Annotated in this window: 403 protein-coding genes, 2 other RNA genes, 35 pseudogenes and 6 riboswitches (2 of these 446 only partly in view); of the genes and pseudogenes, 300 read left to right on the top strand and 140 right to left on the bottom strand. The window is 39.0% G+C overall.

Features of this window, described 5'->3' with window-relative positions:
* Both UP17_RS10160 and UP17_RS10165 read left to right on the top strand, forming a co-directional pair.
* Positions 1 to 755 carry the 3' portion of an MFS transporter gene (locus UP17_RS10160; RefSeq protein WP_061462904.1) on the top strand. It extends 535 nt beyond the left edge of the window, so only the last 755 of its 1,290 coding nucleotides appear in the window; its start codon lies off the left edge, out of view; its stop codon occupies positions 753 to 755.
* Between the two features lie 544 nt (positions 756 to 1,299).
* Positions 1,300 to 1,927 (top strand): annotated as a pseudogene (locus UP17_RS10165) (3-oxoacid CoA-transferase subunit B).
* Positions 1,928 to 2,028: 101 nt separating this feature from the next.
* On the opposite strand, the gene UP17_RS10170 reads toward UP17_RS10165, so the two are convergent.
* Positions 2,029 to 2,934: a LysR family transcriptional regulator gene (locus tag UP17_RS10170; RefSeq protein ID WP_061462905.1), complete on the bottom strand. Its 906-nt coding sequence runs from the start codon at positions 2,932 to 2,934 to the stop codon at positions 2,029 to 2,031.
* A gap of 372 nt (positions 2,935 to 3,306) precedes the next feature.
* On the opposite strand from UP17_RS10170, the gene UP17_RS10175 reads away from it, so the two are divergent.
* From UP17_RS10175 to UP17_RS10265, 18 genes and pseudogenes are all read left to right on the top strand, one after another.
* Positions 3,307 to 4,095 carry an SDR family NAD(P)-dependent oxidoreductase gene (locus tag UP17_RS10175; RefSeq protein ID WP_061462906.1) on the top strand — a complete coding sequence of 263 codons (789 nt, stop codon included), beginning with the start codon at positions 3,307 to 3,309 and terminating at the stop codon, positions 4,093 to 4,095.
* 187 nt (positions 4,096 to 4,282) lie between these two features.
* Positions 4,283 to 4,759: a 2,4'-dihydroxyacetophenone dioxygenase family protein gene (locus UP17_RS10180; RefSeq protein WP_061462907.1), complete on the top strand. Its 477-nt coding sequence runs from the start codon at positions 4,283 to 4,285 to the stop codon at positions 4,757 to 4,759.
* A 224-nt stretch (positions 4,760 to 4,983) separates the two neighbouring features.
* A complete protein-coding gene (locus UP17_RS10185) occupies positions 4,984 to 5,766 on the top strand; it encodes an SDR family NAD(P)-dependent oxidoreductase (RefSeq protein ID WP_061462908.1) in 783 nt (260 codons plus the stop codon).
* Between the two features lie 139 nt (positions 5,767 to 5,905).
* Positions 5,906 to 7,048 (top strand): acyl-CoA dehydrogenase, encoded by a 1,143-nt coding sequence (locus UP17_RS10190; protein WP_061462909.1) that lies wholly within the window; start codon positions 5,906 to 5,908, stop codon positions 7,046 to 7,048.
* Positions 7,049 to 7,629: 581 nt separating this feature from the next.
* On the top strand, positions 7,630 to 8,985 hold the full coding sequence (gene accC, locus UP17_RS10200) for an acetyl-CoA carboxylase biotin carboxylase subunit (protein ID WP_061462911.1): 1,356 nt from the start codon (positions 7,630 to 7,632) through the stop codon (positions 8,983 to 8,985).
* Between the two features lie 209 nt (positions 8,986 to 9,194).
* Positions 9,195 to 9,689, top strand: a complete 495-nt coding sequence (accB, locus tag UP17_RS10205; protein ID WP_061462912.1) for an acetyl-CoA carboxylase biotin carboxyl carrier protein — start codon at positions 9,195 to 9,197, stop codon at positions 9,687 to 9,689.
* A 39-nt stretch (positions 9,690 to 9,728) separates the two neighbouring features.
* Positions 9,729 to 11,279, top strand: coding sequence for an acyl-CoA carboxylase subunit beta (locus tag UP17_RS10210; protein ID WP_061462913.1), 1,551 nt, complete (start codon positions 9,729 to 9,731; stop codon positions 11,277 to 11,279).
* Positions 11,280 to 11,441: 162 nt separating this feature from the next.
* Positions 11,442 to 13,523 carry a methylmalonyl-CoA mutase family protein gene (locus UP17_RS10215; protein WP_167555980.1) on the top strand — a complete coding sequence of 694 codons (2,082 nt, stop codon included), beginning with the start codon at positions 11,442 to 11,444 and terminating at the stop codon, positions 13,521 to 13,523.
* Entirely contained in the window at positions 13,520 to 15,700 is a 2,181-nt protein-coding gene (gene scpA / locus UP17_RS10220; protein ID WP_061462915.1) for a methylmalonyl-CoA mutase, read from the top strand. Before UP17_RS10215 ends, scpA begins: the two co-directional genes overlap by 4 nt.
* Complete coding sequence (gene meaB, locus UP17_RS10225) at positions 15,701 to 16,711, top strand: methylmalonyl Co-A mutase-associated GTPase MeaB (RefSeq protein ID WP_061462916.1); 1,011 nt, start codon at positions 15,701 to 15,703, stop codon at positions 16,709 to 16,711.
* 194 nt (positions 16,712 to 16,905) lie between these two features.
* Complete coding sequence (locus UP17_RS10230; RefSeq protein WP_061462917.1) at positions 16,906 to 18,090, top strand: acetyl-CoA C-acetyltransferase; 1,185 nt, start codon at positions 16,906 to 16,908, stop codon at positions 18,088 to 18,090.
* Between the two features lie 75 nt (positions 18,091 to 18,165).
* Positions 18,166 to 18,456 (top strand): annotated as a pseudogene (locus UP17_RS10235) (response regulator transcription factor); the annotation flags it as partial.
* A 264-nt stretch (positions 18,457 to 18,720) separates the two neighbouring features.
* Positions 18,721 to 22,866, top strand: a complete 4,146-nt coding sequence (locus UP17_RS10240; RefSeq protein ID WP_061462918.1) for a S8 family serine peptidase — start codon at positions 18,721 to 18,723, stop codon at positions 22,864 to 22,866.
* A 279-nt stretch (positions 22,867 to 23,145) separates the two neighbouring features.
* Positions 23,146 to 23,382: pseudogene (locus tag UP17_RS28715) on the top strand (hypothetical protein); the annotation flags it as partial.
* Between the two features lie 209 nt (positions 23,383 to 23,591).
* Positions 23,592 to 23,819 carry a hypothetical protein gene (locus tag UP17_RS10250; protein ID WP_081108786.1) on the top strand — a complete coding sequence of 76 codons (228 nt, stop codon included), beginning with the start codon at positions 23,592 to 23,594 and terminating at the stop codon, positions 23,817 to 23,819.
* A gap of 356 nt (positions 23,820 to 24,175) precedes the next feature.
* Positions 24,176 to 25,750 (top strand): spore germination protein, encoded by a 1,575-nt coding sequence (locus UP17_RS10255; RefSeq protein ID WP_061466053.1) that lies wholly within the window; start codon positions 24,176 to 24,178, stop codon positions 25,748 to 25,750.
* Positions 25,751 to 25,760: 10 nt separating this feature from the next.
* On the top strand, positions 25,761 to 26,861 hold the full coding sequence (locus tag UP17_RS10260; RefSeq protein ID WP_061462920.1) for a GerAB/ArcD/ProY family transporter: 1,101 nt from the start codon (positions 25,761 to 25,763) through the stop codon (positions 26,859 to 26,861).
* Positions 26,858 to 27,967, top strand: a complete 1,110-nt coding sequence (locus UP17_RS10265; protein ID WP_061462921.1) for a Ger(x)C family spore germination protein — start codon at positions 26,858 to 26,860, stop codon at positions 27,965 to 27,967. Before UP17_RS10260 ends, UP17_RS10265 begins: the two co-directional genes overlap by 4 nt.
* Before the next feature lie 737 nt (positions 27,968 to 28,704).
* Here the strand turns inward: UP17_RS10265 and UP17_RS29510 are convergent.
* A pseudogene (locus UP17_RS29510) lies at positions 28,705 to 28,908 on the bottom strand (tyrosine-type recombinase/integrase); the annotation flags it as partial.
* A gap of 662 nt (positions 28,909 to 29,570) precedes the next feature.
* Between UP17_RS29510 and UP17_RS10270 the strand changes: the two are divergent.
* The 10 genes and pseudogenes from UP17_RS10270 to UP17_RS26370 all read left to right on the top strand — a co-directional run.
* Complete coding sequence (locus tag UP17_RS10270; protein ID WP_061462922.1) at positions 29,571 to 30,683, top strand: ABC transporter substrate-binding protein; 1,113 nt, start codon at positions 29,571 to 29,573, stop codon at positions 30,681 to 30,683.
* 129 nt (positions 30,684 to 30,812) lie between these two features.
* Positions 30,813 to 31,490: an alkaline phosphatase family protein gene (locus tag UP17_RS10275; protein WP_349817595.1), complete on the top strand. Its 678-nt coding sequence runs from the start codon at positions 30,813 to 30,815 to the stop codon at positions 31,488 to 31,490.
* Between the two features lie 126 nt (positions 31,491 to 31,616).
* Complete coding sequence (locus UP17_RS10280; protein WP_061466054.1) at positions 31,617 to 32,471, top strand: ABC transporter permease; 855 nt, start codon at positions 31,617 to 31,619, stop codon at positions 32,469 to 32,471.
* On the top strand, positions 32,468 to 33,340 hold the full coding sequence (locus UP17_RS10285; RefSeq protein WP_061462923.1) for an ABC transporter permease: 873 nt from the start codon (positions 32,468 to 32,470) through the stop codon (positions 33,338 to 33,340). Before UP17_RS10280 ends, UP17_RS10285 begins: the two co-directional genes overlap by 4 nt.
* Complete coding sequence (locus UP17_RS10290) at positions 33,340 to 34,353, top strand: ABC transporter ATP-binding protein (RefSeq protein ID WP_061462924.1); 1,014 nt, start codon at positions 33,340 to 33,342, stop codon at positions 34,351 to 34,353. The genes UP17_RS10285 and UP17_RS10290 overlap by 1 nt, the downstream gene beginning before the upstream one ends.
* 27 nt (positions 34,354 to 34,380) lie before the next feature.
* On the top strand, positions 34,381 to 35,163 hold the full coding sequence (locus tag UP17_RS10295) for a DeoR/GlpR family DNA-binding transcription regulator (RefSeq protein ID WP_061462925.1): 783 nt from the start codon (positions 34,381 to 34,383) through the stop codon (positions 35,161 to 35,163).
* A 133-nt stretch (positions 35,164 to 35,296) separates the two neighbouring features.
* A complete protein-coding gene (locus tag UP17_RS10300) occupies positions 35,297 to 36,169 on the top strand; it encodes a Cof-type HAD-IIB family hydrolase (RefSeq protein WP_061462926.1) in 873 nt (290 codons plus the stop codon).
* A 29-nt stretch (positions 36,170 to 36,198) separates the two neighbouring features.
* Complete coding sequence (locus tag UP17_RS10305) at positions 36,199 to 36,528, top strand: DMT family transporter (protein WP_061462927.1); 330 nt, start codon at positions 36,199 to 36,201, stop codon at positions 36,526 to 36,528.
* A 39-nt stretch (positions 36,529 to 36,567) separates the two neighbouring features.
* Positions 36,568 to 36,888: a DMT family transporter gene (locus UP17_RS10310; protein WP_061462928.1), complete on the top strand. Its 321-nt coding sequence runs from the start codon at positions 36,568 to 36,570 to the stop codon at positions 36,886 to 36,888.
* 68 nt (positions 36,889 to 36,956) lie between these two features.
* Positions 36,957 to 37,561, top strand: a pseudogene (locus tag UP17_RS26370) (D-serine ammonia-lyase); the annotation flags it as partial.
* A 14-nt stretch (positions 37,562 to 37,575) separates the two neighbouring features.
* On the opposite strand, the pseudogene UP17_RS10325 reads toward UP17_RS26370, so the two are convergent.
* The 3 genes and pseudogenes from UP17_RS10325 to UP17_RS10335 all read right to left on the bottom strand — a co-directional run.
* Positions 37,576 to 37,892: pseudogene (locus tag UP17_RS10325) on the bottom strand (transposase); the annotation flags it as partial.
* Between the two features lie 420 nt (positions 37,893 to 38,312).
* Complete coding sequence (locus UP17_RS10330; protein ID WP_349817596.1) at positions 38,313 to 38,858, bottom strand: chromate transporter; 546 nt, start codon at positions 38,856 to 38,858, stop codon at positions 38,313 to 38,315.
* Positions 38,859 to 38,929: 71 nt separating this feature from the next.
* Positions 38,930 to 39,559, bottom strand: coding sequence for a chromate transporter (locus UP17_RS10335; protein WP_250211789.1), 630 nt, complete (start codon positions 39,557 to 39,559; stop codon positions 38,930 to 38,932).
* A gap of 241 nt (positions 39,560 to 39,800) precedes the next feature.
* On the opposite strand from UP17_RS10335, the gene UP17_RS10340 reads away from it, so the two are divergent.
* The 3 genes from UP17_RS10340 to UP17_RS10350 all read left to right on the top strand — a co-directional run bounded on the left by UP17_RS10340 (position 39,801) and on the right by UP17_RS10350 (position 43,623).
* The gene (locus UP17_RS10340) at positions 39,801 to 40,679 is read left to right on the top strand and encodes a LysR family transcriptional regulator (protein WP_061462933.1); all 879 of its coding nucleotides are present in this window, start codon (positions 39,801 to 39,803) and stop codon (positions 40,677 to 40,679) included.
* 1,089 nt (positions 40,680 to 41,768) lie between these two features.
* Positions 41,769 to 43,196, top strand: a complete 1,428-nt coding sequence (locus UP17_RS10345; protein ID WP_061462934.1) for an alanine/glycine:cation symporter family protein — start codon at positions 41,769 to 41,771, stop codon at positions 43,194 to 43,196.
* A 205-nt stretch (positions 43,197 to 43,401) separates the two neighbouring features.
* Positions 43,402 to 43,623: a YozQ family protein gene (locus UP17_RS10350; protein WP_061462935.1), complete on the top strand. Its 222-nt coding sequence runs from the start codon at positions 43,402 to 43,404 to the stop codon at positions 43,621 to 43,623.
* Positions 43,624 to 43,730: 107 nt separating this feature from the next.
* Here UP17_RS10350 and UP17_RS10355 read toward each other — a convergent pair whose 3' ends face one another.
* Genes UP17_RS10355 through UP17_RS10370 form a run of 4 tightly spaced genes read right to left on the bottom strand, consistent with a single transcriptional unit; the run spans position 43,731 to position 46,414 of the window.
* Positions 43,731 to 44,576, bottom strand: coding sequence for an energy-coupling factor ABC transporter ATP-binding protein (locus UP17_RS10355; protein WP_061462936.1), 846 nt, complete (start codon positions 44,574 to 44,576; stop codon positions 43,731 to 43,733).
* Between the two features lie 18 nt (positions 44,577 to 44,594).
* The gene (gene cbiQ, locus UP17_RS10360) at positions 44,595 to 45,317 is read right to left on the bottom strand and encodes a cobalt ECF transporter T component CbiQ (RefSeq protein WP_284149570.1); all 723 of its coding nucleotides are present in this window, start codon (positions 45,315 to 45,317) and stop codon (positions 44,595 to 44,597) included.
* 40 nt (positions 45,318 to 45,357) lie between these two features.
* Positions 45,358 to 45,669 carry an energy-coupling factor ABC transporter substrate-binding protein gene (locus UP17_RS10365; RefSeq protein ID WP_061462938.1) on the bottom strand — a complete coding sequence of 104 codons (312 nt, stop codon included), beginning with the start codon at positions 45,667 to 45,669 and terminating at the stop codon, positions 45,358 to 45,360.
* Position 45,670: 1 nt separating this feature from the next.
* A complete protein-coding gene (locus tag UP17_RS10370; protein ID WP_061462939.1) occupies positions 45,671 to 46,414 on the bottom strand; it encodes an energy-coupling factor ABC transporter permease in 744 nt (247 codons plus the stop codon).
* Between the two features lie 178 nt (positions 46,415 to 46,592).
* Positions 46,593 to 46,790: riboswitch (cobalamin riboswitch) on the bottom strand.
* A gap of 202 nt (positions 46,791 to 46,992) precedes the next feature.
* Positions 46,993 to 47,182, top strand: a riboswitch (cobalamin riboswitch).
* 151 nt (positions 47,183 to 47,333) lie between these two features.
* Between UP17_RS10370 and UP17_RS10375 the strand changes: the two genes are divergently transcribed.
* The 17 genes from UP17_RS10375 to UP17_RS27500 all read left to right on the top strand — a co-directional run bounded on the left by UP17_RS10375 (position 47,334) and on the right by UP17_RS27500 (position 62,520).
* A complete protein-coding gene (locus UP17_RS10375; protein WP_061462940.1) occupies positions 47,334 to 47,702 on the top strand; it encodes a (2Fe-2S) ferredoxin domain-containing protein in 369 nt (122 codons plus the stop codon).
* A 14-nt stretch (positions 47,703 to 47,716) separates the two neighbouring features.
* Entirely contained in the window at positions 47,717 to 49,372 is a 1,656-nt protein-coding gene (gene cobJ, locus UP17_RS10380) for a precorrin-3B C(17)-methyltransferase (RefSeq protein WP_061462941.1), read from the top strand.
* 18 nt (positions 49,373 to 49,390) lie between these two features.
* A complete protein-coding gene (locus UP17_RS10385) occupies positions 49,391 to 50,302 on the top strand; it encodes a sirohydrochlorin chelatase (RefSeq protein ID WP_061462942.1) in 912 nt (303 codons plus the stop codon).
* Entirely contained in the window at positions 50,299 to 51,069 is a 771-nt protein-coding gene (gene cobK / locus UP17_RS10390) for a precorrin-6A reductase (RefSeq protein ID WP_061462943.1), read from the top strand. The genes UP17_RS10385 and cobK overlap by 4 nt, the downstream gene beginning before the upstream one ends.
* 12 nt (positions 51,070 to 51,081) lie before the next feature.
* On the top strand, positions 51,082 to 51,729 hold the full coding sequence (locus UP17_RS10395; RefSeq protein WP_061462944.1) for a precorrin-8X methylmutase: 648 nt from the start codon (positions 51,082 to 51,084) through the stop codon (positions 51,727 to 51,729).
* A 5-nt stretch (positions 51,730 to 51,734) separates the two neighbouring features.
* On the top strand, positions 51,735 to 52,868 hold the full coding sequence (locus UP17_RS10400; protein WP_061462945.1) for a cobalt-precorrin-5B (C(1))-methyltransferase: 1,134 nt from the start codon (positions 51,735 to 51,737) through the stop codon (positions 52,866 to 52,868).
* Positions 52,843 to 54,045: a precorrin-6y C5,15-methyltransferase (decarboxylating) subunit CbiE gene (gene cbiE, locus UP17_RS10405; RefSeq protein WP_208857064.1), complete on the top strand. Its 1,203-nt coding sequence runs from the start codon at positions 52,843 to 52,845 to the stop codon at positions 54,043 to 54,045. Before UP17_RS10400 ends, cbiE begins: the two co-directional genes overlap by 26 nt.
* The gene (cobI, locus tag UP17_RS10410) at positions 54,038 to 54,745 is read left to right on the top strand and encodes a precorrin-2 C(20)-methyltransferase (protein WP_061462946.1); all 708 of its coding nucleotides are present in this window, start codon (positions 54,038 to 54,040) and stop codon (positions 54,743 to 54,745) included. Before cbiE ends, cobI begins: the two co-directional genes overlap by 8 nt.
* Positions 54,742 to 55,518, top strand: a complete 777-nt coding sequence (gene cobM, locus UP17_RS10415; RefSeq protein WP_061462947.1) for a precorrin-4 C(11)-methyltransferase — start codon at positions 54,742 to 54,744, stop codon at positions 55,516 to 55,518. Before cobI ends, cobM begins: the two co-directional genes overlap by 4 nt.
* Positions 55,515 to 56,639: a cobalt-precorrin 5A hydrolase gene (locus tag UP17_RS10420; protein WP_208857053.1), complete on the top strand. Its 1,125-nt coding sequence runs from the start codon at positions 55,515 to 55,517 to the stop codon at positions 56,637 to 56,639. The genes cobM and UP17_RS10420 overlap by 4 nt, the downstream gene beginning before the upstream one ends.
* A gap of 13 nt (positions 56,640 to 56,652) precedes the next feature.
* Positions 56,653 to 58,047 carry a cobyrinic acid a,c-diamide synthase CobB gene (locus UP17_RS10425; protein WP_061462948.1) on the top strand — a complete coding sequence of 465 codons (1,395 nt, stop codon included), beginning with the start codon at positions 56,653 to 56,655 and terminating at the stop codon, positions 58,045 to 58,047.
* A gap of 35 nt (positions 58,048 to 58,082) precedes the next feature.
* A complete protein-coding gene (gene cobA, locus UP17_RS10430; protein ID WP_061462949.1) occupies positions 58,083 to 58,892 on the top strand; it encodes a uroporphyrinogen-III C-methyltransferase in 810 nt (269 codons plus the stop codon).
* Complete coding sequence (locus UP17_RS10435) at positions 58,871 to 59,434, top strand: nitroreductase family protein (RefSeq protein ID WP_061462950.1); 564 nt, start codon at positions 58,871 to 58,873, stop codon at positions 59,432 to 59,434. Before cobA ends, UP17_RS10435 begins: the two co-directional genes overlap by 22 nt.
* Before the next feature lie 14 nt (positions 59,435 to 59,448).
* Positions 59,449 to 59,985, top strand: coding sequence for a cob(I)yrinic acid a,c-diamide adenosyltransferase (locus UP17_RS10440; RefSeq protein ID WP_061462951.1), 537 nt, complete (start codon positions 59,449 to 59,451; stop codon positions 59,983 to 59,985).
* Positions 59,986 to 59,997: 12 nt separating this feature from the next.
* Positions 59,998 to 61,518 (top strand): cobyric acid synthase, encoded by a 1,521-nt coding sequence (locus tag UP17_RS10445; RefSeq protein WP_061462952.1) that lies wholly within the window; start codon positions 59,998 to 60,000, stop codon positions 61,516 to 61,518.
* 189 nt (positions 61,519 to 61,707) lie between these two features.
* Positions 61,708 to 61,980, top strand: coding sequence for an HU family DNA-binding protein (locus tag UP17_RS10450; RefSeq protein WP_061462953.1), 273 nt, complete (start codon positions 61,708 to 61,710; stop codon positions 61,978 to 61,980).
* A 375-nt stretch (positions 61,981 to 62,355) separates the two neighbouring features.
* Entirely contained in the window at positions 62,356 to 62,520 is a 165-nt protein-coding gene (locus UP17_RS27500) for a hypothetical protein (RefSeq protein WP_155727293.1), read from the top strand.
* On the opposite strand, the gene UP17_RS10455 is transcribed toward UP17_RS27500, so the two are convergent.
* On the bottom strand, positions 62,517 to 63,305 hold the full coding sequence (locus tag UP17_RS10455) for a protein kinase domain-containing protein (RefSeq protein WP_250211790.1): 789 nt from the start codon (positions 63,303 to 63,305) through the stop codon (positions 62,517 to 62,519). The genes UP17_RS27500 and UP17_RS10455 overlap by 4 nt on opposite strands.
* Before the next feature lie 339 nt (positions 63,306 to 63,644).
* On the opposite strand from UP17_RS10455, the gene UP17_RS10460 reads away from it, so the two are divergent.
* The 29 genes and pseudogenes from UP17_RS10460 to UP17_RS10595 all read left to right on the top strand — a co-directional run bounded on the left by UP17_RS10460 (position 63,645) and on the right by UP17_RS10595 (position 91,821).
* Entirely contained in the window at positions 63,645 to 64,028 is a 384-nt protein-coding gene (locus UP17_RS10460; RefSeq protein ID WP_250211791.1) for a flavin reductase family protein, read from the top strand.
* Positions 64,029 to 64,124: 96 nt separating this feature from the next.
* A complete protein-coding gene (locus tag UP17_RS10465; RefSeq protein WP_061462954.1) occupies positions 64,125 to 65,606 on the top strand; it encodes a 4-hydroxyphenylacetate 3-hydroxylase family protein in 1,482 nt (493 codons plus the stop codon).
* A gap of 31 nt (positions 65,607 to 65,637) precedes the next feature.
* Positions 65,638 to 66,387: an IclR family transcriptional regulator gene (locus tag UP17_RS10470; RefSeq protein ID WP_061462955.1), complete on the top strand. Its 750-nt coding sequence runs from the start codon at positions 65,638 to 65,640 to the stop codon at positions 66,385 to 66,387.
* Between the two features lie 45 nt (positions 66,388 to 66,432).
* On the top strand, positions 66,433 to 66,993 hold the full coding sequence (locus UP17_RS10475; RefSeq protein ID WP_061462956.1) for a 3-hydroxyanthranilate 3,4-dioxygenase: 561 nt from the start codon (positions 66,433 to 66,435) through the stop codon (positions 66,991 to 66,993).
* Positions 66,978 to 67,976: an amidohydrolase family protein gene (locus UP17_RS10480; protein ID WP_208857054.1), complete on the top strand. Its 999-nt coding sequence runs from the start codon at positions 66,978 to 66,980 to the stop codon at positions 67,974 to 67,976. The genes UP17_RS10475 and UP17_RS10480 overlap by 16 nt, the downstream gene beginning before the upstream one ends.
* Before the next feature lie 10 nt (positions 67,977 to 67,986).
* Complete coding sequence (locus UP17_RS10485) at positions 67,987 to 68,448, top strand: RidA family protein (protein ID WP_061462958.1); 462 nt, start codon at positions 67,987 to 67,989, stop codon at positions 68,446 to 68,448.
* Between the two features lie 41 nt (positions 68,449 to 68,489).
* Positions 68,490 to 69,965, top strand: coding sequence for an aldehyde dehydrogenase (locus tag UP17_RS10490; protein WP_061462959.1), 1,476 nt, complete (start codon positions 68,490 to 68,492; stop codon positions 69,963 to 69,965).
* Between the two features lie 17 nt (positions 69,966 to 69,982).
* On the top strand, positions 69,983 to 70,765 hold the full coding sequence (locus UP17_RS10495) for a 2-keto-4-pentenoate hydratase (protein WP_061462960.1): 783 nt from the start codon (positions 69,983 to 69,985) through the stop codon (positions 70,763 to 70,765).
* Between the two features lie 16 nt (positions 70,766 to 70,781).
* Complete coding sequence (locus tag UP17_RS10500) at positions 70,782 to 71,663, top strand: acetaldehyde dehydrogenase (acetylating) (protein ID WP_081108992.1); 882 nt, start codon at positions 70,782 to 70,784, stop codon at positions 71,661 to 71,663.
* A gap of 34 nt (positions 71,664 to 71,697) precedes the next feature.
* Positions 71,698 to 72,717 (top strand): 4-hydroxy-2-oxovalerate aldolase, encoded by a 1,020-nt coding sequence (gene dmpG, locus UP17_RS10505; RefSeq protein ID WP_410861639.1) that lies wholly within the window; start codon positions 71,698 to 71,700, stop codon positions 72,715 to 72,717.
* Complete coding sequence (locus UP17_RS10510) at positions 72,714 to 73,487, top strand: 2-keto-4-pentenoate hydratase (RefSeq protein ID WP_061462962.1); 774 nt, start codon at positions 72,714 to 72,716, stop codon at positions 73,485 to 73,487. Before dmpG ends, UP17_RS10510 begins: the two co-directional genes overlap by 4 nt.
* Positions 73,488 to 73,506: 19 nt before the next feature.
* Entirely contained in the window at positions 73,507 to 74,868 is a 1,362-nt protein-coding gene (locus UP17_RS10515; RefSeq protein WP_061462963.1) for an MFS transporter, read from the top strand.
* A gap of 827 nt (positions 74,869 to 75,695) precedes the next feature.
* Positions 75,696 to 75,968, top strand: a complete 273-nt coding sequence (locus tag UP17_RS10520) for a TetR family transcriptional regulator C-terminal domain-containing protein (RefSeq protein ID WP_434218686.1) — start codon at positions 75,696 to 75,698, stop codon at positions 75,966 to 75,968.
* A gap of 295 nt (positions 75,969 to 76,263) precedes the next feature.
* A pseudogene (locus UP17_RS28720) lies at positions 76,264 to 76,507 on the top strand (2-oxo acid dehydrogenase subunit E2); the annotation flags it as partial.
* A gap of 42 nt (positions 76,508 to 76,549) precedes the next feature.
* Positions 76,550 to 77,962, top strand: coding sequence for a dihydrolipoyl dehydrogenase (lpdA, locus tag UP17_RS10525; RefSeq protein ID WP_061462965.1), 1,413 nt, complete (start codon positions 76,550 to 76,552; stop codon positions 77,960 to 77,962).
* A 465-nt stretch (positions 77,963 to 78,427) separates the two neighbouring features.
* Positions 78,428 to 79,003 carry a TetR/AcrR family transcriptional regulator gene (locus UP17_RS10530; RefSeq protein ID WP_061462966.1) on the top strand — a complete coding sequence of 192 codons (576 nt, stop codon included), beginning with the start codon at positions 78,428 to 78,430 and terminating at the stop codon, positions 79,001 to 79,003.
* Between the two features lie 275 nt (positions 79,004 to 79,278).
* Positions 79,279 to 80,115 (top strand): alpha/beta fold hydrolase, encoded by an 837-nt coding sequence (locus tag UP17_RS10535; protein ID WP_061462967.1) that lies wholly within the window; start codon positions 79,279 to 79,281, stop codon positions 80,113 to 80,115.
* A 241-nt stretch (positions 80,116 to 80,356) separates the two neighbouring features.
* Positions 80,357 to 81,598: an NADH:flavin oxidoreductase/NADH oxidase family protein gene (locus tag UP17_RS10540; RefSeq protein ID WP_061462968.1), complete on the top strand. Its 1,242-nt coding sequence runs from the start codon at positions 80,357 to 80,359 to the stop codon at positions 81,596 to 81,598.
* A 237-nt stretch (positions 81,599 to 81,835) separates the two neighbouring features.
* Complete coding sequence (locus tag UP17_RS10545) at positions 81,836 to 82,621, top strand: SDR family NAD(P)-dependent oxidoreductase (RefSeq protein WP_061462969.1); 786 nt, start codon at positions 81,836 to 81,838, stop codon at positions 82,619 to 82,621.
* A gap of 158 nt (positions 82,622 to 82,779) precedes the next feature.
* On the top strand, positions 82,780 to 83,820 hold the full coding sequence (locus tag UP17_RS10550; RefSeq protein WP_061462970.1) for an NADH:flavin oxidoreductase: 1,041 nt from the start codon (positions 82,780 to 82,782) through the stop codon (positions 83,818 to 83,820).
* A gap of 408 nt (positions 83,821 to 84,228) precedes the next feature.
* Positions 84,229 to 84,357: riboswitch (TPP riboswitch) on the top strand.
* Between the two features lie 135 nt (positions 84,358 to 84,492).
* Positions 84,493 to 85,176 carry a thiaminase II gene (gene tenA, locus UP17_RS10555; RefSeq protein WP_061462971.1) on the top strand — a complete coding sequence of 228 codons (684 nt, stop codon included), beginning with the start codon at positions 84,493 to 84,495 and terminating at the stop codon, positions 85,174 to 85,176.
* A gap of 13 nt (positions 85,177 to 85,189) precedes the next feature.
* Positions 85,190 to 85,774 carry an ECF transporter S component gene (locus UP17_RS10560; RefSeq protein ID WP_061462972.1) on the top strand — a complete coding sequence of 195 codons (585 nt, stop codon included), beginning with the start codon at positions 85,190 to 85,192 and terminating at the stop codon, positions 85,772 to 85,774.
* A 12-nt stretch (positions 85,775 to 85,786) separates the two neighbouring features.
* A complete protein-coding gene (locus UP17_RS10565; protein WP_061462973.1) occupies positions 85,787 to 87,247 on the top strand; it encodes an ABC transporter ATP-binding protein in 1,461 nt (486 codons plus the stop codon).
* A gap of 16 nt (positions 87,248 to 87,263) precedes the next feature.
* Entirely contained in the window at positions 87,264 to 88,040 is a 777-nt protein-coding gene (locus UP17_RS10570) for an energy-coupling factor transporter transmembrane component T family protein (RefSeq protein WP_061462974.1), read from the top strand.
* A gap of 40 nt (positions 88,041 to 88,080) precedes the next feature.
* Positions 88,081 to 88,692, top strand: a complete 612-nt coding sequence (locus UP17_RS10575; protein WP_061462975.1) for a thiamine phosphate synthase — start codon at positions 88,081 to 88,083, stop codon at positions 88,690 to 88,692.
* A 1-nt stretch (position 88,693) separates the two neighbouring features.
* Complete coding sequence (gene thiO / locus UP17_RS10580) at positions 88,694 to 89,818, top strand: glycine oxidase ThiO (protein ID WP_061462976.1); 1,125 nt, start codon at positions 88,694 to 88,696, stop codon at positions 89,816 to 89,818.
* A gap of 14 nt (positions 89,819 to 89,832) precedes the next feature.
* Entirely contained in the window at positions 89,833 to 90,036 is a 204-nt protein-coding gene (gene thiS / locus UP17_RS10585; RefSeq protein WP_061462977.1) for a sulfur carrier protein ThiS, read from the top strand.
* Between the two features lies 1 nt (position 90,037).
* On the top strand, positions 90,038 to 90,805 hold the full coding sequence (locus UP17_RS10590) for a thiazole synthase (RefSeq protein ID WP_061462978.1): 768 nt from the start codon (positions 90,038 to 90,040) through the stop codon (positions 90,803 to 90,805).
* Entirely contained in the window at positions 90,802 to 91,821 is a 1,020-nt protein-coding gene (locus UP17_RS10595) for a thiazole biosynthesis adenylyltransferase ThiF (protein ID WP_061462979.1), read from the top strand. The genes UP17_RS10590 and UP17_RS10595 overlap by 4 nt, the downstream gene beginning before the upstream one ends.
* A gap of 187 nt (positions 91,822 to 92,008) precedes the next feature.
* On the opposite strand, the gene UP17_RS10600 is transcribed toward UP17_RS10595, so the two are convergent.
* Positions 92,009 to 92,143 (bottom strand): small acid-soluble spore protein P, encoded by a 135-nt coding sequence (locus UP17_RS10600; RefSeq protein WP_061462980.1) that lies wholly within the window; start codon positions 92,141 to 92,143, stop codon positions 92,009 to 92,011.
* Positions 92,144 to 92,256: 113 nt separating this feature from the next.
* Here UP17_RS10600 and UP17_RS10605 point away from each other — a divergent pair, with 113 nt between their 5' ends.
* The gene (locus tag UP17_RS10605) at positions 92,257 to 92,520 is read left to right on the top strand and encodes a hypothetical protein (RefSeq protein ID WP_061462981.1); all 264 of its coding nucleotides are present in this window, start codon (positions 92,257 to 92,259) and stop codon (positions 92,518 to 92,520) included.
* A 116-nt stretch (positions 92,521 to 92,636) separates the two neighbouring features.
* Here the strand turns inward: UP17_RS10605 and sspO are convergent, their stop codons facing one another.
* The gene (sspO, locus tag UP17_RS10610) at positions 92,637 to 92,789 is read right to left on the bottom strand and encodes a small acid-soluble spore protein O (RefSeq protein WP_034312428.1); all 153 of its coding nucleotides are present in this window, start codon (positions 92,787 to 92,789) and stop codon (positions 92,637 to 92,639) included.
* A gap of 386 nt (positions 92,790 to 93,175) precedes the next feature.
* Here sspO and acnA point away from each other — a divergent pair, with 386 nt between their 5' ends.
* From acnA to UP17_RS10640, 7 genes are all read left to right on the top strand, one after another.
* Complete coding sequence (gene acnA, locus UP17_RS10615) at positions 93,176 to 95,887, top strand: aconitate hydratase AcnA (RefSeq protein ID WP_061462982.1); 2,712 nt, start codon at positions 93,176 to 93,178, stop codon at positions 95,885 to 95,887.
* A gap of 206 nt (positions 95,888 to 96,093) precedes the next feature.
* A complete protein-coding gene (locus UP17_RS10620; protein ID WP_061462983.1) occupies positions 96,094 to 96,627 on the top strand; it encodes a TlpA disulfide reductase family protein in 534 nt (177 codons plus the stop codon).
* Positions 96,628 to 96,878: 251 nt separating this feature from the next.
* Positions 96,879 to 97,007: an FbpB family small basic protein gene (locus UP17_RS26375; protein WP_081108788.1), complete on the top strand. Its 129-nt coding sequence runs from the start codon at positions 96,879 to 96,881 to the stop codon at positions 97,005 to 97,007.
* A gap of 140 nt (positions 97,008 to 97,147) precedes the next feature.
* A complete protein-coding gene (locus UP17_RS10625) occupies positions 97,148 to 97,291 on the top strand; it encodes an acid-soluble spore protein N (protein ID WP_048678620.1) in 144 nt (47 codons plus the stop codon).
* Positions 97,292 to 97,347: 56 nt separating this feature from the next.
* The gene (gene tlp / locus UP17_RS10630) at positions 97,348 to 97,593 is read left to right on the top strand and encodes a small acid-soluble spore protein Tlp (protein WP_061462984.1); all 246 of its coding nucleotides are present in this window, start codon (positions 97,348 to 97,350) and stop codon (positions 97,591 to 97,593) included.
* A 146-nt stretch (positions 97,594 to 97,739) separates the two neighbouring features.
* Positions 97,740 to 98,171: an acyl-CoA thioesterase gene (locus UP17_RS10635; RefSeq protein ID WP_061462985.1), complete on the top strand. Its 432-nt coding sequence runs from the start codon at positions 97,740 to 97,742 to the stop codon at positions 98,169 to 98,171.
* Positions 98,172 to 98,196: 25 nt separating this feature from the next.
* A complete protein-coding gene (locus tag UP17_RS10640) occupies positions 98,197 to 98,490 on the top strand; it encodes a hypothetical protein (RefSeq protein WP_061462986.1) in 294 nt (97 codons plus the stop codon).
* 38 nt (positions 98,491 to 98,528) lie between these two features.
* Here UP17_RS10640 and UP17_RS10645 read toward each other — a convergent pair whose 3' ends face one another.
* On the bottom strand, positions 98,529 to 98,825 hold the full coding sequence (locus tag UP17_RS10645; RefSeq protein ID WP_061462987.1) for a HesB/YadR/YfhF family protein: 297 nt from the start codon (positions 98,823 to 98,825) through the stop codon (positions 98,529 to 98,531).
* 110 nt (positions 98,826 to 98,935) lie between these two features.
* Between UP17_RS10645 and UP17_RS26380 the strand changes: the two are divergent.
* Positions 98,936 to 99,133, top strand: a pseudogene (locus tag UP17_RS26380) (NUDIX domain-containing protein); the annotation flags it as partial.
* Positions 99,087 to 99,281 (top strand): NUDIX hydrolase, encoded by a 195-nt coding sequence (locus tag UP17_RS27505; RefSeq protein ID WP_061462988.1) that lies wholly within the window; start codon positions 99,087 to 99,089, stop codon positions 99,279 to 99,281. The pseudogene UP17_RS26380 and the gene UP17_RS27505, both read left to right, overlap by 47 nt.
* Before the next feature lie 558 nt (positions 99,282 to 99,839).
* Here the strand turns inward: UP17_RS27505 and UP17_RS26385 are convergent.
* Positions 99,840 to 99,983 carry a YycC family protein gene (locus tag UP17_RS26385; RefSeq protein WP_081108790.1) on the bottom strand — a complete coding sequence of 48 codons (144 nt, stop codon included), beginning with the start codon at positions 99,981 to 99,983 and terminating at the stop codon, positions 99,840 to 99,842.
* A 540-nt stretch (positions 99,984 to 100,523) separates the two neighbouring features.
* On the opposite strand from UP17_RS26385, the gene UP17_RS26390 reads away from it, so the two are divergent.
* On the top strand, positions 100,524 to 100,658 hold the full coding sequence (locus UP17_RS26390; protein ID WP_081108994.1) for a methyl-accepting chemotaxis protein: 135 nt from the start codon (positions 100,524 to 100,526) through the stop codon (positions 100,656 to 100,658).
* Between the two features lie 63 nt (positions 100,659 to 100,721).
* On the opposite strand, the gene plsY is transcribed toward UP17_RS26390, so the two are convergent.
* On the bottom strand, positions 100,722 to 101,309 hold the full coding sequence (plsY, locus tag UP17_RS10655; RefSeq protein WP_061462989.1) for a glycerol-3-phosphate 1-O-acyltransferase PlsY: 588 nt from the start codon (positions 101,307 to 101,309) through the stop codon (positions 100,722 to 100,724).
* Between the two features lie 484 nt (positions 101,310 to 101,793).
* Between plsY and UP17_RS10660 the strand changes: the two genes are divergently transcribed.
* The 18 genes and pseudogenes from UP17_RS10660 (at position 101,794) to UP17_RS10745 (ending at position 123,322) form a co-directional block, all read left to right on the top strand.
* A complete protein-coding gene (locus UP17_RS10660) occupies positions 101,794 to 102,204 on the top strand; it encodes a CoA-binding protein (RefSeq protein ID WP_061462990.1) in 411 nt (136 codons plus the stop codon).
* Positions 102,205 to 102,607: 403 nt separating this feature from the next.
* The gene (gene parE / locus UP17_RS10665; protein WP_061462991.1) at positions 102,608 to 104,596 is read left to right on the top strand and encodes a DNA topoisomerase IV subunit B; all 1,989 of its coding nucleotides are present in this window, start codon (positions 102,608 to 102,610) and stop codon (positions 104,594 to 104,596) included.
* On the top strand, positions 104,586 to 107,027 hold the full coding sequence (gene parC, locus UP17_RS10670) for a DNA topoisomerase IV subunit A (RefSeq protein WP_061462992.1): 2,442 nt from the start codon (positions 104,586 to 104,588) through the stop codon (positions 107,025 to 107,027). The genes parE and parC overlap by 11 nt, the downstream gene beginning before the upstream one ends.
* A gap of 1,074 nt (positions 107,028 to 108,101) precedes the next feature.
* The gene (gene murQ / locus UP17_RS10675; protein WP_061462993.1) at positions 108,102 to 109,010 is read left to right on the top strand and encodes an N-acetylmuramic acid 6-phosphate etherase; all 909 of its coding nucleotides are present in this window, start codon (positions 108,102 to 108,104) and stop codon (positions 109,008 to 109,010) included.
* 11 nt (positions 109,011 to 109,021) lie between these two features.
* Positions 109,022 to 109,879, top strand: coding sequence for a MurR/RpiR family transcriptional regulator (locus tag UP17_RS10680; protein ID WP_061462994.1), 858 nt, complete (start codon positions 109,022 to 109,024; stop codon positions 109,877 to 109,879).
* A gap of 32 nt (positions 109,880 to 109,911) precedes the next feature.
* On the top strand, positions 109,912 to 111,279 hold the full coding sequence (locus tag UP17_RS10685; RefSeq protein ID WP_061462995.1) for a PTS transporter subunit EIIC: 1,368 nt from the start codon (positions 109,912 to 109,914) through the stop codon (positions 111,277 to 111,279).
* On the top strand, positions 111,276 to 112,310 hold the full coding sequence (locus tag UP17_RS10690) for a MupG family TIM beta-alpha barrel fold protein (protein ID WP_061462996.1): 1,035 nt from the start codon (positions 111,276 to 111,278) through the stop codon (positions 112,308 to 112,310). Before UP17_RS10685 ends, UP17_RS10690 begins: the two co-directional genes overlap by 4 nt.
* A gap of 192 nt (positions 112,311 to 112,502) precedes the next feature.
* Positions 112,503 to 114,438: pseudogene (locus tag UP17_RS10695) on the top strand (glycoside hydrolase family 3 N-terminal domain-containing protein).
* A 13-nt stretch (positions 114,439 to 114,451) separates the two neighbouring features.
* Positions 114,452 to 115,690 carry an exo-beta-N-acetylmuramidase NamZ family protein gene (locus UP17_RS10700; protein WP_061462997.1) on the top strand — a complete coding sequence of 413 codons (1,239 nt, stop codon included), beginning with the start codon at positions 114,452 to 114,454 and terminating at the stop codon, positions 115,688 to 115,690.
* Between the two features lie 187 nt (positions 115,691 to 115,877).
* Entirely contained in the window at positions 115,878 to 117,353 is a 1,476-nt protein-coding gene (nagE, locus tag UP17_RS10705) for an N-acetylglucosamine-specific PTS transporter subunit IIBC (RefSeq protein WP_061462998.1), read from the top strand.
* A gap of 452 nt (positions 117,354 to 117,805) precedes the next feature.
* The gene (locus tag UP17_RS10710; RefSeq protein ID WP_061462999.1) at positions 117,806 to 118,228 is read left to right on the top strand and encodes a DUF1801 domain-containing protein; all 423 of its coding nucleotides are present in this window, start codon (positions 117,806 to 117,808) and stop codon (positions 118,226 to 118,228) included.
* Between the two features lie 66 nt (positions 118,229 to 118,294).
* Entirely contained in the window at positions 118,295 to 119,338 is a 1,044-nt protein-coding gene (locus tag UP17_RS10715) for an oxidoreductase (protein ID WP_061463000.1), read from the top strand.
* A gap of 182 nt (positions 119,339 to 119,520) precedes the next feature.
* Complete coding sequence (locus UP17_RS27515; protein ID WP_155727294.1) at positions 119,521 to 119,667, top strand: hypothetical protein; 147 nt, start codon at positions 119,521 to 119,523, stop codon at positions 119,665 to 119,667.
* Between the two features lie 615 nt (positions 119,668 to 120,282).
* A complete protein-coding gene (locus tag UP17_RS10720; RefSeq protein WP_061463001.1) occupies positions 120,283 to 120,606 on the top strand; it encodes a PadR family transcriptional regulator in 324 nt (107 codons plus the stop codon).
* A 1-nt stretch (position 120,607) separates the two neighbouring features.
* The gene (locus tag UP17_RS10725; RefSeq protein ID WP_061463002.1) at positions 120,608 to 120,985 is read left to right on the top strand and encodes a DUF1048 domain-containing protein; all 378 of its coding nucleotides are present in this window, start codon (positions 120,608 to 120,610) and stop codon (positions 120,983 to 120,985) included.
* Between the two features lie 18 nt (positions 120,986 to 121,003).
* Positions 121,004 to 121,348: a DUF1048 domain-containing protein gene (locus tag UP17_RS10730; protein ID WP_061463003.1), complete on the top strand. Its 345-nt coding sequence runs from the start codon at positions 121,004 to 121,006 to the stop codon at positions 121,346 to 121,348.
* 1,071 nt (positions 121,349 to 122,419) lie between these two features.
* A complete protein-coding gene (locus tag UP17_RS10740) occupies positions 122,420 to 122,947 on the top strand; it encodes a hypothetical protein (protein WP_061463005.1) in 528 nt (175 codons plus the stop codon).
* A 6-nt stretch (positions 122,948 to 122,953) separates the two neighbouring features.
* The gene (locus UP17_RS10745; RefSeq protein ID WP_061463006.1) at positions 122,954 to 123,322 is read left to right on the top strand and encodes a hypothetical protein; all 369 of its coding nucleotides are present in this window, start codon (positions 122,954 to 122,956) and stop codon (positions 123,320 to 123,322) included.
* Positions 123,323 to 123,879: 557 nt separating this feature from the next.
* Here UP17_RS10745 and UP17_RS10750 read toward each other — a convergent pair.
* The 3 genes from UP17_RS10750 to UP17_RS10760 form a co-directional block, all read right to left on the bottom strand.
* Positions 123,880 to 124,599, bottom strand: coding sequence for a LytR/AlgR family response regulator transcription factor (locus tag UP17_RS10750; protein WP_061463007.1), 720 nt, complete (start codon positions 124,597 to 124,599; stop codon positions 123,880 to 123,882).
* 125 nt (positions 124,600 to 124,724) lie between these two features.
* Positions 124,725 to 125,357: an accessory gene regulator ArgB-like protein gene (locus UP17_RS10755; RefSeq protein WP_061463008.1), complete on the bottom strand. Its 633-nt coding sequence runs from the start codon at positions 125,355 to 125,357 to the stop codon at positions 124,725 to 124,727.
* Positions 125,350 to 126,630, bottom strand: coding sequence for a sensor histidine kinase (locus UP17_RS10760; protein WP_061463009.1), 1,281 nt, complete (start codon positions 126,628 to 126,630; stop codon positions 125,350 to 125,352). Before UP17_RS10760 ends, UP17_RS10755 begins: the two co-directional genes overlap by 8 nt.
* 416 nt (positions 126,631 to 127,046) lie before the next feature.
* On the opposite strand from UP17_RS10760, the gene UP17_RS10765 reads away from it, so the two are divergent.
* The 4 genes from UP17_RS10765 (at position 127,047) to UP17_RS10780 (ending at position 131,940) form a co-directional block, all read left to right on the top strand.
* Positions 127,047 to 128,321, top strand: coding sequence for an aspartate aminotransferase family protein (locus UP17_RS10765; protein WP_061463010.1), 1,275 nt, complete (start codon positions 127,047 to 127,049; stop codon positions 128,319 to 128,321).
* Positions 128,318 to 129,265 carry an inositol monophosphatase family protein gene (locus UP17_RS10770; protein WP_061463011.1) on the top strand — a complete coding sequence of 316 codons (948 nt, stop codon included), beginning with the start codon at positions 128,318 to 128,320 and terminating at the stop codon, positions 129,263 to 129,265. The genes UP17_RS10765 and UP17_RS10770 overlap by 4 nt, the downstream gene beginning before the upstream one ends.
* Entirely contained in the window at positions 129,243 to 130,280 is a 1,038-nt protein-coding gene (locus tag UP17_RS10775; protein WP_061463012.1) for a zinc-dependent alcohol dehydrogenase, read from the top strand. The genes UP17_RS10770 and UP17_RS10775 overlap by 23 nt, the downstream gene beginning before the upstream one ends.
* Before the next feature lie 445 nt (positions 130,281 to 130,725).
* Entirely contained in the window at positions 130,726 to 131,940 is a 1,215-nt protein-coding gene (locus UP17_RS10780) for an MFS transporter (RefSeq protein WP_061463013.1), read from the top strand.
* A gap of 993 nt (positions 131,941 to 132,933) precedes the next feature.
* Here the strand turns inward: UP17_RS10780 and UP17_RS28725 are convergent.
* The gene (locus tag UP17_RS28725) at positions 132,934 to 133,116 is read right to left on the bottom strand and encodes a tyrosine-type recombinase/integrase (RefSeq protein WP_061463014.1); all 183 of its coding nucleotides are present in this window, start codon (positions 133,114 to 133,116) and stop codon (positions 132,934 to 132,936) included.
* Positions 133,117 to 133,607: 491 nt separating this feature from the next.
* Between UP17_RS28725 and UP17_RS10790 the strand changes: the two are divergent.
* From UP17_RS10790 to aiiA, 5 genes and pseudogenes are all read left to right on the top strand, one after another.
* Positions 133,608 to 133,829: pseudogene (locus UP17_RS10790) on the top strand (saccharopine dehydrogenase); the annotation flags it as partial.
* Positions 133,830 to 134,319: 490 nt separating this feature from the next.
* Positions 134,320 to 134,568 (top strand): annotated as a pseudogene (locus tag UP17_RS29515) (GNAT family N-acetyltransferase); the annotation flags it as partial.
* Positions 134,569 to 134,640: 72 nt separating this feature from the next.
* Positions 134,641 to 135,791 (top strand): IS3 family transposase gene (locus UP17_RS10805; RefSeq protein ID WP_434218687.1). Its coding sequence is split into 2 segments (ribosomal slippage): positions 134,641 to 134,890 and positions 134,890 to 135,791, totalling 1,152 coding nucleotides; the frame shifts between segments, so codons are not numbered across the junction.
* A 40-nt stretch (positions 135,792 to 135,831) separates the two neighbouring features.
* Positions 135,832 to 136,059, top strand: a pseudogene (locus UP17_RS10810) (GNAT family N-acetyltransferase); the annotation flags it as partial.
* A 291-nt stretch (positions 136,060 to 136,350) separates the two neighbouring features.
* A complete protein-coding gene (aiiA, locus tag UP17_RS10815; RefSeq protein WP_061463018.1) occupies positions 136,351 to 137,106 on the top strand; it encodes a quorum-quenching N-acyl homoserine lactonase AiiA in 756 nt (251 codons plus the stop codon).
* Between the two features lie 331 nt (positions 137,107 to 137,437).
* Here the strand turns inward: aiiA and UP17_RS29520 are convergent, their stop codons facing one another.
* From UP17_RS29520 to UP17_RS10830, 3 genes are all read right to left on the bottom strand, one after another.
* Positions 137,438 to 138,379 carry an SRPBCC family protein gene (locus tag UP17_RS29520; RefSeq protein ID WP_081108793.1) on the bottom strand — a complete coding sequence of 314 codons (942 nt, stop codon included), beginning with the start codon at positions 138,377 to 138,379 and terminating at the stop codon, positions 137,438 to 137,440.
* Positions 138,380 to 138,381: 2 nt separating this feature from the next.
* Positions 138,382 to 138,897, bottom strand: coding sequence for a MerR family transcriptional regulator (locus UP17_RS10825; protein WP_250211793.1), 516 nt, complete (start codon positions 138,895 to 138,897; stop codon positions 138,382 to 138,384).
* A gap of 789 nt (positions 138,898 to 139,686) precedes the next feature.
* Positions 139,687 to 140,874, bottom strand: coding sequence for an MFS transporter (locus UP17_RS10830; RefSeq protein WP_061463019.1), 1,188 nt, complete (start codon positions 140,872 to 140,874; stop codon positions 139,687 to 139,689).
* A 122-nt stretch (positions 140,875 to 140,996) separates the two neighbouring features.
* Here UP17_RS10830 and UP17_RS10835 point away from each other — a divergent pair, with 122 nt between their 5' ends.
* The 7 genes from UP17_RS10835 (at position 140,997) to UP17_RS10865 (ending at position 148,009) form a co-directional block, all read left to right on the top strand.
* The gene (locus UP17_RS10835) at positions 140,997 to 141,443 is read left to right on the top strand and encodes a MarR family winged helix-turn-helix transcriptional regulator (protein ID WP_061463020.1); all 447 of its coding nucleotides are present in this window, start codon (positions 140,997 to 140,999) and stop codon (positions 141,441 to 141,443) included.
* A 495-nt stretch (positions 141,444 to 141,938) separates the two neighbouring features.
* A complete protein-coding gene (locus tag UP17_RS10840; protein ID WP_061466061.1) occupies positions 141,939 to 143,042 on the top strand; it encodes an amidohydrolase/deacetylase family metallohydrolase in 1,104 nt (367 codons plus the stop codon).
* On the top strand, positions 143,020 to 144,129 hold the full coding sequence (locus UP17_RS10845; protein WP_061463021.1) for a DgaE family pyridoxal phosphate-dependent ammonia lyase: 1,110 nt from the start codon (positions 143,020 to 143,022) through the stop codon (positions 144,127 to 144,129). The genes UP17_RS10840 and UP17_RS10845 overlap by 23 nt, the downstream gene beginning before the upstream one ends.
* Positions 144,126 to 144,881 carry a 2-dehydro-3-deoxy-phosphogluconate aldolase gene (gene dagF, locus UP17_RS10850; protein WP_061463022.1) on the top strand — a complete coding sequence of 252 codons (756 nt, stop codon included), beginning with the start codon at positions 144,126 to 144,128 and terminating at the stop codon, positions 144,879 to 144,881. Before UP17_RS10845 ends, dagF begins: the two co-directional genes overlap by 4 nt.
* Positions 144,874 to 145,887 carry a sugar kinase gene (locus tag UP17_RS10855; protein WP_061466062.1) on the top strand — a complete coding sequence of 338 codons (1,014 nt, stop codon included), beginning with the start codon at positions 144,874 to 144,876 and terminating at the stop codon, positions 145,885 to 145,887. Before dagF ends, UP17_RS10855 begins: the two co-directional genes overlap by 8 nt.
* Positions 145,888 to 145,903: 16 nt before the next feature.
* Entirely contained in the window at positions 145,904 to 146,626 is a 723-nt protein-coding gene (locus tag UP17_RS10860) for a GntR family transcriptional regulator (RefSeq protein WP_061463023.1), read from the top strand.
* Between the two features lie 57 nt (positions 146,627 to 146,683).
* Positions 146,684 to 148,009 carry a GntT/GntP/DsdX family permease gene (locus UP17_RS10865; RefSeq protein ID WP_061463024.1) on the top strand — a complete coding sequence of 442 codons (1,326 nt, stop codon included), beginning with the start codon at positions 146,684 to 146,686 and terminating at the stop codon, positions 148,007 to 148,009.
* A gap of 234 nt (positions 148,010 to 148,243) precedes the next feature.
* Here the strand turns inward: UP17_RS10865 and yppF are convergent, their stop codons facing one another.
* Entirely contained in the window at positions 148,244 to 148,426 is a 183-nt protein-coding gene (gene yppF / locus UP17_RS10870) for a YppF family protein (RefSeq protein ID WP_061463025.1), read from the bottom strand.
* Positions 148,427 to 149,265: 839 nt separating this feature from the next.
* Entirely contained in the window at positions 149,266 to 150,555 is a 1,290-nt protein-coding gene (locus UP17_RS10875; protein ID WP_061463026.1) for an MFS transporter, read from the bottom strand.
* A 716-nt stretch (positions 150,556 to 151,271) separates the two neighbouring features.
* Here UP17_RS10875 and UP17_RS10880 point away from each other — a divergent pair.
* The 12 genes from UP17_RS10880 (at position 151,272) to UP17_RS10935 (ending at position 163,529) form a co-directional block, all read left to right on the top strand.
* The gene (locus UP17_RS10880; protein WP_061463027.1) at positions 151,272 to 152,078 is read left to right on the top strand and encodes an alpha/beta fold hydrolase; all 807 of its coding nucleotides are present in this window, start codon (positions 151,272 to 151,274) and stop codon (positions 152,076 to 152,078) included.
* A 153-nt stretch (positions 152,079 to 152,231) separates the two neighbouring features.
* Entirely contained in the window at positions 152,232 to 153,047 is an 816-nt protein-coding gene (locus UP17_RS10885; protein ID WP_061463028.1) for an IclR family transcriptional regulator, read from the top strand.
* Between the two features lie 293 nt (positions 153,048 to 153,340).
* Complete coding sequence (locus UP17_RS10890) at positions 153,341 to 153,874, top strand: cupin domain-containing protein (protein WP_061463029.1); 534 nt, start codon at positions 153,341 to 153,343, stop codon at positions 153,872 to 153,874.
* Positions 153,875 to 153,999: 125 nt separating this feature from the next.
* Positions 154,000 to 154,938, top strand: coding sequence for a VOC family protein (locus UP17_RS10895; protein WP_061463030.1), 939 nt, complete (start codon positions 154,000 to 154,002; stop codon positions 154,936 to 154,938).
* A 118-nt stretch (positions 154,939 to 155,056) separates the two neighbouring features.
* A complete protein-coding gene (locus UP17_RS10900) occupies positions 155,057 to 155,848 on the top strand; it encodes an SDR family oxidoreductase (protein ID WP_061463031.1) in 792 nt (263 codons plus the stop codon).
* A 30-nt stretch (positions 155,849 to 155,878) separates the two neighbouring features.
* Entirely contained in the window at positions 155,879 to 157,567 is a 1,689-nt protein-coding gene (locus UP17_RS10905; protein ID WP_061463032.1) for a thiamine pyrophosphate-binding protein, read from the top strand.
* 13 nt (positions 157,568 to 157,580) lie between these two features.
* Positions 157,581 to 159,026 carry an aldehyde dehydrogenase family protein gene (locus tag UP17_RS10910; protein ID WP_061463033.1) on the top strand — a complete coding sequence of 482 codons (1,446 nt, stop codon included), beginning with the start codon at positions 157,581 to 157,583 and terminating at the stop codon, positions 159,024 to 159,026.
* A 16-nt stretch (positions 159,027 to 159,042) separates the two neighbouring features.
* Positions 159,043 to 159,828, top strand: a complete 786-nt coding sequence (gene nadX, locus UP17_RS10915; protein WP_061463034.1) for an aspartate dehydrogenase — start codon at positions 159,043 to 159,045, stop codon at positions 159,826 to 159,828.
* 39 nt (positions 159,829 to 159,867) lie between these two features.
* The gene (locus tag UP17_RS10920) at positions 159,868 to 161,169 is read left to right on the top strand and encodes an aromatic ring-hydroxylating oxygenase subunit alpha (RefSeq protein ID WP_061463035.1); all 1,302 of its coding nucleotides are present in this window, start codon (positions 159,868 to 159,870) and stop codon (positions 161,167 to 161,169) included.
* Positions 161,170 to 161,190: 21 nt separating this feature from the next.
* Complete coding sequence (locus UP17_RS10925) at positions 161,191 to 161,700, top strand: aromatic-ring-hydroxylating dioxygenase subunit beta (protein WP_061463036.1); 510 nt, start codon at positions 161,191 to 161,193, stop codon at positions 161,698 to 161,700.
* A gap of 41 nt (positions 161,701 to 161,741) precedes the next feature.
* On the top strand, positions 161,742 to 162,530 hold the full coding sequence (locus UP17_RS10930) for an SDR family NAD(P)-dependent oxidoreductase (protein ID WP_250211794.1): 789 nt from the start codon (positions 161,742 to 161,744) through the stop codon (positions 162,528 to 162,530).
* Positions 162,531 to 162,569: 39 nt separating this feature from the next.
* Positions 162,570 to 163,529, top strand: coding sequence for a VOC family protein (locus tag UP17_RS10935; protein WP_061463037.1), 960 nt, complete (start codon positions 162,570 to 162,572; stop codon positions 163,527 to 163,529).
* Positions 163,530 to 164,002: 473 nt separating this feature from the next.
* On the opposite strand, the gene UP17_RS10940 is transcribed toward UP17_RS10935, so the two are convergent.
* From UP17_RS10940 to UP17_RS10950, 4 genes are all read right to left on the bottom strand, one after another.
* Complete coding sequence (locus UP17_RS10940) at positions 164,003 to 164,230, bottom strand: twin-arginine translocase TatA/TatE family subunit (protein WP_061463038.1); 228 nt, start codon at positions 164,228 to 164,230, stop codon at positions 164,003 to 164,005.
* Between the two features lie 222 nt (positions 164,231 to 164,452).
* A complete protein-coding gene (locus UP17_RS27520) occupies positions 164,453 to 164,596 on the bottom strand; it encodes a hypothetical protein (protein WP_155727296.1) in 144 nt (47 codons plus the stop codon).
* Positions 164,597 to 164,611: 15 nt separating this feature from the next.
* The gene (locus UP17_RS10945) at positions 164,612 to 165,781 is read right to left on the bottom strand and encodes a ZIP family metal transporter (protein WP_061463039.1); all 1,170 of its coding nucleotides are present in this window, start codon (positions 165,779 to 165,781) and stop codon (positions 164,612 to 164,614) included.
* Between the two features lie 18 nt (positions 165,782 to 165,799).
* Positions 165,800 to 166,816: a multicopper oxidase domain-containing protein gene (locus tag UP17_RS10950; RefSeq protein ID WP_061463040.1), complete on the bottom strand. Its 1,017-nt coding sequence runs from the start codon at positions 166,814 to 166,816 to the stop codon at positions 165,800 to 165,802.
* Between the two features lie 203 nt (positions 166,817 to 167,019).
* Between UP17_RS10950 and UP17_RS10955 the strand changes: the two genes are divergently transcribed.
* Together UP17_RS10955 and UP17_RS10960 are read left to right on the top strand one after the other, a co-directional pair.
* Positions 167,020 to 167,688, top strand: a complete 669-nt coding sequence (locus UP17_RS10955; RefSeq protein WP_061463041.1) for a hypothetical protein — start codon at positions 167,020 to 167,022, stop codon at positions 167,686 to 167,688.
* A 35-nt stretch (positions 167,689 to 167,723) separates the two neighbouring features.
* A pseudogene (locus UP17_RS10960) lies at positions 167,724 to 168,216 on the top strand (recombinase family protein).
* Between the two features lie 101 nt (positions 168,217 to 168,317).
* Here the strand turns inward: UP17_RS10960 and UP17_RS26405 are convergent.
* Positions 168,318 to 168,575, bottom strand: a pseudogene (locus tag UP17_RS26405) (transposase); the annotation flags it as partial.
* Positions 168,576 to 168,779: 204 nt separating this feature from the next.
* Entirely contained in the window at positions 168,780 to 169,949 is a 1,170-nt protein-coding gene (locus UP17_RS10965) for a serine hydrolase domain-containing protein (protein ID WP_061463042.1), read from the bottom strand.
* A 686-nt stretch (positions 169,950 to 170,635) separates the two neighbouring features.
* Between UP17_RS10965 and UP17_RS10970 the strand changes: the two are divergent.
* Positions 170,636 to 171,993: pseudogene (locus UP17_RS10970) on the top strand (IS1182 family transposase).
* Positions 171,994 to 172,222: 229 nt separating this feature from the next.
* Here the strand turns inward: UP17_RS10970 and UP17_RS10975 are convergent.
* Both UP17_RS10975 and UP17_RS10980 read right to left on the bottom strand, forming a co-directional pair.
* A complete protein-coding gene (locus UP17_RS10975) occupies positions 172,223 to 173,419 on the bottom strand; it encodes a macrolide family glycosyltransferase (protein WP_349817603.1) in 1,197 nt (398 codons plus the stop codon).
* Between the two features lie 269 nt (positions 173,420 to 173,688).
* A protein-coding gene (locus UP17_RS10980; RefSeq protein WP_155727297.1) for an IS3 family transposase occupies positions 173,689 to 174,848 on the bottom strand; the annotation gives its coding sequence in 2 pieces (ribosomal slippage) (positions 173,689 to 174,590 and positions 174,590 to 174,848; 1,161 coding nt in all).
* A gap of 428 nt (positions 174,849 to 175,276) precedes the next feature.
* On the opposite strand from UP17_RS10980, the gene UP17_RS10990 reads away from it, so the two are divergent.
* The 7 genes from UP17_RS10990 (at position 175,277) to UP17_RS11020 (ending at position 206,656) form a co-directional block, all read left to right on the top strand.
* The gene (locus tag UP17_RS10990; RefSeq protein WP_155727298.1) at positions 175,277 to 176,506 is read left to right on the top strand and encodes an MFS transporter; all 1,230 of its coding nucleotides are present in this window, start codon (positions 175,277 to 175,279) and stop codon (positions 176,504 to 176,506) included.
* Between the two features lie 32 nt (positions 176,507 to 176,538).
* Positions 176,539 to 181,101: a non-ribosomal peptide synthetase gene (locus tag UP17_RS10995; protein ID WP_061466064.1), complete on the top strand. Its 4,563-nt coding sequence runs from the start codon at positions 176,539 to 176,541 to the stop codon at positions 181,099 to 181,101.
* 2 nt (positions 181,102 to 181,103) lie between these two features.
* Positions 181,104 to 187,571, top strand: coding sequence for a non-ribosomal peptide synthetase (locus UP17_RS11000; RefSeq protein WP_061463046.1), 6,468 nt, complete (start codon positions 181,104 to 181,106; stop codon positions 187,569 to 187,571).
* On the top strand, positions 187,568 to 202,438 hold the full coding sequence (locus UP17_RS11005) for a non-ribosomal peptide synthetase (protein ID WP_061463047.1): 14,871 nt from the start codon (positions 187,568 to 187,570) through the stop codon (positions 202,436 to 202,438). The genes UP17_RS11000 and UP17_RS11005 overlap by 4 nt, the downstream gene beginning before the upstream one ends.
* Positions 202,439 to 203,917: 1,479 nt before the next feature.
* Entirely contained in the window at positions 203,918 to 204,427 is a 510-nt protein-coding gene (locus tag UP17_RS11010; protein ID WP_061463048.1) for a DoxX family protein, read from the top strand.
* A 308-nt stretch (positions 204,428 to 204,735) separates the two neighbouring features.
* On the top strand, positions 204,736 to 206,247 hold the full coding sequence (locus tag UP17_RS11015) for an FTR1 family iron permease (RefSeq protein ID WP_061463049.1): 1,512 nt from the start codon (positions 204,736 to 204,738) through the stop codon (positions 206,245 to 206,247).
* Positions 206,237 to 206,656: a hypothetical protein gene (locus UP17_RS11020; protein ID WP_061463050.1), complete on the top strand. Its 420-nt coding sequence runs from the start codon at positions 206,237 to 206,239 to the stop codon at positions 206,654 to 206,656. Before UP17_RS11015 ends, UP17_RS11020 begins: the two co-directional genes overlap by 11 nt.
* Before the next feature lie 436 nt (positions 206,657 to 207,092).
* Here the strand turns inward: UP17_RS11020 and UP17_RS11025 are convergent, their stop codons facing one another.
* The gene (locus UP17_RS11025; RefSeq protein WP_061463051.1) at positions 207,093 to 208,001 is read right to left on the bottom strand and encodes a LysR family transcriptional regulator; all 909 of its coding nucleotides are present in this window, start codon (positions 207,999 to 208,001) and stop codon (positions 207,093 to 207,095) included.
* Positions 208,002 to 208,356: 355 nt separating this feature from the next.
* Here UP17_RS11025 and UP17_RS11030 point away from each other — a divergent pair, with 355 nt between their 5' ends.
* Together UP17_RS11030 and cysI are read left to right on the top strand one after the other, a co-directional pair.
* Entirely contained in the window at positions 208,357 to 210,171 is a 1,815-nt protein-coding gene (locus UP17_RS11030; protein WP_061463052.1) for an assimilatory sulfite reductase (NADPH) flavoprotein subunit, read from the top strand.
* A 26-nt stretch (positions 210,172 to 210,197) separates the two neighbouring features.
* Complete coding sequence (gene cysI / locus UP17_RS11035) at positions 210,198 to 211,916, top strand: assimilatory sulfite reductase (NADPH) hemoprotein subunit (protein ID WP_061463053.1); 1,719 nt, start codon at positions 210,198 to 210,200, stop codon at positions 211,914 to 211,916.
* A gap of 176 nt (positions 211,917 to 212,092) precedes the next feature.
* On the opposite strand, the gene UP17_RS11040 is transcribed toward cysI, so the two are convergent.
* Genes UP17_RS11040 through UP17_RS11050 form a run of 3 tightly spaced genes read right to left on the bottom strand, consistent with a single transcriptional unit; the run spans position 212,093 to position 215,799 of the window.
* Positions 212,093 to 213,178 carry a Ger(x)C family spore germination protein gene (locus UP17_RS11040; RefSeq protein ID WP_061463054.1) on the bottom strand — a complete coding sequence of 362 codons (1,086 nt, stop codon included), beginning with the start codon at positions 213,176 to 213,178 and terminating at the stop codon, positions 212,093 to 212,095.
* Entirely contained in the window at positions 213,175 to 214,266 is a 1,092-nt protein-coding gene (locus tag UP17_RS11045) for a GerAB/ArcD/ProY family transporter (RefSeq protein WP_061463055.1), read from the bottom strand. The genes UP17_RS11040 and UP17_RS11045 overlap by 4 nt, the downstream gene beginning before the upstream one ends.
* Positions 214,267 to 214,284: 18 nt before the next feature.
* The gene (locus tag UP17_RS11050; RefSeq protein WP_081108996.1) at positions 214,285 to 215,799 is read right to left on the bottom strand and encodes a spore germination protein; all 1,515 of its coding nucleotides are present in this window, start codon (positions 215,797 to 215,799) and stop codon (positions 214,285 to 214,287) included.
* Between the two features lie 302 nt (positions 215,800 to 216,101).
* Here UP17_RS11050 and UP17_RS11055 point away from each other — a divergent pair, with 302 nt between their 5' ends.
* The gene (locus UP17_RS11055) at positions 216,102 to 216,293 is read left to right on the top strand and encodes a hypothetical protein (RefSeq protein WP_061463056.1); all 192 of its coding nucleotides are present in this window, start codon (positions 216,102 to 216,104) and stop codon (positions 216,291 to 216,293) included.
* Between the two features lie 130 nt (positions 216,294 to 216,423).
* A complete protein-coding gene (locus tag UP17_RS29525) occupies positions 216,424 to 216,657 on the top strand; it encodes a Ger(x)C family spore germination C-terminal domain-containing protein (RefSeq protein ID WP_081108794.1) in 234 nt (77 codons plus the stop codon).
* Between the two features lie 190 nt (positions 216,658 to 216,847).
* On the opposite strand, the gene UP17_RS11060 is transcribed toward UP17_RS29525, so the two are convergent.
* On the bottom strand, positions 216,848 to 218,335 hold the full coding sequence (locus UP17_RS11060; protein ID WP_061463057.1) for a flavin monoamine oxidase family protein: 1,488 nt from the start codon (positions 218,333 to 218,335) through the stop codon (positions 216,848 to 216,850).
* Positions 218,336 to 218,717: 382 nt separating this feature from the next.
* Here UP17_RS11060 and UP17_RS28745 point away from each other — a divergent pair, with 382 nt between their 5' ends.
* From UP17_RS28745 to UP17_RS11130, 15 genes are all read left to right on the top strand, one after another.
* Positions 218,718 to 218,975, top strand: coding sequence for a cytochrome d ubiquinol oxidase subunit II (locus UP17_RS28745; RefSeq protein ID WP_284149582.1), 258 nt, complete (start codon positions 218,718 to 218,720; stop codon positions 218,973 to 218,975).
* A gap of 271 nt (positions 218,976 to 219,246) precedes the next feature.
* Positions 219,247 to 220,005, top strand: a complete 759-nt coding sequence (locus tag UP17_RS11065; protein ID WP_061463058.1) for a hypothetical protein — start codon at positions 219,247 to 219,249, stop codon at positions 220,003 to 220,005.
* 236 nt (positions 220,006 to 220,241) lie between these two features.
* The gene (locus UP17_RS11070; protein WP_061463059.1) at positions 220,242 to 220,853 is read left to right on the top strand and encodes a TetR/AcrR family transcriptional regulator; all 612 of its coding nucleotides are present in this window, start codon (positions 220,242 to 220,244) and stop codon (positions 220,851 to 220,853) included.
* A 61-nt stretch (positions 220,854 to 220,914) separates the two neighbouring features.
* Positions 220,915 to 222,057, top strand: a complete 1,143-nt coding sequence (locus UP17_RS11075; RefSeq protein WP_061463060.1) for an acyl-CoA dehydrogenase — start codon at positions 220,915 to 220,917, stop codon at positions 222,055 to 222,057.
* A 122-nt stretch (positions 222,058 to 222,179) separates the two neighbouring features.
* Positions 222,180 to 223,817: an AMP-binding protein gene (locus UP17_RS11080; protein WP_061466066.1), complete on the top strand. Its 1,638-nt coding sequence runs from the start codon at positions 222,180 to 222,182 to the stop codon at positions 223,815 to 223,817.
* A 12-nt stretch (positions 223,818 to 223,829) separates the two neighbouring features.
* Complete coding sequence (locus tag UP17_RS11085; RefSeq protein ID WP_061463061.1) at positions 223,830 to 225,179, top strand: acetyl-CoA carboxylase biotin carboxylase subunit; 1,350 nt, start codon at positions 223,830 to 223,832, stop codon at positions 225,177 to 225,179.
* A gap of 38 nt (positions 225,180 to 225,217) precedes the next feature.
* Positions 225,218 to 225,430, top strand: coding sequence for an acetyl-CoA carboxylase biotin carboxyl carrier protein subunit (locus UP17_RS11090; RefSeq protein WP_061463062.1), 213 nt, complete (start codon positions 225,218 to 225,220; stop codon positions 225,428 to 225,430).
* A 17-nt stretch (positions 225,431 to 225,447) separates the two neighbouring features.
* Positions 225,448 to 226,347 carry a hydroxymethylglutaryl-CoA lyase gene (locus UP17_RS11095; protein ID WP_061463063.1) on the top strand — a complete coding sequence of 300 codons (900 nt, stop codon included), beginning with the start codon at positions 225,448 to 225,450 and terminating at the stop codon, positions 226,345 to 226,347.
* Positions 226,348 to 226,366: 19 nt separating this feature from the next.
* Positions 226,367 to 227,149, top strand: a complete 783-nt coding sequence (locus UP17_RS11100) for an enoyl-CoA hydratase (protein WP_061463064.1) — start codon at positions 226,367 to 226,369, stop codon at positions 227,147 to 227,149.
* A 23-nt stretch (positions 227,150 to 227,172) separates the two neighbouring features.
* Positions 227,173 to 228,702 (top strand): acyl-CoA carboxylase subunit beta, encoded by a 1,530-nt coding sequence (locus tag UP17_RS11105; protein WP_167555981.1) that lies wholly within the window; start codon positions 227,173 to 227,175, stop codon positions 228,700 to 228,702.
* Positions 228,703 to 228,895: 193 nt separating this feature from the next.
* Positions 228,896 to 229,660 (top strand): NUDIX domain-containing protein, encoded by a 765-nt coding sequence (locus UP17_RS11110; protein WP_061463066.1) that lies wholly within the window; start codon positions 228,896 to 228,898, stop codon positions 229,658 to 229,660.
* A 15-nt stretch (positions 229,661 to 229,675) separates the two neighbouring features.
* Entirely contained in the window at positions 229,676 to 230,227 is a 552-nt protein-coding gene (locus UP17_RS11115) for a cysteine hydrolase family protein (RefSeq protein ID WP_061463067.1), read from the top strand.
* A gap of 61 nt (positions 230,228 to 230,288) precedes the next feature.
* A complete protein-coding gene (locus UP17_RS11120) occupies positions 230,289 to 231,758 on the top strand; it encodes a nicotinate phosphoribosyltransferase (protein WP_061463068.1) in 1,470 nt (489 codons plus the stop codon).
* Positions 231,759 to 231,791: 33 nt separating this feature from the next.
* Entirely contained in the window at positions 231,792 to 232,622 is an 831-nt protein-coding gene (nadE, locus tag UP17_RS11125; RefSeq protein WP_061463069.1) for an ammonia-dependent NAD(+) synthetase, read from the top strand.
* 147 nt (positions 232,623 to 232,769) lie between these two features.
* A complete protein-coding gene (locus UP17_RS11130) occupies positions 232,770 to 233,801 on the top strand; it encodes a serine hydrolase domain-containing protein (RefSeq protein WP_061463070.1) in 1,032 nt (343 codons plus the stop codon).
* 81 nt (positions 233,802 to 233,882) lie between these two features.
* On the opposite strand, the gene UP17_RS27525 is transcribed toward UP17_RS11130, so the two are convergent.
* Entirely contained in the window at positions 233,883 to 234,062 is a 180-nt protein-coding gene (locus UP17_RS27525) for a hypothetical protein (protein WP_155727299.1), read from the bottom strand.
* A 105-nt stretch (positions 234,063 to 234,167) separates the two neighbouring features.
* Between UP17_RS27525 and UP17_RS11135 the strand changes: the two genes are divergently transcribed.
* The gene (locus UP17_RS11135) at positions 234,168 to 234,461 is read left to right on the top strand and encodes a hypothetical protein (RefSeq protein ID WP_061463071.1); all 294 of its coding nucleotides are present in this window, start codon (positions 234,168 to 234,170) and stop codon (positions 234,459 to 234,461) included.
* 149 nt (positions 234,462 to 234,610) lie between these two features.
* On the opposite strand, the gene UP17_RS11140 is transcribed toward UP17_RS11135, so the two are convergent.
* On the bottom strand, positions 234,611 to 235,021 hold the full coding sequence (locus UP17_RS11140) for a hypothetical protein (RefSeq protein WP_061463072.1): 411 nt from the start codon (positions 235,019 to 235,021) through the stop codon (positions 234,611 to 234,613).
* Between the two features lie 470 nt (positions 235,022 to 235,491).
* Here UP17_RS11140 and UP17_RS11145 point away from each other — a divergent pair, with 470 nt between their 5' ends.
* From UP17_RS11145 to UP17_RS29230, 6 genes and pseudogenes are all read left to right on the top strand, one after another.
* Positions 235,492 to 235,740 carry a hypothetical protein gene (locus UP17_RS11145; RefSeq protein ID WP_061463073.1) on the top strand — a complete coding sequence of 83 codons (249 nt, stop codon included), beginning with the start codon at positions 235,492 to 235,494 and terminating at the stop codon, positions 235,738 to 235,740.
* A 238-nt stretch (positions 235,741 to 235,978) separates the two neighbouring features.
* A complete protein-coding gene (locus UP17_RS11150) occupies positions 235,979 to 236,407 on the top strand; it encodes a YwqH-like family protein (RefSeq protein ID WP_061463074.1) in 429 nt (142 codons plus the stop codon).
* Entirely contained in the window at positions 236,407 to 236,697 is a 291-nt protein-coding gene (locus UP17_RS11155; protein ID WP_061463075.1) for a YwqI/YxiC family protein, read from the top strand. Before UP17_RS11150 ends, UP17_RS11155 begins: the two co-directional genes overlap by 1 nt.
* Positions 236,694 to 237,452, top strand: a complete 759-nt coding sequence (locus UP17_RS11160) for an LXG domain-containing protein (RefSeq protein WP_061463076.1) — start codon at positions 236,694 to 236,696, stop codon at positions 237,450 to 237,452. Before UP17_RS11155 ends, UP17_RS11160 begins: the two co-directional genes overlap by 4 nt.
* 15 nt (positions 237,453 to 237,467) lie before the next feature.
* Positions 237,468 to 237,839: pseudogene (locus UP17_RS11165) on the top strand (pre-toxin TG domain-containing protein); the annotation flags it as partial.
* Positions 237,839 to 237,970, top strand: a complete 132-nt coding sequence (locus tag UP17_RS29230) for a hypothetical protein (protein ID WP_284149571.1) — start codon at positions 237,839 to 237,841, stop codon at positions 237,968 to 237,970. The pseudogene UP17_RS11165 and the gene UP17_RS29230, both read left to right, overlap by 1 nt.
* Positions 237,971 to 238,728: 758 nt before the next feature.
* Here UP17_RS29230 and UP17_RS11175 read toward each other — a convergent pair.
* On the bottom strand, positions 238,729 to 238,974 hold the full coding sequence (locus UP17_RS11175; RefSeq protein ID WP_061463079.1) for a ribbon-helix-helix domain-containing protein: 246 nt from the start codon (positions 238,972 to 238,974) through the stop codon (positions 238,729 to 238,731).
* Between the two features lie 213 nt (positions 238,975 to 239,187).
* Between UP17_RS11175 and UP17_RS11180 the strand changes: the two genes are divergently transcribed.
* From UP17_RS11180 to UP17_RS28755, 3 genes are all read left to right on the top strand, one after another.
* Positions 239,188 to 239,397, top strand: a complete 210-nt coding sequence (locus UP17_RS11180) for a DUF4083 family protein (protein WP_061463080.1) — start codon at positions 239,188 to 239,190, stop codon at positions 239,395 to 239,397.
* A gap of 121 nt (positions 239,398 to 239,518) precedes the next feature.
* Positions 239,519 to 240,145 carry a M15 family metallopeptidase gene (locus tag UP17_RS28750; protein WP_061463081.1) on the top strand — a complete coding sequence of 209 codons (627 nt, stop codon included), beginning with the start codon at positions 239,519 to 239,521 and terminating at the stop codon, positions 240,143 to 240,145.
* Positions 240,146 to 240,151: 6 nt separating this feature from the next.
* A complete protein-coding gene (locus UP17_RS28755) occupies positions 240,152 to 240,421 on the top strand; it encodes a peptidoglycan-binding domain-containing protein (protein ID WP_061463082.1) in 270 nt (89 codons plus the stop codon).
* An 861-nt stretch (positions 240,422 to 241,282) separates the two neighbouring features.
* Here the strand turns inward: UP17_RS28755 and UP17_RS29530 are convergent.
* Positions 241,283 to 241,477: a DUF3898 domain-containing protein gene (locus UP17_RS29530; RefSeq protein WP_155727522.1), complete on the bottom strand. Its 195-nt coding sequence runs from the start codon at positions 241,475 to 241,477 to the stop codon at positions 241,283 to 241,285.
* Positions 241,478 to 241,606: 129 nt separating this feature from the next.
* Between UP17_RS29530 and UP17_RS11195 the strand changes: the two genes are divergently transcribed.
* The 8 genes and pseudogenes from UP17_RS11195 (at position 241,607) to UP17_RS27535 (ending at position 246,674) form a co-directional block, all read left to right on the top strand.
* Positions 241,607 to 241,858 carry a hypothetical protein gene (locus UP17_RS11195; protein WP_250211797.1) on the top strand — a complete coding sequence of 84 codons (252 nt, stop codon included), beginning with the start codon at positions 241,607 to 241,609 and terminating at the stop codon, positions 241,856 to 241,858.
* A gap of 487 nt (positions 241,859 to 242,345) precedes the next feature.
* A pseudogene (locus UP17_RS28475) lies at positions 242,346 to 242,764 on the top strand (IS110 family transposase); the annotation flags it as partial.
* 6 nt (positions 242,765 to 242,770) lie between these two features.
* Positions 242,771 to 243,344, top strand: a pseudogene (locus tag UP17_RS11200) (recombinase family protein).
* A gap of 294 nt (positions 243,345 to 243,638) precedes the next feature.
* The gene (locus UP17_RS11205) at positions 243,639 to 243,962 is read left to right on the top strand and encodes a PadR family transcriptional regulator (RefSeq protein WP_061463084.1); all 324 of its coding nucleotides are present in this window, start codon (positions 243,639 to 243,641) and stop codon (positions 243,960 to 243,962) included.
* A gap of 1 nt (position 243,963) precedes the next feature.
* Positions 243,964 to 244,341, top strand: coding sequence for a DUF1048 domain-containing protein (locus UP17_RS11210; RefSeq protein WP_061463002.1), 378 nt, complete (start codon positions 243,964 to 243,966; stop codon positions 244,339 to 244,341).
* 18 nt (positions 244,342 to 244,359) lie between these two features.
* Positions 244,360 to 244,704 (top strand): DUF1048 domain-containing protein, encoded by a 345-nt coding sequence (locus UP17_RS11215; RefSeq protein WP_061463003.1) that lies wholly within the window; start codon positions 244,360 to 244,362, stop codon positions 244,702 to 244,704.
* Positions 244,705 to 245,067: 363 nt separating this feature from the next.
* Positions 245,068 to 246,401, top strand: a protein-coding gene (locus tag UP17_RS26430; protein ID WP_155727271.1) for an IS3 family transposase whose coding sequence is annotated in 2 segments (ribosomal slippage) — positions 245,068 to 245,440 and positions 245,440 to 246,401 — 1,335 coding nt in all. Because the reading frame shifts where the segments join, the coding sequence is not laid out codon by codon here.
* Between the two features lie 90 nt (positions 246,402 to 246,491).
* Positions 246,492 to 246,674 carry a hypothetical protein gene (locus tag UP17_RS27535; protein WP_155727300.1) on the top strand — a complete coding sequence of 61 codons (183 nt, stop codon included), beginning with the start codon at positions 246,492 to 246,494 and terminating at the stop codon, positions 246,672 to 246,674.
* 449 nt (positions 246,675 to 247,123) lie between these two features.
* On the opposite strand, the gene UP17_RS11230 is transcribed toward UP17_RS27535, so the two are convergent.
* From UP17_RS11230 to UP17_RS11240, 3 genes are all read right to left on the bottom strand, one after another.
* Positions 247,124 to 248,446: a CitMHS family transporter gene (locus UP17_RS11230; RefSeq protein ID WP_061463085.1), complete on the bottom strand. Its 1,323-nt coding sequence runs from the start codon at positions 248,444 to 248,446 to the stop codon at positions 247,124 to 247,126.
* A gap of 403 nt (positions 248,447 to 248,849) precedes the next feature.
* On the bottom strand, positions 248,850 to 249,974 hold the full coding sequence (locus UP17_RS11235; RefSeq protein ID WP_061463086.1) for an AbrB family transcriptional regulator: 1,125 nt from the start codon (positions 249,972 to 249,974) through the stop codon (positions 248,850 to 248,852).
* Positions 249,975 to 250,020: 46 nt separating this feature from the next.
* Positions 250,021 to 250,881, bottom strand: a complete 861-nt coding sequence (locus UP17_RS11240; protein ID WP_061463087.1) for a LysR family transcriptional regulator — start codon at positions 250,879 to 250,881, stop codon at positions 250,021 to 250,023.
* A 268-nt stretch (positions 250,882 to 251,149) separates the two neighbouring features.
* Here UP17_RS11240 and tcuA point away from each other — a divergent pair, with 268 nt between their 5' ends.
* Positions 251,150 to 252,661: an FAD-dependent tricarballylate dehydrogenase TcuA gene (tcuA, locus tag UP17_RS11245; protein ID WP_061463088.1), complete on the top strand. Its 1,512-nt coding sequence runs from the start codon at positions 251,150 to 251,152 to the stop codon at positions 252,659 to 252,661.
* Positions 252,662 to 253,324: 663 nt separating this feature from the next.
* Here the strand turns inward: tcuA and UP17_RS28280 are convergent.
* Both UP17_RS28280 and UP17_RS11250 read right to left on the bottom strand, forming a co-directional pair.
* Entirely contained in the window at positions 253,325 to 253,471 is a 147-nt protein-coding gene (locus UP17_RS28280) for a hypothetical protein (RefSeq protein ID WP_164468794.1), read from the bottom strand.
* A gap of 57 nt (positions 253,472 to 253,528) precedes the next feature.
* Positions 253,529 to 254,656, bottom strand: a complete 1,128-nt coding sequence (locus UP17_RS11250; RefSeq protein WP_061463089.1) for a 2-methylaconitate cis-trans isomerase PrpF family protein — start codon at positions 254,654 to 254,656, stop codon at positions 253,529 to 253,531.
* 148 nt (positions 254,657 to 254,804) lie between these two features.
* Here UP17_RS11250 and UP17_RS11255 point away from each other — a divergent pair, with 148 nt between their 5' ends.
* The gene (locus UP17_RS11255; protein ID WP_034313052.1) at positions 254,805 to 255,668 is read left to right on the top strand and encodes a LysR family transcriptional regulator; all 864 of its coding nucleotides are present in this window, start codon (positions 254,805 to 254,807) and stop codon (positions 255,666 to 255,668) included.
* Positions 255,669 to 255,920: 252 nt separating this feature from the next.
* On the top strand, positions 255,921 to 257,231 hold the full coding sequence (locus UP17_RS11260) for a CitMHS family transporter (RefSeq protein WP_061463090.1): 1,311 nt from the start codon (positions 255,921 to 255,923) through the stop codon (positions 257,229 to 257,231).
* Positions 257,232 to 257,324: 93 nt separating this feature from the next.
* Here UP17_RS11260 and yyaC read toward each other — a convergent pair whose 3' ends face one another.
* The 3 genes and pseudogenes from yyaC to UP17_RS11275 all read right to left on the bottom strand — a co-directional run bounded on the left by yyaC (position 257,325) and on the right by UP17_RS11275 (position 259,549).
* On the bottom strand, positions 257,325 to 257,855 hold the full coding sequence (yyaC, locus tag UP17_RS11265) for a spore protease YyaC (protein ID WP_061463091.1): 531 nt from the start codon (positions 257,853 to 257,855) through the stop codon (positions 257,325 to 257,327).
* 94 nt (positions 257,856 to 257,949) lie between these two features.
* Positions 257,950 to 258,317: pseudogene (locus tag UP17_RS11270) on the bottom strand (IS3 family transposase); the annotation flags it as partial.
* A gap of 332 nt (positions 258,318 to 258,649) precedes the next feature.
* The gene (locus UP17_RS11275) at positions 258,650 to 259,549 is read right to left on the bottom strand and encodes a LysR family transcriptional regulator (protein WP_061463092.1); all 900 of its coding nucleotides are present in this window, start codon (positions 259,547 to 259,549) and stop codon (positions 258,650 to 258,652) included.
* Positions 259,550 to 260,074: 525 nt separating this feature from the next.
* Between UP17_RS11275 and UP17_RS11285 the strand changes: the two genes are divergently transcribed.
* From UP17_RS11285 to UP17_RS11325, 9 genes are all read left to right on the top strand, one after another.
* Positions 260,075 to 261,115, top strand: a complete 1,041-nt coding sequence (locus tag UP17_RS11285) for a phosphotriesterase family protein (protein WP_061463094.1) — start codon at positions 260,075 to 260,077, stop codon at positions 261,113 to 261,115.
* 20 nt (positions 261,116 to 261,135) lie between these two features.
* Positions 261,136 to 262,131 (top strand): phosphotriesterase family protein, encoded by a 996-nt coding sequence (locus tag UP17_RS11290; protein WP_061463095.1) that lies wholly within the window; start codon positions 261,136 to 261,138, stop codon positions 262,129 to 262,131.
* A gap of 126 nt (positions 262,132 to 262,257) precedes the next feature.
* The gene (locus tag UP17_RS11295) at positions 262,258 to 263,421 is read left to right on the top strand and encodes a thiolase domain-containing protein (RefSeq protein WP_061463096.1); all 1,164 of its coding nucleotides are present in this window, start codon (positions 262,258 to 262,260) and stop codon (positions 263,419 to 263,421) included.
* Positions 263,422 to 263,425: 4 nt separating this feature from the next.
* A complete protein-coding gene (locus UP17_RS11300; protein ID WP_061463097.1) occupies positions 263,426 to 263,833 on the top strand; it encodes a Zn-ribbon domain-containing OB-fold protein in 408 nt (135 codons plus the stop codon).
* A 162-nt stretch (positions 263,834 to 263,995) separates the two neighbouring features.
* Positions 263,996 to 265,702 carry a CocE/NonD family hydrolase gene (locus UP17_RS11305; protein WP_061463098.1) on the top strand — a complete coding sequence of 569 codons (1,707 nt, stop codon included), beginning with the start codon at positions 263,996 to 263,998 and terminating at the stop codon, positions 265,700 to 265,702.
* A 95-nt stretch (positions 265,703 to 265,797) separates the two neighbouring features.
* Entirely contained in the window at positions 265,798 to 266,646 is an 849-nt protein-coding gene (locus tag UP17_RS28760; protein ID WP_061463099.1) for an MBL fold metallo-hydrolase, read from the top strand.
* Positions 266,647 to 267,231: 585 nt separating this feature from the next.
* Positions 267,232 to 268,494, top strand: a complete 1,263-nt coding sequence (gene ltrA / locus UP17_RS11315) for a group II intron reverse transcriptase/maturase (RefSeq protein WP_061463100.1) — start codon at positions 267,232 to 267,234, stop codon at positions 268,492 to 268,494.
* 168 nt (positions 268,495 to 268,662) lie between these two features.
* Positions 268,663 to 268,890: a hypothetical protein gene (locus UP17_RS28290; RefSeq protein WP_061463101.1), complete on the top strand. Its 228-nt coding sequence runs from the start codon at positions 268,663 to 268,665 to the stop codon at positions 268,888 to 268,890.
* 87 nt (positions 268,891 to 268,977) lie between these two features.
* Complete coding sequence (locus UP17_RS11325) at positions 268,978 to 270,222, top strand: serine hydrolase domain-containing protein (RefSeq protein ID WP_061463102.1); 1,245 nt, start codon at positions 268,978 to 268,980, stop codon at positions 270,220 to 270,222.
* Positions 270,223 to 270,501: 279 nt separating this feature from the next.
* Here the strand turns inward: UP17_RS11325 and UP17_RS26440 are convergent.
* Positions 270,502 to 271,832 (bottom strand): IS3 family transposase gene (locus tag UP17_RS26440; RefSeq protein WP_155727194.1). Its coding sequence is split into 2 segments (ribosomal slippage): positions 270,502 to 271,445 and positions 271,445 to 271,832, totalling 1,332 coding nucleotides; the frame shifts between segments, so codons are not numbered across the junction.
* 595 nt (positions 271,833 to 272,427) lie between these two features.
* Here UP17_RS26440 and UP17_RS11340 point away from each other — a divergent pair.
* The 12 genes from UP17_RS11340 (at position 272,428) to UP17_RS11395 (ending at position 281,762) form a co-directional block, all read left to right on the top strand.
* A complete protein-coding gene (locus UP17_RS11340) occupies positions 272,428 to 272,889 on the top strand; it encodes a GNAT family N-acetyltransferase (RefSeq protein WP_061463103.1) in 462 nt (153 codons plus the stop codon).
* A gap of 96 nt (positions 272,890 to 272,985) precedes the next feature.
* A complete protein-coding gene (locus UP17_RS11345) occupies positions 272,986 to 273,444 on the top strand; it encodes a GNAT family N-acetyltransferase (protein ID WP_061463104.1) in 459 nt (152 codons plus the stop codon).
* A gap of 230 nt (positions 273,445 to 273,674) precedes the next feature.
* Positions 273,675 to 273,869, top strand: coding sequence for a hypothetical protein (locus UP17_RS11350; RefSeq protein ID WP_061463105.1), 195 nt, complete (start codon positions 273,675 to 273,677; stop codon positions 273,867 to 273,869).
* A gap of 407 nt (positions 273,870 to 274,276) precedes the next feature.
* Positions 274,277 to 274,657 (top strand): hypothetical protein, encoded by a 381-nt coding sequence (locus tag UP17_RS11355; RefSeq protein WP_061463106.1) that lies wholly within the window; start codon positions 274,277 to 274,279, stop codon positions 274,655 to 274,657.
* 586 nt (positions 274,658 to 275,243) lie between these two features.
* A complete protein-coding gene (locus UP17_RS11360; RefSeq protein ID WP_061463107.1) occupies positions 275,244 to 275,768 on the top strand; it encodes a TetR/AcrR family transcriptional regulator in 525 nt (174 codons plus the stop codon).
* 90 nt (positions 275,769 to 275,858) lie between these two features.
* Positions 275,859 to 276,281 carry a DUF3995 domain-containing protein gene (locus tag UP17_RS11365; protein WP_061463108.1) on the top strand — a complete coding sequence of 141 codons (423 nt, stop codon included), beginning with the start codon at positions 275,859 to 275,861 and terminating at the stop codon, positions 276,279 to 276,281.
* Between the two features lie 1,404 nt (positions 276,282 to 277,685).
* The gene (gene ltrA / locus UP17_RS11370; RefSeq protein ID WP_061461592.1) at positions 277,686 to 278,948 is read left to right on the top strand and encodes a group II intron reverse transcriptase/maturase; all 1,263 of its coding nucleotides are present in this window, start codon (positions 277,686 to 277,688) and stop codon (positions 278,946 to 278,948) included.
* 174 nt (positions 278,949 to 279,122) lie between these two features.
* On the top strand, positions 279,123 to 279,581 hold the full coding sequence (locus tag UP17_RS11375; RefSeq protein WP_061463109.1) for a helix-turn-helix transcriptional regulator: 459 nt from the start codon (positions 279,123 to 279,125) through the stop codon (positions 279,579 to 279,581).
* Positions 279,578 to 279,919, top strand: a complete 342-nt coding sequence (locus tag UP17_RS11380; protein WP_061463110.1) for a hypothetical protein — start codon at positions 279,578 to 279,580, stop codon at positions 279,917 to 279,919. The genes UP17_RS11375 and UP17_RS11380 overlap by 4 nt, the downstream gene beginning before the upstream one ends.
* A 68-nt stretch (positions 279,920 to 279,987) precedes the next feature.
* Positions 279,988 to 280,287, top strand: coding sequence for a hypothetical protein (locus UP17_RS11385; protein ID WP_061463111.1), 300 nt, complete (start codon positions 279,988 to 279,990; stop codon positions 280,285 to 280,287).
* A 335-nt stretch (positions 280,288 to 280,622) separates the two neighbouring features.
* Positions 280,623 to 280,898 (top strand): SunI/YnzG family protein, encoded by a 276-nt coding sequence (locus UP17_RS11390; RefSeq protein WP_061463112.1) that lies wholly within the window; start codon positions 280,623 to 280,625, stop codon positions 280,896 to 280,898.
* A 207-nt stretch (positions 280,899 to 281,105) separates the two neighbouring features.
* Entirely contained in the window at positions 281,106 to 281,762 is a 657-nt protein-coding gene (locus UP17_RS11395; protein ID WP_061463113.1) for a VanZ family protein, read from the top strand.
* Positions 281,763 to 282,731: 969 nt separating this feature from the next.
* Here UP17_RS11395 and UP17_RS11400 read toward each other — a convergent pair.
* Entirely contained in the window at positions 282,732 to 283,352 is a 621-nt protein-coding gene (locus UP17_RS11400) for a cell wall hydrolase (RefSeq protein WP_250211798.1), read from the bottom strand.
* A 366-nt stretch (positions 283,353 to 283,718) separates the two neighbouring features.
* Between UP17_RS11400 and UP17_RS11405 the strand changes: the two genes are divergently transcribed.
* From UP17_RS11405 to UP17_RS11415, 3 genes are all read left to right on the top strand, one after another.
* Positions 283,719 to 283,958, top strand: coding sequence for a hypothetical protein (locus UP17_RS11405; RefSeq protein WP_061463114.1), 240 nt, complete (start codon positions 283,719 to 283,721; stop codon positions 283,956 to 283,958).
* A gap of 269 nt (positions 283,959 to 284,227) precedes the next feature.
* Complete coding sequence (locus UP17_RS11410; RefSeq protein ID WP_061463115.1) at positions 284,228 to 284,437, top strand: hypothetical protein; 210 nt, start codon at positions 284,228 to 284,230, stop codon at positions 284,435 to 284,437.
* 171 nt (positions 284,438 to 284,608) lie between these two features.
* Positions 284,609 to 285,046 carry a GNAT family N-acetyltransferase gene (locus UP17_RS11415; RefSeq protein WP_061466068.1) on the top strand — a complete coding sequence of 146 codons (438 nt, stop codon included), beginning with the start codon at positions 284,609 to 284,611 and terminating at the stop codon, positions 285,044 to 285,046.
* 442 nt (positions 285,047 to 285,488) lie between these two features.
* Here the strand turns inward: UP17_RS11415 and UP17_RS11420 are convergent, their stop codons facing one another.
* Entirely contained in the window at positions 285,489 to 285,869 is a 381-nt protein-coding gene (locus UP17_RS11420; RefSeq protein ID WP_061463116.1) for a MerR family transcriptional regulator, read from the bottom strand.
* A gap of 140 nt (positions 285,870 to 286,009) precedes the next feature.
* Here UP17_RS11420 and UP17_RS11425 point away from each other — a divergent pair, with 140 nt between their 5' ends.
* Positions 286,010 to 286,777 carry an SDR family NAD(P)-dependent oxidoreductase gene (locus UP17_RS11425; RefSeq protein ID WP_061463117.1) on the top strand — a complete coding sequence of 256 codons (768 nt, stop codon included), beginning with the start codon at positions 286,010 to 286,012 and terminating at the stop codon, positions 286,775 to 286,777.
* Positions 286,778 to 287,357: 580 nt separating this feature from the next.
* Here UP17_RS11425 and UP17_RS11430 read toward each other — a convergent pair.
* The gene (locus UP17_RS11430) at positions 287,358 to 287,708 is read right to left on the bottom strand and encodes a winged helix-turn-helix transcriptional regulator (RefSeq protein WP_061463118.1); all 351 of its coding nucleotides are present in this window, start codon (positions 287,706 to 287,708) and stop codon (positions 287,358 to 287,360) included.
* Positions 287,709 to 287,831: 123 nt separating this feature from the next.
* On the opposite strand from UP17_RS11430, the gene UP17_RS11435 reads away from it, so the two are divergent.
* The 8 genes from UP17_RS11435 (at position 287,832) to UP17_RS11455 (ending at position 294,569) form a co-directional block, all read left to right on the top strand.
* Positions 287,832 to 288,458, top strand: coding sequence for a nitroreductase family protein (locus tag UP17_RS11435; RefSeq protein ID WP_061463119.1), 627 nt, complete (start codon positions 287,832 to 287,834; stop codon positions 288,456 to 288,458).
* A gap of 109 nt (positions 288,459 to 288,567) precedes the next feature.
* Positions 288,568 to 288,810: a hypothetical protein gene (locus tag UP17_RS11440; protein ID WP_061463120.1), complete on the top strand. Its 243-nt coding sequence runs from the start codon at positions 288,568 to 288,570 to the stop codon at positions 288,808 to 288,810.
* A 742-nt stretch (positions 288,811 to 289,552) separates the two neighbouring features.
* Complete coding sequence (locus UP17_RS28295) at positions 289,553 to 289,729, top strand: hypothetical protein (RefSeq protein WP_167555982.1); 177 nt, start codon at positions 289,553 to 289,555, stop codon at positions 289,727 to 289,729.
* 480 nt (positions 289,730 to 290,209) lie between these two features.
* Positions 290,210 to 290,680 (top strand): hypothetical protein, encoded by a 471-nt coding sequence (locus tag UP17_RS11445; protein WP_061463121.1) that lies wholly within the window; start codon positions 290,210 to 290,212, stop codon positions 290,678 to 290,680.
* A gap of 406 nt (positions 290,681 to 291,086) precedes the next feature.
* Positions 291,087 to 291,602, top strand: a complete 516-nt coding sequence (locus tag UP17_RS11450) for a DinB family protein (RefSeq protein ID WP_061463122.1) — start codon at positions 291,087 to 291,089, stop codon at positions 291,600 to 291,602.
* A gap of 873 nt (positions 291,603 to 292,475) precedes the next feature.
* Positions 292,476 to 292,640, top strand: a complete 165-nt coding sequence (locus UP17_RS27545) for a hypothetical protein (protein ID WP_155727301.1) — start codon at positions 292,476 to 292,478, stop codon at positions 292,638 to 292,640.
* A 29-nt stretch (positions 292,641 to 292,669) separates the two neighbouring features.
* Positions 292,670 to 292,837 carry a hypothetical protein gene (locus UP17_RS27550; protein ID WP_155727302.1) on the top strand — a complete coding sequence of 56 codons (168 nt, stop codon included), beginning with the start codon at positions 292,670 to 292,672 and terminating at the stop codon, positions 292,835 to 292,837.
* 1,486 nt (positions 292,838 to 294,323) lie between these two features.
* Positions 294,324 to 294,569 carry a ParB N-terminal domain-containing protein gene (locus UP17_RS11455; protein WP_061463123.1) on the top strand — a complete coding sequence of 82 codons (246 nt, stop codon included), beginning with the start codon at positions 294,324 to 294,326 and terminating at the stop codon, positions 294,567 to 294,569.
* A 146-nt stretch (positions 294,570 to 294,715) separates the two neighbouring features.
* On the opposite strand, the pseudogene UP17_RS11460 reads toward UP17_RS11455, so the two are convergent.
* The 4 genes and pseudogenes from UP17_RS11460 to UP17_RS11470 all read right to left on the bottom strand — a co-directional run bounded on the left by UP17_RS11460 (position 294,716) and on the right by UP17_RS11470 (position 297,439).
* Positions 294,716 to 296,083: pseudogene (locus UP17_RS11460) on the bottom strand (IS4 family transposase).
* A gap of 107 nt (positions 296,084 to 296,190) precedes the next feature.
* A pseudogene (locus tag UP17_RS26450) lies at positions 296,191 to 296,334 on the bottom strand (MFS transporter); the annotation flags it as partial.
* Positions 296,335 to 296,958: a LysE family translocator gene (locus UP17_RS11465; RefSeq protein WP_061463124.1), complete on the bottom strand. Its 624-nt coding sequence runs from the start codon at positions 296,956 to 296,958 to the stop codon at positions 296,335 to 296,337. It abuts the pseudogene before it with no gap.
* Positions 296,948 to 297,439 carry an Lrp/AsnC family transcriptional regulator gene (locus tag UP17_RS11470; RefSeq protein WP_061463125.1) on the bottom strand — a complete coding sequence of 164 codons (492 nt, stop codon included), beginning with the start codon at positions 297,437 to 297,439 and terminating at the stop codon, positions 296,948 to 296,950. Before UP17_RS11470 ends, UP17_RS11465 begins: the two co-directional genes overlap by 11 nt.
* A gap of 839 nt (positions 297,440 to 298,278) precedes the next feature.
* On the opposite strand from UP17_RS11470, the gene UP17_RS11475 reads away from it, so the two are divergent.
* The 3 genes and pseudogenes from UP17_RS11475 (at position 298,279) to UP17_RS11485 (ending at position 300,484) form a co-directional block, all read left to right on the top strand.
* Positions 298,279 to 299,166, top strand: a complete 888-nt coding sequence (locus tag UP17_RS11475; RefSeq protein WP_061463126.1) for a Vgb family protein — start codon at positions 298,279 to 298,281, stop codon at positions 299,164 to 299,166.
* 25 nt (positions 299,167 to 299,191) lie between these two features.
* Positions 299,192 to 299,845, top strand: coding sequence for a Vat family streptogramin A O-acetyltransferase (locus tag UP17_RS11480; protein ID WP_061463127.1), 654 nt, complete (start codon positions 299,192 to 299,194; stop codon positions 299,843 to 299,845).
* 94 nt (positions 299,846 to 299,939) lie between these two features.
* Positions 299,940 to 300,484 (top strand): annotated as a pseudogene (locus tag UP17_RS11485) (DUF1697 domain-containing protein).
* A gap of 643 nt (positions 300,485 to 301,127) precedes the next feature.
* On the opposite strand, the pseudogene UP17_RS11490 reads toward UP17_RS11485, so the two are convergent.
* Positions 301,128 to 302,380, bottom strand: a pseudogene (locus UP17_RS11490) (IS110 family transposase).
* Positions 302,381 to 302,528: 148 nt separating this feature from the next.
* On the opposite strand from UP17_RS11490, the gene UP17_RS11495 reads away from it, so the two are divergent.
* The 6 genes and pseudogenes from UP17_RS11495 to UP17_RS11510 all read left to right on the top strand — a co-directional run bounded on the left by UP17_RS11495 (position 302,529) and on the right by UP17_RS11510 (position 305,110).
* Positions 302,529 to 302,999 carry a UPF0158 family protein gene (locus UP17_RS11495; protein WP_155727303.1) on the top strand — a complete coding sequence of 157 codons (471 nt, stop codon included), beginning with the start codon at positions 302,529 to 302,531 and terminating at the stop codon, positions 302,997 to 302,999.
* A 248-nt stretch (positions 303,000 to 303,247) separates the two neighbouring features.
* Positions 303,248 to 303,652: pseudogene (locus tag UP17_RS11500) on the top strand (IS110 family transposase); the annotation flags it as partial.
* A gap of 486 nt (positions 303,653 to 304,138) precedes the next feature.
* Positions 304,139 to 304,390, top strand: coding sequence for a YolD-like family protein (locus UP17_RS29535; protein ID WP_061463128.1), 252 nt, complete (start codon positions 304,139 to 304,141; stop codon positions 304,388 to 304,390).
* A 4-nt stretch (positions 304,391 to 304,394) separates the two neighbouring features.
* Positions 304,395 to 304,517: a hypothetical protein gene (locus UP17_RS29235; protein ID WP_260089139.1), complete on the top strand. Its 123-nt coding sequence runs from the start codon at positions 304,395 to 304,397 to the stop codon at positions 304,515 to 304,517.
* Between the two features lie 143 nt (positions 304,518 to 304,660).
* Positions 304,661 to 304,828 (top strand): hypothetical protein, encoded by a 168-nt coding sequence (locus UP17_RS27555; RefSeq protein ID WP_153246107.1) that lies wholly within the window; start codon positions 304,661 to 304,663, stop codon positions 304,826 to 304,828.
* A gap of 24 nt (positions 304,829 to 304,852) precedes the next feature.
* Positions 304,853 to 305,110 (top strand): hypothetical protein, encoded by a 258-nt coding sequence (locus UP17_RS11510; protein WP_061463129.1) that lies wholly within the window; start codon positions 304,853 to 304,855, stop codon positions 305,108 to 305,110.
* A 139-nt stretch (positions 305,111 to 305,249) separates the two neighbouring features.
* Here the strand turns inward: UP17_RS11510 and UP17_RS11515 are convergent, their stop codons facing one another.
* On the bottom strand, positions 305,250 to 305,789 hold the full coding sequence (locus UP17_RS11515; RefSeq protein ID WP_061463130.1) for an ECF transporter S component: 540 nt from the start codon (positions 305,787 to 305,789) through the stop codon (positions 305,250 to 305,252).
* Positions 305,790 to 305,991: 202 nt separating this feature from the next.
* Between UP17_RS11515 and UP17_RS11520 the strand changes: the two genes are divergently transcribed.
* Positions 305,992 to 306,840, top strand: a complete 849-nt coding sequence (locus tag UP17_RS11520) for a pyridoxamine kinase (RefSeq protein ID WP_061463131.1) — start codon at positions 305,992 to 305,994, stop codon at positions 306,838 to 306,840.
* 310 nt (positions 306,841 to 307,150) lie between these two features.
* The gene (locus tag UP17_RS11525; protein WP_053346496.1) at positions 307,151 to 307,354 is read left to right on the top strand and encodes a hypothetical protein; all 204 of its coding nucleotides are present in this window, start codon (positions 307,151 to 307,153) and stop codon (positions 307,352 to 307,354) included.
* 118 nt (positions 307,355 to 307,472) lie between these two features.
* Here UP17_RS11525 and UP17_RS11530 read toward each other — a convergent pair whose 3' ends face one another.
* A complete protein-coding gene (locus UP17_RS11530) occupies positions 307,473 to 307,706 on the bottom strand; it encodes a helix-turn-helix domain-containing protein (RefSeq protein WP_061463132.1) in 234 nt (77 codons plus the stop codon).
* A gap of 197 nt (positions 307,707 to 307,903) precedes the next feature.
* Here UP17_RS11530 and UP17_RS11535 point away from each other — a divergent pair, with 197 nt between their 5' ends.
* Complete coding sequence (locus UP17_RS11535) at positions 307,904 to 308,164, top strand: hypothetical protein (RefSeq protein ID WP_061463133.1); 261 nt, start codon at positions 307,904 to 307,906, stop codon at positions 308,162 to 308,164.
* On the top strand, positions 308,164 to 308,337 hold the full coding sequence (locus UP17_RS27560) for a hypothetical protein (RefSeq protein ID WP_155727304.1): 174 nt from the start codon (positions 308,164 to 308,166) through the stop codon (positions 308,335 to 308,337). The genes UP17_RS11535 and UP17_RS27560 overlap by 1 nt, the downstream gene beginning before the upstream one ends.
* Positions 308,338 to 308,676: 339 nt before the next feature.
* On the opposite strand, the gene UP17_RS11540 is transcribed toward UP17_RS27560, so the two are convergent.
* Complete coding sequence (locus tag UP17_RS11540; protein ID WP_061463134.1) at positions 308,677 to 309,738, bottom strand: DUF3900 domain-containing protein; 1,062 nt, start codon at positions 309,736 to 309,738, stop codon at positions 308,677 to 308,679.
* Between the two features lie 329 nt (positions 309,739 to 310,067).
* Between UP17_RS11540 and UP17_RS29240 the strand changes: the two genes are divergently transcribed.
* On the top strand, positions 310,068 to 311,255 hold the full coding sequence (locus UP17_RS29240) for a globin-coupled sensor protein (RefSeq protein WP_061463135.1): 1,188 nt from the start codon (positions 310,068 to 310,070) through the stop codon (positions 311,253 to 311,255).
* 419 nt (positions 311,256 to 311,674) lie between these two features.
* Here the strand turns inward: UP17_RS29240 and tatA are convergent, their stop codons facing one another.
* Positions 311,675 to 311,881, bottom strand: a complete 207-nt coding sequence (gene tatA / locus UP17_RS11550) for a twin-arginine translocase TatA/TatE family subunit (RefSeq protein ID WP_061463136.1) — start codon at positions 311,879 to 311,881, stop codon at positions 311,675 to 311,677.
* A 342-nt stretch (positions 311,882 to 312,223) separates the two neighbouring features.
* Here tatA and ssrS (UP17_RS11555) point away from each other — a divergent pair.
* Both ssrS (UP17_RS11555) and UP17_RS11560 read left to right on the top strand, forming a co-directional pair.
* Positions 312,224 to 312,411, top strand: a non-coding RNA gene (gene ssrS, locus UP17_RS11555) — 6S RNA.
* A gap of 304 nt (positions 312,412 to 312,715) precedes the next feature.
* Positions 312,716 to 314,083 (top strand): MFS transporter, encoded by a 1,368-nt coding sequence (locus tag UP17_RS11560; protein ID WP_061463137.1) that lies wholly within the window; start codon positions 312,716 to 312,718, stop codon positions 314,081 to 314,083.
* A gap of 848 nt (positions 314,084 to 314,931) precedes the next feature.
* Here UP17_RS11560 and UP17_RS11570 read toward each other — a convergent pair.
* Positions 314,932 to 315,258, bottom strand: a complete 327-nt coding sequence (locus UP17_RS11570) for a YnfA family protein (RefSeq protein WP_061463139.1) — start codon at positions 315,256 to 315,258, stop codon at positions 314,932 to 314,934.
* A 296-nt stretch (positions 315,259 to 315,554) separates the two neighbouring features.
* Between UP17_RS11570 and UP17_RS11575 the strand changes: the two genes are divergently transcribed.
* Positions 315,555 to 316,508 carry a DMT family transporter gene (locus UP17_RS11575; protein ID WP_061463140.1) on the top strand — a complete coding sequence of 318 codons (954 nt, stop codon included), beginning with the start codon at positions 315,555 to 315,557 and terminating at the stop codon, positions 316,506 to 316,508.
* A gap of 345 nt (positions 316,509 to 316,853) precedes the next feature.
* Here the strand turns inward: UP17_RS11575 and UP17_RS11580 are convergent, their stop codons facing one another.
* Positions 316,854 to 317,939 carry an MBL fold metallo-hydrolase gene (locus UP17_RS11580; RefSeq protein ID WP_061463141.1) on the bottom strand — a complete coding sequence of 362 codons (1,086 nt, stop codon included), beginning with the start codon at positions 317,937 to 317,939 and terminating at the stop codon, positions 316,854 to 316,856.
* Positions 317,940 to 318,186: 247 nt separating this feature from the next.
* Here UP17_RS11580 and UP17_RS11585 point away from each other — a divergent pair, with 247 nt between their 5' ends.
* Positions 318,187 to 319,002, top strand: a complete 816-nt coding sequence (locus UP17_RS11585) for a type II toxin-antitoxin system SpoIISA family toxin (RefSeq protein WP_081108797.1) — start codon at positions 318,187 to 318,189, stop codon at positions 319,000 to 319,002.
* Entirely contained in the window at positions 318,999 to 319,175 is a 177-nt protein-coding gene (locus tag UP17_RS27565; RefSeq protein ID WP_155727305.1) for a hypothetical protein, read from the top strand. Before UP17_RS11585 ends, UP17_RS27565 begins: the two co-directional genes overlap by 4 nt.
* A gap of 287 nt (positions 319,176 to 319,462) precedes the next feature.
* On the opposite strand, the gene UP17_RS11595 is transcribed toward UP17_RS27565, so the two are convergent.
* Positions 319,463 to 320,422, bottom strand: a complete 960-nt coding sequence (locus UP17_RS11595) for a sensor domain-containing diguanylate cyclase (RefSeq protein WP_061463144.1) — start codon at positions 320,420 to 320,422, stop codon at positions 319,463 to 319,465.
* A 633-nt stretch (positions 320,423 to 321,055) separates the two neighbouring features.
* On the opposite strand from UP17_RS11595, the gene UP17_RS11600 reads away from it, so the two are divergent.
* Positions 321,056 to 323,626 carry a DEAD/DEAH box helicase gene (locus UP17_RS11600; RefSeq protein WP_061463145.1) on the top strand — a complete coding sequence of 857 codons (2,571 nt, stop codon included), beginning with the start codon at positions 321,056 to 321,058 and terminating at the stop codon, positions 323,624 to 323,626.
* An 83-nt stretch (positions 323,627 to 323,709) separates the two neighbouring features.
* Here the strand turns inward: UP17_RS11600 and UP17_RS11605 are convergent, their stop codons facing one another.
* On the bottom strand, positions 323,710 to 323,916 hold the full coding sequence (locus tag UP17_RS11605) for a YqaE/Pmp3 family membrane protein (protein ID WP_061466070.1): 207 nt from the start codon (positions 323,914 to 323,916) through the stop codon (positions 323,710 to 323,712).
* A 329-nt stretch (positions 323,917 to 324,245) separates the two neighbouring features.
* Between UP17_RS11605 and UP17_RS11615 the strand changes: the two genes are divergently transcribed.
* Positions 324,246 to 324,917: a hypothetical protein gene (locus UP17_RS11615; RefSeq protein WP_061463147.1), complete on the top strand. Its 672-nt coding sequence runs from the start codon at positions 324,246 to 324,248 to the stop codon at positions 324,915 to 324,917.
* Positions 324,918 to 325,040: 123 nt separating this feature from the next.
* Here UP17_RS11615 and UP17_RS11620 read toward each other — a convergent pair whose 3' ends face one another.
* Both UP17_RS11620 and UP17_RS11625 read right to left on the bottom strand, forming a co-directional pair.
* Complete coding sequence (locus UP17_RS11620) at positions 325,041 to 325,352, bottom strand: hypothetical protein (RefSeq protein ID WP_155727306.1); 312 nt, start codon at positions 325,350 to 325,352, stop codon at positions 325,041 to 325,043.
* 210 nt (positions 325,353 to 325,562) lie between these two features.
* Positions 325,563 to 325,895, bottom strand: coding sequence for a four-helix bundle copper-binding protein (locus tag UP17_RS11625; protein WP_061463148.1), 333 nt, complete (start codon positions 325,893 to 325,895; stop codon positions 325,563 to 325,565).
* Positions 325,896 to 326,067: 172 nt separating this feature from the next.
* Between UP17_RS11625 and UP17_RS11630 the strand changes: the two genes are divergently transcribed.
* Both UP17_RS11630 and UP17_RS11635 read left to right on the top strand, forming a co-directional pair.
* Entirely contained in the window at positions 326,068 to 326,439 is a 372-nt protein-coding gene (locus tag UP17_RS11630; protein WP_061463149.1) for a DUF948 domain-containing protein, read from the top strand.
* Positions 326,440 to 326,535: 96 nt separating this feature from the next.
* Entirely contained in the window at positions 326,536 to 326,901 is a 366-nt protein-coding gene (locus UP17_RS11635; RefSeq protein WP_061463150.1) for a DUF948 domain-containing protein, read from the top strand.
* A gap of 209 nt (positions 326,902 to 327,110) precedes the next feature.
* Here UP17_RS11635 and UP17_RS11640 read toward each other — a convergent pair whose 3' ends face one another.
* Positions 327,111 to 327,302 (bottom strand): DUF3934 family protein, encoded by a 192-nt coding sequence (locus UP17_RS11640; RefSeq protein ID WP_061463151.1) that lies wholly within the window; start codon positions 327,300 to 327,302, stop codon positions 327,111 to 327,113.
* A 256-nt stretch (positions 327,303 to 327,558) separates the two neighbouring features.
* The gene (locus UP17_RS11645) at positions 327,559 to 328,890 is read right to left on the bottom strand and encodes an oligosaccharide flippase family protein (RefSeq protein WP_061463152.1); all 1,332 of its coding nucleotides are present in this window, start codon (positions 328,888 to 328,890) and stop codon (positions 327,559 to 327,561) included.
* Between the two features lie 402 nt (positions 328,891 to 329,292).
* Between UP17_RS11645 and UP17_RS11650 the strand changes: the two genes are divergently transcribed.
* Complete coding sequence (locus tag UP17_RS11650; RefSeq protein WP_061463153.1) at positions 329,293 to 329,559, top strand: hypothetical protein; 267 nt, start codon at positions 329,293 to 329,295, stop codon at positions 329,557 to 329,559.
* Between the two features lie 252 nt (positions 329,560 to 329,811).
* Here the strand turns inward: UP17_RS11650 and UP17_RS11655 are convergent, their stop codons facing one another.
* The 4 genes from UP17_RS11655 to UP17_RS11675 form a co-directional block, all read right to left on the bottom strand.
* The gene (locus UP17_RS11655; RefSeq protein WP_061463154.1) at positions 329,812 to 331,248 is read right to left on the bottom strand and encodes an amino acid permease; all 1,437 of its coding nucleotides are present in this window, start codon (positions 331,246 to 331,248) and stop codon (positions 329,812 to 329,814) included.
* Between the two features lie 377 nt (positions 331,249 to 331,625).
* The gene (gene rocF, locus UP17_RS11660) at positions 331,626 to 332,579 is read right to left on the bottom strand and encodes an arginase (RefSeq protein ID WP_061463155.1); all 954 of its coding nucleotides are present in this window, start codon (positions 332,577 to 332,579) and stop codon (positions 331,626 to 331,628) included.
* Positions 332,580 to 333,304: 725 nt separating this feature from the next.
* Positions 333,305 to 333,541 carry a hypothetical protein gene (locus UP17_RS11670; protein ID WP_061463157.1) on the bottom strand — a complete coding sequence of 79 codons (237 nt, stop codon included), beginning with the start codon at positions 333,539 to 333,541 and terminating at the stop codon, positions 333,305 to 333,307.
* Positions 333,542 to 333,621: 80 nt separating this feature from the next.
* A complete protein-coding gene (locus UP17_RS11675; protein ID WP_061463158.1) occupies positions 333,622 to 333,957 on the bottom strand; it encodes a hypothetical protein in 336 nt (111 codons plus the stop codon).
* A 142-nt stretch (positions 333,958 to 334,099) separates the two neighbouring features.
* On the opposite strand from UP17_RS11675, the gene UP17_RS11680 reads away from it, so the two are divergent.
* From UP17_RS11680 to UP17_RS11705, 6 genes are all read left to right on the top strand, one after another.
* Positions 334,100 to 334,978 carry a hypothetical protein gene (locus UP17_RS11680; protein ID WP_061463159.1) on the top strand — a complete coding sequence of 293 codons (879 nt, stop codon included), beginning with the start codon at positions 334,100 to 334,102 and terminating at the stop codon, positions 334,976 to 334,978.
* A gap of 319 nt (positions 334,979 to 335,297) precedes the next feature.
* Entirely contained in the window at positions 335,298 to 336,917 is a 1,620-nt protein-coding gene (locus tag UP17_RS11685; protein WP_061463160.1) for an amidohydrolase, read from the top strand.
* A gap of 102 nt (positions 336,918 to 337,019) precedes the next feature.
* The gene (locus UP17_RS11690) at positions 337,020 to 338,252 is read left to right on the top strand and encodes a Zn-dependent hydrolase (protein WP_061463161.1); all 1,233 of its coding nucleotides are present in this window, start codon (positions 337,020 to 337,022) and stop codon (positions 338,250 to 338,252) included.
* A gap of 133 nt (positions 338,253 to 338,385) precedes the next feature.
* On the top strand, positions 338,386 to 338,586 hold the full coding sequence (locus UP17_RS11695; protein WP_061463162.1) for a DUF3311 domain-containing protein: 201 nt from the start codon (positions 338,386 to 338,388) through the stop codon (positions 338,584 to 338,586).
* Positions 338,583 to 340,067 (top strand): sodium:solute symporter family protein, encoded by a 1,485-nt coding sequence (locus tag UP17_RS11700; protein WP_061463163.1) that lies wholly within the window; start codon positions 338,583 to 338,585, stop codon positions 340,065 to 340,067. Before UP17_RS11695 ends, UP17_RS11700 begins: the two co-directional genes overlap by 4 nt.
* A gap of 73 nt (positions 340,068 to 340,140) precedes the next feature.
* Positions 340,141 to 341,007: a nitrilase-related carbon-nitrogen hydrolase gene (locus tag UP17_RS11705; protein WP_061463164.1), complete on the top strand. Its 867-nt coding sequence runs from the start codon at positions 340,141 to 340,143 to the stop codon at positions 341,005 to 341,007.
* A 145-nt stretch (positions 341,008 to 341,152) separates the two neighbouring features.
* Here UP17_RS11705 and UP17_RS26455 read toward each other — a convergent pair.
* A pseudogene (locus tag UP17_RS26455) lies at positions 341,153 to 341,510 on the bottom strand (transposase); the annotation flags it as partial.
* Positions 341,511 to 341,876: 366 nt separating this feature from the next.
* Here UP17_RS26455 and UP17_RS11715 point away from each other — a divergent pair.
* From UP17_RS11715 to UP17_RS11735, 5 genes are all read left to right on the top strand, one after another.
* Complete coding sequence (locus tag UP17_RS11715; protein ID WP_061463166.1) at positions 341,877 to 342,194, top strand: DUF3870 domain-containing protein; 318 nt, start codon at positions 341,877 to 341,879, stop codon at positions 342,192 to 342,194.
* A 198-nt stretch (positions 342,195 to 342,392) separates the two neighbouring features.
* The gene (locus tag UP17_RS11720; protein WP_061463167.1) at positions 342,393 to 343,553 is read left to right on the top strand and encodes a DUF819 family protein; all 1,161 of its coding nucleotides are present in this window, start codon (positions 342,393 to 342,395) and stop codon (positions 343,551 to 343,553) included.
* Between the two features lie 15 nt (positions 343,554 to 343,568).
* Positions 343,569 to 344,651, top strand: a complete 1,083-nt coding sequence (locus UP17_RS11725; protein WP_061463168.1) for a dipeptide epimerase — start codon at positions 343,569 to 343,571, stop codon at positions 344,649 to 344,651.
* Between the two features lie 19 nt (positions 344,652 to 344,670).
* The gene (locus UP17_RS11730) at positions 344,671 to 345,678 is read left to right on the top strand and encodes a C40 family peptidase (protein WP_061466072.1); all 1,008 of its coding nucleotides are present in this window, start codon (positions 344,671 to 344,673) and stop codon (positions 345,676 to 345,678) included.
* A gap of 221 nt (positions 345,679 to 345,899) precedes the next feature.
* Positions 345,900 to 347,699 (top strand): S9 family peptidase, encoded by a 1,800-nt coding sequence (locus tag UP17_RS11735; RefSeq protein ID WP_061463169.1) that lies wholly within the window; start codon positions 345,900 to 345,902, stop codon positions 347,697 to 347,699.
* A 355-nt stretch (positions 347,700 to 348,054) separates the two neighbouring features.
* Here the strand turns inward: UP17_RS11735 and UP17_RS11740 are convergent, their stop codons facing one another.
* A complete protein-coding gene (locus tag UP17_RS11740; RefSeq protein ID WP_250211833.1) occupies positions 348,055 to 348,720 on the bottom strand; it encodes a formylglycine-generating enzyme family protein in 666 nt (221 codons plus the stop codon).
* 408 nt (positions 348,721 to 349,128) lie between these two features.
* Between UP17_RS11740 and UP17_RS11745 the strand changes: the two genes are divergently transcribed.
* Complete coding sequence (locus UP17_RS11745; RefSeq protein ID WP_061463171.1) at positions 349,129 to 349,926, top strand: DUF2935 domain-containing protein; 798 nt, start codon at positions 349,129 to 349,131, stop codon at positions 349,924 to 349,926.
* 193 nt (positions 349,927 to 350,119) lie between these two features.
* Positions 350,120 to 350,275, top strand: a complete 156-nt coding sequence (locus UP17_RS27570; RefSeq protein WP_155727308.1) for a hypothetical protein — start codon at positions 350,120 to 350,122, stop codon at positions 350,273 to 350,275.
* Positions 350,276 to 350,748: 473 nt separating this feature from the next.
* Here UP17_RS27570 and UP17_RS26460 read toward each other — a convergent pair whose 3' ends face one another.
* Positions 350,749 to 350,904: a DUF4021 domain-containing protein gene (locus tag UP17_RS26460; protein ID WP_081108799.1), complete on the bottom strand. Its 156-nt coding sequence runs from the start codon at positions 350,902 to 350,904 to the stop codon at positions 350,749 to 350,751.
* A gap of 212 nt (positions 350,905 to 351,116) precedes the next feature.
* On the opposite strand from UP17_RS26460, the gene UP17_RS11750 reads away from it, so the two are divergent.
* Complete coding sequence (locus UP17_RS11750) at positions 351,117 to 351,761, top strand: lysozyme family protein (protein WP_061463172.1); 645 nt, start codon at positions 351,117 to 351,119, stop codon at positions 351,759 to 351,761.
* Positions 351,762 to 352,584: 823 nt separating this feature from the next.
* Here the strand turns inward: UP17_RS11750 and UP17_RS28785 are convergent.
* From UP17_RS28785 to UP17_RS11765, 5 genes and pseudogenes are all read right to left on the bottom strand, one after another.
* Positions 352,585 to 352,760: pseudogene (locus tag UP17_RS28785) on the bottom strand (IS1595 family transposase); the annotation flags it as partial.
* 99 nt (positions 352,761 to 352,859) lie between these two features.
* Positions 352,860 to 353,411 carry a ribonuclease FAU-1 family protein gene (locus UP17_RS11755; RefSeq protein ID WP_061463173.1) on the bottom strand — a complete coding sequence of 184 codons (552 nt, stop codon included), beginning with the start codon at positions 353,409 to 353,411 and terminating at the stop codon, positions 352,860 to 352,862.
* A gap of 254 nt (positions 353,412 to 353,665) precedes the next feature.
* Positions 353,666 to 353,767: pseudogene (locus UP17_RS27575) on the bottom strand (aldo/keto reductase); the annotation flags it as partial.
* A 526-nt stretch (positions 353,768 to 354,293) separates the two neighbouring features.
* On the bottom strand, positions 354,294 to 354,707 hold the full coding sequence (locus tag UP17_RS11760) for a VOC family protein (RefSeq protein ID WP_061463174.1): 414 nt from the start codon (positions 354,705 to 354,707) through the stop codon (positions 354,294 to 354,296).
* Between the two features lie 94 nt (positions 354,708 to 354,801).
* Entirely contained in the window at positions 354,802 to 355,266 is a 465-nt protein-coding gene (locus tag UP17_RS11765; RefSeq protein ID WP_061463175.1) for a DinB family protein, read from the bottom strand.
* A gap of 551 nt (positions 355,267 to 355,817) precedes the next feature.
* Between UP17_RS11765 and UP17_RS11770 the strand changes: the two genes are divergently transcribed.
* Positions 355,818 to 356,198, top strand: coding sequence for a VOC family protein (locus UP17_RS11770; RefSeq protein ID WP_061463176.1), 381 nt, complete (start codon positions 355,818 to 355,820; stop codon positions 356,196 to 356,198).
* A 108-nt stretch (positions 356,199 to 356,306) separates the two neighbouring features.
* On the opposite strand, the gene UP17_RS11775 is transcribed toward UP17_RS11770, so the two are convergent.
* On the bottom strand, positions 356,307 to 356,627 hold the full coding sequence (locus UP17_RS11775) for a 2Fe-2S iron-sulfur cluster-binding protein (protein ID WP_061463177.1): 321 nt from the start codon (positions 356,625 to 356,627) through the stop codon (positions 356,307 to 356,309).
* Positions 356,628 to 356,919: 292 nt separating this feature from the next.
* Here UP17_RS11775 and cdaS point away from each other — a divergent pair, with 292 nt between their 5' ends.
* A complete protein-coding gene (gene cdaS / locus UP17_RS11780) occupies positions 356,920 to 357,540 on the top strand; it encodes a sporulation-specific diadenylate cyclase CdaS (RefSeq protein WP_081108800.1) in 621 nt (206 codons plus the stop codon).
* Between the two features lie 351 nt (positions 357,541 to 357,891).
* The gene (map, locus tag UP17_RS11785) at positions 357,892 to 358,638 is read left to right on the top strand and encodes a type I methionyl aminopeptidase (RefSeq protein ID WP_061463178.1); all 747 of its coding nucleotides are present in this window, start codon (positions 357,892 to 357,894) and stop codon (positions 358,636 to 358,638) included.
* A 97-nt stretch (positions 358,639 to 358,735) separates the two neighbouring features.
* Here the strand turns inward: map and UP17_RS26465 are convergent.
* Positions 358,736 to 360,309, bottom strand: a protein-coding gene (locus UP17_RS26465) for an IS3 family transposase (RefSeq protein ID WP_155727309.1) whose coding sequence is annotated in 2 segments (ribosomal slippage) — positions 358,736 to 359,667 and positions 359,667 to 360,309 — 1,575 coding nt in all. Because the reading frame shifts where the segments join, the coding sequence is not laid out codon by codon here.
* A gap of 88 nt (positions 360,310 to 360,397) precedes the next feature.
* On the opposite strand from UP17_RS26465, the gene UP17_RS27580 reads away from it, so the two are divergent.
* Both UP17_RS27580 and UP17_RS28790 read left to right on the top strand, forming a co-directional pair.
* Positions 360,398 to 360,712 (top strand): hypothetical protein, encoded by a 315-nt coding sequence (locus UP17_RS27580; protein WP_061463181.1) that lies wholly within the window; start codon positions 360,398 to 360,400, stop codon positions 360,710 to 360,712.
* 28 nt (positions 360,713 to 360,740) lie between these two features.
* Positions 360,741 to 361,177, top strand: a pseudogene (locus tag UP17_RS28790) (IS3 family transposase); the annotation flags it as partial.
* A gap of 59 nt (positions 361,178 to 361,236) precedes the next feature.
* Here the strand turns inward: UP17_RS28790 and UP17_RS11805 are convergent.
* On the bottom strand, positions 361,237 to 362,178 hold the full coding sequence (locus UP17_RS11805; RefSeq protein ID WP_061463182.1) for a hypothetical protein: 942 nt from the start codon (positions 362,176 to 362,178) through the stop codon (positions 361,237 to 361,239).
* Between the two features lie 317 nt (positions 362,179 to 362,495).
* Here UP17_RS11805 and UP17_RS28795 point away from each other — a divergent pair.
* The 18 genes and pseudogenes from UP17_RS28795 to purU all read left to right on the top strand — a co-directional run.
* Positions 362,496 to 362,609, top strand: a pseudogene (locus UP17_RS28795) (IS3 family transposase); the annotation flags it as partial.
* Between the two features lie 251 nt (positions 362,610 to 362,860).
* Positions 362,861 to 363,613 carry a PadR family transcriptional regulator gene (locus tag UP17_RS11815; protein WP_061463184.1) on the top strand — a complete coding sequence of 251 codons (753 nt, stop codon included), beginning with the start codon at positions 362,861 to 362,863 and terminating at the stop codon, positions 363,611 to 363,613.
* A gap of 124 nt (positions 363,614 to 363,737) precedes the next feature.
* Positions 363,738 to 364,985, top strand: a complete 1,248-nt coding sequence (locus tag UP17_RS11820) for a GTPase (RefSeq protein ID WP_061463185.1) — start codon at positions 363,738 to 363,740, stop codon at positions 364,983 to 364,985.
* A gap of 117 nt (positions 364,986 to 365,102) precedes the next feature.
* Positions 365,103 to 366,245 carry an acyl-CoA dehydrogenase family protein gene (locus tag UP17_RS11825; RefSeq protein WP_061463186.1) on the top strand — a complete coding sequence of 381 codons (1,143 nt, stop codon included), beginning with the start codon at positions 365,103 to 365,105 and terminating at the stop codon, positions 366,243 to 366,245.
* A gap of 229 nt (positions 366,246 to 366,474) precedes the next feature.
* The gene (locus UP17_RS11830; RefSeq protein ID WP_061463187.1) at positions 366,475 to 367,746 is read left to right on the top strand and encodes a sensor histidine kinase; all 1,272 of its coding nucleotides are present in this window, start codon (positions 366,475 to 366,477) and stop codon (positions 367,744 to 367,746) included.
* A 105-nt stretch (positions 367,747 to 367,851) separates the two neighbouring features.
* Complete coding sequence (locus UP17_RS11835) at positions 367,852 to 369,840, top strand: acetoacetate--CoA ligase (protein ID WP_061463188.1); 1,989 nt, start codon at positions 367,852 to 367,854, stop codon at positions 369,838 to 369,840.
* 1,254 nt (positions 369,841 to 371,094) lie between these two features.
* Positions 371,095 to 372,282 carry an amidohydrolase gene (locus UP17_RS11840; RefSeq protein ID WP_061463189.1) on the top strand — a complete coding sequence of 396 codons (1,188 nt, stop codon included), beginning with the start codon at positions 371,095 to 371,097 and terminating at the stop codon, positions 372,280 to 372,282.
* An 805-nt stretch (positions 372,283 to 373,087) separates the two neighbouring features.
* On the top strand, positions 373,088 to 373,330 hold the full coding sequence (locus UP17_RS11845; RefSeq protein WP_061463190.1) for a hypothetical protein: 243 nt from the start codon (positions 373,088 to 373,090) through the stop codon (positions 373,328 to 373,330).
* A 280-nt stretch (positions 373,331 to 373,610) separates the two neighbouring features.
* A riboswitch (glycine riboswitch) is annotated at positions 373,611 to 373,710 on the top strand.
* Positions 373,711 to 373,713: 3 nt separating this feature from the next.
* Positions 373,714 to 373,770, top strand: a riboswitch (glycine riboswitch).
* Between the two features lie 294 nt (positions 373,771 to 374,064).
* Complete coding sequence (locus UP17_RS11850; protein WP_061463191.1) at positions 374,065 to 375,444, top strand: amino acid permease; 1,380 nt, start codon at positions 374,065 to 374,067, stop codon at positions 375,442 to 375,444.
* 328 nt (positions 375,445 to 375,772) lie between these two features.
* Positions 375,773 to 375,876: riboswitch (glycine riboswitch) on the top strand.
* Between the two features lie 186 nt (positions 375,877 to 376,062).
* Positions 376,063 to 377,313, top strand: a complete 1,251-nt coding sequence (glyA, locus tag UP17_RS11855; RefSeq protein ID WP_061463192.1) for a serine hydroxymethyltransferase — start codon at positions 376,063 to 376,065, stop codon at positions 377,311 to 377,313.
* Positions 377,314 to 377,448: 135 nt separating this feature from the next.
* Entirely contained in the window at positions 377,449 to 378,558 is a 1,110-nt protein-coding gene (gcvT, locus tag UP17_RS11860) for a glycine cleavage system aminomethyltransferase GcvT (protein ID WP_061463193.1), read from the top strand.
* 157 nt (positions 378,559 to 378,715) lie between these two features.
* Entirely contained in the window at positions 378,716 to 379,111 is a 396-nt protein-coding gene (gene gcvH / locus UP17_RS11865; protein ID WP_061463194.1) for a glycine cleavage system protein GcvH, read from the top strand.
* Position 379,112: 1 nt separating this feature from the next.
* A complete protein-coding gene (gcvPA, locus tag UP17_RS11870) occupies positions 379,113 to 380,465 on the top strand; it encodes an aminomethyl-transferring glycine dehydrogenase subunit GcvPA (RefSeq protein WP_061463195.1) in 1,353 nt (450 codons plus the stop codon).
* Positions 380,458 to 381,942 (top strand): aminomethyl-transferring glycine dehydrogenase subunit GcvPB, encoded by a 1,485-nt coding sequence (gcvPB, locus tag UP17_RS11875; protein WP_061463196.1) that lies wholly within the window; start codon positions 380,458 to 380,460, stop codon positions 381,940 to 381,942. Before gcvPA ends, gcvPB begins: the two co-directional genes overlap by 8 nt.
* 210 nt (positions 381,943 to 382,152) lie before the next feature.
* Positions 382,153 to 383,031: a lipoyl synthase gene (gene lipA / locus UP17_RS11880; protein WP_061463197.1), complete on the top strand. Its 879-nt coding sequence runs from the start codon at positions 382,153 to 382,155 to the stop codon at positions 383,029 to 383,031.
* Between the two features lie 37 nt (positions 383,032 to 383,068).
* Positions 383,069 to 383,380, top strand: coding sequence for an iron-sulfur cluster biosynthesis family protein (locus UP17_RS11885; RefSeq protein ID WP_081108801.1), 312 nt, complete (start codon positions 383,069 to 383,071; stop codon positions 383,378 to 383,380).
* Between the two features lie 115 nt (positions 383,381 to 383,495).
* Entirely contained in the window at positions 383,496 to 384,893 is a 1,398-nt protein-coding gene (gene lpdA, locus UP17_RS11890; RefSeq protein WP_061463198.1) for a dihydrolipoyl dehydrogenase, read from the top strand.
* A gap of 320 nt (positions 384,894 to 385,213) precedes the next feature.
* On the top strand, positions 385,214 to 386,083 hold the full coding sequence (gene purU / locus UP17_RS11895; RefSeq protein ID WP_061463199.1) for a formyltetrahydrofolate deformylase: 870 nt from the start codon (positions 385,214 to 385,216) through the stop codon (positions 386,081 to 386,083).
* A 185-nt stretch (positions 386,084 to 386,268) separates the two neighbouring features.
* Here purU and UP17_RS11900 read toward each other — a convergent pair whose 3' ends face one another.
* On the bottom strand, positions 386,269 to 386,511 hold the full coding sequence (locus tag UP17_RS11900; protein WP_155727313.1) for a hypothetical protein: 243 nt from the start codon (positions 386,509 to 386,511) through the stop codon (positions 386,269 to 386,271).
* Between the two features lie 90 nt (positions 386,512 to 386,601).
* Here UP17_RS11900 and sdaAB point away from each other — a divergent pair, with 90 nt between their 5' ends.
* Both sdaAB and sdaAA read left to right on the top strand, forming a co-directional pair.
* Complete coding sequence (sdaAB, locus tag UP17_RS11905; RefSeq protein WP_061463201.1) at positions 386,602 to 387,264, top strand: L-serine ammonia-lyase, iron-sulfur-dependent subunit beta; 663 nt, start codon at positions 386,602 to 386,604, stop codon at positions 387,262 to 387,264.
* Positions 387,265 to 387,298: 34 nt separating this feature from the next.
* Entirely contained in the window at positions 387,299 to 388,174 is an 876-nt protein-coding gene (gene sdaAA, locus UP17_RS11910) for an L-serine ammonia-lyase, iron-sulfur-dependent, subunit alpha (protein ID WP_061463202.1), read from the top strand.
* A 277-nt stretch (positions 388,175 to 388,451) separates the two neighbouring features.
* Here the strand turns inward: sdaAA and UP17_RS27595 are convergent.
* Positions 388,452 to 388,569, bottom strand: a pseudogene (locus UP17_RS27595) (IS6 family transposase); the annotation flags it as partial.
* Between the two features lie 289 nt (positions 388,570 to 388,858).
* On the opposite strand from UP17_RS27595, the gene UP17_RS11915 reads away from it, so the two are divergent.
* From UP17_RS11915 to UP17_RS11945, 8 genes are all read left to right on the top strand, one after another.
* Positions 388,859 to 389,851: a thiamine pyrophosphate-dependent dehydrogenase E1 component subunit alpha gene (locus tag UP17_RS11915; protein WP_061463203.1), complete on the top strand. Its 993-nt coding sequence runs from the start codon at positions 388,859 to 388,861 to the stop codon at positions 389,849 to 389,851.
* A gap of 22 nt (positions 389,852 to 389,873) precedes the next feature.
* The gene (locus UP17_RS11920; protein ID WP_061463204.1) at positions 389,874 to 390,908 is read left to right on the top strand and encodes an alpha-ketoacid dehydrogenase subunit beta; all 1,035 of its coding nucleotides are present in this window, start codon (positions 389,874 to 389,876) and stop codon (positions 390,906 to 390,908) included.
* A gap of 87 nt (positions 390,909 to 390,995) precedes the next feature.
* Entirely contained in the window at positions 390,996 to 392,216 is a 1,221-nt protein-coding gene (locus UP17_RS11925) for a dihydrolipoamide acetyltransferase family protein (RefSeq protein WP_061463205.1), read from the top strand.
* Positions 392,217 to 392,233: 17 nt separating this feature from the next.
* Positions 392,234 to 393,616, top strand: coding sequence for a dihydrolipoyl dehydrogenase (lpdA, locus tag UP17_RS11930; RefSeq protein WP_061463206.1), 1,383 nt, complete (start codon positions 392,234 to 392,236; stop codon positions 393,614 to 393,616).
* 31 nt (positions 393,617 to 393,647) lie between these two features.
* Positions 393,648 to 394,424 carry an acetoin reductase gene (locus UP17_RS11935; protein ID WP_061463207.1) on the top strand — a complete coding sequence of 259 codons (777 nt, stop codon included), beginning with the start codon at positions 393,648 to 393,650 and terminating at the stop codon, positions 394,422 to 394,424.
* A gap of 222 nt (positions 394,425 to 394,646) precedes the next feature.
* Complete coding sequence (locus UP17_RS11940; protein WP_061463208.1) at positions 394,647 to 396,533, top strand: sigma-54-dependent Fis family transcriptional regulator; 1,887 nt, start codon at positions 394,647 to 394,649, stop codon at positions 396,531 to 396,533.
* 43 nt (positions 396,534 to 396,576) lie between these two features.
* Positions 396,577 to 396,741: a hypothetical protein gene (locus UP17_RS27600; RefSeq protein ID WP_155727314.1), complete on the top strand. Its 165-nt coding sequence runs from the start codon at positions 396,577 to 396,579 to the stop codon at positions 396,739 to 396,741.
* Positions 396,742 to 397,708: 967 nt separating this feature from the next.
* Entirely contained in the window at positions 397,709 to 398,056 is a 348-nt protein-coding gene (locus UP17_RS11945; RefSeq protein WP_061463209.1) for a hypothetical protein, read from the top strand.
* Positions 398,057 to 399,513: 1,457 nt separating this feature from the next.
* Here UP17_RS11945 and UP17_RS26485 read toward each other — a convergent pair.
* The 7 genes and pseudogenes from UP17_RS26485 to UP17_RS11970 all read right to left on the bottom strand — a co-directional run.
* Positions 399,514 to 399,697 (bottom strand): annotated as a pseudogene (locus tag UP17_RS26485) (AraC family transcriptional regulator); the annotation flags it as partial.
* Between the two features lie 250 nt (positions 399,698 to 399,947).
* Positions 399,948 to 400,862: a VanW family protein gene (locus UP17_RS11950; protein WP_081108802.1), complete on the bottom strand. Its 915-nt coding sequence runs from the start codon at positions 400,860 to 400,862 to the stop codon at positions 399,948 to 399,950.
* Between the two features lie 44 nt (positions 400,863 to 400,906).
* Positions 400,907 to 401,761, bottom strand: coding sequence for a hypothetical protein (locus UP17_RS11955; protein WP_061463211.1), 855 nt, complete (start codon positions 401,759 to 401,761; stop codon positions 400,907 to 400,909).
* Positions 401,762 to 402,631: 870 nt separating this feature from the next.
* A complete protein-coding gene (locus UP17_RS27605; protein WP_155727315.1) occupies positions 402,632 to 402,790 on the bottom strand; it encodes a response regulator in 159 nt (52 codons plus the stop codon).
* Position 402,791: 1 nt separating this feature from the next.
* Positions 402,792 to 404,123, bottom strand: coding sequence for a VTT domain-containing protein (locus UP17_RS11960; RefSeq protein ID WP_250211799.1), 1,332 nt, complete (start codon positions 404,121 to 404,123; stop codon positions 402,792 to 402,794).
* A gap of 149 nt (positions 404,124 to 404,272) precedes the next feature.
* Positions 404,273 to 404,764, bottom strand: a complete 492-nt coding sequence (gene pssA / locus UP17_RS11965) for a CDP-diacylglycerol--serine O-phosphatidyltransferase (RefSeq protein ID WP_061463213.1) — start codon at positions 404,762 to 404,764, stop codon at positions 404,273 to 404,275.
* A gap of 222 nt (positions 404,765 to 404,986) precedes the next feature.
* A complete protein-coding gene (locus tag UP17_RS11970; protein ID WP_061463214.1) occupies positions 404,987 to 405,577 on the bottom strand; it encodes a DedA family protein in 591 nt (196 codons plus the stop codon).
* Between the two features lie 189 nt (positions 405,578 to 405,766).
* Here UP17_RS11970 and UP17_RS26490 point away from each other — a divergent pair.
* Positions 405,767 to 405,926 (top strand): annotated as a pseudogene (locus UP17_RS26490) (helix-turn-helix domain-containing protein).
* Positions 405,927 to 406,291: 365 nt separating this feature from the next.
* Here UP17_RS26490 and UP17_RS11975 read toward each other — a convergent pair.
* From UP17_RS11975 to UP17_RS12040, 14 genes and pseudogenes are all read right to left on the bottom strand, one after another.
* A pseudogene (locus UP17_RS11975) lies at positions 406,292 to 406,488 on the bottom strand (MBL fold metallo-hydrolase); the annotation flags it as partial.
* A gap of 221 nt (positions 406,489 to 406,709) precedes the next feature.
* Entirely contained in the window at positions 406,710 to 407,627 is a 918-nt protein-coding gene (locus UP17_RS11980) for a DMT family transporter (RefSeq protein ID WP_061463216.1), read from the bottom strand.
* A complete protein-coding gene (locus UP17_RS11985) occupies positions 407,620 to 408,315 on the bottom strand; it encodes a GntR family transcriptional regulator (RefSeq protein ID WP_061463217.1) in 696 nt (231 codons plus the stop codon). The genes UP17_RS11980 and UP17_RS11985 overlap by 8 nt, the downstream gene beginning before the upstream one ends.
* A 772-nt stretch (positions 408,316 to 409,087) precedes the next feature.
* A complete protein-coding gene (locus UP17_RS11990) occupies positions 409,088 to 409,909 on the bottom strand; it encodes a methyltransferase domain-containing protein (protein WP_061463218.1) in 822 nt (273 codons plus the stop codon).
* A 322-nt stretch (positions 409,910 to 410,231) separates the two neighbouring features.
* Positions 410,232 to 411,053, bottom strand: coding sequence for an alpha/beta fold hydrolase (locus UP17_RS11995; protein ID WP_061463219.1), 822 nt, complete (start codon positions 411,051 to 411,053; stop codon positions 410,232 to 410,234).
* A gap of 507 nt (positions 411,054 to 411,560) precedes the next feature.
* A complete protein-coding gene (locus UP17_RS12000) occupies positions 411,561 to 412,016 on the bottom strand; it encodes a hypothetical protein (protein WP_434218688.1) in 456 nt (151 codons plus the stop codon).
* A gap of 42 nt (positions 412,017 to 412,058) precedes the next feature.
* On the bottom strand, positions 412,059 to 412,556 hold the full coding sequence (locus UP17_RS12005; RefSeq protein WP_061463220.1) for a (2Fe-2S)-binding protein: 498 nt from the start codon (positions 412,554 to 412,556) through the stop codon (positions 412,059 to 412,061).
* The gene (locus UP17_RS12010; RefSeq protein WP_061463221.1) at positions 412,549 to 413,391 is read right to left on the bottom strand and encodes an FAD binding domain-containing protein; all 843 of its coding nucleotides are present in this window, start codon (positions 413,389 to 413,391) and stop codon (positions 412,549 to 412,551) included. The genes UP17_RS12005 and UP17_RS12010 overlap by 8 nt, the downstream gene beginning before the upstream one ends.
* On the bottom strand, positions 413,391 to 415,712 hold the full coding sequence (locus UP17_RS12015) for a xanthine dehydrogenase family protein molybdopterin-binding subunit (protein WP_061463222.1): 2,322 nt from the start codon (positions 415,710 to 415,712) through the stop codon (positions 413,391 to 413,393). Before UP17_RS12015 ends, UP17_RS12010 begins: the two co-directional genes overlap by 1 nt.
* 31 nt (positions 415,713 to 415,743) lie before the next feature.
* Entirely contained in the window at positions 415,744 to 416,346 is a 603-nt protein-coding gene (locus UP17_RS12020; protein WP_061463223.1) for a nucleotidyltransferase family protein, read from the bottom strand.
* The gene (locus tag UP17_RS12025) at positions 416,343 to 417,284 is read right to left on the bottom strand and encodes an XdhC family protein (RefSeq protein WP_250211834.1); all 942 of its coding nucleotides are present in this window, start codon (positions 417,282 to 417,284) and stop codon (positions 416,343 to 416,345) included. Before UP17_RS12025 ends, UP17_RS12020 begins: the two co-directional genes overlap by 4 nt.
* Before the next feature lie 328 nt (positions 417,285 to 417,612).
* Positions 417,613 to 418,059: a HEAT repeat domain-containing protein gene (locus UP17_RS12030; RefSeq protein ID WP_176431848.1), complete on the bottom strand. Its 447-nt coding sequence runs from the start codon at positions 418,057 to 418,059 to the stop codon at positions 417,613 to 417,615.
* A 334-nt stretch (positions 418,060 to 418,393) separates the two neighbouring features.
* Positions 418,394 to 419,725: a (Fe-S)-binding protein gene (locus UP17_RS12035; protein ID WP_061463226.1), complete on the bottom strand. Its 1,332-nt coding sequence runs from the start codon at positions 419,723 to 419,725 to the stop codon at positions 418,394 to 418,396.
* The gene (locus tag UP17_RS12040) at positions 419,722 to 421,128 is read right to left on the bottom strand and encodes an FAD-binding oxidoreductase (protein WP_061463227.1); all 1,407 of its coding nucleotides are present in this window, start codon (positions 421,126 to 421,128) and stop codon (positions 419,722 to 419,724) included. Before UP17_RS12040 ends, UP17_RS12035 begins: the two co-directional genes overlap by 4 nt.
* An 84-nt stretch (positions 421,129 to 421,212) precedes the next feature.
* Here UP17_RS12040 and UP17_RS12045 point away from each other — a divergent pair, with 84 nt between their 5' ends.
* Positions 421,213 to 421,854 (top strand): hypothetical protein, encoded by a 642-nt coding sequence (locus tag UP17_RS12045; protein ID WP_061463228.1) that lies wholly within the window; start codon positions 421,213 to 421,215, stop codon positions 421,852 to 421,854.
* Between the two features lie 29 nt (positions 421,855 to 421,883).
* On the opposite strand, the gene UP17_RS12050 is transcribed toward UP17_RS12045, so the two are convergent.
* From UP17_RS12050 to UP17_RS12115, 14 genes are all read right to left on the bottom strand, one after another.
* Positions 421,884 to 422,690, bottom strand: a complete 807-nt coding sequence (locus tag UP17_RS12050; protein ID WP_094246734.1) for an ABC transporter permease — start codon at positions 422,688 to 422,690, stop codon at positions 421,884 to 421,886.
* Entirely contained in the window at positions 422,690 to 423,634 is a 945-nt protein-coding gene (locus UP17_RS12055) for an ABC transporter permease (protein WP_061463230.1), read from the bottom strand. Before UP17_RS12055 ends, UP17_RS12050 begins: the two co-directional genes overlap by 1 nt.
* On the bottom strand, positions 423,598 to 424,731 hold the full coding sequence (locus tag UP17_RS12060) for an ABC transporter ATP-binding protein (RefSeq protein ID WP_061466076.1): 1,134 nt from the start codon (positions 424,729 to 424,731) through the stop codon (positions 423,598 to 423,600). Before UP17_RS12060 ends, UP17_RS12055 begins: the two co-directional genes overlap by 37 nt.
* Positions 424,732 to 424,777: 46 nt before the next feature.
* Positions 424,778 to 425,878 (bottom strand): ABC transporter substrate-binding protein, encoded by a 1,101-nt coding sequence (locus UP17_RS12065; protein WP_061463231.1) that lies wholly within the window; start codon positions 425,876 to 425,878, stop codon positions 424,778 to 424,780.
* A gap of 19 nt (positions 425,879 to 425,897) precedes the next feature.
* Complete coding sequence (locus UP17_RS12070) at positions 425,898 to 426,902, bottom strand: TAXI family TRAP transporter solute-binding subunit (protein WP_061463232.1); 1,005 nt, start codon at positions 426,900 to 426,902, stop codon at positions 425,898 to 425,900.
* Between the two features lie 162 nt (positions 426,903 to 427,064).
* The gene (locus UP17_RS12075) at positions 427,065 to 428,441 is read right to left on the bottom strand and encodes a sigma-54-dependent transcriptional regulator (RefSeq protein ID WP_250211802.1); all 1,377 of its coding nucleotides are present in this window, start codon (positions 428,439 to 428,441) and stop codon (positions 427,065 to 427,067) included.
* A gap of 24 nt (positions 428,442 to 428,465) precedes the next feature.
* Positions 428,466 to 430,475: a transporter substrate-binding domain-containing protein gene (locus tag UP17_RS12080; RefSeq protein WP_081108804.1), complete on the bottom strand. Its 2,010-nt coding sequence runs from the start codon at positions 430,473 to 430,475 to the stop codon at positions 428,466 to 428,468.
* A 946-nt stretch (positions 430,476 to 431,421) separates the two neighbouring features.
* A complete protein-coding gene (locus UP17_RS12085; RefSeq protein ID WP_061463234.1) occupies positions 431,422 to 432,015 on the bottom strand; it encodes a YdeI/OmpD-associated family protein in 594 nt (197 codons plus the stop codon).
* An 82-nt stretch (positions 432,016 to 432,097) separates the two neighbouring features.
* A complete protein-coding gene (locus tag UP17_RS12090; RefSeq protein ID WP_061463235.1) occupies positions 432,098 to 432,490 on the bottom strand; it encodes an SRPBCC family protein in 393 nt (130 codons plus the stop codon).
* Between the two features lie 2 nt (positions 432,491 to 432,492).
* A complete protein-coding gene (locus tag UP17_RS12095; protein WP_061463236.1) occupies positions 432,493 to 432,816 on the bottom strand; it encodes an ArsR/SmtB family transcription factor in 324 nt (107 codons plus the stop codon).
* 1,167 nt (positions 432,817 to 433,983) lie between these two features.
* A complete protein-coding gene (locus tag UP17_RS29245; RefSeq protein WP_284149572.1) occupies positions 433,984 to 434,112 on the bottom strand; it encodes a hypothetical protein in 129 nt (42 codons plus the stop codon).
* A 303-nt stretch (positions 434,113 to 434,415) separates the two neighbouring features.
* A complete protein-coding gene (locus UP17_RS12105) occupies positions 434,416 to 434,736 on the bottom strand; it encodes a hypothetical protein (protein ID WP_061463238.1) in 321 nt (106 codons plus the stop codon).
* 474 nt (positions 434,737 to 435,210) lie between these two features.
* Positions 435,211 to 435,636: an OsmC family protein gene (locus UP17_RS12110; RefSeq protein WP_061463239.1), complete on the bottom strand. Its 426-nt coding sequence runs from the start codon at positions 435,634 to 435,636 to the stop codon at positions 435,211 to 435,213.
* Positions 435,637 to 435,864: 228 nt separating this feature from the next.
* Positions 435,865 to 437,481, bottom strand: coding sequence for a family 14 glycosylhydrolase (locus UP17_RS12115; protein ID WP_061463240.1), 1,617 nt, complete (start codon positions 437,479 to 437,481; stop codon positions 435,865 to 435,867).
* 431 nt (positions 437,482 to 437,912) lie between these two features.
* Between UP17_RS12115 and UP17_RS29710 the strand changes: the two are divergent.
* Together UP17_RS29710 and UP17_RS12125 are read left to right on the top strand one after the other, a co-directional pair.
* Positions 437,913 to 438,060 (top strand): annotated as a pseudogene (locus tag UP17_RS29710) (IS5/IS1182 family transposase); the annotation flags it as partial.
* 499 nt (positions 438,061 to 438,559) lie between these two features.
* Complete coding sequence (locus UP17_RS12125; protein ID WP_061463242.1) at positions 438,560 to 439,102, top strand: ribonuclease H-like YkuK family protein; 543 nt, start codon at positions 438,560 to 438,562, stop codon at positions 439,100 to 439,102.
* Between the two features lie 209 nt (positions 439,103 to 439,311).
* Here the strand turns inward: UP17_RS12125 and ssrS (UP17_RS12130) are convergent.
* The 5 genes from ssrS (UP17_RS12130) to UP17_RS12150 form a co-directional block, all read right to left on the bottom strand.
* A non-coding RNA gene (gene ssrS, locus UP17_RS12130) (6S RNA) lies at positions 439,312 to 439,498 on the bottom strand.
* Between the two features lie 136 nt (positions 439,499 to 439,634).
* On the bottom strand, positions 439,635 to 439,988 hold the full coding sequence (locus UP17_RS12135; RefSeq protein WP_061463243.1) for a Mur ligase domain-containing protein: 354 nt from the start codon (positions 439,986 to 439,988) through the stop codon (positions 439,635 to 439,637).
* A 347-nt stretch (positions 439,989 to 440,335) separates the two neighbouring features.
* Positions 440,336 to 441,589 (bottom strand): MFS transporter, encoded by a 1,254-nt coding sequence (locus tag UP17_RS12140; RefSeq protein ID WP_061463244.1) that lies wholly within the window; start codon positions 441,587 to 441,589, stop codon positions 440,336 to 440,338.
* A gap of 454 nt (positions 441,590 to 442,043) precedes the next feature.
* Positions 442,044 to 442,925 carry a mechanosensitive ion channel family protein gene (locus UP17_RS12145; protein ID WP_061463245.1) on the bottom strand — a complete coding sequence of 294 codons (882 nt, stop codon included), beginning with the start codon at positions 442,923 to 442,925 and terminating at the stop codon, positions 442,044 to 442,046.
* 21 nt (positions 442,926 to 442,946) lie between these two features.
* Positions 442,947 to 443,339 carry a sporulation protein gene (locus UP17_RS12150; protein WP_250211803.1) on the bottom strand — a complete coding sequence of 131 codons (393 nt, stop codon included), beginning with the start codon at positions 443,337 to 443,339 and terminating at the stop codon, positions 442,947 to 442,949.
* Positions 443,340 to 444,004: 665 nt separating this feature from the next.
* On the opposite strand from UP17_RS12150, the gene UP17_RS12155 reads away from it, so the two are divergent.
* Positions 444,005 to 444,538 (top strand): IseA DL-endopeptidase inhibitor family protein, encoded by a 534-nt coding sequence (locus UP17_RS12155; protein ID WP_061463246.1) that lies wholly within the window; start codon positions 444,005 to 444,007, stop codon positions 444,536 to 444,538.
* Positions 444,539 to 444,716: 178 nt separating this feature from the next.
* On the opposite strand, the gene UP17_RS12160 is transcribed toward UP17_RS12155, so the two are convergent.
* The 4 genes from UP17_RS12160 to UP17_RS12175 form a co-directional block, all read right to left on the bottom strand.
* Entirely contained in the window at positions 444,717 to 445,706 is a 990-nt protein-coding gene (locus UP17_RS12160) for a hypothetical protein (protein ID WP_061463247.1), read from the bottom strand.
* Positions 445,693 to 446,040, bottom strand: coding sequence for a PadR family transcriptional regulator (locus UP17_RS12165; RefSeq protein WP_061463248.1), 348 nt, complete (start codon positions 446,038 to 446,040; stop codon positions 445,693 to 445,695). Before UP17_RS12165 ends, UP17_RS12160 begins: the two co-directional genes overlap by 14 nt.
* A gap of 249 nt (positions 446,041 to 446,289) precedes the next feature.
* Entirely contained in the window at positions 446,290 to 446,535 is a 246-nt protein-coding gene (locus UP17_RS12170; protein WP_061463249.1) for a GntT/GntP/DsdX family permease, read from the bottom strand.
* 4 nt (positions 446,536 to 446,539) lie between these two features.
* Positions 446,540 to 447,685, bottom strand: coding sequence for a glycerate kinase (locus UP17_RS12175; RefSeq protein WP_061463250.1), 1,146 nt, complete (start codon positions 447,683 to 447,685; stop codon positions 446,540 to 446,542).
* A gap of 120 nt (positions 447,686 to 447,805) precedes the next feature.
* Between UP17_RS12175 and UP17_RS28300 the strand changes: the two are divergent.
* Positions 447,806 to 448,037: pseudogene (locus UP17_RS28300) on the top strand (hypothetical protein); the annotation flags it as partial.
* 911 nt (positions 448,038 to 448,948) lie between these two features.
* Here the strand turns inward: UP17_RS28300 and UP17_RS12180 are convergent.
* A complete protein-coding gene (locus UP17_RS12180) occupies positions 448,949 to 449,542 on the bottom strand; it encodes a hypothetical protein (protein WP_061463251.1) in 594 nt (197 codons plus the stop codon).
* 171 nt (positions 449,543 to 449,713) lie between these two features.
* On the opposite strand from UP17_RS12180, the gene UP17_RS12185 reads away from it, so the two are divergent.
* Positions 449,714 to 450,832 (top strand): NAD(P)/FAD-dependent oxidoreductase, encoded by a 1,119-nt coding sequence (locus UP17_RS12185; protein WP_061463252.1) that lies wholly within the window; start codon positions 449,714 to 449,716, stop codon positions 450,830 to 450,832.
* 274 nt (positions 450,833 to 451,106) lie between these two features.
* Here UP17_RS12185 and UP17_RS12190 read toward each other — a convergent pair whose 3' ends face one another.
* Together UP17_RS12190 and UP17_RS12195 are read right to left on the bottom strand one after the other, a co-directional pair.
* Positions 451,107 to 451,850 carry a uracil-DNA glycosylase family protein gene (locus UP17_RS12190; protein WP_061463253.1) on the bottom strand — a complete coding sequence of 248 codons (744 nt, stop codon included), beginning with the start codon at positions 451,848 to 451,850 and terminating at the stop codon, positions 451,107 to 451,109.
* A gap of 240 nt (positions 451,851 to 452,090) precedes the next feature.
* Positions 452,091 to 452,363 (bottom strand): hypothetical protein, encoded by a 273-nt coding sequence (locus UP17_RS12195; protein WP_155727316.1) that lies wholly within the window; start codon positions 452,361 to 452,363, stop codon positions 452,091 to 452,093.
* A 301-nt stretch (positions 452,364 to 452,664) separates the two neighbouring features.
* On the opposite strand from UP17_RS12195, the gene UP17_RS12200 reads away from it, so the two are divergent.
* On the top strand, positions 452,665 to 453,486 hold the full coding sequence (locus tag UP17_RS12200; protein WP_061463255.1) for a hypothetical protein: 822 nt from the start codon (positions 452,665 to 452,667) through the stop codon (positions 453,484 to 453,486).
* A gap of 215 nt (positions 453,487 to 453,701) precedes the next feature.
* On the opposite strand, the gene glaH is transcribed toward UP17_RS12200, so the two are convergent.
* The 6 genes from glaH to fmdA form a co-directional block, all read right to left on the bottom strand.
* Positions 453,702 to 454,640: a glutarate dioxygenase GlaH gene (gene glaH / locus UP17_RS12205; protein WP_061463256.1), complete on the bottom strand. Its 939-nt coding sequence runs from the start codon at positions 454,638 to 454,640 to the stop codon at positions 453,702 to 453,704.
* A gap of 328 nt (positions 454,641 to 454,968) precedes the next feature.
* Positions 454,969 to 455,310, bottom strand: coding sequence for a DUF3870 domain-containing protein (locus tag UP17_RS12210; protein ID WP_061463257.1), 342 nt, complete (start codon positions 455,308 to 455,310; stop codon positions 454,969 to 454,971).
* A gap of 29 nt (positions 455,311 to 455,339) precedes the next feature.
* A complete protein-coding gene (gene lhgO, locus UP17_RS12215) occupies positions 455,340 to 456,557 on the bottom strand; it encodes an L-2-hydroxyglutarate oxidase (RefSeq protein ID WP_061463258.1) in 1,218 nt (405 codons plus the stop codon).
* Positions 456,558 to 456,571: 14 nt separating this feature from the next.
* Positions 456,572 to 457,246: a GntR family transcriptional regulator gene (locus UP17_RS12220; protein ID WP_061463259.1), complete on the bottom strand. Its 675-nt coding sequence runs from the start codon at positions 457,244 to 457,246 to the stop codon at positions 456,572 to 456,574.
* A gap of 535 nt (positions 457,247 to 457,781) precedes the next feature.
* Positions 457,782 to 458,054: a zinc ribbon domain-containing protein gene (locus UP17_RS12225; RefSeq protein WP_061463260.1), complete on the bottom strand. Its 273-nt coding sequence runs from the start codon at positions 458,052 to 458,054 to the stop codon at positions 457,782 to 457,784.
* 28 nt (positions 458,055 to 458,082) lie between these two features.
* Entirely contained in the window at positions 458,083 to 459,261 is a 1,179-nt protein-coding gene (gene fmdA / locus UP17_RS12230; protein ID WP_061463261.1) for a formamidase, read from the bottom strand.
* 1,085 nt (positions 459,262 to 460,346) lie between these two features.
* Here fmdA and UP17_RS12235 point away from each other — a divergent pair.
* Positions 460,347 to 461,099 carry an alpha/beta fold hydrolase gene (locus UP17_RS12235; protein ID WP_061463262.1) on the top strand — a complete coding sequence of 251 codons (753 nt, stop codon included), beginning with the start codon at positions 460,347 to 460,349 and terminating at the stop codon, positions 461,097 to 461,099.
* Between the two features lie 7 nt (positions 461,100 to 461,106).
* Positions 461,107 to 461,373: the 5' portion of a TetR/AcrR family transcriptional regulator gene (locus tag UP17_RS12240; protein ID WP_061463263.1), read on the top strand. 330 nt of this gene lie beyond the right edge of the window; only the first 267 of its 597 coding nucleotides appear in the window; the start codon lies at positions 461,107 to 461,109; its stop codon lies beyond the right edge, outside the window.

Raw genomic sequence — 461,373 nt, forward strand, 5'->3', positions numbered from 1 at the left:
TATGGATGATTCTTGGAAAAGAAAACCCAAAAGAAATCGGTTCGTATGCTTTTGATCAAGAAGATAAGCACTCAATAATTTCTTCTAATGTTTCTTGGCGTCAGTTTCTTCCGTATCTTTTATCTAAAAATTTTATTTTTATCGTTTTGTGTGCAGGTTGTGCCTATTGGTTATTGTCCGTTCAAGCGGTATGGTTTCCTGCATATTTTACCGAAATTCAACATTTTGATGGGAAAATGTTGAAACTTGCAGTGTCTTTACCCTTTCTTTTTGCGGCCATTTGCCAAATTGTATTTGCCCTGTTTTCGGATCGGCTTTATCGCAAAACAGGAGATATTCGTAAAGCACGAATAAATGTTGCAGGGATTACGATGGTGCTATCCGCTATTTGTTTATTTCTTGCAAACGCCTTTAATTCTAGTGCAATCTCCATTCTATTCTTCATCCTTGCTCCGGGTTTTGCGATTGTTATTCTCTCACTCGCACCCGCCATATTAATGGAATTCTTTTCTCCCAAAAACATTGGAAAGGCTCAAGGGGCCTATGTTGCTCTATCAAGTACAACAAGCATTATTGCTCCACTCATATTCGGGTATTTTATCCAGTATGCAGGAACTGAGGCAATTGGATATGGTTATGGCTTTCAAGTAACTTCTTTGGTTATGTTCGTAATCGGATTATTGTTTTTGACCATTGTCCGTCCCGCGAACCAAAGTCAAACAACGATAAAACCTGAGGAACAAGTTATTGTATAAAAATCATTTAATAGGTGAATCAAGGAGGGAAATAAACGATGTGTAAAAATGAAAAGTCCGTTTCTGAGATGGACTGTTGTGTATTGTGTCATGAAGAATTAGCTATTATGGAGCGAAATCGCAGTAAGTGCTGGAGTTGTCAGGATAAGATATCCGAGACTTACGCTGATAATCATATTGAAGTGGAGGATTAAGTAAGTTAATTAGTTTCGTAATGATTAGAACTGTAAAAGGGCCTTCTTTATGAAGGTCCTTATTATTTTTTCGGTGATGTTTAAACATAATTGTTGATTTTCAAACTAAGTTGATTGAAGCGGAAGGCACGAGGCTCATGTGGAAGTAGCAGGTCAGGTGAGACCCCACAGGCGCTCTGCACCGAGGAGGCTACACGACTGCACGCGGAAAGCGAAGTGCCTTAAGCGGAAATCAACAGGCAAGTTTAACACAGCCAATATTTAAGATTATATTTTGTGTTATATAAATATTACTTACAGGTACCAGGACAAAAATCATTAAGCGTGCGGTTCAAGAGATTCAAAATGGGATGAACGTGAATCTAGGAATTGGAATGCCTTCTTTACTTGCGAACGAAATACCGAAAGAAGTACATGTATTATTGTAATCCGAAAATGGGTTGCTTGGCATCGGACCTTATCCAGTTGAAGGGATGGAAGATCCTGATCTTATTAACGCAGGGAAAGAAACGGTTACAGCGGTAATCGGTGGATCTTTCTTTGACAGTGCTGAGTCCTTTGCTATGATTCGTGGGGGACACATTGATCTGGCTATCTTGGGAGGCATGGAGGTTTCCGAACAAGGTGATTTGGCAAATTGGATGATCCCGGGGAAATTGGTCAAAGGGATGGGAGGTGCGATGGATCTTGTCCATGGTGCCAAAAGAATTGTGGTCATAATGGAGCACACCAATAAGTACAATGAATCCAAGATCAAAAAAAAGCTGTTCCCTTCCATTGACAGGTCAAAAGGTTGTAAATCGACTGATTACGGATTTGGCTGTATTTGACTTTACTCCCGAGGGAATGATTCTTGTGGAAACGCAAGAAGGTGTTTCACTAGATGAAGTGATAGAAAAGACGGAGGCTTCCGTTACGATCAGCGCCAATTTGACATGTGGAAAAGGGGATCGCCAAAAGGCTTCTATTACAAGGTAAAGAGATAACACTGCTAATTCCTGTTAGGGTAGAGATAAATTTGTAATAAGAGAAGCCTTTTCGTCCACCTTTGGACGAAGAACCTTCTCTTTTTTTCTTTTTTAATTCTTAATAATTTCTGATTTTAAATAATGAATATATTTGTTGGCAAAAGTGGACAAATGTTTATTCTCTGATCGAACTAATCCTAAAGATATATTTACAGTTGGATGATACACCAAATCAATTGGAACGATATCGCCATTAATGATAAGGGGGTAGTTTTTCATTACGAAATCAGGAGCGAATGTAATTGCCAAATTTTCATTTATGGCTTGGAGAACTCCATCCATATTATTTGAAGTAAACAAGATTTTCAAGGGCTTATATTTATGAAAAAAATCTTGTACGAAATACTCCATAAATTCACCCTTATATGTAACGAGAGTTTGATCAAGTATATCATGCGGAGTTATAGTACCAAGAATGGCTAAGGGAGAATGCTTAGAAACATATACTTTCTGCTTTCCTTCGATTAATGCTTCAAAAGCTATTCCTTCCATGTTTATGTTCAAATCTCTTGAATACGTAATCAGTCCAATGTCAGTCTTATGCTGTCGAACATCTCCAATTACAGCAGATCCACTTTTATCGGCAACCTCCAAATTTACGTACGGATAATCATGTCTAAACGATGCTATCGCTTTTACCAGGAACGTCATCAATCCGGGTAATGACGAAATTTTTAGTTCCCCCACTTCCGTGGAATTCAATAAGTTAGCAGTCACTTTTATTTCCTCAAGCTTTTTTTGTACTTCATAGGCGAGTTTCAGAATGATTCTTCCTTCATCGGTTGGAACAGCGCCTTGTCCCCGTGACCGTTTAAGAACTTTAATCCCCAGCTCCTTTTCCAAGTTGGTTATGGACTGGCTGATGTTGGATTGAGTCACATGTAGATTCTGTGCTGCGACAGACAGAGAACTGTATTTTGCGACTTCTACGATATATAGTAATTGTTCAATATTCATGACTATTCTCCTTTTTTAAATAGGCTGTTTTCACATACTATGTTGCTATTTACCAGGTAGTGAGTTGTGGTTGATTTCCCCTCCAGAAGCTCGCTTTCCTTGGTGCGGGCGGTGAGCCTCCTCGGCGTAAACGCCTGTGGGGTCTCACCTGTCCCGCTGCTCCCGCAGGAGTCTCGCACTTCCGCTCCAATCAACCTTAAATAGTTTCGTTTTAAAAACAACAATCTTTACGAAAAGAGCCTTTAAATATAAGTAATACTTACTTACAGATTAAAATTTTTAATTTTATTTAATTATAATTTATTAGTATAATCAATATCAATAGTATTTTAAAAACTTTGAATATTCTAAAAAAATAGGAGGAGAACAAGAATGTCATTGAACCAATTGTTTGATTTAAATGGTAAGACAGCAATCGTTACTGGAGGCGGCAGCGGGTTAGGGCGTGTAATGGCACTGGCATTGGCAGAAGCTGGAGCAAACGTTGTTGTATGTTCACGGCGTTTAGAGGTTTGCGAAGCAGTTGTAAAAGAAATCGAGGCGTTAGGAAGACAGGCACTTGCCCTGTCATTGGATGTCACAGATCGGGAATCTGTCGTTCAAGGTGTTGAGAAAGCGGTTTCTCATTTTGGGGAAATCAGAATTTTAGTCAACGGCAGCGGAACAGTTTTTGAGTCTCCTGCTACGGATATGCCTTTAGAACAATGGCAATCTATGATGGATACAAATGTGACTGGAACATTCTTGATGTGTCAGGCAGTTGGTAAACATATGATTAATAACGAATACGGTAAAATCATTAACATTTCTTCTAGTATCGGCTTTAAAGGAGTTGACCCAGAAGCTGTAGATTCTGTCGGATATACAACTAGTAAGGGTGCAGTCATGACTTTAACGAAGGATCTTGCAGTTAAGTGGGGACGACATGGAGTGTATGTAAATTCAATTGCTCCTGGAGTTTTCACTACAGGTATGAATAACCCCGAAATACCGGGAACACTTGTACACAAAGCAGGCCCTTTCATTGCGTCACAAGTTCCAGTTAGAAGATTAGGCAGTGACAATGATTTGGTAGGTGCACTCCTATACTTTGCTTCAGCAGCATCTGATTATTGTACTGGACAAATTTTGACTCTTGATGGTGGACTTGGGGCTAAGTAAATTTCAACCAAATAACGTGGTTGCGTAAATTAATCATACTTAACTACAATTAAAAAATACCAATTTTACTTAACTAAAAATTATGAATATACTGAATTAATAAATTCGAACTTGTTAATTTGCTTGCTGATGAAAGCGATAACAATATGTGAATTAAATAAATATTTATTGGAAGAGGGGATTTTAAGTGAGTGATTTAAAAGATGTAAAAGAAGTAGAAGTATTTCATGCAGGTAATGTTAGTGTAGATGAATTGCCTTGGATTCCATATTTTGGAGATGCGAAGTTTAAGTTGCTTAAAGCCAACCCTGTGACCGGACAGACGGTTACGTTATTATGTGTTCCTGCGAAAATGCAGCTTCCTGCCCATTTCCATTCTGGAACAGTCATTGTATATACCGTCCAAGGGACTTGGAGATATCTCGAGGAGCCTTGGATCTCCAAACCTGGTGACATGGTTTATGAGCCTGCAGGCTCCAAACATACGCCGACAGCTGTAGGGGATGAAGATGTTATCACCTTCAATATTGTAGAAGGAACATTAGACTATTTGGGTGAAGAAGGAGAAATTCTTGCCAGAGACAATTGGGAATCATTCCTGAAAAGATACTATGAATATTGTGCGGCTGAAGGAATTGAGCCTATTGATGTGACTAAATTTTGATAGTTAGATTCATAAAAAAAGGAGAAGCCCGGTGTCCACATGACGAAGAGGCTTCTCTTTTTTCTGGGATTTTTCATTTTAATATTAGTAGTAATAATTTATATATTAATATTTTTAATTTTATTTAATTTAAACTTATAAGTATAATCATAAACATAATAATATTTTTATAATTTTTAATATTCTAACTTAACAGATAATATAGCTAGGAGGAATAATGATAAATGACAGCAGAGACGGTTTTGATTACTGGTGCTACAAAAGGGATCGGATATGAATTCACAAAAGTTTTTGCAGAGCATTATTATAACTTGGTATTAGTTGCAAGAGATTCGGCGTTGTTGGAACAACAAGCCGAGAGTTTAAAAAAGGAATATGGCGTGCAAGTGAATACTTTTGCCGGCGATTTGAGCAGCCATACAACGGTAGAGAGCTTACAACGATACTTGAAAAGCGAAGGAATCGACATCGATATTTTGATTAATAATGCTGGAGCAGGCGGATTAGGGTTGATGACGGAATTGGATATTCAAAAAGAAATGGAATACCTGCAGCTCAACATGATCTCTCTCACGTATTTAACTAAACTTATTGCGGATGACATGGTGAAACGAAAGCAAGGTAAAATTTTAAACGTGGCTTCAACAGCAGCCTTTCAGCCAACTCCACGGATGTCGATGTATGGTGCCAGCAAATCTTACGTCTTATTCTTTACGGAAGCAATTGCGGAAGAACTTAAAGGAACCGGAGTTCAAGCTTCTGTATTATGTCCCCCTTCTACCAAAACTCCGCTCACGCAAGGGTTGGCTTCAACAAGAACAAAAATTTTCATTAAGAACTTAATAGAGCCGCAAGCTGTTGCCAAGTGCGGATTTGAAGGGTTAATGAAGAATAAAACTGTAATCATTCCAGGCTTTAAAAATAAACTCATGGCTAAATCTGTGGGATTGTTGCCAAGGAAATGGGTAACTACCTATACCCGAAAGCTTATCGAACAAAAAGTGTAAATACCATTAAGGTCCTATCCTTGGAAGAGTTGGAGTATTTAAAAGCATTATCTTGATAGATTTACAATGGCAAATAGCTTACATAGTTTTTAAGAAGATATCTTGTTTGGAATAACAAAATCAAAAAAGGGGACTAATGATGAATTTTTTATTATCTAAGGAACATCAAATGATGCAAAAAATGGTACGTGAGTTTGCTCTAAACGAATGTGAACCTACTGCAGCTCAACGTGATGAAGAGGAATACTTTGATATTAAGATTTGGCAAAAGATGGCGGAACTTGGTTTATGTGGCATTCCTTGGCCAGTAGAGTACGGAGGTGCAGGTGCCGATTATTTGAGCTATGTGATCGTGGTGGAGGAATTGTCTCGGGTGGACGCTTCAATTGGGACCACACTTTCCGCACATACATCGTTAGCCGGATGGCCGATTTACAAGTTTGGAACGGAACATCAAAAGCAAAAATATTTGCGGGCCATGGCGGAAGGAAAAAACATGGGTGCGTATTGCTTGACGGAATCTGGATCCGGATCTGATGCCAGTGGAATGAGAACAACAGCCGTTCTTGCCGGAGATGAATGGGTTTTGAACGGATCGAAGATTTTTATCACCAACGGAGGCTATGCCGACACTTATATCGTTTTCGCACAGACCAACTCTGCACTAAAGCATAAAGGCATTTCTGCGTTTATTGTGGAAAAGGGCTTCCCAGGCTTCTCTGTAGGAAAGAAGGAAAAAAAGATGGGAATTCGCTCTTCCTCCACGACAGAGATCATTTTTGAGGATTGCCGGGTTCCAAAGGACAATCTTTTGGGCCAAGTGGGTGAAGGGTTCCAGATTGCCATGAAGACTCTCGACGGCGGTCGGAACGGAATCGCTTCTCAAGCTGTTGGAATCGCTCAAGGAGCATTTGATAATGCCGTAACATTTGCAAAGGATCGCGTCCAATTTGGCAAACCGATTAGCTCACTGCAAGCTATTCAATTCAAATTAGCCGATATGGCCACAAAAATTCAAGCTGCCCGTTTATTGACGTATCAGGCAGCATGGTATGAGGATCAAGGAATTCCTTACGGACTTCAATCTGCAATGTCCAAACTATTTGCTGGAGACACCGCCATGGAAGTAGCGGTGGAGGCTGTTCAAGTATTTGGCGGATATGGCTACACAAGGGAATACCCGGTAGAACGATATATGAGAGATGCTAAAATCACCCAAATCTATGAAGGGACGCAAGAGATTCAGCGTCTTGTTATTGCCGGAAATCTGCTTAAAGCATAAAAAAAACTCAATATTAACGAAAACAGGAATGTAATCTATTAAAAAGAAGCAAATGGGCTTGTCAAACGTGAAAGATTTGCTTGGGCATAGTTAGAGCCTTACCGCATGGCAGTGGAAAAAGGAAAAATAAAAGAATTGGCGATTGCAATAGGGGATGATTTTCTACAGCTTGGAGTCAGCTAAGGATGCTGGTATTCCTGTTCCGCTCGCTTTTTTGCAAATCATTGGCAGTTATGGCTTTCAAGAGAAAAGGAGGTTTGTTGGCAAAGTGGTAGAGAAAAAAGCTGACAACGTTGTTGTGGGTGAAATACAGGCGAAGTCGGGGTGTCTAACTCTAAAGTTGTCGTTGCGATTAACAAGATTCCGAAACACCTATCTTTCAAGTAGCGGACTACGGTATTGTGGGGGAATTTGTTTGAGGTGATTCCGCTTCTAGCGAAAGAAATTCAAAAAAACTGGTAAATTCTTAAATAAGAACATGTTATTACTCCTGATTAATAAGTGCATCTCTTCTCAATAAAGATCTCCTATCAATAGAGTGATTGATAGACAATAATAAGCTTTTGGAAAGGAATTCGTATATGTTTAAAAAGGTTCTTATTGCTAATCGAGGAGAAATTGCTGTCCGTGTGATTAGGGCGTGTAAGGAAATGGGGATATCTACGGTCGCTGTATATTCTGAAGCAGACCATGAAGCTTTGCATGTACGTCTAGCAGATGAAGCCTATTGCATTGGACCACACCTATCATCTAAGAGCTACTTGAATATGACCAATTTATTAATTGTTGCTGAAATTTCACATGCAGATGCTATCCATCCCGGCTATGGATTTTTAGCGGAAAGTGCAGAATTTGCTAATTTATGTATTGAAAACGATATCATTTTTATTGGGCCATCACCTGAGGCCATCAGTAAGATGGGGGCGAAAGCGGTAGCGAGAGAAACGATGGAATACGCTGGCGTACCAATTGTCCCAGGTACGGATGGGATTATTGAAGATATTGATGAAGCTGTTTTTACAGCAAGACGTATCGGGTATCCCGTTATTGTTAAAGCCACTGCCGGTGGTGGTGGAAAAGGGATGAGGGTTGCTAAATGCGAGGAAGAGTTAAAAAAAGCGATTTCAATGGCGCAGCAAGAAGCAGCTACAGCTTTTGGTAATGCAGGTGTTTATTTAGAAAAGTACATTGAAGAGCCTCGACACATTGAAATCCAAATTATGGGTGATTCCTTTGGCAATGTCGTGCACTTAGGGGAACGTGATTGCTCAATCCAGAGACGCCATCAAAAGCTAATTGAAGAAGCGCCATCCCCTGCACTTGATGAAGAACTAAGAACTAAAATGGGAGAGGCGGCATTAAAAGCCGCGAAGGCAGTACAATATTCAGGGGCAGGTACCATTGAATTTTTACTAGATAAACATAAAAATTTTTACTTTATGGAAATGAATACTCGTATTCAAGTTGAACACCCAGTTACAGAACTTATAACAGGAGTAGACTTAATCAAAGAACAATTACTTGTTGCCTCAGGTCATAGGCTATCTGTCAAACAAGAAGATATTCATATCAATGGTTGGTCGATCGAATGCCGGATTAATGCAGAAAATCCTGATAAAAAATTTATGCCATCCCCTGGGAAAATTGGATTATACCTACCTCCGGGTGGATTTGGAATCCGAGTCGATAGCGCAGTTTATCCAGAATATACGATCTCACCATTTTATGATTCGATGATTGCCAAATTAATCGTACATGGAAAAACTCGTGAAGAAGCAATTGCAAGGATGAAGCGAGCCTTAAGCGAGTTCGTCATTGAAGGAATTGATACAACAATCGCTTTCCACCTTCGCTTATTAGAACATCCGGATTTTATAGCTGGTAATTTCAACACGAAATTTTTAGAGATGAATGATCTAACGGTTTCCACTAAGTAACTAGTGGTGATTTGAAGTATTCAGTGGCACTAGTTCATTTAGTGAAGAGAAGAGGTAATGGATTTGGAAAAACAATTTTTTAAAGTATTGATTAGAATGGCCAGATAATCGGGACTGAACCTATGTGTGGAGATTTCATAGATCCTAAAAAATCGGAAATGAGTAAAGAAAAAATGATAGAAATTAAATTGTAGAAGGAGTGTTTCCTCATGTTTAAAATGAATGACATTAAAGAATTAATTCGAGCGGTGGACCGTTCTTCAATTGGAGAATTAACGATTAAAGGTGAAAATGATCACCAAATAACGATTAGTAAACAAATGAATGTCGGACAAACAGCGCTTATCGGAGAAACGCAAGTCCCAGCAAATATTGCTGTCTCACCTGTGAAAGTGGAAGCGGCACCCGTTCAAAAGCAGGAAGAAATACAAGCACCAGCGGCGACAATTGCTGATGACACATCGATTCATAAAATTACTTCCCCAATGGTGGGAACATTTTATACGGCTCCATCACCTGATTCTGATGCCTATGTAAGAGTGGGAGATCAAATAAAAGAAGACACAGTGTTATGTATTGTGGAAGCCATGAAGCTTATGAATGAGCTTGAAGCGGAAGTTAGTGGTGAAATTGTTGAAATCTTTGTGGAAAATGGTCAGGTTGTTGAATATGGCCAGCCCTTGTTCCTCGTAAAAACAGCATAAACAATAAAATTTAAATACTGATAGGAGAGGAACCACAGCATGGATATGTTCGATAAAATCGAGATCATGGAAGAACGACGGGAAAAAGTGAAGCTGGGGGGCGGTTATGCACGGATTGATGCCCAGCATGACCGCGGGAAGCTTACTGCTAGAGAGCGAATCGAACTATTAGTGGATGAAGGGACATTCGTTGAAATAAACCCATTTATTGAAAATCGCGGCCTTGAATATGGATCTGGGGAGGCTCCAGGAGAAGGGGTTGTTACAGGATACGGTAAGGTCGATGGGTGCCTTATTTTCCTTTTTGCTCAAGATTTTACTGTTTTCGGCGGAGCCCTTGGCGAAATGCATGCGACAAAGATTACCAAAATCATGGATTTAGCTGCAGAAAATGGAGCACCTATAATCGGGTTAAATGACTCAGGTGGAGCACGAATACAAGAAGGTGTTTTATCACTAGATGGATATGGACACATTTTCTATCGAAACTCCATTTATTCAGGAGTAATTCCACAAATTTCCGTGATTATGGGACCTTGTGCCGGGGGGGCTGTTTATTCTCCTGCGATTACAGATTTCGTTTTCATGGTAGAAAAAACTAGTCAAATGTTTATTACAGGTCCAAAGGTAATTGAGTCGGTAACGGGAGCAAAGATTAATAGTGAGGATTTAGGTGGTGCGTCCGTTCATTCCACAATAAGTGGAAATGCCCATTTTACTGGACCAACGGAAGAAGACGTATTAAACGAAGTCAGGAGATTAATTGGCTACTTGCCATCAAACTATGAAGAAAATCCACCTTACAAAGAGCCAGTAAATAAAGTTCCTTTAGATGAAAGAATCGATGAACTTCTTGATGTTGTCCCGATTGATGGAACGAAGGTTTATGATGTGCGTAAGGTGATTCATTTAATTGTTGATGATCAAGATTTCATGGAAGTCCAGCCTAAATTCGCTAAAAACATTGTCGTTGGCTTTGGCCGTATAAACGGCGATACAGTCGGTATAATCGCAAATAATCCGAAGATGATGGCTGGTGGTCTTGATATTGATTCATCTGACAAATGTGCTCGCTTCATCCGATTCTGTGATTGCTTTAAGATTCCATTAATTACATTTGAAGACGTGAGTGGCTTTATCCCAGGAATTCAACAAGAGCATGGCGGGATTATCCGGCATGGAGCGAAAATTTTATATGCCTATTCGGAAGCTTTGGTTCCCAAAATTACAGTGATTCTTCGAAAAGCATATGGTGGGGCTTACGTTGCCCTAAACAGTAAAGCAACCGGGGCAGACTTAGTATTTGCTTGGCCTAGTGCGGAAATTGCGGTTATGGGACCATCCGGGGCGGCCAATATCATTTTTGCAAAAGAGATTAATGAAAGTACAGATCCGGAGGCCTTTAGGCAAGAAAAAATCAACGAATACCGCGAACGGTTTGCCAATCCTTACGTCGCATCAGCTAATGGCATTGTTGATGATGTAATTGACCCGAGGGATACAAGAAAAAGTATCGCTAGTGCATTGGAAATGCTAAAAAACAAGAAGAAAGCATTACCTAAGAAAAGGCATGGAAATATCCCTTTATAAACCTTTTCTTTAATAGATTATGAACTACCTATATTAATAGAAGAAAAACATCTAAAGACGACAAATGAAAAAAAACCTAGCGTAAATTGAGATGGTATAGAAGGGAGAGAGCGATAGCATAGGGATTGATGCTTAGCGCAACTTAAAATGGATAAAAAAATAGTGGACCAATTTTCAGAATTTGAGATCCCAAGTTATGAACAGTGGCGTGATCTAACAGAACAATCTTTAAAAGGAGCTTCTTTTGAAAAAAGACTTATTACAGAAACTTATGAAGGAATTTTACTTCAGCCGATGTATCGAAAGGAGGATGCCGCCACTCTTCCTTTTCTGCAGTCTTTGCCAGGTATGGCCCCTTTTACTCGCGGCACTAAAACGCTTATAAATGGATGGGAAATCAATCAGGAAATCAATGTTGGAATACCCACTTCTTTTAATAAAGTAGCACGGCATGACCTTAGCAAGGGGCAAACCTCATTAAATATCGTCCTTGATACACCAACGAAACGTGGAATAAATGCGAATGAAGCTACCTCAGAAGTAGGGAAAGCGGGACTATCGATTTCAGGGGTAACCGATGTAGCCGGTGCACTAAAAGATATTGACTTTGGTAATGTTCCTTTTCACGTTAGTGCTGGGGCAAATTCATTGCCAATCCTAGCTCTGATTATCGCTCATCTAGAACAGTCCGGACGACAAGTGGAGGAATTACATGGGTGTATAGGAATGGATCCACTCGCAGAACTGGTAGAAAGTGGAGCATTGGCTTACGAGTTGGAAGATTGTTATACATGGATGGCCGACATAACAAAATGGGCAAATGAGAATACCCCCCATTTACAAACGGTTCTAATCCATGGAAATGTCTATCATGACGGTGGAAGTAGTACGGTTGAAGAATTAGCTTTTTCCTTATCAACAGGTGTCGAATATCTACAGGCACTAACTTCCCAAGGAATTGATATAAATAAAGCCGCCAGCAGTATCCGTTTTTCGTTCTCAATCGGTTCCGGTTATTTTATGGAAATTGCCAAACTTCGTGCCGCAAGAACTCTTTGGGCAAGAATTGTAGAAACCTTTGGTGGGAATGAAGAAGCCCAGAAGATGACGATGCATGCACGAACATCTGCATGGACAAAAACTGTTTTTGATCTCTATGTGAATATGCTGCGTGCTACAACAGAAGCATTTTCTGCAGCAGTCGGTGGAGCTGACAGCATTCATGTTAGTTGCTTTGATGAAGCGATTCAAAAGTCTACCGCTTTTTCACGACGAATTGCACGGAATGCCTCCATTATTTTAAAAGAAGAAGCTCATATTGCGAGGACAATCGATCCAGCCGGTGGCTCATGGTACGTAGAAGTACTGACAAATGAGGTTGCCAAAAAGACATGGGGACTCTTCCAGGAAACAGAGCGAAAAGGTGGGATTTTCCAGTCGTTAATAAAAGAATTCCCACAAAATTTGGTTCAACAAACAGCTTCAAAGCGGGTAGGGAACATTGCAAGTCGAAAGGATATATTTGTTGGGACAAATATGTATGTGAATATTGAAGAAAAAGGAATAGATTGGTTAGCTATTGATGAGGCGTCTCAAATTGATGATCATATCAATAAGGTTAAAGGTCGAGCACATAGACCGGTTGCAAGCTTAGCTGCAATTCCCAATAAAACAGAAGCGTCGATTCAGGTAGCGAAACAAGGTGCATCGTTAGGTGAAATTGCAGAAGCAACAGGTAGAAGGTCTGAATCTGTTGTCAGCGTTAAAGCAATCCGTCCTACGAGAGGTGCCATTCAGTTTGAACAACTCCGTCAAACCATCAATGAAAATGCAGAAAAGGCAGGTAATCGTCCAAAAGTTTTTCTAGCGAACCTAGGACCTATTTCAGATCATAAAGTGCGAGCAGATTTTGCTGCAGGATTTTTTGAAGTAGGCGGTTTCGATGTTATTCAAAACAATGGATTTACTTCTGCAAAAGAAGCAGCAGATGCAGCTATTGCTTCAAACGCCGGTATTGTCATCATTTGTGGAAAAGATGAAGACTACCAACAAACAGCGATTCCACTTGCAAGGTCTATTAAAAAAGCGGATGCACAAATAACCGTATTATTAGCAGGAAAGCCTAGCGAAGTCGATGAAATAAGATTTAAAGAGGCTGGAATAGCTGAATTTGCTCATGCTGGCTCAAATTGCTATGACGTGCTAAGTCAACTTCTAGATAAGAAAGGAGTTGCTGCATTATGACAAAACCAGATTTCAGCCAAGTAAAATATAAGGATGAAAGAATAGCAGAATATAGCGAGTGGCGTAAACAAGCAGAAAAACTTTCTGGAAAGTCTTTTGAAGAATTAACAGTTCCGACTTATGAAAAAATTGATGTAAAGCCGCTTTACACAAATATGGACACACAAGGAATGAATCATTTAGATTATGTGGCGGGAATCGCACCATTCTTTCGAGGTCCCTACCCAGCTATGTATAAATCACAACCTTGGACGGTTCGTCAATATGCTGGCTTTTCTACAGCGGAAGAAAGTAATGCGTTTTACCGCAGAAACTTAGCTGCAGGACAAAAAGGGCTTTCGATCGCCTTTGATTTAGCCACACATCGTGGGTATGATTCGGATCATCCTAGAGTCGTAGGCGATGTGGGAAAAGCCGGCGTTGCCGTTGATTCCATTCTAGACATGAAGATTTTATTTGATGGAATCCCATTGGACCAAATGTCTGTTTCGATGACGATGAACGGAGCTGTCCTGCCAATTATGGCTTTTTACATCGTGGCAGCTGAAGAACAAGGAGTTCCCCAAGAGAAGCTTTCTGGAACAATACAAAATGATATTTTAAAAGAATATATGGTTCGTAATACGTACATCTTTCCTCCAGAATCGTCAATGAAAATTATAGCAGATATCTTTGAATACACGTCCCAGCATATGCCGAAATTTAATTCCATTAGCATCTCCGGTTATCATATGCAAGAAGCGGGGGCTACGGCCGATATAGAGTTGGGCTATACCCTTGCAGATGGATTAGAATATGTCAAAACGGGTTTAAAAGCAGGGATTGATATTGATCGATTTGCTCCACGACTTTCCTTCTTCTGGGCAATCGGAATGAATTACTATATGGAAGTGGCTAAAATGCGCGCAGCTCGTTTAATTTGGGCGAAACTAATGAAAAGGTTTTACCCGAAAAATGAAAAGTCGTTAGCACTTCGAACCCACTCGCAAACATCTGGATGGAGCTTAACAGAGCAAGACCCATTCAATAATGTTTCACGTACCTGTATTGAAGCGATGGCTGCTGCTCTTGGTCATACACAATCCCTACATACGAACGCACTGGATGAGGCGATTGCGTTACCGACCGATTTTTCTGCCCGAATAGCTCGAAATACCCAACTATACCTACAGGATGAAACGGGGATAACCAACGTATTAGATCCATGGGGCGGCTCCTATTACGTGGAGTCACTTACGGCTGAATTACTTGAAAAAGCCTGGGAACATATTGAAGAAATCGAAGCACTTGGTGGAATGGCAAAAGCCATTGAAACAGGACTGCCAAAGATGAGAATTGAAGAAGCCGCTGCTAGAAGACAAGCGCATATTGATTCTGGTAAAGAATCGATCATTGGAGTGAATAAATACCGTTTAGAAAAAGAGGACCCTCTTGAGATATTAGATATTGATAATACTGCTGTCCGTGAAGCGCAAATTCGCCGCTTAGAGCAACTCCGGGCAGAAAGGGATAAAGCAAAGGTAGAAGCAGCACTTCAAGGGATTACAAAAGCGGCTGAAACTGGAGAAGGAAACCTCTTAGAGCTAGCGGTAAATGCAGCTCGCGCTAGAGCGAGCCTAGGAGAAATTTCGAATGCATACGAACAAGTAGTAGGGAGACATAAAGCAGTAATTCGTTCGATTAGCGGAGTGTATAGTACAGAGTTTGGGGAAGAGGAACAAGTGAAAATTGTCCGTGAAATGTCCGATCAATTTGAAGAGAATGAAGGCCGCCGCCCTCGAATTATGATTGCAAAGATGGGACAGGACGGACATGACCGCGGAGCTAAAGTGATTTCGACTGCATTTGCAGACCTTGGTTTTGATGTTGATATTGGTCCCTTATTCCAAACCCCAGAGGAAGCAGCCTTACAAGCCGTGGAAAATGATGTACATGTTCTAGGGATGAGCTCTCTTGCTGCTGGTCATAAAACATTACTTCCTCAAGTCGTGGAACAGCTGAAGCGTTTAGGCCGTGAAGATATTGCCGTCGTGATTGGCGGTGTTATTCCTGCTCAAGATTACAGTTACTTAATAGAAAAAGGAGCAGCTGCCATATTTGGACCAGGAACGGTTATCCCGATTGCCGCACAACAGGTGATAGAAGAATTAAATCGTCGTCTCGGATTGGTTACTTAAATGACAGAAAAAATATCGCCAAGACGAAGACACCTTACGGTTGATGAATATGTGCAGGGTGTGATGAATGGAAATCGTGCAATTATTGCTCAAGCGATCACCTTAGTTGAAAGCAATTTACCCAAACACATGGAAATGGCACAAAAGGTGCTAAAAGAACTGATTCCATATACAGGAAAATCAATTCGAATCGGCATTACAGGGGTTCCTGGGGCTGGTAAGAGCACGTTAATTGAATCCTTTGGTATGATGCTCTGTGAGCAAAATCACCGTGTAGCGGTATTAGCCGTTGACCCAACTAGCAGTGTATCTAGAGGAAGTATTCTAGGTGACAAAACACGAATGGAACATCTTTCTCGCCACCCACATGCATATGTTCGACCGTCACCATCAAGTGGCACGTTAGGAGGGGTCACTAGAAAAAGCCGTGAAACCCTTCTTATTTGTGAGGCAGCAGGGTATGACGTAATAATCGTGGAAACCGTCGGAGTCGGCCAAAATGAAATAACCGTCCGGTCCATGGTGGATTTTTTCCTAGTTATTATGCTGACTGGTGCAGGGGGTGAGCTACAAGGAATGAAAAAAGGGGTGATGGAATTAGCTGATGCTATTTTCATTAATAAAGCGGATGGCGAAAACAAACAAGCTGCCCTGAATGCAAAGATGGAATACAATCGTCTCCTGCATTTCTTACAGCCAATCACCGAGGGTTGGGAAACAAAAGCATTTACTGTGTCTGCCTTAACGGATGAAGGAGTATCTCACATTTGGAAGGTCATTCAGGAATATAAACAAGTTACCAGTAGGACTGGGTTTTTTGGAAAAAGAAGAAAAGAACAAATGATTGACTGGTTTCATTCTATGATAGAGGCCCAATTAAAGGCGAGATTTTATGGTAATCCATCGATGAAAAAGAACATTTCTAAAATGGAAGGGTTACTTCTTAACGGCCATACTTCTCCCACACTCGCAATCCAACAATTATTCAACATTTATGATGAAAATAGATAGGAAAAGGAAGGCTTTTCATTAAGAAGAGAAAAGGGATACCGGGTATAGCCTAATATATTACCTTAACAATATACCGTTAATTAATATCATGTACCAATAACGGTATAAAATTAGAACGTAAAATAAAGAAATGGAAAAGGTGTTTTCCATCCATCAAATCGAATCAAACAATCTTCAATAAAGGAGAATGAATTATGGGTCATGTTTATATTTTAGGTGGAGCTAGGACGCCATTCGGGAGTTTTGGTGGGGTATTAAAGGATGTTTCTGCCATCGATCTTGGAGTGATAGCAAGTAAAGGAGCCATTGAAAAAAGTAATATTTCAGTTGAAGAGGTTGAGCATGTTTTTGCTGGGAATGTGATACATACTTCGAAAAATGCCTCCTACCTTTCCAGGCATATTGCTTTGAAAGCTGGGATTCCAATCGAGAGCCCCGCTTTAACTCTCAATCGTTTATGCGGTTCTGGATTGCAAGCGGTTGTATCGGCAGCTCAGTCGATTATTTTAAAGGATGCTGAAGTTGCCCTAGCCTTGGGAACCGAAAATATGAGCCAATCTCCTCACGTATTACGAGATGTCCGCTTTGGTACGGGTTTACAGTCTCCACAAATGGACGACATGCTTTGGGCGACTTTGAGCGATGAGTATATAGGGTGTGGGATGGGATTAACAGCGGAAACTCTTGCTGAAAAATATGAACTAACCCGAGACGATCAAGATAGTTTAGCTGTCCAATCACACCAAAAGTCAGCAAAAGCCCAACTGACGGGACGATTTCAACAAGAGATTTCCCCGGTCACGATATTCACAAAAAAAGGAAAGGAAATAACCATTTTAGAAGACGAACATATTCGCCATAATACTTCAATTGAAGGATTAGCGAAACTGAAACCAACCTTTAAAAAGGATGGGACCGTAACGGCAGGTAATGCCAGTGGTATTAATGATGGGGCAGCTGCCTTAATACTTGGAAGTGAATCCTTCCTTCAAACCAATCACAATGTGAAGCCATTGGCAAGAATCATATCCTGGGGGATTGCGGGGGTAGACCCAAATATTATGGGCATTGGACCAGTTCCTGCTAGTCAATTAGCCTTACGGAAAGTCGGACTCAATATTGAAGATATCGATTTGTTCGAAATCAATGAAGCATTCTCTGCCCAGTATCTTGCAGTAGAGAGAGAGCTTGGATTGAAACGGGAAAAAGTTAACGTCAATGGTGGAGCAATCGCATTAGGTCATCCAGTTGGGGCTAGTGGAGCTAGAATTATATATTCATTGGCCCTGGAGTTAAGGAATCGAGGAAAGAAGTATGGACTAGCCTCCCTCTGTATTGGAGGAGGACAAGGAATCTCAGTAATCATTGAGGCTCTATGAATGATATTACAAAATGAATTTCTGTAACACACCTGACATGGTCCGCACTTCTAATGTTGAGGACCTAATTCCACAATGACGTCAAAAGGGGATTCGGTTATTCATCCTCGCATGACCAAAAAGCTGATAACGTATCATCACCAGCAAACGAAATCAGAGCCGAACGAAAATATTCTGACTAAGCGAGAAAAAGAAATGTTGCTTGAGTTGACCAAAGGTCTTAGTAACCAAGAAATCGCTGAAGCCTTATTTATCAGTGATAAGACGTCAAAATTCACATCAATAAGATTTTCAAAAAGCTGAATGTGAAAAGCCGTTCACAGGCAGTCAGTTATGCCGTTGAATCAACTTGTTCCATTTTCATAAATCGTAATCACTTAAAAAGTTAAAAGAACTGTTCAGTACCTTGATTATTCTTCTTTAATAACAGATCTGGAATAAATCTTAAGTTATATATGGATCTAGAACCAATAGATGAAAAATTACATCTAATGATTAATTTTCAGAAAAGTAGAAATGTTAAACGGTATATTAAATCTTAGTTTACTAGATTCATCATCTTTAAATGAATTGTTTATGAAGAACAAATGTTTAGTGAGAAAATAGTTATATAGGATAAGGGGATGCGGTATGAAGAGGAAAAAAATCAGTAAGATTCTTACAGGGACCTTAGTTGTTGGCATGTTATTATCTCAAGGCGCCCCGTATAATGTAATGGCGAAAAGCCCGTTTGAGTTGAATCCAGTTGATCATGCGGAAGAAATTCTAAAGAGCCTGTCTGCGGAACAAAGAAAGGCATTAGAGCAATTGGATGCCACTCCAAACTTTACGATTTCTCCGGATATTAATGCAAATAGTCCGGAATTAGTCAAAGTCATTGTCGAATTTGAGCAGGCGCCAGCCAAAATAGAAGTGATGAAAAAAGCGGCGAAAGGAAAGAAACTATCTTCTGAAGATGCGAATGAGAAAGTGGAAAAAGCTCATAAAGATTTTAAACAGCATGTGCAATCATTGAAATTACAGAAAAACGTGACTAATTACAAAGTGGAAGATGTAAAGATCACAAGAGAGTATAAAAACGCCATCAACGGTGTAGCGATGACACTGCCTGGTGTGGCAGTTAAGGATTTGCTGCAATCTGGAGTAGTTAAACGTATTTTTAAAGATTACGAAGTGAAAGTGGAACCACCTGTAAAATCGAAAGAAGCCATCGAGCCGAAAATGGCAGACAGTATTCCGCAAATTGGCGTGGACAAGCTTTATGCCGAGAACATTACCGGCAAGGGAATTAAAGTCGGTGTTCTTGATACAGGTATTGACTACAATCATCCTGACTTAAAAGAAGCTTATAAAGGCGGATATGATTTTGTAGATAATGATGTCGATCCAATGGAAACGACCTACGAGGATTGGATTAATGCTGGCAAGCCGGAAGACCCAGGCTATGTGTATTACACAAACCATGGGTCACATGTCGCAGGGACGATTGCAGCCCAAAAGAAAAACAATGTGGATTATGCTGTGAAAGGGGTAGCACCTGAAGTAGATTTATATGCGTATAGAGTATTGGGGCCTTGGGGAGGGGGATATACTGAAGGAATTCTCGCTGGTATCGATAAAGCGATTGAAGATGGCATGGACGTCATCAATATGTCGCTTGGCGCGCAGACTAACGATCCTTTATACGCCACTTCTGTCGCAGTAAATAACGCCATGCTTACAGGCTTGGTGACCGTCGTTGCTGCAGGTAACGCCGGACCTAACGAAAAAACTCTTGGTTCTCCGGGAACAGCGGCTCTTGGCATATCAGTAGGTGCAAGCGATGCTTCCATGTCCATTCCTGCCTTTAATGGAAGCGCTTCCGACGAGAAATTTGAAAATATGCAGCTGCTAGGCAAAGATTTTTCTGATCGATTAGAAGAATTGCAAGGAAAATCCTTACCAATTGTATTTGCGGGACTTGGTAAAGCATCTGATTTTGCTGGGAAAGATGTCAGCGGGAAAATTGCGTTGATTCAGCGCGGAGAAATTGCGTTTGATGAAAAAATCAAAAACGCCAAAAAAGCTGGGGCTAAATCAGTGATTGTGTATAACAATGTTGACGGGCAAATACCTGCCTACTTGGGTGAGGCCGTCGGGTTAATCCCTTCATTCCGCCTGTCAAAAGCGGATGGTGAGCGTTTAAAGGGGATGGGCGAAGGTTCTTTCACATTTGAAACGTTAAATAACACAAAAACGGAAGGCGATCATTTAGCAGATTTCAGTTCACGTGGACCGGTAAATGGAAATTATGATATTAAGCCGGATGTAGTCGCTCCAGGTGTGTCGATATTCTCTACGACACCGGAATTCATCAACGATCCGCAGGACGGCATTAATTACGGGAATGCCTATGTACGCATGTCGGGTACATCGATGGCTACGCCACACGTGGCAGGAGCAGCAGCATTGATTTTGCAGGAGAATCCGGAATACACTCCTTTCGATGTAAAAGCGGCACTCATGAATACATCGAATGATTTAAAAGGGAATAATTCTGTATACGAAGTGGGTGCAGGACGAATCGATGCCTATCAAGCGGTTCATACAGATACATCCATCAAAGTATGGGATAAGACAAAAAATATCGAAAATGGAAACGTCGTAGAAATTGACGAACAAACAGGTTCTATCGTATTCGGCAGATATTATAAAAAAGGTAATGAACCAATTGATGCAAGCAAAAAGGTGACGGTTCAAAACAACAGCCAGGAAGAGAAATCTTTTAAACTAGAAGTGGAGTATCACGGTGAGCGAAAAGGCATTCAAGATGCAGTGAAGAACGGTGTAAAAGTGGCGGTGCCTTCATCGATTACAGTGGGAGGCGGCCAAATAGAGGAGCTCCTGCCAAAAATAACGATTCCAACCAGCGCTTCGGCAGGAAGATATGAAGGGTACATTCATGTGACCAATACCAACAATCCAGACGAAACCTATCAAATTCCATTTGCTGTCATGGCGACGGAAAAAGGATTTGATTATGTCAAAGCGACTAGACCATCCGTGACAAATACAACACCTTTCTGGGAACTTAATGACACAAGAATCCATTTCATCATGAAGTTGAACAGTCCAATGACAACCATGGATGTGCTTGTAAAAGACAGTAAAACAGGAAAATCTGTAGGGTTCATAGGGACAGCGAACACTAACTTTCCAATAGATAGAGAAGTGTATCTTACAGGTGCGTTCAGCGGTACGGTCTTACCATTTACAAATGATCCGTCCCAGCCAATCAGTGATATTCCTATAAAGCTTCCAGCAGGCGACTATATACTGGAACTGATTGCACACGATGAGGAAGGGAAAACATATGTGGTAGACAATCCACTTATCGTGGACAATACAGCACCAGAAGTCAACATGGATATAAAATCGGGTGTAATCGAAATCAATGATTCTTTGTTTACAGTAGAAGATGGCCAAAAAGCGGTGTGGCTGCATGGAACAGCTAAGGATGAGACAGTGGATCTATTACAATCTAAAGGGTTGGACATCGATCAATCGTCCAACACTATGGCTTACTATACAGGTGCCTCTGGATATATGGCTGGGTTCTTCCCGATTCAAGCGAATGGAGATGTGAAGTTAGGTATTGAGGAAAGTGATATTGCAAAACAACCTATGAGATTGTGGTTGAGAACGTGGGATACTGCAACGGCAGTTGGTTACCAAAAGTATTACTTCATGAAAGAAGGAACGGAATATACGACTTCCAGTTATAACAAGAAAGAGTTAAAAGTCGACGATAGCTTTACGATGACACTAAGCCTTAATAATGTGAAGCAGCTTGTCTCGGGAGAATTTAATGTAGAGTACTACAAAGACTTCTTCAAGTTTTCGAATGTGAAGCTGAACAATGCAGTCAAACAATATGCAAAGGAAAAAGGCTTACAGGTATCACTAGATAAACCTGTTGTGACGGAAGGTACATTCAATAATAGTTTGAAAATCGGTGCTTCCATTACTGGAAATGCATTCAGAGGACTGGATGGAGACATGCCGTTCCTCGATGTAACGTTTAAAGTATCGAATGATGAAGTTTACGATGAAATTCCTGGATTTGAGGTAAAGAAAGGGTCTTATAAGAAATCCGGACAAACAGCAGACACTGCTATTCCTTTTTACGGCACTGAAGATCTTAAATTAATTCCTACACATACACAGTTGCTGGGATCCATCTTGCCGGAAGCATTTTTGATATATGAATCAGGAGCAGTATTTTTGAAAAAAGCGGATTACTCAAAAATAGGAGCACAAGTATACGCTCTCTCTAGAAGTGGTAAAAAATATCCAGGAACAATTGATAAGAGTGGAAAATTCACAGTCAATGATATTCCTGCTTCCGATCAAGTATATACAGCTGTTTTCGATGTTCCGGGGCATCTTAAAGTGATGAAGAAATTCATTCCTGGATATGATGCAAATGGAGAGCTACGAGGGCAATTTTTAAGAATTGGTCAGAGAAGTCTTGCAGGCGATGTGAATGGCGACAAAATGGTTGATATCCTCGATATCCAGAGTGTTGTGGATGCATATGGTATGAAGGATAAATCCATCGTGCCGCAAGATATCAATCAAGACGGTGTGGTAGACGAAACGGACATTCGCTTAGTTGAGAAAAACTTCTTAACGAAAGGACCGGATGCACCTGCCGATAAACAGCCAAAAGAAAAAATTGGCAAAAAAGGTCTGGAATACTTCCTGCGCCTGATCGGACTGGAGCCAAAGCAATAGCAAGAATAGAAGGTGAGGAATGCAGAGCATTCCTCACCTTCTTTTTTATAAAATAAGAAGAGCAGAGTTAAGAAAAGTTGATAAGTCCTCTTTTTAGAAGATATGTACGGAGTACCAGATTTCTTGAACAAAAGGGCACCGACCCTTGCTTTTTATTCAAAAAGGCGTATTTAGCATATATGGAAAAAGAAGAACTCATTAATTTAATATCAGAAAAAATGAAACTTGTCCGAACATGATTTTGTTCAGTTAATTGTTTGTAAAAATGGTGGTACGCCTAAAGAAAAAACAATGGATGGTAAGATATGGTGGAAAGAAATCGAGTATAGAGGGGATTTTCGTTTGCAACAAAATTTGATTATTAACCATTACCGTATATTGGATCAATATGATTATCGTTGGCATAGTTCTTTTAATATGGCTCTTTTCGTAAAGATTGTTGTTTTTAAAACGAAACTATTTAAGGTTGAATGGAGCGGAAGTGCGAGACTCCTGCGGGAGCAACGGGACAGGTGAGACCCCACAGGCGTTTACGCCGAGGAGGCTCACCGCCCGCCCCGCGGAAAGCGAGCATCTGGAGGGGAAATCAACCACAACTCACTACCTGGTAAATAGCAACAAAGTATGTGAAAACAGCCTTTAATAAAGAAGAGAGTTTAAGTCGTTTAAATGAATTACAGTAGGTGGGGACATCGAGAAAGACAAAGGTATAGGGATGGGGATATATGAAGAATAAGATTTTATTTACAGTATTGATAATCAGTATAGGGATTAATTTGTTTTTATTTGGAAGATGGTTTATTTTTGAAAAAGCGTATGAACCGTCCGAAAGTGAACAGGCTATTTTAAGAAAAATGGTGCAGAAAACAGTTGAGAGTAAAGAGTTTAAAAAGTTAGCAGAAAAAGAGAATATTATTGCTATTGATGCAAACATGGATAAAAATAAAGGTTGAATGTTCCCCTACTATTTTGGAGTATGTGTCCGTACTGATATACAAACCTATCTGTTTGCTTGCAGTAATGAACAATACTCTGAAATGGAAAGCGCAGTAACGACTTATTCCATATATCAAGACGAAGAACCCCGAATTCCATTTAAAAAATAGAGAAAAGCCAAAAAATAACTGAAATAAAAGAAAGCCTACTTCCTTACATAACAAGGATCCTAGGCTTTCTTTATTCTTATAGGTGTTTAATTTACAATTTTGAAGTTAAACTCCATTTTGTTCCAAACTGGTGAACGTTTTACTTGCTTCCGTCATAGTCTAATTTTTTTACAGCATAGAGTATATTTCTTCTTATGGGAGAAATGATAAATCTGAGAGAAAGGGGGGCGTTTCATATTTTTTTCTCCGGTTTATTTAAAAGGAAACGTTATTCTAAATACCAGCAAACAAACCAAAATGTTCATTCAGAAAAACTTAGTTCGATAGATCATTATCCGCTGTATCCTGATTTATCGATGAATATACAAGTACTTCAGCAGATGTTTCACCATGCTCCGGATCTGGTGATTCGCCACTTCGAATTCGCCGGAAAGGGAACAAAGGCAGCTTTAGTATACGTAGATGGTTTAACAGATAAAAATTCAATAAGCAGAAATGTTCTAAGTGCCATGACGCAATCCTCTTTCGACCCAAAGAATGGATTGCCAACAACTGTAGGGGATGTTGAAGAAGTCCATTCATGGAAATCCATTGAAAATGCACTTTTTGCAGGTGACAGCGCCTTATTCATCCAAGGGGAAACTAAAGCGTTTCTTTTGGATACAAAAGGATGGCCACAAAGAGCGATTGAAGATCCGAAGTTAGAAACATCACTGAAAGGTGCCCACCAGGGATTTGTAGAGACCGGAAGTCAGAATGTAGCAATGTTGCGAAGGTATATTCCTAACCGAGAATTGATCATAAAGGAACTTACAGTGGGTGTTCGCGGAAAGTCAAAGGTCTTTATCGTTTATTTGGGAGATGTTGCTAGTGAAGAAGTACTGCAGGAACTTGAAGACAGAATCAAACAAATTCAAATGGACGTGATAATTAATACTGGTGAACTATCTGAACTCATTGAAGATAACCCATATTCCCCGTTTCCTCAGTTTATATTAACCGAGAGGCCGGACGCAACAGCTTCACAAATTCTTCAAGGTCGATTTGCCGTTATCGTCGATCGCTCGCCATCTGTTTTAATTGCTCCGGTAACATTAATGTCTTTTCTTCAGAGTATTGATGATTACAGCACACGCTGGTTAGCTGCATCATTGATACGGTTGTTGCGCTTTTTCGCTTTTATGATCACATTATTTCTACCTTCAACATATGTAGCTGTCATATCCTATAATTACGAAGTCATTCCTTTAAAGCTTTTTTTATCCATAGCCGAATCACGGGTGGTTGTTCCCTTTCCGCCAATCATAGAAGCACTCCTGATGGAAGTTACCATTGAAATGATGAGAGAAGCAGGCGTTCGTCTTCCGGCTCCAATAGGCCAAACGGTTGGAATTGTGGGAGGAATTGTGATCGGACAGGCAGCTGTTCAGGCAGGTATAGTAAGCAATATTATGGTGATTATCGTTTCTGCAACGGCAATCGGCTCATTTATAATTCCAAATTATGACATGGGGACGGCTATCCGAATGCTGCGATTTCCAATGATGTTATTAGCAGTCATGTTTGGAAGTGTCGGAATCATGATTGGTGCCATGACGTTGATTGCCCATTTAATTAGTCTTGAATCGCTGGGAACTCCGTATGCAAGCCCATTAGCTCCTTTCCGGTTTGCAGATATGAAGGACTCATTTATTCGTTTCCCTTTATGGAAAATGATTACAAGGCCAAAAAGTGTAAGGAACATTCAATCCAATCGTCAGGGAAAGCCTAAAAGATAAGGTGAGGAAAATGAAAAAATACACTCATAATGAAATCACCATCCTGCAATATACTTTTTTAATTGTTGGGACCCAAATAGGGGTCGGTTTTTTGTCGCTTCCTAGAGTTATTGCCGAAAAGGGTGGAACAGACGGCTGGATGGGCCTCATCATTGGTTGGATATTAAGTGTTGCTGCCAGTATTATTATGGTGAAAACGGCTGAGAGGTACCCAAATGACACGCTTTACGATCTTCTTATCCGATTTTTTGGAAAAATACTAGGTAAAGTGGCTATTTTCATTATTCTTGGATACACTTTAAGCTTTTCTTTGATCATATTTATTAACACTTTTCTTTTTATAAAAGCATGGTTTCTTCCCAATACACCTGATTACTTAATTGTGTTGTTATTTTCAATCCCGGTATTATTTATAGTCAGGAATGGTCTCCGTGTTATTGGAAGATATAATGAATTGATTTTCTATATGACGATGTGGCTCCCGGTAGTTCTTTTGCTTCCATTAAAAGATGGAAGTCTCTTGAATTTACTTCCATTGTTTAAAGTTGGTTGGAAGTCAATTTCAGCTACCCTGCCGCCGATCATTTATTCGTTCCTAGGGTTTGAGCTTGTCTTTTTCTTTTATCCTTTCTTAAAGAAAAAGCAATATGCCATTCATGGAATTATTATTGCCAACACCTTATCGATGTTCTTTTATCTCTTTGTAACCATTAGCTGTTTTGTGTTCTTTAGTCCGGATAGCATTACCGATTTTAATCAGCCTGTCCTAAGTATGCTCAAAGTGATTGAATTCCCGTTTATTGAGCGTCTTGACGTGGTTATATTGAATATTTTGATCCTTTTTTCCTCAAGAGCCTGGATCTTGTACATGTACTGTACAGTCTTTAGTTTCAGTCAATTAATGAATAAGCAGGATCATAGTTCATATGTGCCCGTTTTGTTAGGTTTACTCGTCGTGGCCACATTTTTTGTTCAACCAACATGGATACAAGTAACAACCTGGCAAAAATGGGCTTCGAATGCCGGGATTGCGGTAGCATATGTGTTTCCCGTTTTTTTATGGATTTACAGTTGGGGATATGAGAAATTTTCACGGAGGAGATTTTCATGAGCCGAAAAATAGGATTGTGTCTTTTAATCCTTGTAATGATACTCTCTGGATGTATGGATGCTACACCAATAGAGGAAGTTAGCGTCTCACTTATTTTAGGCCTCGATTTAGATGAAGAGGATAATTTATTAGTGTATATGTCAAGCCCGATATTTAGTAAAGAGGCAAAAGAAAAGGAAGAAGTGTATGAAGTTAAATCATATACCCTCCGACATTCAAGAGAAAAATTTGATGCGAGGGTAATAGGATTAACATCAGGAAGTAAAACGCAATTGTTTTTGGTGGGAAAACGACTGCTTAAAAAGAAGGATTGGTTTGACTATCTCGATCCTTTCTTCAGAGATCCTAAAAATACAGTAACCGCAGGTGTTGTCGCTGTAGATGGATCTGTTGCAGATGTTATTTTCAATAAACCAACCGATAAACCGCGGCTATCTCTATATTTAACAAGTTTAATTGATGCTGCCTCCAAGAGAAATATTGTGAAAGACACGTCCCTCCAGGATTTCCACAGACAAATGAAGGACAAAGGGAGAACGGCGTGGATCACCCAAATCAAAAAGAAAAAAAGAATCGAGCTAACAGGCTCCGCATTGCTAGCTCAGTCCGGCCAATATAAAATAACAATAACACCTGATGAAAATCAATTATTAAATATTTTAGATGGTAATCAAAAAGGTGATTATTCCATAACCATTCCTGTTTCTATGGAATCCGCCAATAAAGGCAAACAATACATCAGCTTCGCCATTTCAGATTTGAAAGTAAAGAAGAAAGTAAAGTTCAATGGACGCTTTGTATTTGATATAAATGTAGATTTACAAATCTCGATTTCCGAACAACTCTTTCCATTCGATGTCCAAAAAGATTATGCAAAGCTAGAAAAAATCATTACAAATGAGCTTGAGAATGAAACCAATCAATTAATTCAAAAAATACAAAAGGCTCAAATTGACCCTTTAGGGCTTGGTCTGTATGCAAGAGCTTACTCTTATCAAGAGTGGAAAAAAGTACAAGAAGACTGGGGGAACACTCTGGCAAAATCAAAAATAAACATACATGTAAAAACAAAAATTAAGGGCATAGGATCAACGAATCATAAATAGGACAAAAGCTTTCATAATGGGGATGCTGAGAACCGATACCGGTTTCTCCCTTTTAGGGATTAAATTTGCAAGCTTTTTTTGACAAAGGCCATGCTTGATTTAGAATGAGGTAGCATAAGACTGTAATAAGCATTATTGATTGCACCTAAAGGGCGAAAGGGTGAAGAGGCTTACAAACGATTTCTTGTTTCGGAGGCTACAAAAACTTGCTTAATGAAGAAGATTATTTATATATATAAAGATCAAAGAAGCTTAGGCTCTTTGATTTTTATTAATGTTTAAGGCTCTTTTCGTAAAGATTTTTGTTTTTAAAACGAAACTATTTAAGATTGATTGGAGCGGAAGTGCGAGACTCCTGCGGGAGCAGCGGGACAGTTGAGACCCCACGCGTTTACGCCGAGGAGGCTCACCGCCCGCACCAAGGAAAGCGAGCATCTGGAGGGGAAATCAACCACGACTCACTACCTGGTAAATAGCAACAAAGTATGTGAAAACAGCCATGTTTAAATACTTCATCGTAATACCAGACCCTTTAATTTGTCCTCGGCTTTGTCCTCGTGTAATTTTAAAGTTATTAAAGATTATTGGTGAGGAATTTTTAGAAAGTGTTTATATGATAAGATTTTTTAGCCCTGTTTTCTTTGATTATGATGTAATCATCGCCTAGAACCTTTGGTATCACTGGATTTTGGAGTAAGATGAGAGTGGAATGCTAACATTTTGCTAACTTTCACTATTTAGAAAAGACCTTTCATAAGTTCACTGAACTTATGAAGGGTCTTTTCTTCAATATTTTTTGTCATATGTGCGTAGATGTTCATTGTTGTATTTACGTCTGAATGTCCTAATCTCTCTCATATCTAACTTTATACCTGCACCACTTCAATGAGAAGAGATGTGTGGGTATGTCTAAAACTGTGTGGAGTGATGTGCTTTTTCAATCTTCATATGCTTAATTTGTTCGATTGTAATAAGTTTTTGTGATTCTTAGTTTTTTATGAAGTCAAGGGTTGACCACTTTAGAGCAAGAATTTCTTCCAAACGAACTCCCGTATACGCTAACTTGCAAAGGTAAGATAGTCAAAAGAAAGTCCATGTTCTTTAGCAATACATACTCGGTTAAAGATAATTTTAGTTTTTGTTTTTATAAGACGTTGTAAAATCTGGGAAAATAATTTGATATTGCATCTAAAAGAATCCTCCGTCAAATAAAGAGATTTAAACTTTGGGTCATTGGGAGGAAGTTTAGGCAACATTGTCACTTGTTGGAGGAGTTTTATCCTTATTAATGCACAATTTTAATATTACTGTAGCAAAATAAAGAGAACACACTTTAAATTAACTCTAGGCACGCTTAGCTTGTTGGGAATGTGGTAGGACCCCTATTATAGATTTGCTTTTACTTTACCCAATTTTCGTACTGTTGTTGAGGATTTTTTCTGGATGATTATGAAAATAAAAGCTGATGAATTTGACGAATAAAAAGTGGTTTTACAAAACCTTAATATTTGATTAATGTGGGATTAATATTATCGAACTATGATGAAACCGTAATAAAAAGTAATAAACATTAAAGATTCCACACTAAATGGAGGCCCTTTTTATGAATTACACATTCAAGAAGAACTGTTATAAGTCTATTCAAGCTGTGATGTTAGGAGTGAGTGTACTAGGATTATCTGCTTGTGGAGCGCCTGAAGAGCAGGCTGCTCCAGTTGTTAAAGATCCAAACTCACTAACCCTGAAAGATATTGAAACAAAGGCAAAAGAAGAGGGGACAATTAATAGTGTCGGTATGCCTGATTCATGGGCTAACTGGGGAGAAACGTGGAATGATGTGATGAAAAAATATACGTTGGAACACAGCGATACAGATTTATCCAGTGCCGAAGAGATTGCCAAAATGGAATCTGAAGGAGAGAATGCAACAGCTGATATCGGCGATGTAGGGATTTCCTTTGGGCCAATCGCGGAAAAAAAAGAATTAACGATGCCATATAAAACTTCCTATTGGGACGAGGTACCTGACTGGGCAAAAGATGACAATGGAGATTGGGTTGTTGGCTACCAAGGAACGATTGCATTCTTTACTAATAAAGAATTAGTAGATAACCCGCCAAAATCATGGGATGACATATTAAAAGGAGATTATAAAGTAACAGTTGGAGATGTTCAGCGTGGTACACAGAACCAAATGGCCGTTCTAGCTGCGGCTAAGGCTTACGGTGGTGATGAAACAAATATCCAACCAGGAATTGACTATTTTGCTAAGCTTGCCAAGCAAGGACGCCTTAGCTTAACTGATGCCAAGCCGGCTAACATCGAAAAAGGGGAAGTGGAAGTTGCCCTTGTTTGGGATTTCAATGCTCTAGGTTACGCTGACCAAATTAACCGCGATCAATTTGATGTAACCATTCCAAGTGAAGGTTCAGTCGTAAGCGGCTACGCAACTATTATTAACAAAAATGCAAAGCATCCGCATGCGGCGATGGCAACTAGAGAATATATCTTAAGCGATGAAGGACAAATTAACTTAGCTAAAGGATTTGCCCGTCCAATTCGCGATGTAGAACTACCGAAAGAAGTAGCTGAAAAAATGGTTCCAGAAGAACAGTACAAAAATGCAAAACCTATTGAAGATTACAAAGCTTGGGAAGAAACAGCAAAGAAATTACCACAGCTTTGGCAAGAAGAGGTGTTAGTCCATGTCAAATAAAGTAATAGCGATTATTGTTGATGGTATGAGATATGATAAAGCATGTGAGGCTCTTGAGTTGAAACAAATCAGGCAGCACTTTACAAAGTAAAGTCGGAGCTCCCAAGTCTTTCCCATCCATTATTTGAAGTGTTACTAACGGGTACACCGGCATCAGTGAACGGAATTACGTCCAATCAAGCCGTTCGCTTATCTACTGAGAAAAGTATCTTTCATCTTACGAAAGAAAACGGCTTAAGAAACGGAACGGTATCTTATAACTGGGTAAGCGAACTTTATAATCGCGCGCCATTCCATTTTATTGAAGATCGTGAGCAAGAGGGTGAGTCTAAGCCAATTCAATATGGAAAATTTTATTGGGATGATGACTTTCCAGACAGCCATGTGTTAATGGATGCAGAAGCTTTGCGCAGAAAGTATGACCCACACTTTTTATATATTCATCCGCTAGGTGTAGATGTAAAAGGAGAAATTTTCGGTTCGGAATCGAAAGAATATCGTGAACAAATCTTAAAAATGGGAAGCTTATTGGTACAACTTTTGCCAATTTGGATCAAAGAAGGTTACCACATTTTAATTACATATGATCATGGCATGAGTGAATATGGTAACCATGGCGGCATAACTGATGGTGAGCGTGATGTACCGCTCTCTATCATGAGTCCAAAAGTTGAACCTGGTGTTTACAGTGAAGTAGTTCTTCAATTAGCTTTTGCACCGCTCGTTTGTGAACTTTTAAATATTGAGCCGTCCAATAAAATGATTTCATATCAATTTCCAGGTTTGAAAGGAAAAAATACCCTTTAAAAAAGATACACTATTCAACATTAAAATGAAGAATGAAGGTTGACGGGAATTGGTTTAACGAACGGACTGTTAAACCAATTCCTGAATTTTCCCAAATTGTTAGAGAACAAAGAGGAGCGAGAAGTCTTGCGAAAAATAAAAAAACAAAAAATTTACTTATTAGCTCTTTTATTGCCATTTATTATGTTTGTGATTGGATTTGAAATAGGACCATTAGTGGCAATGATTAAAGACAGTTTTTATGCAGACGATGGAATTCAAGTTACGATTGATCAATATATCACCATATTTAAAAGTAAGTTTTACTTACAAGGTATTCAAAATAGCATTGTCATTTCCTTGTTTTCTGCCGTAACTTCTGTGTTTATAGCTGTCATTGCAGCCTATTCGATTACAAAGTTCTCACAAAAAATACAAAATCGCCTGCTGATGATTGCCAATATGACGTCGAACTTTGAGGGTATTCCCCTTTCATTTTCATTTATTATTTTACTTGGAAACAATGGGTTGTTTACGTTGCTTTTTTCAAAGATTGGTGGGGATGTGTTTGCGGATTTTAATTTATATTCATGGACAGGCCTCATTCTTGTTTATATATATTTTCAAATTCCGCTTGCTATTATGCTCATCTACCCGTCTTATCAAGGAATTAAGAAACAATGGAAAGAAGCTTCTTCATTATTAGGAGGATCAACATTATCATTTTGGCTTCACATTGGGATTCCAGTTCTTTTACCTAGTATTGTAGGTACATTCAGCATTTTGTTTGCTAATTCGATGGGAGCTTACGCTACTGCCTATGCATTAGTAGGCAGCAACTATAACTTATTGTCATTGCAAATTGCCTCTCTAGTTGCTAGTGACGTTGCATTAAAGCCGCAGCTAGGTAGTGCGATGGGAGTTCTTCTAGCAGCGACAATGATAGGGGCGATGTGGTTCAATGAACGAATGATGCGCCGCATTAGGAGGGATTTACGATGAAATCTTCATTGACTTTTCATAAAGTGATTGTTGGGTTACTAGTTATATATTTATTAATTCCGCTTGTAGGAACCTTTTTATTCTCGGTTGCCGGTAAATGGGATCATACCATTTTACCTGAGAGTTATACAATGGATTGGTATATTGAATTATTTCAAGATGAACGGTTTTATGATGCTTTTCGACGAACGCTGTTTTTAATTGTCATGTCTGTAGGTCTTAGTGTTGTTATTATGCTTCCGACTATCTTTATCATCACGGTATATTTCAGTAAATGGGAAGGGTTACTTCAAGCAGCAGCTATGCTTCCTTATGGAATTCCTCCCATTGTTGGAGCTGTCGGATTAATCAAGGTATATTCAGATGGACCGATTCAAATTGCCGGAACACCTTGGATTTTAATCGGTGCCTATTTCATAACGATTCTGCCATTTATGTATCAAGGTATTCGTAGCAGCCTTCGTACGATTAATGCTGTGCAGCTTGTTGATGCAGCTGAATTACTGGGTGCTACCAAATTCCAGTCGTTTCGCACAGTGGTGTTTCCAAATATTGTATCTGGTATTTTAGTGTCTACCTTATTATCAGTCGCTCTTTTATTTAGTGAGTTTGCTTTTGCCAATTTGCTTGTCGGGGGCCGATTTGAAACCATTCAAATTTATCTTGCCGATAAACTAAACAGCAGTGGTCACTTAACAAGTGCAATTGTTATTACTTATTATTCAATGATTTTACTTTTAACGGGGATTGTATTAAAACTTACGTTTAGAAACGAAAAAAATCCTGTCGTGTCAAATAAGAAGCGAATTCCTTCATTTTTAAAAAAACAACACTGTAATAAAAATACTGCTATAGAAGGTGAAAAGTAATGAGCTATGTAACCATCGATCAAGTGACTAAGGGGTATGAAAATCAAGTCGTTCTAAATGACATTTCTTTAACATTAAAAAAAGGAGAATTTGCTACACTTCTTGGGCAAAGCGGATGCGGGAAAAGTACATTATTACGTTCCATTGCGGGGCTTGAAGGTGTTGATGTAGGAAGAATCTTAATTGATGGAAAAGATATTACTAATTTATCACCGCGTCAGCGTGAAGTCGGTATGGTATTTCAGTCTTATGCGCTTTTCCCAAATATGAGCGTTTTTGACAATATCGCGTACGGCCTTAAAATGAAGAAGGTAAAAAATATTAAAACAAAAGTGAAAAATATGATTGATATGGTTGATTTAATAGGAAAAGAAGAGTCGTATCCTCATCAATTATCTGGTGGACAACAGCAGAGGGTTGCTCTTGCCCGTGCGCTTGTCATGGAGCCGAAAGTACTGCTTTTGGATGAGCCGTTAAGCGCATTGGATGCTAAAATTAGAAAAAGTTTGCAAAAAGAATTAAAGAGAATACAGAAAGAATTAGATATTACAACTATTTTTGTTACGCATGATCAGGAAGAAGCAATGACGATGTCTGACCGAATTTTTGTCATGAATAAAGGAAAAGTTGTACAATCCGGTTCTCCATCAGAAATTTATACTTCTCCAGCCAATACATTTGTTGCAAAATTTATCGGAAATTATAATGTTTGTAATATGGAAGTTTTCCATAAACTTGTTCGCAGCACAGAATTAAAAGGGAATGAAGTCGCGATTCGTCCTGAAGTTTTACAATTAGTTTCTGCTGGTGAGGATAGCTTGGATTTACAAGAGAACTGGGGAATTAAAGGGTTTATTAAAGATGTTTCCATGACAGGGAATGTTTTAAGATATGAAGTAGAAACAGATGAGTCCGCTTTCCTTGTAGACTATCTTCACCACCGAGGAAAAATGTTTGAACAAGGAGCACGCGTTAATATTGTTGTACCGAAGAAAGAATGCATTATTTTATAAATTATTAATGATTACGGGGGAAGGAATATGTCTGTTTTGCCAGAAGAAAGAAAGAATGAAATTTTAAAAGAACTTAACAAAATGGGAAAAGTTAAAGTAATGGAATTAGTTGATCAATTTAATGTTTCAGAGGAAACGATTCGACGCGATTTGATGATATTAGAGGAAAAAGGGCTTTTAAAGAGGGTTTACGGTGGAGCGATTAAAACAGTCTTTGAATTTGAGGAGCCTCCATTTAAACAGCGTACAACGGTGAATCAAGAAGCAAAAATTAAGGTTGGGAAAAAAGCAGTAGAACTCATTTCTAACGGAGATGTGATTGCCATTGATGTAGGGACAACCATGCTTGAATTTGCGCAGTGTATCGAAAATAAAGTAGACATTACGATTTTAACCAATTCTCTTCCTGTGTCGTCTATGTTAACCGAATTGCTCAATGAAAATAAGTTTACAGGACAAATTCTATTACTAGGCGGACAAATTGATCCAAAGCATCAATCTATAAGCGGCGGTCTCACTGAACAAATGTTAAATCAATTTAATATTGATAAAGCGTTCATTTCAGCTGGTGGTGTTTCTATTCAAAATGGGGTTAGTAATTATCATTTACATGAAACATTAGTTTCACGCAAGATGGTCGAGGTATCAAAGCAAGTTATATTGCTAACGGATTACTCTAAAATTGGTGTCGACACATTTAGTAAAGTTTGTCCTCTAGAAAAAGTCGATGTGATTGTCTGTGAGCAACCATTTCCAGAGGAATGGAGAAATCATTCAAAATTAGAGGAGATCAATTGGATTCAAGCATAGTCAATCCATAAAAGGACATATCGAGATGGATGAGGGAGTTCTCTCTCTTTTTTGATTGGATTTTTATTGAGAGCAGGTATCAAAGCTAGAAAGAGAATTTTAATAGATTGAATGAGAAAAGGGGCTATATAGCATGAGTTTCATTGCGATAGATTTAGACGGAACATTATTAAACGACCAGAATGAAATTAGTGATGAAAATATAAAGGCGATTCAATATGCCCAAGATAGAGGCTTTGAAGTAGTTATTTCAACAGGGCGGGCTTATTTTGATGTTCAAACAATTTGTGAAAAAGCCGGGATTTCCCCATTTGTAATCGGGACAAATGGCGCAACCATTCATTCCAAAAGCGGAAAGTGCATTTCTTCTATTACGATAACTAAAGATCGTGTCGAATCTATTCTCCAATGGTTAGATGAACGTAATTATTATTACGAAGTGTTTACTGATAAAGCCATTTATACTCTTAAAAAGGGAAGAGAACATTTCCATAATGAGATTAAAAGTTTGAAAAGCGCCGATTTGAATACAGATATGAAAGAATTAGTTGAAGTAGCGGAAAGGCAATTTGACCAGTTTGGATATGTTTTAGTTGAAAACTATCATGATATCTTAAAACAGGAGGAAGAATTCTATAACGTATTAGCATGTTCTTTTGATAAAAAGAAATTAGAGGAAGCATGGAACCAATTCAAACAGTTTGATGAGTTGATGGTTGTTTCATCTGCTGATCATAACATTGAAATTACTAGTAAAAGAGCTTCAAAAGGAATGGCCCTTGAAAAATTGGCTTTTTTGATGAATGGCTCCTTAGATCAGGCTATGGCAATCGGGGACAGCAACAATGATTTATCCATGTTCCAGAAAGTTGGATACAGCGTAGCGATGGGAAATGCGAAAGATGCCATAAAAGCTGTTTGTACAACGACAACCATGAAAAATGATGAGAACGGGGTAGCTTATGCGATTTATCGATATATGGAGAACTTCGTGGTTCAAAAATAAGTGTCAATGCCGAAGGAGCGAGCGATAAAATGGCATGGATATATATCATAATGGCAGGACTTTTGGAAATCGTCTGGGTGATCGGTCTTAAATATTCTCACGGATTCACCAAAATTATACCTAGTATAGTAACGGTAGTTATTATAATCTATAGTTTCTTTTTACTTTCAAAAGCTTTACATTCCATTCCCTTAGGAACTGGTTACGCCGTTTTTACTGGATTGGGAACGGTGGGAACAGTAGTAATTGGGATGCTTTTTTTGGGAGAGACCATTAATCCACTAAAAGTATTTTTTATGGCTTTAATGATATTGGGTATAATTGGAATAAAAACCAATCCAGCACAACCTAAACATTAAAGGAATTATATGATTTATACATGGTTAGGGGATGATTCAATGGCTTGGTTTTTTCTTCTTATTGCCGGATTTGCCGAGATTGGTAGTGTTATAAGCCTGAAACGTGCAGACGGGTTTAAAAAATTACTTCCCTCTGTAGCGTGTCTTTTTTTGGGGAGTTTAAGCTTTTATTTTCTTTCTTTGTCATTAACTTCTATTCCAGTGGGGACTGCCTATGCAATATGGACCAGTATCGGCTCTGTTGGAAGTGTTTTAGCAGGAATGATCTTCTTTAATGAACCTAAAAGTTTAAGATTAACCCTATTTATTATGTGTATTATTGCAGGGGCTGTAGGTATTAAAATGACTTCTGGACATTAAGGTCAGGGTTTTAAATGGCAATAAGTAGATAAAGGAAAAAGGTACGATACCTATGGAAGAGAAGAGTGATGAAAACAATTCAAGATTGGATAAAAGAATATCCTTTAATAAACGAGTTAGTTGCTACAAAGGATGTATTTTGGCCAAATCCTAAATATGAACCATTTCAAAAGGTACTTAAAAAGCGGCCACTTAATGAGAAAGATGTAAAAGATGCCGAGGAAAGGCTACAGCGTTTTGCTCTTTACATTGCTAAAGTTTTTCCTGAAACAAGAAAACTAAACGGAATCATTGAATCTCCTATTGTACCCATCCAGGCGATGCATCAACAGTTATCACACATGTATGAGCATCCATTAGAAGGACATTTTTGTTGAAATGTGACAGCCACCTTCCCATTTCAGGTTCCATTAAAGCACGCGGGGGCATTTACGAAGTGTTGAAACACGCAGAAGTATTAGCTCTTAAACATGGTTTATTGACGGTAGATGATGATTATTCGATCTTTGATAGTGAAAAATTTAGAAACTTCTTTTCACAATACTCAATTGCAGTAGGTTCTACAGGCAACCTAGGATTAAGTATAGGTATCATTAGTGCCAAGTTAGGTTTTAAAGTAACGGTCCATATGTCTGCTGATGAAAGGATATGGAAAAATCTTCTTAAAAGCAAAAAGGAGTAACGGTTACACATTGCTGATATCGAGTATTTATACTGATTATTCTTAATCACATTTACTTTCGTCCTATTATCAGCGCGGCTTACTTTAACATGTCATTTTCCATTTCGAGTTGCTTATTTCGCTTTCGGAGTTCCATGAGTTCCTTTTGTTCTTCGGTTAGATTGTCTTTTTCCTTAAAAGAACCCGAGTTCTGACTCTGACCCACCCACTTATCTAAAGAAGAAGGAGTCAGATAATCTTTTCTTAACTTCCCATTTTGGTACAGCTGCACCATCTGTTGTTTGAACACTTCGGTAAATGTTCGGCGTTCTCTTTTGGCCATGTAGATTCTCCTCAAATGTAGTATCTGTAGTCTACTTGCCCTTAAAAATTCTGTCCAACTAAGTGTAGGTAGCCTATTCAATCAATGTTTAGAAAGTAACAAAGTCGCTCCACATCTGAACTATAAATTCGAATTCTCCTGCTTGATATTTCTTTAATTTATGGAACCAACTTTTGCCCATCATCAAAATAACTGCCTAATTCAGGTCCATATTGATGAACGGCGGAAAATCCACGTTCCTCCTTCATTTCCACAAAATCACGAAACTCAGATTCTACCATCGCACCATTTTAAAAAATATGTCTGTTTGATAATGTTTCACTTGAACAAATATTTCGTTTCCATACCGATCAGTCAAATTTTCAGTATGTCCAAGATTTAGAGATTACATGGAAGTGTGTTGAACGGAAAAATGAGTCGTTATGAATAGAAAACAACACCAACTAATCCAGAAAGAATAAGGACATAAGCTGGATGCCATCGTAATTTCAATAAGGCAAATAATGATAATCCAAAAACAAGTAATAAGCTTATCGTATGCCATGAAAAGTTCATGGCTATCATATGATTGGAACTGGCAAAACTTATCGCTGCAAAAAGGATTAAACTAGTGACAATGGGTCTTAGTCCATAAAACATCGATTGAATAATTGGATAATGATTCAATTTGCTGAAGAAGGTGGCTATAACGATTATGACTATAATTGCAGGAAGCAGGATTCCGAGAGCAGATGATATGGCTCCTGCTAATCCAGCAGTCGAATAGCCAACGAGAATGGCACTATTGGTGGTGATAGGACCTGGGGACATGCCGGAAATGGCGATTACATCGGTAAATTGTTGCGTCGTCATCCAACCATGCTGTGAGACTTCAGATCCTATTACGGGAATCATGGCGTATCCCCCTCCAAACGATACAAATCCGATAATAAAGAAGGTGCTAAACAACTCCCACAATTCCATCATCCTTTATCCCACGCTTTCTTGAAAATTAGTTTAAACCGATAACAAGGAAATATCACCCACCATTCATGGACCTATATGCCTGCACCCATGAAATATTCGAAATCATTCTCTTCTTCTTTCCTTTCTTTTCGGTCCATGTTGATTTTGTAACCTAATTTCCTCTTAATAGAGATGGTCACAACACCTGCTATCGCGCCTGCTAATATAGCTAAAACAGGGTGAATGAAAAAAAGGATTGGGATCCCCACTATTAATATACCTAATGTTGATTTGTCAACAATAGCCGTTTTTCCTATCTTGATAGCCGCATAGGCGATGATGGCAACTATGGAAGCTCTAATCGATATGAATGCGGATTCTATCTTTGGATTATCCTGAATGAAAAAATACAAAATGCCGAGGAGCAGTACAATTAAAAAGGTAGGAAGTGTAACACCGATCATAGCCGCCATTGCGCCCTTCATTCCGGCAATTCGATGGCCGATAAAGGTGGCGGAGTTAACGGCGACAGCTCCCGGTACAGACTGAGATAATGCAAAAACATCCGTAACTTCTTCGCTTTTCAGCCATTTTCTCTTCTCCACTACTTCTTTTTCGATTAAAGGGATCATCGCAAACCCGCCTCCGAATGTGACAGGTGCTATTTTAAAAAAGGTCCAAAATAATTGGAGCAGTGTTTTCCATTGTCCTTTCATTGTCATCAGTCCCTTCCTATGCTGCTCTATATAAATCTTATTATTAACATATCAAAGAAAAAGGAATGGGTAAATTGCAACAAAATCATCGGGTATAACAAAACGTTATACCCAGAAGATTTATCCGTTTTATAGAATTGAATAGAATCACCTGTTCAAGGAAAATAGCGTTGTTTTTCCATTTCACCATTTACCTATATGATGCTATCATTTTATTAAACTATTTATAGACATGGAGGTCGGCGTCTTGAAATTAGAAAATCTAAAAGTGTTTTGTTTAGTGGTGGATGAAGGAAGCATAAGCCAGGCAGCGAGGTTAAGTTTCTTATCTCAACCGGCGGTAACAAGACAGATTCACCAATTGGAAAATTTTTATAACACTTTGTTATTTGACCGTGAGGAAGGGAGGCTAAGGGTGACAGAAGCAGGAAAGTTGTTATACCCTTTTGCAAAAGCTATGGTGAATGACTTCAACCATTCAAAAGAAGTGATTCAGCAATCAGTGGGCGAGTACAATTTAAACCTCATAGTAGGTGCATCCCTGACTATCGGCGAGTATTTATTGCCAAGCTTGCTGGGGAGATTTAAAAAACAGCAGCCTGAAATAAAAGTGACATTAACGATAAAAAATACCCCTCGAGTTCTGGAGGATTTATCAAACGATGTCATTGATTTGGCCTTGGTGGAAGGACTCGTGGATAACACCGATTTTATTGTAGAAAAGTTCGCAGATGACGAATTGATATTGGTTTGTCCACCCGACCACACATGGAGAGACAGAAAAGAAATCCAGGTAGAGGAATTGGGAAATGAAAGGATGATCTGGCGTGAATCCATTTCAGGGACACGACTTATCGTAGAAAACATGTTAAGGGAGCATGGGATTTTAGAAAAAATAGAAAACTACATGGAGATTGGAAGTACACAAGCGATAAAAAGTGCAGTCGAAGCTGGACTTGGAATCAGTATTCTGCCAAGGTTGTCATTGGCCAGGGAATTGGATCAAGGTTTTTTGCTGGAAGTCGGTATTTCCGGTATAAATATAACAAGAGATCTATGGCTAGTCAGAAAAAACAAGCGTTTTAATAAAATAGGTGTGTCTAATTTTGTGAATTTTCTTCAATAGATTACTGAAGCATCAGTCATTTTGCGGTCGCATGCGTTCCTATTCACATGATGTGCAGGTGTTTTTTAGGTTCTTGGTTAGTCAATCAGGATTTAATGACGAACCTTAGCATATCGATTATGAATAAAGCGGAAGTGATTGGAACTGTTATCACTGCTGTTCATATCAGTCAGTAGGAGCAAACATATAAATTGGTTTTGTGAATTCGATCCTATTTGCAGCTGGCTTACTTCTAATTTAAGAAATCGTGTTCTTAATCTTCGTTAAACCAGTTAAAGGGGTTCTCTTATTCAGGTGGACTATTAGTGCAATAGTAAAAAAACTTCTACAATATAAAATTTTTAGAGGTATTATATTTTAAATAAAAGCTTTTCTCATTCGAGAAGGGCATTATTTGTATTTGGATATTCAGCTTCCGCATCCTTTTAAGAATTGAATACAAAATTGGGCATTACATATTTTTCCCTATGAAAATCAAAGTTGATGTTCAAATTATACTGCAAACCAATTCCCTAATTTGATAATCATTCGTTAAATCCCTTGGCTTGACATAATCCCTACAAAGAGAATTATACCTAGATTGTTTACGATTACACTTTTTTTGAATTTCATACATTGAACCTCTTCTGCGATGTAGATGATAACTAAATTTCAGCACGGAATTTTTCTTATATTGGGAGTGGTTTAAGAAAAATGATATGAAGCCGATGTTTGCAAAAAAACCTTGCACGTTAGCCCTGAACAGAAGGTGAGAGGCTTTTTGGTGCTATATTAAAGTTTTTTGGATGATTTGGACGAAAAAGGGATTCTGCTGACGTCTGGAATGAACTAAAATAAAGTGGGGGAAGAAAGATTAATATCATAAAGAAGAATACTGAAATATTATATTTTTCTTTTGATTCCACCAATTCATGAATGAAAAAAAATGTGAGTTAGGATATAATATAATTATTGTATTGGAGATTCATTCGGGAATTTCCTTTTTTTTATGGGCTTTATTAGTTTATCTCCCTGAAGAACCGGGAAATAAATTATAGCTGTATATGTTTTTGTAATAATAATTAAAGTGAAGTAGAGGGGATTGTTTTAATGGGGATGTTAGAAAAATTTATTAGTGAGACAAATGATGTGTTATGGTCATCCATTTTGATCATCATGTTGATTGGATTGGGCCTTTATTTTTCCGTACGCACGAAGTTTGTCCAATTCAGGATGGTTGGGGAAATGTTCAGACTTTTGGGGGAAGGAGCCACGTCGGAAAAAAAGGGTGTGACATCCTTTCAGGCATTTTGCATAAGCACGGCTTCCAGGGTAGGAACGGGTAACCTTGCAGGTGTTGCCATCGCAATCACGATGGGCGGCCCAGGAGCCGTTTTCTGGATGTGGTTAATAGCATTGATCGGATCTGCTTCAGCTTTCATTGAAAGTACACTTGCTCAAATCTATAAGGTCAAGGATGGGGATGCATTCCGCGGAGGGCCTGCATATTATATGGAAAAAGCTTTGAACGCCCGATGGATGGGCATCACGTTCGCTGTGTTGATTTCGCTTACATTTGGACTTGCTTTCAACTCGGTTCAAGCCAATACGATTTCAAGCGCATTCAATGAATCTTTTGGAATCGAAAAGTGGGTTACGGGTCTCATTCTAGCTGCCGTCACAGCTGTCATCATTTTTGGCGGTATCAAAATGATTGCAAAGGTATCTGAAGTCATCGTCCCGATTATGGCAGGAGCCTATGTGATAGTGGCGTTGATTATCATCATCATGAATATTACCGAGTTACCGGGTGTTTTTGCTCTGATCTTTGAAAGTGCATTTAATGGAATAAAAGAAGTGGCTGGCGGAGTACTGGGTGCTGCCATGATGCAGGGAATCAAGCGTGGCCTATTTTCAAATGAAGCCGGGATGGGTAGTGCACCTAATGCTGGAGCGACGGCAGATGTAAGTCATCCCGTCAAACAAGGACTCATTCAGTCACTGGGTGTTTTTGTCGATACGCTCATCATTTGCAGTTCGACTGCCTTCATCATTTTGTTCTCAGGTCTATATACATCGAAAGAAACGGATGGAATCGTCCTTACCCAAAATGCACTTGGTACGGCATTGGGGTCTTGGGCTGGTATTTTCCTTGCCATTATCGTACTGTTATTCGCCTTCAGTTCCATTGTCGGCAACTATTATTATGGAGAGTCGAACATCGGCTTCATCAATGAAAATAAGGTTTGGTTAAACATCTATCGTATCGCAGTAGTAGGGATGGTGATATTCGGTTCGCTTGCCTCACTGAAATTTGTTTGGGGCCTAGCTGACTTGCTGATGGCACTCATGGCCATTATAAACCTGATCGCCATAGCCTTACTTGGGAAGATTGCTTTTGCTGCACTGGCGGATTATCAAAAGCAAAAGAAAAGTGGAAAAAATCCTGTTTTCCATGTGAACAATATTAAAGGTTTGAAGAATGTGGAATGTTGGGGAGACCCATCCGATGATGTGGATGTGTATAAGGAGAGCTAAGCTCTAATTAAGCTTATAGGTAGAGTCCTTGAGAAGGGATTTTACTGTAAGCTTTTTTTGTATGATCAATTGATTGAAAATAAGGCTTTTTCCTCTTTTTTCTTTCATGATTGAATATTGTTTTGTTTTTTACACAAAATACCTTTGTCTTTAGTACTGCTGTCAATCGATGGTTGGACAATTTGAAAACTAGGAGTGGAAAACTATGGATAGCAAGCAATCAAAAAATGAATCTTCAGAAATTGCTGGAAGAATATATGACGTCAGTGATTATAAACGGGAGGATGCTGTATCTTCGGGATTGGCTACAACCCACGAACAAGTCTCGGATACTTACGCGGAAGGCGAGATAAAAGCAGTCATTGATGATGTAAATGGAAAGGATATTGAGATTAAAAAAGAAGGAACTGAGGAAGAAAGGAAATGAAGTGATTTTTATTTTTTAGGAACAAGAATTATCGACTGATATTTTAAGTAAATATCGAATTAAACCCCTAGCTTATTGAATGATGAAATAAGCTAGGGGATATTTAATTAATAAATTCTTTCTCTCTCCATTTTTCGAAGTAACTCTTCCTTCGTTCTTGGGACAAGGTCCTTTTCTGCGGGTATCCTTGATTGAAGAAGGGCTTGAAACATTTCAAAAACCCACGGCTTCTCCAGGTGTGCCCTCATCAGAACGGCTTCATCATGAAAAACGGATACAGGGTCCCCTTGGTATATGACCTTACCATCGTTCATGACAACGACTTCATCAGCCCATTGATAGGCCAAATTAACATCATGGGTTGATAGAATTATCGTTTTGTCAGGATGGTGAATACTGTCCAGCAGAGACATGATCTGTCGCGAGAAATAAGGATCCAATCCAGCGGTAGGCTCGTCCAAGAGCCAGACATCGGGTTCCATGGCTAATACCCCTGCAATGGCGACACGTTTTTTTTGCCCTAAGCTCAAAAAATGGGTGGGTCTGTCCTTCAATTCCGTTACTTCCGTTTGAGCCATCGCCCATTGTACTTTCTCGTGGACTACGTTTCTTTCCCATCCTAAATTCATCGGTCCAAACGAAATATCCTGTTGCACATTAGCGGAAAAAAGCTGAGAATCGGGATCTTGAAAAACGATCCCGACTTGTTTTCTTAATGATAATAATGCTTTACGGTCATATTTAATTTTCTTGCCCTTATATCTGATAGTTCCTGATGTTGGTTGTAAAAGACCATTTAAATGGAGGAACAGAGTCGATTTGCCGGCTCCATTATTGCCTAATAATGCAATCTTTTTACCTTGTTGAATGGTTAGTGAAAGATCTTTGATAGCGAACGTTCCATCTGCGAATTGATGGGTGAGGCCCTCTATATTAAAAATATGCTCTTCCATTTTTGAACTGCCTCCAATTTACATATATCCATAAATAAAGATTAAGCTTCCTAGTATGATAATGGCGATCAGCCAATTGCGGGAGGAATAGGTGTAAGTATCATCGATATATGATAGGTTCTCCTGATATCCTCTTGCATTCATGGCCATCGTCAATTGCGCAGAGCGCTGGAATACTCCCAAAAATAATGATGAGATTAGTAACCCGAGAGATCGAATGCCTTGCCTTATCGAGCCATATCCAAGTCGTGAAGCTTGTGATAGGTGAATGGCCACAGCTGTATCTAAAAAAATAAAGATGAAGCGATAGGTCAATTCTATTAAATCGATCAATAAAGATGGCACTTTAAGTTTTCGCAGCACGGATAGAATGACGGTAATGGGTGTTGTTAAGGTTAAGAAATATAAACAGCTTATACTGCCAAATACGACAGTGATTAAATTGATCACTGTACCAATGCTGTCATCGCTGATGAATATTTGCCAGTTTCCGGCTTTCCAGGACCACCATATATTGGATATTGAAGTGGGTTTGCTTGTAAAAGAAAAAAGGATCGTAATTGTACCTGATAATATAAAGAACCCCGGTAGTAAGAGTAATTTCAGATAATAAGAAAGTGGGATTCTTGCCGCAAAAATGATTAAAGCACTCATCACCGTAAAAGTGATGAGCGAAACGGCCATATCCCTTACAGTTAAGGAAAAAAGCAAAAGGGAGAGTGCAAAAATCATTTTTTCCAACGGATGTTCATCCTTTAGCCCATTGAAATAGGCATATTTATCAATGAGTAACATGCTTGGATTCTTCGGGCATGGCTTGTTTGGCTTGCTTATTCCTTTGTCTCATTACGCCAATGAAATATCCAATGAAACCAGCTCCGATTGCAGCTTGAAGCGCAAATAATAAGCTTTCTGTTTCTGCACCTGGCGGCTCCCAAATACTGTTGAACCATGGCTTATATTCCGGATGGATTTTAGTGATGGCTTCTTCAGCTTCGCCATCTGCACCGCCAAATTCCGTTCCTTGTTGGGTGATTAACGGTATGGTTGCAAGAATGACGACCAGGAAAAGCAGCAGTAAACTTTTTTTCATATTACCGGGCCTCCTTAGATAAAACTCGCAGCAATTTCAATTCGCCTAGATTGTATTTTTTTAAGAAATTCATCACAACGACTGTCAATAATCCCTCGCTGATTGCCAAGGGAATTTGGGTCAGGGCAAAAATCCCTGCAAACTTAGTGAATGAGGCCATGAATCCCCCTACCTCGGATGGAAAAGCAAGAGCAAGTTGAACGGAAGTTACCACATAGGTTCCTAAATCTCCAAAAGCAGCTGCCAAGAAAACGGCAAGAGAAAAAGACCACCCCAATTTAGTTGCGCCCTTGAAGACAAAGTAAGAAATGAACGGTCCGCATACTGCCATGGAAAATGCATTGGCCCCTAATGTCGTCAACCCTCCGTGAGCCAGTAATACAGCTTGAAATAACAGTACGATGGAACCCACGACACTCATGGCCAATGGTCCGAATAATATGGAACCCAAACCAACTCCTGTAGGGTGTGAAGAACTTCCTGTAACGGAAGGAATCTTCAGGGCCGATAATATGAATACAAATGCTCCCGATAGGCCGAGTATCATTTTTGTTTCTGGGTTTTCCTTTACTTTGGACCTAATCGACCGGTAACCCAAGATTAAAAATGGAAGGATAATGGCCCACCAGAATATGGCCCATTCAATCGGTAAAAATCCCTCCATAATATGCATGGCCATAGCACGTTTTGGTACAAGAAGCAATAAAATGACAAAATAAAGAATTTTCCAATTGTCTTTTTTCATTCTTTCTCCTTTCAACACTTTTAATTTTTCTGGTCAAGGCTTTTAGAAGAAAAGCGGCGCCCAACATAAAAAGCACTTCTCTAAAAAAGAAAGAAGTGCGTAATGAACAGGAATTCCTCAGCATAAACCAACCACGGGCTATTCTGCCTGATCCGCACACCCATCCTCGTAGGCTGAAACAGTTTCACGCTTCATGGCAGGTCTCCTGGCTTTGGTTCATCATCCCATTACATCCTTCCCATCTCATTTGACAGTGGATTAACCTTAAGGCAATAGGACTTCCCTTTACAGTGGCGGGACCGCTCCGGATTTTCACCGGCTTCCCTTTTAAGCTGAATTTCCGAGAAAATTCAACACCATAAAACTTATGTAATTATTTTGAAAAATCTCGTATAGTTTATCATAAAGAAATAATTCCAGCTACACTCTCTTTTTTTTTTTTGGACTAATAACGCAGAGAAGCGAGGCATGGAGCTTGATTTACCCTATTAAACTTTTCTAAACAGTCGGAATAAACTTTGAATTTTGCTAAAGTTGTTATATGATAGATAAAGTTAGCTAGAAATGTATAATAAAACCAAATATTTCATTTTAAAAGTGCTCTTGTATGAATTATCAAGGGATAATAGGGAAATCGGTGTAAATCCGATGCAGCCCCCGCTACTGTAAACGCTGATGAAATTGTCGATGACCACTGGCTTAATGCCGGGAAGGGACAAAGTAAAATGAAGCGTAAGCCAGGAAACCTGCTTTTGAAATTGTATGATACTTTTCGGAGGGAAAGGTAGAAGGACTATGACGATTTTGGGAGATTCAGCATATTTGCCGAAGGCTCCTCATTCATATAGTTTTTTTAAAACCTTAACTCTTATGTTAAGGTTTTTTATTTTGCCTTTTCCCTGAACTCAGGAGGAAGAAGATGACTACTTGGAACTTGCAGGGTACTGATACGCATCTGTTGATTTGCAATGGAAGCAGTTGCATGAAAAAAGGCGGGGAAGAAGTAACCCAAGCGATTCGCGATGAAATTACTTCAAAGGGACTGGATATGAAAATCCATACTACCAGGACACGCTGTAACGGAAGATGTAAGGACGCCTGCGTGGTAATTGAGTATCCCCAAGGGAGATGGTATCGGGTGGATACCCCAGATTACGGTCGGAAGATTGTAAGTAATATCGATGATGGGGAGTTTGTACCACAGATGATCTACCAATTCAGTGATGGGGAAATGACCCCTAATCCGGATTTTCCTGCTCATACGGGTATTTCAAAGAACAAATCGTAAAAGGAGATGTCTTAATGAGTACTAACGGTAAATTATTCGTCGTGGGCTTTGGGCCAGGGAATTTTGAACACATTACCAAACGTGCTGTCGAAGCCCTTCAAGAAAGTGACTACATCATTGGTTATAAAACTTATGTCGAACTCATTCAGGGACTGCTAACAGATCAAACGATTATTAGTACGGGAATGACTGAAGAAGTATCACGTGCTCAGGAAGCAGTGAAACAAGCGGAGCTGGGAAAGAAAGTGGCTGTAATTTCCAGTGGTGATGCCGGAGTGTACGGGATGGCAGGGCTGGTTTATGAAGTATTGATTGAAAAAGGGTGGAAAGAAGATACTGGAGTGGGCATTGAAGTCATCCCTGGTATTTCTGCAATCAACTCTTGTGCGTCATTACTTGGGGCACCTGTCATGCACGATTCGTGTACCATCAGCCTCAGTGATCATTTAACGCCTTGGGAACTTATCGCTAAAAGGGTCGAAGCTGCTGCAATGGCTGACTTTGTCATTGCACTTTATAACCCGCGTAGCGGAAGACGGACTAGGCAAATTGTAGAAACGCAAAAAATTCTCCTTCGCTACCGTTCACCGGATACACCTGTCGGGTTGGTGAAGAGTGCTTATCGCGATCGGCAGGATATTGTCATAACCAATTTGAAAGATATGTTGAATCACGATATTGGAATGTTGACCACCGTCATTATTGGTAATTCATCTACCTTTTTATATGATGACAAAATCATCACACCAAGAGGTTATCAGAGGAAATATACATTGAATTCGGAAAAGCAAACATTGAAGCCGCATCAGCGTCTGCAAAAAGAAGCAGAACCGTGGGCATTAGATCAAGAAGCCGATTCCATGCAAGAAGCCTACTCCGAGCCTAATGGAGGAGTTGGATTACTTACAAAAGCACCAGAAAAGAAGGCGACTTCTTTTGAAATGGCAATGGAAGCCCTGTCTATAGTTAAGGGCCAAACCGTTCAGCAATCCATTAAGCCGTTTGTTCAGCAAAAAATGGAGTCGGTATTCGAACTTGCGGTCAGTCCAGGTGTGGCGAATAAACAATTCACTCCCAAACAAATGATGACACTTGCGGAAGTTGTCGGGGAAAAGGGAACGATGGAATACACGCCAAACCATAAGATCGTATTAAAGATTCCGACAACGGATCCGGAAGTCATTACAGGGAAATTGCAATCAGCAAACTTTCTGTTATCGCCGATTGGAGATGTACTGACATTAAAAGCCTGTGATTTCTGTGATGGGGAAAAAGCGGAATCCATTCCTTTTGCGGATGAAATACACCGGGTGCTCGGCGGAATGAAAATGCCTAAGGAACTGAACATCGGTTTTAATGGGTGTGGAATGGCTTGTTATAGTGCTGTGATGGATGATATCGGGATTGTCTTCCGAAAAGGGAAGTTCGACTTATTTCTTGGAGCTAAACCGGTTGGAAGAACGGCCCATCCAGGTCAGCTGGTTGCTGAAGGCATTGAACCGGAACAGCTTGTTGAAGTGATTACGGACATTGTCGGGGAGTATACGCAAAATGCCCATCCAAATGAGCGGCTTTTTAAATACTTCAAACGTGCTAAAAAGATACAGAGTTTTTCATATCAGGACATTGCTCCCAAAATAAACATAGAGCCAGCGCCTTGTGAAGACTAATCAAGAGGGGGAAAGTAAATGAAAGCAGTTTTGTTCGTAGGACACGGAAGCCGCTTGGCTTCAGGAAACGAAGAAGTCCTTCATTTTATTAAAAATATGATACCGGCAATGGAAGACAGCTTTTTGGTAGAAACGTGCTTCTTGGAGTTTGCAGCACCGAATATATCCAAAGGCATTGATAATTGTGTTAAACGAGGGGCTACGGAAGTTATCGTCATACCAATCATTTTGTTGCATGCAGGACATTCGAAATTACATATCCCGGCTGAAATAGAGGATGGGAAAACCAAGTATCCAAAAGTGAAATTCACATATGGTCAAACGATCGGGGTCCACCATGATGTATTGACGATCCTGACAGATCGTCTTGAGGAAGTCGGATTCGATACATCCTCAAAACAGCCTGAGACAGCAATTTTGCTAATCGGCCGAGGTGGTAGTGACGCTGATGCAAATAGTGATATATATAAAATTTCACGATTATTATGGGAAAAATTAAACGTGAAATGGGTCGAAAGTGCCTTCATGGGTGTAACGGACCCGCATGTAAATGAAGGCATTGATCGATGCATCCGCTTAGGGGCAAAAAAAATAGTGATGCTGCCATATTTCCTTTTCACGGGTGTGTTAATGGAAAGAATGGAGGATATGCTGAAAGGCTATCAAGAGCAATATCGTGATCGAGAATTTATTTTGGCGAAGTATTTTGGGTATCATCCAACCTTACAGAACATTCTGCAAGAACGTGTAATTGAAGCTAGCGAAGGCAGATCAAGTGGGGTTCAAGATTTGGAAAACTATCGTAAATATGTCGAAGAACATGGACATGCCCATCATCATCATCATCACCACGACCACGACCACGACCATGATCACGACCACGACCATGATCACGACCACGATGAGCAAGTGGTGGGGACATCAAAATGATTTTGTTCTTGGCGGGTACAAGTGATGCAAGGGAATTAGCGATTGAGATGAAGCAGGTGGGATTCAAGGTTTTGGCAACTGTTGTAACCGGGTCGGCGGCGAAGAGTTTGCAAGATGCAGGGATATCCACCCGTATTGGACGATTAACTGCAGAGGATATGACATCTTTAATCTCTGAAAAAGGTTTTCAGGCTGTAGTTGATGCAAGTCACCCATTTGCGGAAGAAGCATCCAAAAACGCCCTTAACGGAGCAAAGGCAGCAAGTGTTCCATATATTCGTTATGAGCGTGAAAGTCAACGGTTTCAGAATGACAAATTGATAGTTGTCCGTGATTATGAGGAAGCTGCCAAGCTTGCAGCGGCAAAACGGGGAATCATCATGCTTACGACCGGAAGTAAAACCCTAGCTGTATTCGCAAAAGAATTGGTTGGGCTCGAGAATACCAGAGTCATAGCGAGAATGCTGCCACGTATGGACAATATGGAAAAATGTGCGGAGCTGGGCATTGAACAAAAAAATATCGTTGCGATTCAAGGTCCATTTTCCAAGGAATTAAATAAAGCTCTATATGAACAGTATGGCGTCACATTGATGATAACGAAAGAAAGTGGCAAGGTCGGTGCGGTTGATGAGAAATTGGAAGCCGCGTTGGAATGTGGAATTGAGACGATTATGATATCGCGGCCAAATGTCGACTATCAAAATGTCCATTCCAGTTTTGATCATGTCATTGCCGAGTTGAATAATCAGCTAAACGAAAAATAGGAGGAATGCAAGATGGACTTTAAAACGGATTTTAAACCACTGACGGTAGACCCAGACAAAATATATGATTATAGCTTTGCAATGATAGCTGAAGAAATGGGGAATCATGATTTTTCCGAAGATGAATGGAAGATCGTCCGCCGGGTCATTCATGCTTCAGCGGACTTTGAATTGGGAAGAAGTGTCATCATCCATCCAAATGCCATTCAAGCTGGTGTGGAAGCCATTCGCAAAGGCAGGCATGTCATTGCGGATGTGCAAATGATAGAGAGCGGAACAGGCAAAAAAAGATTTCAAAAACATGGCGGGGACGTTCATTGCTATATTTCAGATCCAGATGTGATTGTCGAAGCAAAACGTTTGAATACGACTAGAGCGATCATTTCGATGCAAAAAGCTGTAAAGGAAAATGAAGGGGGCATTTATGCCATTGGCAATGCACCTACAGCTTTACTTGAGCTCATTCGCCTTATTAAAGAAGGGATTGCAAAACCGGACTTAATCATTGGAATGCCTGTTGGATTTGTTTCTGCAGCAGAATCTAAAGAGGAACTCGCTAAGATCACAGAAGTGCCATTCATTACGAATATTGGCCGAAAAGGTGGAAGTACTGTCACGGTTGCAGCATTGAACGCGATTTCCCTTTTAGCTGATAGTTAAAAAACATGGAAAAGAAAGTAAAAAAAGACCCCTCACAAATGCGTCATGGGTATACGACAGGGGCATGTTCTACTGCCGTGACTAAAGCGGCATTGACCGCATTGATCACGGGGGATGCACTTGAGGAGGCAACGATTTCCTTGCCCATCGGCCGAGATGCCACTTTCACCATTGAGAAATATGATATATCGGAAAATGCGGTTAGTGCTGAAACAATCAAAGATGCCGGAGATGATCCGGATGCCACCCATCTGGCACATATCATTTCTACTGTCAGCTGGTCGGATGTACCTGGGATTATTCTGGATGGAGGGACCGGTGTGGGTCGTGTGACCAAACCCGGGCTTCCCGTTCCTGTGGGAGAAGCGGCCATTAATCCTGTACCGCGCAAAATGATTTTAACCACAGTTCAACAAACTTTGGAAGAATTTAAGATCAATAGAGGAGTGAAAGTCGTCATCTCCGTGCCCGCAGGTGAAGAAATAGCGAAAAAAACATTAAATGGCCGCTTGGGTATTGTGGGAGGGATTTCCATTTTAGGAACAAGGGGCACTGTCGTCCCTTTTTCCAGTTCCGCCTACATGGCAAGTATTGTCCAGGCTATAAGTGTCGCCAAAGCGAGTGGTTGTGAGCATATTGTCTTAACCACTGGCGGGCGAAGTGAAAAGTATGCAATGGGCCTTCTTCAGGATTTACCGGAGGAAGCCTTTATTGAAATGGGTGACTTTGTGGGCTTCTCACTTAAGCAATGTAAGAGGCAGGGAATAAAAAAGGTATCACTGGTCGGCATGATGGGGAAATTTTCTAAAGTTGCCCAAGGTGTGATGATGGTGCATTCAAAGAGTGCCCCGGTCGACTTCGGTTTTCTATCGGAAATAGCCCAAAGCGTTGGAGCAGGAAATGATCTTGTTCTTGAAATCAAGAATGCAAACACAGCATCACAAGTTGGGGACATGATGTCGGCGATCAATAATTTTGATTTTTTTAATAAACTATGTGAATCCTGCTGTCACTCTGCCATAAAGCAAGTGAAGGGTGGCATTGAAATGGAAACGGCGATTTATTCGTTGAAAGGACAATTACTGGGAAGGGCTGTTGGAATTGAGTCAATCGATGAAATTAATCGGGATAGGGGATAACGGTCAGGAAAGCTTACTGCCCCAATATGCCCAATGGATTGAAGAAAGTGAAGTGCTGGTCGGAGGCGAGCGGGTCTTATCCTTCTTTCCGAACTATTCTGGCCAGAAGATTGTCATAAAGGGCGGGTTGAAGAAAGTGGTGGAACAACTGCAGGATGAAACTCGTCCAACTGTTGTCTTAGCTTCCGGTGACCCATTGTTTTACGGAATGGGAGGCTATCTTTCCAGCAAGATCAATATGGAAGTTTACCCATATTTCAGTTCCATTCAGCTTGCTTTTGCAAAAATGGGTGAAAGCTGGCAAGATGCTTTCCTAGTTAGTATTCACGGCCGCAGTATGAAAGGGCTGGCCCAAAGGATTGATGGGAAAGCAAAAGTTGCCTTGCTTACTGACATCGAAAATAGTCCAAACCAACTGGCAAAATATCTCCTTTCGTACGGAATGACAGAATATCGGGCATTCGTTGCTGAAAATCTTCAAGGAGAAACTGAAGACTCTGGCTGGTATGAACTTGATGAAATGATGGAGCGGGAATTCTCCCCGTTGAATGTTGTCATTTTAAAAAGAACATCAGAAGGTCCAAGCTGGTCTTTAGGGATAGATGATGAAGAATTTTTGCAACGGAAGCCGGATAAAGGACTCATAACCAAAAAGGAAATTCGAGTATTGAGCCTGCATGCGTTGAAACTCGAAAAAAATAGCACAGTTTGGGATGTCGGGACGTGTACGGGATCAATGGCAATTGAAGCGGCTAAGCTTGCATCAGAAGGTCAAATCTTCGCAATTGAAAAAAATGAGCCTGATTTAGAAAACTGTTATCAAAACCAACGAAAATTCCGTACCGATATAACAGCTATTCATGGAAAAGCTCCGCAAGGCCTGGAAACTTTTCCAGACCCTGATGCGATTTTTATTGGCGGGACTGGCGGCGAAATGGTAGATCTAATCAATACTTGCTGCAAACGGCTGAAAGAAGGCGGCAGGATCGTTCTAAATGCTGCAACGATCGAGAATCTTTACCGGGCTAATGAGGCATTTGCGGAAGCTGGTTTCCACACTTCCATCATGCATGCGCAAATTTCCCGAAGTAAGCCAATATTGGGAATGAACAGATTCGTCCCGCTTAATCCGGTTTATATCATTACTGCACAACGAAAGGAAGACATGAATGAGTAATCTTGGTACATTATATGGCCTAGGCGTGGGCCCGGGCGATCCAGAGCTTATTACAGTAAAGGCATTTCGCGTGATTCAGGAATCTCCTGTCATTGCATATCCCAAAAAAAGAAAAGGGAGTAAAAGCTACGCCCATCGCATCGTTGAAATTTACATTCGTCCTGAAGAGAAGGAAATGCTGGGCCTAGTTTTTCCGATGACGAAAGATCAAGCGATTTTGGATCGGGAATGGAACGGAACGGTTGAAAAGGTTTGGCAAAAATTATATGAAGGAAAAGATGTTGCTTTCGTTACGGAAGGTGATCCCCTTTTATATAGTACGTTCATACATATGATGAAATTGATGCAGGAGTTGCATCCCGAAGTCGAAATCAAGACAGTCCCGGGCATTTCTTCGTTTAATGGATCAGCGTCAAGGTTGGGTATCGCTTTGGCGGATGGTGATGATCATGTGGCGATTGTTCCGGCAAGGGATGATTATGAAGCGATGAGGAAGGCGATTGAAGATCATGATGCTGTGGTGTTCATCAAAGTGGCAAAAGTCATCGATTTAATGATTACTGTTTTAAAAGATTTAAACTTGCTTGAAAAGGCCTCGGTCGTAACAAAAGTCACATCCGATGAAGAAGTGATATGGAAAGTGAGTGAATTGGAAGGACTTGAACTAGAATACTTAACATTGATGGTGGTGAGAAAATGAAGATATATATTGTAGGTGCTGGCCCAGGAGATCCGGATTTGATTACTGTAAAAGGATTGAACATTCTCCAAACTGCTGATGTGATTTTATATACGGATTCATTAGTGAATGAGGAATTAATTGCTAGGGCAAAACCGGATGCTGAAGTGCTAAAAACGGCTGGAATGCATTTGGAAGAAATTGTTGGCATTATGGTTGATCGTGTTAAAGAAGGAAAGATGGTTGCCAGAATCCATACAGGGGATCCTGCTATGTATGGGGCGATCATGGAACAAATTGTCCTATTGAAGAAAGAGGATATTGGTTATGAGGTGATTCCTGGCGTAAGTTCAGTATTCGCCTCGGCAGCGGCAATAGGAGCAGAGCTGACTATCCCGGATTTAACCCAGACACTCATTTTGACGAGGGCTGAAGGACGTACTCCTGTTCCTGAATTTGAGAAGTTACGTGATTTGGCAAGTCATCACTGTACGATTGCCCTCTTCTTGAGTGCGACCTTGACTAAAAAAATCGTTAAAGAACTCAAGGAAGCCGGTTGGAAGGATGATACGCCGGTCGCAGTCATTCAACGAGCAACATGGCCGGACCAAAAAATAGTCCGTACCACGTTAGTTAATTTAGATGATGATATGCGTAAAAATGGTATCCGCAAGCATGCAATGATTTTGGCTGGATGGGCGTTAGACCCTACTATCCATGATAAAGATGAATACCGTTCAAAACTATATGATGCGAGTTTTACCCACGGTTTCAGAAAAGGTGTTAAGCCATGATCATTGAATTGAAGGAAGAGGAACTTGCTCCCATTAAACAGTCTCATGCTTATGCGATCGTGGCAATTACAAAGCATGGTGTCGAGCTGGCACGAAAATTACATACCGTTTTTTCGAATTCCGATCTATATTACATGAGCAAGTTTGAAAAAGGGGACGAAGAGCATAAACAGATCCAACTTTTTTCGGGAAGCGTCCGTATGCTTTTACCAGCTTTATTCAAGGAATATAAAGGAATCATATTAATTATTTCACTCGGGGCAGTCGTCCGGATGATTGCTCCCATTTTGAAGGATAAGAAAACGGATCCAGGTGTGGTTGTCATTGATGACAAAGGGGAAAATGTTATAAGTGTATTGTCAGGGCATCTTGGCGGAGCAAATGAACTGACTAAGGAAGTTGCTGCTGCCCTTGACGCGAAAGCTATAATCACTACGGCTTCGGATGTACAGAAAACGATTCCTGTCGACTTATTTGGCCAGCGCTTTGGCTGGATTTGGGATTCAGCAGAAAAATTGACGCCAGTAAGTGCATCCGTTGTAAATGAAGAGCATGTTGCCGTTGTACAGGAGTCAGGTGAACGGAACTGGTGGTCGTATGAAACGCCATTACCTGAACGTATAATCATATACCCTTCAATTGAAGAAGCGCTTCAAGCAAAGCCACAAGCAGCTCTGGTCGTCACTCACCGCATGCTTAGCCAGTCGGAAAAGAGGATCCTGGAAAATGGGATCGTTTATCGTCCTCAAGTAATTGTTCTTGGTATCGGGTGCAATAGGGGAACATCGGCTGCTGAAATTGAGCAAGTGATTATAGGAACGCTAGAGGAATTATCGTTTTCCTTAAAAAGCGTTAAAGCGATCTGTACAATTTCCTTAAAGAAAGACGAAATTGGCTTGATTGAAGTAGTTAAGAAATTTGGCTGGGAATTTGTATATTATGAACCGGATGAGCTTAATCAAGCTCAAATCGAAGCGCCATCCGATACAGTTTTTAAATATACAGGTGCATACGGTGTGAGTGAACCGGCTGTCAGGATTTATACTAAAGCTGAACAATTGGAGCTTGTTAAGAAAAAATCGGGGAATGTAACCATATCAGTTGGGATCATTCCTTTTTAAGGAGGGAATATAAATGAACGATAGAAGATTGGTGATTGCAGGTACCGGAAGCGGTGTCGGGAAAACGACATTGACCATCGGAATCATGGCAGCCCTCCAGAAGAAAGGCTATACCGTTCAAGGGTTCAAATGTGGTCCTGACTATATTGATCCAACCTATCATACCGCGGTTACAGGGCGAATTTCACGCAATCTTGACAGTTGGATGTTTGAACACGATACCGTCCGAGAAATTCTTAACAAAGCAAGTATCGGAGCTGATATCTCGATCATCGAAGGAGTCATGGGCTTTTTCGATGGTAAAAGTCCTTTATCCAATACAGGATCGACGGCTGAAATCAGCATGATCACCCAAAGCCCTGTCTTGTTGGTAGTCAACTGTGCCAGCATGGCGCGAAGTGCTGCAGCCATTGTAAAAGGGTTTCAGGACTTTTCAACCGGTCCTAACATCATTGGGGTAATTGCCAATCAAGTGGGAAGTGTAGGGCATTACCAAATTGTCAAAGCGGCCATCGAGCAAGAATGCGATGTTCCGGTGCTGGGATATATGAAGCGGGAATTGGATATTGATATTCCTAGCCGTCATTTGGGCTTAATTCCTGCTATTGAGCGCGGGGAACTTGACCCGTTTTTCGATAAGCTTGCACACTTAGTCATGGAAACGATTGATATCGATCAGTTGTACCGTTTGTCCATGACTAGCGCCGTTTCCAGTGGGAATTCAAATATATTTCAGCACCAAAATAAAAAAGGCGTGTGCATTGCCGTCGCAAAAGATGCTGCCTTTAATTTTTATTATCAGGAAAACCTTGAGTTGCTTGAAGCGAATGGGGCAAACATCAAGTATTTTTCTCCATTAAAAGGGGAAGAAGTTCCATTGGATGCTGATGGTTTATACCTTGGAGGCGGTTTTCCAGAGGAATTTGCAGCCGAACTTTCTGGTCATTTGGGTACTATTAAATCCATCCGAAGCTCTATTGAAAAGGGGTTGCCGACTCTAGCGGAATGTGGTGGTTTCATGTTTTTGAGCAAATCAATTGAAACAACTTCAGGAGAAACGCACCAGATGGCAGGGATAATACCAGGCAGGATTAAGATGCAGAAAAAACTTGCAGCACTTGGATATCGTGAAATTACAGGAACACAAAGCAATTTTTTGATCAATGAAATTGAGCAGGCAAAAGGTCATGAGTTCCACTATTCGACATTTGAAGCAGATGGTGATCTTACACATGCTTATGAAGCCAAAGGCAGATTCGGTTCGAAACAAGAAGGGTGTGTATTAGGTAACCTTGTTGCCGGGTATACCCACTTTCATTTTGCTTCCAATCCAAAACTTGCAAAGAACTGGATCGATGCTTGCTTAAAACAAAAAAACAGATCTACCCAGGAAACTATCATCAAGTAAAAGGTATTTTTTGAAGATTAAGAGGAGGCACGAGCATGAAACCGGGAAAAGTACATCTGGTCGGTGCGGGTCCCGGAGATCCGAAACTGATTACGGTATATGGACTGGAATGTATCAAAAAGGCGGATGTCATCGCATATGACAGGCTTGTCAATCCAGAACTATTAACCTATGCAAAAGAAAATGCAGAACTGGTGTATTGCGGGAAATCACCAGGGAAACATCATCTCATTCAAAATGAAATTCATGAACTTCTTGTGGAAAAAGCCTTACAAGGGAAAAATGTCACCCGACTAAAGGGCGGAGATCCATTTGTCTTCGGTCGGGGCGGTGAGGAAGCTGAGATACTGGCTGCTAACGGAATTGAATATGATATAGTCCCGGGAATCACAGCGGGTATCGCGGCTCCGGCTTATGCGGGCATCCCGGTTACCCACCGTGAACATGCATCAAGTTATGCGATTGTGACAGGACATGGCCGTGATTACAAGGGACAGGATAACCTGAATTGGCAGGCATTGGCTCAAGGCATCGATACCATCGCTTTTTATATGGGGATAGGTAATATGCCGTTTATATGTGAAAAATTGATGGAACATGGCAGGGACGGTAAAACGCCAGTGGCTGTCATTGAATGGGGCACGACAGATAAACAAAGGACGATCACCGGTACGTTGAGTTCGATTCCTTTGCTTGCTATTAAAGAAAAAATTCAAAATCCGTCAATCTTCCTAGTAGGCGATGTCGTCCAATTAAGAGAAAAAATCCAATGGTTTGAAAGAGTGATTGAATCAGAATCCATTATAGAAGGGAATGAGTCGGAATGTCCATCATTCAGGAATTGAAGGAACGCAGGGCAATAAGGAACTACGAAGATAAAGAGGTGGAAGATGAAAAAATCAGGATGTTATTGGAAGCGGCTACCTATGCCCCTAACGACCGATTACGTGAACCTTGGGGCTTTTATGTAATCAAGGGTGAAGCGAAGCACCGTTATGAAAGATTGGCAGAAAAGTATTTACATGAACGGTTCCCGACCAAACCAAAATTGATAGACAGTTCACTGGAAGTTGTTAAGACGACACCGCTTATCATCGTCGTGACTTCTGATATTTTGCCTGATGATCCAGATTCATCCGAAGATAATGTATTTGCCTCTTGTTGTGCCGTCCATTCGATGTGGCTTGCCGCAAAAGAACTGGGTCTTGGATTCGTTTGGCGTACTAGAGGAGTGGGTCTTGTCAGGGATGAACGACTTCACGGGTTTATCGGTTCACCGGAAAACAAAAAAGTGATCGGCACCATTTTTGTCGGATATCCAAAAGGTGATCAACCAATTCCTGCTACTCAAAGGACTTCATACATAGAAAAAACAGTTTGGTTATGAAGGTAGGTGAGTGAGTGGCACGCAGAGGATTAATGCTTATTTATACGGGAAATGGGAAAGGGAAGACGACTGCCTCATTAGGGGTGACTTTACGGGCAATCGGCAGAGGAATGAATGTCAAATTCCTTCAGTTCATAAAATCTCCAGAGCGTACATATGGAGAAGCGTTGGCTTTTAAAAAATTAGGCGTTGAAATGGAACAGCTTGGTATTGGTTTTACCTGGACCAAAACACCAGATGAACATCGAAGCGCATTATCGTTAGCTTGGGAAAAGGCGAAACAGGCCCTTAGTGATCCTGACATTGATTTACTCGTTTTGGATGAGTTGAACAATGCGTTAGCCATATCCAAATTCCCTATTGAAGATGTCTTGCCATTGGCTGAAATCATCGAGGCGATTCGTAATCGTCCCGCTCATATGCATATTGTCATTACCGGTAGGGATGCCAAGCCAGAGCTTATGGAAATGGCGGATTTGGTTTCATCCATTGAGGCGACCAAGCATTATTATGACGAGGGTATCGGAGCTGTCAAAGGATTAGAGTTTTAGGGGGTGAGCGGAATGAAGGCACGGTCCATCATGATACAAGGGACGTCATCTGATGTAGGGAAAAGTTTGATTTGCACGGCATTTTGCAGGGTTTTTTCTAATAAAGGATTACGTGTCGTCCCATTCAAATCACAAAACATGGCATTGAATTCTTATGTAACCTTGGATGGCGGTGAAATCGGACGGGCGCAGGGAGTACAGGCGGAGGCAGCACGAATCACGGCAACAACTGATATGAATCCGATATTACTGAAGCCGAAGAAGGATATGGTTTCGGAAGTCATCGTGCACGGAAAGCATTTTCTTGATATGAATGCAAAAAGCTATCGGAATCATTTTGTCCAAGAAGCCATGCCCATCATTCGTAAATCTGTGGAAAAACTTCAAGATGAATATGACATCATCGTACTGGAAGGCGCAGGAAGTCCAGCTGAAATTAACCTTAAGGACCGGGATATTGCGAATATGCGAATGGCCAAACTCGCGGATGCGGCTGTCATTTTAGTGGCAGATATTGACCGTGGTGGCGTATTTGCTTCCATCATCGGGACACTTGCCTTATTGGACAAAGATGAACGCGATTGTGTAAAGGGGATCATCATCAATAAATTTCGTGGCATGCGTGAACTGTTGGACGATGGCATTGATTGGGTGGAAAAGGAAACCGGGATTCCGGTTCTCGGAGTGCTTCCCTATTTAGACGTAAATATCGAAGCGGAAGATTCACTGGCACTCTCGTCTTTACGTTTTAAAAAGCCTAAAAAGGCTGAGTTTCCGATCGATGTTGCCGTCTTGAGATTTCCGCGGATCTCCAATTTTACAGATGTGGATCCTTTTTTTGATGAACCCGGAGTGGGTGTCAGGCTAGTAGGAAGTGTCCATGAGTTAGGAAATCCCGACCTTCTTATTTTGCCGGGTACGAAAAACACGATGGAAGATTTAGAGTGGATGAAAAGTGTAGGCTTGGATGGGGCCATCAATGAACTGCGCGAACAAGGAACGGTGATCTTTGGTATATGCGGCGGTTTTCAAATGCTAGGGACTAAACTTTTCGATCCTGACGCAGTAGAAGGTAACGGTGAGAATGCAGAAGGGCTTTCGCTTCTTCCAGTGGAAACCGTATTTCAAGCAGAAAAGAAAACGGTACAAATGGAAGGTGTCCTTTCTGATGGGATGATAATGGAAGGTGAAATGAATCTTAACGGTTTCGAAATACATTTAGGCAGAACGACATTGAAGCCACAAGTAAGACCTTTTCTTTTATTGAAGGATGGAAGAGAAGATGGAGCCATTTCCACTGACAATAAGGTAATGGGAACATATCTTCATGGGATTTTCCATAATCGCTTGTTCACTAGATTACTAGTTAACCAAATTCGACGGAACAAGGGGTTGGAGGAAGTGAAGGAAAACGTTCGAAGCGACTCAGAGCGAAGGGAAGAAGCATATAATCTTTTGGCTTCCCATTTAGAAGAAAACATTGATATGGAAACCATCTATCAATGGCTGCAGCTTGAAACCACGGAAAGCTGAAAAATGGTCTCGGCAAAATCATTTTATCCTGTTGATCAAAGCCTTTTAACCTATATGAAATGGACTGGAAACACATTGGTATAAGGGTAACTTCCTTTTAATTGGCCATATTAAGTGACAGACGTATATAAGATATGTTATGTTGTCTTCTCTACATACTTTAAGAATATAAAAGGATGAGGTGTTCATATGAATAAAACAGAATTAGTGAGTAGTGTGGCAGCACAAGCTGAACTAACAAAAGACGACGCAAAAAAAGTAGTGGATGCATTGTTTGAAACAATCACGACTACACTTGCTAAAGAAGAAAAGATCCAACTAGTTGGTTTTGGTACATTTGAAGTGCGCGACCGTGCAGCTCGTACAGGAAGAAACCCACAAACAGGTGAAGAAATACAAATTGCAGCTAGCAAAGTACCCGCTTTTAAAGCAGGTAAGGAATTAAAAGAAGCTGTAAAATAAAAAAATGAACAAAGAAAAACCTGGCGATCAATATTCGCCAGGTTTTTTGTTTACTGCCTGATTTTCATTCCAAATAGGGTTGGTGACAAGATATGGATTATAGGATGTATAAAAGCGCTTGATTTAACGTATTAGTTGGCATAAATCCATCGTGTTGAAAATGTGGTGATTTTGGATGATGATGGCTATTTAATCTTTCTTTATCATTTGACCAAAGAAAGAAAATAAGCTCACTCCATTAAAAAAAGGAAGACAGTCATGGAATGTAACACAAATGAAAAGAATTTATAGTACTTATTAATAAGGTTTAAACTGAGGCTATGTTAGGCTAAATGAATAACAAGCTTTAAAACCAAAATAAAAGAGGTGATAAATATGTTGAAGAAGATAATGAAAAAAATCAAACAACTTTCCCAAGGCAGCAGTGAGCGAAGGCATGGTCATTATCGCCGAGGCAGCAGTAGCAGCAGAGGGTATAAACGATCTCCCATGAGTGGAAGTGACCGCTACAAGAGAAAAGGGCGGGGCAGTAGCAGCTAATTCAATTCCTTTGACTCTAATGCTGCATGCAGGTCCATTGAGATCTCTTGGATATCAGAATAAGGTTCTTGGATGCTTAATAACCTTTTGAGTATGTGCACGGTATCTTTTTCCAACGAAAGCTCTTCTGTCCAAGGGAGAGCCATTTTATTTTTGGAAGTGTATGTCGTATAAAGTACATATAAGAGTATTTCTCCCAAGTCGTAAAAATCCTGCCTTTTCAGCTGCAAAATGGCTTCTTTTGCGAGATTGGCCGAAACGGCACATTTAGATAAACCAAAGTCTATCAAAATGGGCTGATTGTCTTTAAGTAAGATATTTGGTATACGTAAATCTTGATGGAAAATATAATGGCTGTGCAGATAAGATACTAATTCGACCAACTCACCAAGAAATAGTAGAGACTCTTTCTCATCGAACGTTATATGATTCAAAAAAATATGGTCTTCCAAATTATCCCCTTCAATGAAATCCATCACAAAATAATAATTTCCGTCATGTGAAAATTTCTCGTGAAATTTAGGCATTTCTTTATGGTTTAACATTCGTAATATGGAGATTTCATTCTCAAACTGTTCAAGCTCTTTTTTGCTGCGGCGTTTACTTGTCCGGAGCTGTTTGATTACGGTATTCACATTCGTTTTTAAATCAATGCAAAGATAGATAATACCGTAGCTACCTGTTCCTATTACAGCCGTTACTTCGTAGCGGTTTTTCAAAACCACGCCTTTTTTTAAAGGTATATCCACAAAAAATTGATAGATCTTTCGAATGGAACGCAACATTGAAACTTCCCTCACCACTTTCATATATTTGAGTGGAAAACTCAAAAGACCATTATGATAACTAAACTGGGAATATGAATGATCATGGATAGTGTACCATTGATTTTTGATATTGCGGTAATGAAAGTCTTTTCTTCGGTAGTGTCCTTTTACACGATATTCAATAAAATGTTGATTAATATATATGGAAAAAATCCCTTATCAATGAAAAAAGAATAAATTAAAGATGACTATTGAAAATAAAAAATTTTCGTAATTTCATATTATGAAATTATTGGATTTTTTAAATTTTTAAGTTTAATATAATGAATTCATAATCAAAGAGTAGGAGGTGAAGAGATGGGTGGGCGCGAGTTAAGAAATTGCTTTGGTAAATTCCCAACCGGAGTTACGATAGTGAGCTGGTTTGATGGGAAAGTTCAAAATGGCATTACTGTGAATTCATTCACTTCGGTTTCCTTTGATCCCCCGCTTGCTTTAGTGTCAATTCATAAAGAAGCAAAAGCCTGCAATAGCATGAAAGATAGAGCATTTACCATTAATATTTTGTCGGATGAACAAGAATCCATTGCATGGCAATTTGCGGGCAATAAACGGGAAGCACTTGAAATTGACTGGGATAACAAGGGGATTTCACCAAAAATAAAAGGAAGTGTCGCCTGGATGGAATGCAAACCATGGAAAGAATATGATGCGGGTGATCATGTATTTGTTCATAGGTGAAATCCAGGGATTACATTTCGAAGATTTGGAAGCGCTTACTTTTTATCAAGGGAAAATGGGGTCTGCTAAACAACTCGTAAAATAAGGGGGATTCTTATGGGCATTAAAACCGGCGAAGAATATATTAATAGAATTAAATCCAGAAAGCCAGAAGTCTGGCTTGGTGGAAGAGTGGTTGAGGATATTTATAATGAACCAATTTTTAAACAGCCGATACAAGAAATTGCGAAGTTGTATGACATTCAACATGACCCGGAATATCAAGATGAAATCACCCACATTTGTAAAGAAACCGGAGAACGTGTTAATAATGCTTTTTTATTCCCGAAGACTTCGGATGACCTGCAAAAAAGAAGTAAGTTATTTGAAGTGTATGCCAGGATGACATATGGACTTATGGGGAGAACGCCTGACTTTTTAAATGTTGTAGTCACTTCCATGGCGCATAATTCCTGGTTTCTTGATAAATACAACAAAGACTGGTCTAAGAACATCAAGGATTATTATACCTATATTCGTGACAATGATTTATTCCTTACGCATGCAATCATTAATCCTCAAAATGATCGAAGTAAGGAATCTCATGAGCAAAAAGAAACATATACACACTTGGGGACCGTTGAGGAAAAAGAAGAAGGAATACTTGTCCGCGGTGCAAAAATGTTAGCAACCCTGGCTCCCATTACTGATGAAGTAATTATCTATTCTTTCCCGGGATTCACACCAGGAGATGAGCGTCATGCGGTAGCATTTGCGCTGCCGATCGATACGCCGGGACTGCGCATAATCTGCCGGGAACCAATGCAGGACGGAACACGCTCGATGTTTGATCATCCACTGGCCTCACGCTATGAGGAAATGGATGCCCTGCTTGTATTTAATGATGTATTGGTTCCTTGGAATCGCGTCTTCTTATACAACAATGTAGAGGCGGCAAACCGCTTGTATCCAATGACAGGAATCGCTGAACAGCCTGCACACCAATCAGGTGTCCGTGGATATATTAAACTGGCATTTGCCGTTGAAGTTGCTTGTAAAGTGGCAGACTCTATCGGAGTTGATGGTTTCCTGCATGTCCAACGTGATTTGGGTGAACTTGTTCAATCCGTCGAAGTCATCCGTTCACTGCTTCGGGTAGCGGAATATGAGTACACGATTAATGACTACGGTGAGGCCCGGCCAAATCCAGATGCCTTGGAATCGATTCGCGGTTTCCTTCCAGAGATGTATCCCCGTGCCATAGAGGTTATCCAGACAATTGGGGCTGGCGGGCTGTTGATGTCACCGACAGGGGCGGACTTTGATAATCCGGAATTGCGCTGTGATATCGATAAATATTATGGAGGACGAAGCGGAGTTTCAGCGGAAGAACGCGTACGGGTGTTTAAACTTGCCTGGGATTTATGCGGGGAAGCATTCGGGCAGCGCCTCCTTCAATACGAGCGCTATTACACGGGTGATCCAGTTCGGAAAAGAGCCATTTTTTATAATAAATATAAGAAAAACAAAAACTTCACCATGGTAGATGAAGTGCTTAACAAACCGATACAAGTAGCCATCGATGCGATCAACCAGTAATTTTAATCGTTGAATAGGGAGGGGGGGCGTCATGATTTCGTCCGTTGAGAAGGTAATAAAGATACTTGATTTATTCACTAATGAAGAACCCTCACTTGGAAATAAGGAAATTGCTGAAAAATTGAATATGAGTCCAAGTTCATCACATCATCTCGTGAAAACGATGTGTAAGGAAGGGATGCTGATCCAGGGCAAAGATCGAAAATACCGGCTTGGGTGGAAGTTACTTGAGTGGAGCAGTAAAGTCATGTATCAGCAGGATATTCATTATGAAGCAGGACCTATTTTAAGTAATCTTGTCCTGCAATTTAGAGGGAATTCTCATATTGGGATGTTTCACGAAGGCGAAGTCAGGTTTGTGATGAAAATGTCGTCCCCTCATGCTGAGCATATGACCACATTTATAGGAGCAAGAAAACCAGCGTATTGTACGAGCAGCGGGAAAATATTACTTGCTTTTAACCCATCCTTTATTCAGCCTACGCTTGCAAAAGGGCTTTTGAAGCACTCAACAAATACGATTACTTGCATTAACCAATTGGATGAAGAATTAAAGGCCATCCGCAAACAGGGATTTGCGATCAGTGATGATGAAAATGATTTTGGGTTATATGGGGTTGCTGCCCCCATTAAATCCTACAATGGTCAAGTTATTGCGGCACTTAACCTTGTCGGAGATCGAAATTATATGATTGGGAGAGAGAAGACGAATATTATTCAATCTGTAATTCGATCGGCACAAATGATTTCAAAACAGGTTGGTTATATGTCGTTAGTGTGAATTTTCGCAAATATTACGAAAATGAAAACGGGAGGTAGTTTATTCATGAAGGGATATGCTCAATCTTTAAAATTACAGGCTAGATCATTAAATGTAATGAAAGTTATTGAAGACAATAAAAATTTATTGAAGCCGCCGGTTAATAACAAAGTACTTTGGGAAGATTCCGAATTCATTGTCATGCTTCTGGGTGGCCCGAATTACAGGCGTGATTTTCATGTTGACCCTTCAGACGAGTTATTTTATCAGATAAAAGGCTCCTGCTATGTAGAATGCATAACCCAAAACGGCGAGCGTGAAGTAGTGGAGGTGAAAGAGGGGGAAATGTTCATGCTTCCAGCTGATGTACCCCATTCCCCTCACAGGGTATCGGATACATACGGCATTGTTATAGAGCGCAAGCGTGCAATAGATGAGCTTGAAGATTTCGTTTGGTTCTGTGGGAAATGTAATCATGAGATGCACAAAGTTACGATCCAATTGACGAATATTGAGGTTCAGGTGAAAGAAGCCATTGAGGCTTTCAACGGAAGTAAGGAACTTCGCACTTGTCATGAATGTGGTCATGTTATGTCAGAAAACGTTGAGGCTTGGAAATGCGAATAGACTTTCATACTCATATTCTGCCGTTGGATCTGCCGGACTTAACCGGAAAATTTGGTCAGGGACGCTGGCCGGTGCTAGAGCAGAAATGTTCATGCGGGGCAGATATTATGGTAAGCGGGAAGCTGTTCAGGAAAGTGACTGACCAGGTATGGGACCCGGAAAAACGCATTCAGGATATGGATGCCGAAGGAGTCGATATGCAGGTGCTGTCACCGGTGCCAGTGACATTTTCATACTGGGCGCCAATAGACCAGGCGCTATACATGTCCCAATTCCAGAATGATTTTATTGCTGAGACTGTGAACAGGCATCCTGACAGGTTCATCGGTCTCGGGACTGTTCCGCTTCAGGATTTGAAAGTGGCAATTGGCGAAATGGAACGCTGTAAATTTGAACTTGGTTTGGCGGGGATTGAGATTGGTACAAACGTAAACGGAGAGAATCTAGATTCACCTGTTTTATTAGAATTCTTCCAAATGGCTGAAAAATGGAATGTCCCACTGTTTATACACCCTTGGGAGACAATGGCAAAAGACCGAACGGAACGGCATAATCTTATGTATACAATCGCGATGCCGAGTGAAACCGCACTGGCGGCAGCAAGCATTGTATGGAGTGGCGTCATGGAAAAGTACCCGGATCTGAAACTATGTTTTGCTCATGGCGGGGGCTCATTCCCATATATTTTACCGCGGATTGATCAGGGATGGGAAGTATGGCCTGATTTAAGAAAAACCTCAATGCCGCCAAGCCATTATGCACAAAAGTTTTATTTCGATTCCCTGAACTATGATATCCGGAATATTCAGTATCTGGTTGAACGTTTTGGATATAAGAAAGTGCTGATGGGTTCCGACTATCCATTTTTATTAAGAGAAAAGCCTCCAGGTAAAGTAATTGATGACGCTCTAAATCTTTCAGATGAAGTGAAAGCGAATCTTCTTGGGAAAAATGCATTGAGGTTTTTAAATTTGGAATCGTGAGGGGAGAAGCATGGAAAAACAGATTAAAGCACCGGAACAAGTTCTTGAGGAACTTGGAATCATGCTTCATATGCCAAGGGAAGCGGTCGGCAACTATGTCAGCCACGTACGGGTGGGAAATTTGATTTTCACATCCGGACAAGGCGTTGATGATTTTCACGGCAAGCTTGGCAAAGAGCTGACGGAAGAAGAAGGGTATCAGGCAGCGAGGCAGTCAATGATTAATCTTCTGCGGGTGCTGAAGGCTGAGCTTGGTGAACTATCCAGAGTTAAGAAGATAGTCAAAATTCTCGGCATGGTTAATTCAGCTGAAAATTTCACAGGACAGCCTAAAGTTTTGAATGGCGCATCAGACCTGCTTGTTAACGTGTTTGGAGAGAGGGGAAGACATGCTCGGTCAGCGGTGGGAATGGCCCAGCTTCCAAATAATACTGCAATTGAAATTGAAATGATTGTGGAAATACAAGATTGAGACCTTTTGCAATTATCTCAATAAAGAGAGAGGGATGTTTCATGCAAGCAGCAAAAGATAGTATAAATACTGTTAAATCAATAGATTGCCGGCACTTTATTAACGGGGAATTCCTGAATCCAAATCAATCTAAAACTTTTGACAATATCAATCCCGCAACGGAAGAAAAACTTGGATGGGTTGCTGAAGGAGGAAAAGAGGAGGTGAATCAAGCTGTTTCTGCAGCAAGGCATGCGCTTAAAGGTCCTTGGAAATCTTTTACCGATAATGAACGCTCTGCGGTTCTAAGGCGAATCGGCGATCTCATTTTAGAAAAGAAAGAAGAACTGACCATGTTGGAAACCCTCGATACAGGGAAACCGTATAGCCTTGCACTAGAAATGGACATCAAGCGTGCAGCTCACAATTTCCACTTTTTTGCTGATTATATCACCACACTTGGTAATGAATCCTACAATCAGAACAACATTGCCCTTCATTATTCGATTAGACGACCCGTAGGGGTGGTAGGGATGATTAATCCTTGGAACTTACCATTGTTATTGTTGACATGGAAGTTGGCACCATGTCTGGCAGCCGGCAATACTGCGGTTATGAAACCAGCTGAACTGACCCCGATGACAGCGACAAAATTGATGGAAATATGCAAGGAAGCCGGAGTTCCGGACGGGGTAGTCAACCTTGTGCATGGATATGGTATAAATTCAGCAGGAGCCGCTCTAAGTGAACATCCTGACGTCGATGCGATTACATTCACAGGGGAAACAAAAACGGGAACAGCGATCATGAAAGCCGCGGCGCCTACATTGAAAAAAATTTCATTTGAACTGGGCGGGAAAAATCCGAATATTGTGTTTGCAGACTCTAATCTCGATGAAGTGATCGAAACGACATTGAAATCAAGCTTCATGAACCAAGGTGAAGTTTGTTTATGTGGATCACGTATCTACGTTCAACAAGGATTGTATGACGAATTCCTTGAAAAGATGGTTGTGCGTACAGAAAAATTGAAAGTCGGGGATCCGTTTGATTCCGAAACGGAAGTAGGAGCTGTAATAGGAAAAGAACATTATAAAAAAGTGATGAGTTACATTGATCTGGCGAAAGAAGAAGGAGCGAAAATATTAACTGGAGGAAGAAGAGCCGGTCAGTTTGAAAAAGGTTTTTTCATTGAACCTACAATCATTGCCGGGGTTACGCGTGAATCCCGTTGCGTACGGGAAGAAATTTTTGGTCCTGTGGTAACGGTCATGCCTTTCGAAACGGAAGAAGAGGTACTAGAGCACGCTAATGATACTCATTACGGACTGGGGGCAACGATTTGGACCAATGATTTAAGGAGGGCGCATCGTGTCGCTTCTAAAATAGAAGCGGGTATTATTTGGGTGAATACCTGGTATTTACGTGATTTACGCACACCTTTTGGGGGCATGAAGCACAGTGGCATCGGCCGTGAAGGTGGGTCTCATAGTTTCGAATTTTACAGTGAATTGTCTAACGTCACGATTAAATTATAAAGAAGGAGGGAAGCATCATGATCGTTAGTTTAACAGAATGGTCTGCCAGGTTTTTGAAAGCGGAAAAAACAGGAATAGGAATTTCAGCCCCCACCAATGAAATTCCGGATTTGAATGTGGAGGATGCCTACCAAATTCAGCTTGAAACCATTCGAAGCAAAATTCAGTCCGGTCTGGAAGTATCAGGTAAGAAAATAGGCTTGACTTCAAAGGCTATGCAACAGGTTCTTGGAGTAAATGAACCAGATTACGGACATTTACTTAATGGGATGGAAGTGCAAAATAACGGATATATTCCCAGATGCCGGTTAATTCAACCGAAAGTGGAGGCAGAAGTGGCTTTTATTTTAAAGAAGGATCTGCACGGTCCAAATATTACGGTTGATGATGTAATCGAAGCCACTGATTATGTGGTTGCTTCGATCGAAGTCGTTGATAGCCGTGTGATGGACTGGAAGATTAAACTCCAGGACACTGTGGCGGATAATGCATCATCGGGCTTATATATTCTGGGAGATCGCAAAATTCACTTGAGTGAAATCGACCTCCCTTCCATTCAAATGAGCCTATATAAAAATGGCGAATTCATGAACCAAGGGACAGGTGATGCAGTACTTGGAAATCCAGCAACGTGCGTAGCCTGGCTCGTAAATAAACTAAATGGGTTTAAAGGTTCATTGAATGCGGGCGAAGTAATTTTATCCGGTGCATTATCCGCAGCAATCGAAGCGAAACCAGGTGACCGTTTTTCTGCTGACTTTGGAGATAAACTTGGAAAGGTCTCGGTTAATTTTGAGTGAAAGGAGCCCAGCGGCCTTGAAAAAACTAAAAGTAGGCATTATTGGATCAGGGAATATCGGCACGGACTTAATGATGAAAATTCATCGGTCGGATGTTCTCGAAATGTCGGTAATGATCGGTATCGACAAGGAATCAGAGGGTTTGAAGAAGGCTAGGATGCACGGACATCATGTCATTGAAAATGGCATGGATGGATTTTTGGAAAAGTCTGAACTTGCAGACATTTTATTCGATGCCACATCTGCGAAGGCGCATGTTTTTCACTGCGAAGCCTTGAAAAAGATGAACAAGAAGCTGATAGACTTGACACCTGCCGCGATCGGACCGTTTATCGTTCCTTCCGTGAATTTAAAAGAAAATTTGAATGAAGCGGTTGTTAACATGATTACATGCGGCGGTCAAGCGACAATCCCCATCGTTCATGCGATCAGTCAAGTGGCCCAAGTCGAATATGCCGAAATAATTGCGACAATTTCCAGCAAGAGTGCCGGTCCCGGAACTCGGGCTAATATTGATGAGTTTACCCAAACGACGGCAAGGGCCCTGGAACAGGTAGGTGGAGCAAAAAAAGGAAAAGCTATCATTCTGCTAAATCCGGCCGAACCGCCGCTCATTATGAGGGATACCATTCATTGTCTGCTTCAATCAGATTCCTTTGATGTGGAAGAGATAACAACGTCTGTCAATAAGATGGCGGAAAAGGTTTCTGAATATGTTCCAGGTTACCGTCTTAAGACAGAGCCGATATTTGATGGGAAACAAATAACAGTCCTTCTGGAAGTGAAAGGGTTAGGAGATTTTCTTCCCGTATATGCAGGTAATTTGGATATAATGACGGCCTCAGCTGTAAAAGTAGGGGAAGAGATCGCTAAAAGCCAATTCGAACATTATGTTTGAAAAAAGTAATCGGAACTGTAAAGGTGGGGTTCATTTGCGTAAAGATGTATTGGTGACTGAAGTTGCATTGCGGGATGGGAGCCATGTAGTGGCACATCAATATACAATCGATCAAGTAAAGAACATGACTGGGAAACTTAGTGCTGCAGGTGTCCCTTATATTGAAGTGTCGCATGGAGATGGCCTAGGTGGATCATCCTTGCAATATGGATTTTCAAAAGTGAATGATATTGAATTGGTGGAAGCCGCTGTTGAAGCTGCCGGAAAATCGGTTATTTCAGTGCTTTTAATTCCTGGTATCGGGACAATTGATCAATTAAGGGAAGCTGCTCACGTTGGGGCGAAAATGGCGCGGATTGCAACCCACGTAACGGAAGCGGATGTCTCAAAGCAACATCTGGAAGCTGCGAAACATCTCGGTATGGAAGCAATCGGGTTTTTAATGATGTCTCACATGGCATCACCGGAAAAACTTCTTGAGCAAGCCAGTTTAATGGAATCCTATGGAGCAGATGCTGTGTATGTAGTTGATTCCGCTGGATCTTTTTTGCCAAATGAAGTCAAGACGCGGATCAGGTTATTAAAATCAAAACTGAATATCGATATCGGTTTTCATGCTCACAATAATTTGTCTCTTGCTGTGGCAAATTCCCTTGTGGCAATTGAAGAGGGGGCAAATAGGATCGATGGCAGCATTCGCTGTCTCGGTGCAGGTGCTGGTAATACCCAGACCGAAGTGCTTGTTGCCGTGCTGGATAGGCTGGGTATCCGTACTGATATTGACTTATATAAAATGCTTGATCTTTCGGAGGAAGTTGGAAATACGATCATGCCAAAGCCCCAGGAAATAACAGACTCGAGTTTAATCATGGGTTATAGTGGCGTTTACTCCAGTTTTTTATTGCATGCAAACAAAGCGGCGAAAAAGTATGGAGTGGACGCCCGGGATATTTTGATGGAGCTGGGGCGACAAAAAGTGGTTGGTGGTCAGGAAGATACGATAATTGAAGTAGCTGAGCAAATGGCGCTGCAGAAGGAAGGGACTTTAAGATGAAACTAGTTCAACTAGCAAAACGGGTAGCCGAATCTCAAAAAAATGGCCGTGAAATGGATAAGCTTACATTATCCAATCCTGAACTAACAGTAAATCAAGCATATGAAATTCAGAAGTTGAGCATAAATGAGACGATCACTGGAGATAACAGATTCATCGGGTGGAAGATGGGCTTGACCAGCAAAGCCAAACAACAGCAAGTAGGGGTAGAAGAAGCGATCTATGGCAGGTTGACATCTGCCATGGAACTAACCAAACCAGTATTAAAAGTAGGGGAATTCATTCATCCAAGAGTGGAACCCGAATTTGCTTTTTTATTCAAAGAAGAACTGAAAGGTGCAAATATAACGGCGAAAGATGTCTGGCCGGCTGTAGAATGCGTATTTCTAGCTTTAGAGGTTATTGACAGCCGTTATAAAAATTTTTCCTTTACACTTACAGATGTAGTAGCGGATAATGCATCCTCAGCTAAGATTTTGCTTAGCAATCAAGCTTTTTCACCGTATCACACGGACTGGGCTCAAGCAGAAGTTAGGCTTTATCAAAATGGTGAAATACAAAAGAAGGGTCTTGGAGAAGCTGTACTGGATCATCCGATTCATTCGATTGTGGAACTTGTAAAAATGATTAGCCGTGAAGGACTATCCATTCAGGCTGGAATGATTGTTTTAGTGGGCGGGATTACAGATGCCATTCCCATACAGGCAAACGATGAAGTTTTAGCTGATTATGGTGAATTAGGGAAACTGACTTTACATGTTATAACGTGAACTAAGAGGAGGGAATTAATTGCGTGAAGTAAATGCCTCAAAAGTGGTGGGTAATAGTAAGTTTGGCCGGTTTCATTTAATGGTCTTTATGTGGTGTTTGTTCGCAATTACCTTCGATGGATTTGATATAGCCATGTATGGAGTAGGTTTGCCTTTGATGATGGAGGAATGGAACTTGACGCCAGTGGAAGCTGGCGGAATAGCAAGTTATTCATTGTTCGGAATGATGGTAGGAGCCCTTATTTTTGCACCACTGGCGGATAAAATGGGGAGAAAAAGAGTGCTTGCCATTTGCATCTGTATATTCAGTGTTTTTACATTACTTTCAAGTTTTGCCCCAAATCCTGCCTTTTTCTCGATTATGCGATTTATAGCAGCCTTGGGAATGGGAGGATTAATGCCAAACGTTATCTCCTTAATGGCGGAATACTCACCCAAAAAGAACAAGGTGCTCATTGTAACCTCTATGTACTGTGGATATTCCATAGGAAGCATACTGGCCTCTTTAATTGGAATGTATGTGATGGAACAAATGGGCTGGAGGGTTTTGTATTGGATTGGGGCGCTTCCCTTATTGGCAATTCCTTTTTTCATGAAGCAATTTCCTGAATCCCTTTCCTATTATGCTATTCGAAAAGAAGGGGTAAAGCTTGCCGGAATTCTGAACCGCATTGATCCAGAGGGCGACTATAAAGATTTGGACGATTATGAGTTTGCCAAAGTCCAAGAAAGGGCAAAGGGCTTTCCAGTCAAGAAACTCTTTGAAGATAAGCGTACTCTTAGTACATTTGCGTTTTGGGTAGCTGCCTTTAATTGTTTACTTATGGTATACGGACTCAATACATGGTTACCAAAAATCATGCAGCAGTCCGGATACGGCCTTACATCCAGTTTATCTTTCAATCTTATATCGGGGATAGGGCAAATTGGCGGATCGATAATTGGAGGGTACTTAGTTGGGAAAATGGGCCATAGAAGAGTGCTTGTATCCCTCTGTGCCATTGGTACGGTCTGCTTTGTAATATTAGGATTAACCTCAAATGTAGTAGCATTATATATTTTAATCGCTTTTGGAGGTGCCTGTACAGTGGGTACAATGAATTTGGCCAATACGTATATTTCCGAGTATTATCCACGGGAGATAAGGACCACCGGGATAGGTTGGGCCTTGGCGTTTGGCAGAATTGGAGCGATTGTTGCCCCTACATTAATAGGTTTATTGCTGGCTGCAAACTATTCGTCACAAAATGCATTTATGGCCTTCACAGTTCCGAGCATAATGGCGGCCTTGGCGTTACTGGTTGTAAAAGAGAGGTATGGTAGCTATGATAAACCACAGATGGAGGAAAATGTAAAACTAAAAGCAACATCGAATGTATAAATAATATTATGCTCTCTTCGGGTAGTAGATTGCCTATATGTCAGGTGACAGTCATGCAGACTGTTCCCTGACATATAGGCCATTTTTTAGAAAATAAAAGAATTCACGAGTAAACCGACTGAATTCATGAGTAAACTTTCCGAAATGAATACCCCTTTTGTTATAGTATTTGCTGGGCAATAAATGTGGTAATCTCCTTACAAACTATGTGGAGGTTATTTTATGTGATAAAAGGGAAGCAACAAAAAGTAGTCCCGAAAACACAGTTTTTATCTTGTATTTGGAGCTACTTGACGTTTAAATAATTACTTTGCTTATTTTCTTTATTGCTGCGACATATATTTTAAATTATATTTTTCGAACATCAGAAATTGACGTTTATGATTTTGGTACAACTTTAGGCTTAACCTTAGGATTATCTTTTCTAGACGTAAAGATCACTAAAGAGATAAGAACGTAAAGGGTTGGTGGGAGGCAGAAGTTCTCATTAAAGCACTCCAATTGGATTAACCTCTTATATTCGTTCTGGCCGAGAACAACTTGATTCGGTACATAGAATCCCTTAAGGAATGAAGGTTTATCCAGATTATGGAAAAGGTGAACGCGGCTCGCGAATTGATTTAAGCGTAGAACAAAAAGTGCATTAAATTATTATCATGTTCAATACTTGACATAAACGGTATTAATGATGTTAAATAATAAAAAAGACCGATTGTTCTTTTTTAAGAAAAGGAGTTTAGAAAAGATGAATAAAGGGGAACGAACGAAAAAAAAAATATTTACAAGCTATTAAATCCAAGGAAACTGCAAACGAACAATTTCAGGCTTTGACTTCTATTTCTATGACTTTGTTCCAAAATGATATATTAGTGGATGGCTGTCCTTTAATGAATGCAGCCATTGAAGCAGATGACTCTAATATTTTGATTGAAGATTCAATTAAGGAGGGTTTTACTGGCTTAATAAATACCATCAAAACCATTATTGAGCTTGGAAAGAGTCAAAATGAAATTGATAAACAGATTGATTCTGAACAGATGGCAGTGTTCATTCTTTCTTCTATAGGTGTATTGATCCTCAGTAGATTGTATAAGGATTAGCGATATTTAGAAATGGTTATCATGCAGATAAAAGCGATTCTTAATTCAGTTATTGATTCTTTTTTTTGGATAAAAAAAGACCGTTTGGTTTTTTTAGTGAGTTTATATTATATAAGAAAATGATGACGGGTGAAATACCTGAATCCCCAGTTGCAAAAGTGCTTTTAAGGTTGTAGATGTGTGAAGAAGGCAGAGTTGTTATTGGGATGGGACTTTCTGGAAGAAATCGAAATCGGGGGGGCATGCTACTTGTGGGTTACTGTGATAAAGCTGCTGCGATGGAATATGCTTTTGCAAACTTGCATCGAATGAAATGAGGGGTGCATCAGTAAGATTTCAGACATTGGTTCAGCTGACTGACAATGATTTACAACTGTTATTACCACCATCCTGAATTAGCTATTCGTGAGTTGGCCGTATTGCTTAGCAACCAATTGTTCCAGATGGCGATATTCTAATAGCGCCTGTACTTACTAAGGTTTGACCACAGAAGGATCGACGGAGCTACAGCGGTGAATGCAATGAATCATATTAAGTGATTATTAAACGACCCAAAACTATTGTTAATGGAGGCGTAAGTAATGATTGTCGGAGATTTCCCAATTGAAACAGATACTATAGTCATCGGTGCAGGTCCTGGGGGTTATGTAGCAGCAATTCGTGCTGCCCAGCTGGGACAAAAAGTAACAATTGTTGAAAAGGAATATTTGGGCGGTGTATGTTGTAATGTCGGCTGTATTCCTTCAAAGGCATTAATTGCCGCGGGTCACCGCTATGAAACAGCTAAGCATTCGGATGCATATGGGATTACAGCAGAGAATGTAAAGGTTGATTTTTCAAAAGTACAAGAGTGGAAAGCTAGTGTAGTGAAAAAGTTAACTGGCGGTGTCGAAGGACTATTAAAAGGAAATAAAGTTGAGATTGTACGTGGTGAAGCATTCTTTGTAGGCAGTAATTCATTACGCGTAATGGGCGAAAAAAATGCTCAAACATACACCTTTAAAAATGCAATTATTGCAACAGGATCGCGTTCAATCGAGTTGCCTACATTTAAATATTCAAAACGCGTTCTAAATTCGACTGGTGCCCTCAACTTAAATGAAATTCCTGAAAAAATCGTTGTTATTGGCGGCGGTGTTATCGGAATTGAACTTGGCGGTGCCTATGCAAACTTTGGTACCCAAGTAACGATTTTAGAGGGTGCAGATGAAATTTTAGGCGTAGGTTTTGAAAAACAAATGTCAGCCGTCGTTACGAAGAGTATGAAGAAAAAAGGTGTAGAATTTTATACCAAAGCAATGGCAAAAGGTGTAGAAGAAACAGAAAATGGCGTCACTGTAACCTTTGAGGTAAAAGGCGAAGAACAGAAAATAGACGCTGATTATGTGTTTGTAATGGTTGGACGCCGCCCGAATACGGATGAAATAGGTCTTGAACAAACAGGCGTAAAAGTGATTGGCCGTGGACTTATTGAAATCGATAAGCAATGCCGCACGAATGTTCCTAATATTTATGCAATCGGGGATGTTGTTCCAGGTCCGCAATTAGCACATAAGGCATTCTATGAAGCAAAAATTGCTGCTGAAGCGATTGCCGGACATCCATCTGAAATTGATTATATAGGCATTCCAGCAGTCGTATTTTCAGACCCTGAGCTTGCAACTGTAGGTTATACTGAACAACAAGCAACAGATGAAGGTATTGAAGTGGTAGCTGCAAAATTCCCATATGCGGGAAATGGACGTGCGTTGTCACTTGACAGCACAGAAGGGTTCGTTAAGCTTGTAACTCGTAAAGAAGATGGACTTATTATCGGAGCGCAAGTTGCCGGAGCAAATGCATCAGATCTCATTTCGGAGTTAGCTTTGGCTGTTGAAACAGGATTGACAGCAGAAGACATCGCTTTGACAATCCATGCCCATCCCACACTTGGAGAAATGACAATGGAAGCTGCCGAAGTTGCACTTGGAACCCCAATTCATATCATTAAATAATTTATGGATTATGTGCCGAACTAATCAATATAAGCAAAAGTAAACTTGCAATCTGTACACCAGAAAAGCGCCATTTTCTTGAATAACTAAAATATGGTCTCAGTCGTAAAATCACTTTTGAATTGAAGGGGAGTTCAATAAAGAACTCCCAACCATTACTTTTAATGCGTTATACGTATTTTGAGGAATAAGATGCTTTTTGCTTTCATAGGCATGAATAAGTTCTAACAAGTTTGAAATTAATGTTTTTCACACTTATTAGTAATTCTTTACTGATCGTTCTTAAATTGATATGCTTAAAGCAAGCTACAGTTTTGTTTCCCTTTCCAAATGAGAATGATCATTCTTTAATTCTGAAGAATTGATTGAGGGAGGGGTTATATAAAATTGTTGCGATCTAAGTACGTCAAATGATTCTCAGACCTTTTCAGAAGTAAGAGATAATACGTTCTAAGGTGGGACTACATGGCTAGAAGTAAAGAATTTGATGAAAAAGAAGCATTAAGGAGAGCAATGGAGCTTTTCTGGCAGCAGGGTTATGAAAAAACATCCATGCAAGATTTGGTGAACCATATGGGCGTTCACCGTAGAAGTATCTATGATACATTTGGTGACAAGCATACGTTGTTCATGAAAGCATTGGAACGCTATGACGAGATAGTAGAAACCCAAATTGACACGCAAGTAAAGCAGCTCGGTTCGGTCAAGAAGGCTATCAGGCGTTTATTTGAGATGGTGATCCACACAAATGAAAAACAACAGATCGGATGCTTGACAGTGAATACAGCAGTTGAATTGTCTTTGCATGACGAAGAAGCAGCAGAAAAGGTTGTGGAGAGTTTTACCAAGACAGAAAGTCTGCTGTATGAGCTATTGTTGCGTGGTCAAAAATCGGGGGAAGTATCCGAACATCATGCTGTGGAAAGGCTCTCCCAGTTTATCCATAATTCATTAGTGGGATTACGCGTCTTGGCGAAAACCACCGATGACAAACAAAAACTGGAAAACATTATCGACATAACACTGTCTGTCTTGGATTAAGTTTTCTTTTTTTTGATAATTTAAGAACGATCATTCTCAAATTATAAGTGTTTCAACGGCACCAACACTTGTCAACAAGCCAAGCGTGTGCGTTAACGCTTGCTTATCCAAAGTGCAACATTGTGATGAAATAATAACTAGAAGCAGATAATTTCGCCGCATTAGTAATGAACATAACTGGGAACTATTCGCGTAATCAACAAGTTAATCATTGCGTAAGGCGATGTCTCGCTTCAACAACTACCCGAACGATTAGTTCGAAAGGAGAAAAAATTATGTCAACATTTACTATTCCAAGTACAACAAGATATGTCGAAGCGGAGGGAATTCGGTTTGCCTATAGGAAGTTTGGCAAAGAAACTGGTATTCCACTGGTGTTCTTTATCCACTTCCGAGGAACAATGGAAAACTGGGATCCCGAGCTTATTGGGGCTCTAGCTGAAGATAGACCCATTATTCTTTTCGATAATAGCGGTGTCGGTGAAACCAGTGGCGAAACTCCTTCTACTATAGCTGAAATGGCCAAAGATGCAGCGTCCTTCATTAGAGCACTTGGTTTACAACAGGTCGATGTGCTTGGCTTCTCAATTGGTGGGTTCGTAGCTCAGGAGTTAGTATTGCAATATCCGAATTTAATTCGCCGCATAGTATTGGCGGGTACCGCTCCACAATCAGGCGTTAATAAATTTCGGCAGGATGTTAATCAGGCTATGGCTAGTGAAGATGCTAATGGCGCCTTCGAAAGATTCATGTTCCTTTTTTATAATCCTACCGAAACTAGTCGCGCGGCTGGAAGTGCTTCACTGAAGCGTATTATTGCCCAGAAAAAATTTGAAAGTTCGCTGCAGGTTCGTGACGCACAATTGAAGGCGATAGAACAGTGGGCTGATCGGTTACCTAACCAATCGTATGAATGGTTGCATAAGATTAAGCAACCAGTGCTTGTAACTAACGGTGTTGAGGATATCATGGTTCCTACCGAAAACAGTTACATTCTTGCTCAGCAACTACCTAACGCACAGCTCATCATTTACCAGGACTCCGGGCATGGACACCTGTTCCAATACCCTGAACTGTTTGCCGCACATGTGAAGCTGTTTCTTGATGCATAGTCTCAGGTGAGATCGTCAGTTTTTCCTCTCTGTACAGCGAGGCACCAACTTATTATATCCTGATTCTTACAGTTGGTGATATTTACAATAAAGAATGTGATTTTAAAATGAATGATTAGAATGGATTAAAATACATTTACCCTAAATTAAAAGATGGTCAAGTCGGTATAATATTTGTTAACAAAGGAAGAGTATAGGTGCTCTTTTATATAAAAGAAATTAATTGAGGTGAGAGAAAAAAATGAAAAATAACAATACTATCTTAGCAAATTCTCTACAACTCCCAAATGGAGTAAACATCAAAAATCGATTTTTTAAATCAGCCATGAGTGAAACACTAGCGACAGCTGATAATAATCCTACACAGCCCTTAATTACTTTATATGAAACATGGGCAAATGGCGGTGCGGGGCTTCTGGTGACAGGAAACGTTATGATTGATAGACAAGCCTTAGGGGAACCTGGAAACGTTGTTATTGAAGATGAGCGTGACTTAGACAAACTCAAGAAATGGGCAAAAGCTGGCACGCAAAATGGAACCCACCTTTGGATGCAATTAAATCATCCTGGAAAACAGTCACCTAAGTCCATATCAAAGGAACCTGTCGCGCCAAGTGCTGTCCCACTTTCTGGGGATGTTAAGGACTTTTTTAATAAACCGCGCGCCCTTACTACACCGGAAATCAAAGACCTGATTATACGCTTCGGAAATGCAGCTAAAATTTCAAAAAATGCTGGATTTACAGGTGTTCAAATTCATGCAGCCCATGGATACCTGGTTAATCAATTTTTATCGCCATATCATAACCAACGTACAGATGAATGGGGTGGAAGTTTAACGAATCGAATGAGATTTTTAATGGAAATTTATCAGGAAATACGTAATCAAGTAGGCGAGAACTTCCCCATTGGTATCAAGTTAAATTCCACTGATTTTCAACGAGGTGGTTTCACGGAAGAGGAATCGATGGAGGTTCTTCAGAGAATATCTGAAGTCGGTATTGATTTAATTGAAATTTCCGGGGGGAATTACGAAAATCCCAAGATGATGGGGGGTGAAGTGAAAGAAAGTACAAAGAAACGGGAAGCTTATTTCTTGGAATATGCTAATAAGGCGAGAAAATTAGTCTCTACACCATTAGTTGTTACAGGAGGGTTTCGTTCTCAAGAAGGTATGACTGAAGCTATAGCCAGTGGGACGATAGATATGGTTGGCTTAGCAAAACCATTTGCACTTGTACCCGATCTACCAAACCAAATCTTTGAGGGGAAATATGAAACGGTAAAGATTAAACCAATTAAGACAGGAATTACAAGTTTAGATAAAAAAGCGTCATCTATGTTAGAACTAGGTTGGTATGAGCAGCAATTAGCACGAATAGGCAAATCAAAACTTCCTAAACCTAATTATAGTGTTTGGTTGTCCCTACTTCACAATATTTCTAAGAATGGACTTTCAGTGTTTAAAAAAAGAAGAGCATAAGAGTATCTACTTCATGTCAATGAAATCTTTTGAGAAAACTGTTTGCGTTATTATTTTTTTCACTTTACTAGAATGTTCGTTCTTTAATGTTGGGCGAGGCTGGCAACTTTTCTTGAGTACGGTCCGACCAGCGGATTCTACTGTATGGCTAAACACCATCCATAGTCACAATCAGGGGTTAGAAAACGCTGCAAAACGGTTTAAAGTTTTACACTAAAAACAGAGGTGGATTGCAAAATGAGAAAAATTGTACTTATCACTGGAGTGTCGGGTGGGATTGGCCAAGAGTTGGCGGATCGTTTCGCCAAAGATGGACATGATATAGTGCTGGTGGCGCGGAGCGAGGGTAAACTTTTGGAACTAGCGAAGGAATATCGGAATAAATATGGCATCCAAACGACAGTCATCGCCAAGGATGTCGCATCACCCGGCGTACCGGAGGAGATTGTCGCGGAGCTTAAGGAGAAGGGGGTTGTCGTCGACTATCTTGTCAATAATGCCGGCTTCGGTTTGTACGGGACATTCTTGGAAACGAAGTTGGAGCAAGAGACGAATATGATTGATGTCAATATCAAGGCTCTGACTGTTATGACGAAGTTGTTCTTGCCGGATATGGTCAAACGGGGCCAAGGGGGCATTATGAATGTTGCTTCGTTGGTGGGTTTTTTCCCGGGACCTTTGATGTCGGTTTACTACGCGACGAAGGCGTACGTGCTGTCGTTCACCGAGGCTCTCGAGAACGAGGTGAGCGGCACGGGTGTAACTGTGACGGCACTATGTCCGGGGCTGACGTCAACCGGATTCGTCGATCGTTCGGGTATGGGCGCCTCGAAGCTGTTCCAGAGTGGGGCCATCATGGAGGCCGGGCAGGTGGCTGAGGAAGGGTACCGAGGCTTTTTGCGCGGGAAGACACTCGTAATGCCAGGGGCTCGCAACCGGTTCGTGGCGTTCATTCCACGATTAATGCCGCGCAAGATGGTGACCCGTATGGTCAGATCCATGCAGGACAGAACGGGGGATTGACCTTATGGAGGGCGGCCAGGATTGGCTGTTGATTACGGCCTGACAACCCAGCCAAGGGCTCCCAACTTATCCGAACGATGCTCTCAGCAAAGAACGCAATTACTAATCTGTTGCGGATATATTCTACAACACAATTTCAATTATTTGGAGGTCAATTATTGAATTATTCTCAATCTATTCAAAACTTGTTTAAACCATTCGCAATCGGAAATACGACATTGGCAAATCGTATAGTGATGGCACCGATGACGAGACAATTTTCTCCTGAAGGAGTGCCTGGTCCGGATGTGGCGGCCTATTATCGCCGCAGGGCCGAAAATGGCGTTGGACTTATCGTGACAGAAGGTACGGTGATTAATCATTCGGATTCGTCCAATCAAGTCAATGTACCGCATTTCTATGGCGAAGCTGCATTAAACGGTTGGGCAAACGTCGTGGCTGCTGTACACGAAGTAGGCGGACGGATTATTCCGCAGATTTGGCATATGGGTGCGCAAGGCCATGTTGGCGATTATTCGGAATTGGATATCGCCGCAATCGTTCAAGCCTTTGCGCAGGCAGCATTCGAAGCCAAGCGGCTTGGGTTCGACGGCATTGAGCTTCACGGTGCGCATGGATATTTGATCGACCAATTCTTCTGGGAGAAAACGAACCCGCGTACCGACAGCTGTGGCGGTGACATGGTTGCCCGCATCCGCTTCGCGGTCGAGGTCATCGAAGCTTGCCGCCATGCCGTCGGACTGGAATTCCCGATTGTGCTGCGGTTCTCGCAATGGAAGCAGACGGATTTTACAGCGAAACTGGCAGCAACGCCGGCGCTGCTGGAACGGTTCCTGACGCCACTTTCCGATGCGGGCGTCGATATTTTCCACTGCTCGACCCGCCGTTTCTGGGAGCCTGAGTTCGAAGGCTCCAATCTGAATCTCGCCGGATGGACAAAAAAGCTGACGGGTAAACCGACGATTACAGTTGGATCGGTCGGTCTGGATAACGATTTTACGAGTCACTTTACGGAAGGAAAGAGTGCCAAAAATACCAAGATCGGCGGGTTAATCGAAAGGCTTGATCGTGAAGAATTTGATCTGGTGGCCGTGGGTCGGGCATTAATGGTTTATCCTGCTTGGGTAAACAAGATTCGTGACGGCCGAACAGCTGAATTGGTTCCCTTTACATCTGAGTCAGTGAGAACACTTCATTAAGCCTCCGTTTGATTAGTTAACACAAGATACATTCTGGAGTTTATGGATAAAAGTGCTATACGATTGCCGCACAGCGAAGTATATGGAGATTCATGACAGCGATAAAGTTGTAGGGACTGAGACGAAAACTATGAATTCAAATTAAGAGATCCAATCTATCCAATACTTTGATGCATAATATTTTGTTATGTCTGTCTTTAAAAAAAGAGGATAAGAGAATCTTATTATTCCATAGAGAATGGGGAGGGCTGCGGCATCCTCTTTTCTTCATCCTTAACGTATTAGAAGATTGAAAGACTAGTAATCCAAAAGATTAATAATGAACATCTTTGATTGAAAACTTTTCTAATACGTTTGACAATTGGATTTATCGTGTTAATATAAAGGCAAATGAAATATATATACAATTTGTACCACTAGGGGTGCTTTATAGGTAAAAACTGATTTTACCTGAGAAGCTGAGATTAAAGTATGACTTTAAGACCCTTAGAACCTGATCTGGTTTATACCAGCGTAGGGAAGTGGGGTCTGGGACAATACGTTTCTGTATTATTTCAAGTACAACCACTTTCTTTACGTTAAAGAAAGTGGTTTTTTATTTGCAAAAAAAGGGGTTAAAAAAGGCTTTTATCCGTATCATTCATAAAAAAATAGAATTTGGAGGTAATGGACATGAAGTTTTCAGAGGAAATCCGCCAGGAAGTAGATCATATTTGGGAAGCTAGCTTTAATCACCCGTTTGTTGCAGGAATAGGAGATGGCACATTGCCAATAGAGTGTTTTCGTTTTTATGTCAAGCAGGATGCCTATTATTTATCTCATTTTGCTAGAGTTCAAGCTTTAGGAGCAGTCAAGGCTACAGATTTACATACAACAAGCAGGCTTGCCGGCCACGCACAGGGAACATATGAAGCGGAGTTGAAGCTTCATGAAAATTTTTCTGAGAGATTAGGCATCACCAAAGAAGAACGGGAAAATTTCAAACCTGCCCCGACTGCCTATGCTTACACTTCCCATATGTATCGTGCGGCATATTCTGGACATTTAGGTGACGTTATTGCGGCTATCTTGCCATGTTATTGGCTGTATTATGAAATAGGTGAAAAGCTGCAAGAGTGTAAACCGGAAGAGCCGATTTATCAAGAATGGATAGCGGCTTACGGTGGAGAGTGGTTCCGCTCTTTGGTAGAAGAACAAATTGCGAGGCTTGATGAGATTGCTGAAAAGGTAACAGATGAAGATAAGGAAAGAATGAAGGAGCATTTTATCCTTAGCAGCCAATATGAGTACTCATTTTGGGAAATGGCTTATCGTTTAGAGACATGGCCTGTGCATAAGGAAACACTAGAAGTATAAAGGAGATTGAAACATGAAAAAAGGGTTGAAATTAACGGATATATTAGTCACGATCGTGATTGCCGTAGCATTTGGAATCGTTTATATCCTTTGGGGTTCGATTTATTATTCCGTTAAACCATTAGGATTACATCTAGATCAACTTATTTATGGAATGTGGTTTATAGCTGGCCCCGTCGCCTTTTTGATTTTACGGAAACCGGGTGTGGCACTTCTGGCAGAGATAGCTGCAGCTTCAGGTGAATTCTTTCTAGGTTCACCATGGGGGCTGTCCGTACTCTTATATGGGGTGGTCCAAGGTTTGTTCGCTGAACTGGTATTCATGGCGTTCAAATATAAAAAATTCAATATGCCGGTGGCCGTTTTAGCTGCGATAGCTTCCTGCCTTGCATCAGTATTAATGGATTTTGCCTACGGGGAAATAGGTGCTCTCACTCTTTGGAATTTATCGTTATTCATGATAGCGAGGTTTGTGGGTTCCATATTCTTTGCAGGTGTAACTGCTTATTATCTAGTTAAAGTCCTGGAAGCAACAGGAGTAACTAATCTAGTTCGTCCAGTTTCAAGTAAAGATTATGCAGAACTGGACCAAAAGTAGAGGTTGATGGCCATGAAACCAATCGTTTCTGTTGAGAAGTTAAGAATGAAATTTCCAGGTGATGGGTCTTTGATTTTCAAGGACCTATCAGTCTCGATTGATAAAGGTGAAAAAGTTCTATTGTTGGGACCATCAGGATGTGGTAAGTCGACTCTTTTGCAAGTGTTAAGCGGATTGATTCCGAATTCCATCGAAGTCCCGATGAAAGCGGAGAAATTGAAATGCGCTTCTTCATGGGGATATGTTTTTCAAGACCCTGATAGTCAGTTTTGCATGCCATTTGCCGATGAGGAAATTGCCTTCGTCCTTGAGAACCTTTCCGTCCCTAAAGAAGAAATGAATGAGAAAATCCAAAATCATATTCGTAAAGTAGGATTGAACCTAGGCCATACAAGTATAGAAACATTATCAGGCGGGATGAAACAGCGTCTGGCAATCGCTTCAGTATTGGCCCTTGAACCGGAAGTGATATTTTTAGATGAACCAACCGCCATGCTTGATCCGGAAGGAACTAAAGAAATCTGGGATTTGTTGAAGGAAGTCGGTCGAGACAAAACGGTAATTATCGTCGAGCATAAAATTGACCATGTTTTAGAATTCATCGAACGAATCGTGCTTTTTAACGGTGAAGGTGAAATCATAGCTGATGGTCCAAGAGATACCATTCTTTCACTATATAAAAATGAAATGAAAGAACATGGAATTTGGTTCCCTGGTGTTTGGGATGAATATATACAAGAGAATGCCCCCATTCGGGAACAACAATTTGCAGACGGTTCACCCCTAATGCATGTGCAAGGATTTAGCGGTTTTCGGAATAAAGAGGAAAAAATCAAGGTTGATGAATTGATGGTCCATTCAGGGGAATGGATTGTAATCAGGGGAGAAAATGGCGCGGGGAAGAGTACTCTTTTGCATGCACTGATGCAGTTCATAAAAACGAATGGTACGTATGAATTAATGGGAGCCCCTATTAAAAGGATGAAAAATCTAACCAATCATATGACGTTTGTCTTTCAAAATCCTGAGTTTCAGTTCGTTGCAAATTCTGTATATGAAGAGATTGCTTATTCATTGCGAATTGGAAAAAGGCCACAACAAGAAATAAGGGAGCGAGTTCAATCATTGCTTGAAGTGTTCCGCCTAGAGGCCCATCGGGATAAACATCCATTTCAATTATCAATGGGTCAAAAGCGTCGCTTAAGTGTAGCTGCCTCTATCGTCATAGACAAAAAAATCATTCTCTTGGATGAGCCTACCTTTGGCCAAGATTCGAAAAATACCTTTGCATTACTGGAATGGTTTGAGGAATATCGAAGGCGCGGAACAACAGTGATCATGGTAACTCATGACGATCATATTTCAAGAAACTTTGCAACCAGGATCTGGACGGTTAAAGAAGGAAATGTAATAAGTGATGAAAAGGTCAACACGCAATCCGGATTTATGGAGACCAAAGTTTTATCATTTTAAAAGGAGTGTCATGTAGATGAATGTTTCAAGTGCAGAAACATGGCTCCATAAGGTTAATCCAAGCCTTAAACTATGCGCATTGCTTGTTTTATGCATTGTGGCATTATTCATTCATGATCTGAACTATATGATGAATGTGACCATTGGTGTTTTATTCTTATTTTTGTGTTTTACGGGGCATTCGATGAAACGCATCTTACTTTTGTCAATCCCTTTTTGTTTCATTTTTATATCCACTTCTCTAGCAATGATTTTATTCGGTAAAGGTGAGACACTTTGGTTTGAGTGGGGTCTTATATCGATTACGGAAGAAAGTTTCATGAGGGGGTTACTGGTAGGCTTTCGAGCTTTGCTTTTTGCGGCACTTGGTTTAACTTTTTCCTTGACGACGAGACCTGTGAACTTGTTTTATTCCTTAATGCAGCAAGTTAAGCTTAAACCGAAATATGCTTATAGTTTCATGGCAGCTTTAAGGCTTATCCCCATCATGATGGAAGAGTTACAAACGATACGAAACGCGATGAGGGTACGCGGTTTCGAAAGGGGAAAAGGGATCAGATCGGTATATTATAAAATGAAAGCCTATTCCATCCCATTGTTATCCGGAAGCATCAGACGTGCTCACAGAATCGCGGTTGCGATGGAGGCGAAGCGATTTACAGACACTCGGGATCGAACATACTATTATGAATTTGGGTTTTCAATAAAAGACCATGGATTCATTCTGTATTTTATCGTCCTGCTGTTGGCAGGGTTTTATCTATCGGTTCATTTCCCGTTACTACCTATTTGATTTTATGAGATTGCAAGTTTACTAGTTAGGGGTTCTAAGTATGAATGCACAAGAATTGCATATTATTTCTACTGGGAAACAGCCAATTGAAAAGTTCGTAGAAATCGCTTCAAACATTCAGGAACATGTTGATTTCTTCTATCTAAGGGAAAAAAATATGAATGCATCAGAACTCTATCGAGCAGTGACCCTGTTACATAATAATAAGATTCCGCTGTCTAAGATCATCATTAATGACAGGGTGGATGTAGCCTGGGCGCACAAAGTATTTGGTGTGCAATTGGCTTTTCATAGTTTAGATGCAGGAGTCGTAAAAAGAGCATTTCCAGGGATGAGTGTTGGCTGTTCGATCCATTCCATGGATGAAGCAAAAGCCGCTTTCCGCTTCGGTGCCAATTACGCGATTTATGGTCATGTTTTTGAAACGGATTCAAAACGCGGTCTTCCTCCTAAGGGAGTTGAGGAGCTTCATGCAATCACAAAAAATGTCAATCTTCCGATTATTGCAATAGGCGGAATAACACCCTCCAATTGCCAAATCGTGCGCGATGCTGGGGCACAAGGAATTGCAGTCATGTCAGGTGTGCTTGAAGCGGAAAATCCGGTTAGAGCCGTTAAAGAATATTCGAAGTCTTTAGGAAAGGAGACATAAGATGAATTCCATATATGATGCAATCATTGTTGGGGGAGGAGTAATTGGTGGATCCATTGCTTTTCAATTAGCCAAACGAGGTAAAAAGGTCCTTTTATTGGAAAAAGATAGACTTGCCAGTAAAGCTTCCGGTGCTGCAGCCGGGATGTTAGGAGCACAGGCTGAGCTGGATGCAGATAACCCGCTCTTTACATTGGCAAGCCGAAGCAGGGGGATGTTTCCTGCACTGTCGAAAGAATTGAAAGACATAAGTGGAATAGACATCGAATTAGTGAATAAGGGTATGTTTAAGGTGGCGCTTACGGATGACCAGGTTGCAGAGCTGAAGAAAATGATCAAAGTCCAGCAAGATGCGGGACTTGAGGCGGAATGGTTATCTACTGCCGAAATAAGGAAAACGGAACCGCTTCTATCGGATGAGATTAAGGGAGGCATGTTCATTCCGGGGGATGGACAAGTTTCAGCAACAAGGCTGTCGCTCGCTTTTACTAAATCTGCAGCTGCCCTTGGTGTGGATATAAAGGAATTTGTCCATGTTTTTGATTTACGTACGGAAAATGGATATGTAAAAGGAGTGTCCACTAATATAGGGGAATTTTCAAGTGAAAATGTAATTGTGGCAAGTGGGGCGTGGAGTGCTTTCCTCCTTGAAAAGTCAGGAATAAACCTCGATACCTATCCGATAAAGGGGGAGTGCTTCTCCGTCCTGACTGATCGTCCATTGCTTGAAAAAACGATCTTTTCACATGGCTGCTATCTTGTACCCAAAGTTGGCGGGAGAATCATTGTCGGGGCAACGGTAAAAGCGAACACTTTCGATCAAAAGGTAAGTATGGAAGGGATCTCAACGTTAATAGAAAAGGCAACGCAATTGCTTCCGGCAATTAAAGAAACCGAGTGGGAAAAGACATGGGCAGGTATACGCCCTCAAACAGGGGACGGCCTGCCGTACTTTGGTGAACATCCAGCATACAAAGGACTTTTCATTGCAACGGGTCACTTCAGGAATGGTATCCTGCTTTCTCCAATTACAGGCGTACTTATTGCGGATATTGTGGAAGGGAAGACAAACCCTGAATGGTCCGCTTTTCGATTGGAGCGTTCGATACAGACCCAATTTTCATAATGGAGGTGAATGAATTGGAATTGATTATTAACGGGGAAAAAATACGGATTCCTGCTGATGAGTCAACAGTTACAGGACTTTTGCAACACTTTAATTTACATCAAAAAGTAGTGATCGTTGAATTGAATGATGAAATATTAGCAAAAGAAAATCAAAGTGAAACACTTTTGTCAAATGGGGACAAGGTCGAGATTGTACATTTTGTAGGAGGCGGATGATATGTTAAAGATTGGTTCTTATGAATTTTCTTCTAGGTTATTATTAGGTACTGGGAAATATCCAAACTTCGATGTTCAAAAGCAATCAGTGGAGGTTTCGGAGACGGAAATATTAACATTTGCAGTTCGGAGAATGAACATTTTCGAAGCCAGTCAACCAAATTTTTTAGAAAAGCTTGATTTGAAAAAATATACCCTCCTTCCCAATACAGCAGGAGCCAAGACGGCAAAAGAAGCAGTGCGCATAGCCCAACTTGCTAAGGCTTCCGGGTTATGTGACATGATTAAGGTGGAAGTCATCGGCTGTCAAAAAACACTTCTGCCTGATCCGATTGAAACCTTAAAAGCTGCTGAAGAATTAGTGAAACTGGGATTCACTGTATTACCCTATACTTCGGATGATGTTTTGCTTGCAAAACGCTTGGAAGAAGTAGGCTGTCATGCAATAATGCCTGGTGCTTCACCGATTGGCTCAGGTCAAGGAATTATAAACCCACTGAACTTGCGATTCATCATGGAACAATCAGAGGTTCCTGTAATTGTTGATGCAGGGATTGGAACACCCTCCGATGCGGCAATTGCCATGGAATTAGGTGCGGATGGCGTGTTGCTTAACACTGCAGTTTCCGGAGCAAAAAACCCAATCAAAATGGCGAAAGCAATGAAACTTGCCATTGAGGCAGGTCGCATGGGTTATGAAGCGGGCAGAATAGAAAAAAATGAGTACGCCATTGCAAGCAGTCCAGTTGAAGGAATGAGCATTGGATGACTGAACGTTATTCACGACAAGAAATTTTTGGCCCTATAGGGCATGAAGGACAATTGAAAATTCGCAATAAACACGTTTTGATGATTGGGGCGGGTGCTCTCGGTACGGGAAGTGCAGAAGGACTTGTACGAGCAGGAATTGGGAAACTGACCATTGTTGACAGAGATTATGTGGAGTGGAGCAACCTGCAAAGACAACAGCTTTATTGTGAAGAAGATGCTGAAAAAAGAATACCGAAAGCTGTGGCAGCCAAGAATCGTTTGAATGCGTTAAATTCAGATGTTATCGTAAAATCGCATGTTGCGGATGTTTCGGTGGATGAACTGGCAAAGCTCGTTGAAGGCGTGGATTTAATATTGGACGCCACTGATAATTTCGATACCAGGATGCTAATTAATGATAGCGCACAAAAATATAAAATACCCTGGATTTACGGGGCCTGTGTCGGGAGTTATGGGATAAGTTACACGGTGATCCCAGAGGTGACCCCATGCTTGAATTGTTTGCTGGAAACGGTTCCGATTGGAGGACTGACCTGTGATACTGCGGGAATCATTAGTCCTGCTGTACAAACGGTCGTTGCCCACCAAATGACGGAAGCCTTAAAAATCCTTATAGAAGATTATGCATCACTTAGAAACAAGATCGTTTCGTTCGATCTTTGGAAAAATGAGCATTCGTCCATAGATGTAGCGAAATTAAAAAAAGACAGTTGTTTGTCTTGTGGGACAAATCGTACTTATCCGCATCTATCCTATTCAAATCGTATAAAGACTGCCGTATTATGCGGGAGGGATTCTGTCCAGATTCGGCCGGCGATGAAACTTGAAAGAGACTTAGCGGAACTTGAAACAAATCTGTTTGCACAAGGTGGCAAAATCGTTAGAAATCCCTATTTACTTTCATTTTCAATCGGAACCCATCGAATGGTTGTTTTTAAAGATGGACGTGCTTTGATCCATGGAACAAAAGATATCTCAGAAGCCAAAACTTTATATCATCGTTATTTTGGCTGAATAACTGAAATGAACGGATTTGAAATCCAAGGTAAAGTGTTTTAAAGAGGTACCGATAATTTCTGCATTATAATAGGAAGTTATCGAACATTCTTCTTGCGACTTGATTGCTGCGTAAACATCAAACGAAAGCGGTGTCTGCCTTAAGGGCGGCACCGCTTCGTTATGGAACGTTTATAAAAGCTGCCTACATATCATGACTGCTATTATGCTTCTGACGGGAGTGCTGTCTATTTTTTACCTTATGAGAACCGCTTAACGGTGCAGGTTGACCTGTGTTATTCCCTTTAGGTGCGTTATTTTTACCATCATTTTTGTTCATGTGCGATCCCTCCTACTTCTTAAGATAATCAGTCCGTGAAATTTTATTCACATACATATATTTGAAAACCTCGTACATGCTATGGATGGACACTAATTAAGGAGCTGAACCAAATGCAGGATAAACAAGATAAGCGAAGGACATTCCAGGAAGCCCAGCAAAGCTATCAACAAGTATTTGATGTATATTCATCCATCGAGAAGAACGCACCGAATTACGGAACGGAATTGAAACATGTGAAGCAGGAGGTGAACGAGGCCTATCAGCAAATTCAATCTGCTTTAGTCACCGCTTCCGAGCATCAGAGAGAGCAATTGAAACAATTCGAGCAGGATATTCAGGCAATCGTCAATGAGGTCAATTCAGAGGACTATTGAGTGACTGGTTCTATCCGGCGTTTCCTGTTTTTAGAATGGAATAGGCTTCTTGAAAAATGCAGTAAATCTGCCATTTCAAAAAGCCTATCTTATTTAAAGCCTAGAAATGAGGGAAATCATTGGTTTTTCTTTCTTTTTTTATTATTTTGCCTTTGCATTTCCGATAATGGCGGTTCATTTCCCAGTTCATCATTATACCCAGCTCCATTACCTTGCGCTTTTGCAGCATTCATACCTGGTATAACATGATTTGCCTTTTGTTTTGTCATTTCGACACCTCCACCCATAGAATGCGATAATGTTGAATGATTATGTATGAATGACCAATATGTTTTACTGGAATAATTTATCAGGCAAAAAATAGGGGTATTTTCGATAAATTGCATATCAGTAAGGCTTCCTAAATGCACTTTAATATGTGGGGAATTTTTTTCTATAAGAGAAACTTATCAAAAACAATAACTTTCTTGTTATTTACTTATACTCATTTCTATATTAGTATTAAGTTGAAGGAAGAGTTAGGGTGGGAGAAGAGAGAAGAAATTCGACAAACTAACTTTTTTTACTTATATTTATAGTAGACATGGTTTCAGAGAACCAGGTTTTACTTTTATGTGCAGAATAAGTTCTGACAGTTTAATTGGGGGTAATATTCATGACGAAAAATGACGTATACCAAGCGCGTAAATCCTTTGAAATTGAAGGGGAACGCTACAACTACTACAGCCTAGACGCTATTGAAAAAGCAGGGGACGGCCAAGTTTCACGCCTTCCATATTCCATTAAAGTCCTACTTGAAGCAGTACTTCGCCAAGTAGACGGAAGAGTAATCACAAAAGAACACGTTGCGAACCTTGCTAAGTGGGGAACAAGTGAGCAGCAAGATATAGATGTTCCGTTCAAGCCTTCACGTGTTATCCTACAAGATTTCACTGGTGTTCCAGTTGTTGTAGATTTAGCTTCTCTACGTAATGCATTCGCTGCACTTGGTGGAGATCCTGATAAAATCAACCCGGAAATTCCAGTTGACCTTGTAATCGACCACTCTGTACAAGTTGATAAAGCAGGTACAATTGATTCTCTTGATGCCAATATGGATCTTGAATTCGAACGTAATGCAGAACGTTACCAGTTCCTAAGCTGGGCTCAAAAATCATTCAATAACTACCGTGCGGTTCCACCAGCAACTGGTATCGTTCACCAAGTTAACCTTGAGTACCTTGCGAACGTAGTACATGCGGTTGAATCTCCAAACGGCGACTTTGAAGTATTCCCTGACTCTGTATTCGGTACGGATTCACATACTACTATGATCAACGGTATTGGTGTTCTTGGTTGGGGTGTCGGCGGTATTGAAGCAGAAGCAGGTATGCTTGGACAGCCTTCATACTTCCCAGTACCAAAAGTGGTTGGTGTGAAACTAACTGGTCAACTTCCTAAAGGAACAACAGCTACTGACCTTGCATTGAAAGTAACCCAAGTTCTTCGTGCACACGGCGTAGTTGGTAAATTTGTTGAGTTCTACGGCCCTGGAGTAGGATATCTTCCACTTGCTGACCGTGCAACAATTGCTAACATGGCTCCTGAATACGGTGCTACAGTCGGTTTCTTCCCAGTTGATGCAGAAGCTATCGATTACATGCGCTTAACAGGCCGCGATGAAAAACAAATTAAAGTTGTTGAATCTTACTGCAAAGAAAATGGATTGTTCTACTCTCCTGAAAACGAAGATCCAGCTTACAATGATGTTGTGGAAATCGACCTTTCAGCAATTGAACCAAACCTTTCAGGCCCTAAACGCCCGCAAGATTTGATTCCACTTTCTCAAATGAAACAATCTTTCCATGATGCTATCAATGCACCTATGGGTAACCAAGGTTTCGGCATGGACAATTCTGAATTGGATAAAGAAGTAACTGTTAAATTTGCCGATGGTAAAGAAGCGGTAATGAAAACAGGTGCGATTGCAATTGCTGCAATCACAAGCTGTACGAACACTTCTAACCCATACGTAATGCTTGGAGCAGGTCTTATTGCTAAAAAAGCAGTTGAAAAAGGATTGACTGTTCCGGATTATGTAAAAACATCATTGGCACCAGGTTCTAAAGTTGTTACTGGTTACCTTCGTGATGCAGGTCTTCAACCATACCTTGATCAATTAGGGTTCAACGTAGTTGGATATGGCTGTACAACATGTATCGGTAACTCAGGTCCATTAGCGGACGAAATCGAAGCAGCGGTTGCTGAAGCAGATCTTCTAGTAACTTCAGTACTTTCTGGTAACCGTAACTTTGAAGGTCGTATTCATCCACTAGTGAAAGCAAACTACCTTGCTTCACCTACTTTGGTTGTGGCATATGCTCTTGCTGGAACTGTGGACTTTGATCTAAACAATGATTCACTTGGTAAAGATAAAGATGGCAACGATGTATATCTTGCTGATATCTGGCCATCACAAGAAGAAGTTAACGCTGCTGTTAAAGCAACAGTTACACCGGAATTATTCCGTAAAGAATACGAAACAGTATTCAACGATAACAAACGTTGGAATGAAATCAAAACAAGCAACGAAGCAATTTACGCTTTCGATTCTAAATCAACATACATTCAAAATCCTCCATTCTTTGAAGGATTATCACCAGAACCAGGTTCAGTTAACCCACTTTCTGGCTTGCGCGTAGTTGGTAAATTCGGTGACTCAGTAACAACTGACCACATTTCTCCTGCAGGTGCAATCGGTAAAGATACACCAGCTGGTATCTACCTTCGTGAAAATGGTGTGAAACCACGTGACTTTAACTCTTACGGTTCTCGTCGTGGTAACCATGAAGCAATGATGCGTGGAACATTCGCAAACATTCGTATCCGTAACCAAGTTGCTCCAGGTACAGAAGGTGGTTACACTACTTACTGGCCAACAGGCGATGTAATGGCTATCTATGATGCTTGTATGAAATACAAAGCTGATGGAACAGGTCTTGCTGTCATTGCTGGTAAAGACTACGGTATGGGAAGCTCTCGTGACTGGGCTGCAAAAGGTACTAACCTTCTTGGCATTAAAACAGTTATCGCTGAAAGCTTCGAGCGTATTCACCGTTCTAACCTTGCGTTAATGGGTGTTCTTCCTCTTCAATTCAAAGAAGGCGAAAACGCTGAAACACTAGGATTAACTGGAAAAGAAGCGATTGCTGTTAAAATCGACGAAACAGTTAAACCACGTGATATCGTAACAGTTACAGCTACTGATGAAGCTGGAAACGTAAAAGAATTTGATGTACTTGTTCGTTTCGACTCTGAAATCGAAATCGACTACTACCGTCACGGTGGTATCCTTCAAATGGTATTACGTAATAAATTAAAAGGCTAATTTAAGCTTTTGAGGAGCGGCAACCTACATGTGTAGGTTTGCCGCTTTTTTTGTGTCAAGTTTATGAAACAATGAGAGATCATGATATGATTTAATGGAATTGCACTTTTCCGCATACCCTTTTATTGTTAAGATGGAATAGGGAAGTTGTTCTATTTCTGGAAATGGACTAATATTTTTATTGTAATGGGACTAGGGGGACGAGTATGATTAAAAAGATTATTGCTTCGGTGGTCTTACTGTCACTTATTACGATAGCAATCGTGCAGGCGATGGATAATGAACCGAAGGGAAAAGACGAAAAAGATTCATTGGGCGGATTGAAAATTGGAGCTAAAGCACCGGATTTCAACCTGAAAACTTTGGATGGGAAACAGGTTGAATTATCGGATTATAAGGGAAAAAAGGTAATGCTGAATTTTTGGGCAACGTGGTGTCCGCCTTGTAAAAAGGAAATGCCGGATATGGAGAAATATACACAACAGGCTGGTGATGATGTCGTCGTTCTAGCTGTCAATATTGACCCGGAAAATGATGTGAAGTCCTTTGTAAATAATAATGGAATTACTTTTACCATACCCTTGGACAGTCAAAGTGCAAAAAATCCAGTGAATGATCTTTACAATATTTCTTTTATTCCAACAACGTACTTCATCGACAAAAAAGGCATTATCAGGAATAAGGTAATATCACCCATGCAACTTACAGATATGGAACGAAACATTAATAGCATGCAGTAGCGGAACCTTTATAAGGTTCCGTTTATTTGTTAACAAAGTTGTCAAAAATTAATGGAAAAATCAAAAAAATTAAAAAAATATAGTTAATGTTTATGAAAAAAGGGTTAAAGTATAGAGAGTGGAGAAATTGGATTTTTATCAGGTTAAAAATCTGATAATTATGACAATTAATGGAGTGAAGACCATATAGTCATAATTTTACGTTAATTAGGCAATGCTGAATAGTATATTAAAAATAAGTAGGTGAAAGCATGAAAAAAAGAAAAAGGACATTTGAAGAATTAATTAAAGAAAACAAAAAGGAATTATTGATGGACGTTAAACAAATGGAAAGACTTGAGGAACGTCTGGAAAAAAAACATATGCAAAAGGCTGAATAGATTTTGCACAAGATTCCTTAAAAAGAGCCAATGCCATGAAGGTCCCTTCAAAGTGCTGGCTCTTTTTTCATGGCTTTTTCAAAAACTGGCATTCATGAATTTCCGCTTTTTTATCCATGATAAGAGGAGGAGGCGATAGAATGGGTAATCCAAAAAAAGATTCCAAACACTTTAGACCGAGCCATCAAGGGACACAACCGATAGCAGCGGGTGGGAATAACGGTAAGAAAATGCAGGACAAATCCGGCAAACATGCTCAGGTCATTCAAACTAAAGGCGAGTAACCGGGGGATAATAATCGTAATAATATTATGTAAACAAATAACGTGAGGTGAAATTAATGGGCTCATATAAACACAATCAGGATAACCGTTTGGATAATGTTGAAAAAATTCAGGATGCAATTCAAAATACAGAAGAAAACATAAACGCTGCAAATGAAACGTTATCATTTTCTTCAGAGGTGGAAAAAATGTCAATTAAGGCCAAAAATGACCGAAGAAGAAAGAGCATCGAGGGAATGAAGGAAGAAATGCAAGATGAACAAGAAGCACGGGAAAGCGGTTATAATAACGATAATATTTAACAAATAGGTAAAGGGGAGAAAGAGGCGCGTAATCTTTCTCCCCTTCTTTATATAGTGAAGCAGACAGTTGAGACAGCTTAAATGAATTTTGAACAGTTGTTATGTTAAAATGTTTATTGCAATAGAAATGAAAGCGGGGAAACAAAATGTTCATAGCTGAAAACGAAATTGAAGTGCGGTATGCAGAGACGGATCAAATGGGTGTCGTTTACCATGCGAATTATTTTATCTGGATGGAACTAGGCAGGACAAAATTGATAAATGATTTAGGATTTTATTATGCTGATATGGAGGCGGATGGCATCCTCTCACCTGTTATGGATATTCAGGCTTCGTATAAAACCCCTGTTAGATATGGTGATAAGGTAAAGGTTAAAACCTGGATTGAAAAATATGACGGCTTACGGGTCATTTATGGATATGAGATCGTAAATGAGAAAAATGAAGTGGCGGCTACAGGTCATTCTTCTCACGTTTGCGTTAAAAAGGAGACCTTCCGCCCGATATCCATTAAACGGATGTTTCCTGATTGGCATGAGGCCTATGAGAAAAATAAAAAGCAGGATGAATTGGTTTAATGACAATCATTGAGGTGATTAAGAAATGGCTTTTGGGATTAAACGGGCAGATGTAGTAACCTGGAAGCAGAAAATCGATCAAGGTCAAATAGCTTTTTTAACTCATTATTGGCTGGACGACCGATTTCCTGGTTGCAAGACGGTTACAAAAGTGGGATGCAAAGATTTACGGCGTTTATCGGAGTGGGGTAAGAAATACGGGCTTAAAAAAGAGTGGATTCATCACAGGAAGGATGGCTACTCGCATTTCGATCTTTTAGGGGACAAGCAAAAGGAAATTCTTAGGGCGGAAAATATTAAAGAGCATCTGCTCGATTGAAACAAGGAAAAACAGCAGTTTACACCGCTGCTTTATTGTCAAGCACTCTTTTCATAGTGAAATTCAGGTTCAGTCAGTTTTTCATTAAAAGTAATAAGTAAATCGTGACCATCAAAGTACCATAAATCTTTTTCTTCTACATAAAAATTAATCTCATTCATAGTTGTTACGGCTGCTGCAGTTTCAGGTTCTTCTTTCATGATACCTAATGAAAAGCCGCTTTGGACGGAACTATGCCCGCCATATCTTACATAAAAGCGCAAATGAGAGCCTTCTTGAAGCCCCAGCTCATCAATATACCACTTAGCTGCTTGATCGGAAATGGTCAGTTTCATACTAATTCTCCTTCCTAGAGGTTCGTTATTTAAGTATAAAGTAATTATGAAGTAGATGCGAATAATGTGGATTTAAGAAAGGAAACGACTATCGCCAAAAGAATCCGAATAGGCATAAATTCAATGGTATAGGCGGGAAAATAGAACAAGGTGAAACCATCGATGAATCGATGGAACGCGAAATTCTAGAAGAAACTGGATTGAAGGTAAGGGGTATGGCCTTTCGAGGGGGTGTGATATGGAATCAAACGGGTGGAATGTATGTTTACAGAGCTGAAGAGGCAGGAGGCGGGCTTTCCTGCCTGTGATGAAGGGGAACTTGCCTGGAAGCCATATCAAAAGGTTATGGAGGCAAATGAAGTTGTTTCCAACATAGAGTATTATCTAAAAGATATATTACAGGATGACAGCCACAGGAATTTGCCTGTTCCTATGCCGTTGCCTGATTTAATTTAAATGACTTTCACCAATTGAAAAATCGCCCATAAGCGGTTTTTTTGCATATTTTGTTTCATGGGCTAAATATCACAAAGAGGTAGAATTAAATTCTGAATATTTGTATATTTAATGGGTAACAAATATTCTGGAAAGTATATATTTGGATGATAAAAGTGAAATGCCATCTAATTAATTTCCTTATATAGAGGGGGCAGCTGATTGCGGAAAACAGAGCTGTTAAAATGGAGTACAGAAATGGTGTTGCTTTCATTATTGGCTCAAAAGAAAATGTAAGGGTATGAGATGATCGAACAGCTCAAACAGTTAAGTGATGGTTATTTACATTATAAAGAAAGCATGTTTTATATCCAGCTTTAAAAAGACTGGAGGAGAAAGAGTATGTAAATAGTTACTGGCAGGATATAAGGACCGAAAAGGAAAAATTATTATGCGACGAAATTGGGTATTGCTCAGTTTCAAGATCAATGGGAAGAATTGAACGCCTTTCAAGGGTAATCCGTAAGGTCGTTTCACACATATATGAACGCACACAAAAATAGCTGCAGATTCCTGCAGCTATTTTGTATTTTCTTGTGCTTCAGCCTCGGCAAGCTTTCTCAGCAAGACGGGTGTAGGCATATGCATGATTTGCTCTAAAGGCAAGTTTAGGGACTTGGATAACTTTAATGCGGTTTCCGGTGATATTTGCAATGGCTTCATGGCACTTTCTCCAATCAATTTTTATTAGCTAATTCCAGTTTAGCCTCTGTTCTCCAATTATTCAATCCTTACTTGACCATTTCTCCATCAAACAAAATCCATACTATTCTTTTGATGGGAAGTTAATGAAGAAAAATTCTAGTACCTTATACCTTGACAATAGAATTGGATCCAAGGGCAGAATAGGGTTTTTTATGGTTCGAATGAACTGTATATTTTCAATTGAATGGATATTAAGCTCGTATGATTTGATGGAATATCTTAGATTCGTCTTATCGTAATTTACAAGATCAGGGGGAGTGGGAAAATGGGGATATTCATAAATCGAAGCCGAAAAAAGCAATCTGGTTTCAAAAAGCAAAAGAGACAGAGGGTATATTGGATGTAAGCAGTGAACAGGTGAAACTTCTGGTAACCTTGTTATTTTCATGAAAAATGTTGATGAAAACCGTTTTATTAAACCAATCCTTCTTAAGCATTACCGAGTTTATTAAGCTTGTACCGCCGACCAGACAAATTTACTATCATTGAACTAAAGCCATCGAGGCAGCGCATGCAGGCGAACATGGTAATGGATTTGCGGCTGTTTCGAATGAGCTCAGGAAACTTGCTGAACAGACTAAAAAGTCGATAGCTGAAATGGGTGCAATCGTGCAAACATCAAATGAATTATAGAATGGAAAAAAGCCCGTGCGTCGGACGGGCTTTTTCCCATTTAAATATCCTCAAGAATTTCTCTTACAGCCATTTGACTTTGGGTTCAGTTTTATCGATAATTCGTTTAATGTTCGCCCGATGCCGGTAAAAAATGAAAATCGTTAATATACCGATTACAATAATAAGGGCCAAATCATTTGTATGAAACACTAAACTGTATATAAGAGCAAGAAGACAAGCAATCATCGAAGAAAGCGAGACATATTTGGATATGTATAAGGTAATGAAGAATATGATGACGGCAATGACAAAAAGTAATGGTTCATAAGCAAGAATGACACCGGCAGAAGTTGCCACCGCTTTCCCGCCCCGAAAGTTTGCGAAAATGGGAAACATATGCCCAATGACGGCAAATAAGCCAGCTAGCAATAAATTCATTTCCACGCCTAGCAATAACGGGAGAAAAGTTGCTAGAGTTCCCTTTAGGATATCCATGGTAGTAACGGTAAGCCCTGCCTTGACACCTAGTGTCCGGAAGGTATTTGTCCCACCCAGATTTTTACTGCCATGCTCCCTAATGTCGATTTTGTAAAAGGTTTTACCGATAATTAAACCGGAAGGAATCGAACCAATCAAGTAGGCAGACAGTATAGTGATGAATGTAAGCATTGTATGACCCTTTCTTTATAGAAAAATCTTCTTATTTTTATCACGATTAAGAGGCTGTTTTTTCCCTTTTTCGGAAATAAACTGAAGGAATAGCTAAAAAACAACCTAAAAATACCTGATATGCTTCTCTTATTGTAACATTTTCGTGACAAAATGGTACGGATGTCCAAAAAAAATCCATTGAAAAATGAATTTTCCTTGTTGAACATCCGTTTTTTGATATACGTTTAAGTTCATGAAGGGCAAAAGGTTTATGTTTTCTTATTTTCGTAAATATAATGAAGAGTACCTAATTGTGTATAATGATACAATACGCGGTAGCCTGTATGAACATAAGTGGTGCACACCTTTTCGAAACCTATTCTTTCTTGTATAATGGTTTTTCTTAATAATGGTAATACTCAGCTTTACTCTGTGAAATATCTTTGTTAAGGAATACTTTTTAAGCAATTATTACATTTTATGATAAAGGGGATTGATTAGAATGATACAAAATCCAAGCAGAGAAGAAATGGGTCAGATGTTAAAAAAATCGAAGCGCATCGCTGTTGTTGGTTTATCAAATAACCCCGAGCGAACTTCTTATATGGTATCGAAGGCCATGCAGGATAGCGGGTATGAAATCATCCCTGTAAACCCTGCTGTATCTGAAGTGCTGGGTGTCAAGGCAGTAAAGGCACTTAAAGATATTGAAGGGCACGTCGATATCGTAAATATTTTTCGCCGTTCAGAATTCCTTCCCGGGATTGCCAAAGAATTTGCAGAAATCGATGCTGATATCTTTTGGGCGCAGCAAGGGGTAGAAAACGGGGAAGCCTATAATTTTTTGAAAGAAAAAGGTTATACTGTCATCATGGATCGATGCATAAAAGTAGAACACGCCCTTACTAAGTAGAGTGAAAAGAGCGGAACTTCCGCTCTTTTTTAAAGGAATCGCAATGTTTAGCAGTGTAAAAATCAATAATGCCAGCCATGGCGGAGGTTGAAAACGGGCGGCATATCCATGCAATTTAAGAATAATTTGATTAAAAAAGTAAAAGTATATTTGCCAAATGAAAAATTACCGCTACAATTAGAACGGTAGCTATGACACGTTTCAACAAAGTGAAAAGATCCAACCAAGGGAGCTAACGCTAATAAAAGGGACGAAAAAATAGAACACTTGTTCTTTGTTCGTAAAAGTATTATACTTTTAATATGATATTAACGTATGAATTAATTTGTTAAAGCTAGTGAGTCATTTCATTGCAGTATGATTTGGCCCGGAAATTGTGTTTAGTAAGGAAAGGGGAATTTCTGTGGCAAAGAAAGTAAAAACAATCGAGTACAATGATGATGCAATTCAGGTACTGGAAGGACTCGAAGCGGTCAGAAAACGTCCCGGTATGTATATCGGCAGTACTGATGCACGCGGACTTCATCATTTAGTGTACGAGATTGTAGATAACTCCGTAGATGAGGCTTTGGCTGGATATGGAGACCAAATTAGTGTGAAAATACATAAAGATAACAGTGTAAGTGTGTCAGATAAGGGGCGTGGAATGCCTACCGGTATGCATAAATTGGGTAAACCTACGCCTGAAGTCATTTTGACTATTCTTCATGCTGGCGGTAAATTTGGACAGGGCGGATATAAAACGAGCGGAGGCCTTCATGGAGTAGGTGCCTCGGTCGTCAATGCGCTGTCTGAATGGCTTGTCGTGACAATCAAAAGGGACGGGTTCATTTACGAACAACGGTTTTTCAATGGCGGAAAGCCAGAAACGACTCTTGAGAAAATCGGTAAAACCAATCAAGCTGGTACCAAAATCCACTTCAAGCCCGATCCGAAAATATTTTCGGTGACAACTTTTAATTATGATATCCTTTGTGAACGTCTCCGTGAATCGGCATTTCTTCTAAAAGGCATGAAAATTGAATTGACGGATGAACGTAATAACGACCAGCAAGAAACTTTTCACTATGAAAATGGAATAGAAGCTTTTGTGGATTACTTGAATGAAGAAAAAGAAACCCTTCATAGTGTTGTCAGTCTAGAAGGGGAACAGAATGGGATAGAAGTCGATCTGGCCTTTCAATTCAACGATGGTTATTCAGAAAATATTTTAAGCTTTGTAAATAATGTTCGAACAAAAGACGGCGGCACCCATGAGATTGGCGCAAAGACGGCCATGACGAGGGCATTTAATGATTATGCCAGAAAAATGGGGCTATTGAAGGAAAAAGATAAAAACCTCGAAGGTACCGATATACGCGAAGGATTGTCTTCAATAATTTCTGTACGTATCCCAGAAGAACTTCTTCAATTCGAAGGACAGACCAAGAGCAAGCTTGGAACCAGTGAAGCCCGTTCTGCAGTCGATTCCATCGTGTCAGAGCACTTAGCCTACTTTTTTGAAGAAGATCCGACCACGAGTACCCTGTTGGTCAAAAAATCGATTAAAGCTTTCCAGGCCCGGGAAGCAGCACGCAAAGCGCGTGAAGATGCAAGAAGCGGGAAAAAACGGAAGAAATCCGATGCCATCCTATCTGGAAAATTAACGCCAGCTCAATCTAAAAATCCTGAACGGAATGAATTGTATCTTGTAGAAGGGGACTCTGCAGGAGGTTCCGCAAAGCAAGGTCGTGATCGCCGTTTCCAAGCGGTACTGCCATTACGTGGTAAAGTTATCAATACGGAAAAGGCCAAACTAGCGGACATTTTTAAAAACGAGGAAATAAATACGATCATCCACGCTATCGGGGCAGGGGTCGGGGCAGAGTTCAATACGCCGGACACCAACTATGATAAAGTGATCATCATGACTGATGCCGATACGGATGGGGCCCATATCCAAGTGCTTCTGTTAACATTCTTTTACCGCTATATGAAGCCATTGATAGAGTCAGGAAAGGTTTACATTGCCTTGCCTCCTTTATATAAAGTGAGTAAAGGGACCGGAAAGAAAGAAATCATTGAATATGCTTGGAGTGATGAGGAACTTCAGGGAGCGATAGACAAGGTAGGGAAAGGCTATATGATTCAGCGCTATAAAGGGCTGGGTGAAATGAATGCCGATCAATTATGGGATACTACCATGAACCCGGAAACCAGGACATTGATACGCGTGAAGATCGACGATGGTGCCCGTGCAGAAAGACGTGTGACAACGTTAATGGGGGACAAGGTTGAACCGCGCCGTAAATGGATTGAAGCCAATGTCGCTTTTGGTCTCGAAGAAGAATCGAATATTTTAGATAATGAAAATATGTCGATTGAAGAGGAGGTCATTAACGATGGCATTTGAAGAAACGTTTAGAGATTTGCCGCTTGAAGAGGTAATCGGAGACCGCTTCGGGCGATACAGTAAATATATTATCCAAGATCGGGCACTGCCAGATGCAAGGGACGGATTAAAACCGGTACAGCGCAGGATATTGTATGCGATGCATGTAGAAGGAAATACACAGGAAAAAGGATTTAGGAAATCAGCAAAAACAGTCGGTAATGTAATTGGTAACTATCACCCCCATGGAGATTCATCTGTTTATGAGGCAATGGTCCGGATGAGCCAAGACTGGAAGCTTCGGAAAGTCATGGTTCAAATGCACGGAAACAATGGTAGTATTGATGGGGATCCGCCTGCTGCGATGCGGTATACTGAAGCCAGGCTTTCATCGATCGCCTCAGAGATGTTACGTGATATTGAAAAAAGGACTGTAGATTTTGTACCGAACTTCGATGATACTTCGGAAGAACCCATTGTATTGCCAGCAATGTTCCCTAACTTGCTTGTAAACGGATCCACAGGAATATCTGCCGGCTACGCAACGGAAATCCCACCACATCAAATAGGTGAAGTCATTGATGCAGCCATTATGCGAATCGATAAGCCTGAAGCGACAGTCGCTGATTTAATGACGGTCATTAAGGGGCCGGATTTCCCTACAGGCGGTATCATTCAAGGAATTGAAGGCATTCGAAAAGCCTATGAAACAGGTAAAGGGAAAATCATCATTCGCGGCTTGGCGGAAGTGGAAACGATTCGCGGCGGCAAACAGCAAATCGTCATCACTGAAATCCCATATGAAGTCAATAAAGCGAACCTTGTTAAGAAAATGGATGAGTTCCGTCTTGACCGGAAAGTTGAAGGCATCGCTGAAGTAAGGGATGAAACGGACCGTACAGGACTGCGTATCGTCATTGAATTGAAAAAAGAAGCGGATGCAAATGGAGTCCTGCATTATTTATATAAAAATTCCGATCTTCAAATTGCTTACAATTTTAATATGGTCGCGATTTATAAAAAACGGCCGACATTGATGAGCCTGCCAAAAATGCTTGATGCGTATATCGATCACCGTAAAGAGGTAATTGTGAATCGTTCCCGTTATGAGTTGCAAAAAGCACATGACAGGGCACATATCGTAGATGGTTTAGTGAAGGCTTTGTCCATATTAGATGAAGTCATCTCTGTCATCCGTGCGTCTAAAGATAAACGGAATGCCAAAGATAACCTCATTGCTAAATTCGCTTTTACAGAAGCGCAAGCTGAAGCCATTGTTTCCTTACAGTTATATAGGCTGACAAATACTGATATTACGGCACTTGAAGCAGAGGCAGCGGAATTGAAGAACAAAATTGAGGAATTGACCAAGATTCTCGGCAGTGAAAAAGTCCTTCTTCAAGTGATAAAAAAAGAACTTCGATTCATTAAAAAGGGCTTTGATGACGGACGGCGTTCCAAAATAGAAAAAGAAATTGAAGAAATCAAAATTAATCTTGAAGTCTTGATCGCGAGTGAAGACGTGATGGTGACAGTGACGAAAGAAGGGTATGTTAAACGGACGTCATTACGGTCATTTGCAGCTTCAGGCGGTCTTGATTTTGGCATGAAGGATTCCGATCGCCTGCTCCAGAGGCTGGAGATGAATACAACAGATGTCCTGTTGCTTTTCACATCCAAAGGGAACTACCTCTATTGTCCAGTTCATCAGCTTCCTGACATTCGATGGAAGGAAACAGGTCAGCATATCGCGAACATCATTCCGATTGACAGAGAAGAACAAATTATAAAAGCGATTCCGATCAAAGATTTTACCCTGCCGCAATTCTTAGTGTTCATCACGAAAAATGGTATGGTTAAAAAGACTGAAATAGCTTCTTATAAAGCACAGAGACATTCAAAACCGTTGGTTGGTGTCAATTTAAAAGGTGAAGATGAACTGGTCGATGTCCATCATACCGATGGACAGGCAGACCTTTTCCTAGTCACTCATAACGGCTATGGTTTATGGTTTGATGAAGAAGAAGTAAGTATTGTCGGTGTCCGGGCAGCAGGAGTCAAAGGGATTAATTTGAAGGAAGATGACTATGTCATTGGCGGAAAGGTTTTAGCCAAGGATAGTAAAGAATCGATCTTTATAGTTACCCAGCGCGGAGCCATCAAGAAAATGAAATTAACCGAGTTTGAAAAAACGAGCCGGGCAAAACGGGGTGTCGTGGTCTTGAGGGAATTGAAATCAAATCCTCATAGGGTCATTGGATTTGATACCATTAACAAAACCGACAGTCTTTTCATTCTTTCTGAAAAGGGAATCATTGAAACCATCCATGCCGCTTCATTAAAAAATCATGATCGTTACACGAATGGATCTTTTGTTTTTGATGAAACGGTTAGTGGAAAAGCGAAAGAAATGTGGAAAATATCATTGGAAGATGACTCTGCCATTGAGTAGTGAATCATTTTTTAAAACGGGATGCTGATTATAATCAGCATCCCGTTTTATATTGTAACAACAAATGGACAGTAAGCAGTTGATATGCAACAGTTATATCTGTCAAGAAAATACCCCGGTCATCACCATGTATATTGACTTCATACTGTGGTTACCTTCTTAAGTCAAAAATGACTTATTGAGTCATTTTTAAATACTTGTATTACGAACTTAAAAATCTTACTCGAGCCATAAATAATTAAATTTTGAATTTTAATTTCGATTGAATCTAGGTAGTATAACGATTTATTTTGGCATATTCCTTGCGTCTTGTTTGTATGACTTCCAATTCAGCAATTAAATGGATCACGGGCATTCCAAAAGAGTATTATAGTGAACCGGCAGTGACCGAGAGCGGAAAATACATTAACCGTTCGGATTACCCGAATTATAAAGGGTATATCGAACCTTTTACAACATAGGCTTGGAATATTTTCGGCAAGAAAAATGCCGCGTTACCAACTTATTCTCAATAGGGTAAAGGCTGGACGAAAGCCGTTCTTCCATATTGGGAAAAGCAAGGCGGTGTCGATTATAATTCGTCGATTGATGAAAATGGAGGATTTGCACCAACAATTGTCGTAGGCGCAGTAGAATTCGGGAAAGTTGTCCCCATCCGTTAACTAGGTCAAGGGATGGAGGTGTCCCGGGTCCGGCGAAGTATCCTAGTTTAGCATTTTGTTATATTACTTTGAGTGTACTGTTCCCAAATTTGGGGAACAGTACACGTTTTTAATTGTAGAAAAAGTCAGGACAAAAAAGAAGGATCCTATGAGGGAATTACGGCACATTAATAGGTATATATCCACGATTATATCCAGAGTAATGAAATTTTCATGGATTCCGGATAATGTGCAATGGCAATGGTTTTTTAGGAAATAAATGAATGCTTACTAAAAAAACAACACAAAAATATCTTGTATCCAAGTAATGAAAACGCTATCATTGAATATAATATGAAATATAATTTCATTATTATCTATTGAATAATGAAATTTTATTTAAGTAATTGATAATAGGAGGATTCAATTGCCTATGGAAGAACATCTGCGTTCATTAACGACTGAATTACGGAACGAAGATACGATGAATATCGATAGTGTAAATACGATGGAAATCATTTCAGCAATCAATAAGGAAGATTTAAAAGTGGCAGCAGCGGTCCAGGAGGTTTTGCCAGAAATAAAAACGGTAGTTGAATGGGCTTTAGAATCATTAAAAAAAGGTGGGAGACTCGTATACATCGGTGCAGGAACGAGTGGAAGACTCGGTGTGCTGGATGCCGTGGAATGTCCACCGACATTCAGCACACCACCTGATAGGGTGCTTGGCATAATCGCAGGAGGGGAAAAGGCGTTTGTTCGAGCCATCGAAGGAGCGGAGGATAAAGAAGAGTTTGGGGAATGTGATTTAATCGACGTGGATCTAACAGCAAATGATACGGTAATTGGCATTGCGGCAAGCGGCCGTACCCCATATGTGAAAGGCGCTTTACGTTATGCAAGAAAGGTTGGGGCTAAAGCGGTGGCATTATCATGCAATAAAAACGCGAGCATCACAGAAGCAGCCGATATAGGGATTGAAGTGGTGGTCGGACCGGAAGTCTTAACAGGTTCCACAAGAATGAAAGCGGCAACCGCACAGAAAATGGTCCTCAATATGATCTCAACGGCTACCATGATCCGGTTGGGAAAAGTCTATGAAAATCTGATGGTTGATGTAAATGTCAGTAATCAAAAACTGAAGGATCGTGCAATTAGCATCATAGAAACTTTAACAAATGCTGACTATGATCATGCTTTGAATATGCTTGAAAAAGCAAATAATCAAGTTAAACCAGCGATAGTCATGATAAAAACGTCAACAGATTATGATAAAGCAATGGAGTTACTAGAAAAAGCGGGTGGAGATGTCAGAAAAGCCATTTCGATCTATGAAGATTAAGGAGGGAAGCAATGGCTACAGGAGGATTATCCATCATACAGACGATGTTGAGCAAGCTCCCGCAATCAGAACAAAAACTAGCAGAATATATTCTTCAGAATCCTCATGAAGTTGTGAACAGCACTGTACAGGAATTGAGTACTTCTGCTCAAACAAGCGGGGCTGCTGTTATTAGGTTGTGTAAATCGCTCGGAATAAAAGGGTTTCAAGATTTGAAAATAAGGATTGCCGGAGATTTGATGAAGACTGTTGAACAGGGCTACAGGGATATCGAGCCCTCAGAATCACTGTATCGGATTGTTGAAAAAACAACGAGTAATTCGATTCAGTCCATTCGAGACACATCTGAAATAATCGATCACGACACTCTGAAACAGGCGATAACGTTGATGCTGAACGCTAAAACTGTCCACTTTTGCGGAGTGGGTGCCTCGAATATAGTTGCTGCAGACGCTCAGCAAAAATTACTTCGCATCAATAAAGGGGCAACGGCTTTTACGGATATGCATTTAGTTGCAACCCTGATTGCAAATGCTGATGAAAATGACATCGTTTTTGCCATTTCATTCTCTGGGGAAACACCTGAAGTTGTCAATATACTGAAGCTTGCTAAAGAACGTGGTGTCAAGACGATCGGGCTGACTCATTTTGGCCAAACAACGGTATCTTCCTTGTGTGACGCCACACTGTATACATCCTTTTCGAATGAAGCACCATTTAGGAGTGCAGCGACATCATCAAGATTGGCGCAGTTATATATGATTGATATTTTGTTTTTGGGGATGGCTTCAGAGCAATATGAAGAGACTGTCCAATATATTGATAATACCAAGTCTGCAATCAAGTCGATGACGGATCGTTATAAATGAATATTACGAGATTTGACAAAGGGGGCTTTTAAATGGGTAAGGGGGATAAGTACGCCAGTTTAGCAGAAGAGTTATTGGGGAAATTAGGCGGGGCATCAAATGTTGCCGATGCTGCACATTGTATGACCAGACTAAGGGTATTGCCAATCGATCGTTTAAAAGTAAACATGGAAGATATAAAAAATACGGAAGGTGTTCTGGGCGTCATTGAAGAGGAAACGATACAAATCGTCCTTGGGCCAGGCGTGGTGAACAAGGTTCATACAGAATTTGAAAAGCTTTTGGAATCTTACGGCGGTTTAAACTTAAAAGAGGTGGCATCGAAGAACAAATCAGAGAATGATAGAAAAAATGCAAAACCTTTTAAACTTTTTTTACGCAGGATTGCAAGTATTTTCATCCCTTTAATTCCCGCCTTAGTGGCATCCGGTTTGATTACCGGTATAACAAAAGCGACCGTTCAAGCGGGGTGGCTTGCAGCAGAATCGCAATTAGCCATCATATTAACCGTTATTGGATCTGGTTTGTTTGCCTACCTGGGGATTTTGGTTGGGACCAATGCCGCTAAGGAATACGGCGGATCCCCTGCACTTGGTGCGTTGGCGGGTATCTTGGTCATCAATCCGGCGGTCGGCGACATTTCCCTGTTCGGTGAAAATTTGCTCCCTGGCCGCGGTGGGTTGATAGGAGTCCTCTTTGCCGCTATTTTCATAGCCTTGGTGGAAAAACAGGTCAGGAAATTCATTCCTCAATCACTTGATATCATTTTGACGCCAACCATCTCTTTACTCATTACTGGGATTGTCACTTACATTGTTTTTATGCCGGTAGGAGGGTTTTTATCGGATGCCATTACGACAGGGTTATTGAATGTGTTGGACTTCGGCGGTGTTGTGGCTGGATTCGTGCTTGGTGCGGCCTTCCTTCCCCTAGTCATTACTGGTTTACATCAAGGTTTAACGCCTGTCCATCTAGAATTGATCAATTCTATCGGGGATGATCCGCTGCTTCCCATTTTGGCAATGGGTGGTGCAGGCCAAGTTGGGGCGGCATTTGCCATCTATATGAAAACGAAGAAAGCGAGTTTAAAGAGGGCAATCGGCGGAGGCCTTCCTTCAGGGATGCTTGGTATCGGCGAACCCCTTATATTTGGAGTGACTCTGCCACTGGGCCGGCCTTTCTTAACTGCCTGTTTAGGTGCTGGAGTAGGCGGGGCATTCCAAGCACAATTTGGAATTGCGACGTCGTCCATTGGTGTTTCTGGACTGCCGCTTACCTTTTTAGTGCATCCAAATCAAATCGGTCTATTCTTGGCTGGGTTGTTCATTTCCTATATAGCAGGATTTATTTTTACGTATTTGTTTGGATTTAATGATGAAATGGCTGTTGAATTCAAGTGATCGGAATCTCTTTTTATCTACAGGATCCACTTGCAGAAGCACAAATCAACCATGCTGCTAACCTAGGAGTGAAAAGGGCCTTTACCTCGCTTCATATTCCTGAAGAAAAGGGTGACCTCGTAAAAAGGCTGATCAGGCTTTTAAAGCTTTCAGAGTCCTATGGAATGGAAATCCATGCGGATGTGACATTAAACACTCTTGATCATTTAGGGATTGGCAGATTTACGGATTTAAGGCAATTGGGTATTAAAGGTATTCGACTTGATGATGGGTTTGATCGAGAAACTGTTACATCTTTATCCAAAGTGTTTTCCCTCTCACTGAATGCAAGTACGTTAAATGAAGATGAACTTCTAGCCATACTCGGAAGCGGCGTAGAACCGGAAAGTTTGATAGCTTGGCATAACTTTTATCCAAGGCGTGAAACGGGCCTTGAGGAAGAATTCTTTCATGAACAAAATCGAATATTCAAGAAATACGGTATACCGATCTTTGCTTTCATCCCGGGTGCCGGAGGTAAACGCGGTCCTCTTCATGATGGCCTTCCGACGCTTGAAAAACACAGGTTAATTAATCCTTACGCTGCCGGTGTTGAGCTATTTCAGCATGTGGACGGAGTTTACGTAGGAGATCAAGGAACCGAGAATAATTTGCTTGAGAATCTAACTGTCTATAAAAATCTCAATATTCTTTCTATTAGAATGGAATCCCAACTTTTTCAAGGCGGTCAGTATAAATTAAGGCCAGATGTTTCTCAAGATGTTTTCCGGCTGCAAAATACCCGCATCTCAGCAAATATCGTGCCGAGTAATACAGTTACACGCAGCCTTGGATCCATAACGATGGACAATGATGCTTACGGAAGGTATCGGGGAGAGATTCAAATTTGCAGGAGAGACCTGGAGGCTGATCATAGAGTCAATGTGATAGGGCGAGTAATAGTTGAAGATATTCCCTTGCTTTCCCTTCTAAAACCTGGTCAATCCATAGAACTGTTGAGTGAAGGGAAAGTGAGATCGAACGATCAATGAAACTGGGATAAACGGATATATTACATGAAGGCTTGTTAAAGAGGCGGCTGATGGGATTCCAAATGCTGCCTTGATTTCTTTATAGGATCTATTTAGATCATTTCCATTCATTTTCACCCCTTTCATGGTACTGGATATGGAAGTGTTACTACAAGAACTTAAAGGTAAACAAGGGAGGAAGCCTAAATGATAATAAGGATATGTGTCCCAGCTGGAATCGCATTATTCTTGGTTATATCCATTCTGAGAGGGAATGCGGCTGCAACGAAATTAGAGAACGAAAATTCAGCATCGGATGTTCAGAAAATCGTTGAAAACATGACAGTTGATGAAAAAGTCGGCCAAATGCTCATGCCGGATTTTCGTAATTGGAAAAAAAAAGAAGAAGTGAAGGCCAAAGGATTTATTGAAATGAACTCAGAAATTGCAAGCATCATTAAAAAATATCATCTAGGCGGTGTGATTTTGTTCGCTGAGAATGTAGTCGACACCGAACAAACGGTTCGGCTCACGGATGGTTTGCAGATGGCAAGCCAAGACCTTCCGCTGTTCATAACGATTGATCAGGAAGGTGGAATCGTAACCCGCCTTCAAACCGGAACGAACCTTCCAGGTAATATGGCGCTTGGTGCAACCAGAAATGAGAATTACGCTTACCAAACTGGAGAAATCATTGGGAGGGAACTGTCGTCACTTGGCATAAATGTCAATTTTGGGCCGTCTGTCGATGTCAATAATAATCCCGGAAATCCAGTTATTGGCGTTCGCTCCTTCAGTTCTGATCCGGAACTTGTATCAAAGTTGGGCATTCAAACGATAAATGGATTGCAAAATCAGAACATGATAGCAACGGCCAAGCATTTCCCTGGCCACGGAGATACAGCAGTCGATAGTCATTATGGTCTCCCTCTTGTCTCTCATGATAAAGAGCGCTTGCGTTCCATCGAGTTGGTTCCTTTCCAAAAGGCCATCAATGCTGGAGTGGATATGATGATGACTGCACATGTTCAATTCCCTGCATTCGACAACACTACGTATATCAGTAAAAAAGACGGTCAAGAAATTATGGTTCCGGCAACGTTGTCACATAAGGTCATTACAGATCTTTTACGTGGAGAAATGGGTTTTGACGGTGTTGTGGTTACAGATGCTTTGAATATGAAAGCCATTGCGGACAACTTCGGACAGGAAGAAGCTGTGGTCCTTGCCCTGAAATCGGGTGTTGATATTGCATTAGATGCCTGCACAAGTAAATTCGCTCCAAATGGAAAAGAATATAACCACTGTATTCAATGCAGTGAAGGCAGCAGTGGAAAGCGGCGAAATTCCTATAGCTCAAGTCAATCAATCTGTAACGAGGATACTTGAACTAAAAGTGAAAAGAGGGATTTTAAACCCTGATAAAACTCCAATCGATAAAAAGATCAAAACCGCGCTTCAAGTGGTCGGGAATGAAGATCATCTGAAAAAAGAAACGGAAATTGCGGAAAATGCCATCACACTATTAAAAAATGAAGGCAGAACTTTGCCTTTCAAACCTAAGAAAAATGAAAAAGTTTTAGTGCTTGCTCCTTTTGATGATCAAGTTGAATCAATGTCAAGGAGCATCCGCGAATTAGCTGATAAAAAGAAAATAAAGAAAGTCCAAATAACGGGTATGAGTTTTTCGGAAAAGTCATTTACAGATGAAGTGGCTAGACTTATTGATGAATCAGACTTTGTCATTACTGGTTCCTATATTGTTAAAAACGATCCGGCTGTCAATGATGGAGTGATCGATGATAGCGTTCAAGATTCTTCGAAGTGGGCAACAGCCTTCCCAAGAGCGGTCATGAATCATGCTAAGAAGCAAGATAAAGAATTTGTTTTAATGAGTTTAAGAAACCCTTATGATGTTGCAAATTTTGAAGAAGCGAAAGCGGTGCTTGCTGTTTACGGATTTAAAGGGTATTCGAATGGGCGTTATAGACAGCCAAATATTCCGGCAGGCATCTCGACCATTTTTGGAGGATCAAAACCTAAAGGAACTTTGCCGGTCGATATACCATCAGTGACTAAACCCTCTGAAAGCCTTTATAAACTTGGATATGGATTAGATATTAAATCAGGAAAACCCATTAAACAATAGAGGGGGAAATAATTTGAAACGAATGATTATATTATTTACCATTTGCCTGTTTGCTTTAGGCATCGTTTCCTCAAAAAGTGTGACGGCTGTTAAGGAGAAGAAAAATCAAAAGGTCAGTCCCGGAATTGAAGTCCTTTTAAAAGAAGAAAAGAACGTGTTAAGAGGAAAGAAAGTGGGGCTAATTACGAATCCAACTGGCATCGATTCTAAATTGACCAGCATTGTCGATCTACTACATGACGATCCGGATATTAATTTGACTGCGTTATTTGGTCCCGAACATGGAGTGCGCGGAGATGCGCAAGCTGGTGCTAGTGTTGAATATTATATTGATGAAAAAACAGGTTTGCCCGTCTATAGCTTATATGGTAAAACGAAAAAACCGACACCTGAAATGTTAAAAGATGTTGAGGTCCTTGTCTTTGATATCCAGGATGTCGGAACACGCTATTACACTTATATCTACACGATGGCTTATGCAATGGAAGCAGCAAGAGAAAATGATATTCCCATTATCGTGCTGGACCGGCCAAACCCACAAGGAGGCGAATCGGTAGATGGACCTGTACTTGAACCAGAATTCTCATCGTTTGTTGGTATGTACCCAATTCCTCTTAAACATGGGATGACAGTTGGTGAACTCGCGACTTTGTTCAATAAGGAGTTTAAAATTGGAGCCGATCTAAAGGTCATCAAGATGAAAGGCTGGAAACGAGATATGGATTATGACGATACTGGGCTTCCTTTTGTCTTGCCGTCACCGAACATGCCGACCGTATCCACATCATTCGTATACCCCGCTACAGGATTGATCGAAGGAACGAATGTCTCGGAAGGCAGAGGGACGACTAAACCATTCGAACTGATTGGTGCTCCCTATATAAACAGCAATGAACTTGCTGGGAAATTAAATGCATTACGGTTACCTGGCGTAAAATTCAGGGCCGCCTCTTTTACCCCTACGTTTTCAAAGCATGCGGGTAAACTCAGCCATGGAGTCGAAATTTATGTAACGGATAGAGCGGAATTCAAGGCTGTTCCTACTGGACTTCATATCATCAAGACCATCCATGATCTATACCCAGATGATTTCGAATTCCTTGCAGCCAACAATTTCAGCCTATTGATTGGCAATGGCTGGGTAAAGTCAAGGATTGAAGAAGGTTCATCAGTAGATGAAATCATGAAAGAATATCAAGTAGAGCAGGATGCTTTTAAAAAGGTTCGCAAAAATTACTTGCTCTATAAATAAAAGTGAAAGAAAAGTCCGGTTGGACTTTTCTTTTTTTTTTAACTTTCGATGGAGGAGTAAATCGCTAAGACTTTATTCCTGAATATAGCAAATTTAAAAATGAAATGAAGTTCTAAAATGGAAGGAACCGTTGTCTAATAGAATATAGGGTTTGCCCTAAATCAGTAATTGTCAGGAGGAAAGCGGGATGAAAAAATATCTTCAAAAAATTGGACGTTCCTTGATGCTGCCAGTAGCCGTATTGCCGGCAGCCGCCATTTTAATGGGGATCGGTTATTGGATAGATCCAGCAGGATGGGGAGCCGGAAGTCCGTTAGCAGCTTTCTTAATAAAAGCAGGGTCTTCGATCATTGACAATATGGCTATCTTGTTTGCTGTAGGGGTAGCGTTGGGGATGTCGAAAGGAAAAGATGGGGCCGCTGCTTTGAGCGGGCTGGTAGCCTATCTGGTCATAACGACATTGCTTTCCACGGACTCGGTAGCGATGCTGCAGGGAATTGATGCAAAAGATGTAAATCCAGCATTTGAGAAAATAAAAAATGCATTTGTCGGAATTCTCTCAGGGCTTGTAGCTGCAGCTATGTATAATCGATTCAGTAAGGTCGAGCTGCCGGATGCACTCGCTTTCTTCAGCGGTAAACGACTTGTCCCCATCCTTACTGCTGTTGCCATGTTACTTGTTTCCCTTATATTATTTTTCATATGGCCACTCATCTACTCCTGGTTAGTTATATTTGGGGAAGGAATAAGTGAAATGGGTGCTGCTGGAGCAGGACTCTATGGATTCTTCAATAGGCTGTTGATACCAACAGGTTTACATCATGCGTTAAATTCCGTTTTCTGGTTCGATGTAATAGGACTTAATGATATCGGCAATTTCTGGGCTGGAAAGGGAATAAAAGGAACCACAGGCATGTACCAAGCCGGATTCTTTCCCGTCATGATGTTCGGGTTGCCAGCAGCAGCTCTTGCGATGTACCATACGGCAAAATCCCATAAGAAAAAACAAGTGGCATCATTAATGCTCGCTGCAGGTTTCGCTTCGTTTTTTACAGGTGTTACTGAACCATTGGAATTTGCTTTCATGTTTGTTGCACCAGCCCTTTTTGTGGTGCATGCCTTATTAACCGGAATTTCGTTAGCTATTGCTGCGACTTTCCAATGGACAGCAGGGTTTGGTTTTAGTGCAGGATTCATTGACTTTGTTTTAAGTTCAAGATTACCAATGGCAAATGAACCATATATGCTGCTTCTTCAAGGACTGGCTTTCGCCGTTATCTATTATTTCTTATTCCGCTTCTTGATAACAAGATTTAATTTAATGACACCCGGAAGAGAAGATGATACAGAAGATGAGCTTGATGGTGGAGGAGCGAGTGCACAAGCAGGCAGCAGTCTAGACGGTTCTAATCAGAGTAAATTCTTTGGGATGGCCTCTGCAATTTATGAGGGGCTGGGCGGAGACGCTAACGTAACAACTGTAGATAACTGCGTTACCCGTTTAAGAGTTGAAGTGGAGAGTATGGGAGCTGTCGATCAGAATAAAATCAAATCAACAGGGGTTGCAGGAATTAATATCGTTGGTCCCCAAAGCATTCAAGTCATCGTAGGGACACAGGTGCAATTCATAGCCGATGAAATTGAAAAGATCCGACGGCAATAGGGAACCGGTTAATCTGTTATTTTGCTCTCCAATTCCCTATGCAACTATTGATTTACTCTAATCTACGGTCAGTATTGTTCCTTCTCATCTTTTCTGATCGTAGAGATTTTTATGAAAAAGTACCGTTTTAAACGTACCAATAAATCGATTTTCATTTAATCGAATCCTAATATAGTAAATATACCTTTATACACTTTGCCCTTAAATTAGAATAAAATGAATCGATGTTCTATAATATATTAAGGGTATTGTATTAAAGGATTTGCCATGAGGCTTGGAGAATTAGTAATGAAGCTCGTCCGTCATGCAATTGAATGGTTAGGATTTCATCGAAAATTAATGTTTTAGCTGCATACATACACGTCACCGCTAAAAACATGATCGTCTAGGGTATTAAGTTTTTGGCAAAGGAAATCTTTTGAATTTTTACTAGTATAGGAGAGGTTCCGGTCATGTATAAACCAAAAACCAAAGAAACTGACAGCAGTGTCACTGAGTTCATTGAGAAAGTCGATAATCTAAAAAAACGTGAAGACGCATATAAATTATTAGATATTTTTACCGAAACGACAGGTTTTGAGGCAAAGATGTGGGGACCGAGCATCATTGGTTTCGGTACCTATCATTATAAATATGAATCTGGTCACGAAGGTGATGCCCCTCTAGTTGGCTTTTCACCTCGTAAAGCAAAAATCAGTCTATATTTTACTCCGGGCGACAAAAGAAGGGTAGAATTGTTACAGGCATTTGGAAAACACACCACCGGAAAAGGATGTGTATACATCAATAAAGTGGCAGATATCGAAATTAATGTTTTGAAAGAATTGATTAATCAGTCTGTAAAGTTTTTGAGAGAAACATATCCGGACAAATGATGAAAAATAAAGCATAAAATCAGTTTTATGATTGTATCAGAGGAACAAGAAAGCGAGAGGGAACGAATGAGAAAAATTAAAGTCGGTATAGTTGGGTATGGATTGTCAGGGGCTACGTTTCATGCGCCATTACTAAGTGTTTTAGGGGAATTTCAAATAACGAAAGTAGTCAGCTCCAAAAAGGAAAAAGTCCAAAAAGATTTGAAGGATGTGGAAGTTGTAAGCAGCTTAGAGGATATTCTTGAAGATGCGTCCATCGATTTGGCTGTTATTACGACACCGAGTGGTTTACATTATGAAATGGCCAAGCAAAGCTTGTTAGCCGGGAAGCATGTCATCCTGGAAAAGCCGATGGTAGTGGAAGCTTGGGAGGCAGAGGAGCTCATTAAGATTGCCGAGGAAAAGAATCTGCTATTAAGCGTCTATCATAACCGGAGATGGGATAATGACTTTTTGACGGTTAAAAAACTTATTGATGATGGAGTGCTTGGGGAAATCAATACATACCAGGTCCATTATGATCGATTCAGGCCAGTGGTCAGGAATAGATGGAGGGAAAAACCAGGCCCAGGAACAGGTATGCTATTTGATTTAGGATCACATCTGATCGATCAAGCCTTGTATTTGTTTGGGTTGCCGCAATTCGTTTGGGCAGATGTATTTTCGCAAAAAGAGAATGCCCAAACGGATGATTATTTCCATGTGATATTAGGATATGAAAAGCTGAGAGTGATATTGCATTCAGGCTCGATTGTACCGGTTAATGGACCGCGGTTTCAAGTGCATGGAAGTAAAGGATCATTTATCAAGTACGGTCTTGATTGCCAAGAGACGGCGTTGAGTGAGGGGAAAAAACCGGTGGATGGATCTTGGGGTTCAGATGATCCTGAGTTTTATGGCAAGCTGGTTACCGTTGAAGGTGAAAATGAGACACATGAAACCATTGAAACTCTGCATGGTTCTTATTTAACGTATTACCAGGCAGTTGCCGATAGTATATTGAACGGGAAAAAAGCTCCAGTCACTGCTCAGGAGGGGCTATCGGTCATTAAAATCATTGATGCGGCTTTCGAAAGCAGTAAGGGGAAGAAAGCGGTTTTTATTAAATGAAATCCATTTGCCCCTTATAACAATATGAAATGAGAAGAACGGAATGATAAGCGGCCTAATTCCCTTACAAGCGGAAAAAGGCCGTTTTTTATTATGGTCAAATGCCTGATTTCCTGGTTTATTAGGGAAATCAAACCTATATATATCGCATATACTCGTGAATTCGAGCTTTCCAGAAGAATTTGAGCTGTTTACGCACGAAATTGGAGCAAATATTCATTAAATTGAGCGTTACTCGTGAATTTGTGCCATTTACTCGTGAAATTGGAGCAAATACTCGTGAGATTCGTGCATTTACTCGTGAATTCGAACGGTACGTAAGATTTTGAGCTATTTACGCACGAAATTGGAGCAAATACTCAAGAGATTGAAGCGTTACTCGTGAATTTGTGCTATTTACTCGTGAAATTGGAACAAATACTCGTGAGATTCGTGCATTTACTCGTGAGATTCGTACAAATACTCGTGAATTCGAACGGTACGCAAGATTTTGAGCTGTTTACGCACGAGATTGGAGCAAATACTCAAACGGAAAATCATGTTGTAGGACTTCATCGGGCACATGAAGCGTTAATGATATAGCCAAAATGACAGGTGTCCCACGTTCCACTATTTATGCTGAAGTGAAAGAGATGACTAGTAATAGCTAATCGTCTTTTTTCTTGTGGCATTGTTGTAGTTTTAAAATAAAGTCGTACCTTATATAAAAAGATGTACCGATTTAAATAAAGTTAAATCGTTTATAAAAATGATAAACCGAAATCCATACTTTATTTTGGTTTTCCTTTTTTTATTCTGCATGTACAGCAAAATCCTTTTGTATCTTTTTAAATTTATAATTTTTTTAATGCACACTTGACACCCTCGCTACATAGTATTACAGTATACCAGTACTCATTAATACCGAATACCTGTATAACTTATTAGCTTAGGAGGTGTATGCTGTGGAAAATTTAACAGAAATGCTCAAAGGTGTGTTGGAAGGTTGTGTGCTGGAAATTATCAGCCGGGGAGATACTTACGGCTACGAGATTACCCGTCGCCTCAATGAAATGGGCTTTAAAGAGGTTGTTGAGGGTACGGTCTACACCATTTTGGTGCGACTGGAAAAGAAAGAATTAGTGAAATTCGAGAAAAAGCGTTCTGAAATGGGTCCTCCTCGCAAATTTTATTCATTAAATAATGCAGGACACGAGGAACTCGAACAATTTTGGGGAAAATGGAATTTTGTTTCATCAAAAATTAATACCCTAAAGGGGGAGAAATAATATGAAGAAATTTATAGAGCTAATCATTGGCGATTTAGAAAGCAAGAAGGAATACAAAGCATTTATGAAAAAAGTAAATTCCCTACCGAAAGATTACGCATTTGTGTTCAAAAAGATTCAAAAGTACATGTGGAATTTCGGATATGGATTTGGTGAAGAAATCATCAATTTGTATGAACTGTTTGAAGCTAGTGCAGCAGAAGGCAAGCATGTGCTAGATGTTACCGGTGAAGACGTGGCGGCATTTGCCGATGAATTGATGGCTCTCTCAAAACTAGATGGAGAATCGGCAAGTATATTAGGAGGGCAAGTAGATTTGAAAAAAGAAATTGAGTGTAGAGTTGAAGAGCAAGTAAAAATATGGACGAATAAAAAATAAGGTAGGAGGTTAAATATCATGGTGAATTTCATCAAAAAGATACTTGACGACAAAAAAGAATACAAAGAAATGATGGCGCGTGTGGAAGCTTTGCCAGGCAACTACCCAGAAGCCTATAAAAAAATTTGCAACTATATGTGGGGTTTCGCCTCTGGAAGCGGCATGGATATGCTGAGAATCCAGTATGATCTCATTGATTTGTTTGAAGATGGTGCGGCAGATGGCAAAGACGTATTGGAAGTGACAGGTGAAGACGTGACAGCATTCGCCAATGGACTTATCGACCAAGCGAAAAGATGGGATGATAAGTTACGCAATAATTTGAACAAAAGCATTCTGAATCGTGTGGGTAAGAAAAAATAAGCGTTGAACAACCCAACTGAATAGCTTTTTTGGAAAACAAGCTGTTCAGTTATATTTTTTAACAACTAAGTAGTATAACTGATTATCTGTCGGAAGGTGATATTTTTATAAACCCATATATACCAACGGTTTTCTGATGACCCATTATTATGGATTATACAGAAATTCATACAAAGTAGATTTACCGCCATTTGTCGAGCTTATTTTTTCACTATTTCCCATTTTTTTTGCATAAATCAGGGGTGATATATCATGGAACGTAAAATATGTATGTATTGCGCTAAATGGGACGATATGTCTGATATGACCCCTCTTTATGAAAAGGGGAAAGATCACGTGGAATATTATTGTGATGGTTGTGTTAATTCCGTGAAAGATAATTTGTATAAACTGCCATATCATCACCTATTCACTTGGGATACCAAAGGGAATCCTATACAAATTAAATGTAAATAAAAAACACTGGACTGTTGAGTTCAGCAGCAGCTTTTAAATTTTCTGGATGCTGTTCAATACTGTACGTCCAGGGATTCGGATTTACCTGAGCGACTATATCCCCGGTTGTCATGTGTGATACAACGATAATTAAACTAATAACCCAGTAAAAGCACTCCTTTCGATTCTCACTATTTTAAATAATTTTATAATATACCATGAGGATATCTATATTAAGCGAAAAAATTCTCTTATGTTATGTTTTATAGCTTAGTCATTTTCTGCAATTGCTATTATCTCAAACTTTAATACACTTGAAATCACAAAAAGTGCTTGTATTGAAAACAATAAGAAACCTAACATTGAAAAGGACTTCTTAGCTATTAACTGGTCTGTATCCTGTGAATAATACATATGGTTATTTCACTAACGGTACTTTACTTATTACCAGGGTCTTACCAGACAAGGATAATGCCGGTTATAATAAAGCCGTTCGTTTTTGGAATTTGTCTAGTTATTAAGTAATAGTCTTAATGTCTTTTCGAATAACTATAATAATGGTGAAATATTCATATATATTAGGTGATTCTGGATATACAATCAATGCGATTTCCTACCAGATAGGGTGACTTAAAAATGGCATCTATTGTTTACACAGTAATATTAATTGTTAGTTTTTTATTTTTAGTGTGGAAAAATGACGATAAAGAATCTTATTTCCCGTTAAAAATAATTGGATACTTTATATTAGGTTCATTTGCCTTTAATTTCAATCAAATTTCACTTCCACCTGGGTTTGTAGTGTATCTGATATTTTTTCGACCTAAGTTAAATGTACAGGTAAAACGAATAGCTGCGGTTTTTGGTTTTCTTGCATTTATATTCGTCCAATGGGCCATACCATATGCCATGGATGGCTGGGGAAATCGCCCTATATTCATTGAGCATGAACTTGGTTCAGTATATACGATGAACTTTCAAGAAGAATATGAACTAGTCAAACAAGAATTAAATCTAGAGAATAACAGTTTGAGGCTTGAGGATTTTGAAGTAGACTATACTGAAGACGGTAGAATTACAGACTTAAGCTGGCAACTAATTGGGCAAAATGGCAATAGCTATAATCTTTATGAAATTCGATATGATATTGATAGGAATAGGTAGCAGGTTATGAATAGTCAGCTTGAAACATGGCTCCAATACAATCGATTAATTGATGCTGAGCATTTTTTTGAAAATCTTAATGTGCTTGATATAAAAGATATTACTCATGCTAAGGGTGACTTTTCTTCCTATGTTATACAAAGTACAGGGGAACGAATCAATTATGCAGTAGAAAATCGAACTTATGTCGTATCAAATGGAGAAACACAATTATTAGATGATGAGCAGTTACCAGTTGAAGGTTATTATATTTCAACATTTGCAATGAAGAAAACGGGAGAAGAAAAAGATGATCAAGAAAATATCACACAAGAAAGCTTCGAAGGTACTGAATTATCTGATTATCTATTTGATGCAAGTTTTGGTGAGAAATGATAGAAATTATTGTTGAATATCTAGCATACTAAATTTCATCTAACGTAAGGTGTTTCTTCCATCAAGGCGAATCCTCCTAAAGATTCGTCTTTTATGAATCTTAAACTATAATGGAAAAATACGCTAAAATATAACTGCCTTTGTGAAAAAACTCTTAAGCTAACGGGTATGTTAGCTTAAGAGCGGAGCTGTTTTTAAGGCAGCTCTTTCTTTATGGAACTATCGGGGCAGCATTCCTGTAATCAGTGAAATTGAAGTTTGAACAAAAAAATAACTTGGTTGATGCCAAACGGGACTAAAAACAAGTTAATTATTTGGTCTTCTTCAACTCCAAAGAAAATTAAATATGCCCTTTGGAGGATACCTATTAATTCCCATCCGTAAGGGCGAAAAATCCATTCCCCCTTCGAAGGCCTACAGGGTACTCTGGGTTTAAACATGACAGCAATCATACCTATGGAAGTTTAACTGGTTACATGGCCAGTTAAACTTCTGGAATTAAAGATACGTAACGTACCAAAGAAATGTCTTCCTTTCTTTGGTACTTTTTTAAAAAACTAAAAATGTCGTTCGATGAGATTCTTTAAAGCCGTAAATTTGTGACGGCTTAGGGTAATCTTGTGATTACAGTGATGTAATTTTACATTATATGACTTCATATAATTGTCCGATTCTATGTATTCAATTTTGTCAATCGACACCAAATAGGATTGATGCGTTCGATAAAAATTACACTGATTAAGAATGTCTTCTAACTTATTTAAGCCTTCTGAGCATTCCACAGTCTCTGCATCTTTTAGGTGGATAAATGTTTTTCTCGCCTTTTTCTCTATATAGAGAATGCTGGAAGTATCGACTAAAAAGATTTTCCCATTCGTTTTTATGCCAATTCTTCTTGCCTTTTTATGGGTATAACTAAGGCGATCAAGCGTCTGCTTTAGTCTCACAATATTAATGGGCTTAGTTAAAAAATCTTCTGGGTAATATTTATAACCCTGCAAAGCGAAGTCTTGATAGGCACTCATAAAAATAATCTTGATTTGGGGATGACTTTCTTTCAAATAATGGGCAATGTCAAATCCATTGTACACAGGCATATTAATATCTAATAATATTACGTCAATGATCAGCCCTTGATCGATAGAACTAAACAATTCGCTCGCATCAGTTGTACTTAATATCATATCTACATTTGGGAAGTTATTAATAAATCCCTTAATCTCGTTAAGGATTGGTTCCTGATCGTCAATAACAGCTAGACGTATATATCCCATCATAACCTATTTTTCTTCATCTGGTAGCTCTGGCTCGTAGGAAAACCAAAAACAACTACTCATCGAGGTAATGGAATTAATAAATAACGATATCATTCCAATTGCAAAAGTTAGAAATTTTAACATAATCAATGTAACCCCTTTAAGGTAATTTTATATATAAAAGCATCTAAAATTAAGACGCTTTTCCCCCAAAAAACTGTTAAGGATAACCCTTGGAAAATTAAAGCAAACCAAACACAATACATTGTGGTTTGAGGTAGAAAAACACTCCATCCCGTACATAGAATGAATGTGATTACAGCCTTTATTTTCAGTTTTAACATACTTTTTTGTGTGAAAAGGTGCTTTTTTTTATGTAATATTGGTGCTTTTTGAGCAGTAATTAAAAAACTGATAAATAGTAATAAGATAAATAGAATCTTATAGGATGAAAGAACGTCTGTATATTTTACGGAAATAAATGTTATAAAAATAATTTGCAACGTGCTAAGAATAAGACATGAACAATACCCTTTGAAATGGGCACCTCCTGAAAACATTCGAAGGAGAGCCCCTGTAAGCAATCCGATTATGGTCTCTGGTAAAATCCCTAAAGGCCATACAAGTAGACTGACCAAAACAATTTGATTCATACCCGATATCATCCATTCAAGTCCATAGCGAATTTTATCTTTATTTTTTACGAGTTGTGGATTTTCAGAGACAACTAGATTTGAGAGGTTTGTTGCCAAATGGTTCGGTAAGAAATGCTTAAACATATTTCCCTCCATGTGGTATTTTTACAATGAATGTAATCATGTCCTCTATGACTTCTGGGTATATATGTCCTCCGTACTGCATGACAATACTTTCAACAATGGTCAATCCCTGTCCAGTGTTGTATGTATTAGTTTTAGTTGTAAAGCCTTGATCGAAGATACTCTCAATATTTTCAACAGTTCCATCCTCTATATAATTACTTACTTCTAATATATAATGGACATCATTTCTTTGGATTTTCATGTTGATATATCTCTTTTCCTCTTCTAATTGATCGACAGCTTCAATAGCATTAAGGATTAAATTTCCTAATATCTTATTTGTTTCATAAATCTTACAAGGAAAGGAAGATAAATTATCTCCAATGTAGTAGTACATGTTAATGCCTTTTTTTTCACCCTTCTCTTTGTAGGAAAGTAATAACCCCCCAACAGCTTCTGAAGCTATGGGTAATACATCGCTTACGTAGGATATTTCTTCTAGCACTGAGTTAACGTAGTCTACTGAATCAGTGTATTTTCCGCTGTTTAGCATTTGTTTTAGAGCTAATATGTGATGAATAAAGTCGTGTCGCTGGGAACGCATTGTAGTGATATGTTTAGAAATGTCTTCTTCATATTGATCATCTAAGGAAACAGCTAGATGCTCAATTTTTTTTACCATATGATACCGAATTAGATACAATAATGAAATTGTAATTATAACTAAAACTATAGCTGATGTTATGCTTAAAAGCTTTAACTGTTTGAATTCAAAAACGAAAATGTAAAACAAAAAAAGAAGGCCAAATAAGAAGACTAAAACAGATAAAATAGTATCGTTTTTATTATATTTTTTCTTGACTGGTATCGGAATATAATAATTTGCTTTTCTCAAGATGACATAAAATATTACCATTATCACAAGGTGTGAAACGGGCCTTACTAAAGGTAATGCACTCAATGAATGTATATATGGCAATTCTTTATAGAGCATGAATCCGATAACCTCTGATATTAACAATAAAAGACATCCTAGCAACACAGCAATAAATGAAGCAAAACTATTCAGGTTTGTGACAAATGTCAACAGAAATCCAATCGCTAAAATCGTTACTAGAAGGTAAGTTACCGAAGGCAATGTTTCTTTTACCATTAACAGAATAATACTTCCATAAAAACTTAGGATGCATATCGGGATCATTTTATCTTTCAAAGAAACTCCAATTAATCGATACCCCACAAGGATAATGACTAACGTTTCCAAAAAACCACCGAAAATCGTCAATAACACGACAAACTTCCTCCTTAACTTTATAAAAATACCATAAAAGGAATGATATAACATCCTACTTTTGGATATTTTATTCAAATATTACAATTTAGGGCAATATATTTGTGAATTGGGATAAATTAAACATAGTTAAGACCCATCTGGACCTTTATTACCAAATCAACAAATAATTCTGGTAATATTTGTTTTGTAATTAATGCAATTAAGGTTAAACATGGAAAGATCCCCATACAACAATTTTTCGGAATATTAGAAAATATTAGCGAGGGAAGTAATATGAACAAATGATTAAAGTTAAGTGAATGTATCTTTTCTCGTAATAGTTTTTGGGATTTTTAAAAGTTTAATTGAGTACTTAGATTAATTACAGTGCCTAGTTTTTTTATTTTAAATAACATAATAGGAGTGTTGTAAAAATGAATGGTAAAGTTAAAAGTTCAACAAATCCTGACAGTTTATACTATAAAGTAGATGACATTATTATGGAGAAAGGCGAAGGAATCTATCTTTATGATCAGGATGGGAATAAATATTTTGACTGTGCATCAGCTACATTCAACTTGAATTTGGGCTACAGCAATAAAGAAGTAATTAATTCAGTAAAAAACCAAATGGATAATCTTATTCATGTCACTTCCTCTTATCAGACAGATTCGGTAAATACATTAGCACAAAAACTTGTTGAAATTGCTCCTAGTAATCTCACAAGAGCACACCCGAAAGTTTGTAGTGGGTCAGCTGCGAATGAAGGAGCTATTAAAATGGCGCAGTATAACACCGGAAAGCGTGATGTTATATCTTTGTTCCGTAGTCATTTGGGACAAACCTATATGATGTCGGCCCTTTCAGGTAATTCTTTTCGAAGAGAACCTTTCCCGCCTCAATTTTCATTTGGATTGCAAGTTCCAGACCCTTATTGCTCGCGTTGCTTTTACAATCAAAAGCCTGATTCTTGCGGAATGCTATGTGTAGAAAGAATCAATGATTTTATTGAATATGCAAGCACCGGAAATGTTGCAGCCATTATGGTCGAACCGATATCTGGAAATGGAGGTAATATAGTTCCACCTAAGGGATATTTCAAATCATTAAAAAAATTATGTGAAGAACATGATATTGCATTAATTTTTGATGAGATACAAACCGGTTTTGGTAGAACTGGTAAAATGTTTGCTGCAGATTATTTTGATGTACAGCCTAATATGATGACTGTAGCAAAAGGGTTAGGTGGAACTGGATTCCAAGTAGCTGCCATACTTACTGAAGAAAAGTATGTAGGCATGCCTGGCCATCATCACTCATTTACGTATGGTTCGAATGTAATGGCGTCTGCAGCAGCATGTACTACGATTGACATTTTAAAAAGACCTGGGTTCTTAGAAAATGTGACTGTGGTTGGAGATTATATTATGGAGCGTTTAGAGGGAATGAAAGAGAAATTTAAGTTTATTGGAGATGTAAGAGGAGTAGGGTTAATGATTGGGGTCGAGATAGTGAAAGATAACAATGAACCTGATGTTGAACTTACTAATCATATTGCAAAATGTGCTATGGATCACGGCATAATTATCAGAACATCAAGATATGGCTACGGAAATGTTTTTAAAATTCGTCCACCTCTTACTATCACTCTAAGCGAGGCAGAGGAACTATGTCATAGATTAGATAGACTATTGGAGGAGATAAAGTGAAAAACTACATAATCGAGTTAGGCAGATACGTATATAGTAAAGTGAAAAATCAAAAGGGTACGTTAAAAAATCGTATAGTAAATGGGTACTCTCCGGGTGGGGATGCACAGTTTAATATTGATGCAGCAGCAGAAACTGCAGTTCTTGAATTTATCTCAGAAAAGAAAGAACCTATTGTATTTTATACTGAAGACGGTGGACTAAAGACAATAGGAGAAAATCCACAATACATTCTAATAGTTGACCCAATTGATGGTACTCGCCCTGCAGCTGCAGGGCTTGAAATGTCATGTATCTCCATCGCACTAGCAAAATACAAAGACAATTCTAAAATCAAAGATATTGAATATGCTTTCTTAATGGAGCTCAAAACAGGAAATTATATGTATGGAGATATTTTTTCGAATTTTATAGAGTTTGAAGGGTATAAGTGTGAATTACCAAACTTAAGTCATGGGAAAGATATTAAGAATATGTTTTGGAGTTTTGAGTTTAACGGTCATCCTACTAAATTAATGATCGATTCTTATGGCCATTTAATTGATGAATCTGCAAATAATGGCGGAGTATTTATATTTAATAGTGCATCATATTCTATTTCACGAATTATTACAGGTCAAATGGATGCATATGTAGATATTGGCAATAGATTACTTAAAGATAATCCAGAATTGTTACAAGACTTCCAAAAAGTAGGGAATGGTCAAGTATTACACCTATTCCCATATGATATAGCTGCAAGTGTGTTTTTAGCAAAAAAAGCAGGGGTAATTATTACTGATGCATATGGAAAGTCTTTAGATGAAACTTTGTTAACTGATATTAGCTTTAATAATCAACAGTCATGTATAGCAGCTTCTACCGAAGAATTACACCAAAAGCTATTGGAACAAATTAATTGGAAAGGGAGCGAAAAAAAATATGAAGGCATTGGTATGGACTGAAAATAAACAATTAGAATATAAAGAAGTCGAAGAGCCTCAGATACAAAAAAGTAATGATGTAAAAGTCAAAATATATGGGACAGGGATATGCGGAACAGACTTGAATGTGTTAAAGGGTAAGATGTATGCTTCTCCAAATATGGTTATGGGACATGAATCGGTTGGTATAGTAGCTGAAGTGGGAGAAAGTGTAAAAAATGTGAGAGTAGGAGATCGTGTTGTGATTGATCCTACACAATTTTGTGGAAAGTGTTATTACTGTAGGAAAGGATTAACATGTTATTGTGAAGAATTTGATGAATGGCAATTGGGGATCGGCTCTCATGGTACATTTGGAGAATATTATGTTGGGGAAGATAGATTTATTTATAAATTGCCTGATTCTATGGATTGGGAAAGAGCAACTTTAATTGAACCTCTTTCGTGCGTTCTTAGCGTTCTAGAAAAAGCGAATATAAAACCTGATGAATCAGTATTGGTCTTAGGTTCTGGACCAATTGGTCTAATGGTTCAATTGATTGCACGAAAACTCTCTAGAATTACAGTTGCTACAGAAATTGGCCATTTCAGAACAAAGGCTGCACAAAAAATAACCAAATATGTATATCATCCGGAAAAACTTAACTTAGAAGAAATTTATCGAATTAATCAAGGAAGAAAATTTGATGTGGTTATTGATGCGATTGGCAATCAACTAGAGTGGGCATATCCACTTATTGAAAAGGGTGGAAGACTTATTCCAATGGGTTTTGATGATACCTATGAGTTTACAGTTAAACCTTTTGAATTATTATCAAAAGGTATTACAATAGTTGGAACAGGAGAAGCGCACCATATGATGGAAAAAGCTTTGTCCTGTGCAATAGACCTACCAGAATTATCAAATTTAATTACAGATAAAGTATTACTTGAGGATTTTAATACAGCTATTGGAGATCTAATAGGCATTGATTCAGTCACTAATGAAAGAAAAGATATTAAGTCTATAAAAACTATTTTAGTTTCTGAATCGTAAATTATTTAAAAAATTTCTTACTATCACTGAAAGTCGGTCCGCATATAGGAGATTCAGAAATTGATTTCATAAAAAAAAGCCTCCTTAATTATGTTTTTATGGAGGCTTTTTTCTATGAAAAAGGGATTGGAATAAATATGTATGTAAATACCTGTCTAAACATAGTATATTCCTGGATATACAAGATATAGAAAACATGCTCAATGTTAAAATTTTAACAGAAATGAAACCATTGGCTACAAAATCAATTGTTATTTTTGATCAATCTAGTTTGTATGAACCAATATATAATTTAAGGTAATTGTACAAATATCTTTTTGTTTTTATTTTTTTAAATACTCTAGAACGGCTAGTGTATATATAGTCCGTATGTTACCCATTCTTAATAGTATTTTCAATGTTGATATCCCTTTCAAAAATAATAATTAATAGTGAGGAGAAATAATTGATGAAACGGTTGTTATGGATAAGTTTTTTCTCGTACATGTTAATTGCATTTACTTTAGTGATTATGGGCGCAATGCTTCCTGAGATTCTAGCTTATTATAAACAAAATTATAGTAATGGTGGATTACTTATTTTCAGTCAATTTATGGGTTTTTTATTCGGTGTAATTAGCATGCCTTTATTAGTAAATAAATTGGGAAGGAGAAATGTAGTAATTCTTGGTTTAATAATGATTAGTTTTGAAGTTTTTGCATTTTTTTTACCAAGTTGGCCGTTTCTTTTTCCGTTGGTTTGGTTAGCGGGATTTGGAGCAGGATTAGCCGAAGCTTGCATAGCTTCCATTATTTTGGTAACTTTTCAAGGCCAACAAGCCAGGGCAATGAGTAAACTTGAAGTCGCTTTCGGATTAGGGGCATTATTAATCCCCTTTTTATCTAGCTTACTCATAAGTAAAGGGATTTGGGAGTATGCTTTTTTAGTCTTAGGATTGAGTACCTTTATGATTACACTTGGTTGGAAATTACTATCTTTTGGTGAATTTGAAGAAATTCTTTTTAAAAATATTAACCATAATACATCCGCAAAAAAAGAGAGTGCTCATTATACTAAAAAATCATTTTTAATCATTATCTTTTCTGCAATGTTTTTTTTCTGTTATGGCGGAAGCGAAGTGTCTATTGTTCATTTTTTCCCTTCAATTTTTATGGAAGAGTGGGATATTCCTAATGCTCTTGCAACAATAACTGTAACTATTTACTGGTTGGCAATGGTAATAGGCCGTGCTTTAACTGGTGTAATTTCTGAGAAGATCACCTATAAATTTTTTTTACTTTTGATTACTATTGGAGGTATAGTCGTACTTACACTATTAGCTCTTAACGAAAATATTTGGTTTGCTTTCTTTCTATGTTTCTTATTGGGATTATTCATGGCAGGAATGTTTGCAATTGCTTTAATTATTACAAATCAGTATTTTCCTGGTCAAACAGAAAAAACAACTAGTATATTATTAGCTATGAATGGACTTGGTGGCTCATTAATTCCAATTATGATTGGACGAAGTATGGACATGTACCCGAGCCAAATCTCTTTTTGGTTATTATCTAGTATAATGTTAGTAATGTTAATTCTAATAATTGGAGTTCAAATTTTAGGATATAATAATAAAAAAGTGAGCATAGTAGAGCAGGAACATCGTTTTATAAAGAAGTGAGTACCGTTCTGCTAGGATTAAAAACGATTCAAATACCGAAAATCAAAAAGATGGGATTCTGTTCAAAGCGAAATTGCATAAAATTTTTGGAGTAGTATCATCATTTATATATGAAAAGTAAGAACACGAGTAGTATATTTCTATTTCAATACTCGTTGTGAAATAGAATTATACTACTCGCAGTTATGGGATATGGAATGCAGAAATTTTAGAAGTTAATCGGAAATCTGGTGGATTTTCTCACTATGATTTTACGATAATAATTAATTATGATACTTTATACAGGTCCACATAATCCACTAGAGGGTTCTGTCACACTAATTTTTGATGTAAAGTTAGATGGTGTTACTGTAACTGAAGTTCGAGAGTAATCTTTAAGAATATTTCTTCTTCAGCTAACAGATACGTTAGTTGAGATCCGGGGCTGCCACTCTTATTAAGTTTCTGAAGATCAGTCATTTTCCATGGATAATGGGAATAGAAGAAGAACAGGATTTTGTTGTAGATGTTGTAAACCATTAGTATGATTTTAAAGCTATAGCAAAAATCATCCAAGAGAACATAAAGTCTTTATTAAAGAGTTCGAAATTAATTGAGCATTTAAGCTATTTTGGTCTTTACCGAAGGTCGGTTTAATTACATTGTAAAAATATAAAGCTGGAGATATCCAGCAAATTCATGGTAGGCTTTGGAATACAAAAGGATTATTCTAAAAAAAAGGGAGAACAAGGTCATCCTGATGACTTGTTCTCCCTCTTTTGATCTTTTTCCTTATAAAAAGAAGAAGTTAAGTAAACATACATGAATTAGATGTAGGTGTGAAAATATCTTTTATTAAATCTGGACAATTTTTTATATCTTATAGATTTGAACCATTTTCGAAATGGATCTTTTAAGAGCACTCCATTCAATTGGAGTCCAAAATTCAGCAAAAATTCCTTTGAATTTGACGAGTTTCTTCTATTATATATACTCCCCAAACACATCTGATTTTCACAAATGAATCGCATGGCGTTCTTTTGCAAAAACCTTCTCCAAATAAATTTCTGTAGCGGAGAGCTGCTCATGGCCAAGGCTCTTCATAATCTGATAAACATCCACTCCATTTAAATGAGAAATGATGGCAAAGGCATGCCTAAATGTATGTGGACCAACGGAAGAAGAACGAAACTTCAAAAAGGGCAATCCACTCTTTTATGACTTTTGTTAAGAATTGAGACAAATAAGAGGGAGAGTAGGCACGGCCGGTATTGGTCGTAAAGAGAGGGTCGTCTCCTTTTGCTGCATCTATATCGTAAATCCCCTAGCTGAACGGAACAGTCGAATACTATTCATGCCTTTTTCTTTCACTGGTATTTGCCTTCGTTTATTTCCCTTCCCTAGTACTTCTAAAAAATACGTGCTGGTAATGGAATCATATTAAAGCTCTTCATTGCGCATACCTGTCATCGTTAGGACATGTATAATCGAAAAAACGATGGGGTGGTTAATTTTCCTGAAGGAATCAAGTAGCTGAATGACTTCCTTTGGTCCCAAATCACGGTTGGGCCGATCAAAAAATATAATAATGAATTGAAATCTTAAAAAAGGCTATGGCCATATTCGCGAAAAAGTAACCGAGACAGATCTTACCGAATTTATTGAGGAACACAAGAAACAATATCCCGTACAGAAGATGTGTGAACATAACAGATCTGTTAGGACAGACACATCTTACTGCTTTAGGAGCAGCTGTCCAAGCAGAGAACATTTTACAAACATCTGATATTGTAGTTCCGTATTCTGGAATTTACTTTCCGGAAAATCTATTAGATTTGGGTGTGAATGCATCTACAATATTAGATTTTTATAGGGAATATGGGGTTACTATTACGAAAGAAAATATATAAAAGGTACCGTTCTATTCGTGGTAGGGGTCACCATATCAAAAAAAGAAAATTGTACGTTTAGACACAATTTTGACACGAATTAAGATGTTTGGTGTACGCTAAGACTATTTTCCAGCTAAATAGGGACTATTTGGCACTGGAAATTCGATGTTTTTTAAAATATCAACTGGAATATTACTTTCACTAATGAGAAAAGTGACTGTAGTTTGTAAAGATATACCTTTAAGGACAAACCTTAAACCAAGGTTTGTAACGTTTATAAATCTATCAAAAAATATTTACAAACGTTTACTAAGTGCATATCACCTTTATAAACTTCTTAGCGTACAATTTTCTTAAAATGATATGGTGACCCCATCAAGCAAAGAAGAGCAAATACCCCAAATAACTTAATGGCAGTTTAGCCTAATAAGAATCAATGGTAAAATGATGAGAATTAATTATGCTATTGGGCTGGTCAGTTGTAATTTTATAAAGGAGTTGTGAAAAGTTGAAATATCGCAAAGCAAATATCGATGATATTGATAAATTGGTCGAGTTAAGAAAAAAGCAATTAGTTGATGAGGGGATAGAACCTAATATAGATATTGGTAGAGAACTATATGCTTTCTTTAAAAATAAACTAAGTGAAGGTACTTTAATTTAATGGCTAGTGGAAGATAATGAAGAAACTATAGCTTGTGGTGAAGTAATTTTTTATGAATTTCCACCTTGTTACACCAATAAGACTGGAAAAAAGTGGAGTTAGTATAGTTTCATGGACACATTTTAGTTAAGTCCTTACAATGATTTTTGAGAGGATGTGTTCGTATTGGAACGTAAGAATGCAGGTAAAAAATATAATAATGAATTCAAGAAGACTATTGTAGATCTTTATCACTCGGGTAATTCAGTAAGAGAATTAAGTGGCGAATATGGTGTATCAGACGTAACTATTTATAAATGGGTTAAAGAATTTACCCCTATCGGTTTAGGGAATGAGTCTATGACTCCGAAGGAATTAGCCGCCATACAGAAGGAAAACCTTCGGTTAAAGCAGGAAGTTGAAATCTTAAAAAAGGCTATGGCCATATTCGCGAAAAAATAACCGAGACAGATCTTACCGAATTTATCGAGGAAAATAGGAATCTATACCCTGTACAGAGAATGTGTGAAGTATTAGAAATCCCAAGAAGCAGCCATTATCAGTCTCTTCAACTTGTCGTATCCAATCGCGAACAGGAAAACAAAGAACTAATGAAGCAAATTCATATCATTTACCTAGAAAGCAAGGGACGGTATGGTGCTCCTAAAATACATCAGATCCTATTAACCAAAGGATTTTCCCTCAGTCTAAAGCGTGTTCAACGCTTAATGAGCAAGGCGAGTATTCGTTCTATCACGAAGAAAAAATACCGTCCTTATCCATCTAAAGAAAAAGTTATTCAGTTAGATAATTTGCTTAAACGAGACTTTACCACCCAGACCATTAATGAGAAATGGGTAGCTGATATTACGTATATCCACACGTTAAAAGACGGATGGTGCTATTTAGCTTCTGTATTGGATCTTCATTCAAAGAAAATAGTAGGGTATTCCTTTTCACGTTCTATGACGACAGAACTGGTCATAAAAGCTTTCGATAACGCTCACTCTTCACAAAAGCCCTCGGAGGGCTTAGTTCTTCATACGGATCTTGGCTCACAATATACAAGCAGTGAGTTTACTCAACATACCCAGAATCATCATATTAAGCAATCCTTTAGTCAGAAAGGTTGCCCGTACGATAATGCCTGTATTGAATCCTTTCATGCGATATTAAAAAAGGAAGAAGTCAACCACGTCCAGTATCTAGATTACCAAACAGCTAAATTAGCGATATTCCAATTTATCGAAGGTTGGTATAACCGAAAAAGAATTCACAGCAGCTTAGGATATAAAACTCCACAAGCCATTGAAGACCAAATTAGAAATACAGCTTAAGATTTAACTTTTTTGTGTCCAAAATATTGACTCAAATCCAAAGGCTTATATCACAAATATGTATACTAATGAAAATTATCGTGGGCAAGGAATCGCAACAAAGCTGTTAACTAAATTAGTTGATGAAGTTAAGATTTCAGGTATCTCACAAATATGGCTTGGGGCTTCAAAAATGGGTAGAACAGTGTATAAGAAGTTTGGTTTTATGGAAACTGATGAATTTCTAGAATTACGGTGTTTTTGCCCATCCACCGAAAAAGGGGAATAAGACAAGATATTCCAATGTGGAAAAGTAACTCTAAAATCAACCTTTATTGTATATTTTGGAGTTACTTGACGTTTACTTTTCTACGGAAAGTTGACACTTTTATCCTATGCCTAAAGGCGGGCTGAATTCCTGCATAGGCTTTCCAGTATCACTGAATTTGTAATGAAAAGTTGTGAACAATTGAAAAAATAATGGCTGAAATAATGAAAGGTGAGAAGGAGTTTATTTCTAATAAGCGAAATATTATATTGTATTGTTTTATCCTAAATTATTTGTAAAGGTGGATACATAATGACAGTAAAGAAGCTTTATTTCCTCCCAGCAGGTCGTTGTATGTTGGATCATTCTTCAGTTAATAGTACACTTACACCGGGTAAACTACTAAACTTACCTGTTTGGTGTTATCTTTTGGAGACAGAAGAGGGACTTATTTTAGTAGATACAGGTATGCCAGAAAGTGCTCTTAATAATGAGAATCTTTTTAAAGGTACATTTGTTGAAGGACAAGTTTTACCTAAAATGAATGAGAACGATAGAATCGTAAATATTTTAAAGCGTGCCGGATATGAGCCAGAAGATCTTCTTTATATCATTAGTTCTCACTTGCATTTTGATCATGCAGGAGGAAATGGCGTTTTTACAAATACACCAATTATTGTACAGCGTGCTGAATATGAGGTAGCACTCCACAGAGAGGAATATTTGAAAGAATGTATATTGCCGAATTTAAACTATAAAATCATTGAAGGGGATTATGAAGTAGTGCCAGGTGTGCAATTAATATATACACCGGGACATACGCCAGGGCATCAGTCATTATTAATTGAGACGGAAAAATCAGGAGGTCCAGTGTTGCTAACTATTGATGCATCATATACGAAAGAAAACTTTGAAGATGAAGTACCGTTTGCTGGATTTGATTCGGATTTAGCTTTATCTTCAATAAAACGTTTAAAAGATGTTGTTAGGAAAGAAAATCCGATTATTTTCTTTGGACATGATATGGAGCAAGAAAAGGGCTGTAAAGTGTTCCCAGATTATTTGTGATATAGCATATAAAAAGTCATGGGGCTCGTTAGTTCATGACTTTTTGTTTTGGGGTGTTATAAAATTCTTAAGTTGATGGGCATGAGGTCCTACCAACAAAACGCGGAAAACATACGCTAAGAGAATTTTGGGATGAAAAAGCCGATTTTCCCTACGTTAAGAGAGTAACATCAGGAAAATACGGACTTACAACGATGAGGAAATCCAAATATAAAAAAGCCTAATTTCTCGCTTTTAACACCGAGAAATTAGGCATTAGTTACTTCATTAAAGCGCCCTTTAGCTGAATAAGTAAAATTTCTATGTTAACGCCTATTTTAATAAAATTAGATTAGTGTTGCAATCCGCTAACCATTTTAGTCAGTTCCGCCTCAAGTCGATCAAAGTTCTGTTCATTAGCTTCGTAACAGAAACTCCTCACTTTTTCAGATTCATTAACTGATTTGTGTAGCATTTGCCATATAAGTTCGGTTTTGCCTTCTTTCTCAGCAAATGTAATGGTTAATAAAAATTCATGTATTGGCCCCAGATGGTGGATAACAATCTTTTCAGGTTCAATTATTTCGGAAAAGATGGATTTATTCTCATAATCTACACCATTGGGTCCATGCATAATGAAACGCCAAATTCCGTTTGGTCGCATATCGAATTCATGAAACGTATTAGTAAAGCCCTCGGGTCCCCACCATTTTTCCAAATGTTTCGGGTCACTGAATGCTTTGAACATGATTTCACGTGGCACATTGAAGATACGTGTGTTGACAATCTCACGATCAGAGATTGGCTCAGGAGAGTTAATAATCTTCGATATCCCAGAGGATACTCTTAACTCTTGATTATTTTTCAACTGTTCACCAAGCTGATCCAGCAAAATACTTGTCCCGTGCTCACGAACTGAAGCTGTATCATGTCCGTCTAGGAATGCGCCTTGCTCGGTAAAAATCAGGTGTGTTCCTTCATCAATTTGTTTAAACTCGACCGTTGCTACAGAAACGGAAATCCGCGTTTCATCGAGATCCATGGTGTAAGAATAGACAATACGGTGGTCAGGAATGATCTCCTGATAGTGAGCCTTAAATGTGTAAACAGGACCTCCTGGAGGGCCGCCATGATTTATCTCTTGTCCACCCACTCGAAAATCAAACTCTTCCGCCACAGTGAACCATTTTGCTTTAAGCTCTGGGTCCGCCCATGCAGCGAATACCACTTCAGGTGTGAAATTATACACCTTTTCAATAACAAAGGTATCGTGTGTTGCAAAGTGTTTTTTCATTCTCACTTCCTCCTTTTTTGGTGAGACGGATGATTAGAAAGGAATTCGCCAAGTCGATCAAATTGGCGCTCCATATTCTTTTGGCGCCCGTAAAAATAATTTTCATGACTTTTTTTCATCATTCCAATTGAATTTGTAAAATCTAGAACCGTCAATGTCTCTTTCGTTTGCAAAATCTCAGATACATTTTGTAAATCTTTTAACAGCTTCTGTTGAACTCTTATATTTTCTCTTAAACGTTCTATTTGAAGAGTCACCACTTCAATAGGGTTATACGTATCGTCGGCCAGGATCGATTTAATTTCCTCGAGCGTTAATCCTAAATCTTTTAGAATAAGAATTTGCTGTAACCGCGAAAGATCTGTGGCGTTATACAGGCGATATCCTGATTCTGAATAGTCTGATGGTGAGAACAATTCAATTTGGTCATAATACCGCAATGTCCGAATCGTTAAGCCTGTGAACTTTGCAAGTTCCCCTGTCTTCCATTTCTTCTTACCTGAAACTAAAATAACCACCCCCTTATGTCGCGAGAACTTTTACCGGTATGTTCACTATAAACCGTTACGTCACGTAAGAGTCAAGGGAAAATAAATTTTTTTGAATCATGAGAAAATCTTTATCCAACCTCGATAGCTTAAGTGTAACTTTTCACAAACAATCTTTAACCAGTATGTTTACTGTTCATGATTCTTCCACAATCTGGCCCGATTGTTGAACAAAAATAAAAAAGTCATTTAATTCATTAGTTATAGATAAATGACCATAAACGACCGTTTTTGGATATGGTAAGTGAACCTCTCTAAAAACCTCAAAAACTACTTAAATGCATAACCAAAAGAGACAGATTTAAATATTGAAGAGCATTTTGCAGACACGCTCCCTAATGATCATATGACTATTATACCGAACGTACATTCCTGTGTCTAATTATTCGTAAAACTGAAATTTTACGCAATGATGGGTCGATTACGTACGAGGCTTTTTCATACATTCGTGTTATACAATGGATTTCCCACATCTTCCTCAGATCTGAAACCCCTGCCAAACCTATTACTCTCTGTATAGGTACAAGTAAAGTATTACCGAACTCGTCCTTTAGAACTTTAATAATTCGGGATGCTAACCAGCGAGCCAAGTGTCCCCCTGATACTCGTGAATTCGAAGCAAATACTCGTGAATATTCTATTTTGGAGGATTTCGATTACAAGCAGAAAGGATATAAAAATCATAACGAAAACCCCGAATAGCGGCAGCTACTCGGGGTTTTTGTTAAATGAATAAAATTGATAGTACCTTCTTCAGGTCTAGGATAATGCCTTTGCATGAAGAGATCGCTTTTGCCAAGCCATAGTGATCATCAAAGTGATGAATAAGAGGAAAAGGCCCAACATGAACGGATAGGTAATGTGCACATCATACATCATTCCGGCAAGTGTGGGTCCGAGCACATTTCCGATGCTCATATACGCATTATTCATACCCATCGCAAAGCCCTGCTCATTTCCTGCCATCTTGGAAATCAGTGTGTTAAGAACTGGACGTAAGATGGAGGTGGAAAGGAAGATTATAAGTGAGATTAAAAAGAAAATTAGGTAGCTTGAAGCAAAAAGTGATAGGAGGAAACCGATGGCTGCAACACTGATAAAGATATTCAGCACATTCACTTCCCCAAAACGGCGTACAATCCGGTCGACGACAAACAATTGTACAATTACACTGACGATACCTGTGGCTGTAACCATTACGGCGATGTCCTTAGGACTTGAATTGAATTGATTATCAAGATAAAGCCCAATTACAGACTCATATGCCATTAAACCAAAGCTCATTACAAGTGTAATGATGAGTGGGATGAAATAGGGCATTTTCACGGATAGGGCAATCTTCTGAACCATCGTTTCAGATTTTGCATCCATGGGTTGAGTAACTTGTGCCGTTTCGCTTTCTTTTAAAACAAAAATGGAAAATACCACTGCCGACAGGGATACAAGCGCAGAAATCAAAAAGGGAAACTTCAAGCCAAAGTCAGCTAGAAATCCTCCAATTCCCGGACCGACTACAATACCTAGGGACATGGCGGCAGATACTAAACTATTGCCCTTAGCGCGCTGATCAAATGTGGTGATATCAGCTACATAAGCAAATATTGCCGGTATAAGCAATGCGGCACCGATCCCGCCGATGATACGCGAAGCATATAATAACCAAATGGAATTGACTGCATAAAAAATAAACATGGATAATGTCAAACCGACCAACCCATAAATAATCATTTTTCTGCGCCCAAATTGGTCTGTCCATTTTCCGGCAATTGGTGAAAAGATAAGTTGTGCACCTGCGAAAATGGCAATCATTAGGCCAGCGGCGGTACCGCCTTGATTAATGGAGGCCAGGTATGCTGGTAAAATGGGAATGATGATACCGAAACTTCCTATTGCTATAAACATATTGATCATTAGGATAATGATCTTTTTACGTTGCTCTGCGGACATGTACAGCCTCTCTCTCTCTTTATAGATCAATAACCATTTTAATTCGTATGGTTAATTTTTTGATACGTTAATTATGTTATAGTTTTAGATGGATAGTTGTCAATAAGAAAGGATTGTCAAACATGCATTCAGGTGAATTGTACAATTTACATATAGAAATCAAAGAACTAAGCAGTCTCTCACAGGAATTGGTGGAACCGTTATTGGTTAAATATGATTTAACCTCAGTACAGTATCGGGCATTGCAATTAATAGTCTTCAATGAATCCATGGCCGTTAAGTATGTTTCGAATCATTTGAAGATCAAACCTGCAGCAGGAACTGCGCTAATTGACCGGCTCGAACGGAAGAAATTGATTGAGAGGGTACACAGTGAGGATGATCGGCGGGTCGTTTTTATCCAATCAACCGAAAGTGGAAGGGAAACCTATCATTCCATCAATAAGTGTTTCGCCAAAATCTTTCGTGACTTTTATAGCGTCTTAAATGAAGAGGAAACGGAACGGCTTAAACAAATAGTGGGAAAACTGACCGAACACGTGACATCTCGCATAGAGAATAAAATATAGTTTCCTGGCATGTACAGGTTCCATTATATATAGATAGAAAGGCACTATATTAATTTTCATTTTGGTCTTTTTGAAAAATACGTATTAAAGCAGTGAATTTCAGTATAGCTTCACTGCTTTTAGGCGGTTAATTATCAGAATAATCAATTAATTTTCGAAGGTTTCTTTTGGGTTTATAAAATGACAGCATTGAAAATAAGATCTTCTTCAGGAAAAAATAGCGGGCATTCATTTACTTTGTTACAATTCGCTTTGATTTTAAGGACTTATTGGGCATCCACTTAATTGATCACTCTATATAAGTAGATTTGCAATGGATAAATAATGAATGATTTTTTTTTAAAAAGTGAAATTAAACATTATAACGTTATATTGATTAGTTTATGGAAATGTGATAATCTATTTCTGTAAGAAAATTAAATGAATTCTCACAATTTAGCAACCTTATACAAAGTTACGGGCAATCGATAGGATGTACCGAAAAGGATGAGGGAAATGACAGGTAGTTTAATTCTGAAAAATGTAAAGATGTTAGACGGAAATGCAGCAGATATCATACTGGAAAATGGAATGATTAAAGAAATCGCTTTGCCCGGAACTGCATCTGGAGATGAAATAATAGATTATGATCACAAAGTTTTTGTTTCCAGCGGATGGATTGATATGCATGTACATGCATTCCCGGAATTCGATCCTTATGGTGATAAGGTTGATGAGATTGGATATAAAACTGGTGTAACAACGGTCATTGATGCGGGAAGCACGGGGGCAGATAGGATATCTGATCTCGTTAACAGCTGTGAAAATTCCAAAACAAATGTTTTTGCCTTTCTGAATATTTCGCGGATTGGCTTGAAAAGGATTGATGAGTTATCGGATATTTCATGGCTGGACGAAGGGGAATTAAGGAATGCAATCTCCAAGTACGGGGATTTTGTCGTTGGACTTAAAGCGAGAATAAGTAAAAGTGTGGTTGGTCTAAATGGTATCGAGCCATTAAAAGTCGCTAGGAAGTTCTCGGCTGAAACTGGTTTACCATTAATGGTCCATATCGGTTCAGGGCCGCCTGATATTAAAGAAGTCCTTGAATTACTTGAGGAAAAGGACATTATTACACATTTCTTAAATGGTAAAGCGAATAATTTATTTGATGAAAGAGAAGAATCGCTGCCTGAGTTCAGTAAGGCGATTGAACGTGGTGTCCATTTGGATGTAGGTCATGGAACGGCAAGCTTTTCTTTTAAAACTGCAGAAATGGCGAAAAAGCGGGGAATACACTTCAATACGATCAGTACGGATATATATCGGAAAAACAGAGAGAATGGGCCAGTTTTTAATATGGCAAATGTGCTTACAAAATTTTTGTATCTGGGTTATCCATTAAAGGAAGTAATAGAAGCCGTTACGGTCAATGCAGCAGCTTGGTTGCATAAACCCGAGCTTGGCAGGATTTCAGCTGGGGATATTGCGAACTTAACCTTATTCTCGATTAAGAATGAGCCGACCCTTTTAATTGATTCCGAAGGAGAAAAACGGATGGCAGAAAAAAGAGTTGCCGTTAAAGGAGTGGTTATAAATGGAGAATTCATTGAATGCTAAATACGGTTTGAAAAGAGTCATCAATGCAAGCGGAAGAATGAGCATATTGGGGGTTTCTGCCCCAACTGACACAGTGATGGATGCGATGAAAAAAGGGGGGCAAAATTATGTTGAGATTTCTGATTTAGTCGATAAGTCAGGCCAGCATATAGCGAATTTGCTTCATTCTGAAGCAGCTGTCGTCGTAAACTCAGCATCAAGTGGAATTGCGCTTTCAGTAGCGGCGATCGTTACTGAAGGAAATAGAAGGAAAAGCGAAAGGCTTCATCAAGATCTCATTCAAAAGAATGAAATCATCATGCTGAAAGGTCATAACGTACAGTATGGTGCACCGGTTGAAACCATGATTTACCTGGGTGGCGGAAAATTGGTTGAAGTTGGGTATGCAAACGAAGGGAAGGCAGGACATATTGCGGATGCCATAAATGAAAATACCTCCGCCATTTTATACGTGAAATCGCATCATGCTGTTCAGAAAAATATGATATCAGTCGAAGAAGCATGGGATGTGGCCAAAATGAATAATATCCCTCTGATTGTCGATGCAGCAGCGGAGGAGGATTTAGAAAAATATGTACAATTCTCTGACTTGGCGATATATAGTGGATCAAAAGCCATTGAAGGACCCACATCCGGTATCGTTGCGGGCAGAAAAAAATATATCGAATGGGTAAAGGTTCAATTGCACTGCATCGGCAGGAGCATGAAGGTCGGTAAGGAAACCAGCTTTGGGCTGCTTCAGGCATTGGATGAGTATTTTGTCAAACAGGATAATAGTGAAAAAGAGAAAGCTAGTTTACAAGTTCTCAAAACACTTGACTCAATTGATGGCGTAAAAGTAACGATCGTTCAGGATGAAGCCGGACGTGCCATATATAGAGCACGTATTTCCATTGATTCTTTAATAACGGAAACAACGGCGAAGGAAGTGAACGAGCAGCTCAGAAATGGGGAAATCGCCATTTACACACGTGATTATGGGATACGGCAAGGCTTTTTCGATATAGACCCGCGTCCATTGCAAGGTGATGATATACATGTCATTGAAGCACAATTAAGAACCATATTAGGAGGAAAACAAGGATGACAAACATAAACAAACGGTTATTGAATGATCGTGTAGCCTTAAATGTACTTGCAAATAGTGTAGAAAATGCAGTGGAAGTCTTTGAAGCAGCGGAAGGCCATGTATTGGTTGGTGTACTCTCAAAGGATTATCCAACTGTGGAAGCTGGTGTTACAGCAATGAAAGAATACGGGGAAGCCATTGATGAGGCCGTTTCAATAGGATTGGGCGCGGGCGATAATAGACAGGCAGCGGTTGTCGCAGAAATCGCAAAATACTATCCAGGCAGTCATATTAACCAGGTTTTTCCTGCTGTTGGTGCTACAAGGGCCAATTTAGGTGAGAAGGATAGCTGGATAAATTCACTTGTATCTCCAACTGGGAAAGTAGGTTATGTGAATATTTCCACTGGTCCAGTAAGTGCAGGTGCAAGTGAAACTGCCATTGTGCCTATCAAAGCTGCCATTGCGCTTGTACGCGATATGGGAGGAAATGCTTTGAAATACTTCCCGATGAAAGGCCTGAAGCATGAAGATGAATATCGTGCTGTGGCAAAAGCTTGTGGTGAAGAGGGATTTGCTTTGGAACCAACAGGTGGAATCGATTTAAATAATTTCGAGACCATACTAGAAATCGCATTAGAAGCAAAAGTGCCTAAAGTCATTCCACATGTATATTCTTCCATAATCGATGAAGAGACTGGAAAAACGAATGGGGAGGATGTACGGAAATTATTGGCCATAACAAAAAAATTGGTTGAAAAATATGCCTAAAAGGATTGTGGCATTCGGGGAAGTAATGATGCGTTTGCAGGTACCAGGGCATGAATTGCTATCACAGGCCAACACTTTGAAATACTCCTTTTCAGGCACGGGAGTAAACGTTGCTTCTGCGATGACAAAGCTAGGACATGATGGGTATCTTGTGACAAAGTTACCGGATAACCCCCTTGGGGATTCCGCGATTTCATCTTTGCAACGCTTAGGAATTGGAAGGGACTTCATCTCTAGAGGTGGAAAATACTTGGGGATGTATTTTTTGGAAAATGGTTTTGGACAGCGGGCTAGCCGTGTCACATATTCCAATCGACTGGAAAGCAGTTTTAATACAGCCTCCTTATCCGATTATGATATGGATATGATTTCGGAAAGTACGGATATCATCCATTTTTGCGGAATTACGCTTGCAATGGCGGAAACTGTACGGGAAAGTATGAAGGTGCTGGCTAGAAAAGTCAAAGAAAAAGGCGGTACAGTCTGTTTCGATTGCAACTACCGCCCCTCTTTATGGGAGGGAGGTTATGCTGACGCAAAGACTCATTATGAAGAAATGCTTTTTTTGGCTGATATCGTCATGATGAATGAGAAAGACGCCCTATATATTTTAGGAATGAAGTCTGAAGGCTCCACAAGGGAAGAACAGCTAATCGAGTTGATCCCCGAGGCGGCAAAGAGATTCAATATTCCGTCGATAGCAGGGACACATCGTTCAATCAACAGTGATAATAGCCATACGTTGAGGGGGTATATATACAAAGAAGGAACATTTTACTTTTCCGATATCCTATCATTTTCCGTATATGATAGAATAGGTTCAGGCGATGCTTACACCAGTGGAATCCTACATGGCGAATTGCTGGGATTTCCCCCAGAAAAGACAGTTCGGTTTGCGGCTGTTTCAGGAATGCTGGCATGTACTGTCGTTGGAGATACTCCTTTGGCAACCGAAAAGGAGATACTCTCGGCAATGGAAGGTGAAATGGAAGATATTAAGAGATAAAAGGCAGGAGATTAGAATGAATGTGAACAGAAAAAATGGACCGATGTATTTACAGATAAAAGAAATAATGAAGGATCGTATTTTACATGGGGTTTATGCCATCGACACAAACATTCCCTCTGAGCCTCTTTTGGAAGAAGAATTTAACGTAAGTAAGGTCACTGTCCGTAATGCAATCAAAGAACTTGTGCAAGAGGGGTATGTTGAAAAGAAAAGCGGCAAAGGCACTAGGGTCATAGCGAATGGTTCGATTGTCAAACTTTCCAAAGGAAAGCGTTTCACAGAGCTTTTGGTGGAGGAAGGGCACTTCATTTTAAAAAAGGTGTTAAACATAAGTCATGTTGATCTTTCTTCAGGCTCTAAGTTGCATTCTTTATTTGGTGACCATTGCACAAGAATCGAACGAATATATTTATTGGACAATGAACCTTATATTTACTTTATACATTATGTTTCCCTTAATTTAAACCAAGAAGAGATAAAAGAGGTCCAAATCAATTCTTTGTACAGATTTTTGGAAAATCAAAACGTTAAACTTGAAACATTCAGAGATGAGTTTGCCGTTGCCATCGCACCTGATCACATTTGCGAAACACTGAAAATCGAAAACAATAGCCCAGTATTAAAAAGGATTCGGATTTCCAGTGATGGGGACGGAAATGTTATGGAATACAGTGAAGGGTATTACAACACGGCTAAACAGAACTACATTGTGACATATAACGAGCCGGTACAATAAGCCTATTTATTGTATGGGTTTGATTGTAAGCGATTTCATTAGGGGTGGGGAGAACATATGGATCTATATTTATTAGGAATCACGCTGATAGCAATCATAATTGTTATTTTGGGGGTATCATGGTGGAAATGGCATGCATTCATAAGTTTGACTGTGGCCAGTTTATTTTTAGCGGTTTTTTCTGGACTGCCGATGGACAAGATTGTAGGAGCATATGAAACGGGTGTAGGAGCGGTCCTTGGTCATCTTATTGGAATATTGGCTTTAGGGACCATCTTAGGAAAGATGATGTCCGACTCTGGAGCCGGTATGCAGGTTGCTGACTTTTTCATTAATAAATTCGGCGTGAAGAACCTGCCATGGGCCATGCTTTTATCTGGTTTTATCATAGGCATTCCGGTATTTTTCGAGGTTGGTTTAGTAATATTGCTGCCTTTGGTCATTTCCATTCGGAAATCAACCAAAGTGAACATCTTGTTAATAGGTATTCCAGTACTTGCTGGTTTATCGATTGTACATGGGCTGGTACCTCCGCATCCGGGAGCCATGACAGCTATAGGGATCTATAATGCAAACATGGGACACGTACTTCTGTACTCATTGATCATCGCATTCCCGACTGCTGTAATTGCCGGACCTCTTTTCGCAAAATGGATTCATAAGCGGGTTATACCCGTTGGTGAACCGGAATTGATCCGGGTGGAAACAAAGTCAAGTGGATTACCAGGGACTGGAGTTTCGTTCTTCATCATCCTTTTGCCTGTATTGTTGATGGTTTTAACTGTATTGGCGCCTTATTTGCCGCTGCCGGGTTCCGTTGGAAAATTCTTGGTGTTTATCGGCAGTCCGGTGATCGCCCTATTAATCTCCTGTTTTGCAGCTTACTATTTCCTGGGCTACAGACAGGGAATGGATAAATCGCTAATTAAAAAGTTAACGGAAGAATGTTTATTGCCATTAGCCTCCATAATACTAATTATCGGTGCGGGTGGCGGGTTCAAGCAAATTTTAATTGATAGTGGCGTAGGGACCGCAATTGCTTCCATGTCTGAAGAAATATCATTATCACCAATCGTCCTTGCATTCCTGGTGGCCGGATTGATTCGGATTGCCACAGGTTCTGCAACAGTCGCTTTGACCACGGCAGCAGGAATTGTTTCACCGGTTGTTGCAAATATGACGGGCGTAAATCTAGAATTACTTGTAATTGCAACTGGGGCAGGCTCACTTATGTTTTCCCATGTTAATGACGCCGGTTTCTGGTTAGTAAAAGAATATATGGGATTGACCGTAAAAGAAACGTTCAAAACATGGACAGTCATGGAAACCTTACTTTCTTTCGTGGCATTCGGTTTGGTTTTAATTTTGGATATATTCATATAGTCAACAAAGGAAATTCTGCGATTGCAGAATAAGTAGTCTTTACCTCCGTAATATGTCTTGGGGTGACATATTACGGAGGCTTTTATTTATGGAAAACATTCGGGTTGGGATATAGTCTTTCTTAGTAAAGAAAAGGGTTGAATAAAGCTGACTTAGCCCCTAAAGATAGGTCGATGCAACAGGGCAGAAACAAATTTCAAATCTTGATTTGAAAATGTGTCAGAAGTGTTCCTTTCATCCAGAAGATGTTTGTTTTGCTCCTCGAAGATATAATTCCTGACAGAGACTCCTATATTGAAAGATTGACAGCTTCCCGTTTACATATTCCTTCTGAATATAATCCAATAATTCATTGGCATGATTGGGCTTTTGACGTTTTTCCTGAATATAATGGAGTATTAAAACTTCAATATTCACGCACTCACCTTACTTGACAAGTATTTTTTTCATTAACAATATAACATGGGTTACCGAGTGATTGTCATTTTTTGAATATTTTAACTATCGACATTTTTATACAAAAAAAGGACAAGACATTCAGAGTGAATTTAGATTATGCTCTCCTCATCTAGTTTTAGCTTTTTTTAAAAATGCTGTTTTCCAACTCTTGCTGTATAACACCTAAATGAAGCTATATAATCTTTAATGCTTATTATAGGATATGCTCGTTCACTCAGAATTGTTTTCAAGTGTACTTCATAATAATAACCAGTAAAAGGATGGTCCACTTTAATAGTTATCCGCCATTTTAAGAAGTTTGAACTAGTGATCCATGCTAATTAAGAACGGGGCATGACTTTGCTGCATGCTCCTTTTGGTCGCGATCTGTTCTATTAAGTGATGACTAAATGATAAAGCCGGTAGTATTGAGCAGGACTTTCTTGGAAATAAAATGGTTTTATGCTTCAGTTGTGGAAGACCAGGAAGAACCCGAAGATCGGCTATCCAAGCAATTGATCCAGGAATGATGCACTACTAATGGAAGTTGGAATAAGTGATTTTTAAGATGGATGGTGGATGGCAGCTATGATATTTGAAAAAATTAGATCCATGAATTCGCAGAAGAATAGGGTTGGATCAAGGAACAAGGAAAGATGACGAGGGACAAGAGTAAAAGAACAATCTAGTAGCTACAAGGTGTAATTGAAGGGATAATAGTACATGACTCATAGTCTGCTCAAGAAAAAACCCTTGATAATTCAAGGGTTGGATAAAGTCCATCAAAATGTTGGTCATGATTTCAAGGAACTTACGCTTCATACTTGGATCTTTTGTGCAGGCAAAGGTGATAAATGCAGTTCTGCCGCTTCTCTTTTAATGGAGAATATATACGCTCCCAAACCTAAGATGGCTGTAAAAATCAGCATGGCGATCGATGTACTGAAGTCCCCGCCAGACAAGTCACGAAGCCACCCCATGATATAGCTTGAAAAGCCGCCCATTATATTCGTGAATCCAATTAGACCAGCAGCCCGTCCTGCCGTTTCGGGTGTTGAGTATTTTATCATGAGCATATTACTTAAATGGAAAACACCGCCTTGACATCCCATTGCCAGTCCCATACATAGCCCGGCCATAATAGGGTTGGGGATGAAGACCGCAACAGTTAAAAAGACAGCAGTCAATGAAAATAGAATCGAGGCCATCAAACTTGGACGCCTGGTTTTGTCCGCCAGAAAGCCGCAGGCCAAGACAAATCCTAAAGCAAATAGCCAGGAAAGCGAAGTGATGCTCGACATCCCTTCCTTTTCGAATCCTTTTGCTTCAATTAGATAGGTAGGGAGCCAAATGCTGATTCCGAAAAAAAGGAAGGAGCATACGAGCATACCGAACCATACAATCCAGAAACGATAATCCTGAGCAAAACTCTTTTTCTCTGAAGGGGCAATTTCTTTCCCTTCATCTTCCGATTGGCGAATGAAGGCCAATTCATCCTTACTTATACGGGGGTGCTCTTCTGGTGTATTCCTTGTCATAAAGATGAACATCGGGATATTAATAAATAAGTTGAAGGCCGCAAGCATAAAGAAAGCTGCTTGCCAGTGGAGTAAAGATATCACGAGCACCAAAACAATGGCTCCAGTTGCCGGACCTAAATAGTTTCCGGTAAGCCATGATGCCTGGGCCCTCCCCAATTCGCGTTTATTAAACCAGTTAGAAATCATTTTTCCGGAAACTGGAATCATCATCCCTTCGCCAAAACCAAGAATGACCCTGCTTATTAAAAACATTTCATATGAATTTGCTAAGCCTGACATAATCATGGTAAGTGTCCATACGAATAATCCGGCGATGGCTGTTTTTCGGGCCCCTAATTTATCAATGATGAAGCCCCAAAAAAGATTTGAAACTCCATAAGCTATGGTGAATACAAAGGAAAGAAGACCGATCTTTGCATTTTTGTCAGCGCCTGTCATTCCGAGTGCATTCAAGAATTCTGGATCTGTTTGAATGATGGAAATGCCAACCTTATCAATTTGTCCGAAAAACCAAAAGAAAAAAATTGGAACGGCAATATACAACCATCTTTTTTGCCCATTTAACATAATACCATCTCCTTGTCGCTTTTTAGCATTGCAAAAAAACTTACCATTGAGAATAGGTGGACTAAGGTTTTTCTTTAGATAGGCACTAGTTTCGATTTCCCCATTTACGAGCTGCATCCCGCCTTTCTTTAAAATACTGAGAGATAGATAAGTAATGGTAATGTTTTGTAAGTAAAACAAAGTTTTACTTTATTAACGATAAAATAAATAGAATTGATTGTCAATTTAATATTTTGATAATTTAATATTTTTAGAATAAATAAATATATTGTCATTTTTAACTTCTTCCGTTTTGATTTTTATGTTTAAAATCGAACTACAATGGCATTCCTTTTTGCGTTGTGAGGGGAATCATACAAGGGAATGAGCTAAATGGCCTTTATTAAGGACTTAAAAGAGGAGTGGATTTGATCTTTTGTGTCAAAAGAAGTAATTAATATCAAATTATTAAAAATTCCGACTTGTTGATATTGAATTTAAAATCAGGAAAATCTATAATTCATTTATATTGTTTTGTATATGAAATACTTATTATGGAAAATATCTATGGATTAAAATTCTTTAATTGTTCTTACCTGCATATTTGGATTTATTTAGGTTGATCGATAAGTCTTCGATAAGTTAGGCCTCCCAAATAGTTTTAAATGTGTAATTATGCTTTAATTGACAAATAAACACTTAAATTATTTATTCAAAGGATTGTGAGGTTGAAAAGGATGCCAATTAGCCAATTAAAAGAATTCTCGATTCATTATCTGGAATCGGGAGAAGGAAAAGCGCTTGTTATCCTGCATGGTTTGGGAAATAATTCTCAGTCATGGAGAAAACAGCTCTGTCAGATGAATGAAGAATTTAGGGTAATTGCCTGGGATGCGCCAGGGTACGGTGAAAGTTCCGATCCAAAAGAGGAATTTCAAGACTTTTCTCAATTTGCAGATGTATTGAAAGAATTCCTTGAGAGTCTTGGTTTGCAATCGGTATACCTGCTCGGTCATTCGATGGGCTCGGCTATCGCACTCGATTTTACTAGCCGTTTCCCCGAGATGGTCGAGGCGCTGATTATATCTGATGCGACTCGCGGGGCAGCTGGTGTTAGCCAGGAAGAAAATAAACGGAAACTTCAGAATAGATTGCACTCCATCAATACGTTAAATCCGGGTGAACTGGCAAAGAAAAGGGTCAAAGCGCTAATGTCGCCAAATGCTTCTGTTGAGTTAGTTAAGGAAGCAGAACGCATCATGTCGCAAGTGCGCCCGGCTGGATACCGGTCTGTTTCCTTCTCTTTATCAAATTTAAACCAAATGGAAATCCTTTCTTCTATATCCGTTCCGACCTTGGTCATATGCGGTGAACTGGATCAGGTCACACCGGTTAGTGAATCGAGAATTTTTCATGAATTGATTCCTAATTCCGAATTTGCCATCGTACCGAATACCGGCCATTTATGTTATCAGGAAGATCCAGAAGTGTTCAATGAATATGTTACGGATTTTTTACAGAGACAACAGGTAGGGCAAAGTTGAAGTATGCATGAAAAAATATACATCAACTTAATTTGCAGTAAAAGTTGTAAATATGCTGCAAGTTCCTTCTAGGTAAGAGTTGAGGTGAGAAAGCTTAATAAAATGGTTTATAACTCTTAGAGAATTGAGATATACAACGGGGGGAATACTCGAATGGAAAGCGAAGAAAAAGATAAAGAGAAATATAGTGCTAATTCATTGGTAAGAGGGTTGGAAATCATTAAGCTCTTTAATGAATTACAGCCGAGTTTGTCTCTTTCAGAAATTGCAAAACAACTGGGAGTAAGCCGAACGGTGCCATATCGTTTATTATTCACCTTACAAAATATTGGTTATCTGTCTCAGGATGAGCATACCAAACGTTATAGTTTAACACCAAAGGTTCTTGAATTGGGCTTCAGCTATTTGAATAGTTTGAAATTCCAGGAAATAGTCCAACCTTATATGGAGACACTGCGTGATGAAATCGGAGCCTCCTGCCACCTGTCCATTTTGGATGGATTGGAAGTTGTTTATGTTGGCAGTGCCCCGATCAGAGGGGTATCTGCTGTCAATGTGAACATAGGGTTGCGGCTGCCAGCACATGCTTTGGCCAATGGAAAATTACTTTTGGCGTATCAACCAAAAGAAATGCTTATGCAAATGTTCAAAATCTCAAACCTCACTCCTTATACAGACAAAACACTTACCGCGCCGGGTGAGTTTCAAAAACAGTTGGAATCGATTCGGCAAAATGGTTATTCGATGACAAGCGGGGAATTCCACCCTGGCATCCGTTCTGTTGCCGCTCCGATTTTTGACCGGACTGGAAAAGTATTGGCAGCCTTGAATGTCGTTGCAACAGAGTCGGCTTATCAGGAAGATTTCATCGATAAAATCGCCTTGCCGAAACTGATGGAGGTTTCTCGGCAGTTATCCCTTTATATGGGGTATAGTGGGGTTATGTCGTTTCAACATGATGACGTGTGAACATGCTTTTAGTGCCAATCTAATAAAAAAAGATAATCTCTTTCGAAAGTGTGGATATCCCAAATCTAGGGTGTCCGCACTTTTTTGCGTTAAGAAAAAGAAATATTTGGTTAAATCGTTCCAAGTTATCGTAAAAGAATAAATTGTTCGGATTATAAAAATAGTTTCAAATATTCTAAAAATTAATTGACAATGAAAAGGTTTCATTTTAGAATTAATTTATAGATGAAACACTGTTTTACCAGTGAAACATAATGTAATTTAGAAACAACAAATAAGGGAGGATTTTTAAAATGACAAAAGAAATTTTTTCAGTGAAAGATTTTGAAAAAAAATATGTTGCCCGATTGAAAGACCGTACGCTTGATTGGAATGTCTTGAAGTTCCAAGAAGAAATCGATCCAGCTTATAGACGTGCACAGATGAGATATATAGGACGAGGTGCCACTGCAAATAACGATACAAATGTAATTGCAGGTGAACATTTCACTCTAAGTACAATGGTTCTACCGCCGGGATGTATCGGGCCTTTGCATCTTCACGATGATGTTGAAGAAGTGTTTTTCATTCTTGAGGGTGAAGTCACGGCGTTAATTCAAGAGGATAGCTACAGCGAAGTGCATGAAATTAAACTAAGTGCGAGAGATTGCATCAGCAGTCCGCCAGGGGTTTATCGGGGAATTAGGAATGACGGGGATGTTGAGGCGCGCATGCTCGTAATGCTAGGGGCAGTGAAGCCTAACTTGCCAACATATCCTGAAGGCAGTGAACTGGAAGAACTGCGGAAACAACGCTCAAAAGAAAGAGAAGCCATTATTAAAGACTGATCATTTAGCCGAAAAGGGCACCTGCATTATGGAAATTAATGAGGCGCCCTTTTCGATTAGATTGTTAGATGTGGTCAATGCAAATCTTCTAAAAAGCAATCTAATTTATGGGAGGTATAAAAAGGATGCTTGGGATTACTCATTTACGGCATATTAGCATGATTACTCCGAATTTCGACGATCAAGCAGAGTTTTATGAAAAGGTTTGGGGACTGGATAGGGTGGATGCTCCGGAAGAGGAGAATACGGTTTATTTTCGGGGTGCAGGACCGGAACATCATATTTTAAGCCTTCATAGGGGAGAAAAACGTGGTTTGCATCATATATCTTTCGGCATGGTCGATAAAAATGCAGTGGATCGTGCAGCGGGGATATTACAATCGAAGGGCGTTAGAATTATTGAACCACCTGGCTATTTGGATGAAGCAGGTGCTGGTTATGGATTACGGTTTATTGATCCGGAAAACCGCGTGATAGAGCTTTCGGCTTGGGTTGAAGTTCAAACGTCAATTTGGAACAAGAAAAATGTTGATCCAGTGAAACTTAATCATGTTGTAATGAATACGAAGAACTTAGATATGATCGTTGAGTTTTATACAGATGTACTTGGTTTTAAAGTTACCGATTGGAGTGAGCATCAAATGTCATTTCTGCGATGCAACAGGAAGCATCACTCCATTGCCTTTAATCAAGATGAACATGCGTCAATCAATCATATCGCATACGAAGTCGATTCAGTGGATGAACTGATGCGCGGCATAAGCAATGTGCGAAAAGCGGGACTGTCAGAACTTTGGGGACCTGGACGTCATGGACCTGGAGACAATATTTTTTGTTATTTCCAAGACCCAGGCGGTTTTGTTATGGAGTATACATGTTATCTGGAAACGATTGAAGATGAATCGGAGTGGAGAGCACGTGTATGGAAACGTGTACCACATTTAATGGATCAATGGGGGATTGCAGGGCCGCCGAAACCGGAAGCCCGCAAAGCAATGGGAGGAGATCCCGATCCGGGCTGGGTGAATTCTGTTATAGATGATTCAGTAACGGCCGAGAAATGAGATGGACGTCCATTTCCTCCATTTCTTCTTGCACTGGATGTTATGGTTACAGTGAAAGTTAACTTCTTGTTCTTTAAAGGACTGCGCTTAAGGAAAATGGTTTTAAAGGAGTGAAGAGATGGATTTAGGATTGCAAGGTAAAGTGGCTGTCATTATGGGAGGCACGTCGGGTGTAGGATTAAAAACAGCAGAAATGTTTTTAGCTGAGGGAGCGAAAGTGGCTATATGCGGCAGAAGCACAGAGCGAATGGAAAGTGCACAAAGTCAACTACTCTCATTTGGTGAGAAGGCGGATATCTTTGCATCAACCTGTGATGTCACCTCAAAATCGGATGTGGATTCTTTCATTAATGGTACGGCTGAGAGGTTTGGCGGGATCGATATATTGGTGAATGCAGCCGGTCAAAGCGTCATGGGTCACTTTTTTGACATTACGGATGAGCAGTGGGATGAACAGATTCAATTAAAGTTCTTTGCCATCATATATGCCGTTCGTGCTTCGCACCCTCATTTAGTGAAAAGGGGAGGGGGGCGGATTATTAATATTAACGCAACGCTTGCTAAAGAACCTGAACGTCATATGGTAGCGACGGCAGCAGCAAGGGCTGGTCTCCTTAATTTAAGCAAAACCTTGTCCCAGGAATTGGCCTTTGACAATATATTGGTTAATTCAGTGAGTCTTGGATTGATCCGGACCGATCAATGGGAGCGAAGAAGATTGAAAAATGCGCCGGATATGGATCCGGAAGAATATTACGGGGAACTTGCGAAAAAACGGAATATCCCTCTCGGCCGCGTAGGGGAAGCGGAAGAAGTGGCCAGTGTCATTGTTTTCCTTGCTTCAGACAAAGCAAGTTATGTAGCGGGTTCGACGATTGAGACGGCAGGAGCGATCGGAAAGGCACTTTAAATATATCATTAAAAAAGGTAGGCAAACGCGATGAAAATACAAGAAGAAATAGAGTTTACGACCTCCGATTCCATCGTAAAGGAGCTGGTTCAAGCAGGAGTGGGCGTTGCTTTCGGGATTGTCAGTATTCACAATATGCCCATCTATGATGCAATTCTTAGAGAAGGTAGCATTAAACTCATTTGTTCACGCGGAGAAAGCGGTGCCGTCAATATGGCTGATGGCTATGCCCGCGCCACTGGGAAATTGGGTGTGGTGATTACCAGTACCGGAACAGGGGCAGGAAATGCTGCTGGTTCACTAGTGGAAGCTTGGGCAGCTGGTGTCCCCCTTCTTCATCTTACCGGTGAGGTCGATTCTTCTTATCTTGGTACAGGCAAAGGATACATACATGAGTGTAAAGACCAGCTTTCAATGATGAGAGGTGCTTGTAAAAATGCAGTGAGGCTTAGAAACCCTGCCCAATCAGCAGCGGTTGTAAGGAAGGTGATCCAAGAAGCCTTAACTGCACCAACTGGACCGGTCACATTGGAAATTCCCATTGACTTTCAATCGGCAATCATAGAAGATCTTTCACTCGAGGAGCTACGAGTTTCGGCGTTTGAAACAAATTCAAAGCCATTTATTCCCGAACAAGCCGTGAAAAAAATGGTTGGAGCACGCCGTCCTGTGATATGGGCCGGGGGTGGGGTCATAAGTGCCAATGCTTCGCACGAACTGCAAAAATTGGCGGAAATCCTTGGTGCAGCAGTGATAACCAGTCAGTCAGGAAAAGGTTCGATCCCAGAAAATCATGAACAATGTATAGGACATTTTGCGGCCTATGAAACTACAAAAGAGTTTTTGAGAAATGCGGATTTATTGATTAGCGTAGGTGTAAGATTTAGGGGAAATGAAACATCCAACTGGAAAGTACCGGTTCCAGAAGAACATATAGCGATAGATGCAGATTGGCAGGCAATTAACCGCAACTACAAAGCCACACTAGGTTTGGTTGGCGATGCAAAAGATATGCTAGCTGGCATCATTCAAAAGCTCGAAGAAAACTCAGTGAATGCGGAACCTTCTTACTTACAAGAAGTTCTTTCGCTTAGAAATGAAGTGCGCGCTCAACTCCGGGAAACGCTTGGCCCTTATGCGGAATTTTTAGATGGCATGAGGGAGATATTACCTGACGATACCATTTTAGTTCGAGATGTAACTGTGCAGGCAAACGTATGGGGCAGCCGTTTATTTGAAATCTATGAACCGAGAACCTCCATTCATGCATCTGGGGGTGGAATTGGTCAAGGTCTTCCAACAGCAATCGGTGCCCAAATAGGGTGTCAAGATAAAACTGTCGTTCTTATGGCTGGAGACGGAGGCTTTATGGTGAATGTCGGGGAAATGGTTACGGCCGCCGAAGAAAACTTACCAGTTATCATCGTATTGTTTGATGACTCAGGTTATGGGGTTCTGCGAAATATTCAAACAGCCGCATATGGCCGGCAGGTTGCCGTGGATTTATTGAGTCCCGATTTTGTGAAGCTGGCTGAGTCCATGCATTTCGATGCTGTACGGATTGGTTCTGGAGATGAATTCATATCCGAATTGAAAAAGGCAAAAGAAAGACGTAAGCCTTCCATGATCGTTGTTGATATGGAAGCTGTGGGACCAATGGCAAAGCCATTTGGGGGACCACCAGGAGCTGCGGAAGCATTTAAGCCCAAAAAACTGTAAGGGGGGATTGAGGATGATTTCGACATATCCATTTGTTTCAGGAAAATACCTTGTTAATGGAGAATGGATAGAAATGCCGGAAAAAGTGGATGTGATAAATCCGGCAAACAGATCGGAAGTAGTTGGCCAGGTGGCAATATGCTCTGGGGATATCGTGAATGAAGCGATTGAAGCGGCAGAATATGCTTTTGAAAGTTGGTCTCGTTCTGATGTCAGGGATCGGGCTAACCGGATGAACTCGGCGGCAGAAGAACTTTCAAAAGTAATCGAGGAAAATGTTACAGTGTTCGTACGTGAAAATGGTAAAACACTAGTTGAAGCTAAAAAGGATTTGCTACGATGTGTTGAAGTCATGAAGGGCTGCGCTACAGAGTTACTTGATTGGTGGAAACCTGAAGTGCTTCAAGGAAATCAAAAAGTCCAAATCCGAAGAAGGGCAAGAGGCGTCACGGCAATTATAACTCCGTGGAATTCTCCAATGATATTAACGTTCAAAAGGGTCATTCCTGCTGTCTTGGCAGGCAATGCCGTTGTAGTGAAACCTGCAACGAATTGCCCGTTAACGATAATGACCTATTTAAAAGTAGTTGCTGAACATTTCCCACCAGGAGTCATCAATATAGTCTCAGGATCAGGAAAAGCAATCGGTGATACACTTTGTTCCGATTCCCGCGTCCGGACAGTGGCGTTTGTCGGTAGTACTGAAACCGGAAAAAATATCATGCAGAAATCAGCTGGAAATCTACAAAAAGTATATATGGAACTCGGCGGCAACGACCCTGCCATTATTTTGGAAGACGCCACTATGGATGAAGCGGCAATCAAACGTTTGAGGATGGGGATTTTACGAGCTGCAGGCCAGGTGTGTTCTGCTGTTAAACGAGTGTACGTCCAAGAATCACGTTTTGATGAGGTTGTTGAAAAGCTGACCAAAGAATTTAGCCGGATGGTAGTTGGTGATGGCATTCAGCCTGACGTAACGATGGGTCCATTGAATAATAAAGCACAGTATGACTTTGTGAATGGCTTGATCGAACGTACAGCTAAGTCGGGAGCAAACATAATCACCAGTGGCATTCAACATAATCCTGAAGCTTGGGATAAAGGTTATTATATGCTTCCTTCTATTATTACTGATGTCAATCAGCAGAGCGAAGTGGTTCGTGTGGAACAATTCGGACCTGTCATTCCCATCCTACCATTCAATGATATTGAGGAGGCTGTGAAATTAGCGAATGATAGTGAGTTTGGCTTGCGTGCATCTGTTTGGACTGAGAATGAAGAGATAGCTATTGATATGGCAGATCGACTCGAAGCTGGTGCGGTTTTCCATAATAATCATACCGTTTTCAGTGACTTGGCTCTCGACTTCCCTGGATTAAAAGAAAGTGGTGTTTCCCGGGAAACAAGACATTGTGGGCTGGAATTCTTTGCGGACTCATACGGGTTTGCTAATTGAGGAGGGATGAATCTACATGAGGTTAGGCTTAATCGGATGCGGCAATATCGGGAAATTTCTGCTTCAGGCAATAAATAACGATGGGCTTCTTCCAGGTGGGAAAATCGTTTCGATTTATGCCCGCCGTGAAGAAATCGCAGCTCAACTAGCTGAAGAATTCAGGACACAGCCATTTAATGATGTTGATGAACTACTTAAATCCGATGTAGATTTAGTCATAGAGGCTGCAACGATTGAAGCTGCTGAAGAGTACGCATTTAAAGTGCTTAAAAGCGGGAAAAATCTCTTACTAAGCAGCTTAGGCGTGATGGCCAATGCTGCCTTTGAAGAACAATCAAACCTGATTTGCAAAAATAATAACGTGAATATTTTCCTTCCGTCTGGTGCGATTGGAGGTCTTGATGTACTTAAATCGGCAAAAGCGGTGAATGGTCTTGAATCTGTTTGCATCACCACGAGAAAACCGCCAAACGCATTACCTGCAGGTTCTTCAATGGAAGAAGAAACGGTTTTATTTGATGGGTCGGCTGCAGAAGCGATCAAGCAGTTTCCGAGAAACATTAATGTTGCGATTGTGCTGGCTTTGGCTGGTCTAGGATCTGAAAAGACAAAAGTGAAAATCATTGCCGATCCAAGTGTACTGAAAAACATCCATCTAATAGAAGCGTCAGGTTCGTTCGGGAAACTCAAACTCGAAGTGGAAAATGATCCGATGCCAAATAATCCTAAAACGAGTTATTTAGCCGCATTAAGTGTTTTGGCTACTCTGCAAAACAAGGAAAAGAGCGTTCAAATCGGATAATGAATTATGAGGTCAAATTTATGGAAGGGAGAGAAAAGTATGCTTAAAACTGATAAGTCCCTGGAAGAAATGTCGAAACAGCAAGTTGTTAACTATTTGAACGAAACGGTTAAACCAGAGGAAGGCGTTATACCTGCATACCTCCTTGGAGATCAAAAGGTTTATGATATAGAACATGAAAAAGTGTTTTTGAAAACATGGGTTTTTGTCGGCCATGAATCTGAAGTACCCAACAAAGGAGATTTCTTGACCCGTGAACTGGCTGGCTATTCGCTCATCATAACCCGTGACGGTGAAGGGGAAATCAGGGCGTTTTATAATATGTGCACACATCGCGGAATGAAACTATGCCGTGCTGATAAAGGAAACAAGTCTTTATTTACGTGTCCCTATCATGGATTTAACTTTAAAAACACTGGCGAACTAGTGGGGGTACCACTTCAAAAGGACATATATGGGAGCACACTTGACCGCTCAGAAATGGGCCTTCACAAAGTGAAGCTTGATTCTTATAAAGGCCTTTTATTTGGAACTTGGAATGAAGACGCTGAGCCGCTTGAAGAGTTTCTTGGAGATATTAAATGGTATTTGGATATACTCGTAGGACGCGCAGAAATGGAAGTTATCGGGGTCCCGCAAAGATTCGTTGTTAATTCCAATTGGAAAGTGGGTTCCGATAACTTTGTTGGTGATTCCTATCACACGATGGTCACACACGGATCCATTGCAAAACTTGGCATGGTACCCAATGCCACCTATTCAAAGCGTGGTTTTCAAATCCATATGGATAACGGCCATGGGCTGAACTTAGGGACACCTAACCCTGACTTCGCTTTCCCGGCAGAATTGAAAGATGAATTTAAAAGTAATTTGTCTGAAGAACAATATGAAGTTTTATCAAACTTAAAGAATATGATTGGGAACGTTTTCCCCAACTTATCATTTTTAATTTCCCATACAAAAATCAAAGACCAGTTCATCTCCAACACTTCAATTAGAATGTGGCGGCCAATTGGTCACAATAAAATGGAAGTGATCGCTTGGATGCTCGTCGAAAAGAACGCCTCCCAAGATTGGAAAGATAGATCAAGAGATTCGTTTATCTTGACCTTTAGCCCATCCGGTATTTTCGAACAGGATGATACGGAAGTGTTTACAGATATTACTGAAGCAGCCCAGGGCCCAATGCCTTTCTTAAAGAATTTAACCTATAATTATACCATGGGTCTTCATCGTGACCCTGTTGATTTCATAGGACCGGGCATTGCTTACGATGATAAATTCACAGAAGCGAGCCAACGGAATTTTTACAAGTACTGGCTGGAGTTGATGACGAAATGATAAGCGGGAGGGGGAATGGAAATGAATGTGGAGAAAATGTTGCTTAAATGTGAATTTGAACAGTGGCTGTATGATGAAGCACAATTACTGGATGATATTGAATTTGATGATTGGTTCGATCTAATGCATTCAAGCTTGCGCTACCAAATGCCCGTTCGCATTAATAAAGAAGGGGTGGAACGCCCGGATTATTCAACGGAAATGTTTACATTCAATGATGATATTGAGCTGCTGAGACTGCGCGTGGATCGTTTGAAAACAGATTATGCATGGGCGGAAATACCGCCATCAAGAACACGCCGTTTTGTCTCTAACGTGCGCGTTAAGGACTTTGTTGAAGGTGAAAAGGCAGTCATCAAGAGCTATCTTCTTATCTATCGAAGCCGGAGCACGGATATTCAACACGATTTGATTTCGGGCGAACGAAATGATGAATTCATATTCGAAGAGGGTAAATGGAAACTTGCCAAACGGATATTCATCGTTGACCAAACAACGATAAATACCAGGAATCTTGCTATCTTCGTATAAATATTACTAGCATAAAAAGGATAACAAGGAGGCTGGTTGTAATGGCAATGGCGTTAAAGGATAAAGTAGTGTTGATTACCGGAGGGAACTCTGGTATAGGGGAAGCTGTCACTAGACGTTTCATACATGAAGGAGCAAAAGTCAGCATTATCGGCCGCTCAATAGAAACGCTGAAGAAAATGAAGGAGGAATTTGGTGAAGGGATTCTTGTTCATCAAGGCGATGTAAGCAAATATGAAGACAATGAGAGGGCTGTACAGGCCACTGTCAGGCAATTCGGAAAGCTGGATGTTTTCGTTGCTAATGCTGGAGTCTTTGATGGGTTTGCCAAATTTGCCGACGTAACTCCCGATGCACTTTCCGAAGCATATGACTTTCTGTTCGATATTAACGTTAAAGGATCTTTCTTCGGTGCAAAAGCCGCTCTTGATGAACTGCAAAAATCGAATGGCAATATTATTTTTACTGTATCCGGTGCTAGTTTCTATCCTGATGGCGGCGGGGTTTGGTACACAGCAAGCAAGCATGCTCAAATAGGGTTAATGCGCCAACTTGCTTTTGAACTCGCTCCGAATATTCGGGTAAACGCTGTGGCGCCTGGTGGCACACTGACGGCATTATCGGTCATTCCTCCTCTAAGTCCATTCGTTAAAATCGTGGATAATGATACGAAGGCCAGCAGCATAAAGAAAAGAAATCCACTTCAGCTTGCCCAGATGCCCGAAGATCATGTAGCTGCTTATGTCCTGTTAGCATCGGACGAAGCGCGTGCAATTACCGGTGAAGTCATTTCCAGCGACGGTGGTTTGTCAGTTCGTGGACTGGGTTGAGTTTATAACAAAATAAATTGTGGAAGAAGGTTTATAAGGTTGGCAGAATCTCTATTGGGCAATAGGAACATTAATCAACTTGCATTTGTTGTTAAAGATATTGAAACTGCTAATCTAGCTTTCACAAGACTGCTAGGCATTAAGAAGGCAGAACCATTTCTAACTGGTGACAGTTCTGTTTCGAAAGTGACTTTTAGAGGTGTACCAACGGAATCAAAATCTAAACTGGCTTTTCTGAATACACCAACCGTCCAAATTGAACTAATAGAACCAGATAAAAATCCAGGAACGATGCGTGAGTTCCTGGATGAAGTAGGTGAAGGGATCCACCATATTGCTTTTGATGTAGATTCTATCCAAAAGAGACTGCCAATCATGGAGAAAAGTGCATACCCAGCTTTGCAAACGGGTGAATTCACTTCAAGTGACGGCCGGTATGTATATGTGGATACACTAGATAATCACAAAACGTTAGTTGAGCTGCTTGAAAGTGAAGAGCCAAGAAAAACGGCATGGGAAAGACCAGAAGATGAAAGAGTTCAGCCGTTATTAGGGACTAACAAAGTGGAACAGCTTGCGTTAGTTGTAAAAGACCTGGATGCGGCTGCAGATGCATATTGTAAGTTGTTGGGTATTGAAAAACCTCCCATCATTCATTCTGGATCAACCGAAATTACAAATGTGATTTACAAAGGGAAGCCCACTGAAGGAGAATCTAGATACATGTTCATCGATACCCCGTTAATTCAGGTTGAATTAATCGAGCCGGGCGAATCACCTAGCACATGGAAAGATCATCTTGAAACAAATGGTGAGGGAGTTCACCATATCTCTTTTGTCGTTAAAGATATGGAAGGTAAAATGAAGATGTTGGAGGAAATGGGCTATCCGGTCATACAGACAGGTAACTTTTTTAACGGAAAAGGGCGATATGCCTATATGGATACAATATCGACCTTTAAAGTGATTATTGAATTACTAGAACGTTTTGATGGGTAAAGTTTCAATCCAAGAATATCAAAATGCTTATTCTTTTCAAGGAATCAAGCTGGTAAAAAGCAATAGTAGGCGGAGGGAGTAGGGGATATCCGAAAAAACAGGGCTTTAGTATAGCTCTAATATACTTTATAAAACCAGATGAATAATATCGTCGAACAAGATCACCGGTTTATTAATTAGCGAGTTCGTTCTAAGTTAGGCTAAAAATACTTCGAACAGCCAAACAATTAATCTGTGGAGTAGGTGATGTATATGCTGAAAAAAGGGCAACTTCAACAAATGGTGAAGTCTGCCTATAGTGAGAGAGTAAAAACATCATAATTCATAGTGGAAATAGATGTTGAGGTTATATGTTTCTAACAAATCATATTTGCATCAGAAACCGATAAGATGTATATCGCTGTATTCCTTGGCGGATGTCTCGTTTTTTTAAAATAAAATAAATAGACGGGTGCCCCGTCTACCCTAGTACCTTATGAAACTGACGATTTATCCAGTTTCTTTTCACCAGTCGTTAACTCAGGATTATTCTGTTCCTCTTTATCTTTTTCATCAGATACTAATCCATTGGTCGCACTTTTGAATTCAGTTAAAGTACGTCCAAAAGCCCGGCCGATTTCCGGCAGCTTTTTTGGTCCAAAAACAATCAAGGCAATGACAAGTACTAATATTAAACCTGGAATTCCGATATTTGAAAACATTAATAATCAGCCTCCTGAAATTGGAATTATTTACAGAGTAACACAAAGGCATCGTTTCGCCAGGGTGAAGTGCCATCCGCCACTCGGGTGCTGGACTGCAATGAATTACGCCTCTTCATTAGGGGGAAATGGTGGTGTAGGCAAATTATGACGCCCCCATGTTTTTGAACCTTTAGAGAACAAAATGATGGTCGTACATGTGACCTTATTTCAAGAAATCACCTAAAAAACATGAACAAGAGAATAGAAGTCTCCTGCAATGTCTTCTTCCTTGACATCTACAAATCCTTTAATTGATTGTTCACTTAAAGAACAACCTATCCCCGACAGTAGGAAGCTTTTCAGGTCCAATACTCCAAGGTTCATTTATTTAGTTCTCCCTTAAAATTTAACGAAAAATGCAGTAAAGTACATGATTAACAGTCCAATCGTGAATCCAGAAAGGTTTAACCATGAGACAGATGGTTCTCTATGTGTTCTATGATCGTCAATGAGCATTTTCGTTATTACATAAATTACCTGAATAATTGCCCCTGCACCAATACCCAGGAACAAAGCTCCCCAAATTGGCGAGAAGATGAACGCCCCAACCCAAGTACCTAAAATGGCGGGTGCACCTGCGATACCTCCCAGTAATAAAAAGTCTTTCAATCTAGGTGTGGTCTTTAATAAAGGAGCAGCGATTCCAATGCCTTCCGTAATGTTGTGAAGGGTAAATCCGATAATTAAAAAGGTTCCTAAAGCGGCTTCACCAAGAGAAAAAGAAGAACCAATTGCCAAGCCTTCCCCAAAGTTATGAAGTCCTATTCCGGTAGCCATCAACAAAGCCATACCAAAAGGTGAATACCCTTTCTTTTCTTGCTTTCTTTGTTGATACTGATCAAAGCCGATTAATAATAAGAAGGTTAAGGAAGCTCCAATAATGACAATCATATTGCCCTGAAAGACAGAAGGAGCTTCTGCACCAATCTCAAATCCATCAGCTAGCGTCCCAACAAATAAAAATAAAAGCAGCCCAACGGTAAGGGCAAGAATCGAATTAATCCACTTTCGTGAGAAACGTTTCATAAATGGATACCACAACAAACCCAATGTAATCGGCACTATTCCAACATAAAAGCCTATTAAGCCGTAGTTCAAAAAGTTGCTTCGGTTGGTTTCTGGAGTAAGCGTGGTGGCTGCAAGTGCACCTTCCGTGATAATTCCATTTTCTGTGATTAATTTAATGGTGTGTGGATCACCTTCCACCCATGGGTAAGCGATGTTTATCTTTCCTTCCTCAAATCGTTCAAGTGTAGCTTGAGGGGAGACACTGTAATTCCACACCGAATCATTGACCATAACTTGGGAAATCGTCAATGGTGTGGGTCCCGTATTACTAACAGATAATTCGAAACCGGTATTAGTTACCTTGATGCGTTCAATGTTCAACACTTCTATTGGTGCTGCAGGATCTTTTTCTACACCTGCTCCATTCTTTAGCACAAATCCCAGCACACCTATTAGTATTATTAACGGTATTAAACCAGTAATTATTCCTTTCCCCTTCATATTAATATCTCCCCTTCTTTACTCGACCTCAAAAAATCCCATCCAGCCTAACTCAGCAAATTCACTAACATGGGCATGAAACATATATGTTCCCGCGTAAGGAAAACGAACCTCAATTATTCCACGCTCTCCCTGACATTGCATGATGGTATCTGTAAACTGGGAGGGGTTATCGTTTCTACCGGTTGGATAGTACGTAAAATAATTCGCATGCAAGTGAAACGAATTTAATAAGTCGAATTCTGTTAAATTACTTAGATAAATCCGAACGAGTTGGTCTTTTTTAATTTTAATAGGGTGATTCATAAATGCGAAGGCATAGCCATTCACTGTGTAAAATTCGTTTGCGCCATCTAAATCCAAATCAAATCCATTCATAACCATGTTTAACTCGAATGCCGGCTCTCTTGGCTTCTTTGGATCAATAATAAAATTACCGTATAGACCTTTATGGATATGACGGGCTAGGGGAAGTACATGGCAATGGTAAATTTGTAATCCGTATGGCTTCGCTTCAAATTCGTATGTGAATTTTTGTCCAGGAAAAATGGAAGTTAAACCGTCCATCTCTGGAGGATGGATTCCGTGAAAATGAATAGAGTGGGGATGGCTGCCCTTATTAATAAAGTGAAACCGCAAAAGGTCCCCTTCGGTACAACGAAAAGTTGGTCCTGGAATAGTCCCGTTATAAGTCCAGCCAGGAAATTTAATTCCTTTGGCAATTTCAATTTCTTTATCAATAGCCACGACCTCGTATTCCCGGAGTGTTTGCCCGTTTGGCAGCTTGGTAACTTTTCCATAATCAAACTCAGTAAGGAGCCGTTCTGCCATTTTATAACCTGTCGTTTTTGTTTTATCAATCATGTTTGAATGATTTGAATGGTGGCTAGTTTTGTGAGACGAACCATTTGCTGCCTTAGCTACAGTTGGAAATTGTGCCATTTTATTAAAGTAATACGTTCCAGCTACCCCAAACGCTCCTGCAGTCCCCATCTTTAATATATCTCTGCGGGAAACCTTGTTTTCTTCAGACATTACTTGACCACCTCTCAAAAAGTTTCTTTAAGGAAACTTTTTTTTGTATTAGCTATAATTTAAAACAGAGACAATGTTCATGTCAACATATTTTTGCAAAATGCTTCGTATGCAAAGACACGCAAGTACAAATCTGTGAGAGGTGCATGAATAATTCATGATCCAACTCTAATTATTAGTTTTTTGTTCAATTTGAGTACAGCTTGACTATATTTCTAGAAGAAGATGATATTTTTGGTAATGCTAAAGTACACTTCGTTGAAAGAGAAGATTTGGAGTATTTATCGTTCATTTTGAGGAATGGTATGGTGACGGCCAAAAATTTGTCAAGCATGAACGCATTGCATAAAGTAGGGGTTTATCTTGGAACGATTAAGGCAAGGAAATTAACGAATGTCAATGTGACCGTTCCAAATAAGGCAACGATCTACACCATGCAGCATGATCTTCTTATTACCGACTTGATACATGAACTACAATCGGAAAAGCAGGCCGTTGACTTATTTCGAACAAAGAGGGAAATTCGCTTTTCTATGTTAGGAGAAGGAGATAATCAAAGTAAATTGAAGGCCTACAATGATAATCGAGACCGAATACCAGATGCTGTTTTCTTTTTAAAGGAACTGATGGGGACGTCTACCACTTGGGTTGTACTGGAATTGAATAAGAAAGATCATAAGCGCTATGATTACAAGATTAAGATGTTTGATGATATGCTTTCCGATGGACGACGGGACCATCAGCTTTACTCCTACGATCAGGTAATCTTTTTTGCGAATGACGTAAAAATTCATAATGCGATCAATCAGGCCAAACAGCGGTTGATTAATGCCAGAAAGATTACTGTGCGTAATATGGATATGCCAGAGTGAGTACCTTAAACCAAGATTCGGAATCTGAAATTCAAATGTTGAAAAAAGGTTGCGAAGTAATTTACTCCGAAAAGTTTACGGGGACAAAATTTGATTGTCCAAAATTTCGAGAACTACTTTCGGTACCAGAAACTGGAGATACACTTGTTGTAACAAAATTTGATCGCTTTGCACGTTCGGTAAAAATGCTATTCAAACAATTAAATGGTTTTCTCTAAAAAGGGGTTAAGGTTCATATACTCAATATGATAGTAGTGGAAAATACACCAATAGAAAAAAATTGATGTTTAATATCATTAGTTCATTTGCCGAATTTGAAAGAGGTACGATTGTAGAACAAACAAGAAGGAAAAGCGATTCCGAAATTAAATCCGGATTCTAAAGAAGGGCGAACAAGAAATATAAAAACAGATTGCACATTCTCTTGATTTATTAAAAACGAAATCTTATAGACAAGTTGAATAAATGACAGGGATCAGTGTAAGTACCTTGCCGCGGGCGAAAAAACAACACGAAGAAAAAAAGTAAAGGTATTAGTATTGTGATGCTTGATGTGAAGATAATAAATAAAAGGAAGTGAAATCTATGTTTATGATATTTTGAGGTTGTCAGTCTATTAATATTCGTTATTTAAATGCTTGATAAAATAGTGGAAAATGATCTTTAATGATATAAACAGCCTTATATTCACTCAATTTTCGTTTCTTCTTGATGAGGAGTAATTGTCGCATTTGAAGCATATTGGGGGAACAAAGAAGGATGCTAATTAATTGTCCATATAGATGACACTCTAATCTTTCCAGTTTTACAAAATTACATTGCTTAATACGAAAAAATGATTTCCATGTTTTAAAGTTAAGTTCAATTTGCCAACATAATGAGTAAAAACGCCATCCTTTCCTATGGTTTTACAGAAAGAATAGCGTATTTTTTCATTTTAAGGAGGATTTTGTTTTATTAGCTTAATAGCATGGGGTTGCCACCTGGATTCCAAAAAGCCCTAAATTTATTTTTAAAAGTAAGTCGGGGTTTTTGAACCAGAAAAGTATATTTTTAACTATAAAAACTACGACAAAATTTTTCCTTTTTGCCTACTTGCTAAATTCAGCAAGTAAAATATTTTTAAAAGGATTAGGACTGTTATCTCTACCCAAACTGTTCAAACTGACGACCAACGTATGCTTGCCTCCAAGTGTACCTCCAGCAATAGTAGAAAACCCTAGAATGCCACCTGTGTGTCCCCATATCGAGACACCGTTTGGAAGCTTAGTTTCATAGATTCCAAGACCATATCCATCAATACCTGCTCTTCCTGTAGGAACTGTAGTAAGCATTTGTTTTAGTTGCTGTTCCTTCAGTAATTTGCCATCGAGCAAGGAAGAGAAGAATTTATTTAAGTCGTCAGCAGTAGAAATCATATCTCCAGCCGAGCTACCTGCACTTGGGTTATAATAGGTAACGTCTTTTATCTCACTTGCTTCGTCTGGTTGGGAATATCCCCGAGCGTGCTTGGTGCCTGGAATAACGCTTGAATTACCAGGTAGGAATGTATCCGACAATTCAAGCGGTTCAATAATCCGATTTTCAATCTCTTCCGCGTAGCTGTTTCCGGTTACTTTTTCAATAAGAATACCCAGTAATACGTATCCTGTGTTTGAATAGGACCAGCCCTTTCCTGGGTCAAAGTCTGGGGGCAGTGAAATCCCCATCTTCACTAGTTCTTCAGCCGTATACGATTTTTTTGTATCCATAAAATCAGCGTCTTTTGACCTTGAGTATTCAGCGATACCACTTGTATGGTTCAATATCTGCCGGATGGTAATCTGTTTAGCATTATATCCGTTTCCTTGAATGACACCAGGCAACCATTTTTCGATGGAGTCGTCTAGACTCAAGCGGTTCTCTCCAGCTAATTGAAGTACAACCGTTGCGGTGAACGTCTTCGTCACGCTGCCAATGCGAAAACGAAAATCTGTTTTCATTGGTTTCTTGGTGCTCAGATTCGCTACCCCAGCGGCATACCCCCACGTTTTTCCATCCACAGAAGTTTTAGCAAGTATCCCTGGGAATCCAAGTTGCAATGTATCCCGCATTGCTTGCTTGACGGAATTATGACCTCGTTGAGTGCTTGTTTGTAACGGACTAGATACATTTTGAGTGGGCTCTACTTTTGCAATTGAGGTTGGCGATGTGTATAGCAGGGAACTTCCAGCTAGTAAAAGGGCCAGACTAGCGAATGTAATTTGCTTACGTATTTTCATAAGGCATTCCTCTCCTCTATTAATATTGTATAGGTGATTTCTTACTGTTCCTTACCTCCTGGCAAGGCTTAGGGAAAAGGCCCTCTCATATAGATAGATTAAACCCCCAGTACAAAGGTATCTATCAATATCAACAATTTGAGCCATTTAAATCTCCATCCCTTCTATAACAAAATTATTTAAAGGTATGAAAGCATAATATGTAACCTTAGTTATTGTAGATTAGCACAACATGAGATATACCATCAACCTATATTTTACTATTTTATCCATAATATGTATTGAGGGGGAGTGTAAATTCGAATCATTTCCGTACCCAAACCATTGATCGTCTTTTTCACCTATTATAATTAGGTATTTAGAATTTCATTTTATAAATCACAGTGAAAAAGGATCTTCAACGAAGATCCTTTCAGACTGTAGACAAACTCTAGGAAAATCGAGTTTGTCTATTTTTTATGAGTTGTACAATTTGGCCGTTGATTTCCACTCCAGGCACTCGCTTTCCGCGGGCGGTCGGGGAGCCTCCTCGGCTTTCGCCTGCGGGGTCTCCCCTAGACGCGCTTTTCCCGCAGGAGTCTCGTACCTTCCGTTCCAATCAACTTTGTCTTATCTTTTAGATAAACACTTTTGCCCTGAGTCGCTTTTGTTTTAAAATAGAAGTATTAAAACTTGAGGTGATGAGGATGCTTTCGAAACATAATTCTATTCAGCGAGATCAACTTGAAATGATTACGTTAGATCAACTGGTGCCACCGAACCATTTGGTTCGTAAACTAGAGGCTGCCATTGACTTCACTTTCATTTATGACTTGGTGAAAGATATGTATTCAGAGGTAGGACGCCCAAGTATTGATCCAGTTATTTTAGTTAAACTGCATTCATTCAATATACCTTCGGTATTCGTTCCATGCGTAAAACGATTGAAGAAGTTGAAACTAATATGGCTTACCGTTGGTTCTTAGGCTATGGTTTCCATGATAAAGTACCTCATTTCTCTACGTTTGGGAAAAATTATGAGCGACGCTTTAAAGATACAGACCTGTTTGAACAGATTTTCTATCGCATTTTAATGACAGCTGCTAATAAAAAGTTAATAAGTGCTGAACACGTTTTCGTGGATTCCACACATGTGAAAGCCAGTGCGAATAAACGGAAATTTGAAAAGAAAATCGTTCGTAAAGAAACACGAGCGTATCAAGGGCGTCTTCAAGAAGAAATCAATCAAGATCGTGAAAACCATGGAAAGAAGCCTTTTCCATCAGATAAATTTGATAAAGAAGAGACCAAAGAGATTAAAGAAAGTACAACGGATTCTGAGAGTGGCTACTATGTGAAAGATGAACGAACAAAACAGTTTGCCTATTCATTCCACGCGGCCGCAGACCGCAACGGTTTTATATTGGGAACGATTGTAACACCTGGAAATATACATGACAGTCAGATCTTAGAGCCACTAGTTGAACAAGTGATTGAGAAAATTGGAAAACCGGAAGCCGTTGCCGCAGATGCAGCTTATAAAACACCAGCGATTACAAGCTACCTTTTTAACAAAGAAATCATACCGGCTTTACCTTATACACGTCCTCGCACCAAAGAAGGATTTTTCCGCAAACAGGACTATGTATACGATGAACATTTTGATTGTTACCTTTGTCCTTCGGGAGAGCTATTAAAGTACTCAACAACCAATAAAGAGGGCTATCGCGAGTATAAATCACCCAAACACACTTGTGCGACATGCTCATTTTTATCTCAGTGTACAGAAAGCAAAGACCATCAAAAAGTGGTGACACGGCATATTTGGCAAACACATGTGGAAGAAGCCGATCATCTGCGTCATCATCAAGATGTAAAAACTATATATGCGAAACGTAAAGAAACGATTGAGCGTGTATTCGCAGATGCAAAAGAAAAGCATGGTATGCGTTGGACAACTTTAAGGGGACTTAAAAAATTGTCGATGCAGGCGATGCTTACTTTCGCTGCCATTAATTTAAAGAAGATGGCCAATTGGACATGGGGAGGTCCAAAAATGGCCTAACATAGTGGGCTCGTAGAACCCCAATCTCCTAACTTCAGGCAAAAATTCAAAGGGCATCTCAAAAAGGGGTTCGGAATTTTTTAATTCCGAACCCCTTTTGTCTACAAACTGAAAGGATCTTCAACGAAGATCCTTTTGATGATTCAATTGACGTGTTACTTCGATAATCTCTTCTAGGAGTGATACAGATGTCAATCGATCATTTTTCTGACCGTACCCCTTATATGCCTTAGAAGATACCCGAACTTACCTTTTTTAAGTACTCATCTATAGCCGTTAGAGCTTCTTTTGCTCCACCTGCTTTTTTAAAGCTATTGCTCAACTTCTTAGCATTTTCCCGATAAGCAGGATTGGACAATACCTCTTGAACGGATTCTTGTAGCTTTTCTATGCTTACTTCATGTGGATCAATTCTAAACCCGGCTTGAAGTTCCTCTAATCGATTAGCGATCATAGGCTGATCTGAGGTCTGGGGGATGACGACAAGGGGCACTTCATAATAGAGAGCCTCGCTCGTACTATTCATTCCTCCATGGGTAATGAAGACGTCCGTATGATTTAAAACTTCAAGCTGCGGTAAATATCTACGTACAATGAAGTTTTCCGGCAAAGGCTGCAGCTTGGCTAAATCAGTAGCCATGCCCACTGAAAATATGACTTTCCCCTCAAAGTTTCTAAAAGCCTCTACACAGGTTTGAAAGAAAGATTCAAATCCTTGCAATATGGTACCCATTGAAATATACAGTACTTTCTGGTCTTTGAGTTCCTCTAACGGAAAATCATGTGTTTGCACCCGTTTCGTGATGGAAGGACCGATAAATACATATGAATCATCCATATATTCTCCACCTGGTTGAAACTCTCTGCTTGTATAGATAATATTCAAATCAGAAGTATTCATCATAAATTGGAAGTGGTGCTTTACCTTCACACCGAAACGTTCCTGGATCCGTTCCGTTATAGTCGAATTTTCTTTCTCGATTTCCGGCGATGGATTTAGAGGAAGACCTCTGCCACTTTCTAGCATTTTCAGGAATTGCTCCTGAGGAATAGCGAAGGAAGATGATGAAGAGATAGAAGGAATGTTTAAATAGTCTTTGACCAGCAGTCCCGCACCAAATGTATCATGATACACATAATCAAATGGGATGGAATCAGCTAATTCTTGAACAACAGCCAAAATATCATAGGAAAGTTTTAATTGGATTTGCATAAATTCATGGATACTAGTGACTTTTTGAGGTGTTAATCCCTTTAAATGATTAGGATGAAGGTATACATTAGCACCCAAACCTTCAATTCTCTCTTTAAATTCTTCAGTGGTTACGTAATGAACAGAATCTCCACGATCAATTAAAGCTTTTACTACACCAAGAGTCGGATTAACATGGCCCTCAGCTGGAATATTTATCATTAATACATTCATCAACTTTCATTCCCCTTTTCAATAATATATAAATCACTCAATCTCTTTTCATGATACATACCATTCTTATCTTTTTCCAATATAAACCATCGTATTTATCTATAAGGGGTGAGGCAAGAATTATTTCTTTTTTAAGCCATTCACTAAAGACAATAGTGATTTGAGCTATTAATTAAGTTCTACGTCACGTGGACAAAGTTTCGCTAGATCATAAAGAAAGAGACTCAATGCACATAACCCTGTCAAGTAGACAATAAAAAAAGAGTATTTCAAGCTACGGCCTTTTCTCGGTATTCAACCGGGGGAAGGCCGTTAAATTTTTCTTGGAAGCGATCAGTATTATAGAAGTCTATATACTCCTGAATAGCTACATAAGCTTGCTCTGCAGTTTTTGGCCGCACCAAATATAACTTCTCTGTTTTTAAATGAGAGAAGAAACTTTCGATACACGCGTTATCATGACAATTACCACGACGAGAGTGGCTTCCTTGAATACCAAGTTCTTTTACCTGCTTTTCGTATGATTTCGTCGTATATTGGAATCCTTGATCAGAGTGAAGAAGGGCACCCTTTTCAAATGACTTGTCCCTTAACTGATTCAACGTATTATGAACTAATTCAAGATCGTTTCGTGTAGAAACTTCCCATGCCACAATTTCATTATTATACAAATCTAAAACGGCAGATAGGTAGGCAAACGTGTCTCCAATCCGTACATAGGTTATATCTGTTACTAACTTTTGTAACATGGACTCTGCATAGAACTCACGGTTTAAAACATTTTTAAATACAACGGATCCTCTTCGGCCATAGAATGAGCGTTTCTTTCGAATAACAGATGTAACCCCCAATTCTCTCATCAAACGACGAACACGCTTATGATTGACAACGATTCCCTCTCTGAATAAAGATCGAGTCATCCTTTTATATCCGTAGTATGGATGTATCTTATGAATGGCTAATATATGTTCTTTTATCCATAGGTTTTTCTCAAGTCTTAGAGAACGTTTAGACTGAGTCTTCCGCCATTTGTAGTAACCAGCTCTTGAAACTTCACCGATTTTTAATAGCCACGCGAGTGGGTGTGTTTTCCTCAATCCATCAATTACTTGAAACCTTTCGGCTTTCAGGACCATTCCTTCCCATGTAGATTTGGATTGCGCTTTTTTAAATAGTCCACCTGCGCTTTCAGATAAGCATTTTCTTCTTCAACACTAGAAAAATTCTTACGGTTCCATACACCACGTTGGTCTTCAAACAGCTCATTATTTTGCACTTTCTTTACCCAATTCGCTATTTGCGCATCACTTTTGATACCAAATCTCTCACGAAGCTGACGATAAGACCAGCCTTCTTCCAACTTCAAACGAACGACTTCTCGCTTTAATTTTTCTGTATATGTTTGAAAGGTTTGCCCTTTTTTTGCCATAGAAAAATCCCCTCCCAGATAGACTGTTAAGAACATTTTATCATGCTCTCTTTTTTCTCTGTCTACCTGTAGGGGATAATACCACAATTCAATTGAAGTGAGTCTCTTTTTTTATGAGTGTGTATTGTATTCGGATTTTATTCTAACATGATTAATATCGTTTAGGGCCTGGAAAAGTGTGAAGGGAAGTGAGTCGCCGAGATGGTGATTTAAAGACGATTATCTTTTCTTTTGTGTATAACTTCATCATTAAATCGCTTTAAATGCGTTATAGGGATATAAGTATATAATTGTAATTTTTACTTTTTTTTGTAGTAGGGGTAAATTTTGTATGATATTATGTTAGATGGAAAATCTAGATAATGCTGGAAAAGGGGGGTGCAGATTGGGTGTCCAAACTATTGTAAAAACTTAAGGAGCTCGTCTTCATGAAACCTACCGACTCAAAAAGTCTATGGGGAAATACAATTTATTTACAAGTTTTCTCTGCGTATTCACTGCTTATGCTCGGAGTGTTTATTGACATGTTAGCCATCATGACCATTGTTGCTTTTGAATGGGAAGTAGACCCTACCATGATTGGATTGATTCCTGTTGCGTATGCACTTCCTGGAATTTTATTTAGTTCATGGGCAGGTGTGATGGCTGATCGCTTTAGAAAAATTCCAATTATGATGTTTTGTAACCTTATGGTTGGTCTATTAACAATTGTTCTTTTATTTGTCCAAAATATTCATTGGCTTTTGTTAGCATTAATGATTCGTTCCATTTTTACCGTTTTCTATTTTCCTGCACAGCAAACACTAACACGACAGATTGTTTCCCCTGATCTGCTTACCAAAGCGGTAAGTATCAATGGGATAGTTGAGCAAGGAACCAAGATAGTGGGTCCACTTATAGGAGGAATGTTACTGAGCTGGTTTCAGCCAGAGTTTTGTCTAATTATAAGGGCAATATGCTGTTTTCTAGCTGCTTTGGTTCTGTTACCCACAATAAGGTTAAAGGAATCTCTGTCAAGAAAACATTTTGAAAAGCAACAGCAAAGTACTTGGACTGCTTGGTTACAAGGTTGGGGTTATGTATTATCCAATCGGATGATTTTATCAACCATGATTTTCGTTACAATAGCTATGGCAGTTTTACAATTAGTGGACTCACAGTTCCCTACTTTATTTAAGAGTTTGTTCCCAAATGATAAGAGTAAAATGGGATACTTCATTTCTATTATTGGTCTTGGGGGAATAATCGGCGCATTCGTAACTCAGAAATTAAAACATTTTCAATATGGTTGGGCAGTATGTGGAGGCATTGCTTTAATGGGAATTGGCTTTGGTGGGATTGCTCTGATAAGCCCCAGTACATCCCTCATTTTTGGCTATCTGATTAGTTTTATCGCTGGTATTGGAAGCGGACTTATGCTTGTGACCAATCAAGTCATTCTTCAAAAAGAATCCCATCAAGAACAGGTTGGAAGAGTATTTGGGATTCAAAGCAGTTTAACAAATGCAGTCCTTATCATTTCTCCTGCTATGAGCGGACCGCTGGTTCACTTTTTCGGAGTAATCCAACTCTATTTTTATGTGGGTATTGGGCTCATCATCATTGGAGTAATTGGAGTTTTATTACAAAAATATTTTTGGGTAAACACGAACACATAAGTGTAAATAATCTTTTGAAGGGAGGATCTTTTATGTCCAATGAGGAGTGTTACCCTTTTAGTCATCCACAGAGGAGAATATGGTATACAGAAGTTATTTATTCAGGTAAAGGAATATGTAATCTGAAATTCTTGTTCAAGATCCATCGAAAAATGAATTATTCGATATTAAATCGTGCCGTGAATCGCGTCATCAGTGAACATGATGGTCTGCGTATCAGGCTGAAAGAAAATAGGCACCGGGAACCTGAGCAATATTTTGTTAAACATCAAGAACGAAAATTTGACTTCTTCGACTTCAGTTCCGAGAGAGATCCGGATTTGTTGGAAAAATGGATTGAGCAGAAGGCGCAAGAGACGTTTACGTTATTTGATTCTGATTTATACTATTTTGCTTTAATAAAAATAAGCGATAATGAGTGTGCCGTCTTTGGCAATGTTCATCACATTATCATGGATGGTTTATCAATCCAAATTTGGACTAGACAGATTGCTAAATATTATTATGAGTTTCATAGTGAGAAAGATGTGAGCATCCCTAAGAGCTCATATGTTCAGTTTCTAATCGATGAACAGACGTACTTGAACAGCAGTCGTTTTCAAAAAGATCAAAGCTTCTGGTTAGAGGAATTCAAAACACTTCCATCGGTGACGGGATTGAAACCCTATAATGCTTACCAAGTTAGTACGAGAGCATCACGTGAGTCGTTTATATTATCGGAACATTCGAAGAAAAAGGTAGAGGAATTTTCTGACCATTCCGGATTTAGCATATATACTCTTTTTGTTGCTGCGCTTTCGTTATCGATGTATCGATGGACTTCGTCGCTTGATATTGCCTTGGGAATGGCTTATGGCAATCGTATGACTAAAATGGAGCGGGAATTAATTGGAATGATGGTGAGTACAGTTCCTCTGAGAATGGATATCGATCCTGAAGAAGAAGCACTCTCATTTATTGGTCGAGTGTCGAGAAAGCAACGTAAAGCCTTACGACATCAGAAATATCCATTTGATTTGTTATTAAAGCAGATGAATCAAGAGAATAACAATAGTGTTCGACTTTTTGGAACTACGATCGATTATAGAGAGCGTGGTGAAAGTGGTGACTCTCTTTGGATTCCAAATCGTGAAGAAGTGCAAGATTTTGCAGTGCATCTCGAAAACTTGACTGATATAGACTCTTTGCAAGTACATATTGATTATCGTGAAGAATTATTTTCCAAAGAAGAGATAACTCGCTTTTTTAAAACCATGCTAGCATTAATGGAAAACATATATAAAAATCCGAAGCAGAAGGTTGCTGAGATCGAAATCCTTTCAGAGGAGGATAAAAGAAAAAGTTTAGTAGAGTTCAATGATCCTAAGCTTGACTTTCCACCTCAAGCAACCATTCATGAATTGTTTGAGCAGCAAGCGATGATTCATCCCAATGCCATTGCAGTTATGTATGAAAAGGAGAGGCTTACTTATAGGGAGCTTAATGAACGTGCGAATCAATTAGCTCACTATCTGCAGAAAAAAGGAGTAGGACCCGATTCCTTGGTTGGACTTTGTGTTGAACGTTCTCCTGAAATGGTTGTAGGTATTTTGGGGATTCTGAAGGCTGGTGGAGCTTATGTTCCACTTGATCCAACATATCCAGAGCAGCGACTTCGGTATATTTTAAAGGACGCTGGCATTGAGTTCGTCGTAATGCAAGAAAGTTTAAAAGGATCGAAATGGTTACCAGAGAATATCAAATCGATTTGTCTTGATCGAGATCAATTTGAGATTGAGAAAGAAGGTACTGCTTTACCGATTTCTGATGTCAGTCCCCAACATCTCGCTTACGTGATTTATACTTCAGGGTCAACAGGGAATCCGAAGGGAGTTATGGTAGAGCATCACAATGTAATTCGTTTATTTAAATCAACGGAATGCTGGTATCAGTTTGATGAAAAAGATACTTGGACGCTATTCCATTCTTATGCGTTTGACTTCTCGGTATGGGAAGTTTGGGGGGCATTGCTCTATGGTGGAAGATTGGTCGTTGTTCCTTACTGGATCAGTCGATCGCCCAAGGATTTCTATCAACTGTTAGTAAAGGAAGAGGTTACGGTTCTTAATCAGACACCATCCGCATTTCGACAATTGATACAGGTGTGTGAACAAGAAGATGAGAATAAAAACTTGCATCTGCGCTATGTCATATTTGGTGGGGAAGCACTCGATCCTACCAGCTTGCTACCATGGTTTCAAAGATATGGAGAGCAGAAGCCGCAGCTAATCAATATGTATGGAATTACAGAAACTACCGTTCATGTTACTTATTATCCAATTACTCAAGATGATGTGCAGCATTCTTCAAAAAGTAATATCGGAAAGCGGATTCCAGATTTAGAAGTGTATGTGCTAGACGCTTGTCAACAGCCTGTGCCTTTTGGCGTAGCTGGCGAACTATATATTGGTGGAGCAGGACTCGCACGTGGGTATTTAAACAGACCCGAATTGACAGCAGAACGTTTCATTCCTCATCTATTCAGTAGTGACCCGGGAGCTCGATTATATCGGACAGGAGACTTAGCGAGATACTTGCCGGATGGAAGTCTGGATTACCTTGGGAGGATTGATCACCAGGTGAAGATCCGTGGTTTCCGAATTGAACTCGGGGAAATTGAATCTGCTTTAAACGCGCATGCATCCATAAACGAGGCTGTTGTGATCGTTCGAGAAGATCAGCCAGGTGATAAACGATTAGTGGCATATGTCGTGGGTGATGGAAATGTAGGTGCATATAGAGAGTATCTCAAGGCGGAACTACCAAGCTATATGGTTCCTTCAGAATTTGTGATGATGGAGGCCATTCCACTAACTGCGAACGGTAAAGTTGATCGTGAGGCCTTACCTGAACCAGAGGAGTGGGAAATCAAAAGTGAATGTGTTGCCCCCCGGAATGCTAACGAAGAAACACTGGCTACCATTTGGGAGCAAGTATTAGGGATTAAAAAGGTGGGAATCCATGATAACTTCTTTGAAGTTGGTGGAGACTCGATCCTCAGCATTCAGATCATATCACTAGCGAATCAATTGGGCTTAAAACTTACACCTAAGCAAATGTTTGAACACCAAACGATTGCCGAGTTGGTACAAGTAGTCAAAGAAGATGATCAGGGAGTACAAGCGGAGCAGGGTGCTGTGATGGGAGAGGTACCGCTCACTCCGATTCAGTACTGGTTCTTCGAGCAAGAACATCCGCATCCACAACATTGGAATCAGTCGATGCTTTTGAGAGTAAGAGCGAGATTGAATGTGGAGTTACTAGAGGAAGCCCTAATATACTTACTCAAACATCATGACGCCTTACGTTTCCGATATGGACAGTTGCTCAATGGAACCTGGAAGCAGAGAAATGAGGGGATCGATGAACAGTCTGTACTTCGTGTGATAAAGCGGAACGATGCTGATCAACAAGGATGGAATCAAGTGATTCAAGATGAGATGGATATCACTCAAGCCAGTTTCAATTTACTTAAAGGTCCGTTGATGAGAATAGTGTACTTCGATGGTGGTTCGAATGGGAACGATCGATTATTCTGGACGATTCATCATTTAGTAGTAGATGGGGTATCATGGCGAATTCTATTGGAAGATTTACAGGCCGTATACAACCAGTTGAAACAAGGTAAGAAGGTTCGGTTACCTGCGAAAAGTACATCCTTTAAAGAATGGTCGGAACGACTACAGGCATACAGTGAGTCAGATATTTCAAAAGAAGTACTAGATTATTGGCATGAACACGCAGCAAAACAAGTGATGACGATTCCGGTGGACCATCCTATACAGGAAACGACAGAAGCATCGACTGATCAAGTGACGATGACGTTGGGAGCAGATGAGACCCACGCGTTGTTACATGAAGTTCCTGCGACTTATAAGACTCGGATCAATGAGGTATTATTGACGGCATTAGTACAAGCTATAGCCGACAGTACAAAACAGCATAAGCTTTCTGTTCACATGGAAGGACATGGGAGGGAAGAGATGATCGAAGGTGTTGATCTATCGCGGACAGTGGGTTGGTTCACGAGTATTTACCCGGTTCACTTTGATCTTCAGGGAACAACGACACCTATTGAGGGATTAAAGGCTGTGAAAGATCAATTGCGTCGAATTCCGAATCATGGTGTTGATTATGGTATTTTACGTTACTTGAACAGAGAATTGCTTCCGTTCTATCAGCAGCAAAAACCATCGATAAGCTTTAATTATTTGGGACAATTGGATCAAGTGTTTTCCAAAGAATCCTTGTTCATGCAGGAGACAGGTTTTACACGCTTAGACCATGCTCCAGAATCGAAACCATCTCACCCGATTGATGTTGTCGCTATGGTAAAAGATGAAAAGCTACATTTTGTTTGGATGTACAGTAGAGAACAGTTTTCTAGATTGACAATTCAAGAGATGGCAAAGGGCATGTTAAATCAGCTTCGATTGCTGATAAATCCACCAGCTGCAGAGTCCGCTTTTACGGTTTCTGACTTTGCTGATGCAGAGGCTCTGACGGAAGAAAGCTTGAGTAAAGTATTACTTAAATTAACAAAGAAGAGGGTGTAACGATGAGCGACATTATCGATATATACGGATTATCACCCTTGCAAAAAGGGATACTGTTTCATACTTTATATGATCAAGACGATGATCATTCTTTTTCCTACATTGTACAGGTAGATTTCATACTTGGCGGTCGATTGGATGTTGCTGCTTTCGAAAAGGCTTGGGAATACATCATTCACCGACATGAGATCCTACGTTCTGTTTTTGTGTGGGAGGAAGTAGAAAAGCCATTGCAAGCTGTTTATCAACGTCTTCCTTTTACCATTCGTCGAGAAGATTGGAGCGCTCTTCCATGTGGAGAGAGGGAAAAGAAATTACAACAGTTTTTGAATGCTGATCGGAGGCAAGGGTTTTCGTTAGACGAAGCACCGTTGATGAGAATCACTGCGATCAAAGAAGCAGAAGAAGAAACGAGAATCATTTGGACACATCATCATATTTTGTTGGATGGATGGAGTGTGTCCCTGGTCTTCAGTGAAGTGATGGAAGTTTATTTCAAGATGATAAAGGGAGAAGCATTCGACCTTCCCAAGTCTCTTCCCTATAAAAAATATATCCAATGGATTAATAAACAAGATCGAAGTAAAGCTGAGAAATTTTGGACAGAAGAATTAAAAGGATTTCATGCACCTACGCCATTAATGATGGAAAGAAATGACCAGGGGCAGGAGAAGGGTTATGGAGAGAGCGTTTATCGGCTATCTGAGGAACTGACTGAGACTTTAAAAGAGTGGGTGCGAAATAGTCAGCTAACATTAAATACGTTAGTACAAGGAGCCTGGGCTTACTTGATGAGCCGCTATAGCGGCGAAAGCGACATCGTATTTGGTGTGACTAGCTCTGGACGTCCTGCTGAATTGGTAGGAGCAGAGAAAATGGTTGGTCTATTTATAAACACATTGCCTACCCGAATTCGGGTAACGGATGATCATTCATTAGTGGACTGGCTCCGTAAGATACAGATGAAAGAACTGGAACGGAGACAATACGAGTATAATTCGTTGGTCGATATTCAAGGTTGGAGTGAAGTTCCAAGGGGTAGTGATTTATTTCGTACCTTGTATGTGTTCGAAAATTACCCGATACAAGGAGAGCGCAAGTCTGATTTAAGTGTACTTGAGGTCCAAAGTGCTGAACAAACAAATTATCCTTTGACGCTCATTGCAATGCCAGATAAGCAACTCACTTTGAAGTTGATGTATGACCGGCATCATTTTGATGAAGAGACCATTCAGCGGATTCAGGGCCATCTATCGCAAACATTGATCCAGATGACGAAAAGCTCAGACCCAAAGCTATCCGAAATTACCCATTTAACAATGGAAGAGCGGACACAACTGCTAGAGAAATGGAATGATACCCAAGTAGATTATTCATGTGAAAGCATGATTCATGCGTTATTTGAGCAGCAAGTGGAGAAAAGGCCAGAAGCGATCGCGGTTATGTATGAAAATGAGCAACTTACCTATAAAGAGCTGAATGAGCGTGCTAATCAGCTGGCTCACTATTTACAGAAGCAAGGTGTGGGTCCAGAGTCTTTAGTTGGCGTTTATATGGAACGATCCCCGGAAATGATGATAGGGTTGCTAGGAATTCTAAAGTCAGGAGGAGCTTATGTTCCGCTTGATCCTACGTATCCCGAGAAGCGGCTACGCTATATATTAGAAGATGCAAGAATCGAAGTGCTAGTGACGCAAGAAAGGTTAGAAAAAATAGGTATATCCGAACAAATCGAAATAATTTGTATGGATCAAGATCGCATTGCGATTGAACAAGAAGAACCGACAGCATGTACAAGCAGTGTAACAGGAAAAAATTTAGCATACGTCATGTATACTTCCGGATCTACAGGAAAACCAAAGGGAGTGATGATCGAGCATCATTCGGTGATCAATTACCTTGAATGGATGCAACATCAATATCCACTATCTGAAAAAGATGTGGTTTTGCAGAAAACACCGATCTCATTCGACGTATCTGTGTGGGAGTTATTTTGGGGAATTAGTGTAGGAGCATGTGTATCCTTCCTTCCCCCGGGCGGTGAGAAAGATCCTTCTATAATAGCTGAAGTGATAGAGAAGCATCGGGTTACGATTGTCCAATTTGTTCCCTCGATGCTTTCTGTTTTCATAGATCACTTCAATCAGATTGAGCTGAAACGGAAATGTTCATCCGTGCGTCATGTGTTTTCTGGTGGGGAAGAGCTTAGTCCGGGGTTGGTTAGACGATTTCAACAGTACTGGGATGAAAGCGGACAAGTTAAATTGACCAACTTTTATGGACCAACAGAAGCAACCATTTATGTGAATGCATATGACTGTCAATCCAATAAAGAATTTGTTTCCATTGGCAATCCGATTCAAAATATCCAGCTTTATGTATTCGATCAGAACCAGCGCTTGCAATCGGTAGGGATTGAGGGTGAGTTGTATATTGGTGGTGCAGGCTTAGCACGTGGTTACTTAAACCGACCTGATCTAACTGCTGAACGATTCGTTCCGCATCCGTTTCAATTAGGAGAACGGCTATATCGAACCGGGGATCTAGTAAGATATCTAACTGATGGAAATTTAAAATTCATAGGAAGAATGGACCATCAAGTGAAAGTGCGCGGCTTTCGGATTGAGCTTGGAGAAATTGAAGCGACTTTAGAAAGGCATACGTCTATCAAAGAGGCTGTCGTGATCGTTCGAGAAGATCGCCCAGGCGATCAGCGCTTGGTAGCGTATGTGATAAGCGATGGAAATATCCAAAAGTGGCGAGAGTATCTCCAAAACCAATTACCGAATCACATGGTTCCAGCACACCTTGTAGAGTTGGATTATTTCCCGCTTACCCCGAATGGGAAAATTGACCGAAAAGCCTTACCAGAACCGGAGGGACAGCCTATGGGAGCCTTTAACGTCCTGCCGCGAACGCCATCGGAAGAGCTCATCGCAGCGGTTTGGAGTCAAGTGTTAGGAATAGAAAATATCGGCAGTCAGGACTCTTTCTTTGAACGGGGTGGGCACTCACTGCTTGCTACCCAAATCGTCTCTCGTCTACAAGAAGCATTCCAGATCAAAATCCCGCTACGCGAACTTTTCAAGTACGATACGGTGGAGGCATTGGCGAAGCGACTGGATCAGTTGTGTAAAGGAGACAAAAAACGAGAGATTCCGCCACTTATACCTATGGCACGGGAAGAATCCATTCCGCTTTCCTACGCACAGGAACGCCTATGGTTCATTGATCAGTTAACGCCAAATAGTGCGATGTACAATATTCATGCAGCATGCCGACTGACAGGGAAATGGTCACTTGAAGCATTGGAGACGGGATGGAATCAGTTGATTGAACGTCATGAATCATTGCGGACGGTAATTCAAGAGCGAGAGGGTCAACCGATCCAACAGATTCAGTCGCATGTCTTCAGTCCCCTCCCCCAAATGGATCTAACAATTCTCTCTCTGGAAGACAGAGAAAGAGAGATGAAGCGGTTCATTCAAAACGAAGCGGAAGAACCATTTCATTTGGGACAAGGTCCCTTGATTCGAACGCGAATTTTGAAAATGGATAAAGAGGAATGGATATTTCTTTGTACGATGCATCATATTATTTCGGATGGATGGTCAATGGGAATCTTGCTCGAAGAATGGATGGCTTTTTATGAAGGAGCGCTAGGAAAGCCAGTGGAGCTGAAGAAGTTACCTGTTCAATATGCGGACTTTGCCCTGTGGCAAAAAGAATGGCAAAAAGAAGAGGATCTTGATGAACACCTTCAATATTGGAAGGAAGAATTGCATGGTGAGTTACCGGTCTTGCAATTACCGATGGATCGTCCTCGACCTTCTGTTCAAACTCACCGTGGTGCAAGTCAGACTCTGATGTTGCCGTATTTCCTACGGGAAAAGCTCAAGGAGTTAAGTCAGCAAGAAGGAACCACCTTTTTTATGACCTTAATGGCGGCGTATCAAAGCTTTCTTGCTCGTTATACGGGACAAGACGACATCTTGGTTGGAAGTCCGATTGCGAACCGGAATGTTAAAGAGATTGAAGGATTAATTGGTTTCTTTGTAAATACGTTGGTTTATCGAGCTGATTTCAGTGGAAATCCGACGTTCCAAGAACTTCTGTCGCAGATACGAATAAAAGCACTAAAAGCATACGAGTACCAGGACATTCCGTTTGAGAGAGTGGTAGAAGCGGTAAAACCTGAACGGAATACCAGTCATTCGCCGATTTTCCAGACCATGTTTACCTTACAGAATACGAAACAAGGGTTACCTCAGCTATTTGAAAGAAACATGGAGATGATGGAAAGTCATACTTCGATTGCCAAATTTGATTTGAGTTTGTTTGCATCGGAGACGGAAGAAGGGCTATTGCTAACTTTTGAATATAATACCGATTTGTTTAATGCTGCAACCATTGAACGAATGGCAGGACATTTTGAACATTGGTTATCTGAAATTGTATCTCATCCAAAAGATTCTTTAACAAAACTGAATATGCTGCCGAAAGCAGAATATAAGCGGTTACTAGAGGAATGGAATGACACAGATGTTGTCGACCTACGTGAAGAAACGATTCATACATTGTTTGAGGAACAAGTGGAGAAAACGCCAGAAGCAATCGCGGTAGTGTGCGAAGATGAGGAGCTGACATATCGGGAACTGGACGAACGTTCCAATCAGTTGGCCCATTATCTCCATAAGCGTGGGGTGGGATGTGAATCATTGGTTGGGATCAGCGTTACACGTTCATCCGAGATGATTGTCGGTCTTTTAGGAATCATGAAATCAGGAGGAGCGTATGTACCGATTGATCCTTCATATCCGGAGAGTCGATTACGGTATATTTTAGCGGATGCTCATATCGAAGTACTGGTGACACAGGAAAAGTTGCCGCAAAAAATGACGTTACCGGAATCCGTTGACATGATTTGTATCGATCGTGATCGAGCGGCGATCGAACAGGAAGTGACGACGGCATGTACGAGTGGAGTGACAAGCGATAACCTAGCTTATATCATCTATACCTCAGGATCAACTGGCAATCCTAAGGGAGTGATGATTGAGCATCGGAGTGCGTTGACGATGATCCATTGGGCACATCAAACCTATTCCCGACAGGAATTGGCGGGAGTGCTGGCTTCAACTTCACTATCCTTTGATCTATCGGTTTTTGAAGTGTTTGTTCCTTTGACGATGGGTGGCAAGGTGATTGTCGCTGAAAGTGCTCTTCATCTGGACAAGTTGTCTACGAAGGATGTGACTTTGGTCAACACTGTACCATCAGCCGCGAAGGAACTGGTTCGAGCAAATACAATCCCTTCTACTGTAAAGGTGATGAATTTGGCTGGAGAACCGTTGCCGCAGTCATTAGTCGAGCACTTGTATGAGAGTAGTCCAATTGAAAAGGTGTACAACTTGTACGGTCCATCCGAAGATACTACTTATTCCACGTATATGAAGCTTGAAAAGGCTGTCAAGTACAAGGTACCACCGATTGGCAGACCCATTTCTAACACAGAAGTATATGTCCTCAGTGCAAACCAGCAAATGGTACCGATTGGTGTAGCCGGTGAGCTTTACATTGGGGGATCAGGCTTGGCGCGTGGCTACTTAAACCGCCCTGACTTAACAAACGAGCGTTTTATCCCGCATCCATTTAAAGAAGGGGAGCGAGTATATCGGACGGGGGACCTTGTGAGGTACCTGCCGGACGGGACTTTGGATTATCTCGGTCGGATCGATCATCAAGTGAAGATCCGTGGATTCCGGATTGAGCTAGGTGAGATTGAAGCGACGTTACAAAGTCATTCATCGGTTAACGAAGTTGTTGTGATGGTACGAGAAGATCATCCGGGTGATCAGCGTTTGGTTGCCTATGTAGTGGGAGAAGAAAATGCTCATGATTGGCGTGATTATCTCAAGACAAAGTTACCAAATTACATGGTTCCGGCACACTTTGTCGGATTGACAGCTTTCCCGCTCACCCCAAATGGGAAAATCGATCGGAAAGCCTTACCTGCGCCAGAGCGCAAGGGAGCAGAGGGTGGTTATGTTGCCCCTCGTACACCTACGGAAGTAGCAATTGTTTCGATATGGCATCAAGTTTTAGGCACGGAAAATATCGGGATTCATGATTCCTTTTTTGAACTTGGTGGCCATTCATTACTCGCTACACAAGCTGTTACTAGCCTGAAAGAAGCCTTTGGGATTGAGTTACCACTGCATGATTTATTTACGTATACTACGGTGCAGGAATTGGCAGAACGGGTTAATCAGCTGCAATGCAGTGGAAATGAACAAGCACAGAATGATAGTAAGGGGAATGTAAGTTTTCAAGACTATATTCAAAAAGAAACAGCAGTGAGTAATGATGAAGAGTTACTTGAACTTCTTAAGCAATTGGAAGAGTTATCAGAGGAAGAAGCGCAAGGTATATTCGAGAGCAACTTGGTTAAGGAAGGGGTAAAAAAATGAGAAGTGATTTACTTGCGAAGCTGGATTCGCTTTCTCCCGAGAAAAGGGAGTGGCTTCAGAAGCAGATGCAAAAAAAGGAGAAAGAAACGCTTCCGTTGTCCTATGCTCAACAACGATTATGGTTTATGGACCGATTTAACCCAAACAGTTCATTATATAATATTCCGACAGTATGGCGTCTGAAAGGGCATTGGCTACCTGGAGCATTGGAAAAGGGATTAAATCGGCTCATTGAGCGTCATGATTCATTACGCACCGTTTTTAAGGAAGTAGGAGACCAACCGGTACAACATATTGTGGAATATCTTCCTGGAAAACTACCTGTAGAGGATTATTCTCACCTTCCTCTGGAAGTAAAGGAAAAAGAGATAGAGAGTTTGATTGCAAGAGAAGCGCAGGAGCCATTTGATTTAATGAATGGCCCTTTGATCCGCAATCAACTAGTTCAATTAGGGAAAGATGAATGGTTATTGCTATGTACCATGCACCATATTATTTCTGATGCGTGGTCCATCGGCATATTGATCAATGAATTGCTTGCCTTCTATGAGGAGGAAACGAGTGGGAAGCCTGCTGGACTAAATTCGCTATCGATTCAATATGCAGACTTTGCGAAATGGCAAAAGCAGTGGTTGCAGGGTGAAGTGTTGGATCGACAACTCACGTATTGGCAGGAAGAATTGTCCGGTGAGCTTCCTATATTACAACTGCCGTTGGATTGCCCTAGACCGGTTACGCAAACGTACGCTGGGGACACATGTCGTGTGATTGTACCTCACACACTACTAAGTGCATTGAAGAATTTAAGTCAGCGAGAAGGATCCACCTTATTCATGACCTTAATGGCCGCGTATCAGAGCTTTCTTGCTCGCTATACGGGGCAAAATGATATTCTCGTCGGAAGTCCGATTGCGAATCGGAATCATAAAGGAGTAGAGGAATTAATCGGCTTCTTTGTTAATACGTTAGTCTATCGGGCGGACCTGAATGGGGCTCCTACGTTCCAGGAGATTTTGTCTCAGATAAAGAAAAAGGCGTTGAAGGCATATGAATATCAAGATATTCCGTTTGAAAAAGTGGTAGAAGCGGTACAACCTGAACGGAGCACTAGCCATTCGCCCATCTTCCAGACCATGTTTACGCTACAGAATATAAAACAAGAACGATTAGAGCTGTCTGGGAGAAGTTTGGAAATGATAGAAAGTAATATCTCCATCGCGAAATTTGATTTGAGTCTAACCGCGTATGAGGTGGAGGAAGACCTACATGTCACTTTTGAGTACAATACAGATTTATTTGACAGTAGAACCATTGCACGTATGGCGGGGCATTTTGAAAACTGGTTGAACGAAATCGTTCATCATCCAGATGAATCATATACAAACCTGACGATGCTATCGGACACAGAGCAGAAGCAGCTCTTGGAAGAATGGAATGACACGGATGCAGTTTATGCACATGAGAGCATGATTCACGAACTGTTTGAACAGCAGGTTGCGCGTACACCTGAAGCGGTGGCGGTAGTATATGAAGGTGGACAGCTGACGTATCAAGAACTCAACGAGAAAGCGAACAAAATGGCCCATTATTTACAAAAACGGGATATAGGTCCTGAATCATTGGTCGGGATATGTTTCGAGCGTTCACCCGATATGATGATTGGTCTCTTAGGAATTCTCAAAGCCGGCGGGGCTTATGTCCCGCTGGATCCGAGTTATCCCGAAAATCGCCTGAGATACATATTAAAGGACTCACAGATCCAAGTGCTTTTAACGAAGGAAGCTCTACAAGGTTGGTTGCCCGAAGGGATCCAAGCGATTTGTTTGGATCGGGATCAAGCAGCGATTTCTAAAGAGAGTGGATTGGCGCCAGTGAGTGGAGTGACAGCAAAAAACTTGGCGTATATCATTTACACTTCGGGTTCGACAGGGAATCCGAAGGGAGTGATGATCGAACACCACTCGGTTATCAACCGATTACAGTGGATGCAAAAAAACTATCCATTATCTGAACAGGATACGATTCTTCAAAAAACGCCGTTTTCGTTTGATGTCTCTGTCTGGGAATTATTTTGGTGGTCATTTGTAGGAGCGCGTGTTTGTTTACTTCCGCCGGGTGGAGAGAAGGATCCTGCAATGATTGAGGAGTGCATTGAGCGATATCGTGTGACCACGATGCACTTTGTTCCGTCGATGTTATCTGCATTCTTGGATTATATGGAAAAATCCAAAGCGAAAAAGGACGTATCGTCTTTGTGTCAGGTTTTCACTAGTGGAGAAGCGTTAAATTCCGAACAGGTTCGCCGGTTTAAGGGTGTATTCTATGATTTTCAGCAAACGAAGTTAAGCAACTTGTATGGTCCTACCGAAGCGACTGTAGATGTTACTTACTATAATTGTGATTTAGAAAAAGAACTGATGCTCATTCCAATTGGTCGCCCGATTGATAATACCGATTTGTATGTATTGGATCAAAACCAACAGGTGGTACCTGTTGGTGTGGCTGGGGAACTTTACCTTGGTGGTGTTGGCTTGGCACGTGGTTACTTCAATCGTCCAGAGTTAACTGCTGAACGTTTTATTCCGCATCCATTTAAGGAAGGGGAACGACTCTATCGGACCGGGGACCTGGTGAGGTATCTGAATGACCGCAACTTGGAGTATATCGGCAGAGTAGATAATCAAGTGAAAATCAGAGGCTTCCGGATTGAGTTGGGAGAGGTTGAAGCGGTCCTACATGATCATCCATCTGTGAAAGAGGCTGTCGTGCTGGTAAGAGAAGATCATCCAGGAGACAAGCGGTTAGTAGCATATGTGGTGGGTGAAGGAAACACTGGAGAATGGCGCGAGCACTTAAAGGCGCAATTACCGAATTACATGGTCCCGGCATACTTTGTCGAAATGGAAGCGATGCCCCTCACTCCGAATAGCAAAATCGATCGCAAAGCCTTACTGGCATTGGAAGGACAGTCCGTGAGTGCCGATATTGTCTTGCCGCGGACACCAGGGGAAGAGCTCATCGCGTCTGTATGGAGTCAGGTGTTAGGCATAGGAAATATTGGTGTTCAGGCTTCCTTCTTCGAACTTGGTGGCCACTCGCTACTCGCTACCCAAGTTGTCTCACGTTTACAAGAAGTCTTCCAAATCGAACTACCGTTGCGTGAACTATTTGAGTATTCAACGGTGGAGGCACTGGCGAAGCGACTGGATCAGTTGCGTAAAGGAGACAAAAAACGGGAGATTCCACCGCTTATGCCGATGGAACGGGGGGATGCCATTCCGCTCTCTTATGCCCAACAGCGCCTGTGGTTCATCGACCAATTCACGCCCAATAGTGCACTTTATAATATGCCGATGGTTTGCCGTCTTACAGGGAATTGGGTACCCGAAGCATTGGAGAAGGGATGGAATCAACTGATAGAACGTCATGAATCTTTACGGACAGTGTTCCATGAAGTGGATGGTCATCCTGTACAGCAGATTCAACCGCATGCTTTTCGGTCCCTTTCTCAAATGGATTTAACTATGCTTTCTCCGGAAGAGCGAGAATCGGAAGTTAAGCGTTTGTTGCAGCAAGAAACAGAAGTGCCATTTGACCTAGAAGAAGGCCCACTGATTCGGACGATCCTCTTGCGAGTGGGAGAAGAGGAATGGGTCCTCCTCTGCACCCTGCATCATATCGTTTCGGATGGATGGTCGATGGGAGTCCTCCTTGAAGAATGGATAGCTTTCTATAAGGAAGCAATGGGTGAGAAGGAAGCGGAACTTGAACCTTTACCGATCCAATATGCGGACTTTGCTCAGTGGCAAAAGGGATGGTTGAAGGAAGAAGTACTTGAACAGCAACTCCACTATTGGCAGGAAGAATTGTCTGGTGAGCTGCCCTTGCTACAACTGCCGATGGATCGCCCTCGTCCTGCGGTACAAACCCATCGCGGATCGACACACACTGTGTTGTTGTCACGTTCATTACGCGACAAACTGAACGAAATCAGTCGTCAAGAAGGATCGACTCTCTTCATGACCCTATTGGCTGCGTATCAAAGCTTCCTCTCCCGTTATACAGGACAAGAAGATATTCTCGTCGGAAGCCCAATTGCGAATCGTAATTACAGAGAGAGTGAAGGATTAATCGGCTTCTTCGTGAATACGCTGGTCTATCGGGCTGACCTGAGTGGTACACCGACCTTCCAGGATATATTGTCTCGGGTGCGTCAAAAGGCACTGAATGCATACGAATATCAAGATATTCCATTTGAAAAAGTTGTGGAAGTTGTGCAGCCCGAGCGGAGTACAAGTCATTCTCCGATCTTCCAGACGATGTTCATCTTACAAAATATGAAACAAGAGCTTCCGGTGTTGGCTGATAGAAGGATCGAAATGATAGAAAGCCACAGTCCGATCGCGAAGTTTGATTTAAGTGTTATGGCAGCAGAGACGGAAGAAGGATTATTGTTCGCTTTTGAATACAATAAGGATTTATTTGATGTTACAACCATCGAACGAATGGCAGGACATTTTGAGACATGGCTAAATGAAGTTTCTCATCATCCACAAAAACCGTTGAATAGTCTTGGTATGCTATCCGAATTTGAGCGTGATTTGTTAGTAGAGACATGGAATGACACCGCAATGGAAATGTCCCAAGTGGGTCTTATTTGCGACGGATTTGAGGACCAAGTAGCACGACGTCCCGGTGCGATAGCAGTGGTCGATCAAATGAGAGAGTGGACCTATGGTGAACTGGATGCGCGAGCAAATCAGTTGGCACATGTTTTGCAGAGAAAAGGGGTTGTCCCTGAATCAGTTGTGGGCGTCTACCTCCCGAGATCGGCTGAGCTCATGGCAAGTTTACTTGGCATATTAAAAGCTGGCGGGGCCTATGTCGTCCTAGATCCGTTGTATCCGAAATCACGGTTACAATACATGATTGAAGATGCAGGGGTCCAAATCGTGGTGACGACAGCAGCGCAAGAAAGCCTTTCCGAACAGGTCGAAACGGTGAGATTAGAAGAAATAACAGATGAAAGCGTGATCGCACCGAAGCGGCGGGTAAAACCCGAGCATTTAGCTTATATCGTCTACACCTCTGGCTCCACAGGAAAGCCAAAGGGTGTCATGGTCGAATATCGGTCATTGATGAATATGGTTTCTTGGCATCAAGCGGTATACCAAATTACAGCACAGGATCGTGCGACTCAGATTGCGGGGATTGCCTTTGACTCAGCTGTCCAGGAGATATGGCCTTATCTCACTGCAGGTGCAGCACTATACCTATCAACAGAAGAGTTGCGGATCAATCCAGAGGCTCTAAGAGATTGGCTCATTGATTCACGTATCACGGCTAGCTTTGCGCCTACACCTATACTCGAAAGACTCTTGAAATTATCTTGGCCAGAGAAGACGGATCTCCGTTTTATCATTACGGGAGGGGATCAGTTAACACAGTATCCATCTGAACAAATCCCTTTTGCGGTGATTAATCAGTATGGTCCATCGGAAAATACCGTCGTTGCCACTGATTGTTACGTGCCTGTAGGAATGTCAACAGGTACTCCGTCTATTGGTCGGCCGATTGCGAATACAGAAGTATACGTGTTAGATTCACACCTTCAGCCGGTGCCGGTGGGTGTGATTGGAGATCTCTATATCGGAGGAAAGAGCCTTGCTCGCGGCTATGCCAATCGTCCGGAACTCACAGAGGAAAAATTCATTCTGCATCCGTTCAAGTCAGGGGAACGTCTCTATTTCACCGGGGACAAAGCAAGTTATCTTCCTGGCGGTGATCTCCAATTCCATGGTCGTATGGATGACCAAGTGAAAATTCGCGGTTTCCGGATTGAACTGGGAGAAGTTGAAGCAACGCTGCAGGCGCATTTGTCTGTGAAGGAAGCTGTTGTCCTGGTGAGAGAGGATCATCCAGGAGACAAGCGATTGGTAGCTTATGTAGCTGGTGAAGGAAGTGTTCATGAATGGCGGGAGCATCTGCAAACACATTTACCGAATTACATGGTTCCGGCACACTTTGTCGAGATGGCATTTTTACCACTCACACCAAATGGAAAACTCGATTTGAAAGCATTACCTATGCCTGATGAACCATCTACTGAAAATACCGTATACCCAAGAACTCTGATGGAAGAGCTCATCGCTTCGGTATGGAGTCAAGTACTGGAAATGGAAAATATTGGTGTGCAGGCTTCCTTCTTCGAACTTGGTGGCCACTCGCTACTTGCTACGCAAGTTGTCTCCCGGTTAAAAGAAGCATTACAAATCGAACTGCTAGTGCGTGAACTGTTTGAGCATTCAACGGTGGAGGCGTTGGCGAAGCGACTGGACCAATTGTGTAAAGGAGACAAAAAACGAGAGATTCCACCGCTTATACCGATGGAACGGGGAGAAGCCATTCCGCTCTCTTATGCCCAACAGCGCCTGTGGTTCATCGACCAATTTCAGCCCAATAGTGCACTATATAATATGCCGATGGTATGCCGTCTTACAGGGAATTGGGTACCCGAAGCATTGGAGACGGGATGGAATAGGCTGATAGAACGTCATGAATCTTTACGGACGGTATTCCATGAAGTGGATGGTCAACCTGTGCAGCAGATACAACCGTATGCTCTCCGGTCCCTTCCTAAAATGGATCTAACTACGCTTTCTCCGGAAGAGCGAGAAAGAGAAATGGAACAATGGATCAAAAACGAAGTCGAAGCACCATTTGACTTAGTGCAAGGTCCGTTGATTCGTGGGCAAATCGTGCAAATCGCTGAAGAAGAATGGATTCTTCTTTGTACGATGCATCATATTATCTCTGATGGCTGGTCGATGGAAATCTTGCTCCAAGAATGGATGGCATTCTATGAAGATGCGGTTGGCGGCAAACCAGCAGAACTCGCACCATTACCGATTCAATATGCTGACTTTGCCCAATGGCAAAGGGAATGGTTAAAAGAAGAAGTACTTGATCGGCAGCTTGCATATTGGAAAGAAGAGCTGTCTGGCGAGTTACCAGTCTTAATGTTGCCGATTGATCGTCCTCGTCCTGCGGTGCAAACCCATAGCGGATCGACACACACTGTGTTGCTGTCACGCGCGTTACGCGACAAATTGAATGAGCTTAGTCGTCAAGAAGGATCGACGCTCTTCATGACCTTACTTGCATCGTATCAAAGCTTTCTCTCTCGTTATACAGGACAATCAGATATTCTTGTCGGAAGCCCGATTGCAAATCGGAATTATCGCGAGATTGAAGGATTGATTGGTTTCTTCGTCAACACTTTGGTTTATCGGGCTGATCTGAGTGGCGCACCAACATTCCAAGAGTTGCTGTCTCAGGTACGGACAAAAGCATTGAAGGCGTATGAGTACCAAGATGTTCCGTTTGAAAAGATTGTAGAAGTCATACAATCCGAGCGAAGTATAAGTCATTCTCCAATCTTCCAAACCATGTTTACGTTGCAAAACACGAAACATGAGCTACCAGAGCTTCATGGAAGAAGTTTAGAAGCGATGGAAATTCAGGATTCGAACGCCAAGTTTGATTTGAGTTTAAGCGCCATAGAGAAGGAAGAGGGTTTGATCCTTTCTTTTGTCTTTAATACTGGCTTATTTGATGTTGTAACCATCAGACGTATGGCTGAGCATTTTGAAAAATGGTTGAATGAAATCGTGGAACATCCCGATAAATCACTGGCGAAGTTGACGTTGCTACCGGAGATGGAGAGGCAATTGCTGGAAGAGTGGAATGATAATGCTGAAACGTATCCACGTGAGAGTGTGATCCACAGACTTTTTGAAGATCAAGTGGATCTTACACCTGACACGGTGGCGGTAGTGGATGAAAATCAGCAGTTGACGTATCGGGAGCTGAATGAAAAAGCAAACCAATTGGCCCATTATCTCCAAAAATGTGGGGTTGGGACCGAATCATTGGTAGGGCTTTGTTTCCAACGTTCAGTTGAGATGATTGTCGGTCTAATGGGAATCTGGAAAGCTGGGGCAGCCTATGTTCCGTTGGATCCATTGTACCCAGAAAGTCGCCTGCGATATATCCTGCAGGACACAGGGATTCAAGTATTGGTCACGAACGAAGCATTAAAAGAGTGGATACCCGAAGAAGTCGAAGCAGTTTGTTTGGATCGAGATCAAGCGATGATCTCGCGAGAAAGTACCCTTTCACCAATATGTGAAGTGGCAGGAGAAAACTTGGCATATGTGATCTATACATCGGGTTCGACCGGGAATCCAAAGGGCGTTTTGGTGCAACATCATTCGGTACTAAATCTATCATATGGTCTACAGAAAGAGGTTTTTTCGCATGAGACACCTGTTAACATGCGTGTCGGTTTAAATGCTTCGATCGCCTTTGATGTATCCATTCAGCAATTACAAATGCTTTTGTATGGTTCAAGTTTGTATATTATTCCGGACGAAGTTCGCAGTGATCCCCAACAGTTTGTATCCTATATTCGGGAGAATAAGTTGGAAATGTTCGATATGACTCCTTCATTACTCCAATTACTCATAGATGGCGGGTTGTTAGAAACAAACGATGGTGTTCATGTTCCAAGCAAGGTACTGGTCGGTGGCGAAGCAATTGTACCGTCACTGTGGGAACAATTAGTTGAGGCTGACAAGATCCATTTTTATAACGTGTATGGTCCTACGGAATGTACTGTCGATGCTACATGCTATCGTATCAAAAAAGATGGTAAGCGAGTAACCATTGGGCGTCCGTTGCCGAACGTTCAAGCCTATGTATTGGATGGGAATTGGTTACCTGTTCCAGTTGGTGTAACGGGTGAACTTTATATCGGTGGAGCAGGTCTAGCGAGAGGATACTTGAATCGTCCAGAGTTAACGTCCGAACGTTTTATTCCCCATCCTTTCAAAGAAGGAGAGAGGCTATATCGAACAGGAGATCTCGTGAGGCACCTTCCTGATGGTAACTTGGATTATCTAGGAAGATTGGATAACCAAGTGAAAATTAGAGGATTTCGGATTGAGCTTGGGGAAATTGAGGCAACCTTACAGGAGCATCTCTCGGTAAAAGAGGCCGTTGTGATGGTGAGAGAAGATCAGCCAGGAGATAAGAGATTGGTAGCCTATGTAGTGGGTGAAGGGCGTAAAGAAGAATGGCGCGAGTATCTCAAAGCACAACTGCCAAGCCATATGGTTCCCGCCTACTTTGTCGGGATGGAAGAGTTACCATTGACCTTAAATGGAAAGATTGATCGGAAAACTTTGCCTGTGCCAGATCATCAAGGGACAAAAGGAGGCTACGTGGCTCCAAGAAATGAGAGTGAACAAATACTTACCATGATATGGGAACGTGTGTTAGGCACAAAACCGATTGGCATTCATGAAAACTTTTTTGAAATCGGTGGAGACTCGATTCTCAGCATTCAGATTGTCTCTCGCGCAAGGCAAGCAGGTTTGCAATTGACACCAAAGCAAATGTTTGAACACCAAACGATTTCCGAGTTGGCGCAAGTAGTCAAAGAAGAGCAGGGTGTACAAGCGGAACAAGGAGTCGTAACTGGAGAACTGATCCTTACACCAATCCAGCAATGGTTTTTTGCACAAGATCATCCTAACCCACATCATTGGAATCAATCCATGTTTTTTAGAACAAAAGAGCGTCTGGATATAGTATTACTGGAGAAAGCTGTCCGTACCCTTCTAATCCATCACGATGCCTTGCGTTTAAGATATGAACGTTTTCCGGATGGAGCTTGGAAACAGCGGAACGAAGGGATTGAAGAACACTCGACTCTGACCGTGATTTCATTAGAAGAAGTGCCACAAGCAGAATGGCATCAAGTAATTCAAGCAGAGATTGACACTGCACAAGCAAGCTTGCACTTACACGCAGGACCGCTAATGAGAATGGTGTATTTTGATGAAGGCGAGAAGAGAGCCGGCCGATTATTCTGGGTGATTCATCACTTAGCAGTGGATGGTGTTTCTTGGCGGATTTTACTGGAGGATCTGCAAACGGCGTATAATCAAGCGAGCCATGCTCAAATGATCCAATTACCTACAAAAAGTACATCCTTTAAAGCGTGGTCGGAGAAATTGCATCATTACGCTGAAGCTGGGATTGTGCAAGGAGTGCGTGATTACTGGGAGCAGCAATCCGAACAAGAGGTGGCTATGCTACCAGTGGATACCACCCTCGAAGTTCCAGCAAACACAGGAACCGAGGAGATTACCGTGGTGCTGGATGAGAAAGAGACCCGTGCGTTATTGCAAGAGATTTCAAGCACTCATCGTGTCCAAATCAATGAAGTGCTATTGACAGCATTGGTACAGGCTACGGCAGCATGGACAGGTCATACGACGCTGACCGTGGATTTGGAGGGTCATGGCCGGGAAGAGATCATCGAAGACGTTGACCTATCGAGAACCGTGGGATGGTTTACAAGTATCTATCCTGTTCACTTGAATATTACAGGTGCTAACACGCCCACCGCAGCATTAAAAGCAGTCAAAGAACAAGTGCGCCAAATTCCTAATAAGGGCGTTGACTATGGGATTTTGCGGTACTTGAATCCAGCGATGCGTGAGCGATTCCAGTCTCAAATCACTCCGTCCATTAGTTTTAACTATCTTGGACAATTTGACCAAATGTTCTCTGACGATGCAATGTTTGCTCCGGAGACCGGGTTTACGCGCTTAGATCATGCTCCTGGTTCCAAGCGATCACATTTGATCGATGTAATCGGGATTGTAACCGATGGAAAACTTCATTTCACTTGGGTGTACAATGTTGGACAGTTTGCGGAGTCGACCATTCAAAGTGTTGCCGAGAATATGCTCCATCAACTGAGTGGATTGATTCATTCTTCGGGTGGAGAATCTACGCTGACCGTTTCGGATTTTGCGATTGCAAATCTCATCCCAGCAGATTTGAACAAAGTACTATGTAAGATGAATCGTGGAAAGAATTATCCGATTATCGACCTGTATCCGCTATCACCTTTGCAGGAAGGCATGATCTTTCATACGCTGCATGATCAAGGGGATGAACATTCCGTGCCGTATATGGTGCAATTAAGTTTCCTGTTTAAAGGGAAATTGGATATTCTTACTTTCGAGCAGGCGTGGAAATCGACGATCCAGCGGCATGAGATCTTTCGTTCGGCATTTGTGTGGGATGAGATTGAAAATCCTTTACAAGTGGTGTATGCACATATCCCATTTAAGCTGAATGAAGTGGATTGGAGTGCGCTGTCTGCTGAAGAAAAAGAGGAGAAACGAAAAGCCTTTTTGGCGACGGATCGAAAACAGGCCTTTCTTTTTGATGAAGCGCCATTGATGCGGGTGACTGTCATTCAAGAAGCGGAGGATGAATATCGGGTTGTTTGGACGCATCACCATATTTTGTTGGATGGATGGAGCTTGCCACTGGTCTTTAACGAATTGCTTACAGTGTATCAGAAGAGGATAAAAGGAGAGGCTGTGGATTTACCCAAGTCACCGCTATACAAGAAATATATTCAATGGCTGAAAGTGCAGGATCTGGAACAAGCGGAACAATTCTGGAGAGAGAAACTCAAAGGCTTTACAGCGCCAACCCTGCTTGGCTTAGAAAGTAAGGAGCAAGAAAAAGGTTACACGGAGAAGGTAACTTATTTATCAGAAGAGCAAACCCAAGCGCTACAAAACTGGGCGAAGCGAAAGAGGCTCACTTTGAACACGGTAATTCAAGGTGCGTGGGCGTATCTCATGAGCCGGTATAGTGGAGAAGATGACATTGTCTATGGTGTAACTAGCTCGGGACGCCCTACGGAGATTATTGATGTTGAAAACATTGTAGGTCCCTTTATTACCACATCACCGACGCGAATTAAGTTGCTAGATGATATAAAAGTAATGGATTGGTTGCAGAAGATACAAGAGGAAGAGATAGAAAGAAGACAATATGAATATGCTTCATTGACAGATATTCAAGGATGGAGTGAAGTTCCTAGAGGAACCCCGCTGTTCCATAGCTTGTATGTGTTTGAAAACTACCCAGTGAAAGAGGAGTCTTCAGGAAATCTAGAAATTGGTGAGTTGGAAGGAGTAGAGCAAACTCATTATCCATTGGGATTGACGGTTGTTCCAGAAAGCCAGTTGTTGTTAAAGTTGAAGTATGATCGCAGCAAGTTTAATGGCCTAACCATTGAACGGATGCTGGGTCATTTAAGCCAGGTGTTAAAGCAAATGATCGAGAACGTTGATCAAACTCTGTCGGAGCTGGTGTATGTTACGGAAATAGAAAAGAAACAACTACTGGAAGAATGGAATGATAATGCCGCAGCATATCCACGTGAGAGTGTGATCCACAAACTGTTTGAAGATCAAGTGGATCGTACACCTGACACGGTGGCTGTAGTGGATGAAAATCAGCAGTTGACGTATCGGGAGCTGAATGAAAAAGCAAACCAATTGGCCCATTATCTCCATAAATGTGGGGTTGGGACCGAATCATTGGTCGGGCTTTGTTTCCAACGTTCAGTTGAGATGATTGTCGGTCTCATGGGAATCTGGAAAGCCGGGGCAGCTTATGTTCCATTGGATCCAGCGTATCCAGAAAGTCACCTGCGATATATTCTGGAGGACACAGGGATTCAAATATTGGTTACGAATGAAGTATCACAAGGTTGGATACCTGAAGAAGTTGAAACAGTTTATTTGGACCGGGATCAAGCAATGATTTCGCAAGAAAACACCCTTTCACCAATATGTAAAGTGACAGGAGAAAACTTGGCGTATGTGATCTACACTTCAGGTTCGACCGGGAATCCAAAAGGGGTTTTGGTGCAGCATCATTCGGTATTAAATCTATCCTATGGTTTACAGAAAGAGGTTTTTTCGCATGAGACACCTGTTAACATGCGCGTTGGTCTGAATGCCTCAATCGCCTTTGATTCATCCGTTAAACAATTACAAATGCTTTTGTATGGTTCTAGTTTGTATATTATTCCGAACGAAGTTCGCAGTGATCCTCAACAGTTTGTATCTTATATTCGGGAGAATAAGTTGGAAATGTTCGATATAACTCCTTCACTACTCCAATTAATCATAGATGAGGGGGCGTTAGAAACAAACGATGGTGTTCATGTTCCAAGCAAGGTACTGGTTGGTGGAGAAGCGATTATGCCATCACTGTGGGAACAATTAGTAGAGGCTGACAAGGTCCATTTTTATAACGTGTATGGTCCTACGGAATGTACTGTCGATGCGACATGCTATCGTATCAAAAAAGATAGTAAGCGGGTTACCATTGGGCGTCCGTTGCCGAACGTTCAAGCCTATGTATTGGATGGGAATTGGTTACCTGTTCCAGTTGGTGTAACGGGTGAACTTTATATCGGTGGAGCAGGCCTGGCGAGAGGATACTTGAATCGTCCAGAGTTAACGTCCGAACGTTTTATTCCTCATCCATTTAATGATGGGGAACGGTTATACCGGACGGGAGATCTAGTCCGCTATTTAGCTGATGGCCATTTGGATTATCTGGGAAGAATCGATAATCAAGTGAAAATTCGAGGATTCCGGATTGAGCTTGGAGAGATTGAAGCGAATTTAGAATGTCATCCATCGGTGAAAGAGGCAGTAGTCTTGATAAGAGAGGACCAACCAGGAGATCAGAGATTGGTTGCCTATGTGGTGGGTGAAGGAAATATGCATGAATGGCGTGAGCATCTCAAGAGACAAGTACCGAATTATATGGTTCCTGCACACTTTATTGAGGTAGACGCGGTTCCGCTTACAACAAATGGGAAGGTTGATCGAAAGGCACTGAACAGCTTAACGATTCAAAGAGAAAGTACCTTTTCTACACCAATCATCCCACGGGATGAAATCGAGTATCAGCTGATTACGATCTGGCAGGATTTGCTACAGATAGAAGATGTCCATGTAAACGATGATTTCTTCGATTTAGGGGGTCACTCTCTCCTTGTAATCAAATTGATTTCAAAGGTCAGAGAGAAATTTGGAAAAGAGATTAAGGTGTCCGCACTGATTAAGAACCCGACAGTGGAAGGGATCGCTTATCTCATCCGTGAGAATCATGGTATGGCAAAATCGTTATCGGTTCTGGTTCCACTACAAGAATCAGAGAAAAGACCTTTCTTCTGTGTTCATCCGTTTATGGGTAATGTATTCTGTTACATTCAGCTAGCAAGGTTACTCAAGGATCACTGCTCATTTTATGGTCTACAGAATCCTCTCGTAGAGAAAGAAGGAATGAATGGGTTGACTTTATCGGAAGTAGTTCAACTCTACATCGAGGAAATGAAGCGCGCTCAGCCAGTGGGGCCGTATCGTCTGGGAGGATGGTCTCTGGGCGGTGCCATCGCCTATGAAATCGCAACTATGCTACGGAACCAGGGAGAAGAAGTTGAGGTGTTGGTACTCATGGATACCAAGGTGCCTTCAGAACAGGATTACAAGGCAGAGGATGAAATGCTATCTTATATATTGGAGCATTTCAGCCATTTAGAGCTAGTGGAGCAGGAAGAAGAGCTCGTCCATCAACAGGGCATGCTTGTTGATCAGTTGATCGCGGAAGGAGTGCTCCGGCCCGATGCGGATCTTACGAGTCTAAAGCAGATTACCGATGCTCACAGGAAGTGTCTAAATTTAATGGCAGAACATATTTTAACGCCATATTTTGGGGAGGTCATCTACTTCAGTGCTGAAGAAGGCAGAGAGTTGTTCACGGATTGGAAGCCGTTATTACAGGGGAAAGTGAATAAACATTCGGTTCCAGGGCCGCACGAGGAGATCGTCTTCTCCCCAGCAGTGGAAAAGATAGCCAAAAGTCTCGTAAATGAGTTTGAAGGGAGCGTAACTCAGATTTCCAGGTGAAAGAAAATATTTTTGGAAAAGAAATTTTCTTGAAAAAATTCAATCTGCCAAAGATATTTTAGAGAAACACTCATTCTGAAAGAATTGTAGTTCAAGGTGGAGGTTGCAGCGTTGACTTAGTTTCATTTTCTTATTTGGAATCAAAAATATGATGATGTTACCATAATCTAGGCGGATTTGGAAACCACCATGTCCATGTGGTTTCCAATCTAATGGTGCCAGTTTTCTTAAGAAGCCAAAAATGTTGATTTATCTACGATGTGTAAAATCATGCATAATCGATAAAAAACAGACAAGAGCCAAACCTTTAAATACATAAGGATTTGGCTCTTTGGCGTACTTCTGATAGTTGATTTTATGTAAACAGAGTTTATATAAAGAAATAGGTTCTTTTCGTAAAGATTGTTGTTTTTAAAACGAAACTATTTAAGGTTGATTGGAGCGGAAGTGCGAGACCCCACAGGCGTTTACGCCGAGGAGGCTCACCGCCCGCCCCGCGGAAAGCGAGCATCTGGAGGGGAAATCAACCACAACTCACTACCTGGTAAATAGCAACAAAGTATGTGAAAACAGCCAAGAAATAAAAGAACTCGTTAAGAAGGAATTCTTCCAACGGGTTCTTTGTTTGTGTATTTCCTTGAATTTATTAATGATGCGTAAAAAAATCTCAAAACCCTTCTCATCCAATAAATATTATAATCTAATTGATTAAGAGCAGGCTTACTAATTAAATAGAAAGCTTCTTTAATTTTCATCCTCTTTTTACATGCTTACCTTTTATTCAAAATTCTTTATTCCTCAATTTAAAAAGTATATTTCAACCTCTTAGCGAGAAATTGGGGTGTAAAACATATCCATATGTAACCACTTTACAATTGGTTTCGGTGCATTACTTTATGGTTTCAGCAATGCCGGAAGTCTTGGATAGGTCAGGTATAAAGGTACTAAGTACGTTTGCTGTAGGCATCTTAGCTCTTGCACTCTTTTCATGGAAGTATAAAAAGCTTAGATCCATAAAAAGAGATTGAACAATCTGATAAACTTTATTTAAATGAGTGGGAGAAATTATTCTACAAAAACTTTTCAACTAACGGATGCATTAGTTGCATAAGATATGAGTTATCCAAAGATCTTATGCTTAGAAACTACGGAGTTTTATTTTCCAAAAATGAATCTTCGTGCGATATTTCCGTTTTTTCGTCTAGACCACGATTAGTGCTGTTCAAACTAGCCATCAATCACCGGTTCGCAAAAGTACACATTTGCGAACGGTTTTTAAGAAGGTATGAATAGAAAAAGGGTTTAGAATTAAACATTATTAAGCCATTAATTCTCGGTTATTTACATAGAGGATGTTTTTTAAATTTACTACGGGAGTTTTTTTACAATTCTTTTTAAAAGTGATAATGATATTCGTTTTCAATTGTGTTATTATAATTTTGGAAATTATATTTTTTATTACTTATTGGAGGAAACAACATGTTTATTGATGTTTTAAGACAAAACCAGAAAGTCTCAATACTTTTGGCAGTGTTACGTGTATATCTTGGATATACATGGTTAATGGCTGGATGGGAGAAAATAGCAGGCGGACAGTTTGATGCTTCCGGTTTCTTGAATGGAGCATTAGCACAAGCAACTGGAGAGCATCCGGCGGTCCAGGGATGGTGGGTTGTCTTTCTAGAAAACCTAGCCATTCCTCATGTAGAACTATTTAACACATTTGTACCTTGGGGAGAATTACTAGTCGGAATAGGTTTATTGATAGGTTGCTTTACTAAAACAGCCGTATTCTTTGGCCTTGTTATGAATTTTTCTTATTTGTTTAGTGGTTCGACAAGTACCAACACACAACTAATTTTATTATCTATGTTCATTCTTGTTTCTGCTTTAAATGCAGGAAGATTTGGAGTGGATGGTCTGTTGATGGCATCTCTTAAAGACAAACTATTTGCTAACAAAACGAAAGTGCTGAAAGATGCAGTTTAGTATTTAGATCACTCGAAAGATCGCTGGTAAAGGCGGTCTTTTTTGTCACTGTTCTTAGATTTATGGCCATAAGACGCTAATACAGCTTAAGTTAGGACCAATACAAGTCTTTATCTACGTTCATGTTTCTTGTGTTGATATCCAAATATATCCCTTTTTCAGATAGCTATATTTAATGTAATAATTTGTTATTGACTTAACAGATAAAAAGAATTTATAATCTTAAAGAATTAATAAATGATAATGATTTTCATTTTCGTTTTAGACATTTAATGGCTAATTTATTTCTTTGGGGAAGAGGGAAAATAATGAAAGGTAAAACCAGTCTATACATAATTATTTTGGTAGTTGCAATGATGGCATTCCCGTTTCGTAGTTTTGCAGCAAGTGCAGAAAATGACTTACAAGGTGCAAACAAAAACATTATTGAAGCAATGCATTCTGTACAAAACGGGAAAATGGAAGAGGCTAAAAAACAATACGAATCATTTTCATCTACATGGATGTCGATTGAAAGTGGAGTGAAAGACGAGTCTCAAGATGCCTACCGTGAAATAGAAGACGGGATGGGGCAAGTACAGTTTGCTTTAGCCCAACAACCTGTGAAAAAAAGGAGTCTGGAAAATTCCCTCAACAAATTAAAGCAAACCAATGAAAAGTTCATTGCAGGAAAATTCCCTCATACTGTCCCAAAAACTGAAGATACGGGGGAAAATCAAGGGAATGTAGCCGATTTGATTGTGCTATTAAATCAGTCACTTTCTAAATTGGATCATAATGATGTGAAAGGTGCAAAAGCTGATATTGAGCAGTTTCGTACCTCATGGCTGGATATAGAAAGCGTAGTATTAACACAGTCTTCTAAAATCTATACAAACGCTGAGAGGGACATGGTAACTTCGTATGCAATGCTTACTTCAAAGACCCCCGACGTAAAGGGAGCTAAAAAAACAATTGAAGGAATGCGTGATTATCTTTCTCCGCTTGCATCTAAAACAAGTTACAACATGTTAGATGCTACAACTATCCTTTTGCGTGAAGGTTTAGAAGGTTTACTTGTTGTAGTAGCACTTTTAGGTTTTTTGAAAAAGGCTGGTCATGCAGATAAGAGTAGATGGATTTGGATCGGCGTTGGATCAGGTTTAGGAGTAAGCATTATCTTAGGCGTAATCGTAAACATGTTGTTTTCTGCCGGTGCATTTGGGAGTAATAACTTCTTAATTGCTGGCTGGACCGGAGTCTTTGCTTCAATGATGCTTCTGTACATGAGTTATTGGCTGCACAGTAAATCAAGCACGGCGGAATGGCAACGATACATTCAGACTCAAAGTACAAAGGCCATTGATAAAGGGAGTCTATGGTCGTTAGCTATTCTTTCTTTCCTTGCTGTTTTCCGGGAAGGAACAGAAACCGTGTTATTCTTTATCGGGATGGCTGCATCCATTAAAATATCAACACTTTTAACAGGTATAGCTATTGGATTAGTACTATTGATTGTGCTTTCTTACTTAATATTAAAAGTTGGATTGAAGATCCCAATGCGCCCATTTTTCCTAGTATCCAGTATTCTAATGTTTTACCTATGCTTCAAATTTGCAGGTATGGGCATTCACGGGCTACAACTTGCTGGATTATTACCAGCTACACAAGCTCCAATCCCTACTATAGATTTCTTTGCGATTTATTCAACATGGGAGGGTGTAATTCCACAAATCATTCTACTTATAGTGGCAATAGTCGCAATGATATTGAATAAAAAAAAGGATAAAAAAACAAAATTACAGCAGACAAATCAGGAGGAATCAAAACATGCGATCTAAAAAACTTATTGTACCAATCATCTTAGCAACGTCCTTAACATTAGCAGCGTGCGGAACAAAAGAAGAAACAAAGAAAGAAGCTCCAAAAACGGAAGAAACATCGAATTCAAAAGCAGTTTCAATTGCTGACGGTGCACAAGACATGAAACAAGTACTTGCTGATATGAAAACACAACTTACAGCAAAAGATGCTGCGAAAGTAAAAGATAGTGGAGAGGAATTAGAGGAGAAATGGCAAGTATTTGAGGACTCAGTAAAAGAGAAAAGTCCTGATTTATATGAAAAGGTAGAAACGCCACTTCATACAATTGAAGCTGGAGCAAAGGTTGAACCACTTGATGCAAAAACGCTAGACAAAGCAGCAACAGAGTTAGACGGTGTGTTAACAGAAGTACAAAATTTAAAATAAAATAATGAAAAAGAGTGCTTTATCTATGACTATTATAGATTAAAGCGCTCTTTTTTGTTTTTAATAAAATCTATATAGTAAATCAGTAGCGATCTATATGTATATTACAGCTATTTAGATAATAACATTATCATTTTGTTATGTTAGGAAGCGGATACAGTCCACCTCCGTCTGATCCTCCATTAACCATCTGTTACCACCGGAACTCTCAGTCGCGACTTTAAAACTATCAACCAAACATTTGCATGAAAATCGTTCGGAGCTGAACAAGCAGTATGACAATGCGCACTGCTATTTAGCTGCACATATCCAATTATTTAGCCGGTCATTAAGGACTGTAAATGCAAACAGAGTACACAAGCAACCACTAAAACGATTTCCTTCATAAGGTTCCCCAGCATGTACTTCATTCATAAGACTGTATCTTTCGCTATGATCAAACTATCGGCTTTGCTTTCATTGGCCATTTTTTGTTTAATTCAGTTATAAAAGTTTTAACATTCTTTTTATCTTCCATAATCGGTGAATAAACGTATGAAAGTGTTCTATTAAAGGATTCATTTTTTAATTGAATTATAGAAAGGATTTTATTTTGTACATCCCTTTCAATGACACTTTGGGAAAGGAGAGCCAGCCCTGTGCCGTTTTTTATAAGTGTTTCTTTAATTCCTTGATTGCTGCTTATTGTCAGTATCGATTTAATTTTCAAACCATTAGTGCGTATGACGTGGTTAAGGTACTCACGTGTACCAGATCCAACTTCCCTGGTTACCCATGCTTGGTCATGTAAATCAGTAATCGCCACTTCGTCTTTATAAGCAAGTTCATGACCATTTGAAGAAACAACGAATAGCTCATCTTGCATAAAGGGGTGTACGGAAAGCTCTTTTTCATTAGTTTGACCTTCGATTAAACCAATATCCACTTTGTATAGCCGAACGGCTTGAACGATTTCTTCGGTGTTTCCAATTACAACTTGAAGTTCAAGCTCAGGATAGTCCTTTTGAAGGTCAATGAGTAACGAAGGGAGGATATACTCTCCTATTGTAAAACTTGCCCCTATCTTTAATTCGCCTTTTATGGACTTATCATGTTCCTGAATGTCCTCTCGGGTCTGCTCATAGATTGTGATCATTTGTTTAGCCCGATCGTAAAGAATTTCACCTGTTGAGGTGACTTTTAGGAATTTAGGAGAGCGGAGAAATAGTTTGGTTTGGAACTCTTCTTCTAATTTTTTTATGTGCAAACTAACACTTGGTTGCGACATAAGAAGGATTTCTGCTGTTTTTGTAAAATTCTTGACTTCTACAAGGGTTACAAATGTTTTTAAAGCATCATAGTACATAGGAATTCCTCCTTATTATTAATATTCTTAATAGTTGCAATAAATTATATATATTTTACTAATGATGTACATTCCAGTAAAGTTTAATGAGAAACTTATTTTAGGAAGAGTTCAAGCGGGGCAAGGCTATCGTCCTTTATAACCTTATTTTTTATTTTATTTGTATCGTGGTTTGAAAAAGTGTTCCCTTCCTGTATGAACTGTACTGTACTTTCTGATTTTTTTTGCAGTTAAAACCGACTTGGTCTATAGGAGTAAACGAGTTAATTAAATGGATGGGAATAAATATTAAATCCGCTCGTTGTATATAAGAGTCAATTAAGATAAGTTTATATTCTTTTGTGAGGTGGAAATGGTGCAACTTCAGGTAATGAACAGTCCCTTTAATCATGAACAGGCAGAGCTTCTTAACAGTCTTCTGCCTAGTTTGACAGAAACACAAAAAATTTGGTTGAGCGGTTATCTGACCGCATCTTTATCAGTTTCGAATATTGGAACAGCCGATGCCCCGGTAATGGAGGCTCAAGGCAGCGGGCAGACAGTATCAAAAGATGTTACCATTCTTTATGGTTCACAGACAGGGAATGCTCAAGGGCTGGCGGAAAATGCGGCGAGAAAACTTGAGGGTAATGGCTTTCAGGTTACCATTTCATCCATGAGTGACTTTAAAGTAAACAACTTGAAAAAAGTCAAAAATCTTCTTATTGCCGTAAGCACGCATGGGGAAGGTGATCCGCCGGATAATACGCTTTCCTTCCATGAGTACCTCCATGGCAGAAGGGCACCAAGCCTTGAAGGTCTCCGCTTTTCAGTATTGGCGCTAGGGGACAGCTCGTATGAGTTTTTCTGTGAAACGGGAAAACAATTCGATAAACGCTTGGAGGAACTTGGCGGGACACGACTATTTCCGCGAATGGACTGTGACCTTGATTATGATGAGCCTGCTTGCGAATGGCTGGAAGGAGTCATTTCCAGTTTAAGTGAAGGGCAAGGCAGTACCGTTGCTGCAGTTCCCGTAGCGATACCTTCAGCAGGTGAACACACTTATTCCAGGACAAATCCGTTTAAAGCGGAAGTACTGGAAAATATAAACTTGAACGGCCGTGGCTCTAATAAAGAGACACATCATCTCGAGTTATCACTTGAAGGCTCTGGCCTTACATTCGAACCTGGTGACAGCCTTGGTATTTATCCGAAAAATGATTCGGATTTAGTGGATAAACTTCTTTTGGAACTCAATTTGGACCCTGAAGAAACCGTGAAGGTCAATAAGCAGGGAGAACTTCGTCGGCTAAGGGAATCACTCATCTCCGATTTTGAAATTACGGTTTTAACAAAATCTCTCCTTGAGCGAGCGGCCCAGCTTTCAGGTAACGAGGATTTAAAGGAACTTTTATTACCTGGTAATGAAGAGAGACTGAATGAATATCGTGAAGGCCGTGATTTGCTTGATTTTATCCGTGATTATGGCTCATGGGGTGAATCGGCGCAAGAGTTCGTATCCATACTCCGGAAAATGCCTGCCCGACTATATTCAATTGCGAATAGCTTATCCGCATATCCGGATGAAGTGCATTTGACAATCGGTGCTGTCCGGTATGAAAGTCACGGTCGTCAAAGAAAAGGTGTCTGCTCCATTTTATGTGCGGACCGAATACAGCCCGGGGACATGCTGCCTGTTTACATCCAGCATAACCAGAACTTTAAGCAGCCTAAGAACCCAGACACGCCCATTATCATGGTTGGACCTGGAACGGGCATTGCTCCGTTCAGATCCTTCATCCAGGATCGCGAAGAAACGGAAGCGAACGGGAAAACGTGGCTCTTTTTCGGCGATCAGCATTTCGTGACGGATTTCCTATATCAGACTGAGTGGCAACAGTGGTTGAAAACAGGTGTACTTACGAAAATGGATGTTGCCTTTTCTCGTGATGCGGATGAAAAAGTGTATGTTCAAAACCGGATGCTGGAGCACAGCAGGGAATTATACGAATGGCTTCAACAAGGGGCAGCGGTTTACATTTGCGGCGATGAGAAAAACATGGCACATGACGTCCATAATACGCTAATTGAGATCATAGAAAAAGAAGGTCAGATGAGCCATGCTGCTGCGCAAGCTTATCTTGACGATATGCAACAGACTAAACGTTATCAGCGTGATGTTTACTGAAATTTGGATGAAAAGGAGATAACGACATGGTGAACCCACTATTAAAAGCACCAGAAGGCCTGCCTAGTGATGTTGAGCAAATTAAAGAAAAAAGTGATTATTTGCGAGGAACACTTGGAGAAGTTATGCAGGATCGGATCAGCGCCGGTATTCCAGATGATGACAATCGATTAATGAAACATCACGGCAGCTATTTGCAGGATGACCGGGATTTGCGCAATGAACGTCAAAAACAAAAACTTGAGCCTGCCTATCAGTTCATGTTGCGTGTCCGGATGGCCGGCGGGGTTGCACAGCCTTCTCAATGGCTTGTTATGGATGACCTTGCTCAGAAATACGGTAACGGTACATTGAAATTGACAACAAGACAGACATTTCAAATGCACGGTATTTTAAAATGGAATATGAAAAAAACCATTCAGGAAATTCATGCGTCCATGCTGGATACAATTGCTGCATGCGGAGATGTAAACCGGAATGTAATGTGTAATTCGATTCCATTTCAATCCGAAATCCACTCGGAAGTATATGAATGGTCGAAAAAATTGAGTGATTATTTATTGCCACGTACAAGGGCGTACCATGAAATCTGGCTAGATGAAGAAAAAGTCGTCGGTACACCTGAATTGGAAGAAGTTGAACCAATGTACGGACCGCTTTATTTACCAAGGAAGTTTAAAATAGGCATTGCGGTTCCTCCATCCAATGACATTGATGTTTACTCCCAGGACCTTGGCTTCATAGCAATTGTTGAAAGTGGAAAACTCGTTGGTTTTAATGTGGCGATCGGGGGCGGTATGGGAATGTCCCACGGTGATAAGGCGACATACCCCCAGCTAGCCAAAGTAATTGGATTTTGCCAGCCAGACAAAATAGTGGATGTGGCTGAGAAGATCATTACAATTCAGCGTGATTACGGAAACCGCTCCGTCCGGAAAAATGCACGGTTCAAGTATACGGTTGACAGGCTTGGGCTCGAAGCGGTAAAGGCTGAACTTGAAAATCGGTTAGGATGGAAGCTGGAGGAAGCGAGAACATATCATTTTGATAATAATGGTGACCGCTATGGCTGGGTAAAAGGCATGCAAGGAAAATGGCATTTTACATTATTCGTCGAGGGTGGCCGAATCGCCGATATCAATGATTACAAGCTGATGACCGGTTTGCGCGAAATCGCAAAAATCCATACGGGTGATTTCCGTTTGACCGCCAATCAAAACCTGATCATTGCCGATGTATCAAGTCAGCAAAAGAAAAAGATCATAGAATTGCTTGAAACATACGGTTTGACGGATGGTGCACATCATTCAGCCCTCCGCCGCAGCTCGATCGCATGCGTGGCGCTTCCAACATGCGGATTGGCAATGGCAGAAGCAGAGCGTTATTTGCCGGTTCTGCTTGATAAAATTGAGATCATCGTTGATGAAAACGGACTGCGGAACGAAGAAATCACGATAAGAATGACCGGTTGCCCGAATGGTTGTGCCCGGCATGCACTCGGAGAAATTGGTTTTATAGGTAAAGCACCTGGCAAATATAATATGTATCTCGGTGCAGCATTTGATGGAAGCAGGCTAAGCAAAATGTACCGTGAAAACATCGGTGAAGAAGAGATTTTAAAAGAGTTGCGTGTACTTCTTTCCCGTTATGCGAAAGAACGTCAGCAAGGAGAGCATTTTGGGGATTTTGTCATCAATGCGGGCATTGTTAAAGAAGTGACGGATGGTACGAATTTTCATGATTAATTATAACGAACGAGAGACAGGAATGGATTCCTGTCTCTTTTTAATGGAAATGTTAACGGAAGTCGAGATATAACCTAGCTTTGACTATTTTAGAGATTGAACAGAGTATGGTTACTTACTGGAAGCATAGGAGCCTTAATAAACAGGCAATTGACATCGATAGTATGCCCTCATGATTATTCAGAGACCCCGGTTTGGAGGATGTCAACTTTGGTTTCTACTTTAATGTGCATCATGGGATAGATCTTTCTCCATTGTTCATAGGTCATTTTTTTATTTTTGGCATGATATTTTTCCTTCAAGCCAATCGGGTCAATGTTTTTTTTCTGAAAATCTTTAATAAGACGGTTTGCCTGCCTGTTTAAAGAAGTTTGCATTTCCTTTTCAATTATTTTTATCATCTTTTTATTGGTAAGATTGTCCTTTCGCATTGATTCTTTAATTTGTCCTTTAATTTTGAGCTTTATCGTAATGGACGGATTTCGCTCGGAGTTGGATACCTCATAATTTGAACTGCTTCGAATACTTTCCACGACGATATCACTTTTCTGCTTGTCGTTTAATTTAAACTTGTAAATTCCCCGTTTATGAAATTGAACTAATGTCTTGAAAATGAACATATCATCCGTTCGAACTTTACTGACCATTTTATTTTCATGAAACAAGGCCACTCCTGAAACTGCAACTTCTTTATTAATTATTTTAAATAAAGGAAGAAACGAATCTCCGCCATCTTCCAGGGAGTTTCTTAAAAAAAGATGGAGGTTTGTATCCGGTCCATTCCCTGTTTCAATTTGTTGATTGACTAAGTCAGATAAAAAGATTCCAATATTTACATTCGTATTTGGTGGTTTGGTATTTATGAAATCCTTGACCTTTCCTTCAACGATTGCCAAAAAGACCCTGTTTCCAATTTGAGGTTCACGGTAGAGATAATCGGTCAGTTCTGTCATACCTATTTCATGTACCATTTTCTCGCTAAATAAAAAGATGCGTGTCTGTCCTAGCATCACCGGCTTATCCGATTTTTTGGATACGATGGCCTGAACATCACTCGTTGTCGTCGATGTTCCAGTTAAGATTTGATACATACCCATCTTGTCCTGTTGGAAGATAGGGATGACGAACATTCCTTCGATTATTTTATCCTTTCGTATATCGTAGCCAATGGCTTGGGCCATATTTACTTCATCAACCACTTTTGGCTGGGCACAGCTGCAAAGGAGGGAAAAAGCCAAGATGACAAGAAAGAATTTTCTCATAAACTTTTCCTCCTTTTCTTTATATAAATGATGACCAAAAGAAGAGGCAAATATAATCCAAGGAAGAGCACGGCGTATGGATTGATTATTTTATTCAATATATATAGGGAATCTTCATCAAAAACAAATATATTGGTGAGCAGGATAATAATGGACATCGCCCATAATGGATACTTTTGCTGAACATTGAATATGCGCTTGATACCCCTGCTGGCAGCCCACAAGTAGATGGTCATGTTGGGTATGATAAAAATGGCCCACCAAGAAATTTCTATATATTCAAATCGCTGAATAAAGGGCAATTCGACAATGCTGGTCATTGTAAGTGTCGGCCATATAGTCAGTTCCAACTGTTTTTGTGAATAAAAAATCAGTGAAACTAAATAAATCAATACGGTTAATAGGGTTGTTACTATGGCACCTCCATGAGCATATTTTTGTGAAGTTTTAGCATCTTTAATGAACGGATAAAACATCAGGATCATTTCAAAACCAAGAAAAGTTAAGGAAGTACTTCTGGTTCCCTTCAGTATATCCAATAGATTGTGGTCGAATATAGGGAGCAAATTGGTGAATTCAGAGTATTTCATGGCATAGAATAGGACAAAGAAAATCCAGTAAGTCAAAATGACGCTTAAAAAGGCAATTCCTGTAATTGTACGGAAGCCTCCCGTATTTATATAATAAATCAGAAGCAATAAAACCACTGTAAACGCCCAAGAAGCTACCTCTGCAAACATCCATACATGTATGACATTTATATAGCTGATAATCATATCCATCCCAAGGATCAAAAAGTAAAGAATGAATAATAGACTGAAAAAATTCCCAATCCATTTTCCGAATGCATGATTATTGGCAGAAATGATATCACCTGGGACGATACTTAATATTTTATATATGATCCAGATCAATATATGAATGATCAGTCCGGCAAGTAGTATCGAAATCCAGCCATCCGTTCCCGCCGACTTTGCTAAAACTCTTTGAAAACTTAAAACGCCTACTCCCATTTGCATGGAATGCACTAAAAAAAACACATAGAACGGTGATACCTTATACTTTTCATTAACTTCTACTTGGTTCATATAGGACCCTCATTTAAATCATTCATTAAAATCATTTTTTTTGATTTTCGCTTTTTTTGGCGTTGGCTGTCTGGACATATCATCAGGATGTAAATTTTCAGGTCTGGATTTAAAAAGATTATAAGGAAGCCGAACAAAGCTATCTTTCCAATCTTGGATGCGAAATGGATATATGGGTTCAAGGTACGGGTGTCCCATTGACGTTAATTTGATAAGGTGGGTAACCAAAAACACGGCCGTTATGATAATGCCAAGTCCCCCCCAAATTTGGGCCCCCACTAAAAAGGGGAAGCGCAGTAACCGAATGGCATTCCCCATTTTATAAATAGGAGTAACAAATGATGCCAATGCCGAGAGGGCAACAATGATTAATAAGATATTACTGGTCAGACCAGCTACAACTGCCGCTTGACCGATAACGATACCGCCGACGATACCTAATGTCTGACCTACCTTAGTTGGCAGCCTGGCTGCTGCTTCACGTAATAACTCAATGGAAATCTCTAAGAATAACGCTTCGATCAAAGGCTGAAAAGGTATTAAGTTCCTTGAAGAGACGATCGTTTCCAACAAATCTATAGGAATCAGTTCATAATGATAGGTCAGCACGGCTACATAAATGGGAGTTGCAAATATGGAAAAAGCGACCGCGAATATCCTTAATAAACGGAAAGCAGATGCCGGAATCCAAGGCATATCATAATCTTCCATGGTGACAAAGTATTCCAACAATATGGTTGGAGTAATAAGTACAGAGGATGACCTATCGATTAACAAGGCTACTTTACCTTCAGCCAATGCACTTGCGATGCGATCAGGCCTTTCCGTATTTAGAAAAAGGGGAAATAAGGTATTTGAATTATCATATAGCATTTGCGCGAGATGTGACCCGTCCAATATTTCATCAAACTCTACGTCATTGATCCTTTGTATAACATTATCAACACTTTCCTGATTAACGATCCCTTCTATCGATAACACTGCCACTTTCGTTTTAGACAAGGACCCTACAGTCATTTCACTTACTTGCAACCCAGGGATAGGCAGCCTTTTTCTGACTAGATTCAGATTAATATCAATATCCTCGACAAAAGCTTCTTGAGCACTTATGATTCCAAATTCAAGTTCAGGTTTATTAACTTGCCTGTCTCGTTGGGCCGCAGCATTGATTAATAGGCATTCATCAAGATTTCCATCTAAACGAATGGCAATTTGGCCTCTCATGATCCTTTCTTCGATTACAACCTTGGTACTGGTGATAAGTGTATTTTCAATAGGAACGTTCTCTTTAATTTGCTCCAAATTTATCGTTTCCAGAGTTGGTATGACAGAAAGAACACTTTCGTGAAGTACCTGTGCATCAATTAAAGAGCGATAAAACGATACCCAATAGCCGACGCCATTATATGTTCCTTGATGGTTTATGAAATCATTGGATGAAGAAAGGGAATTGAATAGGTCCCTTACATCCGAAGCTTTATATAATTCGTCATTTTTAACAGAATGTTGAATGGTTTTTTTTTTGAACTTTATACGGTTAAACAATGCTGTCACCTCTAAACTAAAGCTTATTATCCTAGCATTTGCAATTTAATTACATATTAACCATTTTAGTTTGGGATTCATTAAAAAAACCTTTGTTTTAAAAGCTATCAACATTTCCATATCGATTATTGTTTTAGTTCCGCTAGTTTTTTTCTAGCCAAATCCCTAATAATACAACCGATATTTTTAAAATGGGAGATTTTGCAGGGATATGTATTTCCCTTTATATTGATTGGCTTGCCAATTTTTACATTCGTAATCGTTCAAGTGAATAGGAGTAGGGGAAGTGGATGAAAAGATTATGGTTGATCTTGCTTTTCCCTATGCTTGCAGGCTGTTGGGATAGTGAAAATATTGAAGATTTATCCCATGTAATGGGGGTGGGAATCGCTAAAAGTAAAAACAATGATGAAATCATGTTAACACAACAAATCCTGGTGCCTCCAAGAAGTGTTTTTGAAAAGAGAATCAAATCAAATTAAAATCAAGATACTTTGCTCATAACCAATCATCAAAGTATCCTTCATTTAAAGATGTATGAAGGAAATACCCGATGGAAGCTATCGTTAATCAGTCAATACGCGATAACAATATGAAACCTATTTAAAAGAGATTGAGAGTATTGCCGAGGCTGAAGTTGAGAAGGATGTCGAGAAAATCGTAGACAAATTACAACATGAATATAAAACAGGGGTAGCTGGATTATTTCTGTATGTGGAAAATCAGCATCCGAAGTTTTGGGAGAAACATAAGCAGAAATGGGATGAAATTTTCAGTAAAGCTGATATTAATTATCAAGTTGACATAAGGATTATAGACTTTGGTTCAAAAGGAGGGGTGAAGTGAATTGTCAGGGGTAAAGGCTAACATTCCATAAATGGACAGGCAATTCATAAGAATGAAAAACCTTCCAAATGGTAAGGCTTCAGTTTGTAGACAAAAGGGTTTCGGGATGTTATCATTCCGAAACCCTTTGATTTTTTATTGGATGGGAAGGTTTTTTTGTCAAGGCTCATCAAAGAAAAAGTCCCATCATTTAAAAAGGCTTATCGAAAGTTCTTGGAAGATTCGTCACTTCATGTGCAACCCTGATGCCGGATTGAATGGCTCCTTCAATCCAAGCAGGTACTGTTGATGTATGCTCTCCAGCGAAGTGGACCCTTCCTTCAGGAGTTGGGATGTATGGAAACAAGTCCGTTTCCTGACCAGGTTTAAACATGGAGAAAGCTCCGTATGCGTACTGATTCCGGGTCCAGCTAAAAGAAGCTCCTGATAAAAAATGATCGTATACTTGTTTTCCATGGACCCTTTCCAAATTTTTTAATGCGTTTTGTATACGATCTTTTTCCGGGAGGATATCCCATAAAGTGGCATCATCCTCCCATGTATAACTTGCTAAAATGATACCAGATTCACTTGGGTTTACCGTTTGGTAGGGGTAATAAGAAAATCTAATGGGTAGATCGGTCATCAATTTACCTCCGAATATTCCTTCCCTTTCCCAAAATCTATTTCCGAACTGAAGTCCGATTTTTGTTGAAGCAGGATAATGGAGTTCCCTTATTGCCTTCCACTTATTATGGGAAAAGGAATTGCGGGGTTCAATATCCATAAATGACAACAATTGAAGAGGTATTGTCACGATGGCAAGATCACCGGTAACGGTTAAGGGTCTATCGCTTTGAGTGTGTTTAGAATGGATGGTTACTCGATTATCATGTTGAACAAGTTTTGTCACTTCATATCTGAAATTTAGATTTTCCTTCAATTCGGGTACAAAAGCATAAGGAAGCCGGTCGTTTCCCCCCTCGATTGCATAAAAAACGATGTTTGGGTCAAGGAGTGGCAAAAACTCTCGAAGAATGGCAGTAAAGGAAAGTTCAGGTAAACCTTCTAAACCCATTAGGACTTTAATGCTTTCAATTGCACCGGTTGATAGGCTCATCCCTACTGGATTGTACTGTAAAAAGAAGCTCAAGGAGTATTTATCAAATTCTTTAATAACTATTTCCCAATTTCTAATTGGGTTTTGAATGATGAAATCAGTCACTGGTTTAATGGCCATGTTGAATAATTCTTCAGCTGTTTTACCTCTTTCATGGGGAGCTACTGGGTACTTCAGTATATCCGGGTTCCGTTGATATATGGCAGCGGTCGTTTTGATTCCATTGGCATAAATGGGATCATTAGGAGTCGCGTTCACAAAAGGGATGATTCGTAAACCGTACTTCTTGATGTATTCAGCAACTAAGTAATGATAATTCGGAATGCGCATGGCACCTGCTTCAAGGTAGGAACCATCCGAAAATGGCTCCCGTATGGTCAAAACACGCCCCCCGACCCTCCCGGTTGCTTCCAATATCGTTACATCGTGTCCGGCTTTTTTTAAGAGGGATGCTGCAACTAACCCAGACATGCCGGCACCAATGATAATGATTTTTTTCGGTATTTTGGATGGTCCCAGTCCATTTCTGATGAAAGCCAGCTTTTGATCGGTTGAAAGCGGATCTTTGTAAAGGGACAAAGTGTTGTTCTCCTCTCGGGTTCACTTTCCTATATCGGATTTACGCTATCATATTCCTATTGGTTCACCATTTATGATGGGTCTTCAATAATTTGTCTTGTAAGTATCCAAAATTAACAGTTAAAAAGCTTTCTTTAAATCTGATAATCTTGGAGTTATGCCTCCTTTGAAGACGGGCCATTTCACCATTTTTTAATGCCTTATATATCCCAAAAATAACCTCGTCAGAATATTGAAAAAATCATTCAACCAATAACCATCATTAAGTAACTTTCGGATTTTCTATAAAACCCATGAAAACTTAGTTCGTGGAATATTATTAAATATTTTCCTTTACAACGGAGATACTACCAAGATACAAAGGCTAGAAAGGAAGACTTACATTAAAAAGGAAGAAACCAATGCTTCGAAGATAGCGAATAGCTATGTATCACCAACTTGGGAGGTAACTAATACTTTTGTCGTTGGTCTTGTTATCGCTATTTGCAGTTTATTTCCAGGTGCAGTATTCCCGATTGGGGAAGCCTTGATCGTTCCCGCAAGCCTAATCTTGGTCCTATTATGTATTATGAGTGCATTCTTGGTCTTCTCGCACAGCGTAGACAAAAATGAAAATTTTTCTAAGCGGGGTAGGTTATAGGGTGCCGCGCTGCGCCGTTATAGCGATTATCATTCAGTATTTAATCGGCAGTTATGTTTATGGAACCGCCATTTACCCTGTATTATTTATCCAAATGTCACAATCCTTACCGACCCGACCTCATTCCGTGCCGTGTTTGCCACATATATAGTGGGCTTTGCGATATTGTTGCCAGGTTATTTCTGGTCCATCTTCATGAAAGATCAGCGCCGAAAGTTAAAACGGAGACAAATGTCAAACTAGTTCATCTTGGAAAAGAGAGGTTATCACTATGAAAATGTTAGATCTGCTAAAATATACGGTTTTAGTCATCTCACTTTTTTTGAGCTATCAAGCGGTTGAAGCACATGATAAAAATTTTCAGGTCGATGGCACCTATATTTCAGCAAAAAGAGATGTAACAGGAGACCAGAAAATAGACATCATCCAGGTACAGGGGCTGCCATATGAGAAAGGAAGCAAATTTCTGAAGAAAATTGAATTGAGTGTTGATAGCAATCGCAGTACAATTAGCGTTCCGCTTGAAGCAGGGTATAATCCAGACCTCAAGGTTACGGACTTGAATGATGATGGTATCCAGGATGTACTGGTCACGGTTTTGATGGAAGGTGGAGAGCGATTGATAACCAGTTATGCCTATACGTTCAAGGATGGAAAAGCGAAGGAACTGGAAATCCCTCCACCCGTTCCTGTAATGGCCCAATTTCTTGACGGATACAAAGCGGAAATCATTATAGAAGGTCAAAAGCCTGTGGTGATAGATGTCAGTTCCAGAAAACAAGCTTATGATGAAATGGGCATTTATCTAAATGGAAAACTAAATGAACCGACAGAGCTTTTGGTTGATCCATATTCATCACTGGACCTTAAGACCGTTTTGGGAAAAGGAAAGGGGCTTATAGGGATCCAACATGTGAAAGGTTCCGATGAACGCGATCCGATATTGGAGATTAAATCGGTATGGAAGTATAACAATGGATGGCAGCTTGTAAAAGCCCAAGTTAAACCTGTCAAGGGAAGTAATAAATAGTGAATGTTATTATGGGATAGTATTGAATTTGACATAGTTCAGGCATATCTTAGTTAAATAAAGCAGGTTGACAGCTCTTGGTCATGAGGGCTGTTTTTTGTTTATATTTAAAATTGACAATTTTTAAATATTTGGTAAAATCTAAATAAATCCAGTTTATACATAATCAAACTTTCTTGCTGGGTTAAATGTAAGCGGATACAAGGGGGTGCAGACTTACGGAGTTAAAAGAAAAAATAATCGAAACATCGTTGACACTCTTCGAACAGCATGGTTTTCATGGTGTCTCCGTTAACGAAATCGTCAAGGCATGCGGAACTAGCAAGGGTGGATTTTATCACCATTTTTCGTCCAAAGATGAGCTTTTATTTGTCATTCATGATTACTTTATTTCATATGTTTTAACTAAAGCACAGGAAGCCATTTCAGCAAGTACCCATCCAACAGAAAAAATGCAAAAGATCATTCAATCTTTCGTTAAAGTTTTTGACCTCTATAAACCACACATCTCAGTTTTCTATCAAGAAAGCATTTACTTAAAACCACCTTATGTAGAAGCAATCAAAAAAAAACGTCAAATATATAAAGAAATTATTTTTTCCGTCATCAAAGAAGGCATTGACAAGGGAGTGTTCCGCAGCGAATTACCGGTTGAAATTACCGGGATGTCGATTCTGGGCATGGTGAACTGGTCCTACAAATGGTACAAAAGGGACGGCGGAAAAACCATAGATGAAATTGGTGATATTTACGTAGATTTAATTCTGCAGGCACTATTGACGGATAAACAAAAAGAAGAGGAAATAACCCGGCCATTTTTACTGAAAAACCAATTGGTTGTGGATTAAACAGTAAAACCTGAATTGTACAGACCAACTAGTCGGTCTTAATAGAAAGGGGAATGAACAAATGGATTTCTCACTTACGAAAGAACAACAGATGATTAAGGAAATGGTTAGGGAATTTGCTGAAAAGGAAATTAAACCAATTGCCATAGAATTGGATGCAAAGTCCATGTTTGCGGAGGATGCATTCAAAAAAATGGGGAAACTCGGGTTGCTTGGAATTCCGTTCCCTGAAGAATATGGCGGCTCGGGTGGAGATACGATTTCGTATGCCATTGCAGTTGAAGAGGTTGGCAAGGCATGCGGAGGAACCGGTTTAAGCTATGCAGCAGCCGTTTCACTTGGGGCAAGTCCAATTTACTATTTTGGAACCGAAGAACAGAAGCAAAAATATCTGGTTCCAATCACGACCGGTGAAACTTTGGCAGCTTTCGGGTTGACAGAGCCTAATGCGGGTTCGGATGCTGGCGGTACGAAAACAACTGCCGTATTAGAAGGTGATGAATATGTGATTAACGGCGAGAAAACATGGATAACAAATGCCAGCTATTCAAGAACCATCACCGTTACCGCTGTATCGGGCAAAGATTCCAGGGGCAAGAACATCATCTCCGCATTCATCGTGCCAACGGATACCCCTGGGCTTACGATCAATAGCAATTATGAAAAAATGGGAGTTCGGGCTTCCAATACGTGTGAAATCATTCTTGAAAATGTACGTGTACCAAAGCAGAATTTATTGGGAGATCCAGACAAAGGGTTCAAACAATTTTTATTCACGCTGGATGGCGGAAGGATTTCAATTGCAGCTTTGGCTGTAGGCATTGCACAGGCAGCCTTTGATAAGGCTCTAGCTTTTTCAAAAGAGCGCATTCAATTTGGTAAATCCATTTCAAGTTTTCAGGCGATTCAATTCAAGCTTGCAGATATGGCAATGGAAATTGAATTGGCAAGGAACATGGTCTATAAGGCGGCATGGTTAAAAGACAATAAAAAACCTTTTGCAAAGGAAGCGGCTTACGCCAAGCTTTTTGCAAGTGAGACCGCGTTCAGGGCCAGCAATCAAGCGATTCAAATACATGGCGGTTCTGGATACATGCGTGAATATGAAGTGGAGCGCTATTTAAGAGATGCTAAGTTATTGGAAATCGGGGAAGGCACATCCGAAATTCAAAGGATCGTAATCGCCAGACAATTAGGCTGTTAATCTTTTCGGAACGAAAATGAACAATGATGCTTTGGTTCAATCAGATGTGAAGCAGATATTATCCATACAGCAAAAAGCGTTCATTCTTACTTTTATTTGATAGGAGGAGTTTGATGTCCGATTTGCTAGATGTTACTATCGGAAAACTGCTTGAAAAGAAAGCTGAACAATATGGTGATAATGAAGCGGTGGTTTACCATGAACTTGGCCTTCGTCATTCGTATCGCGAATTTGAAAAGATTTGCCGAAAGGCGGCCCGGGGGTTCATGGCACTCGATATTAAAAAAGGGGAACATATCGCCATTTGGGCGTCCAATAAACCAGAATGGCTTATATCCCAATTTTCGACAGCGAAAATGGGCGGGGTGCTGGTAACGGTCAATACCAATTACCGTACAAGTGAACTGGAATACCTGCTTAAGCAATCGGATTCGACGACGATAATCCTGATGGAACAATATAAGGATCATTCCTATATAGATACGTTGTATGAAATTGTACCTGAATTGAAAAATGCCGAACCAGGAAAATTACAATCTGAGAAACTGCCAAAATTGAAAAATATCATCGTTTTGGGTGAAACGCGTTATCCTGGCACGTTTTCGTGGGATGAAGTCATTAGCGGGAGCGAATCCGTTTCGGAAGAGTTGCTGGACCTGAGGATGGGGGAATTGTCTTCCAGTGATGTGATTAATATGCAATATACATCTGGAACGACAGGATTTCCAAAAGGAGTGATGTTGACGCATTCAAACTTGGTCAACAACGGCTTGAATGTTGCGGAATGCATGAAGCTTACAAAGGATGACCGGCTTTGCATCCCCGTTCCGTTTTTTCATTGTTTCGGCTGTTCCCTTGGTACGATGGCCTCCGTTACTGTAGGGGCAACGATGGTGCCTATTGTGGAATTTAATCCACGTGTAGTCCTACAGACCGTTGAAGCAGAAAAATGTACGGGGCTCCACGGTGTACCTACGATGTTCATCGCCGAACTTAATCTCGATGACTTCGACCAGTATGATTTACGTTCGTTACGGACTGGAATCATGGCAGGCTCCACGTGCCCGATCGAAGTCATGAAAAGCGTGGTGAATAAGATGGGGATCTCTGAAATTACGATTACTTATGGTCAAACGGAATCATCTCCAGGAATTACGATGACAAGAACGGACGACCCAATCGAACTTCGTGTTTCCTCAGTGGGAAGAGCATTGCCGAAAGTGGAAGTGAAAATTCTCGATCCGGCTACTGGAGCAGAGGTCCCACGGGGCAAACAGGGGGAACTCTGTTCAAGAGGATACCATGTAATGAAGGGGTATTATAATAACCCGGAAGCAACTGAACAGGCGATTGACCGGGAAGGCTGGCTACATACGGGAGATTTAGCGGTGATGGACGAGAATGGTTATTGCATGATAACAGGCAGGTTGAAAGATATGATCATTCGCGGGGGGGAAAATATTTATCCTCGTGAGATAGAAGAATTCCTCTATCAACATCCTGCAATTGTCGATGTCCAGGTACTCGGTGTCCCAGATCGGAAGTATGGGGAAGAGGTAGCGGCATGGATCATTTTGAAACCGGGAGAAAACCTGACGGAGAAAGAACTGACAGAATATTGCAAAGGGAAGATATCATTTCATAAAATTCCCCGTTACATTCAATTTACCGATGCATATCCAATGACTGCATCCGGAAAGATCCAAAAGTATAAGCTTCGGCAACAAACTCTTGACCTACTATCTGAACGCACTAAATAAGGAGGATACCGAATGATTCGAAAAATTCTTATCGCAAATAGAGGAGAAATAGCATCACGTATTATTCGTACATGCAAGAAGTTGGGAATACTTACTGTCGCCGTCCATTCGGAAGCAGATTCGGATTCGCCATTTGTGAAATTGGCAGATGAGGCATATTTATTGGGGGGCCCGAGAGTACAGGAAAGCTATTTAAACGTCAATAAGATTTTGGAAATCGCTAAAGAAACCGGAGTGGAAGCCATTCATCCTGGTTACGGATTTCTTAGTGAAAATGCAGATTTCGCACGTTCATGCGAAGAAGCAGGCTTGATATTCATTGGTCCCAAACCAGAGGTCATCCAGCAGATGGGCAATAAAGTCGAAGCACGGAAAAAGATGGAGCAAGCGGGCCTTCCATTGGTGCCAGGATTTTCAAGTCCATTAATAGATAGTGCAGAAGCGGCAGCCGTTGCCGAAAGGATTGGATATCCAGTCATGTTAAAAGCAGCAGCAGGCGGCGGGGGAATCGGCATGCAGGCCGTTGCTAATGAAGAGGAACTTTACAAAGCCTTCGAAGGGAATCAAAAACGTGCTCAATTGTTTTTTGGCAATGGAGATATGTTCATAGAAAAATTGATTGAGAAGCCTCGTCATATCGAAATTCAGGTATTGGCGGATTCCTTTGGGAATGCTGTTTACTTATGGGAAAGGGAATGCTCCGTTCAAAGGCGCCACCAGAAGGTCGTGGAAGAGGCTCCCTCTTCTTTCCTTGACGAAGAAACAAGAAACAGGATGGGAATGGCTGCTGTGAAAGCGGTAAAATCCATTGGTTATAGCAATGCAGGCACCCTCGAATTTTTAGTTGATGCGGATAAAAATTTTTATTTCCTGGAAATGAATACACGCCTACAAGTTGAGCATCCTGTCACCGAAGAAATTACGGGACTGGATTTAGTCGAACAGCAAATAAAAGTCGCGTCAGGCAACAAACTGGAATTCACTCAAGCAGAGATTAAAAAGGATGGACATTCCATTGAAGTGCGAATATATGCTGAAGATCCGAAAACCTTCTTTCCAGCACCGGGGAGAATCACCAGCATGGAACTTCCGGAAGGTGAAGGGATCCGTCATGAATTGGCGGTTCATGGAACTTCCGTCGTATCCCATTTTTATGATCCGATGATCGCCAAATTGGTAGTGAGCGGCGATTCGAGGAATAAAACGATCAAGAGATTAATAGAAGCGCTGGCAAACTATAAAATAGAAGGAATTAAAACAAACCTTCCTTTGCTGATGGAAATAATTTCTCATGAAGCTTTTTCCCAAGGAGATACGACTACGGATTTCATTGCGAAATATATTAAAAAATTGACTGTATAACGCATATTTTAAAACATAATGATCAGGAGGAATGTAAGATGGCAGATTTAAAGGCAAGCATGGCAGGAAGCGTTTGGAAAATCGTAGCGAACGAGGGGCAAAGTGTTACCGACGGACAGGACATCATTATCTTGGAATCCATGAAAATGGAAATCCCCATTGCAGCTGAGGAAGCTGGCACCATCAAAGAACTTAAAGTGAATGAAGGGGATTTTGTAAATGAAGGCGACATATTGGCCGTCATTGAATAAAGGGACGGAGGGGTAAGATGAACTGGCCTGAAAAAGTGACAATTAAGGAAGTTGGACCGCGTGATGGGCTGCAAAATGAAAAGGTCATTATACCTACGCAAAGCAAAATGGATTGGATCGATCAGCTCTCTGATACTGGATTATCTTATATAGAGGTGACTTCTTTCGTACATCCAAAATGGATTCCCCAATTGAGTGATGCGGCCCTTGTGGCTAAGGGAATAAAGCGTAATCCCGGGACCACATATGCGGCCCTTGTACCCAATCAAAGGGGTCTGGAATCGGCCCTTGAAGCCAATATCGATGAAATTTCCGTGTTCATGTCATCCAGTGAAACCCATAATCTTAAAAATATCAATAAATCGATTTCCGATACCTTTCCAATAATGAAGGATGTCATCGGGACTGCAGCAAAAAGCGGGAAAACGGTTAGGGGCTATGTTTCAACCGTTTTCGGCTGTCCTTATGAAGGGGAGGTTTCGTCCGAACAGGTTTTCCGTGTTTGTGATCAACTATTTGACTTCGGAATCAGTGAGGTCTCATTGGGTGATACAATTGGGGTCGCGTCACCAAGACAGGTTGCCTTGTTCCTTGAACAGGCTGTAAAAAGATATGATATAAGCCGAATTGCCCTCCATTTTCATGATACAAGTGGCATGGCACTCGCAAATGTACTCCAATCACTGGAATATGGAGTGGACACTTTCGACTCTTCTCTCGGTGGTTTGGGAGGATGCCCATATGCACCAGGTGCGAGCGGCAATGTGGCTACGGATGACCTGATTCATATGCTACATAAAATGGGAATTCACACGGGAATCAATCAAGAAAAACTAATGAAGGCTGCGTCCATTATGCAAAGCTTTTTGGAAAAACCATTGCCTAGCCATCAGATGGCTGTATATAACGCGCAATAAGTTGAATTGAGGTGAAACGATGACTTCATTAGTAGAGATCAGTCATGATGCCAAGGGAATTGCCATCGTGACTTTGAATCGGCCGGATGCTGCCAATGCATTATCCACCGAATTGCTTCATTGCTTATTCGAAGGGCTGGATGAACTGAAAAGAGAGTCCAATTTACGAACCGTCATTTTAACGGGAGCTGGGGAAAAGGCGTTTTGTGCAGGTGCGGATCTTAAGGAACGGGCTGGGATGAATGATGATAAAGTCAAGGAGACAGTCAAACTGATTGGTGACACGATTACGGCTGTAGAAAACCTTCCAGTCCCAGTAATCGCTGCAATTAACGGCCCGGCTTTTGGAGGAGGGCTGGAGCTGGCGCTGGCCTGTGACATACGAATCGCATCGGAAACGGCAAAGATGGGACTAACAGAAACGGCATTAGGAATCATCCCAGGCGCCGGCGGTACTCAACGCCTGCCCCGTATAGTCGGAATGTCAACGGCGAAAGAACTGATTTATACGGCGAAGAGATTGGACGCAAAAGCGGCACTTGCCATGAAAATCATCAGTCATGTATATCCACCACAACAATTACTTGAGGAAGCGAAAAAACTGGCTGGGGAAATTGCGGTCAATGCCCCATTAGCACTCAGGGCAGCAAAAGCGGCGATCAATCAAGGGGCTGATACTAACTTGAAAACAGGATTGCAAATTGAAAAAGACTGCTATCAGACAACTTTAAAAACCCGTGACCGACTGGAGGGTCTGTCAGCATTCAAGGAAAAGCGCAAACCGGTATTTACGGGTCGATGATTTCAATTGAAGGAGGAACATGGATGGTAACGACGGATAAACTAACCGAAACGGTTGAAACGATTAAAAAAGGCGGTTTAGAAAAATATCATCAAAAAAATGCTGAAAAAGGAAAGCTTTTCGTACGTGAACGGTTAGAGCTGCTTTTTGATGAAGGGGTTGAAATAGAAGACGCTTTCTTTGCAAATTGTGCCAGTGATGGTCTTCCCGCAGATGGTGTGGTTACAGGTATAGGAAAAATCAATGGTCAGAGGGTCTGTGTCATGGCCAATGATTCGACCGTAAAAGCAGGTTCCTGGGGAGCAAGGACCGTCGAGAAAATCATTCGCATTCAGGAAACAGCTGATAAGTTACAGTTGCCCCTCCTTTATTTAGTCGATTCTGCCGGGGCTCGAATTACGGATCAAGTAGAAATGTTTCCGGGACGCCGCGGTGCAGGACGAATCTTTTACAACCAAGTAAAGTTATCGGGAAAAGTTCCGCAAATTTGTCTATTGTTCGGACCATCTGCAGCGGGAGGGGCATATATCCCAGCTTTCTGCGATATTGTCGTAATGGTTGACGGTAATGCATCGATGTATTTAGGATCACCGAGAATGGCAGAAATGGTCATTGGCGAAAAGGTTAGCGAAGAGGAAATGGGCGGGGCGAAAATGCATTGTTCTGTTTCAGGATGCGGGGATGTGCTTGTTAAGTCAGAAGAAGAATCCATCGCGTTTGCACGCCGATACTTAAGCTATTTTCCAGGAAATTATCAAGAAAAGCCTAAAGCCAAAAAGCCTGAGCTGCCAGCTGAATTCGAAAAAACATTAGAAGAGCTGATTCCAAAAAACCAGAATGCAGCCTTTAATATGTATGACCTGATCGATAGGATTATAGACAGGCAATCGTTTTGTGAAATCAAGAAGCTATTTGCCCCCGAATTGATTACTGGGCTTGCAAGGCTAAATGGACAGACGATTGGGATCATAGCCAATCAGCCGCGTGTCAAGGGAGGCGTCCTTTTCCATGATTCAGCCGATAAGGCGGCCAAGTTCATCAATTTATGTGATGCTTTCCATATACCGCTGTTGTTCCTGGTGGATATTCCAGGATTCATGATTGGAACGAAGGTCGAACAGGCAGGCATCATTCGCCATGGTGCGAAAATGATTTCGGCCATGAGTGAAGCCACGGTCCCCAAGATTTCTGTCATCGTCCGAAAAGCTTATGGTGCTGGACTCTACGCGATGGCTGGTCCCGCATTTGAACCGGACTGCGTACTTGCCTTACCGACGGCATTGATTGCGGTCATGGGGGCAGAAGCTGCGGTCAATGCAGTCTATGCCAATAAAATCAATGCGATGGAAGCGGAGGATCGCCCAGCATTCATCGAACAGAAGCGCAATGAATATAATGAAGACATTGATATCTACCGCTTAGCCTCCGAGATGATTGTTGATGGCATCATCCAGCCAAATGACCTGCGTGATGAATTGAGTGCCCGGTTTGAAGCATATAGCAGTAAACAACTGACATTTACCGATCGTAAACATGGAGTCTATCCAGTCTAATGAATTCAAGAAACAAGCCCGGTCATCATGACCGGGCTATTTATCATGTATGAAAATAAAATGATTTTTCAAATAATAAGAAAAATTTTCTTATTTAGAGTTGCTAAATCACATAAGGAAGAGTACTATAATTAGTAATTATTGATTTACTAATTACTCAATTCATACTTAGTGAAAGAAAGTGAGCGTTGCCATGGTTCAGCAGGAAAAAAAGAAATATATAACTCCAGATGGATACACAGCAGACATTGCGATCTTTACTATTACTTCGCAGAAAACGGCAGAAAAAGCGCCGCCTGAAATGTTTTTAAAGCTATTGTTAATCAAACGTGCGACGAAAGATAAGGAAGGACACCCAAACGTTGAAGGAGATAAATGGGCATTGCCTGGAGGCTTTGTAAATGTCAGGGAGACTGCTTATGAAGCAGCTAAACGCGAATTAAAAGAAGAAACGGGTGTAGCTGGATTCCATGTCAAGCATTTCGGTGTTTATGACCGCCCAGGACGCGATCCCAGGGGATGGATCATATCCAATGCTTTTTACGCCATTGTCCAGGAAGATTTTCTCAATCAAAGAAAAGCGAATGACGATGCAGCTGAGGTTGAATTGTTCACGATACAGGAAGCGTTACAATTAGAGCTTGCATTTGATCATCATACAATCATTAACGACGCGATGAACTTACTGAAAAAAGAAATGGTGCAAACGACGATAGCCCAAAAATTCCTGCCGGATGAATTTACACTTTCTGAACTGCAACGGGTGTTGCTAATAGCTAGAGATGATGCAAAAATCAGCGCGGATTCACTTTTTTATGCAAAAGCCCCTAAACTCCCGTTCTTGGAGAAAGTCTTGGATGAAAAGGGTATCCAGAAGAAAACAAAACGAAATTCGTATCGGCCTTCACAACTTTACCGATTTAATGCAGAGATTGTCATGGACTCTATTTATTATTAAGGGGGAATAGGTGAAATGGATAAAAAGGCATTGATCAATATCGATTATACGTATGACTTCGTGGCAGACGGGGGTTCATTGACCTGCGGGAAGCCAGGACAGGATATCGAGAAGGCACTAGTCAGGATAACAAAGGAGTTTATCAAACAAGGGGGATACACGGTCTTCGCGATTGATTTACATGAAAATGGAGACCGCTTACATCCTGAATCGAATTTGTTCCCACCGCATAATATTAGCGGTACAATGGGTAGAGACCTATATGGGACTTTAAAAGAAGAATATGAAACAAATAAAAATCAAAAGAATGTTCATTATATAGATAAAACGCGTTATTCGGCATTTGCAGGAACGGACCTTGATATCCGCCTAAGAGAACGTCACATTACCGATGTATATTTAGTCGGGGTTTGTACAGATATCTGCATTCTGCATACGGCAATCGACGCTTATAATTTAGGATATAATATTTTTATATATGAAAATGCAGTGGCCTCATTCAATGATGCCGGTCACCATTGGGCCCTTGGGCATTTTAAAGGATCTCTAGGAGCAACCATTTTATAATATCCATTCACGCAACAGAATAGAAGGGAGGCGAAAGCTTCTCTTTTGGGAGGAACTATCCATGGAAAAAAAGTACAACGATGACAGTTACGCACTACACACTGATCTTTACCAAATTAACATGGCCCAAACTTATTGGCAGGACAAAACACATAACCGAAAGGCAGTTTTCGAGATATTTTTCAGAAAACTTCCGTTCAACAGCGGATATGCGATTTTTGCTGGACTTGAAAAAATTGTCCATTACCTTCAAAACTTTTGCTTCTCGGAAAGTGATATCGACTATTTAAAAACGGACCTGCACTATGATGAAGAATTTTTGGATTATTTACAGAACATCCGTTTCACGGGAGCGATCCGCTGCATGAAAGAAGGAGAGCTCGTCTTCGGCAATGAACCGATTTTACGGGTTGAGGCACCGCTTGCTGAGGCACAACTCATAGAAACGGCGTTGCTAAACATTGTGAACTATCACACACTCGTGGCAACAAAGGCCTCGCGCATAAAACAAGTTATTGGAGATGAATCTGCCCTTGAATTCGGTTCAAGACGGGCACAAGAAATGGATGCTGCAATTTGGGGAGCGAGAGCGGCCTATATTGCTGGCTTTGATTCCACTAGTAATGTACGGGCTGGAAAGCTGTTCGGGATTCCGGTTTCAGGAACGCATGCCCATTCCATGATCCAGGCTTATAAAGATGAATATACGGCTTTTCATAAATACGCTGTTTCCCATAAAGACTGTGTATTCTTGGTTGATACCTATGATACATTGCGTTCTGGCATCCCCAATGCAATCCGTGTTGCCAAGGAACTGGGCGATAAAATCAATTTCATAGGCGTCCGTCTTGACAGCGGTGATTTAGCTTACTTATCAAAAGAAGCACGACGTATGCTTGATGCTGCAGGGTTTCATGATGCGAAGATTGTCGCTTCCAATGACTTGGATGAATATACGATCATCAACCTGAAACAACAAGGAGCAAGAATTGACATTTGGGGCATCGGAACCAAATTGATTACGGCTTATGACCAGCCAGCGCTTGGTGCTGTTTATAAAATGGTTTCAATAGAGGGCGAAGATGGGAATATGAGAGATACCATCAAAATTTCTTCTAACCCTGAAAAGGTTACGACACCTGGCTTAAAACGAGTATATCGAATCATCAATAAAGTGAACAACCATGCTGAAGGTGACTATTTGGCCATGGAATATGAAAAGCCTCAGGAACAGGAAAAATTAAAAATGTTTCATCCTGTCCATACCTTCCTGAGTAAATTTGTCACGGATTTCGATGCCGTTGATCTGCATGTGGATATTTTCAAGGAAGGCAGCTTGATTTATGAATTACCAACCATTGATGAAATCAAGGCCTTCACGAAAAAAAATCTCCAAGTATTATGGCCTGAGTACCTTCGTGCACTTAATCCTGAAGAATACCCGGTAGATCTAAGCCAGGATTGTTGGGATAATAAAATGAGGAATATAGATGAAATTAAAGCAAATGTAGAGAGAATGCTAACGAAATGACCAATCTATTTTATCAGAAAGCGAGGTTTTCCAATGCGTCCATTACAAAGAGAAATCGTAAAAAAATTACTTGTCCAACCAACGATCGATCCTGAAGTCGAATTCAGGAAAAGTGTTGATCTATTAAAAGGGTATTTGAAGAAAAATACGTTTCTGAAAAGTTTTGTACTTGGAATATCTGGAGGTCAAGATTCAACACTGGCGGGGTATATTGCCCAAACCGCTGTCAATGAATTGAATGAAGAAAAAAATGGCAGCGATTATAAGTTTGTTGCTGTTAGCTTGCCATATGGAGTACAGGCTGATGAAGATGACAGGCAGTTGGCTTTAACATTCATCAAGCCAAGCCAAACTGTTACAGTCAACATCAAGGGAGCGGTGGATGCATCAGTAAAGGCTGTGGAAGAAGCCGTTTCTGAAAAACTATCGCATTTCTTAAGGGGAAATGTCAAAGCGCGTGAGCGGATGAAGGTACAATATGATTTAGCCGGACTTTACAAAGGTGTCGTGCTTGGTACGGACCATGCGGCTGAAGCAATCACAGGTTTCTTTACGAAACATGGTGACGGTGCAGCGGATATCATCCCATTATATCGATTAAATAAAAGGCAAGGAAAAGAAATCCTGAAATTCGTCGGTGCTCCTGAGCGTCTTTATACGAAGGTTCCAACGGCCGATTTAGAAGATGACAAACCATTAATTCCTGATGAAGTGGCTTTAGGCGTTAGTTACGACGAAATCGATGATTACCTTGAAGGAAAGGAAATCAGGACGGAAGCTGCCGAAATCATCGAAGGATGGTATACTAAAACCGAACATAAACGGAATGAAGCCATTAACGTTTATGATACTTGGTGGAAATAAAAGATTGGGTAAAGCCGAGAAGTTCATGTAAATTTAAACGCCTGCATCACTTTTAAAGGTGTGGGCGTTTTTGGGAAGACCAATGAATATCACCTTTGCTAACACATGAGTAATAAAAAATATATTACCAGTAAAGGGGAAAATCAAATGTCGACTCTCAATTTGGATTTATCCAGGCTTATTAAAGAAACCAGCAAGGAAATTAAATTCTCCGGTGTAATCGGTGTGAAAACGGGAGATGATCTAATACATTGCTCAGGACAAGGCTATTCCAATCGATCAGATGAAATAATGAATACGACTGAAACAAGGTTCGGAATTGCTTCTGGGTGTAAACTGTTTACTGCGATAGCCATTTGCCAGTTAGTACAAAAAGGGACACTTAGGTTTGATTCTAAGCTTAAAGACTGTCTTCCGATCGAGTTTCGGTTTCCAGATTTCCATCAAGATGTAACCATACATCACCTCTTAACACACACTTCGGGTATTCCTGATTACTTTGATGAAGAAGTGATGGAGGACTTTGAAGAGCTATGGCAGAAAAATCCGATGTACCATATAAAAAGATTAAAAGATTTTCTGCCCATGTTTCAAGATGATGTGATGATGTTCGAACCCGGGGAAAGATTCCATTATAATAATGCTGGCTATATTGTATTGGGATTGATTGTTGAGGAACAAACTGGACTTGAATTTTCCGAATATATTGAGAAGAACATCTTTCTCCCTTGTGGTATGAAAGATTCCGGTTACTTCTCCATGGACAAGCTACCTAAAAACACAGCGCTAGGGTATATAAACGAAAAAAATGGAACATGGAGAACGAATGTTTATTCCCTTCCCGTCAAAGGCGGAGCAGATGGAGGGGCATATATTACCACTAAAGATATGTTCAAGCTATGGGAAGGGTTATTTTCCAATCAGTTACTGAATAAAGAATATACCAATCTTTTATTGGAACCCCATATTACTACGGAAGATGAAGGGGCATTCTATGGGTATGGTATATGGATAAGCAAAAAAAATGACGGGATTTTCAAATATCATATAATGGGCTATGACCCGGGTGTAAGTTTCAATTCTGCGGTATACCCGGCAAATCGAATGATAACCGTCATTACTTCAAATGAAAGCATGGGTCCATACGATATTACCTGCGCGATTGAGAAAGAATTATAAACAAATGGAACCTTTCCGATAGTGAAGGGTTCCATTTGTTTATAGTCAATGTGACTTCATTCATGGATAATCTGTTTTTATTTAAGAAAGGGATGAATTTGCATTCAAATGCTTGATCGTTTCCAGAACTTCTGGATTTTCAAGGGAAGAAACTTGACCTGTATCTTTATTCAAGAACGGGGCTTTAATGACATGGCGCATTACTTTTCCATATCTTGTCTCGGAACGCTCTTTAAGTAGGTAGATTTCTTTAGATTTCAAGGCTTTTCTAAACAAAGAATTTGTATATTTAGATATCTTGAAGTAAAGTATATTTAATATACACCATTTTAACCGGTATTTTCCGATGGAGGTTCTTTTTACGTTATGAAGGCAAGATATGAGCTCGCAAACATGAACTTAACACTGAGCAATGTGACTTTACGTAATGCAGCGGATAGTTATGTCCTCTTGAAAGCTGCAGATGATCAAAATAATAATGAAATCACGATCAAGCTTTCACACGGTCAAGCTGAATTTCTAGAAGCGGAATTAAGGGAAGTAAATCGCCGTCGCAGGGAAAATAGTTCTGAATTATCCGGGTATGATAAGGACCGTTTGAATGACGACGATTCTTTTAATCTGTTTAGCATTGATTTTAACGAAAGTGAACCGAAGTAATTGATAGCATGTGTTCATTACCTCGCCTGAAAAAGGCTTCTCTGTAACTTTCCCTTTCCATATTAAGATGTTGCCACAGAGAGTGTCCCGTTCCCGCCAATAATAAATCCAATGGCCATAAGGAATAAATTAAGCAAGGTGACCTGTCGTTACCTTTTTTCTGATTGCTTGAAAAAATTCTTCACTAAAAGGAATATGGATGACACTACAGCAAAAACCATGAAAAATACGATGAAGCCCCAAAGGCCAACAGCAGCATCTTGAAATTCCATATTACCTCTGCTGGTAAGGGCCTGCTGAATTTCAATTGCAAATACTAAAACAACCATGACAGTAAAGGTATAAAGGAAAGAAAGTATGGTAATCCCAAAACGCATCCGGGAAATTAAATTAGATAAAAATAACACGAACAAAAAGATGATGATACCGATGATTCCCATTATCCAAAAATGCAAATCCTTGTCCGTTGCATTTGAATTTAATGTATCGCTCACAAAGAATAGGATGAAATCGTGAAGATTATTGACGATTTCCGCTAATATCTGGATGAATTCTTTCATTTTTCACACCTCCAATTCCTTAGATTATAGCAGGTTATAAATCTATATAGAAGTGGGCAGGTCCTCTGGGGGCCACGACTGACCTTAGATGGCAGTAATATGAAATAATAAACACGTTAAGGGGTGAATATCCACTACTATGTCAGTGTTTATTCTTTCGCATTTATTGGGACACATAAAAAAATCATAAGTGAATGAATTGGAAAATCAAGACATGAAACGGCAGCTAAATAAAGGTATAGTTAATATATTGGGAATAGGTTAACCAAATAATATTCATTACATAGAAAAATTAGGAATAAGAGATTCTAAAGTAGGTGTTCCTGATTTCTAATATTCTAATGCCCCTAGTAATCTTAGTCTGTCTATATCGTTTTGATTGGTGTCTTCATTAATAAGGTAACTAATAAATAAACGATTTGATTTAATCCTTAATATACTTAAATGTTTTCAAGGTTGGAGGGAAAAGAATGAGTGATTTGCATAATCATGTGTTAACAATAATCGATTATATGAAAACAGGTCATAATACTTGCTTTGTAAAAGTATCCGGTTTTGATGCTGAATCCGAACAGAATTTTGAAGGTGAAGTTAAATTTGTCGGGGATTTGCCATTTGGAGATTTGATACATCCTCAAAGGTCACATCTATCTTCCACTTGCAGGGAATTTGTCCGGGAAGATTTGGTGTTAAGATACGGTAAAGGGCAGTTTGAATGAAGTGGTTGAAATTCTTATGGACGATCTAAGGAAATGACGATCTATTCACTTGTTTAAAATTGGTAAAATACAGGGTATAAAGAATATGGGATGTATGATATTTATCATGCCAATCTTCTCTGTTAACTGACAAAATAGCATATTTTTCCCTATTTAACTCTCGGACTTTAATCCTTATAATTAAATAAGAAAAATATGACAGATAATGTAGAAATATACTATTCTTGAGGTGAGTTTCATGGTATATGCAGATATTTTGAGTAATATACACTCTGCTATCTCCAGTAAAAAAGCTGATTTAAATGCGAAAATTGAACGTTTAGAAAAAGCGAAAAACGATATCATAAAAGAACAGAGTATGTGTCTTAACGAGATTAGGAAAATAAAAGACCCAGAGCTAAGTGGTGGTTGGACCGGGAAGCGCTCGGATCATTTTCAGGAAGCCCGTAATGATGCCTATAACGTCATGTTTAGCATCATTCATGACGATTATGACGATTACCAATGGAAGATTGAAGCGATGATTACAAAGCTAAGTGCCGAGAATACCCTCCTGAATATAGCGGGGAATATAGCCCAAGAAGCCGATAACCTTTTAAGCAAAGGTGAAGAGGCATTTGAGCAACTGGAAAGTAAAATATCAGATTTAAAAAGGCGGTTGATTTAATGACGACAATCAAACTGAATCATCCTGCCGTAACGAAACAAGTTGATCAGGTGAAGACGGCGCTTGGTACAGTCAAGCTTGGAAATCTGCCGGCAGGCGAGCTTGGCAACAATAAATTGGAATTCACCTCGAAATGGATCGATCGGGAAACGAATTTGGAGAAGGTCTTTGAGCAATATATCAAGATCGTCCAGAAAAATGTGGAAGATACCCGTGCCAACATTGACTTATTAAAAGAGCAGGATGAAGCCATCGCAAATACGTCTTCACAGGGGTATCAGCCGCGATGAAAATATATGAAGCCAGGACATTGACCGCCGCAACCAAGTCGCGCGCCAAGCAATATGAAGAACTAAAGAAGGAAGTTGCTGCGCTGAAAAAGGAATTTCAGGGTATCGTCGGCCTTGATCACGAGTTTCAAGGAGCCGGTGCTACCGCCATCAAAAGCTTCTATGAAGCGCAAGTCGAGGTGGCGGACGCCTGGATGGAACTATTCACGACCCAAATCAATTTTTTGGAAGGCATACCGGCCACCCTGGAAGAGGCGGACCTCTCCGGAAATACGGTGGTCGAGGTTCCCTTTTTAGATGGCGAAGTGTCAAACGGCATCAACCAAGCGAAGTCGCTTGTCGATGAACAAGCGAATGATCTTCAAAGGATCCTGAACAGCATTGACGATATCCTGCCTCTTGATATATTCGACCAAAAGGACTTTAATGAAAAAATCACGCTGGCCGGGCATAGGCTGGATGACACCGTGACTAAGGTCGAGAATGTCGACCGGCAATTGGTCGAGGAATATGATGTGTCCGTTGGGCAGGAAAACGTGGTCGTTGGCCTCTTCCGTGCCTTGCTTGATGCCACCAAACAGGACGGCAAGGTTTCACCGATGACATTCAACCAATCGGCATTTAAGAATAGTGACGTCTATCAAGTGAAGGATGAAGTAGCCGGTCAGATGAAAGACTATCAGACCTTCAAAAAGCAACAAGCCGAAGCTAAGGAAATCGAACGTGAAATGGAAGAACTCGAAAACCGCCCATGATACGAAAAAGCCTGGGATACGACAAAAACCTTTACAGGGGAATTCACGGGATATGATTCAATCAGGGCCTCAACCGGATTTGATCCAGTGACGGGCCGCAAGCTGTCCGAAGCCGAACGAATCGCCGCCGCTGGATTCATCCCCGTTGTCGGCTGGGCCGGCCGGGCCATCAAAGGCGGAAGCGCCATCTACAAAACGGCCAAAGGACTCAACGCAGCGAACCACGCGCTCGATGCCTATAAAACGACAAAAGGCTTTAGCCTCCTTCAGAAAACTGAATACGGGATATACGGACTCCTCGCAGCCAACGGCCTCGGCGAAGCAGTCACCAGTAAAGACATGTTCGGAAACCAGCTTACTGAGGAACAGCCCAGAATGGGCTGTTGATGGCACTTGGAATCGGCGGTGTGGCTGGTGCGGCCAAGGCTGCTGAAAAAATAGCAAGTGGGACAAAGTTCATTCCTTACAGTAAGGAATTTACGATAAAGGAGGTTCAAAAAAAGTCCAAGCTACAATAACAGACATAGCGAGATCTGGAAAAACCGCGATAAAAAATATAGGTGAAGAAATCGGTAATAACGGATAAGTGTGGAACAAGTATCCCTCGCAGGAGGACCAACAACTTTAAGAGTTGGAAATATGAAAATCGAAACATAATTCCCAGGAGAAGCCCATACTTCTGATAACATGACTATATGGCTTCCAAAGTATAATTTATTATTTGGAGATGATTTTCGCGCTGGAAAAAAAGAATTCCGGGATCATTGATGAAGCTAACATGGAAGCGTGGCCAAATACGATGAAGAATTTAATGTATGTATATAAGGATGTGAAAATCGTTATTTCAGGTCATAAAACTTGGGGAGATTTCAGTTTGCTCCCAAATACATTGGGGATTGTACAGAACCATGGAAAATGAATCCACTTCTAAACTTTTAGCAACTTGTCCACACCTTCGATAAGTCCATGCATATACAATAGTAAGGAGGGTGTTAGGATGGAAATATATAGTTGTTATGTAGAAAAATGTTTTGAGAATAATGACCCCAGTACAGTATGGGTGCCCAGAAAGCGTTGTAAATGTAAAAAATGCAAGAAAAAGCACCATTAAACTGTAAGGCAGGTGTTCTACAGGGGCAGTCCTAGTGGCTGACCTTTTTTAATTGAGTACACAAATCATGGTAAAGTTGTCAGTGGGGAAATACGGTAGTTAAAAAACTGATGAGAGTCATAAGCAGATGAAAAAACACCCAACCGAGTGCCGAGTGTTTTAGAGCTAATCTTTCTCTAGGATTTTCCTGCTTTGCTGAATGATTTCATTATTTTTATTTATGGCCTCAACATTGTTAAACTTAACATGGTCATTGATCAATTCATTGTCTTCCATATATTCTAGTAACAATTCGACTGATTTATCCAGCAATCTTTCCAGTGGGATATCCCTTTCTTCTGCTAAACGAGTGAGGCGCATGTTTAAATTAGAAGCGAGTGAAGAAACGAACGGATCTCTACCTTCGTTCATTTGTTTGCATTCCCCTTTCAGCTTTAATAGCTCCATTTTATGATGGAGAGGATTGGAAGGCAAAAATATGGACACTACGAATAAAATAATTGAAAGCTGGTTATATCGATTGGCGAAGTAGGTTGATAGCTGGGTGATTTTTGTGTCCGATTCCTTCTTACCCTGTCTTTAATGTATAATAATACTATATTTTACATAAAGGAGGAGTTATTTATGAGCCAAGCCGGCAGTATAATCGGGTTATTTGCAATCATACCGATTTTATTTTATCTGGGACTTCTTTTTTTAAGCATTTATTTTGTAATTAAGGTGATAAAATTCATCAATGCCAAGACAAAAGCAGATCAGGAAAGAAATGATAAGCTGGATGAATTGATAAGAGTTTTAGGTAGCGGTAAAGAAGATCAAAATAGGCCTTTATAATAGAAAAAAAGCGCAATCCATTGGGTTGCGCTTCTTTTATTTCACTGGATTTTTTGGAACGTCAAGGTAGGTGTACAAGCATTTCCTAATAAGCACCATAGCATATTAGGAGGTGAATAAATTGACTGTTAAATTAGAAACTTTATTGGATCGTTCGGAAAAGAATATGGGCAGCGGAATTCATCCAGTCGTTAAAGAGTCAGCATTGGAAATGGTCAAACTGGCATACCAAGAAGGTATTTTTGTGCAAATCAGCGCAGGTTATCGGTCTATAGAAGAGCAAGCAAAGCTATATGGTCAAGGTCGCCTAGGTTATATCTATGATGGAAAAAACTATAGTGATTTATCGAAACCGAGAGTGACGAATGCGATGCCAGGTCAATCTTACCATAACTATGGACTAGCCATTGATTATTTCATAGTTAGCGATGATGGAAAGAATGCCATTTGGACAATTGATGCCAAATGGAAACGGGTAGCGGACATTGGTAAATCCTTGGGATTTGCTTGGGGCGGGGATTGGTCAAGCTTTAAAGATTATCCGCACTTGGATATGACGGGTGGACTAACTTATTCTCAGTTAAAAGCGGGAACAAGGCTCATTGTAAAAAATACGCCTGCAATGGATACTGGCACTCAGACTATCAAGTCCATTCAAAGGACATTAAATAACCGGTATAATGCAAAAATAGATGTGGATGGTTATTATGGACCTAATACTAAAAAAGCGCTGATAAAGGGTTTTTAAACCGAATTGAATAAACAATATGGTGCAAAGATTAATGTGGATGGAATATGGGGACCCCAAACAAAAGCGGCTTCACCTAATGTTAGGAAAGGGGCGAAAGGGAATATCACCTATATCCTTGAAGCTGCACTTTATTTAGAAGGACATAATCCACATGGTATAGATGGTATCTTTGGAAACGGAACGGAGATAGCGGTGAAGGCATTTCAAAGGGCCAAGGGAATATCAGCAGACGGTATTGCCGGTGAAAATACCTTTGCGAAATTATTTGGATGATTAGCTTAGTAAAAAGCCTTAAAATATGAAGGCTTTTTTTGTTTGAATGAAAAATGATTTTTATAGTAGCTTTTTTTAAAAGTAAATATATCCCAATCGCTTAAGAATCGAAGTATAAGAAAATTAGTCCTTTTACAAATGTGAATTAATTTTTATCGAGTATATATGCTCATTTTCATTCACTTAAAATTGATTGAAATATAATAGTCCTTTTAATTTTCCACCCGATTGCCGACGGAATATTGTTAGTAGAATAATAGATGGACGTAAAGGAGATAAATCAATTTAAAGTGTTCAAAAATCGTTGTCAGTTTCACTATTATTGGTCTAATTAGTAGGAATATTCACGTTAGTAGTATTAATATTTTTTAGGCAGAAGATGAAATTATTAGATACCATGGAAGAAGAAAATGAGACTCCTTATAGTGAAAACGATACAATCAAGATGCTGGTGTGATTTTAGTGTTTCAAAAGTGAATTAAGGGATACAGCTTACGGATAATTCTATAGAAATCGACTATGATGTACAGGATGTGTATTTTAACTTAATGTTTAGTGATAAACGAAAAGACAGTTAGCAAAGATAAGCTCACTGTCTTTTTGATTTAATATTTTAAGTGTATTTAAATTTAAGGAAACCCTTATTAACATGTTTTAGAGCATAAATTTGATCACACAACGATCACGAACGTTTAAATGGCACAGTTCTTATGATTACAATAATGAGCACAAGCCCCTCAAAAAATCCTATTAACCTGCCCCTTCTTACTGATCCGCTCCAAAATCTCCATAAATTTATCCCGCCCGTGAAATTCAATCGGCGAAACACCTTAATCGACGGTATCGTATCGGCTTCAATCATTAATAATACTTCTCGTTAATCTTGCCTAAATGGATACTATCGCCGAAATCGACTAGAAGTCCTTTGACAGATGTACTGCCAAGTTTCATTCGCAGCTCGGCTTCAGATGTATGTTTTACAATCTGGGCAGTGGCTTCGACGACTTGGATTTCAAAGTGTTCCTGGATTTCTCCTTCTGTCGCTCCCTTTTGAATAAGTTGCTAGAGTTTTTCTTGAATAATCAGATAATAAATTGCCTTTTTTTGTGTGTATCATGACAAATGAATGAACCAAGCTGTCTGAATTTGCATTAAATATATTAACAATGAAAAGAGGTGAATTATATGTCTGGTTCTGGTTCTAGATCTGTTGATGTAGTTACGATTCTTTGGGAAAGAGCTACGTTAATACCTTTAGCTCAGCGTACAATTGTACAAGCTACAGTGATTGGAAGTGCCGCACCTTGTGCTAACACTTTAGCTCCTGGTGATTCCTACAGAGCTGCTTTACGTTGTTTACTTGGAAATAGATTTGTACAAGTATTGAACCTTGACTTCGGGCGAACCGGAGTTGCCGTGTTCATCCGTTTATTCTAGGATGTTAATTGGGGGACAAAGTATTTTTCATTTAAAATACTTTGTCTTTTTTGTAAATACACAAAAACCACCAGTCATTAAGATTGATGGTTTTATCAATTTTACTAATACAGAATGAGAAGGAAGCGGAACATTATCTTAGTGAATTTCTAGCTGGTGTTGATCCGAATAAATTACCTTTTGTCATTTTATTCAAGACTTGTTGATTCAAATGAAATTGAATGTAGCGTAGTACATATCAAAACTTATATTAGCTTAAATAATTCGGAGGTGGAGGTTTGTTGACTTTTTTTAATAGAATCTATTATATCAGTAGCCAGGATAGGACGTACAGGTACACGGGACTTGATCTCGTGAACTAAACTGTCCACCCACTACTTTAGAAACATGTTTGAGGCTAGTTGGGACGTAGATCTCGTATAACAAGCGAAGCTATGACACTGCATGGAGGACTAGGGGTACTGGGTAGTAAGTAATGGATGGAACAATGAATCCAGTTGCTGGTCTGGATGTGGCAAAAAGAAGAGAGTCAAGTTCAGGCATTTTTAGATCAATCTAAACCGTCTGGGAAGAGCTTTTCAATGAAGGACATCAAAGAGGAATTAGATCATTTTTTAGACTTTTTAAAAGAAAGTGACAGGGCAGATGCCTATGGTCATTTTAGAATCTACAGGGCATTACCATGCTATTCTATATATCTTACTAAATCCGATTATTTCATATCAGGTAAAGAAGTCCAGTTTACGGAAGGTAAAAACAGACGCTATCGATGCGTACCAGTTGTGTGTGCTGTATTACAAAGGTGAACCTCATAAAATTAGAGGAATTCAGCTATTAGACCTTCGGAATTTGTCCAGACAACAGGAAATCATAACGATTAAGTATGTGGAAGCTAAACTTCAGTTTCACATAATGGCTATTATTGGATATGGACGTGTTTCAACTAAAGATCAGGACTTGGCTTTACAGGAGGAGAAGTTAAAAGAGTATGGTTGCAAGAAGATATTCATGGAAAAACAAAGTGGTGCTAAATCTGACAGGAAAGAACTTGCTAAGGCGTTGGACTATTTAAGGGAATCTGACAAGCTGGTTGTTTACAAGTTGGATAGATTAGCACGTTCCACTTTTTACCTACAAATGATTGCTAAGGAACTAGAAGAACGGGGAATAGCTTTAGTGTTCATCAAAGAACAGATTGATTTTAGTACACCATCAGGAAAGCTAATGTTTACTATGCTGGGGGCTATTGCTGAGTTTGAACGTGATCTATTTAAAGATAGAACGGCAGAAGGAAGGGAACGTGCTAAGGCACAGGGGAAAAACATATGGGTAGGAAAGGGAAGGATGAGAAGGACGTTAAGAAGGCTTTAAAGCTGTATGATGAAAGAGAATCTAACGGTTTAAGCGTTAATGATATAGCCAAAATGACAGGTGTCCACGTTCCACTATTTATGCTGAAGTGAAAGAGATGACTAGTAATAGCTAATCGTCTTTTTTCTTGTGGCATTGTTGTAGTTTTAAAATAAAGTCGTACCTTATATAAAAAGATGTACCGATTTAAATAAAGTTAAATCGTTTATAAAAATGATAAACCGAAATCCATACTTTATTTTGGTTTTCCTTTTTTTATTCTGCATGTACAGCAAAATCCTTTTGTATCTTTTTAAATTTATAATTTTTTTAATGCACACTTGACACCCTCGCTACATAGTATTACAGTATACCAGTACTCATTAATACCGAATACCTGTATAACTTATTAGCTTAGGAGGTGTATGCTGTGGAAAATTTAACAGAAATGCTCAAAGGTGTGTTGGAAGGTTGTGTGCTGGAAATTATCAGCCGGGGAGATACTTACGGCTACGAGATTACCCGTCGCCTCAATGAAATGGGCTTTAAAGAGGTTGTTGAGGGTACGGTCTACACCATTTTGGTGCGACTGGAAAAGAAAGAATTAGTGAAATTCGAGAAAAAGCGTTCTGAAATGGGTCCTCCTCGCAAATTTTACTCATTAAATTATGCAGGACACGAGGAACTCGAACAATTTTGGGGAAAATGGAATTTTGTTTCATCAAAAATTAATACCCTAAAGGGGGAGAAATAATATGAAGAAATTTATAGAGCTAATCATTGGTGATTTAGAAAGCAAGAAGGAATACAAAGCATTTATGAAAAAAGTAAATTCCCTACCGAAAGATTACGCATTTGTGTTCAAAAAGATTCAAAAGTACATGTGGAATTTCGGATATGGATTTGGTGAAGAAATCATCAATTTGTATGAACTGTTTGAAGCTAGTGCAGCAGAAGGCAAGCATGTGCTAGATGTTACCGGTGAAGACGTGGCGGCATTTGCCGATGAATTGATGGCTCTCTCAAAACTAGATGGAGAATCGGCGAGTATATTAGGAGGGCAAGTAGATTTGAAAAAAGAAATTGAGTGTAGAGTTGAAGAGCAAGTAAAAATATGGACGAATAAAAAATAAGGTAGGAGGTTAAATATCATGGTGAATTTCATCAAAAAGATACTTGACGACAAAAAAGAATACAAAGAAATGATGGCGCGTGTGGAAGCTTTGCCAGGCAACTACCCAGAAGCCTATAAAAAAATCTGCAACTATATGTGGGGTTTCGCCTCTGGAAGCGGCATGGATATGCTGAGAATCCAGTATGATCTCATTGATTTGTTTGAAGATGGTGCGGCAGATGGCAAAGACGTATTGGAAGTGACAGGTGAAGACGTGACAGCATTCGCCAATGGACTTATCGACCAAGCGAAAAGATGGGATGATAAGTTACGCAATAATTTGAACAAAAGCATTCTGAATCGTGTGGGTAAGAAAAAATAAGCGTTGAACAACCCAAAAGAATAGCTTTTTTGAAAACAAGATAATGTGGCAACGGAATACGCTCCTTAAGACATAGGGGCTTTTTTCTGATAACCATTCCTGGTACCTTCGAATGTGCCGGCTAGATAAAGATTTAAAAAGGGAACCCTCCACAACTTTTTCCAAGTCTACATGGATTTCCACTGAATAAGTGTGGGTGACTCCCCTTTCCCATTTACAATCAATCTTCAGAACTATCAGCTATTACAGAGCAGCCCTTATACTTGAACTATACCCCGGATAACGGACACACATAAAAAAGTGTCCCTTATCCGGGTTTTTTTATGTTTCAATAGATGTAATGAGTATGGACGGAGGGTTTCTATGAGTAAGAATATATATACTGAATTTCAGATTAAAGAACTTGAAAAGAATCCAAATATCATTAGTGCTTCCGAGCGATCTATTTCCTATAGTCCGGAATTTAAAACAAAAGCTGTTAAGGAATATAAAAAGGGGAAAGCCCCCTCTCAAATTTTCATTGACCAGGGAATTAATCTCGAAATAATTGGAAAGAAACAACCCAAACGTTGTCTACAGCGCTGGCGTAGTACCTTTGAAAGGTTTGGTGAGGAAGGCTTCCTTACGGAACGCCGTGGAAAAGGAAGTACAGGACGCCCCACTTCCAAGCCACAGTCTGTAGAAGATCAACTTAGGAAGGCCGAGGCGAGAATCAAATTCCTTGAAGCAGAAAATGACTTCCTAAAAAAGCTGGAAGAGCTAGAAAGGCAGGCTCTGAAAAAGAAATGATTCTAACTGCTGCTGAGAAGTTCTATCTGATTGAAAGGACGATCAGAATACACCAATTAAAGAAGGCTGTTTCTTATCTATGCAAATTGGCTGGTGTAAGTCGAAGTGGCTACTATGATTGGTTAAAGGCAGCTCCTTACCGTGAGCTTCGTGAAGAACAGGATGAATTGGACATAGAATTGATCAGAAATATTTTCATCAGTAAAAAGGAAAAAGTAGGCGCCCTCCAAATCAAAATGATTATGGAGAATGACTACTCGGCCGTCATGAATCATAAGAAAATCAGACGGTTGATGACAAAATATAATCTCCTAGCGAAAATCAGAAGGGCCAACCCGTATCGGAAGATGGCCAAGGCAACCAAGGAGCACCTTACTTGTCCAAACCTCCTTAATCGTGAATTCAATCAGGAGGTGCCAGGGAAGGTCCTGCTTACTGACATTACCTATCTTTATTATGGGAAAGGCCAAAAAGCGTATTTATCCTGCGTAAAAGATGCCGCCACAAAAGAAATCGTTACGTACCATTTATCTACTTCATTAGAAATGGATATCGTTTACGAGACTTTAAATAAGCTAAAGCAGGCTGTGTGTCACGAGTTCCATCCGAGTGCAATCCTTCATTCTGACCAGGGGTTCCATTACACCCATCCGCTATTTCAACGCAAAGTGAAGGAACTTGGGATAACCCAATCCATGTCCCGCAAGGGAAACTGTTGGGATAATGCGCCAATGGAAAGTTTCTTTGGCCACTTTAAGGATTTGGCAGAATATAAAACATGTACTAATTTAACGGATGTGAAGGAAGAAATTGATCGAGTTATTGAAGAATATAATGAACATCGTTATCAATGGGGGCTAAGGAAAATGGCCCCAGTACAATACCGGGACCATTTATTAGCTGCTTAGGCACTTTTTTATACTGTCCGTAAAATGGGGCACAGTTCAACTTATCAGGTCTTTTTTTCATTTATTCCCTTATTTTACCAGATTCGAGGTGTGCATACAAAAGCATTTGATCCATTTATAGATATACGGATGGACGAAGAATATACCAGCGTACTAGCACTTGAGGAACTTCCTGCAGCTGCAGAGTCAAGTATCAGGGAAGCATTAAAAGATGAAAATGAAGAACCTATGATTGTAGAACATACATGCAGCTCGACGGAAACAATATTATAATAGAGGAAAGAAATAACCAAAGCTTTCAAGCGATGGTGATCCAGAGAAAGATTGAAAGTTCACTGGAAGAGGTGGCGAACCAGGCATGGTCCAACTTGCCTGAGGATCAACGCCTTAAGAGGGAGGGATTTTTTAGAAAAGACATCGATTTGGAAAAAAAGACGAGTTTGTCCGTCCTTAAATCAATGAGCGTTTTGTGGAACGGTTGAAAAAAGAAATGGAACTTGGTAAGTAAGTCATGGAAGGGTATGCTTTACATTAACATAATTAATGATAAAAATATTTACAATCACTAATTCACATAATAACAGTAAATACTTCAGTTTTCCATCTTATTTCATGGTTTCAATTATGGAACTTTACCTGACAACAAAGTTGTATCATAAAACTATCTAGCTGAAAAATGCCACAAAAGTCCTTGCAGACAAGTATACAAGGACTTTTATAATTTACATAAAAGAAATAGCACCACTAATTATAGCTAATACTGTTAAGATTAACGATGTCAAGATGGCCCATTTGTATGCGAATTTCTGATATTCTCCAAGGTCTTTATCAACCATACCAACCAATAGAATGGTTGATGCAACAAGTGGACTCATTAAATGAGCGGGTTGTCCCAATATAGAAGCCCGAGCAATTTCTAACGGAGTAATACCATAGGCTGAAGCTGCTTCTGCAAGAATAGGGAGAACTCCAAAATAATAGGCATCATTCGATAAAACGAAAGTGAATGGCATACTTGTAATGCCAACAATGACAGGAAAAAACTGTCCTAATGAAGCAGGTATTATCGCAACCAGTCCATTAGCAATAGCATCAACCATTTTTGTACCGGAAAAGATTCCTGCAAATACTCCTGCAGCAAAAACTAATAAAACAACAATTAAAGCGTTTCCAGAATGTGCTAAGATACGTCTCTTTTGCATTTCCAGATTAGGGTAATTAATCATTAAAGCAATAGCGAAACCGACTAAAAATAAAATGGGGGAAGGAACCAATCCCATAATAAGCATGACCATAATGCCTATCACAATTAATAAGTTAACCCACAAAAAACGAGGACGTTTAATGTCAATATGAGGAAATGTTTCAGTGGCTTCATTTTCAACAGTAGCAGCTATTTCATTTTTGAACTCTTCTATGTGTATTACACCAAGTCGTTTACGTTCTTTTTTCCCTAAAATAAATGCGACGAAAATAACCCAAAGAGCACCACCGATCATGGTAGGAATAAGTGGAACAAAAAATTCGGATGCATCAAGTCCCAATACTGCTATTGCTCTGGTAGCAGGTCCTCCCCAGGGGGTCATACCACTCATGACACTTAAAGCCAGCATGGCTACAGTGGCTAAAACCAATGGATTCATACCGATTCGTTTATAAAGTGGATACATAGCTGAAACAGTAATGATATACGTTGTTGTACCGTCTCCATCTAGGGCCACAAGTAATGCAAGAATTGTGGTACCCATCGAAATTTTGACAGGATCTCCCTTGACAACTTCTAATAACTTTTTGATAAGTGGGTCAAATAAGCCCGTATCTATCATAATGCCAAAAAACAATATGGCGAATAATAATAGAGCAGCAGAAGGAGCGACTAGCTTAATGCCTTCCATCATCATAGTGCCAATTTTGCTTCCAAAACCACCAACTCCTGCAAAAACGATCGGAACTAAAGTTAAAGCAACAATGGGTGATAAACGTTTGGACATAATTAAATAGGTAAAAACGGTAACCATGGAGATGCCTAAAATTGTAAGAAACATTATTAAATCCCCTCCCAAATATTGAATGCGCTTTCAATTGATCTCTGGATGACTAAGAATTAATTTCGTGACTTTTCATAAAAAATTAACTGGCAGATTAATAAGTTTTACATTATGCTTATGCGCTTTTCTTTATTAAAGGTAATACAGGGAGAACAATAAGTTAAATACATATTTTTTTTGTGTTGGTATCAAAATAATTTATTCTTAAAAAAAGATTGGAGGGAGGAGAGCAAAGAAAGCCAAAGGATAAGTGGTACAATAAGAAATTTTTAAAAATTTAATGCTATTTTTTTAAGTATTTAAAAAGAAGGTCATCATCTAAAGATTGTGAATGATGACCTTCTTTTCTTTATAAATCAGACTTTTTCAGTGTCCTTGAGCAAAGCTCTCCCCTTTTTAATTAACATTTAGTTTTAACGTTACTGTTCTTGTCTTTTTTTCTTAAACTTAATTTTAATACCAATCTTAGTAATGGAGGCACTGCGGCATAAATAAAAGCCATCCGAAATAGTTGATAGCTGGTAACAGTAGATACATCAGCATTTACTTCTTGTGCAATGATTCCCATTTGATCCATTCCACCAGGGGCTAAACTTAAAAAACCCGTAATAGTCGATAAATCATAATACTGGGTCAGTAGAAAACTAAAAAACATTGTTGCGCAGATCAAAATCAGTCCGTTCATCAAAGCCAATAATAATGTTTTTCTTTTGTTGTCAAGTTGTTCCGGTTTTAATAGTAAACCGATATAACCGCCAACCATAAATTGAGATATATCAAGAAGTGAAGGAGGAAGTGGTGGTCCCTGCAAACCTAAAAGACCTATTGCAGCAGTAACGATTACTGGTCCTAAAAAGTAAGGAGCTGGTAATTTGAATATTTTACCTATTCTTGCTGCGAGGAAACAAATAAGCGCGAACAGAAAGATAAGAGGAAATAAATCACTCCACTCAGGAATAAAGTTATCCATTATTTTAGATGAGTCATTGGTACTTTTCGCTGCAAAAATAGGACTGAAAATTAAAAGGGGAACTAAGAAAACAACCATTATCACTCTTGTGACATGGAAAAAGGTTACTGTCGTAATATCAATGCCTTTCATTTCTTCTGCAAACACAACAATTTGTGACAAACCTCCAGGTATACTACTTGTTAAGGAGGTAGGATAGTCAATGCCGGAATATTTTGACATAACAAAAGCTGAACATACACACACAAGGACAATTAAGGTTGTAAGGATCAACATTGAGGGAATGTGACTAATCATGTCAGACAGTGAGCTCTTGGTAAAAGAGATGCCAATTGAATAACCTACAATAATTAATCCAGTATTTCTCATCGAAACGGGCCAAATTAATTTAACGTTTTTGAAACGTGATGCAATTAATAGGGCTGCCATTGGACCTAGAAGCCAGGGGATTGGCAGCCCGATAAGAGAGAAAAGGCCGCCTCCAATAAAAGCAGTTAGAAGTGCAGCTGAAAATTGGATTGTCTTGCTAACGTTATTTAAATCCCACTTTTTCATATTAATTCTCTTCCTTTGTACTAGTTTTATTTCGATTCGTCTTATTTCATTGTTTAGAATCATTAAGAAAATCAATAAATGCTTTTACTTGTGCCAAATCCATAGTCACATCCCGATAAAAAACCCAAGTTTCTCTAAGCAAATAGCTATTATCGCTTAATACAATGGGGAAAGTATACAGTGGTTCATCATTTTTAATACAGATTTCTGGTAAAATGGCATATCCTAAACCATTAAGAACCAGTTCCTTACATGTTTCAATCCGATCTACCTCCATTGAAATCTTAGGTGGTGACGTAAAGGTTTCCTGCCACCAGTTTTCAATAGTATTTCTTAACGATTGGTCTGTCTGATAATTAACTCTAGGAAGAAAAGGAAGTTCTTTTAATTCAATTTTTTTACTGGAGGCAATACAAATCTTTTCTTCTTGAAACAACACTTTATTTTCCTGCCATTTGTAAGGACCTCTAACGATCCCGAGGTGTGCTTCTTCTTTTTGAAGCATCTGATGAATTTGAGAACTCCATCCAGTTTTCAAACTGATTTCAACCTCTGGATATAGGGTTAGAAATTCTTTTAATAATACTGGTAGTTTATATCGGGCAAACAAGCCAGATACACCCAATCGCAAAGTTCCTTTCACTTTTTTATCCAAATTTGAAATATGTTCTTTTGCAGCTCCTAATTGCTTACGCATATTTTTAGCGTATTGAACGAGGTATTCCCCTTCAACTGTAAACTCGACACCTCTTTTGCCTCTAGAGATTAAATTTGTTTTGAATTCTTTTTCCAGCTGTTTTATACGATAGGATAAAGCTGGCTGAGAAATAAATAGTCGTTGTGCTGCCTTTGTTATATTTCTTTCTTCGTAAAGAGTAATTAATATAAGCCAGTCTTTTTCATCCATAAAATTTTTCTCCTTTAACCATAAAAAATATTTATGGGTAATTATAAATAATGATAATTTATTTGATTTCTAAAAGTATAATACAACTATTGAAAAAAGAAATCTATCTTTTTATGTAAATCAACAGACTCACTATAGTTTTGCGTTTCCAGTATTCTTTCATAAAATTTTTCTATGGCAATGAATAAAAAAACAATATTATTTTTATTCATTATTTTCACTTATTATTTACATGAAGAGTTATTACTACTTATCAGGAGGGCTAAAGATGTCAAATACACAAAATTATGATGTAGTTGTAGTAGGGGCAGGAAACGCAGCATTATGTGCCGCAATCTCAGCAAAAGAGGGCGGTGCTAGAGTTCTTGTATTAGAACGGGGACCTGTGGAAAAGCGTGGAGGGAACTCTTTCTTCACGGATGGAGCCATTCGTGTAGCATACAATAATTTAGACGCAATCAGAAAAGTAATACCTGAATTAACAGATGAAGAATCCGAGTTGATTGTAATGCCTGAATACACGGAATCCGATTATTACAATGATCTAATGCGAGTAACAGGTGGACAAAGTAATCCCGAATTAGCAAAACAGCTGGTTTCTAAATCGTATGAAACAATTGCGTGGATGCGTGATCAGGGAATAAAATTTGAATTGAATTATGAAAATCAATCTTTCGTACAAAATGGCAAGCGCAATTTCTGGGGAGGACTGCCTATCAAAACGGAAGATAAAGGCGTTGGCTTAATGAGACAGCTCTTTGCGCGGACAGAAGAAATTGGCATCGACGTTTGGTACGATTCACGTGCTGTGGAGCTCGTATCAGAGCATAATACAATAACCGGTGTCGTTGTTGAGAAGGATCATACAATGGTAACGGTTCAGACATCCGGTGTGATTTTGGCTTGTGGCGGCTTTGAAGCCAATAAGAAAATGAGATGTGAAAATATTGGTGAAGAATGGGAAGCGGCAATTGTTCGTGGAACCGAGTTCAACACAGGAGACGGCATTTCCATGGCTATGGCTGTCGGGGCTCAAAAATTTGGGCAGTGGTCTGGATGTCATTCGATTGGGACAGATTATAACGCGCCAAAAGTAGGAGATTTCACAAAGCCGGGAGATATTTTTAAAAAGCATTCTTATCCGTACAGCGTCATGCTTAATAATGAAGGGAAACGTTTTGTTGATGAAGGAGCAGATTTGCGAAATTACACCTATGCCAAATACGGCCGTGAGGTATTAAAACAACCTGGACATGTGGCATATCAAATTTATGATGTACAGGTACGCCCGATGCTGCGTAAAGAATATGACCTTGAAGAAGCGACTATTTATAAAGCAGATACGCTTGGAGAGTTGGCTAGTTTACTGCCGGTCAATCAAACACAATTCCTTAAAACGATCGAAGAATATAACAGTGCCGTACAAGATGGCGAGTATAGACCCGCAGAGAAAGATGGCAAAGGAACGAAAGGAATTACCCCTCCTAAATCCAACTGGGCACTTCGAATTGAGCAAGGGCCATTCTATGCTTTCCCTGTAACGTGCGGAATCACCTTCTCGTTCGGTGGTTTGCATGTAGATGTTACGGGACATGTGTTAAACAAAGAAGAACAACCGGTTAATGGTCTCTTTGCGGCTGGTGAAATGATTGGGGGGATTTTTTATGAAAACTATCCTGGTGGATCCGGGTTAATGTCTGGAGCAGTCTTTGGAAAATTAGCTGGTTCATCCGCAGCCCACTATATTCAAGAAAAGGTCGAAGCGGTCAATAATCATTGAGTCTTTTCCTTGCATAGTTAATAGATAAGAATTTATCCAAAAAATCTAGGGATACATTAAATAGAAGAATGAAAAACAGCCAAGGCTTAAAAAAAGTTCTTGGCTGTTTGGTACTTCAAATATTAAAAGTCTTTATGTATTGACTAAAACTCATATCATATAGGGATATGAGTTTTTAGAGTATAGCTTTAAGCGTCCTGATGGTCAGACAATATGATTTTTCTTCTATTATAGCTATTCAATTTAAGCACCAGCTGAATGGATCAGCTGGGCACTATCGAGCATGAAGTCAGCGCTGACTTATCAACAGTTACCAGATATCAACTATTTTGTATGATATATATTTATATAGCTGTTCTTCCTATGCTCCGATTGATGCTAAAATTGAGCCTGTGAAAAAGGATACCATTCAATAAATAATGGGTTGGTTTGTGGGTGTTTTTCCCTATAACAAGGATGATAGATAACAATTAGTTTTCTTTTTGGTTAAATACTCCAGTAACCAGGAAAATCTGGATTCAGTATATCCTAAACAGTATAAGGGTGAGCGCTCCCCCCGGAAAATTTTCATCTATTCTCAATCCTATTTTATATTTGAATTAGCCCAGACTATAATGTATCTCCAACTAACCGATGCCTACAAGGGCTCTATTGAAAACTCACTTATACAAAACAAGGATCATTGAAGTAAACTATTTCGGAAAGAATTTTAGTGCCTTTCATATTTTTGAATAGTTCTTTCGCTTCTTTTTCTGTGTCAAATTCAAAAATTTTAATATTTCCTTTTAAAAAGACAGTGATGACCCACATTGAAAAGCCTCCAAGTGATAGATATTTTTTTTGCTGTAATTTGCAAATCAATTCAAATCAAGCTAATTGATAGGAGAGCTCGTAATTTTTTTTCGTGTACACGTATCCCTCTAAAATGATTCTCGCTGTGCGTACCACTTTAATAGCGCGTATGTGTCCTGCCAAAAAATCAACTTTTGTTTCCATGATCCCTGCCGGGTGGGCTAATCGAAAAATTTCCTGTTTAATGTTCACCATCTCAGATAAAATCGTTTCCTGTAAGTAAGCTCCTGCAGTTGCACAGATGGCTCCTGTAATAGCAAGCGCTTGATGGGGCTTTTGCATCGACATCATTCTGATCATCAAATCCATCTCTGACGCTTTTCTTTCCGATCCGTTTAGGTCGACGTAATCCATAGGAGGAGCAATTAGGGTCATTTTAGGCACAGCAGGAGATTGGACAGTTGCTGATTTCTTATCGGAAAATTGACACATTTCAGCTGCAATCGACCGGATTTCTTCTAGTTCATTTAATTTTTCCTGTGAATAATCAGTGGGCAATTCGCTTCCGTTTAGACCAATATCCTGTGCCCTTACAAAAACAAGTGGATTGGCAACATCAATGATTGAAACTTGAATCAGTCGATCCTTCGTTTTAATCATGTCAATTGGATTTCCTGTAGGGAAAAGTTTTCCTGTAACTGCTCCTTCAGCACGAGTAAAAGAAAGATAGATAGGTGATCCTTTACCAGGCACGCCTGGAATTGAGCAGCTGCCTTCTTTTTTCACTTGTCCATTTTCAACCTCTACTTCTGCAATTATCAATTTCTGTGTATTCGTGTTAAAAATTCTCACCGTTGTAACAGGTTCTTTTGCCGGAACTAATCCGTGCTCAATTGCGTAAGGTCCTACAGCAGATGAAATATTACCACAATTTCCTTTAAAATCAACCATTTGATTATCGATGCTGATCTGCGCAAATGTATATTCCACATCGAATTCTGGTGAATCCGATTTTTTGATAATTGCTGCTTTACTTGTCAATGAATTCGCTCCTCCAAGACCATCAATCTGTCTCCGATCCGGACTGCCCATCACGTCAAGTAAGAAACCTTCCCAGTGTGAGCGATTCGAAGGCATATGTTCAAAGTTAAGGAACACACCTTTACTTGTTCCGCCGCGCATTACAACTACTGGTACTTTCATTGTATAACCACCTTTTCTCAAATCAATATTTATAGCACTACCGGTTCCTTTGAAAATATAGTATGATAAGTTCATTCATAAGTAAAATACATATTTTTTTAATAAAAATGATAAAAAAACTTATAATCAAAAGGCGGGAGATGGGTAAGTGGACGAAAAAGATTGGATTGCGATAAGGGTACTATATGAAGAAAAAAACATTAGCCGTGCCGCAGAGCGTTTATATATATCGCAGCCGGCGTTAACGTACCGGCTTAAAAATTTAGAAAAAGAATTTAGCACGAACTTATTTTTCAAAATAAAAGGAGGCATTGAGTTTACTTCCGAAGGGATACATTTAGCGGGCTATGCGGAAGAAATGGTGAAAAAGTTGCAAAAAACGAAAGATTATATGCTGAATATGAAAAATGAGGTAAGAGGAACGTTAAGGCTTGGCGTTTCCAGCAACTTTGCCCAATATAAACTACCAGAAATATTGAAAAAGTTTTCAACACAATATCCTCATGTACAATTTAATGTGAATACAGGCTGGAGTACAGAAATCATGCATCTTCTGGATTCCTCTAGTGTTCAATTAGGCATTCTGCGTGGAAACTATGAATGGTATGGAATCAAATCGCTACTGCATAAAGAAAGACTTTGTTTAATTTCTAAGAAAGAGGTAGACTTGGATAATTTGCCGGAACTTCCATTCATAAATTATAAAACCGACAGTTCTTTAAAAAACTTAATAAATGGCTGGTGGCATGATAGATTCCCGGAGCCACCATTTGTAACTATGGAAACGGATCGGCAGGAGACGTGCAAAGAGATGGTCAAAAATGATCTTGGTGTTTCTATTCTGCCGGAAATATGCCTGCAGCCTTCAGATAACTTGCATACATACGGGTTATCCTACAAAAATGGGAAGCCGGTGTTAAGAAATACATGGTTAATGTATAACCAGGATTCTTTAAAACTCTCTACTGTGAAAAACTTTATTGATTTCTTGAATAAAAATTCCAATCTTTAACGAAAAAGCACAATGAAATTTATTGAAAATTTCATTGTGCTTTTTCGATTTCTTAATTTAATATAAAATGGATTATAAGTTTTTTTTTCAGAAAAGTAAAAAAAATATGTATTTCACTTATTTTAAGAAATGAACTATTCTAAAAATAGAAACCAAATCAACAGGGAAACAGAAAATATTATATAATATTTTTTAACTATTCAAACTTTTCATCCGATTTGTAAGCGGTTTCTTTAATAGGAGGGGATTCATATTCTTACGTTACTTGGAATTTCAATGGTCGTTGTCTTTACTTATTTAATCATGTCTAAACGGTTATCACCTGTTAATTCTCTTGTGGTCATTCCAATTATCTTTGCATTAATTGGCGGATTTGGTCCAGAGCTTGGAGATATGATGCTCGATGGAATAAAGGTTGTCGCACCTTCAGCCGCATTGCTATTGTTCGCTATTTTGTTTTTCGGAGTTCTGATTGACGCTGGATTATTTGATCCACTTATTAAAACTATGTTAAAAATTGTAAAAGGGGATCCGGTTAAAATAGCGATAGGAACAGCAGTAATCGCAATGACCGTTGCCTTAGATGGTGATGGTACCACGACTCATATGATTACAATTTCCGCTATGCTGCCTCTTTACTTACGACTTGGTATGAATCCACTTATTCTTGCCACTATTTCTATGCTGGCTGTCAGTATTATGAGTGGCATGACTCCTTGGGGAGGACCTGCAACAAGAGCAATAGCATCTTTAGGTCTCGATGCAAATGAATTCTTTGTCCCGATTATCCCAACACTATTCGCAGGTATTGCAGCTATTCTTTTTACCGCTTATGTACTTGGGAAAAAAGAGCGCAAAAGGCTTGGTGTTGTACATATCAAAGCTGCACCTGAAATGAAAGGAGCTCTTGCTGAAGCAGCGGTAGCTTCCGCGATACAAGACGATTTAAAGCGCCCTAAATTAATATGGATCAATCTTTTGTTGACGCTCACTGTCATGGTCGTTCTTGTAATGGGCTTCGTACCGGTAACTGTGTTGTTTCTAATCGGGTTTGTGCTTGCTTCAATCATTAATTACCCTAATCTAGAACAGCAAAAAGAGCGAATCGTGTCACATGCAGGAAATGCTATTACCGTCGTCACACTAGTATTTGCGGCTGGTATTTTCACAGGGATCTTTTCCGGAACGAAAATGGTAGATGCCATTGCAAATTCATTAGTGGCCATCATTCCGGATTCTTTAGGCTCTTTTTTACCGATGGTCGTTGCGTTCACCAGCATGCCATTTACGTTCGTTTTATCCAATGATGCTTACTACTTTGGTGTTTTGCCAATTCTTGCCGAAGCAGGAGAAGCTTATGGAGTGAGTCCTTTAGAAATTGCCAGAGCTTCCGTACTGGGCCAGCCTGTACATTTCTTAAGTCCACTCGTGGCATCGACTCTTTTACTAGTAGGGATGGTAAAAACAGATATCGGGGAACTACAGCGGTATGCATTTAAATGGGCTCTAATTTGTTCATTAGTCCTTATCATTGTTGCTATCTTGACAGGGGCTATTATTTAAGTACAATGTTATCTAATAAATTCTTCGAACTTAAACAAAGTAGGGCTGTGCCAAAACCAATTATTATTAGTGGTTTTGGCACAGCCCATTCTTTTATTTAATTCCAGAAGTCTCGCCGCTAGCAGTAATTATTTTTACGATTGTTTTCGCAAGGTTCATAACCGTGTATAGACGAGTATCATTTAAAAATTGCATCGTTGGCAGCGGATCTATATAATTGACCATTCCTGTAATATGATAATCTCCCACTTCCGGCAATACTTTTTTTAAAGCTTTCCCTGGGACAAGAGGTCCATCCTTCAAGAAAACATAACCGACCTGGTTTTGATTCCCTAAACAAGCATCCACACTAAAAATAAGAGGCTTTTTGAATTGTTTTTTTATTATTTTCAACGTGTCTTTTAAATTAAATGCATGAACGGGATTTTCCAAAGTACCGTAAACACGATAAGGCACCGTATGTTCTTTAAGCATTGTCCCGACTAAAGGGCCTAATGAATCCCCAACTGATCGGTCTGAACCAATACACAGAAAGATTACATCTTCATTTTGACATCCAGAAGATTGAATAATCTCTTTGACTTTTAATGCTAAGCAGTTTATTTCTTCGCTTTTTGGTTCCACAGAACAAATTGCTCCTCTTCTTGTAAATTAGACTCATCTTAATTCCCCTTTGTTCTATTATACGAACAAAAAAGACTGGTATGTCAACATTAAACTAGACAACTTTTTTAAGGTGTTCAAGTTTGTAATCAATCGGACTTACATAACCCAGTGTCCCATGAATTCGTATGTGATTAAACCAGTGGACATAATCTTGTAATTCCCTTGTTAATTCTTCTAAACTATCAAAATGTTGACCTTTCACAAACTCCGTTTTGATGATTTTAAACGTTGCTTCAGCTACGGCATTGTCATATGGACAGCCCTTCATGCTTAAAGATCGTTGAATGTTAAAGATATTTAAAGCATCATTCATGAGCTTATTTTAAACTCATTTCCACGTTCCTTATGGAAGATTTGGATCTTACGAAGGTCAACCTTGATGGAGGCGAATGCACGATAGACAAGTAAAGCATCTTTGTTGTTCCTGTAGGGATTGCCTTTTTATTGGATTTTTTATGTATAGTCACCTAATAGGTATGCTAACTTCTTTTTAACTTTTCATTCCAACGTATACAATCTCCATTCTTAAAATCCAGGTTACTCCAAGAATTTGCCAGCCATATAAGAACAAAAAACCACCTCTTAGATGGGCGGCATGATGTAGGGCTATTAAGCCATGCATCGGAGAAATAGTTAAGACTAATTCTCCCCGCTTTTTCACTCATTTTGTGAAGTTGTCATGTTAATAATTTATATCAATAGAAAAAACCACTTCCTATTTCATTAGGCAGTGGTTTTTTTGTAGGGATCAACTATTTGTTTAATTGTGAGTGCAGCAACCCTAGTTCTTCAATAAATAAAGATAAGGTAGGATTCTTATTTATTTTCTTCCAAGAAGCCAAAACATCAAATTTAAGATTGTCTCCTTCAATGTCAATAAAACGAAGTGTAGGAGGAGCGTATAGCTGTAGATATTTCGGAAGAATGGTAATGCCGATATCTGAATCCACCATCATGTACACTGCTTCAATCCGTGAAGCTGTACTAACCAAGTTTGGAGAGAAACCATGATTGGCACATGCAGCCAGCAATAAATCAAAACCTGGAGGAGCTTCATGCCTGTCCAGCATGACAAAAGGTTCATGGGCTAATTCCGAAATGTTGATAGTTGTTCTATTCGCAAGGGGGTGGTCTTGATTTAGGATAATACAATGGGATTGTGTCCATAAAGTTTTGTATTCCAGTCCACCAATACTTTGTAACCCAAGTGAAAGTGTGAAAGCTATGTCTAGTTCATCGGATTTTAATTTCTCAATCATTTGCCCAACTTGAAAATAGCTCAACCTTAATTTTACATTTGGGTGCTTGCGTCTGAATTTTCGAATCAAAAGGGGCAAAAATTCTCTCACGGGTACGCTCAATAAGCCTATATTAAGTATCCCAATTAACCCTTCCTCAGCTTGCTGGACATTTTCAATCGACTCTTCAAGCTTCTTTATGATCTCCTTTGCATCTTTCAAAAAAACAGCTCCAGCGTTGGTCAATTGAACGGAATGTTTATCTCGAAGGAAAAGTTTTACACCTAATTTTTTTTCTAAAAGGGCGATCTGTTGACTCACAGCAGGTTGTGCTACAAATAATTCCTTTGATGCTACCGTGAAATTTAAGTGTTCAGCAACTGCAATAAAATAACGCAATGGACGAATGTCCATCCCCAATCTCCTCCTGAATTGCTTGATAATTTATAAGATTATGAATTTATTATAATAGGAATCTGAAAAATAAACAAACGTTATAAGGAAAAGGTTATTACCAAGATTATTTTTTGGTATTTCCAAAAATAAGAGGTTTTATATATATTTTAGTTATGGAAGAACAAGACGAAACGATAACTGAGAATGAAATGGGGGTAAACACGAAACGAGCAATAAGGCATTCATGGATGATAGCTTATTTTCCTGAAGGTACCCAGAGTGAAGCATGGGAGAAAAATATTGATGCCACGATTGCTTTTTCTTTTGCTCCGTTCCCAAATTCAAATAACATGGAAAACCGTTGTGCAAAGGGGAACCGAATCATTTTTACTTAAAAATGTATACGTTTCCAAACATCGAACAGTTGATATGGCTGCTAGAGTTGTAGAAGTTTCGGCATGTTTAAGTTATTGTCTTTTCAACTAAATCACCGCCTTCGACACCTCTAAGGTGAAGAACTATTAAATGATAGGAGGTTTTACAATGCTAGATAATTTACAAGAAAAAAGTTCAGGCGTTGTTCGTACTGTTCTTGGACTAGTGCCTGCTCAAGAACTAGGTGTTGTGCTCATTCATGAATCACTTCTTTCTGTGATGCCTGGTGCGGAGTATGCACCAGAGATCGATATGGATAGAAGTAAGATATTTGAGGAATTAAAGCGTGAGCTTACTGAATTTCGTAGACTTGGTGGAAAAACAATTGTAGATCGTAGCGGTATGTTCCACGGTCGTGACGTAAAGCTTTATGAAACTCTTTCTAGAACAACAGGTATCCATATCGTAGCGTCAACAGGTTTAGGACCTGAGCCGATGTTAAGTGGATACTTTGTTACACCACAAAAGAATCCGCCTACACCATGGTCAGCAGAACAATTTGCTGATTTGTTCGCAAAAGAGGTGACAGAAGGAATCGTTGTACCACGTATTGAACGTTCAAGTTCAGCAGGATTAGTGACGTCAATCGCAAGTCAAAGTGGTATTACAGAAAAAGAAATTAATCTTTTCCGTGGATCTGCACAAGCAGCTCTCACAACAGGAGTACCTGTATCAGTTCAATATGGGACGGATGCTGTAAATGATCTGGAAATTTTATTAGGTGAAGGCATTGCACCAAACCGTGTCATCATCGGAGGGCTTGACCGTCTAGATGCTGTCCGCCGTAAAGAAGCATTCGCTGTTGCGCGTCACGGTGCCATGGTGGCATTAGACCATGTTGGTTGGGCTACAAACGATGGCTACGTGAACGATGAAGAACGTGCAAAGTTAATTTTAGCGTTATTTAAAGAAGGTTTTGGTGATTGTGTCCTAATTTCAACAAATGCAATTGGAGTTGCAAAGGGTCATGATGCAAAAGAGCTTGGTTTCGATTACTTACTAACAAAATTTGTTCCAACCTTACGTAGAGTAGGTGTAACTGATGAACAAATTCGCATTTTATTAGAAGAAAACCCACAACGTGTATTTACTGTTGATGCTTCAGCAGCTACAGAAAAAGAATCTGTTTTGGTAACAGAGCGTACCTAAACGTGAGGAGTGAATAAAGGATGGGTAAGGTAAATACGGTTTTAGGGCCAATCGCGACGGAAGACTTAGGGATTACGGCAATGCACGAGCATGTTGGGTTCGGTCTACCTGGATGTGACTTAGATACACAATGGTGGAAAAAACCTGAAGAAGCGTTTGACGTTACAGTACAAAAGTTACGTCGCTTCCGTGAACACGGCGGTAAAACATTCGTAGACTGTACAGGGATTGGAAACGGACGCGATGTCGAATATTTCCAAGTGCTTTCACGAAAAACAGGGGTCAATATTATTGCTGTTACAGGCTTTGTAGCAGGTGACTCAGCTCTACCATATTTCCGTAACAAACCAGTCGAATATCTTACGGATTTATTCATCCATGAAATTACAGTTGGTATTGACGGTACGAGCGCAAAAGCTGGCGCTATTAAAGTAGGGGTAAGTCGCGGTGGTAAACTAAGCGAACTTGATAAACGCATTTACCGTGCAGCTGCACGTGCAGCATTACAATCGGGTGTCCCAATTATTACACATTTATGCGTAGATGCTGAATCTGCTATTGCAATCTTCGATGAAGAGGGCTTACCACTTGATCGCGTACTTATGGGGCATGCTGATGATGGCGGATATCTCGATGAAGACCGTGATACGATGATTGCAGAATTAGGTGGATGGGTAGGCTTCGATACAATTGGCTATGACAGTGAGATGGAAGGTTCACCATATTGGTCACGTCCTCGTCAAGATCGTGTTGAACATTTCCTTCGTTTTCTTGATAAAGGTTTTGTTGACCGTGCACTTATTTCAGCTGATGCCAACTGCTGTGCTCTTGGCTGGCCAGGATTAAAAGGACATTCAGTAAACTACCTGTTTGAAGAATTCTTACCAGACCTTCGTAAAGCGGGTGTTGGTGAAGAAGTATTTGAACAACTTCTAGTACACAATCCTGCGAAAATTCTAACTATGCAAAAACCCCGTTCATTCGTGAAAACGGTAGTGTTAGCACAAAAGGCCTAAGAAGGGCAGTGTCTGCTTCTGATTCTAGAAGCCTACACTTCACTTTCATTACCGCTTTGATCTGTGAAAAGTGACGAGATATGAATTCGTAAAATAGTTGAACAACATAGCGGGAGGGTAACGAATATGAGTATTAAAGGATTGGCCTATATTGCAGGGGCGTTCGAGCACTCACTGCGTAAGGCTCCGAATAAATCCGTTGCTGCTTTACATGCAGAATGTGCGAAAGGTGCATTAGAAGATGCTGGACTAGCATTTGCAGATGTAGACGGATATTTTTGTGCTGGTGACGCTCCGGGTGGTGTACTGTCTATGGTCGATTATTTAGGTCTCAATGTACGTCATGTAGATGGTACAGACACTGGCGGGTCATCGTACATTGCCCATGTTTCCCATGCTGCACAAGCAATCGCAGCTGGCAAATGTAATGTTGCATTAATTACAATGGCGGGTCGTCCACGTACAGAGGGCAGAAGTGGTGTCAAACAGAAGATCGTTGGTGCAAATGTTCCAGATACACCGTTTGAACTTCCTTTTGGACCGACTGCTGTCAATGAGTACGCGATGGCTACAATGCGTCATATGCATGAATATGGTACGACGAGTGAACAATTAGCATGGGTCAAAGTCGCAGCTTCACATCATGCCAGGCATAATTCAAACGCAATGCTGCGTGATTTAGTGACGGTTCAGGACGTACTTGAGTCCCCTATAATTGCTGATCCATTACATAAACTGGATTGCTGTGTAGTAAGTGACGGTGGAGGTGCTTTAGTTGTCGTAAAACCCGAGATTGCCAAAAGTCTGAAGCGTCCACTTGTCCGAGTGATGGGTTGTGGGGAAGCACCTAAAGGATTACTTGACGGCAAAACGGATCTTACGTATACAGGCGCTATTTGGTCAGGGCCTAGAGCCTTTGAGGAGGCTGGGGTTACACCTCAAGATATTAAGTATGCGTCCATTTATGATAGCTTCACAATTACGGTGTTAATGCAGCTTGAAGACTTAGGTTTTTGTGAAAAAGGCGAGGGTGGAAAATTCGTCGCTGATGGGAACCTGATTTCAGGAGTAGGTAAGCTCCCAATCAATACGGATGGTGGCGGGTTAAATAACAATCACCCAGCAAGCCGAGGTGGCATCATTAAAGTGATAGAGGCTGTCCGTCAGCTACGTGGCGAAGCACACCCGCAAGTGCAGGTGGAAAATTGTGACATCGCGTTAGCTCATGGTACTGGTGGCGGAATAGCAAGCCGTCACGGTAGTGCAACACTGATCATGGAGAGGGTGTAGTAGAATGGGAACTCAATATCAAGATAGAACGATGGCGGTCCCTGAGATTCATCCAGAACACAAGGAATATTGGGATGCTGCTGCAGAAGGAAAGCTTCTGATAAAGCAGTGCGATTCTTGTGGTGAGTATCATTATTATCCACGTGTGTTATGCCCATATTGTATGAGCGAGAAAACGACATGGAAAGAAGCAAATGGCACGGGTAGTATCTACACTTATAGTGTGATGCGACGAGGAGTGTCATATGCCATCGCCTTCGTTGAACTCGATGAAGGTCCAAAAATGATGACAAATATCGTCGAGTGTGACCTAGATACGGTGCATATCAATCAAAAGGTAAAAGTGGTATTCAAGCAAAGTGGGGATGAAGATAATCCAGGTTCTTTTGTACCGTGCTTCACACCTGCCTAAGGATTTTAATGAATAGGCTTTGCTACTTCGCTTTATTTGAAAATAGGCGGATGTAATGAATAATAAAAAAACTGATTATTGAGAATATTGTCAATTTCCAGTTGATTGAACTGTCACTATTCAAAACATACTTAGAAAGACTAAGAAGAGGAGCGAATTTAAATGATTATCACTAAGGACGTACGCATTAAAATGCGTGATGGCGTGCATATCGCTGCAGATATTTACCGTCCTGATGGCACAGGAAAAGTACCAGCATTACTTGCCCTTAGCCCATACGGTAAAGAATTACAAGCGCAAGCGCTAACATTACCTCCACAAGCACGTCCAAGTCATCTATGGAACGGAGCAATTGAAGCAGGTGACATTCGTGAAGTAGTATCACGAGGTTATGCTCATATTATCGCAGATATACGTGGTACAGGTGGTTCTGAAGGTGAAATGTGCGGTAACTATAATTCTGGTGGTCATGGAGATGGAAAAGATATTTATGACATCGTGGAATGGATGGCTGAGCAAGATTGGTGTGACGGAAATATCGGGATGATCGGTATTTCATACTTTGCATCTGTTCAAATTTTAGGTGCAGCGGAGCAACCACCACACTTAAAAGCAATCTTTGCGAACGGTGGTCACTTCGATCTGTATGAGCTTTGTTATCACGGTGGTATCATGTGGCTAATGCCACGTGCTTCTCGTGAAGGACGCGGCGGCGATAGTGGTAATGCATTCAATAACGTTACAAGTAAGAGCTCGAAAGTATTCACTTCAGGAGAGCTTAAAGAAAAAACGCAAGAACGCTTAAACGATCCAGATATCGCACATTGGTCAGATTTCGTTCACCTTTTACATTATCAAGATCGGCACGAATTGTGGATAGATTACTTATTAAATCCACTTGATGGCCCATTCTGGCAAAAAGATAGCGCATTAGAAGTAGCCCATAAAGTAGAAATCCCAACTTACTTCCAAGCAAAATGGGGTCGCGGTTGGAACGTTGAAGGCACAATCGAATGCTTCCACAAAGTATCAGGCATTAAAAAGCTTGATGTCCAAGCGCTTCCACCAATGTTAGAGCGTCCATTCCATGAAAGCCATGATGAAATGTTCCGCTGGTATGATTACTGGTTAAAAGGCATTGACAATGGCATTATGGACGAACCAACAGTGCAGTTCTCTGTAGAAGGTTCTTACAAATGGCGTAAAGAAGATCACTGGCCATTGCCATATGAAGAAAAGAAAGAGTTCTACTTACGTCCTCGCCATAAAATTAGCGATAAACCGGAGCCATTAACATCTGAATATGCACATCCAGATGGCTTCTACCAAGCGCCATTAACAGTAACAACAACATCCGAAACGATTAAATGGACGAGTGATAAATTCATAGAGCCTGCAGAAATGACAGGTACAGGGGCATTATATTTCCATGTAGAAATCGATACAGATGATACAAACTTCATTGCGAAGCTTTATGAGGTAGATCCAGGTGGCAAACGTACGTTAATGACATCAGGTTATTTAAAAGCATCCCATCGGGAACTAAATGAAGAAAAATCAACATACGGTGAACCTTGGCATCCACACAACCGTGTGGTACCAGTACCACCTGGTGAAATTATCGAGTATGCGATTCGGTTATATCCATTCTCATTTTTAATTAAACCAGGACATCGTATTGAACTAGAGCTTGCATGTAACGAACCACTTGATGGAGAAGATGCAAAATTATTACCACCAGATAGCTACCACTTACCGTGTGGTCGTGCGACAGCGCACAAAATCTATCGAGATGCAGAGCACCCATCACGTTTAGTATTACCGGTAATTCCTAAAGAATTCGACGTTACAAACAAATTAACGAAATAATGGTGTGCTGAATTGGCTGCATCTAAGAACATCCACAGCACCTCTTTTTAAATAGAAGGCGTTGAGGTCATAAACTGATTATAGGGGTGAAAAACATGACAAATTCAGTACGTGTTATACCGATCGAATGTAAATTTGGTCGAACAACTGCGTATGCCTACTATATCGACGCACCGGAGCCTGCACTTATTGATACAGGAATTGCATCATCAGCTTCACAGGAAATTGAGACAGTTCTTGTCGAGCATGGCCTACGAATTGAGGATATACGCTGGATTCTTCTGACTCACGGGCACGTTGACCATCTTGGTGGTGCCCGAGCGATTTGGGAGATAACAAAGGGGTGCGCAGAGGTTGTGATTCCTCAGAAGGAAGCATATTTACTACGTAATCGTAGTGCACACATTACAGATTACAAACAGCTTCAAGGCCAATACTTGGATGTGGAAACGCAGGAAAAGCATACCGCAATCCTGCTCAACGATATCGGAGAAGGTCTGAAGCCAACAGTAGAGGTTGTTGGTGGCGATCGCTTATTACTTGGTGGTGATGTGTCGATTACGGTAGTGGAAACGCCAGGACACTCTATCGGATCGGTGACATTTGTCCTTGATGGCGTGAACTGGGCTTTTGCAGCCGACGCTGTGCAAATGTATGGTGGGGCGCAAAGTAGGATTCCTACAATTGAACACCCTGGTTACTATCGCCAAAGCTTACAGCGTCTTCTCGAAGAAGTGCGTCCGAGGCGTCAAGAAACAGTTGAACGCTTATTCGACCGTTATTTTAGAGGAATAAGTACTTCCTCTAATATTTCAGGTACTGGTTTAGGGATGGCAATTGCAAGACAAATTGTTATAGCTCATGATGGTTATATTGAAATAGATAGTAAACCTCAACATGGTACCAAATGTAATATTATTTTTCCACTAAAACGGGTAGGTTAGCTGAAGATTAGAGCTGTCTTTAAGGCAGCTCTTTCGTGCGCCCGGCATGGGTGCAATCTATAGGGTGGAAGTCCCGAATCATGAAGGCAGTAGTAGTGGTTAGCTTAATGCAAGGGTGTCCACGGTGACGTGGAATCTGAAGGAAGCAAGCGGCAAACCTCCGGTCTGAGGAACACGAACTTCATATAAGGCTAGGTATCATTGGATGAGTTTGCGAAACAAAACAAAGTCCTTACTGCCGAAGGTGGTACAGAGTAAATGAAGCAGATAGATGGAGGGAAAGATTGCACTCTTACCCGGGGAGGTCTGATGACAGCCAAGTACACTTGGTAACCTTTCCAGTGATGGACAGCTGAATCATCAGAAGTCAGCAGAGGTCATAGTACTTGTCTACTCGAGAAGACAAGGAAGGACCGAACAGATTAAGGAGGGTGAATACTAGGCGTTCGTTATCTGTGAAGAAGCAAACAATTCCTAACGGAACTTATTTGAAGGAAGAAGTGGTGAATACACGGGGAACTTCAAAAGGGTGGAGCAGATAAAGGCACAAATAGACCATTTATCCACGTAGAAAGGATATCAACGATGTTAATGGAACAGATACTAGAGAGGGAAAACTTAATACAGGCATTGAAGCGTGTAGAAAGAAATAAGGGAAGCCATGGTGTAGATGGAATGCGGGTCCAAAACCTGAGACCGCACCTCGTAACCGAATGGTACAACATGAAAACTGCCCTTTTACAGGGTACCTATCAACCGAAGCCCGTCCGTCGTATCGAAATCCCGAAACCAAACGGCGGAGTTCGGCTTTTGGGTATTCCAACCGTTCTAGACCGTTTCATTCAACAAGCCATTGCCCAAATATTGACCAAGATATATGACTCAACCTTTTCGGAGAATAGCTATGGATTTCGCCCTAACAAACAAGGGCACCAGGCGGTTCGAAAGGCAAAGTCCTATATAACCGAAGGTTATACATGGGTAGTGGATATGGATTTGGAGAAGTTCTTCGATAAAGTGAATCATGACAAGCTCATGGGAATGTTAGAGCGGAAAATTGAAGATAAACGAGTTCTTAAACTGATTCGTAAATTCCTTCAAGCAGGCATTATGATAGGCGGACTTTTTCATAAAAGTGAGGAGGGAACTCCGCAAGGAGGTCCGTTAAGTCCTTTATTATCTAATATCATGTTAGACGATTTAGATAAAGAACTAGAGAAACGCAATCTTCGATTCGTAAGGTATGCGGATGACAGTACTATCTTTGTGAAGACACGAAAAGCCGCCAAACGTGCAATGGGAAATATCTCAAGCTTCATTGAAAGTAAACTGAAGCTAAAGGTCAACTACGAGAAGTCGAAGTATGATCGCCCTTGGAACAGAACGTTTCTCGGTTTTAGTTTCACGAAGTCAAAGAAGAACCCGAAGGTTCTACTGGCTAAACAAACGGTGAAGAGGGTAAAGAAACGAATCAGGGAAATGACCTCGAGAAAATTACCGATACCCATGGAACTCCGAATAAATAAGTTAAAGCAATACCTTAGAGGTTGGATGGGGTATTTCGCCCTCATTGATACTCCGAACGTATTGAAGAATTTAGATTCATGGATTCGAAGAAGACTCAGAATGTGCCTATGGAAGCAATGGAAATTACCAAGAACGAGGGTGAGGAAACTCAAAGGATTAGGCGTCCCATTTGGAAAAGCATATGAATGGGGAAATAGCAGAAAGGGTTATTGGCGCATAGCGCATAGTCCTATTCTAGACAAAACCCTTAATAATGTTTATTGGCTCCATCATGGGTTAGTAAATCTATATGAACGATATACAAAACTACGTCAGACTTAAACTGAACCGCCGTATACCGAACGGTACGTACGGTGGTGTGAGAGGTCGGAGGCTAGGCGCCTCCTCCTACTCGATTTTATGGAACTATCGGGGCAGGATAGTTGAAGAAGGAATTTGTATTTACTTCTAGAATATACATAATTAGGGAATGTGAAGATGGGAGCTTAAATGGATAAGGGCAGTATTTTCGCCCTTCTCGGTTCCAATGGGGCGGGCAAGACAACGGTTGTCAAAGAAGATTACTTACGGAATAATGGTGACTTTGAATTTGATGAAACCAAGAATAAACGTCCGATGAACATATGGCTCTATGCTAAGTGCAGGACATTTCTCGATTCTGATCACCCAGAACAGGATGTGAGTCATCTTTTGATTGCCAATATTCAGTCTCTTTGATGCATCGAACACGCTTTCAAGCATTGATAACAAAAGAGAATTTGTAGAACAATAGGGCTGATAAAAAAGTAAAGAGAGGGAAACCAAATGAAAAAGATTACAACGGGACAAAGCAACACTGGCTTATCCGAAACAGGGCTACGCAGAATGCGCGACGTGCTGGCACGGCATGTCGAGTCCGGGAAGATTCCTGGGCTCGTCGCCCTGGTCAGCCAGTACGGTGAGACGCACGTCGAAGCGATCGCCACGATGCGCCATGACGGTGGCGCGCCGATGCGCCGGGACACGATCTTCCGGTTGGCGTCCACTTCCAAGCCGCTCGCGGTCGCGTCGGTGATGATCCTGCTCGACGAGTGCAAGCTGCATCTGGACGACCCAGTAGATACGTGGCTGCCCGAACTCGCCGACCGGCAGGTGCTGAAACGGGCCGACGGCCCGCTGGACGACACCGTGCGGGCACGGCGGCCGATCACCGTACGGGACTTGTTGACCTCCACGTTCGGGCTCGGAGTGGATATTACGTTGATGGGCTCCCCGATCCAGAACGCGATCTTCGAGAGTGGGATATACGACACGCCAGGGGCGGAGTTGCCCGAGCCGGGTGAGTGGATGCGCCGCCTGGGCACACTCCCGCTGAGCTACCAGCCCGGAGAGCGGTGGCAATACCACATCAGCAACGAAGTGCTCGGCGTGCTCGTCGCCAGAGTCACGGGTCAGACGTTCGAGACGTTCCTGCGCGAACGCATCCTCGATCCGCTGGGGATGAAGGACACTGGTTTCTACGTGCCCACCAACAAGATTGACCGGCTGCCGCCCGCCTTCAACCCCGATCCGCAGACCGGAGAGTTCATCGTGTGGGACGAGGCCGCAGGCGGACGCTACAGCCGACCTCCAGCGTTCCAAGCAGGTGGCGGTGGGCTGCTCTCAACCGTCGACGACTATCACGCGTATTTACGGATGCTGCTGAACCAAGGGATGCACGGGACCGAACGGATCCTGTCCCGGCCCGCCGTCCAGCTGATGACCACCAACCGCCTCACGCCCGAGCAACAAGCCGCCCGAGACGCCCTGGCCAAAAACAACGTCCATTTGTCGCACGGCCAAGGGCAGCACGGCGGCTGGGGCTTCGGGATGGCGGTGCGCACCTACCGTGGTGACTACGCGTCCATCGGCCAGTTCGGCTGGGACGGTGGAAGCGGCACCACGACGTACGCCGACCCGGACAAACAGCTCACCGGAATCCTGCTCACCCAGGTCGGGATGTCCACCCCGGATTCAGCGCGGCTTATCCACGACTTCTGGACCATGGTCTACCAGGCAATCGAAGACTGACACCGGGCCCGCGCCTGGTACGCCCGCCCTCAACCCACGACACCCAACGGTCAGCCCCCTGGAGGCCGATTGGAAGCAAAAGTTGCCTTTAAAACATGCTCTTTCTATTTATTCATTTATCAAGGTTTCTTGGATTAATTTGATCAAACTTTGTTTCAAATTTACATTAGTTAAGAAGGTTAGACCTAAATTTTGATTTACCTTTATAAAACAAAAAAGCCCCTCTCGATTATGAACTGTGCCCTTCAAAATGGACAGTCTTAAAAAAAGACCTATAAATTAAGCAGCTAATAGTTGACTCCCGTATTGTGCGGGAGTCATTCTATTTAGGCTCCATTGGTAACGATTTGTATTGTAATCTTCCATATATTCTTCAATTAATTGGTGTAACTCATCAAAAGTTTGACACTCCAAATAATCCACTTCATCTTTAAAATGGCCAAAGAATGATTCCATAGGGGCATTGTCCCAACAGTTTCCCTTTCGGGACATGGATTGTTTCAGCCCTAGTTCTTTCACTCGGCGCTGGAACTCAGGGTGTGTATAATGAACGCCTTGGTCTGAATGAATGATCGCTTCAGGATGAATCAGATCATTTAGGGAATCAGAGAGCTTCTCCAATGTGTGATAGACAATCCCCATCTTGAGACTTCTAGATAAGTGAAAAGCGATGATTTCTCGTGTAACAGCATCTTTGACACAAGAAAGATAAGCTGGTTGTCCAGAACCATAATAAACGTAAGTAATATCTGTAAGGAGAATTTTCCTCGGTTCTCCTTGGTTAAAATTCCTGTTTAAGTGGTTTGGAACGGCCTTATGCTCATGAGTGGCTTTCGCTAATTTCTTATAAGGTTTCGCTTGACGAATTATGGCTTTAAGATTGAATTTATGCATAAGCCTTCGAATCTTTTTATGGTTCATCGTGACAAAATACTTATTCTCTAAAATCATTTTGATGGTGAGGGCACCTGCTTTTTTCTTCTTGGCCTCAAATACTTCCTTAATAAGTTCATAATCCTGCGAATCTTTCTTCTCGTGAGTCAATCGAATCCTTTCAGCATGTATCCAAGCATAATATCCACTACGACTGACTTCGGCCATTTCACAAAAATAACGGACCATATTGGTAAGATTATATTGGCGAATGATTTGTTCAATTAACGTGAATTTTTCACTCGTTGTCATTTTCTCTTCTTCGAAGCCTGCCTTTCGAGTTCGTCTAACTTTTTTAGAAATTCAAGTTCAGCCTCTAAATATTTAATACGAGCTTCAGCCTTTTTTAACTGATCTTCCTGCGAATACTCCTTGGATTTTGGTCTTCCTGGACTTCCTTTCCCACGTCGCTCTGTATAGAAGCCATCCTCGCCATATTGTTCAAACGTTTTTCTCCAACGTTTTAAGCAGCCTTTTGGTTTATCCGATCCAATCATCTCTAACTCAAAGCCATGTTCAATAAAGATTTGGGTAGGTGATTTACCAGCTTGATTCTCTTTAATAGCCTTTACCTTAAAGTCTGGATGATAAGCAATCGAACGATCTGAAACCTGTTTCACATGTGGATTATTCTCTAATTCCTTTATTTGAAATTCATTAAAATAAATCTTACTCATTTTGATTTCCTCCGCCCTATATCTGAAATGATTATAAACGGGGTTCTAGAAAAAGGACATAGAAAACCCCGAATAAGGGACTTTTTTTACTGTGTCCATAATTCGGGGTATAGTTCAATAATGAGAAGGGCCTTTTAAGTTGGAATAGTGGAGTAGCTGGTTAATATTATTGTCTTCCAACAAAATACATTTTATACCAATTTAATAAATAAAACCTCTCTATAAGAGGGCTTACCACTCAACCCCATTTCTTTGTAAATTGTTTGCATCCATTTTGGAATAATAAAAGGAAAATCAGCTTATGTTGGAGGGTTCTTGGTTGCTACTGGAACCATCATGCTGTGGCTTTGAAATAAAGTCACGATGTTTGTAAAAAAGATGGGATGTTTAAAATAAAGTCGCGACGTTTATAAGGACAATTTTCTGAAAAAACAGGTGCGTTAGCTTAAGATAAAAACTGTCCTTTAAAGCAGTTTTTTCTTTATGGAACTATAGGGGCAGGATAGTTCTATAAGGAAAATATTAAAAATTTCCCTCAAATTACATAAAAAGGTACAATTATTTAAAATAGTGAAAGATAGATGAGGGATTTGTTATGAAAATTAGTCAAACCAGGAATTTTAAATCGGTCGCTAAATTAAATAAATATGTACACGATTTACATTCAAATTTATACCCTAAATACTTTAAGGAATATAACTATGAGAATGTGAAGGAAGTCTTCAAAAGTCTGATTAATAACGAAAGTTTCATTTTCCTTTTGTTAGAAGATAATGAAGAAGCACTTGGCTATGCTTGGATAGAGATAAGAGAATATCCGGAAAATGCATTTAAAAAAGGATATAAGTCCGTTTATGTACATCAGATTAGCATAGTGGATACAAAGAGGAATAAGGGTTATGGTTCAAGTCTTATGGAATGTATATATGAAATTGCGAACGATCGAGGAATAGATTTAATAGAATTAGATTATTGGTTTGAGAACAGTGTTGCAAAGGACTTTTATAAAAAGCAAAATTTTATAAAGTACAGAGAGTTTGTTTATAAACAGTTGTAGTTTCTTGTTTAAACTACGGGGCAGTTCAATTGAACAAAAAATATAAGATTAAATAGTAATTATCATAAAAATTTGAATAAAGGATGTGCATCACAGATGGAAATTACCATCAAAAGAACAAGTTTAACTGAAGTAGATATGTTGTTGTCTATTCAGAAAAAGGCTTTTGCAGAAGACTATAAGTTATACCAAGACCACGATACAACTCCTGTAAATGAGACACCTGAGAAATTAATCGAAAATATAGAACACTCTATTCATTACACAATATGGTCAAATAACAACATTATCGGTGGAATAGATCTCCGTAAAAAAGAAAATATACTGTTATTAGACAAACTATTCATAGCAAACGAATATCAAAATAAAGGTCTAGGAACAAAGATAATGAAATTAATTGAGGCTGAATTTCCATTGATAAAAATTTGGCGTTTATATACTCCATATTTAAACAAAAGAAATCAATATTTTTATGAGAAATTTGGCTATGAAAAAATAGGAGAAGTTCAGCTAACTGAAAAGCTTTTGTTATTTAAGTATGAAAAATGTATTTAATATAAGGAGAATTTAAAGTACATAAAAGGAACACAAGATGAGTTTCTTGTTGAACTAACGGGTGCGTTAGCGTCATAAGAAGGCAGCCAATTGGCGGCCTATGAATGTGAAATAATTGATTATTACCATTATCATACTTTCGAATTCAAGTAACTCCCAATTAACCGGACATTTTAATTGAAGAAGATACTGTATAATATTGATATATTTAATATTTTTGGAGGTCTAAAATGATTAACGGTGGAGATGGATTATTTGCTCTTGTAGCTTTTTTACCTATTATTTTTTATTTAGTTCTTACTGTTTTTGCTATTTATTTTGTAATTAAGGTAATAAAGTTCATGAATGAAAAAATAAAATTAGACAAAGAAAAAAATGAGAAACTTGATGAATTAATTAAGGTCAATCAAAGTAAAAAAGATTAAATGATTTTATATTAATTAACAAATCGGCGCTTTTCTTTAATAAGAAGGCGTCTTTTTGTATTGCACCATATTATAGAACAACACATTTTAGGGTTTGGATTATGTTAAAGCTTAGATGAGATTGTGAAGGTTTCTACTTAAACTATAGGGTCCGTTAGTTGAGATCCGAGGCTGCCATTTGGTGGCCTTTTTGCTTAATGAACTATAGGGGCAGGTTAGTTCAACAAATAATTGAATTTTTAACTGCTCCTATTTCTGATATGAATGGTTATGTAAACCTCAAACCTCACATGAATACGATATTCATACATCATTAACATCAAAAGGATATGAAAACGCCTCTTCCGATTCAATTCTAAAAAGGAAGTACCTGAAATATAAATATAATCGAAAGGAGTGAGACAACAATGGAAGCAAGTACCTTTTTAGGACTGTTTTGGGGATGGACGACGGTTATCATATCGGGAATACTTTTCGTACGTCCATCGGTACTACGTGAACTGAAAAAACTAGTGGTCGAGGACAGAGGATTTGGGATTATGTATGGCTTTCTATCAATTTTCCTAGGGTTAGGTACTGTTATCCTGCATAATGTATGGGCACTTAACTGGCAAGGATTCATTACACTGATTGCATGGCTCGCACTATTAAAGGGAATTTATGTAATTGCATATCCTGAACCATCTAAGAAAACCAACTTTGAAGTACGGATACTATCTACGCGTATAACACTCGCTATCCTTGGTGTTTTAGCTTTATGGATGCTTGTAGTAATTTATATGAAATAATCTGTAATTTGAAATAGCGACAAATCGAAAATTATGTTAACCACCCTTGTTTAAGGGAGGTTTTATGGTTTATCTTGTTGAACTACCATGAAAATAAGTTTCTTTAAAAATTAAAAATGACAAATCTTAAGACGACCCTACTCAATCGTTTAAAAAAAGAGGAGAGCGTTAATTAATTAGACTATGGATTAGGGTTGACTGGATTAAGGTCAGTATCAGTATTGAAACTTCCTAACCATTTTCATTCTTTGTGGTGAATCGCCGATTTTTGCGATTCATGGATGGCTAACGAGTGCGTTAGTTGCGTAAGGAACACAACAATGATCAATCTTTTTTATAAGATAATCCAATTAATTAGTATAAAGGTATGTTTTGATCAATCTTTTTTCAAAACATGCCCTTTCTATTTATTCATTTATCAGGGTTTCTTGTATTAATTTGATCAAACTTTGTTTCAAAGCTACAATTACGATCAACAACAACATTAAAGTTCATAAAAATAATTAGAATGAATAATTGACAAAAAATGAGAATAGTAGTAATCTAACGAAAAACATACGCTACCGTATTTTACTGGAGAGATGACATGCAATTAACGAGGGAAGATTGGATAAAAGCAGGATTACAACAATTAGCTGATGAAGGAATACATAAAGTTCGCATTGAAGCACTTGCTCGATTGCTAAAAATAAGCAAAGGGAGCTTCTATCACTATTTTCGTGACCATCAAGAGCTTTTAGATTCTATGCTCGACTATTGGGAAATACATGCAACAAAACTGATTGTTCAAAGTATGGAGCAACAGGATGCCTCATTAGAACAGCTATTACAGATTAGTTTTAATCGAGATAAAAAAATGGAGATTGGCATTTATACTTGGGCTAAATATGATCCTGTTGTGGCAGCACGTTTAGTAGATATGGAAGAACAAAGAATTTCTTGTGTTGCAAAATTGTATCAAAAAATCGGTATAGACGAAAATGAATCAATTGATCGAGCGAGACTTGCCTATTTAACGTATGTAGGTTGGATGACAAGGTTTGAAGCAAATCCTAATTTTGATATTGATAAAATGGTTGAGCTTTTAATAAACGATAATAAATGTCCCTAATATGGTTATAAAACCTGAAGGGACAAAATTTTCACTATAACATACGGTGGTGTATGTTTTGTTTGAAGTTACGACATTGGGGGCGAATAAATGAAATTACTATTAATATTAGTAGCTGTAGGGCTTCTTTGGTTTATCAGTTTTTTGCATATTTATTGGGCTTTTGGAGGTCGATGGGGTTCTGCCGCTGTTCTCCCAGTAAAAGAGGGAGAGCATAAACCTGCTTTTACTCCGAGATTATGGGGAACATTATTCGTAGCCATTCTTATTCTAATGGCTAGTTTCATTATTGTTGTTCAAGGAGGTTATTTGCAGGGGTTCCAAGCAAATAGTTTTTCTAAAATCGGAAGTATTGTTTGTGCTTTAGTTTTCATTATTAGGGCAATTGGTGATTTTAAGTTTGTTGGATTTTTTAAAAAAATTAAACATTCTCAGTTTGCTAGATACGATACTTGGTTCTATAGTCCATTATGTTTATTCTTTTGCTTTGTCTATATCATTCTATTGTTTTAATATGAGTTATAGTTGTCGAGAATAAACTCTGATACTTTGAAAGTGATTGAACTTTTTTATAAAGACCAAACTTAAATATACTGAATAAGAATCTATTTTGATCGATCTTTTTTCAAAATAGATTCTTTTTATTTATCGTAAAATTTGGGTTTTCGAGATATATTTGATTAACCTTTATTTAAAAGCTACTTACGGAATAGCGAAATTTTACAATATGAAAGTTGGAAGATTTGTTGTAGATATTCGTGATAATTTTACAGGGCAATGGGTAGAAGGAAAAAACAACACTTATAGGGGTATCGTCAGGGTAGAGTCAGGAAAATGCGCATTTACAACGCATTTTGATACAAGTCTTATTAGACATTATAAAGCCTAATTTAGAGGTACTTTGAATGTTTCTCAATAGTTTTTACTCTATTGAGATTGTGAAAGTTTCTACTTAAACTAAAGGGGCAGGATAGTTGAAGATGAATGTTACAATAAAAGAAAAATGAAGCAAGGTGATATTATGATTGGAACGTTTTTTAGTTTTTTTGTTATCTTTTTTATTATTGCAAGACTTGTTAGCCTAATGGGTAAGATTAGCTGGATGCCACTGATAAGAACAACTACGAGACAAGATGCAATATTAGCAATAATCTTTTCATTCATTGTTGCTGTTTCAACCCTTAATGGATAAAACACTATTTAGAACTTGTAAAATATCATGTGCGTTAGTTTAAGATCGGGACTGTCTTTAAGGCAGTTTTTTTCTTTATGCAACTATCGGGGCATGTTAGTTCAACAAGCGTTAATTAAGAAACATTCTCATTTCAAATTTATTATTTAGAGCAAGGTTATTCCTTGCTTTTTTCGTGCGCCCGGCATGGGTGCAATCTATAGGGTGGAAGTCCCGAATCATGAAGGCAGTAGTAGTGGTTAGCTTAATGCAAGGGTGTCCACGGTGACGTGGAATCTGAAGGAAGCAAGCGGCAAACCTCCGGTCTGAGGAACACGAACTTCATATAAGGCTAGGTATCATTGGATGAGTTTGCGAAACAAAACAAAGTCCTTACTGCCGAAGGTGGTACAGAGTAAATGAAGCAGATAGATGGAGGGAAAGATTGCACTCTTACCCGGGGAGGTCTGATGACAGCCAAGTACACTTGGTAACCTTTCCAGTGATGGACAGCTGAATCATCAGAAGTCAGCAGAGGTCATAGTACTTGTCTACTCGAGAAGACAAGGAAGGACCGAACAGATTAAGGAGGATGAATACTAGGCGTTCGTTATCTGTGAAGAAGCAAACAATTCCTAACGGAACTTATTTGAAGGAAGAAGTGGTGAATACACGGGGAACTTCAAAAGGGTGGAGCAGATAAAGGCACAAATAGACCATTTATCCACGTAGAAAGGATATCAACGATGTTAATGGAACAGATACTAGAGAGGGAAAACTTAATACAGGCATTGAAGCGTGTAGAAAGAAATAAGGGAAGCCATGGTGTAGATGGAATGCGGGTCCAAAACCTGAGACCGCACCTCGTAACCGAATGGTACAACATGAAAACTGCCCTTTTACAGGGTACCTATCAACCGAAGCCCGTCCGTCGTATCGAAATCCCGAAACCAAACGGCGGAGTTCGGCTTTTGGGTATTCCAACCGTTCTAGACCGTTTCATTCAACAAGCCATTGCCCAAATATTGACCAAGATATATGACTCAACCTTTTCGGAGAATAGCTATGGATTTCGCCCTAACAAACAAGGGCACCAGGCGGTTCGAAAGGCAAAGTCCTATATAACCGAAGGTTATACATGGGTAGTGGATATGGATTTGGAGAAGTTCTTCGATAAAGTGAATCATGACAAGCTCATGGGAATGTTAGAGCGGAAAATTGAAGATAAACGAGTTCTTAAACTGATTCGTAAATTCCTTCAAGCAGGCATTATGATAGGCGGACTTTTTCATAAAAGTGAGGAGGGAACTCCGCAAGGAGGTCCGTTAAGTCCTTTATTATCTAATATCATGTTAGACGATTTAGATAAAGAACTAGAGAAACGCAATCTTCGATTCGTAAGGTATGCGGATGACAGTACTATCTTTGTGAAGACACGAAAAGCCGCCAAACGTGCAATGGGAAATATCTCAAGCTTCATTGAAAATAAACTGAAGCTAAAGGTCAACTACGAGAAGTCGAAGTATGATCGCCCTTGGAACAGAACGTTTCTCGGTTTTAGTTTCACGAAGTCAAAGAAGAACCCGAAGGTTCTACTGGCTAAACAAACGGTGAAGAGGGTAAAGAAACGAATCAGGGAAATGACCTCGAGAAAATTACCGATACCCATGGAACTCCGAATAAATAAGTTAAAGCAATACCTTAGAGGTTGGATGGGGTATTTCGCCCTCATTGATACTCCGAACGTATTGAAGAATTTAGATTCATGGATTCGAAGAAGACTCAGAATGTGCCTATGGAAGCAATGGAAATTACCAAGAACGAGGGTGAGGAAACTCAAAGGATTAGGCGTCCCATTTGGAAAAGCATATGAATGGGGAAATAGCAGAAAGGGTTATTGGCGCATAGCGCATAGTCCTATTCTAGACAAAACCCTTAATAATGTTTATTGGCTCCATCATGGGTTAGTAAATCTATATGAACGATATACAAAACTACGTCAGACTTAAACTGAACCGCCGTATACCGAACGGTACGTACGGTGGTGTGAGAGGTCGGAGGCTAGGCGCCTCCTCCTACTCGATTTTGTGTTTTAAAGTTGCTTTTTATTCAAAAAGGGTATTTTTCGTTGAAAAATAATAATTTTAGTGTAAAATTACACTAAAAGGGAGTATTTAGTATATATGGAAAAAGAAGAATTCATCAATTTAATATCAGAAAAAATGAAACTTGTCCGAACAGAACAAAGTTTTTCTCAAGATAAGATGTCTGAAATTCTAGGGATTTCAAAAAAAACACTAGTTCAAATTGAAAAAAGAAGAACAGAAGCCAATTGGACCACCGTTGTTGCATTTTGTGCTTTGTTTAATCATAGCCAATTGTTGATATCAACAATTGGTGACAATCCAGTTGATTTTGTTCAGTTAATTGCAAGAAAAAATGGTGGTACACCTAAAGAAAAAACAATGGGTGGTAAGATATGGTGGAAAGAAATCGAGTATAGGGGGGATTTTCGTTTGCAACAAAATTTGATTAGTAACCATTACCGTATATTGGATCAATATGATTATCGTTGGCATAGTTCTTTTGATAAAGAAGAGAGTTTAAGTCGTTTATATGAATTACAGGAGGTGGGGAAATGAGTACGGTAAGTCTTCCAGGGTGGTTTTGGATAATATATTACTTATTTTTGTTTATTACATTAGGAGCATTAATATTTAGTCTTATTCGAAAAAGGAATATAGGAATGTCCTTTATTTCCATAATTTTTGTGATTACTGTTCCGATAATGAGTTTGTTAAATAGTATTGGAAGAGGAGAAGGACTAAATGAGTTTGAGCATTTATTTAGTCAATTACAACAAGGTGCGATTTGGTCTCTTTATGTAGTTGTGGGTTATTTATTTTTATTGGTTTGGTGGCTTGTTTTCTTATTTTCAAACAAAATTATAAAGACAAAAGGAAAAAACTTATTCAAGTAACGGGCAGGATTGTTTAATAAGGGATTAATATTTTGATAATTCATTTTAGAAATGCAGGGGATTGAAATATGAAAGATAAAAAGTATTCTTGGATAAGCTTTACTTCATTTGGATTAGGAGTATTCGTGATTTTACATCCCATTTTAGCCAATATATATCCAAAATTCTTTATGGTAACGCAATATATTGGTATCGGATTAACGCAATATATTGGCATCATATTAACGATTATTTTGAGTGTTATAGCTTTACTTAAAAAGAATGAGAAGAAACCTTTAGCAATAATAGGTTTAATTATGGGAATCATTATGATGATATTTGCAGGCATCCTCTTATATATATCCTTTAATAAATATAGCCCTTATTAACTTTGCCTTTGTTTTCTTTCGCAATCGGGGGCGATTGAAGAAAAGTGCACTCTCTCTCCTGGGCAGGGTAGCAAAAAGAACATTCAGGAAATATGAAACCGTTTTTGAAAATTGCCGTATTACAAGATTTAATCACCTAACAGGTGCTTTATAGGGGTTGCTGCGGCAGCTCTTTTTCTTATGGCACTAACGGGGCAGGATAGTTCTATAAGCTTAGTGTATTTTGTACAATTCACTAAATTTACTGTTAAAAACCAAAAATATACTTTTATGATATTTTTTATGATAATTTGAACTTTATGTTAAAATTAGGATTACATAAAGGGGGTATTTTCATGTTAGGAATAAATATTGATAAAATAGATGAGAATCTAATTATTAAATGGCAACTATCTACAGTAACAATACCTGTATCCGAAATTGTCTCTATAACAAGAGATGGAACATATGCTGGTGAAGAAAAAAGTGCAATTAGAATAGGTACTCCTTATGCTACTACTGATAGAATCGTAATTAAGACTACAAAAGAAGAATATATATTGTTTACCACAAATGTCACCTCAATAGAGAACAAACTAACATCGTATTTAAAAGAAAGAATATCCAACTAACGCTGCCATTATGGCAGCCTTTTTAATTTCACAGGTTGTGTCAACTCTTCAAGCCTTATAGAACTAAAGGGACAGGATAGTTCATTAAGAAACGCAATAAAATCTTGGTTTTATTGGTGATAATAAACGAACTGAATTAAATTCCAACAAAGGTATATTTTATGGTAAAATAAGGGTTTGTTTGAGCTGGAAGGAAGGGTTGATGGAGTGTATTTGATTAATGGTAGTTTACTTATTGGAATTGGAGTTATATGTTATTTGGCTGGAAGAGGTATTTTAATAGGGTTTAAATTAAAAAAACAAAAACAAGTATATTGGTTAAGGGAAGTTATTAATTTTCTTTTTGTTTTATACATACTTATGGTTGTTTCCGTTACACTGTTTCCGTTAGCTTTATGGATTGATTTTAATATGCAAAATATTAAGTTTGGCTTAAATCTCATTCCATTTGTTGGAATTATAAACGATATTAAACAAATAGGTATTGCATATGATGGTGATACCGTGTTTATGATTAGTCTAATTATTAGAAATGTGGGTGGAAATATATTATTATTGATGCCTTTGGGTGTATTATCACCGATAATATGGAATAAATTTAAGGGTTTTAAAAATATTGTACTATTCGGATTTGTTATATCAATTAGTATAGAATCTATACAATTTATTGAACTAATAGCAGGTGGTCGGGGAAGAACAGTTGATATTGATGACGTAATTTGTAATGTATTAGGTGTTATTCTTGGATACTTCATTTATAAATTTACGCTTAAAATAGCCGATAAATTTCAGATCGAAATATTACAAAATTTAAACTCTGGGAATTCAAGTTTGTTTGATAACGATAAAGGAACTAAAATATAAATTTTTTTTAACAAACAGGTGCTTTAGCTGACGATCAGAGTTGTCTTTAAGGCAGCTGTTTCTTATGGCACAAACGGGCCAGGATAGCAAGATTGTGAATGATTGTACTTAAACTAACGGGTGCGTGTGCGGCCGAGCCTAGGTCGTATCATATAGCGGGTGGGATTCCCGTCGAGTAAGAACTAGCCATTCGCTCGTAGCGAGTCTTGGAGGGCTAAAGGTAACTTTAGTCTTTAAGCGTAGACAGTTAGGTGGCGGGCCGAAAGCCAAATGGTTGAAGGGATTGAGCTCCATAAAGTTAGTAAATCGAGAGGGCTGATGCTTTACGCACAGCAGAAAGCTACATTTTATCCTTCGTTAAGGGCAAGATGGATAAAACCTCTCTGGAGTCAGAGACCTTGGCACGTTACACATCGATATGATACGGCAACTCGGGAGACCCTATCGGTCTTTTCTTATTAGAAGAGTATGGTGTACAAGCGATAAAAAGCAAGGAAACCAAATGCTGTGTAGGGAGTCGGATAGCAGCGTAGTACCAATGAAGTTGGGTAATGCCGATGGAGGAAAGGCTAGCTACCAGTTATCACCCTTACTAGGGAAACATTTACTACACTCAGAGGTAGGGATAAATGGAAACAAAACTACTAAGGATAGCAGAATTAGCAAAATCTGAATCTGAGAGATTAGCTACATTTTGTGAATGGTAACTAGGAGGAGCCGTGTGCGTGAATAGCGCAAGCACGGTTCTGTGAGGGGGGCAGGAACACAATCTACCGTAAGGTAGAGAGGTTCCCTTCTACTCGACTAGCTGAAGATCGGAGCTGTCTTTAAGGCAGTTTTTTCTTATGGGGGTGCCGCCAAAAAGGTCGGGCAAATACTGCCCGACCTTTCAACTATACCCCACGATATAGTTAATGGGATATTTATAATACGAAACTATAAAAATATCATTCCTCAATATGTATAGTTTTACTTTGCAAATAAGTGGTTGCCTATTCTAATGACTGTTTCCCTTGTGAAAATCCATTCATCTGTTGCCGAGAACGGATTATAATAATAAACAGAACCATGAGTAGGATCCCAACCTTGTAATGCATCAATAACAGCTCGATATGAATAGCTATTTGGGGTCAAATAATATTGCCCATCATGTACAGCTGTAAAAGCATTTGTCTGGAAAATAACATCGTAAGTATTTTTAGGAAAACCTGGCGTTGACATTCGGTTCAAAATTACTGCAGCGACAGCTACTTTTCCTTCATAAGTTTCTCCTCGAGCTTCTCCATAAACAACCCTGGCCATCATTTCAATACTATTTAATTTTTGTTGTGTTTGGAATCCAAAAACTCCATCTGGTAATATTCCAGAATCTAGTTGAAGTTGTTTAACTGCATGATCAGTAATTGCACCATAATACCCTGTTGGTTGCCTATTAAAGTAACCCATTTTCTTTAAATTTTCTTGTAAGTCATAAACTGCTTGTCCTTGACTTCCATTGTGTAAAATTTCTTGAGCAAAGATTGAATTTGGTATAAAAAACATGAAACAAATAAAAACAACAAACGACATTTTTTTAACAGTTAACTTCAAATAATACCACATCCTTCGATTCATTTTCCTACTATTCTACTTTATCATACAAGAAAAATAGATTTATCTTACATTATTCCTATTTTAAACCAAAAATTAAAGAAATTTTCAGACGAATTTGTCTGTTTATTGGGGTACCGCCTATCGCCATCAAGCTAAGAAAAAGGATTATACCCATAACGAAAAAATAAGCTATTCTTTGGTGTAAATGCTGCTGAAGATAGCTTTTTTCGTTTTAGGTTATAAAGAAATTTTAACAAATGGGCATGCGGCAAGACCCCTTATGGAACTATCGGGGCAGGATAGTTGAAGAAAGAAATTTGGTTTTTATGGTAAATAAATCGCGGAATTTAAGGAGGATTTTTAATGTACATAGTGTCCAATTACTTAAATAAATTCAAATACTATATTTATGAAGATTTACGTTCAACAGGCTATCCGGACAGGTGCTCTGGTGATGGTTATGCTAAACGCTTTAAAACCATTGAGGAAGCTGAGGAATACGTAAGGAAAGGACATATATATCTTAAATATGATTCTCCTAATTTTACAATTGAAGAAGTCATAGTGAAGCCAGTAAAAAACTTTACTGTTGAACCTGAATGAATATATTAGGAGCAGGCAATGTAGCCTTTTTGTTATTAAGCTAACGGGGCAGGGTAGTTCCATAAGGAGTGCTATTATAAGACCTATCGTAAAATGCTAAAACGATGTGCATTGGTGGGCAGAATTATATCCTCTGACGTATTTATATTACCTCTCACTAAAATGCCTTACAGAGCCATTTAAGTGGTAAGTAATTTCCACTTTTTTGGTTTTTTCTTTCCGGAAATAATGCTATTATTTGTAAAATGCATATAATAAGGCGGGATCTTATGGATAAAAAAACTCAACTAGCTTTGATTTTTCTCTTAATACCTCTGGCAATATCAATTTATTTTTGGTTTTCGGATTCAGCCTTATTACGAGGTGGATATGACTTAGCTATAGATGGTTTTGTAGTAGCCAGAGCCTTAATGATTATTTACACATTACATTTATTAGTAAAATTAGGAGAATTTATCATTAAGAACAAAAAAGATTAGCTATGAGCTAATCTTTTTTTGTTTTATAGATTGATGGATTAAATACTTCAATAAGGGAGGTTGCTGAAGCAACCCTTTTGTTATGCAACTAAAGGGGCAGTTTAGTTGAAGAAGGAATTACGGGGTTCAAAGTTGAATTTAATTTTAATAAAACTTTTTAGGAGTGTTAATGTGAATTCTACGGTAGAAACAATACAAGAATTAACAGATAAAGAACAATGGTTAGAAGCCTTTCCAATTATGAATCAGTTACGTACTGAGTTAACTCAAAAGACATATCTGGAGTTACTTGAAGAAATGAGGAAAGATGGGTATTCTTTGTATGCTTTATATAAGGATAACCGGATTGTATCTTTAGCTGGTTTAAGTTGGAGAGTTAACTTTTATAATAAACGTCACGTTTTTATTTATGATCTGGTAACAGATACTGCTTACCGTTCATTTGGGTTTGGAGAGAAATTATTAAGTTATATACATAACTGGGCAAAAGAAAATGGAGCCGCATATGTAGCATTAGAATCTGGAATTCAGCGAAACAATGCTCACCGTTTTTATGAGGAGAAATTAGATTATGATAAATGGTGCTATTCATTTAGAAAAACGTTGTGATTAAAATAGGGGGAATGCTTCGAATAGAGAAGCATTACCTTTACAAGAGCTGAGTAAACAGCTCTTTTTTATTACTATCGGTTGAGTTACTTCCAATAAAGAAAGTTGCTGAGGCAGCTTTTTCTTTATGCAACTATCGGGGCAGGATAGTTCAATAACAAGTTAATTAAGGTGGAGCGTCCCGAAAATGCGGATTTACAACGATAAGACTTTTGAGACAAGTCATATGAGACACTAGCAAGCTTTATTTGACGTAAAATCGGTTACGCCCCAATAGATTAAACCCTATTGATACAAGGTTTTTGGCCTTAACGTTGTATATCCGCATAATCCTGATGCTACCCTACCCCATTAAGGACCGCCCATATTAGACGTATCTAATATGGCGGTCCTTTTGATTTTATGAGTTTACGTTATTTAACACTTTCATTTTCAGATAATATTATGCTTTCGTAACTCCTTCATCTCTTTTCAGAATCATTTCTTTATATGATTTAATTTTATGTTCTAACATTTTATTTGTTTCTGCCAGCGTCTTTAACTGGTTTTCAATCGAACTTTTATGATCTTCTAACAGTTTTAATCGATTTATTGCTGTATGTTCTCCTTCGGTATACAAGTAGGCATATTCTTTTATTTTTGTGATCGGCATTTGCGTCTCTTTTAACTTTAAAACAAATTTTAGCCATTGAAGATGTGATTCAGAATATATTCTATCTCCATGTTCATTTCGATCTGGGAGAATGATTTTCTCTTTTTCATAGTAACGTAATCTATGTGTGCTGACTCCTAGAAGTTGTGCCACTTCGCCAATTGTATACATAAAAACCTCCATACTTAGCCAATGCTAATCAAGTGTAAAAATAGGTTTGACTTAGAGTTTACTCTAACCCATATAATAAATTCGTATCATATAAAGAATCAACTTTTATTAGTATAAACAAAATAGTAGGAGGAAATGAAATGAAGAAATATACAGTTATTACAGGTGCAAGTTCTGGGATTGGTTATGAAACAGCTCTTGCTTTTTCTGCTCGTGGAAAAAATTTAGTCATTGTGGCACGTAGAACTGAGGATCTCGAAAAACTAAAATCAGAAATCGCGAAAGTAAATGCTGAATTAGATGTCATTATAAAAACAGTTGATTTATCTAATACGAAAAATGCGTATACATTATTTGAAGATTTAAAGGAATACGAAATTGAGACTTGGATTAATAATGCAGGCTTTGGTAATTTCGCATCAGTTGGAGAACAAAATTTAACTAAAATTGAGACTATGCTAAATTTAAATATTGAAGCTTTAACTATTTTAACTTCTCTTTATGTGCGTGATTATTCAACTGTTGAAGGAACGCAATTAATTAACGTTTCATCAGGTGGAGGTTACACGATTATTGGAAATGCAATCACATATTGTGCTTCTAAATTCTATGTAAGTGCCTTTACTGAAGGCCTTGCACATGAATTAAAAGAACAAGGTGCAAGCATGCAAGCAAAAGTATTAGCTCCTGCTGCAACTGAAACTGAATTTGCAAAAGTATCGAATGACTTGAAGGAAGATGTTAAATTCGAAGGGCTTCTTCCGAAATACCATACAGCTAAAGAAATGGCTGGATTTATGCTTGATCTTTACGATAGCGAAAAAGTAGTTGGAGTTGTCGATGGTCTTACGTATGAATTTCAATTAAAGGATCCAATTTATCCTTATGCAGTAAGAATGAGAAACTAATAAGGTTGATTGATCATCGTTTTTCTATTAGGAGAACCTTTCATTTCCATGTTCAACCGACGGATGTGAGAGTTAAAGATTAGGATCGCTGCGGCGGTCTTTTTTTCCTTTTCGACTAACGGGGCATGTTAGTTGAACAAGCGTAGTGTATTTAAACTGTTCATTAAACCCAAAATACCCTACTGCAAATCTTCATAACAACAACCTCAAATCCATAAAATTGTATAAAGATTTATTAAAAATTAGCCATAATTAAACACCCAAGTATCAACCTAAAAGGAGCTGGTTAATTGTTAAATCTATTCCTAGAGTTTTTTGATATATTGGTTACTATAGGTGACGCACTTATTTCTTATTTTCGGGATAAAAACAAGAAAAAAACCAGATAGTAAAATTACTCTTTTTACGTCAAAATATGTGTCAGGTCTACAATAGGCCTTATTGAACTAAAGGGGCAGGATAGTTGAAGAGCTGTTTGATCTTTATTCAACAATTGGGCCATTATATTGAATAAGAGGTTGCATTGAACCTTACTTTTTTCCGCCAGGCTTCTTCAGAAGTCAAAAATGTGAATTTAGGTTTAATTATGATCACAATAAATTTGTGGATCTTTATCTATACCTTTTAAGATTGCATACTTATTACCCCATTCACACATTGTGTTTAATACTGGTACAAATGATCTTCCTAGATCAGTTAAACTGTATTCTACTTTTGGTGGTACCTCTTTAAATATTTCTCTTCGTACAAGTCCATCTCTTTCTAATTGTTTCAATTGATCTGTTAAGACTTTTTGTGTAATTCCAGGTATTAATTCGTAAAACTCTTTTGTCCTTACTGATTTTTGGCTCAAGAAAAAGAGTATTAAACATTTCCATTTTCCACCTGAAATGTTCATAAAAATGTTGATTCCAGTATTATAGTTAACCATGTGCTGTCCCTCCTGAATAGGCACATAAAAGTGGCTATACCACATTTTTGTGCGTTATTTTCTAATTTATTATTGCTTACTATAATTAAAGGAGCAATAAATAAAAATTTCGGAGTTGATAAAATGAGTGTAAAAAATATCTTGGAAAAAAGACGATCAGTTAGACATTATGATCCAAGTTATAAAATAAGTTCAGAAATTCTAACCTCATTAATTGAAAGTGCAAGTAAGTCACCTAATGGAAATAATATTCAAGCAACTCGATACTTAATTATTGATGAACCAGACTTAAAAAATTTATTGCTACCTATAGCTTTTAATCAACAACAAGTGGTAGAAGCTTCAACTTTAATTGTTATGTTGGGTGATTATCAAGCATTTGATAAAGATAATATTATTAAGATACATGAAGAAGGCTTTCAAGCAGGTTTTTTTGATGAATCGCTAAGGGATTATCTAGCGAATGCTGCAATAAAATATTATGAAAATAAATCAAATGAAGATCTAAAGTTAGAATTAACTAGAGATGTAAGTCTTGCGTCAATGTCATTAATTTTGTTAGCAAATGAAGCAGGTTTTGAAACAATTACTATGTCAGGCTATGATTCTAAGAAATTAAAAGCAATCTTAAATATTTCTGATAGGTATTTAGATGTTATGCTTTTAGCTATTGGTAAAGGTACTAAAGCCGGTCATAATACCGTAAGGCATAATGTAAATAAGGTAATGCATAGAAACAAAATAATTTAGTGTTCTTATCTGATTATGTGAAATAGGTATACAAATAACTGTGCTTTTCTTATAGAACTAACGGGTGCTTTAGCTTCACAACAAAATGGCATCGAAAGGAAAAATTTTCATGGTAGTGTTCGGTGGGTTCATTCTCTTTTTAATAGGTATTGTTTCTTTTATATCGCTATTGGTTTATGGTTATAAAGAATTTAAGGCAGATGAGTCTAAAACATCAAAAAAAGTGATCTTTTTAGTTTTAGGAATACTTGATACCTTTTTCGGTACAGGTGGTGAATTAGCAGGACTTGCTTTAATATTATCACTTGCAGCTATCCTTATTGGTCTTGTGATTATGGGGGTATTTCATTAATACATTAATGCGAAAGTTTGTGAAATATTGTACTTAAAGTAACGAGTGCTATAGTTCATTAACAGGGGTTGCTATAGTACCACCCCCTTGTACTCTCGGGGGCTTTCGTTTGTTTTGGACCATAGATAGAGAACATAAATACTGTATGGTGGCATATTATAATGACCTTTCCATCACCCCTGTATCAAGCCTGAAAATTTGATACGGGGGTTAACTTTGTCCAATGAATACCAGATTATTCATCAGGGCAGTATACATATAGACGATCATCTTTAGTTTATAAAAGCCCAATGACCTCTGTTCCCCGCCTAATTCCCAAGGTTGGTTGCAGGGGTTATTATTTTTTTGAATAATAATCCCGTTCAGTGACAAAGTATAGGTACACCTAAACTGTTCCCTTGTACCAGATGTTTGGTGCAGGGGTATCCTTGTTATCCTGGTAAGTTACAAGGTGAGAAACACATTCAGGTGGGCTTAATACACTTCCCATGCCCCTTGTATCAACCTAAAACCTGCGGGGGTATTCTTATATTGTAAAATGCTCTAAAGGCATAGCTGAATAAGCCTGATCCATTTATAAGGACAATTTTCTGAAAAAACAGGTGCGTTAGCTTAAGATAAAAACTGTCCTTTAAGGCAGTTTTTTCTTTATGGAACTAAAGGGGCAGGTTAGCTAAAGTACACTTGTATTAATTTTCATAAATCGGGAAAATATATAGTTAAGACAAGAAGGAGGTAACAAATGGAAGTAAATATGAGTGTTGAAGAAGTCGTGAATCAAATTTCTGAATTAGTAGAAAAAGAAGGGAAGCCACCTCGGAAGAAAGAGGTAAAGAAGTCAGATCCGGAGTTAATGAAAAATGCATTGTATTATTTTCCTAGTTGGGATTATGCAGTAGAACATAGCGTTGGATCTTAAACATAAACGAATACATAAACATTTATTTTCCCAATTTCCTGCCCATTTGAATAGCAACTTGGTATCAAGATACGCTAAATCTCTTTGGATACGCAAATCATGTTTGGGGTAATACTATAATTCGAAACACCTAAATGGTTTTACTGCAATTGCCTCTGTTACCAGCCTTAAAAAGTTGGGCAGGGGTTATTTTGCGTTAGAACTGCCCCTAGTACCCCAAGTGAATAGTGATTTGAATGGGAGTAGATTGCTTTTTACAGTCGATAAACACTGTTCATAACAGTACACTTTACGAACTTTTTTTGATTGTTACTTCTTTAAAAAGACTCTGTTAAGCAATGCTTTTGATTTTTCTTATTCAACTAAAGGGGCAGTTTAGTTTATTAAGTAAAAAAATGATAAATAGCAAAATGGGATAATATGGATTATTGATGTATAATTGGATTGAAATTAGAAAGGGTGAAAAATAGGAGGTATGAAATGAAAGGCTTTTTTAGATTATTTATAGGAATGTTTTTAATTTTTATATTAACAGGATGTATAGGAGAAGATTATGATGTTGGTGTTCCAACTGCTCATTTATATTCAGAAGACCTTGCTACATCTGTGCAATTAGCAGAAGGAAATGTCAGTTGGAGTTCATCAAGTGGAGATGTAGATCAAAAAATAGATGATATTCAAGAATTCGGATTATCACAAGAAAAAATGAAGGTTACTGCTAACGAAAAAGTTTCCTTAGATTTTCAAGAGAACGCAAGAAATGGTGGAGATATTTGGACAGACCCAAAAATAACAGTTGCCCTACTGAAAGATGAACAACGAATTGAACTCGAATTGCATGAAAATAGGGAATTTCAAATCCCCAATAAAAAAGGGTGGTATGTTTTAGAAGTTGTATTCACAAGTTCAAGAGGTACTGCCCAATATGTAGGGAATATCTTAATTCAATGATAGTAAAAATCCCTTCTTTTTGAACAAAAGGGGATAATGCTTTAGTTTTTCACCTTAGAATGCGGTGTTTGATATCATAAACGATTATGATTAATCAAAATCAACCAAGAACTATAACATAGCCTTTTCTTATCTTGAAACGGGGCAGTATTCCTGTATTAACTGAAATACTAAAAAGTTTGTGAAGAAACCTACTTAAACTAACGGGTGCATTAGCTGAAGATCAGAGCTGTCATTATGGCAGCTCTTTCTTTATGGAACTATCGGGGCAGGTTAGTTCTGTTTAATCTTTATTCAACAATTGGGCCAGTTTGTGGAGGATTTTAACAGGATAATTTAAAAAAGGATTTTGAAGTCTTTTGGTGAAAATTACATATTAAATCTATAAAAGATGGAGGTTGTTGTTATGTTGAAACTGTTTCAATATAACTGGCAAGTTCGTGATGATTGGTTTACATTGTGCGAAGACATACCGGATGAAGAACTATTAAAGAAACGGGTCGGTGGGTTCGGCAGTATCCTACATACCCTATTTCACATTGTAGATGTGGAATATATGTGGATCTTAGGTTTGCGAGGTGAACCAGTGCCTGAGGAGCCATTGTTTGAGGATTATGCTAGCTTACAAAAAGTGAAAAATCTTTCAGCTCAATACCATGAGAAAGTGAAGCCATTTGTGACATCTTTGACAAATGAAATGGAATCTCGGAAACTTTCAGAAACTGATTTCAATGAAGAACCGATTAGCTCTAGAGACGCACCAATCAGGCGCCGAGTCATTGAATGTACACACGGAGAGATCATACGTCATGTCATTGTTCACGAAATTCACCATATTGGCCAGTTATCTATATGGGCACGTGAAATAGGAAAGGAGCCTGTTTCCGGAAATCTGAGAGGAAGAGGGCTATTCGATAATTAGACTGCCTTTGCCAATTTCACAAACGGGCGCGATTCTTGAATAAGGTTAGCTTTTCTTATAGAACTAACGGGTGCGTGTGCGGCCGAGCCTAGGTCGTATCATATAGCGGGTGGGATTCCCGTCGAGTAAGAACTAGCCATTCGCTCGTAGCGAGTCTTGGAGGGCTAATGGTAACGTTAGTCTTTAAGCGTAGACAGTTAGGTGGCGGGCCGAAAGCCAAATGGTTGAAGGGATTGAGCTCCATAATGTTAGTAAATCGAGAGGGCTGATGCTTTACGCACAGCAGAAAGCTACATTTTATCCTTCGTTATGGGCAAGATGGATAAAACCTCTTTGGAGTCAGAGACCTTGGCACGTTACACATCGATATGATACGGCAACTCGGGAGACCCTATCGGTCTTTTCTTGTTAGAAGAGTATGGTGTACAAGCGATAAAAAGCAAGGAAACCAAATGCTGTGTAGGGAGTCGGATAGCAGCGTAGTACCAATGAAGTTGGGTAATGCCGATGGAGGAAAGGCTAGCTACCAGTTATCGTCCTTACTAGGGAAACATTTACTACACTCAGAGGTAGGGATAAATGGAAACAAAACTACTAAGGATAGCAGAATTAGCAAAATCTGAATCTGAGAGATTAGCTACATTTTGTGAATGGTAACTAGGAGGAGCCGTGTGCGTGAATAGCGCAAGCACGGTTCTGTGAGGGGGGCAGGAACACAATCTACCGTAAGGTAGAAAGGTTCCCTTCTACTCGACTAGCTGAAGATCGGAGCTGTCTTTAATGCAGCTTTTTTTGGCAGGATAGTTCCATAACGAAGTGGTTTTTTATGGTAAAATTAACTTAATTATCTTCGTTAAGGAGTCTACCTGCAATATGAAATTAGATGATAAAAAGAAAAAGGTACAAATGAAATATAGAAGGAAAATGATGCAAAAGAAAGAAGAAGGTGAAAATAACAGTAAAAAAGTGTTTGTTATTTCTGCTATCTTATTTTTGTTAATTCTGTTGTCATACTGGGGACGATTTATTTCAATCTGAAATCCCTAAATAAATTAGGAGTTGTTTATATGTTTGATGTTGCACTGTTATTTATTATTGCTTTTGCTGGAGGAATTATTGCTATTATTGGTTTCTTCGTTATATTAGGTCGAAGGATTTCAGAACCGAAGAAAGCACTTCAACAAAGAATAGATAATCTCGAAGAAGAGGTTCAGATATTAAAAAATCACAAATAAAAAACTAGCTTTAATGTACTAACGGGTGCGTGTGCGGCCGAGCCTAGGTCGTATCATATAGCGGGTGGGATTCCCGTCGAGTAAGAACTAGCCATTCGCTCGTAGCGAGTCTTGGAGGGCTAAAGGTAACTTTAGTCTTTAAGCGTAGACAGTTAGGTGGCGGGCCGAAAGCCAAATGGTTGAAGGGATTGAGCTCCATAATGTTAGTAAATCGAGAGGGCTGATGCCTTACGCACAGCAGAAAGCTACATTTTATCTTTCGTTAAGGGCAAGATGGATAAAACCTCTCTGGAGTCAGAGACCTTGGCACGTTACACATCGATATGATACGGCAACTCGGGAGACCCTATCGGTCTTTTCTTATTAGAAGAGTATGGTGTACAAGCGATAAAAAGTAAGGAAACCAAATGCTGTGTAGGGAGTCGGATAGCAGCGTAGTACCAATGAAGTTGGGTAATGCCGATGGAGGAAAGGCTAGCTACCAGTTATCGCCCTTACTAGGGAAACATTTACTACACTCAGAGGTAGGGATAAATGGAAACAAAACTACTAAGGATAGCAGAATTAGCAAAATCTGAATCTGAGAGATTAGCTACATTTTGTGAATGGTAACTAGGAGGAGCCGTGTGCGTGAATAGCGCAAGCACGGTTCTGTGAGGGGGGCAGGAACACAATCTACCGTAAGGTAGAGAGGTTCCCTTCTACTCGACTAGCGCCATAAGAAGGCTGCCAATTGGCGGCCTTTTGAAAGTATGATTCTTACAATAATCATACTTTCAATACAATAAACAAATAACAGACAAAAATAATCCCTTACAACACCGTATATATTGGACTGAACTTGCTCATTATATAGGTAGCGAGTACGTAACGGTTGAGCCCGAAATTATATAGATCCTAAAAAGGATCTATATAATTCAGCCAAAGATTGTATATAGGTGATTTAGAAATAAATGATCTTATGCAATCAGAGGAAGATTTTATATGGTAAAGAAAGGTTTTATGACAGTCGTATCTCTAGAAGATATTATTGTCATAAGGTCCCAACTTATCATATAGGGTCGAGCGAAGATCATATCGAGTGCCGAAGACTTCATTGAGCAAACGATTCAATTAAAGTTAACGTTCTTATACAGCCGAAAGGTTGTATATGGGTGTACAGGTATTTTATATGGTCGAACGAACCATTATTATGGGTGGTGAACTGTTTATTTATGGTCGAAAGATCATAAATAGGTAATCAACTATTCATAATAGTGCAAGGTAGATCGTTACGTACTCGTGTTGGATACATATTTAATAAAGGATCAGTGAGCTTAGCTCACTGATCCTTTAATTTTTTTGCTTCTGATAATCTGACTGATGTTAAATAGATTGCTTGCTTTAATGTTGGAGGACGAAGAAAGTGAGAACAGCTTGATTAACTTTGTCTTATAACAGGTGAATAGAGTATATAATTAGACTCCAGATAGGGGGGGAAATAAAAATGAAACCAGATGAAACAGAAGAGTTTATTTTACTAAATCAGATTGTTGTAACGGAAGATTTTTTAAATTCGAATCCGAGTGTTGAAAAAACACAGCAAGTCTTAAATCATGTTAAACGGACAGGCTGCTTAGATGAACCCATTACGATTAATAAGGATACAAAGATCCTTAAGGATGGTTACAGACGATATATTGCAGCTCAAAGGGTGGGGATGGATCTAGTCCCTATTGTATATGAGAAATAAACTTTTACATATCAGGGGTCCTACCACATGCCCATCAAGCTAAGCGCACAAGAGATAATATAAAAGTGTGTTCTCTTTAATTTGCTATGGTAACACTAAAAATGCGCATGACAAAAAAACCATCAAATAGGTTTTTTTAAAAAATATTAGGCAGCTTTAAGTTTTTGTGACGTACAATCATACACAATACCTAAGATATCAAAGACCGTTTTCTTGTTATAACGATGACATTTCCGTCCGTTTTTCTCCAAAAGGTGAAACAGACGTAGAAAAATTTTTGATAATTCTTTGGCAACTTATTAGCATTTTACTCTGTTCATCTACGATGTTTAGAATGCGTCAGTTACTTTTAGCTAAGAAAAAGAAGGAGTTAAGTGAATATAAATCCATCTATATAATAAAAGACTATTATTTATTGTTTTATCAAGGATTACAAAAGGACAAGATTTCCATGTCTTAAATAGAATTTCAATCTGCCAACGTAACGAATACAGTTCATGAATATGTTCCGTTGGAACGTCTTCTAAAGAAAGATTTGTAATATATACGTTCATTCCACTTAATCGTTTGCTTCGGTCTCTATAGGTAATGCCCTTCTTCTTTTCTTTTTTTGCTTGTTCTTTCAATCTTTTCTCTGTTTGTACCTCAGTTAGTCGATGAATAATCACTCGGGCGGGTAGTTTTTGATACAGCCCAATGTATGCTTCTGAAATTTCAAGTGTTTGACCAGGTTGTAATTGATTCATAAGCTCTTCCGTGTCTAACTGAATAAAGAGAGTACCTTTCTTCACAGTCCCATTTCGAAAAAACTCTGGTTCATCATTCTTACGATATATACGAGAATTCAACTTCAAACGTGAGACATAGTAAGCACCTTCATCATTCATTTTCTGTAAGTCGTGTAAGTCGAAATACCCTAAATCCCTTATGTATAAGTCTTTCGGTTGAATGGTTAGTAGACTCGTGGAACCGAAGGTTTTATCATTTTCTCTCCCTTCTCCTACATAAACGTGGAGGAACTTCCCACTCAATAAGTCATATTCAAGTTGGATTTTAACACCTGCGGTATGGCTACTTCCGCCAGAACCTTGATAATGTGAAGCAAACTTATCTGGAAGTTGAAATGTTGTAGAATCTAGGATCCGAATACGTTTAAAAGTCGTGGAGTATGGATGAAGTATTTCTTGTGTTGAATGAATTCTTTGAGTTAGAAGATTAGCTAGAACTTGTTGAAGAAACTGTACGGCTGAACCATTAAATCGTTGATTAAGCCCTTCGGGGCTCATGAGGACACCTGTAGATGCTTCGAGACGGCTACACAATTGTGTGAGTGGTGTACTCGCGACCTGTTGACTAAGCCATACACATAAAGCAATTAATTCTTGTGCTTGATATTTACTTGTACGTTGAACAAACCCAACTTCTTTAGCTAATTGTTGTAGAGAAGACGGAGATAAGTAGTTTTGAAGTTCTTGAGAAAAGAGATTCATTTCGTCTGAAACAGAAAAACTCATAGAAAACGCCATCCTTCCTGTATATTTCTACAAAAAGAATAGCGCTTTTTTCGTTATGATGATACAAATTCACCTTAGCTTGATGGGCATGTGGCGGTACCCCTACCTAGCAAAGAGGGAATTAGAATCCCACGTCGAAATCGCTTTTCAAGTGGAACAACAATAATACTTCCTACAAGACCGCCTACTCTAATTAAGGTATAATTAAATCCACTTTGTTCAGAAGTTAAATGTAATGTTGAAAGCAAATATTACAAAGTAATTAGTACACCATAAAAAGACCATAGGCTAAATAACAGTAAAATTAAGCCAGATGTTTTATTTATAATTATTAAAGAATATGCATTTATTCGATTCTTTAATAAGCTAACAACAATACTAAGAAATAACCACCATAGTATTGAACCTAAAAAAACTCCTAATACTAATATTAATTTCGCCATTAAGTCAATATCTGAATTAGCTATTCCAAGCCCTGAAAAGAGGGCAATAAAAGACAAAATTGTTACGGGGTTAGTTATTGTTAAAAAGAAAGTAGATATATATGCCTTAATATTTTGTTCATTTTTACTTTTAGTAAGTATATTTGAGGGTTTTGATTTATAAGTTTTAACACCCAAATAACCTAAAAAAATTCCGCCAATTAGTTGAAACCACAATTGTTGATTAATCAAATAATTAGTTATCACTGTTAAGCTTAGACACGCAATTAAACCATATAAACCATCCGCTGTTGCAGCACCTAAACCTGACATAAATCCAACGAATCTCCCGTTCTCAAGCGTTCTACGAATACATAAAATTCCGATAGGTCCTACAGGAGCCGCAATACTAAAACCAATGATAAGACCTTTGAGTAAGAATTCACTTGTCATTTTCTCCTACCTCATCAATAAAAAACTTATCTTTTTGCAAAGGAATTTTAAATGTTTCTTTCGTTGTATCCATTACTATTGTTGTTTTTGTTCGAAGTACCCCCTGCAGACTTTTGATTTCATAGCTAATCACTCTGTCTAAATCCTTGGTATTCCGACAACGAATTTTCAATAAATAATCATCATCCCCCGCAATATGATGGCATTCTTGTACCTCCTCCAAATTAGTAATAAGATGTAAGAATTCTTCTCTATATTTTGGTTTTTCTAATGAGACTGATACAAAAGCTGTACACTCAGTTCCTACATTTTCTCCATCTATCTTGGCTCCAATCTCTTTAATTACTCCATTACTAATCAAACGATTGACACGATCAGCAACTGCTGGTGAAGACAATCCAATGTGAGATGCCAATTCAGCCCAAGTAACTCTACCATTATTCATTATTGATTGCATAATTTTATAATCGTAAGAATCCAAGTTAATCAACCTTTCTTTATAAACTTTTAATCATTTTAATATTTATTTAACAAAGAAACAAGTGGTATTTTCTTTAATAATGAAAAATAATATATATGTAAAAAACAGTCTCAGAAATGATCCTTTTCTGAACACATGTCATGGCGCTTTGAATCGTAACAAAATCGAGGTTTTAATTCCTAAAAATGTCTTAGTGTATAATTTTCGCATTTTGACGTCGAGACCCCATATCCATCAAGCTAACAATAACGAACCCCAAAACGATAAAAACGAGTAAGATACACAAAAATTTCGTTCTGGGGGTATTATGAAATCTTACCTTGATGGGCATGTGGTAGGACCCCAACAAGGAATACTGCATTTGAAATAGAATTTATAATGTACGTTAAATAAAGAACGAAGGTTGAATGATTTTGATTAACACAGTTTTTTATATGTTCTTCTTGGTGTGATAGTTTCATACTTCTTGGAGTGGGCAGTTGTTGGGAGGGAATTTATAATAAAGTTTGATCAAAAGTCCTGTATTGATATGAAGGATTTTTTTTGTTCCGCAATCGGGCCATTTTCTTGAATAAGAAGTTGCATAAAATCCCACTTTTTTATACGGCTACCAGGTGCGCGAGTGTGCACAAACGTTGATTTAACAATGATAAAATCCTGAAAAAATAATAAATTGTGACAGGTTCTTGGCGCCCAAGGAGGTTTGTGAGGGGAAACTTCTGTTAGATTAATTATGTTAACTTAATATGAATAGAGTATGCAAGACCTTTTTCGCAGGAATTCAATCATTTTATAACGAATTACTAGAAGAACTTTATACAAGAGGAAGGAGGATTATAGTGGGGATGAAAATTGACGAATACGAACTTCTTGACATAGATTCAGGCCCTTATGGAATAACTGCTGGAAAAGATGGTGCGCTATGGTTTACACAACATAAAGCAAATCAAATTGGTCGAATGACTGTTAACGGTGAAGTCACTCATTTCGTTGTTCCTACACCCAATGCAGGTGTGCTATCTATAATCTCCACAACTCAGGGTGATGTATGGTTTACGGAAAATAGGGCGAAAAAAATTGGAAAACTGAAAGTAACAGGTGAAATCATCGAATATACTCTCCCGAGTCCAAATTCAGCACCTTTTGGAATAACTGAAGGACACAATGGAGACATTTGGTTTACCGAAATGAATGGAAATAGAATAGGGCGAATTTTACCATCAGGTGAAATTATTCAGTATGATATACCGAATCCTGGCTCCTATCCCTCTTTTATTGTTGCTGGGCCTGACGGTGCCATCTGGTTTACTGAGAATCAGAGTAATCAAATTGGTCGGATTACGATGCTCGGAGAAGTGACTAATTACATTTTGCCAACAAAACATGCTGGTCCTGTAGGTATTACAAGTGGACCGGACGATGCACTTTGGTTTGTGGAAATTAACGAAAATAAAATCGGTAGAATTACTACCTCTGGAACAATAAGTGAATATACCATCCCTACTGCAAATGCTCGTCCACACGCAATAGTAACAGGGCCTGACCGTGCTTTATGGTTCACTGAATGGGGAAGTAATCAAATTGGCCGAATTACAATGCAAGGTAAAATTACGGAGTATCTAATTCCTACACAAAATGCGGAGCCACATGGAATTGTATTAGGACCTGATGGTGCCATTTGGTTCGCTGAGGAATGTAATAAAATAGGTCGGCTAAGTTTATTATAAAAATCCTGAAAGGCAGTGGATATCCATGGAATCAAATAAGCAACATGGGCCAAATCCTAAAGATAAATATCCGATTAAAGGAAATCGCGTCGTGCAATTTATAAAAAATACAATTACTAGACCAAACATTATTGTGGGTGAATACTCATATTACGATGCAAAAAATGGTGAATCTTTTGAAGATCAAGTGTTATATCACTACGAATTTTTCGGTGACCGTCTTGTCATAGGGAAATTTTGTGCCATAGCACCTCGTGTAACGTTTATTATGAATGGAGCTAATCATAGAATGGATGGTTTTTCAACCTACCCATTCAATATTTTCGGACACGGTTGGGAGAAATATGCGCCAACGTTAGATCAGTTGCCGTTTAAAGGTGATACCATAATTGGAAATGATGTTTGGATTGGAATGGATACTGTCATTATGCCTGGAATAAAAATAGGGGATGGTGCAATTGTAGCAGCCAAATCGGTTATTACAAAAGATGTGGAACCTTACACTATCGTTGGAGGAAATCCTGCAAAGAAACTTAATACCCGTTTCTCAGAAGAAATCATTAACGAATTGCTGGAAATTAAATGGTGGGATTTAGATATTGATATCATTTCTGCTCATATTGATGTGATAGTGAATGGAGAAATGGAGAATCTAAGAAATTTTAAAAATAAAATATGACAAAATAAAAACTGTCTATAAGGCCCAGTGACAGAGTTCTTGCTCTAATCCGTCAAATGTTTTATATAAAATGCAAACTAATAGGAGGATTATCATGGTCTATGTCGCACTGCTTAGGGGAATCAATGTTGGTGGGAAAAATAAAATTAACATGAAGTTGCTTAAACAAGCTTTTGAACGAGTGGGTATGAGCTCTGTAGTTACATATATCAATTCAGGTAATATTATTTTCACAGTGAATGGCCAATCAAAAACAACAATATCCCATATTTTAGAAGAGGCTATACATACAAACTTCGGATTACAAATCAAAGTTTTAGTCCGTAGTTTTGATGATGTTAAAAAAGTCATACACTCCCTTCCAGAGTCTTGGACGAACGACCAACAGATGAGAAGCGATGTGCTGTTTTTATGGGACGAAATTGATGATGAGTCAGTGCTTAATAAGCTGGTCATCAAACCAGAAATTGATACGGTGAAATACGTTCCTGGAGCCATTCTATGGTCGGTTGAAAAAAAAAAATTACCAAATCCGGTATGACTAAACTCGTTGGTTCAAAGCCATATCAACAAATAACAATCAGGAATGTAAATACAACTCGCAAAATATACGAACTTATGCAAGCTGCAGAGGTGTGAATTACATGATACTAGCAAGAACTATTTTCTAGCAATTGGAAACTATCTGACGAATAGAGCAAGAACCCTGTCACTGGGCCTAAAACACTCGTTATGGTAACAAAAAAGGTTAGGTGCTTTTTTAGATATCCAACCTTTTTTTGCTGATATGACACTTTATGAAAGTTCTGCAATAAACACCAGTTGAATTAAATTAATCAATCTTCAACAATAGGGCGCGATTCTTTAATAAGAAACGCTTTTCTTAATGAACTCCCTCAGTTTAATAGATAATGCTCACGAATACTCGCTTATTCGCAGGATTTCATACCACATGGTATAGGTTGCTTTAGATGAACGAAAGAGATAGGACCGTTTTGATAAGATGAGGGCAGATTGAAATAGGGGATCTGTTGAAAATCCCATATTATTACATATACTGCACGCATTTCCACGCTGCCCCTGGAGGCTTTCCCTCCCATGTCTCAACGGGTCATAATCCTATGCCCTTTCATTCCTTCGTCATGCCTATCCAAGGGGTGGAGGCCGGTTTTGCTAACGGAACGGGTCATTGCCCTTTTGTTCATTACATCCAGTACTTCGTGCTTTCTTTGAAATCCTACGAATAGGCCAACTTTCGTTAAATAACAATGTGAATGTAAATTTACGCTGCTAGTTGTTCAAGAGGGAAGACCATTTCCGGTTTATAGGCAGAGCCATTACGAGCAATCCCTACTAGGACACGGGCAAGTTTTCCACATAGCTTCATGATGGATTTCATTTTCTTAATCTTCTTCACTTTAACATTGTTCGAGTGTAGGGCTTTAAACTCAGGGTTATTCATCACCAGACTCATGGTCGCAAGGAAGAGGTAACGCCGCAGGCGTGATCTTCCACGTTTGGAAAGAACAATTTGGCCTTTCCACTTCCCAGAGCTTGCCTCAGCGAGATGCAATCCTGCATGACGAAGGAGCGCATTCCCGTGAGCGAACCCACTCAGATCTCCAGCTTCGCCTAAGATGCCCGCCAGTGAAATCTCACTGATTCCTTTAATGGCAAGTATTTGCTTAACGAATGGGATCTTTTCCAAGACGTTTGTGACTTCTTGCGTCACTCTTTCGAGTTGGGATGAAGCGAGATCATATTCCTCTAATAACTGTTCCAAGTGAATTTATACGCATCAAGGGCTGGTTTCATACCAATTGAAAGCTTGGCCAACGCAAGCAGGGAATGGGCTTTTTTATGCCCGGAATGTCGCTTCATACATGATTTCCACCCGGTTACGATATCTTGAGGCTGTAAGGAACATAATTCAGCTGGGGTAGGAAAGAGGCGTAGGGTTGCGATTGCCCCTTTACATGATACGTCTTTAAACACCTCCCGGAGCTCGGGAAAGACAACATCCACCCAGCGATTAATTTGGTTGATGGAGCTAACAAGACGCTTAACGATCACATCTCGGTTAGCCATAAGGACACGAAGTTTTTCAAATGATTCTGAAGTGGAACGAACGAAGGCATAGTAGCCATTCTTCACCATATCAGCTATGACAAGGGCATCTTTTTTATCACTTTTGGATTGCGTATTATCACGATTTTCTTTGTTTCTTTTGACATGGTGAGGATTGACCGTGACGACATCAATGTTTTGTTTGACTAGCCACTTTGAAAGGTTTATCCAATAATGACCGGTAGGTTCCATTCCGACTATCGTGGTGTCTAAGTTTTTCATGTGTTTTAGTTCCTTGATCCAGTTTAGTAAGCTAGTAAAACCCTCTTCGTTATTTTGAAAAGACAAAGGTTTTCCGACCACAATGCCCCGATAGTTTACAGCACGGGCAACGTGTACGTGTTGGGCAATATCCACCGTAATTCTCTCAATTAGTTGATTTTGTTTGTTTTGCATTTTAAAATTCATAGTAGGGCTTCCTCCTTAAGGCTTTGAGTTAGATTGGTCTCTATACTCGTATCTTACTGAGGCGCTCTATTTTTTTCAAACCTGATATTTAACGATCTACAGGAATGCTAACAGGTGCATTAGTAAAAAATTGAAGGGTGATCAATAATTGAGAAATCCAGTAAAGATTCAGGCCATTATTGAAGAATTGGAAATGCAGTTTGATGAGTCTCGGACATTTTTAAATGTAAAAACTGGTGAAATCATTTCAGTAACTTTGGATGACTTGAGAGCAGCTGAAGATGAAGAAGAATTCGGGCATTTACCTGAGTGGGAACAAGAAGATAGAAAAGTTGCTAATGATGTATTTGAAAACTTTGAGAATTACAAGGAACTCCCAACAAAATATGAAGTAAATGAATATGAGATCATAGAAGACTTTTGCTTTACTGTTAGTGATGAAAGAAAGCAAGATAAATTATTAAGTTCAATTAAGGGGAAGGGTGCTTTTAGAAGGTTTAAGGACAAAATCATTGACTTTGAAATGGAGGACCAATGGTATTCTTATCGTGACGAACGCTATAAACAAATTGCGATTAAATGGTGTCTAGACAATAACATAAACTTTATTGATAAATAGACTTTAAAAATGTATGGCACGAGACCTATGGCTGAATAAGGTGATTGCTCTTTGTTCAACTAACGGGTGCTATAGTTGAAGTTCGGAGCTGTCTTTAAGGCGGCTTTTTCTTTATGCAACTATCGGGGCAGCATTCCTGTAATCAGTGAAATTGAAGTTTGAACAAAAAAATAACCTCTTGGTAAAATGAGAGAGTCCTGAAGCTCGGCGAAGAAAAGGACAAAACTCAAATACCAGGAGGCTTTAAAATGAATTATAACCAAAATAAGAAAATTGCTCAAATTACCTCTCAAACCCTTATTGTAGGGGTGGATATTGCTAAATTCAAGCATGTGGCACGTGCTCAAGACTTTAGAGGAATGGAGTTTGGATCACCTTGTTATTTTGAGAATACAAAAGAGGGATTCGAGCATTTTCTTAATTGGATTATGGAAATCAAGAAAGAACAATGTATGGAGAATGTGATAGTTGGGATGGAACCGACAGGGCATTATTGGTTCAACCTAGCTCATATGTTAAAAGAAAATGAAATTAAGTTTGTAGCTGTAAACCCTTTGCACGTCAAGAAAAGCAAGGAGCTTGATGATAATTCTCCTACTAAAAATGATGTGAAAGATGCTAAAGTCATTGCACAGTTGGTCAAAGACGGAAGAAGTTTTGTCGTAAACACACAAAGACATCACTTTTGTGTCAAATGTAAATGTATTTTTATTTTTATTTTCTATTCTGTCTCACTATAACAAGATTACTTGTCATTTCGAGACAGTTTTTTTATGCGTTATCAACTTCCTATAATTTATCTTATGTTAACTATATAGATGGAATAGTTACCTTTGCTTTTATCAGCTTGATAGCTGGTATCAAGTTACTGCCACACCTGTCACTCAAATCAGGCAATAAAGCCTCGCATTGATTAGAACATCAAGTGTTGGTGGTGTAGTTTGTGAAGTAATGTTCTTAAACTAAAGAAGCAGGTTAGTAGAGAAGATGAAGAAGACTCATTAGGTTAACCCCTCCTTTTTTTGCATTGAATGCTATTCATTTGAACCCGTATTCTTTACATTTTAAGTGACTTTATTAATAGCATTCGTTGTTGCAGTAATACCGAGGGTTAGTATAGTATAAACAACTTTTTATCGATGTTTCTGTGGGGATGTGGATGGGATGAATACCAGTTAGAGGAGTTTGAGGACAAGATACACACTGCTATGGAGTTTGCTTCACCTGTAATGTTTACTGTTTGGGAAGATGGATTTGATTGGGAATATACAGGAATGATACATAGGTTAGATCCTTTGACAAAGATGATACATTTAGAGTTGGAAAATGAGAAGGGACATATTATTAGGGTGAAGTTTGAGGATATTGTTGGGGTAGAGGTAAGGGAGTGAAAAAATGACTAAAGCAAAACCAAAAAGAAAACTGTGGATTAAGAGTAGAACATTCCTAAATGAATTTACAGTAGATGAATACTTGAAAAAAGAAGTGAAGTTAATCTTAGCTAAATATACAAAATGAATAGAAATCACCAGTCTATACGATTGGTGATATTTAATTTTCTATAATTTTACTCGTTACTATTTTCATAGATAATTTAGTGAAATGTGAATATAAGATATTTTGTTTGGAGATTATTATGTAGGACAGGAGAGTGATATTGATTGGATAAAAAGTCAAAGAAAATTAATCTTAATGATGTCGATATGACCGATGTAGAAGTTATTTCAGCGGATAATATCGATATTAATGAATATTTTAGAAGGAAGCTTTTCGAGTGTATAGCCAAAGAAGAAAGTAGGCTGTTTTTGTATAAGGAAAAGAATAAATAGTTTAATTGAAAGGACTATTCTAATGTGAAAAAGAGTAAACCAAGAAAAGAACTGCGAGGAAATGGCTATTTTGTAAATGAACCTAACTACGAATTAATGGCTAAGGCGTTTACGGAACTATACTTTAGTTTTACTAAAGGTGGATCTGGAGATTTAGAATTCGACAAATTAGGCACGATAGCTTTATTTTCTGCATTGGCAAATGATGAAGAAGGGAAACAAAAGGAATTAGATAAAATGAGAGCTCACGTTAAAAGACTTAAGAATGAAAAAAAGAAATAGATAAAGTCTTGTCGTGGTCATCTAGTTTACCCTCTGCATGCAGAGTACCGATAAAAACGGAAGCAAACAAAACATAGCTCCCAAATACACCATCCATGTAGTATTTGGGGGCTACTTGACGTTTACCTTTATAGCGAATTTACTTAAAATAAGGAACCTTTTTCAAAGCCACACAAACTGGAACGGCAACGATAATTCCTAATATATTTTGAACGAGATCTCCAGGTATCGAAGCTAAAGGTGCAATCCAATTACCGTATAGAATCCCTTCACCAATATAATAAACAGCTATCATAAATGGAATGGAAACGATTGTTGCTATTACATTGAAAGCAATGCTAGTACCGTTGCGACCCTTTGACCAAGCGATTTTACCAACTATATATCCTTGCAAACCACGCGCCACAATGGTGATAGGTGCCCACAATGTCCACCCTCCAACTATATCAAATAACCCCATTCCGATCGCACCAGCAAGAGCTGCTTTTTTAGGACCAAATAAAATAGATGCAATAAAAAGCATAGCTGTTCCTAGATGAACTAACCCTCCATTTGAGGCAATTGGCAGTTTAATATTCAAAAAGAAAGTAGATAGGAACACAAGTGCAATCAACATTGCGGTAATAATTAAATCCATAGTTTTTTGACTTGACCTTGAATAACTTTGTGTATTTTGCATATCTGTAAACCTTCCTAACTAGAATTTTCCTATGATTTTAGCAAAAGACTGGTGTCTATAAAAGTGTCAATTTATTAAAAAACTATGAGGTCAGTTGATAAAAAATACAGATATTATGAAAAGAGAGAGGAGATGACTGTTTTTAGCTGATTTATGATAAGATAAATAAAGTTTAAAGTGGATAGGCCATATGGAGGTTATTATGAAAAAAGTTGCTGTACTACAGGATTTATCATCTTTTGGAAAATGTTCATTAACAGCTGCAATTCCGGTTCTTTCGGTCATGGGCGTGCAGGCATGCCCTTTACCAACGGCCATATTGACTGCGCAAACCGGATATCCAAGTTTTTTTTGTGAAGATTTTACATCCAAAATGAAATACTTCATAGAAGAATGGAGCAAGCTTAATGTAACCTTTGATGGAATCTATACCGGCTTCGTTACTGGTGAAGAGCAAATTAATAATATTTTCCATTTTTTAGATAAATTTTATACAAAAGAAACCATTTTACTTGTTGATCCAGTAATGGGAGATATAGGAGAAGTTTATAAACTTTTTACCGATGAATTACTGGTACTTATGAGAGAACTGGTGAAGCGTGCAGATGTCATTACACCAAATGTTACAGAGTGCTGTTTATTAACCGGATTGTCTTATGAAAAGCTGCATAGCTATTCTAACGAAGAGGACTATATTAAAGCGATAGAAGAAGCAGGGAATATGTTGCAGCAAGAAACGGGAGCTCAGGTTATCATCACTGGAATGAATCCACCGTCAGCAGATTCAGAGAAGCAGTTTATCGGAAATATGTATTTGGACGGAAGTAGAACCTTTTATAGTGCGACGCAGTATAACGGTGAAAGCTATTCAGGTACTGGTGATTTATTTGCATCTGTGATTATGGGAAGCATGATGCGTGGAGAGAACCTAGAAAAATCCGTACAGCTCGCAGTGGCATTCCTGACAGAGGCTATCAATGATTCCTCCTTGGAGCAAATTTCTAAAGTAGAAGGAGTTAACTTCGAAAAATATTTACGAATGTTATTATGAATGCTTTAAAAAATGGAAAAAAATAGAGTGACAAAAGCTCGGCTTTTTGACTAACCGAGCTTTTTGTATAAATCAAATAGTACTTATATTTTGCCGAATATTGTAAAAAATCTCACTTAAATAATAAGGAAACTTTCTATTTACCTCACAACAGCCAGTATTTATGTTCGTTAAAGTTTGAAAATATTTAACTTCCATAGACCTTTACAAAGATTAAGAAAAATTACTTGAAGAAGAAACAATATTATCTACAATCGAGGAATTAGAAGCTCTATTTCCTGATAAGGATAGATCAGAAATTATAAAGAAAATGCGTCAATTAGGTTGCTTAGAATTAAAAAACGCAAAAATTCCATGGAGTGCAAAAACAAATAAAGAAGATAGACCGCCTTGTAAAATTACTTATGCTAATGAGCCTAATATGGAATTAATGGCTAAAGCATTCACTCACCTATATTATGAACTATTAAAAAAGGGTAAACTTAACGATAAACCTTGGCTTGAAGAGGAATGAAAAAGCTAAGGAATATACCTCAGCTCAGTTAAGGGGAATTAATAAAGAAAGAAAAGCTAGTGATAATAATATTTTTTACAATAAATTTCTTGTTTATACAAAAGACCACCAGTAATTGCTATTGGTGGTTTTCTTCAGTTTGAACTAATTCAATTTCAAATAAATCTTCTATAGATATATCTAATGCTCTGGATATTAAAACTGTATGAGTATCCTTATGACTTTCTAATTTATCAAACCTTGAAATGTTTCCTTGAGGGATTCCTGTAAGTTCACTCAATTTAACTTGTGTCATTCCTCTTTCCTTCAATACTTTACCTAATCTTGGAGTGACCTTTACTGTAGTTTTCATTCTCATACAACCCCTTTTATTTACTTATATAATTATACTATATCCTATATCGTCTAGAATATAAAAAAATAATTTGGAAAAATTGTAATTTATTGTTGATATAATATATACTATATAGTATAGTTAACTTGTCAGCAAGACGGACAACGAAAAAATCCAAACAAAAAACAACCGAAAGGCAAAAGGGGATAAATAATATGACAACTCAAACAATTGAGGTTAAAAAGGTATTCGTAACTGACAACCAAGAGCAATGGATTGTATTTGAAGAAGAAATGCAAGCAGGATTCCAATACAAACTTGCTACTATTGACGACCTTCACGATTATGTAGCTGGAACTGGCGAAGTGTTTACATACAACGTAGAAACATCAGAGGGTGTGGTTCAATGGCATGAAGAACACTTTTCTTATGATTCTCCAGTTGACTACATCTGTGAATACAGGGTGATCAACTAATGAATAACAGATATCTTCCTTCCATTACTCTCGCCAATGATGTCCTCCAAGAAATTATCACAGCCACTGAGTTAGAGATTACCGAGTTAAAGAAGCAACTTGATAAAAAAACGATAGGAAAGGTAATAAAGAAGCTGCAAAAGTCACGGTGGAAGTGTTATTCGCTACAATGAGGAAGCTAACATCTTATGAGAAAATGCAAAAGAATCTTCCTAAACGTGGCAGGCAAGGGGAAATTTATAACTTTGGAATACCAGAACGTGAAGTTGTATGAAAACAAGTTCTATAAGAAAAGAGCCTAAGTAGCAGTATTTACTTAGGCTCATGATAAGCATGCATTTTTAAAAAATATATTTAACTTCTTAATTGAAAATAGGACTTAGAAAAAATAAACAAACTGGAGAAACTACTAACAAAAGTTAGTAGTTAGATTTAAGAGTATTAATAGTATATTAAGGTCTAAAATTGATCACATACTGCTCACATTTTTGCTCACAAAAATCGGGCTATTATCAACTTTTATTTATGATTTTTTCGATTAGTATTTGCAAATCATCCGGCTTATGAAACTCAATCGGCGAAACGCCTTTATCGAACTCTATTGTATTGGATTCTATCATCAATACATACTTCCCATTAATCTTGCCTAAATGGATGCTTTCGCCGAAATCAGCAAGCAAGCCTTTAACCGAAGTACTTCCTAGCTTCATTCGCAGTTCGGCTTCAGGTGTATGCTCGACAATCTGGGCTGTGGCTTCGACGACTTGGTGGGTTTCAAGGCGTTCCTGAATTTCTCGCTTTTCACTGGTTTCCCAGATTTCTAGGTCCTGTTCGAATTTGTGCAGTTCGTCACTGTTTTCTTCGAATTGTGCGGATACATGTTCATGGACCATGTGGATGACCTGGTTTTTCATGATTTCCGGCATCGATTCGCCATATTCGACGAATTTCAAGAAGTCCTCGAAGTACCGGGCATGTGAGGCCTGGTGGATTTTCAGCTCGCCTTCTTCGACCATACCTTCTTCGGGCATGTAGGGGTATTGAATGGATTTCATATTTTTAGTGGTGATTGCCATTTCAACGTGCCTAATCAGGGTCCGTTCATCCGAAATGGAAGCAACTTTCGGCTCGAAATCACATTTTAATAAGAAAACGAATGGTTCATCGAGATATTTCGATAATTTAGCCGATGCGATTATGAAGACACCGCCACGGACGGCACTTGTATCAATATAAGACCGCGTGAATTGTTCATTTTCTTCTTGGAATTCTTCTTTCGTTTTAGCATATCGAACCCGGTTAAATACATTGTAATTAGGGTTGGAATCAAGTGCATGTCCTTCTTCGACAATGAAAGAACCGATTTTCGTCGGTATTTGTTCAGTTTTTGGATGACGGTCCACTTTTCGTTTGGAAATCTTCATTAATTCCCCATCCAAAAAATCCTTTAGTGGACTTTCTTCGTATTCTTCAGTATCAAGGGTTTGAAAATGTTTAAAACGTTTATCAGCCTGATCGCCTTTTCCTTCGACTTGGATTAAATAAAAAGACAGATAGGTAATAGTAAAATCCATGAATGTCACCTTCTTCAATTATTAAGCATAATTCCCGTACTTTTTTTAGACTTAATAAGTATAGAGATGTACGGTGATTCCGTCAAACTATTGGCGAGAATAAAAGAATAATTTTGGTGCATTATTTCAAAATCATACTTAAAGAAAAATAGGGATAATGTTAAAACTCCACAAGACCAAAATAAAGGATTACAGGAATACTCCATGAACGGTTAATCTAATAGGTAAAATGAACTGCAAAATAAAAATATATTTTAAAGTAGATTAATTTAACAGCCTTAATGTCGAAATAGTATATATGGGTAGATAAATTGGAGGGCAATTCAATCATGAAAAGTATATGGAGAAACAGACAAAAGATAGATGCTATAGACTATATGCAATTTAAGGAACAAGTCGGTATAAATGTCACTGAATTTCCGAGCGTATTGGCTCAAGTGGACATGATTCATTTGACGATCGGGGATTTATGTATTATTCGGTCTTTACAAGGTGAAGTAAAAGAACAATTGAGCCAAATTATAGAAAATTTTTATAAAAATCTAAAAAATGAATCCTCTTTAATGAAAATCATTTCGGACAATAGTTCTGTTGATAGGTTGAAAAAGACGCTTCATCGTCATATGTTCGAAATGTTCAGTGGTACAATTGATGATGCGTATATCAAACAGCGTTATGCCATCGCACAAGTACATGTGCGAATAGGACTGCAGCCAAAATGGTATATGAGTGCTTTTCAAGATTTACTGCAATCATTAATCATTCATGTAATTTCCAATATAAAGAATACTGAGCAATATCAGAATAACATTCTGGCTATCACCAAAATTTTCAATTTAGAGCAGCAAATCGTTTTAGAGGCATATGAGCTTGAAAATGAAAAGATGCGTATAAAAAACCATGAAGAAAAAGAAACGATTAAACTGCAGGTGAATCATAATGCAGAAGAATTGGCAGCAATCAGTCAAGAGACAAGTTCAGCGACTCAATTAATGGCAAATAAGGTAGTCGAAATTCATGATTTCACTCAAAAGGGTTCGGAAATTGCAATAGAGACAGAGGGAAAATCAAATGAAGGCGTTGAACTGTTACAAGGATTAGAGAAAAGATTGGTAAAAACACAGGAGCAAATGACGCTCATCTCAAAAGATATGGAACACCTATCCAATACATCAAAGGAAATCGGACGAATTGTCACGATAATCACTTCAATTGCAGAACAAACGAATTTGTTGGCATTGAATGCAGCGATTGAAGCGGCAAGAGCGGGTGAAAATGGTAGAGGATTTGCGGTTGTAGCCGGTGAGGTAAGGAAGCTTTCGGAAAATACCAAAGAATCAATTTCGGAAGTAGTGAAACTCGTTAGTGGCATTGCTCATTTTACTAATGTTATGAAAACATCTATTTCAATGGTTAGCGGGGAGATTACTAAAGGCACGGAACAAGGTAAAGAAACGAGCGTATTTTTATACCGATATCGCAAAGGCCATGCTTTCAGTAAAAGAGCAGAATATTAAAATCACCAAGGAAATGACTGAACTGAATGCTATATTCGAGGAAATTGATGAAGCGTTCAAGCAAGTGGCCGTTTCCTCGGATCAATTGACTCAATTAACGATGAACTTGTAGAAGTTCATAAGGTTTTTTAGAAGGAACTTCTTAAAGTGGCTTATGTTAGTATTTTATATTTTAATAAACAACTCGATAGAATACTTTGATAAAAAAACCTCAAAGCAATTAGGAATAAGGATTATCATTATTTAATCGGGTGTTTAATTAATCTCTTGAAATAATATAGGTTTAATGTTATATTAATAAAGCGATGAGCTAATTTGTGTAAGCCGAAGAACAAGCTTTTAGCTAAACGTCGGGATGTGGCCTGACGGTTCTACGCCTCAAACGCATCAAAGACGCCTGCTGCGTGCAGGCGTCTTTTTCATTTTAGCGATTCTTTTCTTGCAGCTTGAACGTCATCCTTGAATTCCTCTTGAATTTCTTCTGTTATTCCCTTTGTTGCATCCTTGAACTCCCTAAGCGAGGTGCCAACTGCCCGTCCGATTTGCGGAAGCTTATTGGGTCCAAAAACAATTAAAGCTAAAATAAGGATTAAAATTAAACCGGGAAAACCAATGTTTGAAAGCATAACTAGTCACTCCAATCAAATCTGATAGTTAATATTATAGACTCCTGACAAGTATTTGCAAATGTTATCTACTATTAATTGTAATGTTCAACATCATAAATTAGACTTCTGTTAGACAAGCATTTTAAATTTATTTTGCCCTATTTTATCTTGCACATTAAATCTAAAAATCTTTCCTGCCTATCTTAGCCAATGCAATATATAAAATTAATATGTGAAGAGTGTCGCTTTTGGTTTTTTCCGTATAGGGCTGCAGCTTATTTCGCTCATGTTACATGAAAAATTTTATTGATTGGGAATGATTAAACTTGCAAGATTGAAGGTATTTAGGTATTATAACTATACAAGCTGCGTTGTTCGTAATGATAATTAAGTTTTAACCTTTAAGCTGTAATAGGGAGTTTTACATCGAAACAGGAATGTTATGCCTCGTCACTGACTTGGACAACAGGATTGTTTTTGCAAACACCCACTTTGAGGAGTGGTGGTTTAAAACTTTCTTACTTGAATACGGCAATGGCGGCTTATATTTTTAAAATTAGAAACCAGTTCCGATTTGGGGCTGGTTTTTTGTTGTTTTTACTAATGTTCAGAGTGTTGTAGATAGATGCACGAATGGGTATTGTCAGAAAAATTAAAATGTAAGGATCCAAGATTTATGAATAATATGTGAAAGTTTTTATTGATATCTGATAATTAGCCATTATAATAATAATTAGATAACTCGGTTCACTATTTATATAAAAAGATGGTGAGTCGATATTTTTTAAGAATTACGTAAGCGCTATCATTTGGATGGAGTTACCGCAGTCACCTTAGGGAGGAGAAAATTTTATGGCTAGTATTAACACAACCGAGGTAATTAGCAACAGTAAATTTAACCGCTTTCATTTTGGGTTGCTGGCATGGTGTTTTATAATAATCCTTTTTGATGGCTATGACCTTGTCGTTTACGGAACGGTCGTCCCGGTATTGACGGAGGAGTGGAACCTAACTTCCGTGGAAGCGGGGGCTATGGGCAGCTATGGTCTATTTGGAATGATGTTCGGGGCGATCTTCTTTGGTACATTGGCAGATAGGATTGGCAGAAAAAATGTAATAGCGATTTCGCTGATTTTATTTAGTTTATTTACACTTTTATGTGGATTTGCGAACACACCTACCATGTTTTCGACTTTCCGATTTTTGGCGGGATTAGGGCTTGGGGGCATCATGCCGAATGTCATTGCCTTATTGACGGATTATGCACCGAAAACGATGCGGAGCATGGTCGTTTCGGTCGTTTTGTGCGGATATTCATTTGGAGGGATGCTTGCCCCGATACTGGGTATCTTGCTTATGCCGATCCTAGGTTGGGAGTCAATATTCTGTTTTGCGGGAATACCACTGTTATTTTTACCCTTCATGATGAAGCGTTTACCAGAGGCTTCTACGCATCTGATCAGAGTTGACAGAAAAGAAGAATTGATCAGGATATTATCCAAGGTAAGTCCTGAGAGCAATTTCGACATCAGGGACGAAATTGCAGAAGTGAAAAAAACTGATACGAATATGCCGATTGTTGGATTGTTTAAGGGGGCCCGTACTCTAAGCACCATGATGTTCTGGATCGCCTTTTTCATGTGTCTATTGATGGTATATGGATTGAATACATGGCTTCCCAAGTTAATGATCGGGGCAGGGTATGCGCTGAATTCAAGTTTAGGTTTCTTGATCGTTCTGCAGGGGGGAGCTATCATTGGCACGCTTATCATCGCTAAACTTTGTGATCGTTATGGATCCAAGAAAATGCTTGTGCCGATGTATGCGCTTGGGGCAGTCAGTTTGACGCTATTGGGAATGGGCGGAAGTTCCTTCATGATTTACACCTTGGTAGCGATTGCAGGTGCCTGTACCATTGGTGCCCAAAACCTCGTACAAGCCTATGTTTCACAATACTACCCACCAAATATTAGATCAACTGCATTAGGTGTGGCATCTGGAATCGGAAGGATCGGCGGTATGCTTGGACCTATACTCGGCGGATTTTTATTGTCCATCTCGCTGCCCATCCAATTGAATTTCATTGCCTTTGCCATTCCAGGTCTGATTGCAGCGGTTGCTTTATCATTCGTTCCAGTGAAAATGGCATATTACAAAAATGATCATTCGGAACCAAATGAAGAAATAGTGGTAGAATCCGATAAAATGAATGTTTTGTAAAGGTTAAATGCATGAAATGGAATGCATGGATACCCTCGCCGTCATTTCATGCTCATTCGTTTTTGAGGGCTTCTGTTGGAGGAGTCATGATTCCGGTATTTACACGTTTTAATAACGATTTTGGTGGAATTGTTCGCCCTGACCTTAGAGGGATAAGATCGAAAGAATAAAGTTTCTTAAATGTTCATAATTTCGCAATGCAATTCACTCCATTATATAAAGAATAAATGTTAGAATGATTGTACGGATAATTAATTCCTCCTTGAAGTGGAGCGAACTAGAAATTAATCTCATCTTATGAGAGGAGTCATTACTTTGAAATTTTTAAAACACATAATTTTTTGGTTATGCATTATAGGTACATTATTCTCTATGATATATTTCTTCATAGCGGAGATTCCGTTATATATTAAATTATTAGGCGCAGCGATCATCCTTTATCTTGGTTATGATCTAATAACCGAATCTAAGAAAAGAAAGCGTAAGGAAGCCTTGGATGCTTAATATTATAATCGTAAACGCCCTCTTTTGATAAGAGGGCGTTTTTTATGCAGGTGTCGGCAGTGTTGGGGGGATAGCATCATTTCAGCAGTGGGAATTTGGTTCATAACAATAATTTCAGCAATATGACTGTAAGCAGGCAGGAAAAGAAATTGTTCTAACGTACCCCAATCGAAAGCAGCTAATAAGCTTGCTTTAAGGCATGAGATGAATTCTACAAATAGGCGATCTATTGCCTATAGGGTTGGGTGGGAAGGCTGGTAAAGATACTTGGGCATTAGTAAAACGGCCAAACACCTAGTGAAGGTTTTAGTGAGGAATTAAAGGGCTAAGGCCCTTTCATTTTTTTACTGTCTAGGTCCCCATATAATGACTGAAACCCCGACTAAACAGATTGCAGCTCCAATCCAATCATATAGATCAGGAGTTTTCTTATCGATGCCCCATCCCCATAAAACCGATAAAACAATGAAAACCCCGCCATATGCAGCGTATACCCGTCCAAAGGTTGGGAACGTTTGGAAAGTTGCAATGATACCGTATAATACCAGCCCAAACCCTCCGGCTAAACCTAGATAAATGGATTTACCCTCTCTTAACCAAAGCCAAATTAGGTAGCCGCCACCAATTTCGGCTAGGCCTGCCATAAGGAATACTATTGTAGTAACTAACATTTATGTATACCTCTCTTTCTCGTTGAATTTTATCATACTTAGCAATGTTCTAAAGTGTTGACTTTTGAAGAAAAAGTGAATATGGACCGAAAGTTACATGGATCATCACCGTTAAAGCATGAAAATGATCCTTCTTTAATAAGATATTGTTATGCATGATTGATCAATGAAGAATTGTAACTTTCAATAGAATTTAAGCCATCATCATCTTTTAACACTAACTTGGATTGGACGTCAGATACAAAGGGTACTATACCTAAAAGGAAATATAGTAATCTAGTTGAGGAGTTGCATCCATGAAATCCCGAACATTTGTATGCATGTTAGCCCTATTTCATTCATGTATTGTCGGCCTATCTTTCTTATTCACGAAAATGGCGATTGCAGAATCGAATCCGCTTGATACTTTGGCGTTCCGATTCACGGTTTCTTTCGTGATCATTTTATTCCTTGTCGCCTTTAAAGTCATTAAGTTGAACTATTCCTGGGAGTCAGCTAAAAATCTGGTTCCACTATCCTTGCTATTCCCCACTCTTTTCTTTACCTTTCAAACTTTCGGACTTAAGTATTCGCAATCCACTGATGCTGGAATTCTGTCTGCCGTCACCCCAATTCTAACATTAATGATAGCTGGATATTTCCTTAAGGAGAAAACATCTTTATATCAAAAACTTTCGATTGTCTTGTCGGTAGGTGGGGTCATTTTTATTTTGATGATGAAAGGGAGCACGATCAATTTTTCCGACATGCTTGGGATGGTGTTGATTCTGCTCTCCTGTATTGCTACTGCATGTTATACAACGATGACCCGTTCGCTTGCCAAGGACTATACACCAGGTGAAATGTCCTTTTTCATGATGGGAACAGGCTTTGTCATTTTTAACGTTGCCGCGCTCGTTACCCATTTAAAACAAGCAACAATGCCTGAATTCTTTACACCATGGTCAAGCATGGAATTCATCAGTTCCATTTTGTATTTGGGAATATTGGCTTCATTGGTCACCTCGTTATTATCCAATACGATTTTATCAAAAATCAAAGCATCTCAAATGAGTGTATTTGCAAATCTTTCCACGGTTGTCACGATTGCAGCGGGAGCTCTCATTCTTGATGAAAATATTACAATCTACGATATTATGGGGTCAGTACTAATCATTTTAGGTGTAATAGGGACGAATTATTTTGAAGGGGAGAAAGAGCATGCGATAAAAGTGAATCTTGAATATAAAGAGGAACAAAGTGTGAAATGAATGAAAATGGTCCATCCTAATAGGAATGGACCATTCAGACTGTAGGCAAACTTGAACTGCCCCGTAAATGTTAACCAAACTAACATTTACGGGGTGTTTTTTTATGGCTTGTACAATTTGAATGTTGATTTCCGCTCCAGGCATTTTCGCGGGCGGTCTCCCTAGACTCGCTTTTCTAAGCAGGAGTCTCGCAGAGCCGTTCCAATCAGCTTTGTTACAAAACTTAGATAGAAATCATACCTGAAGAGTTGTAGGTATTGCTATGAGTCAGTTGGTTCGGGAACATCATTTGATAAAAGATACGTTTTCCGAACCCCTTTTTTCTACAAACTGAATGGTCCATTTTCATTTCCACCATATTGTTTGCGGAAAATTTGCTGAACCGATCAATACTTGCTCGCCCAGTTGAGGTGTGCAGACTTGGACGGCAAGATCATTGGCAGCTTTTGTTACCCGTTCTATCGGATCTGTCCAATCATGAAAAGACAATGTGAACCCAGCCCAATGAATGGGAATCATCAGTTTTCCTTGTACATCGATGTGTGCTTGAACAGTTTCCTCAGGCATCATATGGATGGTTGACCAGCGCTCATCATATTGGCCGCATTCCATTAAAGTTAAATCAAAAGGACCGTATTTTTCGCCGATATCTTTAAAATGGCTACCATATCCACTATCACCGCTGAAAAATACCTTTTCACGTTTTCCATTAATTACCCAAGAACACCACAATGTCGTATTGCCATCGGTTAAACTCCTTCCAGAAAAATGCCTTGCAGGTGTACAAACAAATTTCAAATCCTTGAATGAAACTTCATCCCACCAATTATGTTCCTGGATCAGTTCTTGTTTAACGCCCCATCTTTCAAGGTGTCCACCGACACCCAGTGGAACAATGAACTGACCGACCTTATCTTTTATTTTCTTTATTGAGAAATAATCCAGATGATCGTAATGGTCATGTGAGAGCAGGACGGCATCGATAGGAGGCAGTGAATCCAAATCAACAGGCAATTCCCCGCTAAACCGCTTGTTCCCAAACCAAGGAAACGGAGTGGGTGCTTTACCAAACATCGGATCCACCAAAATGGTTTTCCCGTCTATCTCCAACATGAATGCAGAATGACCAAACCAGGTGACTTTATTGGAATCCACAGATACAGGTTCTTTTGTTCCAATTCCGATAGGATGGTCTGGCCTTCTTTTTGGATTGCCTTTTATGTAATCCCGTAAAATGGAACCGGTATGTTTAAGACTCATCGATTGACTAGCAGGGATCTGATTGTGGAATTTCCCATTGGCAAAATTCTCTTTAGTAGTGAAACTTCGCACTTTTTCTTTGTTTGCCCGCCTCCCCAGCGGAGGATAGAGGTTAAGTACAAGTAACACTAATATAATAGAAGAAATGATGATCTTTATAATTTTCAGCATGAATTATGTTCCTCCCATATTAATCAGACCTTTCGTAAACTTATCATATCACAGAATTTGTATGGTTATTTACTGCGATATCCCACAAGAAAAATGATATAGATATACCCTCCTGGTAACAGGTGTTGCTGCTTGGTGAAATCGATGATTCATATAGTGGATAATCCCTTTGGGAGGAGTGTTTTGAAAAACTCATGACCAGTGTTTAAGTTTCACCCGCCCCAGGCAGGGAAAAGGGGTATATATAATGAATAATATAGAGAGCGGATATGTGAATAACAGCCGTATGAATTGTAGGGGGATAAAACGATTGTTAATGTTTTTCAGAGTCTTTGTATGGGTAGTATTTATTGCTTTATTAGCATATGTCATTCTTTCTTGGAAATATAAAGATAGGGTTAGTAAGAGGATTGAAGTGATTCGAAAAACCTGGTATGTCATTTTTATATTAGGAGCATTGATTTATTGGAATTTCTATCCAATGAGTATATTTAACGAATGGAAAAACTTCTTGATTATGGCTATTGTATTTATCCTGATAGATATGTTTGTGTTCTTGAGCATGTATATATCCAAAATTGGCGATAATGAACTGTCCTATGCAACAAAAGCCGTTGCGGAAAGTGATAAACTTTTAACGGATAATAGGGAAAAGGTCAAGAATATGTTTCATCTCCTTAAAAAAGAAGGGATTCCTGAGTATTATCAAACGAATAAGGAATACTTGGCTTATTTGAGCATTCTCCTTCAAGCTTATGCCGCAAAAGAAGGGATGAACGTGAAAATCCTTCCTTTCAAAACGGAACAGGACAAGCAATTGGTGATAAATGGGCATCCGAACTTGAATGGCAGTACCATTCGTGCTACATTGGAAAGAGAAGATACGTATTATAATGATGAAGAAAAAATGGCTCTGCAGCCAGTAAGTATATTGATGGAATCCTATATCCTTGACGTTAAATCAGAAAGCTTCGTTTCAGAAGTCGATTGTTTATTAATAGCATTATTAATCATGATGTTCGATATGGTCATAAAACAAAACCCGGGTGGTGAAGATAAATGAGCATTTATGATAAAGCCGGCAGTGAAGTGTCAGTTGCCGTAATCAAACCACAGGTGAAAATACCCGACGTGGGTTTGAGTCCCCATACCAAAAAGGTGATGAAACAAAACGAACGCATTATCCTGAAACAAAAAGAAAAAGCTGCACGCTTCAGCCGGTTAAAAAGTGTTTAATAAGAATCAAGGCAGAGGTTTTCCTTTGCCTTATGATATTTAATGGAAAGCCCGCATATACTATTCAAAATAAAGGAATAGGAAGGGTCTTTCAGGATATGAACAAAAAACCCGAGAGAGTTAACATCCCGGCCCCCTCGGCTTCACCATCCGAGAAACGGATACATAAGGAAAATGCTGATCTGCTCAAGCTGTTGCAAAGGCTTAAAGCTAAACGTTGGATTTTTTTAAGGTAAAAGTCAAAGCCAGTCTCTAAGGAGAACTGGTTTTTTTATTTTTCAGGAAAATCACAGCGGGTGAAAGTATTGAATATTCTTTCGACCTAACTCTTTAGCTGTATACATCGTACGATCAGCTTTTTTCAAAAGTGACTCCATTTCCGTACCATTATGCGGATAAAAGCTTATCCCTATGCTAACTGATACAAAATAATCATTTCCTTTAATGGGAATGGGCATTGTGGATAATTGGTTCAATATTAATTCTGCGTTTTGCTGTGTGCTTTTCATTAAATCCTCACAATGCGATGGATGTAATAATACAATGAATTCATCTCCACCTATACGTGCCACATGACTCCCGTGGGGGACGGTTTGCAAAAGACATTTAGCCGCTTTTTTTATAACGTCGTCTCCAGCATCATGACCGAAGGAATCATTGAAAAATTTAAAATGATCAAGATCGATGTAAAGAATGGCCATTTCATCGTTTGTTTTATCGTCATGAAAATCAAAATAATTATAAATGAAGTGCCTATTATAAAGACCTGACAAAGGATCTCTGATTATCCCATCTTCAAGAATGATGGTTTGACTAATCAAAGCTGCCAAAGATTTGATGAGTATCATATCATACTCCTTAAAATCATAAGGTTTAATGTCGAAAGCACATAATGTACCAATGATTTCACCCTCATTTATAAGGGGCGTCCCCATAAAACACCCATTCTCGATAAACTTCGTTACGGGGTGGCCACTAGTCAAATCATGTTTCTTTAAATTCGGGATAACGAGTGGTTCCAAGCCATTCTCAACAACTAATTTGCAATAAGCCATATTATAAGGAAGGATGTCACCTTCACAAATTAACTTAGCATTTCTATTGAAGGATTTGATCATAAAACTCTGTGTAGGATTCAATATCGAAAGAAAGAATGTATTGACATCAATGGTTTGGGCTAATAGTGCTAATACTTCTTTAGCCATAGAGTCAAAATTTTTATAATAATTGATATCTTGCTGAATCATTTTCAGGCTCCTCTTTTATCTTTAGTCTTTTTAGGTTTCCGGATGTTATTTCTCATATTGAACTAGAAAGACACAAAAGCGGAATCTGAATACCGTGACAGTTACCAGGATTTCCACTAAACTCAATTTAGGGGTTGGATTCGTTTTATTGATGGATAATGTAATCGGTAAGCTGACCGTTTAATGGGCTGTTTCTATTTTTCTTAATTCAGTATGATTGTCAGTCGGTTAAAAATTGACCCTTATTTTATTTTCGGCTTTTTTAATATCATTAAATTTCTTTTGCCTGATTTCCAAATGGCTAATCGGCTATTCGTTTCTGTATGCCGGTATGGGCATCACTCAATAACCGATATTTTCCTTTAAGTCAATAATCAGTCTATCTAACCTGTATTATACTGTACGTGAAATGGCAAGAGTACCGTTTCAGGTGCAAAATTAGTATCAATTTTCATATTTACCTTGGCTCGCATGAGGTTAAAGCAGCTTGGCATTTCTGTTCCTTGTCATGATTAAAGAACCACATGAATTACCTAGATAAAACGAATGTATCTGGCTCATTTAAAAAAATGTTTTGGAGAGGATAAAAGGTAAGAATAAAGTACATACAGGATAATTCAAAAGGGGATCATTATGGGAAAATTAGAAAGTATATATCCTATTGCTATAGACAATACAAAGGAAAAAATAATCCAGGATATGGATTACTTTTTAGAGAATCAAGAGACGATGCCTTCGTTTGCAACATATATATCAGACAGGGTTTCTTTTATTGAGCAAATTTGGATCAATGTTTGGTTAAATAAAGCATCAAACGATGTGCCCAGGAAGGAAAAAAAGGTGTTTCTAAGCGAAAGGGGATTTGTAACAGAAGGTTCAGATCATAAGCTGATAAATAGCATGTTCCGGAATGAATTAAAGAAGTATCGTCCTTTTGATGCCTTATCGTGGATAAAAAAATCCTTTGCTGAAAATCCAGATGATTGGGAGAAGAGATATAAAAATGCAAGGGATAACTTCACTAAGCGACAAGAAGAACAGCGGCTGGCTAAGCAACGATGGAAAATACGCGTTAGACTTCAAGAAGAGGCCAATACTTTTTTTGAAAAAAGCTCACTGCTTTTATATTTACATGTCAGGAATTATATTGCTGGAAACTTGGCAGCGGATCTTAATAATAAGCCTAAATTTCAATATGTCGATCCATACTTGCTTGAAGAACGATTGGTTGAAGAGGGGGGATTTCAAGCAGCTGAATACCTTATGGTCTCTGATTTTTTTGAAGAGCTGACAGGCGATATTCACTCGTTACTCGATTGGGGAAGGAACCATTTTGAGTATGAAAATTACTTCTACAGGTATGAAAGGCTAGTTTCGGAATTCATTCTGAAATTAGCCCCAGAAAAGTACTTGAACCAATTACCTGTTGCACTGCATCATGATTTTTTGGAGTCATATGGGGAAAGGCTGACGGTTGAAGACCTTCAAGGTATATTAAGGGATGAATTGGCTGATTTGTCTCAGGCCTGTTTTGATGAACTTCAGGAAGAATACCTTTCTGATTTACTGAGCCTTGAAGGAATTCCTTTTAATGAAACATTGCACGAACAAATATTTGAAAAGGACGAGGCGAACAGAGAAAGAAGAAAAGCTGAAGTATTGGCAGAGCAGGCAAAGAAGCTGGCTGAAGAGCAAAGGATGATTGATGACATTATCGGAAAGGCCTATACTCCATCATTAGGAAAAAAAGTTAGGTATGTTTTGCATATCGGAGAGACCAATACCGGGAAGACACATAAGGCCCTACAAAAAATGAAAGAAGCGGAAAGCGGTTTGTATCTGGCACCCCTTAGACTACTAGCCCTCGAAGTGTTTGATAAATTAAATGCGGATGGTGTTCCTTGTTCATTAAAAACCGGTGAAGAAGAAAAGGCAGTTGCGGGTGCTAATCATGTTTCCAGCACAGTTGAAATGTTTCATGAAAAAGACTACCATGAAGTAATCGTTATAGATGAAGCCCAAATGATTGCCGATAAAGATCGAGGCTTTTCGTGGTTTAGGGCAATCACACAAGCAAATGCGAAAGAAGTACACATTATCGGAAGCAAGAATATCAAAATGATGCTTTTGAACCTACTGAATGAAGCAGATTTAGAACTCCACGAATACAGACGTGAAATACCGCTGGAGGTAGAACAAAAGGAATTTGGATTGAAGTTTACCAAAAAAGGGGATGCGCTCATTTGTTTTTCAAGAAGGCACGTACTGGAAACCGCATCCCGTCTAAAAGAGAGTGGACATAATGTCAGCATGATATACGGCAGTATGCCACCTGAAAACAGAAAACGGCAAATAGAGTTATTCAATCGCGGTGAAACATCAGTGGTTGTAGCCACAGATGCGATAGGAATGGGATTGAACTTGCCAATCCGACGCATCGTCTTTCTTGAAAATGAAAAATTCGACGGGACTCGAAGAAGAAGATTGACTTCTCAAGAAATCAAACAAATCGCAGGTCGAGCAGGGAGAAAAGGGATTTACGATACTGGCAAGGTGGCATTTACAGCAGAGATTAAAATCATGAATAAGTTGCTGGAACAAGTAGATGAGCCAGTTCAGACCTTCACTATTGCCCCAACCTCGGCTGTGTTTGAACGTTTTCAAAAGTATTACAGGAATCTAGGAATATTTTTCGAAATGTGGGAGAGGTTCGAGCCTCCTAAAGGCACGAAAAAGGCATCACTATCGGAAGAAAGGGAGCTTTACGAGCTTATACGGGATACTGAAATCGAAGCGCGCTTTTCCTTAATGGATTTATATGGATTCTTGCATATCCCTTTTTCAGCGAAAGAACCAAGTCTGATCAAGCAGTGGCTGGAAACGGTCGAAGCGATTGCCGAGAGCAGTGAACTTCCTGAACCGATCATCAAGACTAAAAATCTGGAGGAATTGGAGCTTTCTTATAAAGCGATAGGCCTTCATCTATTATTTTTATATCGGATGGGTAAGAGGACTGAAACTGTTTACTGGGAGCGTATCCGTGAAGAAATCAGTGAGGGCGTTCATGATCAGTTAAAAGACGAAATGTTGAATTATCAAAAAAAATGCAAGCGCTGTGGAAAAAAGTTGCCGGATGACTCCCGTTTTCATATATGTGATGCTTGTTACCACAGAGGGCATAGGAAGTCACACAGATTCAACTAAACTGAAATTTTTCCAATATTGAGCAACCCGAATAAAGAACACCTTTGGTGTAGGATTCGGGTTGTAGTTTGTTGAATATATACTCAGTCATTCCGTCTCGCTTTAGCAATAAGTGATGCTTGCTGCTTCATACGTTTATCAGCTTTTTTATCATGCACCACTAAGATGGCATGAATTAAACCAGGTACGTAAAAAATTAGTGTGAGGATTAAATTAAACAAAGCCTGAATGGGTTTACCCGCTAATAATACGGCTAAGGGGGGGAAAAGAATCGCGATTAAATATAGAATAATAAACACTCTCCAAAATTATGATTTTCATCTGAATTTTACGACTTGACAATCTACAAGTAATACTAGCATTACTTGAAGTGTAAAGCTACCGTTCCATTTTCCTGATGATACGCCTTGCTATTGCCTTGATAAATATATGCCCGGGTGTCCGCTTCATACCCAACCGATTCGTCTTTAAAGATATATTTTTTGAGGGATTCTTTATCTTGGATTAAGCATGAGGTGGCTGGCTTAGGAAAAGGAAAATATCGTTTTTGCAGGTAGTGGGCAAAGGAACGTCTTTTTGTATTAGAATAATCAGAAAACTGGCTGAAAGCGGGAAATTCATGAGAAAAAAGATAGGCTGTTTGCATGCACACTATACAAATATTGAATATATAGAAAAAGCCTTCTCGAAATTTGATATTGAATGGCTTCATTTTGTAGATCCAGGCTTGATGCATAGGGTGGCGTCGGATGTAAAGTTTAAGTATTCGGATGCTCAAAAAATGGTTAAAGAACAAGTCGAATGGATTGCCGAATGTAAAGTGGATGCCATCCTGATAACCTGTACGAATTACATCGCCTTTTTAAACGAAGAACAACTCTCCTTACCCATGCCTATCATTAAAATCGATGAACCATATTTTGAACAAATTTGCCAATTGATGCAACCGCAAGTCATATTATTCACGAACCCTGCTACTGTCGAAGGAACTGTCAAACGTTTAAATGCACATGCTAAAAAATATGAGGGTGTGGATTTTGAAGTAATCATCATCGACAATACGTTTGAATTCATTATGCAGGGATTGGGTGAAAAATATAACCAAGAAATCGTTAAGTTCCTGCACCACTTTAATAGTGGGGAAAGACCGCTGTCGGTGGCGCAATTATCAATGGTTGAAGCAGCTCAACGTTATGAGTTTCAGACAGGAAACACAGTTTTAAATCCATTGCATGCATTAGTTGATTCCATGATCGTTCAACTAGAACTAAGTTCATTGAGTGGTCTTTGAATCAAATGATTTCTGGTGCCGCATGAACGGAACGTTTTTTAATTTCAAAAAAATGTATTTGTATATAGAAGAAAATAAAAAAATCCCTGATCTGGTTAAATCCCAGTGCAGGGACTTTTTTTATTATTCCTTTGTGCGGATTTGTTCACGGATGTTTTCAAGTTCTTCAAGGGATAGAGCTGTCAGGGAATTTTTTATTTCTTCTTCGACCCGTTTTCGATCAAGCTCCCTATATGCGCCCCACCAATCCCGCAGCCCTTCGGTGTTTTCGAGAAGATACTCTATATCAATTTCTTCTTGTTCATCATCTGATAAATATCGCATGACTGCACCTAATAATCGATTGAGTTTGGCTAATTCACTTTCCTTATCAGGTGAAGCGGGGGTATCTTTCACTTCTAAATCAGCTTTAGCCGGAACATTTCGAGGTGTCATAATATCCTCCTGTTTTTAATACTAGTGTGCCTAAAAATGGCGGTTTTCAATATATGTCTTTGGTATTTTTATAAATTTCATCTTTAAAAAATTTCAACATATACCTCGCTAGAATATATAAATTATATCATCATCCTTAAATAGATTTAACAAAATAATGAGTAGGTAAAGGGGAAGTAAAATAAAAGGAATAGCTTAGTGCTATTCCTTTCATAAAGCGGCTAATTTTATGCATTCTTCTGCGCATCTAAAGCATGCCTCAGCACATTTTTGACAATGTTCATGATCGTGATTTTTACATTCGTTCCCGCAGTTTTCACAGATCTTGGCACAAACTTCAGCCAACTCTGAAATAAACGGTGTACCTCTTCCTATCGCCTGTTCTAAATAAGAGCAAAAATCCGCACATTCCCGATCCAAGCGAATGCACTCCACCATCATGTTTACTTGATCTTCTTTTAAGCATGCGTCGTAACAATGATTACACGCAGTCATACAATCATTTAAAGTTTGGATAACAGATGAATAATTCTCATGTGACATGAACAAATCTCCTCCTGAATATGGTCTCTCCCTTACTATTATCCTTTATACTATCCTTTAAACTTCTTTTAGGTTAAGGTGAATAGCTCTATAAAACTGACCGGACACGTGAAAGGCTTTAGGGAATTAATGAAAGGGGCAGTGCATAAATTTAAATGAAAGGAGTGGATATATGAAAATGTTTATTAAATTAAGTGTGGCCAGTGTCTCCGGAGCCGTCGTGTATTTGATATATAATGTCAACCAGACGCTGCGTAAAGGAATGGGAACGCTCGAAGAAACAAATAAGACACTGGAAGAGGTAAGAAATGCGGTACATGGATTGACGCAAGAGTCCAAACAATTGATCCACTCTGCCAATCAAATTACAGCGGATGTAAAAGGGAAGATGGAAAATGTCGATCCATTGCTAGAATCAGCTCAAGATGTTGGGGAAATGATTCATAATGTAACCAATTCCATGAAAGAAGCCAGTTTGGAAGGCCGCCCTAAGGATTTATCCACTCGAACTGAAGCTGAGGGGGTTCAAATAATAATCAAATAGTATCATCATTTATCACTAAAAAACAGGCACCCCGGGATTCACTAACCTATTTAAAGTAATCGTTTCTACTATTTAATATAGAGGGGGAGCTTTATCTTGATAATTCAATATAGTGTGGCTGCGATCGCTTTAGCCTTCATTTGGTTGGTCGTATTTTTAATTAGTACTCTTCAAAAGGGAATGGTCACGATAGGAGAAGCCAATCAAACATTGGTTGAGGTGAGAAATGCCATCCACGATTTGTCCGGCGAATCGAAACAACTATTGCAAACTGCAAATGAAATCACCGACGATGTAAAAACTAAAATAAAAACGGTTGAACCATTATTGGATTCTGCTCAAGATGTTGGTGAAGCGATACATTCAGTTACAGACTCTGTTAAAAAAGCCACTAACGGCTTCCGGACAGAGTTTTCCCAGAAAAAAATCAATGCTATCAAACCCAAAAGCCAATTTAGATAATAAGATCATAATAAAAAGATGAAAGACACTGCCGGGTAAGGAAGTGTCTTTTTTGATGGTATGTATAATTATAGCCGTACTCATAGGATTAATCTGGATACCGCCGTTATTATCTATTAGACCCATTTCTCTCATACAGATCTCTTTACACCCTGTATGAGAATATGGAATAAACCTAAATTTTTTTTGTATGGATTTAAAACAAGCTATTATTTTTCGGTCTTGTCACCTGTAGACTGGCCGGAAGATTTTGATTCATTAGAATGTTTGACGCCTTTACTTACATATGGTTTTGCGCTTTTTTTCTTGTTGGCACCAGTTTTCCAACGATTCCAGCCCTTCTTGCCCGTACCTGTTCCTGTACCTTTACCCGTACCACTCTTAGCCTTAGCTTTACTCATGAAATCACTCCATTACTATTGTATGGTTATATTAAACCATTTTACTTGATTATTACCCAAGTATGTTGAAATATACAGTAACCACGGTGATATGTACAGGGAAAGGCTCAATATTTTTATCAGAATCTTTATAAACCAATAAAAGCAAGGATTTTTGCTGGATAGAACTTGCTTATTCCCACCTATTATTCCAATTATTTGCTGTGTTTCCTCAAAAATAAACTGAGTGGAGCAGAATGGATGGACCTGATTTTAGTCATTTTATCGATATGGACCTGGATTTCATCAAAAAGATACTTATTCCAATTTTTTTGCAAATGGTCAAGTAGTGCATGAAAGTTAATAATACAGCGCCCGTATTCATTCCTAAAATGATGCCTCCCATATTAAGTGAAGCTTGGGACCCTAGGATATACATCATTAAAAATGCAACGATATGGGACCAGACTGTATGGATGAAAGCATCTTTCACTAAGCCCAGGCCGATGAGATAGGCTTGCATTGGAATGACAAAAAAATGAAAAAGGAAATAGGGACATAATAATTTTAAATAGTATGAGGCAGATGTTGAGGAAAAAAAGAGAGAGGTCAAGGGTTCCGCAAAGAAATAAATGAAGAACACAGCTGGAACCCCATACAATACAGTAAAAGACATCGATTTTTGCAATAAAACCCTCAATTTTTCCTTATCCTGTTTCTTGTGCGCATTCGAAACATTCGGTATGAGCATGATCATTAAGGAATGTGCGATAAAGGCTGGAAAGAAGCCGATGGTCATCGCTACTCCAGTGAGCATCCCAAAATGCTCTGTAGCCACAACCGCACCGAATCCTGCTGAGAGAAGGGCAGTATGGATCAAAAAAGGTTGCATGGCATTAGTTATGGCATGAAAGATCCTTAATCCCATAGTGGGCAGCGAAACCGCCAATAACTTTTGTCGTGCATGTTTACCGGTTGTTCGCGAGTTTGTACCGCGTTTCATGATTCGCATTTGAAGGATCAAAAGGTTTATCAAGTATAGAAAAACGAGGAACTCACTGCCAATCAATACAAAAAAGGCCATCAACAATGATTTTTCTTGGTTAAAATGAAATAAGTTAAAGATGAGGAAAAGCAAACCAAATTGAATGATATCTTTCAAAAAGTTGGAAAAGGCAATCTTCCCCATTTGCTGGACACCCATGAAATACCCTCTTGCAATCGACGAGAATGCAACTATTGGGATTAAAGTGATGAGCAGCCATTTAATATAAGGATGATATCTGTCCATTATGGATGAGAAGGACAGTATGAAAGGCATGACTACACACATGACCAACACGATGACTGCAGCCATTTTAAGAGCATGGATGACTAGATTATAATGCAATGTCTGTTTATTTTCAGCAACGAATTTTGAAATGGAAATATGTAATTCAAGGCTGGCAATCACATATATCAAAAAGAAAATTGGCAATATGGACATATAAAGCCCCATGCCCTCTTCCTGTAATTCCCTGGCTAGGATCATGTTTACTAAAAATTCAATACATTCACCAAAAAACGCTGCGACAATCAAAATGAGCGTTCCCTTATAAAAAGACTTCATGTTGGACCACTCCTAACAAGGTGTTTGTATAAAGATATGAGACATGCCTTGGAATATTCATACGGAGCTCCACAAAACGTTGATACATAATGCGGCTATGGCTATGGGGAATACTAATTAATCTGTTGGAAGATAAAAAATTAAATCAGGTAAGGGTGGGAAAGTGGAAGAAATCGATTGGTTACATGTAATTTAGAAATTTTCACCCAGCCCTTAAGCATCAAAAGGGTTCATTCAAGTAATGGTTTGCATTTATTTCATTCTTCTGATCAGGGGTTTTTGGTTTGCCAGGTTCCCTTTGGCAAAAATATCGATGAATTATGAAACAATAGTCGGAGCCCTGATTTTCACTTTGTAATTCATGCTTTATTTTGCTATCCTTTAGCAGAGGGGATGATCAATATGAAATTCACATCTATTAGTCAATCAAATATAGATGAATTGTGCATTGCGTTTGAAAGTTGTCTTACGAAACATGACATTACATTTAAATATGTAGATATGAGGGAAGATAACGGAATCTTATCGTTTATTTTTTGTAATGACCCGGATAAGGCTAGGTCAGTCGAATTGGAAAGTGAACGCTTCATTGGATTAGATACTGATTACATAGCCAAGGAAATTTTAGTGCCAATCTTGCCTAGATTAAAAGAATATGCACAAAAATAAAATCATCGATTAAGATGATTTTTTTTGTGATACTTGTTAAATGTCATGAGATTTACTTTATCTATATTTCTAAACCTTTAATATAGCTTAATTATCCAGGAGGCAAACTGAAATGTAACTTCCAATTAATTGTGGTTAAGTATAAAAAATACCCTGGGTATGAAATCATCCAGGGTATTTTTTATACTTATTTTATCGGAATCAAGATCGCTTTCCATCGCTATACTCTTTTCCACAGCCATCCGGATAAGATTAAATGACCATCTTTTTACCGGCATTTAATTGAACTTCCTGCTTAGGAGTTTCTGCTTTCTTGTTTTGCTTTACCTTAAAGTGATAAACCGCATAACAACCAATGAAGAATGTTCCCCCGCAATAAAGGGCCATTCGCTGCTCGGGAACAAACGCAAGACTGATCATGACGATGCAGTTTGCTATCAAGGCAAGAATGGGGATGACTGGGTATAGCGGTACTTTGAATTTCAGATTTTCTACCTTTCCGCCTTGGCGGATATATGATCTTCTAAAAGCAAGAAGGCAAGCCGCTATGGCGATCCACCCAATTTGTGCTCCTAATCCTGCAAGGGAGAGGAGAAAGACAAATACTGTTTTTGCTGCAACTACACTTGAAAGTAAAGACAAACCGGCAACTGCCAGAGTGATAAGTAAGGCATTAAGCGGAATCCCTCGCTTATTTACCATACCGAGCTTCGGACTTGCCATTCCTTCCCTGGAGAGCGAGTAGAGCATACGAGTCGCAGCGTATAGGCCGGAGTTCGCAACTGACAATAGTGCTGTAAGAATGATGAAGTTCATGATATCAGCGGCATACGGAACTCCGATACTATCTAGAACAACAACGAATGGACTTTCAACGATTCCGGCTTTTTCCCTGGGAATCATCGCTGAGAGTACAGAAACAGAAAGAACAAAGAAGAAAAGGGTACGCCAAACTGTTTGTTTGATCGATTTAGGTATGACCTTTTCTGGATTTTCACTTTCTCCCGCGGCAATTCCGATTAGCTCTGTGCCCTGGAAGGAAAAGTTCACTGTAATCATTGTGATAAGCAGGGCCGATATCCCATTGGGGAAGAGGCCTTCACTGAAAAAGTTGGAGAAAAATGGAGCTTCTTGTCCACCTTTCATATCAATGATGCCAAACATAGCAGCACCGCCAACGATGATGAACAGAATGATGGCTAATACTTTTATGCTGGAAAAAACAAATTCCGATTCTCCAAATGCCTTTGCTGATAAGGCGTTTAGTAAAAATATGAGAAAAGCAAAGATTGCACACCACATCCAAACGGGTGATCCAGGAAACCATCTTTGCATAAGCTGTCCTGCTGCCAAAAACTCTAAAGCAACTGTAACGGCCCAACCTAACCAGTAAAGCCATCCGATGGCAAACCCGGTTCCAGGACCGATGAACTTAGTCGCATATGTCTGAAATGATCCAGAAACAGGCATGGCAACCGAGAGTTCACCTAGACAAAGCATCGTTAAATACATGATGAAGCCGCCAACTATGTAAGAGAGGATAGCACCGATGGCCCCTGCTTCATGAATGGTATAGCCTGAACCAAGGAAAAAGCCGGTACCAATACATCCCCCTATTGAAATCATAAATAAATGTCTAGCTTTCATGCTCCGTTTTAATTCATTTGGTTGATTATCTGCTGTTTTCATTGAAAGACTCCTTTACCTGATGGGTGCAAACGGTTTCATTTATGTTGGGACGTTATTAGGGAATTTGTGTTCAATCACAAGTCTAAAAGCTTCGATTTTGAATCTTAGGAGATGTAGAATTCCCTCGGAAAAGAGATTACTTCTGCATTTAAGAAAGATGTGACAATGAACATAGGCATCTATGCAGAATAAATTTCGATAGCGCCGCTTAATAAAGAAAAGGAAGCCAAGCGTCAGGAAACCAGGGTGTGAATTGAACATGTCGATCATCCGCAAATGGGGAGAGAAGCACCCTGATGGGATATTTCCAATGAAGCATCCATTAGTGAACTCTCTCTATATTTCTATCAATAACTGTCATCTCAATAGAGTTCGATCTATTTTACATCTACCAGTAAACCTGAAGTGATAAGGTGGTCTTCCGCTCCATAAAGCAGTTTTTCTCCAAGCAATGAGCCCATTAATGCGACAGCAACTTCAGCCGTTTTATTATGCTCGTCCAATATTGGATTTATCTCTACAAACTCTGCAGATGTAATGATATTAGCTTCAGCTAGCATTTCCATGGCAAGATGGCTCTCACGGTAACTAATGCCTCCCATTACAGGCGTTCCGACCCCTGGTGCATCATCTGGATCAAGACCATCAAGGTCAAGGGATAAATGTACAAGATCCGTACGTTCTTTCAGATAGGCAATCGATTCTTCCATCACTTTTGTCATACCCATTCTATCAATCTCATGCATAGTATAGACTTTAATACCTTTTTCCCTGATTAGTTCTTTCTCACCTTGATCTAAAGAACGGGCACCAATAATGACAATATTCTCTGGTTTGACTTTTGGGGAATAGCCGCCAATGTTAGTCAGTACAGGGTGACCAAGGCCTAAACTTACTGCAAGGGACATACCATGGATATTTCCTGATGGGGAAGTTTCGGCTGTGTTTAAATCGCCATGCGCATCATACCAAATTACCCCTAAATTTTCAGAATGCTTCGCTAAACCGGATAATGTGCCGATAGCTATACTGTGATCTCCCCCCAATACTAAAGGAAACCTATTTGATTGGATGACTTCATCCACTTTTTGACTTAATTTTTCATTACCTTCAGCAACATCCTGTAGATTCTTTAAATTTGTGTCGCTATCACTTTGTGCTCTTTCTTTTATCTCTACTATAATATCACCTTCATCACGGACAGTATAGCCAATGTTTTCAAGTCTTTCACTCAATCCTGCATATCTAATGGCACTAGGTCCCATATCCACTCCTCTTCTAGTTTGACCAAGATCCATTGGAACACCAATTATTGAAATTTCTTTCTTCATGTATAATTCTCCTCCTTCGATTTTTCTTCCCTAGTATAAGGGTAAAAGGCTAGATGACTCAACTCGACATTTTTTTGAATATTTATACGATTAAGAAAAGGGGGAAGACCTGGGTTAAAATTCCTATTTTTGAGTGGTGAAGTGTATAAAATCATTACCGTGTAGGGTATGTGAATTAAATTAAAAAAGTGGGTTGAATACCTGTAAAATCTACACTCTGTTGATGTTTCTAATGAGAGTGGGAGCTCGCCCGATCAAAATCTCCCGTTAAGGACTCCGCTGAAAATATTGAATATTTTTATTAGGTAAATTATTCAGGAAATGGAGCAGTCGTTTATACAAATCCTGGAAGGGTTTTTCGTTTTCATATTGAATAGTATTGTTTCTGACCAAAGAACTAGGAACTGTTTGCCAAACTGAGGTTAACTGTGAGAAACGAAACATAATAAACTATAGTCCATCATGTCGGCAGATTCTATGTATCTTGGATTGTTCATCCTCAGTATGGTTTTTGTACTAGTTGCAAATATCATGAAAAAACGACGATCGGAAAAATCAAAGATATTTCCGACCAAAAGAATAGGAAAGTTTGTTGGAGAAAGTGGGAACTGCAGCCCCGAATTCATATTCGATCATAAGGGTTTGCTGCCGGAAAACAAAATAGGTAAAGTAGCGGTAGGCTATGATTGCGGCTCATATCGCTTTGTTAAAAAATATGAGTGCCTTTAAAATGATTGACTCCATTCCTCATATTCCAGGGGAACACCATTGCTAATGCTATATTCTACAATCATATTTCCATGTTTAATCCATGCATCTTTTTTTAGTGCAGCGATAAATACAGTAAAGCGGTCTTCATCTGCATACTGTTTCTTACGTGAAAGGGTGATCCGAATGGTTGGGACAACGTCATAATCTTTATAGCTTGCTGGTTTATTCGGATCAATCATCACTTTCTGCAATATCCCATATCCTTGGATATCAAAATGTCCCCCAGTTCATTTTCAATATAAGGCCTTATCTCTTTTTCAGCATCATCTTGCTATTTTTCAGATAAGAAGGTATCTTCCATTTCCCCTGTTTCATCATTAAAGTAAACTAAAAATTTAGTACCATATTTTTTATGTTTCACTTTAGTTGCATATTCAAAATAGTTGCAATTACCCATATTATTATAGAGGACATCATATATTTCCGTTTTATCTTCAAAGTTTTTCACTAAATACCGTTCAGCTTGAATTCTAACCTTTTTTTCTTCTTCAGGATCAGCTTTCATACTCTTTGTGAATGAAAACACAAGTATTACGAAACGGCAATATTGAGTAAGAAAATAGTTAATAAAGTCAGTGAAATCTTTCTTGTTTTGCTCAAGGAACACCCTCCCGTTATCTCTGCTTATATTCAATTGAATTTAAGGAGTGCCTCTTTTTAGCTGTGAAATCTAAATTATTTGCGATTCACATATCGGGATACTTTGTTACAATATTTATATAGATAGTACCCTAAAGGGAGAGATTTATTTGGAAACCTTTCAAAGAGAAATGAATCATAACCGAGATGAATTCAGAAAGATGAGGTGGAAACAGCATCGTTCACAAGTTACAGGGTTATTCGATGCCGTTTTTTCGAAAAAAGAGATTGTTGATAAAATGGCTATCGTTGGTGCAGGGAATTGCGATGATTTGGATATCGATTATCTAGCAGCTAAATGCAATTCCATATATTTATTCGATATTGATATGGAAAGTATGGAAAAGGGTATAGAGAATTTGCCTGAACATACTCGAAAAAAAATTCAGCTTGTTGGAATTGATGTTACAGGCCTCGATAAAATGGATTTTGATCACCACCTATCTTCCATGCTGGATCGTGGTGAAAAGGCAGAGGAAATTATTCAGTATGTAAAGGATGCCGAGAATCGGTTAGGTCAGCTTTCTGAAAGTATTTTTGCCAATCATTATAATGGTTTTGACGTTATAGCAACTTCCGCCATTTATACTCAACTTTTTTATAATTGGGCCAAGGAACTGCTTTCTGATTACTCAAACCAATATCAAAATAAAGACGCAGAAGAAATAAAGAATGGACTTTTAGATCTAAGGGATGAGATAGTACGAACGTTGAATCACTCTATTTCTAAATGTATCAAGGAAAATGGATTCTATATTACATGGACTGATATCTTAAAAATCGAACCTGAGTATATGGATACCATTAATGAAGGGCTTGGTGCCATATTTGTCTTAGCTTCAAACGTGGGGTATGGGGCAGCATTGATTGGGATAAAATCTTTTATTGAAAAAGTGGGTAAAAGTGAATTATCCCTTCGGTATTGGCCATGGGATTTTAATGCAAATAAACAGTATTTGACCATTGGAATTATAGGGAGATTGAAATGATTGTCATACAACTGAAAAACGGAATGAAAGGGATAGGTAAGCATATCAACTGCTGTACCTATCTTTTTTTTGTTTCGTATAAGTCTCCTAAGGAATATTTTTATTCATCCATTTCTAAGGCTAGATAAATAGGGGACTTTTATCAATGAATCATACAAAGATAAGACATAATCATATGAAAGGTGTAAAAAAACGATAAAATTTTTGACTATTTGTCTAATGAATTCACAAACTGGTGTAGATATAATGAATCTATTAAAAACAGAATATTTCAATAAGTTAGGATATGGACAACAAAAGAAAAGGAAGTGGTGAGTGTTTGAAGGCTGATATCGTATTCATAAACGGCGAGGTCATAACAGTTGATCAAAAAAATTCAATCGCAGAAGCCTTGGCAGTTAAAGGAAATCGCATCTCGGCAGTCGGAACGAATCAGGAAATGAAGTTTTTTATCGGAGAAGAAACAAATGTGATTGACTTGCAGGGAAAGTCATTACTGCCTGGGTTTATAGATTCTCATATTCACCTTATATTGTACGGTGTCAACCAGTTGGCAGTAAGTTGTAAAGCTGAACATATAGAATCTGTAAAAGATTTGTTAATCGATCTGAAGAAGAAAGCTTCGACAATCCCTAAAGGTGAATGGATCCGCGCCTGGGGCTTCAATGAAACCGCTATGAAAGAAAAACGGTATCCAACAATTACAGAGTTGGATGCCATTTCAACAGACCATCCCATTATGGTAACCCGTACATGCAGCCATATAAGTGTTGTGAACAGCCGGGCGTTAGAACTTGCCCGAATTGATGAAAACTCAGAGAATCCAAAAGGCGGGATTATTGAAAAGGATAAGGCAGGGAGGAATACAGGCAAACTAATTGAAACAGCAAATATGATAATGGCCGACATTGCAAGCTATTCAGAAAGTGAACTGTTGAAAGCAGTGAAAATTGCATCGGAGCATTTCATTGCCGCAGGCATAACTAGCATTCATGAAGCTGGTGCTTATGGTCCTGAAAGTTTCCGTTTAATGCAGCAAGCCATTAAAAGTAAGGATATACGTGTCCGCATCTATGCGATGGTAGGTTCATTGAATAATTCGCATGAATTTGTAAACAAAGTGGTATCTTCTGGAATCGTAACCGGAACTGGGGACGAAAGATTTAAAATTGGACCGGCTAAATTGTTTACGGATGGCAGCAGCACCGGTCCGACAATAGCTACCCGTGAGCCCTATTCGAGTGATCCTGGCAATTTTGGCATTCTTTATTATAAAGAAGAAGAAATCTATCAAGTATTAGGTCAGGCACATAAAAAAGGCTATCAGATCACAGTACACGCCCAAGGTGACAGGGCGATAGAGATGTATTTAAATTGTGTGGAAAAGGCTTTGAATGAAACTCCAAGAAAAGATCATAGACATAGGATTGAGCATGCTGGAATATCTGCGCCAGATTTACAACAGAGGATGAAAGAACTTGGAATCATCCCAATCCCCACCCCCCCATTTCCTTATGAATTCGGTGATATATATATCGAACACTACGGTAATAGGGTCAACCGCATGTACGCCGCCCGTGATTATATTGATAATGGCATCTTGGCCGCAGGTGGATCTGATGCTCCCATTACTGATCACGACCCTTTATTAGGCATACATGTTGCAGTTAATAGAAGAAGCAGGTCCGGTATGAAGATAGGTACGGTTCAATCGATTAGCGTAATGGAAGCCATTAAACTATACACATGGAATGGCGCCTTTGCGAGTTTCGATGAGGATGTCAAAGGCAGCATAGAGGTAGGGAAGCTAGCCGATCTAGTAGTATTGAATGATAGTATATTGAAAGTAGATCCTCAAAATATCAAGGATTTAAAAGTTGAATCAACGATTCTAAACGGAGAGATTCTCTATCATAGGGAAACATTGGTGGAAATATAATCTATAGGAACTATTAAACGACAAAGACCTTAAACTTCAATTTTGTTGCTTAAGCCAACCTATGTAGAATTTAGCAGGTTATCTAAAAGGGGGATATTCATTATGAAAAAGCAAAAATTATTAATTAATGGTGAGAGACTGAGTCATACGCTCGAGAAATTTGCCGATTTTGGACGGACAGAAAACAACGGAGTCACACGGTTATCCCTGTCCGAGGAAGATCGATTAGTCCGTGATTACTTTTGCTCTTGTTGTAAAGAATTGGGGATGACCATTAAGGTTGATGACATGGGGAATATTTACGCTACTTTAACGGGACTTGAAGACAAACCGCCAATTGTTTTGGGATCACATATGGATACCGTGAAAAAAGGCGGGCGGTTTGATGGTATCTTGGGTGTAGCTGCCGGCTTGGAAGTCGTGCGGACGCTGGTGGAAAATAATATCCAGCCTAAAATTCCGGTAATGATCGTCAATTTTACGAACGAAGAAGGAGCCAGATTCGAACCTTCCATGATGTCATCGGGAGTTCTATCAGGTAAATTCGAGAAATCCATCATGCTGCAAAAGACAGATAGTGAAGGAACCACTTTCGAAAGTGCCTTAAATGCCATTGGATACGCAGGAAATGAAGAGTCCCGTTTAAAAGAAGCGACTGCATTTCTAGAATTGCATATTGAACAAGGGCCCATTCTTGAACGTGAATCGTTAACGATCGGTGTCGTTGAATGTGTCCTTGGAATGGTGTGCTATGAAATAGAAGTTACTGGAGAATCCGATCATGCGGGAACCACCCCGATGATTATGAGAAAGGATGCTTTCTTCACTGCGAATAGCTTGATTATGGAGGCTCGTCAGAAATTAGGCATGCTTGATGACGATTTGGTTTTTACGATTGGAAGGGTAAATGTGTTTCCTAATATCCATACGGTTATCCCTAATAAAGTAGTTTTTTCGCTAGAAGCAAGGCATAAGGATTTCAAGGTCATCGAAAAGGTGGAGGAAGTCATTGAAGGCCTTACCACCACAGGTATAGAAGGAGGCTGTGACATTCAAGTGAAAAAATTATGGGACAGGGATACCGTTTGGTTCGATAAATCAATTTGCAATTTGCTTGAACTATCGACCAATTCATTAGGTCTACCATATAAAAGAATGGTAAGCGGTGCTGGACATGATGCTCAGTTTATAGCTAGTTTTATACCGACTGCCATGGTTTTCGTACCAAGCATCAAAGGTAAAAGTCATTGTGAAGAGGAACTTACTACTTGGGAGGATTGTGAAAAAGGCGTCAATGTAATATTGGAAACGGTCCTTGCCATACAGTCCAATTAAGGCGAATATATGTTTTGTTGAAAGAAGGAAATGTCCGTAACTAACGTTTATGATCAAACCATCAGTTTTGTATGTAAGTCGACTTGACTGATGGTGATTCCATGTTAAGAACCTAACAAGGGGAGGGTATAATTTGAATGCTATTAAGCTATTGCTTTTTGTTCCATTCTTAGGGTTCTTGGGGTTATTGCCCTATGCAAATAAAATAGAACCGTACATATTGGGAATGCCTTTTTTGTTATTTTGGGTTGCATTTTGGATGGTGATGGCTTCAGTAATTTTAATGATTGTCTATAAGTTCGATCCTGATAATAAAGGGAGTGATCCTGAATGAATATCTCATTACTCATCATTTCCATCTTCTTGGTGCTCGCACTTTATTTAGGGATCAAAGCAAGAAAAGGGAAGGATATGGATATGGAGCAATTTGCCGTAGGGGGCAGGGGCTTCGGTACGTTCTTCATTTTTCTGCTGATAGCAGGTGAAATTTATACAACTTTCACATTTCTGGGCGGAAGTGGGTGGGCTTACTCAAAAGGCGCGGCTGCTTATTATGTTCCCGCCTATATATTCTTAGCCTACGTCCTATCGTATTGGCTTGTTCCTAAAATATGGAGATACTCCAAACGCCATTCCATTATCTCTCAGCCGGAGTATTTTGCATCTAAATACAAGAGCCGATCAATGGGGATGATCGTGGCCGTATTGGGAAGCCTAGCTCTCGTTCCGTACATAGTCATACAGCTAAAAGGATTAGGCATCATTGTTTCAGAAGCATCTTATGGAGCGATTTCACCAGTTGCTGCAAGTGTTATCGGTGCTGTAGTCGTAACTACTTATGTAATGATTTCAGGCATTCATGGGTCAGCATGGACTGCGATACTAAAAGATTTCATGATTTTGGTTGTCGTTATCTTTTTGGGGATTTACATCCCATTTCATTACTTCGGGGGCATACAGCCAATGTTCGAGACAGTCCAAGCGGCAAAACCGGAAATGTTAGTTTTGGCGGATCACGGATTGAGTCAGTCCTGGTTTGTGTCCACCGTTTTGCTGAATGCACTGGGATTTTATTTACTGCCACAAACTTTCATGGTTGTTTTATCGTCGAATGGTGAAAGAACCCTTCGCAAAAATGCCATTGCTCTACCCTTATACACACTGTTACTGCTTTTCGTCTTTTTCATAGGATATGCAGCTATCATGGAAATCCCGGGCTTACAAGGAGCAGATGGAGATCTATCACTGTTAAGGCTGGCGATTCAAACATTCGATCCATGGGTGATAGGGTTTATCGGAGCTGCAGGTTTATTGACTGCCCTTGTACCGGCTTCAGTCATGCTAATGGCTGCATCGGTAGGTCTGACAAATAGCTTTTTCAAAGTTCTCGTACCTTCTGCGAGTGAAACACATCAATTGATCGTCTCAAGATTAATTATTATTGGTATCTCAATAATCGCTTTAATTGTTACGGTAACAGGCGGCGAGGCTTTGGCCATCTTGAATATCATGTCATATAGTTTAATAACCCAACTGGCACCGGCCTTGTTTTGCAGTTTACCAAAAAATAATATAATTAATAAGTATGGTGCGATGACAGGAATCTTGGCAGGCGTCCTAATCGTTTTATATGCGACAATTGCAGATGTTAAGGTTGCAACATTCCTGCCGGGTATACCTCAAGTAATTAATGATATCAGTACAGGTGTCATAGCTTTGTTAATTAATATACTAGTAACGTTCATTGTAAGTGCACTGACTAAACATATCGCTATGCAAGAGAATGAAATGAATGATTTGAATAAAATATCCTGATTGCGTTTAATCAAGTTTTCCATGGGGATTACTGACAGGATGAACTGGTAGGGCATGATTTGGGAGGGATTTTGTGAAAATTAATATAACGGCTTGCCAATTCCGTGTAGAAAATGTGTCAACTTTCAATGAATTTCAGAAACAGGTGGAAGAATTGATCAATCAAGTTCCCGAAGACTCGGATTATATCATTTTTCCTGAATTGTTAACTATCGGGTTATCTGCGACCTTTGGAATACAGGATGCTTCATCCGTTATGAGGATTGATGAATATACCAATCAATATAAAGAACTTTTCAGGTCAATTTCAAGAAAAAGAAAGCAGATCATTATTGCGGGCACGCATCTGGAACGCCGCGATAATGAATACTTCAATATTGCATACATTTTTGATAGAAACGGATCATACGTTGAGCATAAAAAAACTCATATCTTTCCTGCTGAAGCAAATTGGTGTACCTCTGAAGGCGATAATCTGGAGGTTTATTCCATTGGTCCGGTTAAGATTGGAATAGCAATATGTTATGAAGCGGAGATACCTGAAATTTCAAGAATATTATCAGTGAACGGGGCCGACATCATTTTTTGTCCATCATACACGTTTACAGAGGCTGGCTTTTGGCGAGTTCGCCATTGTGCACATGCACGTGGAATCGAGAATCAGGTATATTTTGTTCATTGCCCCACAGTTGGTGAACCAGGGGCACCCCTGCCGGACGGATACGGTCGTGCCAGTATACTTAGCCCCTGTGACAGTGCTTGGCCAGCAAATGGTATAGTAGTTGAGGCTGAAATGAATGAACATACCATTATTACCGGTACGGTCGATATGGACGAACTTTATGAGAATCGAAAAAGTGGTGCAGCAACCACTTTCAATGATCGTAATCGCAGAAAAGATATGTATGCGAAGTATGTGCCTTATGAGAAGCTGTATTAATCGGTTGGAAAAGACTTATTAATACAATAGTTTCTCAGTTTGTAGGCAAAAGGGGTTTGGAATTAAAACATCCCGAACCCCTTTTTGAAATTCCCTTTGCATTTTCCTCAATATTAAGGAATTGGGTCTCTACGAGCCCACTATGTTAGACCATTTTTGGACCTTGCCATGTCCAATTGGCCATCTTCTTTACATTCATGGCAGCGAAAGTGAGCATCGCCTGCTAGACAATTTTTAAATCACCTTAAAGTAGTCCAACGCATGCCATGCTTTTCTTTTGCATCTGCGAAAATACGCTCAATCGTTTCTTTACGTTTCGGATAGATAGGTTTTACATCTCGATGGTGACGCAGATAATCTGTTTCTTCCATATAATCTTGCCAAATATGACGTGTCACTACTTTTTGATGGTCTTTACTTTCGGTACACTTTGATAAAAATGGACATGCCATACAAATGGGTTTTGGTGATTTGTACTCACGAAAGCCCTCTTTATTCGTTGTTGTACTTTAAAAACGGTCTAGATTTATTTCTTCTTGAAGTCGTCCTTGTTACGCGCTTGTTTCCTTGCGAACGATTTTCTTTTCAAATTTCCGCTTATTCGCACTGGCTTTCACATGTGTGGAATCAACAAATACGTGTTCTGCATAATGGGTCAATTCGTCTTAACCGAAAGCCATTACTCGTGAAGTCAGCGCTTTTCTATTTCATTGCCGGAGGAATCGAGAATTAACTTAATATACGAAATATATTGTCAAATGCATATTGCATATAATAGAATATATGTAACCATTTCATATTGTAATAATATAGATAGACACCCTATTTATACCTGTTACGATGTCTGTAATGGCAGGAGGCACAAAAGTATGTTTCATCAGAATACAGTATATATAGTCGGCGAATCGAAGGCAGCTTCTAATAACCCTATTACACAGCAATTCAACTGCTTTTTTATCGGGTTCGTCATTGATAGTGATACACATGAAATAGTGGATGTGGAATGCTCGACAACGATATCGCTTACATCAAGGTTCATTCAATCCATGTTAGTGGGCAAATCCATTCTTCGACCCGATGAATTGGAGAAAGAAATTGAGAAACGTTACTTTGGGTCATCTCAGAAAGCACTGGCCGTCGCTCTAAGAAATGCGAGCATTAAATATCATCAACTTTATAAGTTATAGCTGCTTCATTTGTTATTCGCAATTGAAATCCAGCTGTTAAAGAGTGTGTAGGCGCTCTTTGGCAGCTGGATTTTTTTATGTAGGGCTTCGTTAGGCTTCACTGTCGAATTTGATTTCTTCTGCTTATTGTCTTTTTACCGAAGATGAAAATGACATTTTAGTTTAACAGAATCCCTTAAATATAAGGAGGTATGGGAAATGATTCAAGATGGTGTGATGTTTGTCTGTTTTTTATTGGCATTTACTGCCGTGATTGCGGTAGCGGAAAAAAAGATAGGAGGAAAGTTCTTCAAGTATGTTCCTGGTATTGTCCTTATTTATATTGGAGCTGCTCTGATGAAAACATTTGGGGTATTTTCAGATAGTGAATCAGTCGAAAGTGCATATAGCACCATACGTGGCCTCCTGCTGCCCGCCATGTTGATGCTCATGCTTTTGCAATGCGATATGCGAAAAATAATCAGACTTGGACCAAAGATGCTTTTAACTTTTTTTGCCGCTTCATTCAGTATCATCGGCGGGTTCACTCTTACTTACGTTTTAATGAATGGTTTTTATGCGGAAGGAACATGGAAGGCATTTTCTGCTTTAAGCGCAAGCTGGACTGGGGGATCTGCCAATATGGTGATCTTGCAAGGTATACTCGATGTACCTGAAAATATTTTTGGCTATGCGTTAATCATGGATACAATCAATTATTCCATTTGGGTCATGTTCTTGTTTTGGCTGGTGCCTCTTGCAGGAAAATTCAATATTTGGACTAAAGCGGATACATCTTTCATTGATCAAATGACATCCGAGCTTGAAGCAGGGGAAACCGCCAAGACGGAATTTGGGTTCGTGGAATTGATTGGTTTCTTGGCACTTGCTTTAATTGTATCAGCAGGGGCAACCAAAATTGGGGAAAGCCTGCCAGTACTGGGTGCCGCTGTGAATGGAACGACTTGGACGATCATCATCGCTTCGACCGTAGGTTTAATTCTGGCAGTCACAAAGGTTGGACGTATTGCCGGTTCCATGGAAATTTCAAAAGTCATGCTTTATATAGTCATTGGTTTAATTGCTTCCCATGCCGATTTTTCACAGCTGTTTCAAGCACCTGTGTATATTTTTTCCGGATTTATGATTCTATTCTTTCATGGATTGATCATGGTCATTTTGGCCAAAATCTTTAAGTTGGATCTATTTACAATGGGAGTTGCCTCATTGGCCAATATAGGGGGTGTGGCATCAGCCCCTATATTGGCTGGTGCATTCAACCGTGCGCTAATACCGGTCGGGATTTTGATGGCTGTACTCGGCAGTCTTCTGGGTACCTATTTTGGAATTCTAACATCATATATACTCTCAAGCTTTTAAGGAAGGGTTGTTAATATGAAGATTGAAAGTTTACAAGTATCTGTGGAAACCTTGCCGCTTGTCAAGCCATTCAAAACTGCATTACGTACAGCAATGGAAATTGAAAATATCATGGTTTCGGTGAAGTTGGAAGATGGAACGGAAGGTTTGGGGGCAGCGGCCCCTACGGTTGCCATAACAGGTGATTCTGCAAATGGAATCATGACCATCATTGAAGAAGTGATCACGCCACATCTAATTGGCCGCCACATCGAGAATATCAACGCATTGTCTCAGCTAATCCAATTATCCTGTGCAGGAAACACAAGTGCAAAAGCTGCTGTTGAAATCGCCTTATATGACGCAGTCAGCAAACGATGGCGGCTCCCTTTATATCAATATCTGGGTGGTAAATCAAATGTCCTGAAAAATGATATGACAATCAGCGTTGATGAACCCGAAGTAATGGCAAAGGCGGCATTGTCCCTCATCGATTGCGGATTTTCAACAATGAAGATAAAGCTGGGGAAAGACTGGAAGAGTGACGTAGAGCGGGTTGCCTGCATTCGTGCTGCTGTTGGCGATCAAGTTATTATCAGGATTGACGCAAATCAAGGGTGGACAACAAAACAAGCAATTTCAATCATTCATGAACTCGAGGAAAGGAAGCTGAACGTTGATTTGGTGGAGCAACCCGTGCAAGCCCATGATATCGAAGGTTTAAAAGAAATAAAGAGGTGCGTCCAAGTGCCCATCATGGCCGATGAAAGTGTGTTTTCCCCTCGTGATGCCATGAGGCTCCTGAATGAACATGCTGTTGATTTCCTTAATATTAAATTAATGAAAACAGGAGGCATCCGACGCGCACTTCAAATCGCGGATTTGGCAGAAGCTGCCGGGGTGGAATGCATGATCGGCAGTATGATGGAATCATCCGTGAGCGTAGCAGCCGCGGCTCATCTAGCAACCGCCCATCCAAATATAACGAAGATTGATTTAGATGCACCATTATGGATTAAGGATGAACCTTTTGAGGGCATTCAATTTGCGAAAGATCAACTTCTCATTTCCGAGAAACCTGGACTAGGAGTCAAGAGGAAATCCTCATTTACTCAATAAAAACTATTTCGAAAGGGTGATTATTTTGAAAAGGTTAACAGTTTTAGTGATATCTTTATTTACTATCGGTATTTTAGTATTCAGTCCCAATGAAGCTAGTTCAAGAGAGAAGGAGAGAATTTCCTATGTAGATGTAGCTGTGGCCACTCTTTGGACGGAGCCGGGATTATTAAGGGACATCGATGCCCCTTCTGCATCGAATCCCGTCGATTTGAATGCATGGATACACTCCATGAATTATGAAGACAAACTGTGGCTTGTGGGTAACCTGGAAACCCAAGCATTATATGGTTCTAAAGTGACCATTCTTGAAGAGCGGGGTGAATGGGTGAAAGTTGCTGTTGCCAATCAGCTGACACCCCGTAATGATGCAGGTTATCCTGGATGGATGCCAAAAGGGCAATTGAAATCAGGAAAACCCTTAGAGAAGCAGTTTAATAGAGGGTTTGCCCTTGTAACTGCTCCAAAGACTTGGCTTTATTCGGATTCGAAAAATCGGTCAAAATTCATGGAGGTCAGCTTCGATACACGCCTTCCGCTATTACAGGTGAAAAAAGATAAAGTGAAGGTGATGACACCAAGTAATGGAGCAAAATGGATAGAAACGAATGACGTGTCCGTTTATCAAGACGAAAGTCAAATTCCAGTTCCAACCGGTAAGGACATTGTAGAATCAGGAAAAGATTTTTTAGGACTTCCTTACCTATGGGCTGGAATGTCCGGTTTTGGATTTGACTGCTCTGGCTTTACCTATACCATGTACCATGCTAACGGAATAACGATCCCAAGGGACTCTTCCATTCAGGCGCTTCATGGTAAAAAGGTGGAACAGGAAAATCTTCAACAAGGCGATTTACTATTTTTTGCCTATGATAAAGGAAAAGGTAAGGTACATCATGTTGGAATGTATATTGGTGACGGGAAAATGATTCATTCTCCAAACAGCTCTACACATGTAAGGATAGATGAAATAAAAACATCGGGATACGGAGAGGAATATGCCGGAGCAAGAAGATATATCGATTGATTTAAAAAAAGCCTAAGAGCACCGAACTCTTAGGTTTTTTCGTATTTAAAACAAGATTTTTCAAGCGTTAGAATTAGCAATGAACACAGCTGTGTTTTTTTCAACAAAATGAATTGAATTGGCTACTACCTAGGTTTTCGAATTACATATATCAATAAGGTAAAATATGTATAATTAATTACGGAATTTTCATTATATTATAATATAAGGGGTTGCAAATGATGATCACTTTTCCCAAACCTGATGTTGAGCAATATTTACGAACTTTTTCCATTGCTGATTTTGCAGTTAGTCCGGATGAGAAACAACTGGTGTTCAGTACGAATTTGAGTGGCAAGTATAATTTATGGGGAATGGATCTGCCAAACTGCTTTCCTTATCCGCTTACATCCATTGATCAAAGCTGTCAAGAGCTGGTATTTGATAAACAGAGCCAGTTTATAATTGCTGGTTTCGATCAAGACGGCAATGAAAATACCCAGTTTTATGGAATTCCCTTAAAAGGCGGGACAATGAAGGAAATCGTCCATCATGAAAACACACGTAATTTCATGCCGATTTTATCCAATGACAGTAAAAAGCTCTTTTACACAACATCAAGAGGAAACCCTTCCTATCTAAATTCCTATTGTTTAGATTTAGAATCAGGACAGGAAACACTGGTCCTGGAGGGGAAGGATGCAGCGACCTATCTGTTTGGCTTTAGCCCTGATGAAGAAACCCTACTTTACTATAAAGACTTTGCTAATACAAATACCCTTCTCTATGCAAAAAGGGGGAAGGAAAATCTCCTGCTTACGCCGCCTACTGAGAAACAACACACAGTGAATGATGGTGTTTTTGTTTCAGATTCGATGATATATTTATTGACTGATTATGATTCGGACTTTACTTATTTGGCTTCATACAACCTTGAAACAAACCGATTCAGTAAAGTTAAAGAATTGTATAATGAGAGTTTTAGTGCCATGAAATATAGTAAAGAGAACCAATTATTATATATAACCAGTCAAAAGGGTGCAGAGGATCAATTATATGAATTCAATCTGCAAAATGAAAATTGGAGAAATATCAATGTCCCGTGCAGCGTCATCGGAAAACTTGAGGTTGCTGCATCAGGCACGCTTTATTTATTTGGCATGAGCGCAACCAAGCCACATAATATTTATAAAAAATCCGGTGAAGAGTGGGTATCATTAACCAAATATACTGTCCCTGGCGTCGATTCTAACGAATTAGTTGAACCGGACATCATTACATACCCTTCCTATGATGGCCTGGAGATCGAATCGTTATTTTTTAGGGCAAACAAGGAAAATGATATTGGTGAAATCATTTTTTGGCCTCATGGAGGACCTCAGGCGGCCGAACGGAAATTCTTCAGGGCTTCCTTTCAATTTTTTCTGAATCATGGTTACAGTATTTTTGCGCCAAACTTCCGCGGTTCTACTGGCTATGGTTTGGAATTCATGAAAATGGTAGAGGGTGATTGGGGAAATGGACCACGCCTTGATAATGTAACCGGTCTTGATTGGCTGATTGAACAAGGGCATGCACAAAAAGGTAACATTTTATTGATGGGTGGCAGCTTCGGAGGGTATATGGCACTTCTGCTACACGGACGCCATGCGGATTACTTTAAGGCAGTTGTCGATATTTTTGGACCATCTAACCTTTTCTCATTTATCAATTCCGTTCCAGAAGACTGGAAGCCGGTTATGGATCAATGGGTAGGAAATCCGGAAAAAGATAAGGAAAAATTAATCGAGTATTCACCTATCACCTATTTAGAATCCATGACAAAGCCGATGCTTGTCATTCAAGGGGCAAACGATCCCCGCGTCGTCAAAGAGGAATCAGATCAAATCGTTCGAGCTTTGAAAGACAGAGGAAGAGATGTCGAGTATATGCTTCTAGAAGATGAAGGCCATGGATTTTCCAAAAAAGAAAATGAAATTGCCGTCTATCGAAAAATACTCTCATTCTTGAATCGATTCGCAGGTGTAACAGAGAAGGTATAAACTGCAACGAATATTCTGGAGATTTACAATTGAATTGCATAACCCTGCCAATTACTTTCAGAGTGATGAGGCAGGGGTTTTCATGTTGAAAACGGGAAGTTCTTTTCAAATAAACCCTACTTGACTTCATGATTTATAGATATGTCATTCCGATTGATTGAAGATCTGCAACCATTCCGGTGTGTCAATCCTTCTTTAACGATTGAACATTCAAAGTTCATGATTACTTATGGGGGCAAAATAAGGATGGTTTCTGCTGTCATATTAATGGATAACAAAGTGTAGCGAGGTTTAAGGAGCCTTTAAATTTCACGGAGCGTTTTTTGTATATCGGTGAAAGCAGTTTTTGTAGAAGTTATATAGACCTGGCAAGACGAAATCCAAGGTCGTCTATGCAAAATGTCGGATGGCTACGACGACGACATGAAGCTCCACAACCCCTGGCCTCTACAGCCCAGCTTCCTCCTCGGAAAATTCGATAAGCGCCGTATACTTGTTCATCATATAAATCCCAACACCACTCCCAAACATTCCCTAACATATCATGCAGTCCCCATGAATTCGGTTCCTTTCTTCCCACTTCATGGATTTTGCCCCCTGAATTTCCGTTATACCAGGCAATCTTATCAATCTCTCCATATCTATATCCAGTAGTCCCCGCTTTACATGCATATTGCCACTCTGCTTCTGAAGGGAGTCGGTAACCGTCTGATTCCCAATCACAATTTATGTTTTCACCATTTTTACTTATAGAATAACACTCTCTAAGTCCAGCTTTATGTGAAAGTAGATTGCAAAAAGAAATTGCATCATTCCAAGAAATACCGACAACAGGTTTTAGAACTCCGTCAATAGGATTAGGTGGTTTATTTGAAGTAGCATTATAGAGATCTATAGTTACAGGATACCGGGCAAGAAGAAACGGTCTTATATCAGCTTTCCATTTGCTTTTTATTCTATCGTCTCTTAATTCTATTTCTCCCCCTGGAATTTTCACCATTGGATAGTCAAAGTAACTCATTATTTCATTTGACAATTATCTTTCCTCCTAATAATCATAATTTTGAAAATTTTACCACAATAAAACCCATTAATTCAAGATAAAAATTACCTTTGTTTTTACAATAAACAGCGTATATCTAGATTCAAAAACCAATTAAAATATAAAGCAAAGGCGGTTCACAATATTTTGACCAACACCACTTTTTGGTAACTGAAGGCAGAAAAAAAAGGGGGGGGTCACTCGTTTGACTTACTCACCTTCTTTAGTAGACGGGATTTTTGATTCAATTGGGATTGCAGAACATTAATTTCTTGGTGTATGCAACTTTAATTTCGCCCTCATTCAATTTATATTAATAAGTATGTAGTTCATGGAATACAAATTATAAGTGAAGTTTCGATATTTTTAAAATATGGGGGAGAGCAAATGAATGAGTTTTTGGAGAAAACAGCAAGGTTCGAGCACCGGTTTTGGCTGCAAATCTTAGGAGACCATTCCAGATTCATCCATGAATCTTTAGCTCCGGTTGAAGTGGAAAACATTGAAATTGCTTCAGAATTCATTCAAGTATTTGATACTCTCCTTGGTAAAGCCAATACTGAAGAGATTACTCAACTTACTGTCATGGCAGAAGAGGAAGTTTTAAGACTTCGGGAGTTTAAGCTAAGCCTTTTAAAAGAACATCTGGTAGGGAAAATTAAAATACATCTTTCACCTACTTTCATTAATCATATGGTGAACGAATTGGAAGAATATTTAAGATTATTGAAATACTTCAATGCAAATCAAATGCCGCCGGTTTTTCATGAACTCCATCATCATTTGGTTTGGCTGTTAGATGCAGCAGGGCATGCAGGGGCAATATCATCCAACATGGACGATGTTGAAAAAAGATTAAAAGAGAAAAGTGACCAATATAAAAAACATTTTAATGATTATTATTTAAAAGCAGTTGAATTGGCTGGATATTTACGAACAAATCTGTCAACATTCCCGGCATTGGAAAAAATGAATGCGGACGTCAAATTGGAAATGAAACTCTTTCAGCACTTTCTGCTTGAATTGGAGGAACTTGAGCTTAGTGCGCAGGCTCTTGGAACGTTTTCCCCATTAATGGCAGATCATATGTGGCGTGAAGAATGTTATTATTTAATGAAACTGGCAGAATCGACAAACACGGAAAAGCCAAACTGCGATCCAGCCAAACCTAGGCTAGTGGATTAATAAACATGGAGCCCTTCTTTAAGATGGGGCTCCATATATTCATTGAATCAAACAAAAATGGGATATGTACAACTCTTTGAAGAGGTAGGTCGCCGTTTTATCGTTTTGGATAAACTTAGCTAATATTCCTATAGGCTCCTTAAATCTTATAAAATGAGAGATGAAGGTTTGCATAAAAAAAGGAGTCTTTTGCGTGAAAAAGTTTATTATCGATATACCCATACTTATTATGATTGCCCTGGTTCTGTACCAAAAAACGAATGAAACCAAGATCCCAAAAGAATGGATGCGCCCACAGAAAAAAGGCATCAGCCCCTCAATGCCGAAAAAACCATTGATTACTTTTTAGAAAATGACTAGCTTAACATCACTTCGACAAGGGAAGCGAATGGATTAAAGTGCCGGTCGAAAAGGATAAATTTTTCGATGGGAAATATAACGGGAACAAATAAGAAACTCATATTATGACGGACCATCCCTTCAAAGCAAATGGAAAAGGGAAAACGGAGGTCTTAGTAATACAGACGGAATTACGGTTATAGATAGCGGAAAAAGGGGAAAGTTCGATTGGGAAAATATTGTCCAATTCGGCACCCCTGCGATTGTATTAGTGAGGGAAAGAAAGTTTTGAAGTCCATTCAGAAACAGGGCTTCCGCAATCGGGTGAAATCAGTTTATATCAGGCTAAAATGGAATACAATAAGGCAAAAACACTCCATTACGCACTTTTTAAATAGATTCAAAATGTAACAAGTAAACCCAAAACAAATGAAATTCATAAAAAAAACGCCATACAAGGCGCTTAACAAAATAAATCGTTCGTTACTTTTCTTTATCGTGAAGCTTATCTTCATATTCAGTTTCCAACATACCATACAGACCATTCATCTCTTGTTCATCTGGATCTGCTCCAAAGTCGTTCGTGGATTTTTTCTTTTTGTCGTCAAGGATTTCTTCTTTATCATTCTTCTTATCCATACATAACACCTCCAACTATTAGGATGTCTCATTGTCCAAATAAATATACTAAAGTGACTCAGGTATTTTAGGATTTCTTGCGGCTAAGTTCAGAGATTATAGATAGAATACCAATTTTATTATCCTGAACATTTAATGATATTCTAAATAGTTATTACTCTTACTATTTGTTAAGATATAAATATATAACCTAGAGATAACGGAGAGAGAATGTGAAGAAGAAACGAAAGAGATCTAAGAATGTTTTTGTCATTTTCATCCTGATTTTTGCATTTTTGCTTATAAAGGAGATCATGAAAAGCCCATATTCCGAAAATGTTTCCACATCAGTAAATTCGCTTGATTCTTTTGCGAACGTGAAAAAGTATAGTACACTTCTCCGCGACGAGCTGTCTAAATACGGACTTGAGGAGCATACTTCGACATTGATTGCCTTGATGCAGCAGGAAAGCCGAGGACGGGGCGGTGATCCAATGCAGGCATCTGAGTCGGCGGGGCTTGACCCGAATACAATCACAGATCCAACGGAAAGCATTAAGTATGGAGTGAAACATTTCAATAGGATCAATGAATATGGCAATGAAAAGGACGTGGATTTTGCTACGATCATTCAAGCTTATAACATGGGAATTGGTTATATTGATTTCGTTGCAAATAAAGGGGGCAAGCATACTGAAGAGCTTGCGAAGAAGTTCTCCCTGCTTCAGGTCGAAAAAAACCCCACCCTCTATGATTGCGGCGGAGACAAAGAGAATTTCCGATATCCATATTGCTACGGTGACTACTCATACAGTGCAAAGGTAACGAAGAATATCGATGAACTTGACAGTATATCGGCACAAGCCGATGGGGAGTGAAATAAAAGGTGTACCTTTAATTTTCTCCATTTAAAAGCAACCCAGTATCTAGCTGTTAAAATCATTTTTAACAATAAAGAATAAAATCATTTAACATTCACATATGTTTCATGCAGTGATGATAAAAAGCCTATGAAATAGTAGGCTTTTTGTTTTAAAGTAATTTTTCAACAAACGAAACAGTTTAGGTTAACAAGAGATGATGACCTGAGATTATTACTCCATTGTGAAGGTGTTTTTTTTGTTCGGAATTAAAAATTACAATCCCAAAATGTATATTAATCCATTCAATATCATAGAAGACCATAGATCTGAACTTGAAGAACTAATTGGAAAAAATGTACAAGAAATATGGTTGCTTGGGAACAAGATGAAAATAAATGGTTTAATGATTGTCCCATGATTATCCGCTTTGAAGATTTCCATCTAGAATATGTGCTTATAAAACTGATGAATACGCTGTTGCGTTTGATAAAATCCTTGTTTTCCAAGACCTTTGTTGGTAGGGGACAGATTTAAGGCTTAATTGGGAAAAGAATAAGTTAGAAGACCTTAATTTCGCAATTGGTAAATGGGTGATTGGGATTTAAATTTTGAAAGATATGAAATAAACGCAACGGAGTATTGTTATTTAACTGGTTTTGGGCTTCACTTGTTCGATGGCTATTTCGCCATATGTAATGGACTTGATGAGAACATAATTATTAAAAAAAGAGAAGAAGGTCCTGATTACAAGCACATAATTATCTAAATAGACATAAATGTTCTTTAACTAACGGGACATTATCTTTAATTAGATATATGCAATGAGCTTCTACAAAACTCCATTACGTTCTTGTGCTAATACCACTGCAACCTTTAGATTAGGTATACCTTTTTTATTTTTTTCTCCGAGTTTTTTGCTTTTCTATGGCTGATTTTCTGAGCCTTATGAAAAAAGGTTTCATCACTCTCGACAATACCTTTTACTTGTTTGAATCCAATGCTACCTAATCCGCTCCTTAAAACGGATTATATCAACTCTTTCGTATGTGAAAAAAAAACAACAATTTATATAAAAACTACCTTTTGGAAGAGGACAAAGAACCAACACCTATGTTATCTGTTGTTCAACCATGGTAGAAGGTCTTTATGTTTATAGGATTTCTCGGATTCTGAAATGGTTTGGGAAAGAAGACTGTCAATGGAATCCAGTAAAGAATTCAGAGTTTGTTTAACAGACCCATTCTCGAATTGCTCTAATGGCACAGGTAATTCTTCCTCGTCTAAAATAAAGCAGTCCCCATCCGGAAGCACCATAATATCAATGATCAAATCCTCAAAGGAAACCAACTTATCCGTCATATCTGTATTTTTTACAATATTAAAATAGGATCCTATATATTTCCCTTCATAATCTCTCCAAATGTATAGATTATAAGGGCGGTCTTTCCAGTAATAGGCAATCGTATAACTGCCTATAGGAATGGTCAATTTTGTTGGGCCTGCTACCATCGTGAAGGAATCCATTACTTTATGAAATAGCACGACATTTTGATTTTGTGATTTTAACAGCAAACAGTCATGTTCTACAACAACGGAGTCGTATCGGATTTTTCTTTCTATTATTTTATCGCAACGTTGAATGGCTGGTGTAATTAAATGATCCATGGTTAAATATCTCCTATCTAATTATGTTCCGCAGTCAAAAATGATATTTTTTCGATTATAAGCAGTGGTCTAGCCGGTTGTAAGAAGATGAGCTATATGTTGAGGAATTTCGGACTTTTGTCAGCATCAACATGCCATGAGGTAATGCAATATCTTGATCATATAAACCATTATAGCTATGAAATATTATTTATTCTAATAGGGATTACCGCCCAAGTCGATGAAACTGTGAAAAGAAAAACCTAAAAAAAGTAACTTCCAGTCACCTCATCTACTTTACCCCCATGATTTATCCAGTTCCCATATGCAATCTTGCTAATGGTTAATCCGCTATTGCCAAGTTTACTAAATTCCATTTCAATTACCCCCTTTTAAAATTGATATCTTCATTATAAATTCGGATTTTTAATATGTATAATATACTATTGATGATAAACTTATATAAATTTTATATATGTGTTTACAGGCGACCAAAGAATTAATCAACGATTTAATAGATAAATAGTACAATCTCGTGCAAAATTCTAGACTTAGACCATTTCGAGATTGAATATCGAAGCTGGGCATGCGCTTATGAAAGTAAATGGCATTTCCAAAAGTGTCGTTAATAATAGGCGCAAATGTATATCAGTGGTTCTTCAAGAAGAATTCATTGAATGAAGCATTACCACATCAATCTCACTGGAAACCAGAGACGGTAAAGGAACCAATATGGGAGGACATTTGAGGAATGAGCAATGATTATTGGTCAAATAAAATATAAGGATGCACCATAAAAAGCTTTAAGGGGATGGAAACACAAAAAGGATATAGAAACTTTTCACCAGTGAAAAGCCCTATATCCAAATTGAAGAGAAATCAAAAAAGTTTCATGTCCATTTCTCAGCTCTCGAAGTTAAATTGCCATTGGATTCCGAATTTATCCGTTAACTGACCGTAAATTTTACTCCAAAATGTTTCTTGGAGCTCCATCCCAACCTTACCGCCTTGACTAAGTTTATTAAAGGTTGATTTAATTTCATCCAAATCCTTACTAACAAATGCCAAGCTGATATTATTTCCTTCGACAAAAGGCATGCCAGGAAAAGCATCGGAAAACATGACATTGCTTCCATTAATACTTAGCCTTGTATGCATGACTAAATCTTTTGCTTCTTCTGGAAGAGTAAATTCCGGATTAGGCGGTGTTTCCCCAAAGGTCATGATATTAGGTGATGCCGTTCCAAAAACCTCTGCGTAAAACTCTACTGCTTCTCTACAATTCCCATTAAAATTTAGATATGCATCAACTGACATTTGTTTCACTCCTATTATTTTATATTTTTTTGCCACAAGATTCATACACCTATTGTATTAAGTGTTGTTAAATTTTCTTGCAATAGACTTCCTTTTACCGGACGAAAAATTCCGGTGGTTCAATCCCGAGTGTTCTGAGATAGATATATCCCTGTCCTCTGTGATGGATTTCATTTTCGAGGGCATATTGAAGTCTCTCAAAGTGGCTTTGTGAGGGTCCGAAAAAGGGATCCTTCTCAACCGCTTCAAGTGTTTCCTCGGTAATTTCCTCCCACAGTTTTCTAGTATCTTGCCTTACTGCTTCGCATGCAGATATTAGTGCCTCTTTTGTAGAAAGTGCAGCAAACGAATCTGGAAACTCCCATACACTAAGTGCAATTCCACGCATATATCCAGTTTCAATGTTCATGATTTCTTTAATCATCTCGGCGAAAGGGCGAAGCTTCTCGGCCGGTGTATAGTGAAATAATTCTTCTTCAGGAAAGGCTTCAACTACCCGCATTGTCAATCTCCTGTTGCCTTCTAATATATTTAACAATCCTTCTTTCGATAGAAACATTAGTTACCTCCTTTGATAGATACTCTATAGAAGTTCTGTGAAAAAGCGAAAAGTCCTGCAAATTCCAGTATATAAAGATCAATCAGTTTTTTTAATGTAACTACCTGTGCAGATTCAATATTATTAATGGTATGAGTATGATTCTGTATATCATTTTTCTTTTAAACTTGATGGAGTGCTAGTGTCATTAAAAAAGAGACGGTTCTATATTCCAAAAAGAGAGATAAAGTTATGTTACCATTAACTGTGGTAGCGCAATTTCTGGAAGGTCATTTGAAATATGTAGGAGATATAACTAAGCAAAATTCGTAAGATATTTGACTAATGGAGCATGAACAAGTTATTCTCTTTGTTGTACAGTTTTCAAAAACAGCAAATGATTGTTTTTAACTTTATTTTACCTCTTAATAAGCGGAGATATTGAAGTTTGGTGGATATTGCTAAAATATTACATTTATTATACGATTCAAGTAGCTATCTGTTTCCATCAATATGATTAAACGGAAAGAGTAATCAATAATAACGGAACCATCAGAAAGGGAGAGAAGCAAATGATTAATAATGTCGGTCAAATTATGTTATATGTAAATAACCAGGATGAGTCATTGAAATTTTGGACAGAAAAAATGGGGTTTAGCGTTGTTTCTGAAGAAAATAACGGCCAAGGCTTGAGATGGATTGAAATTGCGCCAACAAAGGACGCACAAACTAGTATCATCTTGCATAACAAGGAATTCATTGCTAAAATGCAGCCTGAATTAAATCTTAATACACCCTCGTTAATGTTTTTCTCGGAAAACCTTGATGAATTATATAAAAACTTTTCGGAGAAGAATATAAAACTGGGGGAACTTGTAAAGATGCCTTCTGGAAGAGTATTTAATTTTGCTGATAACGAAGAAAATTACTTTGCGGTCATGGAAAAAAAGTGACTCACATAGCAAAAGATTAAAAACATCAAAACGACTATGGAAACTTTTTTAGTCGTTTTGATATGTCATGACATCATGTTATATCGCTTAATACAGTATTGATCCTATTTAGTCAGCAGGCCGTGGCCCAGCGGCAATTCCAGAGTTTTCAACAGTCATGATCGGTCGAATGGTTATATCTCCATTCACGTAAATTTGACAGGATAAACGCAAATGATCCTCCATTCCTTTTTCCTCAAAGACCTTTTTTTCTTTATTTGTGACTTCCAAAAAATCACCTGCCAATATTTCCACTCTGCAAGTTGTACATTTTGCCTTCCCTCCACATCTGTGGAGAATATTTATACCGTTATCTTCCAACGCTAATACTAACTTTTTTCCCATTTCAACTTCAAAAGTTCCTTGGTCAAATACAGTTACGTAAGGCATTTTATACCACCTCATATTAATTATAGGATATCTTCCAACGGGTCATTAACATATTTATTCTCTTACCTTGTCCATATGACAGAAAAAAATGTGAAAAAATCATTACTGATTGTTAAACCCCATTCGTTAAACAAAGTGCCTATCTCATTAGATGAATAATTAATTATCTTGAAGACAAACTTTAAGTAGATTGAAAATTATAGATTTAACAAGCTTCAAATAGATCCAAATACGAAAATAATTATGGTTTATCTAAAAAAAGAGTGAAAAAATAAAGGGGAGGCGCCTGTCTGTGAATAATGATAATTGTGATTTTTCACCAATGAAACAAATTTTAAAAGAGGATATTCGCCAAGTAATAACGGCATTACAGGATAACTTAGAAGCAATGGGTGATGAAAATTATTGTCTTCTTGGAAATTTTGAAAAAATTAAAGAAAAATTTGTATACATTGATATGAAAGCTGCAACTTTTTATTTAAACTGTTATTTGTCTCCGTTTACGGACAAATATCCGGAATTATCTATTTGCGTACAAAATATGTCAAATCTTAGACATGGGGGATTAATTGTGATTCAACGGGGGGATTCAGTGGATTCTTTGATTCAACCCGGTATTCCCATAGGTGCAGAGTTAACCCATTCATTATTGGAATCAATTTTTTTTCCTGGAAATCCACTACATGATGGTGCTGTATTGGTAAGTCATAATCATATTGAATCTGCAGCAAATGTCCTTCCACTTTCTAGCAGATCAACAGGTGGAAAAAAACTTGGAACCCGCCATCGCGCTGCTTTAGGTTTAACAGAACGAAGTGATGCCCTTGTATTGGTAGTATCTGAGGAAACAGGCAGAGTTTCATTTGCCTTAAACGGGAATCTGTACCCAATTAATACCCATGGGCCTCTATAGAATTCGAATTATAGTCGAGGCAGGCAATATCCTGGCCGATTATAATGTGCGTGGTAATTCTGCACTGGAATTTGAACGAACCATCATTGAGAAATTCGTGTTAAAAACGAAAAACGATTGAGCTATTGGCAAGTGGTGGTTAAAGAACATGGATTGGCTTCTCCCCTCTAAAATTTTGGATCGTTTTTACTTCAAAATTTTAATTCCGTGAATACAGTTCCGGAAAAGGTCATGGATTTATTAAACCCGGTGATTTTTACCGGGTTTTTGGTTGCTTTTTATATAAAAAAAGGCATATGATAAATAAGGAGATTAAATCAGAAAAGATATAAAACGAAAGAGGATTTTTAAATGATAACTATTAAAAGTGAACGAGAAATACATTTGATGCATGAAGCGGGCAAACTTCTTGCTGCGACACATAGAGAAATCGCTAAAATGATAAAACCGGGCATCACGACTTGGGAAATCGAAGAGTTTGTCGATAAATACTTGGCAGAGCATGGTGCGACACCTGAACAAAAGGGCTATAACGGCTACAAATATGCAACTTGCGCATCTGTGAATGATGTAATTTGTCACGGCTTCCCGCAAAAGAAAGCCTTGAAAGAGGGAGACATCGTAACGATTGATATGGTGGTAAACCTTAACGGCGGTCTGGCCGATTCAGCTTGGACATATGCAGTCGGCGAAGTTGAAGAAGAGGTTCAGCGTTTGATGGATGTAACCAAGAATGCACTATATAGAGGCATCGAGGCTGCACGGGCAGGAAATCGTCTTGGGGATATTGGTCATGCAATTCAGTCATATGCTGAAGGTGAAAAGTTTTCTGTTGTCCGCGATTTTACAGGACACGGTATCGGTAAAACCATGCACGAAGACCCAACCGTTTTACATTATGGTAAACCAGGTAAAGGCGCCCGTCTAAAAGAAGGCATGGTCATCACGATTGAGCCTATGTTGAATGCAGGAACATGGCATATGAAAATGGATCAAGACGGCTGGACGGCGAGAACGGCAGATGGAAAGCTTTCTGCTCAATATGAACATACCCTCGTCATTACAAAAGAAGATGCGATCATTTTAACGGAACAATAAAAATGAAACGGCCTAATGAACTGCACCCCAATTGTTAGACAACATCTAATAATGAAGTGCTCCCTGTCAAGTAGACAGTGGAAATAATAAAAATGCTTTACGCGGCTTGATCCCTGAATTCCAAGGGGCTCAAGCCGTCTAATTTTTCTTGATAGCGCTCTGAATTATAAAACGAAATGTATCCTACAATTGCTATTTTTAGCGCTTCATATGTATCATATTTATTTAAATAGTATTTTTCGCATTTGAGCGTACCCCAAAAAGCCTCGATTGGTCCGTTATCAATACAACGTCCCACTCTAGACATACTATGTACCATCTCGGCATCATCTATCATCCGTTTGAAAAGTTTTGAAGTATATTGATAACCACGATCGCTATGAATAAGTGGATGCTCATCCTCTTTTAATTTTTGTATGGCTGGTGTCATCGTTTGAAATACAAGTTTATTGTTATTCGAATGCCCTAATACATAACTCACAATCGAATTATCGTATAAATCAATAATGGCGCTTAAATAAGCCTTTTTGCCATTCCCATATTTAAACTCCGTGACATCTGTACACCATTTTTGATTTGGTTGGTCTGCTTTGAACTTGCGACTGAGTATGTTTTCTGCTACATAATCTGGATTCGATTTACGATATTTTTTTCGTTTTCGACGAATCACCGATTTTAATCGACACATTTTCATCAAACGATAAATACGTTTTTTATTTACCTTCGGTAAATCTACTTTTTCACGCTGACGATTGATTGTAAGTGTGATGCGACGATATCCATAAATCCCATCTACTTGTGTATAAAGGTACTGAATTGATTCTAGAAGCTGTTCATTCTCGATTTCCCGTGCTGATGGCTGACGGTTCAACCACTTATAATAAGCAGCACGTGCAACATCGGCAATTTCACATAATAAAATGATTGGCAGTGCTTCCTTCGCTGCTAATTCTTGAATGGCAATATAACGGTTATGTATACAACTTTTACTTAACGACGCCTCCTTTCGATTTCCTCTAACTTTTTTAAGAAGAGATTTTCTGCACGTAATCGTTCATTTTCACGTTCCATGCGTTGAATTTCTAAACGAAACTTGTCTTCAGTGCTTAACTCCTCTTCTAACTTTGTACGTCCACGGCGATCTTGTAAGCCTAATTCCCCGTATTTTTCGAATTTTTTTACCCATTGATATATTTGTTGGTAAGAAACCGCATATTGTTCAGCTGTTACTTGATAACTTTTATCGTTGGCAATACAAGCTTGTGCTATTTCAATGCGCTCTTGTACTGTTGTTTTTCTACCTTTAGTCATAGTTTGGCTCATTCCTTTACCCGAATCTTTTAATTCACTATGACTAGTATACTTTTTAATCCAATTTCGCAAAAAGGATGTACCGGAAAGTCTATATTTTCTAACGGTTTCTCTTAATGAATAACTTCCTGAAATATAGTCTTGAACAGCTGCTAGCTTTAATCCTTTCGGATATGTATTATGATTCTCACTTCTATTAAGACTATCCTCTCCAAAAAACAAGTAATTATTTTGCCAATCTTTGATCGTTCTAGAATCAACTTTATACAACTCGGCCACCTCATTAAGAGTGAATTGGCTATTTTCATAGAAATTTAGAATCTCTAATTTTTCTTCTTTTGAAAAGCTATATTTTCTCATAAAAAAACCTCCCCAATAGGCAAACAGATTTTATTTTTTAATCTGTCTACTTATTGGGGAGCGTATCATAATTGGAGGTGCAGTTTTTTTGACTAAATATACGATGGACAGAGTACTTGGAACGGAAAAATCCTATAAATCCATTGCAGAAGAAAGAAATGTAGGTTTATCCCCTCTGAAAAGATGGGCCGATTGCTATCTTGAACATGGGATGGAAGAACTTGCTTCATCCTATACAAATTACACTTGCCCTTATTATATGAACGAAAATGGGGCATCAATCAGCGCGACGGCTGTACACTATAACCTTCCTACCGATTTTACACTTTTGAATGGGGCAAATCAGTTAAAGGAAGGAGGTATAGACGCTCTTAAACCCAAGAAAAAGGGTGTCTATCCATGAAAAAAGAAACCAAGAAAACATCGCCAGGGCACGGAGTACGTACTATTATGGGGTAAACGCTTTCGGGCGTGAGGAAAAATACACAAATTAAATCCCTTATCGAAGAGGATTTCCATACGCATAAAGGACGTTATGGGTATCGATGCATCACCCTAGAGTTACGTAACCGAGGTACTCACATCAATCATAAAACAGTTCTCCGATTGATGAATGAACTAGGAGTGAAGTCATTGGTTCGCATGAAGAAATACCGTTCGTACAAAGGGAAAATCTCGATAATGCGGTCATTGGAAACTTCTTTGGGCTATTAAAATTCGGCTACTTTTCTTCAAGAATTTGAAAACATGGAACATTTCAAACAAGAACTAGAAGAATATATCCATTTCTACAACCCTCAACGAATCAAGGTAAAATTAAAAGGCATGAGCCCGGTATTACCGGGTTCATGCCCTCAAGGCTGCTTAATTAAATAAAGTGTCTAACAATTTGGGTGCACTTCAATTGGAAGATCCTTTTTTTATTGCTTAATTTATTTTCTTATCGTCTTTACTTAGAACATGAATTTCATAAGGGCCAGGAAATGATTTTTTTATTTGTTTATATTGAAAAAATTCATTTGTGAGTTCGTCAATACGTTTTCCTATTTCTTTAGCTTTTTTATCTGTACTGTCTATGGAAGTATTAATAATAATGGGATTCTGACCATCTATTATAGTTGTAGATGTAACTTTGAGATCCTTTATTTCTTTCAACCCTTGATCTATTGATGGCATAACTTTCATTTCCCAATCTCGTTTTAAATTTGATTTAAAACGTATTGGAATATCCTTAACATTGAATCCTTTTTCTTGAGCTAACTTAAGAAATTCTTTATGAAAATTGTTAACCTCATTTGGCTCAATCACTTCTTTATCGTTTCTATAGAACATTAAGTCCAATTGTACAATGCGTCCGTCAGTGGCTGAATATGAAGTTCCTGTCAAAACATCAATTTTATCAATCTTCTTCATTTCATTTGCTACTTCCTGAATAATTTTTTCCTCTCGTTTTTGTCTTTCTGTCTGATTGGTATCATTCCAATAAGCAAGAACTTTTACTTTATAATCCCTATGCTTTTTTGATTGCAATACTTCTTCAATATTACTTTGAAGATCGTCTTTTAAATAATTAAAATTTTTCTTGGAATAAGGCCTAATCACAAGAACGACTTCTTTTTTTGCCCGAGAAAGGGTTAAATCATAGCCATCTGGATGCCCTTTTTTCTTAAATACATTTTTGTTAAAAGAAGATTCAATGGCATTTTCTAATTTGATTGTTTCATAGTAGGAAATTAAATTATTTGGACTATCTTTAGATGTGACATTATTATCAGAGCTTTCCATTTCCTTATTGGTTTTATTTGATGTACATGCTACTACAAAAAATAACATACCGAATAAAATGAATAACATGGATACTTTTTTCAAAAAATCATCCCCTAAAATATTAGCATTTTTACCCAACATTGTTAATTATAACATAGTTTTTAATGTTCTTATTAAGCTTCTCCGTTAGCACCTATGAAGTGTTAATGTTTCAATAAGTGGCAACCCTTAAACAGCTTTTAATCTTTCACAATCGGGTGCAATTCTTTAATTTTCGAGTTGGGATGAAGCGAGATCATATTCCTTTAATAACTGTGCCAAGAGAAGTTTATACGTATCAAGGGCTTGTTTCGTACCAATTGAACGCCTGGCCAACGCAAGCAGGGAATGGGCTATTTATGCCCGGAATATCGCAATTTTTCAAACAAGAACTAGAAGAATATATCCATTACTACAATTCTCAACGAATCAAGGTAAAATTAAAAGGCATGAGCCCGGTAAATTACCGGGTTCATGCCCTCAAGGCTGCTTAATTAAATAAAGTGTCTAACTTTTTGGGTGCACTTCATAATCGTGGGCCGTTTCTTTTTGTTTTAACAATTTCATAATGAACCTCGACAGAATATTCTGAATAACCTCACCATACAATAGATCAAATACGTAAAATTTGGACTAGGCTATTAGGCATTAAAAACTTTACTATTATGTGGCAGCACAGGATAATAAGGGAGAAGGAAGAAATATATGAGTTCATCAAAAACTGGATATAAAGGGGGTTTTGACAGTGAAGAAAGGGGAAAAACTGTCTACAACGGCTGAATCGGTCGGGTTGAGCCAGCGGGAATTTTTAACGATTTTTTTGCTTCATTCTTTGAGAATTAAAGCGAATTATCCAAGGGCGATTCATCAGGATCTAAAGAATACGTTTACTGGAAAAGTGCATAGCTATGACTATTTATGTAAAATATCCAATACGCTTGTCGAATCCAACCATTTATCACTATATACGAATAAGGGAAGGAATTATTATCAGATAACTGAAAAAGGAAAAGAACTTTACATATGGTACCAAGAGAATTTTCTGGAACGGTTTTCCGAGGTGAAAAAGGTCATTGACCGGTTCATGTACGATTTAAGGGGATCTGGTGAAAATCCCTCGGTTCTTAATGAACTTCCTGAAGAATATAGGTCATATTTCTCGAAAATAATATCGGTGAAGGACCTTGTACGCTATGTTACTTTAAAAGCCGCTTTCACTAAGAAGCCCATTTACATGGGGGAAATTGGCGATCTGCTTAAAAATCAGTTCGGTTGGATAGCATCAAACGGCTATTTATATGATTTATCTCATGAAATGGAAGAGAACGGCCTTCTTGTCGGCAGGTGGGAAAGTGAAAAACGAACAAAACGATATTTACGAATCACCGATGAAGGGCAGCATCATTACAAACAGATTGCGGATTCGGCCGCCTTTCAAGTCCAGGAAATCCAAAAATACATGGCTAGTGTCGTTATGTTCTTAAAAGAAAAGTCTTAAAGGATTATTTGAAATGGGGCCCTTAAGTTTGTAAGGAGATTCAAGTTACATGCTTAAATTGACTCGATCAAGGGTAAATGTTACTTAAAAGTTAAAAACACTTCTTAACAAGGGGGAATGCGTAATGGGAGAAAAACACGATGAAATAGGAAGTATTTTTAGTTTCATTAAAGGCCAAGTAGATAAGCTTCCCATTTCACAATCGAAAAAGAACAAAATGCTCGACCAGCTCTTAAAGCTTAAAACAATGACAGTTGATGCAAGGGAACCGCGCATTGCCCTTGTCGGAAGGCGCGGATCTGGAAAATCATCACTGATCAATGCGATGTTTGGTCAGGAAAGGCAATATGTCAGTTCTGTTAAATCAGGAACGGGTAGGGGAAAATGGCTTTGGTACCCGAGTGATGCTGAGCCCAAAATTCGTTTGCTGGATTCCCGTGGGTTGGGTGAGAGTGAAGCTCCTACGGAAGAATTTGAAGAAGAAACACCAATGGACGAATTGATAAAAGCGGTAACCGAAGAACAGCCTGATGTTTTTCTTTTCTTGATTAAAGCAAAAGAAACGGATTCACGGATTGAAGAAGATCTGCAAGAGTTGAACAAGCTGCGCAAGGTCGTAAAAGAGATCCACCATTATGATGTACCCGTCATTTGTGTGGTCACCCAAGTGGATGAACTAGATCCACCACATTATAAACAAGCACCTTTTGATGCCAACCCTAAGAAAAAAAAGAATATTGATGAAGCCATTGCTTTGATGGCCAAGCGATTTAACGAAAGTGAAATCCCACTATTGAACATCATCCCGATTTGCTCATATATTGACTTTGATGAAGGTGGAAATATTGATTATGATATGCGTTGGAACATCGATTTGCTTTCAGATTACTTGATCGAGGCCTTACCCAGCGAAGCGAAGCTAAAGACGGCCAAAGCGATTCAGAGCCAATTCGTTAAGAAGAAATTCGCGCGGACGATTGTGGGAACGTTTACGGCAATCACCGGATTAATAGGTGCAGAGCCAATACCTTTTGCCGATTTTCCCATATTGACCGGCATTCAAGGGTTGATGATTGTGGTAATTGGTTTTATCGCGGATAAAGACATCAATACCAAAACGGCAAGTGAATTCATTACAGCATTAGGGATCAATGTTGGAATCGGTCTTCTTGTCAGGGAAGGCGTCAGGGCTGCAGTACGTTTCATACCAGGGGCCGGTCTAGCAGTTTCTGGTGCGGTAGCCGGAGCAGTCACGTATGGAATCGGGCAAGCTGCGATAGCTTACTTTATCGAAAACAAAGATATTGACCAGGCGAAGAAAGCTTATAAGAATGCTAACAAAGAATATAAAAATGAAGACATTGACTCTTAACGGGCAGATTCAAACCATTAACTACACTAAGGTGATATGATAAAGTCGTGTTTTGGCGGTTACTGTTTCTGTGGCTGAATGGTTCAGGATTTCTTTACTACAGGAGGGATGGTCTTCATGTCGTTTTTTCAATCACAAAAGCAAAAAGAATATATTCAAAAATTAGAGGAAGCGATTCAGCCCTTTTCCAGCCGATCTGAAGCACTGGATGATTCAAAGGGTTTTCCATTTGAAAACATCCAGGAGTTAAAGGAATTCGGATATCCTAAATTAACGTTAGCAAAAGCGGATGGGGGAAATGGCGGTTCATTATATGATTTTCTCCTATGCCAAGAAAAAATAGCTCAGTATTGTGGCCCAACAGCCTTAGGAATAGGCTGGCATGTCGGAACGGTCCTATCCTTAACTGAGAAAAGACCATGGGAAAAAGGAGTCATGAATGAATTGTTTGATGAGGTGTCGAAAGGCGCTCTCATCAACACGGCAGCATCGGAGGCTGGAACAGGAAGCCCTACGCGCGGAGGCCGTCCGGAAACGCTCGCTATCAAAAAGGGTGAACAATGGAATTTGAATGGCAGAAAGACTTTTACTACACTATCTCCCGTCCTTAATATTTTTCTTGTAACGGCATGGGTACCCGAGGATGAGCGGCTAGGCACATTTTTAGTTCATCGTGATTTAATGGGAGTAAGCATAGAAGATACTTGGGATATGATGTCCATGCAGGGGACAGGTAGCCATGACTTGGTGTTAAATGATGTCAGCCTTCCTGAAAAGTATTATGTCATGAAAAGTAATCCTGGTGAAAAAAAGAAACCTGAAGCGTGGCTTTTACATATACCGGCTTGCTACTTGGGGATTGCAGTGGCAGCCAGAAATTATGCAGTTGATTTTGCTAAAACTTATTCTCCCAATAGCTTACCAGGACCAATCAGGGACCTTCCAAATGTTCAACGGACAATTGGAGAGATGGAACTGGAATTGAGCGAAGCACACCATTTCCTTTACTCTGTCGCAGAGAAATGGGAGCAGCACCCTGAAAATCGTGATGAATTATCGAAACAATTGGGTGCTGTCAAGCTATCGGTAGTCAACAAATCGATTTCGATTGTCGATAAAGCGATGCGAGTAGTCGGAGCCAAAAGTTTACAACGGAAAAATCCCTTGCAACGCTACTATAGGGATGTACGTGCAGGCCTTCATAATCCTCCGATGGATGATGCGACAATTACGATGCTCGCAAAATCCGCTCTTTATTAAGTGAGTATTCGGATATTCCTTATTTGCACTGAAATGACTTCGTCGTTTCAGTTTTTTCCTGTTTATTTACTAACTCTTAATCAACCGTTTATTTGTTCTGGTACCTCCATGCTTTAGCTATCTCTTTTTAATTCCAACCTGAAATTTTTACTAGCTTATCATTCTCTATCTTGTTATGATTTATATACCTTTTTAAATCTTCGGAAAATATCGAAAGTTCGGTGTAAAAATGAATCTGTTAACAAAAGATTTACTGATTAACTTTTTAATTATCCTTTTTCCGCTCTTTTTATTGCAAATGAGCTATCTAGTAAAGTACGTGTACCGTTTAGATGCATTAAAAGGATCGTTCTTAACCATTTTTCCTATTCTTTCACTTGTACTATGCATGCTATTCCCAGTGGTCATAGAAGAGGATTTTGTTTGGGATCTTCGATGGATCCCTTTTCTTTTAGGCGGTTTATATGGAGGCTATAGGTTAGGTATCATATTAATAGTCATCACTCTTTTTATCCGTTATATAACAGGGGGGGAAAATGGATTTTATGTATCATGCATCTCTTTTCCGATAATGGGAGTTTCCCTGTTTTTTATATCTAAATACTATTTAAAAATGTCTGTCAGTAAAAAAATCCTCATCGGCATATCCTTAATCTTTATTGTTCACACTCTCACACAGTTTATTTCAACACAAATATTTGAACTTACTATTGGCATTAGTCTTTGGAAACAATATTTCACCATCCAAGTCATAGGAATCGTTGTTGTAATTTTATTATGGGAAGTCATCCTGACTAATTTTCAGGTTCTCGAAAAATTAGTGAAAGCGGAAAAATTGCAAATCGTTAGTCATCTGGCTGCAAGCATATCTCATGAAGTCAGAAACCCCCTTACAGTTACTAGGGGATATATACAAATGTTAAGCGAAGACGTTTCTTCACATACAAAGGTCCAGTATGCAAATATTGCGCTGAATGAATTAGATCGGGCCACGGATGTCATTAATGATTATTTGACATTTGCTGCCGTAAGCCCTGAAAACAAGGAACGATTAAGGGTATCCGAGGAAATTCAGCATGTCGTCAACCGCATAAAACCCTTGGCTAACGATAATGGAACTGGATTGAAGTTGTCCTTATTTGAAGAAGAAGCATATTTTATAATGGGGGAAAAGAAGAAATTTCAACAGTGCCTGTTCAATATATTAAAGAATGGCTTAGAATCGATGCAAGATGATGGCGAAATATACATACATTTAATTCCCGACGCAACCAACATCCAAATTATGATTCAAGATCAAGGAATTGGAATGACACAGGAACAAATATACCGTCTAGGTGAGCCTTACTTTACGACAAAAAATAAAGGAACGGGATTAGGCCTAATGGTTTCATATAGCGTCATCAAAAGCATGGATGGAACGATACATGTGTCAAGTGTTCAAGGGAAAGGTACATGTTTCTCCATTAATCTGCCCATTCATAGATATGAGCCTATTTGAGTATAGTGTAAATTGACGGTTTAATTCTCATACATTACAATTTATTTAATTGCCAATTTTTATGAAATATCAATGATGCATTTGATACCTAAGGGAGATGATTAAGTGAAATCGCTTACAGACGGACAAATCATTTGGGAACCGACAAAAGAACAAATCGAGCACATGGTATTGACTCAATATGTGAAATGGTTAAAAGAAAAGAAAGGTTTATCATTTCATGATTATCATGAATTATGGAAATGGTCGGTTGATGAACTGGAGGAATTTTGGGCTTCAATTTGGGATTATTGTGATGTAAAAGCCGCCAGGAAATATGACAGGGTTTTAGCGGAGCAAGCAATGCCAGGTGCGAAATGGTTCGAAGGGGCAAGGCTTAATTATGCTGAAAATGCATTATTGAATGCTCAAGAAGAAAAAACGGCGATTTTTTTTCGTTCCGAACATATCAGGCAGCAAGAGATTAGCTGGAAAGAGCTAAAAGAAAAAGTGGCTTCTGTCGCCCATTCATTAAGGGAACTTGGTGTGAAACCGGGTGACCGCGTTGTTGCCTATATGCCAAATATACCTGAAGCGGTCATAGCTTTCTTGGCAACAGTAAGTATAGGTGCCATTTGGTCCAGTTGTTCTCCTGACTTTGGTGCAAGAAGCGTCATTGATCGTTTTAAACAGATTGAACCGGTTTTATTACTGGCGGTTGATGGGTATCAGTACAACGGAAAAGTATATGATAAAACATCCGTTGTTTCACAGCTTAAACAGGAATTGGGCACTGTTAAGCATACCGTGTTGGTTCCTTACATAGAAAAAAAGGTTGTGGAAGTGAATCTGGCAAATACAATCCCTTGGGATGACCTATTAAAAGAAACGGCGGAATTATCTTTTGAAAGTGTTCCGTTCAATCATCCGCTTTGGATTCTCTATTCATCAGGTACAACCGGAATGCCAAAACCAATTGTACAAGGGCATGGCGGTATATTATTGGAGCATTTTAAATCAACAAGATTGCATCAAGGCATGACATCCGAGGATACGGTATTCTGGTTTACGACGACAGGCTGGATGATGTGGAATCTACTAATGGGAGGTTTGCTTAATGAAGGGACGATTGTTCTTTATGACGGCAGCCCTGCCTTTCCGAATATGGATGCCCTTTGGGAATTGGCTGAAGACACAGGCATGACTTTCTTTGGAACAAGTGCACCTTTCCTTACGAATTCCATGAAGTTAGGAATCAGGCCAATGGGAAGATATGATTTAACAAAATTGAAGGCTCTTTTTTCAACTGGGGCTCCATTGTCAGGTGACGGATACAAATGGGTGTATGAGAATGTCAAGAAAGATATATGGCTCAGTTCATCTAGTGGCGGAACCGATGTTTGTGCCGGATTTGTAGGTGGTGTTCCAACATTACCTGTAAGAATCGGGGAGATACAAGGAAGGGCATTAGGTGTTCGTGCAGAAGCCTTTGATGAACAAGGTCAATCATTGATTAATGAAGTCGGTGAATTGGTCATTACTAAACCGATGCCGTCAATGCCGCTTTACTTCTGGAATGATCAAGACGGGTCAAGATATTACGAGAGTTATTTCGATTCGTATCCTGGAATATGGAAACATGGAGATTGGATAAAAATCGACGACAAGGGCAGCTGCGTCATTTATGGACGTTCCGACTCGACCATTAACCGTTCTGGTGTACGGATGGGGACTAGCGATATCTACCGCGTCGTCGAAGCGATCGATGAAGTTATGGAAAGCCTTGTCATTGATAGAGAAGTGCTTGGCCGCGGTTCTTCCTTGCTGCTGTTTGTCGTCCTTAAGCATGGTAAAATCCTGGATGCAGCATTGACAGCGAAAATCAATGAACAAATCCGAGGACATGTGTCCCCTCGTTTTATCCCAGACCAGATCCATGTCGTTGAACAAATACCTAAAACCTTGAACGGAAAGAAAATGGAAGTACCGATACGCAAAGTGTTGCTAGGTTTCGAGTTTGATAAAGTGGTGAATGCAGACTCCATGGGAAATCCAGAATCGCTTCAGTTTTTCAAAGAATTAGCTCTCGAGCTGAATGAGAAAAAAATATTCTGACATCCCAGGCGGAGCAAAAGCTCCGTCTTTTTTATAAGGCTTTATGAGTTTATTCTCATAAAGTCTTTTTTTGTTTCTGGAGGTGATAAATTTCTAAATATAAAGGGGGAACATTCTTATTACTAGAGTACAAAATACAAGAAGAGACTTCTGTATTACCTGGATTAGATGGTCGGAAAATGAGTAAAAGTTATTATAATATAATTCCATCCATTGAAGAGCCAAAATAATCAAAATTGATTCATTACCACCAGAAACACCAAAAGATCCCGATACATCTATTATATTCACATCTTATACTGAAACTGAAAAGATGAAAGAGCAATATTTACAAGGAATTGGCTGAGGTGAAGCCAAAAAGGAATTGTTTAATGTAATGAATAGATTTATTGAAGTATCGCGCGAGAAATATAATGAATTAATGTCTTCTCCAGAACCCTGGATAAAAATTTAAAAGAATGATCAGATAAAGCAAAAGAAATTAGTGTACCATTCTTAAAAGGTATCAGGTGAGAAATTTGACCTATAAGGTATTTTGGACAAATGTACTAAACTAGCGGTAGCTTTTCTTTATAAGGGGAAAGCTATTCCTATAAAAAGGCAGGTTAGTGAAACTTCCCTGAGTAATTGATAAACTTAAAACACTTTGAAACTAAAGTTTACTCATTATGGAGAGCAGGGATAGATCATCTTCACTTTTATTTATTTGGAAGAAGAACACTGGAATAATCAAATTTATCTTAGAGATATTTCAGATGCTTTAAAAAAACTATTATCAATTAAAGGTTAAATTATCTAAAACATTTATTCTTGACATATGATCTTATCCTGAAAAAAAGACAAGTTGGTCGTGGATTTTATTCATTCCAATCAGGTATGTTATCACTTGGTTATTAGTAGCCGTGCTTGCGATGATTCGTGTTGAAGAGTAACAATTACAAAAGGTATGGCCAAATCACTAATGATTTGTAGTATTTTGATTACGACAGTAGGTGTGGCGGTGATGAGCTTAACCTACTTACATGATCTTACCCAGACAATTGTCGCCTTCATTGGATTTACGCTATTTGGACTTGGAATTTAATATTATCTATTATCTTTTTGGTGCCAAAAGATGCAGGTAAAACATCTATTGCTTCTAAAAAATCACCGCTGGTAGTAAGCGGAACTCTATTGCAGAATAATTAGCAGTTGGAAATGTAAAACGCTACATATAGTGGCGTTTTCAAAAAAAAATGAAGGAATGAAGAGATTATGAGAAGTGAATTAATGGAAATTCTAGAATCCCGTAAAGATGAAATGATTAAAATTCGTAGGCACCTACACGAAAATCCTGAGCTTTCTTTTAAAGAAGAAAAGACAGCTCAATATATTATTGATTTTTATAAAGAAAAGGACGTCGAAGTTCAATCTAATGTAGGTAATGGATACGGAGTTATCGTGACCATTAAAGGTGGAAAGCCTGGAAAAAATATAGGTCTTCGAGCTGATTTTGATGCACTTCCAATCGTTGAAGAAACGAATATAGCCTTTAAATCAAAAAATGAAGGCGTTATGCATGCGTGTGGTCATGATGGACATACTGCCTACTTATTAGTCTTAGCCGACTGCCTCATTCAATTAAAAGATGAAATTCCAGGTACAATTAAAATTATTCATCAGCATGCGGAGGAAGTTCCGCCAGGCGGGGCAAAGAGTATTGTAGAATCCGGAGTGCTTGACGATTTAGATAATATATTTGGCATCCATCTGCTGCCAATGGACGAAGCAGGAGTTGTTGGTTATCATGCTGGATATTCTTTTAACGGCAGGGCTTATTTGAAATTAAAAGTTCAAGGTAGAGGTGGACATGGTTCCTCACCACATCTAGCGAATGATGCCATTGTCGCTGGTGCTCATTTTGTTACCGCAGCTCAAACGATTATTAGCCGTCGATTAAGTCCTTTTGATATTGGTGTGATTACGATTGGATCTTTTGATGGAAAAGGAACATTTAATATAATTAAAGACAGCGTAGAGCTTGAAGGCGATATTCGTTATATGACTGTTGAAACAAGAGATAAAATTGAAAAAGAAGTTAAACGTCTTGTAAAAGGACTTGAAGAAGAATTTGGTGTAACATGTGATCTAATTTATACGAATGACTATCCACCTTTATATAATGATCCTGAATTAACAGGAAAGGTTGCCGAGTCACTTAAAAATGCAAATGATAAAGATATTAAAGAAGTAAAGGAATTTCCAGCAATGCCGCCATCTGAAGACTTTGCTTACTATGCTGAAAAAATTCCTTCCTGCTTCTTTTACATTGCTTGTACACCTAAAGGAGTAGAAAAACCTTATTTTAATCATAATCCTAAATTTGATATCGATGAAGATGCCCTTCTCGTGGCAGCAAAAGCAGTAGGATATGTTGTTTGTGGTTATTATGAGTTAGATTAGGAAAAAGAATAGAATATTTGTAAGACGTGGTACAGATGATGACATGCTTAGCTGTATTAGATAATTCTATTGATAAAAAGCACTGATACCGAGGAAGGCTAAAGAATGGGTTGTAGCTGATAGTCGGATCTCCGTGTGAAGGGAAACTTTCATGCATGGTGGAGGGAGGGGCTAACTGGAAAAGGCAATGATAACTTCGAATTTTCACCTATTTTTATGAATGGGAATACAAATAAATCATCCCCTTTTATAAAAGAATGCTTCAATTGAATTTCTATAAGGGCGTGTTTTGATAAATCTAAACACTCCCTTATAATCTGTTATTTTATCAGGGTAAGGTATAGATTTGATCATACTTTATAGACATGTTTTAAAAGGTGCCTGCTAACCAAATTAAAGTCCTAGTTTGACGCTGGTAAACAGTAATGGAAAATCGTTTTGTGAACACGTCAAGTATTGTAGAATAATCATTTACCTTTGGGTTTTTTGGCCGAAAAGATAGATGTGGTTCAATACCAAAAGTTATAGTTTCAGCTCCTAAATACTTGGTCTTTTCTTTTTAATCTGGACAAAACTGTAAACTATACTACTTAGGAGTATTCATTAACTCCCTTTTATGCGAAATTCCAAATAAAGGATTCTTAAATCCTCCTTTTTTGTATATGGTTCGAATACATAATGATTTAACAAAGAAAGTGAAAATAAATACGTGATGATAAATATAAACCTTATTGATCTAAATTATGTTATTCTATTTCTGTTTACAACAGTCCGTCTGCAAAACTGAAATGGGGGTAAGAGGTAAATGGATAAGGAAAAGGAAATCAAACTAAAGAAACCAAAGAAGTCGTGGGTATGGGTTCTAGCAATTATCATCATTGCTAATATAGCAGGTGGTGGGGACAAAGAGGAAGTTGCAAAAGAGAAAGCTTCTGCAACTACTGCTGAACTTAGGGAGGAAGCTTCTAACCAATCTTTACTGCTGCAAGCATTCTCGCGTGTCGCGAATTTTCTCTTTTTCCATACATCAATTATGTTAAAACTATAGACTTATGTAATTTCCTATCTTAAAAATTTAGCCTTATAGTCAATCGGAAAAATGCAAAATTGTTTCGCTTATACATAAGCTTGTTTGGATTCCTTGCGAATAGAAAAGCAGCTAATAAGTATGATTCTTCGTAGCTAATAACTTCTAAATTATATACTGTTCATAAAGTTGAAAATTGTCTGTGATGAAATTTCAGAAAATAGAGTTTTTTCAGATAACCATTGAAATGTCCATTAAAAACAGATAGTATACAACTATTAAAACAACTTTATATCAGCGGATGATGATTGTGGGAGAGACTAAACATTGTTTAGCACCGAAGGAGCAAACCCTAAAAAGCAGGGGACTAATCTCTCAGGTAAAAGGACTACAATAGGACGCGTCTCTGAAGAGAGCCATAGGCCACCGAAGGAGTTAAACTCTCAGGTAAAAGGACAGAGGAAGGTAGGAAAATCCCTATCTTTCCTCTGTCCTTTTTTTACTAGGAAAGATAAAAAGAGAGGAGGTGCATTAAGGTCTGTGATAAATAAGTCTATCTTTTGATTTGTACAATTAAAGCTATATTTTCAAAAAGGTTGGTAGATCTATTTCACTATATCTAGTACCTATCCAAGAAAGCGCTTACATCGGCAGGGCAGTTTCCCAGTATGCTAATAATTCACACTCATTGAAAGACAGACTCTTTATTGGGAAAAAATCCAAGTATCCTATAAAAGTAGAAAGTGGGAATTCGTATGCAGGAACAAAAGTTAGATAGAGGGCTAAAAAACAGGCACGTACAACTCATCGCTATTGGTGGGGCAATCGGAACCGGATTATTTCTTGGAGCAGGAAAATCTATTCATTTAGCCGGGCCATCCATTTTAATTGCTTACATGATTACAGGCGTCATTTGCTTTTTAATCATGCGCGCACTTGGAGAACTACTCTTATCTAATTTGCACTATCATTCCTTTGTCGACTTTGTAAGAGACTATTTAGGTAATATGGCTGCATTTGTAACCGGCTGGACCTACTGGTTTTGCTGGATTTCAATCGCAATGGCCGACTTAACAGCAGTTGGTCTTTATACTCAATACTGGTTTCCCTCTGTACCACAGTGGATGCCAGGATTAATTGCACTTGTCATTCTGCTATTTATGAATCTTGCAACGGTAAAACTTTTTGGCGAAATGGAGTTCTGGTTCGCATTAATTAAAGTCATAGCTATTCTAGCACTAATTGTTATCGGTATTTTCATGATTATTAAAGGCTTTTCCACTGATTCAGGTGCAGCAAGTTTCACGAATCTATGGAGTCACGAAGGTATCTTCCCAAATGGAATAAATGGTTTTATCCTCTCATTCCAGATGGTAGTGTTTGCGTTTGTTGGCATTGAACTTGTAGGACTAACAGCAGGTGAAACAGAGGATCCAGAAAAAGTTATCCCCAAAGCGATCAATAATATTCCTATTCGGATTATAATTTTCTACATTGGCGCACTTATTGTCATTATGAGTGTTTATCCGTGGAACGCAATCATTCCAACGGAAAGCCCATTCGTCCAAGTATTTGTGGCCGTAGGTATCGCTGGTGCTGCTGGTATCATCAATTTTGTCGTCTTAACATCGGCGGCTTCGGCATGTAACAGTGCAATCTTCAGTACAAGCCGGATGGTATACTCACTTGCCAAAGATAAAAATGCACCTGTACCGTTTGCAAAACTTAATGACCGTAAAGTACCTTCCAATGCATTGGTCTTTTCAACGGTTGTCATTTTAATTTCCGTTGTTTTGAATTATTTAATGCCTGAAGGAGTATTTACCTTGATTACAAGTATCTCTACAGTATGTTTCATTTTTATTTGGGGAATTACAGTCATCAGCCATTTGAAATATCGTAAAACAAGACCAGATCTAGTGAAAATGAACAAATTTAAATTACCACTCTATCCATTTTCCAATTACTTGATCCTTGCTTTCCTAGCGTTCGTCCTTGTTGTTCTTGCACTTGCGAACGATACTCGTGTTGCCTTAATCGTAACTCCTGTTTGGTTTATTATGCTGGTTGCGATTTATAAGATGCGCAAAACGCAGGTAGAACAGGCGAATCAGAGAGAGGCAGCGGGGAATTAAGTGGCAAGAAACCCTTTGATTCCATTAACGGTGTTTGTCCAGATAGCTGCCGCTCCATATTTTCCAACTCGGTGAGTAAAAAATCTGCCCGTTATAAAAAGCTTAAGATAATCTGGATGATCATATTAAAATTCAAAAAAATATCTCAGAATATTATTGTTAGCGCTTTCAAAAATGCTTGACATAATTATTATCAACAACTATTCTAAATGTACAAATTGAATAAGCGGATGACAGTTGTGGGAGAGTGCAAAGCGACAAGCCACCGAAGGAGCAAGTTCCAAAAAGACCCTTGGAACAAATCTCTCAGGTAGATGGAACCACAAATGGACGCACCTCTGGAGAGCGCGTATAAACATTTACGCCACCAAAGGGGAAAGGCTCTATTAAAGATGGAGCTAAACTCTCAGGTAAAAGGACAGAGAAGGGTAGAGAACGCTACGACCCTTTTCTGTCCTTTTTTGCGTGCAAAAAAGGGTGTAAAGCATACTGTTATTAACAGTTTTCATAGAAAAGTAGGCCTGTAGCGAGAAAGAAACTTAATTGTCTAGTACCATATTGAAATTTGTAATTAAGTAAAAATTCAGAATTACAAGAAAACGTTAGGAGGAAAATAAAATGAGTTTACAACAAAATGATTTAACCATTTTTGATGCGATTGAGAAGGAAGGACAACGTCAACATGAAACACTGGAATTGATTGCATCAGAAAACTTCGTTAGCCCTGATGTATTAGAGGCCATGGGAAGCGTGATGACAAATAAATATGCAGAGGGTTATCCAGGAAAGCGCTATTACGGCGGATGTGAATTTGTCGATGTCGCAGAACAAGCAGCTATTGAGCGCTTAACAAAGCTTTTCGGTGCCAAATATGCAAATGTTCAGCCTCACTCAGGTGCACAAGCCAATTTCGCAGTTATTTTCGCATTGCTACAGCCTGGTGATAAGGTGATGGGAATGAACCTTTCACATGGTGGCCACTTAACTCATGGAAGTCCAGTCAGCGTTTCAGGAAAATGGTTTGAAGTTGTGTCTTATGGAGTTAGAGAAGATACACAGCTAATTGATTATGATGAGTTGGAAGCTATTGCAAAGAAAGAAAAACCTAAATTGATTATTGCTGGGACAAGTGCCTATCCAAGAACGATTAATTTTGCACGATTTAGAGAAATTGCCGATCAAGTTGGTGCAAAACTTATGGTGGATATGGCTCATATAGCCGGGCTGGTAGCTACTGGTCTTCATCCATCCCCAATCCCATATGCAGATGTTGTTACAAGTACAACTCATAAAACATTAAGAGGACCACGGGGGGGGATCATTTTAACGAACGATGAAGTAATAATCAAAGCGATTAATAAATCCGTATTCCCGGGAATTCAAGGCGGTCCACTAATGCATATCATTGCAGCAAAAGCAGTTGCTTTCAACGAGGCTTTACAACCAAGCTTTAAGGATTATGCGAAACAAGTCATTGAAAATGCTACAACACTTGGCGAAACATTAAAAAATGAAGGTGCAGCCCTTGTTTCTGGCGGAACAGATAATCATATTGTCCTTTTGGATTTACGTCCGTGGAATTTAACAGGAAAAGAAGCAGAGAAGTTATTGGAAGACGCGGGCATTACCGTTAATAAAAATACGATTCCCTATGATCCAGAAAAGCCATTTGTTACTAGCGGTATCCGAATGGGGACAGCAGCTTTAACAACTCGAGGCATGAAGAAGGAAGAGATGGTGAAAATTGGCGAAGTGATTGCAACGGTTCTAAAAAGTAAAGGGAATAAAGCCGTTATTGAGAAAGCAAGAGTAACAACTAAAGAGATTTGTGGTGTTTATCCGTTATTTCAAGAGCCAACGACTGTGTAAGCAATTATGCCTTTGCTGAAACCTGAGTAAGGGCCATGGCAGCGAGATATGTCTTTTGGAATCATGGCAATGAAAGAAACCGGTAACAGGTGAAAGAACATCTATTTTACAAAAAATCATAATTGGGGGTAGATCATGGGTATTGAAACAGCATTAAAGCAAACACCGCTTTTTGAAGTATATAAAAAATACGGAGCAAAAGTTATCAATTTTGGTGGCTGGGCTCTGCCGGTTCAATTTACTAGCATTTTAGAAGAGCATGAAGCTGTTCGAACTGAAGCAGGACTTTTTGATGTTTCTCATATGGGAGAAGTACTTGTGGAAGGGAAAGATGCCGAGAGTTATATTAACTACCTTGTTACAAACGATGTAACAAAGCTTAGCATCAATCAAGCACAGTATACCGCAATGTGTTATCCAGACGGTGGAACCGTCGATGATTTATTAGTTTATAAATTAGGGAATGAAAAATATTTACTCGTCATTAATGCCGCAAATATTGAGAAAGATTACGAATGGATGAAGCAGCATGTAAAAGGAGAGATGGCACTCCAAAATATTTCTGAAGACATCGCTCAGCTTGCCATCCAAGGACCAAAGGCAGAAAGCATTTTGCAAAAGTTAACGGAAATAGATTTATCAGAAATTGGTACTTTTAAATTCGCCCAACATGTCAACATCTCGGGGATTACCGATGTACTTGTATCCCGTACAGGTTACACAGGAGAAAATGGATATGAACTTTATTTATCTGCAGACAAAGCGGAATTACTTTGGGAAAAGATCTTAGAAGCAGGAGCCACGAATGGATTAAAACCATGCGGACTTGGTGCACGGGACACGCTTCGGCTGGAAGCACGTCTTGCACTCTATGGCCAGGAACTAAGTAACGATATCAGCCCGCTGGAAGCAGGAATCGGCTTTGTCGTAAAGACGAACAAAGAAAGTGACTTTATTGGAAAATCTGCTCTTACACAACAAAAAGAAACTGGATTAAAACGAAAATTAGTAGGGATTGAAGTAATAGGCCGGGGAATTCCGCGTCATGGTTACAAGATAATTTCTAAAGATGGAGAGGAAATAGGTATTGTGACATCAGGAACACAATCACCATCTTTGAAGAAAAGCTTAGGTCTTGCCTTGGTATCAGCCGATCAAGCTGAAGTAGGGACGCCGATACAAGTGGAAATCCGAAATAAACAGATTGAAGCCGTTATTGTTAATGCACCATTCTATAAAAGGTAAGCGGAAATATTTTAATAGAGTTATCGTGCAGTTTTCAGGAGTCGATTTCGGTTACCTTGCATTCAGCCTTGAAATCGGCTCCTAAGGGTAAAATCACCCAAGCTATATTCTGAATTATGGCAATAGTGAAAAAACCAAAAGAAAAGGGGAAAATACAATGACGAAGGTAATATCAATTTTTAGATATAGCAAAGAACATGAGTGGGTACAACAATTAGAAGGAAATCGTGTACGTATTGGAATCACTGATTATGCACAAAAGGCGTTAGGTGATATCGTCTTTGTTGAAAACCCAGCGATTGATGATGAAGTAGCTGTAAATGAATCGATGGGAACGATCGAGTCGGTTAAAGCAGTTTCCGAACTTTACTCACCTGTTTCAGGTACGGTAGTTACTGTAAACGAAGAGTTAGAAGGCGCTCCAGAGACGATTAACGAGCATCCATTTGAAGCAGGGTGGTTAGTCGAAGTAGAAATGTCCAATCCAGAAGAGTTAGACTCGCTTCTAAACGAAGATGAGTATCAAGCATTTACTAATGAAGGAGAGGAATAATATGGCAGCCACTTATAGATACCTTCCTGATACTAAACAAGACCAAGACGAGATGCTCACATTTTTAAATATTTCTTCGATAGATGAGTTATTTGAAGATATTCCAGCTGAAATCAGATTGCAGGGTGAGCTAAACATCCCAAAGGCGGTTCCTGAACCTCTGCTTGTGAAAAGAATGAACCAGCTTGCTATCAAAAACAAAAATGCGAATCATTACCCGACTTTCCTAGGTGCGGGTACATATGATCATTACATTCCAAGTGTGGTAAACCATATGATTTCACGCTCCGAATTTTACACAGCCTATACACCTTACCAACCGGAAATCAGTCAAGGTGAATTACAAGCAATTTTTGAATTTCAAACGATGGTTTGTGAGTTGACAGGTATGGATGTGGCTAATTCTTCCATGTACGATGGTTTTACATCGCTTGCAGAAGCTGCATCACTTGCTGTTGCATCTACAAGACGTTCGAAAGTTCTTGTATCCAAAGCGGTACATCCTGAATCCAGGGCAATTTTACATACAGTAGCTGGAGGCCCGGGATATACAGCTGAGGAAGTAAACCTAGTTGATGAGGTTACAGATTTAGGGAAGCTGCAAGAACAAATAGATAAGGACACTGCTGCCGTAATTGTTCAATATCCGAATTTCTTCGGTTCCATTGAGGATATAAAAGCAATTAAGAAAATTGCGGAAGAACATGGTGCCCTTTTAATCGTAAGCGCCAATCCTCTTGCACTAGCACTCCTGCAGGCTCCTGGGAAACTTGGGGCAGATATTGTAATCGGTGATATGCAGCCATTAGGAATCCCAATGTCCTTTGGCGGTCCGCACTGCGGCTATTTTGCGGTAAATAAAAAACTCATGCGCAAAATCCCAGGACGCATTGTAGGCCAAACAGCAGATGAAAAAGGACAGCGTGGATTTGTGTTAACACTTCAAGCACGTGAACAGCATATTCGCCGTGATAAAGCCTTATCCAATATTTGTTCCAACCAGGCATTAAATGCTCTTGCCTCTTCTATTTGTATGACATCACTTGGTAAGCAAGGGATTCGTCAAATGGCACAGCTAAACATTGAGAAAGCTGATTACATGGCGAAAACTCTAGAGCAGAAGGGCTTTACCATAATCAATGGGGCACCATTCTTCAATGAGTTTGTTGTCGAACTTCCTCGTCCGGTAAAGGAAGTCAATGCAAAACTTCTTAAGGCGGGTATTATCGGTGGATTTGATTTAGAAAGTGATTACGGTTTTGAAAATAAAATGCTACTAGCTGTGACTGAGCAGCGAACAAAAGAAGAAATTGACCAATTTGTTGATGCTTTGGAGGCGATTGTAAATGGTTGAATATAATGAGTTAATTTTTGAAATAAGTCGTCCAGGACGGGTAGGTTCAAGTATTCCGGATAGTGACGTTGACTATGTTGATATAAATGAAAAATTTCCAAAGCATTTAATTCGTGACGAACCGGCGGAGCTGCCAGAAGTATCAGAGTTGCAGCTTGTCCGCCACTACACAGCGCTCTCAAATAAAAACCATGGAATCGATAATGGATTCTATCCACTGGGTTCTTGTACGATGAAGTACAATCCGAAAATAAATGAAGATGTGGCACGGTTGGAAGGCTTTAGCCGCATTCATCCATATCAGCCCGTTGAAACAGTACAAGGTGCATTAGAAGTTTTATATGAATTACAGGAAGAGCTAGCCGTCATTACAGGAATGGATGCTGTAACATTACAGCCATCCGCAGGGGCTCAAGGGGAATGGACAGGTTTAATGATGGTTAAGGCGTATCATGCTCAAAAAGGTGAAACCAGAACGAAAGTACTTGTTCCTGACTCAGCGCACGGTACAAATCCTGCAAGTGCAAGTGTTGCTGGTTTTCAAACGATCACGATTCCATCCGATAAAAATGGATTAGTTGACCTAGAAGAATTAAAGAAACATGTGGGATCTGATACAGCTGCGCTAATGTTGACAAATCCGAATACCCTTGGACTTTTTGAAAAAGAAATTGTGGAAATTGCTCAGGTTGTTCATGAAGCAGGGGGCCTATTATACTATGACGGAGCGAATGCCAATGCCATTTTAGGTAAAACAACACCAGGTCAAATGGGCTTTGACATCGTGCACTTAAATCTGCACAAAACATTTACTACGCCCCATGGAGGAGGCGGCCCAGGGGCAGGTCCTGTCGGTGTGAAAGAGAAACTTATTCCTTACTTGCCAGTGCCGCGCATAGAAAAAGAAGGTGATAAATATGTGCTGGACGCTAATTATCCGCACTCTATCGGAAGGGTAAAAGGGTATTATGGAAACTTCGGAATTCTATTGCGGGCGTATACGTATATTCGCACGATGGGTCCAGAAGGGCTGCGCCAAGTATCAGAAAGTGCCGTGCTTCATGCTAATTACCTTCGTAAAAGATTAGAGCCATACTTTGAAGCGCCATATTCACAAATTTGCAAGCATGAATTTGTCCTATCCGGATCCAGGCAGAAAAAGCTGGGTGTAAGAACACTTGATATGGCAAAACGTCTGCTGGATTTCGGCTACCATCCGCCGACCATCTATTTCCCGTTAAATGTAGAGGAATGTTTGATGATTGAACCGACAGAAACAGAGTCGAAAGAAACACTCGATGCATTTGCGGATGTAATGATTCAAATTGCCAAAGAAGTAGAAGAAAACCCTGGGGTTGTTTTAGACGCACCACATACTACGGTGATTGGGCGATTGGATGAGGTCCATGCAGCTAGACAACCAATCTTGCGTTATTCCAAAGAGGAAGTAGTAGAGGAAGCAACGATAACGTCATAAATGAATGATTGAACATGGACCACCAAGGATGGATTATAAAGAAAAGAATCTCAATATTTCATTCTAGGTGGTTTCATAAGCGTGTTTAAAAAGGATATTGAGAACTAAAAAGACAGCGCAATGGAGAAACTCAATCAGTCTTTTTTTTAGCCCTATTGACCAACCTATTTAAAGCTAAAATTACATCTGCTCATAGGAGTGAGAACTAAAATGTCCATCACTGATCTTCGTAAACCAGAATGGCTTAAAATTAAATTAAATACGAATGAACAATATACAGGCTTAAAGAAAATGATGCGTGAAAAAAAACTTCATACTGTTTGTGAAGAAGCAAGATGTCCTAATATTCATGAATGCTGGGCGGTACGAAAAACGGCAACTTTCATGATCTTAGGAAGTGTATGTACGCGGGCTTGCAGATTCTGTGCAGTTCAAACAGGGCTACCATCAGAGCTTGATTGGGAAGAGCCCGAACGTGTCGCAGAATCAGTAAAGCAAATGAACTTAAAGCATGTGGTGATTACCGCCGTTGCTCGTGATGATTTAAAAGACGGCGGAGCAGAAGTATTTGCAGAAACTGTAAAGGCAGTGAGGCGGCAAAATCCATTTTGCAGCATTGAAGTTCTCCCCTCCGATCTGAATGGGGAATATGACAACTTAAAAACATTAATGGATGCAAGGCCAGACATTTTGAATCACAACATTGAAACAGTAAAACGCTTATCCCAAAAAGTTCGTGCACGTGCAACATACGAACGTTCATTAGAGTTTTTAAGGCGGGCAAAGCAAATGAATTCCACCATCCCTACTAAATCAAGCATCATGATTGGTCTAGGAGAAACAAAAGAAGAAATTATGGAAACAATGGATGATCTTCGAGCTAACGATGTAGACATCATGACTATTGGTCAATATTTGCAGCCTACTAAACGACATTTAAAGGTCGAAAAATATTGGAGCCCAGAAGAGTTTGAAGAACTGAAAAACATTGCCATGTCAAAAGGGTTTAGTCATTGCGAAGCCGGTCCGCTTGTTCGCTCCTCCTATCATGCAGATGAACAAGTTCGGGCAACTAAGGTTAATGCGTAATATTTTTCAATAAACCATTAAGAAAGGGGAGAATCAGATGATAGTCAAAATAAAAATAACAGAGCCAGCCATGAATAAACTGAAGGAAATGACATGTAAGGGTGCCCAAATTCCTCGCATAGACGCTGATATTGCCGGCGGCTGCGGGCTGTCGGTGAAGTTCTCCCTCTTATTGGATGAACCCCGCCGAAATGATGCAATTATTGAATATGAGGGACTTCAGCTTAGATTAGATCATTTTACAAAACGCTATTTAAATGAAGAAACACAAATTGATTATATAGAAGATCGTGGCTTTATTGTTGGAGAAAGCTTTGCATCCAGTGCATGTGCCATTGAAATAAATTAAAGAATCGTCACGGCTTACCTATTAATAGAATAGATCGTGTTTAATAAGTTAGTTGTTTTCTTACACTATCCATATATCTATCTGTGGTTATGAAAACCAAAGGAGGAATTATTAGGTGAATCAAAAATATGACGTTGTTATCATCGGTGGCGGAACCGGTGGATATGTTGCGGCCATTCGTGCGTCTCAATTAGGATTAAAAACGGCGGTGGTTGAACAAGGAAAACTTGGTGGAACATGCCTTCATGCAGGTTGTATTCCAAGTAAAGCATTATTAAGAAGTGCAGAGGTATATTCGAATGCAAAAAATGCAGATAAATTTGGTGTTATTGCACCGGAAGTTGGACTGGACTTCTCAAAAGTACAGGCCAGAAAAGAAGAAATAACAGAACGCTTATTTAAAGGTGTACAACATTTAATGAAAAAAGGGAAAATAGATGTGTTTGAAGGGAAAGGAAGTATTTTACAGTCAAAAGATGTTTTAGTGAAACTGATTAATGATGAACGGGAAACAATATTAAACCCTCGACATATTTTAATAGCTACAGGATCTCGTCCAAGGACATTACCCGGCCTAGAAGCAGATAGCGAATATGTGATGACATCGGATGAAGCGCTACAAATGAAAGAGCTCCCAAATTCCATCATTATTGTCGGCGGCGGTGTTATTGGAATAGAATGGGCTTCGATGCTTATTGACTTTGGATTAGAAGTGACTGTGATTGAGTATGCCGAGCGCATTTTACCGACAGAAGATAAAGATATTTCAAAGGAAGTACAGCGACTAATGAAGAAAAAAGGTGTGAAAATCGTAACAGGGGCAAAGGTACTTCCAGAATCGTTAGAAAAAGGTGACGGTGTCTCTATAAAGGCGGTATATAAAGGGAAAGACACGACATTTTCAGCAGAAAAATTATTAGTATCTGTCGGAAGATTAGCAAACATAGAAGGCATTCACCTTGAAAATACCAAAGTTGAAGTCGAGAGTGTCATTCAAACAAATGAGTATTATCAAACGAATGAGCCAAACATTTATGCAATTGGAGATGTGATTGGAGGATTACAGCTTGCCCATGTTGCTTCACATGAAGGGATCATCGCAATTGAACATATGGCAGGAGAAAACCCTGTGCCACTTGATCAAACTCTTGTTTCAAAATGCATATATAGTAACCCAGAGGTAGCTAGTGTAGGCTTAACAGAAGAGGATGCGAAGGAGAAAGGATATCAAGTAAAAACAGGAAAGTTCTCCTTCCGTGCGATTGGAAAGGCTCTTGTTTTTGGTGAATCAGATGGTTTTGTCAAACTCGTTGTTGAACAAGAGTCTAGTAAGTTGTTAGGAGCGCATATGGTTGGGCCACATGTCACCGATATGATTTCAGAAGTTGGTCTTGCACGAGTATTAAATGCAACAGCTATGGATATTGCGCATACGATACACCCTCACCCTACATTAGCGGAAGCAATTGGGGAAGCTGCCCTAGCTGTATATGGTAAGGAAATACACTCATAGATATAAAAATATTAAAAGAAGAGTTGAATACTTCTTCCTTAAGGGGAGGCGAGCCATATGATAGGTGGGAGAAGTTCGATATTGAGTATCAAATAGTTTCACTATGAAAACCGGGGATGTTAAATCACGGAAGCGGAAGCGTCTGTCAGTAAAAAATTTTAAGGTCTATCGCCCCTCTCACCGTAGTTCAAGATTGCTAGAAATGAAATTGTAGTAACGGTTTTATTCGGACACCTATAGCGGTAGAGTTTAGCCACCCCTTCTGAATTCGAAAGTTTTTACATATTTTAATTACAAATCTAAAGGATGGTGAGAGACCATTGTATAAAGAAGTGAATGTTAACCGTGCTAAATTATTAATATCTTGTCCAGAGAAACCAGGTATTATCTCAGCTGTATCTAACCTTTTATTAGAAAGCAGAGCAAATGTTGTTCATTTTGACCAACATACGACGGATCCACAAGCAGGTATGTTTTTTATGAGAATCGAATTCGATTTAAACGACTTTGATCCTTCCTATGCAAAACTTGAAGAGGACTTACATGTGCTGGCCCAGGCTTATGCGATGGAATGGAACTTAAGCGGTAATAATAAAAGAAAACGAATGGCTATCTTTGTATCCAAAATGGATCACTGTCTTATGGAGCTTATATGGCGTTGGAAATCGAATGAACTTCCAGTGGAAATTCCGATGGTGATCAGTAATCATCCAGATTTAAAAAAAATAGTAGAAAGTTATGGCATCCCTTATTATCATATTCCTTTAGCTAATGAAACGAAGCAACAAGCAGAACAGAAAGCACTGGATCTATTGAAAGGGAAAGCAGACTTTATTGCCTTGGCTAGATATATGCAAATTCTTTCCCCTACATTTGTATCGGAGTTCCCAAATCAAATTATTAACATCCATCATTCTTTCTTACCGGCGTTTGTCGGTGCAAATCCTTATGCGAGGGCCTATAACCGTGGTGTTAAGTTAATTGGAGCAACTGCTCATTATGTTACGAATGATCTTGATGAAGGACCCATTATTCAGCAAGATGTAAAGCGGGTTAATCATAGACATACAATCGAAGAATTAAAGGTTACCGGAAGTCATGTGGAAAGACAGGTTCTTGCCCAAGCTGTTTCTTGGCATATTGAAGATAGAGTTATTATTCATGGTAATAAAACAATCGTGTTTGATTAAATACAATATTATGATGTTCAATGTTAGGAGATAAACTTTAATTTTAAAGATAATTGAGGAATTTATTATTTTTCCAATATTTTTAAAGATTTTTCTCTACTAATTTATTAGAGCAGACAAAATACTCGTCCTTGGTAGTATTTTGTCATATCTCAACGGGATATCATTCCTATTTATACCTATTCCTATATTAATGCCCACATCTCAATCTCTATTATAATTAAAATCAATTCCATAAAAGTTTTGCCACGTTTACTTAAACGAAAAACAGCTTGATTCATTTTGTGCATTTGTTGATTGGGGCGATTCACTGCTAATTTCTGAGCATTATAAATATAAATAAGCATCGTAAAACTGACATGTATTTTACCTTTTTCGCCTGTTCGATAACTGAAATTATTATAGTTAAAAGAACTCTTTTTAAGCATTGATTTGCTCAAATAACGGCGAATTTGAACAAAAAGCGGCATAATGAAGGCGGTTAAACAAATCTTTTCCCAGAAAAGGGGCATTACACGATGAAATATAGATCTGCATTCGATATAATCGGTCCCGTCATGATTGGACCTTCGAGCTCACATACAGCAGGAGCTGCCAGAATCGGCAGAGTAGCACGGACATTATTCGAAAAGCAACCGAAGAAAGCCATCATTTCTTTATATGGTTCTTTTGCAAAAACATACAGGGGACATGGTACGGATGTTGCTGTCGTAGGCGGGATTTTGGATTTCGATACGGATGATGAACGAATTCCCACTTCATTGACGATAGCGGAAGAAGCGGGTATGGAAGTTACCTTTATAATCGAGGATACGGTGATGGATCATCCTAATACAGTCAAAATCTGCCTGTTCGACGAAAGTAAAGAATTAGAACTTGTTGGGATCTCGATAGGCGGCGGAACGATAGAAATAACAGAGTTGAATACGTTCAAGCTAAAATTGTCAGGTGAAAACCCAGCTATTTTAGTGGTACATAACGATGTTTATGGAATTATATCTTCCGTTTCAACGGTTTTAGCCAATCATGAAATTAACATTGGGCATATGGAAGTTTCACGTAAAGAAAAAGGTCAAATGGCTCTCATGGTGATTGAAGTCGATCAGAAAATCAAGAGCGATGTCATGAAGGAAATTGAAAGTTTGGAAAACGTGTCGCAAGTCATAAGGATGGTTGAATGATTAAAAGTGTGGGCACAGATATGGAGGTAAAAACATGTTCCGAAATGTAACAGAGTTGGTCGAACTTGCTGAAAGTAAAAATGTAAAAATCGCGGAAATCATGATTTTACAAGAAATGGAGTTCTCAAGCCTGTCGAGAGAACAGGTCATTGAAAAGATGGACAGGAATTTGACAGTGATGGAGCAAGCGGTGGAAAGAGGTCTGAAAGGGGTGCAATCCGTTACAGGTCTAACCGGCGGGGATGCCGTTCTTTTGCAAAATTATATCAAAACAGGCAAGGCACTCGGGGGCAACTTGCTACTGGATGCCGTCAGTAAAGCCGTTGCGACGAACGAAGTCAATGCAGCAATGGGAGTGATATGTGCAACTCCAACTGCCGGTTCTGCTGGAGTAGTTCCCGGTACGTTATTTGCCGTGAAAGAAAAATTACACCCAACCCGAGCTGAGATGATTGATTTTCTTTTCACTTCCGCTGCCTTTGGATTCGTGGTAGCAAACAACGCTTCCATTTCTGGAGCGGCTGGTGGCTGCCAAGCAGAAGTGGGCTCGGCAAGTGGAATGGCGGCAGCTGCGATAGTTGAACTTGCCGGCGGTACACCGAGCCAAGCCGCAGAAGCGATGGCGATCACATTGAAAAATATGCTTGGACTGGTTTGTGATCCAGTTGCTGGATTGGTCGAAGTTCCTTGCGTGAAACGAAACGCAATGGGTGCTTCCAACGCGATAACGGCAGCTGATATGGCACTTGCAGGCATTACGAGCCGCATTCCATGTGACGAAGTTATCGACGCCATGTATAAAATAGGATTGACCATGCCAGTTGCACTTCGTGAAACGGCAGAGGGCGGCCTAGCGGCGACTCCGACTGGGCGTAGATTGGCAAAGGAAATTTTCGGTTCATATAAATAAACCTACACCTTAAGCTCAGATATGAAATCCTTGTCCTCAAAAGTTCTCTGTATTGCAATACATTGGAGAAATAACAAAGTCACCTCTAGGTACAAAATTGAACCCTGTTCATGACTAATCAGGGATATAAGGTAAACCCTAGCTTCAGTTACGGAGCCTTCAGGTTTCAGAGGAATCGCATTGTAGGACTGAAACCCTTTGATTTACAAACCTTGATGACGGTCCGATCAAAATCGTATTACTTGGTGGATGAACTTTTACTGGTTTTGGACACTGATTAAATTTGTCCCTTTTTTATCATATGCATGGCCTCAGACTACTCAATATAGAGGTTACTGTTTGAACCCCAACATAGAACGCACGCGCTTCTTAATAAAACGAAGATTTTGTTCCACTTTAACTAACTTGCCCCATAAGTAAGTACGAGCATCTAAGTAAATGGTGCATAAAGAGCTTGTTCCTTAAACAGACTGCTTCCACATTCAAACCATCTTTTCACTTCAGTGGTAAGTGAATTGGGATAATATATTTTTAAAAAACGAGACAAAACGAGACAACAATCTCATTTTGTCTCGTTTTGTTTCGACTGAAAATAGAAAAAGTCCTAATTTACCGAACTTCCATTTTGGCACACTATTTGCAATATAGATCATTGACTCATTATTAATGATTGGGGGCTGAAATATGGAAACGGTTCAAAAGAATGAAATGAAGTTATCACAAGACAAAGCTTATTGGATGTACAAAAAAATGCTGGAAATAAGAAAATTTGAAGACCAGGTTCATGAATCATTTGCAAAGGGGATTTTACCAGGGTTTGTCCATTTGTATGCCGGGGAAGAAGCGGTAGCTGTAGGAGTAAGTGCACACCTATCCGATAAAGACAGCATTACAAGCACTCATAGGGGGCATGGCCACTGTATTGCAAAAGAATGCGACCTAAACGGGATGATGGCTGAAATCTATGGGAAAGTGACAGGGCTTTGTAAAGGAAAAGGCGGTTCCATGCATATTGCCGATCTCGATAAGGGGATGTTAGGCGCGAACGGGATAGTCGGTGGAGGCTTTCCGCTCGCATGCGGTGCAGCATTGACGGCCAAATATAAAAAGACTGATCATGTTAGTGTTTGTTTTTTTGGTGATGGTGCCAATAATCATGGGACATTCCATGAAGGCATAAATCTGGCGGCAATCTGGAAGTTACCCGTTATATTCATCGCTGAAAATAATGGGTATGGGGAAGCAACGCCTTTCAACTATGCTTCTAGCTGTAAAACGATAGCCGATCGTGCGATTAGCTACAATATCCCAGGTGCCCGGGTGGATGGGAAAGATGTAATGGCTGTGTATAAGGCTGCTGAAGAAGCCGTTCAGAGAGCTCGCAGGGGAGAAGGACCCTCATTAATCGAATGCGTTACTTATCGTAATTATGGACACTTCGAGGGAGATGCACAGAAATATAAAAATGAACTAGACAAAAAGGAGCATAAACAAGAGAAAGATGCGATTGCCCTGTTTCGGAATTACTTACTGAATCAGAATTTGCTGGGGGAAAAAGAATTGGTTTCTCTTGAGAGTGCCGTTGAGGAATCTATTAAAGAGGCAGTAAAGTTCAGTGAAGAAAGCCCGTATCCAGATGAATCCGATTTATTAAAAGATGTGTATGTATCCTATTAAACCAAAAAAGGAGGAATTTTAGATGAGTAGAAAAATCAGTATGTCACAAGCGATAAATGAAGCAATGGCCATTGCAATGAGAAAAGATGAAAATGTCATCCTTATGGGAGAGGATGTAGCGGGCGGTGCTGAAGTTGATCATCTGCAGGATGACGAAGCATGGGGTGGCGTTTTAGGTGTCACAAAGGGATTGGTTCAAGAGTTTGGCCGGGACAGGATCCTCGATACACCCATTGCAGAAGCAGGTTATATGGGAGCGGCAATGGCAGCCGCTTCAACAGGTTTACGACCGATTGCCGAGTTAATGTTCAACGATTTCATTGGCAGCTGTTTAGATGAAGTATTGAATCAAGGTGCTAAGTTCCGTTATATGTTTGGGGGGAAAGCACAAGTTCCTGTGACGATCCGTACGATGCATGGTGCAGGATTCAGGGCTGCAGCTCAGCATTCACAAAGCCTTTATGCCTTGTTTACAAGCATTCCTGGATTAAAGGTGGTCGTTCCATCTTCCCCATATGATGCAAAAGGGCTCTTGCTATCAGCCATTGAAGATAATGATCCAGTCATATTTTTTGAAGATAAAACGCTATATAACATGGTAGGGGAGGTCCCAGAAGGCTATTATACAATCCCGATCGGCAAAGCCGAAATTAAAAGGAATGGCTCGGATTTGACGGTCGTTGCCATCGGTAAACAAGTTCACACGGCAATGGAGGCTGCTGAAAAACTTGCAGCGAAAGGAATTGAAATTGAGATTGTAGATCCAAGGAGCTTGTCACCGCTGGATGAAGAATCGATCCTCTCCTCTGTGGCAAAAACAAATCGTTTGATCGTGATGGATGAAGCGAATCCTAGATGCAGCATGGCAACGGATATTGCCGCATTGGTTGCGGATAAGGGATTTGACACGCTCGATGCGCCAATAAAAAAGATTACAGCTCCACATACACCTGTACCTTTTTCTCCTCCGCTAGAAGATATTTACCTTCCAACATCGGAAAAAGTGATACAGGTCGTTTCGGAGTTATTGGGGGAGCCATCCATTCTGGGGGTGTAATTCAATAGTATGATGCTCCAGCTTTTTAAGCCGGAGCAAGCAAACCAATAATGGACACAGAAACCAATCTGAAGGGAGAAAAAAGATATGGCGGTCGAAGTGGTAATGCCAAAATTGGGCATGGCAATGAAAGAAGGCACTGTTTCGTTATGGAGTAAGGAGGTTGGGGATTCGGTCGAAAAAGGTGAAGCAATAGCCAGCATCAATTCGGAGAAAATAGAAATGGATATCGAATCTCCAACGGAAGGTACCATTCTGAACATAGCTGTTCAAGAAGGACAAGGTGTACCCCCAGGAACCGTTATCTGTCACATTGGCAATCCGAACGAAAAAATTATGATCAAAGAACCTGTTGCTGAAAAAATCGATTTGGAAATTGATGAACAAGAAAAGCCGAAAACCAAAGAGTCACCCATTTTGCCACAGGGGGACCGATTATTGATCACCCCAATTGCACGAAAAATGGCACAGGCAGCCAATCTTGATATTGAGAAGATCCAAGGTACAGGACCAGGCGGAAGAATCACTAAAGATGATGTACAGAAAGAAATGGAGAAAAGGGATTCCAAGTCAGTAAATAAAGAAGAAAGAATAGTGGACCCCCAACATCCTTTAGAAAGTCCACAGCAAATTCCAGTGTCAGGAATGAGGAAAATCATTGCCAAGCGTATGAAGGAGAGCTTGCAAAACAGTGCCCAATTAACTCTCACGATGAAGGTTGATGTCACCGATTTAGTCATACTGCAAAAACAAGCCAATGAAATCCTACAAAGACATGAATCAACTAAACTGACGATAACGGACTTTGTTGCCAAAACTGTCGTACTTGCACTAAAAGAGCATCCTAAAATGAATAGTGCTTATATTGAAGATAATATCCATTTGTATGAGCATATACATCTTGGATTAGCAGTGGCCTTGGAGAAGGGGCTTGTTGTTCCGGTCATAAGAAACGCCGAAAGTTGTACCATAAGACATTTATCGAAAAAGGGTAAGGAACTGGCTAGGCGTGCACGTGACGGTCAATTGCCTAGTAAAGACATGCAAGGGTCAACTTTTACCATCAGTAACCTGGGGGCATACGGAGTTGAGCACTTTACACCGATTCTGAATACACCTGAAACAGGGATACTTGGGATTGGATCTGCTTACGATACCCCGCTTTATATTGGCGATGAATTGGAAAGAAGAACAATCTTACCACTCAGTTTAACTTTTGATCACCGAGTACTTGACGGAGCACCTGCTTCTGCCTTTTTACAAACACTAAAAAGGTATTTAGAAGAGCCGATCACCGTGATTTTATAGAAAGGTAGGGAAAGCACTTGAATCGTATAGCCATTATAGGCGGAGGTCCTGCTGGGTATGTAGCGGCAATCACTGCTGCCCAGCAGGATAAGGAGGTCATATTGGTAGTCGATGGTCCATTAGGTGGAACCTGTTTAAACGAAGGGTGCATGCCAACGAAGTCACTATTGGAAAGTGCCGATACGTATGAATTGGTGAAAAATGCTGGCCAAATGGGAATTCGGCTCTCCCCCAATTCCATTGAAGTCGATTGGGAAACCGTTCAGGAACGTAAAAAAGATGTCGTAACTAAACTGTTGAATGGCATTCAATATTTAATGAAAAAGAATAAAATAAAAGTCATTCAGGGAAGAGCGTCAATCCTTTCGAGCCATCGTCTGAGGATCGAGAACGGAAATAAGAATGAAGAGATTGAAGCTAGTAAGGTCATCATTTCAACTGGGTCTGAACCGATTCCATTACCTTTTGCGCCGTTTGATGGAGAATGGATCATCCACAGTGGTCAAGCCATGTCACTTCCTGCTATTCCAGCTTCGTTACTAATTATCGGAGGCGGAGTCATCGGATGTGAATTTGCCAGTATTTATAGTAGGATGGGCACCAAGGTAACAGTTATCGAGATGGGGGAAAAGCTGCTTCCAGAGGAAGATGATGATATCTCGAGCATCTTGCATAAAGAATTGAAAAGCCAAGGCGTGACAGTCCATACCTCCACATCTGTAAAAAATATCAATTCAACTAGTAAGACGGTGTTTTTGGAGAAAAGCAATGGGGAATTGGAAGATTTTCATGCTGATTACGTACTCGTATCAATAGGGAGAAAACCAAGAGTGCACGGGATGAACCTAGAGGGAAACGGTATTGATTTTTCCCGAATTGGCATCTCGGTGAATGATCGAATGCAAACAAGCAATCCCTCAATTTATGCCTGTGGTGATGTGATCGGGGGTATACAACTTGCCCATGTTGCTTTTCATGAAGGGCGGGTGGCGGCTCTGAATGCCTGTGGTCAATTTACACAAGTTAATTACCGGGCAATCCCTCGCTGCATTTACACCTCCCCGGAGATTGCCAGTGTAGGCTTGACGGAAAGAGAAGCGCGTAAAAAATATGGAGGGATTAATGTTGGGGAGTTTGCTTTTTCAGCAAATGGGAAAGCCGCCATTTCCAATAAACCGGCAGGAAAGGTCAAAGTCCTTGTAAACCCTCAATATAATGAGATTTTAGGCTTTTCCATCGTTGGTCAACATGCAACGGAATTGATCGGTCAAGGAACAATCATGCTGCATGCGGAAATAACGGCAGAAATGATGGAAGATTTAGTGGCGGCGCATCCAACCTTGTCGGAATCCATCCATGAAGCTCTTTTAAATGTTGTAGGTCAAGCAGTACATTCTTAAAACTATTCATGTAACATAAGGGGGATTTTGTATGGCTAGCGGTCATCGAACGGCGGTAGTCACTGGTGCAGGACGTGGTATCGGACGTGCCATTGCTTTAAGATTAGCTCAAGATGGATTGAATGTGGTGATTAACGACGTCAATCTGGAAACGGCAAAATCGGTCGTAAATGAGATTAGGGAACTTGGACGTGAAAGCTTTGCCATTAAAGCAGATGTAAGCAATAGACGGGAAGTATTCGAAATGGTTGATCAAGTGGTGGAACGTTTTGGACAACTGGATGTAATGGTTTCAAATGCAGGAATAGCTCAAATAAAGCCGTTATTGGAAGTAACTCAAGCAGACCTTGAACAGATTTTCAAGATAAATGTCAATGGTGTCCTTTATTGCCTGCAAGCCGCTGCTGAACAAATGAAAAAGCAAGAAGGCGGGAAAATTATTAGTGCTGCCAGCATTGCCAGTTTTAAAGGCTTTAGCTTGCTTGGTACATACTCAGCCACAAAATTTGCCGTGAGAGGCCTTACACAAGCGGCAGCACAGGAATTGGCCCAGTTTGGCATCACGGTGAATGCATACTGTCCAGGAATTGTCGGGACGCAAATGTGGGATTTAATCGATGAAAAAATGGGGCATTATATGAATCTTGAAAAAGGGGAAACATTCAAAAAGTTTACTGATTCCATAGCCTTAGGACGCTCCGAAACCCCAGAAGATGTTGCCAAGTTCGTATCATATCTTGCTTCACCTGATTCTGATTATATGACAGGTCAATCCATCATGATTGATGGGGGTGTCCTTTTTTCATAAGCTAGCAAATATAAGGATCGATAGAGAAGCTTCATGTGAATAATCACATGAAGCTTTTTTAGTAAACTCAATCAATATATTGTAAGCGGATACATAATCTACTATAATTAAATGGACCTCGATTAACATCCTTATTTATAACTCCATGGTATTTTTCCGCTAGATTTACTAAGTGTATTTTCATTTTTGAAGGTTCAAACCAAATGATTAGAGGAGGATTATATGCTGTCCACTAGTTGTTATCTACGTACATGGGAACGCTTTATCAGTGAAGGTGTTCTAGATTCAAATCGTCTGAACAAGCGAATAATGGAATCTTGGCATCGTTGCAAAAAAGATCAAGTCAACCCGTACCTTAATAAAGGCAAGCACATATTGACAAGTGAATTATTGGACATTCAAAAGGAAAAAAACTCATTCCTATTAGAATTGGCATCACCCCAATTATCAAGGATGAATCAATCTATAAAAGAATCGGGAATGATGGCTTTATTAGTCGATCCCGATGGATATGTCCTATCACTTTCCGGAAACGAGAAAATCCTCAATGAGGCAGGCAAAATAAATTTTGTGGAGGGTGTACGCTGGACGGAGGGTGAGGTCGGAACGAACGCAATTGGAACAGCTTTGAAAACGGGTGAAGCCGTCATGATCCAAGGTACTGAACACTATTCCATTGCTTCACATAAATGGAGTTGCTCTGCTATGCCCATTTTAAATGAAGACGGGAAGATATTAGGCGTTTTGGATATATCGTGTCCAGTAGAATATTCCCATCCTTCCATGCTGGGGATGGTAGCCAATTTAGCGTATACGATCGAACAGGAAATGGGAGTGCGTTCCTATAAAAAGGAGCTGGAACTGATCCAGCACTCAATAGAACTTGCAGAAACCTATCCAGATCGTTTCTTTATCGTTTGTAATCATAAAGAAATGATCATATCCGCCAGCAAACTGGTTCGCAAAAAAATCCCTCAATCCATTGGCATGGCATTGGCCGATCTATTAAATCATGGCTATCGAATCGTTAAGGAAAACTTGCTTCTATCTAAAGAAGATAATAGGATTTCCGGTAAGTATTTACTCTTATCTGAAAATCATGGTCATAAAACCAATAGGCTTTTTCCTGCTTCAATGCCATCTGAAGTGTTTGACTTCAAGGGAGAAAGCGGGATTAGCGAATCCTTTCAAAACACATTGCAGAAAATGAAGCTTGTTGCACCGACAGAAGCTAATGTGTGCATATTTGGTGAAACTGGGGTCGGAAAAGAGCTTATTGCCATGGCTATCCATGAAAATGGCTCTCGAAAAAATGGACCGTTCATCACTATAAATTGCGGTGCCATCCCTAAAGATTTAATGGAGAGTGAACTATTCGGTTATGTTGATGGTGCATTTACAGGGGCTAAACGGCAAGGGCACAAAGGGAAGTTCGAGCAGGCGAATGGAGGGACCATTTTTCTTGATGAAATTGGTGAAATCCCACTAGCTATGCAAGTTGCCTTACTGCGTTTACTTCAGGAAAGAAAAATCGTTCCGATCGGTGGTACCAAAAGCATTTCATTGGATATTCGCATTATCACTGCAACACACCGTAATCTTGAAGAGCTTGTCAATGATGGGTCCTTTCGTCAAGATTTATATTATCGATTGAACGTTTACCCCATTCATGTACCCTCCTTAAGGGAAAGAATCGAAGACATTTCTTATCTAGTCAACTACTTGTGTTTAAAGAATGATTGGAATATTCCATTAACGGAAGAGTTAATGAAGCGATTAAAGGATTACAATTGGCCAGGCAATATAAGGGAGCTACAGAATGTACTCCAGCGATTGACCATCTTACTCGCGGAAGGACCTCTGGATTATATTCAAGTGTTGAATTCCATGCATTCACTGCCCAGTGCCCGGCATGATGATATCCCTTCATTGAAGGAAGGCGGTAAAAAATGCATCAAGGGGAATGAACTGACGATCCGTGAAAAAATCCAACGGGATCTAATGTTAGAGGCATTACAAAGATCAAGAGGAAATGTCACCGCTGCAGCAAAGTTTATGGATATACCAAGAAGTACATTTTACAAGCGGCTCCATAAGTATGGTTTATAGACAGGCCAATGTACATTATGTAAGAAAGGATTAAGGGAAATCCGTGAAAATTGAAAGTGGTCAATTAATGCCGTCGGTAAAGAAGAGGACAAACTTGAAAGTGGGACTGATAAAAAAAGTAATGGCCGTCAAAGAATTTTTAAAACAAATCGTCCAAGAAGCAACAATCTCGTTTGAATTCATCCAAAGCCGGATCAAATCCATTTGAACATGAATTTCCCATATTTCAAAATGGAACATGAGATCACAAGTGATTCCATGTTCCATTTTTTTCTGATGTATATTGTTCTTAGGCTTCTAACGACATACAGCAACGTAATTGAAGTAATGAATGTGAAGGATCTACCAACAATCTCACTACCTTAATGTAAAACATAACATTTATATAGAGACTCCTAAAAAGCATTAAATGTCGTGCAAATTCACTTTAAAAGCTTCTCAGTAACTTTACTGGTCCATAAATAAAAGGGAATATATTAATTATGCCAATAACCTTGCTATTTACTTAAATAGGGAGGTCCTGGTTATGTAACTGAACTAGCTATGTATTAATCCGTTGTATGCAGGCTAATATCTAGGCAAGTAAAGACCAATTGTAATATATATTCACTCACTTAAAAATAAATGGTGCACAGTTTAAAATAGCTACCAATTATCATTTTACCAAGATAAATGTGCTAGAACTTATTAAGTTAATGAATCAAGACTGTCATATTAATCTTACTATGCTCTTTAAGCTGCTGAACTTTATCCTAAATAAAAAAATGAAATTAATCGTAACGGAAATAAACGATATAAATTCCATTTGAGTAAGTATGGAATTAAAGCTGTATGTAATCTTATTAATAACAGAACGGATTCGATATTTAATGGCTAATTCTTTTATTTTAACGACTGGAGGGAATCATGTGGCATAGACGACCCTATGATTATTTTTGGTAGGAAAGCGGTACATTGGAGAGATTCGTCGTAAAATTAAATTATATTTATATAATTTAATCGAAATGTAACCCCGGGATTTTTCTCATTTCTCCATTATATTTATATATTAATATAATAAAATGAGGAGAGGCAGGATGGTTATATAGGAAATGTACCGTTTGCATAGAATATGTAGATATTGAATCGTATTTCTCGGCTTAAAAAAGGGTCTATGAAAGAAAAGGATAAGCAAAATGAAGGAAAAGATTGGTTGGACACTAGCTATAGCTGCGCTTTTGATAGGTGGGGGAATAATTTATTATTTCATTAATTTATCACTATACGAAACTACAGAAGGTTTATATGAGGTCCCTGTACCTAAAAATGCTAAGCTTGTAATGGAAAATGAACACGGGAAAAATTATGAGTGGTCAAGGGCGTCGGAAGAAAACGGCATACCATATGGTTATGAATTAGCCCTTAAAGCGAATGGATGGAAAAAGGGAGAAAGAGAAGGCGCTTCCGTTTTTTACACAAAGGGTCAGCAGAAAATAGATGTAATTTCTACAACGAAGCATTTAGATATCCTGAGAGTGAATTGACTAGTAGGTAAATGCTAACTAAAGTGCTTTAATGGAGTAAATCACGACTATAAAATAATTCTTCGCGAAAAAATCACATTATATATGCTATTAACAGAAAATTATAAGGAACAACTAAAAAATAGCCAATTAAATGACATTGAATATAATTAATTTAATTCATTATAAACCGTCAAATTTTAATAAAGATTAAAGATCTTTTTAAATTAGATAATATAACGACAGTCAATTAAATTTTTTTTAGAATAAGATGAATAATAATTGTTAGAATCGAAAATTCAATATTCGTCTCACTAAGTTAAGTATTCTTAAGATATGAGATAAAAATAACAATTAAAACACAACTTCCTATAATATATATTATGTAAACTAGAAACAAACATAATAGTACCAAGTGGTCACAGCCTTGTCCCCTAACTTGGTTCAATTGACTATAATATTCAATGCTACTTATAATAACACTCGGGGATTTTTCTATAAGTCGGCTAGGTCTCATAATCAATGGTTTCGAACATACTTCCTTGGGTTGGACTGAATAATGCCCAGTAGGTCTGATAATTATGAATTACGTTCAAGCTTCGGATGATTATCTCATGTACTTAGAAGTTGAGGGAAATTACTCCTCCTTGAACACATTAACTAGTTGCGAATTCGATTTGAAGCTCTACGGTGAGTTTTTAACTGCTAACAACTGATCATTGGACTTAGATGATCTCACATCGTCCAGTGTGCGGCGTTTTGTGCAAGGTCAGGTCATTAATCATGGTATTAAGCCAAGAACGCTACAACGCCGCATTTCGTGCTTAAAATCATTTAGTGAATATTGTTTAAAAGAAAATTACATGAAGTCTGACTTCACAGCAGTATTCAAGCACCTCAAGCAGATAAGAAATTACCTAAATATATGACCTTACAGGAGCTTCACAAATTATTTACCTATTTAGAACATGATCCGCGACCGCAAGAATTAGGAAGGAATTAATGTTTAAACTACACACAACAACAGGAATGAGACGTCAGGAATTAGTGGATGTAATATTTAATATTGGAGCAAGTTAATTTAGAAAATCAAACGATTTTAGTTCGAGGAAAAGGGAGAAAAGAACGCCTCCTCCCCCTTCATCCTATTGTCTTACCGTTATTTCAAGATAATCAAGAAACCCTTTTGGAGCAGCAAAAACATTACAATGAACCGATCTTTTCAAAAGGCTGTTTTCACATACTTTGTTCTATTTAGCAGGTAGTGAGTTGTGGTTGATTTCCCCTCCAGATGCTCCCGCAGGAGTCTAGCACTTCCGCTCCAATCAACCTTAAATAGTTTCGTTTTAAAAACAACAATCTTTACGAAAAGAGCCTTTCAAAAAAATAAGCCTTTAAATCTTCGTGGATTGCAAATTATTTAAGGAGATTCTAGAACGGACTGGCTTACCCGCTTACCGGTTTTCTCTTCATCATTTAAGGCGTACTTTTCTAGAAACATTCATTCTACACCATTCCCCGGTCTTGTTAAAGGCTCTGCTATATGCTTCTTGCGAAGAATAATCGTAATCAAAGGCAACGTCAATTATCTTCCTGTTATTTGCTAATCTTCCGTGGAAACAATCTTCAAAGTAGAATATAGCGCCTAATACTTATAGAGGTATCAATTTCTTTCTTTTGATATTTCTTGTGATATATAAAATTAAACATACACTACACTGCCAGGATAGTTGCGTTGCATTAAGAAAAAGCTATTTCCCCCTTAGATTCCATAAGCAAAGGCTGTTTTTTTTACGAGTTTCTTCTATGCTACTCACTATTATGTAAAGAAATTCGTGAAAATTGTTTACATAATACGGACTTTAAAAATAGGGAATTTTATAAAAAGTAACCCGTTCGTAAAAGTGTATTTTTACGAACGGTAAATTTGTTCTTTTGATAGCTGATTTGAAGCGGCGGGAACTTTTCGTGTCTTATAATTAATCATTTCTGAAGAGTAAATCATGATACTTACCATTCCTCCTTGCGTTGTAGCTTGGATTAGAATAGGTTGATTGTACTTGTTTTTAAAACTAAAATCAGGACCATACCAGCTTACTGTAGCATCGCGGCCAGATGGAACATACGGAACGCTCCTAGTATGGGAATAGCGTTGAGTTGTTTGCAACCCTGCATTGTCGATAGCATTAAATAGGGTGGATGACACCTGACAAATCCCTCCACCAATCCCTTCAGAAAACTCTCCTTTAACGATAACTCGAGCGAGCAAATACCCTTTATCTTCTGATCTCTTGCCAACGGCTTGGTTAAAAGAAAACACCTCTCCTGGAAACACGACATAATTATTAATGGCTTCTGTAGCAAGTGAGATATTATTTGAACGATTTTTGTTGTTCACATTAAAATAGGTTCTATATTCACCTATCTTTTTTTCACGAATCTCCGCAAGTAATTCGCTGTCAACTTTTGGATGAATAGCAAGCAAAGGTACTTCTAGTTTGTTTGCTCTACTTCTGTGCAAAAAGGAATAAAATAATTGCTCATTAAATGCTTGATGGTATAGCTTGTAACCTACTCGCCCAGGAAGAATATTACCTTGTTTGTCTATTGTGGCATTTACAGGTTTTTGGTACACTTGCTGGTCTATTTTTTTGACAAATTGATTGTATTTATCCAAGTCCATGATAGGAACATCTAGTAAGGGCATGGTAATATCAGAATGGTTGACACTGGCAATCGTTCGTCCTTCATGGGTTACCGATAAGCTTTCAGAAATATTCACTTGTTGAACGAATAGTAAAATTCCGGCAATCCATGTTAATCTCAATTGAATGCACCCCCATTATATTACTGCACCTTACTTCACAAATCCTATTTTAAGTCTTCATAGAGAAAATCTTGATCAATATACCAACGATCAGTCAAACTTTCCCTTCTGATCATAAAATGCATAACCTTTATTTCTTTGCCTTCTCTCTTCTTATAAATAGCTGCTTGAACGGGTACATCCACGAGAAAAAGCCCATTTAGTTGTTCAGGCGGTTGTCTTAAAGGGTCAACTACGCCAAAATATGTAATATCTTTAACAAGTTTATTGACACGATTAGGATGACTCGGATTTGATAAGGTCATTGCTAATAATTTCTGATTTTCTTGATTAATGGCAATGGTAAAAATACGTATAAGTTCATATGGACTTACCGTTTGTAGATAATCATCAAGCTTACCAGCCGCTTTCAATACCATTAATTTATGAGAAAGATCTTCGTTTTTCAAACGATGCGTAATGCTTCCAGAAAAATGAACACAGAAATGACCTGAAAAACCATTTTGTAGAGCACCAGCACCATGTGGCATTCCGTGCATAGATGCAGCAATCATTTGATTATTGATTAATACAATAATGGCTCTTCTATTCCAACTCCATTTATTATTATAAATTTTCTTCATGATTTGAGTATCTTCTTTGGTTAGTGGCTGTACATCGGCATGATGGCTACCTGCTCTTCGTTGAACCTTAAATGATAAACCAGTTTCAATATCAATAATGGTAAAATTTGTTTTATTAGGGATAATGCTGTTTACAATCTCCCAAGGTAACATCTCAATTTTAAAGTTTATTGGTACTTCTTCATCTTCCCATTCCATTGCATAGACCGAGTGATCGACCATTAAGACAATTATAAAAATAGCGATAATTACTTGATACAATTTATTGTTTTTCATTTGGTTTCTCCTGCAATTTTTCTTATTATTTCAGGACATAATCATTTGAATACCTTTGAATATTTGGAAATTCTTCAAATTAACTCCTCCCTGTTAATTTATGTTCTAAACACGGGGTTTGGTGGAATCAGCTATAAAGGCTTAAAAAGACTCAATCATATTAATGTTGATGGTCGAATAAGTACTTTTTGATATCCCTAATCTGAATAACTTAGAAACTACACAAGATGCCATGATTCAATCTTTGGAGAATAGCATTGAGAAAATTAAAAGCTAAAATGGATTGTTTCACGCCCATTTTTTTGATATCTTGCTGGATCTCTATGTTGGAAATTATACTATTAACAACATGGAATAAGAGGGATAGTCAGTGAATAGAAACCGGAATGAAGAAGAACTGTATAGATTAAACTCCCAAAACCATATCCAGTCACAGAGGGCTTAAAAGGCCTATATATTACATGATGAAGTCTGACTTCGCAGCAAGTATTCAAGCTACTTAAAGCAGATAAAATTCATCTTAATATAGCCCTTACAGAAGCAGAAATTATTTACCCATTAGACATGATCCGCGATCCCAATGAATTAGTGTTTAATTACTTGCACCAAGAGGAATGAGAAGTCAAGAATTAGTGGATTTAACATGGGGGAAATACATTTAGTTCAAGGAAAAGGGAAAAAAACCACCCCTCTCCCTTAATCCCAATTCCTTAACGGTATTTCAAGACTATTTAGAAATTCTTTTTGAGTAACAAACATAATAGTAAACCGACCTTTAATATAAAAAACTAAGCCTTTAAATTATCGTGGATTGCACAAAATATTTAAAGAGAATTTAGAAAGAGCTGGTCTACCCGCTTTCATTAGTACCTACATTCCATTTAACCCAGGTAACATAACACCCAATAAAATCAAGTCGATTCCAGATTTCAATGAGGTTTCTATTCCTGATTTACCGTTATGTTCTACAATGACTTTATTACCCTCAAACTGAATTTCATCCTCGAATACAGGAATATGTATTTTCAATTCAATACTTTTCAATTACAAGTCTTAACATTTCAAACAACAAGAAGATAAATGATATCCAGACACCGCCATATACATATCCACCCAAAATATCACTTGGAAGTAATTCGGTCGATGCAATATTTGCAATTGTTAACCACACTAATAATAATAACCCAATTAATGGAATGAATATGGAAGTATATTTTTTTTTCGAATGACGAATAAGTAAAAATAAGCATGTTCCATAAATGATTATTGTAATAGTGGCATTTATATCAGGAAAATTTGAGGAATGATACTTCCCCACGAACCGTAATGATTGGAGATAGGAAAAAATCTGCATAATTGATTCATGAAACAGCCTAGCTCCTAAAATCGAAACGATAAGTAAAAGATACTCAAGCAGCCTATTTCTTCTCTTCCTCCAAATGCGGATGACCGTTACACCAATAATTACTCCAAGTACATAAGGGGATTGAAATACTAACAACCCTTTCATCCAACTCATATATATTGAAGAATCCACTATATATACAGCAATTTCATTAAACTGAGTAAACTCATTATTTAAATAGTCTTGAGCCATCCCCAGCATCAAGGTCACCATACCGATTAAAACTAAAGTGAGAAAAATAAGAAAGATTTCTGTTTTTCTTATGGTTTTTAGTCGATTTGTTAACCATTTAATTACATGAATAAATATGTTTTTAATTTGAACTTTATAAAACCGATAAGTGAAATACCCAACTAACAATACCCCGAAAATAATAATAAAAATAATGAAATATTTACTTGCTGAATGATGGAAGGCCTCCCAGCGAGGTCCCAATACTTTTCCTAGAGTTATAAAACAAAATCCCCATAAAAATGAACCTATATAAGCTGGAATAATAAATTTTCGAAACGGCATTCTAGAAATCCCTGAAATGTAACCACTGAAATGTCTAATTCCTGGAATGAAATAAGCAAAGACCAATAATTTTCTGCCTGAACGCTCAAACCAAGCGGAGGTTTTTTTATATCTTTCCGGTCCCATATGGATATACCTTCCATATTTCTCAATTAGTTTATACCCACCTGCCCTACCAATCCAATAGGTTGCAGTTATTCCCCCACCTCCTGCAACAAAGACAGTCAGGAGTGCCAAAGGGTAATTCATTGTTCCCTGAAAAACAAAATACCCAGCGTAGCTCATTAAAAATTCACCTGAAATTGGTAGAGCCATGAGTTCTAGAAAAATCCCAATGAATAATATCAGATAACTGTGCTGTTCATATACAGTTATTAAGTATGACATATAAATGCCTCCATTTTTTATTAAAAGAAACTTTAGTGTGAATTTTTTCTTCAACTTTAGATCTGATTACAAATAATGAAATCATTTTCTATGTCAATGAAATCCTAATCTTGTTTTAGGGGATCAAAAAGGTTATGGATAAAATAAAAAAGCTGTACCCTTTTCTAAAAAGGTTACTAGCTTTTTTACAAAGGATAACGAAATTATAGTTTTTTCACCCTAATTGGACTTACCATTAAGAACGCGAGTATTAAGGTAATCCACGCATTGCTATATAAAAAGAATCCCATGCCAGCCAATGGTAATCCAGCTGCTGGAATAGGCAATCCTTTAAAATACCCAATGGTTGGATTAACACTAAACTTAGCTAATCTTAATGCCCCCATAGTTGGGAAAAGGATAAATGCCAAAGACGTTAAAATTGATGGTGCTGCTATCGAATGAAATAGAAGTGCGGGAGCAACTCCGAAACTAATAATATCAGCCAAGGAATCCAATTCCACGCCAAATTCACTGTTCACTTTTAATTTTCTTGCAATCCTTCCATCAAGAAGATCTAAAAAAGCCGAAAAGAAAATAAAAACGGCGGCTACTTGCAAAAAGCCACTCATCATATTAGTAATTGAGAGTACACCGCACAATAAATTTCCAATCGTAAATAAATTGGGTACAGCTTTAACTATCTGATTGAACAAGGAAGTCCCCCCTGACGTTGAACAATCTCCGCATTTATATAGCATTTTCTATATATTCTTTCGCTATTCATAAATATTAGAGGAAAAACTATCCTGGTAAATACAGAAGCCAGAAAGTAACACACTTGCCTTAAGATTCGTAATAAAAAACAAGTTGAATTTTTTAACGGCTTCTGGAATTTTATTCTTTTAAAGAAGCGACTTTTATGAAATACCCCTTCATTATCGATTTCTTCTCTTCCATAAAAAATAACTTAATATTGAAAGGACCAATAAACTTGTAATTAAATAAATCCTGTATGTTGACAAATATTTTTCAACATTGGTCCAATTTTCCCCTAATATTCTTCCTAGAGTGATAAAAGTAAAACACCAAATTAATGCACCAGTATAGGCGTAAATAACAAATTTTCTAAATGGGAAGCGATTGACAGCTGCTATATACGCTGTAATGTGCCGTACCCCAGGAATAAAATAACCAAAAAATAAAAAATAGGGTCCGAATTTCTTGAATAATTTCTTGGTTGCATTAATTTTTTGTTCGGTAATGTGAATTTTTGGTCCAAACTTTTCTAACAAAGGCAACCCAAATTTATTACCAATGAAGTAGCTAAGCGAAATCCCCCCTGTTGCTCCTACAAAGGCACTTACTATCGAAATTAAGTAAGATAATTTACCCTGATACACAGTGTAACCAATATATGTAAGAAGCACCTCGTCGGGTATAGGAAGTCCTACAATACCTCCGATTAAAGCAAATATTATTCCGAAGTACCCATAATGTTCTAGAAGGTAAGTAATATGATTTTCCACTTTTTTCACTCCACCTTTTAGGTGATTTCAAACAATCATTTCTGATCATTTATAATCAGCAGTATTTAAATAATATTTTATGTTTTGGTTAAATGAACGAAAAAATTCATTTTTAGTTTTCATAAAGTTTTTAACAAAAATAAAGAAGCCGCTAATCAAATAAAGGGTTTGGTTTAGAAGTACAAAAAAGTGACAGAAGTTTTGAAGAGGGTTGGAATAACAATGGCTAATCTTTCTATATTGAAAAATGGAAAGGCAAACGCTATTAGATGTTCGACTTTAGAGGCAATATGTAAGGGGTTGGACTGTCAATCTGGAAGATATCCTAAAATACAGTAGTGAAGTATGAGTAAATCCTAAGTCCCAATGAAGACCACAATTAGTGGTATATTCTATTTAAAACTCTACAATAATGTTTAACAAAGCCTATTCAAAAGATACTCCATATATAAATAAAGAGTATTGATATAAAAAAACCAGTCCGGTTCATCAGACTGGTCTTCTGTTTTTTAAAATTTCTAAATTGGGGATTGGTTATCATAAAAAGCCATGGCAACTATTGCACCCGTTCATTGAGAAAATAACTTTATTCAAGAGTCGCACCCTTTAAATGAACTGTTAATATTATTTTGTCGCCCGCTTTTTATATCGCTTTTTTTTTGGCCCCTACTTCAACTTTCCTGATAGTTAATAATGAAAAATTGGAGTACAAATATAGTGAGTAATGATTATATTTTTTAAATTCTTCACTTCATATCTATTTTTAAAAATTTCATTATCAATTAAAGGTAAGGGATTTGAATACCCTGTATCGACCAAAGTCAGTTCATTATTCAATATAATTAAGTTAGGATAAATGTGATTTTGTTGTTTATTAAATTCAAATCGATTGGTAGCTCTATTATCTTCATTTTTCTTCCTCCATACTGCAAGTGTATAAAAATATTCCATGGTTTATTATACATGATATGGAAAAGAGGGCATAAAAAAAGCCCCGATTTTTAAACAAGCATCATGTTTTTTTAACGACTTTATTATTTATCACACAACTTTAGTATCCGTGAACATTACATGGTAGTTTATTAGTTTTATTGTTTAATTTTATTTATGCTCCAGTTTTTGATAATTGGAACTACTTGCTTTTTGCTATCGATAAAATCGTAATGGTGCTTATAATGCAAAGTGTGCCAAGCCATTCGGCAAAACCGAATGTTACATTCAGCCAGATAACGGATATAATGGTTGCGGATAATGGCTCAACCGAAGCAAATAAACTTACCTCCGAAGCTGTGATGTATTTCGTACTTTCCAAATAAAAATAAAAGGCAATGATCGTACCGAAAATGATGATGAACAAAACCGCTGAAAAAGAAGGTAAAGTCCAATTGCCTTCAAATGCCCAAGGAGGATGGACCATACTAAAACAAATGCCTCCAATCAACATGCCCCATCCCACAACAATCTTTGAACCCCATCTTGAAAGGAGTTCATAAGGTTGCAAAGTATAAAAAGCCAATGCAAAGGCTGATGTTACTCCCCAAAATACTGCCCAACCGGATATGGAAAGTGTACGTATGCTTCCCCCCGTCACAAGCAAAAAAGTGCCAAAAATCGCTATGATCACAGCTACACTCACAGTAATGGTCGGAAAACGTTTGGAACGAATGGCTAAATAACAAGTGATCAGGGCCGGCGCTAAGTATTGAAGGACAGTGGCAGTGGCTGCGTTGCCATATTCAATTGCTGCAAAATATGTGTATTGAACGGCGAGCATTCCCAGAATGGCAAAAAGGATAATTTGAAGCGCATCTTTTTTAGTTTTCCAAATGCCAAAAACCTGTTTTCTTTCATTTTTAAAAGCAATCCCCAATAAGATTACGCCTGAAAGCAATAAGCGTACCACCGTGAGCCACTCAGGACTGAAACCTTGCCGTTGAAATAGATATTGGGCTGCCGTTCCTGATACTCCCCATAATGCAGCGCCGGTAAGTACTAGAGCGATCCCTTTATTTCTTGAAGGTGATACATCGGCTAAAGTATCATTACTCATCTTTTTCTTCCCCACCTTTTACACGATCCATATGGGCTTGAATCCTAAAATAACTTTCTTTCCAATTCTTTTCTATCATTTCAAGCACCATCGAGAGATTTCTTTGTCTTAATGCCTGTATGATTAGATCATGCTCATTACCGGAAAGATGTACACCAATTACCTGATTGAAGTAATACAGTTCTATTCGTAATAGTTTTTGTTTTAGACCAGATAGAATCCGCTTCAATTCATCATTTGCTGGAAGATTGATGTAAATGGAGTGAAAGTCATTATCCTTCTGGACGGCAGCTAATTGATTTCCTTCGACAATTGCTTTTTTCACTTCCTGATTGATGACTTCCATCTCATTTAAGTGTTTTTCTTCTAAGATATCAAAAGCCTGTGCCATAGCTAACTTTTCCAGTGTCCAAACAATAGAATATATATTTAATACTCCATCGAACCGAATAGGGGAAACAATAGTTGAACGGCTCGGCTTTGTCTCCACAAACCCCTCATCCTCGAGCCTTAATAGTGCTTCTCTTATAGGAGTACGGCTTACTCCTAATTGTTCGGCTAATTCTTTGTCACGTAATTGTTGGCTTGGAGAAAGTGTTCCCTGGACAATCCAATCCCGCAAGATTATGTACGCTTCTTCACGTACAGAAGTACGTTTGATTTTTTGAGTTGAATCTGAATGTACCAACGGCTATTTCCTCCTCAAAATACCAATATGTAGTATGCAATATATCACATATTGCATGCCGTTGAAATGAATTTTAGAAATTTACCTATGTTCAGTTTTTAAATGATTGTCTAAATGGGTCCTTAGATAAAACGTGCACAAAGCTTATTTCGCATGATAAAGTGACCCCATCCAAAGAAACGCCATTCCTTTTCTTTGGATGTTATCCCGCTTTTCCCATCAATCGCTGAAAAATCGCTGAAACCTTGTGCTCTACAACGATTCCCTGTATAAACTAAACTTTTCGTTTATAGTGGTAGATGGAATGAATGCCTCTTAATTTGTTTTGTTTCCAAAGTCTTAGAACCTATCTGAAATAAGTCCTGCGCCATTTGTGATACCATTTTTTCCAAATGTTAAAACTTGGCTGGCATTGTTTTCCTGGGTCCTTCATAATTTTAAAACTTTCCACCAATGGGATCAATGAATGATTTAAACTCCCTTCAAATTAATTGAATATCATTAAAAAAATGTTTTGTAAATCTCCTGGTGCCGATTGCATTCATTACATGAATATTCTATTTCTAATGCATCTTCCCTTACTGTGTGCACTGTCTCCTTTTTACATGTTTCACAAAATCTCTTTTCGGATATTTCTTTCATTTATCAATCACTCTCCGAATTTCTTTGGTTTTTTTGGGGCATGTTCAGTATATTTTGCGAATATTAACAAAAAAATACCTTTTTTCCTGAAGGTCCCCAAAAAGAGAAAAAAACAATGATACTGGATTACTCAAAATTCCTTAGGATTCCAATACATCAAAGCTGCATGAAACGGATATTCGTATTCAAAAACGCCTTCTTTTTCCACAACATATTTATTAAGGATTGTTTTTACTTCATCATAGGAAAATTGTTCATCGAGAATTTTTGTCGTATTATCACGAATCATTTCTTCATATGTAGAATAGATTTTTTTACTTTTCAATTTCACGATCTTGCAGTCCGCCAGTATTCCTAGTTGATACAATACATTCAAGATGTGTATGTAATCCCGTTTTCTTAAATTGATTGTATATCCTCGTTTCTCCAATTCCATATAATGAGGTTTTTCTGGTCCTGTCGTCATACCGACTATCACTAAACGGGTTGCTGACTCATTCATTTTTAATAAGGTGTGACCGATATCGATCATACGGTAATAACAATTAAAACCAAATACTACATCATATTTATCCCTTTTCGTCTCACTTTCCCACTTATCATGAATCAAATCCATGTTCTCGGTACCTTTTTCGTACGCCTGAGATGCCAAAAAACTGATAATGCTTTTAGAACTATCAATACAAGTTAGCTTCCTGACCTCTTTTGCAATATCAAAGGTGTAATTGCCCCAGCCAGGACCAATTTCCAATACATGGTCTTCGCGATTTAATAATGGCAGTAACTCTTGGTGCACTTGTTTAGTATAAGGGTCCGCTTTATGTTGTTTTTTCCTTTCAACCATGGATGACCAAAAAGCTTCTTCTGCTGCATCATCTTTTAGTCGATTCGGGACTTTACCATTATGATCTACCATGGATTGTCTCCAAAATTCAATATAATTAGTCTTCATCTTTTCTCTCCTCAAATTATATAATTTATGTATAATAATTTTCTTAAACTATTCTACCCCATAGTTGCAAAAGAAAAAGAGCTGCAAACCAGCTCCTGATAATGCACAAAGCCTTTTTCTATTATTATCTCTCAACATATTAGCATTGGTCATACTTAACTTCTCGCAGCGTTAATGTGAAAGACTCACTACTTTATTTCCCTATTTTATAGGTACTTATTTTAATAATACAATAAGATTATCCATAAAGTATTGTTACGTTCGAAAAGGGGAATGATGATGTTTCATCCGCTTCTCCCCTTCTATATATCTTATAAAAGGTTTACACGTTTTTAAAATGCTGTTGGATATAAGAATTCACTTTATCAGGCACTTCGATTTGGATAAAATGCCCGGCATTTTGAATGATGTGAACCTGTGCATGTGGGAAACCTTCTTTCTGGAGCTTATAGGCAAATTCAAACGGTATATAAGGATCCTTCTCTCCCCAAATTATTGTGACAGGTATTTTGATCTGATTTAGTTTTTGATTGTACGATTTTACCTTTTCTATATTTCCTGAACGGTATAGATCTAAGATGACTTTACAAGATTCGGGTGTTCTAAAGACATGAAAGAAATCTTCCAGAATTCCGTCAACTATGTTCGGAATCGTTTTCTTCAATTCAGTTTGAGCTTGGGCATCATCTGACATTCGCTTCATTATTTTCTCTCCGACATTTGGTGTTCTCCAAATCTGAGCAAGTGAGTGCCACTTATAATCTACTGATATGGTTGTATTTGAAACAAAGAGACTTAGTATTCTTTCTGGATGATCACATGCCCATTTCAGTCCAATAAGTCCGCCCCAGTCATGTACAATAAGGTGGAATTTATCTAGTTTTAGTTCCCTTGTAAAATCCGATACAAACTGTTCATATCTTTCCCATGTTGAGGATTCATCAAACTGTTCACTTTGGCCGAATCCTGGGAGATCAGGTGCAATGGTTCTAAATCCACAAGACACAATGCATGGAATCATTTCCTTCCACAAAAGGCTGGACTCAGGTACCCCGTGCAATAAAAGAACTGGGGGATCATTAACGTTGCCTTTCTCAATATAAGATATCTTCTTTCCATCTATTATCATCTTTTTCTTTTCCACTTTTATCTACCTCCTGAATAAAGTATTTTGAAACCTTTTTGCATTCAGCCAGGTCATAGTTCCAGGCTTGAAAGGGGATTTCTTCGGGAATAGACGATTGTTAAAATAAAACTAATAGAGAGTTTATATGGAATTACTATCAAATTCCCTCTCTCATTTCTATGTTAGTTCGCTATTTAATGCTTGTGTTTTTAGGTTTTTATCCAAAGTTTATTCAAAATGGAGATTTCGTGGATATGGACTCCTTCAATTCTTTGTCCGAAATTTATTTGCTTCCATCTCTACCCTATATAACATCAAAAAGCACAACAAAAAAAGGTAAAGCTATAAAAAGGCCTCACCTCTGAAATGATAAAAACCTTTATTACTCTAAAAGTATCAAAGTTTTTAGACATCTGTGGACTTTTGCTGAGTGAAGAAAAATATGAAGATGATAATGGGAATGGCTATTAGAAAAGCATTGTTTCTCGAACTTTTAATTGTAGGAATATCTGTTAGTGACATTTTTTACTCATTCCCTTTTAATGTAGTTAATAACTCTGATGGAACATTATAATGCTTCTTTACAATCGAATTAAAAAAATTATAATCTTCAATTGGCAATGCCGGAACAACTTCAGGATAACCAAAAATAGGACCGGAAACATTAATTGTGAAATCACCAGACGAAATAAATATTCCTGTCACATGTATGGCATCATTGATTAATAATATAGCAATAATGATGTCCAATATATCGATAAAAAGATTTCCCGCTTGCGAGTGGTCCCTCCCTTCTAAACGATGCCCTCCAAAAAGAGGCCCACCTAATGAGAGACTAAATCTGCTTGGTCTTACAAAAACGCCAATGATTGTGATTTGTCCAGTTAATAATAGGATGGCTGTTGTAATTTCGAGATTACGCTGAAAGGAGTGAATTACTTTTTTTTCTGAATTAACTACACAGGTTTCAATCAATATCACCACTCCCCATGTAGGCATTTTATTCATATTAACGGGCAAACGTCACTGATTTGTTTGATTTTTTATATTTAAAAGTTCTATTACTGAATATATTGCTTTTTCAATTTCTTTATATCCGGTACACCGACAAATATTCGAAGAAAGCCATGTTTCAATCTTTTCAGGACTTGGGTTCCTGTCATTAAGGAGTAAAGCCTGGCAAATCATTATAAATCCTGATGTACAATACCCACATTGAAAAGCAAAATGTTCCACAAAGGCTCTCTGAATCGGGGTATTCTTGAGGCCTTCAATTGTAAGGATTTCTGAATCGATTGCTTCAATGGCTAACATTAAACAGGATTTCATTGGCTGTTTATTCATTATCACCGTACAAGCGCCGCAATCTCCATTTAAACATCCAGGTTTAGCTCCTGTAAGTCCAATTTTATCTCGGAGAACATCTAGCAATATATCCGATGCCAATATATCCCTCTCATACTGTTCTTTATTTATTTCTAATTGAATGGTAACTTTACGATCCGCCGAATGGCTATTCATGTTCCTCACCACCTATATATGACAAAATGTATGAAAGGGTATTTTCTAAAACAAATAATCTATATTCATTGGATCCTTCTATATCGTTTAAAACCGGAGTTGGTAAATACTCAAAGGAGGTTAAAATTCGATCTTTAAAAGATAAACTCTTATCATTTAGTTTGTTTTCCATTTGAATTGACCGAAAAGGATATGGACAAACCCCGCTGAATGCAAATCGAATAAATCCTTCTTTTTTTAATGAGGCAACTGTTAAAAGCGGATATCCCGTTTTCCATTGCTGCCTCTTCTTTACACTAATGTGTTTAGCTTTCAGATATTCTTTTTCTGTTACAATTTGAACGAGAAATTCACCTTCGTCAAGTCGTAGCTCTTTATGGAAAACTTCATTAATAAATTCTTTCCTCGTTCCTTTTGGTCCTGCAATAATGACAGTACTATTTGATAATAAAAATGGAAGAACTGACTCTCTATAAAAAATTTGACCACATATGTTTCCACCTATAGTGATTTTATTTCTTGATGTATAATCAGCAACTTCTTTTGAAGTATCCGATAATAGCGGAAATAGCTTATTTTCTTCGATTGCACGTAAACTCAATGTTGAGCCAATGATCAGTTCTTGGTGTTGAAACCCGAATGCATTGCATTCGGGAATCCCTTTTAAATCGATAATCGCATCGGTGTATATAAAATTTAAACGTCCTAATGTTAAAATTTCAGTCCCACCACCATAATACATAGGTTTTTTTTCTTGTAATTTTAATAGTTGATAAAGTTCAATCGCTTCTTTTATCGATTGAGGTTTATAATAATCAAAATTATAAGGTAACATTAATCTCTTCTCCCTCGCTTCCCCCTCCAAATGAGTTCAGGAAGTAATGGCAACTGGTTCAAAGGAATCCCCGCAGCCAAAGATAAACTGTTACCTAAAGCAGCTGGCATACCTAGAAGCCCATGTTCTCCAAGGCCCCTTGCACCATATGGGGCTTCTAAATGTGGTGTTTCTACAAATTCACAAATATATTCAGGGTTTTCTCCATATCTTAACGGTCTATAGGTTCTGAGTTGAGGGTTTAATACTCTGCCAAGGTGATCGAAATAGAATGTTTCACGCCCGCCGAATGCTATGCCCATGCTCATTGCACCCATTATTTGTCCTTCTGCAGTTTTTTGATTCAAAACCTTTCCTGCATCAATGACAGATATTGCCCTTACTATCCTGTAAGTATACTCATTTATGTCATACTCTACTTCTACCCCTTGTGCGCCAACAGTCCATTCAGGACCTGGTCTGCCAGCACCTGTATCGGGATCTAAATTTGTTATATGTGGAATGGTATATTGCCCTCTACCGATGATTTGTCCTCCAATCGTGCTTCCGTCAGGATATGTATACCCATACACTAGCCGTTTGAAAGGAATTTCGATATTCGGTTCCCCTCTCATAAAGACCCTTTCCTTGCCAAGGACGATGTCTTCAATTGGAGCTCGTAATACACAAGAAGCAAGTTTCTTTATTTGTGAAAGAGCATCTTCCGCAGCTTGAATCGCAGCCCTTCCTGCCATTAATGTTCCGCGGCTTGCTACCGTTTTCCAATGTTCTGGAGTATTTTGTGTATTTACCTTCATCTGAACGTTTACACGATCAATTGAGACCTTTAATTTATCTGATACAATCTGTGCTAATATCGTTTTTGTTCCTGTACCGATTTCTACTACTCCTGAAATAAGGTTTACACTGCCATCAGGGTTAAAGGTTAATATGACACCAGATCCAGCGTTGGTATCGATCGTTGACGTTTTCCAAATACAAGCGATTCCTTTTGCCCTTAACATATTGTCGTTCATTTTAACTAACTGGCCCTCTTCCCAGTTCATTTTTTTCTTAAGCACCTGTATGCATTTAGGGAGATTACCTACCGTGCTCGAATTCAATTTAACTTGTGTTGGGGTGGAGTTCCCTGGGAGTATCGCATTCATTTCACGAAGTTCAAGTGGATCCATTCCAAGCTTTTTTGAAAGAGAATCCATGGCCCGCTCAAAAGCAAACAGAACTTCTGAATGGGCAAAACCTCGATAAGGCGAGGCATATGGATGATTTGTATACATACAGAGAGAGTCGCACCAAATATTTTCTATATTGTAAGGTCCGGTACAATCTACAGCTCCAGCACGGCTTAGATCTGTAGCTTTGTCGGCATATGCTCCCCCGTCCCATAAATACGTCAGCTCTGCCATCTTTAGCAAACCAGATTTTGTACAACCTAATTTAATGGTAGCGTCTAATCCAATATGACAAGGTGATGTCAGAATATCCTCTTCACGACTATTTTCAACTTTTACTAGCCTGCCATTAACGGCCTTTGACGCGATATAAGCTAATAGTTCAAGTTGGACCGAGGCTTTACCACCATATGCCCCTCCAACAAGTGGAGTGTTTACTATGACTTTTCCGATTTCAACATCAAAGTAATCACTTATCAAACGCTTGATCATGAAGGGCGCTTGAGAAGAAGAAGTGATAATGACCTTATCATCTGAGTGAATTTCCGCTAAAGAACATCTTGTTTCCATGGCTGCATGGTCGGAGGGGGAAAAAGAAAACTTTTCCTCAATTATGATTTCGCTCTCTTGCCAACCTGTTTTTCTATCACCTTTTCTGATTTTGGTTCGGTTTGCTATATTTGTGCCTGGCTCGGGATATACCTCGGATATTTTTTTATAAGTATCTAAATTTGGGTGGAGTAGGGGGGAATTGGGATTTAAGGCTTCCGTTGGTGAATTGACAACGGCTAAAGGTTCATAGATAACTTGAATATTGTCAGCTGCAATTTTTGCTTGTTTTGATGTATCAGCTACAACTAGTGCAACTACTTCTCCATGATAGCGGACTTTGTCTAAAGCTATGGGGTACCGATCCCTGATTTCTTCTCCCGTTAGCGGTAAATTCCCACCTGTAATGATTGCACGAACGCCTGAAACTTTTTCAGCTTTGGTTAGATTAATATTTTTAATAAGGGCATGTGCATAAGGACTAATTACCTTTTTAACATGGAGTGTTTTTACTTCTTCGCGGTCTCCTGTGTAAATCGCCTGCCCTGTCACCTTTTCCCAGGCATCTTTTCGAGTTACCCCTTTTCCGATAATATCCATATAGTCTCCTCATTTTCATTATTATTCTTATTTAATTGTTATCTATTTTGTTTTTCCAAAAAAGGTATTCTTTCATATTATCAATATCAACAAACCATTTTTCCTCATAAAAAGGAACAAGTATCCCCTGTTCTTTCTTCGCCATTAGAATCTGTCTTGCTCCTCGGTCTCCTCGTAAAAGGTGAATGTCGGAAAAGAGGTCTTTGTCAATAAGTATGGGAGGTCGTATACAACCATGAAAACTAGAGGCAACAAAGGCGTAATTAGGGTTTCCTTTGTATATTTCGATGAGTTTGTTTATCATATTTGTTGTTATAAAGGGCTGATCAGCAAGTAAAATTATTACGGCGTCCGAATGTATGTTGTTTGCTGATCGTATACCTGTTTGGAGTGAATGGGATTGACCTGCTCCAGGTTCTTTAGTTTCGACCGTAATTATTTTTTCAGAACAAAAACCTGATAAATCCAGGTGGTTTAAATGATTTGAAATTATGATAATATCGTTAAGTTCAGATAGAACCGCTTTTTCTAATCCCCATCTTCCCATTTCTTTATTTCCTAATGGCAATGTTAATTTATTTGTACCCATTCGATAACTATTTCCAGCGGCCAAGTATACCCCAGTTATTTTCATTCCGGATGTTCCTTCATTCTTTTATGCTGAATTAATTCAGCTATAATGCTAACAGCAATCTCGAATGGGCCGTTCGCTCCAATTGATAAACCGATAGGTGAGTGTATATTATTAGGGATTTTCGTGCCAAATAAACTGGCTGTACGTTTTTTGGAACCTAAAATGCCTATATAGGATAATGACTGATCCATCATTAGTGAAAGTATTTCTTTATCTCTTTGAAAGTTATGAGTCATGATGATAACATAATCATCTTTTTTAAAAGATAATTGTTCCATAATTTCAGTTGGGAATCCTACAATATGGCTAACTGCGTCGGGTATATTATTTTCGTTACAAAGCTCGGACCTCCAATCGCAAACAGTAACTAAAAACCCTATTGAGGCAGCCATTGTGACAACTGGATATACATCACATCCAGCTCCAAAAATGATTAAACGAGGTTTAGGTATAATCTTTTGCATATAAATAAAGCTAACATCTTTATCTTTGGGTGCATTGTGATTCTCATCCTCTGGTCGGAAAGAATACCCCAATAAGTTCCAATCACCATCTAGCTCAATTTGATGAACGATTACCTTAGCTTCTTTAATGGAAGCCAAGACATATGAAAGATGTTCTTTTAATTTATGGTCAACATACTCCAGTAATATATATATAGTGCCGTTACAACCTGTTCCAATACCCCATTCTAGATCTTCATCACTTTCCATGTGATATACAAAGGTCTCTGTATTTTTCCTTTCGAAAACTCTGCAAGAATGAAGAATAAGGTCTTCCTCGATACAACCAACACTAATTATGCCTAGAGATGAACCATCTTTTTTTATAAGCATGGAGGTACCTTCACGCAAGTATGCTGAACCTTCCACATGAATGATGGTAGCCAATACACACTCCATAGAGGTCGATTGAACCTCTTCAAGGATCGTATACATTTGATTCAATTGTCTTCCTCCTGGTCTCCTATGAGTTCATTCATTCTATTAATAACATTATGTTGATTTATAAAAAAAATGTGTTTATATAGGGAATAAATAGAATAGAATTATTCTAGCGCGGGCTGAGCACATGGGAAATGTGGTTTTTCCTGATTTATGCTTTAAAGACTCACAGTCATTTAATCTTTGTATGTAGAGAGTGTATCATTCGATGTTTAAATTAAAGGGGAGGGATATAAGTGTATACCTATTTTATTGGTAAACAAAAAGGAGCAAAAATTTTGCTCCTTCATCCAATCTTATTTGTTTTCCTTTTGAATAAATTTTATCTTTTCGATAAAGCAGACCAAGTATTTTCAAGCCACTTATCAAAGTCTGCCCCTTTTTCACCCTCATAGGTGTCATATATATCCATTCTCATTTTCTGAAGCTTCTCTTTGAATTCAGCATATGAGTGATTTTCTGGTAAACTCTTCTTGATCCTAACTAAGATTTTGGTTAATCCTTTAACCAATTCGCCCTTTTTCCTTGGTGGCAATTGAACATCTTCGCCTAATCTTTTCAGTTGACGGTATGCGGACTCTTGAACTTTATATACAGAATCACTATTCATGATATGTTTGAGAATATCGATTACTTGATTATTTTTTGACTGGCCTAACTCTTCGATCGCATCTAAACGTTCTCTCCAATTAGATTTGCGATTGGCAGATTTTTTTAATTCCTCATAGTTGGCAGGTAACTCGATACCTTTTATTTCTTTGTTATTCAAATGAATCATTTCTCCTTCTGTCTTTATGTAAATATCGGATATAGTAAAATGTAAATCCGATACTACAATAATCCATTACCAAGAATGGTTTATTACATTACTTATTATACCCTTTTCCATATCTTAATATAGTTAAATTTCTTACCGGTCTACTGTATTTTCAATTTAATGAACATAAATCGCTATTTTCATCCGCAGATATCCTCTGTATCATTGATCTACAAAGATATTTTCGCCTTCATCTTTAATGGAGAAAAATTAAAACATCAGTAATTTCCAATGAATCAGGAAATACTGACGTTTAATATTCTATAAAGTTTCAGTTTCTCTTTGGTCAATCCAAGCCGCAAGCCTTGGCAAGTATTTCAACAAGATGCATACTTTTGATTTGGTTTGCTGCTCCCTCCCTTTGAATGCCAATGCTCATTTGCATTTGACAGCCAGGGTTAACGGTCACTACTGCAGTGGCTTTTGTATCTTTTAGGTTCTTCATTTTTTCATCCAGTATCTTCATGGATTCATTAAAGTGAATGAGATTGTAAATGCCTCCAGATGCACAGCAACGGTCAAACCCTTCCATTTCCACATAGGAAACACCTGGTATGGATTGCAATAATAAACGAGGTTCCTTTTGGACCTTTTGAACATTGCGTAAATGACATGAATCTTGATAGGAAACGATGCCTTGCCATTCTTCAGTAAAGGGAAGTGGCCCCAATTGATGAAGAATTTGACTGATATCTTTTGATTTTTCCGAGAATGCCCTTGCCGCCCCAGCCCATTCGTGATCATCAGCCAATAGATGTCCATATTCAAGAAGCGAAGCACCGCAACCTCCTGCGTTATTTACGATTATCTCAGCATCTGATTGCATGAAGGCTTGGATATTCCTCTTCGCCAATGCTTTTGCTTGTTTTATTTCGCCTTGATGGGAATGCAGTGCACCGCAGCAATTCTGATTTTCAGGGAGAATGACCTCACAGCCCACAATGGTGAGCAGCTCAATAGTTAAACGATTTATTCGTGACATCATGGAATCCATGATGCACCCAGCAAAAAATGCCACTTTTAATTTCGTTTCCCCTTTTGCCGGCATTATCGTACCTGTCCGGATTCGTTTGGAGGACGACTCGATGGCTGGAAGTGCTTGCTCTAAATGTGCGAGGGCTGGGGAAACCTTTTGCAGTACATTCGATGAACGGATAATCTTGGATAATCCTGTTTTTTGATAGAATTGTACTGCACTTCCAATCCTGTTCATCCGTTTTGGATATGGAAAAAGATGAACCAATGCCAGCTTTTTGATTTTGTTCATTTTATTTTTTTGGTTGGCTGACGGGGAGTTTTCAATCGCTTCTTTTGCCGCTTCCAGTATATGTCCGTATGGCACACCGACAGGACATGCGGTTTCACAAGCACGGCAGCCTAAACATAGGTCGATCGGTTCAGCTAAATCTTTTTGGAAATCTATTTTCCCTTCGGCTGCCATTTTCACTAGATTGATTCGACCGCGTGGAGAGGCGGATTCAACTCCCATTGATTCATATGTAGGACAAGCTGGTAAACAGTAACCGCATTTTACGCATTGGTTTGTCCAATCATAGGCATCAGAATATAAATTATGGGCCACTGCATTTGTCTCGTTCGGTTTGACGGGTAGATTCATGTAACCAACACGACCCTTGTCTGGCCTTTATCAGGAAAAATCTTTCCTGGATTCATGATATTATTGGGATCCCATGCTTCTTTAATTTTTTTCATCATATTCACCCCTGTTATTCCTAATTCCATTTCCATATATGGTGACTTTAAAGTACCAATACCATGTTCCCCGGAAAGTGTTCCGCCTAGTTCGATTGCGGCTTCAAAAATTTCACTGACTGCAAGCTCCACTTTTTTCATTTCCGTAATATTTCGTTTATCGGTAATGATGTTCGGATGTAAATTGCCATCCCCTGCATGACCGAATACAACCAAGTTCAACCCATATTTCTCCCGGATTTGGTTTAATCTCTCCATCATCGCCGGTATTTGACTGCGCGGAACAGTTGCGTCTTCAGAAATTTTTGTAGGACCCATTTGTGTAATGGCCGGGGAAACCGATTTACGCGCACTCCAAATCGTTTGGCGTTCTTCCTCTGTCTCCGCAATCTTGACGTAGGAAGCACCCTCAGCCCGGCATATATCGGCGCATTTATTGATTTCCTCCTCAATCGCCAAAGGGTGACCATCTATTTCTATGATCAGAATGGCCTCTGCCTGTAGAGGCAATCCTGAAGGCCGATAGCTTTCGACAGCACGGATACACGCATTATCCATTAACTCCATGGCTGATGGTAGGATTCCTGACGATAAAATGCTGGTAATGGCATGACCGGAGTCGATCAAATGATTGAAGTGGGCGACAAATGTATGTTTTGATTGCGGTTTTGGAATTAAGCGAATGATTGCCTCTGTAACGATGCCCAAGGTACCTTCCGATCCTACAATCAATCGTGTCAAATCATACCCTGTTACATTCTTTACGGTCTTTCCGCCAGTACGAATGATTTCTCCCGTCGGGGTGACCACCTCCAGGCCTATCACATATTCTTTTGTCGTTCCGTATTTCAATCCCTTTGGACCGCTGGAGTTTTCCAATAGATTTCCGCCAATTGTGGCAACATTGGAACTGCTTGGATCAGGCGGATAGAACAAGCCGGCGTCTTCAGCCTTTTTATGGATATTTGCCGTTATCACACCTGGAGAGACAATGGCAAGCATATTTTCCCGATCAATGATCAATTTATCCCGTAAAAGGGTCATATCAAGAACCATCCCCCCTTTAACAGGTAATGGGCCGCCACTTAGCGAAGTTCCGGATCCTCTAGGGTAAACAGGTATTTTGTGAGTATTAGCCAATTTAACCACCTCACTGATTTCCTCCGCATTTTTTGGCTGTATAACGATTTCAGGTAAATATTCCCCAAAAGAAGCGTCATAGCTATAACAATACCTTTCTGCCAAATCAAGGTACATTCTATCACTTGGAATTACCTGACTAAGATCGTCCAGGGCTTCTTTCTCCATAATTCTCACTTCCTTTCTTTGATGTAATATAATGGTATTCTATTATCCTGCTAGATATAATGAAATAAAAAAGGAGGGTTTTTATTGAAAATAGCACTTATTCACGCAACCACAACTGCACTAAAACCAATTGAAATGGCATTTCAGACAGTTGCTCCAAACATTGAACTCCTTCATTTCATGGACACAGGTCTTCTCGCCTTGATGGAAAAGAGCGGCAAGTTGACTCCGGAAATCATCCGCCGCTTTTCTGCATTAGTGAATATAGCGCATGATTCTGATGTTTCATGCATCCAACTTACTTGCTCTGCTTTTAATGACATCACTTCAATCTTGCAACCTTTATACCCCGTTAAGTTATTTCGTTCAGATGAGGCCATGCTTGATGAAGCACTTAGCTATGCTAGCATCGGCCTGGTTTCAACCGTAAAAGAAACGCCGATCGCCCTTCAAAATTATTTATTGAATAAGAATCCGGACTGTTTTATCGAATCATTGGTGGATCCTGGGATCATCCATTTATTATCACAAGGAAAAAGAAAGGAACATGACGATCGGGTTAAAAAGATGGTGGAACAATTGGACGGAAAGACAGAAGTGATTTTGCTTTCACAATATAGCATGGAACATATCGCAAAGCAGGTTAATCCCTCTGTGCCAGTCCTAACGGCTCCACTATTGGCCGCCAAAAGGTGTTTGGCTCATTTGAATGGAACGTTTGGATGAGTTTTAGAACTAAGTCTGCATGATCGTGTTTAACCGTTTGTATGATGGGAACCACCAAAAACTTTTCCAACACCCTGAATTTTTTCAAGTATGACGATCAGCAGGACTGATATGAAAATAACCACGCTTGACACGGATGCAACGATTGGATTGTAGGCATCCTGCATTTGCGAGAAAATCTCGATCGGCAGCGTTCTCATCTCAGGTGATACCATAAAGAGCGAGACCGTTACATTATCAAATGATGTCAAAAATGCGAATAATCCCCCTGAGATGGCCGCGGATCCAATTAGCGGCAGTGTCACTTTCATGAATACTGTTAGTGGATTCGCTCCAAGTATGGCCGCGGCCCGTTCGAGATTATAATCAAATCCACTTAAACCGGTTAATACGAGCCGCATAACATATGGTATGCAAATGACGATATGGGCAATTAAAAATCCTGTAGATGTACCGGCAAGCATCATTGGTGTAAAGTACATTAAAAGTGCAATCCCTAAGACTAATTGCGGCACACTTAATGGAGAAGTTAAAAGGGCCGTAATATACGATTTTCCTGGTATATCATACTTTGCGATGCCAAGGGCTCCCAAAGTTCCGAATATGACGGAGAAAAGGGCAGCTAATGCTGCGAACTTCGCACTATTCAAAAATGCTTCCAAAAATTCAGGTCGCTCCAGGATCTTGGCATACCATTGCAGCGAGAAGCCTTCAGCCGGAAAACTTGGATAATTGGCACTTGTAAAAGAAGCGGGAATTACGACAATGAGCGGTATCAAGATATAGATAATGGCCAACACGGCTACGGCAATCCGAAGGCCGCCAAACGTTTTCATCATCGGAATACCTCCTTGAATTTCCCTTTTTCAAACGCTCTGGTAAAGACAGCTACTGATATGACAGTGGTTGCTAATAGAATATAAGAAAGAGCAGATCCGAATGTCCAATGCAGCAAATTATTTATTTGATCATAGATGACAACAGGCATCACGGGCACATTGGCTCCCCCCATTAATGCAGGCGTAACATAAGCACTCATTGACAAACTGAATACGAGAATGCAGCCAGATACGATACCAGGGATACTTAACGGCAATGTAATCGAAAAGAACCTTCTGAATGGACTTGCCCCAAGTATCGCTCCTGCCTTATCCAGAGAAGGATCAATATTATATAAACTGGCAACGATGGATAAGATCATGAAAGGAAGATATGCATTGGATAGTCCGATCACAACTCCGATTTCCGAAAACAATAGTTTCAATGGTGCATCTATTATGCCAAGGGCCATCAAGGTTTGATTAATCGTTCCGTTAGGCAATAGCAAGAGGTACCAGCCAAAATTACGGACGACTATACTTACCAAAAGCGGTGATACGATCAAGAGCGTGATATACCCTCTGATCCGCGCCGAGCTTTTGGCCATCGTCAAAGCTACAGGATATCCAAGAAATAAAGCAACCAGGACCGAATATAAACTGATTTTGACAGTCAGCCATAAAGAAGATAAATAGTAGCTATCGGAAAAGATTTGTGTATAGTTTTTTAGGCTATATACTGCATCAGCAGCTCCAAGATTATCAGTGGATATGAAGCTTAAATATAAAATGTATAACATCGGTATGACGAAGAAACCAAATATGAATAGCAGAATCGGCGTTAAAAGGAGTAATCCAGGCAGCCAGACTTTCCTTTTCTTGAATTTAGGTTCCTTTTGCGGCTCAATAGGATTCGTTTCCTGTTCTATTTCTTGACTAGCATAACTTCTGATGGGCTCCATCCAATCAACACCTCACTTCCATTTTGCCATGATGAATCGAAAGCAGAAGTCAATACTTGAATACTTTTCCCCTGTAATAGAACATTGATTTCCCATGAGGTACCAAGATAGTTAATTTGGCTAATCCTGGCACGATGGTAATCCAAAGGAGATAAGGAAGTTTCATCAATAGAAAGAATGCGCAGTTTTTCTGGTCTAATATAAATCTTCACCTCATCTCCGGTTTTCAAATCACTATCATTTCCCATGATATTATCTGCGTCGACATGAGTAATATCAGAACCGATCTTGACTGATACTTTCCGCTTGTCCACGGCAGACACTTTCCCTTCAAAACAATTCGATTTTCCGATGAATTGAAAGACGAATTCTGTCTTGGGATGATTGTAAATCTCAGTTGGGGTACTTATTTGTTCAATTTTCCCTGCATTCATGACCACGACTCGATCTGACATGGAAAGAGCTTCTTCTTGATCATGGGTCACAAAAATGGTCGTTACGCCAATTTCCTTTTGTAAACGCTTTATTTCGGCCCTTAGTTCATGGCGCAACTTTGCATCAAGGTTTGAAAGCGGTTCGTCAAGCAAAAGGAGCTCCGGTTCCACTACAAGTGCCCTGGAAATCGCAACACGCTGACGCTGACCTCCTGATAATTCCCTTGGATAACGATTTTCCAATCCTGACATTTTCACTAATTCAAGCGCTTTACTTATCTTCTTTTTTTGCTCAGCTTTACCGACCTTGCGTAATTTCAAGCCAAAACTGAGATTTTCATAGACTGTCATATGAGGAAAAAGCGAATAAGTTTGAAAAACCATTCCTAAATCTCGTTTATAAGGCGGAACCTTCGTAACATTATTGCCCTTAATATGGACCTCACCCCGATCTGCATCAAGGAACCCCGCAATGAGGTTCAAGGTCGTGGATTTTCCGCACCCCGAAGGCCCAAGAAGAGTGAGTAACTCTCCTTGTTTCACCTCCAAATCGATACCATTCAGGACAACATTCGCTCCAAATTGTTTAAAAGCGCCTTTTATCTCTACATCATTTTTATTTGACCCAACCCCCTGAACTGCCTCCAGGTGTTGCCTATTCATTTCCACATCTTTTTTTAATAATTCCATGTGATCAACACGCTCCTTTTTATTTGAGTTTTTTGCCTAATTCAGGAGTAACCTCTTTCGCCCATCTGTCTGACACCTCTGCGCGGATTTCGGCAAACTTGGCGAAATCTGGTTTGAATGTTTTATCACTTTCTTTAAGTCCGATTGACTCTTCGAACTTCTCTGGAATTTTCATGCCTTCTACCGTCGGATAAAATCCTTTTTCGGAAATTAATGCTTGCGCTTCTTCACTGATTACATAGTTGATGAATTCAAGGGCTTCTTTGCTATTAGGCGTATTTTTCACTAGACCAGCGCTGAAAGCTTGAAGCGGTACACCTTCTTTAGGCACGGCCATCTTAATGGGAATACCTGAAACGGCTAGTTCACCAATGGAGTAACTTCCCATGACCGTTACGTCAGCAGCTCCTTGTTGGACAGCTGGCATCATTTGCGTTGAGTTTTTATAAAAGGTATTGGAATAAGCTGCAAGATCTTTTGCCTTTTCAAGACCTGGTTCCATGTCTTCCGTACTGCCGCCGTTTGACATCGCCAGTCCATTAAGTGTATTGAAACCCCAGTCATTCGTAATATCTGAAAATGCCGTTTTACCCTCGTAATCAGGTGAGACAAGATCATTCCATGATTCAATTGATTTTAACCCTTTCTTTTTAAAGGTTTCCGTATTATAAGCTGGTGCAATGACTAAACCGAATGCTGGCGCGGCAGCCTTTTCAACCGGAATGAAACGTGGATCCACCGATTTCATATTGGGAACATTGGACTCATCAATTGGTACGATCAGTTCCTTCTCCTTAGCGCGAATTACATCAACCGGTACAAACAGGGCAACATCTATTTGCGGAGCGTTCTTCTGTAATTCCACTTTAGAAAGGATTTCACCAGATAAACCGGAAATGTAATTTACGGTTATTCCCGTTTTTTCTTTGAACTTTGGAGCGATCACATCTCGGATGGCACTTTCGATGACTCCGCCATTCCCTGCTATCGTTATTTTTTTCTCTCCATTTTCACCTGCACCCGTTTGTACCGATTCTCCTGGCTTTTGCGGAGTTGGATTACCACACCCTGCAAGAGCGATCAATGCGATTATCAATAAAAGACTTAATATTTTCTTCATATTCATTACCTCCCATTTTTCATTGATTTTCAATAATTCCTTGTTCGCTAAAATATTTCATGGCTCCTGAATGAAATTCGAGTGGAACTTGTTTGGTTGCTTCCTCTATTGAAATATCAGAAGCGGCCGGATGTGTATGCTGCAGCTCAGGCAGATGTTCATATAGTGTTTTCACCAGATTGTAAGCATGCTGGTCAGACATTTCATCATAGGTTACCAAAACATTTTTAATAGAAATCGTTTGGACACTTTTTTTCATTCCCTTATATGTATCACTAGGAATTTCATTGGCAGTATAAACACCATATTGTTCCTGAAGGTGTTCAATAATATCTTTCGGGATTGGGATGAAGGAGAGTTCCGTTTGCCCGGATATGAAAGCGATTTCATTATTCGGAATTCCCGAAGAAAAGAAAGCGGCATCAATGGTACCATTTTGCAAGGCTTCTGCAGATTGAGAAAAAGATAGATAGGATAAATTCAATTGATCAAGCGGTAAATCCGTTTCTAATAGGATTCGTTCTGCCATTAGCCTTGTACCACTTCCGGTCGTACCAACATTAATGCGTTTACCAACTAAATCTTCCAAGGAATCAATATCATTTTGTTTCGTTGTAACAATTTGAACATAGTTGGAATATAGGGCCGTTAAAGCTCTTAACTTGGATTTATCCGTTTCAGGCAAATCAAGTACATCTACTGAGGTAAAACCAATTTCTGCGCGATGGCGGCTAACCAATTCAGTATTTTCGATGGAAGCATGGGTTACCTGGGTTCCTGAAACAGCTCCATTATATTTTTCAAGCATGTTTGACAATCTTTGTCCTAATGAATAATAAACCCCTGACATATCTCCGGTTGCAATGATTAGGAGCCTATTTTTTAAATCCTGTCCTTCAGAAACTAATTGCCTCTGGATCAAGGTAGCAGGTTTTGAAATTTCCTGCTGCTCATTCATAAAAGAACATCCTGCCATGAAACAAAATAACACAGCGACTTTTATAAAGAGTGCTCCATTTTTCATAGTGGCCCTCCTTTCTTAATGAAAATAGATGCAAGTACTATGCCAAGTCGATTAATTGCTCTAAAACGCAAAGTTTGCCGATTTAGAGCATGATTCACCATCATAAACCGGCATTTTTTGCCGGGTACCCAGAAAAAAATGCCGGTTTAGACTATTAGCCTTTTATTCTTCTTTTGAAATGAGCTTGATTTTATCACGAAGGCTCCTTTCAGAAATCTTTAGGATTTGGGCTGTTTTTTGCCGATGGTTTTTACAATATTGAAGAGTGGCCGTTATGACTTTTTCCTCTATTTCTTTCATGGATATGCCAATCGGGATTCTGAAACTGTTAAAATCATCGTCAATGCCATTCGGCTGGAGAATGAACTTCTGTTCTTGAACATATTGTGGCAAGTCGGTATCTTCCATTCTTTTCGAGTTTGATAGGGCAACAGCATATTCTATAATATTACCAAGCTCACGGACATTCCCTGGGTAATGATAATCCAGCAAAATCCGACGTGCGGTTGCCGAGAAAGCCTTGTCTTCCCGGTTCATATCGGTAGAGTGCTTTTTTATAAAATAATCCATAAGGATGGGTAAATCTTCTTTTCTATCCCTTAACGGCGGCATCGAAATGGGAATGACATTTAACCTGAAATACAAATCCTCCCTAAATTCACCTTCCATTACCATTTGCTCCAGGTTTTTATTGGCTGCACTTATAATACGGACATCCAGGGATATTTTTGTATTGGAACCTAGAGGCGTCACCTCTCGTTCCTGCAACACCCGTAATAATTTGACCTGAAGAGGAAGGGGCATTTCACTAATCTCATCCAGAAAAAGGATGCCTTCATTAGCAGCAACGAATTTCCCTTCCTTCCTCTGAGTTGCACCGGAAAAAGCGCCTTTTTCATAACCGAACAATTCAGATTCCAGCAGCATCTCAGGAATTGCAGCACAATTGACAATCTGCATGGGTTTGTTTTTCCTTCTTCCCAGAGTATGGATGTTTCGGGCTACAAGCTCTTTTCCAGTTCCACTTTCACCTGTGATAAGAACACTTGAATCAATATCTTTCACTCTTTCGATCATTGAAAAAATACGCTGCATCGCTTTGCTATTACCAAGGAAGTTCCCAAATCCTTTTTGCATCTCTAATTCTTCATGTAATGTCTCCAATTTATTGGACATCTGTTTGAATTCGGCTGCCCTCATCAAGAGCAAAGAAAGTTCTTCTATATTAATGGGCTTTTCAATATAGTAGTAGGCCCCTTTTTTTATGGCATCGATGGAAGTTTCAATAGATGAATAGGCAGTCATCATGATGACTGTTACGTTAGGTGCTATTTGTTTGATTTTCTGCAGGACATCAAGTCCACTTTTATTTCCTATCCTCAAATCAAGTAACACAATATCAAAAGGCTGATCGTCGATCTTCCGAAGACCCTCATCCGGGTCCGTAGTTGTCACTACTTGATAAGAATCTTCCAATGCAAAGCTAAGAGCGGTGCAAATAGCAGGTTCATCGTCAATCACCAATACATTCATTTTCATATTACTCCTCCTCATTCCAGGCTTTTATTCGATATATAAAGGTAGTAAAATGGTGAATTTCGTTCCTGAATTAGGATAACTTTTCACATGGATATCTCCGTTATTTTCTTTAATTAACCTATACGATAACGTAAGTCCCAAACCGACGCCCTTTTCTTTATTTGTGAAAAAAGGCTCGAAAATATGGTTCAGTTCCTCCCGTTTCATCCCCTTTCCTGTATCGGATATGGCAATCCGCCCTGTTTTTTCGTTTTCTTTATCAATGGTGATTTTAATGGTCTTTTCCTTTGTTTCTTCAACGGCATGAATCGAATTCAACACCAAGTTAAGAAGTACCTGTTGAATTTGTTGTAAATCTATATAAAAAATAAGGTCCTCCTCAATCGTTTGCTCGAAATTTATTTGTTTTTTTTCCATTGTCACCTTATGAAAAGCAAGTAATGATATAAGGTCATTAGCGTGGCAATTTGTAATATTTGGCGGTCGCGGACGAGCATATTCAATTAAATCGGTAACAATCGCATTCAGCCGGTTTACTTCAGTAGGCAAGTGTTCCATTAGAACTTGTCGGAATTGAGGATTATCATATTTACTCGGCAGTAAATCAATGAATGCTTTAATCGATGTTAAAGGATTCCTGATTTCATGTGCGACACCTGCAACTAGTTGGCCAAGAGCGTGCAGTTTTTCTTGTGTGACCAATTTTTTCTCCAATGTTTTCTTTTCCGTCTCATCATTCATGGAAAGTAAGTATCCAGTTTGTATTTCTTCAGAATTGAACATCTTATGCATCGAATATGAAATGACCTTCTGTTCATTTTCTTCGTTTATTACCAAGATCCGAAAAGAACCCGTACGATTTTTCGTATTTTGTTCTTGATGGGAAGCTTCGAAATTCCCCATTAATTTCGAATGATTCGAAAAATTCAGAATCATTTCCTTGGAAATGTTTAGAATGTCCGATGCCTTTGCATTGCAGCTGGTAATCATGAAATCGAGATCAAATGTTATGATGCCAGTATTGATATTGTTTAAGATTTGTTCTTTGAACGCTTTGCCATTAGCGATGTTTTGCCGTTGTTTCTCTAAATCCTTATTTAATAAATGTAATTTCAACGTCTGGTTATGAACGGATTTTTTCAGCTTTTGATTCCATATATAAATAACTAGAAGGACAAGGGCTACTACAGTTAAGATTATGATTAGCCAAAATATGAATTGCTCCAACCTGGCAATTTTTTGATTGGACTGTGGCATGATCCATTTGTCAATTATCCCGTTGATATTCCGGTTCGCTTTAAGTTCTGTAAGTGTATTGTCCATCATGAAAAGAAGCGTTTGATTCCCTTTTTTTACTGCAATCGTATAATCCGCGGGTTCAATAACTTCATCGAGAATGATGTAATTCTTTTCCTGGCGGAACTTTCTCAAATAGAAGTCTGCAGTCCATTTGTTTCCAATGAACACATCTGCACGATTGTTCAATAATGTTAAAATGCCCGAGTATTGATTTGAAACGGTCGTTAAGTTTGTATTCCTCATATTGAGAAATGTACTGATTACAGGTGTGTTATAGTCAAGGACAACATGTGAATAACGTAAATCCGTTAACGTATGAATATCCTGTTTCCTTTTACTAGGGATGATAATTGATTGGGACATGGTAAAATAAGATTGAGTGAAATCAAGTTGATTATCTTTTTCAGTATTATAGGTACTTCCAACAATTGCATCAATTGTTCCGTTCATTAAGGCTTTTTCCGCTTCTTGCATCCCCATCGGAATATATTCGAAATCAACCCCATTATATTTTGCTATTTCCTCCATTAAATCAATATTGATCCCTGTCAGCTCACCAGCTTCATTTTCAAATGAAAATGGAGGAAGGGCACTTTCTTCAGCAATTTTAAAAGTTCTTTGTTCAGCAAAAATAGCGGGAGACCATAATGTTTGAACAAAGAATACAAAACAAAATATACATAGTTTAAACATCCGCTTTTTAATTAAGAACCCTCCTTTTATGTCGATATTCATGCAGTCAATAACCCTCGGCTAAAAAACATCCTGTAATAATACTTCTCCAATTAGGACTTGAACCCTTTAAAATGTAAAAGATTCTTAGTATAATCTGACACAATCCAACAATTACCTACAAAATGGTGTGTTTCTGAATTTTATCCTGTCCTAACCTAGCTAAGGTGTTTAGCAAAATTAAAGTAGAAGAAGAGCCAGTTTACTAAAAAGATCCAGATATTTCAGAAATCCGCTCCCTTTCCGCCAACTGTCTGCCAAGCCTCATCAAAGCAAGCGTCTGGGGTCTCTTCTAGCCCGTTATTCGGCAGGAGTGTCGCAAATTTCTTCATTCTAATGAGGGTTTCATCTTAAAAACATCAAGGATAACCAAGTTTTCCTTAAAATCATGGTTTGTAATTAGACCCTTCGGAGCATCCAGACATTGACAAAATTATGTTAAAGTATTTTCAATTTAAAGACTTATTAACATTTTCCATAATGCTCCAAGATGATAAGCCAAGTGGGCAATGATCACATTTACATTTGTCAGCCATTTTCCTAAATAGAAATTTCAGAATTAAAAGCCCAATTTCTCAGTATTAAAATTGAGAAATTGGGCTTTTTGTTACTCCATATAAGTGCCTTATAATGGAATAACACATTATTTTTATTAGGTGGTTTCGTTGAAAATCATTACTTAAACCTTATTCAAGATAAGCACCCGTTAGTTCAAGAAAAGCGTACTTTTCAGCAAAAGCCAAAGGATACACTTTTGTGCGCAGTATTTTTCTTTTGTTAGGTGGAATGCGTAAAACTGTTACATGGTAGTTTGCTTTCACTCTACGGATCACTTTTTGTTTTTCCCCTTATTTGATTGAGTGGCTACCTGCGAACCAAAAGGAGTTCGAATTATCGCAAAGTAAGGTAATATCTTAGGACTTGATTAATTATTTTCTCATCGAATATACTAATCCTTTAATCCCTTTCCATCGAGAATTTGCTGCATATATTTTTCAACCCTTGATACTCGAGTTTTGGATTGTTTGGGTTGTGAAAAATAAAGAATGTATGCTCTTTGCCTTCCTGGGGTCAATGCTTCAAAAGCAGTTTTCAAGGCAGGGATTTCATCGAATTTATTTTGAAGTTCTTCAGGAATTATGAATTCTGTATTACTTTTAAAATTCACTTCCAAACCGGCTTTTTCAACTTCAATGGCTTCATGAATATAGGCTTTCAAGATGGTTTCCATTGCAACTATTTCTTGAACATTGGTGAACCGAATCTGGCGCGCCCCCTGTACATTCTCCGTTTGTTGGATTAGAATTCCATGGGTATCCTTTAACAAGGCACCTTTGTGAAACAAAAGCGCACAATATTCTTTAAATCCATGTATTAAAACTATGTTTTTTTTCTCAAACGTGTAACAAGGATGCATCCATTTAAATTCTTCGGTCAGTTCACAGTCAAGAACGATATTTCTTAACATCTCATATTCTTCTTTCCACTTTTTAGCTTTATCTAAAAATTCATCAACCTTAGGATTCGTTCTACTTTTTGTCATCACGGAACACTCCTCTTTCCGAGCAGTTTGCTTTTTTCTTATACGTTAGCTAAATACTAAAAAACAAGGCAGAGGTTTGGTCTTATAATACCTCCAACACGTTATTAAGTTCTTCGCCCATTTTGGCCCAACCATATTTCGCACCATTGAACGCTTGATCTTCTTTTTCGAATCCTGTTTGTTCGAGATGTAAGTGGGTTGTTCCATCCTCGTGCTTTAATGTCCATGTGACTGTAGTGTTTATACCGCCACCTACCCAGGTGTAAGATAACTTATGAGGCTCCTCGACTTCAAGAACTTCGGAATCAATAATTAAATTCCACTGTTCATTCCGAAACTGGAATTTATGTCCGACGACAGGTTTAATATCATTAGCCATTACCCATTTCCCAAGAGTATTTGCATCCGTTAAGGCAAGCCATACCTTTTCGATCGGGCTCTTAAAATTAAAATCTTGTAATACTGTTAAACTCATTTTTATTCCTCCTCTAATATTTGATTTAAAAGTGATATCCTTTCACTCCAGAATTTTTTGTAAAACGATACCCAATCCTCAATTTCTCTCAATGGGGCAGCATTCAGCCGATAACGCGTTTCCCTGCCGACCTTTCTGCTGATCACGAGACCAGCCTCTTTAAGGATTGCCAAATGCTTTGAAACCGCAGTACGACCCATTTCAAAATGAACGGTTAACTCATTGAGTGGCAATTCTTCCACGTCCGCCAACAAACGTAGCAATTTGCGTCTTGTTGGATCAGCGATGCCTACATAAATATCACGCTCTTGATTTTTCTCGTTCAAAATCACCCCCCCTTTTAATTGGACACCATTTGGTGTCTTTACTATATGACACCAAATGGTGTCCTGTCAATTTTATTATTGCCATCACGGTATTCGTTTTATTCTCCTATCATCAAGTCTATAGGTTCCTTCTTTATTATTTGTTCAATAGATTAAGCTTCAAACTTATTAAATCCTTTTACAACTAAATTTCCCTGTTAGTTAAATTAACCTTGTGACACAAGTGATGACCAATATTGTCAGTTTCCTTTTTCTGAAAATTGGATATGCTCGTGTTTCAGCAAAAGATCAAAACTTGGAATTGAAGACCGATATATCTTCATTAATAAGCAAAGTGGAAAAGATTTTAACCGGCCTCTATATCAAGAGATTTCACGATTTGATAGTAGGAAATCTAGAGGTGTGGGTAATGCTGGAAAATTAATAGAGGCCCAATTATAAAAATTCTGCTTTCATATGTGGCTTAGCAAGAACGTAGAAAAAATAAGCAAACGATAGACTGAAGGAATTGAAGTGGAAAAGAATAACGGCGTAAGATTTTGGACGACGTAAGTTGAAATTAATAATGACTTCATTCAAGTATATGATAATGGAATCAACGATTAGATTTTACAAACCCTAAAAAAGTTCCAGTTTGTTTTTAGGAATCCACTCCCTTTTTTCCGACTGGCTGCCAAGCCTCATCAAAGCAAGCGACTGTGGGTTACGAAAGGTACGAGTCTCGTGAGGGAAAAACGAGAACCCCGCCCACAGGCGCAAAGAGCGCCGCTGGCGGACCGTCCGCGGCAAGCGAATGCCTGAAGAGGAAATCATTTTACAAACCCTCAATATCTTAAATTATTTTTTTATTTCAAGGCTTTTTAACATTTGCCTAACGCTCCAAGATGATAAGCTGAGTGGGCAATGGTCGCGTTTAGATTTGTCAGCCATTTTACTAAATCGATTGTTTCGATTTCAGTGAAAAGAGTTACATATTCTTTTTGTAATCCCTCCCTGATTTCCGCCCATTTCACCTCATCAACATGAGTAATGGTCCAACTTGCGTCCGATCTTTTTCAAAGTCTGTGCCACTGATCATTGTTCGGATCACCCATAAATAATACCGTATGTGGTCAGAATGAGCAGCAATGGTTGATCCTTTTATGGACCATGAAGCGTCTTCTGCTGTTAAACCATCGAGTGTCCCGAAAACCCCTGTATTCGGTTTTGAATCAGTATAATAGCTTCCTTCATTTCCAGGCCCTCAAACGTTTCTTTCAAAAGCGTTTTTATCGAACTTGCCAACGTCTCGCTCATTTCAATTCCTCCCAAATGTTTTAATCGACTTCATTACTTTATAAAACACTAAGAAAAATCAATAATCGTTTATTTTTTGTTAAATTAATCCAAAAAACGGGAGTTTAAAGAATTACTCGATCACCTGGCATATGGTAAGGGTTTTCTTAACTTTCGAGTACAGTTAACAACCTTATATGGTATTGACGCTGCTCTAAACGTGAAAAAAATAAAAACACCTTAAAAAGACCGTTCCTTAAATAAACAGGAACGGCCTTAATTATTTATTTGAAAATATGATTCAGTCTGAAATGTTAAAAGTTTTTAATAGCTTTTCAAACGCTCCTCCAGGGACACAATTCTAAACTTTAACTCTTGATTCGTGTCTAAGCCTCCTATTACAATTTGATTATCTTCCGTAATGGTGACATATCTGAAGGTTTCATCTCCATGGATCTTTATTTTTGTCTCCAATGTCGTTTCCATTTTTGCAAAAACTTGATCTGTGTATTTTAGCGGAAGTAGATCATCTAATCCCTCATCGGGGCTACCAAGCCACTTAAACATGAAATCCTTCAATGAATATTGTTCAATCATCGATAAATGATCTTTAAATGCTAATTTGTCTATTGTAATCTCTTTCAACTTAACCACTCCTCAATCGTATTTAAAGTTTATCTCGATAAACTCTTAACATCAAGGGCATTCCAATGACAAACGATTACATTTTGATTACTTGCTGTCTAAATAAACCCATCCATACCAATAAACGGTACAGGACAATGACAGGTGAGCTTTCTTGAAATACAAATTAGGAATGAATTTTTTCACTTGTGTAGATAATTAATGGCCTGGAGAAATACGCCTTTCATAAATATTCAGAGGAAATTCTTCCTGCGGTTTTCAAGCGGGGCACAAATTTTATATACTTTATGCACCATTTTATTTATATTTTTTGACCTCTTTACGAAAATCTGGCACCAAGATTCATTCTGTTAATCAGGATGTTCATTCCAGCCTCAAAAACAGCCTCCATTTCTTTAAGGAAATGGAGGCTGTTTTTCTTAAATGATAAATGTAAAAACAACTTTCTGGTTTATGATAGCCCTTAAATTAACATTATAATTCTTGGTTTCCTTTAACGCCATTTATCGAATAGCTCATTTTTATGTTGGCATTTAATGAGTGATATACTGAACAGTACGTATTTTTCGATAGTTGAATCGCACGCACCACTTTATCTTCAGGCAGATCACCCTCCAATAAATAGTGGATATGAAAATCGGTAAACCGCTTAGGGTGGTTTTCTGATCGTTCCCCTTCTATCTCTATTTGAAAGGCCTTTGTTTCAAATCGCATTTTTTTTAAAATCATTACAATATCAATACCTGTGCACCCTGCAAGAGAATGCAAAAGTAACTCAGTGGGTCTTGCTCCACTATTTTTCCCTCCTACGTCTTCGGCAGCATCCATCTTTATTTCATGTCCCGACGGAGTTGTGCCAGAAAAGGCCATTTCCCCTGTCCATGTAATCATTGACTTCATTTAATTCAATTCCTCCCTTTCTTGATGTTTTGTTCTAAAAATAGGCCACATGTCTATTTAATGTAAGTACAGGTCATTTAAGTCTTAAAATAATACTTCCCCAATATTGCGGTCAGTCCGTATATTAAAGGTCCTTGGCTTCAGGATTGTATTTTGACCTTAATTTGTGATGAACTTTCAATAATATTATTTCCAAAAGACTTGCCCAGATAGTCATACTTACATAACCTACCATGAAGTTTTATAGTTTCCTTTACCATTTAAAGGAGTTTTATAATTATTATTTTCCCCTTTTTGCCAAGTAATATTGCCATTTTCATCTTTCATGACGAACTTGAATTCATAGAGTCGATCTGCTGCTAAACGGAAAGTTCCACTCCAGCTCCCTTCTTTGTTTTGCGTGAGTTTATATTCGTAATCTTCAACATTCCATCTGCCGATTTCCCCTCTATCCCCTATTAAGTAAACTCCCTGTGTGACAGGTACATTTTCAACTGTGAATATAACTGGAATCGACTTGCCTTCCAATTTATCCTTCATCATCCTGAACTCATTTGTAGGGTTTCCTTCATCGTCGAATAAATAGGACATCCTCAGCAAGGTAAATCCCTCAAAACCATGGTTAAAAACCATTTCTGCTATATTGTCAAAGCCCCATTCATTATTGATCAGCGGGAGTGCGTTTTCTCCGTTTAAAGAAATTCCTTTTTCATTAGCTAAAGAGGCAATATGTGTCACCAACGTTTTAGGAGCGCTATATGATGGTGCAATATGTGCGTCTTGGTCTCCCATTTCCAAACAGGTGAACGTGAGGGCCATATTCGATTTCTTAAATTGATTCAATAATTGGGAGTAGTTATAGTACCCGGCACTATACTCTGCTGAATGCGGTAGTACTGGATCATTCATTTTCCAATGGACTCCTGAGATTTTAGCTCCAATTGGCACGCCAAAGACTTTATCAAAATGTTTATGGGCAAATTTAGAGATCTTTGCAAGATGTTTTTCGAGTGCTCCTTGATACCATTGCATAAAGTCGTATCCAAATTGTGTATCGATTGCTCCGCCCTTGGTGAAAAATTCATCCCCGTTTCCAGGTGGCTGAATCTCATTCCAGTTTTTATACGTTTCACCCCAGGCAGCATTTAATTTTTTTATCGTTGAATATTTTTCTCTCAAGGTAAGCCTGAAATCCCGTTTCGCTCCTTCTGTATAAACTTGAAGCTGGCCCCTTTCAGGATAATCCCAGCCATCAGCATTTTGATAGGAGGGATATCTTAGCTCCCCAGCTGGTCCTGCACTTAGATATATTTTGGCTATTAGGTCCTTCTTATCAGCAAAGTTCTCTGCAAAGGATTTATACAATTCGTTGTACTGATTTGCTGTACCTTCCCACCAAGGAGCAAGTACTTCTTTATTCCAGAAACCACTTTCACTCTTGAATACCATGTTATCTAGAGTGTCCTTATTCCAGAGCCAACTCGGGATAGGATAGTTACAATCATCCCCCACATTACCGCCGCATTGATGTGTAGACAGAATGGGCACCCATTTTAAACCGGATGCTTCCACTGTTTCCGCATATTTTTTATAATAGGACCAATCAAACTGATTATCTTTTTTACTCTCGACTAACCCCCACCAGATATCTGTCGTTATTGCATATACTCCATTTTCCTTCAACTGAGTTAACTGTGCTTCAAATGCCTCCCAATCTGTTATTTCACCCAATGGGGCCATTACATAAAGCTTGTAATCTGGTTTTACTTCTGCTATTCCAGGTGAAGTACTTAAAGGAACAAAACACAGCATAAAGGTAAAAACGCCAACAGATAATTTGTTCATAAAAACGCCAACCTTTCCCCTATTTATTCATAAAAATCCCTGGTTGAGATCGCTTACATCCATTCGTTAAATAAAGTCACTCCTTTACTAGAAATTATATTTGTTTTGGTAATATTTATCAATTTAATTCGTCGGGGGAATATGTTCATAGCTCCTCAAAGAAAAAAATGGATAGTCCTATAAGAGACTATCCAGCAGACTATAGACAAACTCGATAAATAATTGAGTTTGTCTATAGTCTTTTTAAGGGTTTGTAAATTTTTGAACGTTGATTGGAACGTAGGGCACTCGTTTTCCGCGGGCGCTCCACTCTTGGCGCCCTTTGTGCCTGTGGGGCCTCCCGTGGGCACGCTTTTCCCGCAAGAGTCCCGCACACCCGTTCCAATCAACTTTGTTTTAAAATAGAAGGATAAAAACATGGAGTGATAAGGATGGCTTCTAAACATTATTCTATTCAGCAAGATCAACTTGAAATGATTACGATAGATCAATTGGTGCCCGCAAACCATTTGGTTCGTAAAATGGAGGCCGTCATTAATTTTTTCTAACATTTATGACTTGGTGAAAGACATGTATTCCGAAAAAGTAAACATAGTTTTAATTCTTTCCAAGTACCCAGTTTTTCTCCATGAAGCTGAGCTAGAACCAGAATCAGGAACGCTACGATTCTAATTGCGGAAAATACTAAATATCCTGTAACATATGTTATCTGTTTTAGCGTTCCGAGTATATTTGGAACCAAGAATCCGCCAACCTCAGACAGCTCCCGCAATTCCTGTAATGAAACCAATTTCTTACTAACTGAAAGACAGCCCATTTGCCCATTCCGAGAAATAGCATAATGTATAAGGTATCAATAAGTTTGAAGAGAAGTTCTATCAAGTTTTATTTTTTCATTTTCATAAGCATAATAATAAGTGTTGATTCTTGATTTACCTTCAGACGATTACTATTCTTCATTAGAGGGCGTAATCTTCCCGCGGCACGAAACGAAGAACTCCTTCATAAGATGTGTTATGAGCGGCATGTAGTGATTTAATAATCAGATTATAGCCGGGGAAAGGTTGGGTGCAATAATATGAGGCAATATCCAATTCGTAATAATCCATTTCAAAATCTTCAGGAAAAAGACATGTCTTTTGAAGAGGTATTCGTTCATATTGTAGAATTCATGAAATTAAATCCTTCCGGTGACTATCGATTAATGGTCGGTACAGATTCGCAAGTACATAAAAAACATACAGTGTTCATTACAGGCATCGTGATACGTCAGGTCGGGAATGGTGTATGGGGTTGTATTAGAAAAGTGATGATTCCTAGAAGGATGATGCAATTACATGAACGTATTTCCCATGAATTGTCGTTAACTGAAGAGATCGTATCCATGTTTACGGAAGAAAGAAAAAATCAGTTAATCGATATTGTCCTGCCTGCTGTATATCAAGGGGCAACGTTCATCATGGAAGGGCATATTGATATCGGGATTGGAAAGCGGAACAAAACCAGTGAGTTTGTTAAAGAAATGGTAGCCAGGATGGAATCCATGGGAGTGGAACCTAAAATTAAACCCAATGCTTTCGTTGCTTCAAGCTATGCCAACCGGTATACAAAGCAAGAGTAAATGACTCCAAAACATGCAAGAAGCCTAAACTGTGAGCAATGGAGCTTTTTTCAAAGTAGGTAAGATGGATGGTAATATATTATACTAGAACAATATAGGTTGGAAATTTCCTGTTCTTTTTTTCAAGCTAAAAGTTGTACATATATTCCTCTCGTACGTTGCTCTGAATAACGCAAAAAAACCGGCCTCAGACGAGACCGGTTTTAAAGATAGAAGCCGTTATTGCCGTATTCAGTAAGAAAGTTTTAAACCACCACTCCTTAAAGTGGGTGTTTGCAGAAACAATCCTGTTGTCCAAGTCAGTGACGAGGCATAACATTCCTGTTTCAATATAAAACTCCCTATTACAGCTTAAAGGTTAAAACTTAAATATCATTACGAACAGTACAGCTTGTATTGTTATATTACCTGAATTCCTTATATCTTACAATGGTAATATTTGCTATAGCGATAACCAATCAAATTGGCTTTATCTTGGAATGGACGCCCTATTATCCCTTTATACTTAATAAGAGCATTCGTTAGGATCAAACTATTGATCAAAATAACTGATAATATCCACTTGGTCTTTATTTTGTAGATGATTGCTGGGATCTCCATAAAACCTTTTCGTGATTACACCTAATGCCTTTCTGCTGTTCTCCACTCGTAGATAAGGAACATCCAATCCCTTTATGTCGCGATCGCCAATCACAACCGAAGCCCCTTGACAAATTGCATCTTTAATGTATTTATGGCCATCCTCCTTATATCCGTTTACGGCAACAAAAAGGTATCCATTTTTTATTTCTTTTGAGTTATCGGCGACACCTGTAATGGATATATCTTCAACGTCCTTCGGCAAATCCCAGTTTATTGCTTCATATATTACGTCTTTAAGGATCATTAACTTTTCTCCTTTTTCAATTAAGCTATTCACCTGTTTTTTGTAAAAAAAAACCTTCTTAATTCACATGCCATTATTAGTATTAACAAGTACTCTAAAAATAATTGTTAATATATAATTTGTTTGTTGGTAAAAAATGTTTTCAGGTTGAGTCCGCCAAAATAGATTATAGCCATTACCAAAAGCCCGTAAATTATGAAGAAAAAAAAGCAGCATGAATTGGCTGCTTTGCTTTAAAAGTAATATGGATATAACTAGTATATCTTCAAGTTAAATTGAGATTTTTTTCTCGTTTTCCCCAACCAAGTCAATCGCTAAGTTTACTATTCTTTTTCCATTACCTACACTTACGATTGAATTTCCAAGGGTTTTGTTTCGGCCTTTTGATTGTACAATGGCAAAATGAAAAACATCCCTAGGATAAAAAAGAAAGCCGCGGTTTCAAAAATGGAAACGAGTGAAAATTGCTCTTTCAACACCCCTGCAGCACTCATGGTCAAAACCATGGAGCCAGTGAACAATGGGCTTAAGATTCCATTGACCCTTCCAATGAACTCGCCTTCGGTCCTCTGCAATATCAATGTATTGATCCCAATTTGAATACAAGGCAGCATCAGCCCATTAAAGAACTCGGCAGTAAGTGTAATCCAAAGGTTTGTTGACAGCCCCATTACCGCTATTCCAATGGCATTCACAAGCATTCCAAATGCTAATAATCTCTGAGGTGCCACCTTTTTGGCAAAAATCATCACTCCTGCTCCGCCTAAAATCATACCAATCCCATTCAACATAAATAACCATTGAAGATTTTCCTTAGGCAGACCCAGTTGTTCGGTAACAAGGAATATCGAGAGCGGCTGAATGAAACCCAGTCCGAGCCCGGCTGCCAGAAAACATAAACCAAGCAGACTCAGTTCTTTTTTTCGCAACACGTAGCTCACTCCGCTTTTCATTTCCTGCCACAATGTTGTTTTGGCCTTTTGTTCATCAAGTTTGCGATCTTTTGGAAGGAAAGCTAGTGCACCAGCTGAAAATAAAAACGCGAGGCCAGTTATAGCAATCGAGATATTGATCCCGAATGATTGGAAGGCAAATGTACCGAGAATCGGGCCTAAAACCATAAATACTGCGAAAACTGTCTGATAAACTGACATCCCTGTTTGAATTTGACTTTCTGGCAAATGCATTTTAAATAGCTTCATGCCTGATGGCTGAGAAAATTGAGAAAGTATCGCCGAAATCAAAGTTGCAAAAAACACCATTTTCCAACTTCCGAAGATAAGCGTGATAAGCACAGCAAATACGGATATTGCACTTAAAATATCACACCAAACCATCGTTTTTTTCGGACTCCAGCGGTCAGCGAACGTCCCTCCAATAAATGAAAAAATAAAAATGGGTGCGAATTCCGCTACTGAAATCATTGAAATGGCAAAGGCATCCCCATTTGTCTTTTCCATGACGAATAACAAAACTGCAAAATTCCGCACCCATATCCCTATTTGTAAAAACAAGCCTGAAAAGATGATGGCCCGAAATACACGATTTGTAAATAAGTTAGGTTCCTTATTACTCAATGTTACAGATGAGTTTTTTCCCAATATAAAAACCTCCTGTGAAATATCTGGACAGGAGGCAGTACAATACAAATTTAAAAAGGCATAATATCCCTAATTGAAGGAACACAATGATCTTTGTTTGTATTTTAATGTACAGACTAATCCTATCCAGAAAAAAAGATCGTATTTAAAACGCATTTTTTCTTAAAGAATAGGATTAAATGATCATTGTTTAACCGTTCCCCTTCCATTTTATGCTAAAATCATAATAATCCATTTAATCTGAAAAATCAAGATAAAAATTCAATAATAATCCTTTTTTGGATCAGACTTGTTCATTTTCTTATTCAAAAAGAACTTCCTTTTAAAGAAAACCCTTTTATATCGTAAGTTTTCAGGGTTATTGCTGATTGATGCTTCTGCACTTTGTTCCACTTTGCCACAATTTTTTTCATGACCTTTTCCCGGAATAGCTCGTGCGAGTGTATGCTTCTTATCAGTTCTCTAGCATACGTTCATGATTCGGATTCGCCTGTACAAGTAAATGGGAAGATGGCATAAGAATTTGATGCTCATGTAAAGCAGCCATCATCTCAAACCTGACATTTCTTGCTGTTTCAAAGTAATGTTCAGGTTTTACAAGCCCCACTATGCATAGTTCATATCCCACATATTTAAGATTCGGATTTAAATCCGTAATGCCTATGTATCTAAAATCCTCTTCGGGTGTACCATCCTCTAGCCTTAGAAGGTTTTCACCATACTTATCATTACTGATAATACATATATCCTCCAACAGCCGTTTTACCTTTTCAGGATTTTCCTGGTAACTTACTGTAATGCGTTCAATGATTCGCATTCTACCTTTATTGAAATTTTGAATCGTCCTGATTTCACTGTGTGGGATGGTCAGCAATTTTCCTGACCATTCTCTGATCTGCATGAACCTGATACCGATTTCCTCTACGGTTCCGGAACTTGTCCCATTGAATGTCACAAAATTCCCTACACGAAATTCATTATCTGAAAGCCTTACAAATCCCAATAAAATATCCTTAAGCATTTGCTGAGCGGCAAATCCGATAACGATTCCCACGATCCCCGCTCCTGCTAAAATTCCTTTTATATCAATGAACTGCCCAATCAGATAAATGAGGAAAATCAAAACTATGCCGTACCTGAGACTGGAACGAGTTACCCCCTGTATCGTTTTTTCCACTTCTTCCTCAAAAAAATCAGATCTTTTAAAGAACCATTCGACCATTTTATTCAAAATATAATATACCGCCAATAACAGTAAAGTTAATATAAACAGCCTCATTAATAAGAATTCCTTCAAATAATCCAAAGCACGCTCAGTAAAATTCAAGATTTCCATGTTCACACCTCTATTTCAACTTTATTCAGAATCGATTAAGATCCAATCATCATCCTTTCCTATTATACCTTCATCCAATATAAGTCTTGTTTTAAGGCGATAGGAAACCCCTCGCTTATAAGGCTCCTTCAATATAGGAAGACTAAAGTTAAAAGGAATTTCATTGCTTTCCCCTGACTCAATCTCACTTGAAGCTAAAATGGTGCTCGTCTTAAGGGTATTTTCCATTCCCGTAGAATGAGTATCCATAATTAAATCACATTCGATCCTCCTTATTCTTTGCTCCTGGGTACCACCCTTAATCAAGAAATAGCCGTTTATTAATTCACCTGATTTATACGTATTTTTTGGAAGGATTAAATCTATTTGTGCAGAACCTATCCCTAAAAGTAACAAAGATTTTCTAAGTATCAAAGAATACACTCCATTTATATTTATTTGTTTTTCTATTAAACCACATATTTATACATTTCCTTTAGCGCTGCATCATCCGGACTACAAAAAAACCTTTACCATTTTGGTAAAGGTTTATATTAGAAAATAGACCTTTACCAATAGGTAAGGTCTGGCTAACAACAATATGCTGCCAACAACACCGAGAGCAAAGAGCTCCGTAATGACGACATTGTTGTAAAAGCTACTCCCCTTAGGAGAAAGTATTCAAGTATATTATTTATCATACGTTAAGATTAGAAAGTTTGTCAAACCTTTATATTTTATTTTTTTCGGGTTCTGCCTGGGTAATTCGAGTTCTTTGTACATATATTGGTAATAATAAAAAGATAATGAATTAAATTGTCCTGTAATTGCAAAAGAATTAACTGCTAGGTTTTAAATAGGCCAGTTGGTGGAATATGAAGTATGTAACAGCTAGTGTCCTTCTATTTACAACTCGGTGAACGCTCAAAAAGTAAAGTGAACAAACTATGTATATTTAATAAAATCTATAATTATATTTAAAAATTAACAAGATTTCTCTTTTACTTTCGCCGATCATGTTGTAATATAAATGTAACAATTGTAATATTAATTAAACTTTCGTTACATAAGTATCCTATTAGGGATTGGGGAGATAAAATATGAAAAAAATTTCAGGTGTGCTATTATCCATTATCATTTTATTTTTCACATTAAGTGGTCAGGTTACCGCCAAAACGTCATCACAGAATTTATCTGATGCAAATGCATTAAAGATAGCCGATAATGCCAGCAAACATTTTTGGAATGCTTTACATGGGTACAAAACCCGATCATGTTCACAAAAAACTTTCAATTATAAAGGGACAGAGTATTCATACATTTGCCAAGAGTTTAATACAAAAGATAAATTGACTGCCTACCTGGCAGAGACATTTACTAATAATGCAGTTGAAAAAGGACTGACTAAATATAATTACATTACCTATAAAGGGAAATTAGCACGTCCAGTCGGAGATGGCTTTAGCATGTTAGAGTGGAAAAAAGCCAAAATTAAATTGGTCTATCAAAAACAAAACGTTAGGTCATACAATTTAACTGTACCTACAGTCGACGGTGAGTCAGTAAAAAGAACGGTTACCTTTTATAAGTCCGGTTCCGCTTGGAAAGTCAATCAGTTCGATGCAGTTCAATAAAACATTGGTTTAAATGTAACGCCTCATATGCTGTATAGTTAGTTAAAAACTATATGTCATATGAGGTGTTTTTTTGTTGTCCCTTGTATCGTGAGAAATAATCTTTCAGACTTGTATCAGCTCACCTTTCACTTCACAAAATATTTAAACAAAAAAAACACAGCTAAGATACTGTGCATTAACGGATTTTTGCCTTACGGAAGCCTTGATAGGTATCGTAGGCGGCAAAAATGATGAAGATGAGTATGAGACCCCAGTATATCGAGCTTTTCCATTCATCGATTGAGAATAGTGTTCTTTGGTATGCAAGGAATTCCGGGTTCAATAAATCAGGATTACTGATGATGATGATGAAAGCCAGAGTGTACAACAGCTGGTATATGGCATGAAATAAAGCTAATTTCAGGGTCCATCGACCTAAAAATAATTTATAAATCGCCAAGAGCACCCCCATGATAATGACGCATGATACCAGCAGCCAATAGGAATTCAATACATCTTGATTGAAAGAAGGTGTCACGAAAATGAGACTGCCATTTCTTTTTTCATAGACTCCTAAGAGGTTTGCTGCATTGAAATAAAGGGCCGCGAAGACAGAAAGACCTAACAAACTCGCAAAAATCTCGATCATAGGAACCGCTTTTTTCTTTGAAATGTTCGGCATAACTTTTAAGTTTTCCGGTGTCCATGGTTTCAAGTCCTTTGTCAAAGGCGACTGGTCTTTTGAAGTATCCATGCGTTCTAAAATGGCAAATGAAAGCGTTAACCAGAAAAACACTTGGATACCTGTACTGATGATACCGGTAATCCCTTTCCCGATTATTATTAAAATTGCGTCCACAACCGTATTCCCCATATCCCGAAAAGGATTATCCCCTACTAATCCGATCAGTGAAATGACTGCAGCTATTGGTAAAATCATTTTCAACAGACAGATATAAACATCAAAATAACGCGGTCCAATCAAATGCATCGGCCGATCGCGATAACGACTTGCCAGTATAACCGGATCTCCTAATTTTAATAGGACGGCTTTCACGTCTTGCTCCGTATGATCCACCGGAAGCATATCTTCGATTGTAGATTGAAGCTCAAGCGCAATATCCCCCCGGTTTTTTTCTGGCAGCCTGCGGGTCACTTCCTGAATATAAAGTTCAATCAGCTCCATCTTCTCCCTCTCCTTTTAATAATATATAAAGCTCTTGAGAAGTTTTTTCCCATTCTTCCTTTAACTGAATGAATATTTCTCCACCATAATCGCTTAAAGAATAATACTTGCGCGGTCTACTTTCAGAAGTATCCCAGCTGCTGGTGACCAATTCTTGTTTTTCCAGGCGGCGAAGCAAAGGATATAAAGTACTTTGATCAATGGTAATTCCAGACTTCTCTAAACGCTGGACAAGCGAGTACCCATACTGCGGAGTTTTGAGCTGACTTAAGACAGCTAACGTCAAAGTGCCCCTGCGCAGCTCAGTTGTTAATGAATTCAGTAAAGTGCTCATCCAATCACCTCTTCTCTATACTATGTGACGTACACCATACCTTATACTATGCATCATACACTATTTTAGTTCTTACACCAATATAAAAATGAAAATATATTTTATTTAACGCATAAAAAAGAGAAGCGTTTCACGCCTCTCCGTTTTTCCATTATTAATATCATACAAGAATGACCCATAATATCATCGTCGTGATAATCGTGACTACCCCTTATAGTTTAGGACCGACAATCCTCAATACGACTTCGGTCATTCGTAAAGCGGCCCAACCTTTTCCAAAATGGTTCCGATTATTGAACCGAAAACGATTAAAAGTCCAATGCTCGTCATCAGTCCGCCAAAACCCCCGTTAATATTCTCAACGATCTGATCCAGAGGCATTCCAGAAGCAAAACCCACAAATAAAGTACCTAATAGTAGCGATAAGAACGGATGCAACTTGATTTTAGTTGTCGCAAAAGAACACGCCAATGGCCAAAACAATAAATAACACATATGATTACCGCCTATTTTTACTCGCTGCCAAAAAAGTCCGCATTACCTGTTCAGCTGCTAGTTCCAAAAATTCAGCCCCTCTTTCCATAGCTTCCTTTAAAGGCATAGGGGCGTTCACCAGACTATGGACACTAGTTATTCCATGGTCATATAAAGCTTCAATACCTGTTCCGATTGATCCAGCCAAGACAAATACGGGAATATCATGCTTCTTCGCTTCTTGTGCAACTCCCATTGGTGTTTTACCTGAAGCTGTTTGGTAATCGATTTGGCCCTCACCGGTAAAGACACAATCAGCATTGTACAGTTTTTCACCCAGTTTCGTATATTCCATAACAATATCGACGCCCCTTTTCGTTTCCGCATGGAAAAAGGCTTGAAATGCACTTCCAATTCCACCGGCAGCACCAGCACCAGCTTTATCATGCAAGTGAATGCCTGTCTTATTTTCCACCAAATCAGCCCATGTTGATAAAGCTTTATCAAGCATTTCAATCATGGCAGGGGTGGCCCCTTTTTGGGGTCCGAATACACTTGATGCCCCATCCGGTCCGACTAACGGATTTTGAACATCCGAAGCAATCAAAAACTCGGAATCTGCAATTCTTGGATCAAAAGCCTCCGTATTTAGTTCAGATACACGCGATAATTCGGCACCCCCTAATCCCAAAGGACTCCCCTCATCATCAAACACCTTCATTCCCAAAGCCTGAAGCATTCCAACTCCGGCATCATTGGTAGCGCTTCCACCAATCGCTAAAATGAACTTTCGACATCCATCATTCAATGCTTTTTGAATGAGCTGCCCTGTCCCGTATGTAGTTGTTATCAATGGGTTCAACTCACCTGGATCGATTAGACATAAACCGGATGCACTGGCCATTTCAATCACACAAGTTTCCTGATCACCCAAAATTCCATATGCTGCCTGTACGTCTTCAAGTAAAGGCCCTTTAACGGTCACTTCAACTTTTCGCCCATTTGTAGCTGCCACAAGACTATCCATCGTACCTTCACCGCCATCCGCTGCAGGAACCAATTCAGTCTCGGCATCCGGCAGCGCCTTCCTGACCCCTCGCTCGATTGCTTCCGAAGCTTCTAATGCTGACAAACTCCCTTTATAGGAATCTGGTGCAATAACAATTTTCATGCTCAGGTCCCCTTTGAATTTTTTTATATTAGGTTAATTATAATCTTTGAAAATATTTTAATCATCGTTCAATCTATACGAGAATTAGTATGACATATTTATATTTTTTTAGCTATTCTGCTAAAGGGCTGCTGGATAAATCAGTTCAATGGCGTGGCGACAAAATTCCTAGACCATTATTTGAGTTGGTTTCAATTCCATGATTGCATCAGGCATCGAAATGATATATGCGTCGGTAAGCAAAATGATTGTTGATAGCTGCCTGTTCTCAGCAGAAGCAACCTATGACAAACTTAAATTACTACAATTCTCCAAATGGTTGATAGAGGCAGGATTATTGATGCAACATTAATATTAGGGAGCTCAATATGAAAAAGATTATTTCCCTCGAATTCATCCAAATCTTTTATCTAGTGAAGGTCACAGGTATGGGCTACAAGCTGCTGGTAAAGAAATTACATTTGAATTACTAGATGACAGCACTTCTCTGTAAGCAAAAGTGAATCATGCTTAAGATCAAATGGTGAAAACTCTGATTTTGGTTTGTTCTGTGAGGTAACCATTTTTAACTCTTCCTTGATAAGTTGCTCTATACTTTACGAATCCTCTGACTTACTTCGTCCATAATAAAAGCGTCATCTAATAATCCTTCAATTATCTGTTTTCTCACCTTTTCGTCAGAATGTGCAGGCTTAAATACAAGCTAAATATTTGGAAATTCAGCCATGAACTCTTTATGAATTTGGTAGTAATCGATAGGTTCACTAGCTCTCCTGTGCTCCTATTGTAAGTGTACCAGTTAGTTCTTCTTCTCAATTTGCCGCCATAATTGCTTTTTGACTTAGTCTGATCATCTTGTCAGCGTATTGTTTAAACTGGTGACTGCCCATGATTCAGCAGTTTAACTATATCTTTAATTTTATTGGAATGGACTTTGAGGGATATATTATTCGAAAAGGAAACAAACATGAGGCCGTCCTTCGAGACAAAGAGACTCTTTTCGCTGTTTCCCAAATTCATAATAAGTTGAGATTCTAACCGAAGCAAATGAACTCAAAACATAAATGGGCTGCGTTCCACATCGAGTGCAGACCCTGTTTTTTCCACTGTGAAATAAAGTGTTAAGTTATATCATTAAAATTAATTTGCTGAATTCTTTAAAGTTCACCTAATCTAAAGGGCCTTAACCAATGTCTAGAGGTATGGAAATAAAGCTCTAAACTTAAAAAACCGCCATCAAATTGATGGCGGTGCCTCGTTTTTTTACATATCTTCCTCGATCGTTTCAACAAGGATAAAAAGAAAATGATAGATTAAATTAAAAGTTTCTTCTAATGATAGGTCTTCTCGAAACCCATTTACATTATCCAAGGCAAAATTCACATCCCATAGACCATCGCCCTGGTTAAACATCAAGCTGAATGATCCAATGCCTTCTTGAAGTTCCTTTGTTAAATACGTTTTTAAAGCTTCTCCCATTTTTTTCTGGAATTTCAATCCGAACATCGCGTTATAAGTACCGAAAACATCATCCATTTCCAATGAAAGTGCCTCAACACCGATTAATCCGAACCATTTGGATTCAAAGTAAAGGAATTCTTCTTTATTATTTTTCAAATACTCGATTGATTGTGATAAAAATGCAGAGTTCTCTTCAGAAATCAATTCTTCACTCTCTTTATTACTGCGCTCGATATATGCATCTGTAAATCTGGATGTATTTTCTTTTTCCACTATAGTGATATCATCAGCGATTAATTTATGCTTTTCAACATAATCCCTTTCTTCTTTAAACAACTCAACTTTGTTTTCGATTATGGATTTTGATATGTATGATTCCATTTGTTTTTTTAACATGTTATGTCCTCCTAGTATCTTTTCAAGCTTTCGCAATTTCAATCATAGCATATTCACTGCAGATAAAATAACTTTGAGAATTAAATTACAATATCGGTAGTGGCAATCGTTTCGTGACTTCGATATAGTAATGGTAGGTGTTATACATACGAGAGAAATGGGATGTTAAATATGCAAAAAATCATTGTAGTTGGAGCGGGGATTTTAGGAGCTTCCACTGCCTATCAGCTGGCTAAAAATGGGGCTGAAGTGATCATTATCGACCGCCAAGATGAAGGACAGGCAACATCTGCAGCTGCAGGAATCGTATGCCCATGGATATCCCAAAGGCGCAATCAAGCTTGGTATCTCCTTGCTAAAAATGGAGCGGCTTTTTATCCCGGGTTAATTGAAGAACTTGAACGGGATGGGGAAACTGAGACTGGTTATGCCCAAGTTGGGGCCATAAGTTTACATACAGATAAAGAAAAACTGATTGCCATGAAGAACCGAGCAGCAAAACGGAAAGAAGATGCACCGGAGATCGGGACGGTCACATTCCTTACTCCAGAGGAAGCAAGTGCCTTATTCCCGCCACTTTCCAGTGAATATGCAGCAGTGCACGTGAGTGGTGCAGCTCGGGTCGATGGTCGTGCGCTACGTGATTCCTTATTGCGGGCATCACAAAAAAACGGTGCGAAACTAATGTATGGTGAGGCTATACTTAAATATAATGGTGCACAAGTGACAGGTGTAATGGTTGAAGATGAATTCATACCTGCTGATAAAACGATTGTTTGTGCTGGAGCATGGGCACCAGAATTACTGAAACCTTTGGGTGTGAACTTTCAAGTCAGCTTCCAAAAGGCCCAAATCATTCATCTGAAAATACCAAATGCAAATACGAATAACTGGCCTGTGGTCATGCCTCCAAGTGATCAATATCTTTTGGCTTTCGATAATAATAAAATCGTCGCTGGGGCGACTCATGAAAATACGAAAGTTTTCGATAACCGAATGACCGCAGGAGGATTGCAGGAAGTTTTCAATAAAGCATTAAATACCGCTCCCGGCTTGACAGACAGTACTTTTGTTGAAGCGAGGGTGGGCTTTCGTCCATTCACACCTGGATTCCTTCCGGTTATTGGTCCTTTGCCAGATTGGGAAGGAATAATCGTTGCCAATGGTCTTGGAGCATCTGGTTTAACAATGGGCCCCTATATTGGCTCCCAATTGGCAAACCTCGCACTTGACAGAAAATTGGATATCGATTTAGAAAATTATGATGTAAGAGGTGCGATTTTAATATAAATTTTATGCCTACACTCAACTGACCCTGGAACTTGCCTAGGTCAGTTTTTTAAAAAACAGTTCCTTTCATTTCAATAAACATCGTTGTTATAGTATGGTTTTTCTCTAAAGGAAATTATTGAAGCCGCAAATAACCATCATCACCATTACATACATTTTTACCGAGTATTTACTGTAAAAGGTGGTAGTTACTTTAATTGTATTCAATACAGTTATATATCCATTGAACTTTTCTGTATAAGATAGGACAGAGTGCATTACCTTTTTATCTCATTTATTTCGAAAAAAAATGATGTAACATCATTTGCATTTGCTCTTTATTTTCTGCAAATTGCTTATGTCTATGACCATTTCCTCCAGATGGATGAGGAAACCCTAGAAGTATGTTGTTTGAATCTAAATAATCTTGACCCGCTAAATAGTTTAATACCTTGGAAACATTAACGCCTAAAGGAATAATGAGCGGGCGATCGATGGCACCTATTTCGGTAGCAAAGCCTTCCATTATATTTTTTTTTAGCAACTCGGTCTTTAATATGTCCGGAGTTGTTCCGTTGTAATTTTTCCCGTTATAAAAGACAGGATAGGTTAAAACAGAGGTGGTATGAACGATGTGACTAGCTTCTTTAAAAAGGTCCAGAGTGGACGATATGCCTAAGTATATGTGTAACCCAAGCTCATCTAACATTTGAATCAAATTTTTTCTCATCGATCCTTCAAAGCTTGAATTCTTTTTTACTTCGTGTAGGATCTCTTCATCGCTATGTATGTCCTCTAAGTTAATTACGGTAGAATACGATTTTTTCATTTGATGTAAACCAGGAGTGATTCCGACAATTACCACTTTGGCCAGTTCATTTACATATTCGAAAGGTGCGTAATAAATTTCGAGTTTTTTCTTTTCATCTCTTTCAAGCAAAAATTGCTCGCTTTGTATCATTTCATCTGTATAGGCAGCAGGTAAAGCATTAATTAAGTCCTTAAAGTGCGTAAAATTAGAAAAATTAGCGATCCCCATAAACTATCTCCTTTTTTCATGAATTTTAATTTATATTATATCTCTCTTTGTTTAACTAACATACCTAACAACACCCTTTAGAAGAGTATTTTTAAAAGCATATTTTTGATGATGTTCAATTATTGTTGTTTTTTCCTTTACGGATGATTTTTCTTAGATATCCATCTATAGAAATCCTTTGAACTGACAAATGCTACTTCTTACGTTCCTCTACAACCTTAATAGTCGTTATGGACCCTGTTAAAAGGATAAGATATGTAAAGTAAAAGAAATAATTAAAAATAGAGCAATAGAGATGCCCGCTTTAATCCAAATTATTTTATTGCTTATTCCAGCTTTTTTTTCTAAGTAATTTATGTAACCGGTAGTAAATAAAAAACCAGTATAGGCAATGATGTATCCTTCAAAATCATCCTCTACAACTTGATATTTCAAAGCACCTACACCCATTAGAACTATACCAATAGTTCCAAAAAACATATTTAAATACAAACGATTTCTTAATTTATCCATTTTTTTCTCTCCATAAAAATAGTTTAAAAGTTCATTAATCACCTTCCAATCTTGAACTACCTTTCCTAAAAATTCAAGTGAAACCATTGTGAGTTTAATAATGTTAATAACAGCCACCGTAAAAGAATTTTACGATAATAGAGCAACTTGCTATGGCGGAAGTCATTTTTTATTTTAGAATTGTTCAATATTTTTTGTTGCTTTTTAGGAGGACTATACCATCTGATAGCAATAATTGTAAAATTTTAGTGTGTGGGCTATCCTTAAATTATCTCAAGGCGCAAAATTAGAGGAGAAAAGTATGAGTTATCTTGGAAAGTACTTGAAAATGCCGCCAACCTTTGAAATGCTCCAGAATTTAGAGGAGGTTATTGAAAAAGAAGGATACTCATTAGGTGATTTAAGCCTTTGTTTACAAGTAGAATTCTCACCTTATGAAATGACTCCCTACGATGTCATTCAGTTTGCAAATATAGGTTGTGACGGCATTCATTATGGCTTCCTAACCGATTTTGGAATGGTATCTGATTTGGAGAATGCGTTTATTGTATGTATCAGTCCAATGGACTTTGATGCACCTATAAAAATTGTAGCAAGGAATATAAGGGAGTTTGTTAGCTTAGTTTGTACGATGAAAGATGCCACTACAATTTCTAACATTAATTTAATTAAAGAAGAGGAACAGTATATTAGTTTGTTCAAAGAACTAAAAAAAGAAGTAGATGAGGAAAATGAAGAACAAGCAAACTATGTAGTAGAAAAGATAAGATCCACAATTGGATGCAAAATAATAGAGAATGTATATAATTATGTGGAAAAAGAAGTAATGACAGCAAGAGAGCAACAAACAATATTATCGACTCTTGATGGTATAGGCATAGTATCTTTAGGCAGTATGAATAGGAAACATATCAAATACAAACTTGAAAAAGATATGGAGATTAAATTGGAAGACGTGAAATCTTTTTTTAATTCAGCAACAACGGAAAGCAAACTGGCTTTCATAAGAGATGCTCAATTTACTTACATAATTTCAGACAAGATAGAGTTAAAAGAATGGATCATTAATGAAATGGTTAAATTAGGTTTGAATGATGAAGCAGGAAGATTAATGAAAATATAGAATAGATTAAACTTTGCACAAACTGGTAGCGTTAGTTCAAGATGAATAACTAGAGAAACAATTGTTTAAGGTCCTCTTTTTTCAATTCAAATTAAAAACATTGATCTTTAATAGAACCTTGCAAAAAAAGATAAATTGCTTTCCAACCAAAGATTGGAAAAGAATTTATCTTTAAATGGTATTTGGGGAAAAACATTTGGGTTTACAAAATGAAACTATTGATTAAATCTTCCGCGCTGACGTAGTAATTCACGGTTCAGGTTCGGATCTTTTTCAAATGCAGCGCGGCCGTGAAGCCAAAAAATATTGTTGACGACAACTAAATCCCCAACAGGCAGTTCCAGTTCAACTACACTTTCATCGTTTTCTAATGAATTTGAAAAATCCCGTAAGTATTTTGCTTGTTCAATTGATTCAGGATAAACAAATTGATCGATAAAACATACACCAGGTTTGTTATTATGATTGAAGAAAGTCAATCTTTCAATCTCCTGATCAATGTTCTTGCTTTTTGGAGCCTTATACGTGAATTTTTGACTTGATAATGGATGATTAACGTACATATCAAGCTCTTTCCAATCGTCTAGGTGCAATAAGCGTGATTCGCCACCGCGGGCATTTTGTTCGATCATCTTCATCATTAGTAACCAGTCCGTTGGTTCATCTACAAAAGTTCCGTCTGTATGAAGTGTAAATAAACGATAGGCTTGACGTAAATATGAATCGCTGCTATCCGTGTCTTGAACACTAAAACGTGCATAATATTTTCCTGACATCGCATCATGGTTAGGTGTTCCAAGCAAGTATGAAATGGCCGTTGCAAAAATGACATATTCATCTGTTTTTTCAGTGACACCTTCCAAGCCGAGGGTGAACCCGCCGGAATCCCGATCATGAACGATGTTCCTAAGCACTTCACCAAAGTCTTCTCCTACTTGATCCAATAGATATGATGCAACGATGAGTCTTGCGTATGGTGTATATTCCAGATGTTGAACAGACTGAGAATCCTTCAATGCCGTTTCTAAAAATGCGGCAATTGCTTCTTTAGAAATTTCAATATGATACAATCGGCTGGTTTGAGGGTGGACTTTCACCTCATATTTTTCTGTTTTCCTTTCAAACTTAACTCTCTTTTTTTCTGCAATGCTCATGAATAATTCCTCCTGTTATTTGTTATATGGATGAAAAAATTAACAGGAAATATAAAAAAGCCAGTCGCACATGATCCCCAAATAAAATAGGAGTCCAACTGTACAACTGGCTTATATTCACTTCACTGCTCTATGCAAATAGAGTCACAGCGAATATGCAGTTATGTATGATTTATTTTTCCTGTTTCCAATCATTAAGATCTTTACACGATTCTGAAATGGTATTTTCCAAAAGGTGTTAATGTCATAATATTGGCTTAATTCCATTTAAACGTTTTTCAGTAAAATTGTCAATGGTTTTTACAAATTATTCTGATAAATTATATTACTAACTTGGTAGTTTCGTTTTTTCTCCTGCTTTAATTTGCTGAAAATGGATATCCAGGTCCTTTAAGGCAGCAATCAATGCATTAGCCGCTTTCCCCCTATAATACGTTTGAATCGATTCTATCGCGTCATCAACACCATCATTTAGACTGGTCCCTTTTAACAAACGCCCAATGAATTCCCGGCCATGCTCTGTTGCCAATGTACAAGAGGCTTCCAGGACAACCCCATATTTAGCATCGATTTCTGCAGTGATGGTCAATGTTTCAAAGACACTTTTCGCTGCCATTCCTTGAGGTAAACGTGCATGACCTGCTATGAAAATTGTTTTACCATTGAACATGAGGCATCTTCCTCTCTCTTTAACGAATTTTATTTTGTCAATACAGCTTCCAATAAGTGTGATTGTTCCGGAATCCGGTTAACAACCTCTTTTCCAATTTCAATTGAGGCTGTTGCAGCAGGTGACGGTGCATTACATACATGAATGGTCCGTTTCCCCATTATAATATGAAAATCATCCACCATATTACCATCATCCTGTAACGCCTGGGCCCGCACTCCAGAAGGTGCAGGGATTAAATCATCTTCTTGAATTTCCGGAATTAATTCCTGCAGGCTTTTCGTAAATTGCTTTTTACTAAAAGAGCGGACATACTCATCCATCCCTTCCTTCATGAATTTACTAGCCAGCTTCCAAAAACCTTTATAGCTTAAAACTTCAGTTAAATCTTTCGCATTGAAGTCGGTTTTTTTATAACCTTCCCGCTTGAAACTTAGTACAGCATTTGGTCCAGCATCTACTTCCCCGCTAATCATCCGTGTGAAATGAACCCCTAAAAATGGGAATTTCGGGTTAGGTACCGGATAAATTAAATGATTGACAAGGAAGCGCTTTTCGGGCTTCAGTTTAAAATACTCACCGCGAAACGGGACAATTTTCATATCAGTTTTATACCCCGCAGCTGCTGCGATACGGTCACTGTGCAACCCTGCGCAATTAATGACTATCCTTGCCTTTATGGTACCATTGTTCGTTTCGATGATGACATCATCAAAATTCTCGTCAATCTTCTCCACCTTTGTATTCAGCATGATTTCACCGCCGTTGCCCCGGATGATATCCGCCATCTTTTCACTTACCTGACGATAATTGACGATGCCTGCTTGCGGGACGCGTATCGCACCAAGTCCATTGACATGTGGTTCGATTTCCTTTAACTCGTCCACACCGATTCGTTGTATAGCTAGCTCATTTTGCAAACCGCGTGAATATAAATCATCCAAAAGGGGCAACTCTTCTGGCTTTGTTGCAACAATGACCTTTCCGCAAATATCATGTTCAATTCCATGCATCCGGCAGAATTCCGTCATTGATTTGCTTCCTTGACGGGCAAACCGTGCCTTGAAACTGCCTGGTTTATAATAAATTCCTGAATGGATGACGCCGCTGTTATGCCCCGTTTGATGATCTGCAACAACGGCCTCTTTTTCAATGACTACCACTTTAGCATTAGGAAAACGCTGATAAAGTGCCATTCCCGTTGATAAACCTACTATTCCCCCACCAACAATTGCAAAATCATACACAATTAACACTCCTTTTATTGATGATTTTTAGTATTCAGCAACTCCATATACGTAATTAAATTATTCTTAGTTCGTAAAATGTGAAACTCTACTGCTGCCCTTAGTTCTGCAGGATCCCCTCTTAATGCCGCTTCATATATCATCCGGTGTTCCCTTTGCGTTTCTGGGTAATAATCAATCAGCAAATTCGGCGCAATGGGTGAGATACCGAGTGTCTCTACCATTTTTTGAACCCTTGGCCACGGACACCCTTTGCGTAGGGTTTCATGGAAAGCCGCATTTAAAAGGATATAATGCTCATTGGTTTCATCAGATAACTGAATTCCTTCCATTTCAATCAAAATACCTTTTAATTTTTCCTTATCCTCCTTTGTTAAATAAGGAAGCGATTTTTCCACGGCAAGGCCTTCAAGCAGGGACCTGGTATGATAAATTTCTTCAATATCATCCCGGGTAATAGGTGTGACGACTGCTCCTTTATGAGGAACCATTTCCACCAAGCCTTCCATTTGAAGCTGTGTAAGGGCTTCACGAATAGGCATTCTGCTAACTTCCAGGCGATCGGCCCACTCCTCTTGGATGAGTCGCTCCCCCTTTTTCAACGTTCCATTCAAAATCGCATTCCTAAGGCTTTTGGTTACATTTTTAACGATGGTTGATTTATCTCGATCGGAATTAACATTATCCAATTAAGCGTCCACCTTTCAATATTGGATACAATTTTAACTATATCAACTATATAAAGCGATTACAACACTAAAAATTAAATATATTGTATCCAATTTAAAAAACACTGGATACAATATATTAGGTAAACATCTAATTCACATCTGATTATAATTTGTGGCACCTGTTTATATTTAACTATTTAAATAAGATATCAGAGCATCCCTCACCCTCTTTAATTATGTTCGTGATTTTAAAGGATTATTTAATTGGTTACGTTTCAGAAGGATTAGTTTCTTGTTCCTCTATTAAAGAAATTCAACCAGAAGTCCTGGAACAGCTTGAATTAGTAGATGCTAGTAACTATTTTAAGTAATGACCACCGAAGCAGAATTAAGTAAGCATGAATCGTATTTCCATCGCAATGTGATACAAAAAATCGCGGTAAAATCTTAGATGTTACCTTTTATCCCTTTAAATAAAAACCAAAAGCACAAAAAGGAATTTGATCTTCCTTTTTGTGCTTTTTTAAGTGTTTATAGGAGAAATCGTCTTTGCTTACTGCCCAACTTGCCATGGACGACTGACTTGTGGTTTCCTTTTACTTTGTTTTGGCCCTAATTCTTCTTTTGTCATTCTACGAGGCTCCATCCCCCGTTCAATACGGGTGCGTATTTCCTTCGAATTAGAAAACAAATTGGGTGGTTGGTAGACACGGGAAGCCCCTTGATGGCAGCCCGGACATTGCGCTGTTCCTTTATTGCCTGCCATTGACTTAAAGAATAGTGTGAACTCACCGCATTGACTGCAGTTAAAGGTGTAACTAGGCAAGGAAATTCCCCCTTCATGCATCTATTTATTACTTTGGATTAATATCTTTATCAAATATTTGGGTCGGAATGGCCACGGTACAACACGCATTAGGGATGTCGACGATACCATTTATCCGGCCTTCAATAGGCGCTGTACCTAATATCATATATGCCTGCTCTCCTGTATAACCGAGTGTTTTCAAATATTCGATTGCATTCAGGCAAGCTCGGCGGTATGCAATATGTGCATCCAAATAATGTTGCTTTCCTGTAAACTCATCTACTGAAATGCCTTCAAACACTAAATAATCGGAATAATTTGGTTCAACCGGACCAGGTTTGAAGATAGGATTGTCTTTAATTTTATATTTCTCCATACCTCCCTTAATCACGTCGACACGAAGATCAATCCATCCCGCCATTTCAATCCCGCCGCAGAATGTAATTTCGCCATCCCCTTGTGAAAAATGGAGGTCACCTACCGAAAGTTTTGCTCCGTCCACAAATACTGGGAAGAAGACTCTTGAACCTTTTGATAAATTTTTAATGTCACAGTTTCCTCCATTTTCCCTTGGAGGCACGGTTCTCGCTCCCTCTTTGACAACCCGATCAAATTCTGCTCCTTTTAACGTGCCTAGCACTGCATGCTCTGCTTGAGGAGAAGTTGCTAGTTCAGGTACACGGTCGGGATCTGTCATCTTCAATTCATTTTCTCGTTTATTCCACTCTTGCAGAAGCTCCATTGAAGGCGCCACACCAATTAATCCAGGGTGGATAAGCCCGGCAAACTTAACACCTGGCACATGCCTTGAAGTCGTATAAATTCCTTCAAAGTCCCAGATAGATTTAGCTGCTTCCGGATAATGTTCTGTTAAAAAACTTCCTCCATTTTCTTTGGCGAAAATTCCATTAAAACCCCATTCAGACTCAGCAAACGCACCGATATCCAAAATATCAACAACTAATAAATCACCCGGTTCCACTCCATTTACATAAACCGGTCCGCTTAATACATGAACTCGCGGCAAAATAACATCCCTAATGTCACGAGGATCGTCATTGTTGCTAATTTGTCCATCCGTCCAATCTTTACACTCCATACGAAACGATTGGCCCAGCTCTACTGAAAAAGCAGCGGGAATATCCGGATGCCAACGATTATGCCCCGGGTGTGCTTGTTGCTCCATCGGTTTACTAAGATCCAGTTTAAACAAAGTTTTAGGCATGTTACTCCTCCTTCAATCTATTAATCTATGAGGTTAAACTATGTATGCGTTTTCATATTAGTATTTTTAACAAATATAGTCAAATTATTAATATTATAACAGTTGGGTTTAATGAACTTAATCTTGATGAAGTGAGTAAAGCAATATTAAGAATCAATAGAACAACAACCTTTTTTTAATATTTTAGTTGAGTTGACCGTTTTTACTTAGCTTTTAAAGGTGCACGCTCCATTTTGTACTTTGTTATTAATTCATATGAGATTAGAACAACCTATTGATTCAATAGATAAATAGGTTTATTTTAAAATCCCCCTATTTATTTCCGTTGAGAAAAGGTTAATTTTTTAACTAATAACTTGAAAAATCCTGAATAATACTATAAAAAAGGCATTCCTCAACAGAATGCCTTTTTATAAAATTGAATTTCCCCTGAGATTCTTCCTCCAAAATAAGAATTTTTCACGAAATTTAGTTTTAAAAGACAGAGCATCCTCTCCTTCTTATACTTTGATAAATATTATTCAACATTGGCGTTGATTGCCAGAGTTCATTAAAAAAAGAAAAACCTTTCTTTAGTTGAAGATTATCTACAGTCTGGAACCCTATAATCATAGGTTTTTTTATGAATAGTAGAATAAATCAGGAATAGGAGTTACCATAATTATATTATGGTAACTACTTAATGAGGCCTGTTTATTCATTTCTGAGATCAGCTAATTCATTAGTTGTTCAACAAGACTTAATGACATGGTTCTTGCTCTGGACCGCAAAGTAAATATGGAGACTAATAAAATACTCCTTATTCGTTTATTTCTTTCAGTTTTCATCGATTTATTGCCTAACATAGGGAACCATGAGATATTCCGGTTGCTGAGACTATCTCTTTAACAGAATTCTATACTGTCGATTCAGTAATCAAGTGTTACAAAAATACTGATTTTTGATAATGGTTTATAATAACATGGCAGTTATGTTATTTTAGAGAACGGGCGATTTTGCGAAATTAAATTGCATTTTCTATTGACTAAATGTTCATTCAATAATAAAATAATACTGAAAATTCAGTAAAAATCGGAGGGGTTGAATTGGATTTATATTTCGAGATTACTGGTAATGGTCATCCTGTTGTTCTTATTCATAGTGGTGGTGCTGATTTAAGGCAATGGACATTTTTGGCATCACTTTTATCTAAGGATTACAAAGTGATTGCTTTTGATGGTCGTGGTGCCGGTAAATCACCATCCCCAATAAAACATGCAAACTATGTTGACGATGTATTGGCATTAATGGATTACCTGGAACTTAATCAGGCAACGCTTATAGGCCATTCCATGGGCGGACAGATTGCAACCGATTTCGCTCTTAATTACCCTGAAAGAGTATCGAAACTTGTATTAATCGCTCCTTCTTTAACAGGTTTTCCCTATTCAAAGGAGTTTGAACAATACCATGACAAGATATTAGAAAGTGCCCCGAATATAGATAAGATGTTGGATCTTGCCCTTCATTCACCAACTTACCAGGTTGTTATCGATAGTCCGCAAAAAGATCTCACTGTTCAAATGCTCAGGCATCATTTCGGGCGCATGCTTAAGTGGCCCGCTGATTTCTGCATGAAATGGCCTCAGCCGCCAGCAATGGAACGATTAGAAGAATTGAACCCCGAAACTTTATTTTTTATCGGCAAAAAAGACTTGGCAGACAATTTTCGAGTTGCCGATTGTTTCCGTAAGGTTCCAAACCTCCGTTTCATCGAACTAGAGGATGCCGATCATATGCTGCCCCTCACCCATTCTGAATTTTTATATCAAGAATTCACTGCCTTTATGGAGGATTAAAGTTAAAATGCCACGTACACCCGAAGAGAATGACCGTATTCGCCAAGCATCCAAAGAAAAAATTCGTGCTGCAGCCATGGAGTTATTTATGAAACAAGGATTTTACGCTACTTCTATAAGCGATATAGCCAAGAAGGCGGGTATTTCTAAAGGGTTACTTTATAACTATTACAAAGGAAAAGAAGAACTGCTTTCTGAAATGGTCGAGGCCAGAATCAGGGAAGTGGTTAAAGTCATGGAAGAAGCAGTCATCTTGGAGAAACCAAATGAGCAG

Source organism: Peribacillus simplex (assembly GCF_001578185.1).
Taxonomy (GTDB): domain Bacteria; phylum Bacillota; class Bacilli; order Bacillales; family DSM-1321; genus Peribacillus; species Peribacillus simplex_A.

Bases quoted from the DNA above. Each gene is read 5' to 3' on its own strand.
- UP17_RS10170 (WP_061462905.1), bottom strand. From the start codon at position 2,934: ATGAATATTGAACAATTACTATATATCGTAGAAGTCGCAAAATACAGT.
- UP17_RS10175 (WP_061462906.1), top strand. From the start codon at position 3,307: ATGTCATTGAACCAATTGTTTGATTTAAATGGTAAGACAGCAATCGTT.
- UP17_RS10185 (WP_061462908.1), top strand. From the start codon at position 4,984: ATGACAGCAGAGACGGTTTTGATTACTGGTGCTACAAAAGGGATCGGA.
- UP17_RS10190 (WP_061462909.1), top strand. From the start codon at position 5,906: ATGAATTTTTTATTATCTAAGGAACATCAAATGATGCAAAAAATGGTA.
- accC (WP_061462911.1), top strand. From the start codon at position 7,630: ATGTTTAAAAAGGTTCTTATTGCTAATCGAGGAGAAATTGCTGTCCGT.
- accB (WP_061462912.1), top strand. From the start codon at position 9,195: ATGTTTAAAATGAATGACATTAAAGAATTAATTCGAGCGGTGGACCGT.
- UP17_RS10210 (WP_061462913.1), top strand. From the start codon at position 9,729: ATGGATATGTTCGATAAAATCGAGATCATGGAAGAACGACGGGAAAAA.
- scpA (WP_061462915.1), top strand. From the start codon at position 13,520: ATGACAAAACCAGATTTCAGCCAAGTAAAATATAAGGATGAAAGAATA.
- meaB (WP_061462916.1), top strand. From the start codon at position 15,701: ATGACAGAAAAAATATCGCCAAGACGAAGACACCTTACGGTTGATGAA.
- UP17_RS10230 (WP_061462917.1), top strand. From the start codon at position 16,906: ATGGGTCATGTTTATATTTTAGGTGGAGCTAGGACGCCATTCGGGAGT.
- UP17_RS10240 (WP_061462918.1), top strand. From the start codon at position 18,721: ATGAAGAGGAAAAAAATCAGTAAGATTCTTACAGGGACCTTAGTTGTT.
- UP17_RS10250 (WP_081108786.1), top strand. From the start codon at position 23,592: ATGAAGAATAAGATTTTATTTACAGTATTGATAATCAGTATAGGGATT.
- UP17_RS10255 (WP_061466053.1), top strand. From the start codon at position 24,176: ATGATAAATCTGAGAGAAAGGGGGGCGTTTCATATTTTTTTCTCCGGT.
- UP17_RS10260 (WP_061462920.1), top strand. From the start codon at position 25,761: ATGAAAAAATACACTCATAATGAAATCACCATCCTGCAATATACTTTT.
- UP17_RS10265 (WP_061462921.1), top strand. From the start codon at position 26,858: ATGAGCCGAAAAATAGGATTGTGTCTTTTAATCCTTGTAATGATACTC.
- UP17_RS10270 (WP_061462922.1), top strand. From the start codon at position 29,571: ATGAATTACACATTCAAGAAGAACTGTTATAAGTCTATTCAAGCTGTG.
- UP17_RS10285 (WP_061462923.1), top strand. From the start codon at position 32,468: ATGAAATCTTCATTGACTTTTCATAAAGTGATTGTTGGGTTACTAGTT.
- UP17_RS10290 (WP_061462924.1), top strand. From the start codon at position 33,340: ATGAGCTATGTAACCATCGATCAAGTGACTAAGGGGTATGAAAATCAA.
- UP17_RS10295 (WP_061462925.1), top strand. From the start codon at position 34,381: ATGTCTGTTTTGCCAGAAGAAAGAAAGAATGAAATTTTAAAAGAACTT.
- UP17_RS10300 (WP_061462926.1), top strand. From the start codon at position 35,297: ATGAGTTTCATTGCGATAGATTTAGACGGAACATTATTAAACGACCAG.
- UP17_RS10305 (WP_061462927.1), top strand. From the start codon at position 36,199: ATGGCATGGATATATATCATAATGGCAGGACTTTTGGAAATCGTCTGG.
- UP17_RS10310 (WP_061462928.1), top strand. From the start codon at position 36,568: ATGGCTTGGTTTTTTCTTCTTATTGCCGGATTTGCCGAGATTGGTAGT.
- UP17_RS10330 (WP_349817596.1), bottom strand. From the start codon at position 38,858: ATGATGGAATTGTGGGAGTTGTTTAGCACCTTCTTTATTATCGGATTT.
- UP17_RS10335 (WP_250211789.1), bottom strand. From the start codon at position 39,559: ATGACAATGAAAGGACAATGGAAAACACTGCTCCAATTATTTTGGACC.
- UP17_RS10345 (WP_061462934.1), top strand. From the start codon at position 41,769: ATGGGGATGTTAGAAAAATTTATTAGTGAGACAAATGATGTGTTATGG.
- UP17_RS10350 (WP_061462935.1), top strand. From the start codon at position 43,402: ATGGATAGCAAGCAATCAAAAAATGAATCTTCAGAAATTGCTGGAAGA.
- UP17_RS10355 (WP_061462936.1), bottom strand. From the start codon at position 44,576: ATGGAAGAGCATATTTTTAATATAGAGGGCCTCACCCATCAATTCGCA.
- UP17_RS10365 (WP_061462938.1), bottom strand. From the start codon at position 45,669: ATGAAAAAAAGTTTACTGCTGCTTTTCCTGGTCGTCATTCTTGCAACC.
- UP17_RS10370 (WP_061462939.1), bottom strand. From the start codon at position 46,414: ATGAAAAAAGACAATTGGAAAATTCTTTATTTTGTCATTTTATTGCTT.
- UP17_RS10375 (WP_061462940.1), top strand. From the start codon at position 47,334: ATGACTACTTGGAACTTGCAGGGTACTGATACGCATCTGTTGATTTGC.
- cobJ (WP_061462941.1), top strand. From the start codon at position 47,717: ATGAGTACTAACGGTAAATTATTCGTCGTGGGCTTTGGGCCAGGGAAT.
- UP17_RS10385 (WP_061462942.1), top strand. From the start codon at position 49,391: ATGAAAGCAGTTTTGTTCGTAGGACACGGAAGCCGCTTGGCTTCAGGA.
- cobK (WP_061462943.1), top strand. From the start codon at position 50,299: ATGATTTTGTTCTTGGCGGGTACAAGTGATGCAAGGGAATTAGCGATT.
- UP17_RS10395 (WP_061462944.1), top strand. From the start codon at position 51,082: ATGGACTTTAAAACGGATTTTAAACCACTGACGGTAGACCCAGACAAA.
- UP17_RS10400 (WP_061462945.1), top strand. From the start codon at position 51,735: ATGGAAAAGAAAGTAAAAAAAGACCCCTCACAAATGCGTCATGGGTAT.
- cbiE (WP_208857064.1), top strand. From the start codon at position 52,843: ATGAAATTAATCGGGATAGGGGATAACGGTCAGGAAAGCTTACTGCCC.
- cobI (WP_061462946.1), top strand. From the start codon at position 54,038: ATGAGTAATCTTGGTACATTATATGGCCTAGGCGTGGGCCCGGGCGAT.
- cobM (WP_061462947.1), top strand. From the start codon at position 54,742: ATGAAGATATATATTGTAGGTGCTGGCCCAGGAGATCCGGATTTGATT.
- UP17_RS10420 (WP_208857053.1), top strand. From the start codon at position 55,515: ATGATCATTGAATTGAAGGAAGAGGAACTTGCTCCCATTAAACAGTCT.
- UP17_RS10425 (WP_061462948.1), top strand. From the start codon at position 56,653: ATGAACGATAGAAGATTGGTGATTGCAGGTACCGGAAGCGGTGTCGGG.
- cobA (WP_061462949.1), top strand. From the start codon at position 58,083: ATGAAACCGGGAAAAGTACATCTGGTCGGTGCGGGTCCCGGAGATCCG.
- UP17_RS10435 (WP_061462950.1), top strand. From the start codon at position 58,871: ATGTCCATCATTCAGGAATTGAAGGAACGCAGGGCAATAAGGAACTAC.
- UP17_RS10445 (WP_061462952.1), top strand. From the start codon at position 59,998: ATGAAGGCACGGTCCATCATGATACAAGGGACGTCATCTGATGTAGGG.
- UP17_RS10450 (WP_061462953.1), top strand. From the start codon at position 61,708: ATGAATAAAACAGAATTAGTGAGTAGTGTGGCAGCACAAGCTGAACTA.
- UP17_RS27500 (WP_155727293.1), top strand. From the start codon at position 62,356: ATGTTGAAGAAGATAATGAAAAAAATCAAACAACTTTCCCAAGGCAGC.
- UP17_RS10455 (WP_250211790.1), bottom strand. From the start codon at position 63,305: ATGTTGCGTTCCATTCGAAAGATCTATCAATTTTTTGTGGATATACCT.
- UP17_RS10460 (WP_250211791.1), top strand. From the start codon at position 63,645: ATGGGTGGGCGCGAGTTAAGAAATTGCTTTGGTAAATTCCCAACCGGA.
- UP17_RS10465 (WP_061462954.1), top strand. From the start codon at position 64,125: ATGGGCATTAAAACCGGCGAAGAATATATTAATAGAATTAAATCCAGA.
- UP17_RS10470 (WP_061462955.1), top strand. From the start codon at position 65,638: ATGATTTCGTCCGTTGAGAAGGTAATAAAGATACTTGATTTATTCACT.
- UP17_RS10475 (WP_061462956.1), top strand. From the start codon at position 66,433: ATGAAGGGATATGCTCAATCTTTAAAATTACAGGCTAGATCATTAAAT.
- UP17_RS10485 (WP_061462958.1), top strand. From the start codon at position 67,987: ATGGAAAAACAGATTAAAGCACCGGAACAAGTTCTTGAGGAACTTGGA.
- UP17_RS10490 (WP_061462959.1), top strand. From the start codon at position 68,490: ATGCAAGCAGCAAAAGATAGTATAAATACTGTTAAATCAATAGATTGC.
- UP17_RS10495 (WP_061462960.1), top strand. From the start codon at position 69,983: ATGATCGTTAGTTTAACAGAATGGTCTGCCAGGTTTTTGAAAGCGGAA.
- UP17_RS10510 (WP_061462962.1), top strand. From the start codon at position 72,714: ATGAAACTAGTTCAACTAGCAAAACGGGTAGCCGAATCTCAAAAAAAT.
- lpdA (WP_061462965.1), top strand. From the start codon at position 76,550: ATGATTGTCGGAGATTTCCCAATTGAAACAGATACTATAGTCATCGGT.
- UP17_RS10530 (WP_061462966.1), top strand. From the start codon at position 78,428: ATGGCTAGAAGTAAAGAATTTGATGAAAAAGAAGCATTAAGGAGAGCA.
- UP17_RS10535 (WP_061462967.1), top strand. From the start codon at position 79,279: ATGTCAACATTTACTATTCCAAGTACAACAAGATATGTCGAAGCGGAG.
- UP17_RS10540 (WP_061462968.1), top strand. From the start codon at position 80,357: ATGAAAAATAACAATACTATCTTAGCAAATTCTCTACAACTCCCAAAT.
- UP17_RS10545 (WP_061462969.1), top strand. From the start codon at position 81,836: ATGAGAAAAATTGTACTTATCACTGGAGTGTCGGGTGGGATTGGCCAA.
- tenA (WP_061462971.1), top strand. From the start codon at position 84,493: ATGAAGTTTTCAGAGGAAATCCGCCAGGAAGTAGATCATATTTGGGAA.
- UP17_RS10560 (WP_061462972.1), top strand. From the start codon at position 85,190: ATGAAAAAAGGGTTGAAATTAACGGATATATTAGTCACGATCGTGATT.
- UP17_RS10565 (WP_061462973.1), top strand. From the start codon at position 85,787: ATGAAACCAATCGTTTCTGTTGAGAAGTTAAGAATGAAATTTCCAGGT.
- UP17_RS10570 (WP_061462974.1), top strand. From the start codon at position 87,264: ATGAATGTTTCAAGTGCAGAAACATGGCTCCATAAGGTTAATCCAAGC.
- UP17_RS10575 (WP_061462975.1), top strand. From the start codon at position 88,081: ATGAATGCACAAGAATTGCATATTATTTCTACTGGGAAACAGCCAATT.
- thiO (WP_061462976.1), top strand. From the start codon at position 88,694: ATGAATTCCATATATGATGCAATCATTGTTGGGGGAGGAGTAATTGGT.
- UP17_RS10590 (WP_061462978.1), top strand. From the start codon at position 90,038: ATGTTAAAGATTGGTTCTTATGAATTTTCTTCTAGGTTATTATTAGGT.
- UP17_RS10595 (WP_061462979.1), top strand. From the start codon at position 90,802: ATGACTGAACGTTATTCACGACAAGAAATTTTTGGCCCTATAGGGCAT.
- UP17_RS10600 (WP_061462980.1), bottom strand. From the start codon at position 92,143: ATGAACAAAAATGATGGTAAAAATAACGCACCTAAAGGGAATAACACA.
- UP17_RS10605 (WP_061462981.1), top strand. From the start codon at position 92,257: ATGCAGGATAAACAAGATAAGCGAAGGACATTCCAGGAAGCCCAGCAA.
- sspO (WP_034312428.1), bottom strand. From the start codon at position 92,789: ATGACAAAACAAAAGGCAAATCATGTTATACCAGGTATGAATGCTGCA.
- acnA (WP_061462982.1), top strand. From the start codon at position 93,176: ATGACGAAAAATGACGTATACCAAGCGCGTAAATCCTTTGAAATTGAA.
- UP17_RS10620 (WP_061462983.1), top strand. From the start codon at position 96,094: ATGATTAAAAAGATTATTGCTTCGGTGGTCTTACTGTCACTTATTACG.
- UP17_RS26375 (WP_081108788.1), top strand. From the start codon at position 96,879: ATGAAAAAAAGAAAAAGGACATTTGAAGAATTAATTAAAGAAAACAAA.
- UP17_RS10625 (WP_048678620.1), top strand. From the start codon at position 97,148: ATGGGTAATCCAAAAAAAGATTCCAAACACTTTAGACCGAGCCATCAA.
- tlp (WP_061462984.1), top strand. From the start codon at position 97,348: ATGGGCTCATATAAACACAATCAGGATAACCGTTTGGATAATGTTGAA.
- UP17_RS10635 (WP_061462985.1), top strand. From the start codon at position 97,740: ATGTTCATAGCTGAAAACGAAATTGAAGTGCGGTATGCAGAGACGGAT.
- UP17_RS10640 (WP_061462986.1), top strand. From the start codon at position 98,197: ATGGCTTTTGGGATTAAACGGGCAGATGTAGTAACCTGGAAGCAGAAA.
- UP17_RS10645 (WP_061462987.1), bottom strand. From the start codon at position 98,825: ATGAAACTGACCATTTCCGATCAAGCAGCTAAGTGGTATATTGATGAG.
- UP17_RS27505 (WP_061462988.1), top strand. From the start codon at position 99,087: ATGTTTACAGAGCTGAAGAGGCAGGAGGCGGGCTTTCCTGCCTGTGAT.
- UP17_RS26385 (WP_081108790.1), bottom strand. From the start codon at position 99,983: ATGAAGCCATTGCAAATATCACCGGAAACCGCATTAAAGTTATCCAAG.
- plsY (WP_061462989.1), bottom strand. From the start codon at position 101,309: ATGCTTACATTCATCACTATACTGTCTGCCTACTTGATTGGTTCGATT.
- UP17_RS10660 (WP_061462990.1), top strand. From the start codon at position 101,794: ATGATACAAAATCCAAGCAGAGAAGAAATGGGTCAGATGTTAAAAAAA.
- parC (WP_061462992.1), top strand. From the start codon at position 104,586: ATGGCATTTGAAGAAACGTTTAGAGATTTGCCGCTTGAAGAGGTAATC.
- murQ (WP_061462993.1), top strand. From the start codon at position 108,102: ATGGAAGAACATCTGCGTTCATTAACGACTGAATTACGGAACGAAGAT.
- UP17_RS10680 (WP_061462994.1), top strand. From the start codon at position 109,022: ATGGCTACAGGAGGATTATCCATCATACAGACGATGTTGAGCAAGCTC.
- UP17_RS10685 (WP_061462995.1), top strand. From the start codon at position 109,912: ATGGGTAAGGGGGATAAGTACGCCAGTTTAGCAGAAGAGTTATTGGGG.
- nagE (WP_061462998.1), top strand. From the start codon at position 115,878: ATGAAAAAATATCTTCAAAAAATTGGACGTTCCTTGATGCTGCCAGTA.
- UP17_RS10710 (WP_061462999.1), top strand. From the start codon at position 117,806: ATGTATAAACCAAAAACCAAAGAAACTGACAGCAGTGTCACTGAGTTC.
- UP17_RS10715 (WP_061463000.1), top strand. From the start codon at position 118,295: ATGAGAAAAATTAAAGTCGGTATAGTTGGGTATGGATTGTCAGGGGCT.
- UP17_RS10725 (WP_061463002.1), top strand. From the start codon at position 120,608: ATGAAGAAATTTATAGAGCTAATCATTGGCGATTTAGAAAGCAAGAAG.
- UP17_RS10730 (WP_061463003.1), top strand. From the start codon at position 121,004: ATGGTGAATTTCATCAAAAAGATACTTGACGACAAAAAAGAATACAAA.
- UP17_RS10740 (WP_061463005.1), top strand. From the start codon at position 122,420: ATGGCATCTATTGTTTACACAGTAATATTAATTGTTAGTTTTTTATTT.
- UP17_RS10745 (WP_061463006.1), top strand. From the start codon at position 122,954: ATGAATAGTCAGCTTGAAACATGGCTCCAATACAATCGATTAATTGAT.
- UP17_RS10750 (WP_061463007.1), bottom strand. From the start codon at position 124,599: ATGATGGGATATATACGTCTAGCTGTTATTGACGATCAGGAACCAATC.
- UP17_RS10755 (WP_061463008.1), bottom strand. From the start codon at position 125,357: ATGTTTAAGCATTTCTTACCGAACCATTTGGCAACAAACCTCTCAAAT.
- UP17_RS10765 (WP_061463010.1), top strand. From the start codon at position 127,047: ATGAATGGTAAAGTTAAAAGTTCAACAAATCCTGACAGTTTATACTAT.
- UP17_RS10775 (WP_061463012.1), top strand. From the start codon at position 129,243: ATGAAGGCATTGGTATGGACTGAAAATAAACAATTAGAATATAAAGAA.
- aiiA (WP_061463018.1), top strand. From the start codon at position 136,351: ATGACAGTAAAGAAGCTTTATTTCCTCCCAGCAGGTCGTTGTATGTTG.
- UP17_RS29520 (WP_081108793.1), bottom strand. From the start codon at position 138,379: ATGAAAAAACACTTTGCAACACACGATACCTTTGTTATTGAAAAGGTG.
- UP17_RS10830 (WP_061463019.1), bottom strand. From the start codon at position 140,874: ATGTCCGCAGAGCAACGTAAAAAGATCATTATCCTAATGATCAATATG.
- UP17_RS10835 (WP_061463020.1), top strand. From the start codon at position 140,997: ATGCATTCAGGTGAATTGTACAATTTACATATAGAAATCAAAGAACTA.
- UP17_RS10840 (WP_061466061.1), top strand. From the start codon at position 141,939: ATGACAGGTAGTTTAATTCTGAAAAATGTAAAGATGTTAGACGGAAAT.
- UP17_RS10845 (WP_061463021.1), top strand. From the start codon at position 143,020: ATGGAGAATTCATTGAATGCTAAATACGGTTTGAAAAGAGTCATCAAT.
- dagF (WP_061463022.1), top strand. From the start codon at position 144,126: ATGACAAACATAAACAAACGGTTATTGAATGATCGTGTAGCCTTAAAT.
- UP17_RS10855 (WP_061466062.1), top strand. From the start codon at position 144,874: ATGCCTAAAAGGATTGTGGCATTCGGGGAAGTAATGATGCGTTTGCAG.
- UP17_RS10860 (WP_061463023.1), top strand. From the start codon at position 145,904: ATGAATGTGAACAGAAAAAATGGACCGATGTATTTACAGATAAAAGAA.
- UP17_RS10865 (WP_061463024.1), top strand. From the start codon at position 146,684: ATGGATCTATATTTATTAGGAATCACGCTGATAGCAATCATAATTGTT.
- UP17_RS10875 (WP_061463026.1), bottom strand. From the start codon at position 150,555: ATGTTAAATGGGCAAAAAAGATGGTTGTATATTGCCGTTCCAATTTTT.
- UP17_RS10880 (WP_061463027.1), top strand. From the start codon at position 151,272: ATGCCAATTAGCCAATTAAAAGAATTCTCGATTCATTATCTGGAATCG.
- UP17_RS10885 (WP_061463028.1), top strand. From the start codon at position 152,232: ATGGAAAGCGAAGAAAAAGATAAAGAGAAATATAGTGCTAATTCATTG.
- UP17_RS10890 (WP_061463029.1), top strand. From the start codon at position 153,341: ATGACAAAAGAAATTTTTTCAGTGAAAGATTTTGAAAAAAAATATGTT.
- UP17_RS10895 (WP_061463030.1), top strand. From the start codon at position 154,000: ATGCTTGGGATTACTCATTTACGGCATATTAGCATGATTACTCCGAAT.
- UP17_RS10900 (WP_061463031.1), top strand. From the start codon at position 155,057: ATGGATTTAGGATTGCAAGGTAAAGTGGCTGTCATTATGGGAGGCACG.
- UP17_RS10905 (WP_061463032.1), top strand. From the start codon at position 155,879: ATGAAAATACAAGAAGAAATAGAGTTTACGACCTCCGATTCCATCGTA.
- UP17_RS10910 (WP_061463033.1), top strand. From the start codon at position 157,581: ATGATTTCGACATATCCATTTGTTTCAGGAAAATACCTTGTTAATGGA.
- nadX (WP_061463034.1), top strand. From the start codon at position 159,043: ATGAGGTTAGGCTTAATCGGATGCGGCAATATCGGGAAATTTCTGCTT.
- UP17_RS10920 (WP_061463035.1), top strand. From the start codon at position 159,868: ATGCTTAAAACTGATAAGTCCCTGGAAGAAATGTCGAAACAGCAAGTT.
- UP17_RS10925 (WP_061463036.1), top strand. From the start codon at position 161,191: ATGAATGTGGAGAAAATGTTGCTTAAATGTGAATTTGAACAGTGGCTG.
- UP17_RS10930 (WP_250211794.1), top strand. From the start codon at position 161,742: ATGGCAATGGCGTTAAAGGATAAAGTAGTGTTGATTACCGGAGGGAAC.
- UP17_RS10940 (WP_061463038.1), bottom strand. From the start codon at position 164,230: ATGTTTTCAAATATCGGAATTCCAGGTTTAATATTAGTACTTGTCATT.
- UP17_RS27520 (WP_155727296.1), bottom strand. From the start codon at position 164,596: ATGAACCTTGGAGTATTGGACCTGAAAAGCTTCCTACTGTCGGGGATA.
- UP17_RS10945 (WP_061463039.1), bottom strand. From the start codon at position 165,781: ATGAAGGGGAAAGGAATAATTACTGGTTTAATACCGTTAATAATACTA.
- UP17_RS10950 (WP_061463040.1), bottom strand. From the start codon at position 166,816: ATGTCTGAAGAAAACAAGGTTTCCCGCAGAGATATATTAAAGATGGGG.
- UP17_RS10965 (WP_061463042.1), bottom strand. From the start codon at position 169,949: ATGAAAATACGTAAGCAAATTACATTCGCTAGTCTGGCCCTTTTACTA.
- UP17_RS10975 (WP_349817603.1), bottom strand. From the start codon at position 173,419: ATGAATGTATTAATGATAAATATTCCAGCTGAGGGCCATGTTAATCCG.
- UP17_RS10990 (WP_155727298.1), top strand. From the start codon at position 175,277: ATGAAACCTACCGACTCAAAAAGTCTATGGGGAAATACAATTTATTTA.
- UP17_RS10995 (WP_061466064.1), top strand. From the start codon at position 176,539: ATGTCCAATGAGGAGTGTTACCCTTTTAGTCATCCACAGAGGAGAATA.
- UP17_RS11000 (WP_061463046.1), top strand. From the start codon at position 181,104: ATGAGCGACATTATCGATATATACGGATTATCACCCTTGCAAAAAGGG.
- UP17_RS11005 (WP_061463047.1), top strand. From the start codon at position 187,568: ATGAGAAGTGATTTACTTGCGAAGCTGGATTCGCTTTCTCCCGAGAAA.
- UP17_RS11010 (WP_061463048.1), top strand. From the start codon at position 203,918: ATGTTTATTGATGTTTTAAGACAAAACCAGAAAGTCTCAATACTTTTG.
- UP17_RS11015 (WP_061463049.1), top strand. From the start codon at position 204,736: ATGAAAGGTAAAACCAGTCTATACATAATTATTTTGGTAGTTGCAATG.
- UP17_RS11020 (WP_061463050.1), top strand. From the start codon at position 206,237: ATGCGATCTAAAAAACTTATTGTACCAATCATCTTAGCAACGTCCTTA.
- UP17_RS11025 (WP_061463051.1), bottom strand. From the start codon at position 208,001: ATGTACTATGATGCTTTAAAAACATTTGTAACCCTTGTAGAAGTCAAG.
- cysI (WP_061463053.1), top strand. From the start codon at position 210,198: ATGGTGAACCCACTATTAAAAGCACCAGAAGGCCTGCCTAGTGATGTT.
- UP17_RS11040 (WP_061463054.1), bottom strand. From the start codon at position 213,178: ATGAGAAAATTCTTTCTTGTCATCTTGGCTTTTTCCCTCCTTTGCAGC.
- UP17_RS11045 (WP_061463055.1), bottom strand. From the start codon at position 214,266: ATGAACCAAGTAGAAGTTAATGAAAAGTATAAGGTATCACCGTTCTAT.
- UP17_RS11055 (WP_061463056.1), top strand. From the start codon at position 216,102: ATGAAAAGATTATGGTTGATCTTGCTTTTCCCTATGCTTGCAGGCTGT.
- UP17_RS11065 (WP_061463058.1), top strand. From the start codon at position 219,247: ATGAAAATGTTAGATCTGCTAAAATATACGGTTTTAGTCATCTCACTT.
- UP17_RS11075 (WP_061463060.1), top strand. From the start codon at position 220,915: ATGGATTTCTCACTTACGAAAGAACAACAGATGATTAAGGAAATGGTT.
- UP17_RS11085 (WP_061463061.1), top strand. From the start codon at position 223,830: ATGATTCGAAAAATTCTTATCGCAAATAGAGGAGAAATAGCATCACGT.
- UP17_RS11090 (WP_061463062.1), top strand. From the start codon at position 225,218: ATGGCAGATTTAAAGGCAAGCATGGCAGGAAGCGTTTGGAAAATCGTA.
- UP17_RS11095 (WP_061463063.1), top strand. From the start codon at position 225,448: ATGAACTGGCCTGAAAAAGTGACAATTAAGGAAGTTGGACCGCGTGAT.
- UP17_RS11100 (WP_061463064.1), top strand. From the start codon at position 226,367: ATGACTTCATTAGTAGAGATCAGTCATGATGCCAAGGGAATTGCCATC.
- UP17_RS11105 (WP_167555981.1), top strand. From the start codon at position 227,173: ATGGTAACGACGGATAAACTAACCGAAACGGTTGAAACGATTAAAAAA.
- UP17_RS11110 (WP_061463066.1), top strand. From the start codon at position 228,896: ATGGTTCAGCAGGAAAAAAAGAAATATATAACTCCAGATGGATACACA.
- UP17_RS11115 (WP_061463067.1), top strand. From the start codon at position 229,676: ATGGATAAAAAGGCATTGATCAATATCGATTATACGTATGACTTCGTG.
- UP17_RS11120 (WP_061463068.1), top strand. From the start codon at position 230,289: ATGGAAAAAAAGTACAACGATGACAGTTACGCACTACACACTGATCTT.
- nadE (WP_061463069.1), top strand. From the start codon at position 231,792: ATGCGTCCATTACAAAGAGAAATCGTAAAAAAATTACTTGTCCAACCA.
- UP17_RS11130 (WP_061463070.1), top strand. From the start codon at position 232,770: ATGTCGACTCTCAATTTGGATTTATCCAGGCTTATTAAAGAAACCAGC.
- UP17_RS11135 (WP_061463071.1), top strand. From the start codon at position 234,168: ATGAAGGCAAGATATGAGCTCGCAAACATGAACTTAACACTGAGCAAT.
- UP17_RS11140 (WP_061463072.1), bottom strand. From the start codon at position 235,021: ATGAAAGAATTCATCCAGATATTAGCGGAAATCGTCAATAATCTTCAC.
- UP17_RS11145 (WP_061463073.1), top strand. From the start codon at position 235,492: ATGAGTGATTTGCATAATCATGTGTTAACAATAATCGATTATATGAAA.
- UP17_RS11150 (WP_061463074.1), top strand. From the start codon at position 235,979: ATGGTATATGCAGATATTTTGAGTAATATACACTCTGCTATCTCCAGT.
- UP17_RS11155 (WP_061463075.1), top strand. From the start codon at position 236,407: ATGACGACAATCAAACTGAATCATCCTGCCGTAACGAAACAAGTTGAT.
- UP17_RS11160 (WP_061463076.1), top strand. From the start codon at position 236,694: ATGAAAATATATGAAGCCAGGACATTGACCGCCGCAACCAAGTCGCGC.
- UP17_RS29230 (WP_284149571.1), top strand. From the start codon at position 237,839: ATGGCACTTGGAATCGGCGGTGTGGCTGGTGCGGCCAAGGCTGCTGAA.
- UP17_RS11175 (WP_061463079.1), bottom strand. From the start codon at position 238,974: ATGAACGAAGGTAGAGATCCGTTCGTTTCTTCACTCGCTTCTAATTTA.
- UP17_RS11180 (WP_061463080.1), top strand. From the start codon at position 239,188: ATGAGCCAAGCCGGCAGTATAATCGGGTTATTTGCAATCATACCGATT.
- UP17_RS11195 (WP_250211797.1), top strand. From the start codon at position 241,607: ATGTCTGGTTCTGGTTCTAGATCTGTTGATGTAGTTACGATTCTTTGG.
- UP17_RS11210 (WP_061463002.1), top strand. From the start codon at position 243,964: ATGAAGAAATTTATAGAGCTAATCATTGGTGATTTAGAAAGCAAGAAG.
- UP17_RS11215 (WP_061463003.1), top strand. From the start codon at position 244,360: ATGGTGAATTTCATCAAAAAGATACTTGACGACAAAAAAGAATACAAA.
- UP17_RS11230 (WP_061463085.1), bottom strand. From the start codon at position 248,446: ATGTTTCTTACAATTTTAGGCATCTCCATGGTTACCGTTTTTACCTAT.
- UP17_RS11235 (WP_061463086.1), bottom strand. From the start codon at position 249,974: ATGAAAAAGTGGGATTTAAATAACGTTAGCAAGACAATCCAATTTTCA.
- UP17_RS11240 (WP_061463087.1), bottom strand. From the start codon at position 250,881: ATGGATGAAAAAGACTGGCTTATATTAATTACTCTTTACGAAGAAAGA.
- tcuA (WP_061463088.1), top strand. From the start codon at position 251,150: ATGTCAAATACACAAAATTATGATGTAGTTGTAGTAGGGGCAGGAAAC.
- UP17_RS28280 (WP_164468794.1), bottom strand. From the start codon at position 253,471: ATGTGGGTCATCACTGTCTTTTTAAAAGGAAATATTAAAATTTTTGAA.
- UP17_RS11250 (WP_061463089.1), bottom strand. From the start codon at position 254,656: ATGAAAGTACCAGTAGTTGTAATGCGCGGCGGAACAAGTAAAGGTGTG.
- UP17_RS11275 (WP_061463092.1), bottom strand. From the start codon at position 259,549: ATGGACATTCGTCCATTGCGTTATTTTATTGCAGTTGCTGAACACTTA.
- UP17_RS11285 (WP_061463094.1), top strand. From the start codon at position 260,075: ATGCTAGATAATTTACAAGAAAAAAGTTCAGGCGTTGTTCGTACTGTT.
- UP17_RS11290 (WP_061463095.1), top strand. From the start codon at position 261,136: ATGGGTAAGGTAAATACGGTTTTAGGGCCAATCGCGACGGAAGACTTA.
- UP17_RS11295 (WP_061463096.1), top strand. From the start codon at position 262,258: ATGAGTATTAAAGGATTGGCCTATATTGCAGGGGCGTTCGAGCACTCA.
- UP17_RS11300 (WP_061463097.1), top strand. From the start codon at position 263,426: ATGGGAACTCAATATCAAGATAGAACGATGGCGGTCCCTGAGATTCAT.
- UP17_RS11305 (WP_061463098.1), top strand. From the start codon at position 263,996: ATGATTATCACTAAGGACGTACGCATTAAAATGCGTGATGGCGTGCAT.
- UP17_RS28760 (WP_061463099.1), top strand. From the start codon at position 265,798: ATGACAAATTCAGTACGTGTTATACCGATCGAATGTAAATTTGGTCGA.
- ltrA (WP_061463100.1), top strand. From the start codon at position 267,232: ATGTTAATGGAACAGATACTAGAGAGGGAAAACTTAATACAGGCATTG.
- UP17_RS28290 (WP_061463101.1), top strand. From the start codon at position 268,663: ATGGATAAGGGCAGTATTTTCGCCCTTCTCGGTTCCAATGGGGCGGGC.
- UP17_RS11325 (WP_061463102.1), top strand. From the start codon at position 268,978: ATGAAAAAGATTACAACGGGACAAAGCAACACTGGCTTATCCGAAACA.
- UP17_RS11340 (WP_061463103.1), top strand. From the start codon at position 272,428: ATGAAAATTAGTCAAACCAGGAATTTTAAATCGGTCGCTAAATTAAAT.
- UP17_RS11345 (WP_061463104.1), top strand. From the start codon at position 272,986: ATGGAAATTACCATCAAAAGAACAAGTTTAACTGAAGTAGATATGTTG.
- UP17_RS11350 (WP_061463105.1), top strand. From the start codon at position 273,675: ATGATTAACGGTGGAGATGGATTATTTGCTCTTGTAGCTTTTTTACCT.
- UP17_RS11355 (WP_061463106.1), top strand. From the start codon at position 274,277: ATGGAAGCAAGTACCTTTTTAGGACTGTTTTGGGGATGGACGACGGTT.
- UP17_RS11360 (WP_061463107.1), top strand. From the start codon at position 275,244: ATGCAATTAACGAGGGAAGATTGGATAAAAGCAGGATTACAACAATTA.
- UP17_RS11365 (WP_061463108.1), top strand. From the start codon at position 275,859: ATGAAATTACTATTAATATTAGTAGCTGTAGGGCTTCTTTGGTTTATC.
- ltrA (WP_061461592.1), top strand. From the start codon at position 277,686: ATGTTAATGGAACAGATACTAGAGAGGGAAAACTTAATACAGGCATTG.
- UP17_RS11375 (WP_061463109.1), top strand. From the start codon at position 279,123: ATGGAAAAAGAAGAATTCATCAATTTAATATCAGAAAAAATGAAACTT.
- UP17_RS11380 (WP_061463110.1), top strand. From the start codon at position 279,578: ATGAGTACGGTAAGTCTTCCAGGGTGGTTTTGGATAATATATTACTTA.
- UP17_RS11385 (WP_061463111.1), top strand. From the start codon at position 279,988: ATGAAAGATAAAAAGTATTCTTGGATAAGCTTTACTTCATTTGGATTA.
- UP17_RS11390 (WP_061463112.1), top strand. From the start codon at position 280,623: ATGTTAGGAATAAATATTGATAAAATAGATGAGAATCTAATTATTAAA.
- UP17_RS11405 (WP_061463114.1), top strand. From the start codon at position 283,719: ATGTACATAGTGTCCAATTACTTAAATAAATTCAAATACTATATTTAT.
- UP17_RS11410 (WP_061463115.1), top strand. From the start codon at position 284,228: ATGGATAAAAAAACTCAACTAGCTTTGATTTTTCTCTTAATACCTCTG.
- UP17_RS11420 (WP_061463116.1), bottom strand. From the start codon at position 285,869: ATGTATACAATTGGCGAAGTGGCACAACTTCTAGGAGTCAGCACACAT.
- UP17_RS11425 (WP_061463117.1), top strand. From the start codon at position 286,010: ATGAAGAAATATACAGTTATTACAGGTGCAAGTTCTGGGATTGGTTAT.
- UP17_RS11430 (WP_061463118.1), bottom strand. From the start codon at position 287,708: ATGGTTAACTATAATACTGGAATCAACATTTTTATGAACATTTCAGGT.
- UP17_RS11435 (WP_061463119.1), top strand. From the start codon at position 287,832: ATGAGTGTAAAAAATATCTTGGAAAAAAGACGATCAGTTAGACATTAT.
- UP17_RS11440 (WP_061463120.1), top strand. From the start codon at position 288,568: ATGGTAGTGTTCGGTGGGTTCATTCTCTTTTTAATAGGTATTGTTTCT.
- UP17_RS28295 (WP_167555982.1), top strand. From the start codon at position 289,553: ATGGAAGTAAATATGAGTGTTGAAGAAGTCGTGAATCAAATTTCTGAA.
- UP17_RS11445 (WP_061463121.1), top strand. From the start codon at position 290,210: ATGAAAGGCTTTTTTAGATTATTTATAGGAATGTTTTTAATTTTTATA.
- UP17_RS11450 (WP_061463122.1), top strand. From the start codon at position 291,087: ATGTTGAAACTGTTTCAATATAACTGGCAAGTTCGTGATGATTGGTTT.
- UP17_RS27545 (WP_155727301.1), top strand. From the start codon at position 292,476: ATGAAATTAGATGATAAAAAGAAAAAGGTACAAATGAAATATAGAAGG.
- UP17_RS27550 (WP_155727302.1), top strand. From the start codon at position 292,670: ATGTTTGATGTTGCACTGTTATTTATTATTGCTTTTGCTGGAGGAATT.
- UP17_RS11455 (WP_061463123.1), top strand. From the start codon at position 294,324: ATGAAACCAGATGAAACAGAAGAGTTTATTTTACTAAATCAGATTGTT.
- UP17_RS11465 (WP_061463124.1), bottom strand. From the start codon at position 296,958: ATGACAAGTGAATTCTTACTCAAAGGTCTTATCATTGGTTTTAGTATT.
- UP17_RS11480 (WP_061463127.1), top strand. From the start codon at position 299,192: ATGGAATCAAATAAGCAACATGGGCCAAATCCTAAAGATAAATATCCG.
- UP17_RS29535 (WP_061463128.1), top strand. From the start codon at position 304,139: ATGTTTCTGTGGGGATGTGGATGGGATGAATACCAGTTAGAGGAGTTT.
- UP17_RS29235 (WP_260089139.1), top strand. From the start codon at position 304,395: ATGACTAAAGCAAAACCAAAAAGAAAACTGTGGATTAAGAGTAGAACA.
- UP17_RS11515 (WP_061463130.1), bottom strand. From the start codon at position 305,789: ATGCAAAATACACAAAGTTATTCAAGGTCAAGTCAAAAAACTATGGAT.
- UP17_RS11520 (WP_061463131.1), top strand. From the start codon at position 305,992: ATGAAAAAAGTTGCTGTACTACAGGATTTATCATCTTTTGGAAAATGT.
- UP17_RS11525 (WP_053346496.1), top strand. From the start codon at position 307,151: ATGCGTCAATTAGGTTGCTTAGAATTAAAAAACGCAAAAATTCCATGG.
- UP17_RS11530 (WP_061463132.1), bottom strand. From the start codon at position 307,706: ATGAAAACTACAGTAAAGGTCACTCCAAGATTAGGTAAAGTATTGAAG.
- UP17_RS11535 (WP_061463133.1), top strand. From the start codon at position 307,904: ATGACAACTCAAACAATTGAGGTTAAAAAGGTATTCGTAACTGACAAC.
- UP17_RS27560 (WP_155727304.1), top strand. From the start codon at position 308,164: ATGAATAACAGATATCTTCCTTCCATTACTCTCGCCAATGATGTCCTC.
- UP17_RS11540 (WP_061463134.1), bottom strand. From the start codon at position 309,738: ATGGATTTTACTATTACCTATCTGTCTTTTTATTTAATCCAAGTCGAA.
- UP17_RS29240 (WP_061463135.1), top strand. From the start codon at position 310,068: ATGAAAAGTATATGGAGAAACAGACAAAAGATAGATGCTATAGACTAT.
- tatA (WP_061463136.1), bottom strand. From the start codon at position 311,881: ATGCTTTCAAACATTGGTTTTCCCGGTTTAATTTTAATCCTTATTTTA.
- UP17_RS11560 (WP_061463137.1), top strand. From the start codon at position 312,716: ATGGCTAGTATTAACACAACCGAGGTAATTAGCAACAGTAAATTTAAC.
- UP17_RS11570 (WP_061463139.1), bottom strand. From the start codon at position 315,258: ATGTTAGTTACTACAATAGTATTCCTTATGGCAGGCCTAGCCGAAATT.
- UP17_RS11575 (WP_061463140.1), top strand. From the start codon at position 315,555: ATGAAATCCCGAACATTTGTATGCATGTTAGCCCTATTTCATTCATGT.
- UP17_RS11580 (WP_061463141.1), bottom strand. From the start codon at position 317,939: ATGCTGAAAATTATAAAGATCATCATTTCTTCTATTATATTAGTGTTA.
- UP17_RS11585 (WP_081108797.1), top strand. From the start codon at position 318,187: ATGAATAATATAGAGAGCGGATATGTGAATAACAGCCGTATGAATTGT.
- UP17_RS27565 (WP_155727305.1), top strand. From the start codon at position 318,999: ATGAGCATTTATGATAAAGCCGGCAGTGAAGTGTCAGTTGCCGTAATC.
- UP17_RS11595 (WP_061463144.1), bottom strand. From the start codon at position 320,422: ATGATTCAGCAAGATATCAATTATTATAAAAATTTTGACTCTATGGCT.
- UP17_RS11600 (WP_061463145.1), top strand. From the start codon at position 321,056: ATGGGAAAATTAGAAAGTATATATCCTATTGCTATAGACAATACAAAG.
- UP17_RS11615 (WP_061463147.1), top strand. From the start codon at position 324,246: ATGAGAAAAAAGATAGGCTGTTTGCATGCACACTATACAAATATTGAA.
- UP17_RS11620 (WP_155727306.1), bottom strand. From the start codon at position 325,352: ATGACACCTCGAAATGTTCCGGCTAAAGCTGATTTAGAAGTGAAAGAT.
- UP17_RS11625 (WP_061463148.1), bottom strand. From the start codon at position 325,895: ATGTCACATGAGAATTATTCATCTGTTATCCAAACTTTAAATGATTGT.
- UP17_RS11630 (WP_061463149.1), top strand. From the start codon at position 326,068: ATGAAAATGTTTATTAAATTAAGTGTGGCCAGTGTCTCCGGAGCCGTC.
- UP17_RS11640 (WP_061463151.1), bottom strand. From the start codon at position 327,302: ATGAGTAAAGCTAAGGCTAAGAGTGGTACGGGTAAAGGTACAGGAACA.
- UP17_RS11645 (WP_061463152.1), bottom strand. From the start codon at position 328,890: ATGAAGTCTTTTTATAAGGGAACGCTCATTTTGATTGTCGCAGCGTTT.
- UP17_RS11650 (WP_061463153.1), top strand. From the start codon at position 329,293: ATGAAATTCACATCTATTAGTCAATCAAATATAGATGAATTGTGCATT.
- UP17_RS11655 (WP_061463154.1), bottom strand. From the start codon at position 331,248: ATGAAAACAGCAGATAATCAACCAAATGAATTAAAACGGAGCATGAAA.
- rocF (WP_061463155.1), bottom strand. From the start codon at position 332,579: ATGAAGAAAGAAATTTCAATAATTGGTGTTCCAATGGATCTTGGTCAA.
- UP17_RS11690 (WP_061463161.1), top strand. From the start codon at position 337,020: ATGAAAAAGCAAAAATTATTAATTAATGGTGAGAGACTGAGTCATACG.
- UP17_RS11700 (WP_061463163.1), top strand. From the start codon at position 338,583: ATGAATATCTCATTACTCATCATTTCCATCTTCTTGGTGCTCGCACTT.
- UP17_RS11715 (WP_061463166.1), top strand. From the start codon at position 341,877: ATGTTTCATCAGAATACAGTATATATAGTCGGCGAATCGAAGGCAGCT.
- UP17_RS11720 (WP_061463167.1), top strand. From the start codon at position 342,393: ATGATTCAAGATGGTGTGATGTTTGTCTGTTTTTTATTGGCATTTACT.
- UP17_RS11725 (WP_061463168.1), top strand. From the start codon at position 343,569: ATGAAGATTGAAAGTTTACAAGTATCTGTGGAAACCTTGCCGCTTGTC.
- UP17_RS11735 (WP_061463169.1), top strand. From the start codon at position 345,900: ATGATCACTTTTCCCAAACCTGATGTTGAGCAATATTTACGAACTTTT.
- UP17_RS11740 (WP_250211833.1), bottom strand. From the start codon at position 348,720: ATGAGTTACTTTGACTATCCAATGGTGAAAATTCCAGGGGGAGAAATA.
- UP17_RS11745 (WP_061463171.1), top strand. From the start codon at position 349,129: ATGAATGAGTTTTTGGAGAAAACAGCAAGGTTCGAGCACCGGTTTTGG.
- UP17_RS26460 (WP_081108799.1), bottom strand. From the start codon at position 350,904: ATGGATAAGAAGAATGATAAAGAAGAAATCCTTGACGACAAAAAGAAA.
- UP17_RS11755 (WP_061463173.1), bottom strand. From the start codon at position 353,411: ATGGATCATTTAATTACACCAGCCATTCAACGTTGCGATAAAATAATA.
- UP17_RS11760 (WP_061463174.1), bottom strand. From the start codon at position 354,707: ATGTCAGTTGATGCATATCTAAATTTTAATGGGAATTGTAGAGAAGCA.
- UP17_RS11765 (WP_061463175.1), bottom strand. From the start codon at position 355,266: ATGTTTCTATCGAAAGAAGGATTGTTAAATATATTAGAAGGCAACAGG.
- UP17_RS11770 (WP_061463176.1), top strand. From the start codon at position 355,818: ATGATTAATAATGTCGGTCAAATTATGTTATATGTAAATAACCAGGAT.
- UP17_RS11775 (WP_061463177.1), bottom strand. From the start codon at position 356,627: ATGCCTTACGTAACTGTATTTGACCAAGGAACTTTTGAAGTTGAAATG.
- map (WP_061463178.1), top strand. From the start codon at position 357,892: ATGATAACTATTAAAAGTGAACGAGAAATACATTTGATGCATGAAGCG.
- UP17_RS11820 (WP_061463185.1), top strand. From the start codon at position 363,738: ATGGGAGAAAAACACGATGAAATAGGAAGTATTTTTAGTTTCATTAAA.
- UP17_RS11825 (WP_061463186.1), top strand. From the start codon at position 365,103: ATGTCGTTTTTTCAATCACAAAAGCAAAAAGAATATATTCAAAAATTA.
- UP17_RS11830 (WP_061463187.1), top strand. From the start codon at position 366,475: ATGAATCTGTTAACAAAAGATTTACTGATTAACTTTTTAATTATCCTT.
- UP17_RS11840 (WP_061463189.1), top strand. From the start codon at position 371,095: ATGAGAAGTGAATTAATGGAAATTCTAGAATCCCGTAAAGATGAAATG.
- UP17_RS11845 (WP_061463190.1), top strand. From the start codon at position 373,088: ATGGATAAGGAAAAGGAAATCAAACTAAAGAAACCAAAGAAGTCGTGG.
- UP17_RS11850 (WP_061463191.1), top strand. From the start codon at position 374,065: ATGCAGGAACAAAAGTTAGATAGAGGGCTAAAAAACAGGCACGTACAA.
- glyA (WP_061463192.1), top strand. From the start codon at position 376,063: ATGAGTTTACAACAAAATGATTTAACCATTTTTGATGCGATTGAGAAG.
- gcvT (WP_061463193.1), top strand. From the start codon at position 377,449: ATGGGTATTGAAACAGCATTAAAGCAAACACCGCTTTTTGAAGTATAT.
- gcvH (WP_061463194.1), top strand. From the start codon at position 378,716: ATGACGAAGGTAATATCAATTTTTAGATATAGCAAAGAACATGAGTGG.
- gcvPA (WP_061463195.1), top strand. From the start codon at position 379,113: ATGGCAGCCACTTATAGATACCTTCCTGATACTAAACAAGACCAAGAC.
- gcvPB (WP_061463196.1), top strand. From the start codon at position 380,458: ATGGTTGAATATAATGAGTTAATTTTTGAAATAAGTCGTCCAGGACGG.
- lipA (WP_061463197.1), top strand. From the start codon at position 382,153: ATGTCCATCACTGATCTTCGTAAACCAGAATGGCTTAAAATTAAATTA.
- UP17_RS11885 (WP_081108801.1), top strand. From the start codon at position 383,069: ATGATAGTCAAAATAAAAATAACAGAGCCAGCCATGAATAAACTGAAG.
- UP17_RS11900 (WP_155727313.1), bottom strand. From the start codon at position 386,511: ATGCTTAAAAAGAGTTCTTTTAACTATAATAATTTCAGTTATCGAACA.
- sdaAB (WP_061463201.1), top strand. From the start codon at position 386,602: ATGAAATATAGATCTGCATTCGATATAATCGGTCCCGTCATGATTGGA.
- sdaAA (WP_061463202.1), top strand. From the start codon at position 387,299: ATGTTCCGAAATGTAACAGAGTTGGTCGAACTTGCTGAAAGTAAAAAT.
- UP17_RS11915 (WP_061463203.1), top strand. From the start codon at position 388,859: ATGGAAACGGTTCAAAAGAATGAAATGAAGTTATCACAAGACAAAGCT.
- UP17_RS11920 (WP_061463204.1), top strand. From the start codon at position 389,874: ATGAGTAGAAAAATCAGTATGTCACAAGCGATAAATGAAGCAATGGCC.
- UP17_RS11925 (WP_061463205.1), top strand. From the start codon at position 390,996: ATGGCGGTCGAAGTGGTAATGCCAAAATTGGGCATGGCAATGAAAGAA.
- UP17_RS11935 (WP_061463207.1), top strand. From the start codon at position 393,648: ATGGCTAGCGGTCATCGAACGGCGGTAGTCACTGGTGCAGGACGTGGT.
- UP17_RS11940 (WP_061463208.1), top strand. From the start codon at position 394,647: ATGCTGTCCACTAGTTGTTATCTACGTACATGGGAACGCTTTATCAGT.
- UP17_RS11945 (WP_061463209.1), top strand. From the start codon at position 397,709: ATGAAGGAAAAGATTGGTTGGACACTAGCTATAGCTGCGCTTTTGATA.
- UP17_RS11955 (WP_061463211.1), bottom strand. From the start codon at position 401,761: ATGAAAAACAATAAATTGTATCAAGTAATTATCGCTATTTTTATAATT.
- UP17_RS11980 (WP_061463216.1), bottom strand. From the start codon at position 407,627: ATGAGTAATGATACTTTAGCCGATGTATCACCTTCAAGAAATAAAGGG.
- UP17_RS11990 (WP_061463218.1), bottom strand. From the start codon at position 409,909: ATGAAGACTAATTATATTGAATTTTGGAGACAATCCATGGTAGATCAT.
- UP17_RS12005 (WP_061463220.1), bottom strand. From the start codon at position 412,556: ATGAATAGCCATTCGGCGGATCGTAAAGTTACCATTCAATTAGAAATA.
- UP17_RS12010 (WP_061463221.1), bottom strand. From the start codon at position 413,391: ATGTTACCTTATAATTTTGATTATTATAAACCTCAATCGATAAAAGAA.
- UP17_RS12015 (WP_061463222.1), bottom strand. From the start codon at position 415,712: ATGGATATTATCGGAAAAGGGGTAACTCGAAAAGATGCCTGGGAAAAG.
- UP17_RS12020 (WP_061463223.1), bottom strand. From the start codon at position 416,346: ATGAAAATAACTGGGGTATACTTGGCCGCTGGAAATAGTTATCGAATG.
- UP17_RS12025 (WP_250211834.1), bottom strand. From the start codon at position 417,284: ATGTATACGATCCTTGAAGAGGTTCAATCGACCTCTATGGAGTGTGTA.
- UP17_RS12035 (WP_061463226.1), bottom strand. From the start codon at position 419,725: ATGAATCTACCCGTCAAACCGAACGAGACAAATGCAGTGGCCCATAAT.
- UP17_RS12040 (WP_061463227.1), bottom strand. From the start codon at position 421,128: ATGGAGAAAGAAGCCCTGGACGATCTTAGTCAGGTAATTCCAAGTGAT.
- UP17_RS12050 (WP_094246734.1), bottom strand. From the start codon at position 422,690: ATGAAAACGTTTGGCGGCCTTCGGATTGCCGTAGCCGTGTTGGCCATT.
- UP17_RS12055 (WP_061463230.1), bottom strand. From the start codon at position 423,634: ATGGAGCCCATCAGAAGTTATGCTAGTCAAGAAATAGAACAGGAAACG.
- UP17_RS12060 (WP_061466076.1), bottom strand. From the start codon at position 424,731: ATGAATAGGCAACACCTGGAGGCAGTTCAGGGGGTTGGGTCAAATAAA.
- UP17_RS12065 (WP_061463231.1), bottom strand. From the start codon at position 425,878: ATGAAGAAAATATTAAGTCTTTTATTGATAATCGCATTGATCGCTCTT.
- UP17_RS12070 (WP_061463232.1), bottom strand. From the start codon at position 426,902: ATGAAAAATGGAGCACTCTTTATAAAAGTCGCTGTGTTATTTTGTTTC.
- UP17_RS12075 (WP_250211802.1), bottom strand. From the start codon at position 428,441: ATGAAAATGAATGTATTGGTGATTGACGATGAACCTGCTATTTGCACC.
- UP17_RS12080 (WP_081108804.1), bottom strand. From the start codon at position 430,475: ATGAATATCGACATAAAAGGAGGGTTCTTAATTAAAAAGCGGATGTTT.
- UP17_RS12085 (WP_061463234.1), bottom strand. From the start codon at position 432,015: ATGACAAAAAGTAGAACGAATCCTAAGGTTGATGAATTTTTAGATAAA.
- UP17_RS12090 (WP_061463235.1), bottom strand. From the start codon at position 432,490: ATGAGTTTAACAGTATTACAAGATTTTAATTTTAAGAGCCCGATCGAA.
- UP17_RS29245 (WP_284149572.1), bottom strand. From the start codon at position 434,112: ATGAGCGAGACGTTGGCAAGTTCGATAAAAACGCTTTTGAAAGAAACG.
- UP17_RS12110 (WP_061463239.1), bottom strand. From the start codon at position 435,636: ATGAAGTCAATGATTACATGGACAGGGGAAATGGCCTTTTCTGGCACA.
- UP17_RS12115 (WP_061463240.1), bottom strand. From the start codon at position 437,481: ATGAACAAATTATCTGTTGGCGTTTTTACCTTTATGCTGTGTTTTGTT.
- UP17_RS12125 (WP_061463242.1), top strand. From the start codon at position 438,560: ATGAGGCAATATCCAATTCGTAATAATCCATTTCAAAATCTTCAGGAA.
- UP17_RS12135 (WP_061463243.1), bottom strand. From the start codon at position 439,988: ATGATCCTTAAAGACGTAATATATGAAGCAATAAACTGGGATTTGCCG.
- UP17_RS12145 (WP_061463245.1), bottom strand. From the start codon at position 442,925: ATGGAAATCTTGAATTTTACTGAGCGTGCTTTGGATTATTTGAAGGAA.
- UP17_RS12155 (WP_061463246.1), top strand. From the start codon at position 444,005: ATGAAAAAAATTTCAGGTGTGCTATTATCCATTATCATTTTATTTTTC.
- UP17_RS12160 (WP_061463247.1), bottom strand. From the start codon at position 445,706: ATGGAGCTGATTGAACTTTATATTCAGGAAGTGACCCGCAGGCTGCCA.
- UP17_RS12165 (WP_061463248.1), bottom strand. From the start codon at position 446,040: ATGAGCACTTTACTGAATTCATTAACAACTGAGCTGCGCAGGGGCACT.
- UP17_RS12170 (WP_061463249.1), bottom strand. From the start codon at position 446,535: ATGTGTTATTTATTGTTTTGGCCATTGGCGTGTTCTTTTGCGACAACT.
- UP17_RS12175 (WP_061463250.1), bottom strand. From the start codon at position 447,685: ATGAAAATTGTTATTGCACCAGATTCCTATAAAGGGAGTTTGTCAGCA.
- UP17_RS12180 (WP_061463251.1), bottom strand. From the start codon at position 449,542: ATGTTAAAAAAACAAATGGAATCATACATATCAAAATCCATAATCGAA.
- UP17_RS12185 (WP_061463252.1), top strand. From the start codon at position 449,714: ATGCAAAAAATCATTGTAGTTGGAGCGGGGATTTTAGGAGCTTCCACT.
- UP17_RS12190 (WP_061463253.1), bottom strand. From the start codon at position 451,850: ATGGGGATCGCTAATTTTTCTAATTTTACGCACTTTAAGGACTTAATT.
- UP17_RS12195 (WP_155727316.1), bottom strand. From the start codon at position 452,363: ATGGATAAATTAAGAAATCGTTTGTATTTAAATATGTTTTTTGGAACT.
- UP17_RS12200 (WP_061463255.1), top strand. From the start codon at position 452,665: ATGAGTTATCTTGGAAAGTACTTGAAAATGCCGCCAACCTTTGAAATG.
- glaH (WP_061463256.1), bottom strand. From the start codon at position 454,640: ATGAGCATTGCAGAAAAAAAGAGAGTTAAGTTTGAAAGGAAAACAGAA.
- UP17_RS12210 (WP_061463257.1), bottom strand. From the start codon at position 455,310: ATGTTCAATGGTAAAACAATTTTCATAGCAGGTCATGCACGTTTACCT.
- fmdA (WP_061463261.1), bottom strand. From the start codon at position 459,261: ATGCCTAAAACTTTGTTTAAACTGGATCTTAGTAAACCGATGGAGCAA.